The sequence below is a fragment of the Novosphingobium fuchskuhlense genome (assembly GCF_001519075.1).
GTDB lineage: Bacteria > Pseudomonadota > Alphaproteobacteria > Sphingomonadales > Sphingomonadaceae > Novosphingobium > Novosphingobium fuchskuhlense.
Window position 1 is genome coordinate 677300 of the sequence record NZ_KQ954244.1, and the last position, 447426, is coordinate 1124725.

The following is a 447426-nucleotide window of genomic DNA, read 5'->3' on the forward strand; positions in this document are numbered from 1 at the left end:
ATCTGAATTGGGCAGGGTTCTACCGCATGGTCGGCGGCGAGTTGGTGCTGGGGCCCTTCGTCGGCAAGCCCGCTTGCATCCGCATCGGGCGGGGTCAGGGTGTCTGCGGCACGGCTGCTGCCAGCGGGGAAACACAGCTCGTTCCCGACGTCCATGCCTTCCCTGGCCATATCGCTTGTGATGCTGCCAGCCGGTCCGAACTGGTCGTACCAGTGCTTCGGGCCGGCGAGGTCATCGCCGTGATCGACCTCGACAGTCCGCTTCCGGCGCGGTTCGATGGCGAGGACGCTGCCGGAATCGAGGCCCTCGCCGCAGCGCTTGCCGATTGCATCTAGGAGCTGCCCTGCCCCGTTTCGGCACATCGATGCCGCAACCCTTGGTCCGCCGCGGCGCACGATGCTAAACAACGGATTAAATCCGCGCGCGGCCCGCTTTGCTCGCACGGATTTGATGCTCGGCACACGTTGACAGGGGAACACAATGGCCAGACTCTTCCTTGCCCTCACGGCTGCCGCGTTGGCTTCCGGTTTTTCCGCGCCAGCGTTGGCACAGGCGCAGCAGGCACCGGCAGGGCAAGAGTCTTGGCAGTCAGGCTATCCTGGCGCGTATCAGGGCACCTGGCAGGGTCAGTATCAAGGCCAATATCCGGTCATGCCGATGCCCTATGCCTACGGCGCGCCGGTCTATGCTGCGCCGATGTATTCGCCGCCGGTGGTCTTCAGTCCGCCGGTATACAACAGTCAAGCCCCGCAAGGTTATATGCCGGCGCAGCAAGCCGCACCGGAGGCCGATCCGCATTACCGCGAAATGGTCGAGAAGTGCCAAGGCGTCGCCCGACGTAACAGCGGCACCACAGGCGCCGTGATCGGCGGCCTCGTCGGGGGCGTTGTGGGCAACCGGATAGCCTCCGGCAATCGCACCGTAGGGACGGTCGCCGGGGCTGCGCTGGGTGCTGTCACAGGCGGCGTTATCGGCAAGTCGGTCGACAAGAACCGCGAGAAGGAATGCCAGGAATTCTTCAGCAGCTATGCGCCGCCTGCTCCGGCCTACTATGGCTACGCTCCGGTGCCTGCCGGATATGCCTACAGCACGCCTGCCTACGGCTATGCCCCTCCGATGACGGGAGCGCCGATGGGCTATGTCATGGTGCCAGCCGGTGCGCCGCAGGCCGCTCAGCAGGCGCAGACACAAGGCCCTTGCACCGAGACACGCACCGTCTCCTATGAATACGTGCCAGTAAAGCGGCGCTACATCGGAACACCCCCGCGGCGCGCTGCAGTGCATGACAAGCGTGTGAAGCTGCAGGCTGGCAACTGACCCGGCCTAGTTCCCGCCAGCCGCCTGGGGCAGGAGCACCACGACGACGCCGACTTCGTGGACTACGCCGGACGGGAGGCGGATGGAGACCCGGCCCCCGTAGTCTACGTCGAAGCGGATGCCATCCGTCCGGAACGCCCAGGCATAGTCAGCGGAGCTGGGCAGGCTTTTGCGGCCTACCGGTCGGCGTGAACCATCGTAGGCATCTATGCGCCCGCCCTTGGTGATGTAGTAGTCGTTGGGATCATCGTAGAGGAGGATCCGCGCCACCAGCGACAGATTGGACGCTTCCGCGTCGTCACCGTCAGGATCGTAGCGCTGCTGTCGCATGGGTACGAGCCCACGATCATGGCGGGCCTGCGTCATTTCCGCGCTGACCATCGCTTCAGCGTTCTGCCAGCCGTGTACGATCGCGGCAATACGATCCTTGCGGCCGGGATGTGTTGGTGTGGCCTCATCGGGCAAGATGCTGGCCGCCGCCGAGGTGGTCTCTTCAAGCGTGGCTCCGAGCCGTGCCAGCACGAAGCCCGAAAACTCGTCTGCCTCAAGCTCATCCCTCCATGGTTCCGCTGATTGGCGCAAAGTGTGGCCGGCGAGATGGTGCCCCACCTCATGCGCAAGGATGCTCATCGCACCCCAATCCGGACAGATACGGTCCGCCACTTGCGCCATGAAGCGCGGATCGAACAATATCACGCGTCGGCCGTTGATAATTTCCGCCGCGGCCGGAGTGGTGGGATCGACAATCAACTCGAAGTTCATTTCCAGCCCGCTGACACGAACCACGCGTTCTACCTGCCTGCGAGCCTCGGCAAGGTCGGCGGCCTGAGAACTGTCGGCTTGCCCCATGTAACCCAGAGATCCATGGCCCTGCACTTGCCCCTCAGTTGGCCAGTATTCATGCAGCCAGGCCTGAGACCATGCCTTTTTGACCTCGCACTGCCCCATCTCGCGCTTCGGCGCGGCCGAACCGGCAGCAGCTGGGACTCCTTGTGAGTGATCGTCAGCGCCGAATTGGGCACTGGCCGGATTGAGGGCGGCTCCTAACAGCCCGAATGCCATGGCGGCTCTGAAGCCTGCTCTTCTCATGCTGATCAGTGGTTCGAAGAGCTGTGCGAAAGCCTTCATGCTGCACGGCATGCTAATTGGGAGTCGGTGCACGCATGCATGAGGGCTGCCTCGCCGGCCTTCCTTGCACAGGCCGACATTCCATTTCGACCTAGGCTTAAGATTATAAGCTAAAGCCCTACGGTGAAATACATATATCTACTGAGGTAACAATTACGGTTTACGTGCGACGGTGCGATCATCACTCAAAATTCTAGTCGGTGATGCGAAAGGCGTAGGTGTAGCTACTTTTCGGTGCGCCACGAATGCCGTTGATTGTCACGTGATAGGTCTTGCCCGGAACAATCCCATCGACTCGCCACGACAGACAATTGCTGACGCCGAATTCCTCATTGTCCCACCGCTGATCACGGACCGGCAGGCTCCGCTCGAGATCGCTAATAATGACCTTGGCATCGGCAAAGTCCACTTTGGCCAGCACGTCAGCGTCCTGACTGGCAGAAAAGGAAAGACGTGCGTGTGGCGAAAAGAAATAGGCGGGATAGTCTCCCTGTGGCCACGCCACGAAGCTCGGTGCCGCGGTCTGTGCATGGTGGCGCTCCGCAGTCTCCTGAGGAAAATCGAACACCTTCATGGCTGCGGAATCAACCCGCACACCGCCCGGCTGAACAGTGATCACGCGCCCAAGGGTCGTTTGATCCAGATAGGGGTCCAGCAGCCAGCGGCGATGACCGAGTTCGTCTCCGTCACCTTCGATCAACCATTCGGCCAACATCGCCGTGTTGTCTTCATAGGCAAGATAGGGAGATGAGACACCTCCAAGAAGGTTGGAACTGCCTGCAGCCGCGGCCCCTGCCGCCGTCCAGCACGCCCAGGATGGCGGGGGATCATGACTCAAGGCATTGTTAGCTGCCATCAACAGGGCGGCTTCGGCGACAGCTTGATCAGCAGACGCGTTGTAACGGACCGGGGCGAGCCCATGCAGCGCACGCAAGGCATTGAAGGCGTTTAGGAAATCAATCTTGACATGGGCGCGCAGGATGCCGGGGACGCAACGTGCCGGATCAGGCAGCTCTGCATTGAGCGATTTCGTGTTTGCCCAAGGCCCCTCATTGATGGGCAGGGCCACCTCCCGGGAGTTTCGCAGGAGGGGCTCTGACGGTTCCTGCGTTTCCTCAATCACGATATCATCAGGTTCGGGCTCATACTGGGCCGACGCCTGCGCTGCGGCTTGCCCGAGGAAAAGCCACGCTGCAGAGGCCAAAAGCAGGCGATGCGCGGGTGGTGTCCGGGTGGATGCCCCCCGCGCCCGCATGGCCAAACCTTTCACTTGCAGTCGTTTGTCATGATCGTGCCGATCAGAGCTTGCGGCCGATCAGCTCCTTCATGATTTCATTCGTGCCGCCGAAGATGCGCGTCACGCGGGCGCCACGCCAAGCGCGGGCGATCGCGTATTCATTCATGTAGCCGGCGCCGCCATGGAGCTGGAGGCACTTGTCCATTACCTCCCACTGCAGTTCTGTGTGCCACAGCTTGGCGGCCGCGCCTTCCTCGGCAGTCAGTTCGCGCTTGAGATGCCGTGCCAGCGCCCAGTCGAGATGCGCCCAGCCCACCTGCAGCTTGGCCTTGATATCAGCCAGCGTGAAGCGGGTGTTCTGGAAGTCAAGGATCGGCTTGCCGAACGCCTTGCGTTCGCGGGTAAACGCCACCGTATCGTCAAAGGCCTTCTGCGCCGACGCCTGCGCGCTGACCGCAATGGAGAGGCGCTCCTGCGGCAGCTCGCTCATCAGGTAGATGAAGCCCTTGCCTTCTTCGCCAAGGCAATTGGTGATCGGCACGCGAACGTCTTCGAAGAACAGCTCCGAGGTGTCGGCTTCGTCCTGGCCGATCTTGTCGAGGTTTCGGCCACGCTTGAAGCCCTCGCGATCTGCTTCGACCAGCACGATCGAGACACCCTTCCAAGCGGGTTGGATTTCGGTATCCGTCTTGCAGCAGACGAGGATCAGGTCGGCATTCTGGCCGTTCGTGATGTAGGTCTTCGACCCGTTGATCACGTAGTGGTTCCCGTCCTTCTTGGCGCTGGTGCGCATGCCCTGAAGGTCGGAACCGGTGCCCGGCTCGGTCATCGCGATCGCGGTGATCACTTCGCCCGAGACCATTTTGGGCAGCCACTTGCGCTTCTGCTCTTCCGAGCCGTAGGAAACGAGGTAGTTCACTACGATGTCAGACTGCAGCGAGAAGCCGGTTGCAACGCGGCCGTAGTACGCGCTCTCTTCATCAACGATCGCGTTATAGCCGAAGTCGAGGCCAAGGCCGCCGTATTCCTCGGGAACGGTCGGGCAAAGCATGCCAAGCTCGCCCGCCTTGGGCCAAATCGACTTTGGCACAATGCCCGCTTCGGCCCATTCGTTGGCATGGGGCGCGATTTCGGTTTCAAGGTAGCGGCGCACCGTCTGGCGGAACGCCTCATGATCGGGCGTGTAGGCAGTGCGAGGAATCAGATCGAGCGACATGGCAGGCTCTCCGGCTTTGGGTCTCTTATTGCCAACAAAGATAGGCAAACCCGTCCGGTTCGGTCAATCGAAATTAATCGACCGGTTAAGACGCCTGTACTTCCGGGCAGGTGGCGTCAGATCGTGCCGCCCGTCAGGCGCTGGCAGATCAGGTCCAACTGATCGAGTGTCTTGTAGCGGATCGTAACCGAGCCCGTACGTGGGTCGGCATCTGCCTGGATCGTGACCTTGAGGCCGAGAAATTCCTCCAGGTGAGCTTGGACTGCTGCTATATCCGCAGAGCTCGCCGGGTCGCGCTCCGCCCGGGCGCGTCGAGGCGCGATATCAGGCCGCATGGCTCGTTTTGCAAGCCGTTCGACATCGCGAACCGAAAGCCCCTTGATGGTGGTTTCGCGTGCCAGCGGCAGCGGATCGGGCAGTACCGCCAGCGCCCGTGCGTGACCCATCGAAAGCTGCGCGCGCTCGACCATGTCGAGCACTTCGACGGGAAGGGCGAGCAGCCGCATAAGGTTCGCAACATGGCTGCGGGACTTGTCGACAAAGGTTGCGATTTCCTGCTGCGTCAGACCGTCCTGCTCCGAAAGCCTCTGATAGGCCCGAGCCTCCTCGATGGGATTGAGATCCTCCCGTTGGAGGTTTTCGATCAACGCCAATGCGGTCACTTCGCGATCGTCAAGTTGTCGGACGATTGCGGGGATTTCGTGCAATCGGGCTCGCTGAGCAGCGCGCCAGCGCCGTTCGCCCGCCACCAACTGGTAGCGCCCAGCGCCGAGGGGACGGACGACGACAGGCTGGATCACTCCACGCGCTGCGATCGAGGCAGCAAGTTCTTCCAGGGCGTCCTCATCAAAATGCCGCCGGGGCTGTTCTGGATGCGGCTCGATCGAAGCAACAGTCAGTGAAGCCAGTCCACTCGCCACAGCCTCGCCTGGTGTGGAAACAGAAATGCGCGAAACCGCCTCCTCACGCCGCGTTTCGCCGAGCAATGCACCAAGACCTCGGCCCAGCGCAGGCCGCTTTGCCGCCTTCACGGCCACGCCACTGTCTGCGCTGCCCTCGCTTGGACCGCTCATGCTGCTTTCCTCCGCTCCGGCAGGCGACCGATCAGCTCGCGTGCCAGCTTCATGTAAGCCTGCGACCCAGCGCAGGCGTGGTCATAAATCAGCGCCGGGAGCCCATGGCTCGGCGCTTCCGAAAGACGGACGTTGCGCGGGATCACTGATTCGAACACCAGCCCGTGCAGACAGGAACGCACGTCGTCAGCAACCTGATCGGTGAGCCGATTGCGGCGATCATACATGGTCAGCACGATACCAAGGATGCCAAGGTCCGGGTTGAACCGCTCCTGCACGCGCTCCACCGTCTGCAGCAGCTGACTGAGCCCTTCAAGCGCGAAAAACTCGCACTGCAACGGCACCAGCAGCGAATTCGCCGCCGTCATCGCATTGAGTGTCAGCAGCCCCAACGACGGCGGGCAATCAATCAGGCAAATCTCGTGGCCAGCATCTTCGGCGAGGGCCGTGCGCAGCTTGCTCGTGCGATCAGTCTCGCTGACAAGTTCAACTTCGGCGCCGGACAGGTCCACGGTGGCCGGGATGAGGTCAAGCCCAGGAATCCGGGTCGGTATCATACAGGACGCCACGCTCGCCTGCTCGATGAGGAGGTCATAGGAGGACCGCTCACGCTCGGATGCGGAAACCCCGATCCCGGTAGAAGCATTTCCCTGCGGATCGAGATCGATCAGCAGCACTTTCCACCCAGTGGCCGCCAGCGCCGTGGCAATATTGATCGCCGTGGTGGTCTTGCCCACCCCGCCCTTCTGATTCGCGACGGCTATCGTAATCATCGACGTGAACCCCGCTTGCGTGATGGCGTCTTATCCGTGCGCCCGATCAGATGGCCAACGATGATACCAGCCGAAGGATCGGTCAACGACTGTTCCACGTGAAACACGCGATTCCAGTCTGCGCCAAGCTCATTCAGTTCATGCTGTGCCCTGGCACCCTTAGGCAACAGCCACAGCGTCTCCGGTGTGGAAAAGCGGGCAGCAACATCCAGCAACCGGTCCAGCGGTGCAAAAGCTCGCGCCGAGATTACCGACCACCGCCGATCGGGCAGATCCTCTACACGAGAGAGGATCACCTCGACATTCGCCAGGCCCATGTGCGCCGCTGCTCGCACAAGCCACTCCGTGCGCAGCCGCCGCGAGTCCACCAACGCGACGGGACGCTCGGGCTGCAAGGCCGCGATAACCAGGCCCGGAAATCCAGCTCCACTGCCCAAATCCAACCATGAACCTGATGGCACCGTTTCACGTGAAACATGCAGAAGTTGCGCGCTATCCAGGATGTGGCGTTGCCAGACCGCCTCGAGCGACGGCCGGGAAACAAGATTCTGACGAGCATTCTCATCAACCAGCGCGTTCACCAGCAGCTCGAGACGAGCCATGGCCTCGTGGTGCCGGGACGTCAGCCAGTCGTGCGCCGCAGTCTCGCCGGGCGTCATGCCGATACCCGCCGGCGTGCCGCTACCAGCAGGCTGGCGAGCGCCGCTGGGGTAATGCCCGGAACCCGCCCGGCGGCAGCCAAGGTATCAGGTTGCGCTCGCTCAAGCCGCTCCACCATTTCACGCGAGAGCCCCGGCACTTCGGCATACGGAAATTGATCCCCGAGCGGAACGCCCTCGCTCGCACGCAATTGCCTGAGTTCCGCCTCCTGCCGAGCAAGGTAAGGTGCATAAGCTGCATCTTCCGTCAGTTCCTCGGCAAGGTCCGGCGCGACTGCCTCGTTACCAAGCCAAGGAGACAACGCGGCCAAATCAACTTCAGGAAAGCGCAACCACTCACAAAGCGGTCGCCGCACGCCATCTCCACGCACCATGACGCCGTGGGCATTGAGATCACCTGGAGAGACGGTCTGCAGCAGCAACGCTGCGAGACGTCCCCGAACCTCTTCCCGCTCGGCAAACCATGCGGCGCGCGCCGGACCTATGCACCCGAGCTCGATACCCATGGAGGTAAGCCTGGTGGGCGCATTGTTAGCGCGTAACCGCAGGCGGTACTCGGCACGTGCGGTTAGCATGCGGTATGGCTCCGTAACGCCATGCAGCGTGAGATCGTCGACCATGACAGCCATGTAGCTTGTTGCACGATCAAGCGCAGGTCCAGCAAGGCCTAGCACCGTAGCGGCCGCGTGCATCCCGGCGATCAGGCCTTGGGCCGCCGCCTCCTCGTATCCGGTGGTCCCATTGATCTGGCCCGCGCAATAGAGCCCCGGCATGTCCCGTAGCTCCAAGGTGCGCCGCAACGCTCGTGGATCGATGTGATCGTACTCCACCGCATAACCGGGGATGAGGATATCGACCGCTTCCAGCCCCTCCATCGACCGCATCATCGCCACCTGCACATCAGTGGGCAGCGACGTCGAAACGCCATTCGGATAAATCACATGATCGTTGAGCCCCTCGGGCTCAAGGAACACCTGGTGTCCGTCACGGTCGCCGAAACGGTGGATCTTATCCTCGATCGAGGGGCAGTAGCGCGGCCCCAGCGCGTCGATGGCGCCGCTGAACAACGGGGAACGATCCAGCCCCGCGCGAATGACGTCATGTGTCTGTGCATTGGTGCGGGCAATGGCACAAAAGACCTGCGGCTGCAGGCGCGACCTCGTCAGGGCGGACATCGTCCACAGATCGGCATCGCTGGCCTGAACCGGGAGCCGCGACCAATCAATGGTCCGCCCGTCAAGGCGCGGCGGCGTCCCCGTCTTGAGCCTTGCCATAGGCAATCCAGCCGCTCGCAACTGCGCTGCAAGGCGATGGGCAGCGGTTTCGCCAATTCGGCCGCCCTCCATCCGCTCCTCACCTCGAAACAGGCGTCCACCCAGAAACGTCCCTGTACACAAAACCACGGCCCGCCCAGCGAGGGCAGTTCCATCCGCGAGATCAACTCCCGACACAGCACCGCCAGTATAGCGAAGTGCAGCCGCCTCCCCGGGCACCACGGTCAAACCGCGCTGGGCTGCCACCATGCGCTGGATCGAGGCGCGAAAGAGCTTGCGATCGGCCTGAATGCGAGGACCCTGTACCGCACTCCCCTTGCTGCGATTGAGCATTCGATAGTGGATCGCAGCCTCATCTGCGGCTCGCGCAATCAACCCGTCCAAGGCATCAACCTCGCGCACGAGATGACCCTTCCCCAGCCCGCCGATGGCAGGATTGCAAGACATGGTTCCGATCATTGCGGGGTCGAAACTGACGAGCGCAGTACGCGCACCCATGCGGGCAGCGACGGCCGCCGCCTCGACGCCGGCGTGCCCGCCGCCGACCACGATGATGTCGAACTCCTGCATGCAGGCGGCGATACCGAATTCGGAGGTTACCGTCAAAGCGCGCCTGGCACTCGCGGGTGTTTCACGTGGAACATCACTTGCCGATGCAGAACCGTCCGAACAGCGTATCAAGCATGTCTTCTGTTCCGGCCCGTCCGACCAGGCGATCGAGCGCGATGCGCGCCAGTCGCAGCGATTCGGCCGCGAGAAGGGGATCAAACTGCTCCGATGCCTCCCGCAGCGCAGCCGCAACATCCGCCAATAGCCCGTGCTGGCGTGCGTTCAGAGCGACTTCCCCGGGTACTGGCAGAGATGACCTAGCATGTTCGATCAGCGCGGCCCGCAGTCCATCAACGCCCTCACCCGTATGCGCGGATAGGACAAACTGCGCTGCCCGCTTCAACGGGGCATCGTGGCGATCGCACTGTGGTGCGATCTCCCAGACCGGACCCTTGCGCGGGCCTTCGCCCTCGGGCCCAAGCCATAGCACCAGATCGGCGCGCGCTGCCTCAGTCCGCGCCCGAACGATACCGATCTGTTCAATGGCGCCCGCCCCCTCGTCGCGGAGGCCTGCCGTGTCGACAAATGTGAACGGCACACCGCTCATTGCCACGCTGCGCACGAGCACGTCGCGCGTAGTCCCCGGTTCGGGGGCGGTAATCGCGGCTTCGTCATCAACCAAAACGTTGAATAACGTTGATTTTCCTGTATTTGGCGGCCCGGCCAAAACCACCCGGAAGCCGTCGCGCAATGGCTCGGCGCGCGGTCGGGCCAGCCATACTTCCAACTCCCCAGCCAGCTTGATGCAACCTGAAGCAAACTGCGCTGGTAAGCCACCCTCAGACAGCCGATCGTGAGCGTCATCCTCGTCTGCAAAGTCCAGCACCAATTCAAGCGCAGCACTAAGACCGAGCACACGGGCATGCCAGTCTGCCACAGTGCCCGAAAATGTGCCGCCCAGCATGGCCATTGCCGCACGCCGCTGCAGTTCCGTCTCGGCGGAGAGCAGGTCGGCCAGTCCCTCGGCTTCGGCCAGATCAATACAACCATTGGCGAAAGCCCGCCGTGTGAACTCCCCTGGCTCGGCCCGGCGCACACTCGGCAGCGCCGCGAGTGCCGTCTCGACTGCCGCAACCACGGCGCGCCCACCGTGCAAGTGCAGTTCTGCGCTGTCCTCGCCGGTAGCCGTTCCAGGTCCCGGCAGCCACAGGACCAACGCCCGATCAAGAATTTCGTCTACAGCATCCCGCAGCACGGCAAGGACCGCACGGCGCGGGGGCGGGAGCTTTCCGGCCAGTGCTTCCAGCGCCGCACCAGCCTCGGGTCCGCTCAATCGAACCACGGCAATTGCCGCCGGCGGGGCACCGGAAGAAAGCGCAAAGATCGTGTCGGTCACTGGCAAACGTCGTTCAGGTCTTGGGCTTCTCGCTGCCCGAGGCACCGGCCTTGAACCCGGCCATTGCCGCGCCTGCGCCCTGCTCGACAAACTGCTGGAACAGCTTGAGACCCATCTCGCCCATCGGCGCAATCTGCTTGGCAAAGCCCTGGAGCTGGTCGACGCTGTTCATGCCCTGCATCGCCTTCGCGATTGCATCGACATAGACATCGTTGGCCCGCGTCACATCAGGCAAGCCCAGAAAGCGGCGCGCCTCTTCAGGCGTGCATTCCACCTCGACGTTGACTTTCATGGCCATGCCTTTCGCTCTCTCGCATCAACACTGTCATGGGCTCTTGGCAAAGTCCATGGACCGCGCCAATCAAGGCCTCGACGAACAAACATCGGAACAGGATCAGCACCATGGGCGAGAAGACGACGATCCCCACCCTCAATGGCGACAACGAGATTCCGGTCTATATCGCCACACCCGAAGATCAGACTGAAGCAGCCATCATCGTAATCCCGGAAATCTTCGGCGTGAACGCCGGTATCCGCAAAAAGTGCGACGATTGGGCGGCCCTCGGTTACGTCGCGCTCGCGCCCGATATCTTCTGGCGTTTTGCGCCCGGAGCGGAACTTGATCCTGATGTGCCGGAGCAATTCCAGACCGCGCTCGGCTATTTCGGGCAGTACAACCCGGACCTTGGCGTGCAGGATATCGAGGCGGCGATCCATTGGCTCCGCAATGAGCAGGCTATCGACAAGGTTGGCCTCGTCGGGTTCTGTCTGGGCGGGCGCTTGGCCTATATGGCGGCTGCGCGCACTGATATCGATGCCTCGGTTGGCTACTACGGCGTGATGATCGACCAGATGCTGAACGAGGCTCATGCCATCGCCAATCCGCTGATGCTGCATATTCCGACAGCCGACCATTTTGTTGGCCCGGAAGCGCAGGCGGCCATCCACGCAGCGCTTGATTCGCATTCCAAGGTCGTGCTGCATGACTATGTCGGGCTGGATCATGGTTTCGCGGCTGAAATGGGCTCGCGCCGCAATGAGCCCGGTGCGCAGCTGGCAGACGAACGCACGCGCGATTTCTTCAAGGCTCACCTGACCTGAGCGGCGCTCAGGCTGCCGTTCCATCATAGCCCGCAATGCCTTGGAGCAGCCGGGCTATGGCGGCGCGATCCTCGTCCGGGACTTCAGGGCGCCATATCTCGAAAAGCAGCACCGTGCGCGTCTCGGGGCCAGCGTTGCGGGCTTCGTGCTCCATCGAATCGTCGAAGATCAGCGGAACCCCCGGTTCCCATCTGCGAATTTCGCTACCCACCCGCAGCATGCAGTCCGGTGCGGTGTGGATCGGCACATGGCAGATCAAGCGCGTGTTGAGCATGCCGGAGTGCGGCGCAATGTGCGTGCCGGGTCTGAGCCGCGACCACAGAGCATTGGGCGCCCGGCCGGGGATCTTCGGCATCGGCGCCTGGGCAAGCGCCGCCATCGTCGCCGGACAACGGGCGGCGTTTGCCGCCACAGGCGCTCCATCCTTCCAGAAATAGAAGGCACCCCAAGCCGGATCCCCGAGCAGGGGATTGTTGGGCGCCGGCCTGTTCTGAGACGCAGTCACGTAAGGCGCAAAGGTGTCGTGCGCTTCCCTGCCCGTCACAGCGGCAAGCTCGGCCTGCATTTCTGGCAGAAGATCCAGCACACCCTGCATCCAGCCGAACTCTGCCGGATCGTAGAAACGTTGCTGCGGTAGACCGGGATAGTAGAATAGCGAAGGTCGTTGCAGATCGATCTCGCGAGTGCCGCGCAGCAGTCCGAGCGCTTCCTCCATGGCAGGGGTCAGCCCGCCATCCATCACCGCATCAAGGTGGCGCTGGAATGCCCCTTGCGCTTCGGCAATAAAGTTCTGCGCACCTGCTGCCACACCTTCCAAACCGCGCGGAATGCCGCTGACGGCTGCCTGTGCCAGCGCTGTGCTGTAAAAGCTGACCGCCGCCCGGTCATCGCCCGCACGCTGCCGCAGATTTCCCTTGGCCAGCAGAGCGCCAACATCGCGAGGAAAGAGCTGCAACTGCCGATCGAGCGCAGCTTCACCTGCTGCAAGGTTGCCCAGCGCCAGCTCCGCATTGGCAAGCGCGGCCCAAGGCATGCGCTCTGCGGTCGCTACGCTGCTGGCCTCGCGCAGCAACGCCACCGCCTGCTTGGTATCGCGCACCTTGAGCGCCGCAAGACCTTGCTCGATCAGGCTGTCGGGCGAAACGGTTGTCATGCAGCAACGACTAGCGCAAACCTGCGCTGGATCAATGGCAGGCGCGCTCTAGCGTGCCACAGGGCTGCCGCACCACAAGGAGAGAACCACCATGCACACCGGCCTCGCCGCCTGGCACCGCTACATGCAGACCGGGGATACTGCCTTGTTGGCCGAGTTGATTGCGCCAGATGCTGTGTTCCACTCGCCGGTTGTGCACACGCCCCAGGTCGGCCACGCAAAGGTGTTGATGTATCTTACAGCCGCCGGGCAGGTATTCGCCGACACCAGCTTCACCTATGTCCGCGAACTCGTCGACGGCCCCGAAGCGCTGCTTGAATTCACCGCGACGGTCGATGGCATTCACGTCAATGGTATAGATCTGATCCGCTTCGATCTCGATGGAAAGATCATCGATTTCAAGGTGATGGTCCGCCCGCTCAAGGCTATGAACAAACTGTGGGAGATGATGGCGGCGACGCTGCAAAACACCTGACTGCCGCAGATCAGCCCGGCAGAGCGTCCGGATGAAGGTTATAGTCACCCCGCCCTTGCGGATTGACATGCACCGCCAGCAACGAGAGCTCGGCTTCGACCATCATGATCGCCGGCACCTCGGAACCCAGCAAGAATGGCAGAACAATCGCCGCCTGGAGCCCGCCCCACAGGCCGAGAAACCGGAACATGGCTCGACGCAGACCGTAGGAGAAAGCCCATTCGTCCTCGCCTAGAACCTCTATCAGCAGTGCCGAGGCGACCTGGTGCGCGGACGCGGGAATCCACAAACCGTGCCCACCCAATGCAAGCGAGTTGACCGCGACCTACGCGTGCGCAGAGCCGCCCACACAAACCGGAATTCCATGATCCTCGAGCATCGACGCCACCACGAGCGCTTCCGGCCGGGAGACGAGCACCGCCAGCCGGATCATCGCATCCGGCGCGGCGGTGCCATCGATCATTGGTTCATCGTGGCAAAGAAATCCTCGTTGGTCTTGGAATTCTTCATCTTGTCGAGCAGGAACTCCATCGCATCGATGGTGCCCATCTGCATGAGAATCCGGCGCAGCACCCACATCTTGCTGAGCTGATCGGTCGGCACGAGCAGTTCTTCCTTGCGGGTACCGCTCTTGCCCACGTCGAGTGCGGGGAAAATGCGCTTGTCGGCCACCTTGCGGTCGAGCACGATTTCCGAGTTGCCGGTGCCTTTGAACTCTTCGAAGATCACTTCATCCATGCGGCTGCCGGTATCGATCAGCGCAGTGGCGATGATCGAAAGCGAACCACCTTCCTCGATGTTGCGCGCCGCGCCGAAGAAGCGCTTGGGGCGCTGCAGCGCATTGGCGTCAACGCCGCCTGTCAGCACCTTGCCCGAGCTTGGCACCACGGTGTTATAGGCACGGCCGAGGCGCGTGATCGAATCGAGCAGGATGACGACATCGCGCTTGTGCTCGACGAGACGCTTGGCTTTCTCAATCACCATTTCGGCGACCTGGACGTGGCGGCTGGCGGGCTCGTCGAAGGTGGAGGAAATCACCTCGCCCTTCACCGAACGCTGCATGTCGGTCACTTCTTCGGGGCGTTCGTCGACCAGCAGCACCAGCAGGAACACTTCCGGGTGGTTGTCGGTGATCGCCTTCGCCATGTTCTGCAGCAGCACGGTCTTGCCGGTGCGCGGCGGCGCCACGATCAGCGCGCGCTGGCCTTTGCCCTGCGGGCTGACGAGGTCGATCACGCGGGCCGATTTGTCCTTGACCGTCGGATCGAGCGTATCAAGACGCAGCCGTTCGTTGGGATAGAGCGGTGTCAGGTTGTCGAAGTTGACGCGGTGACGGACTGCCTCGGGATCGTCGAAGTTTACCTTGATCAGCCGCGTGATCGCAAAATAGCGTTCCCCGTCCTTGGGGGCGCGGATCTCGCCTTCCACGGTATCACCGGTGCGAAGACCCCATTTGCGGACCTGGTTCGGCGAGACATAGATGTCATCCGGACCGGCGAGATAGTTCGCCTCGGGGCTGCGCAGGAAGCCGAAGCCATCGGGCAGCACTTCGATCGTGCCTATCCCGAGGATTTCCTCTCCGTCCTCGGCCACTTCCTTGAGGATGGCGAACATGAGGTCCTGCCGCCGCAGCGTGCTTGCGCCCTCGACATCGAGCTCCTCGGCCATCTGGACGAGTTCGGCGGGCGTCTTCTTCTTCAGTTCCTTGAGATGCATCTGTCGTATCCGAAAAGGGGCAATGGCGCGCGCCGGATGGTCATGGGGCTTGGGGAAAGCGGACCTTGGAGGGCAGGGCAAGGAGGCGCTGCCGAAACCGGATTGCAGCCGGGGCATAGGCTCCGGCGTCCGGTGCGTCAATCCGGCAACCGGCCAGCCGCGAAAGCCATCGTCAGAACGGTTTCACGATCACCAGCACCACGATCAGCGCCGCCGTCACGCCCGGAATCTCGTTGAGCAGGCGTAGTTGCCGACCGGTGAGTTGCCGCTCACCCCTTGCCAGCTTGGCGGCATAGGTTGCCAGCCACAGATGATATGCGCTCAGCACCAGTACCAGCGCCAGCTTGGCGTGGAACCACCCCTGCGTGTACCATTCCCCGCTTACTGCAAGCGCAAGGCCGAAGCCCCAGACCACGAACAGCGAGGGCCACATGATGATCTTCATGAGCTTGCGCTCACGGTCGATCCAGATCGCGTTCTCGGGAGATCCTTCCAGCGCTTCCTGATGGTAGACGAAGAATCGCGGCAGCATGAACAGCCCTGCCATCCAGAAGATCACGAAGATGACATGGCCGGCCTTGAGCCAGAGATAGAGCATCGCGAGCACCTGCATCATGCTGTCCAGACTAGCGCTTTGACGGCCAGACCGGAACTTGGGATTTGGGGCGGATCAACCCGCCCCATGGATGGTTCAGCGCGACCAGCCTCGCACCACTTCCAGCAGCCGCTCGACATGCGCGATTGGCGTGAACTGCCCGATACCGTGGCCAAGGTTGAACACATGCGGCCGATCGGCAAACACGTCGAGCACGCGCCGTGCGCCGTCTTCCAGCGCCGGTCCGCCTGCCAGCAGCAGCAGCGGATCGAGATTGCCCTGCACAGGAAGGCCTGCGGGTAGCGACTTGGCCGCCCAGACAGGATCGATGGTTTCGTCCACACCGATGGCATCGACACCCGTGCCCTCGGCATAGGCGACCAGCTTTTCGCCTGCGCCCTTGGGGAAGCCGATGATCGGCACGTCGGGATGCAGCTTGTGCATGGCCTGGGTGATCCGCGCATTGGGGGCGATCACCCAGCGGTCGAACTCGCTCGGCGCAAGGCTGCCTGCCCAGCTGTCGAACAGCTGCAGGCCTTCGGCACCTGCTTTCACCTGTCCGCTGAGGTATTCCACGGTCACATCGACGATGGCATCGATGATTGCCTGAAATGCGCCCGGATCGCGGTAGGCCAGCGCGCGGGTGTCGTGCTGGTCACGGCTGCCCTCGCCCGCCACCATGTAGGTCGCGATAGTCCAAGGGCTGCCGGCAAAGCCCAGCATGGTCGCCTCTGGAGGCAAGGCAGCGCTCACCTGAGCAACGGTCTCATAAATCGGCGCAAGGCGCTCAGGGACGCTCCTGAGCGTCTCCAGGCCCACATCCAGCAGACGGGGCGAAAGCGCGGGGCCTTCGCCGGCTAGGAACTGGAGATCCTGCCCCATCGCATAAGGCACGATCAGGATGTCCGAAAACAGGATCGCTCCGTCGAAGCCGAACCGGCGCAGCGGCTGGAGCGTGATTTCGGCGGCGGCCTCGGAATCATAGACCAGCGCGAGGAAACCGCCCTTTTCAGCCCGCAGTTCGCGGTATTCGGGAAGGTAGCGTCCTGCCTGGCGCATCAGCCAGATCGGACGGCGGGAAAGATTGGCCCCCTTGAGGGTGGCGAGAAGCGGCTTGTCTGCAGGGCTAGGCATCAGTGCGTCTGTCCAAGTCTAATCTATAGATTCTTTTGAATCAGATTGGGGTAGTTAGTTGGCCCTGTGGAAAGCGGGGACGACATGCATCTGCCCGAATTGTCCCGCCGTCTCCACAAGAAAGTGTGTCAGCGACTCTCAACACTTTCGGGGGCAAGGGAAACTTGTCCCCGATGTCCGCTCCCTGTGGAAAGTTTCGCGCACCTGTTCGCATAATGCCGGTCTGCAGGCCGACACCGGGGCCATGATTGCACCGCAAACTTGTCGCCGGTTTCATCCCGTGGTTTATCCTACAGCTTTCCACAGCCCTCTCCCGGGGCGGATCAGGAACCTTGATGGCGCGGCTGCATCTGCACTTGTTGTCGGACTCGACCGGTGAAACGCTCGAGATGATCGCCAAGGCCGCGCTGGCGCAATTCGACGATGCCGACGTCGTACGCCATTTCTGGCCGATGGTCCGCTCCCAACAGCATCTGGACCGGATCATGGGCGAGATCACCGCCAATCCGGGCCTCGTCCTGTTCACGATGGTCAATGCCGAGACGCGCGAACTTCTCCAGAGTCGCTGCGCTGCGCTCGGGCTTCCAAGCGTACCTGCGCTCGATGCCGTCACCCTGGCACTCGAAGCGCAGCTTGGCCAAGCGGCCAAGGGGAGGCCGGGCCGTCAGCACGCAATGGACGAGGCGTATTTCCGCCGTGTCGAGGCGATCCAGTTCACCATAGCGCACGACGACGGCATTGCATGGGAAGACTGGGAGGCAGCGGATATAGTCCTTGCCGGTGTGTCGCGTTCATCCAAGACACCTACGGCAATCTATCTGGCCAACCGCGGCTACCGCGTCGCCAACATTCCCATCGTTGTGGAAAGCCCCCCGCCGCCGGCCCTGTTCAGCTTGCGGCGTCCGCTCGTCGTCGGGCTCACCACCAGCCCCGAGCGGCTTATTCAGGTGCGGCGCAACCGGCTTCTCTCGCTCAACCAGGCGCCGGAGACGGCTTATGTTGACAGTGATCACGTTGCGCGCGAGGTGCAATATGCGCGCAGGATGTTCGCGGATAACGGCTGGCCGGTGATTGACGTCTCCCGGCGTTCCATCGAGGAAACAGCTGCCGCGGTGATCAATCTCTACAACGAGCGCCGCCCTGATGGTGGCGCAAGCGGCGGAGGTCACGCGCTGTGAAGGTGAGGGAATGCTGATACTGGCGTCACAGAGCTCAAGCCGGAAGGCCATGCTCACCGCGGCTGGCGTGCCGTTTGAGGCTCGCGCTTCCGACGTTGACGAAGCCGAGATCAAGCGAGAGCTGATCGGTGTACCCGGCAGTGAAGTTGCCATGATTCTGGCCGAGGCCAAGGCTCTTGGCGTTTCGGTCGGCGCGCCGGGGCGACTGGTGCTGGGAGGGGATTCGCTGGTCGAAGTCTGTGGCCGCCCGTTCGACAAGCCGGCAAGCCGGGCTGATGCGGCAAAGCATCTCGCATTCTTCTCGGGTCAAACGATGCACCTCCATTCGGCAGCTATTCTGGTGCGCGATGGGGCACCGGTGTGGCGTCACTGTGAAACCGCACGGCTGCGCGTGCGTACCCTTTCGAGCGATTTCATCGAAAGCTATCTGGCCGAGGAATGGCCGGCCGTCGGCGGTTGCGTTGGCGTGTTTCGCATCGAAGCATTGGGTGTCCAACTTTTCGACCATATCGAAGGGAGCCACTTCACTGTGCTTGGCATGCCCCTGCTCGCGCTTCTGGGCGCCCTTCGTACGCAGGGTGAGCTCGCTGCATGACGCGTCCCTATGCAGAAGTGATTGGCGATCCGATCGCGCAATCCAAGTCTCCCGCCATACATGGTTTTTGGCTTCAAAATCTTGATATAAAATCGAAATATCAGGCAACACATGTTCACTCGCGCAACCTTGGCGAATTTCTGAATACGCGCAGGACCGATCCCTTGTGGCGCGGCTGCAATGTCACCATGCCGCACAAACAGGCTGTCATTCCCCTGCTGGACCGCCTCGACCCGCTTGCCGCGGCAGTTGGTGCCGTCAACACGATCATCCCGGAGGGCGGCGCTCTCGTCGGCTACAACACCGACGTCCCGGGCTTTCTCGAACCGCTGCGTCCGATGTTGAACCGAGTGCACTACTTCCGCATGGCCCGCGTTTTCGGCACGGGGGGCGCGGCGCGGGCGGTTGTCAAAGGGCTCGCCGACGAAAAGCTGGTAATCGTCCTTGCCGGCCGGAACCCCGACAAGGCCCGTGATTTGCTCCGCGAGCTCGATCCGACCGGTGAGCATCATGCCGTTGATATCGCGCACTTCGCTGATCCGACTGACTTCGACTTCGATGATCGCGAGGGTTGCCTCGATCTGATCATCAACGCATCCTCGCTGGGAATGACGGGACAGCCCCCGCTGCTGCTCGATATGAGCCACGCCCCGCCAAACTCGATCTTCTATGATATCGTGACCAGTCCGCTCGAAACGCCCTTTCTGAACGCGGCCAAAAACGCCGGGTTTCGCACGATCGATGGCTTGTCGATGCTGATCGGTCAGGCCGATCATGCGTTCCGCCGGTTTTTTGGTGCTATCCCGCCGCGCGACAAGGATTCCGATCTCCGCAAGATGCTTGCCACATGAGCCGTCCGTTTATCCTGGGTCTCACTGGTTCCATCGGCATGGGCAAGTCTGCGGTCGCTCTGATGTTGCGTGAGCTTGGTGTCCCCGTTTTTGACGCCGACGCCACAGTTCACCGCCTGCAGGGTCCCGGCGGTGCGCTGCTCCCTGCGATCGAAGCGGCATTTCCCGGCACGACTGGTCCTCTTGGGGTTGATCGTCCCGCGCTCGGAGGCCAAGTCTTCGGCAATCCGGAGGCTCTCGCACGGCTTGAAGCCATCGTCCATCCTGCAGTGGGTGAGGAACGGGGGACGTTTCTGCTTGAGCACGGGGGCGAGTCGCTCGTGGTCTTCGATATTCCGCTCCTGTTCGAAAAGGGGCACGGCACTGGGCTTGATGCAGTCGCAGTCGTTTCCGCGCCCGATGACATGCAGCGCGCGCGCGTGCTGGCGCGTCCGGGGATGACACCCGAAAAGTTCGCGCAGATTCTTGCCCTGCAGGTTCCCGATGCCGAAAAACGTGCCCGGGCCGACTACGTTATCAACACCGGTTTGACTCTTGCTGAAACCCGCGAACATGTCGCCGCACTGGTTGGGGCCCTACGGCAAAAAAACCCACGATGAAGCCTTGCCAGCCCCCTTGGTCGGGTCCAGACTACAGCAAATGCGTGAGATCGTTTTCGATACAGAGACGACCGGCCTCGACCCGCAGAGCGGCGATCGGCTGGTGGAGATTGGCTGCATCGAAATGATCAACCGTGTGCCTACCGGCGCGGTCTATCATGCCTATTTCAATCCGGAGCGCTCGATGCCGGCCGAGGCTGAGGCAGTCCACGGCATTTCCAGCGCGTTCCTTGCCGACAAACCGCGCTTCGCCGAACGCGCCGAGGAATTGCTCGCCTTCCTTGGGGATGCGCCGCTGGTTGCCCACAATGCAGGGTTTGATTTCGGCTTCCTGAACGCGGAACTTGCACTTTGCGCGAGGCCTGCAGTCGACCGGGCGCGGATGGTCGATACCGTTGCAATCGCGCGCCGCAAGCATCCGGGCGCCAAGTTGAGCCTTGATGCGCTCTGCTCGCGGTATGGAATCGACCGCAGCCATCGCGTGAAGCACGGCGCTTTGCTCGATGCCGAGCTGCTAGCGCAGCTTTACGTCGAGCTAATGGGCGGCCGTCAGATCGGTATGGAACTGGCTGCCGAGGTCGAGGTCAAAGCGTCGGTTACCGCAGCACCGAGCATTTCTGCATCGCCACGCGTCCTGAGACCCGCGCGACCTCATTCACCGAGTGCGGAAGAAAGCGCGCGGCATGCCGCATTTGTCGAAGCAATCAAGGGAGCCATCTGGTTGCAATGACACTGCCCTGTCCGGTCGTCGCCGGCCAGCTGATCTAGCGAAGGAGAGTGGACGTATGGATATTCGCGTTTCGGGCCACCAGGTCGATACTGGCGCTGCCTTTGAAGCCCATGCCGAAGAGCGCCTCTCCACGATTGTTGACAAGTACTTCTCGCGCGCGCTGACATCGCACGTCACGCTCGGCAAGGCTCCACACGGCGGTTTTCGCTGCGATATCGTAACTCATGTCGCGCAGGGCCTGATTCTGAAAGGTAGCGCGGTCGCACAGGACGCCCACGTCGCGCTCGATCAATCAGCTGAGAAGATCGACAAGCAGCTGCGCCGCTACAAGCGACGGATCACCGCGCGGCAGGACGAGGCGGATCATGCCCGGCGCGAGGAAGATGCCGCCTATACAGTGTTCGTCGTCGAGGAGACTGAGGCGGAGGAGCCTGCCGATGCGCCATTGGTAATCGCGGAAACGCGGGTCGATGTGCCGACCGCCAGTGTCTCGGACGCGGTGATGATGCTTGATCTGCGCAACACCAACGCTCTCCTGTTCAAGAACGCAGGTACCGGCGTGCATAACATGGTCTATCGCCGCGGTGATGGCTCGATCGGCTGGGTTGAACCGGCCAAGTAACCGAAACGGCAAGATTGCGCGGCACTCTGATGTCCGGCAAGTGGATCGGTGGTCCGGCGAACGCGATTCGGCGCTTGCGCCGCGTCGCGTTCAGGCGCATTGGCCGCTCCATATCAGGCGTGCGAACGCGTTTTCCGGCATCACTGTTTCCATGACTGCTCTTTTTTCGATCGATCTTCAGGCGGTGCGTATCGTACGTGCCGATACCAAGACGCAGATCCTTGGCGCGCTCGCGGATTGCTTTGGCGAGGTCTACGCACTTGACCGCGCCACTGTGCTCGAACGCATCGAGGAGCGCGAAACGCTAGGTAGCACCGGATTCGGACGCGGCGTTGCCATTCCCCACGCGCGGCTTGATGGTTTGGCTCGTCCCGTGGCCGCGTTTTTCCGGCTGGAAAGCCCAGTGGACTTTGCATCATCAGACGGCATGCCTGTGGACTGTATTTTCGGGCTTCTGTCGCCCGAGCAGGCCGGGGCTACGCATTTGCAGGCTTTGGCCGCGATTTCCCGCCTTATGCGCGATGAACGCATGCATGAGCGGCTGATCGCTGCCCCTGATGCCGACGCGATTTATGCTCTGCTCGTCAATGTCATCGACCGCGACGCGGCTTGATCCTTCAATCGTTGGCGGCGACGGCCAACAAATCCGTTCCATTGCCAGCATAATGCCCGAGCCACAGAAGAGGCGAAGATGAGCGCCCCGCGTCTGGCATCTGCCCTGGAGGTGGCCGCACTGATTCGCATGGCCGAGGCGGGCGGCGGCTTTGGCATGGTATTGCACCGGGGCGAGCCGGATAGCGGCTCGATTCTTATTGTTATCCTAGATAATCAAGGGTTTGGCCAAACCCATGCGCGAGCGTTCGAACGCCTGCCCACAGCATCCGGCAGCCGAAGCTGGAGCCTCTCACGATCACAAGACCCTGAAAAAAAAGAAAAATTTGATACGTATCTGGCTCGTCGGATAGAGCAGGATCCGGATCTGTGGATCATTGAACTGACTATCGCTGAAGGCGAGCAGTTCATCTAGAATCTCAAAGCTCACGAGAACAAAACCAGATTCATGGGTTGACTTGAAACGCCCAGAGAATAAGGGGCGCCACTCAACCACGCGTAGGCAGCGTCGGGACGGCGCACCCGCCATCCCCGCCAGCACGCAGACGGGGGGCAGACGCCAAGGCCTTCGGCAGGTTTTCGATATTGCAGGGCTTCCCTGCAACTTGGAGCCATCCGCGCCTTGTGCAGACGTTCACCGCCCAATGACGAAGTTGAATGAGCCGCCAGTTTCGCGTCGCGAGTGCCGTGTGCATTGCCGCAAGTTTTGCTACGATCCTGTTCAGCACAGGCGGATCCGGTGCCAAAGCACAGGATATCCAGATCCCGGTCGCTCAAGCACCTGGATCATCGGCCATAACCGTCGAACCTCGACAGAGTGTGTTCCGGCCGGCCGAACAGCCTCTCAACCAGCCCGAGAGCACCACTGCAGAGGGTGATTCTGCGGCAGTGGATCCTTTAGCCGGGGTAACCTCACTGGCCGATCTGGTTGCGCGGACCCCGATACCGACGTCGATATCACGGGAGATGGAATGCCTAGCCGGGGCAATCTATTTCGAAGCCCGCAGCGAGACGCTGGACGGCCAGCTTGCTGTCGGGCGGGTGATTGTAACCCGCGCAGCGTCCGGGCGCTTCCCCAATTCCTATTGCGGTGTCGTCTATCAGCCCTCGCAGTTTTCGTTCGTGCGTTCCAACGCGATGCCGGCCATCAATCGTGAGAGCGCACTGTGGCAGCGAGCTGTGCGGATCGCGCTGATCGCGCACGCCGGCGCCTGGCGTAGCCCGGTGGAAGGTGCCATGTTCTTTCATGCGGCGCATGTCTCGCCGTCTTGGGGCAAGATCCGTATGGCGCGGGTAGATAACCACGTATTCTACCGCTGAATGATTCCGGTCGGGCGCCCCCAAAACTGCAGGCGTCCGGCAACCATCTGCCAAGATCAGTGTCTGAAGTGACGCATTCCAGTGAATACCATTGCGATGCCGGCGGCGTCTGCCGCGGCAATCACTTCGTCATCCCGGATTGAGCCACCCGGCTGGATTACAGCCGTCGCGCCGGCCTCGACAGCACTTATGAGGCCATCGGCGAAGGGGAAAAAGGCATCGGACGCGACTGCTGAGCCGACGGTCCGAGGCGCCCCCCAACCGTGAGTTTCTGCAGCCTCTTGGGCCTTCACTGCAGCGATACGCGCACTGTCGCGCCGGTTCATCTGGCCTGCCCCAATGCCGGCGGTCACGCCGTCACGGGCATAGACGATGGCGTTTGATTTGACATGCTTGGCAACGGTCCAGGCAAAGCGGCAGTCGGCAAGCTCCTGCGACGTTGGCTGCCGCTTGGTAACGACGCGCAGCATGTCGTCGGAAAGGGTGCCGTTGTCGCGGTCTTGGACGAGCAAGCCACCTGCGATGGGAATCGTCACAAGACCGCTCCGGTTGGCGGCAGGCAGTTCGTCGATAAGCAGCAGCCGCAGATTTTTTTTGCGCGCAAACGCAGCGAGAGCGGCATCATCGGCGCCGGGAGCGACGACGACTTCGGTGAAGATCTCGCAGATGGCCTCTGCAGTCTGACCATCAAGGGGACAGTTAAGTGCCACGATGCCGCCAAACGCCGACACTGAATCGCAAGCCAATGCAGCCTTCCAAGCCTCGAGCGGCGTCTCTGCGACCGCCACGCCACAAGGGTTGGCGTGCTTCACGATAACCACGGCGGGCCTGTCCGAGCCGAACTCGGCGACTAGTTCCAGTGCTGCATTGGCGTCATTGTAATTGTTGTAGGACAGCTCTTTGCCCTGCACTTGCCGTGCTTGCGGCAGGCCAGGCACTGCCGCCCCCTGAGCCGGTACGTAGAGCGCCGCGCTCTGGTGCGGGTTCTCACCGTACCGCAGGGTAGAGACCAACTGGTTTGCACCGAGCAGAGTCGGTGGGAAGTGGTGCTGCTGATCAGCAACTGCGAACCACTGCGCGATGGCCGCGTCGTACGAAGCGGTGGCGGCGAAAGCCTTTGCAGCCATCGCCTTGCGGAAATCTAGGTTGGTGGCCCCGTCGTGCTGTTCCAGTGCGCTTACCAGCGCGGGATAATCGGCAGGATCGGTGATGATGGTCACATAGTGATGGTTCTTGGCAGCGGATCGGACCATTGACGGCCCGCCGATGTCGATGTTCTCTATGATTTCATCTCGTCCGGCACCCTTCGCAACGGTTGCTGCAAACGGGTAGAGATTGACAACCACCAGATCGATCGCACCGATTGCATGCTCTACCATGGACGCGGCATGGGCCGGATCGTCACGAACCGCGAGGAGGCCGCCGTGGACCTTGGGGTGAAGCGTCTTGACGCGGCCGTCCATCATTTCCGGAAACCCGGTCAGATCGGAAATATCCTGCACGGCAAGTCCAGCTTCACGCAGCGCTGTAGCCGTGCCGCCGGTCGAGACCAGCTCGACACCATGAAGGGCGAGGGCGCGACCAAGATCCGCAAGGCCGGACTTGTCGGACACCGAAAGCAACGCCCGCTTGATCATCACGTCTGTCACTTCGAAAATCCTGTCTAGCGCATCTTTTTCAGTAGCCACGAGAACGACTCGCCGCTGCGTGGAATCTTGGCTGAAACCACCAGCTGACGCGTCGCCAGCGGTCGTCCAAAACCGTCCGCCCAAATGCTCTCTTCAAGCGTGATGGGATCACGGCCCGACCGGAACTGCCATAGGCTGCCGTCGGGAAGAGCAAGCGTGACGCCAAGGCCATCCCGTCCTTGAGCAAGTTCGATATGGGGGCCGAGGTGAAAGCGCAAGGCAACTGCGATCATCCCGCGCTTGCCTCGCCTTCCGGTCGGCAGCAGCAGATCCTCTCCCCGCAGCTCGCTGCCATCGTCCCGGATGATCAGGATGCGCCTATGAGTGAGCCCGTAACGCGCTACATAGCCGTTGTGGCTCGCCTCGATCCGCGTGGCTCCCGCGCCTTCGCCACTGAGAATCTTGCGATCAACCTCGACCTCGGAAACGCCCGGACCCAGCTTGCCATTGATGAGTACGGCGGTCGAGTTGAAGTCGTCGATGGCGAGGGTTGAATGAGCAGCGGTGGCGCGTAGACCCTGTGCGAGGCGCAATGGGATCAGCCCGCCGGCAAATGCAGCACCGCCGCAGCTGACAATCACCCGTTCGCTGCCATGGCTGAATTCAAAGGCTAGCGTCGAGGCGCAACCATCGCGGGCATGCCGAGCGAGCGGCGGTGGAGCGGCATCGAGCTGCAACACTCCTTTGCCCGCGCTGACCCGTTGGTAGCCCCAATGCCGCGCGTCGCGCAGCGGGCGGGTACGGACGCCGCTTGCTTTTATCAAGGCCTCGATGCGATCTGCAGAGATCGCCCCTGCACCTTGCCAAGAAGCGAGACCACCATCGCTGTGCAACAATGTTAGAAGTGGCGGAACCAGCATCTCGAGTATCGCATCGAGTTGTGGCGGAGGAGAGGTCCGCACTGCAGCGTAGCAGGCCCGCAACTCGACAAGCAGTTCTATGGCTTCGATCTGGCCAAGCGGACTGCGGGAGAGAACGCCACCGTCATCGCTGACCAGATTGCCCAGAGCCCGGATCAGGCCGCCTTCGCCGTAGAGCAGCCGAGCCCGTCCCTCGGACAGCAGCAGCCCCGCAGCGGTAATTGCTGTCCACCCGGCCACTTCGGCAAGCGTATCTTCGGCGCGACCGACGTACCGGTCCAGCCACCGGGCCGTTTCGTCAAACGTCGTCAGGACTCTTGCGCGTAGTTTGCGATCCTGGCTCGAGAGTAGCAGCGGCGCATGCACTAGCCAGGAGAGCAGCCGATGGCCGGCATTGCCCACAGCCCATGCTGGGCCAGCGCCGGGCCGCGGATTGGCAGCGAACCAGGCCGCAAAGATCCGCTCCGCAACAGGCGCGCACTGAGGACGAGGAGCGCAGCTTGCGAGATCGCGCAGCCATCCGAAACCATGCACCAGCCGTTCGAACGGGGGTGACAGACGCGGCCCGGTGAACTCGGTATCAGCGATAGGCAGTTTGACGCCATGCAGGAGAAAGTGACCAGCGCGCAGAGCCGTTCCTGATGCAGCGTCCCCGGCAAGGGGACTGACGACTGTTGCGGTCAGGCGCGGCCGTGCTCGCTTCCGGAAAGGATTGAAGGCCGAAGGCGGCATGCCAAGTCCGTATGCCAGCCGAATCAGTCGCTCTCCGGCGCTGACTTGAGGTGGCGAGAAATCCGCCAAGGCCAGTGCGCGATTGGGCTCCAACGGCGTCAAATCGGCGTCGGTGGGGGTGGCAGACTGTCCTTTTGATACAGAACTTGCCCGCGTCTGGGCCTCGGCGACCACGAGAGGCTCAGGGCTCGGTCTGAGCGGCAGGGCCTGCCGCAGCTGATCGCGATCAAGTGCCGGGCCGGGTGCTGACCCCCGCATCGAGCCTTCGCCCGAGGCTTCACTTGATCCAGCGAACAGGCGGGCCATCGTTTCAGTCAATGCCCTTGAGAGCGGTGATGTTGGCCGCGTATTGATCCGGACCACCTCTGAACGATGCAGTTCCGGCTACCAGAACGTCGGCACCAGCCTCGGTGCACTGGCGCGCGGTCCCGACATCAATGCCCCCATCCACCTCCAGATGGATGGATCGGCCGGCCTTGTCGATCATCTTGCGAACCGCCTCGATCTTGCGGAGCTGGCTGGCAATGAAACTCTGGCCGCCGAAGCCCGGATTGACGCTCATCACCAAAACGAGGTCAATCTCGTCAATCAGGTAGTCTAGCGTCTTCGCCGGTGTGGCGGGGTTGAGCGCGATACCAGCCTTCTTACCCAGTCCTCGGATGGCCTGAACTGTGCGGTGGACATGCGGTCCCGCTTCTGGGTGCACCGTGATGATGTCGGCACCCGCCGCTGCAAAAGCCTCCAGGTAGGAATCAACCGGAGCAATCATTAAATGCACGTCGAACGGCTTGGCACTATGCGGCCGCAGTGCCTTCACGACGCCAGGTCCAATCGTGAGATTGGGAACGAAGTGGCCATCCATCACATCGATATGGATCCAATCTGCCCCCGCCGCGTCAATCGCACGAACATCCTCACCCAGCCGGGCAAAATCGGCGGAGAGAATCGAAGGAGAAATCAGCGGCGCTGCCATCACGGAAACTCGCAATCAGGTAACGGGCGGCACATGGCGCTTAACACGCACAGCGGCGACTAATTCCACGCGATTACCGGTGCCGAATCGGTGGAACAAGCGGGACTGGATCGCTTTTCCACACGCTATGTCCCTATTCGCGGCCGTTTCGGCGCAAACCCATCTCGCGATCCGAATTCAATGTCCCCAGTCAGCGGTTGCAGGGCAACTAGCAGGATGGCCTTGCCGAATGGGGGCAAGCCCGACTATCCCCCCTTGCGACAGAGTGGCTCTGCCAAAGGGCTTCCGATTCCGGGAAGATTGTCATGAATTTGCCTAAGTGGTGCCATGCCCTGGCCATGAAGCTGGGGCTCTTCATTGCGCTGCCAGCGATACTGGCATCCCACGCGCATGCCGCCCCTGCCTGTATCGGTCCGGCAAGCGATACCTGGGTTAATCTTACCGTTGATCGGGTGCACAATAACAGGGGCCTGATCACCGCCACGCTTTATCCCAACGAGCCCAAGCGTTTCCTTGTGAAGAACGGTTCGCTTTACGTCGCCAGTACGCCGGCGAAGGCAGGGCAGACCCGCTTCTGTCTGTTCGTGCCGCGGCCGGGTAGCTATGCCATCGCGATCTATCACGACGAGGATTCTTCGGGCACCATCAACCGTGGCGGTCTTTTTGGCATTCCCAGCGAGGCCGTCGGCTTCTCCAATAATCCACTAATCTTCCTGGGGCCTCCTTCTTTGCGGTCAGTTCTGGTGAAGATCGAACAGGCCAATCAGGCGATGACGATCACTCTCAAGAAGTTCTGACTGCTGTCCTGTCAGGACGGCGCGAACGCACTCGCAATCCGCTGCGGCGCGAGCTCTTCGGCCAATGCATGTGCGCGCGGATCATCCACATCCATCCACCAGGCCCCTCCGATCTCGCACGTGGCAGCTCGCCCGCGATCGGCCAGCCACTGCATACCATCGGAAAGACTACCCGATTTGCCGGCGGCGATCGCAGCTGCGAGCGCTTCGGCCAAACGAGGAGTTGCGAGGAAGGCACCGCAATCGACCGCATTCCAAGTTGTGATCGACTTGCCGATGGCTGTGATGAAGCCACCTGCATCGGTCTGCACCCACGTTGCATCGTCGGGATCGACCAGAGGGTTGTCGGTCCATCGGTCAATCGCAAGTGTGACGTCGCGTGTTTCGCTGCCGGCCGCGAGCAACGCGGAAAGGATCGAGCTATCAAACATATGGTCCGCCATCATGAGCAAATAGTCGCCTGTGCAGCCCGATGCGCCGGCGATCACCGAATGGCCATTGGGTTTGCTCCAGTCTTCCACCCGGATCGGCTCGATCGCGATATCCACCCGGAGCGCGAGCTGTGTCAGGAACGCCTCGACCTCGTCCGCACGATGACCAGTCACCACCACCACGCGCGTGACCCCCGCACTGACGGCCTGGCGAATGCCGATCTCAATCAACGGCACCCCGCAGACGGGCGTCAGTGGTTTCGAGGGCGATAAGGAAGCAAGCCGGCTACCGTAGCCGGCTGCAATGATCACTGCATCCATGTGGTCGCCTCTTTCCTCGCTCCTTGCGTCCCACAACGCAGACGGCGCCGATCCCGTCATGGGACCGGCGCCGCCTGCTTGCTGAGTGCGGAACGATTACTCCGCAGCCAGTGCGGTCTCTGAGATGTACTCATCCACCAGCTGTGCTGCGACATCATCGTTGAACTGCTGCGGCGGATGCTTGCAGAAGTACGCCGACGGACCGATCAGCGCCCCGCCCTCGCCGCGTTCCAGCGCGACCTTGCAGCAGCGGATCGCATCCATAACACAAGCGGCCGAATTGGGGCTGTCTTCAACCGAAAGGCGCAGTTCCAGGTTCATCGGCACGTTGCCCCACTGCGTTCCCTCAAGGCGAAGGAAGCAGAGCTTGTTGTCCTTTTGCCACGGCACATAGTCCGAGGGCCCGACATGGATGTTCTCGTCGGCGAGACGCTGGGCCAGCATGGCCTGCACGGCTTCGGTCTTCGATTCCTTCTTTGAGCCGAGGCGCTGGCGGTCCAGCATGTTCATGAAGTCGGTATTGCCGCCGGTGTTGAGCTGATAGGTCTTTTCGACAGTCACGCCGCGTGCGCCGAAAAGGCTGGAGAGAACGCGGTGCACAATCGTCGCGCCAACCTGTGCCTTGATGTCGTCACCAACGATCGGGATCCGCTTGGCGCGGAACTTGGCCTCCCACTCGGGACGGCTGGCGATGAACACCGGCATGCAGTTGACGACGCCGACGCCTGCTTCGAGAGCGCATTCCATGTAGAATTCGGTTGCCGTCTGCGAACCGACCGGCAGGAAGTTGAGCATGACTTCCGCACCGGATTCGCGGAGCGCAGCGACGATCGATTCGTGCGTGGCCTCGGGCGCATCTGCAAGAATGAAGCCGCGCTCGCCCATGCCTGTCATGTGGTCGGCAACACCGTCCAGGATCCTGCCCATCATGACCTTGGCGCCAGTGTCGGGAACATCCTCCTGGAAGACAGCGGTGCAGTTGGGTGCCGCAAATATAGCCTCGGCGATATCCTTGCCGACCTTGCGGGCATCGACATCGACAGCCATGACGAACTCGACGTCGCCGGCGCCATAGCCGCCAATCCGCTCATGGATCAGACCCGCCGCGGAGTTGGTGTTGCGGTAGAATTCTACACCCTGCACCAGCGAGCTAGCGCAGTTGCCCACGCCGATCACTGCGACCTTGATTGGCTTCATTTAACCCGATCCCCTTGGACAAACGGAACGCCGTTGTAACTAAACTGCCTCACTCCACAGAAACACCGCAGATTGCAAGGATATTTCCGCGGCGTCACGCTTGGATGGGCGAGCGGGCAAACCCCCGGACCATCCCACGCCTTTTTGCGACAGCGTACGACTTTAAGCAGGCCGTGGAAGAAATTGAGGCGAAGCGCTTGATTTATTGACCATGCTGGCTTGTTCCGGTCTCCGTTCTGCGACTAAAGGCGCTTGCTGCAGTGCAAACTATCTATGATATTTCGAGGCCTGCGCAACGGATGTGAACACGGTTTCTGGGCTCGCGAGCCTGTCAAACTTGGTCACGAATCAGCGGGTGACACTCTCGCTCAACCTGCCCAAGAGAAGCGCCCCGGCAATCAGCACCATGCCGGCGGCGTCGAGTGCACCCATGGTCTCGCCAAACACCAGCCATCCGACCAATATTGATACTGCGGGCTGGGTCAGGAGCACCACGCCAATGATCAGCGCCGAGAAATGGCGCAAGGCGAAGACGATGAGGCCCTGCCCGACAACCTGACTGCACAGAGCGAGCGCAATGAGTGGCCACCAGGCGTGGGGCCACACAGGTTCGCCAAGCCAGATCGCGATACCCAGCATGACCGGAGCGCTTGCCAGCGTGGAGAAAAAAAGCAGTCCCCAGCTTTCGAATTGGCCGCGTGCTCCTTGGATAAGCAAGATATAGCCAAAATAGAAAACGCCCGCGAGGATGCAGAAGAGATCGCCGACAAGGGTCGAGTGATCGATTTCCATCGACCGGCCCAAGAGGATGGCTGCACCCGAGACGGCGGCCGCGATCGCTGCCAGTTCGATCGGGCGTGGGAGGCGACGAGCGGCAACCAGACCCCAGACCATCAGGATCAGGCTGCCCGAGTTGCCGAACAGCGAGGCATTTCCCAGGCGCGTTGATGCAATGCCGATGTGCCAACTTGCGAGATCGAGCCCAAAAAGGATACCAGCCGCGACGATTTGCAGCCAAGTCGCCGGCGTGGGCATCGAGCGCAGTCCGGGACGGCGCTGATGTGCGGCCAACAAGGCCAGCACCGGCAAGGGCAGAAACAGTCGCCAGAAGCCTGCTGAAACCGGTCCGGAATCCGCAAGCCGAACAAACCATGGTCCGAGTGCGAGGGCAAAGTTGCCGCCAAGAAGCGCGACGAAATGCCAAGGGTTGGGGCGCACGCCTGCGCGCTGGTCGTCAACGCTGGTCATGGTCCGCTGTTCAACTCGCGCTTGTCATGCGGACACCGGTATCCTAGCTGGGTTGCAAATGGAAACCCTGTCAGGTGCGACGGGGGCTTGTTATCGGGTTGGGGGCATTCGCCATCTCGGTGCTGTCCCAACATTCGACTGGCCCATAGAGCGACTGTTCGGGTTTCCCAAGCCCCTCGTTCCGGGGGCCACCGCCGCGCGACCCTTTCTGATGTATCCAGTACCGCAAATCCGTGAAGGAGCCCAGTCGATGCACGAATCGCTTTTTCGGCCCATACAACTTGGTGCGATCACTTCGCCTAACCGCATCATCATGGCGCCTTTGACGCGTGGCCGTGCCGGCCCCGATGGCGTGCCGACCGAGATCATGCAGACCTATTATCGCCAGCGGGCGGATGCGGGGCTCATCATTAGCGAGGCGACCGGTATCAGTCGCGAGGGATCCGGCTGGCCGAGTGCGCCGGGCATCTGGAGCGACGCGCAGGTCGAAGCATGGAAGCCGGTCACCGAAGCTGTCCACAATGCTGGTGGCCGTATCATCTTGCAGCTCTGGCATATGGGGCGTGTTGTCCATCCTTATTTCCTTGGCGGTGAGCTTCCCGTTTCGGCTTCGGCGACCCGCGCGCCCGGTCATGCCCATACGCCTGAAGGTCGTATGGAAAATGTGGATGCGCGGCCGCTTCGCCTCGATGAAATGCCGCGTATCGTCGACGATTACGGCCACGCAGCGGAAAACGCGAAGCGCTCAGGCTTTGACGGTGTGCAGCTGCATGGCGCCAACGGCTATCTCATCGACCAGTTCTTGCGCAATTCCTCGAACTTGCGCGATGACGACTACGGCGGCTCGCCGGAGAACCGCGTCCGCCTCATGCGTGAAGTTATGGAACGGCTCGTTGCCATTTGGGGGGCCGACCGGGTCTCCATCCGCCTTTCGCCCAACGGAGAGAGTCAAGGCGTCGACGACAGCGATCCCGCCTCGCTCTATAGTGAGGCTGCACGTGTCCTTGAGGCGCTGCAGGTGTCGTTCGTCGAGCTGCGCCAGCCCGGACCGGACGGCACATTCGGCGCGACGACCGTGCCGCCGCAGGACCATCTGATCCGCGCCCATTATTCGGGACCGCTTGTGCTCAACAGCGACTACACGCCCGAAGGCGCTGCCGCTGACGTCGCGTCTGGCCGCGCAGACGCCATCAGCTTCGGCCGTCCGTACATTTCCAATCCCGACCTTGTGGAACGAATTCGCCTCGGTGCCGAGCTTGCCCCCAACGTGGGGGTCCCGCAAACGTGGTACTTCCCCGGCGAAGCTGGCTATATCGATTACCCAACCCTTGCCGAGGCGCAGGCCCGCGCGGCGGGATAAGGCGCTTCCGGACAGGGCGAGGCCATAGGAGCAAGACATGCGTACCATCCCGCGATCCTGGCTCTTCGTGCCCGGCGACAGCGAAAAGAAGCTGCTCAAGACGCCAGAAACGGGTGCCCACGCACTGATCGTCGATCTGGAAGATGCGGTGGCGCTTTCCGCCAAGCCTGCTGCACGTCGCCTGACCCGGGATTGGCTGGAAGCGCACAAGCGCCAGATCACGATGCGCAAGCAGGCGCGGTGGGTGCGCATCAATGCGGTCGACACGGGTATGTGGCGAGAGGATCTCGCCGCTGTCATGCCCGGTTCTCCTGAAGGTATCGTGCTGCCAAAGGCGGAAGGGCCCGAGCAGATCCGGCAGGTCGCGGCGGAAATCTACGAACTCGAGCAACGCCACGGCATTCCCAACGGCCATACACGTTTGTTGCCCCTCGTTAGTGAGACCCCGCGAGCAGCCCTTACCATTACAGCCTATGTGGATGCATCGATGCCTCGCCTTGCCGGACTGACCTGGGGTGCCGAGGATCTTTCGGCCGAGCTTGGCGCTTTACGGAAGCGAGATGCCGGCGGCGAATGGACGGATGCCTTCCGCTTTGTCCGGGCCCAGACCTTGCTTGTCGCTCACGCGCGCGGCGTTTGGGCGATCGATACACTTTACGCCGATTTCCGTGATGCCGAAGGCACGCGCCGCGCAGCAGAAGCGGCGCGTGCTGACGGATTTGCAGGCATGCTTGCCATTCATCCGTCACAGGTCCCGTTGATCAACGCTGCATTCACTCCCGGGGAGGCTGAACTCGCTCAGGCGCGGGCGATCATTGAAGCATTCGCTGCCAATCCGGGCGTCGGTGCTATTCAACTTGACGGCAGGATGCTTGATCAGCCTCACTTGCGCCAGGCAAAGGCATTGCTCGGTATCGATTGATACCGTGCCCTATCAGGGCGTCATGGCCTTTGCTGCGTTGGTGGCTGTCGGCCGAGACGTAGATTGCTCACCGGGGATCACATCGGTGGTTGTTTCGGGTTCCTCGGCAGCTTGCGACTCTAATGTAGCGCTGCTTGCATCGACCTTGGACACAGCGCTGTGCGCGACTGGTGCGAGCGCAGCCTGTGCTCGAGACTGATCGGTATCGAGCATGGCATCGGTCACGGAACCCGGCAGGACTTCTCCGCCTGCTGTGGAACCAGCCTGTGGCGCAGAAGATTTGCTGCAGCCGTGCAAGAGCAGCAGCGGTACAAGCACAACAGCGATAAAGATCGACGGAAGCCTGCGTTTCATGGCATTTCCTTAGTAGCTGGCGCCGCATCAATGCTTGGAGCAAGCCGTTCGAGGAAGGCTTCGGTCCGTGCGAGCAATGCCCGATCCCATTCCTCTGGTGCAACTGAAATGCCAAGCGCGGCGAGGCTGGTGATGCCGTACTCCTCAATCCCGCAGGGAACGATCCCGCCAAAATGGGATAGGTCCGGGGCCAGATTGACCGAAAAGCCATGCATCGTGACCCAGCGGCGGATGCGGATTCCGATCGCGCCGATCTTCGCTTCCCTTCCGTCGTTTCCGCGCGTCCAGATGCCGACACGCCCCGCAGCTCGCCAAGCCCCTACGCCGAAATCACCGAGAGTATCGATGACCCATTCCTCGACCGCATGAACGAAGCCCCGCACGTCACGCGCGCGCTTTCCAAGGTCAAGAATCAGGTAGCCGACCCGTTGCCCTGGACCATGGTAGGTGTATCGGCCACCTCGGCCGGCTTCGACGACATCAAAGCGCGGATCGAGCAGCTCGTCGGCGGCTGCGCTTGTTCCAGCCGTGTAAACAGGCGGATGTTCCAGCAACCATATCAGCTCACTGGCCATGCCTTCAGCGATGGCAGTATTGCGGGCCGTCATCGCCGTGAGCGCTTCCCGGTAGGGCACGAGGGCCTCGGCCTGCCTGATCTCGATCTGATCCGAATTTCGCATTGCGATATGCGCATGAACGCGGAGAGACGCGCTGACAAGGGTCAGGGCATGGACAAGTGCGCTGCCGCAGGGGGTGCGTATCCATTCCGGTCCTGCTAGGGCTTGCGCCGAAAGGGACATGACTGCCGTGACGACATTGGACAGCAGTGCCGCTTGGGCCAGCGCAACGCGTATGGTGGCCGCCAACCGCGACCTTCTCACGGCCATTGCCGGAGTTTTCTATCTGCTCCCGGGCATTGCGGGCGCCGTGTTCGCACCTGCGCCTACGATGACTCCGGGAATGTCCGGGGAGCAGATACTGGCAGTCATGCAGGACTATTACACTACCGCCTTCCCGATGCTGTTTGCGCTTTCGCTGCTGCCCATGGCCGGCATGCTAACGATGCTCGTTGCCATGCTGGATACAGCGCGACCGACGGTCGAACAGGCAATCAAGCAAAGCCTTCGTGTCCTGCCGACCTATTTTGCATCTCAATTGCTTATTGCACTTGCGATTGTCCCTCTTTCTATGGCGCTTGCCAGCGTTTTGGTCCTGTTTCTTCCGGACCGACTTGCCGTGTCGGCGGCATTGGGTTTGCTCCTTTATCCGATCATGCGCACGATGCTCGTTGCACCGGTCGTTGCCGGACAGACGATCCGCAATCCAGTTAGGGCTATCCGGGAAAGCGTTCGCATGACCCAGGGGAATGCGGGACGCATCCTGCTGTTCGTCGGCCTTGCCGGGGTCGTTTTTCTGGTCATCTACGGGCTGTTGATGATGTTCGTCGGGGTCGTGCTGGTCCTTTTGTTCAAGGGCGAGCCCCAGCGTCTTTTGGGTGAAGCCATGGCAGGCGCTGTGCTGGCCTTTGGCTATACCTATTTCGTGGCCATGCTCGCTGCCATTTACAACCAGCTTTCCAGCAATGGATCCGGAGCCGTCTCCTCGTGACGGAAATGGAAGAGACCACTGTCCAACTGCCCCGCAGCCGAATGGTGCTGCTGTTCATGGTCATGCTTGTTACCGCGGCGGGCAACACGGCTATGCAATCGGTCATGCCATCAATCGGGACGCATTTGCACATCGCCGATGTCTGGGTAAGCCTTGCGTATAGCTGGTCGGCGCTGCTCTGGATGCTGCTCGCGCCGTTCTGGGCGCGTCGCTCGGACCGGCGTGGGCGTAAGGCGATGATGGCGCTTGGCCTTGTCGGCTTTGCGATTTCATTCGCACTCTGCGGGGCTGCTCTATACGCCGGCTTGAGCGGAGCCGTCAGCGGCCTTACGGCAATTCTCTTCTTCGCCGCCGCCCGGTCGCTCTATGGGGGTTTCGGTTCGGCGGCACCGCCAGCGGTGCAGGCCTATGTCGCTAGCCGCACAAGCCGGGCAGAACGAACGCAAGCCTTGTCGATGGTCTCGTCGAGCTTCGGGCTTGGCACTGTCCTCGGGCCTGCCCTCGCCCCGTTGCTTATCGTACCCGGTCTTGGCCTCATCGGTCCGTTCGTTGCATTCACGCTCGCGGCTATGGTGGTGCTCGTGCTGTTGCGGCTTCGGCTGCCCGACGACGACCCGCGCTATGCCGGCCGGGGCGAGATTCTTGGCGAGCCCATGAGCGCGTCGTCAAGTCCGCGGATGGGCGACGCGGGTCAGGCCTCGAGCGACCACTTCCACGGCGGCGTGGAAACAGATCGTCATTCCATCGACTCAAGGGTCGAGAGGCTGCGCTGGCAAGACCCGCGTCTGCGTGCGTGGCTCGCGGCAGGAACTCTCGGCGGACAAGCACAATCGATTCTGCTCGGTGTTGTCGGGTTCCTCCTACTGGACCGACTGGGATTGAGGCATCAGCCCGATGCCGCTGCCGGGCCGATCGGCCTCGTTTTGATGTGCGGCGCAGTGGCAACCCTTTTGGCCCAATGGGGCCTTATTCCAATGATGCGGCTGGGACCTCGTACTTCCACGCTATGGGGCATGGGTCTCGTCGCGGTGGGGACGTTGGGCATGGCAGCTGGCCGGGACCTCCATGCCATCGCTACTGGTTTTGCTATCTGTTCGCTCGGTTTTGGCCTGTTTCGTCCAGGTTTCACATCAGGCGCCAGCCTTGCCGTTACTCCGGTCGAGCAAGGCCAGTCGGCTGGTATCGTCGCCGCCGTCAACGGCTCGGCCTACATCATCTCTCCGGCCATCGGAGTCTGGCTCTACAACCATTCGAACTGGCTTGCATGGGGGGTCGTCGAGCTGCTTGCGATTGCCGTGATCCTGATTTGCCTTTTTGGCATGCGGCGCGACGCCGCGGCGTGAACAGGCGTCAAGGCAGCTCCAGTCGGGAGACAATGCGCGCCGCTGCTGCGTCGTGCAGCCGTACAGAAAGCATGAGGAGAAGATTGAGGGCGATCGAGAGGTACATGAAGTACCAAAGCGGGCTGCCCGCGATCATTGAGAAACCAAGCAGGATCGCACGCGGATTCGGACCGAGATAGCGCAGCAACTTCAACAAGGGACGCTGCTCGCGCTGTACTTCTTCACGGATCCGGGCAAGCTGGACCGGGTCCCGCGCTATGGCATTGGTCACGGCGGCATCAATCCGCAGGGCATTCGGGCTCATACCGGCAGCCAGGCGAAGATAGCCGGCGACAGCCACCCTTAGTAGCCAACCGATCCCCCCTTTGTCCTTGAACAGCGCAGGACCGCTTTTACTTGCGTTATGGAGCCAGGGCGTTCCGTAGGTCCAATGTTGATAGAACCGCCGCTGCACCTCGACATGGTTTGCCTGCACGATATGGCCGGCCCCGGCAGCCAGCGTCCAGAACCATGCCCAGCCTGAGCCCAAAGTGCTGGTCAGAACAAATGCCAAAAGAACATAAAGAACGATATGGCTTGTGTAATCGCAGATACCATCAACCAATTCGCCTAGGGGACTTGATCGCCCTGTGATACGCGCCAAATCTCCATCCGCGCCATCGACGACATGCCACGACATGTGGAGCATCATGCCAGCCAGCGCCCAATATGGCCCTGTCGTGTTCGAGTAGACCAGCCCGGCAGCAATAACGAGCAGTCCTCCGGCTATGGAGACCATGTTTGGTGTGATGGGAGTTGGCGCCAGTGCGCGGGCGAGCTGCCATGCCAGCGGATGGTAGATGTAGTGATTCAGCGAATCCTGCAATTCCCGCGCGCGTACGGGGCGTTTGATCGGCGTTTTTGCGGGAGCTGGAGGCGAGGATCGCATACTGTGCGAGAAGTTCTATCTGCGCGCGCCGAGATCGCCTTGTCCGATGGTGCTGCTGGCCATCGCCAGCATCGCATCGAGGCTCCTTTTGGCATTCACACGAAGCGTTTCCTCGATCTCGATCCTGGGTGCGAGGTCCAGCAGCGCCAAGTAGAGCTTCTCAAGCGTATTGAGCGCCATATAGGGGCAGATGTTGCAATTGCAGTTCCCGTCGGCGCCTGGCGCGCCGATGAATATCTTCTCAGGCAGCGCAAGCTGCATCTGGTGGATGATATGCGGCTCGGTCGCGACGATCAGCGTGTCACCCGGGAACGAACGAGCAAACTGCAGTATCCCGCTCGTCGAACCCACGTATTCTGCGTGTTCCACAATATTTGGCGGACATTCCGGATGCGCTGCAACGGGTGCGCCAGGGTGTTGCGCCATCAGCTTGAGCAACTCGGTCTCCGAAAACGCCTCGTGGACGATGCAGACGCCGGGCCAGAGTAGCATGTCACGTCCGAACTTGCGGTTGAGGTAGCCGCCCAGATGCCGGTCGGGCCCGAAGATGATCTTTTGCTCAGTCGGAATCTGGGCAAGAATCGTCTCGGCGCTCGACGAGGTGACGATCACGTCGCTCAACGCTTTAACCTCGGTCGAGCAGTTGATGTACGTAAGCGCGATGTGGTCAGGGTGCGCCTCTCGAAAGGAGCGAAACTTTTCAGGCGGGCACGAGTCTTCCAGGCTGCAGCCTGCATCCATGTCTGGCAGTACGACAATCTTCTCGGGGCTCAGGATTTTCGCGGTCTCCGCCATGAACTTTACACCACAGAACGCGATGACGTCTGCATCGGTGGCGGCAGCCTTTCGCGAGAGCTCAAGCGAATCGCCGACAAAATCGGCAAGATCCTGAAGTTCGGGCTTCTGGTAATAATGCGCAAGGATCACGGCGTTGCGGTCCTTGCGCAGCCTGTCGATCTCTGCGCGAAGGTCGAGGCCGGAAAGATTTGTGGGCTGGGCAGTCATCGCTCGGAATCCCCTGGTCGGAAGGGAACTTTTGCCCCCATGTCCATCCCGGGCACTTAGGCAGCGCCAGCGCCGTGAGCAATAGCCTCTGCGTACGCGGCAAAACCTGCGATGCCCGCCTGCGCCGAAATCGAGGCGTGAACCACTATCACCAGCGCCATTCCGGCTAGGGTTGCCATCGATCGCAAACTTCGAGATATCGCCATGCTTTCGCGTTGAGCTTGCATTGCTTGCCTCAATATGGGGGCTAGGGATTGGAAGGCTCGCCATCAATTGAAACCGACAGCTTGACGTCGCCAAATCCAGCCATCTGCAATGGGATCGCCAGGTTTTGGCGGATCGCATCTTTTGCGGCCGAGCGAGCCAAACTAAGCAAGACCGGATTTGCCGCCTGTTCGACGGCAAGCCGTTCAGCTAGCCGCGTGTTGTCGCGTGTCAGCTTGTCCTGCGCAGCACGCGTGATCCATACGCCTTCGCGCAGATACTGCGCGCGTGCTTCGTCTAGATTAGGTCGCGAAATCTGTAGCGCCGGCAATCGCACGGTGAGCGTCCGGTTCGCCATGTCCCATCGCATGCGTTCTCGACCGACCTTGCCAAGGTCGATGGCATAGTCGACTCTCGCGGGAATGACAGCGACCTGGCGAGAGGTGACCAAGCCGAAGAGCCTGCTGTCGTCGCTTGCCACCACTGGTGCCAACTCTGCGCTGAACACGGTCAGCCGGTCCTGCTTGTCGAAAGCGACGAGACTTGTTGCCAGCGGATCGCCGAACGGAGCCGGGCGCCAGATTTGCCAAGCAAACGCGATCGCGGCGGCTGCGGTCGCTATAAACAGCAGCCACGGCAGCACTACTAAGCGCCAACTCGCTGGTTCCCTTAACTTTTGCCCCAAGGGTTGTGGGGTTAGGCGATCAGGGTCCATTGGTGCTCCGGCGCTTCCAGCTCTCGTGCAATGCGGCCCTGCGTCTCCAAATCTATAAGGTGCGCCAGAACCGAACGACCGGCTGCGCCGGCGAGCCGCGGATCAAGCCCTTTGTACATCTGCGCCACCATCTGCGGGATCGTGCAGGAGGTCTCGCCCAGTAGACGCAGGATCTGCGCCTCCCGTTGGCGGCGATGCCCGATCATTCCGCGCACCAGTTGTTGCGGCTTGGTGACTGCAGGGCCGTGCGCGGGGTAATAGATCTGATCGTGGCGCGCCTGCAGTTTCTGCAGAGAGTTCATGTAGGCGTTCATGTCGCCGTCCGGTGGCGACACGACAGTGGTCGACCAGCCCATCACGTGATCCCCGGTAAACAGCGCCCCGCTTTCGAGAAGTGCGAAGCACAAGTGATTGCTGGTATGGCCAGGCGTTGAAACTGCCTCGAGAGTCCAGCCGTCGCCCGTTAGCTTTTCACCGTCATTCAGAACGCGGTCCGGCAGGTAGTGTGGATCAAATTCGGCATCCGCCCTTACGCCGATGCCTGCACCGCTGTCATCGATGGTCAACATGGCACATCCGATGATCGGCGCTCCTGTGGCCGCTTGAAGCGGTCGTGCCGCGGGACTGTGGTCGCGATGTGTATGCGTACACATGATCGCGACGAGCCTCTGGTCGCCAATCGCTTTAAGGATCGCTTCGACGTGGCCATCGCCATTCGTGTCGGCGTGTCCGGCAGGCCCGGTCCCGGTCGGGCCGGGATCGATCACGACCACGTCCCGCTTATTGCCGATCAGATAGGTCTGGGTGCCGTTGAAGGTGTAGGGTGAAGGGTTGGGTGCCAGCACGCGCCGCACGAGCGGCTCGAGTTCGACAGCCAAACCGGTATGCCACTCAGACTGATTCGGCATGCTCGCGCCTGGCGGAAGATTGGTCGAAGTCATCCACTAGGTATGGGGATTTTCGAAGTGGTGTGCAACTTTGTGCCTGCCATCTTCAGACCAAGGTCGGAACGGCTGCTGCCAGCCTCTGTCGCAACCGCTCAATCGCGCCGCCGGACGGTTCTGTTTCTCCGCGCCATGCGCTCTCCAGCCTCTGGATGCGAGCGTAAAGGCGTTCGCTTTCCTGCACGCAACGCTGAGCTTCTTTGGGAAGTGCCAATGCGTGGACAGGATCGCTGAGAGGGAAATTGGCAATAAGCCGGCCATGGCGACGCAGCTGCAATTCGCTGAGCTCGCCCGCGAAGTGGGCGCGGTGATTGAGCAACCATGCAAGACAGTGCATGATCCGTGTTGTGGTGCGAAGCGCTTCACAACTGACCTGCACGTGGGCAAGATCTGCAGCAGGATCGTCATTCGCTCCCAAGAGCGCGCGCCGGTCCTGACCTTGGCGGAGTCGATCGAACACTGCACGTGCTTCTTCCGCCAGCACAAGCGCCTCTGTGTATAGCGCCTCGACGATGCGCGGATTGAGGTTGGGCATGAGAGGCATGATAAGCGCATAGTCCCATCGCTGCTGGCCGCTCAACACATGCACGGCAGCACGTTCACCACGTTTTTAAACTGTGCCGGAATGATACGATTGGCTGCAGGAGACTGGGCTCGTTCGGGTTCAATCAAGAATCTGTAATCAGGCAATAATGTCCGGAATGAGGTAGTCCTCCAGCAAAGCGATCTGATCCTTGAGGCGCAACTTCCGCTTCTTCAGTCGAGCGACCTGCAGTTGATCGTGCGCACCGGTCCCGGACAAAGCCTCGATCGCCGCATCGAGATCTCGATGCTCGACCCGCAGCATTTCCAGCCGCTTGCGCATTTCATCTTCAGTCAAACCGGCCACTCCTAAACTTCACCCTGGTCCACCAGATTCACATAGAGGTTTCCGGCACATTGGCCGGGCAAAACGCGTTCCAGTCTCGCTGCCATCGCAATACGCATAATCTCTATAGTTGGACATCCCGGCGCAGATTGACTTGCAAGATACGGCGATTGTGGGAGCATGACAACGCGCCCGCTCGGATGAGTCGAGGCCGACACGTCCATGCCGGCGCAAACCTTCGGCCCAATCGTCCAGCAGCTATCCTGCTGCCGGAGTTGGCCGAGGTTGGTATCCTGAGGAGGTTGCCGCATGGAACTGTCGCACAAGAGCGCTCTTGAATCCAAACACGCCGGGCTTGAACGTCGCATTGCTGAAGAGCGAGGCAGACCTTCGCCGAACGATGTGTTGATCAAGGAACTCAAGAGGCGAAAACTGCGAATCAAGGAAGAGCTCGCGCAAGCGCTAGACGTGCACTGAAAATCACCCGATCGCGAAGCGCAGCTGGCAAGGCCGGTATATCCGGCCTGCCAGCCGCGCCTCCCTTCAGGCGCGAGATTTCAAGGTCCGATTTCGCGAAATCTAGACGGATACGAATTCATAAGCGCTCCGGGCACGGTTGTTTGCAAACCGTCGTCGCTGCGCTAGGCCTTCACACATGATCACTGCAGCCGCCGCCGCCCGAGCGATCCTGACTTCATTGCATGAGGTCATGGCCTCTCGTGCAGGCGCGCAAGCCAAACTCAACCAGATCGTGGAGATCATCGGCGACAAGCTGAACAGCGAGGTCTGCTCTATCTACCTGCTGCGTGAGGGCATGCTGGAGCTGTTCGCCACTAGGGGCCTCAACCAAGCTGCGGTCCACGTTACCCGAATGGCCATTGGCGAAGGTCTTGTGGGAACGATTGCAGCGAACATCGAGACTTTGAATCTCGCCGAGGCAGCCGCCCATCCAGACTTCGCTTTCTTCCCTGAGACGGGCGAAGAGCGCTTCCATTCGTTTGCCGGCGTTCCAATTGTGCGGCGTGCTCGCGCTGTCGGTGTACTCGGCGTTCAGCACGTCGAGCCGCGCCGATACGAAGAGGTGGAGATCGAGGCTCTGCAAACCGTGGCGATGGTGCTTTCCGAGCTTATCGCAAATGCAGACCTGATCGACGAAGAAGATGCTCTCGGCGCCGATGCCCAACTGACCGGCCACGATCGTATTCAGGGCCTGACGCTCGTTAAGGGGCTTGCCAGCGGGGTGGCCGTTTTTCATCAGCCGCGAGTGATGATCGAGCATGTCGTTGCCGACGACACCGAGGCTGAGCGTCAGCGCGTTTATCTTGCGTTCGACAAAATGCGCGAACAGATCGACCGCATGGCCAGCCAGGCCGAGTTCGGCATGGGCGGAGAGCACGAGGAGGTCCTCGAGACCTATCGCATGTTTGCCTATGATGAGGGGTGGAGCCGCCGGATCAATGAGGCGATCGATTCCGGTCTTACCGCAGAGGCAGCAATCGAGCGGGTTCAGCAGCGCACGCGCATGCGGATGCGCCAGATCGACGACCCATTGCTGGCAGATCGGATGCATGATCTGGAGGACCTCTCCAACCGCCTATTGCGTATCGTGTCGGGTCAGCTTGGCACTGCTGCCAGCCTCGGCCTCAAGGGCGATGCAATCCTGATTGCGCGCAATCTCGGTCCTGCCGAACTATTGGAGTATGACCGCCGCCGTCTGAAGGGCGTCATTCTGGAAGAAGGTTCGCTTACCGCGCATGTCGTCATTGTCGCACGTGCGATGGGCGTACCTGTTGTGGGCCGAATTCGGGGGCTGCGCGCGAAAGTGCGTGAAGGCGACCAATTGCTGCTCGACGGCGATCAGGGCGTGGTAGATGTGCGCCCGGCACCAAGCCTGATCGAGGCGTTTGAAGCCCGCTTTGCACGCAATCGTGAGCGGCAGGCCGTATATGCGGCGATGCGCGATGTCGAACCGATCTCTGCAGACGGTCAGCGCATCCGTGTCATGATCAACGCCGGCCTGCGTGATGATATGCCAATGCTTAACCTTACCGGGGCTGATGGCATTGGCCTATTTCGCACGGAGTTCCAGTTTCTGGTCTCCGCGACACTTCCCGCGCGTGAGCGACAAACACGCCTTTATCGCGATGTTCTCGATGCAGCCGGGGATCGCCCTGTCGTTTTCCGCACCGTCGACATAGGCGGTGACAAGGTGCTTCCTTATCTGCGCCACAATGACGGTGAGACCGAAGAAAACCCAGCTATGGGATGGCGGGCATTGCGGGTTGCGCTCGAGCGAGATGGTCTGCTCAAGGTTCAGGCGCGCGCGTTGCTCGAGGCAGCTGGCGGGCGAACGCTCAACGTCATGTTTCCGATGGTCACCGAGCCTTGGGAGTTCGATGCCGCACGCGCTGTGTTCGAAAGTCAGCTTGCCTTTCTGAAAGGGCAAAAGAAGCTCCTGCCCGAAGCAATCCGCTATGGTGCGATGCTGGAGGTGCCAGCACTGGCCGAATGCCTCGACATTCTCGCACCGCGACTTTCTTTCCTGTCCATCGGAACAAACGACCTTACCCAGTTCCTCTTCGCTGCGGATCGCGCAAACCCAAAATTGGCTGAGCGCTACGACTGGCTGTCGCCGGCCATCCTTCGGTTTTTGCGGCGGGTTGTTCTCGCTGTCGCCCCCTTTGGCACCGACGTTACCGTTTGTGGCGAAATGGGGGGGCGCCGGCTGGAAGCCTTGGCGTTGCTGGGGATCGGGATCACGCGGCTGTCGATCACGCCTGCGGCTGTCGGACCGATCAAGGAACTTGTGCGCAAGGTCGAGTTGCCGGTGATCAAGGCTGCCATGGCGGGCTGGCTAGCCGATCCGCCCATTAACCTTCGCGCCGAAATCGGCGCATGGGCGACGGCACATGGCATCGATTACGATTGAACTCGTCGCACCAGCGGGTCGTACTATGCTTTTGCCAGCTTAAAGACATTGACATTAACAGACTGACCATGCTGCGTTCTAGAGGGGTTCGCATTCAGTCCTGAGAATACCTTTACAATGATGAACGACGGGAGCTACGCCGTGACCGAGGACGGCGAACGCGACATGATTGTTACAGATTCGACAGACGGCTCGGACGCACGAGTTCGTCTGACTGCAGATGTTGGCGATTATCGACCTTTGAGTGTCGCCGAGCGGCTTGTCGAAGCCCGACGCAGCCTCGGCCTGACAAATGCCGAGGTGGCGGTGCGCACCCGGGTTACCCTCCGTCACATCGAGGCTCTCGAGGCGGGGGACTACAGTGCGATGCCCGGGCGTCCATACGCCATTGGTTTCGCTCGCGCCTATGCACGAGCAGTTGGGCTGCCAGACACAGAGATAGTTTGCGCTGTGCGTTCCGAGCTAGAAGGTACGTCACCGCGCCCTGAGTCCGGAGCCCTCAACCAGTTTGAAGTTGGCGACCCGGCCAAGACTCCGTCGCGGCTGATCGGCTGGTTGGCGCTCCTCATGGTCGGCGCCCTTCTTGCGATGGGCGGTATCTTCTGGCGTAGCTATTACGCTCCCTCTGTCGCTTTGCCTTCGCTCGTTCCCGATAGAGATCAAAAAGCAGCACAAGTGATCCGCAACCAGCAAGCCGCGCAACCACAGATGGCTGTCCAACCGCATGCCCCGTCAAACGGACCTGTGGTGTTCGTTGCGATGGAGGAAGGTATCTGGGTTAAGTTTTACGATGATCGAGGCAAGCAACTGATGCAGAAACAACTCGCAAAAGGCGAATCCTATACGGTGCCAGCCGATGCATCAGGACCCAAACTGTGGACGGGTCGACCTGACGCGCTTTCGATCACGGTCGGTGGCACATCTATTCCGCGCTTATCAGATTCCGAGCAGGTGATGAAGGATGTGCCGGTCGATGCGGTCAGCCTGCGCACCCGTTCGCTCACCGTGCCAAGTCAGGCGGCCCCGAAGCCAACGCCTGCTCCGTAGTTCTTTTCGTATTGCAGCGAACTGTGTGAAACGTTCGAATCGGGCTATCAATTCACGTTCCGATGCTTGCGCGTCCACACAAAGGCGGCGCATGGAAGTCCCGATGATCCGACGGGAGTGACGATGAAAATCATGACTGGCTCTGGACGTACAGGCTCAGCAATTGCCCTCACCCTGATCGGCATGACGGCAACAGTTCTACCTGCTGGTCCCCAAACTTCGGCCCGCGCACAGGTCGCGCCGGAAAGCGCCGAAGTACGGCTTCGCCGGATCGAGGCTGAATTGCGTGCCGTCCAACGCAAGGTGTTTCCGGATGGTGCTGGCAAGGCGTTTGGGCCTGAAATAACACCCCCTGTCAGCGGCCTGGCGGGGTCCCCGCCGACCCCGACTGCAGTGACGGATCTCCTCGCACGAATGGAGGCAGTCGAGGCGCAATTGCAGCGACTGACCGCGGCCAGCGAAGAGACTCAGAATCATTTCGCAAAGCTCGAGACTCGTCTGGCCGCCCTTGAAGCGGCCGGCGCTCCCAACGCACCTGCGACGTCCGCAGTGCCGTCCACTTCAGGCACAACCTCAACGCCTTCAGTTCCACCCATAGAGCCGGTAAAATCAGTCAAGCCCTTGCCAAAGCCTGCGCCCGTCAAGGTCGCTGGAGCTAAGGGGGAGGCCTCGCCTGACAGGATGGCAGCTGTCATGGCGATTGAGAAACCGTCCACGGATGACAAGGGTGAGGACGAGTACACCTATGGCTATCGCCTGTGGGAGGCGAAGTTCTTCCCGGAAGCACAGCAGCAACTGCTGCGGGTGGTCCAACAGTATCCGCGCCACGTCCGCATCAGCTACGCCCGCAATCTACTTGGGCGCGCGTATCTCGAAGATGGCAAGCCTGGTACGGCTGCGCAGTATTTTCTCCAAAATTATCAGGCAGATCGGAAGGGGGATCGTGCTGCTGACAGTCTCCTATACCTTGGCGTCGCAATGAGCAGGCTCAAGGAAGAGAAGCGCGCCTGTCTGGCCTTTGCCGAGTTTCGTCAGAATTATGCAGCTGAACTCGCGGGACGTCTGAAATCGCAATACGAGGCGGCGACCAAGCCGGTAACCTGCAATTGATAGGACGCTTGAAGAACGGTTTGCCCAAGATTGGGCAGCAATCTGGCCGAACACGGCGCCAGTAGGCCTGGCGGTTTCTGGCGGGCCTGACAGTCTTGCCCTTTTGCTTCTGGGGCATGCCGTTTTGCGGGGTAAGTTCAAGGTTGCGACGGTAGATCATGGTCTGAGACTTGAAAGCGCAGCCGAAGCCCGAACCGTAAGCCTCTTGTGCGAGGAGCTCGGTATTGTGCACCAGACGTTCCGCCTTGGATTGCAGCCTGGCCCTGCTCTGCAGGAACGCGCCCGGGCAGCACGCTACAATGCTCTTGGCGAATGGGCAGCCGAGACTGGCCTCGCTGGGATCGTCACCGCTCACCACGCTGATGATCAGGCGGAAACGCTGCTGATGCGACTTGTGCGAGGTGCTGGTGTCCGCGGACTTGCCGGAATGCGTGAGCGTTCTCCCCTGCCGGGATGGCCGAATTGCATCTTGATCCGTCCTCTCCTGCAATGGCGGCGAAGCGAACTCGCCGCTATCGTGGCCTCCGCCGGGCTCTCCCCAATGCAGGATCCCTCCAATGCCGACTTGCGCTTCGAACGCGTCCGGATTCGCACTTACCTTGCAAAGTTACCTGAAGTCGACGCACTTATGCTGGCTTCAAGCGCAAGCCACCTTGCAGAGGCTGACGCCGCAATCGAGTGGGCGGCCGAGCGCGCGCTCCGCTCTGTTGAAAGAAACGGAGCCGCCTTTCTCTGGATGCCAGGCGAGACCCCACGGGCCATCGTTCTTCGGGTGCTCGAACGGATCATCGCGCAGATCGGAGGCCCTGCTCCGCGAGGAAAGGCTCTTTCGCGCTGGCATGATCAGCTGGCGGCTGGAAAGGTAGCGACGCTCGCGGGCGTTCGCGGTGATGGAAGTAAAGCGCAATGGCGTTTCATGCTTGCTCCACTGCGACGGCAAGCGTCCGACCGAGGCACCAATGGTCCCTAAGGGTAAGAAATTCGCGCTGTAGGTTATATTGCCATTCACCGAGGGCGTCCTACATTGGAGAGAGTCTAGTCCTTATCGATTGAAAGCTGCGCTATGAATGACGACCAGCCGCAGGGGAATCCCTGGATCAAAAGCCTCCTGATCTGGGGTGGCATTTTTCTTGCGCTGCTGCTGGTGGTCTCGATGTTCAACACGCGGACCGACCCTGCCGGGACTGTCATCCCCTATTCCGATTTTCGCGCAAGTGTTGTGCAGGATAATGTGCGTGAGGTACAAGTCGGACCGGATCGCATAACGGGCACGCTCAAAAACGATCAACAGTTCGCCACCGTCCCAGTCCCCGGAGACGCGGAACTCACCAAGCTCCTCCAGGAGCATGGCGTGAGGTACGCGGGTAAGGCTCAGGAGGAACCCAATCTCCTGCTCTATATTCTTGCACAGTCCTTGCCGTTCCTCCTGATCCTCGGCGTGGCATTTTTTGCCCTTCGTCAGGTGCAGAAAGGTGGCGGATCAGGCGCGATGGGCTTTGGCAAATCCAAGGCCAAGCTTTTGACCGAGCGGTCCGGCAAGGTGACCTTCGATGATGTTGCTGGTATCGACGAAGCGCGTGAGGAACTTCAGGAAATCGTCGAGTTCCTGCGGGATCCAAGCCGCTTTTCGAAACTTGGCGGCCAGATCCCGAAGGGTGCGTTGCTGGTTGGTTCGCCCGGAACTGGCAAGACCCTGCTCGCCCGCGCCATTGCTGGCGAGGCGGGCGTTCCGTTTTTCACAATCTCCGGCTCGGATTTTGTCGAGATGTTCGTCGGCGTGGGCGCGAGCCGTGTGCGTGACATGTTCGATCAAGCCAAGAAGAATGCGCCTTGCATCGTGTTCATTGACGAAATTGACGCCGTAGGTCGTCATCGTGGACATGGCCTTGGCAATTCGAATGACGAACGCGAGCAGACGCTGAACCAACTCCTCGTCGAGATGGACGGCTTCGAGGCCAACGAGGGGATCATCATCATCGCGGCGACCAATCGCCCTGATGTGCTCGATCCCGCGCTGCTTCGTCCCGGCCGCTTTGATCGGCAGGTTGTAGTGCCGATCCCCGATATCGATGGGCGCGAAAAGATCCTCAGCGTGCACATGAAGAAGGTTCCGCTTGCGCCAGACGTGCTCCCTCGTGTGATCGCCCGTGGCACCCCCGGGTTCTCTGGCGCGGACCTTGCCAACCTCGTCAACGAGGCAGCATTGCTGGCTGCCCGCCGTAACAAGCGGCTGGTCGCGATGCAGGAGTTCGAAGACGCCAAGGACAAGGTCATGATGGGCGCTGAGCGCAGATCGATGGTCATGACCGACGACGAGAAGAAGATGACGGCGTATCATGAGGCGGGGCACGCAATCGTGTCGATAAACGAGGCAGCCTCGGACCCGATTCACAAGGCTACGATCATTCCGCGTGGTCGCGCACTCGGCATGGTGATGCGGCTGCCGGAACGCGATAGCTATTCTTACCACCGTGACAAGATGCACGCCAATCTCTCTGTAAGTATGGGCGGCCGCGTCGCTGAGGAACTGATTTTCGGATACGATAAGGTCTCTTCCGGTGCATCGTCGGATATTCAGTACGCTACCAGCCTGGCGCGCAACATGGTGACCAAGTGGGGCATGTCCGACAAATTGGGCCCACTTCAGTACGAAGAGGCGCAGGAAGGCTACCTCGGTATGGGCGGTTCGCACCGCACGATGATGTCTGACGAGACCAACAAGCTGATCGACAGCGAAATCCGGATGTTGGTCGACGGAGCACACGCCCGTGCAACCCAGATCCTCAAGTCAAACGAAGACAAGCTGCACATGCTGGCTCAGGCGCTGCTGGAGTACGAGACTCTCAGTGGCGACGAGATCCGCGTTTTGATGGAGAACGGCAGGCTCGACCGGCCGGAGCCCCCGATCGGGACTTTGCGGCCGGTGACCAGCCAGGGCGCTACTGTCCCGCGTGCGGGACGCCGTTTCTCTGGCTCTGGCGATCCACATCCGGCTGGGGCTTGAACCAAAAAAGGGCGGGCAACTGTGGAAGTCAGCGAAGCAATCGTGATCCGCGCGTATGGCGGACCAGAGGTCATGGAAATTGAACGGATAGAGGTCGCTGCCCCCGGTCCCGGCGATCTGCTCATTCGCCAGCATGCTGCGTCTGTCAATTTTCATGACATCTATGTGCGCTCTGGTTCCTATCGCACGCTTGACCTGCCTGGGATTCCGGGACTTGAGGCCGTCGGCACTGTTGAAACGGTTGGCGCCGACGTCACAGATTTCAAGCCAGGTGACAGAATTGCATACATTGCTCGCAATTACGGGGGCTATTCCCGGTTGCGCGTGGTCAGTGCTACACTCGCCGTGCCGGTTCCGGCGGGCATAGATGATGCGATAGCAGCCGCTTGGTTCCTGAAAGGGCTCACTGCGCAAGCGCTAGTTGACGAAGTGGAGCCAGTCCGCCCTGGCATGGCTGTGCTGGTTCAGGCTGCTGGAGGCGGCGTAGGCCAACTGGTCGCTCGGATGGCGCAGCTGAGAGGCGCCAAGGTAATCGGCACTGCGGGATCGCCCGAGAAGGCAGCCATCGCGCGTGTCGCGGGCTGCGATGAGGTCATTCACTATCGCGACGAGGATGTGGCTTCCCGCGTCTTGGCTTTCACAAACGGCGCAGGTGTTGCGGCGGCTTATGATGCAGTCGGCGGGGATACGTTCGAGGGTTCGCTCGCCTCACTTGGCGTAAAGGGACATCTCGTTCACTATGGGCAGGCTTCAGGCCCAATCCCCCCATTTGATCTCTCCCGGCTAGGCGCGAAATCTGCAAAGGTTTCGCGACCTTTCTTGTGGCCTTACATATCTACGCGAGAAACCCTGCTCGCCGCGGCTGAATCATTGTTTGTTTCGATCGCGGCCGGTGAGCTGCCGCTGAGCTTGGGCGGCAGGTTCGATCTGGCAGAAGCGTCCAAGGCGCATGTGGCGCTCGAGGCGCGTGCAGCGGGTCCGTTTGTGCTTGATTGCTAGAGGCCGAGCTTCAGCCTGCGCCTGCTTCTGCCGCTATGGCGATGAGGTAGATCGAAAGTGCGATTGTCGCAAAAAGAAGCAAGGCGAAAGTGCGCAGCACCGCGCCCATGCGAGCAATACCGTAAGTTCCACGCACCTGCTTGTACATGTGCACTGGCGGTATCAGGGTCATTATGCTGGCAAGAATATCAGCACCAACGTAGCCAGCAAGCATCCCGGCTGCGAACAGAAGTGTCATGAAGCTAAGAGAATACGTCACGAAAACGGTGTGATCATAGAGGTGAAAGCGCCGGCTGAAGGGGAATAACAGCCAAAGGAACGGGATCGAGATGGGTACCAGTGCCCAACTATATTTATATGCGTGGCTTTGCATCTTGTAGAGCACCAGCTTGGGGTTGCTCTGGGTCTCGTCAATCACCTGGTCGAGAATGGAGAAACCGGTTGAGGAGAGCTTCTCTCCACCGATTCGACGCATTGTAGCCAGCGCGCGCTTCTGCTGCGCAATATCAACGTCCACGTCGTCGGTATCTCCACCAGATGCCTCAATCGCAGTGCGCTTGGCCAGCGACGCCTGAAGAGCTTTTTCGACTTCAGCCGTGCTCTTACTCATCCCGGCGGTGATTGCCGTTTCGCCACCTTTGCCAAGATCAAGTTCGCCTGCCGTTTTCTGAAAGACGGCAAACATAATAAAGACACTGAACAAGAACAGTGCAAGCGGTGAAACGTACCGCGCGCGGCGGCCATCGATGTATTCGCGGGTCAGTTGACCGGGGCGTAGTGCGAGCATCGGCAGTGTTCGCCAGACCTTGCCCTCAAAGTGGAAGACACCGTGAAGGAGATCATGGAAGAATGCGCCGATTGTGCGGTGCACGTGCGCTGCTTGCCCGCAGCTATGACAGTAGCTGCCTACCAACTCAGTACCGCAGTTGAGACAGGCACTCTCGTGCGTGTGCCCTCTGTCGCTTTCCCCTGCTTTGGGCTCGATCGTGCGGGCTGTTAGTCCGGCGCCGATGGCGTCTCCCAATACTTGTGCCTCACTCATGCTTGCAATGCTTCCGAGATAGTTCGTCAAGTCGCCGAACATGTTAGCCAAAAGTGCCGAACCTGGCCATGCCTCGTAACTGATCGGTTCGCGCCGTCCCTTTCCTCACCGCGTGCACGCGGTCCGCACGGGTTTACGCCGAATTAACCTTGCAGGTGCAGGAAATCGGCTTCGGTGGAACCGTCTGCGCTCGGCTGCCTAGACCGGTCTCTCAGCGGAAAGGAAGACTACTAGGGTGTTGGGCCCACGCGAGGAACTGGGGCTGGCCGGAGGGGCGACCTTTGGGCGCGCGCGCTCTTCAGCCGCGCCCGCTCGCCGTGCTTCCCTCTTGCCATCGCCCGTTCCGCAACCACTGCCAGAGCCTGCTTTTCGGGACAAACCGCATCCATTTGCAAGGCAATGGGACGAGGTGTGCCGCAGAATCGAGCGCTGGGCGGCTGTGCGCAGCCTTGCCCCAGATCTAGCCGAGAACGTTGGCAGCCTAGGTTGGTTTCGTGGTCTCGCCTTGTTCATCAGCCTTATGCTGATCGCAATTATGTTCTGGCCCCGCTTCGCCCCACTTGAAGCGGCGCCATTGGTCGCGCTCGATGAAGGTTCGCAGGCCGAGTTTGGCGCTCAAGCAGTGCGAGCATTCGCCCTGGGTTCCACACAAGGGCGACACTTCGCAGCCACAGACGCCGTCTCGCGCCTTGCAGCTGCGCCCGAACGCCCGGAAATTCAGCTGACCGCTACAATCGGGGAGAACGATAGCTTGCCTAGCATGCTGCAGCGGGCAGGTGTCGGCAGCGGTGATGCAGGACAGGTCGCTGTTCTGGTTGCAAATGCTTTCCCTTTGACTGAGATTGCAACCGGCACTCGCTTTTCCATCACTTTGGGCGCGCGCAGCTCCCCGTCGGATCCGCGGCCTCTGGTTGCGATCGGGTTCCGTCCCCGTTTCGATCTCGCGCTTGCAATCACTCGGCAGAACGGAGGCCTCGTCCTCTCCCGCAAGCCAATCGCTGTGGACTCTAAGCCGCTTCGTGTTCAAGGCCTCGTCGGCGATAGCCTCTATCGTTCTGCTCGTGCGGCAGGCGCGGCGCCTGGTGCCGTACGGGACTATCTGCGGGCCATTGAGCAAGCACTTCCGTTAGAAGAGATCGCGCCAACTGACACGTTCGATCTTGTCTTATCCTACAAATACGCCGCTGATGGCGAAGGCGAGGCGGGCGACCTGCTTTACGCAGGTGTGGTTCGTGAGGGTCGGCCGCGCGCACAGTTGCTGCGTTGGGGAACAGACCGCGGGTTTGCGTCGCTCGCTGACATTACCGGGGCGGGACAGTCGGAAACCGGCATATTTGGCGCACCGGTCGCGGGGCATATGACCTCAGGTTACGGTATGCGGCGTCATCCGATCCTCGGCTATGTTCGTATGCATTCGGGTGTGGATTTCGCCGCTTCCTGGGGCTCTCCGATCTACGCAGTAACCGATGGCCATGTGCAGTATGCCGGTTGGCATGGTGGGCACGGCAATTACGTCAGGCTCGAACATGGCGGCGGAATCGCCACAGGCTATGGTCACATGAGCCGGATTGCGGTGTCTCCGGGCGCAATGGTTCGCCGAGGACAGATCATCGGCTATGTCGGATCGACAGGCCTCTCCACCGGTGCGCATCTTCACTATGAGGTTTATCGGGGTGGCCAGACCGTCGATCCGATGTCGGTGCGAATGATCCAGCGCCGACAGGCGGCCGATCCCAGGCAAGTGGCCGCGTTTAGGGCACGGCTGCAGGCACTTTTGGCGGTTCGACCCAGTGCCATTCTGGGCCCCCAACGGTAGCTGAGCGCTCCGACCTGTTGCCCTTGGAGACGGTAGAGCCTAAAAAGCCTCCATGTCTGCCGGCTATCCCAACATCCGCCTCCGCCGTACCCGTGCCACTGCATGGAGCCGCGCCCTTCACCGTGAAGTGCTGGTGACGCCTGCCGATCTGATCTGGCCACTGTTCGTGACGGAGGGACATGGCGTAGAGGAACCAATTGGATCGCTGCCAGGCGTGTCGCGCTGGTCGGTCGATCTCGTGGCCGAACGGGCACGCGAAGCCGCCGCTGCTGGCATTCCTTGCATCGCGCTATTCCCCAATACTCAGGCTGAGCGGCGCAGCGAAAATGGCGCTGAGGCGTTGAATCCTGATAACCTCATGTGCCGCGCCATCAAGGCGATCAAGGATGCCTGTGGAGAATCCTTGGGCGTCCTCACCGACGTGGCTCTCGATCCCTATACCAGCCATGGCCAGGATGGCTTGATCGATGACGAGGGGTACGTTCTCAATGACGCGACGGTTGACGTTCTGGTGGGTCAAAGCCTTAACCAGGCTGCCGCCGGTGCTGATATCATCGCCCCGTCCGATATGATGGATGGTCGTATCGGCGCGATACGCGAGGCGCTCGAAGAAGCTGGCCACATCAACGTTCAGATCATGGCCTATGCCGCCAAGTACGCCTCCGCTTTCTACGGCCCGTTCCGTGATGCTGTGGGGTCCCGTGGTCTGCTCAAAGGTAACAAGAAGACCTATCAGATGGACCCTGCCAACGCCGACGAAGCACTGCGCGAGGTCGAACTCGACATAGCCGAAGGCGCGGACAGTGTCATGGTCAAGCCGGGCCTGCCTTACCTTGATATCGCTCTGCGCGTAAAAGAAACCTTCCAGGTGCCGGTTTTTGCCTATCAAGTCAGTGGAGAGTACGCGATGATCGAAGCTGCCGCATCGGTTGGAGCCGGTGACCGCGATGCTCTGGTCTTGGAAACCCTTCTTGCTTTCAAGCGGGCGGGCTGTTCCGGCGTTCTGACATATCATGCTCTTCACGCTGCACGTTTGATGGGGGCCTGAAAGCGGCATGCTCGCACTCGTGCGCGAGCATGCAATGTCTCCTTGGTGCTAGAGCGCAAAGTGGAAGATGCCTTAGCCGTATTCTGCGGGATGCTACCGCCCCGTTTGCTGATCTTCGTATACGATATCGGCCGGTATCTCGCTCAGCGCTGCTTGGGGCTGATGGAGCGGATCGGCGTAGTTCATGATCCTGACGAGAATTTCGATCACCCCGCTATTTGCTAGGGCAAGCAAATGCGGCCCGTTATCCTGTATCGCAATTATCGACCAAACCTCCGGGGCGTTTGAAGGAAGCGCTATGCATCAAGATGTGACCATTGCCGCCATTCACGGCAAAGCCCCACGCATTCATCCGAGCGCGTTCATCGCGCCGGGCTGCAGGATCATCGGCGATGTCGAGATCGGACCAGAGGCCTCTGTCTGGTACAATTGCGTGCTGCGCGGAGACGTGAACCGGATCGTGATCGGCGCGCGCAGCAACATTCAGGACGGGACCGTGATCCACTGCGACAGTCCGGATCCACGCACTATACAGGGCTTCCCGACCTTGATCGGGGATGACGTACTCGTCGGGCACATGGCGATGTTGCATGGCTGCACGCTCGAGGACCGCGCGTTTGTGGGCCTTGGTGCTGTGGTGATGAACGGCGCGGTTATCGAAGGCAATGGCATGCTGGCGGCGGGCGCGCTGCTTACCCCGGGTAAGCGTATCGCTTCGCGCCAGTTGTGGGGTGGTCGGCCTGCCGTTTACATGCGCGGTCTGACTGACATGGCGATACATGAAATGCAGTTGGGCGTCGCCCATTACGTCGACAATGCACGTGCGCACCGCGCCGCCCTGGCGAACAATGGCGCGTCCGAAGACTGATTTTCCTTCTGCCGAGGCGCTGCGGTCGCTTGCAGATGCCGAGGGCCGACTTGCCGTTCGAGTAACGCCCGGTTCTCGAAGTCAGGGAGTGGAAATCCAGTCCGGTCGCGTCCTAATCAAGGTGAGAACGAAGCCTGAAGACGGCAAGGCGACGGCTGATGTCATCGAACTCCTGGGGCAGGCGCTGGCCGTTTCACCATCTCGGATTGCCTTGTTGCGCGGCGCAACTTCACGGGAAAAGCTGTTTAGGATTCCGCTGGAAGTCTGACCGCAACCAGCGCCATTGTCGCTGCCCAAGCTGACGCGATCCACAGGCAGCCGAATGGCAATCGGCTTTGCAAGAGCCCACCGAGGACGGCGCCTGAAAGCAGGCCGGTCCAAAGAAGTCCCCATTGGATCCAGCCTGGCTCGGCTTTGCCAACAAGCCAAAGCGCGAGCCCTTGTCCCAGTCGGACCAGTGCGCCAGTCATATAGGTCAAACCCACTGTAACTTCGCCGCCGCGCTGAAACGTGTTGTTGATCGCTCCCATGGCAAGAACGGCGGTGGCCAGCATTGCTGTCTCGTGCCCGAGCGCGCGAGCCGTCGCACTGATCAGCAAGAGTAGAGCGACCAACCCCAGAATCGCTGGCTTGCGGCGCCCGCCGGCCCGAAGGGCCACCAATGCGCCGAGAGTTACGCCGCAAAGAAAACCTGCGATGAGTGATGCAGGTATCAGAGTTGCGCTGGCCGATGTGCCAAGCGCTACCCCCAGCCGTGTCGAGTTGCCAGACATGAACGAGATGAAATAGCCATTGGCCGAAAGAAAGCCGATGGCATCGACAAACCCGGCAAGCCCGGAAAGCGCAATCGCCAGTTTGCGTCGGCGGAGATCATAGCGCAGCATGCCGTGATCCCATCCAGTTTTGCGATCCTCGCGAATCAGGCCTTGGCCATCCCCCGCGCCATTCTGTCGAGCACATCTGCCAGCGCCTCGGCGATGGCCGCATCTTCGGGCGCAACATCGGTAATGGCCTGTCGCATCGCGTCTGCCCATTGGTTCGCAGTCGCCTTGTTGATGCCGAAGCGCGTATGCATGCTGACCATGCACTTGCCGGGATTGGCGTCCCACCATGTGCGCGGTCCGCCGCTCCAGCCGGCGAGGAAGAGTGGAAGCGATTCGCGCATCGGTGCCAAATCGAATGAGTGCATTGCCCTCAGTTCCGCAAATCCAGGCTCGGTCTCCATGAGCGTGTAAAAGCGGTCGGTTATCTGGCGCAGGACAGTCAACCCGCCAATCCGGTCGTATGGGCTGACAGCTTGGGTTTCGATCGTCATGGCCAAGAGCGCTGACTCCAGAAGAATATTGCGGCAAGCCTTCCTCTGCCAGTCCGCTGCGCCAGCTACCTTGATTGAAATCAAGTTACCATAGCCCGTAAGGTTTCGAGCCGATCCGCTTCGTGTGCAGGCTTGTCCTCACGGATACGGTGAATCCGGGGGAAACGCATCGCGAGTCCGGACTTGTGCCGCTTGCTCAGATGCACCGAATCGAACGCCACTTCGAACACCAGACTGCGGTCAGTCTCGCGAACGGGGCCATACTTTGCGACTGTATGTTGCCGCACATGCCGATCGAGGAATCGGAGTTCTTCGTCGGTAAATCCGAAGTAGGCCTTGCCGACAGGCAGCAGGTCTGCGCCTGTATCCGGATCGCCGTTCCAACAACCGAAAGTGAAATCTGAGTAGAATGATGAGCGCTTGCCCGAGCCACGCTGCGCATACATGAGCACGCAATCGATCAGCAGCGGCTCGCGTTTCCATTTGTACCAGAGTCCAGCTCGGCGTCCGGCAACATATGGCGATTGGCGATGCTTGAGCATGATGCCTTCGATTGCCGAATCGCGCGCGCCCGCGCGAATCTTGGCAAGTGTCTCCATGTCGCTCACCGGGATCGTTTCCGAAAGGTCGAAACGGTCTGGTTCGAGCCTCGGGATCAGCGCTTCCAGTCGGGCTCGGCGCACCGCCCAGGGTTGCTCGCGCAAGTCCTCGCTCCCATCGATCAGCAGGTCGTATAGCCTGACGAACGCTGGCGCCTCTGCTAGCATGGCTTTCGAGACGGTCTTGCGACCCAGGCGTTGCTGCAAGGCGTTGAAGCTGGCGGCACCCCCGGTATCGCCGCCTTGATCACTCCCGCGAACCAGCAACTCGCCATCAATTACAACCGGGAATGGAAGCGAAGCGGCAATTTCCGGGAAGCTGGCCGAAATCTCGTCCCCGCCACGCGAATAAACGCGCGTCTCACCCCCAACATGGACGAGTTGCACTCGAATGCCGTCCCATTTCCACTCCGCGACATAGTCTTCAAGGCTGATCTTCTCGTCCCCCAGCGGGTGTGCCAGCATGAACGGACGGAAGAGCGGCAGTAGATCGGTTCGAGGCGGCGGTGCGGCACCGGTCGCCCAAGCAAAGAGCGGCTGATATGGTGGGCTTTGGCCATGCCAGTACTCTTCCACATCTTCTATCTGCACTCTGAAAGCCTGCGCGAACGCGACCTTGGCCAGCCGGGCCGAAATACCGATTCGAAGCGCTCCCGTTGCGAACTTGATCAGGGCATAGCGGCCCGCCGTATCGAGCCGGTCAAGTAGACCTGAGAGCACTGCAGGAGCCCCAGTCTTCGTCGCATTGCTGAGCGCCGCCACGACTTCACTCAAGGTGGGTGGCGGGGCCAGTGGAGCCTGGTCGGGTTCGGGCCAGAGCAAGCTCGCTGTTTCTGCCGTATCACCCACGAAGTCCCGTGAGAGTGTCCACAACACGGGGTCGACCCGATCCGCCATCAAGCCACGGATGGTTCCGGCTTTGACTGCGGGAAAATCGACCGCGCTTGTCAGTGCAGCCAAAGCCCAGCCGCGATCCGGATCTGGCGTCTCGCAGAGATAGGCGGAGATCAGCTTCAGCTTGCCATTGCGGGAAGATGTAAGCAGCAGCTCATCGAGTAGCTTGGCAAGGCGTTTCACCAGTGCGTCCTGCAACTGCTGCGCATCAGGTTAGTCATCTTCGTCCTCGTACCCTGTCAGCGCTAGCGCGCGGGCTCGTCGCTGGCGCAGTTCGCACCAACGCAGGAGGGCTTCCTCACGGCCGTGTGTGATCCAGGTTTCAGCCGGGTTCACCTGCGCAATCGTTGTGGTCAGTTCGTGCCAGTCCGCATGATCGGAAATGATCAGCGGCAGCTCGACCCCCCGCTGCCGCACACGTTGGCGCACGCGCATCCAACCTGATGCCATGGCGGTTATGGGATCAGGCAGACGGCGGCTCCAGCGATCATTCAGTGCAAATGGTGGACATATCACGATGGCACCAGATAGATCCGCCTTGGCCGCGCCTACAGCGGGGCGAAGGTCGCCCAGGGGCACGCCTTGCTCTTCGTAAAGTCGGCACATGGTTTCCATCGCGCCATGGAGATAGACCGGTGCATGCCACCCGGCTGCGCGCAGTTCTGCGATAACACGCTGCGCCTTGCCGAGCGCGTAGGCTCCAACAAGCACGCAGCGTTCGGGGTTCGCGGCACGAACCGCCAAAAGGCGCCCGATCTCTTCGGCTATCGGAGGATGGCAGAACACCGGCAGACCAAACGTTGCCTCAGTGATGAAGAGATCGCAGGGGGTTACCGCAAACGGCGGGCAAGTGGGATCCGGGCTGCGTTTGTAGTCGCCAGTAACGATGATCCGCTCGCCGGCGTGCTCCAGCAGAATTTGCGCTGAGCCCAGTACGTGGCCCGCAGGCAGAAACGTTGCCGTAACCCCACCACCAATTGTGATCTGTTCGTGATATTCGACCGGCACTGCGCCCTCCGCCAATCCGTAGCGGGCTGCCATGATCGCTATAGTCGCAGGCGTGGCAATCGTCTGACTGTGCCCGCCACGCGCATGATCAGCGTGGCCATGCGTGATAAGCGCCCGGTTCGTTGGGCGCGCGGGATCGATCCACGTATCGGCAGGAACGATCCGGATGCCTATTGGCTCTGCTTTGATCCACGTGAAACATGCAGCCATATCCATGGAATGCCGCGGACACTGCCGGTGCGCCAGAGGCAATTGGGGCGGAAACGCGAAGGCTCCGCCCCAATTCATTCAACCGTGATGTTGGAAGGCTTCATGCCTCGTCGGCATTCGGCTCCTCGGCTGTGGCCGAACCGCCCTTGCCCTTCCTGGCCTTCTTCTTGACGAGTTTCGGTGCGGCCGGAGTCAACTCGAAGGAGAGCGCGGTTGGCTTGCCTTCCTCTTCCTTAAGGCTGACATGGACTTCGCCGCCATTTGCGAGCTTGCCAAACAGCAGTTCCTCCGCGAGCGGCTTTTTGACCTTCTCCTGGATCACGCGGCCCATGGGGCGCGCGCCATAGAGCCGGTCGTATCCTTGCTTTGCCAGCCATGCGCGGGCATCGCCATCGAACTGGATATGTACGTTTTGTTCGGCCAGTTGCAGTTCAAGCTGTAGGATGAACTTGTCGACGACGCGGCTCACGACTTCCGGTGGCAGGTAGGAGAATGGAACGATCGCATCGAGCCTGTTGCGGAATTCGGGGGTGAACATCTTCTTCACCGCTTCGTCGCCTGCATCCGCCTTCGAAACATCGCCGAAGCCAATGCCTTGCCGCGCCATATCGCTGGCTCCCGCATTGGTTGTCATGATCAGCACGACATTGCGGAAATCAACGGTCTTGCCGTGATGATCGGTAAGCCGACCGTTATCCATGACCTGCAGCAGGATATTGAACAGATCAGGGTGCGCTTTCTCAATCTCGTCGAGCAGCAGGACGCAGTGCGGCTGCTGGTCGATCGCATCGGTCAGCAAGCCGCCCTGATCGAACCCGACATAGCCTGGAGGTGCACCGATCAGGCGGCTCACGGAATGACGCTCCATGTATTCTGACATGTCGAAGCGTTGCAGCGGAATGCCCATGATCTGTGCCAGGCTGCGCGCGACTTCGGTTTTGCCAACGCCTGTGGGGCCCGAGAAGAGAAACGAGCCGATCGGCTTGTCCGGATCGCGCAGGCCAGCGCGGCTGAGCTTCATTGCCGAAGATAGCACCTCGATTGCTTTGTCCTGGCCGAACACCAGCCGCTTCAGGTCACGATCAAGGTGCTCGAGCACCTTCTTGTCATCGCTCGAAACGGACTTGGGAGGGATGCGCGCCATAGTCGCAATAACCGCCTCGATCTCCCGCGCCGTGATTACCTTTTTGCGCTTCGACGGCGGCACCAGCATCTGCATTGCACCAACTTCGTCGATCACGTCGATGGCCTTGTCCGGCAGCTTGCGGTCGTTGATGTAGCGTGCCGAAAGCTCGACGGCCGTCTTGATCGCGTCGGGCGTGTAGCGAACCTTGTGGTGCTCCTCGAAGGCGGTGCGCAGGCCCTTCAGGATCTTGATGGTGTCCTCGATCGTTGGTTCGTTCACGTCGATCTTCTGGAACCGGCGCAGCAAGGCTCGGTCCTTCTCGAAGTGATTGCGGAACTCCTTGTAGGTTGTCGAACCGATGCAACGGATCGTTCCGCCGGAGAGGGCGGGTTTGAGCAGATTGGACGCGTCCATCGCACCGCCACTGGTCGCGCCTGCGCCGATCACAGTGTGGATCTCGTCGATGAAAAGGACAGCGTGCGGCATCTTCTCAAGCTCAGAGACGACCTGCTTGAGGCGCTCCTCGAAGTCACCGCGATAGCGCGTACCCGCAAGAAGTGCACCCATGTCGAGAGAATAGATGACGGCTTCGCTGAGGACTTCAGGAACTTCTCCCTCGACGATCTTGCGTGCAAGCCCCTCGGCAATCGCTGTCTTGCCCACACCGGGATCACCAACATAAAGTGGGTTGTTTTTTGAACGACGGCAAAGAATCTGGATTGTGCGGTCCACTTCCGGGCCGCGACCGATCAAGGGGTCGACCTTGCCGCTCAGTGCTTTCTCGTTGAGATTGACAGTGAACTGGTCAAGCGCAGAGTCTTTCTTTGTGCCGCCCTTGGAATCAACCTTCTCTTCCTGCGGTGGCTGCGATTCCTCGCTGCCCTTCGGGCTGCGGCTTTCGACCTGGCGCCCACCTTTTCCGATGCCGTGACTGATGAAGCTGACTGCGTCGAGGCGACTCATGTCCTGCTGCTGAAGGAAGTACACTGCGTAGGAATCGCGCTCGGAAAACAATGCCACGAGCACATTGGCGCCCGTAACCGTATCCTTGCCGGATGATTGCACATGGAGAATGGCGCGCTGGATCACCCTCTGAAAGCCTGCGGTTGGCTGAGGATCGGCCTTGTCCTGCGTCTTGAGCGACTGGTACTCTTGGTCAAGATACTGTCGCACCACTTCTCCGAGGTCACCCAAATCGACACCGCAGGCCTGCATGACCTGCGCTGCGTCTGGGTCATCGATCAGCGCCAACAGGAGATGCTCCAGAGTCGCATACTCATGGCTGCGTTCCGCTGCATTGCTCAGTGCAGAATGCAGTGTTTTTTCAAGACTTTGCGCGAAACTGGGCATGACACTTCTTTCCTGCCGGTCGTGGAGTGACCGATCACTGCTGGTTCCCTTGCGGGAGATGAACATGCTTGCGCTTAACTGCGGTTAAACCGAAGCTGCGCAAAAGGGACATCAGGTCGAGCGCATGGCCCGACACTTCGACAATATGGGTATGCCGCCCACCAACGTGAAGGGCGGCGGATATCACGATCCGCTGTCCGACGATGATGGGGACCCAAACAGTGCGTCTGCAGCCCTGCGATGAGCGGCAGCCCTGTCGCGCTCCGCCGTCACACGGGCGATCTCACCCTCGAGCATGGCGATGCGTTCGTTCAATTCGAGGATGGAATAGCTGCCAAGCGACTCCGAGGCCAGTTGGCTGGCCAGATCGCCTTTGGGGCGCGGGCGCTCATCAGGTTCCATCGTGGCTTACTTTGTGGCCCGTTGAGCCTTGCTGTCAACCGGCTCCGTAGGTACTTGGCGCAGGGAATTGTTTACCACTCTGCGGCGCATTCAGCTAATGGGCGTTCGCACGGCTTCAGGGGGCATGGCATGGACGCAATACCGGCGACGATGACCGCCATCGGATTTGATTCGCCGGGTGGACCTGAGGTGCTGCATCCGCTTTCAATGCCGGTGCCGATGCCCGGTGCCGGGCAGGTCCTTCTCCGCGTTGCCTTTGCAGGGGTGAACCGCCCTGACGTGATCCAGCGTCAAGGGTTTTATCCGCCTCCGCCTGGCGCTTCGCCTATCCCCGGCCTCGAGGTTTCCGGGCAAGTCGTTGCCATGGGTTCTGGCGTCACGACGCCATTTGTCGGCCAAGCTGTCTGCGCTTTGGTTGCGGGTGGCGGCTATGCGGAATACTGTCTTGCCGAGGCGGCTCACTGCCTGCCGATCCCGCAAGGTTTGCTTCTCGAGCAAGCGGCAGCCATTCCAGAAACTCTGTTTACGGTATGGCACAACGTGTTTGAGCGAGGCTGGGCAACCGAGGGTGAGCGCATGCTTGTCCATGGTGGAACCAGCGGGATCGGGACGATGGCGATCCTTCTCGGCAAGCTGTTTGGCCTTGAAGTCATCGTCACCTGTGGTGGCCCCGAGAAGTGCGCGGTTGCTTCCGCGCTCGGCGCTACGCATGCCATTGATTACAAGTCGACGGACTTTGTCGAAGAGGTTGCCCGTTTAACAGACGGTGCTGGCGTTCATTTAGTCCTCGACATGGTTGCTGGTGATTATGTTGCACGGAATCTAAAATGCCTTGCCGATGATGGTCGGCACGTCACTATTGCTGTGCAAGGTGGTGTGCGGGCGGAACTCAACATGGCAGAGGTAATGCGGCGAAGGCTGACCCTGACAGGATCTACACTTCGACCAAGGTCAAATGAATTCAAAGGTCTACTAGCAGACGAGATTCATCAGACTGTCTGGCCATTGGTTGCAAATGGCCTTCTTCGCCCGGTGATGGATCAGGTATTTCCGTTGCATCAAGCGTCGGCGGCTCACGCGCGGATGGAGGCGGGGAACCATATCGGCAAGATCGTGCTGGCAACTGGTCAGTAAGGCTCACAAAGCCGCAGGCACCCGAATCATCGGGAATGGGCTTGCCGTAAGAGGCCCCGTCGCCTACATCATACGTGATACGGCCGCTCCGCAAGGGGCGGCCCTTATTGTTTCTGCTGTCCGGAGAGGCTCCCCTTGAGCAACCAGTCAACCTATCCGCTTATGCCTCATGCCACGGCATCCTGGCTTGTCGACAATACCGCGCTGACCTTCGAGCAGATCGCCGAGTTCTGCGGGCTGCATATTCTTGAAGTGCAGGCGATGGCTGATGATCTGGCCGGTGCCAAGTATACCGGTCGCGATCCAGTCCATTCGGGTGAGTTGACCCAGGTCGAGATTGAGCGAGGGCAGGTCAATCCCGAGTATCGCCTCAAGATGCAAAAGGCACCGATTTCGGTGAGCCGCACGAAGGGCCCGCGCTATACGCCTGTGTCCAAGCGGCAGGACAAGCCCGATGGCATCGCCTGGATTCTGCGGCACCATCCGGAAATATCGGATGCGCAGATTGGCAAGCTGATCGGCACGACCCGCAACACGATTGCCGCAATCCGCGACCGCAGCCATTGGAACATTTCCAATATCAATCCTAAAGACCCCGTTACGCTCGGGCTGTGCTCGCAACGCGAACTCGATGCACTCGTGGCCAAGGCTGCCAAGCGCGCTGGCATCGAGGAAGACGACTCCGCCAGCAACCTGCGCCTCGGTAGCGATCGCGAAGCACTGATCGAGGAACTGCGTGCCGAGCGTGAGGCGCTGGCCAAGGCTGCATCACAGGCTGCGCAGGAAGCTGAGGCGGCCGCATGGCTTGAAGCGCGTCGAGCTGAAGGAATCTCGGACAGTTGAGCGCCGGTACACCGCCTGCGCTGGTTTCAATTTCTCACAAGGCTAAACATCGCCGTCGCAGGCGGTGTTTAGCTCAGTTGACCAACGCAAGCGTATTTTCGCTGTCTACCGGTTCAATCCCATGGGTGAGTTTCCCATCGATTTGAGCGCCTTGCTCAATGGTAAGTGCGTCGTACTTCACGTCGCCCTCGATCCGCGCCGTTTTCAACACCACGAGCTGCCCGACCTCGATTCCGCCGCGCACAGTTCCTGCCAGTCGCGCGGTTTGTGCTCGGATGGCGCCGCAGATTATACTGGCCTCGCCCTGCACGAGCCCCGCGCAGGTGATATCGCCTTCCACTTGGCCGTCGATGTGTAGCTCGGCGCCAGCCGTGATGTCGCCTTTAACTGCTAGATCTGCCCCCAGAACGGAAAATGTGGGCGTTGTCATAGGGTTACCCTGCCCTGTTGACCGGCCGGCGGTATCCCCGCCCGGTATTGGCTTCTTTGAAAACATGCGGCATTGCCTCCAGGAACGGTCGCGGATCGACGGGACGGTCGGCGATCCGAACTTCAAAGTGCAAATGGGGTCCGGTCGAACGACCCGTGCTACCGATCGCTCCGATCTTTCTGCCGGGACGAACAACTTCGCCGATGCGGACCGCAATTTGCGACATGTGTGCATAGCGTGTGAGCAGGCCGTTACCATGGCTGATCTCGACGCAGTTGCCATAGCCTTGCTTTACGCCGGTGAAGCTAACGGTTCCTGCGGCAGCCGCCAGGATTGGTGCACCAATCGGTCCACGAAAGTCGAGGCCGGCATGGAACGCGCCGCCACCCGTGAACGGATCAACGCGGTATCCAAATCCGCTTGAGATATAGTCCATGTTGGCGGGCAACGTGTTTGGAATTCGGACAAGCGCTTGTTCCATTGCACTCATATGCGCCAGGCTGGCACCAAACCGGGCAAAGCGAGGGTCCAGGCTGTTGCCGGGCCCAGTAACCAGGGGGATTAGCGGACCACCCATCGCGCTCCGATCAGCTGCCGTAACCGTTTGTGGGTTTAGACCCAGTCTCCGGATAGCGGATTCAGCCCGCGCTGAACGAGCGTCCGCGTACCGGGTCATCGCCTCGATAAAGGCCAATTGGCGAGCTTCCACCTTCGCGAGGCCAGTCGCCTCGGGCAGGGCCATGGACACCTTGCGAACCGTCTTGCCCGCTTCCTCGCTACTGTCTGATACGGTCCCCGAGCGTGTGGCTTTGGGCAAGGGGCCGATCGCGCCCTGCACGCTCCTCTCGATGAAGTCCTGACGTTTCGCGAGGTCATTCGCAACGTTGCCAAGGCCAGAACGATATTGCGCCACCCGGCTTTCTGCTGTCGCGACAGCCGCCTCTCGCTCCAGCAATGACGCCTGATCATAAAGGTCAATAGCCTGACTGACGATCATCCACCCCAGCATCAGAACCCAAAGAAGTACTGCGCCGGTAATGGCGCCAACCACGCGCATCTGAAGTTGCGAGGACACCCGTATGAACCGCACATGCCCATTTGAGCGCATGAAGAATTCTCGGTCGGGGAACCAGCCGCGGACCCGCGCAACAAGCGTTCGCCAACGGGACGGCGAGCGAACGCCGTCATCTGCCGGACCCGCCTTGGACCGAGTTGTTACAGGCAGAATGGCGACCCCCGTCCCGACGTGCTTCTTTGACTTCACGAGGTGGCGGCGCTTAGTCATACCCCTGAGGACCGTCGAATCTCTTGCGTGATGCCCAAGATGAGCTGTGCATTACGGACGATGAAACGTGCTGACGAGCGTTCAGGTGACGCTTTCACCGCCTGAATAGCTCTGCGCATCGGGGATCGACAGTGTCTGTTCCCGACTCGCGACTTGCCCGCCGAAGGCTCCATTCCGGCTGACAGGGTCTGTGTGGGATGATAAAGGCACCGCATGGACGCTGTTTCAACTTCTGTAGAATACGCTGAATCCGGCGGTACGGTCGATCAATTCGTCGATCCCGCAGTGCTGGTCGAAGGCCTTGCTCGCGCTGGCCGTGCCGCTCAGCGCCAACTTGCAAAGATGTCGACGACGACGCGCGCCGAGGCTCTACACCTTGGTGCAGCTGCGCTCCGCAGGGCGGCCCCGGTTATCCTCGAAGCCAATGCAAAGGATGTGGAGGACGGCGAAGCTGCTGGCCTTTCCGCAGCCATGGTGGACCGCTTGCGTCTTGATCCCGCTCGGATTGAGGCGATGGCTGCGGCAGTTGATCAGGTCGCCGCGTTGGACGATCCGGTTGGCCGGATCATCGACGAATCCAGTCGACCCAACGGCATGGTGTTGCGCCGGGTGCGTGTGCCCATTGGCATGATCGGCATTATCTATGAAAGCCGACCGAATGTCACCGCTGATGCTGCTGCGCTGTGTGTGAGGTCCGGAAATGCGGTCTTGTTGCGCGGGGGGAGCGAGGCGGCCCGGTCCAACCGGGCCATCCATAGCGCTTTGGTTGGGGGACTGGCCCAGGGGGGGGTACCTGCTGAGGTGGTTCAGTTCGTGCCGACACAGGACCGTGCAGTTGTGGGCGCCATGCTTGCTGCTAGCGGCTTGATCGACATGATCGTACCACGTGGCGGAAAGAGCCTCGTCGCGAGGGTTCAGGCCGATGCACGTGTGCCTGTCCTTGCCCATCTGGACGGGATCAATCACACGTTTGTCGATCGCGATGCCGATCCAGCCATGGCGCGTGGCATCGTACTGAACGCGAAGATGCGGCGCACAGGAGTTTGCGGCGCCATGGAAACACTTCTGGTCGACGTGCTGTTTCCCGACCCGCACGGGCTTGTTGAGCCTTTGCTCGAAGCGGGCTGCGAGCTACGCGGCGATGCGCGTACATGCTCTATCGATCCGCGCATAAAGCCAGCCGAACCAGCCGACTGGGATGCTGAGTATCTCGATGCGGTCCTGTCTGTTGCGATCGTCGATGGTCTGGAGGGCGCCTTGACACACATAACCCGGCATTCATCTGGCCATACTGACGCGATCGTGACCGAAAACGGTGATGCCGCGTCACGGTTCCTGTCCGAAGTCGACAGCGCAATCGTCATCCACAACGCATCGAGCCAGTTTGCCGACGGTGGCGAGTTCGGGCTTGGGGCCGAGATCGGTATTGCGACGGGACGACTTCATGCGCGGGGGCCGGTCGCTCTTGAAGGCCTCACCACCTACAAGTGGCAGGTCTTGGGCTCCGGGCAGATCCGCCCCTGAAACCTGTGTTTACCGGCCTTCTGGGGGGGAGCTTCAATCCGGCGCATGGGGCGCATCGCCGGGTGAGCCTCTTCGCCTGCGCTTCGCTCGCACTAGATGAAGTTTGGTGGCTTGTCTCTCCCGGCAACGTGCTCAAACCAGAGCTCGGTATGGCGCCTTTGCCGACTCGATTCGCATCTGCACGCGACATGGCCCGACGGGCCCGAATTCGCGTGACGGCGGTGGAGAGAGAGATTGGTACGCGTTACACCTTAGACACACTTCGGGAGCTTAAGCGGCGCTATCCTCGCCGCCGCTTTATCTGGTTGATGGGCGCTGATAATCTTGCGCAGTTCCATCGTTGGAGAGGGTGGCGGCGGATTGCTCGCGAGATGCCGATTGCTGTCGTCGCGCGTCCGGGGTATGATGCACAGGCTATGGTGAGCCCCGCCATGGTATGGCTGCGCCGTTGGCGCCTGCGGCATGGCCAGGATTTGTTAGGCGCAAAACGGAGCGCCCCGGCGCTGGTCATTTTGCGTTTCGACCCTGACCCTCGCTCGGCCACGGATATTCGTTCTGCCGATCCAGATTGGTATAGGCGGATTAAGCGCGCCCATCAGCGCGATATGCTCACTCATCGGCCGATCGCAATCGCACGGCAGGTCGACAAAAGTTGAACATTGCCACGTCCTTTTTCGGCTTCGAAGCCCCCGCGCGCAGAACGCCGCACTCTCGCCCGATGTCATTGCACCGTCAGTCACGGAGACCATCTACACGCTCATGACAAGCCTTCAGTCTTTGCCGGTCGATACCGGCATCACCCCCGCTTCTGCTTCTGCCTCCATCTCGGCTGCCCCCGGCTCGCTCCTCGAGTTGGTTCTGCGCTCACTCGACGATGATCAGGCGCAGGAGATCGTCGCTATCCCCCTGGAAGGGAAGAGCTCGGTAGCGGACCATATGGTTATCGCGTCGGGCAGATCGACTCGACAGGTCGCCGCCATAGCCCAGAAGCTCGCAGAGCGAATCAAACAAGGCGGTTTCGGCAATGTCCGGATCGAAGGTTTGCCTGCCGCAGACTGGGTACTGATCGATGCCGGCGACATCGTGGTGCACCTGTTCCGTCCCGAAGTGCGCAGCTTCTATAATCTCGAGCGCATGTGGGCCTTTGGAGATCAGGGCGTGGCCTGACTTCGGCGGTTTCGCTCCACAGGTCCGGATACGCAGGGATTCATTGCGCTGATTTTCTGGGCTAAGGCGTCACTATGCTTTTGCATGTCATTGCCCGTGGGAAAATCGGCCGTTCGCCGGAGGCCGAGCTCGTCGATCGCTATGCGCGTCGTATCAGTTGGGGTTTCAAGATCACCGAACTGCCCGACCGAGGCGGCTTAGTGCCTACGGTGGCGGTAAACCCCCTGCGCACAGTTGTGCTTGACGAGCGCGGCGAGCAATTGCCTTCTATGGCTTTTGCCTCACTCCTCGGCCGCTGGCGAGATGACGGGGTGCGCGAAACGCGTTTCCTGATCGGTGCCGCGGATGGTCACGACACAACATTGCGCGCCTCGGCGGATATGCTCCTCGCGTTTGGTGGTGCAACGTGGCCCCACATGCTAGCCCGCGCCATGCTGGTTGAGCAGCTTTGGCGCGCAACAAGCATTCTGTCTGGTCACCCCTATCACCGCGATGGGTAAGGCCATGACGTCGCGCCGCGCACTTGTGATCATGGGGTTGATGCTTGCCTGCTTCGCCGGTTGGCAAGGCTTTGCACAAGATGCTCGCTTCGAGAGTGCCGACCAGGCGGGCGATGCCCTGCGAGCGGCGACGCATGCACTGGCTGAGGCCCGTAAGCGAGGTGATGCTCTCGAAGCGGCTGCAGAGCGAGCGACAGCGGCCGCAGACCGCACGGCCAGCGAGGCAGCTGCAGTTGCAGCGCGTATCCAGCAAGCTGAAGCCGAGATCACGCTGGCGCAGGGCCGCATTCGCGAAATTGACCGCCAGCGGGCTGACCTCCGCCTGCGCATTGCCGTTCGTCAGAATCCTGTGGTTCGCCTCACTGCGGCTTTGCAGTTGATGTCGCGGCGACCTCTCGTGTTCAGTCTGATGCGAGCCGATACCTTGCGCGAGACAGTTTATCTGCGCGCTGTGCTGGAAACGATGCTGCCAGAGGTCCAGCGCCGCACGGCGGGTTTGCGCTCGGAGATTATCCGAGGGCGCCAGTTGCAGGACAGGGCCCGCCACGCCGCTACACAACTTCAGGCGAGCGAGGACGCTCTTAGGGTGCGCCGACAGCAACTCGCAGCAGTTGAAAGCCGACAGCGCATCGCGTCTCGCAGCGCGCAAGGCACAGCAAGTCGAGAGGCAGATCGGGCGCTGGCGCTGGCGGAAGACACACGTGATATCGCAGCGCTTGTTGAGCGCCTTCGGGCGGACGGTGCGTTGCGCGGACAACTGGCTGCTCTACCTGGACCAGTTCCCAGACCGGATCGTCCTTTAACGACGCTGGTGATCGATGATCAGGCACCCGCCCGCGAAGCTGCTGCTGAACTGTCGTGGATCATGCCTGTTAGTGGCCGAATTGTGACCGGGTTTGGTGACGTCACTGGTGCCGCGCGCTCGATCGGTGTCACGCTGGCTCCGGTTGCGGCCGCCCAGGTCGTCGCACCGGCGGCAGGGCGGATCGCATTCGCCGGCGACTATCGTGGATATGGCCGCATCGTGATCATTGACCACGATGGCGGTTGGACTTCACTGATCACCAATCTCGGACGGCTCGACGTTGCGGTGGCGGCAAACGTGGTCCAGGGCTCGCCTCTCGGACTTGCAGGCCCTGGAAGGCCGACCGTGACGATCGAACTGCGCAAGGACGGGATCCCGGTCAATCCGCTTGGGCTGATCGGCCGCTGATTGCCCTTTCGGCAAGGGGCGGGCCCATCTGGCGTTAATCGTCGCGGCTCTATAGAAGCTGCTCAAGGCGTTGCTCACTCAGTCGAAAGACGACCATGGCGTTCAAGTTTGTTTCTTTGCTCCGGGCTTCTGCGCTGGTCAGCGCTGTCGCGCTTATTCCAGCAGCAACTGCCGGACTTGCCGCAGTCGACGCACGATCTGGGCCCGAGTTCAGCAAGCTCATGGCCGTCTACGAGCGGATCAAGACGAGCTATGTCGAACCCGTCGACGACGACAAACTGATCAAGGGCGCTATCAATGGCATGCTCGCCGCGCTTGATCCACACAGTTCCTATCTCGATGCGCGCGATTTCGAGAACCTTCGCACACAGACCGATGGATCCTATGGTGGCCTAGGGCTTTCGGTGACCATGGATGATGGAGCGGTCAAGGTCATTGCGCCGACAAAGGGCAGTCCGGCTGATGCGGCTGGCGTGAAGGCCGGCGACTACATCACGCATATCAACGGCAAGCTGATCTTCGGGGGCACGCTTGATGAAGCGGTCGATCAGATGCGCGGCCCGCCGGGCACGACGATCAGCCTCACGCTCTTCCGTTCGGGCCGCGACGAGCCGATCGACGTCAAGATTACCCGGCAGGTTATTGAATTGAAGCCGGTCGACTGGAAGGTTGAGGGCAACGTCGGGGTAATCTCGGTTTCCAGCTTCAGCGCGAATGTGGGCAGTGAAGTGCTCGACGCGTTCAAGCAGGTCAAGACGAAGACCGGCGGTCGGGTGACCGGGCTGGTCCTTGATTTGCGGGGCAATCCGGGTGGTCTGCTGGATCAAGCGGTAGCTCTTTCCGACCTGTTCCTAGACCACGGTGTGATTGTCTCACAACGAGGTCGCTATCCGCGCGACAACGAGACCTACAATGCGGAATCAATGACGCCGGGCGATATTGCGAAGGGCATCCCGATGGTGGTGCTCATCAATGAGGGTTCGGCTTCCGCCTCTGAAATCGTTGCAGGGGCTCTTCAGGATCAACATCGCGCTGTTTTGATGGGGCAACGCAGCTTCGGGAAGGGCAGCGTTCAGACTCTGATGCCTCTGACCCGCGACACGGCTCTCAAGCTGACAACGGCGCGTTACTACACGCCGTCTGGTCGCTCGGTTCAGGAGGGTGGGATCGACCCCGACATTGCCGTCCCGCAGATTTCGGATCCGGATCTTCGCAAGCGCGCGCAGCGGTTCTATCGTGAAAGCGACCTCCGTGGGCACCTGATCAACGAAATCAAGGATGACAAGGACCTTGAACGCGACAGGGTGCAGGATCCGCGGTTCAAGATGACACCGGATGAGCTCAAGACCAAGGGCATCGACGATTTCCAGCTATACTACGCGCTGCAGACCCTTGGCCGGACTGTTCCTCAATCACTCGCAGCTAGGAAGCGTTGAACCAATGGCCCGTTTGGCACCAAGTCCCCGCAACTGGGCTTACCTGCTAGCGCTTGCGGTTCCGGCGTCCCTGATCCTCGCTGTCTACATCGCGCAATACGGTTTTGGTCTCGCGCCCTGCGAGATGTGCTGGTGGCAGCGCTATCCGCATTTCGCTGCGATAGGTCTGGCCCTTGGAGCCCTTGCAACGCGCGGCACGAGGCTAGGCGTGGCGCTAGTCTGGTTTGCTGTGTCGGCGATTGCGATCAGCGGGTTGATCGGGGCCTTTCATGCCGGTGTCGAGTATGGCTGGTGGGAAGGCCCGACCGCTTGCTCGTCAACAAAACTCGGTGATGATCCCCTTGCCGCCATCATGAACGCCCCCCTGATCCGCTGCGATACGCCTGCCTGGACCATGTTTGGTGTCAGCCTCGCTGGCTACAATTTTCTGGTTTCTATAGCCTCTGCCACGCTGATCGCAGGGTTGCTTGGGCGCCACAGCAAGGGAATGGGGTAATGAGCGAAACGCGCGAGGCCATGGTCAGGGTCAACCAGGCCGGCGAGTTCGGCGCAATCCGCATCTATGCCGGCCAATTGGCAGTGATGGGTGATCGCACATCTGTGTCCGGCGAGATCGCCACCATGGCGCAGCAGGAGGCAGCGCATCGTGAGCGCTTTGATGCTCTGCTCGTCAAGCGCGGGGTGCGCCCCACTGCGCTCCAGCCGCTCTGGTCTGCCGCGGGGTTTGCACTCGGCGCGGCGACGGCTTTGATCGGCCCTGAGGCGGCGATGGCATGCACGGCCGCCATCGAGACCGAAATCGACCGGCACTACACCGAACAGCTGGAGCAACTGGGCAGTGAGGACCCAGAGCTTTCGACAATGATCCGCGAGTTTCGTGATGACGAACGCGAGCATCGCGACACGGCGCTGGCATCGGGTGCCGAACGCGCGCCCGCCTATCCACTGCTGTTCAACGCCATTCGCATCGGATGCCGTGTGGCTATCGCAGTGTCGAAGCACATCTGATCGAGGATCGCTTGATTCACCGCAAGGCACCGACTTCAGCTATCGTTCACCCCGTACAGGCCTTATGTCACCTGGCACGATCACTGCCGGAGTTCCTTGCGATGAAACGCCATTTAGTCGACGCCCTTATCCCCGCGCTGGCTTTTGCCGTGCTGCTCGGTGCGCCATTGGCTGCAGGGGCGCAAACTGCCGAAAATCCTGGCGAAAAGATCAACCAGCTGATCGTCTATGGCGATGACCCCTGTCCGGCATCGACCGATGGCTCGATCACCGTCTGTGCTCGCAAGGATGAATCAGAACGGTTCCGGATTCCGAAGCCGCTGCGCGACAACCCCAACGATTCGGTCAATCAAGGCTGGACGCAGCGGGTAAAGGCCTACGAGCGCGTCGGTGCATTCGGCGTCAATTCCTGCTCTCCGGTCGGCGCTGGCGGTGCCTCGGGCTGCATGGCGCAGCTAATTGACAGTTCCTATGCCGAGAAGAAGCAGGCCAGCGATGTGCAGTTTGGCAAGCTGATCGAGGAAGAGCGTGCGAAACGCCTCAAGACAATCGATACGGATTCAGCCGCTGAACAAGCACGGGTCGAGGTGCTCGAAAAAGAGTATGAGGCCAAGCTCCAGCGAGAGCGCGACGGTACTGCGCAGACGGGAGCGCCAAACCCGTCCTCGCCCGGCGCTCCTTGGGCAATCCCTCCGCGGCCCTGATCTCTTGGGCCGGGGCACTCAGCCCAGAGCGATATCCGGAGCGTCTTCCTGCTTCATGCCGACCGTATGGTAGCCTGAATCGACGTGGTGCACTTCGCCGGTGACGCCCGATGAGAGGTCCGACAGCAAATAGAGCCCCGCACCACCGACATCGTCGATTGTGACATTTCGGCGCAGCGGCGAATTCAGTTCGTTCCACTTCAAAATGTAGCGGAAGTCGCCGATCCCGCTTGCGGCCAGCGTCTTGATCGGTCCGGCAGACAACGCGTTGACGCGAATGCCTTGGGGCCCGCAGTCGTTGGCAAGATAGCGCACGCTCGCTTCAAGGGCGGCCTTCGCCACGCCCATGACGTTGTAATGCGGAACCACCTTCTCGGCACCGTAGTATGTCAGCGTGAGGATCGAGCCACCGCCGCTCGTTCCGCCGCTGCCATCCTCGACGAGTGGCATCATGGCGGCCGCGCGCCGCGTCACCGCGACCATGCTGTAAACCGAAATATTCATGGTCATCAGGAAGTTGTCGAGTGACGTATCCATGAACTTCCCGCGGAGTTCGGTCTTGTCGGAGAAGCCGATGGCGTGAACAAGGAAGTCGATTGTGGGCCAGCGCGCTGCGAGGGTGTCGAACGCGGTGTCCAGCGCGGCCATGTCGGAGACATCGCATTCGATCAGGAAATCACTGCCGAGGCTCGCAGCCAGCGGACGCACCCGCTTCTCGAGTGCTTCACCCTGATAGGAAAAGGCGAGTTCGGCGCCTTGTTCGCTCAGTTTGCGGGCGATCCCCCATGCAAGTGATTTGTCATTGGCGAGACCCATGATCAGGCCGCGCTTTCCTTCCATAAGTCCCGTCATGCGACCCCTTGCTTCAATCACGTTGTTGCTTCCGCACGGTCGCGCCTGCTTTCGCGGCGCGAGCCCGGTTGTCAGCTTGCCCAACCAGATCCTGTTCTTCTGGCGTTTCGGCCAGAGCAGCGTTCAGTTCGGCTCCTACGACCATCCCTAGGCCAATCAGCCAAAAAAAGAAAAGCGTGATCATCACCCCGGCAAGGCTGCCATAGGTCAGATCGTAGACGAACAGGTGGCGGAGCAGCTTGGGCAATACCGTGGTGACAGCAATCCACCACAATGTAACGAACAGAGCACCCGGCCACTTCGGATATATTCCCGCACTGTATGCGCCCGGTGTCAGCGAGACGAACAGCAGCCAGAGCGAACCGAACAGCACGATCGCAGGGATCGCACGGGACAGCGCAAGCGCGTCAATCACGCCTGTCGCCTCAGGCAGCCACGTCGTTACCGCCTCCATCGCTGTCCCGATCACCACTTGTGCAGCTATGGACAAAAGGATGAGAACGACCGCCGCAATGATCAGGCCCGTCGACATCAGCCGGTATCGCCAGAATGCGTGGACCAGCCGGGTACCGTAGGCACGCCGCAGGATGTCGCGGATCGTCTCGACCAGACTGCCGACGGTCCACAGTCCTACCAGACCGCCTATCCACAGCAGCCCTCCCGTGCGTGCTTCAATGACGGCGTGAGCGACCGGCGACAGTACATTGGCAACGACGGGAGGCATGGCCATGAGCACTGTGTTGACGGCGGCCGTCCGGTCTTCAGCCTCTCCTAGCAATGAGAAGAGAGCAGCGCCCGTGATGAAGAAGGGAAACAGCGCGATCAGCACCATGTAAGCGAAGTTGCCCGCATGGATCGTGCCGTCATGGACCACCCCAGCCCAGACGCGCCTCAGGACCTCGAGCGACCTTGTCCGCAGTGCTTGTCGCGCTTGTGGACCCATGAGGCCTGGTCGCTGCGCTAATGCGGCCAGGCGCCGACCCTCGGGAGACAGATCTGTAACGGGCAGGCAAGGTTCTGTAGTCGCGAGCGGCATCCCGGCTTGCCCTTCGCTGATCATGTTCTCAGACGTTGAACTTGGAGCGCAAGTCGCGGCCATCGCGCCATCCCTCAAGGCGTGCCTTGAGATCAGGGTCCTCTGCCGGAATATCGATCAACAAGGTCACCAACTGATCGCCGCGCTCTCCGTTCTTGCGGGTGAAGCCGCGCCCCTTGAGCCGAAGTGTCTTGCCGCTTGTGCTGCCTGGTACCACGGTCATCATTACCGGCCCTTCGACGGTCGGAATGCGGACTTTGGCGCCGACGATGGCCTCGTCGAGCGTGATCGGCACATCCAGGCGGATATTGTCACTATCCCTTTCGAAATGCGGGCTGGGTTCGATCTCGATCGTCACGATGGCATCGCCGAAGCCGCCCGGGCCAGCCTCGCCCTTGCCCCCGAGGCGGACCTGTTGGCCATCTACCAGACCAAGGGGCAGCTTGAGATCTATGGTCTTGCCGTCCGATAGGGTCACGCGCTGGGGTTCGCGGCGGGCTGCCTGATCAAAGGGAACTCTCAGCGTGTAAGTGACGTTAGCGCCGCGCGGAGCTGGCCGGCGACGAGTCCCGGCGCCAGCACCCGCACCCATGCCACCGCGCCCGCCGAACAAGCCCTCGAATATGTCGCCAAGGTCGATGCCCTCGCCGCCGCCCTGGCCAAAGCCCTCGAACCCATCGTGGCGATAGCCGCGCTGAGCACCCGTGTAGCCTCCGCCTTGCCCGCCGCCAAAACCGAAGGGTCCGCTGGGGTTGCCATCCGCGTCGATCTCGCCGCGGTCGAACCGGGCGCGTTTGTCCTTGTCTGACAAAAGGTCGTAGGCGCGCGTGACTTCGGCAAAGCGCTCCGCTGCGTTCGGCTTTCCGGCGTTTCGATCGGGATGGAGTTCCTTCGCAAGAGTGCGGTAGGCGGACTTGATGTCCTTCTCGCTTGCGGTGCGGGACACGCCAAGGATGGAATAAGGATCTGCCATAAGCCTTAGCTAGGGTTGCTGACGCCTACCCGCAAGGCTCGCTTTGCACGCTGGTCGCACTGGGCTAGGGCGAGATGTGATCTGAAATCGACAGGACCTCTCCCGTGGCCACCGAAACGAATGAAGCTGTCAGCCTTGAGGCCATTCCCGGTGCAGATCCTTTCGGGATCTTCGAAACCTGGTTCGCCGAGGCCTGGGCGAGCGAGCCGAACGACCCCAATGCCATGGCCCTGGCAACGGCCACCCCTGGCGCTGCGCCTTCTGTGCGCATGGTGCTGCTGAAGGGGCACGGGCCCGACGGCTTTGTTTTCTACACCAATTTCGAGAGCCGCAAGGGTGGCGAGCTGGCTGCCAATCCACAAGTGGCGCTCTTGTTTCACTGGAAAAGCCTGCGTCGGCAGGTGAGGATCGAGGGTACCGTTACGGAAGTGACAGCGGCGGAGGCCGATGCCTATTTTGCCAGTCGGCATCCCGAATCGCGGCTTGGCTCGGCGGCATCTGACCAGTCACGGAGCCTGCCTTCGCGCGAAGTTTACATGGCGCGGGTAGAGGCGTTGCGGGCGCAGTTCCCCGACGGGTCTGTCCCCCGGCCAGGGCACTGGTCAGGCTACCGCGTTACCCCGTATGCCATCGAGTTTTGGCAGGACCGCGCCTTCCGCCTGCACGAACGGCGGCGCTTCGTCCGGCTCGATGGCGGCGGTTGGACCAATTCGCTGCTCTATCCCTGAGCCGGCGCGAGGCAACCCATGGACATGACCCGCAGCCCCGATCATGGCGATCTCAACCGCCGGGCAGCCTATGCCAGCATCAGCGTTGCTGCGCTGCTGTTGGCCATGAAGGCCTATGCAGTGGTGACCACTGGCTCAACCGCGATGCTGGGTAGTCTGGCCGATACGGGGCTGGATCTCGTCGCCAGCCTCGCAACCTTGATTGGTGTCTGGATTGGCGCGCAGCCTGCGGACGCGAACCATCGGTTCGGGCATGGCAAGGCAGAAGCGCTTTCCGCGATGTTTCAGGTCGTCCTGATCTCGCTGTCGGCACTTGGCCTCGCGTGGCGGGCGGTGGATGAGCTTCTGGCCGGTGGCCGGCCAGCCGAGGCCGAGGCTGGTATGCTGGTCTCGCTGGTGGCGATTGGCGCAACGCTCTTGCTTCTGGCCTACCAGCGCCGCGTGATCCGCGCGACCGGCAGCCTCGCCATCGCCACAGACAATCTGCATTATTCCTCTGACCTTGTGCTGAACCTGGCGGTCATTGCGGCCTTGGCCCTCGATCATTGGCTTGGGCTTGCGGGGGCCGATGCGCTCTTTGCATTCGGCATCGCGCTCTGGCTCGGCTGGGGGGCATGGGGGGCCTCACAAGCAGCCATCGAGCAGTTGATGGATCACGAATGGCCACTTGAGAAACGAGAACGCTTTCTGGCTGTGGTCGCTCAGCATCCGGAACTCAAAGGGCTGCACGATTTGCGCACCCGCACCAGCGGCAACCGTGATTTCGTTCAGTTCCACGTATGGGTTGATGGCCGGATGACGGTCACAGAAGCACACCGCGTGATGGACGAGATCGAGGCCAAGCTGCTCGATGCGTTTCCCGGTGTCGAGATACTGATCCACCCGGATCCAGATGGCCACGTCGATGACGCCGCGCTGGGAGCGCATGATCTTCTGGCCCCTATGCCGGATGGCACCAGCCCTGCGTTGCTGGTTCAAGGCGGGCCGATCAAGCGCTAAGCTGGTTCAGGTCGACTTTGGAAACAGTGCAACAAGATCACCCAGCCGCGCCGTCAGGGGATCAAGATGATCTTCTTGCGTCTTGCCCAGACGCACCACGACTAGTTGCCGTGACGGCGAGACCAGCACGTATTGGCCGAGGTGACCAAGGCAGGCAAACAGGTCGCGCGGGCCCTTATCCGGAAACAAGGCCGGCTTGCCTGTCGTTGGGGTGCGGTTGAGCCAGATCTGCGCGCCATATTGCGCCTCCCGCGGGGACGGCGTCACCATGAAGTCAATCCATTGGCGGGGCACCAGTTGTGCGCCCGCCACGGCACCCCGGTTGCGCAGGAACTCGCCGAAACGAGCCCAGTCACGCGCGGTGCCGTGGATCAGGCTTCCACCGATCAGGGTGCCGGAGGCATCAAATTCCGGCAGCATCGAGTGCATGCCAACTGGTTCGAACAGGCGCGTCCGCAGATACTCGGCAACGGCCCGGCGCCGGCTTTCGGGATCGGGTGCCGGGGCAAGCACGCGTGCTGCAAGGTCGGCGAGGATGACGCTGGTGGCGGTCGAATAGACCCACTTGCGCCCAGGCTCGTATTGGAGCGGCTGGTCTTCCGCATAGCGTGCCATCGCGTCCCGTCCATCGAGGAACAGCATGCGCACCTCGTCGGATTGCCATGGCGGCGAGATCGCCTCGGCATGCCGCAGTCCCGAGCGCATTTGCAGAAGCTGGCGCAGCGTAATTTCGCCGCGCGGATCGCCCGGCCGCTGCCAGGCTGGAATCGGGGCCGGTTCATCAAGCCGCAGGCGTCCGTCCGAGATCAGCATGCCGACCATCACCCCGGTGATCGACTTGGCCATGGACCAACTCACGAAGCGCGTGTTTTCGTGATAGCCTGGCGCATATCGCTCGGCGATGACCCGGCCTGCACGCATGACGACAACGGCACGACTTTCCGCCGCATCCTGCTCGCCGAAAAGGGCGTCAACCTTGCGCGCAAGCTCTTCGCGCGGCACGCCGGGATTGGCGGATACGGCCTTCAGTGCCTCTGCGGAAATCGGGGGTGGTTCGGGCGCTGTTGATGGACCGCAGCCGAACAGGGCTGGTACAAGCGCGACGGCAGCGATAAGGGCGTGGAAAGGGCGGGTCATTTGACGGCCAGCTTTTCTCCAGATCGACCCGGCATGGCAATGGCCAAACCAGCAGCTTCCCCCAAAGTCGCCCCTTCATCGGTTCAGCCGGGTTTGCGCCGCGGGCGCTGGGTGCTGCTGGGATTTGCCGTTCTCGCGGGCATGATCGTCCTGGCTTGGCCGCGTGTTGAAGGCTACGCTATGACCGGTTCAGCTTACGGCGCTCGTGTCGCCTGTTCGTGTCGCTTTGTCGGTGGAAGGCCGCTTGGCGATTGCCGAAAAGATTTTGAGCCCGGCATGGACCTCATCACCCTGTCAGAGGACACGGCAGCACGCAGTGTGACGGCGCGCTTCCCGATGGTCGCCCGCCAGACCGCCACCTATCGCGAGGGGTGGGGTTGCGTCCTTGAACCCTGGAGCAGATGAAGTCTCAGGCTTCTGCCCCCCACGCAGAGGTTTCTGCGATCCAGCCGCCGCCGATCACGCGGTCACCATCATAGATGACAGCCGCCTGCCCGGGAGCAACGCCATACTCCGGCTGGCCGAAACGGATCGTGCAGGATCTTCCCGCGCCCAGCGTTCCCTCCACGATAACGGGAACCGGCTTGGCCAGCGAACGGACTTTTGCCGTGAGAGCCGAACCATCGGGCATCAGCCCGATGCGATTCGTGTCGTCCAAACGCGCCATGCCAACGGCGAGCATGGCTTTCGGGCCGACAAGCACGCGCTTGGCTGGAGCATCCAGCGCGGTGACATAGAGCGGTTCGCTCTGTCCTCCGATCTCGAGCCCCCGTCTTTGGCCCACGGTATAGTGGATGACGCCGCGATGCGTGCCAAGTACAGCGCCCGTCCCGGCATGAACGATTTCGCCCGGCGCTGACCCTTCCGGCCGCATCTTGGCGACGATCGTGGCATAGTCGCCATCGGGCACGAAGCAGATGTCCTGACTGTCTGGCTTCGTTGCGACGCCCAGGCCGAGTGCGCCGGCCATGGCGCGCACTTCGCTCTTGGGCAGGCCGCCTAGTGGAAAGCGGAGGAACCCAAGCTGCTCGTCGGTTGTCCCATAAAGGAAGTAGGATTGATCGCGCGCGGGATCGACGGCCCGGTGGAGTTCTGGCCCCTGAGCCCCGTCAATGCGTCGAACGTAATGACCCGTGGCGAGGCAATCCGCGCCAAGGTCCCGTGCCATTGTGAGCAGGTCGGTGAATTTGGGTCCCATATTGCAGCGGATGCAGGGGATCGGCGTCCGACCGGCAAGATAATCGTCAGCAAAACGCTCGACGACATCCTCGCGGAAGCGCGATTCATGATCGAAAACATAGTGCGCGAAGCCAAGCCGGTCTGCGACGGCCCGCGCATCGCGAATATCATCACCAGCGCAACATGCCCCCTTCCGTCCGGTTGCGGCACCGTAGTCATAGAGTTGCAGGGTTACGCCAATCACCTCGGCGCCGCTTGCCACGGCAATACCGGCGACGACCGAGCTGTCGACGCCGCCGGACATGGCGACGACGATTCTCCTCGCCTCCTTCCCCGAGCGAAGTGTAAAAAGTTTTGAGGCCTCAACGGCATTCAACATAGGACCAGACACAGCCTGACCGTGCGATCCGGAGTTGAAGTTAGTGTCATTCGGGCCCGTGTTTCTCTGCATTCCAGCCCCATAGGGCCTTTCTCGGGGAAGCGGCAGGGCAAAAAACCAACGGGCTCGTTTGGACCGTTTTGGTCAAAACCTAACTCTTGGTGAAGGCGGGCTTTACCCTCCTTTATAGGACTGTGGCTTACAGCCCTGTCTATGGAGATGAGATTTTCCGATTCACGACCCCAGGCGCATGGGGATCTGAGCCGCGGTTTGCGTCCGCTTGGCTGGACCGAACTGTGCGCCCGGCTGGTAGCAGCGCACGATACGCGCGGCGTTCTCGCGGGTGCGGCACCTGGTTCCGGGATTGGACTGGTCATGGCTCAAGGTGCCTGCTTCGACAGAGATGCCGAGGGGCCCAATGCCGGCAAGGGGTTCAGTTTCCACGAATCCGCCGCCGCGTTGCTGCGCAGTGTTGAAATGGATGTTGAACGGTTTGTTAACCCCGCCTCTTCAGCGAATGGAAATGACACGGAAGGCACTAGAGCGGGACCTCTCGAAGTATCCTTCCAGCGTCGACCAGACGAGAATTGACATGATTGAGAACCAGAAAATCAAGCCGTCGCAAGTCATTGGCCCGCTCGGTGAGCCGTTGACCATTGACAGTCTGCCGCCGCCGTCGACAACGCGGTGGGTTGTCCGCCGGAAGGCTGAAGTTGTCGCGGCGGTTAACGGTGGCCTTCTTACGATCGATGAGGTCTGCGAGCGCTACAGCCTGACACTGGAAGAATTCGCGTCCTGGCAACGCGCTGTCGATCGCTCTGGCATGCAAGGGCTGCGGGTGACCCGCATCCAGCACTATCGCGATCTCTACGAACGCCAACTCAAGTTTTGATCTCGAGGCGCGACCGGCGCAGCCGGGATCGATGAGACCTGATGGCCGCCCTGCCTTGCGGGGCGGCCATTTGCGTTGACGTGCCCGAAAAGGCGGGCCTTTCAAAATGATTCCGGTTGCAACCGGGCCACGATGGAATCATTTGTTCATGCACTTCGTCGAGCCGTAATTGTCACTCGTCGGATGCGGCGCTAGTAGAGTGAGTGCGTGCGGCACAGCGAGACTCCCCGCGCTTGCGGGAAGTGATATAGTCATATAATACACTTTCGTCAGTCCGGGGTTCCCATGCTCTCCGGCAGTTCGGCGCCCGACCGGGACTAAGGCACGTGAACGACATGAATTACGAAACGACGATCAGAACCGGGCTGCGGCCTGCCAGCGAGCCGCCCGTCGGCGATGGCGGTTTCGGCTCCAGCAGGGGCGGACGGGGCCGCCTGGCGATCGTCGTGGCGGTCATCGCGCTCGCGCTTGGCCTCCTTGGCTGGTACTCCATGCATCACGCTCCGACGACAGGCGACGCAGCGGCATCGCGCAATGCGCAAGCCCAATCTGTCAGCGTGATCACGCCTGGCCTCACCAGCGTGACGGCTTCGATCACGGCCAGCGGCACCCTTGCCGCACGGCGCGAGATGCCTGTCGGTATCGCGGGTGAAGGCGGACAGGTCGTGAGCGTCCTTGTCGATGCCGGCGATTGGGTTCAGGCAGGTCAAGTCCTCGCGGTGGTTGACCGTTCGGTTCAGACGCAGCAGATTGCAGGGCAGGCCGCGAATATTGAAGTCCAGCGCGCCAATGCACGGATCGCGCAGGCCAATCTCGATCGCGCCCTGAAGTTGGTGGAGCGCGGCTTCATTTCAAAGGCGGATGTCGATCGCCTCGCCGCGACGCGGGACGCTGCCGTGGCTCAGGTCCGGGTTGCCTCGGCTGCACTTGAACAGCTTCGCGCCAGCAGTGCACGGCTCAATGTGGTCGCTCCGGCGGCTGGCCTCGTTCTCACACGCGGCGTGGAGCCGGGCCAGATCGTCAGTCCTGGAAGCGGTATCCTTTTCCGGATTGCCAAGGATGGGCAGTTTGAAATGCAGGCGCGTCTTGCGGAGAATGATCTGGCGAAGCTGGCGGTCGGCCAGTCCGCCACCGTTACCCCGGTCGGAACGAGCAAGCCTTTCACCGGCCAGATCTGGCAGCTTTCTCCCACGATCGACGCGCAGACACGCGAAGGTATCGCGCGTATCGCGCTTGCCTACGATCCTGCCCTGCGCCCGGGCGGCTTCGCCAGCGCGCAGATTCGCAGCGGCTCTGTCACCGCGCCATTGCTGCCTGAATCGGCAATCCTTTCCGATCAGCAAGGCGCGTTCGTCTATGTTGTGGGCAAGGGCAACAAAGTCGAGCGCCGCGCGATCAAGACGGGTGATGTGACCGCAGAGGGCATCGTCGTTGCCGAAGGTCTTTCAGGCAACGAACGTGTCGTGATGCGCGCAGGCGGATTCCTCAACGCTGGAGACGTCGTCCGTCCGGTCGTAGCCAATGCTGCTGCGTCCGCCGCACGCCCTGGCGCTTGAGCGTGGAGCTGCGCCGATGAATTTCCGCAACATCTCTGCCTGGTCGATCCGCAACCCGGTTGTGCCGATCGTGTTGTTCCTTGGCCTGACGCTGGCCGGGATCGTCGCGTTTATGGGCATGAAGGTGCAGGACCAGCCTGATATCGAGTTCCCGCTGGTTATCGTCACCATCTCGCAGCCGGGCGCAGCCCCCACCGAGATCGAGAACCAGATCACGCAGCGGATTGAGTCTGCCGTCCGTACGATTGCGGGCGTTGATACACTTTCGTCCACTGCGACGGAAGGCTCGAGCCAAACGATGGTTCAGTTCGTCATCGGCACTGACATCAATGCTGCGGTCAATGAGGTGAAGAACGCGGTCGACCAGGTGCGCGGCGATCTGCCGGAAGGCATTCTGGAGCCTCAGGTGGTCAAGGCGCAGACCTCGTCCGAGCCCATCGCCTATTTTGCGGTTTCTGCAGACGACATGACCATCGAGCAACTCTCGTGGTTCATCGACGACACCGTGCGCAAGCGGCTCCTGTCGGTGCCCGGTATGGCCGAAGTTGATCGCAATGGCGGCGTGAACCGGGAAATTGCCGTGACCCTTGATCCGATGCGGATGAAGGCGCAGGGCATCACTGCAACCCAGATCAATGCTGCGTTGCGTCAGGTCAATCTCAACGCCGCAGGTGGCCGCGCCGAAGTTGCAGGTTCGCGCCAGGCCGTACGCGTACTCGGCAATGCAGCCAGCGCGTTCGAGCTTTCCCGCACGCAAGTCGGCATTTCGGGAGGGCGTACCGTCCGCCTCTCCGACGTTGCCGATGTGCGCGACAGTTTCAGCGAAATTACCTCGATTGCCAAAAATAACGGCAAGCCTGTCGTTACCTTCAGCATCGCACGTGCACGCGGCGAATCCGATGTCAGTGTCTTCGACGATACAGTGAAGGAACTGGCCAAGATCGAGAAGGAGCAGGGCGGCCGCGTTCACTTCATCCAGCTGTTCTCGAGCGTCGGCTACACCAAGGACCAGTACAAGTCGTCCATGTCGGCGATGGTCGAAGGCGCCGTTCTCGCTGTTATCGTCGTGTTCTTCTTCCTCCGCGATTGGCGCGCGACGATCGTCTCGGCCATTGCGATTCCGCTTTCGTCGATCCCGACGTTCTGGCTGATGAGCCTGATCGGCTTCACCCTCAATACGATGTCGCTGCTGGCGCTGGGGCTTGTCGCCGGCGTGCTGGTCGATGACGCGATTGTCGAGATCGAGAATATCGTTCGGCACATGAGGATGGGCAAATCGGCCTATCAGGCGGCCATCGATGCGGCCGACGAGATCGGTCTGGCGGTGGTTGCCACCACCTTCTCGATTGTTGCGGTCTTCCTGCCGGTCGCCCTGATGCCCGGCGTGTCTGGCCAGTTCTTCAAGAACTTCGGCCTCACCGTCGTGATCGCGGTGCTGTTTTCCCTGCTTGTCGCCCGCATGATCACGCCCATGATCGCTGCCTATTTCCTGCGCGCGCACGGAGAGGCGGACCACGGCAAGGGACCGTGGATCGATCGCTACATGCAAATCCTCCATTGGTCGCTCGATACCAGCGGGGTTGCTGCCTACCGTGAGCGTTTCCCCCGTCGCTGGTTTCGGGCCCGGCTGCGCGATCACCGCCTGTGGATGATGGGCGTTGCGCTTGGTTCACTCGCCTTCACGGTCCTGTTGTTCGTGGTGATTCCCTCGCAGTTCTTTCCGGAAACCGATGGTGATTTCAGCCGCATCTCGGTCGAGATGGTGCCGGGAACGACGATCGAGCAGACCGAACGCAAGATCGACGAGGTGCTGGCCCTAGTGAAGGACGAGCCCGAGATCGATGTCGCGCTCGAGCGGATCAACGAGGGCAATGGCCGTGTTTTCCTTGAACTCAAGCGGGACCGCGCACGGTCCAGCATCGAATTCGAGCGCGCGCTTACGCCGCGGCTGCAGAAGGTGGCCGATGCGCGTGTCAGCTTCCTCAATCAGAACGGCGGCGGACCTGGCGGTGGTTCCGGCCGCGCCATCAGCGTAATGCTCTCGGGGTCTGATCCCGACTTGCTGCAAAAGACCGCGCAGACGCTGGTCGAACAGATGAGCCGTCTCAAGGAGGTGGTTGGCCCACGGATCAGCGCAGACTTGCGTAGGCCGGAAATCGTGATCACGCCGCACCTTGATCTGGCCGCTTCCCTCGGGGTCACGACGCAGGAACTCAGCCAGGTGATCCGCATCGCCACGCAGGGCGAAATCGATCAGAACAGCGCAAAATTCTCGCTTTCCGACCGCCAGGTGCCGATCCGCGTCAAGCTGCCGGTCGCCTCCCGCCGTGACCTCGCCACTCTCCAGAACCTGCCCGTGCCAACTGTCTCGGGTGGATCGGTGCCGCTTTCGCGCGTTGCCTCGATTGGCTTCGGCTCAGGTCCGACCAGTATCCAGCGCTATAATCAGAACCGCCGGGTATTTGTCGGTGCCGATTTGCCGCAAGGCGTGGTGAAGGGCACCGCCGATGCGGCAATCAAGGCCCTCCCAATCATGAAGAACCTGCCACAGGGCGTGTCCAACGCGCCCGCCGGCGAGGATCGCTGGCAGCAGGAAATGCTCTACAACTTCATGGTCGCTCTGGCGGCAGGCGTCCTGCTCGTCTTCTCGGTGCTGGTGCTGCTCTATCGGCGGTTCATTTCGCCTCTGGTCAACATGGGCTCTCTGTTCCTCGCCCCTCTAGGCGGCCTGCTGCTTCTCCTTGCCACAGGGCAGGCGCTGTCGCTTCCTGTGTTCATCGGCATCCTCATGCTGTTTGGGATCGTCGCCAAGAACTCGATCCTGCTGATCGATTTCGCGATCGAGGAAATGGCAAAGGGAACGCCGAAGCTCGAAGCGATCATCGAGGCGGGGCACAAGCGGGCCCAGCCCATCGTGATGACGACGGTCGCGATGATTGCGGGTATGGTTCCGACGGCGGTGTCCTTGGGCGGTGATGCTGGATGGCGTGCGCCGATGGGTGTCGTCGTGATCGGTGGTCTAGCGCTCTCCACGCTGCTGACGCTTCTGCTAGTACCTGCTGGCTTCAGCCTCGCCGACGGGCTCGAGAAGCGCGTCGGCCCCTGGATCGGGCGCCGTGTCCTGTCTTACGATCCGCGCGAAGCGGCGCGTGAGCAGCGTGCGCAGGCGGCGGGCGAGGCGTTCCCGGCGGAGTGACCAGGGCGCCAAGGCCATCTTCCGCCGGCTCGTCGACAAGCCCGTTGGGTTTCACCCTGCGGACGACAGATCCGGCGCATGGCATGCGGGCATTTGCGACTGCCCTGCTCCTGATGATGGCAGCGCTGTTTCTGCTGGCACGGCAGCTTGAGGTACAACAGGCCGGCTGGGGCTATCTGCGCGCCTTTGCCGAGGCCGCCATGGTTGGAGGCCTTGCCGATTGGTTCGCTGTTACTGCCTTGTTCCGCCATCCGCTTGGGCTGCCCATTCCCCACACCGCGATCATCCCCGAGAACAAGGACCGCATCGCGGATTCCATGGCTGCGTTCCTGCGCGCCAATTTTCTGACCCCGCCAGTGGTCGCCCGGCGGCTGCGCACGCTGAACGTGGCAGGCGCCGCCGGCCAGTATCTTGCCAATCCGCGTCCGGGTCAAAGCCGGCTCGGCGCCGGTGCGGCAAGCCTGATGGCCGACGTGCTCGGTTCGCTGGACCAGGAAAAGCTGGGGGGCATGGCCAAGGCAGCCTTGCGCAGCCGGATCGAACGGCTGGCGCTTGCACCGCTGCTTGGCAATCTGCTCGGTGCGATGATCGCCGAGGGGCGGCACATGCCGCTGATCGAAGGGCTGATGCGTCGCTCAGCCGAAGCGCTGGAGGCCAACGAAGATCTCGTGCGGCGCATGATCCATGACAAGGCCAACACACTGCTGCGCTGGACCGGGCTCGACGAGAGGCTCGCCAACAGCATTCTTGACGGCCTGTACAAGCTCCTCGCAGAGACAGTGGTGATCGATGATCATCCGCTGCGCCTGAAGATCGAGGAAAGCCTCGCCTCCCTTGCCCAGGCGCTCGTCGACGACCCTGCCATGCATGCTCGCGTCGAAGCCATGAAGCAGGATGTCCTCGCCAACCCGGCTTTTGCGGCGTGGCTCGACGGCCTCTGGGAGCACGGGCGGACACAGCTTCTGGGTGCTGTGCGCTCCGGCGGAGCCTCCGGCATCGATGGCAGCGACCGGATCGGTGCATCGCTCGCCGAACTCGGCCGTGCGCTCCAGCACGACGCCCGGCTCCAGGTCCTTGTCAACCGGTTTGCGCGCCGCACGCTGGTGGGGCTGGTCAACCGCTATGGGGACGAGATCGTCCGCCTGGTGTCCGAGACCGTCCGTCGCTGGGATGCCCGCACGGTCACGGATCGGATCGAAGGGGCGGTCGGCCGCGATCTACAGTTCATCCGCATCAATGGCACGTTGGTGGGCGGGCTTGTCGGGGTGGCGATTCACGCAGTAGACGTCGCGCTATGACAGGGCCCGAACTTTCCACCGAGCGCCTCGACTTGTGGCGGCCGGCCCCGCGCGATCATGCCGGCCTCGTCGCGTTGCTCGCAGACGATGAAGTGCGGCGCCATCTCGGCAGCCGACCGACCGGCGAGGTCGAGGAATTCAACCGGCTTTGCCGGAATGCCGGGTCGTGGGCCTTGTTCGGTTATGGGATCTTCACCTGCCGGGCTCGCGGCGAGGATGATGTGATCGGTATCTGCGGCGTGTTCCATTCGTGGCGTGGGTTTGGCCAAGGGATGGACGATACGCCCGAAATCGGCTGGATCTTTGCCCGCAAGACCTGGGGGAAGGGTATCGCCAGCGAAGCCGCACGGGCGTCGCTGGCGTGGTTTGATGCCGCCTTTCCGGGCCGGCGCGTGGCGTGCATGATCAACGACACCAATGCCCCCTCACTCGCAGTTGCCGACAAGCTCGGTTTCCGGCGCTACAGCACGCAGGCCGATACCGACTCCACCCTGATCCTGCTCGAGCGGCGACCCTAGCCGACGAAGGCGCGCTCGATTACATATTCCCCGGGGTGCGAATTGGCCCCCTCGGTGAAGCCGAAGCCTTCGAGCATGGCGGCGACTTCCTTGATCATCGTCATCGAGCCGCAAAGCATGACGCGGTCGTGGACTGGGTCGAAGTTCTTGGGCTCGCCAAGCGAGCCTTGGAATAGCGTCCCGTCGAGCATGAGGCCCTCGATCCGCTTGTTTGTGTGGAACGTCTCGCGCGTCACGGTCGGGATGTAGGTCAGCCGCTCCGCTGCCATCTCGCCGACAAGCGGATCATCCGCCAGCCGTGCTTCCAGCATGTCGCGATAGGCAAGATCGGAGACACCGCGCACCGAATGGACCACTGCGATCTGTTCGAACCGGTCGTAGATATCGGGATCGCGGATCAGGGACATCCACGGCGCGAGGCCGGTGCCGGTCCCGAGCAGGAACAGGCGCCGGCCGGGCAGCAAGGCATCTGCCACCAGAGTACCGGTGGGCTTGCGGCCGAGATAGATGTGATCGCCTTCCTTGATCTTCTGGAGGCGCGAGGTGAGCGGGCCGTCGGGCACCTTGATCGAGAGAAACTCGAGCACTTCGTCATAAGCAGGCGAAGCCATCGAATAGGCGCGAAGCAGCGGGCGGCCATTGTCGCCCATCAGCCCGATCATCACGAATTCGCCCGAGCGGAAGCGGAAGCTCGGCGGACGGGTGATCGTGAAGGAGAACAGAAAGTCGTTCCAGTGGCGCACCGAGACAACGGTTTCGACCGAAAGGCTGGGCGTGGGTTCAAGGGGAAACTGGTCGGGCAAAGGGCGGCCCTCCATAGCATGCAGCAGCGCTGCTGGATGGGTGACAATCGGGATTTACAGATAGACTGTCAAATTCATTTCACACTTGGCCCGGGCGGGCCGTGCGAGGCGGCTTGGGGTGTCAGTGGCCCGCCGGATCGGGCACGAAAGCCGGTGGCGTCGCCTCGCTGGCAAAACGCCAGGCGGAGAGATAGGCGAGCCTTACGATCTTCGTCATCTTGGGATAGTTGATCCGGTCTGCGGTATCGGTGCTGTGATGGTAATCCGGGTGAAAGCCGGTGTTGAACCACATGGCAGGCACGTCCTTCAGAACGAAGGGAAACTGGTCGCTGCGGAAGAACACGTTGAGCGCGTTTTCGTGGTCGAACCGGTCATCGAGATCGAGCCCGACGCTGCGGTTGGCGGCCTGCACCACCCGGTTGAAGTCCGGGCTGTAGGTCGCGCCGATCAGGTTGAGCCGGTTGGTGGTGTCCTTCGGAATGTCGACAAGACCGGTGGTCTGGTCGCTCGGTTCCTCGTTGCGGCCGATCATGTCGAAGTTGATCATCGCGCGCGTGGTGGCGAGCGGGCGCAGCGGATTCATGGCCATGTAGTAGCTGCCGAGCAGGCCGCGTTCTTCGGCGGCGAAGACGGCGAAGAGAATCGAGCGCTTCGGCTTGACCGGATTGGCCATAAAGGCGCGCGCGAGCGCGACGACACCGACCGTGCCCGAGCCGTTGTCATCCGCGCCGTGCCAGATCTCTGGCCCGTTGCTGCCGTCGTGATCGTGATGCGCGCTTATGATCACGGTTTCGGGCGCCAGCGTGGGGTCGGATCCGGGCAGCAAGCCGACCACGTTCGCCGAGATGCCGCGGCTGCGCGACGTGTTCTCGAGGTGCAGCGCAACTGTCGTATCGGCCAGCGTGCGCGATTGCGGCACGAGCGGCCCATCGATCGCGGCCTGCAGGGCCTCGGGGGGCATGCCGGCCTTTGCAAGCAAGGCCGCGCCGGCTGCATCGGACACGGTCAGTACCGCAATATGCAGCTCGTCATCGAGCAGCGCCTGGCCCGGCAGCGGCGGGAAGCGCTTGGCGCTGCCGCCGATGCGGTTGTAGCGCTCGAGGTTCGAGGGGTGCTTGCGGTTCGGCTCGGCCATGACGAGCACGGCGAGGGCGCCGCGGGCCTGGGCATTCAGCGCTTTCACGCGATTGGTGGCGTGGCGGGTGTTGCCGGTGCCGTTGAAGCGCGAGGCCGGATCGTTTTCCTGCGGCTCGTGCTCGAACACGAGGACGATCTTCCCGCGCACGTCGAGGCCCTTGTAGTCGTCGTAGCTCACGCCGGGCGCGGTGATGCCATAGCCTGCGAACACAAGCGGCGCGGTGATGTCGACATCATCGCGGAAGCCGCCGATGATGTCGGGCGATTTCCAGCTTTGCTCGGACGTGCCGATGCGCAGCGTGAGGGCATTGGCGGCGGGGTTCGGCCGGTATTCGATCAGCGGAACGGCCTGATACCAGCTAGGCGCCCCTTTGGCATCGGTGGCTGCGGGCTGGAGACCGGCCTTGGCGAACTCGGCGGCAATCCACTGGACCGCGGCGTCGTCGCCCGGCTGAAGCGACATCCGGCCCTGCAGCGCATCTGAGGCGATGAAGGTGAGATCCGCGCGCAAGTCCGCCTCGCGGATCCTGTCGTAGCCGGTCGCCTGCGCCGCAGGTACGGGGGCGAGCCTGACGGTCTCGGCATGTACCGCGCCGGACCACGCCAGCATTCCCAGTGCAGCACCCAAGGCCGTCTTGCGCATTGCCCATCCCCCCAAACCAGTTTCGGGGCGTAGAGCTCGGCGAGTCGCCTTGTCCATAGGCCCTTGGGGGAGTCGCGCCGAATTTAGGTCAGGTTGACACAGTTGACACAGTCCAGGGCAAAAACTCCGCCCCCTGCCCGAAGCCTGGAAATCGGGCGGAACGCCGCGGAAGATCGGCGCGTAAGCAAGGAGGTGGGCGGGTGCGGCGGACATGCCGCCAGCATAGCCCGGCCCGCCTCCTGTAGGACAGCGCCGATCAGTTCCCCGCGTCGATCAGGGCCTGGACTTTGCGGTAGAAGGCCTCGCGCGCGGCGGGTTCGGGGCCTTCGTCGGCGCGGGGCCAATCCGCATTGCTGGCGATCACCAGCCGGCGTTTGGGATCGATGAAGATGCCTTGCCCGAAAATGCCCTGCGCGGCGACCGAGCCGTCGTCATAGGTCCACCACTGGTAGCCATAGCCCTTGCCCGGCTCCCCGATGTCCTTCTGCTTGCGGGTAGCGGCGGCGAACCAATCTGGCGGCACGATCTGCTGGCCGCTGGCGCCATCCCCGCCAACATGACCGTTGGCCAGCACGAACAGCCCCATGCGCGCAAAATCGCGGGTCGCGGCTTGAAGGCAGCAGCCCGCGATTTCGTGCGCGGTCTTGCCCAGCAGCCATGTGGCCTTGGCTTCCATGCCGGCGGGTTTCCAGATTTTCTCTTCGAGATACTGTGACAGCGGCTTCTTCGTGGCGGAGGAGACGAGCACCCCGATCAGGTTGGTCTCACCGGTGTTGTAGTGCCACACGGTGCCCGGAGGATGGGCGCGGGGGAGCTTCCGCATGTAGCTGACGGTCGCGTCCATGCCCTTTTCGGGCTCGGCATTGTTGAACGAGGCGACGTCGGACCTGGGGTCCTCGTAGTCCTCGTTCCAGCGCACGCCCGAACTCATCGTGAGCAGCTGCGCGATGCTGACGTCGTCGTAGGCCGAGCCCTTGAGGTCATGGATATATTGGCTGACCTTGTCGTCGAGGCTCTTGATATAGCCGTCCTTGATCGCCGCGCCGACGAGCGTGGAGGTGAACGACTTTGCCACCGAAAAGCTCGTCCAGCGGCCCTTGGCCGTGAAACCGAGGCTGTAGCGCTCGAGCCGCACCTTGCCGTCCTGCACGATCACGAGGCCTGCCGCGCGCTGGCTTGCCATGTAGGCATCGAGCCCTGGCACAGTGAGCGGCTTGCCGGCCGGCAGCGGCAAGGGATGTTCGGAAGGCTGGACTTCGCGCGCTTCGGCGAGCACCGGCAGGCGGTCCATTGCCCGGAACGCGGCATCGCGCTGGGGGATCGTCCACATCAGCACATCGCGGTTGGTGGGCAGCGCGGCCAGCAGCCCCCGCGTTTCCGCATCGAGGCTGGCATACCAGCCGAGCCCGGCCAGTGCCGCCAAGGCCGCCGTGCCTAGTGCTATTGTCCGTTTGCGCACCCCATCCCCCGCATGCCGTTGATTTGTGGAGCAGTTTAACGCGGTCACCTGGCCTGTCCAGCGGGCACAGGTGCGGGTGGCAGACCTGTCTTGCCATTGCGAAGCACGCCTCAGCGTAGCATGCAGATGACTGTGGCGGAACGTTGGCAGGGGGGGCGAGCATGCAGATCGAGACTGCAGCTGTGAGCCGCAGCGATGCCTATCGACCCGAGGTCGACGGGCTGCGCGCGATCGCGGTCTGTGCGGTGATCCTCTACCACGCCGATCCCAGCCTGCTTCCGGGCGGCCTCGCCGGTGTCGATGTCTTCTTCGTGATCAGTGGCTACCTGATCACCGGCAAGATCCTTGGCGACATCGATCGTGGGACCTTCTCGCTCGCCGGGTTCTGGACGCGGCGGCTGCGGCGCATCGTGCCGGCTCTGCTCGTCGTTCTGTTGGTGTGCGCTCTTGCGGCTTTCCTGCTTCTGCCGCCGGACGAACTGGCGCAATTCGGCATGGCGTTGGTGGCGAGTGTTCTGCCCGTCTCCAACATCTATTTGCACTATCAGCCGGGCGGCTAATTCGCGCCGGATACGCGCACCAATCCTTTGGTCCACATGTGGTCACTGGCCGTGGAGGAGCAATTCTACCTGCTCTATCCGGTCGTGCTGCTGGCCATCCTGCGGTTCCGCCCGCGCGCGCTTCCGCTGCTGTTCGGGCTGGGGTTCGGGCTTTCGCTGGTGCTGGCGGGCGTGCTCATGCGGTTCAGACCCGACATCGCGTTTTACTATCTGCCGCCCCGGGCTTGGGAACTGATGCTAGGCGGTGCGATATCCTTGCGGGAACGCCGCGCGGGATCGCTGCGGGCAGGGCGCTACACCGGTCCGGTGAGCGGGCTGGCTTTGGCCGGCTTGCTGGTGGCTTTCCTGCTACCCGGCGATAGCGGCTCTTTTCCCTGGCCTGGCGCCTTGCTGCCGTGCCTGTGTACCGCGACGCTCCTTGCGGTGCTGCGTTCCGAATACCGGACGGCCGGGCTGCTCGCTGCGCGTCCGATCGTTCTCGTCGGCCTTATCTCCTACAGTCTTTACCTCTGGCACCAGCCGGTCTTCGCCTTTGCCCGGAAGATCGCGCTGAATGCGCTGACACCGGCAAACTACGTGGTGATGATCGGAGGAGTCTTCCTTGCGGCCTGGGCGACCTGGCGTTTCATCGAGCAGCCGCTGCGGCGGTCAGACGGGCTTTCAAACGGCACGGTGCCCGGGTCTTGCAACACTGGCGGCCTTGCTTGTCGCCAGCGGGACCGCGGCATGGCAGGCCAGAGGCTGGCCCTCGCGCTTCTCGCCGCAAATGCTCGAACTCATGACGATGGCGCTCGATTCCCGTCACCGCAGCAACGATGCCAGAGTGATGATCAGGCCAATCCGCGCTGCTCCGTCGTCGCGCACTGGCCATGACCCGGCGCTTGCAGATGGCCGGCAAGCAGGTCGTGATCGTTGGGCCGGTGCCAGAAGTCGGCTGGACTGTTCCGGAATACATCTGGAAGGCGGAACTGATGGGCAGAGCGGTGCCGCTGAACACGAGCTATGCCCGGTTTCGCGCGCGGCAGGTCCGGACTTTCGGGATGCTGGCCGGCGTGGCGGCGCGCGCGAGCGTTCAGGTTATCAATCCCGACGCTATGTTCTGCAGCGCTGCGAGCGGACGCTGCACTGCAACGGTGGGGGCCCTGCCCTTCTACTACGATGACGATCATCTCAGCCCCGAAGGCGCAAGGCGGCTGACCCGGCACTTTGCCGGGCCCCTGCTCCATTGAGGCCCAGCCATCAGCATAGAAAAAGGGCCGGAAGGTTTCCCTTCCGGCCCCGTTTCTCGTGCGTGCGATGCGCGTCGGACTTAGAAGTCCATGCCGCCCATGCCGCCCATGCCGCCACCCATCGGGGGCATCGCGGGCTTGTCTTCCGGCCGCTCGATGATCGCGGCTTCGGTCGTGATCAGCAGACCGGCAACCGAGGCAGCGTCCTGAAGCGCGGTGCGCACGACCTTGGTCGGGTCGATGACGCCGGCGGCCTTCAGGTTCTCGTAGGTGTCGGTCGCGGCGTTGAAGCCCTGGGTCTCGTCGCCTTCGCGCAGGAGGTTGCCCGAAACGACCGCGCCATCATGACCAGCGTTCGCGGCGATCTGCCGGATCGGGGCGAGGATCGCGCGGCGCACGATGTCGATGCCCTTGGTCTGGTCGTCGTTGGCACCCTTGAGGCCGGCGAGAGCCTTGGTTGCGTAGAGGAGAGCGGTACCGCCGCCGGGGACGATGCCTTCCTCGACCGCAGCGCGGGTCGCGTGGAGCGCGTCATCGACGCGGTCCTTGCGCTCCTTGACTTCGACTTCCGAAGCGCCGCCGACCTTGATCACGGCCACGCCGCCAGCGAGCTTGGCAAGGCGCTCCTGGAGCTTCTCGCGGTCGTAGTCGCTGGTGGTGACTTCGATCTGGGCACGGATCTGCTCGACGCGGGCCTTGATCTCGTCAGCCGAACCGGCGCCGTCGACGATCGTGGTGTTGTCCTTGTCGATGGTGACCTTCTTGGCCTGGCCGAGCATCGGGAGCGTCACGCTCTCGAGCTTGATGCCGAGGTCTTCGGAGATCATTTCGCCGGCGGTCAGCGTGGCGATGTCGCCCAGCATGGCCTTGCGGCGATCGCCGAAGCCCGGTGCCTTGACGGCCGCGACCTTGAGGCCGCCGCGCAGCTTGTTGACGACGAGCGTGGCGAGCGCCTCGCCCTCGATGTCCTCGGCGATGATTAGGAGCGGACGACCCGTCTGCACCACGGCCTCGAGAACCGGCAGCATCGCCTGGAGCGACGAGAGCTTCTTCTCGTGGATGAGGATGTAGGGGTTGTCGAGCTCGACCGTCATCTTGTCGGGGTTGGTGATGAAGTAGGGCGAGAGGTAGCCGCGATCGAACTGCATGCCTTCGACGACATCAAGTTCGAATTCGAGGCCCTTGGCTTCCTCGACAGTGATCACGCCTTCCTTGCCGACCTTGTCCATCGCCTCGGCGATCTTCTGGCCGACTTCGACGTCGCCGTTGGCCGAGATGATGCCGACCTGGGCGATTTCCGCAGAGCCTGCGACCGGGGTCGAACGGCCCTTGAGGTCGTCGACGACCTTGCTGACCGCGAGGTCGATGCCGCGCTTGAGGTCCATCGGGTTCATGCCGGCGGCAACCGCGGTCATGCCTTCGCGCACGATCGCCTGGGCGAGCACGGTGGCGGTGGTGGTGCCATCACCGGCGAGGTCGTTGGTCTTCGAGGCGACTTCGCGCAGCATCTGCGCGCCCATGTTCTCGAACTTGTCCTTGAGTTCGATTTCCTTGGCGACGCTGACGCCGTCCTTCGTGATGCGGGGTGCGCCGAAGCTCTTGTCGATCACAACGTTGCGGCCCTTGGGGCCCAGCGTGACCTTGACGGCATCAGCGAGGATGTCGACGCCGCGCAGAATGCGCTCACGAGCGTCGCGGCCGAACTTTACGTCCTTGGCAGCCATGGTGGTTTCCTTTGAATGAGATGGAGTTGGAAAAGAAGGACAGCTGCGATCAACCGATCACGCCGAGGATATCGGCTTCCTTCATGATCAGCAGATCTTCGCCGCCGACCTTGACTTCGGTGCCCGACCACTTGCCGAACAGGACGCGGTCACCGACCTTGACGTCGAGCGGGGTGATCGTGCCGTTTTCGGCGCGGGCGCCCGAACCGATCGCCACGATCTCGCCCTCGGCGGGCTTTTCCTTGGCGCTGTCGGGAATGATGATGCCGCCGGCGGTCTTTTCCTCGGCTTCGACGCGGCGCACGAGCACGCGGTCGTGCAGCGGACGGAAGGTCATGGGTATCTCCCTTGTTCCATGATACAAAAATGGCACTTGGCACTCTCGGACGGAGAGTGCCAGCAGGGCGCATATGGGTGGGGGGCGATGGGAGGTCAACCTCCTACGGCCAAGTTTTTTAGGCGGGGAGGAGTCCCAGCCGGGCACGGCGGTGCCAGCGCCAGAGGAGCAGCGCGGCGACCACGATGAGCCCGACGGCAAGCCCGATCCAAACGCCGAGCCCTTTGAGCGGGGTCATCTGGCTGAGCCAGAGCGCCGTGCCGATACCCGGAACCCAATAGCCGAACAGCGCAATTCCCATCGGTACGCGCGTGTCCTGCAGGCCGCGCAGCAAGGCCGCACCGACCGCCTGCGCCCCGTCGAAGATCTGGAACGCGGCGGCGACGACCATGTATTGCGTTGCGAGACTGACTAGGCGCGCATTGGCGGGATCGGCGGGATCGATATAGGCGGCGAGAATCAGGTTGGGAAACACCAGCATGAGCGTCGCCATCGCGGCCATGAAGCCTACGCCGAGCGTTACCGCAACCTGGCCCGAGCGCGTGATCGCGGCGTTGTCGCGTGCACCGTAGGCCAGGCCGACGCGGATCGTGGCGGCCTGCGAGACGCCGAACGGAACCTGGAACGTGAACGCGGCGAACTGCAGCGCCACGGTGTGTGCGGCCAGTTCCACCTCGCCGATGCGCCCCATCAGGAAGGCCGCCCCGTTGAACATGCCGGCCTCGGCGATGATCGTGGCGGTGATCGGCATGCCGATGCGCAGCACATCGACGAAGCGCGTCCAGTCCGGCCGCCACCAGCGCCCAGCAAACCGGTAGCGGCGCAGGCGCCGGTCGGTACGGATGACGATGGCATACGCGCCGAGCATGAAGACGCTGGTGACGATGCTGGACAGCGCCGAGCCGGTGAGGCCGAGCGCCGGGGCCCCAAACTTGCCGAAGACAAAGGTGTAGTTGCCCAGCGCGTTGACGCCGACGGCAAGGCCGTTGATCGCGGTGCCGATATAAGGCCGGCCGAGGGTCGAGACGACCGTGCGCAGAAGCGAGGCGAGGACGGCGGGGACCGAAGCCCACATCAGGACATTGAGGAACGGGACCGCGAGCGCGATCACTTCCTCGCTCTGGCCGGTCGCGCGCATCACCGGGCCGCCGAGTTGGCAGACGCCCATCGCACCAATGCCGGCGATGACGCCGGCCCAGCCCGTCATCCGCACGGTGCGGCGCACTTCGCGCACGGCGTGGCGGCGTGCGCCGATTTCGGCGGCGATGAGCGGGGAAGCCGCGCCGACCAGCCCCGAAAGGCTCCAGATCAGGAGCCCGAAGATCGAGACCGCGAGCGAGGACGCCGCGAGCGCCGCTGGGCCGAGCCGCGCGACGAAGATCACGTCGACCGCGAAAACCGCCATTTGCAGCAGGCTCGCGCCCACGAGCGGCGCGGCGAGGCGCAGCATGGCACGCCATTCATCGATCCAGCGGGTGGGGGGGCTTTCGAACATGCGGTCGGCCATAGGGGGAGGGCGGCGACAAGGAAAGGTGCCTCCGGCGGGCAAGGGTTGCCACCCATGCATCCCGTCAGCATTTGCTCCTTTTGTTCAACGCAATCTTATCGAACGGGCTTTAGAACGCGTTTGTTGATCAGTGCTCCGCAACTTTGGAAAATATGCGCATGGCAGGATCCCAGCCTCCCTCTGATCCCGGCTTTGCAGAGACGGGCGTATCTGACGACCTCATCGATCCACGCTTCGTCATGGTTCCTTATGAGGCCGGTTCCATTTCGATCGGCGGCTCGGGTTGGACAGACCGGCGAACCGGTCTTTCCTTCAAGGTGGAAACTCGTCGCCGCGAAGATGGCGGCGCAGAACATCTGACTGTTTACTCCGACAGAATGCCGCGATCATTGGTCGTCTCGGCCAAGCTGTATTGCATCGCCAGCGAAATCCATGGCGACAGGACGCATCTGACCGATCAGGTCTCCCGCGCCGAAATGCTCAAAAGGATAGCGGGTTGGCGGCGTTCGGCAGCTGCGTTCGAACCAGATCGACATTTCGCACGGATCGATCGGCTGGCAAGACTGATTGATGCAACCGGGCCGGACTTGACTAACCGCGTTCCGCGAGCCGAATTGCTCCATAGATTTGAAAGCCTGCTGGGTGCTGCACCCGAGTGGGAAGCCGCGGAGCGCCTTGTCGCGGAGCAAGGCGGCGAAGACGGCTTTGTCGCACTGTGCCTCGCAGGTGCGATTGCCTGCCATGTGGACCTATTCGTTCCCGATGAAGGCAGGCCAGCGGTTAAGCTATACAAGCGTCAGGCGCAGTCAGTGGAGTTTGAGCTGCTGGAGTGAATGCAGTCCTGTTGAGGCCAGTTTCATTAGAGCATTGACAATTAATCGGTTTTTCGCCCGATGTGGCTATGCCGCTACCGTTCATTTTCATCAGTCTGCGTGCGCCTTCAAGGTGGACTGACGTCAATCTTGGATCCAGCGGGCGCGTCCGGGTCAAAAGGAAATGGAAGGGTTTGGGGGCTGAAATTTCCCACCGGGTTTGGCGAGTATTGGCCCAGCGGCGAGCTGGAAGGCGATGGTCCGCGCAACAGCTGCCTTTGGCAAGAGCGCCTCGACCGCTTCATTCAGAAGCAGCCGGCCGAAACGCGGGCGTCGATACCGCCAGCGCGTCACCCAAGAGCAGTTCCTGGTCAGCGACCGGTTCTGGAATGCGCTCAAGGCCGCCGGCTGTGCAGGCTGGCGCCCCGCCAGCTTCCAGCGCAGCCATCGGATTCCGGAAGTGTGATATGGGCCAGAGTGCGGGCGAGGCGTGCGGCACCAAACAAAAAGGGCAGGCCTTGCGGCCCGCCCTTTCCGTACCGCGGATGCTTCAAGACACCCGCGAAACCGGGAAATCTTACTTGATCTCGACGGTGCCGCCAGCGGCTTCGATCTTGGCCTTGATGTCCTCGGCCTCGGCCTTGTTGACACCTTCCTTGATCGCCTTCGGAGCGGCTTCGACGAGCGCCTTGGCTTCGGTCAGGCCGAGTGCGGTGATGGCGCGCACTTCCTTGATGACCTGGATCTTCTTGCCACCGTCGCCGGTCAGGATGACGTCGAATTCGGTCTTCTCTTCGACCGGAGCAGCGGCTTCGCCGCCACCGGCGGGGGCTGCCACGGCAACAGCAGCAGCGGCGCTGACGCCCCATGCTTCTTCGAGGGCCTTGGCGAGGTCAGCGGCTTCGAGAACGGTGAGCTTCGAAAGTTCTGCAACGAGATTGGCGATATCGGCCATGATGATAACTCCTCAATGTGGTTTGCCCGAACGGGCGAAAGTTTAGGAAAAACAGGTCTGTGATTGCTGTCGCGCTTACGCGGCGTCCTTCTCGGCGTAGGCAGCAAAGACGCGAGCCAGCTTGGCCGCCGGAGCGGTCGTGAGCTGGGCGATCTTGGTCGCCGGAGCCTGAATGAGGCCGATGAGCTTGGCGCGCATCTCGTCGAGCGAGGGCATCGTGGCGAGAGCCTTGATACCATCGGCGTTGAGAACGACGCTGCCCATTGCACCGCCAACGATTTCGAGCTTGTCGTTGGTCTTGGCGAAATCGACGACGACCTTGGCGGCCGCCACCGGATCCGCCGAGGCGGCGATGCCGGTGGGACCGGTGAAGAGGTCGATCATGCCCTCGTACGCGGTGCCCTTGGCGGCAATCTTGGCCAGACTGTTCTTCGCAACCTTGAACGAAGCGCCCGCCTCGCGGACCTTGATGCGCAGGGCGGTGGACTGGGCCACCGTCATGCCGAGGTTGCGGGTGATGACCACCGCGCCGGCCTCGTTGAACACCTCGGTCAGGAAGGCGACCGATTCGGCTTTCTGCGAACGATCCATGCCATACTCCTTCACTTGTCCGGCCAGAGCAGAGCCCGACCGGACGGCTACGTTTGTCCATGGCACGCAAGGCACCACGGGCGAGTCCGTTGAGAGGGGAAGGAGCGTGCGGAAAACCGCACGAATGGCTGGCGTTCCGCATGGGAGCGGACCATCAGGCCGAGGGCGCCGAAGCGCCCGAAAACTCTTTTCCCCGTCTAGGCTGGAGATTAAGCAGGAAGCCTGCACCAGCTGTCTCGGACGGATGAACTGCCGAGCAAGCCCCGCAATTCGACATGGCCGTTGGCGGAAATGAAGGGCAGAGTCAAGAAAACAGAACTCTCATGGGCCGTATCGATTGCGCACAGCTTTCAAAGGCCATATGCATAAGCATAAATGCGGAGTTCTTATGGCAAAAAAGAGATTCGGCGTTCAAAGTCTGAAGATTTTGAAATTATTGAGGAAGAGGGTGGGAAGGTTGGGACCGTCCGGATCAAGCCCAGCGGAATCCTTTGGAAGCCGAAGGGAAAGCATAAGTGGTTGGGTGTCTCGGTCGAAGAATTCGCGGAATTTGCTGAGAAGAACGGAAAAGAGCAAACGAGGTAAGCGGCCCGGCTTGGCTTTTGCGCTTCAGCCTGCCCGGCAACCTTGCTGCCGTTGACAAAGTGCCCCGGTCCGCCTAATTGATTGTACTTGCCCACCGCTTCGAGCAAGGCTGTCCCATACGCGGGGGACTGCCAAGGAAGGAAGCGGTTCGGGTTTCGTCTGACGCGCTGATGCCATTTGCCACCGGGAATCCAGCTGGAATCCATGGGTGGCGTTTGGCGTTACGGCTTCAGGCTCCACACGCCGCGTGTGGATTTCGCCGGGTGTCCTGCCCGGTACGCAAGTACAGACAAGAGGCTGACCCTTTCATGGCTACCAAGGCAACTCCCTCGGCCAAGCCGGCACGCGCCGGTTTCAAGAAGCGCATCCGCAAGATCTTCGGCGACATCCACGAAGTGGTGCAGATGCCGAACCTGATCGAGGTCCAGCGTGAAAGCTACGAGCAGTTCCTGCGCTCCGATCCGGCTACGGGCTATGTCTCGGGTCTGGAAAAGACGCTGCGTTCGGTCTTCCCGATCCAGGACTTCGCCGGCACCGCCAGCCTCGATATCAAGGAGCGCGACGGCTATGTGCTCGAGGCGCCGAAGTACGACGTCAACGAGTGCCGCCAGCGCGGGATCACCTATGCCGCGCCGATGAAGGTGACGCTCAAGCTCGCCACCTTCGAGGTCGACAGCGAGACCGAGACCAAGAGCCTCATCGATATCAAGGAGCAGGACGTCTACATGGGCGACATCCCGCTCATGACCGACAACGGCACCTTCATCATTAACGGGACCGAGCGCGTCATCGTCAGCCAGATGCACCGTTCGCCGGGCGTGCTGTTCGACCATGACCGCGGCAAGACGCACTCCTCGGGCAAGTACCTGTTCGCCGCGCGCGTCATTCCCTATCGCGGGTCGTGGCTCGACTTCGAGTTCGACGCCAAGGACATCGTCAACGTCCGCATCGACCGCAAGCGCAAGCTGCCGGTCACGGCGCTGCTCTATGCGCTGGGGCTCAACGGCGAGCAGATCCTCGACTTCTTCTACGACAAGGTCGTGTGGGCGCGGGCCGAAGGCGGCTGGAAGGTGCCCTTCGTGCTTGACCAGTGGCGCGGTTCGAAGCCGGCGTTCGACATCGTCGATGCCGCCTCGGGCGAAGTCGTGTTCCCCGCCGGCACCAAGATCAGCCCGCGCGCTGCCAACAAGGCGGCGAAGGACGGCCTTCAGAACCTGCTGATCCCGACCGAGGAAATCTTCGGCCGCTATGCCGCCAAGGACATGATCGACGAAAGCACTGGCCGCATCTGGATTGAAGCCGGTGACGAGGTTTCGCCTGAGAACCTCGAGGTGCTCGACAAGGCCGGCGTCGACGTGCTTGAGCTGCTCGACATCGACCACATGAACACGGGTCCCTGGATCCGCAACACGATGAAGGCCGACAAGGCCGAAGACCGCGACCAGGCGCTCTCGGACATCTACCGCGTGATGCGCCCTGGCGAGCCGCCGACGCGCGAAACCGCCGAAGCGCTGTTCGACGGCCTGTTCTTCGATCCGGACCGCTACGACCTTTCGGCCGTGGGCCGCGTCAAGCTCAACATGCGTCTCGGTCTCGATTGCCCCGACACGATCACCACCCTGCGCACCGAGGACATCCTCGCCGTGGTCAAGGAACTGGTGAACCTCAAGGACGGCAAGGGCGAGGTCGACGACATCGACAACCTCGGCAACCGCCGCGTCCGTTCGGTGGGCGAGCTGCTCGAGAACCAGTACCGCGTCGGCCTGCTGCGCATGGAACGCGCGGTGAAGGAGCGCATGAGCTCGGTCGACGTGTCGACCGTGATGCCGAACGACCTCATCAACGCGAAGCCCGCCGTGGCCGCGGTGCGCGAGTTCTTCGGCTCGTCGCAGCTCTCGCAGTTCATGGACCAGACCAACCCGCTGTCGGAAGTCACCCACAAGCGCCGTGTCTCGGCGCTCGGGCCGGGTGGTCTGACCCGCGAGCGCGCCGGCTTCGAAGTGCGCGACGTCCACCCGACGCACTATGGCCGCATCTGCCCGATCGAGACGCCGGAAGGCCCGAACATCGGTCTGATCAACTCGCTCTCGACCTTCGCGCGTGTCAACAAGTACGGCTTCATCGAGACGCCGTACCGCAAGATCGTCGACGGCAAGGTGACCGGCGAGGTCATCTACCTTTCGGCGATGGAAGAGCAGAAGCACACCGTGGCGCAGGCCTCGGCCGCGCTCAACGTGGACGGCTCGTTCGCGGAAGAGCTCGTCTCGGCGCGGCAGAATGGCGAATTCGTGATGAGCCCGCGTGAAAACGTGACGCTCATGGACGTCAGCCCCAAGCAGCTCGTCTCGGTGGCCGCCTCGCTCATTCCGTTCCTTGAAAACGACGACGCCAACCGCGCGCTGATGGGCTCGAACATGCAGCGCCAGGCGGTGCCGCTGGTCAAGGCTGATGCGCCGTTCGTGGGCACCGGCATGGAAGAGACCGTGGCGCGCGATTCGGGCGCGGCGATTTCGGCGCTGCGTTCGGGCGTGGTCGATCAGGTTGACGCAACCCGCATCGTGATCCGCGCCTCGGGCGATATCGAGGCCGGTCAGTCGGGCGTCGATATCTACCGCCTGCAGAAGTTCGAGCGTTCGAACCAGTCGACCTGCATCAACCAGCGTCCGCTGGTGAAGGTGGGCGATCTGATCGAGAAGGGCGATATCATCGCCGACGGTCCGTCGACCGAGTTTGGCGAGCTTGCGCTCGGCCGCAACGTGCTCGTCGCATTCATGCCGTGGAATGGCTACAACTACGAAGACTCGATCCTGATCAGCGAACGCATCGTGAAGGAAGACGTCTTCACCTCGATCCACATCGAGGAGTTCGAGGTCATGGCCCGCGACACCAAGCTCGGGCCCGAAGACATCACCCGCGACATCCCGAACGTTGGCGAGGAAGCCCTGCGCAACCTCGACGAGGCGGGCATCGTCTACATCGGTGCCGAAGTGCACCCGGGCGACATCCTCGTCGGCAAGATCACGCCGAAGGGCGAAAGCCCGATGACCCCGGAAGAGAAGCTGCTCCGCGCGATCTTCGGTGAAAAGGCCAGCGACGTGCGCGACACCTCGCTGCGCCTGCCGCCGGGCGTCTCGGGCACGATCGTCGACGTGCGCGTGTTCAACCGCCACGGTATCGAGATCGACGACCGTACCCGCGCGATCCAGAACGAGGAAATCGAACGCCTCGCCAAGGACCGCGAGGACGAGCGCGCGATCCTCAACCGCGCCACCTTCAACCGTCTGCGCGAAATGCTGCTCGGCCAGGTTTCGGCGGCAGCGCCCAAGGGCGTGAAGAAGGGCGAAGAGATCACCGAGCAGGTGCTCGCCGACGTCGAGCGTCATGAATGGTGGAAGTTCGCCCTGGCCGATGACAGCCGCCAGGCGCAGCTCGAAGCGGTCAAGGCGCAGTACGACACCGCAGTGAAGGCGATCCAGGAGAAGTTCGAGGACCGCAAGGAGAAGCTCGAACGCGGTGACGAACTGGCGCCTGGCGTGCTCAAGATGGTCAAGGTCTTCGTGGCGGTGAAGCGCAAGCTGCAGCCGGGCGACAAGATGGCCGGCCGCCACGGCAACAAGGGCATCATCAGCCGCATCCTGCCGCAGGAGGACATGCCGTTCCTCGAAGACGGCACCCCGGTCGACTTCGTGCTCAACCCGCTGGGCGTGCCTTCGCGCATGAACGTCGGGCAGATCTTCGAGACACACCTCGGCTGGGCCGCGCGCGGCCTCGGCAAGCGGATCGGCGCGGCGCTCGATGCCTGGCGCGAAGCCAACCCGAACCCCGAAGCCGGTTCGCCGCCCGAGGCCGTTCGTCAGCTGCTGAGCGAGATCTACGGCGACAACTACACCGCTGAAATCGCGGCGCGCAGCGACGACCAGATCATCGACTTCGCACAGTCGGTCCGCGCAGGCGTGCCGATGGGCTCGCCTGTGTTCGACGGCGCGGTGGAGAAGGACGTGACCGACATGCTGCGTCTCGCTGGCCTCGATGAATCGGGCCAGGTGACGCTCTACGACGGCCGCACCGGCGAGGCGTTCGACCGCAAGGTCACGGTGGGCATGAAGTATGTGCTCAAGCTGCACCACCTTGTCGACGACAAGATCCACGCGCGTTCGATCGGGCCCTACTCGCTCGTCACCCAGCAGCCGCTGGGCGGCAAGGCGCAGTTCGGCGGCCAGCGCTTCGGCGAAATGGAGGTCTGGGCGTTGCAGGCCTACGGTGCTGCGTACACCTTGCAGGAAATGCTCACGGTGAAGTCCGACGACGTTGTCGGCCGCACCAAGGTCTACGAGGCGATCGTCAAGGGCGACGACACCTTCGAGGCCGGCATTCCGGAGAGCTTCAACGTGCTCGTCAAGGAAATGCGCAGCCTGGGTCTCAACGTCGAGCTTTCCTCGATCGATGAGCCCGAGGACGACGACGGCATGCCGATGGCGGCGGAGTGACAGTCACAGGCCGGCGCGGCTCTCGCCCGCCGGCCAACCGGCTGATCGCCCCACGACTGATCGACGTTAAAGTTTCCCTCCAAGTGAGGAATGAAGAATGAACGACCTGACCAAGTTCACCAACCAGATCGCCAAGCCCGAGACCTTCGACCAGATCCAGATCGGTCTGGCGAGCCCCGAGCGCATCCGCAGCTGGTCCTTCGGCGAGATCAAGAAGCCGGAAACGATCAACTACCGCACGTTCAAGCCCGAGCGTGACGGCCTGTTCTGCGCACGCATCTTCGGCCCGGTGAAGGACTACGAGTGCCTCTGCGGCAAGTACAAGCGCATGAAGTACAAGGGCGTCGTCTGCGAAAAGTGCGGCGTCGAAGTCACCGTCACCAAGGTCCGCCGCGAGCGCATGGGCCACATCGAACTGGCCGCGCCGGTTGCGCACATCTGGTTCCTGAAGTCGCTGCCTTCGCGCATCGGCCTCCTGCTCGACATGCAGCTCAAGCAGCTTGAGCGCATCCTCTACTTCGAAAGCTACGTCGTGATCGAGCCGGGCATCACCCCGCTCGAGCGCTACCAGCTCCTTACCGAAGATGAACTGCTCGACGCGCAGGACGAGTATGGCGAGGACGCGTTCTCGGCCGGGATCGGCGCCGAGGCGGTCAAGCAGATGCTGATGGACCTCGACCTCGAGCAGGAACGCAAGGACCTGATGGAGGAGCTCGCCACCACCAAGAGCGAGCTGAAGCCCAAGAAGATCATCAAGCGCCTCAAGGTCGTCGAATCGTTCATCGATTCGGGCAACCGTCCGGAGTGGATGATCCTCGACGTTATCCCGGTCATCCCGCCCGAACTGCGCCCGCTGGTGCCGCTTGACGGTGGCCGTTTCGCGACCTCGGATCTCAACGATCTCTATCGCCGCGTCATCAACCGCAACAACCGCCTCAAGCGCCTGATCGAGCTCCGCGCGCCGGACATCATCGTCCGCAACGAAAAGCGCATGCTGCAGGAAGCCGTTGACGCGCTGTTCGACAACGGCCGCCGCGGCCGCATCATCACAGGCGCCAACAAGCGCCCGCTCAAGTCGCTGTCCGACATGCTCAAGGGCAAGCAGGGCCGCTTCCGCCAGAACCTGCTCGGCAAGCGCGTCGACTATTCCGGCCGTTCGGTGATCGTGACCGGTCCCGAGCTCAAGCTGCACCAGTGCGGCCTGCCCAAGAAGATGGCGCTCGAGCTGTTCAAGCCGTTCATCTACGCCCGCCTCGATGCCAAGGGTCTCTCGATGACCCTGAAGCAGGCCAAGAAGTGGGTCGAGAAGGAGCGCAAGGAAGTCTGGGATATCCTGGACGAGGTGATCCGCGAGCACCCGGTGATGCTGAACCGCGCGCCGACGCTCCACCGCCTCGGCATCCAGGCCTTCGAGCCCGTGCTGATCGAAGGCAAGGCGATCCAGCTGCACCCGCTCGTCTGCTCGGCGTTCAACGCCGACTTCGACGGTGACCAGATGGCCGTCCACGTGCCGCTTTCGCTGGAAGCCCAGCTCGAAGCGCGCGTGCTGATGATGTCGACCAACAACATCCTCTCGCCCGCCAACGGCAAGCCGATCATCGTGCCTTCGCAGGACATGGTGCTGGGTCTGTACTACCTCTCGATGGACCGTCAGGGCGAACCGGGCGAAGGCATGATGATGGCCGACATGGCCGAAGTGCATCAGGCGCTGTTCGCCGGTGCCGTCACCATGCACACCAAGATCGTGGCGCGCGTGCCGCAGACCGACGAGAACGGGAAGCAGTACCTCAAGCGGTATGAAACGACGCCGGGCCGCATGCTGATCGGCGAGTGCCTGCCCAAGAGCAGCACGGTTCCCTTCGAGCTGGTCAACCGCCTGCTGACGAAGAAGGAAATCGCCGACGTCATCGACCAGGTCTATCGTCACACCGGCCAGAAGGACACGGTGCTGTTCGCCGACGCGATCATGGCGCTGGGCTTCCGCAACGCGTTCAAGGCGGGCATCTCGTTCGGAAAGGACGACATGATCATCCCCGACAGCAAGGACGCGCTGGTGGGTGAGACCAAGGAACTCGTTGCCGACTACGAGCAGCAGTACCAGGACGGCCTGATCACCCAGCAGGAAAAGTACAACAAGGTGATCGACGCCTGGAGCCGCTGCGGCGATCAGGTCGCGGCTGCCATGATGGACGAGATCCGTGCGACTCCGCTGGACGAGCACGGCCGCGAAAAGCCGGTCAACTCGATCTACATGATGAGCCACTCGGGCGCGCGCGGTTCGCCGACGCAGATGAAGCAGCTTGCCGGCATGCGCGGCCTCATGGCCAAGCCGTCGGGCGAGATCATCGAAACGCCGATCATCTCGAACTTCAAAGAAGGCCTGACCGTCCTTGAGTACTTCAACTCGACTCACGGTGCTCGCAAGGGTCTTGCCGATACCGCGCTGAAGACCGCGAACTCGGGTTACCTCACGCGCCGTCTGGTTGACGTCTCGCAGGACTGTGTCGTCACCATCGACGATTGCGGCACCGAGCGGGCGCTCGAAATGCGCGCGATCGTGCAGGGTGGTTCGACCATCGCCTCGCTCGGCGAACGCATCCTGGGCCGTACGCTGGCCGAGGACATGATCGAGGCAAAGACCGGCGAAGTGCTGATGCCCAAGGGCACGCTGCTCGACGAAGCCGCGATCGCGAAGATCGAGGCGGCGGGCTCGCAGTCGGCGCGCATCCGCTCGCCGCTGGTCTGCGCGGCGCAGGTCGGCGTCTGCGGCACCTGCTATGGCCGTGACCTTGCGCGCGGCACGCCGGTGAACATCGGCGAAGCGGTCGGCGTGATCGCGGCACAGTCGATCGGCGAGCCGGGTACGCAGCTCACCATGCGCACGTTCCACATCGGTGGCGCGGCACAGGTGAACGAGCAGTCGAACCTTGAATCGCTGTGCGACGGTACCGTGGTCTACCGCGACATCCCGACGATCACGGACTCGCGCGGCCGTCGCCTGAGCCTTGCCCGCAATGGCGAGATCGTGGTGATGGACACCGAAGGCCGCGAGCGCGCGATGCACCGCGTGCCGTATGGTACGCACCTGATCCACGAGAACGGCGCCACCATCAAGCAGGGCGAACGCCTGGCCGAGTGGGACCCGTTCACCTTGCCGGTGATCACCGACAAGCCGGGTGTGGTGCGCTATCAGGACCTCGTCGACGGACGCACGCTGACCGAACTGGTCGACGACGCCACCGGCATCGCCCAGCGCGTCGTGACCGAGAACCGGGCCGGCGGGCGCGCCAAGAAGGAAGACCTGCGTCCGCGCCTGACCCTGCTCGACGAGAACTCGGGCGAGACCGCGCGCTATCTGCTGGCGCCGGGCACCACGCTCTCGGTCGAGGATGGCCAGACGGTGCAGGCGGGCGACGTGCTGGCACGTGCCAGCCGTGAAGCCGCCAAGACCCGCGACATCACCGGCGGTCTGCCGCGCGTGGCCGAATTGTTCGAAGCCCGCATCCCGAAGGACAACGCGATCATCGCGAAGATCTCGGGCCGCATCGAATTCGTTCGCGACTACAAGGCCAAGCGCAAGATCGCGATCATCCCCGAGGAAGGCGAGCCGGTCGAGTACCTGATCCCCAAGTCGAAGGTGATCGATGTCCAGGAAGGTGACTGGGTGAAGAAGGGCGACAACCTCATCAGCGGTTCGCCCAACCCGCACGACATCCTCGAGGTCATGGGCGTTGAAGCCCTGGCCGAGTATCTCGTCGCGGAAATCCAGGAAGTCTACCGCTTGCAGGGCGTGAAGATCAACGACAAGCACATCGAGGTGATCGTCCGCCAGATGCTGCAGAAGGTCGAGATCACCAATGGCGGCGATACGACGCTTCTGCCGGGCGAGCAGATCGACCTTGAGGAAATGAACGAATACAACGCCAAGCTGGCGCCGGGCATGGCCCCCGCCGAAGGCAAGCCGGTGCTGCTGGGCATCACCAAGGCTTCGCTGCAGACGCGTTCATTCATTTCGGCGGCCTCGTTCCAGGAAACCACCCGCGTGCTCACGCAGGCGGCGGTCGAGGGCAAGAAGGACTCGCTGATCGGTCTCAAGGAGAACGTGATCGTCGGGCGGCTGATCCCGGCCGGCACGGGCGCGGGCATGAACCGCCTCCGCGTCGCCGCCACCAGCCGCGATGCTGCGCTCCGCGCTTCCTATCGCAAGCTGCAGGAATCGCTCATCGCCCCCGCCTCGGCGGTCGAAGAGCACGCAGCCGAGCTGGCGCAAGGGCCGGAAGCTGCTATCGGCGACGATCCGCTGGCTGCGGTCGAGGGCGAGACCCATGGTCTTGATGCCGATGCCGGTGACTACCTGATCGAGGGTGACGAGGCCTGATCCCCGGATCGGTTCCGATCTGACCTGACAGTAGAGCAAGACCCCGTCGGCCCCGGCCGGCGGGGTCTTTTCTGTCATGTCAAGCCGCTACGTAGTTTCCTGAGGGATGTCGGGGGCGCTGCGGCAAGAGCTTGTGCGGTAAGACTGCGCCTGAGGATCCGCATACCCGCGGTCCGCACCGGAGTTCCCAGAATGCCTGGCAGCGTCATGCTCAGTGACAAGGCGCGCAGCGGCGCGCGGCTTCTCATCGGATTGTTGCTGGCGATTATCGCGCTGGCCTGCTGCGTGGTCTATGCTATCCGCGCTGACGGGCCGATGACGCAGGACAGCGCACTTCAGGCCGAGATCCTCGCCGACGTGCTGCCGCCGCCGGCCTTTGTGGTCGAGCCCTATCTCAATGCCTCGCTTATCGTGCATGATCCGAGCCGCGCCGGCCCCTATCTGAACGAACTCAAGGACGAACGGGCAGAGTTCGAGGCGCGCAAGGCCTACTGGAAGACCGCGCCTGTACCCCCGCTGCTGCGCCAGCCACTGAATGACACGATCGCGGCGGCAGAGCGCTTCTGGCAGGTGATGGACAGCAAGTTCCTGCCCGCGGTGAACAGCGGCAATCAGGCTGCCATGACCGAGGCGTTCGAGATGAACATTGCGCCGATTTACCGCGTGCAGCGCGACCAGGTGCGCAGCATCGTCGCGCTCAGCCGAACCTACAGTGCCGAAACCGCGCGACGCAACGCCACGCTAACGGCGCTCTCCCTGGCTGGCTTGGCGGCGCTGGCCCTTGCCATGCTCGGCCTCATTCTCTGGAGCGCAAGGGCGACCCGCAAGCTGGTGGTCGCGCCGCTGGTGGAAACCGCAGCGGCCATGCAGCGCATGGCCAACGGTGACACGAGCATAGCCATCGAAGGCACTGACCGCGCCGACGAATTCGGGCAGATGGCGCGCGCGATGCAGGTGTTCCGCGAAGGGGAGGCTGAGCGGCGCAGGGCCCTCGCCGAACAGGAAACCGTCGTCGAGGCGCTCTCGGCGGGCCTTGCCCGGCTGGCCGCTAAGGATCTCGAGCATCAGCTCGATGTGACGTTCCCACCGGCTTACGAGACACTGCGGGACAACTACAATGCCGCAGTCGCCTCGCTGGCCGAAGCGCTGCGGATCGTGCGCATCGGTACGGCGAGCGTGCAGGGCAGCATTTCGGAAATCGGCGCGGCAGCGCACGATCTGGCACTGCGCAACGAATCCCAGGCTTCGCGGATCGCCGAGACGACCCGCGCCATGCATGCCGTCACCGGGATCGTGCAGGACACCGCCACGGGCGCTCAGGCCGTCAGCCAGACGATCGCACAGGCCGACCGCGAGGCCGCCGACGGAGGCGAAGTCGTGCGCCATGCAATCGAGGCCATGGCCGCGATCGAACATTCCGCGCAGGAAATCGGCCAGATCATCAGCGTGATCGACGGCATCGCGTTCCAGACCAACCTTCTGGCACTCAACGCGGGGGTCGAGGCGGCGCGGGCCGGTGAAGCTGGCAAGGGCTTTGCAGTCGTCGCGACAGAAGTCCGCGCGCTGGCTCAGCGCAGCGCCGATGCAGCACAAAGCATAAAGGCGCTCATCACCACCAGCGGCGAGCAGGTGGGCGCCGGCGTGGACCTTGTGCGCGAGAGCGGGACTCGGCTCGAGGCGATCGTGCGCCGGATCAGCGAGATCAGCGCGCTGGTTGGCAACATCGCGGGTTCGGCCACGCGTCAGGCGGAAAGCCTGAGCCAGATCAACACCGCAATGGACGAGATGGACCGCATGACGCAGCAGAACGCTGCAATGGTCGAGGAATCTTCCGCGGCGACCCGCAGCCTTGCGGCGGAAGCTGTCCGGCTCAACGAACTGGTCGCGACGTTCCGCACGCGGGATACTGTCAACCGTCCCGCTTCTGTGGCCGCGCCTGACAGCCTGCGGCGCACATCCTCGGTAGAGCCGCAAACCCAACCGTGGCCACTAGCGATGGCGAGCTGACGGCAGGCTGGAGCGATGCTGCAAGGCATGGCCGTTCCGCGCGGACCGCAAAGCGCAGCAGATCAGCGCATGGTCATTGCGGCTTCTTGAGCGCGGCCTCGTTGCGGGCGCGTGCCGCCAGTTCGTCGGGCGAGGGAATCTCTGCGCGCAGATCAGCGATGACGGCCTCTGCATCCAGCCACATCGGTGCAGCGATTGCCGGATCGTCCACGTTGCCGAACTGCACCAGCGCGACATCGGGCTTTTCGGTGCGGCGTAGCAGGACAAACCCCTTGAATCCGCGCGCTTTGGCCAGAAGGGCTGCATTCAGCGTCAAGGCGTCGGGCTGAGTCAGCGGTTCACCGTCAACCGTCATCAGCGTGAATTTGGAGTTCTTCAGCGGCTCCTTGAACAGGAAGCGCGGCTTGTCCGTACGCCATACCGACTTGCTCAGCGCCTCGAAGCCGCGAATCCTAGCGTAGGGAAGGATATAGCTGAACAGCTTCCTGTTGTTGGTGTCCATTTCCAGCATCTGCGCGAGGATAAGGTCGCGGCGCTTCTGCCACATGGCGTCAGCCGTGACGGCAAGGGCACCGAACAGCTGTTCGGGCTTGGCGCCGCTGCGCAGCATGGTGACGGCCGCAGAGACGGCCCCGAAGGAGGGTGCCATCCATTGCGAACGCGCGGCAAAGTTGCGCCGGGCATCATCCACCTTGCCGCTGTGGGCCAGTTGCAACGTGCTGGCAAAGTCGAGCAGTTCGATCACGGCCGAGGCATTGTCCGCCGGTTTGCCGGCTGCGGCTTGTTCGTCGAGCGTGGCTTGCGCGGCGTTCGCGCGCTTTGTCGCTTCATCCCAATGGCCGGCGAGCGCGTGGGCAATGGCGGCATAGGCCAGCAGCGCCGGGTTATCACGCTCGGTCGAAAGGGCGCGGGCAAGGGTAATCTGCGCCTCGCGCAGCCGCGCGGCGTCCTCGAAGCGGCCCACTTCCTCGAGCCGCGCGGCGTACATGCTGTTGTCGCCGGGCACCAAGCGCGAAAGGGCTTGGTAATACGATTCCTCGGCGGGCGAGAGATCGCGATTGAAGGCCGCAAACGCATTTGCCGCAATCAGCGCGTAGTAGCTGTACGGTGTCTTCGAAAAACTGCGCAGACCGGCTTCGCGGGCGCCCGCCGGATCGCCTGCGCGCAGCCGGGCATGCCCTTCGATGAGGCCGAACGACAGTCCCGCCGAACGCTCGAAATAGGCATTGCCCGAAAGCCCGGATGACTGCGCCTCGGCCCGGGCCTTGTCGACATCAGCCAAGGCCGCTGCATAGTTCTTTGCTTCGATCTGGTGGAGCGCCCGGGCGAGGATCAGCGGGATGCGCCGGACCTTGTTGGTCTCCTCCTTCGGGTCATCGAGCAGGTGGCTGCACGCTTCGACGCCCTTTGCGCCGAACAGTCGCTTGGACGGGTCGGGCGATTCGGGAGTGGGCGCGAAGAGTCCCAGCAGAGTCACCGCGCCTAGGAACCGGGCGAAGTCTTCCGCCCCTGTCACGTTGTTGGGTTCCCCGTCGCAGCGCAGGTAGTACGATCCGAGGCGCTTCGCCTCTTCGCGCTCGGCCGCGCGGGCAGCTTCGGCCGTGGCCTTCGCATCCGCCTTGCCGGCGGCGCCGTTCACGTCTGCCGCCTGTGCGAGCGGCGCCTGCAGCACGAGCGCTGCCAGTGCGGCCGCAGCCGCCATCCCTGTCTTGTTCACCTTGGCCCCCTGTTCCGTCGCCGGACACGGTAAGGGCGCCCACTTGCGCAGGCAAGCGGCCGAAGCAACCGATCCGGTAGCGGCAGTACCGGCTCAGGCGTTGGCGCAGGCCATCCGTTCCAGTGCCGCAAAGGCATCGAGTGCGCCCGGATCTGCAAACGGAGCGATCTGGGCCAGGATCACACCGGCCAGATCGCGGTCCGTATCGATCCAGTAAAAGCAATTGAAGATGCCGGCCCAGTGCAGGCTGCCGGGCGCACGGCCGGCAGGGCCGGTCTCGGTGTTGACGAGGTAGCCGCCGAGCGTCCAGCCACCGCGCTGGCCGGGGATCGGATTGAACGCCGTGGCGAAGCTGGGGATCGCCGTGGTCATTTCGCCGGCGGAGAGATGCTCGGGCAGGGCATCCTCGCGTGCGAGGCGGGCCATTTCGGGCGAGAGCACGCGCACCCCGTCGAGTTCGCCGCCGCGCAGGATCATGCGCAGGAAACGGGCGTAGTCACTCGCAGTCGAGGACAGGCCGCCGCCGCCATTGTGAAACTCGCCGCCGCCGAGCACCATGCCTTGCGTCTTGAAGCCGCCATCGGCCTCGCGGACGTGGACCTGCGCTTCGCCCGCATCCCATTCGGCGCTGAAGCGGGTCTGCGTCATGCCAAGCGGCCCGGTGATTTCGCGCTCGAACCAGTCGCCCAGCGCCATGCCCGTCACCGCTTCCACGGCAAGGCCGGCCCAATCGATGCCCGTGCCGTACTGCCACTTCGTGCCCGGATCGAACAGCAGCGGCAGATCGAGGCTGGCACGCTTGCCCGGCGCCATCTTGCCGGCGGCCATGGCATGGCGCAGCAGATCGGCATCCATGAAGGTATAGCCGCAGCCCGAGGTGTGCAGCAGCAGGTGGCGCAGCGTGACGTCGGCCCTGGCCGGACGCAGGATGGCCGTGCCGCTCTCGTCAAAGCCGTCCAGCACTTGCGGTTCCGCGAGTTCGGGCAGGATCGACCCGACCGGGGCATCGAGATCGAGCTTGCCGCGTTCGACGAGCTGCAGCACCGCCGTGCTCGTCAGCGCCTTGGTCATCGAGGCGATCTGGAACCGGGTGTCCTCGCGCATTGGGACATCAGCCACGGCATCGGCCTTGCCGAACGCCTTGATATAGCGGGTTTCCTTGCTGTCGGTGATCAGCGCGACGGCGCCCGGCAGGTTCGCCGCCGCGACCGCCGCCTCGAATTCGGCAATGCCCTTCATCTCTCTTCCCCTCTTGTCCCGCCGGCCTTCTGGTGCGGCCGGTCGGCGATCAGCGCGGCTTGCGGTGTTCGCCCTTGACCCAGCGCACAGTGCCCGAGCTGGCGCGCATGACGACGCTTTCGGTGGTCATCACGCCGCTCTTGTTGACCTTGACGCCGGCGAGCAGCGATCCGTCGGTCACGCCGGTTGCGGCGAAGATGCAATCGCCCTTGGCGAGTTCCTTGAGGTCGTAGACCTTGTTCAGATCGGTGATGCCCCACTTGCGTGCGCGGGCCTTCTCGTCCTCGTTGCGGAACAGCAGGCGGCCTTTGAACTGCCCGCCGACGCAGCGCAGCGCGGCTGCCGCGAGCACCCCTTCGGGCGCGCCGCCGGTACCCATGTAGAGATCGATGCCGGTGTCCTCGTTCGTGACCGCGATCACGCCCGCGACGTCGCCGTCGGGGATGAGGCTGATGCCGCAGCCCATCGCGCGCAGCTCGGCGATGAGGTCGGCATGGCGCGGGCGGTCCAGCACGCAGACGATGATGTCCTTCGGCTCCACGCCCTTGGCTGCCGCGACCGCCTTGACGTTCTCGCCTGGCGAACGGTTCAGATCGATGATGCCTTCCGGATAGCCGGGGCCGACCGCGAGCTTTTCCATGTAAACGTCAGGCGCGTTGAGCAGACCGCCTTCTTCGGCCACGGCGAGCACGGCAAGCGCGTTGGGACCGGCCTTGGCGGTGATCGTGGTGCCTTCCAGCGGATCGAGTGCGATGTCGATCTTCGGGCCCTTCCCGGGGGCGGCGCCGACCTTCTCGCCGATATAGAGCATCGGCGCCTCGTCGCGCTCGCCCTCGCCGATCACCACGGTGCCGTCCATGTAGAGCTCGTTGAACGCGGCGCGCATCGCTTCCACGGCGGCGGCGTCGGCGGCCTTCTCGTCGCCCCGGCCGATCAGCTTGGAGGCCCCGATGGCGGCCGCTTCGGTCACGCGGACCATCTCGAGCACGAGGACGCGGTCAAGAACCTGCGAGGCCAGAACCGAGGAGGAAGAGGGGGTGGGGCGGATGTCGGTCACGTTGACTCCTGAGGCTCGTTGGCGGAAGCAGGCTCAAGCCCTAGACGGGAGGATGTACGGTTGTCGAGGCGCGGAATTGTATACGGTGGTGCGCCGCGAGGGCTTGTCTTCGCATTCCTATGCGTAAACCTCTTTCCCTTGGCAATGGATGAGGCTCGGGCCCAGGCCGCTCCGACGGCAGAGACCGCGCAAACACCTGCCAATGAGGCGGTCGCCGCGCCTGATACGCCGCAGGCGCAGGCCAATGCGCTGATCGCTCAGCGGTTGCTGCAGGCGGGGCAGCCCAAGCGGTGCACGACGAGTTCACCGGATGGCGGCATCGTCGTGTGTGGGGGGCGCGAGGCGAACGAGAAGGAGCGGCTGCCGCTGCGCGACGAACTCGATTCGGCGCATTCGACGCGCGACGGCCTTGTGCGCGCGCCGAACGTGAGCGGGCTCCCCGATTGCAGCCGCGGCTGCATCGGCATGGGGTGGGCACCGCCGCCGATGTACTTCTTCGACATCACCAAGTTGCCGGAAGCGCCCGAAGATTCGGACGCGGCAAAGATCGCGCGGGGCGAGATCAGGGCGCCCTGAAGCGCACCTCAGTCCTCGAGGATATGCATCACCAGCGGCGGCGCGGCGAGGCTGGGCGAGCCATCGAGCAGCCGCAGCGCTTCGGCGATCGCGCTTTCCGGCCCTTCGTGCGTCACCATGGCAACGAGCACGGTTTCCGTGCTGCCGACGGCGGCGCGGCCTTTCTGGATCAGGCTTTCGATCGACACGCCGGCATCGCGCATCGCGGCGGTGATCTCGGCCAGCACGCCGGGGCGGTCGGCCACGGTGAAGCGCAAGTAGGCCTTGCCGGTGCGGTGCCCGCTGTCGGCCGGCCTAGCCTGTTCAAGCTCGGCGGCCGGGATCGAGAACGGCGCACCGATATCGCCGCGCGCGATGTCGATCAGGTCGGCCACAACGGCGCTCGCGGTCGGGCCATCGCCCGCGCCCGCGCCCTGGAAGAGCAGGCGGCCGACGAAGTTCCCCTCGGCGACCACGGCATTGGTCGCGCCGTCGACATGGGCCAGCGGATGATCGCGGTGGACGAGCATGGGGTGCACGCGCTGGAACAGACGGCGCTGGCCGGCGGCATCGAACTCGGTCTCGGCCATGCCGATCAGTCGGATATAGTAGCCCAGTGCATCGGCCTGCGCGATATCGGCAGCGAGCACGCGGCGGATGCCGGTGGCGGCGACCGGGCCGAAATCGACCGCTGTGCCGAAGGCGATGCTGGAGAGAATCGCCAGTTTGTGCGCGGCATCGATGCCGTCGATGTCGAAGCTCGGATCGCTTTCGGCAAAGCCCTTGGCCTGCGCTTCGGCGAGCACGTCGGCGAAGTCGCGGCCGGTGTCCTCCATGGTGGAGAGGATGTAGTTGCAGGTGCCGTTGAGGATTCCGTAGATCCGGTCGATGTGGTTCGCGGCGGCGCCTTCCTTCAGCGCCTTGATCACCGGGATGCCGCCCGCGACCGCCGCCTCGAACTTGAAGGCCACTTTGGCCGCCTCTGCCTTGGTGGCGAGCTCCAGTCCGTGGTGCGCGATCATCGCCTTGTTCGCCGTGACGAGCGCCTTGCCGGCCTCGAACGTGGTCCGCGCGAGGGCCAGGGCCGGGCCATCGGCACCACCGACCAGCTCGACCACAACGTCGACATCGGGACGCTCGCCGAGAATCACCATGTCGTCTTCCCAGGCATAACCCGAGAGATCGACACCGCGGTCCTTGCTACGGTTGCGGGCGCTGATCGCGCTGATCGTGATCGGGCGGCCGGCACGGCGCGCGATAAGGGCCGCATTGGCCTCGAGCAGGCGGATGACGCCGCCGCCGACCGTGCCGAGGCCGGCCAGCGCGATGCGCAAAGGTTCGCTCATGATGATCCTCGTGAAATCTTATGGAGCGCCTTAGGGGAGCTGATCGGCCCCCGCAACCGGCGGGAAAGCGTGGTCTGCGTTGCGGTTACTCGGGGTGGGGGCGCTTGCGCGTACACGGGCCGAGATCGGCCAGCACCTGTGCGTAGTCTTCGGCTGCGATTCGCCTGTCCAAGAGCGTCGCGGAGATGTTGGCGCGTTCCGGCAGGCGTCGGGGCAAGCCGCAGGCAAGCCGGTACCAGGCAAGCGAGGCGGGCAGCGGCGGACGCGCGGCCGAATCAACGATCTCGGTGAAGCTGACGCCCCATGTGGTGAGCTGTCCCGGGCGGCGCAGCACCGAAATCGAGACCGGCGCACCGGTCGCCGTGCCCAGGAAAAGCTGGGTTTCGCCCTCGCCGGCAAGGTTCCCGTTGACGTGCAGCGCCTCGCGCAGCGAGGTGATCGCGGGCGGCGCATCGGGCCGCGCGGTTTCGGTCAGGATCGCCCGCAGGGTCGCCTCCCGCGCGGGGGTTGCGATCAGCATCGCATCGGGCGCGACGAGTTGCAGCTGATCGAGCCGGCCGGGCACGGCGTGGGCGAGCACGAGCACGCGCACCTTGTTGAGCTTGATCGGTTTGCCGCGGGCGTCGAGCGGGACGTCGGCGAGAAAGCGGATCGATTCGTTGATCTCCTCGCGGACGAGCAGTGTCTCGGTGCGGGCCTCGATATAAAGCCGCGCACGCCCGGCCGGCAGGCCCGGCGCTTCCTCGGGCTTGAGACGCACCGCCTTGCGCACCTGCGCCACGGCAACCATGTTCGCCGCAAGCGAAAGATCGACCAGATCGGCATAGGCAAGGTCTGGATCGGCATCCAGGCCGGGCGCCATTGGAACGGACAAAGCCGTTTCCTGTCCGTAACTTGCAGCAGGGACGCCAAGGCCAAGCAAGGCGGCGATGGCAAGGCTGGTCCACTGGCGCGAAGCGGTGCGGCGATGAAAGAGGCGGTTAAATCGGGGCATGCTTGGGTCCTTAGAATCGCTGGTGCCGAAATCCGCTGCGGGCTGGCCCTTGACGTGTTTCAGGCAGCGAAACCGTGAATCGATGGTTAACCGATAAAGCATTTGCGCGCCTTTGGCTTCGGCGTTAAAGCTCCGGCTTGTCGGGGATTTCAACAATGAAAGCCCGCAAAAGCCGCCGCCGGGTTCCTTGCACCCGATGTCGGCGGTCCGGTTTGCCGGCAGGGTGGAATGAAATCGCTGGATTGGCCAATCGCGCCGGATGGGTGATTCCGTGCGCGATTCCGTAGTTGTCGACATCGCAATGATGTCTGTCACTTGCGGAGAATCAGGAGTTTTGGAGCTGAATGGCATACGCTGACCAACAGATGAGCGGTAACAAGATCACCGCGCTCATCATCGTTGCGATCCTTCATGTCGCCTTGGGCTACGCTCTGGTAACGGGGCTGGCCTATGAGGCGTACAAGAAGGTCAAAGAGGTGACCTCGGCGGTCAACATCGAAGAAGAGAAACCGCCGGAAACGCCCCCGCCGCCCCCACCGCCGAAGGATCAGCCGCCGCCGCCCATCGTGGCGCCGCCGCCGCCGATCTCGTTCAACGCGCCTGCGCCGCAGATCGAAACCGTGACCACGCCGCCGCCTCCGGCGCCTGTGTTCACGACCGCTGCGCCGCCGCCGCCCCCGCCGCCGCCGCCGCCGAAGTTCCAGCCCAAGGGGCCGGCGCCGAAGGGCAGCCCGGGCAACTGGGCGACGTCGAACGACTATCCTTCGCGTGCGCTGCGTGAGGAGCGGGAAGGCGTGACCGGGTTCCGCGTGTCGGTCGGTACCGACGGCAAGGTCACGTCGTGCGAAGTCACCAAGTCGAGCGGCAGCCCCGATCTCGACCAGGCAACGTGCGACAACGTCCGCCGCCGCGCCCGGTTCCAGCCGGCCACGGACGGTGAAGGCAATCCCACCACCGGTTCGTACACCAACTCGATCCGTTGGGTGATTCCGAAGGACTGACCTGACAGGCGCGGCCTTCCTGCCGGGAGGCCGCGACGCCCGAGCTCATCTTTTTTGATCCATTCTACGAAATTTTGAAGAGGAAGACCCGAATGCTCATCGAAACCCTCGCCGCAGCTGCCTCTGCCGCGCCCCAGAACAAGTTCGGTATCGCGGAAGTTCTGTTCCCCGGCGGCAAGCCTGCCTGGATCCCGCTGACCACCTTCACGATCCTCCTGATCATGTCGGTCGGTTCGTTCTTCATCCTCTTCACCAAGTGGGCTGAGCAGGCCAAGCTGATGAAGCAGTACCAGTCGCTCACCGCGTTCTGGCGCGCTGCCTCGATGCGCGACGGCGCTGCCAAGCTCGAGAAAAACTCAGCCTGGCGCCAGATCGTCGACGACGGCCTTTCGGCTGAAGACGCTGCCGGCAAGATGGACGAGTCGGAAAGCCACGACTGGATGCACAACTCGCTGGCCCGTTCGGAAGCCTCGATCAACTCGAAGCTCGCTGGCGGCCTGCCGTTCCTCGCGACCGTCGGCGCTACCGCACCGTTCATCGGTCTGTTCGGTACCGTGGTCGGCATCTACGGCGCGCTCATCAACATCGGCATCGCCGGTTCGGCTTCGATCGACAAGGTCGCGGGTCCGGTCGGTGAAGCTCTGATCATGACCGCGCTCGGTCTGCTCGTCGCGGTGCCCGCGGTGCTTGCCTACAACTACCTGCAGGCCCGCAACAAGCGCATCGCCGAACTGCTGACCGGCTTCAGCACCGACGTGCTTGCCAACCTCGCCTCGAAGGGCGTGGTCAAGCCCGCCGTGCCGGCCGCTCCGGCTGCGAAGCCGGCTGCTCCGGCTGCCGCTCCGGCCAAGAAGTAAACATTCGAATACGCGGAAAACGAAGCGGGGATCGCTGGCCCATCTTGTACCAGGCTGGCCAGCCATCCCCCTTCGGGAACAACGCGGGTTCCGACCGGGCCCCGAGAGGCCCTGAGGGACCCCAATGACCCGGTTCACCGTGGATAGATCGGATAGGAACTAACCAATGGCAATGTCTGTAGGCGGCGGGGGCGAAGAACGCCCAATGTCGGACATCAACACCACGCCGCTCGTGGACGTGATGCTCGTGCTGCTGATCATCTTCCTCATCGCGGTTCCGGTCGCGATCCAGACCGTCGAGAAGCTCAAGGTCCCTGTGCTGCCGTCCGAAGAGACGCAGGACAAGGTCGAGAACCTGCTCGTGACGGTCGTCTCGACCGACGCCGGCGGACGCAGTCCGGGGCAGGGTGGCTATGAAGGCTCGACGCGCACCGGCCAGTGCCGCGTCTACATCAACAACGTCACCCCGGTTGATAACAACGAACTCTACAAGATGGCGTTCGACCGGCTTGATGCCATCGTGAAGCGGGCCGGCGGCGCGCAGAACATGGAGCCCGACAAGATCCCCGAAGTGCACATCCGCGGCGACGTGAACGTCCCCTGGAAGTGCATCGCCGGTGCGATCTACAACGTGCAGATTGCGGGCTATCCCAAGGTCGGCTTCATCTCCACCCCGGTTGACCCGAACGGCTGATCGCCGCTTGTTCACCCGGGTAAACGATACCAGACAGGAGTACCCCCTATGGCAATGAGCGGCGGCAAAGACGATGGCTCGCCGATGATGGAGATGAACACGACGCCGTTGATCGACGTCATGCTCGTGCTCCTCATCATGTTCATCATCACCATCCCCGTGGCCACCCACTCGGTCAATATCGACCTGCCGCAGGCGACACCGCCGACGGACAAGCCGAAGATCGACCCGGTGAAGAACAAGCTGGTCCTGACCACGCAGAACCAGATCCTGTGGAACGGCTCGCCGATCAACGAAGGCAACCTTGTCTCGCTGCTTCAGGCGACCAAGGCCATGAACCCCGAGCCGGAACTCCAGTTCCAGCCCGAGGAATACGCCTCGTACGAGATCGCGAACCGCATGCTCAAGATCATCACCCAGGTGAAGGTCAGCAAGTTCGGCTTCGTGGGCAACGAGAACTTCGCGACGTTCAGCAAGTAACCGCGCGCTGGCTCTCGGCCACAAACGATCAAGGGGCGGAGCAATCCGCCCCTTTTTCATTGCCTGTTACGCCGGGCGCATTGCCGCCGCAGCCAGGCTTTCCGCTTCCAGCAGCAGCTCGTCGTCCGCTGAACCGGTTGGCACGAATTCGCGGCCGATCATCACCATCAGCGGCACCGCCAGCGGCGTGACCCGGTCCAGCTCGACATGGACCAGCTCCGCCGCCGTGCGGTCGAGCAGCGCGCCCAGCCGCCCCACATCGGTCATCCGCGCCCGGGCGTCCGCCCACGCAGCTTCAATCAGCAAGTGATCGGGCTCGTGCTTGCGAAGCACATCGTAGATCAGGTCGGTCGAGAACGTCACTTGCCGCCCGCTCTTGCGCGCGCCCGGCTGTTGTCGTTCGACCAGACCTGAAATCACCGCCACCTCGCGGAAGGCCCGGCGCAGGAGGTAGGAATTCTGCACCCACTCCACAAACTCGTGGCTGAGGATGTCCGGTGAAAGCAGCGCCGCGGGGTCCTTCACCGGCCGCAGCCCCCACACCCCCAGCGCGTAGTCATTGGCGACAAAGCCCATCGGCCCCAGCCCCGCATCCTCCATGCGCCGCGTGACCAGCATCCCGAGCGACTGGTTCGCGTTCCACCCCTCGAACGTGTAGTAAACCGTGTAGGCGCGGCCTCCGTGCGGGAAGCTCTCGACCAGGAGCTCGCCAGGCGCCGGAAGGCGGCTGCGCCAATCTTGCACTTCCAGCCATTCGCGGACGTCATCTGGGAAGCGGGCCCAGCCGGCGCGATCCGCGAGCATGGCCTGCACCCGGGCCGAGAGGTGTGTGGTGAGCGGCAAGCGAGCGCCGTTGTAGCTGGGGATCTGCCCGGCTTTCTTGGCCCCGCGCACGATCAGTTCCAGATCGCGCACGCCTTCCACCTCAAGGTCCATCCCGGCAAAGCGGAAGGTGTCGCCCGGCTTCAGCCCCGCTCCGAAATTCTCTTCCACCTTGCCGAGCGAGCGTCCGTTGCGGAAGCGGACCTCGAGCATTTCGGAATCGACAATGATCCCCGCATTCAGGCGGTGCCGTGCGGCCTGCTGCGGATGCGTCAGCCGCCATGTGCCGTCTTTCAGCCGGACGATCCGCTGGAACCGGTCGTAGGCCCGAAGCGAATAGCCGCCGGTCGCGACGAAGTTCAGGACGCGAGACCAGCCTGCCTCATCCACCCAGGAATACGCCATCGAGGAACGCACTTCGGCGAGCAAGGCAGCCTCCCCGAAGGGCCCTGCGCAGGCGATTGCCATGACATGCTGGGCGAGCACATCGAGCCCGCCAGGGCGGAAATCCTCGCCATCGCGCTGGCCCTCGTTGACCGCATCGAGCGCGGCCATGGCCTCCAGGAATTCGAAGCGGTTACCCGGCACGAGCATGGCGCGGCTGGGTTGATCGAGCCGGTGATTGGCGCGCCCGATGCGCTGAAGGAGCCGTGAGGAGCCTTTGGGTGCGCCCATCTGCACGACCATGTCGATGTCGCCCCAATCGACCCCGAGATCGAGGCTGGCGGTGCAGACCAGCGCGCGAAGCTCGCCACGCGCCATCGCGCCCTCCACCTTGCGCCGTGCTTCCTTCGAGAGCGAACCGTGGTGGATGCCGATGGGCAGCTTGTCCTCGTTGGCATCCCACAGAAGCTGGAAGATGTATTCGGCGAGGAAGCGGGTGTTGGTGAAGACAAGCGTGGTGCGGTTGCGGCGGATCGCCTCGTAAAGCTGCGGCAGGGCCCAGGCAGCGGCGTGCCCGCCCCACGGCACCCGCTGGCCATCATCCGGCAGGAGGATTTCGACTTCGGCGGGTGCGCCGGCCTCGCCCTCGACGAGCACCGTGCTGTCAAGATCGCCCCAGGGGGCGAGCCAGCCGCGAAAGGCCTCCGGATCGGCCAGCGTGGCAGAGAGGGCGGCGCGGCGCAGATCGGGTGCGAGCGCCTGCAGGCGGGTGAGCGCCAGCGCGAGGAGATCGCCCCGCTTCGACGTGGCGAAGGCATGCACTTCATCGATCACCACCCGCTGCACCGTGGCGAAGAGCTGCGCACTTTCCGGGTAGCTCAGCAGGAGCGAGAGCGACTCCGGCGTGGTGAGCAGCACATGCGGTGGCCGCGCACGCTGTCGGGCCTTGCGATCCGAGGGTGTGTCGCCGCTTCGGGTCTCGACGGTGATCGGAAGACCCATTTCGGTGATCGGCGTGAGCAGGTTGCGCTGCACATCGTGCGCGAGCGCTTTCAGCGGCGAGACGTAGAGCGTGTGCAGCCCCTCCGGTAGCGGCGCATCGCCGAGCCGCGAGGGCGTGAAGGCGGCGAGCGTGGGCAGGAATCCGGCAAGCGTCTTGCCTGCACCGGTATCAGCCACCAGCAGCGCGTGGTGGCCATCATCGTCAGCCGCCAGCATCTCCGCCTGATGCCGCCGCACGCGCCAGCCGCGGCCAGCGAACCACGTTTGGATTTCGGGAGGGATCGCGGGACCTGTCACCCCTCGGACCCTAGCGCCTTATGCCGGAGGCCGCCAATTGCGCGTCGAGGGCATCGAGCAGCCGGGCGAGGCCCTGCGCGCTGTCGCTTTCGGCGCGGGCCGTGAGCATCGCCTCCGTGTTGGAAGCCCGCAGCAGCCACCATCCGTCCGGGGTTGTCACCCGCACACCGTCGATCGCCACCATGTCGGCCCCGGCGGATTCGAGCCGTGCGCGAACGGCGTTGATCACAGCGAACTTGTCTGCCTCGGCGACGGGAAAGCGCAGTTCAGGAGTGGTGACCATGGCGGGCAGCGCATCAAGCAGCGCGGAAACCGGCCGGCCGAGCCGGACGACCGCCGCGATCAGCCTCACGGCGGCATAGAGCGCATCGTCGAACCCGTAGTAATCATCGGCAAGGAAGACGTGGCCCGTCACTTCGCCGCCGAGCAGGGCGCCAGTCTCCTTCATTTTGGATTTGATGTGGCTGTGCCCTGTCTTCCACATCAGTGCCGTTCCGCCCAGCGCCCGGACGCGCTCGAACAGCGCGCCGCTGGTCTTGATATCGGCGATAACTGTCGCTCCCGCCTGCCTTTTCAGCACGTCCTCGGCGAACAGCATCAGGAGCTGATCACCCGCCAGCGCGCGGCCTTCGCCGTCCACCACGCCCAGCCTGTCCCCGTCGCCATCGAATGCCAGTCCGAAGTCGAGCCGTCCCAGCGCGACGGCCCGCCGCAGATCGGCGAGGTTGGCGTCAACGGAAGGATCGGGATGATGGCTGGGAAACGTTCCATCGACAGGCGTGTGCAGCAGGACATGGCGTCCGGGCAATCCGGCAACGAGCCGCTCGACGATCGGGCCCGCGGCACCGTTTCCGGTATCCCAGGCCATGCCGAGGCGCTCAACGGCGTCCGGCGCGATACCCTCCAGCCCGGCGAGCAGTCGATCGACGTAAGCATCCATGATGTTGATGGGCTCGGCCGTCCCGTCTCCCTGCGCCCAATCCCCCCGGGAGGCGAGGCGGCCGAGATCGAGTATGTCTGGACCGAAGAACGGACCCCCGTGAAATACCATCTTGAAGCCATTCTGATCGGGGGGATTGTGGCTGCCAGTTATCTGAATGCCATCCTGCACTTGTGGCAGTGAGGCGACTGCATAATAGAGCATCGGCGTGGGGCCGAGGCCAATCCTGAGCACATCGGCGCCGCTCGCGCAAAGACCGGCGACCAGTGCTTCCTCAAGGATCGGGGAGCTGATCCGGCCATCGAAGCCGACGGCGACTTTGGATCGTCCCGCCCGCACAACCCGGGTCGCGAAGCTGCGGCCAAGGGCATAGGCATCCTCGGGCTCGAGCGTTTTGCCGCAGGTTCCTCGGATATCGTATTCACGCAGAATGCCGGGATGGAACTGGTGTACCATCAGGACGCCACCTTCGGCGTGCCTTGAAGCAGGCGGGTGGGGATCCCGGGCCGAGAGATGTCGCGCCGGGTTTTCAGGCGGCCATGCCTTGCGATGTGAGCAGGAGCTGCTGCGCGGTGCTGCCCGCTCGGTGCGATCGCGGTCTTCGATCCCCCGGGGTCCTTGCGGCCATCACCGGACGGAAGACCATCGCCGCACATCGGCTCAGCGATGGTCGATGCGCGCCAGCAGCAGATCGCGTGCGGCATTCGCCTCGTGCACCGCATCGGCGGTGCCACCGCGATCCGGATGAACTTTCATCAGCAGGCGGCGATGAGCGTCGATGATTTCGTCATAGCCCGCATCGGCGCGAAGGCCGAGGAGGTTGCGGGCGCGCCGCTCGGCGGCATCGCGGGCGTTTGTGCCCCACAGTTCCCACGGCCAGCGCCCTGCCAGCATCTTGATCGCGAGGCACGCAAGCGCCGCGAGGAACAGGAACTTCACAGTACCGCTTCCATGCTGATCTGGCCGCGCTCGGGGATCTTGAGCGCGAGGCCCGCGACAAGGGTGCGCAGTTCCTGCCGGGCGACAAGGTGGCTGGTGCCGAGTTCGCCAAGGTGGCCCTTGTCGAGCAGGGTGAGCCCGCTCGGGAACAGCTCGCGATAGATCACGCGTTCGGAAAGGCCGCTGGCGATGCGGAACCCGACACGCTTCGAAAGCTCGATCAAAGCCTGGTCGATGCGCTTCTGGTTGCGTGCCTCGGTGTAGCCGGTGCGGTTGCGCACGACGACCCAATCCATCTCTTTTCTGGCTTCCTTGATCGTCGCCATCGCGCGCTTCTTGCGGGCTTCCCAGATCAGTTCGGCATAGAACGAGAGGCGGCGGACCTTGAAGGTTTCGGCATCGACCTGGCCAATCAGGTCGAAATCGACGAAGCTGTCGTTGAGCGGGGTGACGAGCGTATCGGCCTGCGTGGCGACGTGGCGGGCGAGCGGATCGTCGCGGCCGGGGGTGTCGAAGACGAGGAAATCGTGGTCGGCACCGAGTTTTTCGGCCCGCGCGTCGAGTTCTTCGGTGCTGCTGCCGTCATAGACCTCGAAAGTGGCGGTGGGCAGCGCGATGCCGCGGCGGCGCATGGTTTCCGCGCGGTTCTCGAAATAGCGGTGCATCGTGCGTTGGCGCGCATCGAGGTCGATCGCGGCGACGCGGGCACCCTGATAGGCGAGCGCAATGGCGACATGGACCGCCGTGGTCGACTTGCCGGTGCCTCCCTTTTCGTTGGCGAATACGATTCGATAGGGAGCGGCGGGCACGCGATCATCCTTTCTATGAGTGGCGGGCCCCCTTGCCGCCGGGCAGGGCGCAGGGCTAGAGGGCGCGTTCCCCATCTTGGGGATTACTGGAGAGCCGAGGCGCGTGCAAATCCTGACTGCTCTGGAACCGCTGCGCATCGCGCTTGCCGCGCTGAAATCGGGGGACAATTCCCCGCACCGCACGCTTGCGCTCGTGCCCACGATGGGGGCGCTGCACAAAGGCCACCTCACCCTGGTGCGCGAAGCGAAGGCCCGGGCGGATCACGTGGTGGTGTCGATCTTCGTCAATCCGCGGCAGTTCGGCCCCAACGAGGACCTTGCGACCTATCCCCGCCAGCTCGCGGCCGATGCCGCGCTGCTGGAAGCGGAAGGCGTCGATGTGTTGTGGGCGCCGACGGTAGAGGCGGTCTATCCGTCAGGCTATGCGACCACTGTCCAGGTAGGCGGACTGGACACGATACTCTGCGGCGCGGCGCGGCCCGGGCATTTTGACGGTGTCGCGACGGTTGTCGCCAAGCTGTTCAACCAGGTAAGGCCCCACATCGCGCTGTTCGGCGAGAAGGATTGGCAACAGCTCGCGATCATCCGCCGCATGGCGCGCGATCTAGATCTCATCGAGCCACATGCGGACTGCATTCTTGGTGTGCCGACAGTCCGCGAGGCGGACGGCCTCGCTATGAGCAGCCGCAACAAGTACCTGACAGTGGACGAGCGCGTTGCCGCTCCGGCACTGCATCGGGCGATGCGCGAGGCTGCGGCGAAGATCGTGGCGGGCGAGAACGTTGCCGAGGCTCTCGCGGGGCTGCAGAGTGCGGTGCTGGCCGCAGGTTTCCGCAGCATCGACTACGCCGATCTGCGCGATGCGGCGACGCTGGAAGCGCTCACTGCCCTGGGCGAACACCCCGCGCGCCTGCTGGTTGCGGCGCATATCGGCAAGGCGCGGCTGATCGACAATATCGCGGTGGGCTAGTCCGCCGATCACGTCCGCCCCTCAGGGCTTGGCTTTCCCGCTCCGCGCGACTTCGTAGAGGAAGTCGGCAAAAAGGCCGGCCTGCTGGTCGAAGCCGAGCTCCTTGGGGTTGGTGCTGTCAATCAGGAACCACTCGTCGGGCGCATGCGCACCGCCGCCGCGGCCTGCGCCGAACGAGCCTGCCGGCAGGCTCAGCGGTGGGCCGGTGAAGATCACGCCCGGCCAGCTGCCGGCGGACCGCGCCGACATGGTCTGCGAGATCTTCGCTGCGGCCAGCGTGGCCTGCTCCGCCTTGATCAGCGCGCTGTTTTCATCGGTCTGGGTCGGGCCGTAGCCGCCGCTCACGTTGACTTCGATATCGCCAAAACCGCGCTTGGCGAGGTGGGCCTTGAGCTTCGTGACGGCCTCGTCCTTGGTCATGTCCGGCACCAGCCTGAGGTCGATCTTGGCCTCGGCTCGGCCCGGCAGGACGGTCTTGCCGCCCGGGCCCATGTAGCCGCTCACCAATCCCTGGATATTGACGGTGGGCTGCGAGGCGAGGCGGTAAGCCGCGGTAAGGTAGTCCTCACCGGCATACCACTGCTTGATGCCGAGGCTCTTCTTCTCGTCCGCCTCGTTGCCGGCGGCGACATCGGCTGCGATCAGCTGCTTCTGGCGCTCGGTGAGCGGTTTCACGTTCTCGAACCAGCCATCGATGGCAGGCGTATGGCCGTCGTCGCCAACAAGCGTGTTCAGCGCCTTGATGAGGTGCCAGGCCGGGCTATCGACATTGGCCATGAGGCTGGAATGGATGTCTTTGGTCGGGCCCTTGCCCCATTTCTCGCCGCTGGAAATGAGCTGCAGTTCGACCGCGCCCTTTGCGCCGAGTTCGAGCGTCACTTGCCCATCGACCGACTGGCCGGCGCTGGGAATGATCACGCCCACCGCCTTCTTCATCGCGGCGAGGACTTCCGGATTGCTGATGACCTGCGGGAAGTGCGGCGAGGCGATTTCTTCCTCGCCTTCTGCCACCAGCACGAGATTGACCGGCAGCTTGATGCCCGAGGCCTTGAAGGCTTTCAGGGCAGTGAGGAACGCGGTTTCCGGGCCCTTCTGGTTGACCGCGCCGCGCCCGACGATGACCCTGCCCTCGCCCGGGCGGTCAACCATGCGGCCCTCGAGCGGCGGGGAGGACCACTCCTTGGGATCATAGTGCTTCACGTCGTACATGAAGTAGATTGCAAGCGTGGTCCTGGCGCCGGCATCGAGCGTGGCGAAGACACCCGGTACACCGTCGGTCGGGATCACCTTGGCCACCTGGAAGCCGGCATCGAGCGCCAGCTGGCGCATGTATTCGGCGCCTTCCTTGTGGTTCAAACCCATGTTCGCGATCGTGGGCAGCTTGATCCAGGCGCGCAGGCGCTCCACCGCCGCGTCATGATCGGCGCGGATCGCGGCGGCAACGTTGGCCCGGTCCGCCTTTTCGGACGCTGCCGCCGGGTGGCCCGCCAGCGCGGCAACTGCCGCCAATCCAGCGAGTCCGAGCTTCAAACGCCGTGCCATGCTGCCCCCTTTGATCAACACCGATCTCCCCGCGAGTGTGTGGTTCGTTTCCCGCAATGTCCAGACGGCTTGTCAGAACAGCGAAGCCTGGCGCGCCCCGGGTGCCGGTTCGGTGATCTCGCGCATCAGCGCGTCGTCCAGCGGCAGCTGCATGGCGGCCGCGTCCACGCCGTTCACGCTTAGCCAGCGGTCGCACGGCTCACCGGGACGCAGGAGCACGGGCATAGCCTTGGGGTGGATGCGGCCCACCGTCGTGTTCGGGGCGCAGGTGAGGAAGGCGAAGCGGGGGCCGTTTTCGGTGTGGCGCCACAAGCCTGCAAAGGCGAACAGCGGGTCGTGCGCGATGTCGAACCAGTGCTTGCGTTTGCGGCCCGTCACCGGGTCGGGCGCGGCGGACCATTCGGAAAAGGCGGTAACGGGGACGAGGCACCGCTGCGCCGGATCCGCCAGCGCGCTGCGCCACATCGGCGAGGCAAGGTTGCGCACGTTGGTGATCGGGCGCTTCACATCGCCAAACGGGGGCCAGCCCCAGCGCATCATGGCGAGCTGCCGCGTGGCACTGCCGTTCACCACGACCGGCGCTTCGGCATCGGGGTAGATCTCGTCGAGCGCGGGCAGGTTGCGCCCCGCGACATCGGCCCGGAAAAGCGCCGCGATGGCTTGCGCGTTGCTGGTCATGCGATAGAGATTGCACATAACAGATGCGAGCATAGCGGGAGAGTACGCGATGGCCACCCAGATCCGTCCCAACATCCATTGCAGCGATGCCGAGTGGCAGGCGCGGCTGGAACTGGCCGCCTGCTACCGCATCTTCGACCTGCTGGGCTGGTCCGAATCGGTCTACAACCACATCTCGCTGCGGGTGCCGGACCAGGAAGGCGCGTTCCTCATCAATCCGTTCGGGCTGCTCTATTCCGAGGTGACGGCCAGCAACCTCGTCAAGATCGACATCGACGGCAACAAGCTGGATGACAATCCGCACCCGGTGAACCTCGCCGGCTTCACCCAGCATGGCTATTTCCACCGCCACCTCGATTGGGCCCACGCCATCTGCCACGTCCACACGACGGCGACGATGGCGGTGTGCAGCCTCGAGGAAGGGCTGATGCCGATCAACTTCTATGCCTGCAACTTCATGGGCCGACTGGCGTACCACGATTTCGAGGGCATCACCGTCCGCGCCGAGGAAGGCGAGCGGCTGCTGGCGAACCTCGCCGACAAGAACATCCTCATGCTGCGCAACCATGGTCCGGTGGTCATGGCCAAGAACCTTCAGGCGATGTTCGTGCAGCAGTGGGCGCTGCAGCGGGCGTGCGAAATCCAGATGGCGACGCTGTCGATGGGCCGTCCGCCGATCATGATTTCGCAGGACGTGATCAACGTGCACCAGCGCGATCTCAACTTGGCCAATCCGCCGGGCGGCGGTCCCGGCGTTGGCGATTTCAACGCCTGGGTGCGGCGGATCGACCAGATCGACCGTTCCTGGCGGGATTGAGGCCCTTGCCGGCCCGACCCCTTGCACTCTGACCGCCTCGCGCTAGTCCGGTCCGGCCATGGCCATCCTCACCGTCAACAACCAGCCGATCGAGATCAAGCTGGAGGCAGATACGCCGCTGCTCTGGGCGCTGCGCGATGCCGCCAATCTGACGGGCACCAAATATGGCTGCGGTACCGGCGAATGCGGCGCCTGCATGGTCATTGTCGACGGGCAGGCCATGCCGAGCTGCACGCTGTCGCTGGGCGAGGCTGAAGGGCGGTCTGTCACCACGATCGAGGGCCTCGCCGCCGACCGCAACCATCCGGTGCAGCAGGCTTTCGTCGCCGAGCAGGCGATCCAGTGCGGGTTCTGCACGCCCGGTCTCGTGATGGCTGCCGCTGCGCTGCTCGCGCACAATGCCGATCCAACCGAGGCAGACATCAAGGCGGCGATCACCAATATCTGCCGCTGCGGGGTCTATCCGCGGCTTGTGCGCACGATCCAGCGGGCAGGGCGGATCGCGCGGGGCATGGAGCCCGGCGCGCCGCTGCCGGTCCCGCCGACCGCGACGACACCGGGGCTTTGATCTGACCCTAGAACGCCATCCGCACGGAAAGCCGGGCGCTGCGGGGCTGGGCGGTGGTGATGTTGTTGTCGGTGTGGGCGTTGGGGAAGTACTGCTCGTTCAGCAGGTTGTTGACATTGAGCTGGACCGAGACGGCCTTCGAGAGCGTGTAGAACACCGCCGTATCGACGCGGGTCCAGGCCGGTAGCGTCACGCTGTTGCTGACCGTGGCGTAGGCCGAGGACTGGTGCGTCACGCCGAGACCGAGGCCGAGCTTTGCGTCGATGTCGTAGCGGGTCCACAGCGAGATCTGGCTTTCGGGGAGCAGCGCCAGCGAGCGGCCGGCGGGCGCGGCGGTCGTGCTCGAGCGGACCTTGCCGTCCTGGAGCGCATAGCCGAGGCTGACCTGCCACTGGGGGAGAATCCGGCCGGTGGCGGAAAGTTCGATCCCGCGCGTGCGGGTCTTGCCCGAAAGCTGCGGCAGGCCGGTGACGGGATCGTTGAAGCGCGAGTTCTCGCGGTCCAGCCGGTAGGCCGCGGCGGCAAGGGCGAGCGCGGGGGTCACGTCCCACTTGGCGCCGACTTCGAGGTTGCGGAATTCCTCCGGCGCAAGCGTTGCCTGCACGGCATCGAGCGCGCTGAACTGATCGCCGGACTGGGGGAGGAAGCTCTTCGTGTAGCTGCCATAGAGCGAGACGTTCGCGCGGGGCTTCACGATCACGCCGGCACGGGGCGACCACTTGCGGTCGGTACGCCCGGCGCTGGTATCGGTGAGCAGGTTGTCGGCCGCGATCTTGAAGCTGTCGTAGCGCACGCCGCCGACGATCTGGAGGAACGGGGCGAGCTCGATCTGGTCCTGCACATAGGCCGAGAGAGTGGTGACCTTGGCGTGTGTCGAGCGGCTGGGCGCGCCGAACGTGATCGCGGGAATGTCGAGCCGGTTCGCCAGTGTCACGGTGGCCGAGGCCTTGCCGCCGGGGAACACGCCCTCGGAGCGGGCGGCATCGGTCGCCTGATCGCCGCCCTCAATCCCGGCGATCACGGTGTGGCCGATGGGGCCGGTCCTGCCCTGCCAGGCCAGGTTTGCCTGCCCGATCCAGCTCTCACGCCGGACGGTGCTGTTGTAGGCACTGAGCGAGACAGTGTTGTCGGCCGGGTTGACTGCGGCGCCGGCGAAGATGTTGGCATAGTACTTGTCGGTGTGGCTGTACTGGCCCGCGACGGTGAGGGTCAGGCTGTCCGCGAGCTGCTGCGTGAGCCGGGCCTCGACGATATGGGCCTTCACCGCCGCGATATTGGTGTCCTTGCGGCCGAAGAAGGTGTCGCGGTAGCCTACGAGGGGCTTGCCGCCGAGCGAGGCGACGCCGCGATCGGCAGTGCGGCGGTCGTCGTCGTAGTTGTAAGACAAGTCGACCCGCGTATCGGCGGAGGGCGCGAAGGCGAGCGTTGGGTTCACGCCGATGAAGCGGCCGTGGAAGTCCTGCCGGTGGTTGTCGAACTCCTCGTACGTGCCGTTGAGCCGCGCGCCAACGGTCTGTGACAGCGGAGCATTGAGATCGGCGGCGAGTGCGAAATCGCCGAAGGTGCCAGCCGCAGCGCTGGCACCGAGGCTTTCACCCGACAGCGAGGGCGTCTTGCGGACCCGGTTGATCACGCCGCCGCCGCCGCCACGCCCGAACAGCAGCGCATTGGCACCGCGCAGAACTTCAACGTGGTCGATGTTGTAGAGCGAACGGTAGTACTGCGTGTCGTCGCGCAGGCCGTTCAGGAAAAAGTCCGCCGTGGTGTTCTGGCCGCGCAGGACGATCTGGTCGCGGTTGCCCTCGCCCTGCGCGAGGACCACGCCGGGGACATAGCGCAGCGCATCGCCAAGTTGGGTGACGCCCTGATCATCGAGCTGTTCGCGCGTGAGCACGGTGACCGACTGCGGCACGTCGATCAGCGGAGTGGGGGCCTTGGTGCCATTCGCGGTGGCGGCACCGTAGCTATCAACCTGTCCTGTCACCACGATGGGATGATGGTCGGCCGTTTCGCCGGCATCGCCCGCTTCCGCTGCCATAGGCAGGGCCTCGGCCTGCGCTGCAATCGGCAGGAGGGCGCTGGAAGCGAGCAGCAGGGCGGCGAGCGTTTTCACGGGCAAATCCTTCTTGAGAGGCATTCTCAAGAAGTTCTCTATTGCGAGTCATTCGCACATTCAAGTTTGATAATGCGAATCTTTCGCGATATGGTGCATAGCGCAAACAAGCCAGCAAGCAGCCCTGCAGGCCGCCGGTCGGGACGTCAGATGGGGAGAAGGCTTGCCGCGCTCAGAACAGCGGGAAGGCGCGGCCGGCAAGAATCAGCGCAAAGGCCGAGCCGAACACGATTGCCGAACGCAGCACTTCCGCCAGCGAGGCGGCGGGAGCAGAAGCAGCAGCAAGGGCAAGTGCGCGGGCCATTGCGAGACCATGCGCGCTGATTGCCTTACAATCCGTTAAGAGCGCTCCGGGCGCTCAGTCCAGCCATTCCAGCAGTGCGGCGAGACATTCGCGGGCGAGCAGCTTGCTCCGTTCAGGGCTCCAGCCCTGCGCCGGATCGGGCAGGTCGTCGTTGTCCTTGAACGGCATTTCGAGCGTCATCGCCACCGCGCCGAAGCGCTCGGCGATCTGGTTGGTGGCCATCGCCAGATTGGCCCTGCCGGGCCGCGCCACGGGATAGCCGCGCTTCGTCTGGAAATCGGGCGTGCGCCGCTCCAGGATCGCGCGGTAGCGGCGATAGGCCTCACCTTGCGCTTCGGTCCAGCCGGGTATGCCCTCGAAGCCGGCGAAGAACACGGCCGGGATCGCCTCGTCGCCGTGCACGTCGATCGCGAAGTGGACACCGGTCTCGTCCATCGCACCCCGGATCGCGAGGACTTCGGGCGAACGCTCGGCGCTGGGTTCGTGCCATTCGCGGTTGAGGTTCACGCCGACCGCGTTGGTGCGCAAGTGCCCGCGGCGCGAGCCATCAGGATTGCAATTGGGCACCACATGGAAGCGGCAGAGCTGGCGGAGCTTGCGTGCATGCGGATCGGCGGGATCGGTCAGCATGTCGAGCGCGCCTTCCATCCACCATTCGGCCATCGATTCGCCGGGGTGCTGGCGGGCGATCAGCCAGACCTGCTTGGCGCCCTCGCCCAGCGAGAGGCAATCGATCGGCTGGCCATCGAGGCTGGTGCCGAGCACGCGATGGGTGACGCCCTCCGAAGCGGCAATCTCGGCTACGAGATCGTGGTGCCGCTCCATCGAATAGGGCGCGAAATAGGCGAACGAGCAGGTGCCGGCCTGCGGGGTGTGGCGAATCGTCATGGTGCCGCCGTCCACCGCCGCGTCATAGTGCGTCTCTGCGCGGTACCAGGTGTCGCGGTCTTCCGAGAAGCAGGCACGGTAGCCGACCCAGCCATCGGGATAGGCCGCGGAGGCGAGGCCGGTGAGCTTCAATTCCAGGGCGCGGCCGGCGCAGCCGCTGACGCGAAAATGGAACCACTGGAAGAATTCGGACGCGTTGTCGCGCCGGATGGCGAGACGGGCGGTGGCGCCCGCGATGTCCAGAACCTCGATATTGCCGCTGTCAAAGCCTGCGTCGATGCTTATTGCGTCCTTGCTCATTTCACCGTGATAGTCGCCCCCGAGGTTCCGGGGAAGCCCGAGAACAGCGCATGGGCGAGGCGCGGCGCGGCCTGATCGACGCTGGCGGCCTTCGATTTCTCGCGTTCGGTATTGTCTGCCCGGCCTTCCCACAGCGAGAGCCCGGTTGCGCGGCTGCGGATGGTGACGACGAGCCGCGTGATGACGCGCGTTTTCGGGCCGCCGCCGAGACTGAAGCCCAGGCCGAGGCCGAAGCCGCTGTTCCACCCGCCGGTAGAACCGCCGACACCGACCGAAACCGGGCCGCGCTGGCGTTCGGTGCGCTGGACTTCGCGTTCCACGCGCACTTCCGCGGTGGCATCGGCAGCGCCGGGCGTCGCGGTACCGAACCGCAGCGCTGACAGTTCTGCCTCGACCGCCCGGAGCCAGGTGTTCGTTTCGAGGCTGGCGGCATCCATGCCCGGGGCGGCAACCACGGCGATGGCGCCGCGACCGAGTGCGGTGATGGATTCGGGCGTATGGAAGCGGGTGACTTCGACCGGAGCGGCGAGGGCCGGGGCGGCGACCAGCGCCAGCGCGGCCAGCAACAGGCGGGCCTTCACGGCGTCACCGCCGCGAGCGGCTGGACGACCTGGCCGTCGGGAAACTTCCTGAGCAGCGCCGTGGCAAGCCGCGCAGCCATCTGGCTGTTGTTGATCCCGCCGTCTTCCTCCCGTGCCTCGCCTTCGGCGCGGCCTTCCCAGAGAACGCGGCCCGTGGCCTTGTCGCGGATGCGCAGATCGAGCCTGGTGGCGATGATTGCCTTGGCCGGCTTGGTCAGATCGACCGCGAGCGCGAGGCCGAAGCCGCTGCCGCGATTGCTGACGGTGGTGCTCATGGCGCCGCTGACCTTCTTGCGCGGGGCTTCCTCGGGCACGGCCACGCTGTGGCTCACGCCGATTTCGGCGATCTGCCCCGGCTCAAGCGCCCCGATGCTCCCGACGGCGGTATCATAGCCGCGCCGCGCCAGCTCGTCGACCACGGCGGCTTCGTAGACCGGGAGCTTGTCGTCGTCGTTGTCTCCGGCATCGCTGGCCATGCGGCTGACCACGATGCGGCCCTTGCCGAGCAGCGCCCCGGCATCGGCGGTGCGCCAGGCTGTGACGTCGATCTTCTTCGAAGGCTGGGCGTTCTGACGGGGTGACGGGTAGCGCGGATCGGGGTCCTGAAGCCCGCCTTCGCCCTGCCAGCCACCGCCCCAGCGCCCTTCGCCGGGCATGCCCTGCGCAAGGACGGGCCCCGCGCTGCAGACGAGAAGCGCGGACAACAGGACGGGAGTGAACTTCATGGCAGGCCTTTCGGAGGGATATTACGGCAAGCGTAGGTCTAGCGCCCTGTCTTGGCGATGAACGCCCCTGGTGACGAACGCGCTGCCGCTGAAAGTCTTGCTCATGAACGGATCGTTTGTCGATTCCAACGCGGAACGAGCCTGCTACTGCACCTTCGGCATTTACGTAGGAGTGTGATTCGCATGGGCAAGGTTCCCGTTCTCGTTACCGGCGGTGCCGGCTACATCGGCAGCCACGCCGTGCTGGCGCTGAAGGATGCGGGCTGGCCGGTCGCTGTGATCGACAACCTGACGACGGGCTTCCGCTTCGCGATTCCCGACGGCGTGCCGCTCTACGAAGGCGATATCGAGGATGGCGCGCTGCTGGCGCGGATCTTTGCCGAGCAGAAGATCGGCGCGGTGATGCATTTTGCCGGCTCGATCATCGTGCCGGACTCGGTCGAGAACCCGCTCAAGTACTATCACAACAACACCGCCAAGAGCCGCGCGCTGATCGCGGCGGCGGTGGAGGCAGGTGTTTCGCACTTCATCTTTTCCTCGACCGCGGCGACTTATGGGATTCCGGAAGTCTCGCCGGTAACGGAGGACAGCCCGAAGGCACCGATCAATCCCTACGGCATGTCGAAGCTGATGACCGAGACGATGCTGGCCGACACCGCGCGGGCGCATCCGATCAACTATTGCGCGCTGCGCTATTTCAATGTGGCTGGCGCGGACCCTGACGCGCGCACCGGGCAATCGACCGCCGGGGCGACGCACCTGATCAAGGTCGCGGTGGAAGCCGCGCTCGGCAAGCGCAGCCATGTCGGTGTATTCGGTACCGATTACGATACGCCGGACGGGACCGGGGTGCGCGACTATATCCACGTATCGGATCTGGCCGCTGCGCACGTTCTGGCGCTGGAAGCGCTGATCGAAGAGCCCGGGCGCTCGCTGACGATGAACTGCGGCTATGGCCGGGGCTTCTCGGTGCTCGAAGTGCTCGATGCGGTGGACCGGGTGACCAACAACAAGATCGTGCGCAAACTGGAAGGGCGCCGCGCGGGTGATCCCGATTCGCTGATTTCCGACAACCGGCGGATCAAGGCGACCTTGCCGTGGGTGCCGCGCTATGCCGATCTGGATGTGATCGTGAGCCACGCGCTGGCGTGGGAAAGGAAACTGACCGAGATCCGCGGGGAGAGTTGACTTTCCCGGTCTCCGCGCATAACCGCCGCGTTCCAATTTCGGCCCGGTCGGCTCGGGCATAAGGATTCGTCATGAAGATTCGCAACAGCCTGAAGTCGCTCAAGGATCGCCACCGGGACAACCGCGTGATCCGTCGTCGCGGCCGCACCTACGTCATCAACAAGACCCAGAAGCGCTTCAAGGCGCGCCAAGGGTAATCAATCTGTTGATGCACGCGCCCCGCTTTAGCGGAGCAAGCGTGATCTACGGTCTCGAACCGGCAGAGGGCCTCCGCGATTGCGGGGGCGCTTTTGTTTGTGCGGAAGGAAACCAGAACGTGAGCGCTGACGTCGATGCGGTGGTCTGGGACATCGGCCATGTGCTGGTGCAGTGGTCGATCCGCCATCTCTACGAGAAGCTGATCTCCGATTCGGCCGAACTCGAGTGGTTCCTGGCGCATGTCACCACGGTGCCGTGGCACTTCCGACACGATGCCGGTGAACCGCTGGCGGACCTGATCGCCGAGAAAGTGGCTGAGTTTCCCGAGCACCGCGCGCTGATCGAGGCCTATGCTCCGCGCTGGCTGGAGACGATCCCCGGCCCGATCGAGGGCACCCCGGCGCTGATCGAAGCGCTGGCGGCGAAAGGTGTGCCGCAGTTTTCGATCACCAATTTCGGCGCGGACACCTGGGCGATGTTTCGCCCGACCTTCCCGGTGCTGGACCATATGCGTGATATCGTGGTGAGCGGGGTCGAACGCCTTGCCAAGCCCGATCCGGCGATCTTCCACCTGGCCGCACGGCGCTTTGGCCATGCGCCGGAGCGGATGCTGTTCATCGATGACAACGCCGCCAATATCGCCAGTGCCGGGGCGCTGGGCTGGCAGGTCCATCACTTCACGCGGGGCGCCGGGGCGCTGGAAGCGGATTTGCGGGCGCTTGGGGTGCTCTGAGCCCGGTTCCTGAGGTGGCGTATGTCGCGCTGATTTCCCGCCTTCGCGGGAATGACGCAGGGGGCGATATCGACCAAGGGGCTGGAGCGACGAAGGGGCGCTTGAGGATCAGCGCAATCCGATGAGCGAGATCTGGCGCCCGTAGCCTGCCTCACCGGCATGGGTGGAGCGGCGGAACGAATAGAAGCGGTTCGCCTGCGAATAGGTGTCCTCGCCCAGCATGGCGACGGTGCCGACGCCGAAGCCGGCAAGGCGGGCGGCGACATAGCCTTCGAGATCGAACCATGTGTGCCCGGCGCGGCCGGCGCGGAAAAAGCGGGCGTTTTCTGCACCTTCGTCCGTGAAGCATGCTTCGAAGGCGGCGTCCACCTCGTAGCTTTTTTGCGCGATGCAAGGACCGACAACGGCCGCGATGCGCGCGCGGTCCGCGCCGAGGGCCTCCATCGCGGCGACCGTGCGGTCGGTCACGCCGCCGATGGCGCCCTTCCAGCCGGCATGGGCGGCACCGATCACGCCCGCTTGCGCATCATGGAACAGGACCGGTGCGCAATCGGCGGTGAGCACGCCGAGGAGCAGGCCGGGCACGTTCGTGACGAGCGCGTCGGCCCTGGGCCGATCGGCATCCCCCCACGGCGCGGAGACTGTCACCACATCGGGCGAATGGACCTGGTAGCAGGTAAGTAGCTGCGCGCCCGGCAGCACCGCTTCGCCTGCGCGGCGGCGGTTTTCCGCGGTATGAGCGGGATCGTCCTCGCTGTAGCTGACATTGAGCCCGGCGTGGAGGCCGGTGCTCACCCCGCCGCGCCGGCCAAGGAAGCCGTGCGCAGCCCCGGCGAGCGCCGGATGGGTCAGGGCTTCGACCGGTTCGCTCATCCTTCCAGGCTCTTGCTCACTTGCTCGCGCACATCGCGCGAGAGGCCGGGAGCGGCGGCGATGCGTTCGAGTTCGGCGCGCATCAGCGCGGCGCGTGTCGGCTCGATGCGGCGCCAGCGGCCCAGCGGAGGGACAAAGCGCGCCGCGACATTGCCGTTGATCGGATCGAGCTTGAGGATGAGATCGGCGATCATCCGGTAACCCGCGCCATCCGCCGCATGGAACGCCTGCGGATTGGCGGCGAAGGCCATGTAGAGCGCGCGCACGCGGTTGGGGTTCGTCAGGGTGAAATCAGGGTGCGCGGCCAGCGCGGTCACGTGCGCGAGCGTATCGGGGTGGAGTGCGCTGGCCTGGATCGAGAACCACTTGTCGATCACCAGCGCATTGCCGGCAAAGCGCGCGTGGAAATCCGCGAGCGCCGCGCGGCGAGCTTCGTCGCATTCCGCTGTGCCGATTCCGGCGAGGACCATGAGCGCGCCCTGCCGGTCGGTCATGTTGTCCGCCGCATCGTACTGCGCCTTGGCGCGGCGCGCTGCTTCGACCGGATCGCTGGCGGCGAGGTAGACGAGCGCCTGAGTCTTCAATTTGCGCGCGCCGCGGGCTGCGGCCTCGAGGCTATAGGGCACGGCGGTGCAGCGGTCGTGGAGCGCTTGCCACGGGCCGGCAAGTTGGCTGCCGAGCCAGCGCTTGAGCGCCTCGCGCTCGGCATGGATGCGCGATGGGTCCGCCTGGGCGAGCTGCTCGGCGATATAGCCCTCGCCGGGGAGGATCAGCAGTTCGCCGCGCATGAGATCATCGAGCGCGGCATCGGCAAGCACCGAGGCATAGACATCGCGGATCGCGGCAAGGCCTTCGCCGCGCGCTTCGTCGGGGAGGTCCCCCGAGACAGCGGCAACGAGGTGGCGCACCATGAGTTGCTGCATCGCTTCGTAGCGCGCGAAGGGATCATCGTCATGCGCGGCGAGGAAGACGAGATCGGCGGTCTCCATGGGCAGGTCGATGGCGACGGGGGCGGAGAAGCCGCGATTGATCGAGAGGACAGGCGGCGCGGTAAAGCCGGGGAAGGTGAAGGTCTGTTCGGGTTCGGTGAGGACAAGGAGTTGCTCGCCACGGTGCTGGCCCGTCGCGCGGTCGAACAGCGCGGTGCGCAGCGGGATGACCATCGGCTGCTTGTCCGGCTGGCCGGGAGTGGCGGGCACGGTCTGGCTGAGCACGAGCGTGGCGGTATCGCCCGCGTGGGTGAGCGTGGCGGTGACGCGGGGCGTGCCGGCCTGCTCGTACCAGCGGCGGAATTGCCCCAAATCGAGCTCCGCGCCGTCCTCGATCGCGCGGACGAAATCCTCGCAGGTCGCCGCCTCGCCATCGTGGCGGTCGAAGTAGAGATCGGTGCCGCGGCGGAAGCGTTCGGGGCCCGCCAGCACGGTCATCATGCGGATCACCTCGGCGCCCTTATTGTAGACGGTCGCAGTGTAGAAGTTGCTGATTTCCTGATAGGCATCGGGGCGGATCGGGTGCGCGAGGGGGCCTGAATCCTCGGGGAACTGGGCAGCGCGCAGGATGCGGACATCCTCGATCCGCTTGACCGGGGCAGAGCCCATGTCGGCGCTGAACTGCTGGTCGCGAAGCACGGTGAAGCCTTCCTTGAGGCTCAGCTGGAACCAGTCGCGGCAGGTGACACGGTTGCCTGACCAGTTGTGGAAATATTCGTGCGCGACGACGCCTTCGATGGCGTCATAGTCGCCATCGGTTGCGGTTTCCGGGTCCGCCAGAATGTAGCGCGTGTTGAAGACGTTGAGGCCCTTGTTTTCCATCGCGCCCGCGTTGAAATCGGCGACGGCGACGATGTTGAACAAGTCGAGGTCGTACTCGCGGCCATAGACGTCCTCGTCCCAGCGCATCGAATCGATCAGCGCCTTCATGGCATGCCCGGTGCGCGTCTCGTCTCCGGCGCGGACGTAGATGGCAAGGTCCACACGGCGGCCCGAGCGGGTGGTGAAGCTGTCACGCGAGGCGACAAGATCGCCCGCGACGAGTGCAAAGAGATAGGACGGCTTGGGCCAGGGATCGTGCCATTCGGCCCAATGTGTGCCGTCGGCGTTGTCGCCCGACGCGACCGGATTGCCGTTGGAGAGAAGAACAGGGAAGGCCGCCTTCTCGCCCGTCATCCGCACCGTGTACCGGCTGAGAACGTCGGGCCGGTCGGGGAAGAAGGTGATGCGGCGAAAGCCTTCCGCCTCGCACTGGGTGCAGAGCATGCCGCCCGAGGCGTAGAGGCCCGAGAGCTGGGTGTTGGCAGCGGGGTTGATCTCGGTCTCGATGGTCACCGTGTGCCGTTCGCCGGGCAGGTCGATGATGAGGCTGTCGCCGTCCATGTACCAATCGTTGTGCGCAGTGCCGTCGATCAGAACGGACTTTGCCGCAATCCCGTCGCCATCGAGCCGCAGGGGACCGGACGCTGTGCCGACGCGCTGGACCTCCAGATCGGCGCGCACGTGGGTGGCGGTGAGGGAGAGCGCGAAATCGAGCGCGATTTCCGGCACGAGCCATTCGGGAGGGCGGTAGTCCGCGCGGTGGATCACGGGGGCGGGGACGGCGGGCGTGCTGGACAGATCAGTCATGGCCCCAATGTAGGGAGCCTGCGCCCGCGGGGAAGCGCAAAATCCGCAGGTCCAAAAATGTTCCCCGCAAGAGCGCTTGACGCGGCGGCGAGCGGCTCGCACCCATGCGCCTCGGTAGTTGGCAAGGGGACAGGGTCGCACACCATGCCGCAGATGAGATTGTTTCTGTTTGCTACGCTCGGGCTGCTGGGGGCCTTGCCGGGTCTTGCCCACGCCGCCGCCGCGTTTGACGTAGACCATGCAACCCGGCTCTGGCTGGCGACGCTGAGCGCGCCGGCACGGGCGCGGTCCGACGCCTACTTCGAAGGCGGAGAGTGGCTGGCGTTGTGGAACACCGTATTTTCGGTCGCGCTCTGCTGGTTCCTTCTGCGCGTGCGGCTGCTGCCGAAGGTGCGCGGCGCGATGCACCGGCGCGGGTGGCGGCCGTGGCTGGGCGTGCTCGCCTGCGCGCTGGTCTTCATTGCCGCTGATTCGTTGCTGAGCCTGCCGTGGACATTCTACACCGCGTATTGGCGCGAGCGGCAGTATGGGCTGATGAATCAGTCGGTCCTGGCCTGGCTGGGCGATCAGGCGATCGGCTTCGTCCTCGGCGCGGTACTGGGGAGCGTGCTGCTGCTGGTGATCTACGCGGTGATCCGCAAGTATCCGAAACATTGGTGGCTGATCGGGACCGGGGTGGTCGGCGCGGCGATCGCGTTCCTCGCGCTGATCACGCCGGTGTTCATCGTGCCGCTTTTCAACACCCAGTCCGAACTGCCGGACGGGGCGGTGCGGGCGCGGGTGGTGGCGATGGCGAGAGCCTACAACGTGCCGTCGGAGCATATCTATCTCGTCGACGAGTCCCGCCAGTCTGACAGGATTTCGGCTAATGTTTCGGGCATCGGTCCCACGATCCGCATCTCGCTCAACGACAACCTGCTCAAGAAAACCAGCGTCGCGGAAACCGCGGCGGTGATGGGACATGAGCTGGGCCACTATGTGCTGGGGCACGTGTGGCGGACGATCGTGGTGCTGACGCTGCTGATGGGGCTGCTGCTCTGGCTGGCCTCACGCATCGCGCCGGCGATGATCCGCTATGGCGGGCAGCGCTGGGATGTCCGCGGGCTGGCCGATCCGGCCTCGCTGCCGGTTCTGGCGGGGGTGCTGAGCGTGCTCACGTTGCTGGCGATGCCGCTGACCAACACGCTCATCCGGATCGACGAAAGCGAGGCCGATGCCTTCGGGCTGGCCGCGGCGCGCGAGCCTGACGGGTTTGCCAGTGCCGCGATGCGGCTTTCGGCCTATCGAAAGATTGCGCCGGGCCCGCTCGAGGAAATGCTGTTTTTCGATCACCCCTCGGGCCAGACGCGGGTGCGCATGGCGATGCAGTGGAAAAAGGATCATGTCCCGGGCGCGACCGAAGTCGTGCCGCCACCGCTGCCGGATCCCAAGCCGTGAAGCTCTTCATCTTCGGCATGGGATACACGTCCAAGGTGATCGCGGCGCGGCTGCGCGCGGCAGGCTGGGCAGTGGCAGGCACGGGCCGGGAGGGAACCGTGCGGTTCGAGGACCGCGACGCCGTGCTCGCGGCGCTGGCCGGGGCGAGCCATGTGCTCTCTTCGGTCCCGCCCGCACGCCAGGGCGGTGATCCCGTGCTCGAGGCCTATGGCGAAGCGCTGGCGGCAGCGCCTGCCAGTTGGCTTGGATACCTCTCCTCAACCGGGGTCTATGGCGATACCGGCGGCGCATGGGTGGACGAAACCGCCGAAGTCGGCACCGGGCGGCGTTCGGCGCGGACGGCGGCGGATCTGGCGTGGCAGGATCTGGGCGCCCGGGTGCGCGTGTTTCGCCTCCCTGGCATCTATGGCCCCGGACGCAGCGCCCTTGACCGGGTGCGCGAGGGCGCGGCGAAGCGCATCATGCTGGAGGGGCAGGTGTTCAGCCGGGTCCATGTCGAGGACATCGCCTCGGGCGTGGTCGCGGGGATGGCGGGCCCTGCAGGCGTCTACAACCTCGGCGACGACGAGCCTTCGAGCCAGAACGCGGTGATCGAGGAAGCGGCGCGGCTCATGGGTGTGGCCCCGCCGCCGCTGCAGACGCTGGAGGAAGCTGCGCTCTCGCCCATGGCGCTGGCGTTCTATGCCGAGAACCGGCGGGTGGCGAACGGCAAGGCGAAGCGCGTGCTGGGCTGGAAGCCGGCCTATCCGACCTACCGCGAGGGGTTGCGCGCCCTCAGCGCCACGACCAGGCCGATCATCGCCAGCGCTGCGCCCGAACCGGCAAGCAGCGACCAGCGATAGCCCTCGAACACGGTCGATATCAGCATCGCCACGACGGGGACGAGCACGCCGTTGTAGGCGGCGCGGCCCGGGCCGAGCGCGCGCAGCAGCCCGTTGTACATCGGGAACGTGACGACGGTGCCGACGATGGCGAGATAGGCGACTCCGCCGGCATAGGGGAGCGTCCAGTCGAAGCGGGGCGGCCCGGAAATGACCCAGGCGATGGTGCCATCGACCGTTGCGCCGATGAGCATGGCCCATGCGAGCAGGGTCGGCACCGGCTGGCCGCGCGCGGCAGGGCTGGCCTGCACGACATTGCCGACCGAGGCGAACAGCAGCGCGGTCATCACCATCAGGCCGCCGATGATCACCTTGGCGCCCATCACGGCGTTTTGGGCCAGGGCGAGCCGGTATTCGTGGAGCATCAGGAGCGCGATGCCGACAAGCGCGATGGCGGTTCCGGCGAGGAAGCCGCGGGTGATGCGCTGGCCGAGGAAGATCCGCGAGAGCACCGTGTTGGGGACCAGCAGCAGCGCGAACAGCACCGCGACGAGGCCTGAGGTGATGTACTGCTCCGAGCGATAGACGAACTGGAAATTGAGGCTAAACACGCTGCAGCCCATGACGGTCGCCACAATCAGGCCCTTGCGGTCGGGCACCAGTGGCAGGCGCTGGAGCAGGACGAGCGCAAACATGCCAAGCGCGCCGCCGGTAAAACGCCAGGTGACCGACCAGCTCGGAGGCACATCGCCCAGCTGATACTTGATCGCGATCCATGTCGAGCCCCAGATCAGCGCGGTGATCAGGAAAGGGACGAGGATGCGAGCCTCGAGGAAGCGTGCCTCGCCGGGCCTGTGCTCGGTGCTCATAGCGCGGCCAGAGCGCGGGCGAGCGCTTCCACTTCCTGCGCGGGGCTGCTCCACGCGGTGACGAAGCGCGCCGCCCCGGGGGCACCCGGCGGTGGGGCCCAGTCGTAGAAGTCGAAGCCTTGCGCGCGCAGGGCAGCCTGTTCGGCAGGGGAGAGGATTACGAAGATCTCGTTGGCTTCCACCGCATGGATGAGCCGGTCCGGGCAGGCGGCCGCGATGGCCTGCCCGGCGGCATTGGCAGCGCGGGCGTTTTCCAGCCAGAGATCGCCTTCGATCATCGCGAGAATTTGCGCGGCAAGGTAGCGGCCCTTGGATTGCAGATGCCCGGCGCGCTTGCGGCGATATCGGACGATATCGACCAGATCGGGCGCGAAGAAGACGATCGCTTCCGCGCTCATCCCGCCATTCTTGACGCAGCCGAAGGTCAGCGCATCCACGCCTGCGCGGACGGTGACTTCGGCCGGGTGGCAACCGAGATGCGCGACGGCATTGGCAAACCGCGCACCGTCCATGTGCAGGCCGAGGCCGCGCTCCTTCGCCAGCGCGCCGATTGCCGAGACTTCGCCGGGGGCATAGACCCGGCCGCATTCGGTGGCCTGGGTGATCGAGATCGCGTGCGGCTGGACCTGGTGGACGCCGGGACGGATCGCATCGAGTACGGCGCGGGTTGTCTCGGGTGTCAGCTTGGCGCCATCACCTTCGGCCAGCAGGAGCTTGGCACCGTGCAGGAAGAAGCCGGGCGCGCCGCCCTCGTCCATTTCGATATGCGCCTCGCGGTGGCAGACCACGCCGCCATGCGGGGGCACCATGGCCGAGAGCGCGAGGCAATTGCCTGCCGTGCCGGTCGCCACCCACAGCGCGGCACAGGGCGTGCCGAACAGATCGGAGAACGCCGCATCAAGCCGTGCAGACAGGGCATCGCCATCATAGGCAGTGTCGGGCGCGTCTGCTGCCTGCATCGCGGCCCAGATACGGGGGTGGACAGGCGCGGCGTTGTCGGAGAAGAACTTCATGGGCGAACCCCTTAACCGCCATGGAACCTCCGGGGAAGGGCACTTGGGGGGGGGAGGGAGCATACCCCGGGAGGCAGACAGCTATGGACGAACCGGCCATCACGCTCATCGATCACGGCGCGGAGGGTGAATATCAGGCGCGCGTGGCCGACAGCCAAGCGATCGGCCGCCTGACCTGGGTGCGCGACGGCGACGTGCTGACCGCCGAGCACACCCTGGTACCGCCCGAGATCGGCGGACGCGGGATTGCCGCCCGGCTCGTTGAAGCGCTTGTCGCCGGTGCGCGGGCGCAGGGCTGGAGGATCGTGCCGGAATGCAGCTATGTCGCTGCCGCATTCAAGCGCCATCCCGAATGGGCGGACTTGCTGGCCTGACGGGCGAGTGGATTGCCGGCGTGGCCAGCTAGGAAGGTGCCGTATGGCGATGTTTCCAGCTAGGCCGGTAAGATCTGCACAATCGATGCAAATCGGGCGTGCCGTTCGGTTCTATCGGCAATCGGAGCTACGCGCTCCTTGGGCCCAAGGGGGCGCCTTGCGCACCATTCACATGTACGCGGAATTGGCTAAGGCCTCTTTAATCAGATTTTAGTACCGGCTTTCAACTCACGGCACCAAATTCAAGCCCTCCGAACCGAGCAGCCATATGCGGACCGCATCACCGGACCTGCGAGCGCCAAGTTTCCCAAACGCCGTCATTTGATGAAATTCGACTTTGCTTGTACTGATTCCCATAGCGCGCCCGATGACCTCGTTGCTGCTGCCTTCAGACATCAGTTTAATGATTTCGGACTCCGGCGGGGTAAGCGACTTCAGTTTTCGATTGGTGATAAGCCAGTTATGTTTGAGTATGAGCAGTCTCTGGCTCAACAACGTCAGCGTCTGCAGTGCGGATTCAAAATTCTCGGCCAGATACGAGATCTTGAAATAATGCATCGCGCCCGCCTGCATTGCGATGGTGACCCGATCCAGCGCAGGGCTTTCGGAATAACCCGCGATTGTCACCGGCACGCCGCGGTCCTTGCATTCTCTGAGGGCCCGGGTGATGTTCTCAACGTCATGATCATCATGGATCAGGGCGACACCCGATGCCGGGCGATAGCTGATGAATTCATCAAGGCCAGAATAGACTTCGCAGTGGTATCCGCACGACGATACCATTCGAAAGAAGTCTGTACGGTTTGACGAATTGCAATCGACAATGTGAACTGTCGGTTTGAGGAATTTTTCATCGAAAATCCGTATGAACTCGCCCGAGCCATTGCTATAGACTTCTGGCAGACGATGCGGTTGCACCGGCCATATTGTGGCCATGTCCATTGTCCCCCCCCCCTTGCGTTCGTGTCTTTGCCCTCGTGAATTTTGTTAATTGTTTGCGCGTAATTTTCCTATCATTTCTACTGAGAATAGTAACTAAGTATAATTATATATCTCGAAAATTATTTGCGCCCCATCAAAGCGTTACGGCACGATTTTCAAAAAATCATTTGATATCAATGAATGGGGACTGTCGTGGGCGGAATTGATCAACGGCCCGGACCAAAAATCAGCCGCACCGGATTAGGAAACTTCTGGAAGCCGGGTGCGGCATCACGCCAGCCGATTGATCGACGCAGCCTGCAAGTGCTGCAGCAGTTTGCGGCAAGCCTGTCAGGAAACCGGGGCGGAGAATGGCAGTGCCCGCACTGAGGGGAAATGGTGCTGCTGGGGAGGATTGAACTCCCGACCTCAGCCTTACCAAGGATGCGCTCTACCACTGAGCTACAGCAGCACACCATTTCCACATGCGCGCCAGTGGCAAAGCCGGGGCGGGCAGGCGCGCGCTTTGGCGGCGGGGCTGGCGTTTGTCAAGGACGGGCTTGCGGGTGCGGCGCACGCACGGCAGAGAGGCGCGGCGATGACTGAAAAGACCTCTGCATCCCAAGGCAGGCCTGAACCGACCCGCGAGGAGCGACTGGCGCTTCGCCTGCGCGAGAACCTGCGGCGGCGAAAGGCGCAGGCGCGGGCGATGGCCGCGCCGGGCGAGGCGGAGGATGCGCAGCCCGCCGGTCAGTCCACTGGACAATCCTCTGGCCAACCCTGATCCGCGCCTCCCACAGCGCCTCTTTCCAAACGGACGGGCGGGCGCTAGGTCCGCGCCTTTCCTTCCTCCGCAGCATTTGAAGGACCACGATGCCCCGCCTGATCCTGATCCGCCACGGCCAGTCGCAGTGGAATCTTGAGAACCGCTTCACCGGCTGGTGGGATGTCGACGTGACCGAAAAGGGCGCGGCCGAGGCTTTTGCCGCAGGCGAGCTGCTCAAGGCCAAGGGCATTCTGCCGACGACGGCGTTCACTTCGCTCCAGAAGCGGGCGATCAAGACGCTGCATCTGGCGCTGGAGGCCGCGGGCCGCATCTGGATCCCGGAAGACAAGGACTGGCGGCTCAACGAGCGGCACTATGGCGGGCTGACCGGGCTCGACAAGGCCGAGACCGCGGCCAAGCACGGTGACGAACAGGTCAAGGTGTGGCGCCGCAGCTTCGATATTCCGCCGCCGCCGCTGGAAGCGGGGAGCGAGTTCGATCTGGCCTCCGATCCCCGCTATGCCGGAATCGCGGTGCCGAACACCGAAAGCCTCAAGGACACGATCGCCCGTGTGCTGCCGTGCTGGGACGAGAAGATCGCACCGGCCTTGCGCGCTGGGGAAACGGTGCTGGTTTCGGCGCACGGCAATTCGCTGCGCGCGCTGGTGAAGCACCTTTCGGGCATTTCGGACGCCGATATCACCGGGCTCGAAATTCCGACCGGGCAGCCGATTGTCTACGAACTCGACGACAATCTCGCCGAGATCGAGCGCTATTACCTGTCGGAGCGTTGAAGCGCTGCGGCGAAGAAGGGGTTGCAGGGGATGAGTGAAGGCGCGCCGAAAGTCGCCATCGTGATGGGCAGCCAGTCCGACTGGGAGACCATGCAGAATGGCGCTGCCGTGCTTGAGAAGCTGGGCGTGGCGCATGAGTGCCGGATCGTCTCCGCCCACCGCACGCCGGACCGGCTGGTTTCGTTTGCCAAGGGCGCCGCGGCCGAGGGCATCCAGGTGATCATCGCAGGCGCGGGCGGCGCGGCGCATCTGCCCGGCATGGTCGCTGCGATGACGCATCTGCCGGTGTTGGGCGTGCCGGTGCAGTCCAAGGCCTTGAAGGGCATGGATAGCCTGCTCTCCATCGTGCAGATGCCCGGCGGCATTCCCGTCGGCACGCTCGCCATCGGCGCGGCGGGGGCGACCAATGCGGCGCTGCTCGCAGCCTCGATCCTCGCGCTCTCCGACCCGGCGCTCAGCGAACGGCTGGTGGCATGGCGCACGGCGCAGACCGATTCGGTCGCGCAGCGGCCGGTCTGAGGCGATGATCGCGCCCGGCGAGACCATCGGCATTCTGGGTGGCGGCCAACTCGGCCGGATGATCGCGCTTGCCGCAGCGAACCTCGGCTATCGCTGCCATGTCTACGCGCCCGAGGCGGACTCCATCGCGGCCGACGTCTGCGCCGGGTTCACCTGCGCGGGCTGGTACGATGCCGAGGCGCTTGCGGGCTTCGCCCGGGCCTGCGCGGTGGTGACCTACGAGTTCGAGAACGTGCCGGTCGCGCCGCTCGCCGCGCTGGGGGATCTGGCGCTGCATCCGGGCACACGCTCGCTGGAGGTGGCGCAGGACCGGGCGGCGGAGAAGAGCTTCGTCGAAGGGCTGGGCGGGCGCCCCGCGCCCTGGGCCACGGTGGACAATGCCGAGGACCTCGCGGCGGCCATCGCCACAATCGGCACGCCGGGCATCCTCAAGACGCGCCGCGACGGGTATGACGGCAAGGGCCAGTGGCGGATCATGACGCCTGAGGACGCAGCCGGGCTCGACCTGCCGCAAGTGCCGCTCGTCTACGAAGGGTTCGTGACGTTCGAGGCCGAGTTTTCGGTGATCCTCGCGCGGGGGGCAGATGGTGACGTGCGCTTCTGGGATTCGGCACAGAATGCACACAAAGCGGGGATTCTCAGCCAGTCGGTGGTGCCGGCAGGCGATGCCGTGCGCGCGCAGGTGGATGCGGCGCGTGCGCTGGCGAAGCAGGTGGCGGACGCGCTTGGCCATGTCGGCGTGCTGACGCTCGAGTTCTTCGCCACCGCCGAGGGACCGGTGTTCAACGAGATGGCGCCGCGCGTGCACAACTCGGGGCACTGGACGATCGAAGGCGCGCTCACCTCGCAGTTCGAGAACCATGTGCGCGCGATCTGCGGGTTGCCGCTGGGTTCGACCGAGCTTTGCGCGGCGGGTGTGGTGATGGACAACCTGATCGGCGACGAAGCGCACGACTGGCCGGCGATCCTGTCCGATCCGGCCAACCATCTCCATCTCTATGGCAAGGCGGCGGTGCGGCCCGGGCGCAAGATGGGCCATGTGACGCGGCTGGTGCTGTAGATGGCGCAAATGATCTTCCTGATCGTGGCGCGCGCCAGCGACGGCACGATCGGCGATAAAGGTGCCCTTCCGTGGCGCTTGCCGGCGGACCTCAAGCGCTTCAAGGCGCTCACCATGGGCAAGCCGATGATCATGGGGCGCAAGACCTTCGCCTCGTTGCCGGGGCTGCTGCCGGGGCGGCGGCATATCGTGCTGACGCGCGATGCGGACTGGTCTGCGCCGGGGGCCGAGGTGGCACACGATGTCGCGGGCGCGCTGGCGCTGGCGGGCGAGGGCGAGGTTGCCGTGATCGGCGGCGCGGATGTGCTCGCACAGTTCGAGGCCCATGCGCAGCGCTATGAACTGACCGAAGTTCACGGCGAGTATGCGGGCGATACCGTGCTGCCCTATCCGGCGGCACCGTGGCGCGAGACGGCGCGGGAGCGCTTTCCCGCCGAGGGCGGCATTCCGGCGCATGACTTCGTGACCTTTGTGCGGGGGGCGGCCTGATGCGCCTCCACGCCAGCGAACCCATGCCCGAGGCCCTGCGCGGCGCTGTCATCGCGCTGGGCAATTTCGATGGGTTTCATCTGGGCCATCAGGCCGTGGCGGGCGAGGCGGTGCGCTGGGCGCGCGAGATGGGGCGGCCGGCGATCATTGCCACGTTCGATCCCCACCCGGTGCGCCACTTCAAGCCCGACGCGCCGCCGTTTCGCCTGACCACGCTGGATCAGCGGGAGGCGCTGTTCACCGCGGCCGGGGCCGATGCGATGCTGGTGTTCGCCTTCGATGGCGCACTGGCGGCGACAACGGCGGACTCGTTCGTGCGTGATCTGCTCAGTGCGCGGCTCGGCGCGGCGGCGGTGGTGACGGGCGAGGACTTCACCTTCGGCCGGGCGCGCGGCGGCAATATCAGTGTCCTGCGTGAAGTCGGCGCAGAGGTTGGGCTCGAAGCCCGCGCGGTCGGGCCGGTGCTGCTTGACGGCGAGGTCGTCTCCTCCAGCCGTATCCGCGATGCGCTGGTGGCGGGCGATCCGCAGGAAGCCGCGCGCCTTCTGACGCGGCCCTTCGCGATCAAAGGCCCGGTGCAGCACGGCGACAAGGTGGGCCGCACGATCAATTTCCCGACCGCGAACCTTGATATCGGCAGCTATCTGCGGCCGCGATACGGCATCTATGCGGTGACCGGGCATCTGCCTGATGGCCGCGTGCTGAAAGGCGCGGCCAATATCGGCATCCGCCCGACGTTCGATCCGCCCAAGGAGCTGCTCGAGCCGCACTTCTTCGATTTCAGCGGTGATCTCTATGGGCAGGAGATCGAGGTGGCGTTCCACCATTTCCTGCGCGGCGAGGCGAAGTTCGACAGCCTTGATGCGCTAGTGGCGCAGATGGGGCGCGATTGCGACGAGGCGAAGCGCCTGCTGGCTTAGGCCGGCGGGTAGGCGATCATCACGCTGAGGACGTAGCCGCCCCAGAAGGCGGTCGGCACGATCAGCCAGGGTGCACGGCGTGCGCGGCCGCGCAGCACCAGCATGACCGCGACTGCGACGATCAAGGTAAGCACGGTGCCCCAGAATGCGGCCGCATTGCGCTGCAGGCCGCCGGTGTAGAACGGATAGGCGATGCACAGCGCGGCGAGCGCGAAAGGCGTCCACGAGCGCCAGCCGGAATCGCCGCTGCCGCGCACATAGACCCAGCGCGCCGCGCCCATCAGGCCAAGCAGGACCGTCCAGACAAGGCCGACCACGGCGCCGGGCGGGATCATCGGCATCTGCCTGCCGGGCCGCGCCCAGCCGATGGCAAAGAGGAAGCCGTTGATCGCGATCGTCACGGCCAGCAGCAGGCCGACATGGACGGCGAGTGCCCAGGGACCTTCGGCACGGAGGAGCGGACTGCGATGCGCGTGTTGCTGGGTGGCCATGCGAGGCAGTCTAGCCCATGGCGCAGCGCTGCGCCATCCGCCGCGCCGCGAGGAAGCGTTTGACTTGCCGGCCATGCTGCGCAAGCAATGTCGGGCAAGTCCAATACAGTCTCGGGGGCGCGTTTTTCGGTGATCTGGCTTCGCGGTTTGGCGTTTTTCGGCGCTCTCGGCTTTCTGGCACTCACTTTTGTCAATGCGAGTTGGCTGGCGGACAATCCCAAGGGGCACCTGAGATTGATCGCAAATGGCGGTATTTCGCAGCAATACACAGCGGCGGGACGCAGCAGCCCTTGCCCCGCGACCGCGATCCAGCCGCCGCTGCACGACTATATCGCCGACACCGCGCGGTCAGTGCAGATGGCGCGGCGGATGGGGGCGGACCTTGTGACGCTCGATGTGGCGCGCACGGCGGACGATGCGCTGGTGCTCTATCCCGATGCAGAGCTCGATTGCCGCAGCAACGGCAAGGGTCCGGTTGCCGCGCAGCCGCTGAAGGCCGTGCAGGCGCTCGATCCCGGCTATGGCTATACGGCAGACGGCGGCAAGACCTTCCCCCTGCGCGGCAAGGCCATCAACACCATCCCGACGCTCGACGAGGTGATCGAGGCCGATCCCAAGGGCCGCTATTTCTTCCGCTTCGTGGCGGATGACGCGCAGGCGGCCAAGGTGCTCGCCGCGCGGCTCAAGGCGCTCGGGCGTGATCCGGTGACGGCGGGTGACGGGTTCAGCGGCGGACCGGCGGCGATTGCGGCGGTGCGCGCGGCCTGGCCCGGGGCCTGGGCGTTCGATCCAGCGCAGGCGTCGGCGTGCACTGCAGCCTATCGGGCGACCGGGTGGATAGGCTTCCTCCCCGGTGCCTGCAAGGGCGGCACGATGCTGGCGCCGCTTGATGCGACCTTCACGCTGTGGGGCTGGCCCAACCTGACGGTGAACCGCATGACGGCGGGCGGCGGGCAGATGCTGGCGGTGCGCACTGGCGCGGGCACCGGCGTGGGCACTGGGCTGCTCCACGCGCGCGATCTGCCCTCGATCCCGATCACCTATCGCGGCTATGTGCTGGTCGACGATTACTGGACAGTCGGGCCGGCGCTGCGCCCCACGCTCGACAAGCGCACCAATGCCGAGGCGCTGGCGGCGCAGGAGCGGGATGAAGCGGCAAGCGAATAGGCGGCGAGTGTTTGCAGGATGCCGAGCGCGGCGCTAAGGCCCGCCGATCATGACCGACGCTCCTCGCCAAGAAACCCCCGACTTTCGCTCGACCGTCTTCCTGCCGAAGACCGATTTCCCGATGAAGGCCGGCTTGCCGCAAAAGGAGCCGGGCATTCTTTCGCGCTGGCAGGGCGAAGGGCTTTATCAGCATCTGCGGGAAGCGCGGCGCGGCGCGGAGAAGTTCATTCTCCATGATGGCCCGCCTTATGCCAATGGCGACATGCATATCGGCCATGCGCTGAACCATATCCTGAAGGACATGGTGTGCCGCACGCAGAGCCTGCTCGGCAAGGACGCGCCCTATGTGCCCGGCTGGGATTGCCATGGCCTGCCCATCGAGTGGAAGGTCGAGGAAGAGTACCGCAAGAAGAAGAAGAACAAGGACGAGGTCCCGCCGGTCGAGTTCCGCGCCGAATGCCGCGCTTATGCCCAGAAGTGGGTGGACGTGCAGCGCGAACAGCTCAAGCGCCTCGGCATCCAGGGCGATTGGGACCATCCCTATCTGACGATGGACCCGGAAGCGGAAGGCACCATCGTTGCCGAACTGCTGAAGTTTGCGGAAAGCGGCCAGCTTTATCGCGGCGCGAAGCCGGTGATGTGGTCGCCGGTGGAGAAGACGGCGCTGGCGGAAGCCGAGGTCGAGTACGAGGATATCGTTTCGACCCAGATCGACGTGGCGTTCGAGATTGTGGAATCGCCGATTGCCGGACTGGTCGGCGCGCATGCGGTGATCTGGACGACGACGCCTTGGACGATCCCGGTGAACCAGGCTTTGGCTTATGGGCCGGAGGTTAGCTACACGTTGCTTCATACAGCTACGGGCCGATATCTGGTCGCGGCAGCTCTCGCCGATGACTTCATCGAGCGAACAGGTCTTGAAGCCACCAAATCAAGTTCACCTCTGACAGTCGCGAATGGAGATGAAGTCGGCGTCTTCGGCGCAGACCCCCGCTCTTACTTCACATTCCCAGGGACGGCGATTGCCGGCACCATCTGCCGCCACCCGATGCACAATCTCGGCGGGTTCTTCGCCAAGCCGCGCCCCATGCTCCCCGGTGATTTCGTCACGACCGACAGCGGTACGGGCCTTGTCCATATGGCTCCGGACCATGGCGAGGACGACTTTGCGCTGTGCAAGGCCCACGGGATCGAGCCGGTGTTCGCGGTGCTGGGCGATGGCAAGTACCGCGAGGACTGGGGCTGGCTCGGCGGGCAGGGCTCGGTGATCAATCCCAAGTTCAATGCGCCGGACGGGCCGATCTGCGAGGCGCTGCGTGAGGCTGGCGGCTTGCTGGCGGCGAGCGCGGACTACAAGCATTCCTACCCGCATTCGTGGCGTTCGAAGGCCAAGGTGATCTATCGCTGCACGCCGCAGTGGTTCGTGCCGATGGACCGGGCGGTCGATATGCCACACGCCGAAAGCCGGGCGGAAAACCGCTGGGACAACGAAGGCGGGGCGCTGGAACATCCAAACGCCACGCTGCGCCAGATCGCGGTGCAGGCCATCGCGGATACGCGCTGGGTGCCCGAGAAGGGCCGCAACCGCATCGGCGCGATGGTCGAGGGGCGGCCGGACTGGGTGCTTTCGCGCCAGCGCGCGTGGGGCGTGCCGATCACGCTGTTTGTGGACCGCAAGACTGGCCAGTACCTCGATGACCCCGCCGTCAACGCGCGGATCGTGGCGGCGGTGCGCGCGGGCGGTGTTGATGCGTGGTCCGAGGAGCGCGCGCAGGAGTATCTCGGCAGCGACTACAAGCTGGAGGACTACGAGCGCGTCACCGACATTCTCGACGTGTGGTTCGATAGCGGCAGCACGCATGCCTTCGTGCTCGAATCGGGCAAGTGGCCCGATCTGCTGCGGCCTGAGGGCTACACCGGCCCGCATGCCGATCTCTATCTCGAAGGCTCCGACCAGCATCGCGGCTGGTTCCAGTCCTCGCTGCTGGAAGCCTGCGCCACGCGGGGCCACGCGCCCTACAAGGCGGTGCTGACCCACGGCTTCACCATGGATGCCAAGGGCATGAAGATGTCCAAGTCCTTGGGCAACACGATCTCGCCCATCGACCTGATGAAGGAATATGGCGCGGATATCCTGCGGCTGTGGGCGCTCTCGGTCGATTTCACCGAGGACCACCGGATCGGGAAGGAAATCCTCGCCGGGGTGGCCGACCAGTACCGCAAGCTGCGCAATACGTTCCGCTATCTGCTGGGCGCGCTGGATGGGTTCGACTGGGACGCGGAAGGCGTCGAGGCAAGCGAAATGCCCGAGCTGGAGCGCTACATGCTGCACCGGCTCTCGGAGCTCGATGCGACGCTGCGGCAGGCCATCGCGGACTTCGATTTCAACACCTACACCCGCGTGCTGATCGATTTCTGCAACGAGGACCTCTCGGCGTTCTTCTTCGATATCCGCAAGGACTGCCTCTATTGCGATGCGCCTGCGGACCCCAAGCGCCGCGCCTATCGCACGGTGCTCGATGTGCTGTTTCACGCGCTGGTGCGCTATGCTGCGCCGGTGCTGGTGTTCACGTCGGAGGAAGTGTGGACGACGCGGTTCCCGGATCGCGGCAGCGTGCATCTGGAGGCGCTGCGCGATCTGCCGGCGGACTGGCTTGATGCGGCGCTTGCCGAGCGGTTCGAAGGCCTGCGCGCGCTGCGCACCACGGTGACCGAGGCGATCGAGCCGCTGCGCCGCGACAAGGTGATCGGATCGAGCCTGCAGGCCGAAGTTGTCGTACCGGCCGGTGTGCCTGAGGCTGATCTGGCCGAACTGTTCATCACCGCGTCAGTCACGCGCGGGCAGGGCGAGGGCGTGGAAATCGTGCCGACCTCGCATCACAAGTGCGGCCGCTGCTGGCGGCACCTGCCCGAAGTGGCCGAGGACAGCGCGCTGTGCGGGCGCTGCGACGACGTTGTCGCGGGGATGGACGCGTGAGGAACCGCCTCACGGGATTTGGCCTGGCGCTCGGCGTCTTCGCGCTCGACCGTGCGATCAAGGCGCTGATGGCGGGGCCGCTCGATCTGCAGGCCGTTGGTGTCGTCAAGCTGCTGCCGTTCTTTGATCTGCGCTGGACCGAGAATTACGGCGTTTCCTACGGCATGTTCACCGCGCAATCGAGCGAGACCAAGTTCGCGCTGCTGGCGATGACCGGGCTGATCGCCTGCGGCGTGGCTGTTTGGATGCTGCGCGAGAAAGTGCTGGGCGAGATCCTCGCTCTCGCGCTCGTGCTGGGCGGCGCGCTGGGCAATATCTACGACCGGTTCACGCGCGGATATGTGATCGATTATGCGGATTTGCATATCGGCCAGTGGCGGCCGTTCCTGATCTTCAATCTTGCCGATGCGGCGATCACCGTGGGCGTGCTGATACTGCTTGCCCGGTCGCTGCTTTCGCGCGAAAAGCCCGCCAAATCGGCGGATGCTGCCAATGATACCGCCACGGAGACTGTTTGATGCGTAAGGCCACCTCGATCCTGATGCTTGCCGGCGGTGCGATGCTGCTCGGCGCGTGTTCGCAGGGGGGCTCGTTGTTCAACCGCATCCGGCCTGATGAATTTGCGGTGACCCGGCAGGCCCCGCTGGTGGTGCCGCCCGATTTCGCGCTGATGCCGCCCAATCCCGGCGCGCCGCGCCCGCAGGACCTCGACAGCTCGAAGCAGGCGCTCGATGCGCTGTTCGGCGGCCCGGCTCCGCGCAGTGCCGTGGAAAGCGACGCGCTGGGCAAGGCCGGCGCTTCGGCTGTGGGCATCCGCAACACGGTTGGCGATCCCAAGACCAAGACCGTGGCCAAGGGTGCCGCGGTGCGCGATCTGCTGGCCGCCCCCGAGGGCGACGGGCGCGAGGCGCAGGCCAGCATTCCGGGCTGATTGCCTGATCCTCCCTGTTGTGGCGAAGCCCAAACGGGGAGGGCTCCAGCCTCAGCCGTCCAGCACCGGCGCGGCGGGGGCCGGCTTGATCCTGCTTGCCAGCAGCTTGTCGATCTTGCGGCCGTCCATATCAACCACCTCGAAGCGCCAGCCCTGATCGTGGAAGTGCTCGCCTTCGGTGGGGAGACGCTTCAGGACCGATAGCGCGAAGCCCGCAGCCGTGGCGAAATCGCGGTCTTCGGGGAGTTCGATGCCGAGCCGGTCGGCCAAGGCATCGGCGGGGAGTGCGCCCGATAGCAGCAGCGAGCCGTCCTCGCGCTCGACGATCATCGGCGCATCGCCTTCATCGCCATGCGCGACGAAATTGCCGACGATGGCATCGAGCAGGTCGGCGGGCGTGACGATGCCTTCGAGGTGGCCATACTCGTCGTGGACAAGCGCGATGGCGATCTCGGCCTGCTGGATCACGCGCAACGCGTCCATCGTGTCGAGCTGGTCGGGCACGATCGCGGGCTTCTTCATCAGCCGGGCGAGGATGACCTTGCGCCCGCGCAGCAGCACGGAGAGCACGTCGCGCACCTTGACCACGCCGACGACATTGTCGACCGAACCATCGGCCACGAGCAGGAGCGAATGCGGGCTGTCGGCAATGGCGGCGCGCAGATCCGCCTCGGGCGCGCGGCGCTCGATCCAATGGAGTTCGGTGCGCGGGGTCATCACTTCGCGCACGGGCCGGTCGGCGAGGCGCATGATGCCGGTCATCAGCGCGCGTTCGTCTTCCTCGATCACGCCGGAGCGGGTCGCCTCGGCGAAGATCATGTGGAGTTCCTCGGCTGTAACGTCCTGCTCGCTGGTGCGGTTCACGCCGAACAGGCGCAGCAGGAACGAGGAGGAGCTGTCGAGCGTCCAGACGAAGGGGGCGGTCATGCGGGCCATGAGCTGCATCGGCGCGGCGGCGACGATCGCGATGGGCTCGGCCGCGCGCAGGGCGAGCTGCTTGGGCACGAGTTCGCCGACAACCAGGCTGAGGAAGGTGGTCACCGCGATCACGAGCACGAAGCCCACGATAGGAGCCCATTCGCCGGGCAGGCCGAGCGCGGCGAGGCGCTCACCGGTCGGCCCGCCGAGGCTGGCGCCGGAATAGGCGCCGGCGACGATGCCGATGAGTGTGATGCCGATTTGCGCCGTGGAGAGCAGTTTGCCGGGGTCCGCCGCCAGTTCGAGCGCCAGTTTCGCGCCCTTGCTGCCGCCCTCTGCCGCGACTTTCAGCCGGGCTGGACGTGCCGAGACAATCGCCAGTTCCGTCATGGAAAACAGGCCGTTGAGAAGGACCAGCCCAAGAATGATGAAGGCGTCGGGCCAAGGATAAGGGGTCACGCAAAGGGCGCTAGCAGATTTGCGCTGCCGCATGAAGGCCTGCTATTCGGCTCGCGTTCAGGATGAAACGGCGATTAGGCTCGCTGGGACCGCAAGAGGCGGCAGCAGTTCAATGATAGGGGCTCTCCCGCGAGGGTCCGTTCACAGGGGAAGTACCATGAAAATCCGGCGCGTTCTTGTCTCCAGCCTTTGCGCTGTTTCGCTCGTCAGCCTCTCGGCCTGCGTGACCGACCCCAACACCGGCCAGCAAAAGGTTTCGCGCACCGCGATCGGCGCAGGTGGCGGCGCGCTGGCGGGTCTGCTGCTGGGCGGTCTGATCGGCGGCGGCACCGGGCGCATCATCGGTGCCGGCATCGGCGGCGTGGCGGGTGCGGCGGTCGGCTACACCTACGACAAGCAGATCAAGCAGCTGCGCGAGCAGACTGCGGGCACCGGCGTCGATGTCTCTCCGGTCGATGGTGGCAAGGCGATTCTCGTCAACCTGCCCAACGGCGTGACCTTCGATACCGACAGCACGGTGATCAAGCCGGCCTTCCGCGACACGCTCGACAAGGTGGCACAGAGCCTCGTGCAGTATCCGGATTCGCTGATCGACGTTTACGGGTACACCGATTCGACCGGCTCGGAAGCGTACAACATGACGCTATCGCAGAACCGGGCGCGCGCCGTGGCCGACTATCTGGCCTCGCGCGGGGTGAACCCGGGCCGCGTCCGCAGCCAAGGCTATGGCGAGTCCAACCCGGTGGCATCGAACGCAACCGAAGAAGGCCGCTCGGCCAACCGCCGCGTGGAAATCAAGATCGTGCCCGTGACGCAGGAAGACGTGGCGCGGGCGCGTTCCGGCCAGTAAAAAGATCATGTGCTTCAGCCGGGTTGACGAAGCGTCGGCCCGGCTGGCATCGCTCCGGACAAAGGAGTCCGGAGCATGACCTTTACCCGCCGCACGATTGGCGCCCACGAGACCAACCCCATCGGCCTTGGCTGCATGTCGCTGAGCTGGGCCTATGGCACGCCGCCTTCGGACGAGGACGGCAAGCGCCTGCTCGCACGCGCGCTGGACCTTGGTTATGACCACCTCGATACCGCGCGGATCTATGGCGACGGGCACAACGAGACGCTGATCGGCGAGGCGCTTTCGGGCCAGCGCAACCGCTTCTTCCTCGCCAGCAAGACCGGGATCATCGTCGACGGCAAGGCGCGGCGGATCGATTGCAAGCCAGAAACGATCCGGGGCGCGCTCGAAACCTCGCTGCGGCTGCTCAAGACCGACCACATCGACCTCTATTACCTCCACCGCCGCGATTTCACCGTGCCGATCGAGGAATCGGTCGGCGCGCTGGGTGATCTGGTGCGCGAGGGGAAGATCGGCGGGATCGGCCTCTCCGAAATGTCCGCCGAAACGGTGCGCCGCGCCCATGCCGAACACCCCATCGCCGCGCTGCAGACCGAATACTCGCCGATGACGCGCAATCCTGAGATCGCGGTGCTGGATGTGTGCCGCGAGCTGGGGATCACTTTCGTGGCGTTCTCGCCGGTGTGCCGGGGCCTGCTGGTGGACGAACGGCCCGATCCCGCCGCGATGCCCAAGAGCGATATCCGCCCCAACATGCCGCGCTTTCAAGGCGACAACTGGGCGCATAACCTGAGCCTTGCCGAAGCCTTTGCCGCGCTGGCCGCGCGCGAGGGCGTGACGGCGGCGCAGCTGGCGCTCGGCTGGGTGCTGGCGCGCGGGCCGCATGTTGTGGCGATTCCGGGCACGTCGCGGCAGGATCATCTGGCCGAGAATATTGCGCGGTGGGATTGGGAACCCTCCGCCGCGCTGGTCGCCGAGGTGGATGCGCTGATCAATCACCAGACCGTGGCGGGGCACCGCTATGGGCCGGTGATGCAGGCGACGATTGATACGGAAGAGTTTGAGGCGGCCTAACTCCACACTGTGTCATCCCCGTTTTTTCGTCATTCCCGCCTTCGAGGGAATGACGAAGGGTGCGCGCGCGGACGCTGGGTATGATGCTTCGACAAGCTCGGCATGAGCGGCGTCGGGGGTGCAGTAGAAACCGATGGCGGTGGGGTGTGGTCCGGCGGAGTTAAGCCATCCGGCTCGCGCGTTCCGCCAGCCGGTCCACCGCCGCCGCGTGAATCGCGGGCGCTGCCGCCAGCAAGCCAAACGCGCGGGGGTCGCGCTTGTTATAGGCCAGCGGCGCGCCGAAGGCGTCGCTCACCGCCGCGCCGGCTTCGCGCGCAATCAGGGTCGCGGCGGCGATGTCCCATTCGTAGCCCCAGCGCAGGGTGGCGAGGAGGTCGGCTTCGTTGGCGGCGACCATGGCGATGCGGAGCGCGATGGAGTTGGGCTTGTCGACGAGGATGAGGTCGTGGTCGACGCGGGGGAGGGCGTCTGCGGGAACGCGGGCTCCGGTGAGTTCGAGGCGGTTGCTGGCGGTCAACGGCATGTCGTTGCGGGTCGCGCCTTGTCCGGCGATGGCCTCCCAGTATTCGCCGCGGGCGGGGGCATCGAGCGCGCCGATGAGGGGGCGGCCTTCGGAAATGAGCGCGACGGAGACGGCCCAGCCGGGGCGGCCACGCACGAAATCGCGGGTGCCGTCTATCGGATCGACCAGCCAGCACAGGCCTTTGCCGAGGCGGGACGGGTCGTCGACGGTTTCTTCCGAGAGCCAGCCGGCGGAGGGCAGGAGGGCGCCCAGTTCCTGCTTGAGGTAGGTATCGACGGCGAGATCGGCGGCGGAGACGGGGTTGTTCGGGGACTTGTCCCACACTTCGAGCGCGTGGCCGTGGCCGGGCCAGCTGGCGAGGGCCAGACGTCCGGCTTCGGCCATGATGGCGCGGAAGCGGTCGAAATCGATCATCGCCGTTTGCGATGCGGGTTTGGCGGGCTCGGCGCAAGGGGCTCGTGAGGTGGACGGGCCTGTCGTGCATTCGTATTCGGTACCGCAGGCGGCGAATGCATCCCTGCAGGCGCAATTGGGGTGTGCGAACCCTTTTCAAGCCTTTAGTCGTGTGCTTAAGGCAGCGCGACCTTACGGGTTCAATCCGCAGCTCTCCTTCTCTCTGACGCGGGGATCACGCATGAACGTTCATGAATATCAGGCCAAGGAATTGCTCAGCCGTTTTGGCGTCGGCATTCCGGCGGGCATTGCTGCCCTGACCGTTGAAGAAGCGGTTGCCGCCGCGAAGCAGCTGCCCGGGCCGCTCTATGTGGTGAAGGCGCAGATCCACGCTGGTGGCCGCGGCAAGGGCAAGTTCAAGGAACTCCCCGCCGATGCCAAGGGCGGCGTCCGGCTGGCCAAGTCGGTCGAGGAGGTCGAGGCCTTCGCCAGGGAAATGCTCGGCAACACGCTGGTGACGGTGCAGACCGGCGCGGCGGGCAAGCAGGTCAACCGGCTCTACGTCACCGATGGCGTCGATATCGCCAAGGAATACTACCTCTCGATGGTGGTGGACCGCGCGACCGGCCGGGTGGCGATGATCGTCTCGACCGAAGGCGGCATGGACATCGAAGAAGTGGCGCACTCGACGCCCGAGAAGATCGCGACGATCACCATCGATCCGGCGCAGGGCTTCATGCCGCACCACGGCCGTGCCGTGGGCTATGCACTGAAGCTGACGGGCGAGCTCAACAAGCAGGCGGGCACGATCGCCAAGCAGCTCTACACCGCGTTCATGGCGCTCGATTGCGACATGCTGGAGATCAACCCTCTGGTGGAAACCAAGGACGGGAATCTCCTGGTGCTCGACACCAAGATGAGCTTCGATTCGAACGCCCTCTACCGCCACCCCGATGTCGTCGCCCTGCGTGACGAGACCGAGGAAGACCCGGCGGAGATCGAAGCCAGCAAGTACGACCTCGCCTACATCAAGCTCGACGGCAACATCGGCTGCATGGTGAACGGCGCCGGCCTTGCCATGGCGACGATGGACATCATCAAGCTGAACGGCGAATTCCCGGCCAACTTCCTCGATGTGGGCGGCGGCGCCACCACCGAGAAGGTGACGGCGGCGTTCAAGCTGATCCTTTCGGATCCGGCGGTGAAGGGCATTCTCGTCAACATCTTCGGCGGGATCATGAAGTGCGACATCATCGCCGACGGCATCGTTGCCGCCGCGAAGGAAGTGAACCTTCAGGTTCCGCTCGTCGTGCGCCTCGAAGGCACCAACGTGCAGCAGGGCAAGGACATCCTTGCCGGCTCCGGTCTCCCCATCGTTCCTGCCAACGACCTTGGCGATGCCGCGCAGAAGATCGTGGCCGCCGTTCGGAAGGTTTCCTGAACCATGTCGATTCTCGTCAACAAGCACACCAAGGTCATCACCCAGGGGATGACCGGCAAGACCGGCGCGTTCCACACGCAGGCTGCGCTCGACTACGGCACGCAGATGGTCGCGGGCGTGACCCCCGGCAAGGGCGGCACCAGCCACATCGGCCTGCCGCAGTATGACACCGTCGCCGAAGCCAAGGCCGCGACCGGCGCAACTGCCAGCTGCATCTACGTGCCGCCTCCGGGCGCGGCGGACGCCATTCTCGAGGCGATTGACGCGCAGATGGAATTGATCGTGTGCATCACCGAAGGCATTCCGGTGCTCGACATGGTGCGCGTGAAGCGTGCGCTTCAGGGTTCGAAGTCGCGCCTGATCGGGCCGAACTGCCCTGGCGTGCTGACGCCGGACGAGTGCAAGATCGGCATCATGCCGGGCTCGATCTTCAAGAAGGGCTCGGTGGGCGTCGTCTCGCGTTCGGGCACGCTGACCTATGAGGCGGTGTTCCAGACCTCTAATATCGGCCTGGGCCAGACCACGGCTGTCGGCATCGGCGGTGATCCGGTAAACGGCACCAACTTCATCGACGTGCTCGAGCTGTTCCTGGCGGACGAAGAGACCAAGTCGATCATCATGATCGGCGAAATCGGCGGCGACGCCGAGGAGAAGGCCGCGCAGTTCCTGATCGACGAGGCCAAGCGTGGCCGCAAGAAGCCGATGGCCGGCTTCATCGCGGGCCGCTCGGCGCCTCCGGGCCGCCGCATGGGCCACGCCGGCGCGATCGTTTCGGGCGGCAAGGGCGATGCGGAAAGCAAGATCGCGGCGATGGAAGCGGCGGGCATCCGCGTGTCGCCGTCGCCGAGCTTGCTGGGCGAGACGCTGGCGGAAGTGCTGAAGGGCTGAGGTTTTCTCGCCTTTGGGATAAGGGAAGGGCCGGGGGGAAGCCTCCGGCCTTTTCTGTGGTCGGGATCGTGGCGCGGGAGGAGGGACGGAGTGAAGCGGTGGCCTGACGGCCAAACTGAAATCTGATAATGATATTGTGCCAGTCGGCCATTGGGGGAGCCCGCATGTTCTTTGTTCTCGGCATTCTGGCGGCAGCCGCATCGTCAGCGAATGTTCCCGCAGACGATGCTCTCGCCAACATCACCGCCGGGCACTTGCTGTGTTCAAACCCTGATGCGACGACCCGGACGTGCACGACGATTGATACTTATTCGCTAGCTGCAGACGGAACCATCACCGACGCTGGCGAGCTGATGATCAGCGAAACGCCTCTGATCTCGCTCACGACGACTGCGATTGTGCACATAGAGAACGGGGCCATCTGCGGCACGATGCGGGAGGCCGACCTGCTCAATGGCAAGGTCCGTTTGAATGGGGAGCTCCTCCCAACGGACCGCAACGCCGCTGTTGTCGCGAAGCTGGTCGAAAAATACGGGTCCATGTTCGGCAGGCAGGCTTGCGAGACCGTCAGCCTGATTGACGGCAAGCTCTTGAAGTTTGGACAGATTGAGCGGGTTGACATCAAGCTACCTGGCAAGCCGGTGAAGTGGGTCGCGGCAGGCGATGGATACAAAGTCGGACCGCGAGCGCCGGCATCTGAGTCTCAGGCGGCTCGACAATAGGCCCGCAGGGCTACCCCTCCACGATCCGGTAGGGCACCAGATCGCGCTGGCTCGGATCGACCGCGATGGCCTTGTCGCTAGGAGGGAAGGCGCGCTGGTCGCAGGTGTCGCGGGGGCAGATGCGGCAGGAGATGCCGATGCGCGTGACCGCGTCCTCGTTCGTCAGGTTGAGGCCGTCGGCGTAGACGAATTCGTCCGCCAGCGCGGCTTCGCAGCCGAGGACCACGGCGTAGCGGCGGGGCTGGCGGTAGTAGCTGCCGCTGGGTTTGACGAGGCCCTTGGCGATCGAGACGTAGCGGATGCCGTCGGGCATTTCGGCGAGCTGGACGTGGATGCGGTCCGGGATGGCGACGGCTTCGTGGACGATCCACAAGGGGCAGGCGCCGCCGAAGCGGCCGAACTGCAGGCGGGTGGCGGAGTGGCGCTTGGTGATGTTGCCGGCCATGTCGACCCGCGCGAAGAACACGGGGATGCCGCGCGCCTGCGGGCGCTGGAGGGTGGAGAGGCGGTGGCAGCACTGCTCGAAGCTCACGTGGAAGAGCTGGCGCAGCCGGTCGATATCATGGCGCAGCTTGCGCGCCGCGCTGCGGAAGCGTTCATAGGGCATGAGGAGCGCGCCCGCGGCGTAGTTGCCGAGGCCGACGGTGAGGAGGTGGCGCGCGGCCTCCGTCTGCAGCGGCGCGGAGGCGACGATATCGGTGATCTGCTCGGAGAGCGCCAGCGCGGCGACCTGGTACGCGAGCTGGAAGCGGCTCGATTCGTTGGGCTGGGCGGAATCGAGCTGGAGGTGCCGGCGGGCCGCGTCGAAGCGGCGCAGGGCGACGCCGCTGGCCCATTCGATCGACACGCCCTCGCGGCGCAGCCATTGCTGCATGGTGCGGATGCGCGGGCTGGCTTCGTCTCCGGCGATCTGGTGGGCGAGCGTTTCGGCATCGCGGTCGATTCGGTCGACATAGTTGTTGGCGAGGTGGAACCAGTCGCGCACCTCCTCCCATGGCAGGCGGCCACCCGCTATTTCCGAACCGCCAAGATCGAAGCCTATCGCCTCGTCGAGCATTTCGAGGCGCTGGCGGCCCTTGGCGAAGAGGCCGTGGAGGGTGATGAAGTTCTCCGCGAATTGCGGGAACTGGCGAGCGAGGCGCTCGACCTGATCGGCGGGAATGCCGCCGGGGAGCTGCGGATCGGCAAGCGCCTCGCGCAGCGATTCTGCGAGCGTATCAGCATCTGGCGGGGCGAAATCGGCCCAGTCGATAGGGAAGGCGGCGCGCAGCCGTTCTGCGAGCGCGGGGGTGAGGTGGCGCTCGTCGGTTTCGAGCTGCGAGAGATAGGGCGCGCTGATGCCGAGCGCGTGGGCCATCTCCGCCTGACGCAGGCCGCGGCGCTGGCGCAGGGTGCGCAGGGCCTGCCCTGCAAAGAGCCTTCGGTTTGCCATGAACGTGATCCTAGTTTGCAAACTAGAGCTTTGCAACTTTGCTGAATTGCATTGGACAGCCGCGCTGCAATGCGGCATCCGCCTCGGCCTTGAACGCCTGCAGTCGAGGAATGCTCACGCATGTCTGCCAATATCGCCGAAATGGAAAAGCGCCGCGAGGCGGCCCGCATGGGCGGCGGCCAGCGCCGCATCGATGCCCAGCACGCCAAGGGCAAGCTGACCGCGCGCGAGCGGCTTGATATCCTGCTCGACGAGGGCAGCTTTGAAGAGATTGACGCTTACGTCGAGCACAACTGCGTCGATTTCGGCATGCCGGAGCAGACCGTGCCGGGCGACGGCGTGGTGACCGGTTCGGGCACGATCAACGGGCGCCTCGTCTATGTGTTCAGCCAGGACTTCACCGTGTTCGGCGGCGCGGTTTCCGAGCGGCACGCGATGAAGATCTGCAAGATCATGGACACCGCGCTCAAGGTCGGCGCACCGGTGATCGGGCTGAATGACAGCGGCGGCGCGCGCATTCAGGAAGGCGTCGCGAGCCTTGGCGGCTATGCCGAGATCTTCCAGCGCAATGTCCTCGCCAGCGGCGTGGTGCCGCAGCTTTCCCTCATCATGGGCCCCTGCGCGGGTGGCGCGGTCTATTCGCCCGCGATGACCGACTTCATCTTCATGGTGAAGGACAGCTCCTACATGTTCGTCACCGGCCCGGACGTGGTGAAGACGGTGACCAACGAGATCGTGACGCAGGAAGAGCTGGGCGGCGCGGTGACGCATTCGACCAAGACCTCGGTGGCCGATCTCGCCTGCGAGAACGATATCGAGGCGCTGCTGATGGCGCGCGAGTTCTTCGATTACCTGCCGCTGACCAACCGTTCCGGCGTGCCCGAGCGGCCGACGGCGGATGCGTGGGACCGGCTGGAGCCGAGCCTCGACACGATCATCCCCGCCTCGGCCAACCAGCCCTATGACATGCATGAGGTGATCGCCAAGACTCTCGACGAGGGCGAGTTCTTCGAGATCCAGCCCAAGCATGCCGCGAACATCATCTGCGGGTTCGGGCGGATCGAGGGCAAGACGGTGGGCGTGGTGGCCAACCAGCCGATGGTGCTGGCGGGCGTGCTCGATATCAATTCCTCCAAGAAGGCGGCGCGGTTCGTGCGCTTCTGCGATGCCTTCGAAATTCCGATCGTCACCTTTGTCGATGTGCCGGGGTTCCTGCCGGGCACCGCGCAGGAACTGGGCGGGATCATCAAGCACGGCGCCAAGCTGCTGTTCGCCTATGCCGAAGCGACCGTGCCCAAGATCACCGTGATCACGCGCAAGGCCTATGGCGGCGCTTATGACGTGATGGCCTCCAAGCACTTGCGCGGCGATCTCAACTACGCCTGGCCGACCGCCGAAATCGCGGTGATGGGCGCGAAGGGCGCGGTGGAAATCATCTTCCGCGGGCTTTCGACCGAAGAGCAGGCGGTGAAGACCAAGGAATACGAAGACCGCTTCGCCAACCCGTTCGTGGCGGCGAGCAAGGGCTTTGTGGACGAGGTGATCTACCCGCATTCCACCCGGAAGCGCATTGCGCTGGGGCTGCGCAAGCTGCGGAACAAGAGCCTCGAAAACCCTTGGAAGAAGCACGACAATATTCCGCTGTGAGTGAGGCTGATGGACCTGAAGCTGAAGCTTGCGAACTTAGCGATATTACTGGGTTTCCTCGGTTCGGCGGCCAGCTGGGTGATTGGCTGGAATATCGAAACGAGGGTGTTCAGCAGCCCAGTCTATGTTGTGAAGACACTGACCCGAACCGACGTAACTTGGATCAAGAGCAAGGCCTACTACCTCGAACCAGAGTATGCCGTGGCTTTCAGGACATCAGTTCTCGCGTTTCCATGGGCTATGGGTTTGGCTTTGTTAGGTGGCGGCTATGTCGAACTCCGGAAGCGGAAGAGCAAATCGGAGCAAGCCAAGTTGCTGGCGCAGTCAGCGCAGGAACGAGACGAAAGTAAGGAATAACGCGAATGACTGACATCTTCATCGTTTCCGGCGCGCGCACGGCCATTGGCACGTTTGGCGGCAGCCTCGCCTCGTTCCGTCCGGCGGATCTGGGCACCATCGTGATCAAGGAGGCGATTGCCCGCGCCGGGATCAGCGCGGACAAGGTCGAGAACGTGGTGATCGGCACTGTCGTGCCGACGCAGCCGAAGGACGCGTATGTCAGCCGCGTCGCGGCGGTGAACGCGGGTGTGCCGATCGAAAGCCCGGCGATGAACGTGAACCGGCTCTGCGGTTCGGGTCTGCAGGCGATTGTTTCCGCCGCGCAGGGGATTGCGCTGGGCGAGCAGCAGATTGCCGTCGGCGGGGGCTGCGAGGTCATGTCGAACGCGCCGCATATGGTGCTCACCGCGCGGAACGGCCAGAAGATGGGCGATCAGGTGCTGATGGACGCCATGCTCGGCGCGCTCCACGATCCCTTCGAGAACATCCACATGGGCGTGACGGCGGAGAACGTGGCCGAGCGCCACCAGATCACGCGTGAGGCGCAGGACGCGCTGGCGGTGGAAAGCCACAAGCGCGCGGCGGCGGCGACGGCTGCGGGCTACTTCAAGGAGCAGATCGTCCCGGTCGAGATCAAGACCCGCAAGGGCGTGACCGTGTTCGACACCGACGAGCATTTCCGCGCCGATGCCAGCGTGGAAGCGATGGCCACGCTGAAGCCGGTGTTCAAGAAGGACGGGACTGTGACGGCGGGCAATGCCAGCGGCATCAACGACGGCGCAGGCGCGGTCGTGCTGGCGAGCGGCGAAGCGGTGGCCGAGCATGGGCTGAAGCCGATTGCCAAGATCCTCGCCTGGGGCCATGCGGGCGTGGAGCCCAACGTAATGGGTCTCGGCCCGGTCAAGGCCGTGCCGGTGGCGCTGAAGCGCGCGGGGCTGACGCTCGACCAGATCGACGTGATCGAGAGCAACGAGGCGTTTGCGGCGCAGGCCTGCGGCGTTGCCAAGGAGCTGGGCTTCGATCCGGCCAAGACCAATCCCAACGGCTCGGGCATTTCGCTCGGCCACCCGATTGGTGCGACGGGCGCGATCCTGACAATCAAGGCGGCCTACGAGTTGCAGCGCACCGGCGGCCAGTACGGTCTCATCACGATGTGCATCGGCGGCGGTCAGGGCATCGCCATGGTGATCGAGAGGGTCTGATCATGAAGCTCGGCAGGCTCAACCATATCGGCGTTGCGACGCCTTCGATTGCGGACAGCATTGTGTTCTGGCGCGACGTGATGGGCGCGACGAAGATCCATGAGCCCTTCGACCTGCCGGAGCAGGGCGTGAAGGTGTGCTTCGTCGACACGCCGGGTGCGGATGGCGCGCTGAACGGCACGCAGATCGAACTGATCGAGCCGCTGCCGGGCAATACCGGGATCGCCGGCTTTCTGGCGAAGAACCCCGCCGGGGGGCAGCACCACATGTGCTACGAAGTGCCCGATATTCACGCGGCCAAGGCGGCGTTCGAGGCGCTGGGCAAGCGCGTGCTGGGCGAGCCGCGCATCGGGGCGCATGGGACGCTGATCTTCTTCGTCCACCCCAAGGACATGGGCGGGGTGCTGACCGAGATCATGGAGACGCCGAAAGAGGCGCATTGAACCGCTTTAGGGACAAGATCATGGCGAATATCGAAGACTGGCAGAAGGCCGCCTCGAAGGAAGTGAAGGGCAAGGACCTCACCTGGCAGACGCCGGAAGGCATTGCCGTGAAGCCGCTCTATACGGCGGAGGACGTTAGCGTCGATCCGGGTCTGCCGGGCTTCGCGCCGTTCACGCGCGGGGTGCGGGCTTCGATGTATGCGGGGCGGCCCTGGACGATCCGGCAATATGCGGGCTTCTCCACCGCCGAGGAATCGAACGCATTCTATCGCCGCAATCTGGCGGCGGGGCAGAAGGGCCTGTCGGTCGCCTTCGATCTGGCGACGCACCGCGGGTATGACTCGGACCACCCGCGCGTGGTCGGCGATGTCGGCAAGGCGGGCGTGGCGATCGATTCGGTCGAGGACATGAAAATCCTGTTCGACGGGATTCCGCTCGATCAGATGTCCGTTTCGATGACCATGAACGGCGCGGTGATTCCGATCCTCGCGTTCTTCATCGTGGCGGGCGAGGAGCAGGGCGTGGCCCGCGCGCAGCTCGACGGGACCATCCAGAACGACATCCTCAAGGAGTTCATGGTCCGCAACACCTACATCTACCCGCCCGAGCCTTCGATGCGGATCATCTCGGACATCTTCGGCTATACCAGCCGCGAGATGCCGAAGTTCAACTCGATCTCGATTTCCGGCTATCACATGCAGGAAGCCGGGGCGACGCAGGTGCAGGAGCTGGCCTTCACCATCGCCGACGGCATGGAATACGTGAAGTACGGCGTCGCCTCGGGCCTCGATATCGACAAGTTTGCCGGGCGCCTGTCGTTCTTCTTCGCCATCGGGATGAACTTCTTCATGGAAGTGGCCAAGCTGCGCGCCGCGCGCGTGCTGTGGCACCGGGTGATGACGCAGCTCGGCGCGCAGGATGAACGCAGCAAGATGCTGCGCACGCACTGCCAGACTTCGGGCGTGAGCTTGCAGGAGCAGGACCCCTACAACAACGTGATCCGCACCACGATCGAGGCGATGGCCGCGATGCTGGGCGGCACGCAGTCGCTCCACACCAATGCGCTCGATGAAGCCATCGCGCTGCCGACCGACTTTTCCGCGCGCATTGCCCGCAACACGCAGATCGTGATCCAGGAAGAGACCGGCATGACCAAGGTGGTCGATCCGCTGGGCGGGTCGTATTACATCGAGGCGCTGACGCAGGAACTGGTCGACAAGGCGTGGGAGATCATCGAGCGCGTCGAGGCCGAAGGCGGCATGGCCAAGGCCGTGGCGGCGGGCTGGCCCAAGGCGATGATCGAGGAAGCCGCTGCCGGACGGCAGGCGCGGGTGGACCGGGGCGAGGACGTGATCGTCGGCGTCAACAAGTACCGCCTTGCGAGCGAAGACCAGCTCGATACGCTCGAAGTCGACAACATGGCGGTGCGCGAGGGCCAGATCGCGCGGCTGAAGTGGGTGCGTGAAAATCGCGACGAGACCAAGTGCCGCGCGGCTTTGAACGCGCTGACCGAGGGCGCGAAGACCGGCGGCAATCTGCTGGAGCTGGCGGTTGAAGCCGCACGGCACCGCGCCACGCTGGGCGAGATTTCGGACGCGATGGAGATCGTGTTCGGCCGCCACGGCACGCATCCCACGCCGGTTCGCGGCGTCTACAGCGCCTATTATGCCGGGGATGCGCGCTACCAGCAGGTGCTGGACGGCGTGGAAGCCGTGACGCGCCGTCTGGGCCGCGCCCCGCGCATGCTCGTCTCCAAGATGGGCCAGGACGGGCATGACCGCGGCGCGAACGTGATCGCCTCCGCGTTTGGTGACATGGGCTTCGATGTGACGAGCAGCCCGCTGTTCCAGACGCCCGAGGAAGCCGCCAAGCTGGCGCTGGAGGCCGATGTCGATGCGGTCGGCGCGTCGAGCCTTGCGGCGGGGCACAAGACGCTGATCCCCGAACTGATCCGCCACCTGCGCGAGGCGGGCCGCAGCGATATCAAGGTCGTCGCGGGCGGGGTGATCCCGCCGCAGGACTACGATTTCCTGCGCGAGGCCGGGGTGCAGGGCATCTATGGCCCGGGCACCAATGTGGTTGAAGCGGCGGCGGATATGCTGCGCCTGCTGGGGCACAATATGCCGCCTGCTGGCGAAGAACTGGCGGCGGCGGAATAAGCCCGTGGCCGAGACGCCCAAAGGCTATGTCGTCGCCGAAGTCGACGTCCACGATGCGGAAGGCTTCGCAGCGTATCGCGCTGCAGTGCCCGGCGTCATCGCGCAGTACGGCGGACGCTACGTGACGCGCGGCGGCGCGATCACGGGCGTCGAGGGCGATGCGCCGACGGGCCGCATCGTGATTGTCGAATTTCCCAGCAAGGCGCAGGCCGAAGCCTTTGTGAATTCAGCCGAATATGCCCCGGTGGCGGCGATCCGCCAGCGGACCAGTTCCTCGCGCCTCTTCGTTGTTGAAGGTGTAGACCTCTGATGTTCAAGAAAATCCTCATCGCCAACCGGGGCGAGATTGCATGCCGCGTCATCAAGACCGCGCGGCGGATGGGTATCCAGACCGTCGCGGTCTATTCGGATGCCGATGCGCGGGCGCCGTTTGTGAAGATGGCGGATGAAGCGGTGCATATCGGGCCTTCGCCTGCTGCGCAGAGCTACCTGATCGCGGACAAGATCATCGCGGCCTGCAAGCAGACGGGCGCCGAGGCGGTGCATCCGGGCTATGGCTTCCTTTCGGAGCGCACGAGCTTTGCCGAAGCGCTTGCGGCAGAAGGCATCGCGTTTATCGGGCCGCCTGTGAACGCGATTGCCGCGATGGGGGACAAGATCGAATCGAAGAAGCTGGCGAAGGCGGCGGGCGTCAATGTCGTCCCCGGCTTCGTGGGCGAGATCGAGGATACCGAGCACGCGGTGCGCATCTCGGACGAGATCGGCTATCCGGTGATGATGAAGGCCTCGGCCGGCGGCGGCGGCAAGGGCATGCGGCTGGCGTACTCCGAGAAGGACGTGCGCGAGGGCTTCGAGGCGGTGAAGCGCGAGGGGCTGAACTCGTTCGGCGATGACCGCGTGTTCATCGAGAAGTTCATCCTCAATCCGCGCCACATCGAGATCCAGATCCTCGGAGATCAGCACGGCAACATCCTCTATCTCAACGAGCGCGAATGCTCGATCCAGCGGCGGCACCAGAAGGTGGTGGAGGAAGCGCCCTCGCCTTTCGTGACGCCCAAGATGCGCAAGGCGATGGGCGAGCAGTGCGTCGCGCTCTCCCGCGCGGTGGGCTATTACTCGGCAGGCACGGTGGAACTGATCGTCTCGGGCGCGGACCCCAGCGGCGAGAGCTTCTACTTCCTCGAAATGAACACCCGCCTGCAGGTGGAGCACCCGGTGACCGAAGCCATCACCGGCATCGATCTGGTCGAGCAGATGATCCGCGTCGCGGCGGGCGAAACGCTTGCCTTCGCGCAGGACGACATCGGCATCGACGGCTGGGCGATCGAGAACCGCGTCTATGCCGAAGACCCCTATCGCGGCTTCCTGCCCTCGACCGGGCGGCTCGTGCGATATGATCCGCCGGTGGAAGGCTGGACCGACGACGGTACAGCCAATGGCCGCCGCGGCGTGGACGGCGTTCGCGTGGACGACGGCGTCTATGAAGGCGGCGAAGTCTCGATGTTCTACGATCCGATGATTGCTAAGCTCGTCACCTGGGGCGAAACCCGCGACGAGGCGGCGGACCGGCAGATCGAGGCGCTCGATGCGTTCGAGATCGAGGGGCTGGGCCACAACATCGATTTCGTCTCGGCGATCATGCAGCACCCGCGCTTCCGTTCGGGCGAGCTCACCACCGGCTTTATCGCCGAGGAGTACCCCGACGGGTTCCACGGCGCGGCGACCTCTGACGAAACGCTGCGTTCGCTTGCGGCACTGGCGGGCTTCCTTGCCACGGCGCGGGCCGACCGGGCACGGCAGGTTGACGGGCAATTGGGTGATACGCTCGATCCGCCGTCCGAATGGGCAGTGCGCATCGGCGAGACCGACTTTGCCGTGACAGTGGATGAGGAAGCGATCACCGTCGATGGTGCTGAGATCGACCTCGCGCTTGAATACACGCCGGGTGACCGGGTGGTGGCCGCCGAAGTCGGCGGAAAGCCGCTGACGGTGAAGGTTGCCGCGCGCGCGGCGGGCTTCAAGCTGACGACGCGCGGCGCGAGCCACGACGTGCGCGTGCTCCCGGCGCGAATCGCGCCGCTGACGCGGCACATGATCGCCAAGGTCGCGCCCGACATGTCGAAATACCTCGTCTGCCCGATGCCCGGGCTGCTCGTGGCGCTGCATGTCGGTGTAGGTGATACGGTCGAGGCCGGACAGCCGCTCGCCGTGGTCGAGGCCATGAAGATGGAGAACATCCTGCGGGCCGAGAAATCGGGCAAGGTGAAGGCGGTGAACGCGGCGCAGGGCGAAAGCCTCGCGGTGGATGCGATCATCCTAGAAATGGAGTAGAAGCCGCGCTGATGCCCCTGCTCACATTCCTGCATGGGCTTTTGGCTAGATTGACGTTTACGTAAGCGCCACTTATGCGCGCGCCACAAGTTTGAGAAAGGCCTGACACGATGAAAGCCCTGGTCTGCGTGAAGCGGGTGATCGACTACAACGTGAAGCCGCGCGTGAAGGCGGATGGCACGGGGGTTGACCTTGCCAACGTCAAGATGAGCATGAACCCGTTCGACGAAATCGCGGTCGAGGAAGCCATTCGCCTGAAGGAAAAGGGCGTGGTTACCGAGATCGTGGCGGTTTCGGTCGGCCCGGCCAAGGCTCAGGAAACGCTGCGCACCGCGCTCGCCATGGGTGCGGACCGCGCGATCCTCGTCGTCAGCGAAGACGAAGTCGAGCCGCTGGCGGTGGCCAAGATCATCAAGGCCGTGGCCGATGAAGAACAGCCGGGCCTGATCATCACCGGCAAGCAGGCGATCGACGACGACGCCAACCAGGTTGGCCAGATGGTCGCCGCGCTGCTGGGCCGTCCGCAGGGCACTTTCGCCAACGAGATCGCGGTCGAGGGTGACAGCATTGTCGTGAAGCGCGAGATCGATGGCGGTCTGGAAACGGTGAAGTTGGCGCTGCCCGCCATTGTCACCACCGACCTTCGCCTCAACGAGCCGCGCTACGCCTCGCTGCCCAACATCATGAAGGCTAAGTCCAAGCCGCTCGCGACCAAGGCGCCGGCGGACTACGGCGTCGATATCGCGCCGCGCCTCAAGACGCTCAAGGTCACCGAACCGCCGGTGCGCAGCGCGGGCATCAAGGTGCCCGATGTGGATGCGCTGGTTGCCAAGCTCAAGGAAATGGGAGTCGCCTGATGTCGAAGACGCTTGTTTGGGTCGAACACGACAACGCTTCGATCAAGGACGCGACGCTTGCCGTCGTGACCGCCGCCGCGCAGATCGGCGAAGTGACCGCGCTGGTCGCGGGCGCGGGCTGCGATGGCGCTGCCGCCGCCGCCGCGCAGATCGCCGGCGTGAGCAAGGTGCTCAAGGCCGATGACGCGGCCTATGCCAATGCGCTCGCCGAGAACGTGGCGCCGCTCGTCGCCGGCCTGATGGCCGATTACGACGCGTTCGTCGCGCCTGCCACGACCACCGGCAAGAACATCGCGCCGCGCGTTGCCGCGCTGCTCGACGTGATGCAGGTCTCGGACATTCTCTCGGTCGAAGGCCCCAAGACCTTCACCCGCCCGATCTATGCCGGCAACGCGATCGCCACAGTCGAATCGACCGACGCCAAGCTGGTCGTCACGGTGCGCGGCACCGCCTTTGCCAAGGCGGATGCGACCGGCGGTGCGGCTGCGGTCGAAACCGTGGCGGCTGCGGGCGACTCCGGCACGTCGACCTTCCTCGGTTCGGAAATTGCCAAGAGCGAGCGTCCGGAACTGACCTCGGCCAAGATCATCGTCTCGGGTGGCCGGGCCCTCAAGGATGCGGAAACCTTCCAGAGCGTGATCACTCCGCTCGCCGACAAGCTCGGCGCCGGCATCGGTGCGAGCCGCGCAGCGGTCGACGCGGGCTATGTTCCCAACGACTACCAGGTCGGTCAGACCGGCAAGATCGTGGCACCGGAAGTCTACATCGCGGTCGGCATCTCGGGCGCGATCCAGCACCTCGCGGGCATGAAGGATTCGAAGACCATCATCGCCATCAACAAGGACGAGGATGCCCCGATCTTCCAGGTCGCGGACATCGGCCTCGTCGGCGATCTGTTCACGCTGGTGCCGGAACTAACCGGCAAGCTCTGAGCTTCGCTTCAGGACTGAAACACGGGAAGGGCTCCACCACGGTGGAGCCTTTTCTGTTTGGCTGGTGCGGGGGGTAGATATAATTTCGGCCCATGACCCCGTTCTGGCGACCCTTCTTGGCCTTGTTGGCGATCATCGCCATTTGCCCGCTATCCGCACGTGCTGCTGACACAGTGCTTGAGCCATCGGACAAGTGGGTCCTCAACTACGCTAACGATTCTTGCCGCCTCGCCCGTGCGTTCGGCACGGATGACGAAAAAGTCGTGCTGATCCTCGACCAGTACCAGCCCGCCGGCGTGATGGACCTCTCGCTTGTCGGCAAGCGTTTCAAGCGCTTCGCGGTTCCCAGAGTTCCGGTGTCCGTGACCTTCGGTCCTGGCTTGCCCGCAGGCGAACTTCGTGACGGGATTACAGGCACGCTGGGGCCCGAGAACACCGCAATCGTGATGACCGGTCCGCGCGATATTCTGAACCGGTCCACCAGTCGCCGTGCGGCAGGCACGTTTGAGGAAATGCAGCAGAGCACTGCCGAGCAGGAAGAGGCCATCACCGAGGCGCACATTGCCGTCAGTTCGATGCGCTTCTCGCTCCACACCGGTTCGATGAAAGCGCCGCTTGGCGCGATGCGGACGTGCATGGCGTCGCTGGTCAGAGACTGGGGTCTCGATCCGGCGCAGCAGTATGCGCTTGTGAGGCACGTGGCACCCAAAGGCGCGCCCGGCAACTGGCTTACGTCCGTCGACTATCCGAAGGGTGCACTTGCCAAGGGTGCAAATGCCATCGTCCGCTTCCGTTTGATGGTGGGTGCGGATGGAATGCCCTCCCAATGCTTTGTGCAGCAGGCGACGATGTCGCCCGATTTCATCAAGCTGACCTGTGATCTGCTGATGAAGCGCGCCCGCTTTAGCCCGGCGCTTGATGCATTCAGCAAACCCATCGCCAGCTTCTATACCAATGCTGTGCGATGGCTTACACCCTAGCAGTCACAGTGCCAGCGACAGGCACTGGCTGAAATCATCGACTACATATTCTGCGAAAGCAGCACATTCCTCGAAGCCATACTTGCGGTAGAGCGCCACGGCCGGCGCGAAGGCCTCGGTTCGCCCGGTTTCGAGGCTGACGCGGGTGTAGCCGCGCGCCTGCGCCACGGCGAGCAAGTGCCGGAGCACCGCCTCCCCCACGCCCTTGCCGCGCCATTCGGGGGCGGCGCGCATCGATTTGAGTTCGCCGTGGGTATCATCGAGGTGCTTGATCGCGCCGATGGCGGCGAGGGCGCCATGCATGCGGGCGGCAAAAAAGGTCACGCCGGGCTGGCGCAGCTTTTCGAGGGGAAGCGCGTGGACTTTGCAGGCGGGGCTTTCGGCGTGCATGCCGGAGAGATGCAATGCGACGAGGGCACGCACATCGTCGGCGGAGAGATCGTCTTCGGTGATAGTCAGCCCTCCGATCATGTGTCCCCCGCTGGTCTTGCCCGGACTATCTGCTATCGCGTGGACCATGACCGAGACAAGTGAAACCACAGGCCGCTGGGCCATTGCCATCCATGGCGGGGCCGGATCGATGACGCCCGAGACGATGGACGCAGAGGCTGTTGCCGCGCACGAAGCGGCGCTGGGCGTGGCGCTCGATGCGGGTCGGGCCGTGCTGATGGCAGGCGGGAGTGCGCTGGACGCGGTCTGCGCGGCGGTGGCGGCGCTGGAAGACGATCCGCATTTCAACGCGGGGCGCGGCGCGGTGTTCACCTATCACGGCACCAACGAACTCGATGCGGCGGTCATGGACGGCCGGACGCGCGGGGCCGGCGCAGTCTGCGGGGTGACGCATACGCGCAATCCGGTTCACCTCGCCCGTACGGTGATGGAGAAAAGCCCGCACGTGTTCCTGAGCGGCGCGGGAGCCGAGGAGTTTGCGCGCGAGCAGAATGTGGAGCAGGTCGATCCGGACTGGTTCGCCACCGAGCCGCGTTGGCAGCAATTGCAGGAAATGAAGGCGAAGAAACTTGGCTGGTTCGATGCGGGGCTGAAGTACGGCACAGTCGGTGCAGTGGCGGTGGATGCGGGCGGCCATGTCGCGGCAGCGACCTCGACGGGCGGCCTCACCGGAAAGCGCTGGGGCCGCATCGGCGATTCCCCGTTGATCGGTGCGGGTACCTATGCCGATGACCGCGCGGCGGCGATCAGTTGCACAGGTTCTGGCGAGCAGTTCATCCGCGCCGCCGTAGCGCACGAGATCTGTGCGCGCATAAGGCTCGGCGGCGAAGGGCCGCAGGCAGCGACCGAGACGGTGCTGGACGAAGTAGGCCTGATGGGCGGCGTCGGCGGGGTGATTTACGCGACGCCCGGCGGTGAGACCGGTTTTGCTTTCACCACACCCGGCATGTTCCGGGGGCAGGCGGACAGCGCGGGCCTCCGCGTGGTCGGCATATTCGGCTGATTGACTATCTTTCCAAAGGGGCGCAGCGTCCGCCCGCCTGACGTTGAGACAGAACGGTTCGCCCGACTTTCCGGCTGCAACCAATGGCGCACCCCGGTGCGCTGTCTCAGGAGGATATCGCATGAAATCGCTTCGTTTAGCCGCCATGGCCGCGGTGGCACTCGCCTGCGCCGCCCCGGTCGCTGTCAGCGCCCAGCAATACCCGGTCGTTCCCGGCGATTATGTTTCGGTATCGATGATCAGCGTCGATGACGGCCACGACCTCGACTACATCAACCACCTCGCCGGCATGTGGCGCAAGGGGCAGGATTTTGCGGTGAAGCAGGGCTGGATCACCGGCTACGAGATCCTCACCAACGAGTTCAAGCGGCCGGGTGAGCCGGACTACTACCTCATCACGCGCTTCGCCAAGTTTGCCGATCCAGCCGAAGAGCAGAAGCGGGAGGACGCCTACACGTCGTACATGGCGACCACGAATGCGCAGCTCCAATCGGCATCGGCCGATCGAGCCAAGTATCGCACACAGATGGGCTCAATCCTGATGCGCAGCTGGAAATGGCGCAACTGACGGCCTGATGACAGCTGCCGCGCCGTGGGACCCTCCGGCGCGGTTTTGCTTCAGGCCGCGTATTTGTCCGCCTTGCGCCTGCCGAGGCGCATTCCCTGCTCCAGGTGCGCGCGCAGCTGCAGGTAGTAGGCTTCGAGGAATACCCGTTCGGCACGATAGGGAAACGGACGACCAATCTTGCGGCTTATCGCATCGGCTACGTCGTCCAGCGCCGGGCCCCGCCCATCGCGCAGCACGCGTTCGAGCGTCTGGAGTTCATACTCCCCGTAGACCGCGAGTTCTTCGGGCGTGAACGTGAAGGCCTGATCGGCGGCGCTGGGCGGTGCGCTGACCGAGAGCGCTTCGCCCAGCTTGCGGCGCGAAGCCTCGACCACCCAGGTGCCCGCAATCACATCGCCGCAGCGCAGCGCATCGCGGTTGAAAAAGGGAAACAGCACGAAGATCGCGAACCACGCCGCACCGGCCCAGCCGGCCACGTCGGTATCGCTGCCGGCCGCAAACGCACCGCCGATGAACACGACCGGCATGAACAGTTCGATATCGCGCACAATGTTGCGGGCGATCACGGCCTCGGTGGTGAGGCGCTCGGTCCCGCGCGCCGCGATGCGGATGCCGGTCAGGCGCTTGCCGGGCGTGGCACCGCGCGGGCCAAGCTCGAAGAACAGGAACCACGCGTTGCGCAGCAGGAACATCGCGATGAGCCACACGATCACCAGCGCCTGGATCGCGCGGGACTTGCTGGCATTGATGGCTGCCCCGCCCTCGAGGCCGATACCCCGGCCGAGCCAGATGAGCGTGAGGGTGGTGACGATCATGACTGTGACGATCAGACCGAGATCGATCACCAGCGCTGCGGCCCGCGCCGTGCGGGTGGCGAGCACGAAGGGCAAGGCCACGCCTTCGGGTGTTATCACCGTGCGCTGACGTGAGGCACCGGTCCGGCGGGCCATCAGCCGATCTCCCGCGCGTTGCCGCGCCAGACGAAGAAGTAGCCGGTCCACAGCACGAGCATGAAGCCGCCGACGATCAGCCGGCCCGCCGTGTTGTTGACCATCTGACGGGCGAAGGCTTCGAGCAGGCCCGCCACGATCAGCATGAGGACGACGCCGACCATGACCTGCGCGCTCCGTCTGCCGGCAGCGGCGGCGGCATCGAGGACGGCAGCTTCGCCTGGGAAGGCCATGGCGCGCCCGATATGCAGCCCTGCCGCGCCCGCCAGCAGGATGGCATAGAGTTCGGTGGTACCGTGGACCGCGAGCCAGCCAATGATTTCCAGGGTGAGGCCCTGACCATGGTACAGCCAGACCAGCGCGCCGACCATTGTGGTGTTCTGGATCAGCAGCATCGCCGAGGGCAGGCCGAACGCGAAACCCAGCGCGAAGGCGAGGATCGCGACTTGCGCGTTGTTGGAAAACAGGAACGCGGCGAACACGGACAACCCCTGCTGGTCCTGCTGCCCGAACAGCGTGCCCATCAGCACGGCACGGCTCGCACCGGGCACCCGCGCATCGCCGACGCCGCCGGGCATAAGGGCATAGTACCAGTCGGGATCGCTCGCCACGAGCAGCCAGCCGGCGATGGTGCCGGTGACCATCAGCGCCAGCGCGATCAGGATATCGGTCCCGAGCGCGCGCACGCTGGCCCCCCAGCCGCCGCCGAAGAAGCGCAGCAGCCAGTCTCCCAGCCCGGCGCGCGGGCCATAGACGATGAACCACGCGCGGCGGGTCAGCCCTTCGAGCCACGCCAGCGTTTCGGCATCGAGAGAGGTTTCGCGCGCGACGGCAAGGCTGGAGACGGCGGTGCGGTAGAGGGCGGGAAGGGCGAGCAGATCCTCGTCGGAAATGCGGCGCAGACGCCCGCTTTCGATGCGGTTGACGATGGCCTCGAGCCGCTTCCACTCCCCTTCGCGCTCGAGGCGGAAGCGGTCAGAGCGCAGCGCCGCGTCCTCGGCGGCGGCGATTTCGGCGCTGGCGGCGGGGCTGAACCACGAGCCGAGCCGGCCGATGAGGGTCGATGCCGCCTCGTTCATCCCAGGCTCCCGGCGCGCTTCACACCCAGATAGGCATCGAGCAGGCGGTTGCCGATATGTGCGTGCGGCGCCTCGACCACGAGGATGCCGGCTCGGCGCAGGCGTTGCAGCACGAGCGTGCGCTGGTGCTGGAGGGTGGTGGCCGTCACGGCCATGGCGGCATCCTGCGCGCTGCGGATCGGGGCGCTGACGAAATCGGCAAGCTCCGAATCGGCCATGACGACGAAGATGACGCGGTGGCGCTCGACAAGGCGGCGCATCGATTCGATCATCAGTTCGGCGCTGGTAGGGTCGGTGAATTCGGAGAACACCACGATCAGCGAGCGCCGGCGCAGCCGTGCGGCGAGCGTGGACAGCGCAAGCGTGAAATTGGGCTGCTCGGCACTGTAATCCAGCGCGGCGGCGGCATCCTGCAGGCGGCGGAAGTCGCGCGGGGCGGTGACGAACGGGCTCATCACCTGCGGACGCGAGGCGAAGCCGTAGACCGCGACGCGGTCCTGCGCGCCCAATGCGATCCAGGCGGTGGTGAGCGCGGCGGTGACGGCGCGGTCGATGCGAGGGAGCCCGGCGATCGGCTCGCACATCGTCTGCCCGCAATCAAAGGCGAACACGATCTGGTTGTTGCGCTCGGTTTCGAACTCCTTGGCGTAGAGACGCGCATGGCGAGCGGACGACTTCCAGTCGATCCGGCGGCGGTCCATGCCCGCCTCATATTCGGCGAGCGCTTCGAATTCGGTGCCTTCACCCCGGATACGGCGCGCCACCATGCCGAACTGCGCGTTGCGCAGGAACAGTTGCAGCGCCGGACTGCGCGCCGGGGCCAGATTGGGGCGGATGCGGACTTCGGCGCCCAGGCTCTGGCGGACCTGGCGGGTGGCAAGGCCGAGTGGGCCATCCCAGCGCAGCCAGACCGCCTCCGCCATGCCGAGCCCGCGCCGGGTCGGGATGGTTTCGGCCGTAACGCTCCAGACGGCGCCATTGCGTGCGAGCGGCGCAACCAGTCGGCCGCCCGGTGCAAGCCGCGGATCCAGCGCGAGTGCGGCAACTGGCGCAGCGCGCGGCGCATCGACGCGGAAATCGGCGAGTACGGTGAGGTGGAGCGGCTCGCCCACTTCGCCGCCGGGCGGCACGATCACGCGCACGCCGGCCAGCACGGGCGCGAGCAGCGCATCGAGCAAAACCATGACCAGCACGGCACCGCCCAGCGCCGGCGCGGCGACCCAGGCATCAGGCCACGCCCGCGGTGCGGCGGTGGCCACGACCAACGCCACCGGCGCTGCCAGCGCGAGCAGCATCGCCGCGCGGGCGGAGGGGTAGAAGACCGGAAAGGGCCAGCGCAGCGTCAAGGCCGCTATCTCGGCGCTTCGGTGCGCTGGATGAGGTCGGCGACGATGGTTTCGGCTGCGCGGCCCTCGATCTCGGCGGCAGGGCTGAGCAGCATGCGGTGACGCAGTACGGCGATGGCAAGCGCCTTCACATCGTCGGGAATCACGTAGTCGCGCCCGTCGAGCGCGGCGCGGGCGCGCGCGGCACCGGCCAGCACGACTGCGGCGCGCGGGCTGGCGCCGGCGGCAAGGTCGGCGCTTTCGCGCGTTGCCCGCACCAGGCGGACGATGTAGTCGACCACCGTTTCGGCCATGGTCACCGTGGTCACGGCGTCCACCGCCGCCGCGATCGCCTCACCACCGGTGACCGCGCTCACGCCGAGCGCCGCCGGGCTGGGCGCGCCGCGTCCGGCGCCGAAGCGGGTGACGATCCGGGCTTCCTCCTCCGCGCTGGGATAATCGACGAGCAGCTTGAACAGGAACCGGTCGAGCTGCGCTTCGGGCAGCGGATAGACACCCTGGCTTTCGATGGGGTTCTGTGTCGCCACGACCATGAAGCGGTCTGACAGCGCATAGGTTTCGCCGTCGAGCGTGACACGGCGTTCCTGCATGGCCTCGAGCAGCGCAGCCTGGGTCTTGGGCGGCGTGCGGTTGATCTCGTCGCCCAGCAGCAGTTCGTGGAAGATCGGCCCGCGCGTGAGCGTGAACTGGCTGGTCTGGAAGTTGAACAGGTTCGAGCCCAGAATATCGCCGGGCATCAGATCCGGCGTGAACTGGATGCGCCCGAAATCGAGGCCGAGCGCGCGCGCAAAGCTCTGCGCGAGCAGGGTCTTGGCGGTGCCGGGCGGGCCTTCCAGCAGGACGTGGCCACCGGCGAGCAGCGCGATCAGCAGATGATCGACCACTTCGTTCTGCCCCACCACAGCCTTGGCCACTTCGGCGCGGATGGCGCCGGCCATGGCGCGGACGTCTTCAAGAGTCATGGTGTGAGGTCCTTTTCAAGGCGTTGCAAGGCGGCGGCACGCTGCACCACGTCGGCGGGGCGGCGGGCGAGGCGCAGGCGCGCGGCGAGTTCGGACCAGCGCGGCCCGGTGGTGGCGAGGCGGTCCTGCAGCCGGTCGATCGCGGCATCGGTCTCGTCCGGCGTCCGGCCCCGCGGCAGGCCGAGCGCATGGACGAGCCGCTCTCGCGCGGCATCGGCATAAGGCGCGGCGATCAGGCGCAGGCGGCGGGCGCGGCGGATCAGCCCGGCGGTGTTGCGCACCAGCACGGTCTTGCCGAGCGGGATCTCGCGCGTCGCCACGCGGGGCGGGCCGAAGCGGTTGAAGCCGCGCCAGCCCGCTGCCAGCAGCGCCATGAAAAAGCAAAGCGTGGCCGCAAGGAAGGGGGGCTCGAACGCGAGCGTGAGCAGGTTGCGGCTCGCCCCGAGACCGTTGAGCGTGAGGTCGAACGTCACCTCTTCGGGCCGTCCGCCAGCGGCGGCGAAGACGAGGCGCTGCGCCATCAGTCCGGTGTCGCGGTTGCCAAGGCCCCAGTTGTCGAGCAGGTCCGGCTCGAACACCAGCACGACCGGATAGCTGCGCGTGAAGGTGTCGTTCGCGTCTGCCTCGTCCGGGTCGGCAGCGGGCTGGCGTGGCATGCCGATCCACCCCTCGAGCGCGGGATTGCTGCCATCGCCGGAGAGATAGCCGGCGAGGATGTGCCCATCCGCCGTTTCGATCAGTGCCTCCAGCCCTGGCCCCGCGCCTGCCTGCACCTGGCGATCATCGGGCAGCGGACCATGGAAGGCCGACATTGTGCCGGCACCGGTCCAGCCATGCGCCGCGTCCTTGACGAAGTCGACGGCAAGGTCGTCATGGTAGCCGCGCCATTCGGGCGGGCGGGTACCGACGATCCGGGTCCACCCGCGCTTGGCGGCAGGATTGAGGAAGTCCGGCATCGTCCGCCATTTCGGAGCGATGACCAGCGTAGGGCCGAGGTTTCGCCGGGCGGAGACAATCCTGGCGATGTCGCTGCCCTTGGCCTGTGCCGGCGGCGTGAGCACGAGCAGACCCCGGGTGTTGAGCGCATCCTTGCTGCGGGCGCGATGCACGGTCACCCCGTCGGCCTCCAGCATGGCGGCCAGCGCAGCGTAGCCATTGAGCCCCCGCCCGCCGGCGTGATCGCCACCGTTGTTGGCAGCGCCGCCGCCAGTGCCGAGCCAGTAGAGCAATGTCACGAAGGCCAGCGCGCCGATCAGCACGACGCCTAGGGTGGTGGTGCGGCCGAACGTGGGGCCGTTCATGACGCACCCCCGAGTTTGCGGCCTTCGACCTGCTCCAGCGCGAAGGCGGCATAGGCGGCGCGCGCACGCTGCCAATCATCGGCGGCCAGCGCGCGCAGGGCATAGAGGCTGCGCTCGACTTCACGCGCGATCAGCGTGAAGGCCTGGCGCGCGGCAGCGGGAAGGCCGGGGATGAGGCCGATCTCGCGCGCGGTGCTCGATGGGCTGAGCCAATCGGGCCGCGCCGCGGCGATATGATGGACGCTGCGCTGGAGCAGGAGATGCACCGCCTCGTCAAAGCGGCCCGCGGCAGCGAGCGCATCGGCATCCGCAAGCAGGGCAAGCGCAGCGGCGTGATCGATCACCAGATGCTCCTCGGCCGGCCGGGTGAGCGCGCGGGCCAGCTGCCAGCGCTGGAACAGTGTCCAGAGAATCCACATCGCGCCGGCAACGCCCAGCACGGCGAGGAGCCCTTCGATCCAGCTCCAGTTGCCGCCCATCAGCCTGCCCAGCGGTTCGAACAGCCTGGCGAAGAACTTGAGGAGTTCGACCAGCCATTCGGGCGGGTCTTCCTTAGGGGGTACCGGCAGCGGTGCGTACTGGATATCGCCCATGGCGCGCGCTGCTTCCCATGCGCGTCCGCCAGCTTCGGCCTTGTCCAGTCCCGGTCCACCTGCCACGGTTGCTAGTGGTCGCATGCCGCCCGGTCCGGGGGCAAGCGATTATCGCGCCGCTTTGGTTTCAGCCCCGCACGCGCTCGAGGGGATAGGTGCCGAGAATGCGCAGGTCCTTGGCGAAGAACGAAAGCTCCTCGAACGCCCGGTCGACCGCCGGTTCGCCCGGTGCGCCAACGATATCTGCAAAGAAGGCGGTGGCGGCAAAGCTCGCGCCGCGCTGATAGCTTTCGAGCTTGGTCATGTTGACGCCGTTGGTCGCAAAACCGCCGAGCGCCTTGTAGAGCGCCGCAGGAATATTGCGCACCTCGAAGATGAAGGTGGTGATGGCGGTCCCGGTGATTGTCGAAAGGTCCAGCGGCTCACGCGCGAGCATGACGAAGCGCGTCATGTTGTCGTGCGCGTCCTCGATGTTTTCCTCGACCAGTGTGAGGCCATAAAGATCGGCGGCGATGCGCGGGGCGATCGCGGCAGTGGCGGGGTCGCCCAGTTCGGCGACGTAGGCGGCAGCGCCAGCGGTATCGGCATAGGCCATCGGCACGATGCCGTGCGTCCTGAGGTAGTGGCGCGACTGGCCGAGCGCCTGCGGGTGGCTGTAGGCGCTGGTGAAGGGCCCGGTGCCAAGTCCCATTAGACAGGCATGGATCGGCATGAAGTGCTCGCCGACGATCGACAGGCCGCTTTCAGGCAGCAGGAAGTGGATATCGGCAACACGGCCGTGCTGCGAATTCTCGATCGGGATGATCGCCTGGCCGGCCCGGCCATCCTTCACCGCTTCCAGCGCGTCCTCGAACGAGAAGCAGGGCAGCGGGAGGCAATGCGGCAATGCTTCGAGCGCGGCGCGGTGCGAATTGGCGCCGGGCGCGCCCTGGAAGGCGACCGCGCGCGCCGGATCGGAGGAGGCGGCCTCGGTCATTTCGGCAACGAGGCGTGCGGCGGGTGCGGGGTAGCTGGCCATGGAACGAGGCGCTTAAGCCGCCATGCTGGGCCCGGCAAGGCGCTTTCGCATGGCCCAAGCGGATGCACCCATGCGATTCTTGTGGCTCAACCTATTGCAATCACTCTTGCGCGGGGGCTGGGGCGTGACTAGAGCGGCGGCGAAAATTCGCGTGTGCCACGCGGGCAGCGCACTCTCCATATGGGGCTCGGAATGGACGATCGTTTCAATACCATTGCCGGTTGGACCTTGTTCGGCGGCATCGTTGCGCTGGGGCTTTCGAGCCTTTCGGGCCACTACTTCCTGGCTGACAAGGAAAACCGCCCGGCCAAGATGGGCTATGTGATCGAAGGCGTCGAAGCCGAAGGCGGCGCAGGCGCCGCGGCGGCCGAGCCGATCGGCATGCGCATGGCGAAGGCTGAAATGTCGAAGGGCGAGGTGATCTTCGGCAAGTGCAAGGCGTGCCACACGATCGCGCAGGGCGGGGCCAACGGCATCGGCCCTAATCTGTGGGGCGTGGTGGGTGAAGCCCAGGGCCAGGGCCGCGGCGGCTATGCCTTCTCCGATGCGCTCAAGGCCAAGGGCGGCAAGTGGGACTTCGCCAGCCTCGATGAATGGCTGACCTCGCCTGCCAAGTATGCGACCGGCACCAAGATGTCGTTCGCCGGCCTCAGCGATCCGATGCAGCGTGCGAACGTGATCCTCTATCTCAATTCGCAAGGCAGCAACCTTCCGCTTCCCGCCGCTGAAGCGGCTGCGGCGGCACCGGCTTCCGATGCCTCCGCTCCTGCAGCGGACGCCAGCGCCGAAGCGAGCGAAGCCGCCAAGTAAACGCTCGCGGGCGACCGCATGGCAAAAGGCCCCGCCGGCCGCGCTTCTGAAGCGCGCTCGGCGGGGCCTTTTCCGTGTTCGGGGCCGGCCAGCTCAGTCGACCATCTGCTCGACGGCCTGGCGCAGTTCCTGCGGGGTCAGCACCGGTGAGGTGCGCCGGGCCCGAGCAGGCCGTTGGTCTATCCGAGCGATCCGGCGGGCTGGCTGGAAGGTATGGCTCATCGTGTAGGCGTGCGTAGTGATCAAAATCGGTGGCATGAAAATCCCTGGCGCGCATGGCGCGCCGATGTGTTGAGAGTAAGTGTGAGCGGCGCGCGGCAGGAAAGCCTGCGCGCTTGGTTGGCCGCCCGTGTCTGGTGTGGCGCTAGCGCCGCTTCTTGAACGCCCCGCCGCCACCGCCACCCGCGACCTTTTCGCGAAAGACGATCCGGCCCTTGGTGAGGTCGTAAGGCGTCATTTCCACTTTCACCCGGTCTCCCACGATCGAGCGGATCCGGAACTTGCGCATCTTGCCTGCGGTATAGGCGATGATGCGGTGTTCGTTTTCCAGCATCACGCCGAAGCGGCCATCGGGCAGGATCTCGTCGATCTGGCCGTCGAGGGTCATCACATCTTCTTTCGCCATGGTTCAGCCCGCCATGTTGTGGGCAGGAGCGGCGAAGGGACATGAACGTTGGTCTGCGGGCATCTTGGCCCCTTTCACAAGAACAGGGTACGCGGCAGCAAACAGTGCAGCCGGTGCTGGTGGCGTGAGAGGGGAAAATTCGGCACGGATCGAAGATCCGGCTCAAGAAAATCCGTCGCAGGCGACGTTAGCCTCGTTGATATGGGTTGGCACTGCCGGAAAGTCAATGTCGCTTTCTCTTCGTGACACTACAGGCTGGTAATCTTGTAGGAGCCCTGTCCGCCGGGGACGAGCACATAGGGCGGTTTGAGCTTGGCCCGCAGGTTCGAGGCGAGGACCTTGAGGTAGTTGTACGACATCTCGTCGCCGCCATGGCCAAGCTCGGCTCTGAGCTTGTAGTGGGAAACCGGCTCGTCCAGCCGGTTGACAAGCAGCGTTAGCAGCTGGCGCTCGCGCTTGCCGAGGAGTTGCAGGTGGGCCACCCGCTCGAGTGAACTCGCCAGCTCCTGCTCGGCGCGGGCTTGGTGGGCAGCCGCCTGATAGCGCGAGAGGATCGCCGCGCAGCGGGCCACGGCTTCTTCGGGGCTCATCCGCGCGCTGTCGAACACGTCGTCGAAGCCTGCGTTGATCGCCTTGGCGCGTTTGCTGGCAAGGCTGCCATGCATGAGCGCGATCTTGACCTTTCGCGCCAGGATAGGCCGGTTGGTCCTGAGAAAGCGCGCGGCGCGCACCGGATCGTTGCCGCCGATGATCAGCGTTTCATAGTCCTGCTCGGCGATCGACAGAAACCGGGTTTCGAGATCGACGAAGGTGTGCTGCTCTAAACTGGCAAAGGCGCGTTGCAGCCAGGCATCACGCGTATCGCGGTGTAGGTCGTTCATCGAGAGATAGCGGATCTGGCTGGGCTCTGATTGCATGGAGTGCCGATCATCGGAAATGGTGGCGGTGTTGGGCAATGGGGCCTCCAACTGCGTGAAGCGCTGCGGTCGGCGGTTCCGCCGCAGACCCTCCCAAGGATGTTAACTTAAGTAATTAAATAACATATGCTTTTAGGGATTTTTGAATGATTTCGCGCAGGGGAGACCTGTTGACGATTGACTCGCTGCGAACGCCAATACCTCCGCTTCGGTGGAGAATACGCGGAGCAAGGTTGCCCGTCCCGCGCCGCGATCCGTTAAGGATGGGACATCTTTTGCAATGCAGGAATGCCGGCATTCAGCCGGATTTCGGCAGATATGGTAAAGAATCACCGAACTTCGCGTGAAGGATACCGAGTGAGGCCATATCAAACTAGATGGCAAAAATTATAACTTTAATTATAATAGCGCTGTTTTGGCTTTGGGTTCCGCTGCTTGACGCATCCGCACGGTCAACCCGACTTGATCGACGATCAATTCATTGAAGCCCGCGGGCGTCGCACGTAGGCGCTGCGAGAGCGTACCGGCGCCGATCATCCGCACGGGCCCGTGCTCGGTAGGGTGCAGGATGTCGAAAGCGTCGTGCACATGGCCTGACAGCACGCCCAGCACGCCGCGCTGCGCCAGCGCGGCCAGCGCCTGTGTGCCGCCGCGGGTGAGGGCCTTGCCACGCGTCCCGGTCTCGACCAGCGGGTGGTGACAGGCCACGAGCGCGCGGGTGCCCGGCGGCAGGGCATCGATCGCGGCGAGGCAGGCGGCAAGGCTCCGCTCGCTCACACGGCCTTTCGACCAGTTGAGCCGCAGCTGGGCGCGGGCGGTCGTTTTGAGCGGGATGATCGAAAGCCCCGGCAGCGCGATGCCGTGGTCCACCGCGTCCTGCAGCGCGCGGAAGCGCCGATAGGGATCGAGGAAGCGCTCGGCGAGGTTGAAATAGGGCAGGTCGTGGTTGCCGACCTCGACCGTGACCGGCACGCCGAGGCCGCGGATCCAGGCAGCGGCGGCAGCGAATTCCCGGTGCCGCGCCCGCATGGTGAGATCGCCGGTGATAGCGACGGCATCTGGCCGCTCGCGCGCCACGCACGCGGCCACCCAGCCGAGCGCCTCGCTGTCCTCAAGGCCGAAATGGACATCGCTGATGTGGAAAAGGCGGATCATCGCAGCGGCCTAAACCCGGCCCGAAAGGATTAGCCAAGCCGAAATCGCATTGAGCAGGCTGTAGCAGAGATAGGCGAGCGCACCCCAGACGAGCCCACGGGATACCAGGAGCAGCCCGCCGACCAAAATCAGGAGCTCCACCAGGAGCGAGAGATTGCGGGTGAGCGCGTGCGTGAGCCACGGCATCTGGGCGAGCAAGGGGTGGCCGCTGTCGAGAAGGGCGCGATGCAGCGCAAAATTGCCGACGCCAAGCAGGAAGATGATCAGAATCGCCATTCGGCGTCGAGGATAGGCGGCTGGGCCCGTGCTGTCACGCGGCCGGCCAGGGCACATGGCGACAGGACCTGTCGCTCGTGGACGCGGCTTGGCGGTTGGTCGGACGCGCGGGCGGTTGGTCGGCAGGATGGACGGCTCGGTCGAGCCTGCGCTGCGGGGCCTGCGGGAATTGCCTAGAAAGATGGTCATGCGGAGGTGGCAAGGTCTCCTGGATCGGAACTGGCCAGCCCCACCACCGCCTTACCGCCGATCCGCCCGCAGCGGCCAGGCGCAACGTGCAACCCAAGCTGAGGAAACTGCCATGCTCAAGACTTCCCTGATCGCCGCTGGCCTCGCCGGTCTGGTGCTTGCCGCCCAGCCCGCCCTTGCCCATCCCGCCGAAGCGCCGGCCAACCCCGAATTGATCGTTGCGCACCGCCTGGTGTCCTACGCAGACCTCGACCTCGCGACTGCGGCCGGACAGGCCAGGTTCGATGCCCGCCTGCGCCGCGCGGCTTCGGCCGTCTGCGAAAACAACGCCGGGCCGCACCCGCTGGCCGAGGCGATGGAAGCGCGCCGCTGCTATCGCGATGCGCTGCAGTCGGCCCAGCAGATGATGGCGGATCGCGGTTCGCACCACAGCGCGGTCAAGGTCGCCGCGCGCTGACATCTACCCATGCCCGAACGTTCGAGGCAGCCGGCATCCAGTCCCTGCCACTGCCGACGTTGAGGGTCGCCGCCTTGCCAAGCGTCTGGCCTAAGGTTCCTGCCCCCGGAACGGCCCGAGCGTTCAGGTAAAGCGGCGGCCCGCTTTTTTCAGGTGGCGGCGCGCAGCCGCGCTGCCGCATCCGTCTTGCCCGCCTCGATATCCGACCATTCGCGCCACATGAGATCTGCGCCTTCGAGCACGCGGTCGTCATGCGCACGGATGGTGATCGGCAGGATCGGCATACCATCGCGGCAATCGCACAGGACGGGATTGGCCGGCACGTTCATTTCCCATTTCTCGCCCCATTGGCGCAGCGCCAGCATGGCGGGGAGCAGATCGAGGCCCTTGGGTGTCAGCCGGTACTCGATGCGGCGGCGATCATCCGCGCAATGCTCACGCTTGAGAATGCCCGCTTCGACCAGCCGCGACAGCCGGTTAGACAGGATGTTGCGGGCGATCCCGAGCGATTCAAGAAATTCCTCGAAATGGTAGATGCCGTTGAAGGCAGCCCTGAGGATCATGAACGACCATCGTTCTCCCATCGCCTCAAGGGCGCAGGGGAGGCCGCAAGCGGCGAGATCGGCGAGGGATTCGCGAAGTTTTCCCATGACGCTTTGTGACATACCTCATTCTGCAGGGCAATGTAAGTTTCTAGTTGCAACTAGAAACCTATTGAAGTAGGTATCGATTCGCAACGGAAATCGCATCCTCTCCACCCGGCGGTTCCGGACCGGTGCATCAGGACCCTTGTGGGGCTGCACCGGTCCGGAACCGCTACCCCCGCAGTTTCCGGGCAACACGTTGTCAGACCAAGACCCAAGGGGAAAATTCATGATCGCCACCCGCCACAGCCTGTTCGCTCAGCTGCTCCCGGCCGTTCTCGCGCTCGTCGGCACCGCCACGACCTTCGTGGCCACCGCAGGACCGGCCCGTGCTGCCGATGGCTACTACTCGGTCACGCTCGCCGCACCCGTCGCCAAGCCCGCCAAGCTGATGCTGGGCGACGTGCTGTGGAACTGCGCCGGCGATACCTGCTCGGCCGGCCAGGACACCGCCCGCCCGGTCGTGGTGTGCACCAAGCTCGCCGCCAAGGTCGGCACGATCAGCCGCTTCGCCACGCCCAAGGGCGAACTGGCGGCGGAGGACATGGCGCGCTGCAACACGCCGAAGGGTTGAACGCCGCTACACGGTATCGATTTCAACGTCTCTTCAGCGCGCCTTCCACCCACACCCTTAAGCGCGCCACTCGCACGGCTGCGGCACAGTCTCCCTGGACTGCCCGCAGCCGTTTTTTTGTGCCGTCACCTTTTGGGAAGACGCCTTGCAAGGCTGCGCCTATGCTGCCGCGGATGCTGCGTTTTCTCTCCTTTGCCACCCTGATCTGCGCGTTGCTGTCGGCGCCGCTCGCGGCCGCGCCTGCTCCGGCTCGGGCCGGTATGCCGGATCCCGACCTGCGGATCGATCTGCACTGTGCCGCCGCCTTCGCGATTGCCGCGACCGAGCAGGCACGTGGGAGCGCGGCCGCGATGCGGCTGCCGCCCCTGGCGGTGCGCGGCAAGCGCTTTTTTGCCGAGGCCGGCACCCGCGCGGTCGGGCAGGGCGGGATGACGCAGGAGGCGGTGCGCGACCTCCTGGTTGCCGACGTTTCCGCGATGCAGCGCCGCGCGGCGGCTGACCCCGACCGCGCCCTCGTCGCCGAAGTCACACCGTGCCTTGCCCGGCTCGATGCAAGGGTTCCGCCGCTGAAAACGCCCGACCTTAGCCAATGCGCCGCGATTCTGACGCTGGCGTGGGAGGAAGAACGCACGAGGGCGCCCGACGGGGCCGCCGCCCGCGATCTCCAGACGCTGGCGCAGGTGCTCGCCGCGCGTGCGCATGATGCCTTCATCGCCGGAGGGATGAGCGGAGACGGTGCCGATGCGGCGATCGAGACATCGCGTGAGGCCATGCGCAAGGAAGCCGCGACCCGGCCCGGCGGGGTCGACAACTACGACATCGCGCATTGTTATGAACTCGCCGCACCGGATGCGAAATCGCATTACTAAAACGCTGCGGCTGCGGTAGGTTGCACAGCACGCAGACAAGCGTTGGGGGGACATGACGTGGAAGCGGTGCTGATCCTGATCGTCGGGCTGGCGGTGGTCTATCTGGCGACCGGCATCCGCGTTGTCCGCCAGGGCCATGTCTATACGATCGAGCGGCTCGGCCGCTATGCGCTGGCCGCGCAGCCAGGTTTGCATTTCATCGTGCCCTTCATCGACCGGGTCGGTCACAAGGTGAACATGATGGAGCAGGTGCTCGACATTCCGGGGCAGGAGATCATCACGCGCGACAATGCGATGGTCGGCGTCGATGCGATCGTCTTCTTCCAGGTGCTCGATGCGGGCAAGGCGGCCTACGAGGTGTCGAACCTTTATGTTGCCATCATGCAGCTCACCACGACGAACTTGCGCACGGTGATGGGCTCGATGGACCTCGACGAGACCTTGTCGAAGCGCGACGAGATCAACGCGCGGCTGCTGAACGTGGTCGATCACGCGACATCGCCGTGGGGTCTCAAGATCACCCGCGTCGAGATCAAGGACATCCGCCCGCCGGCGGACATTTCCAATGCGATGGCCCGCCAGATGAAGGCCGAGCGCGAGAAGCGCGCGCAGATTCTCGAGGCGGAAGGCTCGCGCGCGTCCGAAATCCTGAAGGCTGAAGGCCAGAAGCAGGCGCAGATCCTCGAGGCCGAGGGCCGCAAGGAAGCGGCCTTCCGCGATGCCGAGGCGCGCGAACGCTCGGCCGAGGCCGAAGCCCGGGCGACTGCGGTGGTTTCCGAAGCAATCGCCTCGTCCGGCACGCAGGCGCTCAATTATTTCGTTGCGCAGAAGTATGTCGAGGCGGTGAAGGAATTTGCCACCTCGCCCAATGCCAAGACGATCCTGTTCCCGATCGAAGCCACGCAGCTTGTCGGTGCATTGGGCGGCATCGGTGATCTGATCGGCGATGCGATCGGCAAGCCCGGCGGCCCCTCCGCACCATCGGCCAGCCCGCGGGTTCCGCGCGTGGCCCCCACGCCGCCACCTCCATCCAACCCGCCGGCGCCGCCGGTGCAGGGTTGAACCGATGGCGATGCTGACAGAGCTTTTCGGCCTGAACTGGGGCTGGATGGCGCTGGGCGTGGCGCTGGCCATCGCCGAGATTCTGGCGCCCGGCTATTTCCTGATCTGGCTGGCGGCAGCCGCACTGGTGACCGGGCTGGTCGCGGCGACCATGCCGGTCGGGATCGAGACGCAGGTCATCCTCTTCGCCCTGCTCTGCGCGCTTGCGCTAGCGGCGGGGCGGCGCTGGGTGCTTCGCCATCCGGTGACGAGTGCCGATCCCCTGCTCAACGACCGGGGCGGCCAGATCGTCGGCCAGAGCGCGGTGGTCACCCACGTGATCGAGGGCGGTATGGGGCGCGTGCGCCATGGTGATACGGAATGGTTGGTTCGTGGCCCCGATGCGCAGCCCGGCACGCGGATGCGCATCGCCGGGCATGACGGGACGGTGCTCATCGTCGAGCACCTCAACTAGGCGCGGGGATCAGACCGCCTTGCGGCCGAATCCGCGGTGGACCGGGGCCGGCTGCCGTTCCGGGTTCGCGACGGGTTTCGGTTCCAGCGCCTTGCGCTCCACGTAGCGGGCGAGCGCGGCATCGGCGTCGAACGAGGACGGCTCGGCGGGTTCGGCGGCAAAGCCGCGCGCAGATTTCTGCGCCGGCTTCCTAGCGCGGCCGGTCAAGGTGCGGACGATGGTCAGCCCGGCGCGGATGAACATCAGGAGCGCGACAGCCATCAGCGCGAGTGCGACCATATGGTAGGTCAGGCGCACGTCCGATCCTGCGGGCGCGAGGTCACCCATCAGCTCCGTGCGCTTGGCGAGCATGTAGGTGCTGAAGCCGCCCATGATCGCGCCAATGCCAAAACCACGCCGACCCATTCGGGACCTCCGCAAGAAGGCTCGGACCATAGGGCAAGTGCGGTAAAGTTTCGGTGCACGGCCTTGTCCCGCGCGGCGGGCGGATCCATATTGCGGAAGCCAGAGGAGATCCGATCCATGCCCGACAAGATGAACCTGACCGATGCCGAATGGCGCGCGCGGCTTTCGCCGGAGCAATATCAGGTCCTGCGGCAGGGCGGCACCGAACGGGCGTTCACCGGGAAGTACGAAAAGAACAAGCTGACCGGGCAGTACCACTGCGCCGGCTGTGGTGCGCCGCTGTTCGAATCCGCGACCAAGTACGACAGCGGTTCGGGCTGGCCGAGTTTTACCGCGCCGGTCGAACCGGAAGCTGTCGACGAGCACCGCGATGTGAGCCACGGCATGGTCCGCACCGAAGTGCGCTGCGCGCGTTGCGACGGGCATCTTGGCCATGTGTTTCCGGATGGGCCCGGACCCACGGGTCTGCGCTACTGCATGAACAGCGCCGCGTTCGAATTCACCCCCGAAGAGTGAATGCCGGCATTTCGCCGCGTGCGATATGCGCTTGTCCCCGGCCCAGACGTATCCAGCGGGTTAACCCTGTGTTCCAAATCGCCTATGCATCAGGCGCCGAGGGACGGCGTGCGCGCCGGATGAGGGAGCTGATGCAAAGCTGATGGCCAGACGGGATCTGCCCCGCCGCTCCGATCCGGAGCGCAGCTCTTCGCGCCAGCCGCGTGATCCGCAGGAGCCTTCGTTCCTCGGCCGCTGGTTGCGCCGGTTGTTCGTCTGGACCGTCGCGGCCACGCTGCTGGCGGCAATGGTGCTCGCCGTGGCGGTTTTCGTCACCGAGCGCTCGCTGCCCAGCTACGAGCGGATGAAGTCGACCCAGACAGGGCAGACCATCGTGGTGCGCGCCAGCGACGGGTCCGAGATCGTTACGCTGGGGCCCAGTTACGGGCACTGGGTGCCCTACGAGCGCATTCCGCAAGTCCTCAAGAATGCGATCATCTCGGTCGAGGATCGCCGGTTCGACGATCACTGGGGCGTCGATCCAATCGGCATTGCGCGCTCGGTGTGGGTGCGCATCCAGAGCGGCCACTGGCGGCAGGGTGCTTCGACGATCACCCAGCAGCTGGCCCGCAACATCTTCCTCAACAACAGCCGCACGTTTGATCGCAAGATCCGCGAGGCGCTGCTGGCCATGGCGATCGAGCAGAAGTTCACCAAGCAGCAGGTCCTCGAGCTCTATCTCAACAAGGTCTATTTCGGCGGCGGGGCCTATGGCGTCGATTCGGCGGCGCGCAAGTTCTTCGGCCATTCGGGCGAGGAGCTGAGCCTGCCCGAGGCGGCGATCATCGCCGGGCTGGTCAAGGCGCCCTCGCACTACTCGCCCACCGCCGATGCGGCCGCCGCGGTCGACCGCGCCAAGGTTGTGGTGCAGACGATGCAGGAAGCCGGCAAGATCACCCCGGCGGAAGCGGCGGCGGTCGATCTCAAGGGCGTCAAACTTGCCGCCGAGCAGGGCCAGAACTCGGCCCGCTATTTCACGGACTGGGTGCTGCCGCAGCTCGATCTGCTGCTGCCCGACAACGACCAGCCGATCGAGGTGTGGACCACCCTTGATCCCGCCGCGCAGCGCGCCGCAACCGATGCCATCCAGGGCAACGTGCCCAAGGGCGCGCAAGGTGCCCTCGTCAGCCTCGACCGCGACGGAGCGGTGGTGGCGATGGTCGGCGGCACCGACTATGTGACCTCGAACTACAATCGGGCGGTCAATTCGGTGCGCCAGCCCGGATCGGCGTGGAAGCTGTTCGTCTACCTCGCCGCGCTCGAGGCGGGCTATACGCCGGACGCCAAGGTACGCGACGAGCCGGTGACGATCGACGGGTGGAGCCCGCGCAATTCGGGCGGTACCTATGCCGGCGAGATCGATGTGCGCAGCGCCTTCGCCTATTCGAAGAACACGGTGGCCGCGCAACTCGGCAACGAGGTCAGCTTCGGTGCGGTCGCGCAGATGGCGCGCCGCTTCGGCATCACCACGCCGATCAACACGCTGCCCTCGATGGTGCTCGGCACATCGGACGTGCGGGTGATCGACATGGTGCGTGCCTTCGCTGCGGTGCAGGCCAAGGGCAACGCGGTGACGCCTTACGGCATTCGCAAGATCACTTCGACCGAGGGCGAGGTTCTCTACAGCCACCGGCCTGATCCGGTGCAGCAACTGGTGCCGCCTTATGTCGCGGCGGGGATTACCGACCTGCTGCAATCGGCCGTCAGCATCGGCACGGGCCGCGCCGCTCAGATCGGACGGCCCGTGGCGGGGAAGACCGGCACGACGAGCTCGAACAAGGACGGCTGGTTCCTCGGTTTCTCGAGCGGGATCACCACCGGCGTGTGGATGGGCCGCGATGACGCGCATCCGGTGCCGGGGCTGCAGGGCGGCACCGCGCCGGCCCGGGCCTTTGCCGCCTACATGAAGATCGCCACGTCCAAGCGTCCGCCGGAACGCTTCGATACCGAGGTCAAGCTGCCGCAGTGGCAACTTGAACCTGATGACGAAGTGATGCAGTCCAATCCGGACGGCTATTTCTACGCCGATCCCGATGGCAACATCGTTGAGCCGGGCGCCCAGAACCGGGCCCCGGCGGGTGATGGGGCCGTGCCAAGCGGCGAGCAAGGCATTCCCGTGCCCGATGCGCCGCCGGCGGCGGGCGATGATTTCCTGAGCCGCGCTACCGGCAAGCAGACCGAGCCCGCGCGGCCCCGTCCGAAACCGGCATCGACACCCAAGTCGAACCAGGGCTGATCGCCCCATCGACCACGGCCTGCAGCACAGGGGCCACGGACAGGCGCCAAGAGGGAAGTCTGCGCCTGCTGCGCAAGCGAGCTTCGACGCCGATCGTGGTTGCGGAGCGCCCGGCCTCCCTGACTGGATCGCCCTATCGGCACACACGCAAAGGGGCTGGCGGATGTGGTCTCCGCCAGCCCCTCATGCGTACCGTTTGGCGATCAGCGGATGCGGATCGGCAGATAGACAGCCGGCTGGCCGCGGCGCTGAATGCGCAGCAGCACCGCCTCGCGGTTCTCCGTCTTGGCCTGGCGCACCACGGCTTCGAGATCGGCTGCGCTCGCCACCGGCTTGTAGTTGGCCGAAAGCACGATGTCGCCGCGCTGGAGACCCTTGGCCGCCGCGTCCGCCGAATCGTCCACCGCGGTGATGACCACGCCCTTCGTCTCCTCGCTCGCGCCGAGCTGGCGGGCGATCTGCGGGGTCAGCGGGATCGCGGCGATGCCGAGTGCCTGCTGCACGACGGGCCCTGCCGGCTTGCTGGGCTTGCCGGAGCCTCCGAAGCCGCCATCATCACCCTGCTGCGCTTCGGGATCGAAGGTCTGCTGGGCAAGCTCTTCCTCGCTCGGGCGCTTGCCGACCACCGCCTGCACCGTCAGGCGCTGGCCGTTGCGGATGAGCTCGATCGGGATGCGCTTGCCGGGGGCCGTGTTGGCGACGATGAACGACAGGGTCTGGTCCGGTGTCACGTCCTTGCCGTCGACGCGCACGACGACATCGCCCGGCTGCATACCGGCCTTGGCCGCGCCCTGGTTGGGTTCGACCGACTGGATGAACTCGCCGCGGTTCTTGGCAAGGCCGAGGCTGGCGGCAAGGTCATCCGAAAGCTGCTGGATGCGTACGCCGAGGTAACCGCGCTCGATCGGCTGGCCGTTGCGCAGCTTCTCGACGATGGGGGCTGCGATTTCGGCGGGGATCGCGAAGCCGATGCCGACGCTGCCGCCGGTGGGCGAGAAGATCGCGTTGTTGATGCCGATCACGTTGCCGGACATGTCGAACATCGGGCCGCCCGAGTTGCCCCGGTTGATCGAGGCGTCGGTCTGGAGATAGCGGTCATAGGCCGAGCCCGACCCGGTGTTGCGATAGACTGCAGAGATGATGCCGCTGGTGACGGTGCCACCAAGGCCGAACGGATTGCCGATGGCGATGATCCAGTCACCGACCCGGGCGTTGCGCGAATCGCCGAACTTCACGAACGGGAAGGGCTTGCTGCCGGTGATCTTGAGCACGGCAAGGTCGGAGGCGGCATCACGGCCGATGAGCTTGGCCGGATAATCGGTGCCATCGGTCATGGTGACGGTGATCGATTCGATCTCACCTTGGCCTTCGGCGGTGATCACGTGGTTGTTCGTGACGACATAGCCATCGGCCGAGACGATGAAGCCTGAACCCAGGGACTGCGCCTCACGCGTCTGCGGCTGGCCACCACCCTGCCCCCCGCCGAACAGATCGCTGAACGGCGTTCCGGCGAAGGGATTGTTGTTCTGAACCTTGACGCGCTGGCGGGTCGAGATGTTGACCACTGCCGGCTGCAGCTGCTGCGTAAGGTCGGCAAAGCTGGCCGGGGCACCGACGCGGGGGACGACTGCCTGGATCTTCGCCGAATCGTTTTGCGCCACCTGGGCACCGGCAGGGAAACCCGTGGTCAGGGTCAGCGCGCTGCCAGCGAGGAGCAGCGCTGTAGTTACTCCGTAAGCATATCGCACGTGGCAATTCCTCTTCATTTCAGCGGCGGGCGGACTGCGCCCCTGATCCCCGGTTCCGATTCCGCGCGCGTTGCTTTCACATCCGCGCGCCTTAACCGGCATTGAATAACATGCACGACCCGGTTCGCGTGCGGTTACTTCACGCCCTTGAACTGGCGCAGATAGGCATTGTCGGGTGACAGCACGATCGAGGTGCTGCTGCCCTTCTGCGCGAAGGTCGCGTCATAGCTGCGCATCGCGCGATAGAAGTCGTAGAAATCCGGATCCTTGCCAAAGCTCTCGGCGTAGGTCTTGGCGGCCTCTGCTTCGGCCGTGGCGAGGATGATCTGCGCATTCTTGCGCCCTCCGGCCCGGATCGTCGCGGCTTCCTGCTGGCGTGCAGTGGTCATCCGGGTGAAGGCGGCATCGAGCGGCGCGCCATCGGGCAGGTCCGCCCGCTTGATCCGCACGTCGATCACCTGTGCGCCATATTCGCGCGCCTCGCGGTCGAGGCCCTTGCGGATGTTGACCATGGCCTGCCCGCGATCAGCGGTGAGCAGCGAGGCGAAGGTGCGCTTGCCTAGTTCCTGCCGCAGCACCGAATTGAGGATCGGCTGGAGCTGTTCGGCAACCTTGTCGACGGTCCCGGCCGTCTCATACATCTTGACCGGATCGATCACGCGGAACCGCGCGTAGGCATCGACTTCGAGCCTGCGCTGGTCCGCCGAAGTGACCTGCTGGCGCTCCATGTCGACATCGAGGACTCGCTTGTCGATCCGCACGACCTGCTCGAAGAAGGGGATGCGCAGCACGATGCCTGCGCCGGTCTGGCCAAAATCGGCGTTGGGGCGGAAGCGGTTGACGACGCGGTTGGGCTCGCCCAGCCGGACGATCACGGCCTGCTCTTCCTCGCCCACCACCGTGACGCAGCTGAGCAGCGCGATCACGGCGACTGCGAGCGCGATGATCACCGCCTTCTGTTCTTCCCAGAGTCGGATCAGGGTCTGTTCCATGTCAGCGGCGCTCCGTGCTGTCGGCGGGCGGGGTCTGCTTGATCCCGGGCAGCGGGAGGTAGGGCATCACGCCCGGCGATTCGAGAATGACCTTGTCGGTCTGGCTGAGCACGCGTTCCATCGTCTCGTAATACATGCGCCGCCGCGTCACTTCGGGCGCGAGCTTGTATTGGGCGTAGACCTTGTCGAAAGCGGTCGCCTCGCCCTGCGCGCCCTGGATGATCTGCTGGGCCCGCGCCTCGGCACGGTTGACCTCGCTGCGCGCGTCCTGCTGTGCGGCGGCCACGTCCTTGAAGGCGTCGACGACCTTGGCCGGCGGATCGGTCTTCTTGATTTCCACGCCCTGGATCTTCACGCCCGAACGATAAGCGTCGAGAACGCGCTGCATGCGCTCGCGCACGTTCGCCTCGATCGCGGCGCGGCCCGAGCCCATGGCATCGTTGAGCGAGACTTCGGCGATCGACTGGCGCATGGCCGCTTCGGCCACCTCCTTCACCGTGTCTGCAGGCTTTGCCAACTGGAAGGTGAAGAGCTTGAGGTCCTTGATGTTCCAGCGGACGAGGTAGGTCAGGTCGACGAGGTTCTGGTCGCCGGTCAGCATCAGCCGCTCGCCATCGCCTTCCGGAATGGAATCGCGGCGGATCGACGTGACATCCTCCACCGAGACTTCCTGGATCGGCCAGGGCAGAGTGAGTGAAACGCCCGAATCGATGGTGTGGCTATAGGCGCCGAACGTGGTGACCACGCCCTTTTCCTGCGGCGCGATGCGATGCACCATCGAGGTGCCAAGCCAGAGCAGAACAACGATGCCGATCACCACCGGCACCCATGAGCCGCCACCTGGCCGCTCGGGCAGCCTGAAACCGGGGCCGCCATTGCCACCCCCGCCACCGGAGCGGCGCTTGAAAAGGTCTTCGAGGCCGGGACTGCGGCGTCCGTCGCCCGAGGCAGGCGGCAGCCATGGGTTGCGCGGGCCATTGCCGCCACGCGGCGGCGGCCCATCGCCCGAGGCCCCATTGCCTGAAGCAGGACCGGCTGCGGGGCCCGAACCGCCAGGATCGCCGTCGCCCGCCGGATCAACCGGCGGTTCCCCGCTCCCCGTTTCGCCTGCGCCCCAGGGGCTCTTCTTGCCGGCCATGGCAAGGCCGATCCGCGACATGCGTCCACGATCAAAAATCATGCGTTCATCTATAGGTACGCTCGGCAGTTAAAAACAGTGTCTCCCTGCCAAAATTCATCTGCTAGGGGGCGTCCGTTAGGGCATAACCCCCGCAAGAATGGGATTACGGCATTGAGCCTCGACAAGACGGCACTCGAACAGGCGGTGCGCATGGCCGCGGGTGCACGGTTGCAAACGGCGCGGGTGGATGGCGAGACGGCTTCGGTCATCCTCGAGGTGAGCGGACTCGACCGCGCCGCGCGCGATGCGCTGGAAGCGAAAGTGAAGGACGCCGCGCGCGCAGCAGGCGCGGCCGAAGTGCGCGTGGGAATGACGGCGGACCGTGTGACGCGCCGGATCATCGCGGTGGGCTCGGGCAAGGGCGGCGTCGGCAAATCGACGCTCTCGGCCAACCTTGCCGTCGCCATGGCGCGGCTTGGGCGCAAGGTGGGCCTTGTCGATGCCGACATCTACGGACCTTCGCAGCCGCGCCTCCTCGCGACGGAAGGCCGCAAGCCCGAAGCTGAGAACCAGAAGATCCATCCGGTGCCGAGCCCGTGGGGCGTGCCGATGCTTTCGATGGGGCATCTCGTCCAGCCGGGGCAGGCGATCGCGTGGCGCGGGCCGATGGCGGGCAACGCGCTGGGCCAGCTCATCGATGCGCACTGGGGTGATGCCGAGATCCTCGTCGTCGACCTGCCGCCGGGCACGGGCGACGTGCAACTGACCATGCTGCAGAAGCACAAGCCGGCGGGCGCGGTGATCGTCTCCACCCCGCAGGACCTTGCATTGATGGACGCGGCGCGGGCGATCCGCCTGTTCGAGCAGGGCGACGTGCCGCTGATCGGCATGGTCGAGAACATGGCAGGCTATATCTGTCCGCATTGCGGCGAGAGCAGCGATCCGTTCGGGGCGGGCGGCGCGGAAGCGGCCGCGATGACGATGGGTCTGCCGTTCCTTGGGCGCGTGCCGCTCGATCTCAAGATCCGGCAGGACAGCGATGCGGGCAGCCCGCCGGCTGCCGGTGATGGACCGCAAGCCGAAATCTTCGCCACGCTTGCCAGCCAGGTGCTGGCCTGGCTGGACGCTCAGGACTGATGCGGCTTACCCGGCGCGGGCTGCTGATCGGCGCGGGCGGCGCAGGTGCGCTGCTCGTGGCTTTCGCGCTCTCGCCGCGCCGCTACACCAGCGCGCTGGTTGCTGCTCCGGGCGAACACGTGTTCGACAGCTTCATCCGCCTTGCCGCCGATGGGGCGGTGAGTGTTGCGGTGCCGGTCTGCGAGATGGGGCAGGGCATCAGCACGCTGATGGCGCAGATCGTCGCGGTGGAGCTTGGCGCGGACTGGAAGCGCGTCGGCGTGGAGCCCGCACCGCCGAGCCCGGCCTACGGCGATCCGGTGCTGGCCGCGCGCTGGGCACCGCTTTGGCAACCCGGCTATCTGCCCGCGCTCGCCGATACGCCGGACGATTGGCTGGCGCGGATGCACGCCGAGCGCGAACCGATGATGATCACCGCGGAGGGCACCGCGCTGGCGGCGTTCGAGGCGCCCCTGCGCGCGGCGGCAGCGGGCCTGCGCGCGATGCTGCTGCAGGCGGCCGCTGCAAAGTGGAATGTCGGCTGGGAAACGCTCGATACGGCGGGCCATTTCGTGGTGAACGGCAAGCAGCGGATCGCCTTTGCCGCGCTGATCCCGGAAGCGGTCGGATACGATCCGCCCGATCCTCCGGCTTTGCGTGCCGAACCGCCGCGCGAGCGGCCGGGGCAGTTCCCCGACGGTGCCCGGCCGCGCTATCCCCGGCTGGATCTGCCGGCAAAAGTCGATGGCAGCTTCGTCTTCGCGGGCGACGTGCGGGTGCCCGGTATGGTCCACGCCGCCATTGTGCATGGGCCGCAGGGCGATACCGTGCTCTCGACTTTCGATCGCAAGGCGGCCGAAACAGTGCCGGGGGTGGTTGGTCTGGTGACGGACAAGCGCTGGGTCGCCGTGGCCGCCAAGACCTGGCATGCGGCGCACAAGGCGGTCCTGGCCACGGAACCGCGGTTCCATGCGGCGGGTCGGATCGCCGATTCCTCCGCGCTTGAAAACCGTATCGACACTGCGTTGCGCAAGGGGCGGGCGACGAGGCTGATGGCGGAGGGCGATCCCGATGCCCTGCTCGCCAAGCCCACGCTCACCGCGCGCTACGACGTGGAGCCGGCGCTTCATGCCCCGCTCGAAACCGCGACGGCCACCGCGCGCCTTACCGGCGACAAGCTGGAAATCTGGCTGGCGACACAGGCGCCAGAGCTGGTGCGGCGGCAGGCGGCGCGGGCGGCAGGCGTCTCTGCGCGCAAGGTCGTGCTCTATCCGATGCATGCCGGGGGCAGCTTCGATGCCCGGCTCGACGCCCGCATCGCTGTCGAGGCGGTGACCATCGCGAAGACGCTTGGGCGGCCGGTGCAACTCACCTGGTCGCGTTGGGAGGAAGCGCTGGCCGGATACCCGCGCACGCCGGTTTCCGCGCAGCTCTCCGCTGCATTGGGACCGGACAAGCGCCAGTTGCTCGGTTGGCGCACCCGCATGGCGCTGCCGGCCACCGCAATCGAGGCGGGCGCGCGGCTGCTGGACGGGATGGATGCTCTGGGGGCACAGGCCGCGGCGAAGGGCCGCGCCGATCCGCTCGCCTGCGAAGGCGCGATGCCGCTCTATGCGATCCCCGAGCGTGCGGTTGATCACGTGCCCACCGCGCTGCCGCTGCCGACAGCGCGCTATCGCGGCAATGCCCATGGCTATAGCGCGTTCTTCACGGAAAGTTTCATCGACGAGTGCGCGCATCATGGGGGTGCGGAGCCGCTGTCGTACCGCATCGGCATGCTCACCGGGCAGCCGCGCCTCGCCGCCTGCCTCGTCGGCGCGGCGCGGCTGGCGATGTGGGGCGGCGGGGCCGATGCCTCGGGCCAGGGCATTGCCTGCCACCGCATGGACCTTGCCGCAGGCGAGGGCCTGCGCAGCGGCTTTATCGCCGTGGTCGCCACCGCGCGGCAGGAGGAAGGCGCGATTCGCGTGGACCAGTTGACGGCGTGGCTCGATATCGGACGCATCGTGAACGTGGATATCGCGCGCCAGCAAGTCGAGGGCGGTCTGCTTTTCGCGCTGTCGCAGGCCATCGGCGGCAGCACAGCCTATGCGGCGGGTCTGCCGACGGCGGGACGGCTGGCGCAATTGGGTCTGCCGCTGCTTGCCGATTGCCCGAAGGTTGATATTGCGTTTGCCGAGTCGGACGAGCAACCGTTCGATCCGGGCGAGCTTGCGACGACCGCAGTCGCGCCGGCCATTGCCAATGCGCTGTTTTCTGCCACAGGACTGCGCTTTCGTCGCCTACCCCTGCTTTCTGAAGGCCTTTGATCAGCGCATGGACCAACCTGCCGACCACCCGCGGATTCTGACCGGCAAGATCGGGGTGCTTCTGGTCAACCTCGGCACACCGGATGCACCCGATGAAGGCGCGGTGCGCCGCTATCTCGCCGAATTCCTGTCCGACCGCCGCGTGGTCGAGATTCCGCAGATCGTCTGGCAGCCGATCCTGCGCGGGCTCGTCCTGCGTACGCGGCCAAGAGTATCCGCGCATGCCTACAGCCAGGTATGGACCGAGGAAGGCTCGCCGCTGGCGTTCCACACGGCGGCGCAGGCCCGCGCATTGCAGGCCCGGCTGGGCGATACCGCGATCGTGCGCCACGCCATGCGCTATCAGAAGCCGGCCATGGCGGCCGAGCTCGACAGGTTGCTGGCCGATGGCTGCGAACGCATCCTCGTCGCGCCGCTCTATCCGCAGTATTCGGGCGCGACAACGGCGAGCGCGCTCGATGCCGTGGCGAACTGGATCAAGGACCGCCGGCGCCTGCCTGCGCTGCGCACGCTGCCGCCCTATTTCGATGATCCGCTGATGATTACGGCGCTGCACAAGGATCTTGCCGCGCAGATCGGCGCGCTTGATTTCGCGCCCGAACTGCTGGTGCTGAGCTTCCACGGCATGCCCGAGCGCACCCTGCGGCTCGGCGATCCCTATCACTGCCATTGCCAGAAGACCGCGCGCCTGCTGGGCGAGGCCTTTGCCCGCACGCATCCGCAGCTCAAGGTCGCCACCAGCTTCCAGTCGCGCTTCGGACGCGCCAAGTGGCTGGAGCCCGCGACCGACGACGTGATCAAGGTGCAGGCCGGCAACGGCATTCGCCGCATGGTCGTCGCCGCGCCCGGTTTCTCTTCCGATTGCCTCGAGACGATCGAGGAACTCGGCATCCGTGGGCGTGAGGATTTCGAAGCGGCCGGGGGCACGCATTTCGCCGCGCTCACCTGCCTCAATGCGACCGAGAGCGGCATGGATCTGATCGAGGCGCTGGTACGGCGCGAGCTGGCCGGCTGGATCTGATTTTACCGGCTTTGACTTTGCTGACACCTGTGTCATTAACCGCCCGGTTAAATGCGCAGGAAGGAGCATGGCTTTGGCCAGTCTGGCAGCACCCCCAACGCGGGCCGTTCGTCCGCACGATGCGCAGTCCGAACGCGGTAATCCGCACTGGACCCGCCTGAAGGACGAGCGCGAGCTCGATCATATCCCCGGCAGCGACGGCTGGCCGATTGTCGGCACGACCTTCCAGCTGCTCGCCGATCCGATCGGCTATGGCAACCGGATGCGCGCGGCGTATGGCGACGTCTATCGCACGCGCAGCTTCGGGCGGCGGCAGGTCACGCTGATCGGGCCCGAGGCGAACGAGCTGGTGCTGTTCGACCGCGACAAGATCTTCTCCTCCGAACAGGGCTGGGGCCCGGTGCTCAACCTGCTGTTCCCGCGCGGGCTGATGCTGATGGATTTCGCCGCCCACCGCGCAGACCGGCGCGCGCTGTCGATCGCGTTCAAGCCCGAGCCGATGCGGCACTATTGCGATGCGCTCAACGCCGATATCGCGCGCGGTGTCGAAGCCTGGGGCGCAGGGGAGCGCAAGTTCTACAGCGCGATTAAGGCGCTGACCCTCGAGACCGCGGCGACGAGCTTCCTCGGCCTGCCGCTCGGGCCCGAGGCGGACCGGCTCAACAAGGCCTTCGTCGACATGGTCCAGGCCTCGGTCGCCCCGGTGCGCCGCCCGCTGCCCTTCACGGCGATGGGCAAGGGCTATGCCGGGCGCAAGCTGATGGTGGACTATTTCACGCGGCTGGTGCGCGAGCGGCGGGCGAAGCCCGGGCAGGACATGTTCAGCCAGTTCGCGATGGCGCGGCGCGACGATGATCCGGCGGCCGATCTGCTGCCCGAGGATGTCGTGGTCGATCACATGATCTTCCTGATGATGGCCGCGCACGACACGATCACGAGTTCGTTCACGACGCTGATCTGGCACCTCGCGAAGAATCCCGAGTGGCAGGAGAAGCTACGCGCCGAGGCGCGTGCCGCCGCGGGAGGTGACGGGGTGCCGCTGGCCTACGATGCGCTCGGCAAGATGGAACTCGCCGAGATGGCGATGAAGGAAGCGCTGCGGATCATGCCGCCGGTGCCTTCGACGCCGCGCCGGGCGATGCGCGACTTCACGTTCGGCGGGTACCGCATTCCCGCCGGCACCAATGTCGGCGTCAGCGCGGCGGCGGTCCACGCCGATCCGGCGCTGTGGCCCGATCCGGAGCGCTTCGATCCCCTGCGCTTTACGCCCGCTGCGGTGGCGGCACGGCACAAGTACGCGTGGATCCCCTATGGCGGCGGCGCGCACATGTGCCTGGGGCTGCACTTCGCGACGATGCAGACCAAGCTGCTGGTGCACCACATCCTCACCCGTTACCAGGTGGAGGCGGAGCCGGGCTATACACCGGCGTGGCAGGCGTGGCCGATCCCCAAGCCGCGCGACGGGCTGCAGGTGAGGCTGGTGCGGCTTTGATCCGGGCCGGCACCGTGGAAGATGCCGCACCCGATCGGGTCCGTGCGCGCGCGCCGCACCAGACTCCCCGGTTGACGATTCGGCAGGCCGCAGCTATGGGCCGCGCTTTCCCGGGAGGCTTGCCGCCTTGCCGGGACAAATCGGATTGTTTGCGGCCCGTGCCAAGCGGGCTGCCAGAGCTCTTGAAACAGGACAGACATGGCCAATACGCCACAAGCCCGTAAGCGCATTCGTCGCAACGCCAACCGCGCCGAAATCAACGGCAATCGCCTTTCGCGCATCCGCACCTTCGTGAAGAAGGTCGAGGCCGCGATTGCCGGTGGTGACAAGGCGGCTGCAGCCGAGGCCCTTCACGCCGCCCAGCCCGAGCTGGCCCGCGGTGTGGCGCGCGGTGTGCTCCACAAGAACACCGTTGCGCGCAAGATGTCGCGTCTGTCGAAGCGAGTCGCTTCGCTCTGATTCGCGGCGGCGCTGCTCTCGGGCAGTGTTCCTATGTAATATTACGGAACGCGGCTGGTGCCTTGGCGCCGGCCGCGTTTCGTTTCATCCCCGTGACTCTGTGTGTCACAACCTCGTTGGATGGCTTGGTCAACAACAAGTCGCAGATTTCCGCCGATTCGCGAGCGATACAAAGCAAAAGGCAACGATTTCAATATATTGATTGATTTCCGCCATGTTTGCCTCGTCAAGATTCTTTATTTCAGTTTTTTTGCGGCTCGGCGCTTGCGAATCCCTCCCGAAGGCCAATAGACAAGACTTCCCGATGCGGTGCCGTGTCTGCCTCAGCAGGTCCGGTCGTCACTTCGGGGTCACGACATTCGCAAGTTTCATGGCCGGAAGCAGGGGTGCTTTCCGGCGCGGGGTAGATTTGTGCCTGCGGCAGGGGGTGCTGAAGCAGGCCTTCGGGGTGAGGATAGCGACGCGTGAAGATGGATGACTTTGTAGGCGGCGGTGGTCGGGGCGCCGCAGCCCAGGCGGCGGACGCCGCACCGGGCAGAAAAGGACGGGACAACGCAATGATCGAGGACCAGGAAGCGCTCGATCTTGCCGCGGATTGGGCAGATATCAGCCAGGGCCTGAAGAAGGATCTCGGCCCCCAGCTGCACAGCCAGTGGATCAAGCCGATCCAGGTCGGCTCGTTCTGCAAGGAAACCGGCACGCTCGACTTGTTCCTGCCGACCGAGTTCTCCGCGAACTGGGTGGCCGACCGCTTTGCCGACCGACTGTCGCTCGCGTGGAAGATCGCCCGTTCGGAAGTGCGCCAGGTGCGGATCACCGTGCACCCGCGCCGCCGCGCCATGCCCGAGTTGCGGATGGGCGGCCTGCCGGCGAACGACACCGGGCCGATGCCTGCCGCCCAGCGCCAGTCCACCGTCCCGCTCAGCGCCGATGCCGCCGTCACCGGGCTCGATCCCTCCCTGACCTTCGCCGAATTCGTTTCGGGTTCGGCCAACGTGCTCGCGGTCAACGCCGCGCAGCGCATGGCCGCGCTCGAGACTCCCCAGTTCTCGCCGCTCTATCTCAAGGGCGCGACCGGCCAGGGCAAGACGCACCTGCTCCACGCCATCGGCCACGCCTATGCGGCTGCCCGTCCGGGTGCGCGCATCTTCTACTGCTCGGCCGAGCGCTTCATGATCGAGTTCGTGCAGGCCATGCGCTCGAACGAGATGCTGGAGTTCAAGGCGCGGCTGCGCGGGTTCGACCTGCTGCTCGTCGACGACATCCAGTTCATCATCGGCAAGGCCAGCACGCAGGAGGAATTCCTCCACACGATCGATGCACTGATGAGCGCAGGCAAGCGCCTCGTCGTTGCCGCCGACCGCGCGCCGCAGGCCTTGGACGGTGTCGAGCAGCGTCTGCTCTCGCGCCTCTCGATGGGCCTCGTCGCGGATATCCAGCCGGCCGATATCGATCTGCGCCGCAAGATCCTCGAACACCGCCTCGCGCGCTTCACCGCCACGCAGGTTCCGGCGGACGTGATCGAATTCCTCGCGCGCACGATCAACCGCAATGTGCGTGAGCTCGTCGGCGGGCTCAACAAGCTGATCGCCTATGCCCAGCTCACCGGCCAGCCGGTGTCGCTCCAGCTCGCCGAAGAACAGCTCACCGACATCCTCTCCGCCAACCGCCGCCGGATCACCATCGACGAGATCCAGCGCATGGTCTGCCAGTTCTACCGCGTCGACCGCACCGAAATGGCCAGCAAGCGCCGCGCCCGCGCGGTCGTGCGGCCCCGGCAGGTCGCGATGTACCTCGCCAAGGTGCTGACGCCGCGCTCGTACCCCGAGATCGGCCGCAAGTTCGGCGGACGCGATCACTCGACCGTGATCCATGCCGTCCGCCTGATCGAGGAGCTGCGCACACGCGATGCCGATATGGACGGCGATGTGCGGACCCTGCTGCGGCAGCTGGAAGACTGAAGAAAAAGGAAAGTGCGAGGGCCATCGCCCTCGCGCTCCCGGGAGTTTGGCGCTCGGCCTATCCACCGCGCGCTATTCCAACGAAGCGGTATCAATTCTCCGGCCACGCCGGGAGGCGTGACGGCTCCGTCTTGCACCAATGATCGGGAGCGCGAGGGCGATGGCCCTCGCATTTCTCTTCCTTTCTCCCTAACTCCCCTTCCATGACTCCCGACCGCCTCGACCGCTTCGCCCGCCACATCGTCCTTCCCGAAGTGGGCGGAGCCGGGCAGGCCAAACTGGTGCAGAGCCATGTCGTGCTGATCGGCATGGGCGGCATTGGCAGCCCGGCCTTGCAGTATCTGGCGGGGGCCGGGATCGGACGGCTGACCCTGATCGACGATGATGTGGTCGAGGCGTCCAACCTCCAACGCCAGACCATTTTCGGAACCTCGGACATCGGCAGACCCAAGGCCGAGGCAGCGGCGGATTGGCTCAGGGCGTTCGATCCTGCGCTGCAGGGCACTGCCCGTGTCATCCGCCTCACCCGCGAGAATGCCGCCGCGCTGATCGCGGGCGCCGATGTGGTTCTCGATGGCAGCGACAACTTCGCCACGCGACTGGCGGTTTCGGATGCCTGTGTCGCGGCGGGCGTCCCGCTGACCAGCGCCGCGCTCGGGCGGTTTCAGGGGCAGGTCGCGAGCTTTGCCGGACACCGTGAGGCGCACGCCTGCTATCGCTGCTTTGTTGGCGATGCGTTCGATGCGGAGGATTGCGACACCTGTGCCGATACCGGGGTGCTGGGCGCGATGGTCGGAATGGTGGGCGCCTTTGGGGCGATGGCAGCGATGCGCGTGCTGCTTGAAGGTGTATCGACGCTGGGCGATCCGCAGTGGGGGCAGGTCCATGTGCTCGACGGGCTGAAGCCGGCGCTGCGCTCGATGCGCATTGCGAGGGACCCGGAGTGCCGGGCCTGCGCCTCAGCGGCCTAGCAATTCCTCGACCCACGCGGGCACAACCTCGCTGGCCGGGCCGAGGCGGGTTTCATCGAACCACTGCGAGCCTTGGGAGCGTTCGAGATTGAGTTCGAGCGTTGCCGCGCCGATCTCGCGCGCGGTGCGCACGAAGCCGGCGGCGGGATAGACCGCGCCCGAGGTGCCGATCGAGACGAACAAATCGGCTTCGGACAGGGCGGCGAAGATCTCGTCCATGCGGTATGGCACTTCGCCGAACCAGACGACATCGGGACGCAGGAAGGGCGCGCTGCAGGCGGGGCAGGGCGGGCGGTCGATAAGGGCCCCTGTCCAGCGATGGCGGGTATCGCAGGCGGTGCACCACACGGTGAGGTGCTCACCGTGCATGTGGATCACGCCGAGCGATCCGCCGCGTTCATGGAGATCATCGACGTTCTGCGTGACGAGGGTGACGCTGCCGCCGGGCACTTTCTTCGGCCATTCGCGCTCCAGCCGGCCCAGCGCCTCATGCGCCGGATTGGGCTGCTTGGTCTGGATTGCTTCGCGCCGCATGTCGTAGAAGCGCAGCACGAGGTTAGGATCGCGGGCGAAGCCTTCGGGCGTAGCGACGTCCTCGACGCGGTGCTGTTCCCACAGTCCGCCCGCCGAACGGAAGGTATCGATCCCGCTTTCGGCGGAAACCCCGGCCCCTGTCAGGATGACAATGTTGCGAATGGTCTGCATCGCGGCCATGAAGCACAGCACACGTGAGGGTAGCAATGGCACGCATAGGCATTATCGGCAGCGCAGGACGCATGGGGCAGGCGCTGGTCGACGCAATCATCGCGGCAGGCCATGAGCACGCCGGGGGGATTGACCAGGGCGGCGATCCTGTGGCGCTCGCGCAGGCCTGCGATGTGCTGGTGGATTTTTCGGCTCCGGCAGCGCTGGAATTCAATCTCGATGCGGCGATCCATGCAGGGATACCCATCGTGGTCGGCACGACGGGGCTGGCCGAGCGGCACCACTGGCTGGTCGATGCGGCGGCGGTGAGTGTGCCGGTCCTGCAGACGGGCAATACCTCGCTCGGTGTGACCCTGCTTGCGCATCTGGTGCGCGAGGCGGCCGTTCGGCTGGGCGAGGACTGGGATATCGAGATTGTCGAGACGCACCACCGCATGAAGGTCGATGCGCCATCGGGCACGGCGCTGCTGCTGGGCGAGGCGGCGGCGGCGGGCCGGGGGGGGCGGCTGGACGAGGTATCCGTGCGCGGGCGCGACGGAGTGACGGGTGCGAGGAAGGCCGGCACGATCGGCTTCGCGGCGCTGCGCGGCGGCACCGTGGCGGGCGATCACACGGTCCATTTCCTCGCCGACAATGAGCGGCTCTCGTTCTCGCACCTTGCCGAGAACCGCGCGATCTTCGCCCGCGGCGCTGTGCGGGCGGCGGCATGGCTGCTCGGCAAGGAGCCCGGGCGCTATCAGATGCCCGAGGTGCTCGGCCTTTGAAGAAGGACCAGATCTTCGAATTCTTCCGGCGCCTCGCGGAGACCAATCCTTCGCCGGAGACCGAGCTCGAATATGGCAACGTCTACCAGTTGCTGGTGGCGGTGACGCTTTCGGCGCAGGCGACCGATGTCGGCGTCAACAAGGCCACGCGGGCGCTGTTCGCCAAGGTGAAGACCCCGCAGGACATGCTCGATCTGGGCGAGGAGGGCCTCAAGGCGCACATCAAGACCATCGGCCTGTTCAACAGCAAGGCGAAGAACGTGATCGCCATGGCCGAGATCCTCGTGCGCGAGCATGGCGGCGAGGTGCCGAACGACCGCGATGCGCTGACCCTGCTGCCCGGCGTGGGCCGCAAGACCGCCAACGTGGTGCTCAATTGCGCGTTCGGGGCGGAGACCTTCGCGGTCGACACGCATATCTTCCGCGTGAGCAACCGCACGGGCCTCGCCAAGGGCAAGACCCCGCTGGCGGTGGAGAAGGGGCTGGAGAAGAAGGTGCCGCAGCCCTTCCGCGTCGGTTCGCACCACTGGATGATCCTGCACGGGCGCTATGTGTGCAAGGCGCGGACGCCGGAGTGCTGGCGCTGCGATGTGGTTGACCTTTGCGGCTACAAAGGGAAGATTCCCGAGAAGGGGGCGAAACCCGCGACTCCGGTAGGGGGGGCGCGGGCAGCCAAGGAGAAGAAGCCATGAGTGCTTTGAGGATCGCCGCCTTCGTTTCCATGACAACTGCCGCCGCGCTCTCGCTCGGTGCCTGCGCGGCCAAGGGTGGGTCGGCATGGGCCGAGAATGGCCATGCCGCCGACATCCCGGCTGCGACGCCGGCCGGCAAGGCTGTGAGCTGCATTCCGATCACGCAGATCCGCGAAAGCCGGGTGCGCGACGACTGGACCATCGACTTCCGCACGGGCGGCGATACCTGGTATCGCAACAGCTTGCCCAACCGCTGCGGCAGCCTCGGCTTCGAGCGGGCGTTTTCCTATTCAACCTCGCTCTCGCAGCTCTGCAACGTCGATATCATCACGGTCTTTCGCAATGGCGGCGGCCCGACTGGTCCGTTGGGCTCCTGCGGCCTCGGGATGTTCCAGCCGGTGAAGCTGGCGAAGGAAGCGAAGAAGTAGTCGCCCACCCAATCGCTTTTTTCGGGGAGCGAGACGACGAAGCAATCCGGAGCGTTGTTCTGAGCCGCTCTGGATTGCTTCGCGACGCGCGCAATGACGAATCCGTTCGGACTTGCGGTTACGCCTGTGGGTCCAGATGCAGACCCTTGCGCCCGTGTTCCGGCGTGTCGTGCGGGGGCATGGGCTCCGGCGTGTCGGGGTCCAGCGGCACCTGCAGCATGCCTTCCCACTTGGTGATGACCGAGGTTGCCACCGCGTTGCCCACCACGTTGGTCGCGGTGCGGCCCATGTCGAGGAAGGTATCGACGCCGAGGAGCAATGCGACGCCTTCGACCGGCAGGCCGAACTGGGCCAGCGTGGCGGCGATGACCACGAGGCTCGCGCGCGGTACGCTGGCGATGCCCTTCGAGGTGACCATCAGGGTGAGCAGCATGGCGATCTGCTGCCCGGCCGAGAGCGGGATATTGTAGGCCTGCGCGATGAACAGCGTCGCGAAGCTGGTATACATCATCGAGCCGTCGAGGTTGAAGCTGTAGCCCAGCGGCAGCATGAACCCGGAAATGCGGCGGGGCACGCCGAAGCGGTCCAATTGTTCGAACAGCTTGGGCAGCGCGCTTTCCGAACTGGCGGTCGAAAAGGCGAGCAGGATCGGTTCGCGGATATAGCGCGCCAGCAGCAGCACCCGCCGCCCGAGGAAGATTCCGCCGAGGCCGAACAGCAAGGTCCACAGGATCAGCAGCCCGAAGTAGAACTCGCCGACGAAGGCGCCGTAGGTCACGATGATGCCGACCCCGCGCAGCGCGATGACCGAGGCCATCGCACCGAACACCGCCAGCGGTGCGGCGCGCATGACATAGCCGGTGATCGTGAGCATGAGCGTGGCCAGCGCCTCGCAGCCGCGCACCAGCGGTGCGGCTTCCTCGCCCATCGCGGACAGCCCGAGGCCGGCGAAGATCGAGAAGACGAGGATCTGCAGCACGTTGTTCTTGGCCATCGCATCGAGCGCGCTGGTCGGGAACACCTCGAGCACGAAGTGGCGAAGGGTGAAGTCCGCGGTTGCCAGTTCGCCGACCGGGGTGGTGGCCGTGATGTTGAGCCCGGCACCGGGCTGGAACAGGTTCACGAGGACGAGGCCGAGCCCGATCGAGATCAGGCTGGCGGTGATGAACCAGGCAAGAGCCCGGCCGCCGATCCGGCCAAGCGCGCTGCTGTCACCCATGCTGGCAATGCCCGTCACCAGCGTCGCCAGAATGAGCGGCGCGATGATCATCTTGATGAGGTGCAGGAACACCTCGGGCAGCAGCTTCAGGAGATCGGCGATGTCCGCGAGGGTCTTGTCACCCGCCGGATAGGAAACGTTGAGCGCATAGCCCACGCCGATGCCGGCAAACAGCGCGATCAGGATGTAAAGTGTCAGGCGCGTGCCCACGGTCCGGCTACCCCAGTGTTGTTGTCGCCCGCCAGCCTAGCTGGCATGGTGCCGGGCGGCAACGGACCTCCGCCCGAAGGCGGGGCCGCAAACCGGGAGAGTTCGATGGAGCATATCACCGTGGAACAACGGGGCCGGGTGACGCGCATCACGCTGGCGCGGCCCGCCGTGCTCAACGCGATCAACGCCCGGATGCACGAGGAACTGGAAGAAGCCTTCAATGCCTTTGCCGCGGACGATGGGCAATGGGTGGCGGTTGTTACCGGGCAGGGCCGGGGCTTCTGCGCCGGATCGGATCTCAAGGCGGTCGCGGCTGAAGGCTTCAGGAGTTACCCGGCGCACGGCTACGCAGGGCTGATCGAACGGTTCGATTGCGACAAGCCGATCATCGCGGCGGTCAATGGTCTGGCGCTCGGCGGCGGCTTTGAAGTGGCGCTGGCCTGCGATCTCATCATCGCGGCCGAGAGCGCCCGTTTCGGTCTGCCCGAACCCCGCGTCGGCGCGGTGGCGCTGGGAGGCGGGCTGCACCGGCTGGCGCGCCAGATCGGGCTGAAGCGCGCGATGGGGATGATCCTTTCGGCCCGGCCCGTCGATGCGGCGGAAGGTGAGCGGCTCGGCTTCGTGACCGAAGTGGTGCCCGATACCGATCTGGAAAGCGCGGTGGAGCGCTGGGTGGAGGCCATCCTGCTGGGCGCGCCGCTCTCGATTCGGGCGTCGAAGCAGGCGGTCATGCGCGGGCTGGATGAGGCTGGCGTGGCCGCCGCAATGGCTGCCCAACCGGGCTATCCGGCCTTCGCCGCATGGTCCGCCAGCGCAGACTTGCGCGAGGGGACCACCGCCTTTGCCGAAAAGCGTCCGCCAGTTTGGCAGGGCCGCTGAACCTGATTCAGCGGCCCGTCTGCGCGCGGTGCATCAGCTTCTGATCGGCGAGCACCAGCGCCATCATCGCTTCCACCACCGGCACGCCGCGGATACCGACGCAGGGGTCGTGGCGGCCCTTGGTGAAGAGCTCTGTCGCCTCGCCTTCCCGCGTGATCGTGGGGACGGGGGTGAGGATCGAGGACGTGGGCTTGAAGGCGACGCGCACGTGGACCGGCTGGCCGGTGGAAATGCCACCCGCGATGCCGCCGGCGTGGTTGGCGGTGAACACCGGAGCCTCCTCGCCGGGCCGCATCGGATCGGCATTGCCCTCGCCGGTATTGGCGGCGGCGGCGAAACCGTCGCCGATCTCCACGCCCTTGACCGCGTTGATGCCCATCATGGCGTGGGCCAGTTCGGCATCGAGCTTGGCATAGAGCGGCGCGCCCCAGCCTGCGGGCACGCCGCCGGCGGTGCATTCGACCACCGCGCCGAGCGAGGAGCCGGCCTTGCGTGCATTGTCGACCAAGGCTTCCCACCGCGCGGCAGCCTTGGCGTCGGGGCAGAAGAAGGGGTTGCGGGTGATTTCGGCGGCATCGAAGTTGGCGGGGTCGATCGCATCGCCACCGATGGCGCTGACCCAGCCGAGCACGGCGACTTCGGGGATGACGAGGCGGGCGACGGCACCGGCGGCGACACGCGCGGCGGTTTCGCGCGCGGAGGAACGGCCGCCCCCGCGATAGTCGCGAAAGCCGTACTTGGCGTCATAGGCATAGTCGGCGTGGCCTGGGCGATAGGCCTTGGCGACATCGCCGTAGTCCTTGGAGCGCTGGTCGACGTTTTCGATCATCAGGCTGATCGGGGTGCCGGTGGTGCGGCCTTCGAACACGCCGGAGAGGATGCGGACCTGATCCGGCTCCTGCCGCTGCGTGGTGAAGCGCGACTGGCCGGGGCGGCGGGCATCGAGGAAGGGCTGGATGTCGCTCTCGATGATGGCGAGGCCCGGCGGGCAGCCATCGACGACCGCGCCGAGGGCGGGGCCGTGGCTTTCCCCCCAGGTGGTGAAGCGGAACATGTGGCCGAAGGTGTTGAAGCTCATGGCGCAGGGCCTTTGCGCAAAATGTTGCAAAAGTCACGCCTGCTGCGCCAAAGGGGCCCATGTTCCTCGTCGTCTTCCGCAACCGCAAGCGCGCCGATCTGGATGCGGCGGCCTATTCCGCCGACGCCAATGCGATGGAGGTGCTGGCAGCAGCGCAGCCGGGATACATTTCGTTCAAGAGCTACACCGCCGAGGATGGCGAAGTCGTGGCGATCAGCGAATGGGTGGACGAGGCGGCGGCGCTGGCGTGGCGGCGGGTCGCCAGCCATGCCGAAATGCAGGCCAAGGGCCGCGAGGAATACTACGAGGACTACACGCTGTTTGCGGGGACCCCCAGCCGCGTGCACCAGTTTGCGAGGACCAAGGCATGACGATCACGGTTTACGGGATTCCCAACTGCGACACCGTGAAGAAGGCGCGCGCGTGGCTCGACGCGAAGGGGATCACCTACGCGTTCCACGACTACAAGAAGGCCGGTGCGGATCCCGCCCGAATCGCGGACTGGATCGCCGCGGCGGGGCGCGACAAGGTGGTCAACCGGGCGGGAACGACCTTCCGCAAGCTCTCGCCGGAGGATCAGGCGGCACTTGCCGGTGACAGCGCGGCGGGGGTGCTTGCGGCCAACACCTCGGTGATCAAGCGGCCCATCGTCGAGCATCCCGGGGGCCTGCTGGTGGGGTTCAAGGAAGCGGAATGGGGCGCCGTTCTGGGTTGAATTGACAGGAAACGATAGGCGAGCAGCCCTGTTCAGCAGGGCTTGCCCGTGTTATCTACATGGGTGTGAATACCGCCGCACCTTTCGCCTACGCGATCACCGTCGATCCTGCCGACATCGACTTCATGGGGCACGTCAACAACGCGTCCTACCTCCGCTGGGTACAGGACGCCGTTGTGGGCCACTGGCGCACTTTCGCGCCGGCGCAGGCGATTGCCGACCATGTCTGGGTCGCGACCAATCACAACATCACCTACCGGCGGCCGACGTTCCTCAACGATCCGGTGATCGCGCATGTGATTCTGGAACGCGTGCAGGGCGCGCGGGCGTTTTACGAGACGATCATCAAGCGCGGCGAAGAAGTGCTTGCCGAGGTAAAGTCGAGCTGGTGCTGCCTCGACGCCGCCACCTTGCGCCCGGCCCGGCTGGCGCGCGATCTGGTCGAGAAGTTTCTGCCGACGGCGGCGGGGTAATTCAGCGCAGCTTTGCGATTTCCAGCCCGTCGGCCTTGGCGCGGATGCGAATCGATTCCTCGCTCCGGGTAAGCGCCTTGGCGAGGCCCTTCAGCGCCATGCCCTTTTTCGCAAGCGTGTGCAGCTTCTGCACCTCATCCGTGGTCCAGGCCTGCTTGTGCCGTTCGAAAACCTTGCCGGTGGCCATTAGGCTTGCTCCCCGTCAGCCTTCCGGGCTGTCACGATGTAGTTGAGCGAGAGATCGTCCGATAGGTGGAGGCCCTTGAGCGGGCTCCACGAAATGCCCTTGGGGTTCCCCATGGCGAACCCGGCCTCGGTGAGGAGGTCGCTGAGCTCGAGCGGGGTGATGAAGTCTTCCCAATGGTGCGTGCCCTTGGGCACCATGCCGACCGTTTCCGCCGCACCGACCAGCAGGAGGCGCGAGGCGGTGGTGCGATTGGGGGTCGAGAGGACGAGGAGGCCTCCTTCCGCCACGGTTGCCACGAGACCCGCGATGAAGGCGGCCTTGTCGGCCACATGCTCGATCACTTCCATCGAGGTGACGAGATCGAACCGGCCGAGGCCAAGCGCGGCCAGTTCGCCGTGGCGGTAGTCGATGGCGAGGCCGCCTGCTTCGGCATGGGCCTTGGCAGCGGCGATGTTTTCCTCCGCCGCATCAACCGCCGTGACGGCGGCGCCCATGCGCGCCAGCGGTTCGGCCAGCAGCCCGGCGCCGCAGCCGACATCAAGCGCGCGGCGGCCGGCGAGCGGGCGCAGGCCCTTCGGATCGGCGGCAAAGTGGGAATCGATGGCTTCGCGCAGGAACGCGAGGCGGACCGGGTTCAGCTTGTGCAGCATCGCCGAGCTGCCCTTGGGATCCCACCATTCGGCCGCCAGCTTTCCGAAATGGGCGGCTTCTTCGGGACGGATCGTCGCTGCGGTGGTTGCAATGCTCATGCGGCGACTCTAAAGCGCCGCGTCCACGCGGTCGAGGGGCCGCGGGGGAAACCTTTTTTGTTGCTGCGGGGGAGTAGACGTGGCCCGGATCGTGATGAAATTCGGCGGCACTTCGATGGCCGGGACCGAGCGCATCCGCCGCGTGGCCGGCATCGTCAAGCGCCAGCAGGAAGCGGGGCACGAGGTCGCCGTCGTCGTTTCCGCCATGGCGGGCGAGACCGACCGGCTGGTGAACTTCTGCCGCGAGGCCAATGCCCTCTATGACCGCGCCGAATACGACGTGGTTGTCGCGGCGGGCGAACAGGTGACCTCCGGTCTCCTCGCGCTCCATCTGCAGGCGCTGGGCTGCAAGGCGCGTTCGTGGCTCGGCTGGCAGCTGCCGGTGCATACCGACGATGCCCATGCCGCCGCGCGGATCGAGGATATCACATCGGACGCGCTGCTGGCTTCGATGGCGGCGGGCGAGATTGCGGTGATCCCGGGCTTCCAGGGGCTGGACCCGGAGGGCCGCGTGACCACGCTGGGCCGCGGCGGTTCGGACACCTCTGCGGTGGCGGTGGCGGCGGCGGTGCAGGCGGATCGCTGCGACATCTACACCGACGTCGATGGGGTCTACACCACCGACCCGCGCATCGTGGCGAAGGCGCGCAAGCTGAAATACGTGACCTACGAGGAAATGCTCGAGCTCGCCTCGGTCGGCTCGAAGGTGCTGCAGACCCGCTCGGTCAGCCTGGCGATGAAGGAAGGGGTGCGCGTGCAGGTGCTTTCCTCGTTCATCGATGAAAGCGCCCCGCCGGCCGACAGCATCCCCGGCACGATGATTGTTTCCGATGAGGAACTGGAAGGAACTGAGATGGAACGCCAGCTGATCACCGGCATTGCCGCCGACAAGAACGAGGCCAAGGTGACGCTGACCCGCGTGGCGGACCGGCCCGGTGCGGTGGCGGCGATCTTCGGCCCGCTGGCCGAAGCCAACATCAACGTCGACATGATCATCCAGAACATCGCCAAGGACAAGGGCGAGACCGATGTGACCTTCACCTGCCCGCAGGCGGACCTCGCCCGCACGCAGGCGCTGCTCGAGGAGCGCAAGGACACGATCGGCTACTACCGCATGATTGCCGACAGCAAGGTCGCCAAGGTCTCGGTCGTGGGCGTGGGCATGCGTAGCCACGCGGGCGTCGCCGCGACGATGTTCAAGGCGCTGGCGGACCGGGGCATCAATATCCAGGCGATCTCGACCAGCGAGATCAAGGTTTCGGTGCTGATCGATTCGGACGAGGTCGAACTCGCGGTGCGTGTGCTGCACACCGCCTATGGGCTGGACGCGGCCTGATCAGGCGGCCCGGCGGCGACGCCGGGCCCGCGCCAGCCTGAGGCTGGCCGCACCGAACAGGAGGGCCATGCCGGGTTCCGGCACCGCTACCGGGCCGCCGGAACTGCTACCGCCACCCGATGCGCCGCCAAAGAAGAAGCCGCCGATGATCGAGAACAGACCGGCCGAGCCAGCATCATAGCCGACATCGAACCCCGGGCGGACCTTGCCGAAGTCCCCGGCGATGGGAATGGCAAAGGACAACCGATCGCCACTCCCACTGCCGCTACCGTTGGGGCAGTCGAAGGCGTTGACGCAGCGATTGGCGGTCGGCCCGCTCAGCGTCCCGGTGCTGCTGTCATAGTAGTAGGGGTTCACGCCGACATACTTGAAGCTGTAGGTGCCGCTGGGAATATCGACGGCAAGCGCGCCGGTGGCCGGATTGCGCAGCACATCGAGCCCGATAATGCTGCCTGCGGCATCGCCGCCGGTTCCGCCGAGCCCTGCGTTGCCGAAGGGAGTGCTGACGGTGGCCGCGACCGAGCAGCTGCCGAGGCCGGGGCCCGCGAGGTTGAGCGAGACCCGCCCGCCGCAAGCGCTGTTGGTGAATGCGGGGGCATTGCTGTCGAAGCGGAACGTCGTGGACACTTCGGTGCCAGGTGCGATCAGATAGTCGGGCAGCGTTGCCGAGCTGAGCGTGGTCGTGCTGCCATCAGGGTTGCTCAGGCTGATGTTGTCCCCGCGCACATATTCGACCTTGCCGGTGAACTGCAGATCGACATAGTTCGCCGTCTGCGCGGCGGCGGGGGCTGAAAGGGACAGGCCGAGCGCCAATGCAGCGACAACGGCAAACAGATCGGAAGCAGTGCTGGCCACGGCCGGGATCCTCATTCTTGGCAATGCCAGAGGCATGTCGCCGCTCACAGCAGCCCGCAACCGCGCTGTTCGCGGCGTCCCGCGACAGCACGCGGCAAAGGTGGTGGTTGACAGGCAGGCAAATCGATTGGCGCGCGCAGGGTGCCGCGATGGCCGGTGTCCGCAGGCTGGACGCGGCTTTCGCGCCTGAAAAGCCAAGGGTTCCGCCTTCCGACCCCTGCGGGACCGGAAGGCGGGGTGCGACCCGGGGCCGGGCCTTGGTGGACCGGCTCTCGGCTCATGCAGGCAAGGAGGCATCACCTGATGGCCTGTTTGTACGCTGCGTGCGGAGATTGGAGAAACGGCAAGACTTGCGCACAGAGATCGCGATTGGCGATCAGCGTGAGAACTTCCCGCCTTGTTGCCGCCACGAACCGGCCCTAAGGGCGCTCCCTTGCAGGCTGCGCTAGACGGACGAGGCGTTTCTGATGACCGCATACCCCAAGACTGCCGCGCTGATGGCGCGTGGTGCCGAATTCCTTGGCACCGAACGTGCCGTGCTCTGCGGTGCGATGAGCTGGGTTTCCGAGCGCAATCTCGTGGCCGCGATCAGCAATGCGGGCGGCTTCGGCGTGATCGCCTGCGGGGCGATGACCCCCGAACTGCTCGACACCGAGATCACCGCGACGGCGGCGCTGACGAGCAAGCCCTTCGGCGTGAACCTCATCACGATGCACCCGCGCCTGTTCGATCTGATCGAGGTTTGCAGCCGCCACAAGGTCGGCCATGTCGTGCTGGCGGGCGGCATTCCGCCCAAGGGTGCGGTCGAGGCGATCAAGGCGTTTGGCGCCAAGGTCATCGTGTTTGCGCCGACGCTGGCGCTGGCGAAGAAGCTGTTCCGTTCGGGTGCCGATGCGCTGGTGATCGAAGGCTCGGAAGCGGGCGGGCATATAGGTCCAGTCTCGACCTCGGTTCTGGCGCAGGAATTCCTGCCCGCGCTGGCCGCCGAACACGTGGTGTTCGTGGCGGGCGGCATCGGCCGGGGCGAGATGATCGCGAGCTATCTCGAAATGGGCGCAAGCGGCGTGCAACTGGGCACCCGGTTTGCCTGCGCGAGCGAATCCATCGCGCATCCCGCGTTCAAGGCGGCGTTCTTCCGCGCCAATGCGCGCGATGCGGTGGCGAGTGTGCAGATCGATCCCCGCCTGCCGGTGATCCCGGTGCGCGCGTTGCGCAACAAGGGTAGCGACGAATTCATCGCCAAGCAGATCGAGGTCGCCCGGCGGCTCGACGAAGGCGTGGTCGACATGGGCGAGGCGCAGCTCGAGATCGAGCATTTCTGGGCTGGGGCTCTGCGCCGCGCGGTGATCGAGGGCGATGTCGAGAACGGCTCGCTCATGGCTGGGCAATCGGTCGGCATGGTTACCCGGGAAGAGCCGGTGAGCACGATCATGGCCGAGCTTATGGATGAATGCGAGGGTGCCCTCGCCGGGCGCTGACAGGCCCTGATCCGCGTGTTAGCGTGCCGTCCCGGCGGTGTTGGGACGCACCGCCCGAGGGAGCAGGCCGCGTGGATATCACACCCATCCGTTCGACCGGTGCCACGGCGGCGCGCGTCGATCTCGTCATTGTCGCGGAAGGCTATACGGCGGCCGAGCGGACCAAGTTCCTCTCAGATGCCAATGCCTTCACCACCTACATGCTTTCGGGCAGCAACAAGACGCTGAACGATCCCTTCGCGACGTATGCCTCGCTGGTGAACGTGAGCGCGGCCTTTTTCGCTTCAAACCAGTCCGGCTACAGCACCGACACGCAGACCGTCGATACCTACTTCGGCGCGCGGGCCTATCTGAGCGACGGACGACTGGTCTATGGCGATCAGGGCAAAGTGTACGACGCGTTCGCGCCGGTCGCCTCCGATGGCAAGGACATCATCATCGTCCTCATCAATTCCGACAAATATGGCGGCGCCGGGGGTTCGGTCGCCTGGGCGACTGCGGGCAACCCCTCGTCGTATGAAGTTGCGCTGCACGAGATCGGCCACAGCTTTGCCGGGCTGCAGGACGAATATGCCGATCCGGCACTGGTGGACAGCTTCCCGCTCGACGGGCTGCAGAGCGCGCATGTCGCGACCACCAATGATCCGGCCAAGGTTCCGTGGAAGGACTGGATCGGGTTCAAGGACGGGCTCGGCACGGTCGGCGCCTACGAAGGGGGCTACTACCGCTCGACCGGCGTGTGGCGGGCGACCGAGACATCGAAGATGCTCTATCTCGATACCGCGTTCAGCGCACCTGAGAAGGAAGCCTTCATCGACCGGTTCTATGCGGTGACGAGCGGACTGGTGGCGCTGCCGCGCCAGCGCCTGCTGACGACGGCAACCGCGGCGACACCGAACAACGCGCTGTTCGCCTTTGCCTGGACGGTCGGCGGCAAGGCTGCTGGCACCAACGCGGCCTCGCTCGATCTTCGCGGCGCGATCAAGGCGGCAGCGGACGGGGCGGTGACGCTGGATCTTGCGGTGACCATCAAGGACGCCAGCGGCATGGTGCGCAAGGCCTCCGTGCTGGCGGACAGCGAGGAAACCGCCAGCGGCCAGCTGCTTCTGACCAAGACCACGCTCGACAACGCGCACACGACCTTTTCCGCGGCTGATAGCGGCAACCACTACGTCGCTGGGAGCGGCCTTGCCGATACGATCTCGCTGGCCGGGACGCTGGGCACGCTGACATGGGTGGAGGCCGGTGCAGGCAACGACCGCGTCATCGGCAAGGGCGGAGCCGACCTCTTCGGCGGCGGCGATGGCGATGATCTGCTGACCGGCGGCGCGGGCAACGACCAGCTGCTGGGCGGCAACGGAGCCGACCGGCTGGATGGCGGCGACGGCGCCGATACGCTCGACGGCGGTGCGGGCAGCGACCGGCTGACCGGCGGCAACGGCAATGACATGCTGACCGGCGGCGCCGGACGCGACATCCTGACCGGCGGTGCGGGCAATGATCGCTTCATGTTCAAGGCCGACGATTTCGGCGGGACAACCAAGGCGAGCGCCGATGCGATCATGGGCTGGACCACCGGGGACCGGATCGACCTTTCAAGGATCGACGCCAATCCCGGCGCGGCCGGCGATCAGGCCTTCGCGTTCCTCGGCACGGCTGCGTTCAACACGGCTGACAGCAAGATCGGCGAACTGCGCTACGAGACGAGCAGCAGCGGTGTGATCGTGTTCGGCGATGGGAACGGCGACGGCGTGGCCGACTTCGCGATCCGGGTGGACGGCGTATCGAGCCTGACGGCTGGAGACTTCGTGCTCTGAGCTGCGCTCAGTTTTCGAGCTCGACGTCCCAGTAGAGCCAGTCGCGCCAGCTTTCGTGGAGATGGCCCGGCGGGAAAAGGCGCCCGCGCTCCTGCAGGTGCCACGAGGTCGGGCGGATCGGTTCGGTGATGAGGCGCATCGCCGCTTGTGCCGGGGTGCGGCCACCCTTGCGCATGTTGCAGGGCGCGCAGGCGGCGACGACGTTTTCCCATGTGGTGCGTCCGCCAAGACGGCGCGGCACGACGTGGTCGAAGGTCAGCTGATCGGGGCAGCCGCAGTATTGGCACTGGAACTTGTCGCGCAGGAACAGGTTGAAGCGCGTGAAGGCGGGAAACTCGCTCGGCTTCACGAACTGCCTGAGCGCGATGACCGAGGGGATCTTCATGTCGAGCGAGGCGCTGTGAACCTCGCGCTCGTAGGTCGCGACGATATCGACCCGTTCGAGGAACACCGCCTTGATCGCGGTCTGCCAGGGCCAGAGGCTCAGCGGATAATAGCTGAGCGGAGTGTAGTCCGCATTGAGTACCAGCGCCGGGCAGTTCGAGAGGTGGCGATCATGCCCAAGGACTGCGGTATCGCCCCCAAGAGGGCTGCCATTGTGGGGCCTGGCATTCGCCGCCCGCTCGATCAGCGCCCTGTGAAGCATGCTCCCGTTCGGCCCTTTCGCAAGAATGCGCCGATTGTCCCGCCCGGAATGGGCGCGAGGCGCCTACCGGGTGCGATTTGAGGGACGCGGATGACCGCTTCGTGACGCATGCCCGGAAAAGAACACGGGCATGACTCGCACGTCAAGGGGGAGTCCACAGTCCTGTCCACAGGTGCATGACTCTGTGGACAGGGTGGGGGCAAATCCGGATAAACCGAATGATTACAGGGAAGTGACTACTTCGTGTAGGCCTTCACAAGCTCATAGAGATAGGCGCGGCCGGTCATCAGCGACTTGATCTCGATCCGCTCGTTGAGGCCGTGCACGCCGTTGCCGTCCGGGTTGCCCCAGGCGCCGGGCACGCCGTAGGTCGGGATGCCGACCGCGGCGAGGAAGATCCCGTCGGTCGCACCGGTCGACATCGTCGGCACCAGCGGCACGCCGGGGAAGTACTTGGCGGCGAGCTTTTCCATCGGCCCGATGATCGCGGGATCCATCGGCGGGGTCTTGGCCAGCGGACGCAGCGGCGGGACCGGCGTGATCGTCACGCCCGTATCGGCGACGACGGCCTGCAGTTCCTTCTGCACCTCTTCGATCGAATGGCCGGGGAAGATGCGGCAGTTGACGTTGGCCCCGGCGCGCTGCGGCAGCGCGTTGTTGGCATGGCCGCCATCGATCAGCGTGGCGACGCAGGTGGTGCGCAGCATCGAGTGGAACGTGCGGTCGGTGTTGAGCACGGCTTCTGCCGCGCTATCCGCCGGGTTGGCGGCAATCGCCTGCATCGCCTTGCCGAGATCATCGGTCCGCGTGGCCCCGGCCTTGGCGAAGAAGGCGCGGGTCGTGTCCGAAAGCTCCAGCTTGAAATCGTAGGCCTGCAGTTTCACCAGCGCGGCGGCGAGTTCGTAGATCGCATTGTCGCGCACGGGGATCGAGCTGTGGCCGCCGGGATTGCGCGTTTCGAGGCGGAAGTTCTGGACGCCCTTCTCGCCGACCTGAATCGATTCGACGACGAGCTTGCCGCCTTCCGACACGCCCTTGCCATCGGTGCGCCCACCGCCGCCTTCATTCAGCGCGTAGGCCGCATCGATGAGGTCGCGCTTGTTCTTTGCCAGCCATTCGGCGCCGTTGAACGCGTAGGTCGTTTCCTCGCCGCAGGTGAGCGCGAGCTTGAGCGTGCGCTTGGGTTTGAAGCCCTCCTGCTTGAAGCGGATCAGGGTGTCGACCCAGGTCGCGGCCATCGCCTTGTCGTCTTCCGTGCCGCGCGCGTAGAGGTATCCGTTCTCCTCGATCAGGGTGAAGGGATCGCGCACCCAATCCTCACGCTTGGCTTCGACTACGTCGAGGTGGGCCAGCAGCAGGATCGGCTTCTCGGTTTTCGAGGTGCCCGGCATGACGGCGACGAGGCCGCCCTCCTTCGGCTTCTCGGGCGTCGCGAAGATCGTCAGCTGGTCGTCGGTGAAGCCGACCGTCTTGAGCCGCGCGGCCATGCGCTCTGCCGCCAGCGTGCAGCTGCCGGATGAGAGGGTGGTGTTGGTCTCGACGAGTTCCTTGTAGAGGCTGCGGAATGCCTCCTCGCCGCCGTAGGGATCGCCCTTGGCGGCCGGCGCGGCGAGCGCGGATCCGGGCATGGTCGAAACGAGCACGGCGGCTGAAATCACGCCGGTCAGCAGCTTGCGCATGGAGCGATAAGTCCTTTGTCTTGAAGGTTGTGGCGCGTGTTTCAGCACGATTGCGCCGCTGGTGCCAGCCCCTCAGCATGTCCGGCTCGGGGCGGGGTGTGAAAAGGGGCTCTGCCTTGTGCAAAACAGGCCGGATTCGCTTGGGAAAAGCCCGGCGAATGCCTATGTCCTGGGGATGGCCAGTACGAACGAAAATATCCCCAACGCCAACGAATATGGCGCCGATTCCATCAAGGTCCTGCGCGGGCTAGATGCCGTGCGCAAGCGCCCCGGCATGTATATCGGCGATACCGATGATGGCTCGGGCCTGCACCACATGGTGTTCGAGGTTTCGGATAACGCGATCGACGAGGCGCTGGCCGGGCACTGCGATCTCGTGCTGATCGAATTGAACCCGGACGGCTCGGTCTCGGTGGAAGACAACGGCCGCGGCATTCCCACCGGCATCCACGCCGAGGAAGGCGTTTCTGCCGCCGAGGTGATCATGACCCAGCTCCACGCGGGCGGGAAGTTCGAGAACACCAGCGACGACAACGCCTACAAGGTGTCGGGCGGCCTGCACGGCGTCGGCGTCTCGGTGGTCAATGCGCTCTCCGAATGGCTGGAGCTGACGATCTGGCGCGATGGGCAAGAGCACTGGATGCGCTTCGAGCACGGCGACGCCGTCGCCCCGCTCAAGGTCAACGGTCCGGCTCCGGCGGACGGCAAGGGCGGGGTCAAGAAGGGCACACGCGTCACCTTCTTCGCCAGCCACGATACCTTCAAGAACGTGACAGAGTTTGATTTCGACAAGCTGGAGCACCGCTACCGCGAGCTGGCCTTCCTCAACTCCGGCGTGCGCATCCTGCTGCGCGACAAGCGCCACGAGGATGTGAAGGAGCACGACCTCTATTACGTCGGCGGCATCGCAGCCTTCGTGAAGTACCTCGATCGCAACAAGCAGCCGCTGATGCCCGAGCCCATCGCAATCGGTGCGGAGCGCGATGGCATCGGCATCGATGTCGCGCTGCAGTGGAACGACAGCTACTACGAGAACGTCCTCACCTTCACCAACAACATCCCCCAGCGCGACGGCGGGACGCACCTCGCCGCCTTCCGCGCGGCGCTGACGCGGACTCTCAACGGCTATGCGGACCGGTCGGGGATGCTGAAGAAGGAGAAGGTCAGCCTCACCGGCGACGACATGCGCGAGGGACTGACGGCGATTGTCTCGGTCAAGCTGCCGGACCCCAAGTTCTCCTCCCAGACCAAGGACAAGCTGGTTTCCTCCGAAGTACGCCAGCCGCTGGAAGCCCTGATGGCCGACAAGATGAGCGAATGGCTGGAGGAAAACCCCGCCCACGCCCGCGCCGTCATCCAGAAGGTGATCGACGCCGCCGCCGCCCGCGAGGCCGCCAAGAAGGCGCGCGAGCTGACCCGGCGCAAGGGCGCGATGGATATCGCCAGTCTGCCCGGCAAGCTGGCGGACTGCCAGGAGCGCGATCCCGCCAAGTGCGAACTGTTTCTCGTCGAGGGTGACAGCGCCGGCGGCTCGGCCAAGCAGGGGCGCGACCGGCACTTCCAGGCAATCCTGCCACTGAAGGGCAAGATCCTCAACGTGGAGCGCGCGCGGTTCGATCGGATCATCGGCTCGAAGGAAGTCGGCACGCTGATCCAGGCGATGGGCACCGGCATCCGCGACGAGTTCAACCTCGCCAAGCTGCGCTATCACAAGATCGTGATCATGACCGACGCCGACGTCGACGGCGCGCATATCCGCACGCTGCTGCTCACCTTCTTCCACCGCCAGATGCCCGAGATCATCCGCGAAGGGCACCTCTTCATTGCGCAGCCGCCGCTTTACAAGGTGGCGAAGGGGCGCAGCGAAGTCTACCTGAAGGACGGCCCGGCGCTCGATCGCTACCTCGTCGAGGCAGGCCTCGCCGGCCGGATGCTGGAAACGGCGGGCGGCGCGCGCAGCGGCGCGGACCTCGCAGGCCTTGTCGATCATGCGCTGCGCTTCCGCAACCTGATGGCCTTCGCGCCCAAGCGCTATGACCCGACGATCATCGAGGCGCTGGCTCTGGCGGGTGCGCTGGAGCCGGAAATGACCGCAGCCGAGCGCGAGGCGGCGCTGGCCGCCAGCGTGCGCTGGATGGACCGCGGCGAACACGATGCGCGCTGGGTTGCCGAAGTGGCGCCGGATGGCGGCTATCGCATCCAGCGCGTGTGGCGCGGGGTGACCGACCAGCACACCATCGAACCCGGCTTCCTCTCGAGCGCCGAGGCGCGCAAGCTCGCCCGCCTCGCCGGGGAGCAGGCCGAGGTCTATGCCATGCCGGCGCGGCTGGTGCGCACCAGCGCCGCGGTGGCAGAGCCAGAACCCGAGGCGGTGCTGGAAGAGCAGGAAGGCGAGGCCGAAGCCGCCGCGCCGGTGCGGCCCGCCGCCAAGGACAGCGCCGGGATCACGCGGCCGTCGGAACTCCTTGCGCAAGTGCTGACGGCAGGGCGCAAGGGTCTTTCCATTTCGCGCTACAAGGGTCTGGGCGAAATGAACGCCGATCAGCTGTGGGAGACGACGCTCGATCCGACGCAGCGCTCGCTGCTGCAGGTGAAGATGGAAGATGCCGACGTGACGGACGAGATCTTTACCCGCCTGATGGGTGACGTGGTGGAACCGCGGCGTGACTTCATTCAGGAAAACGCGCTCAACGTGGCGAACCTGGACGTCTGATGGCTGGGGCTACTCTCGCCGAAATCCCCTGGGATCAGGCGGCCACGATGATCGATCTGGAAGGGCGCGTGCCGATCATCGGCACGATCCGCGAGTGCGCGCTGCACTTCACGCTCTACAAGCCGCACGCGCGGGAGAACGCCCGGCTGCTGCTGACCGTGCCGGTGCACCGCGAAGGCCGCGCGACGCGGACGTGGCTGCTGGAGCCGGCGGAGATCGCGGTGCTGGCGGCGAGGCTGAACGAAGAAGAGCAATAGCAGGGGCCAGCGGCCCTGCGCGCCGTTAGTCGGTGTTGGATTTGGCGGCGCCTCGGGGCGGCATCCGGGCAGGAGGAGATCGCGCGGCCGGTGCGGCGCCTGCATGACCCTTGGGAGGGACTGCGGGGCGGCACGCCATGAACTGCATCGTGTGCGAATGGCCGGATGGGGCAGGACCTGACCCGGCTCGACCTCATCCCGTCAGTGTCCGGACCCGGGGGCGGCTCGCATACCAGCCGGGCTCCTGAGGCGTGCTGCCCCTGGCACTGAACGGTGCTGGCGTGGGTGAATGCCTGGCCAAGGATTGGAGACGACAGTCCCGCCTTGAACCCGCAGCCCACACCGGCCGCGCTGGCCCCAGGCATGACGCCTCGGGCCAGAAGAGCGAGTGCGAGGCTGGCCTTGCCGGCTCCCGATCTGGGCGGGGCGTTTAACCTATTTGGTTTGTTTTGTCAAGATGGTCAGGCCGCCGCCTTGGCGGTTCGCGTCTGATCGCCCTTGCCGGCCAGCAGGCCGGCCACCGAGATATCCTCGTCGATCTCGTCCCAGTGAAGGCCGGCGCGGCTCAGCGAAACGGCAGCGCGCTGTTCGGGCGTGGCGTGGAGCAGGCGCGGGAACCATGCGAGCGGAACGCCCAGCGTGCGGCCATCATCGAGATCGACCCAGAACGAATCTGCATCGAACCGGACAGCGAGGGGTTCAGGCGAAAAAGTCATGCCACGCACTTTCGATTTCATCGCGCCGCGCTTCTATAACACGGTGGAGTTCGGAAAGCACTCGGGGCGAAAAGCCGCGATTGTAGGCGAGCGAAACCTCGGGACGGAGCCAAAACTTGGCCGTATCGCGCCCCTTGGTCACGTGAACATGCGGCGGCTCGCGCGGATCGCCCTCATTGGCGAAGAAGTGAAACCGGTAGCCATTCCAGGCGAAAACCTTGGGCATGTCGCCAGCTCCCGGGAGCGCGAGGGCGATGGCCCTCGCACTTTCCCTTGGTTCTTTACTCCGCCGCGATCCCCGCTGCCTTGAACATGTCCGCTTCGGCTTCCTCAACCAGCTCGTTCGCCGGTTCGGCCGACTTTGCCTTGCGGCGCGAGTCGAAGCTCGACCACACGGTGTTCCAGTCACCGCGGGTGGCGGCCTTGGAGTATTCGGTGGCGCGGGTTTCGAAGAAGTTGGCGTGTTCGACGCCGTTGAGCAGCGGGGTGAGCCAGGGGAGGGGGTGTTCCTCGATCATGTAGATCGGCTGGAAGCCCAGCTGGCCGAGGCGCCAATCGGCGATGTAGCGGATGTACTTCTTGATTTCCTTGGGGCTCATGCCCGGGACGGGGCCCTGCTCGAAGGCGAGGTCGATGAAGGCGTCCTCGAGGCGGACGGTCTTCTGGCAGCAATCGATGATGTCTTCCTTCACCGCCTTGGTGAGGCAGCCGCGTTCCGCCACGAAGGCGTGGAACAGCTTGGTGATGCCTTCGCAGTGGAGCGATTCATCGCGCACCGACCACGAGACGATCTGGCCCATGCCCTTCATCTTGTTGAAGCGCGGGAAGTTCATCAGCATGGCGAAGCTGGCGAAAAGCTGGAGGCCTTCGGTGAAGCCGCCGAACATCGCGAGGGTGCGGGCGATGTCTTCATCGGAATCGACGCCGAACTGCTGCAGGTAATCGTGCTTGGCGCGCATTTCCTCGTATTCGAGGAACATCGCGTATTCGCTCTCGGGCATGCCGATGGTGTCGAGCAGATGGCTGTAGGCGGCGATGTGCACCGTCTCCATGTTGGAGAAGGCGGCGAGCATCATCTTGACCTCGGTCGGCTTGAACACGCGGCCATACTTGTCGTGGTAGCAATCCTGCACCTCGACGTCGGCCTGGGTGAAGAAGCGGAAGATCTGCGTGAGCAGGTTGCGCTCGTGCTCCGAGATCTTCTGCGCCCAATCGCGGCAGTCTTCGCCGAGGGGAACTTCCTCCGGCATCCAGTGGATCTGCTGCTGGCGCTTCCAGAAGTCGTAGGCCCAGGGATATTCGAAGGGCTTGTAGGAGCTGCGGGCTTCAAGAAGGGACATGGGACGGATCCTGTGCGGCAAGAAGGCGGACGATAGGCAGGGATGGACGCGCGCGGAAGTTGCCCGCGCGGGTCAAACACTTGGGGGCGGGGGTTTTTCCACCGCCCGGAAGGGCAGAGTCGGCTACTTCCAGAACCAGCGCGGGGTGAGCTTCCGCTCCGCCCGGTTGCGCCACATCTGGATGTAGAGCCAGAGCCCCGAGACGCTGAAGAAGATCATCGCGAAACCCGACAGCGTGCCGAACACCACGCCCACGGGTCCGAAGCTCTCGCCCGAGTGCAGGTGATGCAAGAGGCCGATCAGCGCGCGCGGATCGCCGGGCTTGGGTTTGGGCCGGCACATGTAATCCGGCGGGCAGACGAAGGCGGGCTTCGCGCTCGCCTCGACCTTCGGCTTCTCCCGCTCTCCGCCCGCGAGGAGCGGCACGATTTGGCTGAGCGTGCCCGTCACGGCGATCCAGAGGAGAAAGACGCCGAATAAAACCGAAATCCAGCGGTGAAACTTGCGCACGACGATAGCCCTTATGCAATTGCGAATTATTCGCAAATGTAGCCCGGCCGGAGTGGGCGGGGCAAGCGGGTACCGTGTCGCGGATTGTAACCGTGCCGGGCAAGCCGCAATGTTTGGCTGATTGTATCAGACAGTCCGACATGGTCACGATCTCGGACGGGGATGCAGGGCGCATCCCCGGTGCTTCAGGGCAAGGCTTCACTGGCAGGCCCTACTGACAAGCCAGGCATTCCTCGTAGTCGGTCTGGCCGCCCGCGCTGAGTTCCATCACGGGCGCCGCGGCGGTGTTGTCTGCTTCGACGCCGCCAGCGAAACCGGCGCGCTGCACCGACTTCGAACGGAGGTAGTAGAGCGACTTGATGCCCTTCTCCCAAGCCTGGAAGTGGAGCATCATGAGGTCCCACTTGTCGACGTCCGCCGGGATGTAGAGATTCAGCGACTGGGCCTGATCGATATACGGCGTGCGGTCTGCCGCGAATTCGAGCAGCCAGCGCTGGTCGATCTCGAAGCTGGTCTTGTAGACGGCCTTTTCCTCCGGAGAGAGGAAATCGAGGTGCTGGACCGACCCGCCGCGCTCGAGGATCGAGTTCCAGACGTTGGTCGAATCCTTCGACTTCGACTGGAGCAGCTTCTCGAGATAGGGGTTCTTGACCACGAAGCTGCCCGAGAGCGTCTTGTGGGTGTAGATGTTCGCCGGGATCGGCTCGATGCAGGCCGAGGTGCCGCCGCAGATGATCGAGATCGACGCGGTGGGCGCGATCGCCATCTTGCAGGAGAAGCGCTGCATCACGCCCATGTCCGCCGCATCGGGGCACGCGCCGCGTTCCTGCGCGAGGAGGAGCGAAGCCTCGTCCGCGCGGGAGGCGATGTGCTTGAACATCTTGAGGTTCCACGCCTTGGCCATGGCGCTTTCGAAAGCGATGCCCTTCTGCTGCAGGAACGAGTGGAAGCCCATGACGCCCATGCCGACCGAGCGTTCGCGCATCGCGGAATACTTGGCGCGGGCCATCTCGTCCGGCGCGCGGTCGATGTAGTCCTGCAGCACGTTGTCGAGGAAGCGCAGCACGTCCTCGATGAAGCGCTCGTCCTTGCACCACTCGTCCCAGGTTTCGAGGTTGAGCGAGGAGAGGCAGCACACCGCGGTGCGATCATTGCCGAGGTGGTCGCGCCCGGTGGGGAGCGTGATTTCCGAGCAGAGGTTCGAGGTCGAGACCTTGAGCCCGAGATCGCGGTGATGCTTGGGCATCGTGCGGTTCACCGTGTCGTTGAACACGATGTAGGGTTCACCCGTGGCGAGGCGGGTTTCGACGAGCTTCTGGAACAGCGAGCGCGCATCGACCGTGCCGCGCACCGAGCCGTCCTTGGGGCTGCGCAAGTGGAATTCGGTGCCATCGCGCACCGCTTCCATGAACTCGTCCGTCAGCAGCACGCCGTGGTGGAGGTTCAGGGCCTTGCGGTTGAAATCGCCCGACGGCTTGCGGATTTCGAGGAATTCTTCGATTTCCGGGTGCGACACATCGAGATAGCACGCCGCCGAACCACGGCGCAGCGAGCCCTGGCTGATCGCGAGGGTGAGGCTGTCCATCACGCGGACGAAGGGGATGATCCCGCTGGTCTTGCCGTTGAGGCCGACAGATTCACCGATACCGCGCACCTGGCCCCAATAGGTGCCGATGCCGCCGCCACGGCTCGCAAGCCAGACGTTCTCGTTCCACGTGCCGACGATGCCTTCGAGACTGTCGGAAACCGAATTGAGATAGCACGAGATGGGCAGGCCGCGCCCGGTACCGCCGTTCGAGAGGACGGGCGTGGCGGGCATGAACCACAGCTTCGAGATGTAGTCGTAAAGGCGCTGGGCGTGGTCCTGATCGTCCGCATAGGCATCGGCCACGCGGGCGAAGAGATCCTGATAGCGCTCGCCGGGAAGGAGATAGCGGTCGTCGAGCGTTTCCTTGCCGAACGCGGTGAGCAGCGCGTCGCGCTCGGCATTGGTCGCGATCGTGAAGCGGCGCGCGTTGATCGTCTTGGAATCGGAAACCGGCTTGGCCGCTGCGGCGAGCGCAGTGGCAGCGCCTGCGGTCATTGCCGCGACAAGCGCCTCGCTACCCTTGTCATCCGCATTCATGCCAATCGCCTTTCCATTTCCACCAGCCGGGGCGGTATCGCCAGCGAGCGACAGTTCGCTCTGGCCGTCATGCTCACCCACGTTGTCTCCAGTCCTGAAATCCACGCTGGCCGTCCCCTGTTCCATCTGCCGCCTGCGATCGGACAACCCGACTCGCGACGCGAAATCCATCATACGCCCTGCGGAACAAAAGGAGAATATTCATTCTCCCTCGGGGCCCGCAGCGACGCCCGCAAAAAGGTCAAGACCAAGGTCGGCGGCAGTGCAGCCACCGTCATCGCGCGCTAACTCCGCGCAATGCCACCGAAACTAGGTTTAGAGGTTCCCCCAGGACCCGACCACTACCCATAGTGCCTCAACCGGAATCAGACACAAGAGGGTAAACACCGCATTATCGATTCGGCTCGTCGCACGTACGATTCGTTTCATCGTCATGACGACCATGCTGCAGTGCAGCGACGCGTGCGGAAAGCGGCATTTCAAGCCCAAATCTCATCCCCCCTGAAATTTTTTCGGCAGCTCCCCTGATCTTGTGGACAAGATCGCTGTCCAGACCCTTCACCAAACAAGCCCCCCGATTATCCACTGGCGCGTGGGGTATGGCGCGCGATATGACATGCCCGAAATGCCAAGGCGGAGCAGGCGCGTGTTCAAGCTCATCTCGATCATTGTCAGCGGCTTGTTTGTCGGCCTTGCCGCGCGTTTCCTTTACCCCGGGGCTGTTCCGATGGGTCTGGGCAAGACGATCCTGCTGGGTATCGCGGGCTCGCTCGTCGCGGGGTTGGCGGCAGGCTGGGGCAGCAGGGGCCAGGACAGCGTGAGCCGCGCCGGGTGCATCGCCTCGGTGCTGGGGGCGATGGTGCTGATCTTTATCGGCCGGCATCTGTAACGGGTCGGCTGTTGGCGGGTGAGCTACCATCTCACCTGAAGGTCATTGCTACGCTGCGCGCGCCATCACGGCGGCAAGAAGGCTCAGTCAGGGGAGCGCGGTAAGCCTGCCCGCCTTCAGTTTGGCACCAGCACCGTATCGCGCGCGGCGGGCTGGGTCTGCGGGTAGTCCTCGTTGAAATGGAGGCCGCGGCTTTCGCGGCGGGCGCGGGCGCTTTTCACGATGAGTTCGGCGGTCTGGAGCAGGTTGCGCAGCTCGATGAGGTCCGCCGTCACGCGGAAGTTGCCGTAGTAGTCGTTGACCTCGCCCTTCAGGAGCTTGATGCGGTGCGCGGCGCGTTCGAGGCGCTTGTTGGTGCGCACGATGCCGACATAATTCCACATGAAGCGCCTGAGTTCGGTCCAGTTCTGCTTGATGACGACTTCCTCGTCGGAATCCGAAACGCGGCTTTCGTCCCACGGGCGCAGCGGCGGCGGTGCGGCGAAGCTGTCCCACCGCGCGAGGATGTCGTTCGCGGCGGCATCACCGAACACGAAGCATTCCAGCAGGCTGTTGGACGCAAGGCGGTTTGCCCCGTGGAGGCCGCTTTCGGAGCATTCGCCGACGGCATAGAGCCCATCGAGATCGGTCCGGCCGGCGAGATCGATGAGCACGCCGCCGCACGTGTAGTGCTGGGCGGGGACGACCGGGATCGGCTCCTTCGTCATGTCGATACCGAGGCTGAGCAGCCGCTCATAGATATTGGGGAAGTGGCCGCGGACGAACTCGGGGTCCTTGTGGCTGATATCGAGGTGGACGTAATCGAGCCCGAGGCGCTTGATTTCGTGGTCGATGGCTCGTGCCACGATATCGCGCGGGGCGAGTTCCTCGCGGGCGTCGAAGCGGGGCATGAAGCGTTCGCCGCCGCCGGGAACGCCGGGGGGCAGCTTGAGGTGCCCGCCTTCGCCGCGCACCGCCTCGGTGATGAGGAAGTTCTTGACCTCCAGATTGTAGAGGCAGGTCGGGTGGAACTGCATGAATTCCATGTTGGAGACGCGGCAGCCCGCGCGCCAGGCCATGGCGATGCCGTCTCCGGTTGCGCCGCGCGGGGCGGTGCTGAAGAGATAGGTGCGGCCCGCGCCGCCGGTAGCAAGGATCGTGGCGCGTGCGGCGAAGCATTCCACCCGGCCGGTCGAGGCATCGAGGGCATAGGCACCCCACACGCGTCCACCGCCTGCGCCTTGCCCGCCTTGATCCGCGCGGTGCCGGTTCGTCACCAGATCGATCGCGACCATGTCCGGACGCAGGGTGATGTTGGGGTGGGCCTTCGCGGCGGCGATCAGCGCCTGCTGGACGGCCCAGCCGGTTGCATCATCGACGTGGACGATGCGGCGGTGAGAGTGTCCGCCTTCGCGGGTGAGGTGCAGAGCGCCGGCTTCGGCGTTGAACGGCACGCCGAGCTGTTCGAGCCGGCGTATCGCTTCCGGGGCATTCTCGACGACGAACTCCACGGTCTCGCGCCGGTTAAGGCCAGCGCCTGCGACCATGGTGTCGCGGATGTGGTCGTCGAAGGTATCGCCCTCATCGAGCACGGCGGCAATGCCGCCTTGTGCCCAGGCCGTGGAGCCGCCGTCGAGCGCGCCCTTGGCCAGCACGAGCACGCGGCAGCGTTCTGCCAGCACGAGAGCGGCAGTGAGCCCGGCCGCGCCGGAGCCGACGATCAGGACATCAGCCGGGCCATCGGGGCTGGATGGGAGGGCGGCGCTCATGAGCAGACCGGGGTTACTGCAGGGAATGGTCGGTACACCCGATCTTCTTGCCCGTGCTCAGCGCATTTGGAAAGCCTCCCCCAAGGCCTGGCGGCGCGCAAATCGCCAGAATCTGAAGGCGTAAATGCGATGTTATAACGGTATTTAGCTATGCCTGTGTGCACTTGCGAATGCTATAACGCGAAGCGGCTATGCTGCCAGCAAGGACTACCGACCATGATTTGGCGCCTGCCCTTCTGCCTGTTTGATCGACACCGCTGTGATCTCACGTCCGTGCGTTGGAACGGCACGCGCCACATTGGCGTCTGCCGCGATTGCAAAAGCGCGGTGCGACTGTCTGCTCGCGGGCACTGGAAGCGGTTCGTAGAGCGAGAAATAGGAAAAAGTCGTTAATTTAAAAACACTTCCCGGTTTCGGGAAGGGCGCTATCCGGCCGCTCCGGCCGGCGAGCTCGTCAGCTTGACGAAGACATCCTCGAGGTCCGCCTCGTCGGTCGAGACATCGACAATGCCATAGCCGAGCGACTGCACCAGCGCGAGCACGCCGCCCGCGTTGATGCGGTCCTTGTTGTAGGTCACGCGCAGCTCGCGTTCGCTTGAAATGGTGCTCTTGACGAAGGCTTCATGCTGCGGCGCAGCATCGATCGGCCGGTCCAGCGTCAGCACGACGATTTTCTCGCGCATCATCCCGACAAGCTCGCGCGTCGGCTGGTTGGTGATCAGCCGGCCATGGTTGATGATCGCGATGCGGTCGCACAGCTGTTCTGCTTCCTCGAGATAATGCGTGGTCAGGACGATGGTCACGCCCTGGTTGTTGAGATCGACCACGAGTTCCCAGAGAAGGCGCCGCAGTTCGACATCCACGCCCGCGGTGGGCTCGTCGAGCACGAGGATCGGCGGGGTGTGGACCATGGCCTTGGCAATGAGCAGGCGGCGCTTCATGCCCCCGGACAGCGAGCGGGCATAGGCATTGGCCTTGTCGGCAAGGTGGACCGACTTGAGCAGCTCCATCGAACGGCGCACGGGCGCTGGCACGCCATAGAGCCCCGCCTGGATGTCGAGCACTTCGAGCGGGGTGAAGAACGGGTCGAACACGATCTCCTGCGGCACGATGCCGATGGAGGCCTTGGCGTTGCGCGGTTCGCGGTCGATATCAAAGCCCCAGATCTCGACCGAGCCCGAAGACTTCATGACGAGGCCCGCGAGCGTGTTGATCAGGGTGGACTTGCCCGCGCCGTTGGGGCCGAGGAGCCCGAAGATCTGGCCTTGCGGCACATCGAAGCTGACGCCGCCGAGTGCCAGCTTGCCTTCGCCCGACTTGCTGCCGGCGGGGGCGTAGCGCTTGACGAGGTCGCGGATGCGGATGGCGGGGGTGGTTTCCATGGCTTCTCCCTGCCGCTTGCTTCCTCGCACGTAAAGGGGTTTGGGCAGGCACCGCGTTGTCGGCCCAGCTTGTATCACGGGCGCCGGTTTGCTACCCGCGCCGCCATGAGCACGATCAAGGCACCCGAGACGGTTCTGACCACAAGCACGCGCGTGCGCTGCGACGGCGCGGACAATATCCGCGGCGGTGCGGCGCTGGGCCATCCCCGCGTGTTCATCGAGATCGACGAGCGCGGCTTTGCCGAGTGCGGGTATTGCGACCGGCGCTTTGTCCTCAAGGGCGGGCCGGCGGACTTATCCTAATCGTTGCGGGCCTCAGTTTAGGGGAGATCGATTGTGAAGGACCGTTTCCCTCAATGCTTTTTGGCAGCGATCTTGGCTTTCGCGATTGTTCCATCCACGCCTGCGGCTGCATTGCCTACTAACGGGATTCCGACGCAGATCGGTACTTGCTCCTTTTCAGTTGTAAAATCAGTTGAGCAAAGATTGGTTGATGGTTCTACCAATAGACCCATTGCTGGTTCTGGTTCTGCCATTGAACTGGCTAATGGCGTCTATGGAGTTTCTTATGATCAGGTCGGTGCTGTAAACCGTTCTCGGCGGGGCGACCGTGTCCTCACCTGCCTAGTCAAGGTTCCCAAGGGGTGTCCTCCTGGGGACAAGCGGGGGCGGCTTTATACAACGACCAACCTTCGCACGGAGGAGTCATGGACGTTGCCTGATGCAGAGCACATGTGCGGCGGAGCATGATCGAAATGGGTTTGCTCACTTTTGGTTTGAGTGAGCGCCCTTGCTGCCTATATCCTTGGGCATGACCCATACGCCCGACGCCCGCTCGCTGCTCTATCGCCCCGGTTTGCTGACCCCTGACGAGGCCAAGCGCCTGACCGCGACAGCGTTGGGGGCCTGCGAGGATGGCGAACTCTATCTCCAGTTCATCGCGAGCGAGAGCTTCGGCTTCGATGACGGGCGGCTCAAGACGGCGGACTATTCGCGCGATGCCGGGTTCGGTCTGCGCGGCGTTTCGGGCGAGATGACCGGGTTTGCCCATGCCAACGAGATATCGGCTGCCGCCATCGCCCGCGCGGGTGAGACGCTGAAGCTGCTCGATCCGGCGAAGACCGCGCCTGCGGCCGCGCCGCGCCAGAACAACCGGCACCTTTATACCGATGCCTCGCCGCTCGATGCGATTCCCTTCGCGGCCAAGGTCAAGCTGCTCGAGACAATCGATGCTGCTGCCCGCGCGCGCGATCCGCGCGTGGCGCAGGTTTCGGCGAGCCTCGCGGCAAGCTGGTCGGTGGTCGAGATCGTGCGCGCGGACGGCTTTGTCGCGCAGGACGTGCGGCCGCTGGTGCGGCTCAACGTGTCCATCGTTGCCGAACAGAACGGACGGCGCGAGACGGGCAGCTTCGGTCTCGGCGGGCGGCGGCTCTATGATGACCTCTTCGAGGAAGGCACCTGGAACCGCGCGATCGACAGCGCATTGGCGCAGGCGCTGGTCAATCTGGAATCGGTGGATGCCCCTGCGGGCGAGATGACCGTGCTGCTCGGCCCCGGCTGGCCCGGCGTGCTGCTGCACGAGGCCGTGGGCCACGGCCTCGAAGGCGATTTCAACCGCAAGGGCACCAGTGCCTTTTCCGGCCGCATTGGCGAGCGGGTGGCGGCGCCGGGGGTTACGGTGGTGGATGACGGCTCCATTCCAGGCCGACGCGGTTCGCTGACCATCGATGATGAAGGCACGCCGACCGAGGAGACCGTGCTGATCGAGGACGGCGTGCTCAAGGGCTATATCCACGACCGCATGAGCGCGCGGCTGATGGGCCTTGCCCCCACCGGCAACGGGCGGCGCGAAAGCTATGCCCACGCGCCCATGCCCCGCATGACCAACACCTTCATGCGCGGCGGGAATGATGATCCGGCAGAGCTGCTGAGCCGCGTGAAGAACGGGATCTTCGCCAAGTCCTTCGGCGGCGGGCAGGTCGACATCACCAGCGGCAAGTTCGTGTTTTCCTGCACCGAGGCCTACCGCGTCGAAAACGGCAAGCTGGGGGCGCCGATCAAGGGCGCAACGCTGATCGGCGATGGCCCCAGCGTGCTGACCCGGGTGACCGGAATCGGCCATGACATGGCGCTCGACGAAGGCGTCGGCGTCTGCGGCAAGGGCGGGCAGAGCGTGCCGGCGGGCGTGGGCCAACCAACCCTGCTGGTCGAGGGGCTGACAGTCGGCGGCACGGCGTAAGGGGCTGATCCGAAGCTCGCCAAAGGGCGAGTTTCGAGGCGGCACCGGCCCTCCCTCGCTGTCTCGAATCGCGACAGCGAAGGCGGGGTTGGGCCGAGGCGCTGGATGTGGCCGGGATGATAGTTTATATCATCCCTAGGGAAACTACAGTCAGCAAGGGTTAAGCCGACCCGGCGCAGACTGCTCCGCATCAACCGAGAAAGGCTAGAGGTCCATGATCCGCACTGCACAACGGCTTGCGATCGTTGCCGCGGCCAGCGCGCTGGCGCTGGCTGGCGCTGCAGCCGATGCCAAACCGCGCCTCACCGGCGAGGAACAGCTTGCCAAGATGCTCGAAGGCCGGGTTGCCGGCGAGCCGGTCAACTGCATCTCGCTCCCCAACGTCCAGTCCTCGCGCGTGATCGACAAGACCGCGATCGTCTACGGCAGCGGCAGCACGCTTTATGTGCAGCGGCCGAAGTCGGGCGCGCAGTCGCTCGATTCCGACGACATCCTGGTCACCCATCTGACGAGTTCGCAGCTGTGCAGCATCGATACGGTGCAGCTGCGCGATCGCAACGGGTACTTCTGGCGCGGTTTCGTCGGGCTCGACAAGTTCGTGCCCTATACCAAGCCCGCCAAGGTCGCCCTCGCGAACTGATCCAGCGGACCCGCCTCGCACAATGGCGGGGCCGGATTGATCTTGATCGGTCCCTGGCGGTATGGGCGCGATATGAACACCGCGCCCCAACCGCACTTGCGCCTCGCCACGCCTGAAGACACTGCCGCGCTCGCCGATCTGGCGCGCCGCGCGGTCAGCGCCAAGTTCCAGCACCTTTACAAACCGGAAGACTTCGCGGCCTTCATGGAGGCCGCGCACAGCGATGCCAAGGTCGCGAAGGAAATCGCCGATCCGGGCATGCGCGTGGCGGTGGTCGAAGAGGCGGGCACGCTGGTCGCCTTCTGCAAGCTGGTGCTGCAGAGCACGCTGCCCACCGGGCACAGCGATGCGCGCAGGCCGCTTGAACTCAAGCAGCTCTACACCGATCCCGCGCGCATCGGCGGGGGGCTGGGCAAGCGGCTGATGGACTGGGCGCTGGCCGAGGCGGAGCGTGAGGTCGCGGACGAGGTACAGCTGACCGTCTACAGCGAAAACGTCGAGGCCCAGCGGTTCTACCACCGCTATGGTTTTGCCAAGATCGCCGATATCGAGTTCTGGGTGGGCAACCACTGCGATCCTGAGTTTTTGTATGCCCGGCCGATGGCTGTTCAAGGCCATGGCCTTGCCGAGGCCGAACAGGTATAAGCCCCCCATGTCATCCGTACGCCCCTGGCGCGATATCGCGCGCCGAAAGAGCCGCCAGATCATGGTCGGATCCGTTCCCGTTGGCGGCGATGCGCCGATCACGGTGCAGACCATGACCAATACCCTGACCAGCGACCCCGTCGCCACGATCAACCAGATCAGACGCTGCGAGGATGCCGGGGCGGATATCATCCGGGTTTCGTGCCCGGACGTGGAAAGCACCGCGGCGCTGGGCAAGATCGTGCGCGCGGCGCGCGTGCCCATCGTGGCGGACATCCATTTTCACTACAAGCGCGCGCTCGAAGCCGCTGATGCGGGCGCGGCGTGCCTGCGCATCAACCCCGGCAACATCGGCTCCTCCGAACGCGTGGCCGAAGTGGTCCGCGCGGCCAAGGCCAATGGCTGCGCGATCCGCATCGGCGTGAACGCGGGGAGCCTCGAGAAGGACCTCCTCGAAAAGTACGGCGAGCCGTGCCCCGATGCGCTGGTCGAATCGGCGCTCGATCACATCAAGCTGCTGCAGGACCACGATTTCCACGAATACAAGGTGGCGGTGAAAGCCTCTGACGTGTTCCTTGCGGTCGCGGCCTACATGGGCCTTGCCGAAGCGGTCGATTGCCCGCTGCATCTGGGTATCACCGAGGCGGGCGGCCTGATCGGCGGGACGGTCAAGTCCTCGATCGGGCTGGGCAGCCTGCTCTGGGCGGGCATCGGCGATACCCTGCGCGTCTCGCTTTCGGCCGAGCCCGAAGAGGAAGTGCGTGTCGGCTTCGAGATCCTGAAGTCGCTCGGCCTGCGCACACGCGGCGTGCGCGTCGTCTCGTGCCCCTCCTGCGCGCGGCAGGGCTTTGACGTGATCCGCACGGTGGAGGCGCTGGAAAGCCGCCTCAGCCATATCAAGACGCCGATCTCGCTTTCGGTGCTGGGCTGCGTGGTGAACGGGCCCGGCGAAGCGCGCGAGACGGATGTCGGCCTCACCGGCGGCGGCAACGGCAAGCACATGGTCTACCTCTCGGGCGTGACCGACCACACCGTGCAGGACGAGGACATGCTCGAGCATATCGTCAGCCTGGTCGAAGCCAAGGCGGCCGAGATGGAAGCGGCGACCACCGATGCGGGGAAGTCGGAAGTACCGGCCTGATCCGGGCAGTCTTGGCGATTTGCTAACCCCTTTGCGGGCATCTTCGCGCCTGCCATGAATCGCTTCATCGTCATCGCCGGGCTGGTGGTCGTCGGCAGTGCGCTGCTGGCGCCTCGGCTCAAGGTCGAGCCTGCCGAGGCGGGGCGGCCGGCCAGGGCCGCGCATGCCTCCCCCTGGAGCAAGGATGCCCCGACACCGCCGCGCGGGGGACCAGCCGAAATGGTCGAGATCGCGCGCGATGCGGGCGGTCAATTCCACCTCGATGTCGATGTCGGCGGCGAGCCGGTGCGCTTCCTCGTCGATACCGGGGCCGATGTCGTCGCGCTGACGGAGGACGATGCGGACCAGTTGGGGCTCAAGCCCGATCCCGGCGCCTATCGGCCGATGCTGCAGACAGCCTCTGGCACGGGCCTTGCCGCTCCGGTCGAGATCGACCGGATGACCATCGGCGGGCATGAACTGGTCGGCGTGGCGGCGGTGGTCGTACCCGATCTGCCGGTCAGCCTGCTCGGCCAATCGGCACTGCGCCGGCTGGGCAGCGTGACCTTGAAGGGTGACCGGCTGCTCATCGCAGGCTAAGGGCCTTGCTTCCGCACCAGCCGCGAGCCTGCCATGTCGCTTTCGATCCGTTTCGCCACGCCCGATGACCTGCCCCTGATCGCGCACCTGATCCGCGCGCTTGCCGAGTACGAGAAGCTGGCGGATGAGGTGCGCTTTGATGAAGCCGTGCTGGGCGAAAAGCTCTTCGGAGCCCGCCCCTTTGCCGAGGTGATCATCGGCGAGGTTGATGGTGCGCCGCAGGGTTTCGCCCTGTTCTTCCACAATTTCTCGACCTTCGAGGGGAAGCCCGGCGTCTATCTCGAAGACCTGTTCGTGCGGCCCGAGGCGCGCGGCAGCGGGCTGGGCAAGGCGCTGCTCGCGCGGCTGGCGGCCATCGCGGTGGAGCGGGACTGCGCGCGGCTCGAATGGTCGGTGCTCGACTGGAACGCGCCGGCCATCGGCTTCTACAAGAAGCTCGGCGCGCGGCTGATGGACGAGTGGACGGTGATGCGGGTGGACGGCGCGGCGCTGGTGCAGCTTGGCGCCCGATCGGCCGCGGACACTGGAAAAACGGCCTGATCAACCGTACATGGAGGACATGACGGGATTGGTGAACAGGCGCGGGCTCATCACCGGCGCGGCGGCGACCCTTGCCGCAGCCGCCCTGCCTGCGCGCGTGTTTGCCCAGCCCTACAGCGTACCCGAACAGAACCGCCGCATCCTTGCTGTCGCGAAGGAGCAGGTGGCGCGGGCGGGCAAGGTGCTGTGGCGCACCGACATCGTGGGCATTGCCGATTTCGCGCTGCCTTCGGCGATGCCCAGGCTCCACTTCGCCAATCTCGAGAAGGGCGAAGTCCGCTCGTTCCTCGTTGCCCACGGCAAGGGTTCAGATCCGGAGCACGACGGGTTCCTCAAGACCTTTTCGAACGATGTCGGCAGCCTCGCCACTGCGCGCGGGGCGTACATCACCTATGAGTGGTATGTCGGCAAATACGGCACCTCGATCCGGCTCGGCGGCCTCGACCCTGAAAACAGCAACACGCTGGACCGCGCGATCGTGTTGCACCCGGCGTGGTACGCCAATCCCGGCGTGCTGGAGAAATGGGGCAAGCTGGGGCGCAGCGACGGCTGCTTCGCGATGAGCGAGGCCGATTTCAACGAGGCGCTGTGGCACCTTTCGGGCGGGCGGCTGCTCTATGCAGACCGGCTGGGGATTTATTGAGGGCGCGGAACAGCTTTGAGATAGGGACCGACCGCTGCTCTCTCGACGATCTCCAAGCCGAAAGACTTGTCGATCACTGGATCCGTCTTGCGTATTTCATCCAACGCTGCCGAGTATGAGCTCCTGCTATTGACGCATAGCTCGCGGCCAACCGCGACAAAGTCTGCAACTGTTTCTGCCTCAGACAGCTTGGCCTTCGTAAGCAGCCAATCTTCGCCCAAGTATATACCTTCCATTTTTTGTGTAACGGCGACCCTGAGGCAGCCAACGTAACGAGCAAGCGGTACGGCGATAGCCGGGTAATCGACGGGCAAACCTTTTACGGCTGCACCACTCTCTAATCGCTCAATCAGCGCACCATCTGCAGCCCGGCGCATTTTAGCTCTCAGATTGTCAGTCGCGTTTGGCCCGGTCGCGCCAGAAATCACCGACAGCATCGATTTGACAGCAACGATTCGCTCGGTCTTACAGGCATCTTCAGCGTCCCATGAAATCTTCGGGAGATCGGTTCGATCTAGAGATGCTGAAGCGGCAAAGGATTTGGCGCAGTCAAATGCTGCCAGATAAGCAGTCGATGCAGCTTTGCCCGCAGGCGACGTGTATACCGATTGCGCGTCGTTGGTAGCCGCAACCAACAACAAGACGCTGCTGATCAAAGCGGATTATCCAGCTTGATGATCGCTTCGTTGCTCTTGCGCTGGCTGGTGTGGAGTTCGCGCGGTTTGGTGAAGCTGGCGATGACCGGGGCGTCGCGCTGGTAGATGTCCGGGAAGCTGCGCATCAGGCCGGTCACGTCGCGCGCGACGGTGAAGTAGGTGATGTAGACCGCCCAGGGCTTGGTCATCGGCACCTTGGTGTACTTGCCCGAGAGGTTGTACTGCACCGCGGTTTCGGGCGGCAGGTCGGCGCCGAGGATCGCCATCGTCATCGCGAGTTCGGTCGCGCGTTCGGCGCGGATGCAGCCGTGGCTCAGCGCGCGCGCCGGGAGGGCGAAGAGGCTGCGGTTGGGCGTATCGTGGATGTAGATCGCGTGCTCGTTGGGCATGTCGAGCTTCACGCGGCCGAGCGAATTGGTGTCGCCCGGCTGCTGCACCACGGTGATCGTGCCGTCGGCGGCCTTGGTCGCGACATAGCCTTCTCGCGCGGCCTGACGCGGGTTCTTGATCAGCCGCGCGCCAAGGCCTTCGCCGACCACGATCGACTGCGGCACCGTCCAGGTCGGGTTGAACACCACGTTCTTGACCTGCTCGGCCAGCTGCGGCGTTGCCGTCTTGCCCGGCTTGCCGACGATCGCGCGGTAGGAGCGGATGATCCTGTTGTTCACCGTCAGCCGGAGTTCCTGCTCGGGCACGTTGATGATGAGGTACTGGAGCCCAAGATCGCGCCCGAGCCAGCGCCAGCGGTCCATGTTGGCCTTGATCATCGCGATCTGGCGCGGGTCCTTCGCCTTGGACAGCATATCGCGCAGCAGGGCATAGTCGGGGTGCGTCGGCGCGAGCGAGGCGAGCACGCCGGGGATGTCATGCGTTTCGGTGGCCTGCGCGAGGAGCTGGCTGTTGGGGTGAAGGTCCTGATCGGGATCGACCGCGAACCACTGCACCCGCGCGGGCATCGGCGTGCGCCCATCGCGCATGTCCTCGGCGAGCCAGACGAAGAGGCGGCTGGCGAGCGCATCGAGATCATCGCCCTCACCCTTGGCGATCTGGGCGGCAAGCCTGGCGGGCTCGTAGTCCGCCGGGGACAGGCCTTCCTTCCCGACGCCCCGGATCGCGGCGAGCAGCGCCTGCGCATCGGCGAGGGTCCAGTGGGCCAGCGGCGGCGGGACCGGCTGAAACACCGGGGCAGGCGCACCGGTGGCGGGTCCGTTCGTTGCGGTGGGGACGGGCGCGGGCGCCGGAGTCGTTGCCGGAGTCGTTGCGGTCGGAGCGGGCTTCGGGGGCTGCACGGCCGCGGTCAGGTCGACGGGGCCCTTCTGTGTTTCCGGCTGCGCTCCCTGCGCTGCCAGGGCGGGCGCTCCCAGCACGGCCCAGCCGAAGGCCGCAGTGCAGAGAAGGCCACCGAGGCTGGTCCGTTCGTTCATGCGCATTGCCTTGGTCATTCTCTCTCTCTGCCACCCTGCTTGAGTGCGATTCCTGCCCCAAGCCGCCTTTGCAATCAAGCGAACCACCTGACTCTATGCTGAATTGCGTAATGCCGGATCAGGCGCACTTTGCGCTCGGGCTGCAGGATGGCTATGGGCGGGCGATGAAGCGCGCCGTTCCCCTCCTGCCCATTCTTTCCGCCCTCACCGGGCTGCTCTGCTTCGGTGTGATGGACGGCTTCATGAAGATCGCCTCGATCGCGGTGGGTGCCTATGCTGCGCTGTTCTGGCGCAACATGGTGGGCTCGGTGGTCATGCTGCCGGTGTGGCTCGCCCGCGGCAACAAGGACGGACGGCGCGGCCTGCCCGCATGGCCGGCGATGCGGCTGCATTTCATGCGCTCGGGCGTTTGCGGGGTCATGGCCGTGCTGTTCTTCTACGGGCTTGCCCGCACGCCCGTGGCCGAAGCCATGGCGCTATCTTTCATCGCGCCGCTGATGGCACTCTACCTCGCCGCTGTCACGCTGGGCGAGGAGCTTTCGCGCCGCGCCGTCACCGGCTCCCTGCTCGCGCTTGGCGGCGTGGGGGTCATCGCGGCCGGCAAGTTCGGCGGGACCTACAATGCCGAGAGTGTCCACGGCCTCATCGCGATCCTGCTCTCCGCCGTGCTTTATGCCTGGAACCTCGTGCTGCAGCGGCGGCAGTCGCAGCTTGCAGGGCCCGAGGAAATCTCGTTCTTCCAGACATTCCTGATCTTCTGCCTGCTCAGCCTTGGCGCGTGGTGGTTCGCGCCGGTGCCGCCGGTGCATGTCTGGCTGGTGCTGGCCGCATCGGCTGTGCTCTCGACAGGCTCGCTGATGCTGCTGGGCTGGGCCTATGCCCGTGCCGAGGCGCAAGTTTTGGTGCCGCTTGAATACACGGCCTTCATCTGGGCCGCGCTGACGGGCTGGGTGGTCTTTTCGGAGCCGCTCACCGTGCGCACCCTGGCGGGTGTGGTGCTGATCGTGGCGGGCTGTCTGATCGCGCTGCGCCGTTCGGCGCCAGCCGAAGCCGGCGCCGAACGCGCCTGACCTTCAGCCGGTGAAATAGCTGCCGAAGGCGTGCACAGCCGCGCCGGCGATGACCGCAAACGACAACGCGGCAGCAATCATCGCTGCGCCCAGATCCGACGAATGAATGCCTGCGGGTGCGGGGCGAGGCGCAATGGCCGGGTGCCGCCGGTGCGAAGACGCGCGATACGGGGGGGTGTACTTTGACATGGCAAGGGGCCCTTTCGAGAGAGCCGGCAGCGCCGGGGTCAGCCTATATAAGACACTTTCGGTGAATGTTAAGTAAAAATGCAACATAAATGTAACTTAGTGAGGGCTCGTCGCTGCAGCCGACCAATTGCCCATGCATTTCATGCGTGGCGCAAGCCTTGACGCGCGGCCCTTGACGCGCTGCGACTCTCGGCGCATCGGGCACCCATGTCGCGGGGCGGCTCCGGCGCGGCAAACGGCATCAACTTTAAGGGATTAGGTTCAGCCATGACCCAGGTCGGACAGGACACGCTCGGCGCGCGCAGCACGCTTACCGTCGGTGGCAAGGATTACGCCTACTACGCACTCGGCAAGGCCGCAGCGGCTTACGGCGATGTTTCGCGCTTGCCGTTCTCGATGAAGGTCCTGCTCGAAAACCTGCTGCGCTTCGAGGACGGCGGCTTTACCGTCTCGACGGACGACATCAAGGCGCTGGTCGACTGGCAGAAGGATCCCTCGAGCAGCCGAGAGATCCAGTATCGTCCGGCGCGCGTGCTACTGCAGGATTTCACCGGCGTGCCCTGCGTTGTCGACCTGGCCGCCATGCGTGATGCGATTGCCAAGCTGGGCGGTGACACCTCGCGGATCAATCCGCTGGTGCCGGTGCACCTCGTGATCGACCACTCGGTCATGGTCGACGAGTTCGGCCATCCCAAGGCCTTCGAGCAGAACGTCGAGATCGAATACTACCGCAACGGCGAGCGGTATGACTTCCTCAAGTGGGGTTCGAAGAGCCTCGCGAACTTCAAGGCGGTTCCTCCGGGCACCGGCATCTGCCACCAGGTCAACCTCGAGCATATCGCACAGGCGGTATGGACGAGCGAAGGCCCGGATGGCACGACCGTCGCCTATCCCGACACCTGCGTCGGCACCGACAGCCACACCACGATGATCAACGGCCTCGGCGTGCTGGGCTGGGGCGTCGGCGGGATCGAGGCCGAAGCGGCCATGCTCGGCCAGCCGGTCTCGATGCTGATCCCCGAAGTCGTCGGCTTCAAGTTCACCGGCGAGCTGAAGGAAGGCGTGACCGCAACCGACCTCGTGCTCACCTGCACCAGCATGCTGCGCAAGCATGGTGTGGTGGGCCGCTTCGTCGAATACTACGGCCCGGGCCTCGCCTCGCTGACGCTGGCTGACCGCGCGACGCTGGCCAACATGGCACCGGAATACGGCGCAACCTGCGGCTTCTTCGGCATTGACGACAAGACGCTCGACTACATGCGCCTGACCGGCCGCGACGAGAACCAGATCGCGCTGACTGAAGCCTATGCCAAGGCGCAGGGCTTCTGGATCGACCCTTCGATCGAGCCGGTGTTCACCTCGACGCTGGAACTCGACCTCGGCACCGTCGTGCCCAGCCTTGCCGGCCCCAAGCGCCCGCAGGACCGCGTCTCGCTGCCCGACGTCGACGACGTGTTCAACGCCGACATGGCGAACACCTACAAGAAGGCGCAGCAGCGCGTTCCGGTCGAAGGCATGGACTTCGATATCGGCGACGGCGACGTGACGATCGCGGCGATCACCAGCTGCACCAACACCTCGAACCCGGGCGTGCTGGTGGCGGCGGGCCTCGTTGCCAAGAAGGCCAACGAGCTGGGCCTGAAGCCCAAGCCCTGGGTCAAGACCAGCCTCGCGCCGGGCTCGCAGGTGGTGACCGACTATCTTGTGCGCGCAGGCCTTCAGGAGCACCTCGATGCGGTGGGCTTCAACCTCGTCGGCTATGGCTGCACCACCTGCATCGGCAATTCGGGCCCGCTGGCCGAGCCGATCAGCAAGGCGATCAACGAGAACGGCCTCGTCGCTGCCGCAGTGATTTCGGGCAACCGCAACTTCGAGGGCCGCGTTTCGCCCGACGTGCGCGCGAACTTCCTGGCGAGCCCGCCGCTGGTGGTGGCCTATGCGCTGAAGGGCACAGTGATCGAGGACTTCGTGAGCACACCGATCGGCCAGAGCAAGGACGGTGTCGATGTCTACCTCAAGGACATCTGGCCTTCGAACCACGAAGTCTACGAGACGATGGCCGGCTGCATGGACCGCGCGATGTTCCAAGCCCGCTATGCCGACGTCTACAAGGGCGACGCGCACTGGCAGGCGATCAACGTCGCGGGCTCGGAAACCTACAGCTGGCGCGCGGGTTCGACGTATGTCGCAAACCCGCCGTACTTCGAGGGCATGACGATGACCCCGGCGCCGGTGGGCGACATCATCGAGGCCAAGCCGCTGGCGATCCTCGGCGATTCGATCACCACCGACCACATCTCGCCGGCCGGTTCGATCAAGGCCGACAGCCCGGCGGGCAAGTGGCTGATGGAGCACCAGGTCGCCAAGGCGGACTTCAACTCCTACGGCGCGCGGCGCGGCCACCATGAAGTGATGATGCGCGGCACCTTCGCCAACATCCGCATCAAGAACGAGATGGTCCCCGGCATCGAAGGCGGCATGAGCCGCTATGGCGCGGAGGTCGGTGCGATTTACGACGTGGCGATGCAGCACAAGGCCGACGGCACGCCGCTGGTTGTCATCGCGGGCAAGGAATACGGCACCGGCTCCAGCCGCGACTGGGCGGCCAAGGGCACCAACCTCCTGGGCGTGCGCGCGGTGATCGTGGAGAGCTTCGAGCGCATCCACCGCTCGAACCTCGTCGGCATGGGCGTGCTGCCGCTGCAGTTCAAGGACGGTGAGAGCCGCCAGACGCTGGGGCTGACGGGTGACGACACCTTCACCATCCGCGGCGTGGCGGGTCTGAAGCCGCGCCAGGACGTCGAGGTCGAGGTGACGCGCGCCGATGGTTCGACGTTCACGTTCACCGCGCTCTGCCGCATCGATACCGCCAACGAGCTGGAATACTACCTTAACGGCGGCATCCTGCACTACGTGTTGCGCAACCTGGCAGCCTGACGGCTGCCAGCGGCGTCTGCGGGCGTCTCGCCGGAATCAGGAAGGGCGGCTCCTCCCGGAGCCGCCCTTTTCTTTTGTTCGCGTTCTCGATGTACGTGCCGGTCTGCGCAAGCCGACCTGCCGGCGATCAGACGATGGCAGGTGCCTTGTTGCGGAGCGCATGACGGCGTCGCGCGACGAGGCCGGCCGCCGCTGCACCGAACAGCAGGACCATCGAAGGCTCGGGAACTTCCGTGCCGCCGTTGGTCGTTCCACCGTTGGTCGTCCCACCATTGGTGGTGCCGCCGTTGGTGGTACCGCCATTGGTCGTCCCGCCGGTGGTCGTTGTTGTCGTGCTGCTGCCGTTGGAAGACGAGGAGGTCGAGCTGCTGGTGCTGCTCGACGTCGAGGACGACGTCGATGATGAGGTCGACGAGCTGCTCGTGACGTTGCCCGAGCTGGTCGAAGTCGACGAACTGGTGCTCACGTTGCCCGAAGACGTGCTCACATTGCCCGAACTGGTCGAGACGTTGCCCGAGGACGAACTGACGTTGCCGGACGAGGTGCTGACGTTGCCCGACGAGGTCGAGGTGCTGCTCGTCACCGCGCCGGAACTGGTCGACACGTTGCCGCTGGACGTGGAGGTCGAGATGTTGCCGCTCGAGGTGGACGTCGAGCCGCCCGACGTGGAAGTCGACCCGCCGGATGTGGAGGTCGAGCCGCCCGAAGTCGAGCTGCCGCCGGTCGAAGTCGAGCCGGTGCTGGTCGAGGAGACAACCACGCTGCCGCCGCCGCCACTGCCGCCACCGAAGAACCCGCCGAAGAAGCCGCCGCCGAATCCGCCGACCCCGCCGCCACCGATCACGACCGGCACCGCGCCACCACCGCCACCGGCTGCCTGGGGCGGCACCGGCGCCATATAGGGCACCGGGGCATAGGCCATCTGCTGCGGGGCCTGGCACGAGCGCGTGACGGTCGTCTTGACCACCCGGCGCATGCGTTGGACCGGACGCGGCGCGATGCTCTTCACGTAGCGCCGCACTTTGGTCTGCTTGACCTTGATCGGCTTCACGTGATGGATCTCAGCCGCCGAAGGCGCTTCCGAAACATGCACGGCGCCGCCGCCAAGCACTGCCCCGCCCGCTGCGCATGCCGCCAGTTTTGCCAATGCCATCCGAACCGACATGATAGTTGCTCTCTGTTCCCGGGGGACGAAGCCTTATCCGCACAATGGTGGACAAACCTTATCCCGACAGATTGAACAACGCAGATCGGCCCGGCTGCGGCAATCCTGTTAACCCCGTTTCAGGCCCTCACGGAGCCCCGAAATGGGCCAAAACGGGGCTCCCGGCCAAGTCTGTGCCAAACTGGAACCGAATTGCCCCGGGCGGTTACGCCATCAGCATTTACCGTTAGCCATTCTCGTCGGTCGCGAAGAGACCGGGCAACCCCTGCGTCGGGGGTGTGAGGCCAAGATGCTGCCAGCCGCGATCATTGAGGCAGCGGCCGCGCGCGGTGCGGGCGACGAGGCCGAGCTGGATGAGGTAGGGCTCGATCACGTCCTCGATCGTGTCGCGCGGCTCGGACAGGCCCGCCGCAAGGGTTTCGATGCCGACCGGGCCGCCCTTGTAGATATCGGCGATCATCGAGAGGTAGCGCCGGTCCTGCAGATCGAGCCCTAGCGAATCGACTTCGAGCCGGGTGAGGGCGCTGTCGGCCACTTCGCGGGTGATCACCTCTGCCCCGGCTACCTGCGCAAAATCGCGTACCCTGCGAAGGAGCCGCCCCGCCACGCGCGGGGTGCCGCGTGAGCGGCGGGCAATCTCGCCCGCGCCGCCCGGGTCGATCCCGATGCCGAGGAGATTCGAACCGCGCGAGACGACGCGCTCCAGCTCGGCCACGGTGTAGAACTGCAGCCGCACCGGAATGCCGAAGCGATCACGCAAGGGGGTGGCGAGGAGCCCCGCGCGGGTGGTCGCGCCGATGAGCGTGAAGGCGGGCAGATCGATCCGCACCGAGCGCGCGGAAGGGCCCTCGCCGATAATGAGATCGAGCGCGCGGTCCTCCATCGCGGGATAGAGCACTTCCTCGACCACGGGATTGAGGCGGTGGATCTCGTCGATGAAGAGGACATCGCCGCTTTCCAGATTGGTGAGCAGCGCCGCCAGATCGCCCGCCTTGGCGATGACGGGGCCCGACGTGGCGCGGAAATTGACCCCCATTTCGCGCGCGATGATCGCGGCGAGCGTGGTCTTGCCAAGGCCGGGCGGGCCATAGAACAGCACATGATCCATCGCCTCGCCGCGCTGCTTGGCGCTTTCAATGAACACATGCAGGTTCTCGCGCGCAGCTTCCTGACCGACGAATTCGGCGAGCGACTTCGGGCGCAGCGCAGCGTCTGCATCATCGGCCTGGCGGCGGGGGGTGAGGATGGGGTTGTCGGTCATTTCACCCGGTCGCCCGCTTCAGCGCCACGCGCACAAGATCGTTGAGCGGCGCGTCATCGCCCAGTTCCTTGACGGCAGCGGCCACGGCCATGCTCGCGGTGGCGGGTTTGAAGCCGAGGTTTTGCAGGGCGGAGATGGCGTCCGCGCTGGTGGAGCCGACGGGGGCGGCGGCGAGGCCTTCGATCGGGGGGCTTCCGGCACCGGCGGAGATGGGGCCGAGGCCGCCGGCCTTGTCCTTGAGTTCGTTGACGATGCGGCTGGCGAGCTTTGGCCCCACGCCCTGCGCGCGGGCGACCATGGCGGCATCGCCGCTGGCGCAGGCGCGCTGGAGGTCTTCGACCGAGAGCGCCGAGAGGATCGCGAGGGCCACTTTGCTGCCCACGCCCTGAACTGCTGTCAGCAGGCGGAACCAGCCGCGCTCACCGGCGCTGGTGAAGCCGATCAGGCGCTGGTCGTTCTCGGAGACCTGCAGTTCGGTGTGGACCACGACCCTGTCGCCGCGCACGCCGAGGCGCTCCAGCGTCTTGGCCGAACAATGGACGAGGTAGCCTACGCCGTTCACGTCGATGATGGCCCAATCGGGGCCGAAATCGTCTAGCAGGCCGGTGAGCTTGGCGATCATGGTTTGTTCTATGGCAGCGAACTTCCGGGTTCGCCAGCCCAAATGGATGGCCGGGCGGGGAAGCGGGCCGGTGCCGCCTAACCCAGGAAGGTGCTGAGCACGGCCGGGTGGAAGCTGCCGCCGAGAAAACCGTTGAGGCCCATGAACAGACCGAAGGCGCCGAACAGCCAGGCCGCGTAGAGCAGCATCGCGCTTTCGGCGAGCGCGGCGACGGCTGCCAGCGAGATCGCGGTGGAGATGGCCGCGTCCCCGGCGTCGAACTGGTCGTCGTGGACGTTGAGCGCGTCGTAGAGATCGCCTTGCGCCTTGGCGGCCCTGGCGAGATCCGGCGCTTCGGACTTGTACTTGGCGATGTCCTTGTCGAGCCGGGCGATCGCGGCAACGGCCTTGCCCGGCGGTGCGAGCAGGGCCAGTTGCTCGCGCTCGGCCTCGGCAAGGTGGAGTTTCGTCTTGGTCGCCTGATACTGGTTCCACCTATCGACCGAGGCGGACTGCGCCGCCTGCATCGCCTGCACGATATTGCCATCCTTGATGCCGCACAGGCCCGTGAAGACCGAGAGCACCACGACGGTGATCGCGACGAGACGGTTGAGCCGCTTGTCCTTGGCTTCGGCGCTGACTTCGATTTCCATGGGCGCATTGTCGCTTTGACGCGGACGCAGTCAAATGAAGGTTCGGTAAGGCCTCGCGTCAGGCCCTAACGGTGGCTGCCGATCATGTTGGCGTGGGTGATCGCGACGGCGAGCGCATCGGCCGCGTCCTCGCCCGCCAGCGTGACGCCGGGGAGCAGGACCTTGAGCATGGCCTGAACTTGCGCCTTTTCCGCCCCGCCGGTGCCGACCAGCGCCTTCTTGATGACCTTGGTCGGGTATTCGGCCACCGAAAGACCGGCCCGCGCCACCGCCAGCATGGCAACACCGCGCGCCTGACCGAGCTTCAAGGTCGACTGCGGGTTGATGTTGACGAAGACTTCCTCGACTGCCCCCGCATCGGGATGGTGCGCGGCGATCACTGCGGCAAGGCCGGCATCGAGCTCGACCAGACGCTCGGCCATCGAGGCCTTGGCGTCGGTGCGGATATGGCCGTTGGCGACATGGCTGAGGCGGCTGCCCGCCTTGGCCACCACGCCCCAGCCGGTGCAGGTGAGGCCGGGATCGATGCCGAGGATGATCACAGCCTCAGCCCGAACCTCGGCCCGATGTGCATCATGCCGAGGTAGAGCGCGACGGTGAGCGCGCAGCCTGCCGCCAGAGCGACCCAGAAGGAGACGCCGTGGCGCAGCAGCGCGGGGATCACGAGGAACATCGGCAGGCTGGGCAGCACGTACCAGAAGGTCGCCTCGGCATGGATCGCCATGTTCTCGGCATCGGGCCGCGCGCGCCACAGCAGGATCATGCCGAGCACCGAGACGAGCGGGAGCGAGGCGACGAGCGCGCCGACGGTGGGCAGCTTGCGGCCGATCTCGGAAATGAGCGCAATGAGCAGCCCCGAAAGCAGCGCCTTGATGGCGAGCGGCATCATGCTCTGTGGAGCATCAGCCCAGCTTCTCCATCACGTCGTCCGGGATTTCGTAGTTGCCCCAGACGGTCTGGACGTCGTCGTCATCCTCGAGCACGTCGATCAGCTTGAGCAGCGTTGCGGCGGTTTCCGCATCGACCGTGGTCGTCATGTTGGGCTTCCACGCGAGCTTGACGCCCTCTGCCTCGCCCAGCGTCTTTTCCAGTTCGCGCGCGACGGGGTGGAGCTGTTCGATGGCGACCCAGATCTGGTGGCTGCCAGGGTTCTCGTCGCCATCGCCCATATCGGATTCGACATCTTCGGCGCCGGCTTCGATGGCGGCTTCGAGGACCTTGTCCTCATCGCCCACCTTGCCGGGGTACTCGATCAGGCCGAGCCGTTCGAACCCGTGGCTGACCGCGCCCGAGGCACCGAGGTTGCCGCCGTTCTTGGCAAAGGCGGTGCGGACGTTGGTGGCGGTGCGGTTGCGGTTGTCGGTCAGCGCCTCGACGATGATCGCCACGCCGCCCGGGCCATAGCCCTCGTAGCGCACTTCCTCATAGCTGTCGCCTTCGCCCTTGGTGGCCTTGTCGATCGCGCGGGCGATGTTGTCCTTGGGCATCGACTGCGCCTTGGCCGCGTTGACGGCGGCGCGCAGGCGCGGGTTCATGTCCGGATCGGGCATGCCCATCTTGGCCGCGACGGTGATTTCGCGGGAGAGCTTGGAAAACATCGCCGAGCGCTTTTTGTCCTGAGCGCCCTTGCGGTGCATGATGTTCTTGAATTTGGAATGGCCTGCCATGGTCTGCCGCTTGTAGCTTTCTGGTGGGACTTTGGCGGTTCCCCTAGCCGAGACGCGCTGTGGCGGCAATCGGGTGCGCACACCCCGTTTTAACCCGCGCTGCGGCATCACGGTCGGGATGACAGCCTTTTTCGACGATTTCACCGCCTGGCTGGTGCGGCCTCGCTTGATCGAGCCCAGCGGATTGCGGGCGCCCGGTGCCTGGAAAGTCCTGCGCGCCATGCTGGCGCTGCATCTGGCGGTGCTGCTGCTCGTGCTGCTGCCGCTGCTGGGCCTGTGGCAGAAGCTGATGGACCTGCCTTCGCCCGAGGTATTCGGTGAGGTGTCCAAGGCGATGCTGGTGCCGTTCGTGGTGCTGCTGGCGCCGGTGGCCGAGGAACTGGCGTTTCGCGGCTGGCTGACCGGGCGGGCGCGCGCGGTGTGGCTGGTGCTGTGCGGGTTCGTGGCGGCCGGGTTCCTCGCGATGGTGAGCCTGCACGTTTACGAAGTGCCGGCCAGCTTTGCAGTGCTGGGCATGGGGCTTGTCGCCCCGGCCGGCTGGTGGTGGCTGCGCAAGCGGGGTGTGGTGCCGGGGTTCGAGGCCGCCTTTCCGGTTCTGGTGTGGCTGTCGATCGTGGTGTTCGGGCTCTCGCACCTCAGCAACTATCCGAGGGTTTCGTGGGCGCTCCTGCCGATGGTGCTGCCACAGCTCTGGGCCGGGATGACGCTGAGCTACACGCGCATGCGGATCGGCATTTTCGGTGCGATGCTGATCCATGCGGCGGCCAACGGGATTTCGGTGAGCCTCGCGCTGCTGGGGGTCTAGAGCACCCGCTGCCACCAGCCGACATCGCGCCAGGCACCCATCTTCCAGCCGACTTCGCGGTATATGCCCACCGGCGTGAAGCCGCAGGCCTCGTGCAGGGCGACGCTGGCGGGGTTGGGCTGGGCGATCCCGGCAAAGGCGGCATGAAAGCCCCTGGCCTTCAAGCGCACGAGCAACTCGCCATAGAGCGCGCGGCCGATTCCGGCGCGGGGGAAGTCGGCGCTCACATAGATCGCCACGTCGCAGGAGGAGGCATAGGCGGCGCGGGTGCGATGCGGGCTGCCATAGGCATAGGCGGCGACCACGCCGTCCCGCTCCGCCACGAGCCAGGCATGGCTGGCACCATACGCGCCCATGCGGCGGGCCATTTCGGCGGCATCGGGTGCGTCCAGTTCGAAGCTGACCCAGCCATCCGTGACGTGCGGGCGATAGATGGCCGCACAGGCTTCGGCGTCTTCGGGGCGGGCCGGGCGGATCAGTAGTGGCGACATGGCCCGACCCCCTTGCCCGTTCCTATTCGAGGCCGAGCGCGTTCTTGTAGGTGTCGAGGATCGCTTCCATCTCGCGGCGATCATCGGGCTTCAGCTTCCGGAGGCGGACGATCTGGCGCATGATCTTGGGATCATAGCCGACCGACTTGGCTTCGGAGTAGACGTCCTTGATATCGTCGCCGATGCCCTTCTTTTCTTCCTCGAGGCGTTCGATGCGCTCGATGAGGAGGCGCAAGCGGTCGTCGGCGGATTCGGCCATGGGGTAGGATCTCCGGTCAGAATGGGTCGCGACCGTTAGGGCCGGGATGCCGATTCGCGCAAAACTCCGCCTGTGGAAATGTCCTGATTTGTTGAAATTCACGGAAAGGCGAATTTCAAGACGGCACCGGGCCGCTTCGCCCTCCGAGATGTCAATCTCGGATCAGTTGCCTTCTTCGCGGCCCTTGAAGCCTTGCGCGATCACGTACCACTCGGACGAATCCTTGCGGCTCGCCGGCGGCTTGGCGTGCTTCACCGTCTTGAAATTGCGCTTGAGGATCGAGAGCAGTTCGCCGTCGGTCCCCCCCGCAAAGACCTTGGCGACAAAGGCGCCGCCGGGGGCGAGCGTCTGGACCGCGAAATCGACCGCCGTCTCGACAAGGCCCATCGTGCGCAGATGATCGGTTGCCTTGTGGCCGACCGTGTTGGCGGCCATGTCCGAGATCACAAGATCGGGCGCGCCGCCAAGTGCGCCGAGAAGAGCAGGGGGGGCCTCATCGGCCATGAAGTCCATCTGGAAGATGGTCACGCCCTCGATCGGCTCGACCGGCAGCAGGTCGATGCCGACCACTTCGGCCTGCGGGGACTGCTTGCGCACGACTTGCGCCCAGCCGCCCGGCGCGATGCCGAGATCGACCACGCGGCGCGCGCCCCTGAGCAGGCCGAAGCGCGTATCGAGCTCGATCAGCTTGAAGGCCGCGCGGCTGCGCCAGCCTTCGGCCTTGGCCTGCTTGACGTAAGGATCGTTGAGCTGGCGCGCCAGCCAGCGGTTGGAAGAGGCGCTGCGCCCGCGTGCTGTCTTGACCCGTGTGCCCGGGTCGCGGCCGCTGCGGCTCACGATGCGGCGCCTTTGGACGTCTGCACGGCTTCCGCCGCCCGCCGGTCGCCGAGGCCACCCGCTGCCATCAAGCTGCGCAGGATTCCCTCGCGAATGCCGCGGTCGGCAATGCCGAGCCGTTCGGCAGGCCAGATGTCGAAGATCGACTCGAGAATGGCGCAGCCGGCCACAACGAGATCCGCCCGCTCGCGCCCGATGCAGGGCACGGCGATGCGCTCGGCGGGGGAAATGTGGGCGAGGCGCTGGCTGATCTCGCGCATCGAGTCCGTGGGCACGATCACGCCGTCAACCGCGCTGCGATCGTATTGCGGCAGGCCGAGGTGCAGGCTGGCGAGCGTGGTCACGGTGCCGCTGGTGCCCAGCAGGCGCAGGCTGCCATCCACTGCGGCAGCCTCGCGCGCGGGGGTAACGCGCTCGGAAAACCGCGCGAAGCCGTCGGTGATCCGCCTGCGCATTTCAGTGTAGGCGGCGGCGCGGGCCTCTGCCGTCAGTTCGATCGGGCCGATGCTTTCGGTGAGCGAGACTACCCCCCACGGAACCGATTGCCAGTCCATGATGCGCGGCACTGCTTCGCTTGTATCGACGAGGACCATTTCGGTCGAGCCACCGCCGATGTCGAAGATCATCGCGGGACCCTGACCGGGTTCGAGCAGAATGTGGCAGCCCAGCACCGCGAGACGCGCTTCCTCCTCGGCCGTGATGATGTTGAGCCGGATGCCCGTCTCGCGGTGAACGCGCTCGATGAAGGCCTCGCCGTTGCTGGCCCGGCGGCAGGCCTCGGTAGCGACGGAACGGGCGAGATGGACGCCGCGCTTGCGCAGCTTGTCGGCGCAGATGTGAAGAGCGCCCAGCGCACGGTCCATCGCTGCATCCGACAGGCGGCCGGACTGCGCGAGGCCCTCGCCCAGTCGCACGACACGGCTGAACGCATCGATCACCATGAAGTGATCGCCCGATGGCCGCGCGATCAGCAGGCGGCAGTTGTTGGTGCCAAGGTCGATGGCGGCATAGGCCTGGCGGTGGAACGGTGGAGTCTTCTGCCAGGGCGCGCGGGGCGCCTCGATTGGCAGCGGCGGTGCGGAAACCGCCTGCGCGGGCGCGTTCATGGGCAGGCTGGCAGCTGGCCGCAAGGCAGGACTGTCAGGGCTGGTGGCCGACACTGCGGGGGCAGGACGGGCCCCCTTGGGACTGCCGCGGGACGCCGCCCTGCGTGCCCGCCGCTTTCCCGGCCGCGCCTTGCGCTGCTGCGCCGGCGGATCTAGTTCCGCCATGAGTACCAATCGCTTATGTTTTCCCGCCAAGGGTATGCCCGGCAGGTACTTGGAAGCGATACTAGCGTTCATGCGGCTCGTGGGCAAGCACGGCGGGTGCAAGGGGTGCGTTGCCTTGACTTGCGCCGAACCCGCGCTTAAAGGCGCGCCCTCACTGCCCCGTCGTCTAACGGCAAGACTACGGATTCTGATTCCGTCTATCGAGGTTCGAATCCTCGCGGGGCATCCATTTTTGGGAGATTTATCGCTATCACTCAATAACCTATGAGTGATCGTCGAATTTCTTCCCCACACTTTTCCCAACAGACGCTTCTGGCAATGGGCGCACGCTGACGCGTCTCAGCGGACCAGTGCTTCATTCTCTACCCCAGCCCCCGAGTCTTTTGCAGGCTTCGGTGCCGAATGAGATCAGGGATGCGGCGCTTCCCAGCCTCGCGCTGCATCCGCCGCCGCGTGTTCAGCCGAAACGGTAGCGCAGGCTCAGCCGCACCTGGCGCGGTTCGACCGGGTGGATATGGCGGTCCGGCACGCCATCGGCGGGTTCGCCGGGGAGGCGCGAGGGGTAGAAGTAGCTGATATCGGGGACCTTGGCGTCCAGCGCGTTGAGCAAGTCTACGCCGAGCCGGAACTTGCCGCGATCGAGGTAGGCGCCGAAATTGACGAGCGTGGTCGGCTGCGAGCGGACCGAGCCGTCCTCGATCAGCGGCGCGGCACCGAAATGGCGCAAGCGGGCGGAGAAGGTGAGGGCGCGGGTGGGCCGCAGGTTCACGCCGGCAGAGAGGACATTGCCGACGCTGCCCGGGATGCGGTCCTCGCCCTGCGCGACGCCCCTGAAGCGCGCGCGGGTGAGCGCCGCTGCGCCGTCCAGGGCGAGCCATGCGGTAGGCCGCCAGAACAGGCTGGCCTCGATACCGCTGCGGTGGCTGGCTGCGTTGGGCTCGGTCGTGCCGGCGTCGCCGACGAAGACCAGTTCCGAGCCGAGATCGAGCAGAAAGCCGACGAGCGAAGCGGACAGCGCGCCGCGTTCCACGCGCGCGCCGATTTCCGCGCCGCGCGCACGGGCGAAGACGGGCACCCGCTCGGCCGGATCGCCGCTGGCGGGATCAACCTTGATCACGGCGCCGCGCACGTCGTTGGAATGATAGCCCTCGCCGTAGTTGGCATAAATTTCGACCGGTCGCGCGGGCTGCCAGGCGAGCGCGACCTTGGGAGTCAGGATGGCCTTGCCGCCGCGCCCTGAGTTAGCGGTCAGGTCTGAGCGCACGGAATATTGGATGGTGTCTCCGCGCAGGCCGACCACCGCGCGCAAGCCCGGTGCGAGCGTGGCGGTCGCTTCGGCAAAGAGCGCGCCGCTGACTTCGTCGACGCGGTCCTCGCGCACGGTATCGACGATCGTGCCGGCAACCGTGCGATAGAGGCCGACCTGGCCGATCCGATCCCAGCGCGTCTCCGCGCCGATGCGAAAGCGCACCGGGCCAGCGCCGAAGCCTTGGCTGAGCGATCCACCGAACACGCCGCGGCGGTCGATCTGGCGGAACGCGTCGCCGCGCACCGGATCATCGAGGAAATAGGTGAAGTTGGAGGTGAGCTGGAGCCGCGAGCCTATGGCATAGGCGGTGAGGCGGGTATCGCCGCGGTGCCAGTTGAAGGTGAGCGCGATGCGGCCCGAGCGGCCGCCGAGGTCGGGATCGATATAGCCATTGCGGGGGATCAGGCCCGAGAGGATCGCGCGCTCGGGCACCTGATCGGTCGAGACCCAGCGATTGGTATAGCCCATGAGCGAGAGCGACCAGTCAGGCGTGGTGAGGCGGGCCAGCAGGTTGAGCTTCCGGAGCCGCTCGTCGAGCACCCAGGGGCCGTCGGAACGGGTGGCCTCAGCGGCGAGCAGGATGTTGCTGCTGCCGAGCCGGGTGCTGCCTGCGACAAGGCCGCGCCAATAGCCGAACGAGCCGCCGGTGACTTCCGCCAGCGGTTCGGGCAGTGACGACTTCGTCACGAACAACAGCGTGCCGGCGGCTGAGAAGTCGCCCTTGTCGGCGTGGTAGGGCCCCTTGGTGTAGTCGATCCGCTCGACGAGTTCGGGGATCAGGAAATTGAGATCGAGGTATCCCTGCCCGTGGCCGTGGCTGCGCATGTTGACCGGCGCGCCGTCGACAAAGCCCGCAAGATCGGTCCCGTGATCGAGATTGAAGCCGCGCAGGAAATACTGGTTGGCCTTGCCTTCGCCCGAATGCTGCGTGGCGATCAGGCCGGGGACGTTTTCGGCGAGTTCGGCGACGCGCGCAATCGGACGGTTCTCGAAATCGGCATAGCCGACCGTACCTTCCGATCCGCTGGTGGCCGCGCCGATCAGCGGAACGGCGCGGCCATAGACCACGATCGCTTCGTCCGGCGGCGAAGCAGGGGTATCGGCATGCGCCGCCGCCGGGACGAGCAGAGCCCCGGCGGCAACCATCAGAACATGGCGCACGGCAATCAACTGCGGCTGCGCGCCGGGGTGTACCAGATCGGCGAGGACCAGGCGCGCTGCTGGATCGTCGGCGCGACTTCCTTGGGCAGCGGCAAGCCGAACTCGAGCGCGCGCAGGGTCGACCAGCGCGGGGTGGGGATTTCGAGCACGCGGACGTAATAGGCCGCCGGCTGGTCGGCCTTGAACGTGGGATCCGTCCACACGGTGGTGAGTTCGGCCGCGCCGATCGAGTTGTCCCACTTGCCGGTCGTCAGATCGACCGTCGAGCCGACGGCGGGCAGCTTCCCGGTTGCCGGGTCGATCTTGCGGGTGCCGCTCCAGGCGACGTCGAAGATCTTCTCCTGCTGCTTGCCGTTCTCGACATAGACCTTGACCACCTGCACGCGGTCGAGATTGCCGCTCAGCGGGTCCTTGACCGCTTGCACGACAAAGCTTGGCGCGCGGCCCGCAGCGGCGGTTGGCAGATCCCCGCCCATCGGCACGCCGAGGCGGTAAGCCTCATGCACCCAGCCCGGTTTTGCGACGAAGCTGCTCGCGAAATCCCAGCCGCCGAAGAAGCGCACCTTGAGGCGGCTGCCCGAGGTGGCGTAGGTCTCCTTGCGGCGGAAGGCATCATAGATCGCCTCGCGCGTGTTCGATTCCGCCCAGACGCCGGTGAGTGCGCCGGGGCTGAGGATCACCGGGTTGAGCCCCGCCGAAAGCCCGGAGGGCTTGAGGCCGAGCGCTTGTTCCGCGGTTTCCCGGTTGAAGCGGCCACCACCGAGATTGGCCCCGGCGATGCCGCCATATTCCTGCGCGGTTGTGACCTGGAGGCCGCCGTGCAGATCGCTCGAGCCTTCCGCGCCGTCCTTGTAGGGGTTCACGCCCAGTTTCTGCTGCAGTACGAGCCCGCGCCCGAGCGCATCGCGCCAGTAGGAGCCGGCGGGCTTGCTAGGCTGCGTGCCGATCAGCAGCTTGTCGAACAGCTCGTAATTGGCAAACTCGTCATTGGCCGAAAGCGCCGGGTGCGTTTCCGAGGTGCCCTTGTTCTGCGAGACTTCGCTCAAGGGCTCGTTCGCGGCGCGCAGCTGGGCATAGGCTTCGTCGATCGGCTTTCCGTCGAGCGAGGTCCAGTCGTACATCAACCCGTTGGAGGCGTTGCCGTTGTGCGGGATCGCGATGGCCTCGAAGCCCTGCGTGCGGATCTTGGAGAGCCAGGTCCAGAGGTCCTTCGGGTCCTTCGAATCGATCGAGGTGAAGGGCGCGGGCGCGTCGCTGCCCTTGAAGATCACGTTGCGGTGGAGGTTCTGCCCGCCCGGCATCGAGGTCCATTCATAGGCGATGAACGTCGTGAACTTGCCCGGCTGGTAGAAGTGGTTGGCGGTGTCCTTCTCGCGCCTCCAGGTCGAAGCGGAGACGGCGGCGGCGTTGTCGCCCAAGCGTACGCCGTCGGTGATCAGCTTGACGATCTTGAGGAAGGCCTCGACCCCGCCCTTGCGCGCGAGCTTGCCCACCTCGCTCAGCGAGAACGCGCTTTGCGGATCGTCGAGTTGGTTGAACACGCCGAGGTTTTCGGAGTGATCGGTGATCGCCTCGAAATCGAGCGGGAACGAGCGGCGGATCGGCTGGCCGAGGTAGTCGATCGTCTGGCCCGAGGCGAAGCGGTAGGCGTCATCGGGCGTGGTGCGCGTGCCCATCAAGACATAGGCGTCGAACGAATTGGTGGTGTGGAGGTGAAGGTCGCCGAAGAAGGCTTCCTTGTCCGCGAAGGTGGGCACCGGGCCCGAGGGGTTGGTCACGGGTGCGGCGCTGACGGGCTCGGCCGCGTCGGCGGCACCGAAGCCGATCAGGACATGGTAGGCGAGCGGCAGGCCGAGAGCGGCGCCGAAAAGCCATTTGGTACGCTTGGTCATGACGAGATACCCCCTTTGGTCAGGCAAAATCGATCGCGGCGTGGAGCCGCTCGAGAAACCAGAAGAACGAGAACGAACCGATCGCGTAGCTTGCCGCCATCCAGGCAAAGCGCGGCGCGGCCGGCGGCCAGCGCAGGCGGGCGAGCAGTGCGAGCGCGGCCGTGACGGCGGCCACGAAGAGCAGCTGGCCGATCTCCACCCCCACGTTGAAGAGCAGCAGCGAGAGCGGGATATTCCCCTCCGGCAGGCCGATCTGGTGCAGCGCCCCGGCAAAGGCCGCGCCGTGGAGCAGCCCGAAACCGAAGGCGACGAGCCAGGGCTGGCGCAAGGTGAGGCCATCCTCCCCCCGCGCCTTGCGCACGAGTTCGACCGCAAGGAACAGGATCGACCAGGCGACCATCGCCTCGACCAGCCCGGGATCAAGCGCGATGATCTTCAGCGCGGAGAGCGCGAGCGTGATCGAATGCGCGGCGGTGAAAGCGGTGATCGTGCGCAGCAATTGCCGCCAGCCGGTGGACAGCAGCAGCAGCCCGAACACGAAGAGCAGGTGATCGATCCCGGTCAGGATGTGCTCGACGCCGAGCACGAGATAGGCCGGCACCGCCGCGCCGGCGTGGGCGTCGATGGTCATGGCCGGAGCGCCGGGGCTCAGGATCTGGCTCTCGGTGTCGCCATTTTTCAGGCGGATCAGCAGCAGGGTGTCGGTGATCGTCTTGTCAAGCCCGTCGATGCGCACTTCGCGGCCATTGAGGCCTTGCGAACCGAGCGGCACATTGTCCCAGTGGCGGACCTCGAAGTTCTGCGCGGTCTCGACGCGGTCGGCCTTGCGGTCGATCAGGCCCCCGGCGATGCGCGGGCGCAGGGGAACGACCAGCAGGCCCGCGCTCGGCTGCTTCCACTGCACATCGGCGCGGGCATCGGCGCGCTCGGTGATTTCGAGATAGGCGGGGCGGACTTCGTGCGCCCGGGCCATGCCCGGCAGCGCGAGCAGGAGCGCCAGCGACAGGGAAAGCAGGCGCCTCACGGCAGCGTCACGGTGTAGCGGCTGCGCAGGGCCTGCCACGCGGCATCGTTGCGGGCGCGGCGGTCGGCTTCGATCCAGTCGCGGCGGACGTCCTCGCGCGCTTCGTCAAGGCTGCGGGTCCGCGCCGGGCGGTCCTCGGTCACGCGGATCACGTGCCAGCCGAAACCGGAGCGGAAGGGGCCGGCCCACTGGCCGGCCGGGGCCCTGAACACCGCATCGCCGAAGCCGGTGCCGCCATAGATGCGCTCGATCTCGTCGCGCGAAAGGGCCACGGCGGTCGGCGGGCCGGGGAAGGCATCGCCCGCAACCTTGGCCGAAAGCGCAGTCGTCGCCAGCGCCTTGGCCGCCGCCTCGCCGCGCTGGTCGGGGGCGAAGTAGCGCTGCTCGAAGCTCACCCGGCGAGGCTCGGCAAAGCGGTCCTTGTGCGCGGCATACCATGCGGCGAGCTGCGAGGCGCTTGGCTCGCGCGGGGCGGCCTGATCCTGCTGCAGAAAGTCGAACTTCTGCGCGATGCGGCGGCGGACGATCTCGTCGTTCTTGTCGAGCCCCAGGGCGAGGCCCTCGCGCAGGTAGATTTCCTCGCGCACCGCGTTGTCCACCATCGTGCGCATCTGCTCCGGATCGGGCGGCGCGCCGTATTGCTGGGTATAGCTCGTCGCGATGCGCTGGAGGTCGGCCTCGCCGAGGTGAATGTTGTAGCGCGACTGGCGGGCCTCGATCACATGCGAGACGAGGAAGATCGCGAGGCCGATCGCAACGAAATGCGTCAGCGGCTCGCGCAGCAGGCGCGAGAGGACGCTGCGGCGCGAGGGCTGCGGTGCGGGCGGAAGCGCAGGGCCGGCGCTGTCGAGGGCACTGTCGGACAAGGGATCGAGGTACATGCAAAGTCCTTGAAAAGCGGGGCGACCGAAGGGGATCCGGCCGCCCCGCCCGAGATCAGGCAGGCTCGACCTGCTTGGCCTTTTCCTTCTTGACGGTGCGGCTCTGGCGGCCGTCGATGCCCACAGGGACTTCGCCGTTCACGGTTGCGCGGCGCAGGGTGCGGCGCTGGAGGCCGAAATCGGCGATAGCGCGGTGCTGGGTCGACTGGTTGTCCCAGAACGCCACATCGCCCGCCCGCCAGCGCCAGCGCACGACGTTTTCCGGCCGCGTGATGTGATCCTGCAGGATGTTGAACAGCCGCGCCGAATCCGCCTGGTTCAGCCCAACGAACTGCTTGACGAAGTGGCCAAGCAGCAGGCTGCGCTGGCCCGAGACGGGGTGCACGCGCACGACCGGGTGCTCGGTCTCGTAGACCGTCGAGGCGAAAACGCTCTGGTTGAACTGCGAGCGGCTCTTCTCCGCCTCGTCGTTCTTCGGCGCGTTCTGGAGCACGGCGGCATAGTCGTAGACATTGGTGTGGACGGCCCAGAGGTTGTTCACCAGCTGGCGCAGCGCTTCGGGAAGGCCTTCGTAAGCCGTTTCGCCATTGGCCCAGAGCGTGTCACCACCCGCTTCGGGAATCGTGATCGCGCGCAGGATCGAGCCCTTGGGATAGGCATCCACGAAGGTCACGTCGGTGTGCCAGCTGGAGGCGGCATAGCCTTCCTTGCTGTCGAGCTCGAGCAAGTAGCGCGAGCCTTCCGCGACCGGCACCGTCGGGTGCGCGACGGGTTCGCCGAAGCGGGCGGCGAAGGCTTCGTGACGGTCGTCGGTGAGGTCGTGCTGATCACGGAAGAACACGACCTTGTGGCGCACAACGGCGGCCTTGATCGCCTCGATCACGCTTTCGTCGAGATCATCTGCAAGGCGCACGCCCCGGATTTCCGCGCCGATCGTGCCGGTGACGGGATGGATATCGAGCGGCGAGGCCGGGTCTTTGGCATTCACGTAGGTGTTGATCGCAGTCATGGTCGTTTCTCCTGAGGGATGGAGTTATTCGGCGGGCACGAGGGCTGCGGCAGCGACGCTGTCGCGGGCTTCGAGCTGGCGGCGAATTTCGGTGTGGCGCTTGGCATCAAGCGGGAAGCCCAGCATGAGCGTGGCGGCGGCAGAGTGCGCGAGCGCGGGGCCGAGAGCGAAGACCACGATAAGCCAGCGCAGCGCGTCCGGCGTGTTGGCCGCGGCCTTGGGATCGAAGCCGAGCCAGGCGACCAGCGGCAGCGCGATGCCCACCGCGAGCGCGCCGCCCAGTTTGATCGAGATGCCGAAGACCGAGAAATAGAGCCCGGTGCGGTCCTCGCCAGTCGCGAGGCGGTGATCGTCGGCAATGTCGCTGACAATCGAGCGCAGCATGAGATTGCCCGAACCCTGGCTCAGCCCCTGCAGCGCGGCGAGCAGCAGCATCAGCCAGAAGCGGTCGGCGCTGAGGAACAGGAGGCCGAAGTTGATCGCGGCCTGGACGAGTTCGGCGAGCACCGCGCCTTGCGCCTTGCCGAGCGCCTTGCCCACGCGCTGCCAGATCGGCGCTGCAAGGATACCGAACGAATACTGGAACAGGAACATCGCCGCCGCCCACTCGGGCCTGCCCAGCGCGAAGGTGACCACGAACAGCAGCAACCCGGTGCGCACGCCTTGCCCCGCGGTGACGGCGGCATCGGCAGCGAGCACGCGCAGCAGCAGCGGATTGCCCAGCACCGCTTTCAGCGCGGCACGCGGCGAGGGGCTGTGTTCGAGCGCGGGCGGCGTGCTGTCGGGCACGGCGGTCAGCGTCAGCCACAGGCCGGGAAGCGCGGTGGATAGCACCAGCGTGCCGAACAGGGTGAGCCGCAGTTGCCCGTCGCCGGGGCGCAACTGGTCGGCAATCGCCGGGAGCACCAGCGCCAGCACCAGCGCGCAGGACGAAAGCAGTGTGAACAGCGAGGCAATCCGCGTGCGTTCGTGATAGTCGCCGCTGATCTCGCCCGACCAGGCCATGAGCGGCGTGGAGAGCGCCGATGACCCGCAATAGTAGAGCATCACGCCGAGCCCGACCCAAGCCGTGCTCACCCCGGCTGGCGGGAAAAACAGGATCGCACTGCCCGCTGCGAACAGCAGCCCGCCACCAAAAATCCACGGACGACGGCGGCCGAACCGGCTCTGCGTGCGGTCACTCAATGTGCCGATCAGCGGATCGAGCAGCGAATTGATCACCTGGCCCGCGAGGAACAGCAGCCCCAGCGTCGCGAGGGGAATGCCGTAATGCCGCGAAAGCAGCGCCGGGACATAGGCAATGACCGGCTGCGCTGCCGCGTAGAGCGGGACCACCAGCGCACTGAAGCGCAGCAGGCGAAGGGTCGACAACGAGCGGTCGGAGGCCGGAACCGCGAACGCAGATGGGAGAGGATGCATGGTCACCGTCCCGGCCTCCTTCGCTGTCAGAACCGCGTGCGCAGGGTGGCGCCGAAGGTGCGCGGTTCGCCCACCTGTCCGGTCACCACGCCGGTCGCCGCCGGGCTGAGGCTGAGGTAATAGTCCTTGTCGAGCAGGTTCTTGGCCCAGATCGCCAAGTCCCACAGGCCGCTTTCGGTGCGCAGGCCGAGCCGCGCGTTGATCAGGCCGTAGCCTTTGATTTGCGCAAGGCTGGAATTGCTCGAGGAGGTGTTGAAGCTCGAGCGGTAGGACCAGTCGATATGCGAATAGGCGCTGATGCTGCCCGTCACTGGCAGGTTGCCGTCCGCGCCGACGGTATAGGCGAACTTGGGCACGCCCGGCAGCTGCTGGCCGCTGAGGTCTGCCGCGACAAGGTTGGGCAGCCCGGCGCGGACCGGATCGATTTCGGGCGCGAGCGGGGCATTTGTGTACGTGACGTATTTGGCGTCGGTGTAGCTCGCCGAGGCATTGAAGGCGAAGCGGTCGCTAGGGGCATAGCGGAAATCGCCTTCCACGCCCTTCGAGCGGACCTTGGGGATATTGGCGATGTACTGCCGCGTGACGCCGATGATGATCGGATCGGTATCGGTGATCGCGGTTTGGTAGTCGCGGATCTCGGTCCAGAAGCCCGCAATGTTGAGCGTCGCGCGGCGATCCAGGAACTGCGATTTCACACCCACTTCGAACGAATCGACCTTTTCCGGTCGCACGCTGGGATCGGTGATCGTGATCGGCAGCTGCGTGAGGTTGAGGCCGCCCGACTTGTTGCCGTGCGAGTAGGTGCCATAGACCAGCACATCGGGAGCGACTTTCCAGCCGAGCGAGACGAGGCCCGAAAGGCTGTCGTCCTTGAGCTTCGTCTCGAAACGCGGGATCACCCGGTTGAAGTTGTTACGGATCGTCTGGATCGCGGTTTGCGCGGGCGCGGGAAACGCCGAAATGTCCGGCGCGCTTGCTACCCACTGCTCGAAAGTGCCGGTCTTCTCCTCGTGGGTGAAGCGCAGGCCCGTGGTCAGCGTGAGGGTCGGCGTGATGTGCCAGTCGGTCTGGCCAAACAGCGCATAAGACTTGGTGCGCGGCTCGGAGAACGAGTTGACCTCGTAGCCGCTAAGCGCCGCATTCGCGACCGGCGCGGGCACGGCGGGGATGAACCAGGTTGGCGCGGCAGCGCCGTAGCCGGTGGCACCATAGCCCTTGACCGTCTGCCAGAAATAGTAGGCGCCGATCACGTAATCGAGCGTGTTGCTGCCCTTCGAGGCAAGGCGCACTTCCTCGCTGAACTGGCGCTGGCGATTGGCCTGCTGCGCCTTGACGATGACGGGGAGCGAGGTGCTTTCACCGTCATTGGCCGGGTCCCAGTCCCACCAGCGATAGGCGGTGATCGCGGTCAGTTCCGAACCGCCGAGATCCCAGTTGATCTCTCCCGAAACGCCGTAGCCCTTCATGTTGGCCTGATAGTGGCTATCGGCCTCGCCCACCCGGTCGAAGGCGTTGAAGCTGGGCAAGGTGTAGCCGGGGAAGCGCGCCGTGCGGATGGAGAAGCTGTTCGGAATCGGATTTCCGTCGGTGTAAGTCGCGGTGTTCGAGACGAACAGATTGAGGACGTTGTCCTGCTTCTGGCGTGAATAGTCGCCGATCACGCGGATCGAGAGGTCGCTCGTCGGCGTGAACAGCAGCTGGGCGCGGATTGATTCGTTGTAGTAGTTCTGCGCGCGCGAATTCTGCGTCTTGTTGAAGGTGAAGCCATTGTTCTGGCTGATCGCGCCCGAGATGCGCACCGCCAGCTTGTCCGGGATGAGCCCGCCGCTTGCCGAAGCGCGCAGCTGGTAGAAGCCGTAGTTGCCGACGTCCGCCCAGCCGCTGAATTCGGGCGTGAAGCTCGGCTTGCGGCTGGTGATGTTGATCACGCCGGAGGTGGTGTTCTTGCCGAACAGCGTGCCCTGTGGGCCGCGCAGCACTTCGAGCGCTTCGAGATCGACAAGGTCGAACTGGGTGGTGCCGACGCGGCCGTAGTAGACGTTGTCGATGTAGAACCCAACGCCGTTTTCGAGCCCGTCGTTTGTCAGCGCAACGTTGGAGCCGAGGCCGCGAATATTGATATTGGTGTTGCGCGGGTTGAAGCTGAACACCTGCAGGCTGGGGACCTGCGCCTGGATCTGTGCCAGCGTGAAGTCGCCGCGGCGTTCAAGCGCGGCGGCGCTCACCACCGAGACGGCGACCGGGATGTCCTGCACCTTTTCTTCGCGGCGACGCGAGCCGGTGACGACGATGGCCTCGCCGCCGTCGGCCGAGCTTACGGCCGCTTCGTCGGGTGTGGGGGCAGGGGCGGGGGCTGCATTCTGGGCGAAAGCAGAGGGCGCAAGCACTAGCGCTGCCCCCGCAGCACCGGCCAGAAGAAGAGAACGCGTGACGAAAACCATGGGAAAAACACCTGGAAATGGGGAGGGCGTGCCACTGCTGTTCCCGCACGAGCTTTTCAGCGGCAGGCGGTGACGGGCGGCAGAAAGAGTCCGCGCTAAAGACCAGCTGACAGGTCTGTCTGCAGGGCGCGCACGGGGCGGGAGATGACCGCGCAAAAGTGCGCGCCGGGGGCCGCGTGGCATGCCCGGCAGATCGGTCAGGTCAGGATGATTGCGCTTTCAGGCGCCGCGGGATGACCCGTCCGGCAGCCAGTGCCAATCTGTGGAAGCGCGCTCAGGCGAGCGCAGGTATCATGTGCATCGTATCACCTCATCATGGAGGGGATCACGGTGCCTGGCGGTGTCGCCCCAGCATCGCGCGCTTTAGCGGTTGGTAACGCGGAGCAAGCTGCATCCCGATCAAAGGCCGCGGATCAGGACCCTTGGTAAAAGCGGCTGGCCTGATCACCATCTCCGCTCGGGTAATGTCTACTTATTGAGTTGAGTCTGGGGCGTCAAGCAGAAGCTTTTCTGTCGGTCGCAGCAGCAGGGCTTTCAAACCTGCGTCCAAGCGAGATGGATCCGGTAGACAGTCAATGACCGCAGCGAAGTTCGGAGCGGTTCAGGGCGCATTTCGCATCGCTGCAGGCCCGCGCCTGAGGGCAGCCAAAGCTCCATCGAGCCCCTCTAGCCATGAACTGACTGGTTGCCGGTCTAGGGCCTCTACATGGGCCGAAAGGAAGCGGGAAGTAGGCACACCGTACGCGACAGCGTCGCAGCAATGGAAAATAAACCATTGGGATAGCGTGAATTTGTTCCTTCTATGAAGGAGCAAGATCGATGTCAACGAATGGCCATGTGGTAACGTCAGAGGCGGTCAGGAACGCCGGATCGACTCGGTGGCGTGGAAGCAAGAGTACAAGCGAGAAGGTCAAGCTCAACGGGAACATCGCCCGGCGCAAGGTTATCGGGCAGGAGTTCTTCTGGTGGGATACCGAGTTGCCGGGGTTCGGCTTGCGGGTCTTTGCCAGCGGCGCGAAGTGCTGGTTCGTCCAGTTCCGCCAGCGCGGCAAGCAGAAGCGAGTAGCCCTCGGCAGACCTCCTGAAATGCGCGCGGAAAAGGCGAGAGCTTTGGCACGCGCACAGCTTGCGAAGGCGGCGCTCGACGGACTGCCTACTGCCCCGAAGGTCTTTGCCAAGGGCAAGGGCGGCGGCGGAATGCTGTTTTCCGACTACGCACCGCGCTTCTGGGATGACTATGCCCGGCACTGGAAGCCATCGACACGCAGGGGCAATCGGCGCTCGATCTTCAAAGAACTCGTTGGGGCCTTCGGCCGCCAGCGGATCGACGCCATCCGCAAGACGGATGTGCTGCGCTGGCGTGACAGCTGGGCCGCTCGCCCGGGTGCCTTCAACCGCACGATCCCGATCCTGTCGGTGATGATGGGTTACGCCGAGCAGCTGGGCCTTCGCCCGCGCGGCTCCAACCCATGTAAGGGCACGCCGCGCTACAAGCGCAAGCTGCTCGAGCGGTTCCTCAGCGCCCGCGAGTTCCATCGCCTCGCCGCAAGCCTCCGCGCATTCGAGGAGAGTGATCCGATTGCCGTCCAGGCGATCCGACTGCTGATCTATACCGGTGCACGCCACGGTGAAATCGTCGGCCTTCGATGGGAAGGGGTGCAGCCGCCGCGCTTGATGCTGCCGGACAGCAAGACCGGCGCAAAGATCATATACCTCAATCGACAGGCCTGCGATGTGCTCGAAGGCCTGTCGACCAAAGCCGAAGTCGGCCTCGTGTTTCCATCAGCAGGGGGCGACAAGCCGATTGCGCTCAGTGTTCCGTGGCAGGCGATCCGGCGGCACGCGGCGTTGCCTGATGTTCGTCTGCACGACCTGCGAAACAGCTTCGCGTCTGTCGCCATTGCTGATGGCATCTCACTGGTCGTGATTGGCAAGCTGCTCGGCCACGCATTGGCTGAGACAACCGAACGCTATGCGCACCTCGCCGATGAGGCGATCGCGGATGCGGCAAAGCGCGTTTCGGGCTCGCTCGCCTCGTGCCTGGGGATTGCGGCATGACCCGGGTCTCGCTGGCCGGCATCATCGCTGATGATCTTGCAACCCTGCGCCGCATTGATCCTGGCGATCGACCCCGCGGCAGGCCGCGCCGGACTGTCTGGTCTGAACGGCTTCCGGGGTTCGGCGTGCGCCACTATTCGTCCGGGCGGAGCACCTACATCGTTCAGGCACTGATGAACGGGGTGACCCGAACCATCACCCTCGGCAACGCCAACGTGCTGAGCAAGCAGCAGGCTTTGATTGTCGCCCGGCGGATCTTGCTGCGCGCTCAGGTCGGCGAAGACCCGGCAACGAAGCGAAAGCAAACCCGCAAGGTCCCGACTTTCGACGATTTCCTCTCGCTGTACTGGAAGCAGTCCGCTGCCAAGTGGAAGCCGCGCACACTCGAAACCCACAATGGCTATCGCCGGAAGCACCTGGCCGATGCCTTCAGCGGCATGTTCATCGACGAGATCGAACAAGCGCACGTGTTGGCATGGTTCAATAAGGTGTCGATCAGCAGCGGTCCGGGTGCGGGCAACCGCTGCTTTGAAATTCTGCGTTCGATGTTCAATCACGCTGAGCGATGGGGCATGCGCCCCGAGGGAAGCAATCCCTGCTCTTACATCCGGCCCAACAAGCGCCGGAAGTGCGAGCGCTTCCTGTCCAATCAGGAGATTGCCAGATTGGGCGACGTGCTCAGCCAGAAGACCCGAACCCAGCCGCTCCATAGCGCCATCATCTATCTTCTGTTGCTGACTGGTTGCCGCTTATCGGAGATCGTTAGTCTCACATGGAGCGAGGTGAAAGGTGGCAAGCTGCTCCTCCATGACAGCAAGACCGGCCCGCGCACCGTCTGGCTCGGCGACGAAGCCCGAATGTTACTCGCCTCTCTCGAACGGCGTGGTGCCAGCGATCCGGTGTTCTGGAACAAACTGACCCGGCGGCCTGTCCGCTGCATCACCCAGTTCTGGCGGGATGTGAAAGCCGAGGCCAATCTTCTAGGCGTCCGGTTGCACGATCTCCGGCACAGCTTTGCCAGCCACGCCGCCGCTCGCTCCGAAACTCTGCCCATGATCGGCAAGCTTCTGGGCCATGCCAAGTTGCAGACGACATCACGCTATGCCCATCTTGATGATGGGCATGTGCTCGATGCGGCAGAACGGATCGGCTGCCTCATAGCTGATATGATGGATGAGGATCATTCGTTGAACAGTAACACTATGTATGATACATGGTTGCCGATTCATGACCGGTAAGCTGCAAATCCGCATCTACAAGAATCGCTGGTTTGCGAAATTCGCGAGCCGTGAAGGGATCAGCGATGCGGCGCTTGTCGCGGCGGTGAACCAAGCCAATAGCGGCCTCGTCGACGCCGATCTGGGCGGGGGCCTGATCAAGCAGCGTGTTGCGCGCGAGGGCAGAGGTAAATCCGGCGGCTATCGCACGCTGGTCTTCTTCCGCCACGAGGAACGGGCCATATTCGCTTTTGGATTTGCCAAGAGCGACAAGGCCAACCTCAACGCGGTCGAGTTGCGGACCTACAAACAGGCCGCCAAGATCGTGCTCGCGCTCACACAGGCGCAGATCGATACCGAGGTGCGTGAAAAAAGACTGTTCGAGGTGAATGACGATGCCAAAGACTTATAAAAGCGAGGCGCTGTCCGCCATCCACGAGATGATGGAAGGGCTTCACGAAGGTGGGGCCATTGACAAGCGCACGTTGCGTGAGTTCGACGAGGCATGTCTTGCCCCGGCGACACCGCTAATGGCCGATGAGATCAAGGCCATTCGCGAGGCGCAGCACGTCTCACAGCCGGTCTTTGCGCGCTATCTCAACGTGTCGAAGAACCTCGTCTCCGATTGGGAGCGGGGCAAGAAACGGCCGGGTGGGCCTGCGCTGCGACTTCTCTCGATTATCCAACGAAAAGGTCTGGAGGCGGTGGCTTAGTTCCGTTGGTCTGCTGGAAGGAGAGATCAACACTTGCCAACCCCTCGGCCAGTTGCGTTAGGGCCAGAAGGAATGCGGCATCGCTATCGAGGTTGCCGATCATCATGGGGCGCACCGAGGCGTTGCTTTCGAACAGCGACCAGCCAAGCGTGAAGGCCTGCATGCTGGAGCACGCTATTCTGGCAAGATCGCGGCTCATCCCGCCCGCTTCGAGGTGGTCCAGAATGACATTGGCCACTTCCTGCTCGACGGTCTGCGAGGGCTGCACGAACGCGACGAGTCTGGCTGAATCGCGGTTGATGCGGTGACTGTCGCGCAAGGCTGTCCCGAACGAGATCAGCCAATCTCGTCCGGTTGTCTCAAGTCCGGTCTGGGCGATGACTTCCCGCAGGAATTGCTCGGCCAGCAGGCCGTAGAGCTGTGCCCGGTCGCGGACATGCCAGTAAAGCGCCGGCGTCTGCACGCCTAGCGCGTCGGCGATCTTGCGCAGGCTAAGCTTGTCGAACCCCTCCTGCTGAAGAATCTCGCGTGCCGCACTGACAATCACCTGTTGATCCAGGGCCATCCCCACCTCCGGCTGGTCCTATTGACTTTGATCAAGCGGTACGCAATCACCTTAAGGGTATTAAGGAGAGGACAGCAATGGGCATCTGCGCGATTTGCGTGCGTGGCAAAACACGCCCGAATGGGTTCGGGGACGCGCGGTGAGCACGGTTGATCAGCCTAAAGCTGGCGCAGGTTCGTTGCCGCTCCTGCTCGTGCTGGTGTTCCTGAACATCGCCGGCTTCAGCCTCATTCTGCCGCTTCTTCCCTTCTATGGACACGCATTCGGTGCAGGCCCGTTTGCTATCGCGTGCCTCTTTGCGGCCTATTCGCTGGGCAATATTGCCGGGGAGATTTTCTGGGGTCGGCGATCGGATCTGACCGGTCGCAGGCCTGTTCTGGTGCTGACCACAGCCTGCGCGGCCGTGACGTACATCGCATTTGCATTCTCGCAGAACCTTGAAACCGCATTGGTCCTGCGGGTCGTCGGCGGTTTTTTCGGTGGCACACTGGGCGTCGTGCAAGGCGTGATCGCGGACATCACGCCGCCGCGTGATCGAGCCAAAGTGATGGGGTTCTTCGGAGCGGCTTTCAATTTCGGCTTTGCGGTCGGACCCGCGATCGGCGGTCTGCTGGCTTCCCCGGAGCAAGGCCTTGCCGGCTTCCATCTGCCGATCTTTGCGGCGGCCGCGCTTGCGGCAGGCGCATCGCTTTGGGCCTGGCAGTTTCTTGCCGAAACTCGTCAGCCCGGCCCAGCAAGAACGCCACCCAGATACGGCGAGGCCGTCAGCTTCGTGAGCACGAGTCCGCTGCTCTGGCGGCTGCTCCTCATTTCCTGGTGCGGAATTGCCATCTTCGCGTCGACCGAAGCGATTTTCGGCCTGTGGACCGAGCGCGCCTTTGGCTGGACGACGCACGAGGTGGGCCTCACCTTCCTCGCCGTCGGCGGGGTCGGCCTGCTCGTCCAGACGCTGGGGATCGGCCCGCTGGTCAAACGCTTCGGTGAGGCGAAGGTCATCGTTGGGGGACTGATCCTGCTGTGCGCGGCGGTAGGGCTGCAGCCTGTTTTCCATGCGCCGGTCGCCACCGTCTGCCTCATGGCGCTAATGATGGCAGGGCATAGTCTTGCCTTTCCCAACGCGGGGGCGCTGATTTCGCGCAATACGCCGCCCGAACGCCAGGGCAGTGTCATGGGCCTCAGCATGGCATCGAATGCCAGCTCAAGGATCATTGCGCCACCCTTGTTCGGCCTCGTGTTTGGCTTGTCCGCCGATGCCCCTTTCCTGCTCGGCGCAGTAATCATTGTTCTGGTGGTTCCGGTCGCGCTGGCCGTCGTCAAGCTGACTGCACCGAGGCCCGCAACAGCATGAGCCGTCTCGACAGTTCGCGCGTGGATCGCGACATTGGCCTGCGGATCAGCCGTGCCAGCCGCGCCTTGGCCAAACACCGGATCGGCAGGCTGCGTGTTCGCCACCTGACGCCCAAGGGCGCGACGTCGCTCCTGCTGGTGGACAGTAATCCGGGGGCCACGCAAGCCGACCTTGCTCGCTATTTCAGCAATGGGCGCACCACCATGAACGGCCTTGTTCAGGAACTGCTGGGTGCCGGTCTGCTGGAAAGCAGGGCCACAATCGAACGAGGCCAGGCCCTTGCGCTCCATACGACGCCTAAGGGCGAAGCAGTTGTTTCGTTCGAGCTGGGCGCTATCGATGCGCAGTTCGAATTCTGCTGCGAGGTCATAGGCCAGGCTGCAACGGAGCAGCTCATGGACCACCTACTGAAGCTCTGCATGGCCGCCGAAGCAATCCAGCCCGGGCCTAGACTTTCGATCACGGATCAAGAATCATGAAACGGACCGTAATAGATCTGCAGGGCCTGCAGCTGGCGCTGCGGGACTTCACCGCACTGCTGGGCAAGGACCGCGTGTTTACAGCGGAAGAGGACAAAGACGCCTATTCCGACCATTTTGCCGGTGCCAATCAAGCGGCGGAGCACCGCCCTTCCGCCGCGATCGCACCGGATACCGTGGAGGAAGTGCGCGAGATCGTGCGCATTGCCAATCGGCACGGCACGCCGCTCTGGCCTATCAGCCGGGGCAAGAACTTCGGCTATGGCGGCTCTGCGCCGGTTCTCGCGGGATCGGTCGTGCTCGATCTCTCGCGCATGAAGAAGATCGAGATCGATGAGCGCAATGGCACCGTGGTTGTCGAACCCGGTGTCAGCTTCTTTGATCTCTACGATTTCATTCAGGCGAAGGGGCTCCCGCTGATCCTCTCGGTACCGGGCAACAGCTGGGGCTCCGTGGCCGGCAATGCCCTCGACCGGGGGGTAGGCTATACGCCTTATGGCGACCACGCCTCGCGCATCTGCGGGCTCGAAGTGGTGCTGCCCGATGGCGATCTGGTGCGCACCGGCATGGGCGCCATCGGTTCGGGACCAACCTGGAACCTCTACAAGCCGGGCTACGGGCCAAGCTGGGACACGATGTTCTGCCAGTCCAACTTCGGCATCGTAACCAAGCTGGGCCTGTGGCTGATGGCGGAGCCAGAATCGGTGCTCGGCCTCAACATCGATGTCGACAAGCCCGAGGATCTGGGGTGGCTGATCGACACGCTGGCCCCTTTGCGACGCAATGGCATCCTCCAGCAATCGCCTTCGATTGGCAACTGGCTGCGCGCCGCGGCCACGCTCACCACGCGCGAACAGTGGGCAAAACCTGGCGAGAAGCTTGGCTCAAGCGCAATTGCGGCCATCCGCCAGAAGTTCGGTATTGGCTGGTGGGCGGTCGCCCTGCGGTTCTATGGCCCGCTCGAGATCACCGAGGCGACGATGCGCGTTGTCGAAAGGGCGTTCGAGGGGAAGCCGGTCCAGAAGCTCGGGCGCACCCGATGGGTCAAGGGTGATCCGCCGGAAGGCTCTCCGGTTACCGGCGTTCCGCTGACCTATCCGCTCGCCAACGCCAACTGGTTCGGCGGACGGGGCGGACACCTTGGATTCTCGCCGGTGCTACCTGTTGACGGTGACGCTGCGCTCAAGCTGTTCAAACGCAACTACGAGCTGCACGACCAGTACGGCCTCGATTACCATCCTAGCTTCGCCATCGGCGAGCGGAGCATGAACAACGTCAACCAACTGCTGTTTGATCGCGACAATCCTGCCTTCGTCGCCAATGCCGACAAGCTGTTGCGCCAGCTGGTGAAGGAAGCTGCCGCGCAAGGCTATGCCGAGTACCGGGCGCACATCTCCTATATGGACCTGATCGCGGACACGTTCGATTTCAACGACCATGCCCTGCGGCGACTGAACCAGAAGGTGAAGGACGCGCTCGACCCGCGCGGCGTGATCGCGCCCGGCAAGAGCGGCATTTGGCCGGCCAATCGGCGGGAGCATAAAGCATGAGCCGCGTTCTGTGGTGGACCGTACCCTTAGCGCTTGCCGGAATGGTGAGCGGGCTCAGCGCCGCGCAGGGTCAAAGCGGCCCTGCCGCCAATGGCGAGCAGAAGGCCAACGCTGGCGCCAATGCGCAGCAGGACCGTTCGTCCCGCAGCCCCGATGAAGCGCTGTTCGTCGAGAAGTGCGCCATGTGCCATCGCCGGATGGGCATGGGCACTGTCCTGCTGGCGCGCAGGATGAATCCCGCGCTCGCTCCGTTGGAAGCACGCACCGATCTGACGGTTGATTACATCAAGACCGTCGCGCGGCAGGGCATGGGCAATATGCCGCCCGTGCGGCGCGGCGAACTCTCGGACGCGCAGCTGGAACGGATCGCGGCCTATCTTGCGAAGTCCAAGCAATGAAAGGGCCGGTGATCAGCCGCCGCAAGGCCATGGCCGGCATGGCCGGGGCCGGAGGCGCGCTTGGGGCTTCGTTCGGGCCTGTGCTGGCGCAGGACAGTCTGGCGGGCGGCCGCACGCCGACGCTGCTGCTCATTGATGCACGCCAGACCGACCCGGCGACGCTTGCGATGGTGGAGCAGCTCTACCCTGCCCAGCGCTACGAGGTGCTCGGACAAGAGCCGGTCCGGGCCTGGCGCGACGGACTGGAAGCGGCTGTGCGAAAGGCTGGGGCGACGCACGTAATTGGCCGTTGGGACACGGTCTATGTGCTCTCGATGCTGGGGCGGGAGGCGTCCCTCCGCATGAGCATCCGGCAGCTGGGGCACAGCACGTTCTGCCTGACCCTGAGCACAAAGGCCTGACACCGCACGCTCACCTTGCTTCAACTGCGGCTGGCCATGGCCAACGAAGCGACGATCCACCAAAGGCGGAACCGGCCCACTCGGTGAGAGCAGATCACGCCGTGAAAGGGGCCTCTTTTTGAGCCGCTCTGTCGCTAGCAATCATTGTAATCCTTGCCTTTGCACAGCTCAAAAACTTCGCGGAGAGATCTGGGCTTTTGGCCTGTAATGAATTCGACGTGATGTGTCAGAATGCCATGATAGCCAGCCTGAAACGCGATGTCCGCGGTCACCATCTCTTCACTGCACCAGAGATGGGCGTCGGGGTGGCCGTCCATGCCTTCGGCATATTGGCGCGGCACACCCATCGCATCAAGCAGCGCATAGCGTTGGTCGATGCTCACCGGTACATAGCGGATGGGAACACCATAAACTTCGCTAGCCATAGCGGCGATGTCACGAAAGCTGACCAGATCTGGTCCGGTGACTTCGTAGACAGCGCCATCGTGCCGCGCAGGATCGAGCATGCAAGCCACTGCCGTTCGGGCTATGTCATTCTTTGAAATCGGCGCGAGCTTGCCGTTGCCTTCAACCTGGACCCATTCGCCGGAACGCAATACCGGCTGTGCCGCTACGGTCGGGAAAACCTCTGCGTAGCAGGCGTTGCGCATGATCGTGTAGCCGATGCCGCAGCGGCGAAGGTCATCCTCGGTGACGATATGGTCGGACGCCGAAAGGGTCGGGTTCTGTGGGTGGATACCCGCTGTCGATGTGTAGACGATGTGTTTGATGCCAGCCCGCTTCGCCGCATTGATCGCGTTGCGATGCTCTGGCACGCGCTTGGTGACGGCAAGGCTGCTGATCAGCATCAGGACATCGGACCCTGCATAGGCGCGTTCGAGCGCTACAGGATCGTTGTAATCGGCGGCATGGACCGCAACGCCGCCTTGGCTGAGCGCATCCAGACTGCTGGGTGTGCGCGTGCTGACAGACAGGTTTTCAGCTGGGATTTTTTCCAGCAGCTGTTCGGTGATCTTTCTGCCAAGACTGCCGGATGCGCCGCTAATGACATACTTGGTCATGCTCAATACCCCACTGTGAAGCGTTCGCGGTGATGCCGGGGCGTGATGACCTCGTTGATCAGTGCCAACGCAAAATCCTCGTTGGAAATCGAGCTTGTCCCATCGGCGGCGAACAACATGTCATCCTTGCCGGTCCGGTATCGTCCAGTGCGCTGACCGGGCCGCAGCCAAGCGGACGGTGCCAGGAACACCCAGTCGAGATCAGTCACCGGCTTCAGCAGATAATAGAGAGCACGTGTGCCCAGGATTGCGTTGCGGTACGGATCGAACGCCTTGTCCCAATAGCTTGAATCAAGATATTCCTTGCCTTCCGGCGTCATGAGACTGGCGGCGCCGCCAACGCAGACCAGGCGCGGGACACCGGCAAGCCGGGTGGCTGCTATGATCGCTTCGTGCCCCGCTACGCATTGATCATAAACATCGGCCATGCTGGCAGCGCGACCGGGGTGGAAGGCATGGATTGCCGCGTCGTGTCCCCGTAGGGCGTCTGCCAGCGAACCAGTGTCGAACACATCGCCTTTTTTGACTGTCAATCGTTCATGCGGCGAGACGGCACCAGGATTGCGAACGATCGCTGTCACAGCGAGCTCGGGCCTGGCCAATGCCTCTGCCAGCAGGAAGGATCCTGCAAAGCCGGTGCTGCCCAGGATCGCAATCTTCACGATTTTCCCTTTCCGGCGATCATCCAATGAACCCATAAACCTCGCCGCCATGCTGGGCAGGCAGGAAAAGGGCGGGTGCCGCAGCACCCGCCTGGGTCACATCAGAACTTCTTCTTGACCGTCACCGCCCATTCGCGGGGACGACCGGGCATGCCCGAGATTGATCCCGCTCCCGCACCGGTGAGGTCGAACTTCGAAAGGAAATAGTACTTGTCGAAGAGGTTGGTCACCTCGAACGAAACGTCCAGATCCCGGCCGGCGTTGCGCCAGGTCAGCCGTGCGTTTGCAATGGTGAACGCTTCAGCCGTGGCGAACAGGTCCGAAGGCGAACCCTTCGGTGCGATCGTTGCGGTGCCGGCAATCGCTCCCTGATAGGCTGCGTCGAGGCGCGGCGTGATCGAACCGGCGCTGCCGAGATCAGCCTCATACTGGATACCCGCGCTCCACTGCGCCTTGGAGACGCCGCGCGGAGGCGAGACCAGTTGGCTGACAAGCGCCGGATCGCTGGAGCAGCCGCTGGTTGCCCCTGCGGGGTTGACCACGGCTGGAACAACGCACTTCCACTTCCAGTCCAGCACCGAGGCCGAAGCGTCGATCTGCAGGCCCTTGACCGGCTGGATGAACAGTTCGGCTTCCAAGCCCTTCACATCTGCGTCACCAGCGTTCTGCGGGACGGCGCAAGGGCCGGGACCACCGAACTGCGGGCAGGACAGCAGCGTTAGCTGCGCGCCCTTGAACTTGTTGTAGTAAGCCGAGACGTTGAACCTGACGCGGCGGTCAAACAAGTCGGTCTTCAGGCCGAGTTCGAAGGCCGTAAGCTTTTCCGGACCGAACGGCACGGCCTGTGCTGCGTTGAAGGGACGCGGCGCGATGCCGCCGCCCTTGAAGCCCGTCGAAACCGTCGCATACGCGAGCACTGCGGGAGAGAACCGGTAGTCGGCACTGACACGGTAGTCGAAACGGTTGCCATTGAACCGGCCTGTGCTGCCCGTCAGAGCCGTGCCGTTTGGACCACTGTAGCCTGCCCCGTTTGCAGCGCCGACCGGATCGAGAAAGCCGTTGATCGTCTTGCCGTCGAGATTGAAGCGGTTGAAGGTGTAGGCCTTCGACTCATTGGTGTAGCGACCACCTAGGGTGATCGTGAGTGCCGGGGCCGGGTGGATAATCGCAGTGGCGAATACGGCCTTGGACTTCGAGCGCACCGGATCGTTACCAATGAACTGCAGCGGGAACAGGGGCAGCGGGCCGGTCGGGAGCGCAATCGCCACGTACCGGATGTCCTGAAGTGTGTAGTAGGTGGTCTTCTCGTCAGAGATGAAACCGCCGACAGTCAGGTCTGCCAAATCGCCAAGTTTCGCATTGAGGCGAAGTTCCTGGCTGACGAACCAGCTATCGAGCTGGCTGATGCCAAAGCCGACATTGGCGGGCGAAAGGTCGCCATCAGGGCTGAAACCGGTATCGAACTTGCGATAGGCCGTGATCGACTGAAGCTTAAGATCGTCGTTCAGCTTGAAGTCCGCATTGGCGGCGAGGCCCCAGCCTTTGTATTCCATGCGGCCGGAGCCTTGGGTTGCCGCCATCGGCAGGCCGTTCAGCGGCGGGATCGCACCGGCAACGAAGGATGCAGCCGTGTTTCCATTGGTGCCATAATTGCAGAAGCGACCGCAGATGAAGCGCGAGTCAAAAGGCAAGCCATTCGACGTCGCGACGTTCGGATTGGTGTTGTTGGCATAGAGCAGCACTTCGGCGGAGTTGCGGCGGCTGTCGCGGATGTAATCGCCGCTGACAGTGAGATCGACGGCATCCGATGGGTTATAGCGCACGATACCGCGCAGGGCCTTGTAGCCGACGTCACCGTCCTTGCCGACGACACAATTGGTGCCGCCCGCACGCGTCGGCACGCCGCTGGCCGGGAACGCACAGCCATAGTCGATGTTCTTCACATAGCCTTCCTGGTCCGCAAACGTGCCCGAAACGCGTGCGAAGAGATCCTTGGCGATAGTGAAGTCCACGCTGCCGCGCAGGTTGATCCGGTTACGAATGCCGTATGTGGCCGAGAGATAGCCGCCAGCTTCACCAGTCGGCTTGCGCGAGATGAACTTGATCGCCCCGCCTTCGGAATTGCGGCCGGTCAGCGTGCCTTGGGGGCCGCGCAGAATTTCGATGCGCTCCACGTCGAGCAGATCGAAGTTGGCACCGACGAGGCGCGGGTAGTAGACATCATCGATATAGAGACCGACGCCGGGTTCCAGCGCCGGGTTGAAATCGATCTGGCCAAGCCCGCGGATTGAAGCCGTGATCGAGGGACCAAAGGCGGCAGTCGTCGGGCGCAGCACCACGCTGGGCGCCTGGTTGGCGACTTCAGTCAGGCTCGTCTGGCTGCGCGATTCCAGCAGCTTGCTGTCGACCGCGGTGATCGCCAGCGGCGTATCCTGGAGCCGCTGCTCGCGGAACTGCGCAGTGACCACGATCTCGTCTGTGGTGGCAGGCTGCGCCGCTTCCTGCGCCTGCGCCGCCACGCCGGTGCAGATGGCCAGCACCGAAGCGCTGAGCCCCAGACGGAGTGCTGACTGGCGGATTCTGATGGTGTTGCGCTCTCTCATATTCCCTCTCCTGCATTGCCGGATCGAAATGCGTCCGGCTGATCTGTGTGGTCTAGAAATCTGCCGCTAGCCGGCGAAGCGCGGCTCGGGCAGGCCAGTGAAACCCAGCCCGTCAATTACGAAGGTTGCCCCGTCGAGCGGGTCGTTGGCGCGCCCCATGAAGGATGGATCGAGGCTGGGAACGAACAACCGGTCCAGCCCCGCGCCGCCGAACATGACGCTACCCGGCAGACGAACCGGCATGTCGATGATCCGGTCAATCGAACCATCGGCCAGGAACCGGACCAGCTTTCCGCCCTCGCAGATCGCGCTCCATACTCCGCCGAGCGTATCGACCGTCGCGCCGTCGGGTATCCCGCCAAGCTCGGCCGTGCCGGCAAAAGGGCGGCGGTTCGAAACGGCTGCCGTCTCGATGTCGTAGTCGTAGGCGTAGATCTCGTTCCGGATCGAATCCGCGTGATAGAACGTCGCATTGTCCGGGGACCAGCAAGGGCCGTTCGACAGAGTTATGCCCTCGTCGATCACGCGCAGCTGCGAAGCACCGGGCTCCAGAACATAGAGCTTGCCCCGCGCATCCTTCATGCTCCGGTCGCTCGATCCGACGATGAAACGGCCCCGCCGATCGACCTTTCCGTCCGCCAGTTGCACCTGATCGTCGAGGTCCGGGCTTGAGGCAATCAGGGTGCATGCACCGCTATCAAAGTCGAGAGCATAGACACCATTGGCCAGCGCGACGATCGCTCCGCCGCTCTCGCGCAGCGCCATCGATCCAATGATGCCGGGAACCTCCCATGTTCTCGTAAGACCTGTGACGGGATCAAGTTTGTGGACTTTCCGCCCCAGTATATCGATCCAGAAAAGCAGCCCTGAGCCAACGTCCCACACCGGCCCTTCGCCCACAAGGCAGCGCGGCACCTCCAGCTTCGCTATCTGCATTGCAATCTCCCATCCCCGGCCTGTGACCGGTGGTTATGAGGCATAATCATTTAACACCATTAAGGAGTCAAGCGCCTTGCTCGCTTTTCTGCTCATCAGTGCGTGTGAAGGGGTGGAAGACCAACTCGAACCCGGTGGGCGCGCATGCCCTGCCGACTGCTGATATCTGCTAGCCCCAGATCATGCAGAAGAAGTGGCTATTTGCTTCCGTGGAGCGGAACATTGGCGAAGAGCGTTGAGCACAGGAGCTTCCCCTCAGGCGCCTGATAGGCTACGTATCCTGCGGGATTGAGGCCCATTTCTCCGAAAGCATTGGGCGGAATCTCTTGAACACATCGCGCACAAATTGGGAACAAATTCAAGCACACCGTACGCGACTTGTCGCAGGCTGCAAGTATACGAAACATAGCAACAAAGTGTCAGTTTCGGGCGCTTTGTCGCTTTCCCGTCACTCTGACTTACAGCGTCCCGATGCAAGTCAGTCTACCGTTATGGTATAGCAATGCCGCGAAAATTCTGACCTTGCATGTTCTTGACATGTTCCAAAGTCTGCGGTAATTTAAATGGGTCTTTCGCAGGGTGACCAGGCTCCTTCTTTTGAAGGAATCTGATAATGTTTCGATCGAGGATCTGCCAAGTTTGCAGCTTTGGCCAACTTTGCTCACTTGAGTACCATGTGGTACCCGCGAGCAGTCTCGAAGCCGTGGCCGCACTGAGTGCGGAGGCGGGCCGATGATCCGTCGCACGACAAACATCAGCACTCCCTACGGCGAACAGCTGGCCTTGCCCTTTGGTCGGCAGAAGCGCTCCGAGGCGGCCCCACTAGAACCGTTCACGGTCCGCATATCCGAGGCCATGCGCCTCACCGGGCTCCGGCGGTCCAAGGTCTACGAACTCATCGCCTCGGGTGATATCGAGGTGGTCAAAGTTGGCCGGTGCAGCCTTGTGGTGGTCGCCAGCCTGCGCGCGCTGATCGAGCGCGGGCGACAGGCTCCATCATGACGCGCTGTGCCCGAACTTGGGCCTGAGAATGGTGGCGCCCGCGCGCAACTGGTCCAGATAGTCCGACCAGTGCTGCATCATGCGGACGCGTTCATCCCAGTACTGGCCGCGCGCATAGGCACGGCGGATGGAATTCCCATCCGCGTGCGCCAATTGCCGTTCGATTGCGTCAGGGTTCCAGGTCCCCATTTCATTGAGCATGGTGGCGGCCATCGCGCGGAAGCCATGGCCTGTCATCTGGTCCTTGCTGAATCCGAGGCGCCGAAGCGCGGCGTTGATCGTGTTATCCGACATCGGGCGATCGACCGACCGCAGCGATGGAAACAGAAAATCGCTGTAGCTCGCATCGTGCTCGATCTCCTCGATGATCGAGAGGGCCTGCCGTGATAGGGGAACAGCGTGGGGCCGGCGCATCTTCATCTTGTGGTCCGGTATCGTCCAGACACGCTTGTCGAAATCAAACTCGCTCCATTCTGCCCATCGCAGTTCACCAGGCCGGACGAACAGGTGCGGCAGAAGCCGTAGCGCGATCTGAGTCAAATGGTGGCCATCGTAATCCTCGATCGCACGAAGGAGTCCGCTGGCTTCCGTGGGCGTCGTGATCGCCGCACGATGGTTGGTGCGCGGAGTGACGAGCGCACCGCGCAAGTCCGCACAGATGTTCCGATTGGCGCGGGCTGTCGCGATGGCATAGCGAAAAACCTGGCTGCAGGTGCTGCGAATGCGGTTCGCCGTATCATAGCGCTTGGTGCTTTCGACCTTCTTCAGGACGAGCAAAAGCTCGTGGGCCGTTATCTCCGAGATGGGCCGCTTGCCTAGCGCTGGATAAGTTTGCTCGAGCAGCCACCTGGCCTTTTTGAGTGTGATCGCGGCCAAGCCTTCCTTCTCGATCTTTTCAAGCCACTCTTCCGCGACGGCTTGGAAGCTGTTGCTGGCGGCAATCGACTTGGCGATCTTTTCCAGTTTGGCTTGCTCCAGCGGATCAAGGCCTTTGGCTAACGATCTACGCGCATCAAGCAGCATCTCCCGCGCTTCGCCGAGCAGCATTTCGGGCCAACGACCGAACGAGAGCGTGCGCTGCTGTCCGCCAAAACGGTAGTTCATTCGCCAGTATCGGATGCCGGTGGGCATCACGAGCAGGTACAGGCCATCGCGGTCGGAGAGCTTGTACGGCTTCGACCTCGGCTTGGCATGCTTCACCGCATTGGCGGTGAGCCCAGATTTGCGTGTTGCAGCTTCCGACATTGATGGACCTCCGCGTCCAGCATCGGGCTGTGATCCATCACCTGTACCATCAATGGTCCCGGATGCGGACGGATCGACCCACACTGACATGGAGAAGTATATCAGGAAAAATGCTGAAAAAGAGCCATTTACCGGACGTCACTGGACGTCTTCAAACGGTGAAATGGAGGCCCGAGCCGGAATCGAACCGGCGTAAACGGATTTGCAGTCCGGTGCGTAACCACTCCGCCATCGGGCCCCGATGCGCATCAGCGTGGAGGAGCGCGGTTAGCCGAGCGCTGCGGCGCCCGCAACGGGATTCTTTCGCTCGCGCCCTTCGCGGATCAGGGATCGACGAAATCGCCGGCGCGCTTTTCCATGCCGGCCTTCACCGCCTCGATCTGGTTGCGCGAATACATGAGTTCGTGCTGCGCCACGCTTTCGGCCATGAGGATCTGGTCCTCGTCCATGTGCGCGGTGCGGTTGGTGAGCAGTTTGGCCCCGCGCACGGCGGTCGGACTCTTGCCGGCGATGTCCTTCGCCAGTGCCATGGCGCGGCCCAGCGGATCGACATCGGCGTGGGTGGCAAAGCCGAAAGCCGCCGCCTCGGTGCCATTGAATTCGCGGTGGGTATAGGTCAGTTCACGCAGCACATCGTCGCGCACATTGCCGCGCCACAGCGCATAGCCGCCCATGTCGGGCACCAGGCCCCACTTCACTTCCATCACCGCGAGCCGTGCATCTGGGTGCATGATGCGGATGTCCGCGCCGCTCGCCACCTGCAGCCCACCGCCGAAACATACGCCGTGCACTGCAGCGATCACCGGCACTGGCAGGCTGCGCCACACCATCGCGGCATATTGCGCGCGATTGGCATTGCCGTGGGTGCGGTCGGTCAAACTGCCGCCACTTCCCCAGCGATCAGGGTTGCCCATGCTGGAGAGGTCCAGCCCGGCGCAGAACGACCGTCCCGCGCCGGACAGGACCACGCTGCGCACGCCCTTGGCGCTGTGCAGATGGGAGCCGGCCGCAATGATCCCCTCGAACATGGCATCGTCGAGCGCGTTCATCTTGTCCGCTCGATCGAGCAGGACATGGGCAACGTGGTCTTCGATGGTCACACTGACGCGATCATGGAACTTCATGGCTTATCCTGCTCCGAACCGTTGTCTTATGGCGCTCAGGCGGCGCTGGCGTTGACGCCCATGCTGCTAAGATACCGGCGAATGTTGCGCGCAGCCTGGCGCAGGCGCTGCTCGTTCTCCACCATGGCGATGCGGACGTAGCCTTCGCCATCCTCGCCATAGCCCACGCCCGGGGCGACTGCGACTTCGGCGTGAGTGAGGAGCTGCTTGGAAAACTCCAGACTGCCCATCTCGCGCAGCGCCGGCGGCAGCGGGGCCCAGGCGAACATCGAAGCGCGCGGGCTCGGGATCTCCCAACCGGCACGGCCGAACGCCTCGACCATCACGTCGCGGCGCTTCTGGTAGAGCAGGCGGTTCTGTTCGACGATATCCTGCGGGCCATTGAGCGCGGCGCAGGTCGCGGCCTGAATGGGCGTAAAGGCGCCGTAGTCGAGATACGACTTCACGCGGGTCAGCGCGGCGATGAGCTGCTTGTTGCCCACGGCAAAGCCGACGCGCCACCCGGCCATCGAGAACGTCTTCGACATAGAGGTGAACTCGACCGCGACATCCTTGGCACCGGGCACCTCGAGGATCGAGCGCGTCGGGTTGCCGTCGAAATAGAGTTCGGAATAGGCAAGGTCCGAAAGAATCCAGACCTTGTTCTCCTTCGCCCAGGCAACAAGACGCTCGTAGAACGCGAGGTCCACCGTCTCGGCCGTCGGGTTCGAAGGATAGTTGACGATCACCACCGAGGGGCGCGGCACGCTGTAGCGCATCGCGCGGTCGAGCGATTCCCAGTAGCGCTCGTCAGGCGTCGTCGGCACCGACCGGATCGTGGCACCCGCAATGATGAAGCCGAAGGTGTGGATCGGGTAGCTGGGGTTGGGCGCCAGCACAACGTCGCCCGGCGCGGTGATCGCGGTGGCGAGGCTGGCGAGGCCTTCCTTCGAGCCCATCGTCATGACCACTTCGGTCTCGGGATCAAGTTCCACATTGAAACGGCGCGCGTAATAATTGGCCTGCGCCTTGCGCACACCGGGGATGCCCTTCGATGCGGAATAGCCATGTGCATCGGGCTTCATCGCCACTTCGCAGAGCTTTTCGATAACGTGCGGCGGGGGCGGGAGATCGGGATTGCCCATGCCGAGATCGATAATGTCTGCCCCACGGGCGCGTGCGGCGGCCCGCATCGCGTTCACTTCGGCGATGACATAGGGCGGCAGGCGCTTCATGCGGTAGAATTCTTCGGTCACGGTGGGTTTACTCACTCCTTTGGCCCGGCAAAAGCACCGCGCCATCATGCCCCTTACGACAATCGTCGGCCCGTGGGAACCGGAAGGGATCACAACCGTCATGAAGAGCGCTATAAGGCCTCCCAAGCGCAACAGGGAAACCCACCGTCATGGCCGAAGCCGCAACGCCGCCCGAAAACCCGCTCGATACGGCGGTGATCGAGGATCTGATGCGCCAGCAGGGTGAGGCGATGCAGGCCTTGTTTGCCCCGTTCCTGCCGACGGCCTCGACCCCCCTGCCCAATCTGGCGACCGATCCGGCGGCCATGCAGCACTGGGGGATGTCGGCCGCAAAGCTGCAGAAGATGTGGCTCGATTTCGGCGCCGAGCAGGCCGGGCAAGTGGAGCCCGTGCTGGCCCGCATGGCGGACCCGGCGCGCTGGACCGCGTTGTTCAACGACTGGTATGCGGCGATGCCGATCTCGCAGACCGAGACCCAGGCCAAACTCTGGGAAGACGGGCTGGAACTGTGGACCAGCGTGCTTGGCCGCTATGGCATCGGGCCTGCGGCGCAGGCATCCAGGGAAGCGCCGCTGCCGCGCAAGGACCGCCGCTTTGCAGATCCGCGATGGGCCGACCAGCCGTGGTTCGCGCTGCTTCACCAGACCTACCTGCTGATCGCCGAAAAGCTCACCGCGATGGCCGACGAAGTCAAAGGGCTGCCGCCGGAGCGCCAGCAACAGGTGCAGTTCTTCACCAAGATGGTGGTCGATGCGCTGAGCCCTGCCAATTTTCCGATGACCAATCCCATCGTGATCGAACGCACGCTGGAAACGCACGGTGAGAACCTCGTTAAAGGCGTAGAGCACCTGCTGGCAGACATGCGCAAGGGCCAGCTGACCCACGCCGACCCGGAAGCCTTCGAACTCGGCCGCAATATCGCGATCACGCCCGGCAAAGTGGTCTACGAGACACCGCTCTACCAGCTGATCCAGTACAGCCCGTCGACCGAGACCGTCCTCGCGGTGCCGCTCCTGATCTTCCCGCCATGGATCAACCGGTTCTACATCCTCGACCTGAACCCCAAGAAGAGCTTTATCCGCTGGGCGGTGGAGCAGGGACTGACGGTGTTTGTCGTCTCGTGGAAGTCGGCCGACGCCTCGATGGCCGACATCGTCTGGGACGATTACGTGATGGCGCAAGTCGAGGCGATCGACGTTGTGCGCAAGCGGCTGGGCGTGGCCCAGACCCACGTGATCGGCTACTGCGTGGCGGGCACCACGCTCGCCGCGACGCTGGCGCTGCTGGCCCGGCGCTGCGAGGCGGACAAGGTGCGCTCGGCCACCTTCTTCACCGCGCAGGTCGATTTCGAGAAGGCCGGCGATCTCAAGTCGTTCATCGACGATCAGCAGATCAAGATGCTCGAAGGCATGGTCACCGACGGCTATCTCGACGGGCGCTACATGGCGGCCACGTTCAACCTGCTGCGCGGCACAGACCTTATCTGGAACTATGTCGTCAACAACTACCTGCTCGGTGAAGACTACCCCGCCTTCGACCTGCTGCACTGGAACGGCGATACCACCAACCTGCCGGCCAAGTGGCACAAGACCTATCTGGAAGACCTCTACCGCGACAACCGGCTCGTCATGCCGGACTCGCTGACAATCGACGGCACCCCGATCGACCTCAGGCTGATCGCCACGCCCTGCTACATCCAGGCAGGGCGCGAGGACCACATCGCGCCGGCGGAAAGCGTGTGGAAGCTCACCAGGCTGCTTTCGGGCCCATGGCGGTTCGTGCTGGCAGGCTCCGGCCATATCGCGGGTGTGGTCAATCCGCCGGACGCAGAAAAATACCAGTTCTGGCGCAACGATGGCGAGCCGACCACCCTCGCGGAGTTCGTCGCCGGCGCGAGCGAGACCAAGGGCAGCTGGTGGCCGGACTGGATGGCGTGGATTCGCGAGTCGGACGCAGAGACCTTGCCGGCCAAGGGCAAGCGCGTTCCGGGTGGGCGTGGCGACCCGGTGATCGAGGACGCGCCCGGACGGTACGTCAAGACCCGATAGGCCGCATCCGCGAAGGCAGGTATACTCCCGTCATTCCCGGCACTTCTTCTCATGGTGCACTGCACAATGGGGCTTGACGTTTCGCGCTTGCACTCCTATTTTGTGCACTGCAACACGACTTGCTGCTGATCCGCCTGGTGGATCGTGCTCGCGGGGCGTGTCCGGCGCAGGAGCAATCAGGTCATGGAAGACGGAGTCAAGGGCATCGCAGACGCCGCAATCGCAGCGCCCGTTGCCGCGGCTGAGATCGCCGCGACCGAACCGCTCGCGCAGCCGGAAGGTCCCGCAGTGGACGCCGCTCCGGCGCCCGCTGCCAAGGCCAAGGGCAAGGCCGGTCGCCCGCGCAAGGTCGCCGCGCCCGCTCCTGCAACGGCTGTGGAAGCGCCGGTGGCGCCGGCTGCAAAGCCGGTCCGGAAGGCTCCGGCGAAGCGTGCGGTCAAGGCCGCGAAGATTGCGCCGAAGCCTGCCGCGAAAACCAGCACGATCCCCGTCAAGACCAACCAGAACGAGGCGACCTCCACGAAGAGGGCGCCTGCCAAGCAGAAGGACTTTATCATCATGACCGCCAGCACCACCGAAATGACCGAGACCATCCAGACCGCGATGAAGGAAGCTGCCGAAAAGGCGAAGGCCGCGCTCGAGAAGAGCCAGGCCGCGCTGGGCGACATGGGCACCTTCACCAAGGGCAACGTGGAAGCCGTCGTCGAATCGACCAAGATCCTTGCCACCGGCCTTCAGGAAATGGGCAAGAGCTACGCCGCCGAGACCAAGACCGTGGTCGAGACGATGCAGGCCGAAATCAAGGAACTCGCCGCGGTGAAGTCGCCCGCCGAGTTCTTCGAGAAGCAGAACGCGATGCTTCGCAAGCAGTTCGACGCCGCGGTCGCCGCGACCTCGAAGAACAGCGAAGCGATGCTCAAGCTCGCCAGCGAAGCGTTCCAGCCGATCTCGAACCGCGTCAGCCTCGCGGTCGAAAAGATCAAGCACGCCGCCTGAACGGCCTCGCCGTCCGGCGCTGCGGCGCTGGACTGGGGCGGAACACGCACGCGGGCCGGATGGGTTTTGCCTGTCCGGCCCGTTGCCGTTCAGCACGGCCAGACGCGGGCTCGATCTGGACTTTGAGGCCAAGTGTTCAACCGCCTCTTGTACGCACGGGCCTGCAATGCGATATTCCGGTCTACGCCATGAGCATGAAAGCCATCCCCGGCGCCCCTGAGGGCCCTGCCGCCTATAGCGCCGCCTTCGCGCTGCGCACGCCCGCGCGCGCTGCTGGCGATGACGAGACCAAGGGCCCCGGCGAGGGCAATGGCGACGACCAGGTGGGCATCGCCACCAAGACGCGCACGCGCCCCAAGAAGCCCAGCATGTTCAAGGTGCTGATGCTCAACGATGATTACACGCCGATGGAATTCGTCGTGATGGTGCTCAAGCGCTTTTTCAACATGGACCTGGAGCAGGCCACGCGCGTCATGCTTCACGTTCACCAGAAGGGCGTCGGCGTCTGCGGGATCTTCCCCTACGAGATCGCCGAAACCAAGGTGAACCAGGTGATGGACTTCGCCCGGCAGAACCAGCACCCGTTGCAGTGCACGCTCGAGAAGGCCTGATTCGCGCCTGAGCGCCCGCCTGCATCGACGAGGCGCTTGCTCACGCCAGCATTTTCACCTTCCGCCGGCCCCGGAACCGGGCTAACCGGGACCCTTAACCCGGTCCAGTGAGCCGCCCAGCCCTTGCCTTTCATCACCGCCACCGACCGATATATTGCCCGGCTCGTGTTCGTGCCGATGTGCGCGGTTTTCGTGATCGCGGCGTCTCTGCTCGTGCTCGACAAAATGCTCAAGCTGTTCGACTTCGTGGCGACCGAGGGCGGGCCGGTGAGTGTCGTGTTCAAGATGCTGGCGAACCTCTTGCCGGAATACGCCAGCCTCGCGATCCCGCTCGGGCTGATGCTGGGCATCCTCCTCGCCTTCCGCCGCCTCGCGACCTCGTCGGAGCTGGACGTGATGCGCGCGGTGGGCCTCTCGTACACCCGGTTGCTGCGCGTGCCCTACCTCTTCACAGTTGTGCTCGCGGTGCTCAACCTGGTGATCGTCGGCTATCTCCAGCCGCTTTCGCGCTACTACTACGAGCAGTTGCAGTTCGACCTGCGCTCGGGCGCGCTCGGCGCTTCGATCAAGGTGGGCGAATTCAACACGCTGCAGGACCGCACCGCGCTGCGTGTCGACGCCAGCCGCGACGAGGGGCGCGATCTGCGCGGGATCTTCGCCCGGATCGCCACCAAGGACGGGCAGGTCCTCGTCATTTCCGCACGCGAAGGCCAGTTCTTTGCCAACAAGGAAAACCCCGATACGGTGATCCTGCGCTTGTCGGAGGGACAGATCGTGCAGGACGGGCCCGGCATCTCGTCGCCGCGCGTGCTGACCTTCGCGACGCATGACCTGCCGATCGACCTCCCCAAGATCGAACAGTTCCGCAGGCGCGGCGAGCGCGACCGGGAGTATTTCCTGCCGGAACTGCTGCGGATCGGCTGGAGCAAGGATTCAAGCCAGGCGGCGCGCTACCAGAGCATCGCGAGCCTCAACTACCGCCTTGTCGAAGTGGCGATGATGTTCCTTCTGCCGCTGCTGGCAGTGGCCCTGGCCGTGCCGCCCAAGCGCTCCAGCTCGGCGCTCGGCGTGTTCGTCTCGATCGTGATGGTCGTCGCCTACCACAAGGTGAACGAGTACGGGCAGGACGTCTCCAGCCTCGGCCGGGTCGATCCGACGCTGGCGCTGTGGGGCCCCTTCGCCCTTTTCGCGGCGCTGATCACCTCGATGTACTGGCGGCTTGCCTATGTTCCCGGCGGCCAGCCGATCGGCGCGCTGGAAACGGGCTTTGCGAAGATCAGCCGCTCGGTGATGAAGCTGTTCGCCGCGCGCCAGCCGCGCAGCGCGAAGACCCTCGCGGCGGAAGCGTCGGGAGCCGTCGATGCTGCTTGATTTCTTCCCCTCACGCACGATCACGCTCTACATCGGGCGCATGTTCGCGATGCGGATTGTCGCCGTGTTGCTGATGCTTGTCCTCGTGCTGCAGATGCTGGACCTGCTCAGCGAAAGTGGCCGCATCCTCGCCGCGCCGGGCAACGGGCAGGGCGAACTGCTCACGTATGCGGGCTTGCGGGTTCCGCAGCTGATCAGCCGCTTCCTGCCCTATTCGGTGTTGCTGGCGACGATCATCACCTTGATGACGCTCAACCAGAACAGCGAGGTTATCGCACTCAAGGCCGCCGGGCTGTCGGCGCACCAGGTGCTGGCGCCGCTGTTTCTGGTCGCCGCGCTGACCTCGCTCGTCACCTTTGCGTTCAACGAACGGGTCGTGGTGCGCTCGACCGCCACCCTGAAGGCGTGGCAGGCGGTGGACTACCGCGCGATCCCGCGTGACAGCGCGGTAAAGGCGAACGTCTGGCTGCAGGACGGCAGCAACCTCCTCTATGCGCGCGCGGTGACAGGACAAGGCGCCGCGACGCGGATGACCGACGTGAGCTGGTACCGGCGCGATCCCTCCGGGATGGTGACCGAGATCGTGCGCTCGTCCGAGGCGACCTATGCGCGGCCCGGCTGGCACTTCACCAAGCCGGCGGGATTCGACGTCCAGAGCGCGCGCAGCCTGACCTATGCCGCCGATCAGATCTTCGCGAAAAGCGTCGATCCGGCGCAAGTGGTGATCCGCAAGGCCGATGCCGATGGCGAATCGATCAGCCAGCTTTCGGCGTCCATCGCCGCGATCCGGGGCGCCGGCTACCGCACGAGCGAGCTCGAAGGCAAATGGTGGCACAAACTTTCAGGACCGCTGTCTGCGCTGCTGATGCCGCTGCTCGGCGCGGTCGCGGCGTTCGGCCTGGCGCGTTCGGGCATGCTGTTCATCCGCGCGGTGATCGGCATGGCCCTGGGCTTTGCCTATTTCGTGGTCGACAACGCCGCGCTCGCGATGGGCAATTTCGGCGGTTACCCGCCGCTGCTTGCGGCCTGGGCGCCGTTCTTCCTGTTCCTGCTGATCGGCGAAACAGTGCTGGTCAGGACAGAAGAGTAGCGTTTCAGCGCGCAGTCATCGTGCTGCGCACCAGCCGGCCAAGCAGCGGAAACAGTCCGGCGTAGCTCGAACGGGTGTAGGTCGAGCCCGTACCGAGTTCTGCGGTCAGCCGCCTGTGCGCCTCGCCCAGCGCGTGATAGGGCACGCTTGGCAGCAGGTGGTGCAGCGCGTGATAACGCAAGCCGACGGGCGCCCAGAGCACGGTCAGCCAGCCGGGCGGCGGCACATTGACCGAATCGAGATACTGCCCCGTCACCGTCATCGTCTCGCCCTCGTTCTCCCACAGGTGGGCCACGAGCGTGCGCGCCTGGTTGAGCACGGCGCCCATCGCGATCACGGCAATGCCGATCAGCAGCGGCCGCCAGCCATGCGCGCTCGACCAGCCGAGCAGGAACCACGCCCAGGCCGAAGCGCCGGCTTCCTGCCAGAACACCATCCGCGCGAAGTCACCCTCCGGCGGGCGGCGCTGGAACGAAGGGTTGATCGCCAGCGCCGAGGCACGCGCCCAGACCAGCCGACGCAGCGGCGGGATCACCGCGCCCAGCGGCACCAGCACCGCCGAACGCACCAGCAGCGCCACGGGCAGCAGCAGCGCGGTCAGCAGGAAGACCGGCAACGACCATGGCTTCATCAGCGCGAGCGGCAGATACTCGGGGTCCTCCACCGTGCCATAGCGGGTGCGCGCGTGATGCAGCGGGTGCACACCTTCATACATGAACGAGGGCGTGAGCATCGGAATGCCGACGAGCAGGTTCCACACGAAGCGGAAGCCCGGCAGCGCATTGCGGTGGATGTGCGAAAGCTCGTGGATGAACAGCAGCGCACGGTAGAACGCGAGGGCGGACAGCACGCCGCAGGCGGCTGCGAGCAACGCGTTTGTGGCAAGGATCGCGCCCGCCAGCGCGGCATAGCCGGTGAAGGCGGAGGCCAGCATGTCCGGCCAGAAGATCGCGGGGCGGGCCTCGCCCAGATCGCGGGTCAGCTCCACCGCAGCGCGCAGCATCGCCTTGTCGTCCGGCGTGCGCGCGAGGATCGCGGCATCGCCGGGCGCGGCGGCCAGCGGCTGCGGAGCCTTTTCGAGCGAGGTGGAGGCGGGCATGCGACTGTTCCTGTTTGACCTGAGGCGGCTTGTCCAGAGACCCTTTGAGACGTGTCCGGCTTGACAATCCGGCCCGGGCCAACGCAGGCAAGCCCTGCATTTTTCCCGAATACTTCCAAACAAAGGCAAGATCGTGGCCGGAACCCCAGACAGCAGCGGCGAAGTAGTCATCACCCCGGTATCCGGCAAGGCCGATCGCACTGCCTTTGTGGACTATGCCTACCGCATCAATGCCGGTGATCCCGCATGGGTGCCGCCGCTCCGGATGGAAGCGATCGAACTCGTCACCCCGGGCAAGAACCCGTTCTTCGAACACGCCGACGTCCAGCTCTTCCTCGCCCGGCGCGGCGGCAGGATCGTCGGGCGCATATCGGCGCATATCGACCGCCTCGCGGTTGCCATGGACCCGGCGCAGGGCATGGGGCCAGGCACCGGCAACTGGGGCCTGCTCGAGGCAGAGGACCAGGCCGCGGCCCATGCGTTGATTGCCCGCGCCGAGGCGTGGCTGCGCGAAAAGGGCATGACCCGCGTGCTTGCGCCGATCTCGATGTCGATCTGGGAAGAGCCGGGGCAGCTCGTGCGCGGCTTCGAACAATCGCCGACCGTGATGATGGGCCACCAGAGCAAGCGCTATCCGGCCTACATCGAGGCGATGGGCTACACCCCGGCGAAGTCGCTGCTCACTTACGAGCTCGATATCAGCAAGGAATTCCCGCCGCTGATCCAGCGCATCGTTGCATCGGGCGAGAAGAACCCGCGCATCCGCATTCGCGGCGTCGACAAGAGCAGGTTCGATGCAGAGGCAAAGCTGATCCTCGACATCCTCAACGATGCGTGGTCGGACAACTGGGGCTTCGTCCCCTTCACCGATACCGAGATCGCCTATGCCGGCAAGAAGTTCAAACCGATCGTGCGCGAGGATCTCATCATGGTCGCCGAATATGACGGCGAGCCGGTCGCTTTCATGATGACGCTGCCCGACCTCAACGAAGTGCTGAAACATATGGGCGGCTCGCTCTTCCCGTTCAACTGGGCCAAGCTGCTCCTGTGGCTGCGCAACCCCCGCGTACGAACGATGCGTGTGCCGCTGATGGGTGTGCGCAAGCGGCTTCAGGCCTCGCGACTTGCCAGCCAGCTTGCCTTCATGATGATCGAATACATCCGCCGCAATTCGGTGACGCGCTATGGTTCGACGCGCGGCGAGATCGGCTGGATCCTCGATGACAACCAGGGGATGGTCGCCATCGCTGATGCCATCGATAGCAAGGTCAACAAGGAATACGTGATCTACGGCAAGGGGCTTTAAGCGAACCTTGCCGGTTCGGTCATGGCGGAGGAGCTGGCCGGTACCGCACCAAGCGCGCTCTTTCGCGCGCTTGGCCGAAGAGACGCCTTGATCCCGCCACACGCGGGGTCCAGATAACGGCCCGAGATGGCCGATATGCCCGATCCCGATCTTGAAACTGCTGCCGCGGTGCCCCGCCTGCCCGATGAATGGGCGGGCGATACGCGCGAGCGGCTGCAATCGGCGATCCTGCTGCTCCTCATGGCCGGGCTGTTCCTCGCGCTGCCGTTCGTACTCTCCATCGGTTCGGTGGTGTTTCTGCCGCCCGTCACGGCGCTCGTCTTCACGATCATCCTCGCTCCGCTGGCCGACCGGCTGAGCCGTATCGGCCTGCCCGGCATGCTGGCCTCGCTGCTTGCCATTCTCATCATGGCAGGCGGGATCGTCGCAGCGCTCGGGCTGATCCTTCAGCCGGCTTTCGCGATGGTCGATCAGGTGCCGGACATGCTGGCTGTCGTCAGCCGCCGGTTCGCCGAATGGCGCGGCAATCTGGCGTGGATCAACGATTTCAACCGCCAGCTCGCCCGTCTCATGGGCCACAGCCCGCGCGAGGTCGTGCTGGCCAGCCCCTCGGTGATCGAACAGGTCGCCTTCGCGACCCCGAGCGTGGTCCTCGAAGTGCTCGTCACCCTGCTGATGACGTTCTTTATGATCGAGACGCGCCTGCGCGTGCAGCGCCGCCTTGCGCAGAGCGCCCACAGCGCGAATGCCTCGGTGCGCATCGCCCGCGTCATGCGCGATGTGCAGGACCGGGTGGCGGGCTACCTACTCACTGTCGCGCTGATAAACCTCGGCATCGGCGTGATCGTCGCGGGCGGCGCCTATGCCTTCGGGCTCAGTGCGCCGATCATGTGGGGCGGCCTCGCCTTCGTGTTCAATTTCCTGCCCTACATCGGCCCGCTTGCGATGATGGCGCTGCTGGGGCTGGTCGGGCTCGGAACGGCCAGCTCGGTGTCCGTGGGCTTCGTGCCGATGCTGGCCTTCCTCGGCCTTCACGCGATCGAGGCAAACTTCGTGACGCCCGCCATCCTCGGCGCCCGCCTCACGGTAAGCCCGGTCGCGATCCTCGTTGCGATCAGCTTCTTCTCGTGGATCTGGGGCGTGCCCGGCGCGCTCCTGTCGGTGCCGATCCTGCTGATCATCGAGGCGATGCTCGACAATCTCGGGCGGCCCAACGTGATCGGCTTCCTGCTGGGCGAGCCGCTTTTCCGGCCCGGATCGGGGCTCAGCCGCTAGCCGGTTCCGGTCAGAGTCTGTTCCATTTGCGTGGAAGCGGTACCAGCCCACTCCCCGCCCGGCCACCCGAGGGAATTGTACGCTATGGATGGCCGGGCGGGGGAGTCGGCTGGTGCCGCAACCGTTTCAGTGTAACTGAAACAGACCCTAGCTCGGCCGGTCGCGGCGGTCCACCGCCGCGGTCACGGCCACATCGCAGGTCACATTGCCCAAGGTGCGCATCAGATCGGGCAACACTTCCACCGCCACCAGCAGCGCCAGCGGCGCCACCGGCACACCCATGGCAATCGCGATGGGGCCGACCGAGGCGATGAAGCTGATCGTGCCGGGCAGGCTGACCGAGCTCAGCGAAACGAGGATCGCCATGATCCATCCCGAAGCAAGCATCGCGGGCGAAAGCGGCACCCCGTACCACTTCGCCACATAGACCACGACCGCCAGGTTCATCGCCGGGCTTGTAGCGCGGAACAGCGCGACCGCCAGCGGCATGACGAATTCGGAGGTCGCAGGCCGCACATCGAGCTTGCTGCACGCCCCCAGCATCGCCGGCAGCGAGGCGAGCGAGGACTGGGTGGAGAGCGCGAAGACCTGAACCGGCACCATCGCCCGCGCGAAAGCGAGCGGCGAAAGCCGCGCGAGCAGCACCGCGACGAGGTAGCCGATCAGCAGGATCGCCGAACCGGTCAGGATTACCACCAGCACATAGTGCGCCAGCGCGCCGATGGCGGCAGAGCCGGTCTTGGCCGCTACCGTCAGGCTCAAGGCCAGCACGCCGACCGGCGCAGCGGCGAGCACCCAGCCGATCACCACCAGCATGGCCGAAGCAATCGCGGCGAAGAACGTCGCGAGCATCGCGCGCTGCCGCGCCTCGATCCGCGTGCTGGCGAGCGCGAAGACCGCGACGAACAGGATCATCGGCAGCATGCGATCATTCGCCGCCGCGTCGATCACATTGGTCGGCACGATGGCCTTCAAGTATTCCGCCATGCCCGGCAGCGGTCCCGAAGGCGGCGCGGCCAGCGTGGCCCGCAGGGCCGCCCCCGCCGCGCCCGGGATCGGCATCAAGGTTAGCAGGAAAGGTGTCAGCGTCAGCGCGATCAGCGCGCTCAGCCCCAGCACCAACAGAAACAGGCCCAGGCTGCGCCGCGCCAGCGCGCCCGCATTGGCGGTGGCGACGACCTGCACCGTGCCGGTAAACAGCAGCGCCGCCACCAGCGGCACGATGGTCGCCTGCAAGGCTCGCAGCCACAGATCGCCAACCGATTCGGACACCATCAGCACGGCGGGAAGCGCTTGCGGCACCAGCAGTGCCAGCGCGAGGCCGCCGCCCAGCCCCAGCGCGAGCGAGGCAAAGGTCCACGAAGCGGGCACTTGCGCGATCGGCGGTAGCACGAAGCCCCTCGGGGCATCGTGCATCGCATCTAGGCTGGCATCGACCGGGGCATCACCCGATGAAGTATCGTTAATCAGCTGGTTCATCGGGCGGTGACATTAAGCGTGTAGGGGCATATGGCAATCCGCGCCGCGCAGGCGCACCGCAAAGGGACTTGTTTCAGGCAATGGCACGCAAATTCTTCGGCACTGACGGGATCCGGGGCCGGACCAACGCCGGTGTAATGACGGCAGCAACCGCAATGAAGGTGGGTCAGGCCGCCGGCACCTACTTCCTGCGCGGCGATCACCGCCACCGCGTGGTGATCGGCAAGGACACGCGCCTTTCCGGCTACATGCTGGAAAACGCGATGACGGCCGGGTTCACCAGCGTGGGCATGGACGTGGTCTTGCTCGGGCCGATGCCCACGCCCGCCGTCGCCCTCCTCACGCGCGAGATGCGCGCCGATGTCGGCGTGATGATCTCGGCCAGCCACAACCCGTTCGAGGACAACGGCATCAAGCTGTTCGGCCCCGACGGTTTCAAACTTTCGGACGAGGACGAACTCGCGATCGAGGCCATGCTCGAGCAGGATCTGCCTCTCGCGGATGCGAACGACGTGGGCCGTGCCCGCCGCATCGAGGATGCGCGCGGCCGCTATATCCATGCGGTCAAGGCCTCGCTCCCCCATAACGTGCGGCTCGATGGGCTGCGCATCGTGGTCGATTGCGCCAATGGCGCGGCCTACCACGTCGCACCCTCCGCCTTGTGGGAACTCGGCGCGGAAGTGATCGCCATTGGCGTCGAGCCCAATGGCAAGAACATCAACGCCGGGGTCGGCTCGACCCACCTCGATGCGCTGAAAGCCCGCGTGCGCGAAGTGCGAGCCGATATCGGCATCGCGCTCGATGGGGATGCGGACCGGCTGATCGTGGTCGACGAGAAGGGCCAGACGGTCGACGGCGACCAGATCATGGCGCTGATCGGCGGGCGGCTCCATGCAGCCGGCGCGCTGCGCGGCGGCGGTGTGGTCGCCACCGTTATGTCGAACCTCGGCCTCGAACGCTACCTCAATGGCCTCGGCCTCGAACTGGTGCGCGCCTCGGTGGGCGATCGCTACGTGCTCGAGAAGATGCGTGAAGGCGGCTACAATGTCGGCGGCGAGCAATCGGGCCACATGATCCTGACCGACCACGGCACCACGGGCGACGGCACCGTGGCGGCGCTCCAGGTCCTCGCCGCGCTGGTCGCCTCGGGCAAGCCCGCGAGCGAGACGCTGCACCTGTTCGATCCGGTCCCGCAGCTGCTCAAGAACGTGCGCTTTGCCGGTGGAAAGCCGCTCGAGGCCGAAAGCGTCAAGACGGTGATCGCCGAGGCAGAGGCGCAGCTTTCTGGCAAGGGCCGCCTTGTCATCCGCCCCTCGGGCACCGAACCCGTGATCCGCGTGATGGCGGAAGGCGACGACGCCCGTGAAGTGGAGCAGGTGGTCGACAGGATCTGCGACGCTGTGCGCAAGGCCGCCTGAGGAGATACTGCGATGCTGGAAATGCGCCCCGATTGCGAACGTTGCGGCACCGATCTTCCGGCGGAGTCCCCCGGCGCCTTCATCTGCTCGTTCGAATGCACCTTCTGCGCCGAGTGCGCCGAGGCGCTCGACGATCGCTGCCCCAATTGCGGCGGCGAACTGATGGACCGCCCCAGCCGCGCCAAGGCGCTCCACGCGAAGTTTCCGCCGTCCAGCGAGCGGAAGTTCAAGACGAAATGACGCCGCCACCACGCGTGCTGTCCATCGCCGGTTCGGATTCCGGCGGCGGTGCCGGCATCCAGGCTGACATCAAGACGATCACCATGCTCGGCGGCTATGCGATGACCGCCATCACCGCGCTGACAGCGCAGAACACCTGCGGTGTCACAATGGTCGAGGCCGCCAGCCCCGCGATGGTCGCCGCGCAGATCGATGCCTGCACCGGCGATCTCGGCGTCGATGCCGTGAAGATCGGTATGCTGGGCTCGCCCGAAATCGCCGCCGTGGTGGCCGAGCGGCTTGAGCGGCTCGCCGTACCTGTCGTATTCGATCCGGTGATGATCGCTACCAGCGGCGCTACGCTGGCAGACAACGCCACGATTGCCGCGTTCGAGCGGCTGATGCGAATCGCCACGCTGACGACGCCCAACGTGTCCGAACTCGCCGCGCTGGGCGGTGAGGCGGCGCTGCGCGCGCGCGGCATCGCCTGGTTGGGCAAGGGCGGCGATGCGCAAGGGCCGGACGTCACCGACCGGCTGGCCGTGCCTGGCGAGGACGACGTCGTATGGACTGCACCTCGCATCGTCACCCGCCACACCCACGGTACCGGCTGCACCCTTTCGAGCGCCATCGCCACCCATCTGGCGCGGGGGCTAACGCTTGCAGATGCCGTGGGCGAGGCCAGGCAGTTCGTGCGCGCAGCGCTGCTGGCCGCGCCCGGCTTCGGCGCCGGCCATGGCCCGTTGGGGCACTGCGCCGTACGCTAGGCCACATCCAGCCCGTAAAACGCGGTGATGTGGTCCCAGGCCTCTTCCGCCGTCTCCACGATATGGAAGAGGTCGAGGTCGCCGGGGCTGATCACCCCTTCCTCGGCCAGCGCCGCGAAGTTCACCACCCGCCGCCAGAAGTCTCCGCCGAACAGCAGGATCGGGATCGGCTGCATCTTGCCCGTCTGCACCAGCGTCAGCAGCTCGAACAGCTCGTCGAAGGTGCCGAAGCCCCCCGGGAACGCCGCCACCGCCCGCGCGCGCAGCAGGAAATGCATCTTGCGCAGCGCGAAGTAGTGGAACTGGAACGAGAGGTGCGGCGTCACATAGGCATTGGGCGTGTGCTCGTGCCGCAGCGTGATGTTGAGCCCGATCGATTCCGCCCCCTCGTCCGCTGCGCCGCGATTGGCCGCCTCCATGATCGAAGGGCCGCCGCCCGAGCAGATCACGAAGTGGCGCTTGCCGTCCTCCACCACCGCGCTGCGGCTGGCGATCTGCGCCAGCCTGCGCGCTTCCTCGTAATAGCGGGCCTTGGCAATCAGCCGCTCCGCGACCTTCTGCTTGTCCGGTGTCGTTGCGGCCGCGCGCACCGCATCCGCCTCCTCAGGCGAGGGTATGCGCGCCGAACCATACATCACCAGCGTCGAGCCGATCCCCGCCTCGTCGAGCAGCATCTCGGGCTTGAGCAGCTCGAGCTGGAAGCGGACCGGGCGGAGCTCCTCTCGCAGCAGGAAGTCGATATCGCGAAAGGCGAGCCGGTAGGCCGGATCCTGCTGCTGCGGGGTGACGTATTCGTGGCTTTCGACAAAGCCGGCTTCCTGCTCGGCCTTGTAGAACTTGCGGCGCGAGAGCTCGTGGGCGATTTCGTCTTCGGTCATGGCCGAAAGGTGTCGCAAGGGCTGCGCGAAACCGCAATGGGCGATGCCCGCGCATTAAGAATTTGCTACCCGCAGATGCGCCCGATGCGGTGCAATTAACGTGCTTTCGGTGGGCTGGCAGGCCGGAAATTCGGGCTGTCTCAAGCGCGCAGGCCTGCATTTTAGGGCGAATTTCACCATGATCGGTAACCCGGCCCTAACAAGAAGTTTCAACATACTCCGGGCCAATACTCAGGGGCTCCACACGAGAAGGACCCCACAATGCCGCCAATCCGATCCCTGCCCCTTGCCCCTGCGCTTGTGATCGCCGCATCGCTGGCTGCAAGCGCCGCGCACGCTGAAGCGCGCCGCTCGGCGCAGAGCTTTCCCGCACCCCGCATGAGCCTGCCGGCCTTCTTTGCCATACCCCCGCGCGTGGCGACGCCGCTGCGCCCGAGCCATGAGGAGTCCATCCGCGCGTCACTTGACCAGCCGCGCAAGCCGGAACGGGAGAACAGCTCGAAGCCGGGCATCAAGGACCACGACCGGTTTGACAACCGTCGCTACGATAACGACCGCGAGGAATACGAGCGCGCCAAGGAACGTGCCGGCCATCATTTCGGCGGGCATGGCCGGGACGACAGCCCGGGCTGCTGAACTGGCGGACCGGCCCATCCCGCCAACCCGAAGGTCCGGCAAGACCGAGCGGTGCCGAGGAATACCTGACCAAACGCGGCAGGACGGATCGCCCGCCTCTTTCAGCGCAGCACTTCTTGCCGGGTGTTGGAAAATGGATGCCCCGCGAGGACTATCACCTTCTTCCACCGACTTCCGCCACAAAATGTGGGGAAAGAAGTGGGGAAGCCATGGGCAAGCTGACGGTGTTGCAAGTCAGGAATGCGAAGCCGGGCGTCGGCCCGGACGGCAAGCGCCGCAAGCGTGTCCTTGTGGACGGTGCTGGCCTACTCCTGATCGTCGCGCCGACTGGTGCTCGCAATTGGGTCCTACGCATCAAGGACGGCCAGCGCCGGCGCGACATCGGGCTTGGTGCGGCCGACATCGTTGGCGCGGGGCGGAATAGAGGCGAGATCGATGAAACGCCCTTGATGCTTCGCCGGATTCTTTCGCCCGCGGAGGCGCGGGAGAAAGCCGCCGCACTTCGGAAGCTGGCCAAGGCCGGCGCCGATCCTATCGCGGAACGCGATCGCGAGCGGCGCGCAACACCGACATTCGGGGTTGCTGTCACCGAGGCACACGCGACGCTCAAGTCGGGCTGGTCGGATCGCACGGCCAAGGCATTTCTTGCGTCGCTGGAGGAACATGCGGTGCCCAAGCTCGGCACCGCGAAGGTCGACGTCATTGGCAGCGCGGACGTGATCGCCGCCTTGGCACCGATCTGGACAAGCAAGCCTGTGATGGCCCGCAAAGTGCGCAGCCGCATCGGACAGGTGCTGGCCTTCGCGAAGGCGCGCGGATGGCGCAGGGAAGCCCTGCCGGACGCGCGGGAACTGCGCTCGGGTCTCGCGAAGCAGGAGCAGGGCAAGAACTTTGCTGCCATGCCGTTTGCACAGATCCCCGCCTTCTTCGCGGATGAGCTCGGCAAGGAGGCCACGGCCAGCCGGTTCGCCGTGCTGTTTGCAATCCTGACAGCCGCCAGATCCGGCGAGGTGCGCAACGCCACGTGGGCACAGATCGACCTCGAGGCACGCACATGGACCCGGCCGGCCGCCATGATGAAGATGGCCAAGGGCCATGTCGTCACCCTTTCGGATGCAGCGGTAGCCTTGCTGAAGCAATGGAAGCCGGACGAGGCTCTGCGGGATGGTCTGATCTTCCCCGGTCTGAAAGAACCCGCTCTCCGATATGTCGCTCACAAAGGCGCTGCGGACGGCTGGGCGGGATGAAACGGTCCACGGCTTCCGCTCCACCTTCCGCGACTTCGCTGCAGAGCGCTGCCCGACAATCCCCGCCATGGTCGCCGAGATGGCACTCGCGCACAAGGTCGGCACCGCGACCGAGCAGGCCTACCTCCGCAGCGATCTGCGCGACCTGCGCCACGCGCTGATGGACGCCTGGGGCCGATTTGCCGCGCCCTCACTGTCGGGCGTCGCGGAGAACGTGACGGCAATCAGGAAGGCGGAGGCGGGTGAATTTCAACGGGTGCCTAGCCCAATGGAAGCGGTTCGTACGGGGAAGTGGGGCAAACCGTCCGCACCGTAAAGCAAGTCTCAAGTTCGGCCCATTCACGGGCTTCAAATGGCACGCTGTTCCTGCGTTTCGTGTTCCGGACCATGCACATTGCACAGCACTGCAAGCCCTGAAGTCACTCTACTTGAGTTGCGACAAACAGCGAGAGAAACCTGACATTTTTTTATTTTCATATTCTTAAGTCTGGCGACAAGTCGCGTACGGTGTGCTTACCTTCTCCCTTTCGATCAGCGTGGTTCCATGTGCCTGGAACGTGGACAAAACAGCTTAAGAACCTTTGGTCCGGGGGGACCTCTGGTTGCCCTCAGGCGCTGGCCCGAATGGCCATTGTGCCTGCGCCTGAGCAAACAGGACAGGAAGAGCGCTTTGGCGTCAGAAGTGCGATGCGGGATGGTGCTCTGCGGTTTGGTTCATTTCAGTGGAACGCCCGCCCAAGGGCCGTCCCAGGGGAGCATCGCAAGCGAACTGGAGCCTGCACATTGCCAATCAAGCGCAGATTGGTCCCGATCCGCGCTGCGTGTTTGCCGCTTGCGCGGAATCTCCTTGCAGCCCAGAGGCTCCCCCAAAACGGGATGACAAAACCCTTCCATGCGCGTATCGGCGGCCCCAAGATGAGCGGTTTGCGCACCTTCCTCCTTCGCTATCGGGCCATGGCATTTGCCCTGATGGCTCTGGCGCTCGCGATGAAGGCGATCGTTCCGGCAGGCTATATGGTCGGCGCGGAATCGAAGGTTCTGACAATCCGCATCTGCGACGATGCCCAGCTTTCAGCGGCAGCTCACAATGCCCTGAACGCCCGCGATATCGCCATTCCGATGAAGGGCGAACCGGCAGGCAAGCACAGCAAGGCTGACGGCATGTGCCCTTATGGCGCGCTCTCGTTCGCGGGCCTTGCCGGGGCTGATCCGATCCAGCTTGCGCTCGCGCTGCTGTTCATTCTGGCCACCGGCTTTGCCGCGCTCGCGCTGCCTGCGCCGCGCCGCATTTCTTATCTGCGCCCGCCGCTGCGCGGTCCACCAGCCCTCGCCTGACGCAACCGGGTCCGGCGCCACGCCGGACCATCGGCCTGCCCACACGCAGGCCATCCGTCAGATCCGGCCGGCTCTCTACAAACGCATGGTCTGCGTGGCTCGGGGTCGGCCCGCCCGGAAAGCTGTTCCGGGCGATTGAGGCCGGAGTGCCTTCGCGATGTACACGATTCTGCGCTGTTCGCCCGAACGGGGCCACCGAGCATGGCCAAGGGGCCAAGGCGGCATCAACACCCCTGATCCTGCAGATGCGGGAAAATCGGTCCCATCTCTCGAACGAAGCGCGCAGCGCGGTGACGGCGCTGGCGCCCTTCGCGGGAGCGATCCTCCCCGCGTTGGAGGGCCCGCTATTCGTCCCCATCGCGGCGCTCGGCGGCCTCACCGGCGGTGACTACACCATCGATCACAGCGCCGCCGTGCTGATGATGAGCGGCAAGGGCCACCTCGCCGACATCATCGGCCACGACGATCCCGACGCAGCCGCGCTCGCCAAGCTCAAGGCGCTGGCCGGCTGAAGCTTTCCCAACTCAAGGAAATCCTTACGATGAAATCTCCTCTCATTGCGCTCGCCTCCGCGCTCGTTTCGGCAACACCGGCCATGGCCGAAGATGTGCCAGCAGACAGCGCCATTGTCGTGACCGGCACGGTCGCCAAGCTCGATGTCCCGCTTGCCGAGACGCCGCAATCGATCACGGCGATCGGCAGCGACACGATCACCCGCCGCCAGGCCCAGTCGGTGCAGGAGGCGCTGCGCTATCTGCCGGCGGTGCAGGCCGAGCTGGCCGGGCGCGCCGGTTATGACGAGTTCCAGATCCGCGGGTTCTATCAGTCCCAGTTCCAGTTCCGCGACGGGCTTAGCCTCGATCCCGGCTATCTGCAGCAGCAGGAGGTGTTTGGGCTCGAACGGATCGAGGTGCTCGAGGGGCCGGCCTCGGTGCTCTATGGCCAGATCGCGCCTGGCGGCCTGGTCAATTCGGTGAGCAAGATTGCGGGGCCCGAGCGTATCCTCGCCGGAGAGGCGACTGCGGGCAGCTTCGGCCTTGCGCGCGTAGCGATCGACGCGGGCGGCAAGCTTGCGGGCGACGGCGCGCTTTCGGGCCGGATCTCGGCGCTCTATTCCCGGCGCGACGACAGCCAGGACTTTGCCGGTGCCGAGCGCGTGTTTCTGCAGCCATCGCTGACCTGGCGCCCCGGCAGCGAGACCACGCTGACTGTGATCGGCCTCTATCAGTACGACCGCTATCGCCGCACCAGCGAGCTGCCGGCGCTGGGAACCATTGTCGCGACGCCGGAAGGGACAATCCCGATGAGCCGCTTTGTCGGGGAACCGGGCCTTGGCCGTCTGTCCTCGCCGCAATGGCAGATCGGCTATCTTCTTGAACACCGCTTTTCCCCCAGCGTCCGGCTGCGCTCGAAGCTGCGCTATCTCGATTACAAGGTGACGGGGCCGATCCAGTCGACCGATTATTCGGGCGGCGATCCGAAGGTCGCCGTGCTTTCGGGCTTTGACTATCGCGGCCGGTTCAACAATCTCGCGCTCGACAACCAGGTGGAGATCACCGGGCGCAGCGGTGCGGTCCAGCACCGGCTCCTTATTGGTGTTGACTATGGCCGCTATCGCTCGTCGAGCGCGGGCGACGGGTTCGACCTGCCCCCGATCAATCCTTTCGCGCCGGTTTATGGCGGCGCGCCGACGCCGACCGGCCCGCTGTTCGGCTCCACCGGCCAGCTCGATCAGCTCGGGATCTACGGCCAGTACCGGGGGACGCTTGCCGACCGGTTCGTGCTGACCGGCGGGCTGCGCTGGTCCAGCGTGAAGAATGTCAGTACCAGCACGCTTGATGGCAGAACGTCACGCCAGCTCGATCACAAGGTGACGTGGAACGGCGCGGCGATGTGGCTCAGCCCCTTGGGGATCAATCCCTATGTCAGCTATGCGCGTTCGTTCCAGCCGCAATTCGGCTATGATCCGCTTACCGGGGGCGGCACCCCGCCGCCGGCGTTGGGCGAGCAGGTCGAGCTCGGGGTCAAGCTGGGCCGGGACACCGCGCCCTTGCGGGGGACGGTGGCGATCTACCAACTCGACCAGACCAATGTCGTGCAGAGCGATCCCGGCAATCCCGGCTTCAGCCGCGTGATCGGCGCGGAGCGGCATCGCGGCATCGAGCTCGCGGGGACCGCGCGCCTCGCCGCCTGGGCGAGGCTTTCGGCCGCCTACAGCTATATCGATGCGAGGATCCGCTGCAGCTTCAATGGCGATGTCGGCAACCGGCCCTACAACGTGCCCGAACATGCCGCGAGCGGGGAACTCGTGCTGGGCGGCGCGCCGCTCGGCCTCGCGCGCTGGAGCGGCGAGATCGGCGTACGCTATGTCGGCGAGAAGCAGGACGGGTCGGGGCCGGCCTCCCCGCGGCTGCCCGGCTATGCGCTGGTCGATCTCGGCCTGCGCTACAAGCTTGGCCCGGCCGTGCTGGGGCTGTCGGTGAAGAACCTGCTGGACCGGCGCTACTACACGGGGTTCGGGTTCGGCGGCATCGATCCCGGCGAAGCGCGCGTGGTGCAGGGCACCGTGCGGTTTGCGCTATGAGCGGGGGGCAGGTCCGCACGGTGTTGCGCAGCATCCATCGCTGGGCGTCGCTGGTGCTCGGCCTGCCGATTGCGCTGATCGCGGCAAGCGGCGCGGCGGTCGACTACTGGTTCGAGATCGACGCGCTGGCCGCGCCCTCGTTCTATGCCGGCGATAGCGCGGGGCCGCCGCTGCCGCTCGACCGGCTGGCCGAGGCAGCGCACCGGGCGGTGCCGGACGCGCGGATCGAGACCATTTTCCTCAACCAGGATGGCCGCGTCGCGATCATTTCGCTGACCGGACCCTGGGGCAATCGCCTGCGCGATCTCGCGCTCGGCCGCGCCAGCGGCAGAGTGCTTGGCGCGCGCTGGCAGGACGAGGCGCTGATCGACCGGCTCTATGCCTTCCATACCAGCCTGCTGCTAGACGATGGTGCCAGGCCGCTCGTCCTCGGGCTGGCGGTGGTTTTCCTCGCGCTGCTGGCAAGCGGCGCGGTGCTGTGGTGGCCGGCCCCGGCGCGCAGGCGGTCGGCCTTGTCGCTGCGGCTTGCACCGGGCGCGCGGCTGATCGATCTGCACGCCAAGGCCGGTATCTTCAGCCTCGCGCTGACGGTGCTGGCAGGGGTGACCGCCGTGATCCTGCTGCTGCCGCTGCAAGCGGACGAAAGCGCATCGCCGCCACCGGCTGCCTTGCCGCGATCACCCATGCAGCCGCTGCAAGGCCTGCTCGATGCGGCGCTGTCCGCCAGCCCGGGCTGGCAGGCGGTCAATCTGGTCGGGCCGGAAAACTCGGATGGCCCGCTGCGCGTGATCCTGTGGCGCCCGGCGGGGCTTATCCGCAGCGAGGCACTGCGGATCGTTACCGTGCAGCGCGGGGCCCGCGCGGTGGCCGAGTTGCCCGGCAGCGACCGCCACGAAACCGCGCGGTCGCTGCACAATGGCCGCATCGGCGGCGAACTGGGGCGCGCCGCAATGGCATTCGCCGCACTGCTGCCGCTGGCGCTGTGGCTCACCGGCGCGCTGGTGTGGTGGCGCAAGGCCAAGGCGCAGCGCAGACATAGCTGAGCTGCTAACATCAACCGGACGCATTGAGAAAACGGGATCCGGGTTCGCCAACCAGCGATCGCCAGATACAAGCTCACGATGAAGCGTTCCTGGGTCCCCTTTGTATCGATGCTCCTCGCGTTGCCGTGCCCAAGCGCTGCGCAGGAAGCCGATGGCCCCATCATCGTGACGGCGCCGGGGGACGATATCGATGCCGACGATGCGACGAGGCTCGGCGCCGCGGCGCTGGCAGGGCCCGGTACGCCCGGCGTTCTCGGGGCCATCGCGCGCAAAGTGGCTGGCGCTTCGCTTTCGGATGCGCAGGGTAACCCCTGGCAGCCCAACCTTGTATTCCACGGCTTTTCGGCCTCGGCACTACAGGGCAACGCGCAGGGGCTCGCGGTCTATGTCGACGGCGCTCGCTTCAATCAGCCGTTCGGCGATACGGTCAATTTCGACCTCCTGCCCGATGCCGCGATCGAAAGCGTAACGATCAAGGATGTGAGCCCGGTCTATGGCCTCAATGCGCTGGGCGGCGTGGTGGTGGCAGCAACCAAGACCGGCAAGACGGCCCCGGGTGTCATGCTCTATGGCGCGGGCGGGCGCTACGGCCGCGCCGAAGGCGGCGGGGAGGCAGGGTGGTCGGACGGACGGTTCAGCGCCTATGCGGCGGTGCAGGCGCGCCGCGACGGCGGTTGGCGGCGGTACTCTCCCTCGACGCTCTACAACGGCTATGCCGATGTGGGTTGGGACGGCCCGGGCGCAGGGCTCCACGCGAAATGGCTGGGCGCTGATACCGACCTTACCGGCAATGGCTCGGCCCCGGTCGAACTGCTTGCAGCCGATTACCGCGCGGTGTTCACGTATCCGGACAACACGCGCAATCGCTACCGCCGTTTCAGCCTCCATCCCTGGGCGCAGATCGGCGATCACCTGCGTGTCGAAGCCAGCCTCTATGCGCAGTGGCTCCATCAGCGCACCCTCAATGGGGATACCGCCGATGTCGCCGCTTGCGAGGATGAGCATACCGTTTTGTGCCTGAGCGGCGCGGACGACAGCGAGACTCCGCTGCTGGACCGCGGCGGCCGACGGATCCGTGATAGTCTCGGTGGCGGAGCCTATGGCCTGCTCAATCGCAGCGAAACGCGCAGCACCGCTGAGGGGCTGCTGCTCCAGCTGGTCGACCGGCGCACACTGCCCGGCGGCGACAACGAGCTGATCATCGGGCTGAGCCATGATCGCGGCACGACGCGGTTCGCCTCGTCTTCCGAGCTCGGTGCGCTGACGCCCACGCGCAGCGTCACCGGGCTCGGGCCGATCATCGCGCAGCCGGATGGATCGATCACCCCGGTCAGGCTCGCTGTGCGCACGCGCTATACCGGGCTGTTCCTTTCGGATCGGCTCCCGCTGACGCACCGGCTCGACGCGGAGCTGGGTCTGCGCTGGAATGCGGCGCGGATCGAGCTGGACGACAGGCTCGGCACGGCGCTCGACGGCAGGCACACGTTCCGCCGCCTCAATCCGGGTATCGAACTCGACTACGCGCTGTCGCCCCGCCTCTCGCTGCACGCCGGCTATGCCGAGACCAACCGCGCGCCGACGCCGGCCGAACTGTCCTGCGCCGATGCGGCAGCGCCCTGCAGCCTGACCAACTTCTTCGTGGGCGATCCGCCGCTGCGGCAAGTGGTGGCGGGAAGCTTCGAACTGGGCGCATCGGTGCAATCACGCGGGCCGTGGACGCCGCACTGGCAGATCGCGGGTTACCGCACGACGAGCAGCGACGATATCCAGTTTACCGCTGCGGCCACGCGGGGGCGGGCCTATTTCCGCAATGTCGGCCGCACGCGGCGCATAGGGTTTGATATCAATGCCGGCCTGTCACACGGGCCGTGGACGTTTCAGGTCGGCTACGCCTTCATCGATGCGACGTTTGCCTCGCCGCTCGTGCTCAACAGCCCCGACAATCCATCGGCCGATGCGAACGGCCGGATCGCGGTGCGCCCCGGCGCGCGGATTCCCGGCATTCCGCGCCATCGTGCGACCCTCTCGGCCGAATATGCAGGGCACGGCTTCAAGCTAGGCGGCGACGTGCAGGCGCAATCGGGCCAGGGCCTGCTGGGCGATGAAGGCGGCAGCCAGCCCCGGACCGACGCCTTCGCCGTCGTGGGCCTGCACGGCAGCCTGCACCTGATTGGCCCGGTCACCGCCTTTGCCGAAGTGACCAATCTGTTCGACATGCGCTACGCCACCTTCGGCACGTTTTCCCAAACCTCGGAAGTCGAACTCGCCGAGGCGCCCGGCGCCAGCAACCCGCGCAGCCTCGGCCCCGGCGCGCCGCGCCGCTGGATGGCCGGTCTGCGAACGACCTTTTGAGACCGACGCCCTAAAGGGCCTTGCCGCCGAACTTCCAGGTCAGCTGAAGGTAAAAGCTGCGCCCGCTGCTGTCGAACCAGCTGATGTCGTAATAGGGATAGCTGGCATATGTCGGGTCGCGCACCGGCAGCTGATCGAACAGGTTGGTCACGGTGAACGAGGCACGCACGTGATCGGTGAAATCGTACTGGAAGGTGGTATTGAACAAGTAGCTCGCGTGGATGTAGGCGTCCTCATTGTAGTTGGGTAGCTTGCCAAGGCGGCGACCCTCGATTGTCCACTTGGCCTTCTCGTAACTCCACGTGATGCTCGCGGTGCTCTTGTCGCGCGGGATGTCATAATTGCTGTCATAGGCGAACTTGTTGATGGTGGGATCGCCCGGATACTGGATGAACGTGTGATCGAACACATGGGTGTGCGAGGCTGACAACGCGAAAGTGCCAAAGCGTTCGGTCGGCAGGCGGGCGTGGAGCGCGATATCGATGCCGCTGGTGCGCTCGCGCGCGACGTTGACCGGATTGATCGCGACGGAATCGATCTGCCCGGCGAGCGCACCGCCCGAAAAGCGTTTGATGCGCGCGATGGCATCGAGGCAAGTGGGCGATGTGGCATCGACCGGCTTGCCCGATTGCGTGGTGCCGATGCGGCAATCCGCTTCGGTGCGCAGCAGGGTATCGATGCTGAGATCCTGCACCTGGTTGTCGAGCTGCACGCGGAAGTAATCGACCGAAATGTCGATGTTGCGCACCGGCGCGAAGACCATACCAGCGTTCAGCGACTTGCTGGTTTCCGGCTGCAGCGCGCGGTTGCCATTGCGGTTGGCGACGATGCCGGTATCGGCATAGCTGCAATCGCCGATATCGGTATCGGGCTCCTCGGTGCGGCAGAGGTAGTAGTCGTTGGCCGAAGGGTGGGTGTTGCCAGGGCCGGTAAACACGTAGTGCAGGTCAGGAGCGCGGAAGCCCGTGCCGTAGGCGGCACGCAACAGCAGCGACTGCATCGGCCTCAACTCGGCGCCCGCGTTCCAGGTGAACTTGCCGATGCGGCTGCCGGCAAAGGCGAACCGGTCGTAACGTCCGGCGCCGGAAAGCTCGAGGAACTTCGCCACCGGCACGCGCACTTCGCCGCCCAGTGCCCAGTGGGTGCGGGTGCCCTTGCCGTCGCTGTCCTTGAGGCCGTAATAGTAGTTGGTGAGCGCCTTGGGATCGGGCTTGAGATCGTAGCCCTGCTTGCCCGCCTCGCCGATCAGCGCCACGCCAACGGGGCCTGCAGGGAGGTGGAACAGCGCCCCGTTGGTAAGCGTAACCGAGAAATTGTCGTTGTAGCTGCGCGGGTTGTAGACGCTGTAGACCGCGATGCTGTCATACTCGGCGCGCGTCAGCGGACGGTAGAGCCGGGCCGGATCGGCGTTGTAAATCGCATAGCCGCTATCGGGATCCACGCCGAGCTGCGGCCCAAGGAACAGGGCATTGGCCTTGGCGGCGATGACTTCGGGGAACTCGACCACGGACTTGTATTCGCTGTGGTTGAAGGCGAGCTCATAATCCCAACCCTTCAGCTTGCCGCGAATGCCGGGGGTGATGCTGAAGGTCTGCTGGCGGTTCTTCGTCATTGTGCGGGCAAAACCGCCCGATTCCTCCGGCGTGAACTGGCGCGACCAATCATCGAGGCCGCCGCTGAAGGCGTTGTAGAACGTGGAATCGTTGCTGCCAGAAGCGTCCTGATAGGACCACTTCTGGACGTCCGGCATGAGCTCGACCCGGCTGACGCCGAACTGCGCATCGAGGAACAGGTTGGCTTTCTCCGACAGATCGAGCCCGGCCGAAAGGAAGGTGTTGAAGCCCTCGCGCCGCGAGATGATCGTGCCATAACCGATCGAGGTATTGCTGCCGCAGAAGTAGCCGGGGCCATAGTCGCCCAGCGCGTCGTCATACGCACCATAGCGCGGGCGCGAGGCATAGTAGGTCGAGCCGCCGTTCAGGCCTGACAGCGCATCACACGTGCCCTTGCCGGGATCGACGTATTCATCGGCGTCGGGATTGTAGCGCAGGAACACGCGGCGGGCGAGCGGCTTGGCGGTTGTGGGATTGTCCGCCGTGCTGTCCTGAATGCTGCGCTGGTAGGCCCAGAGCGGCAGCTGCTTCTGGTATTCAACGCCGCCGACGAGGTGGAAATCGCCCGAGGTGACGCCGCCACTCGCGGTAAAGCGGTGCGAAGCGCCGCCGCCATGCTCGGTATTGCCATAGCGGTAGTCGAGCGTGATGCCATCAACCGCTTTTGCCAGCTTGAAGTTGATCACGCCGGCGATCGCGTCCGATCCGTAGATCGCCGAGGCGCTGCCGCTGAGCACTTCGATCTGGTCGATCAGGCCGACCGGGAGGTTCGAGATATCGGTGAAGTTGCTGCGGCCCTGATAGGGCAGCGGAAAGTCCGCGATGCGGCGGCCATTGACGAGCACCAGCGTGTGATTGGGGCCGAGGCCGCGCAGATCAACCTGCTGCGCGCCGGGAGTGAAGCTGGCGCCGCTGAAAGACTGCTGGCTCTGCGTTTCGCCGCCATTCGATGTGAGCGCGCGCAGGATATCGGGCACGGTGGCATAGCCGCTGTCGCGGATCGACTGCGCGGTAAACACGGTGACCGGCGCGGGGCCTTCCTTGGCGATGCGCGGGATGCGGGAACCGGTGACGATGATCTCGCTGGCAGGATTGGCGGATGGATTGCCGGTTGTGGCGGCATCCGGCGCAGGGGTGACCTGCTGCGCCCGTGCAAGGTCCGGCAGGACCATGGCCGTGGTGGCAAGACAAAGCGCGAGGGCAAGCCTCCGCCCGTGAAATCCAGTCATGCTATCCCCCCTGTTTGACGCTCCCTAACCCTTGGTAGCGTCTTCCACCCCCGGCTCAACCCCGAAAAGCGCCTTGCCGACGGGTGGCTTTGGCGGGCATGCCAGTGTATGCCGCGAGGGGGATGCGCGAGGGATTGAGGGGGGATATCGTGGACAGGGGACTATGGATCGCGGCGATGGCCTTGTCGGGCATTGTGCTTGCCCCCGCAGACCCGGCGCGCGCGAGGGCGCTCGAGGTCTATCTCGAAGGCGATCCAACCGGCTCCGCCCCCGCGCCGGTTTCGGGCGGTCTGCTGCTGATGGGCGGCGGCGATCATGATATAGACGCGATGCGCTGGTTTATCGCCAAGGCGGGGCACGGCCATATCGTGATCCTGCGCGCCTCGCTCCACGGCGAGGCCAGCACCGAGTTCTACAACGAACTCGGTGGCGTGCTCTCGGCCGAGACGTTCGTCACGCATCGCCGCTCGGCCTCCTACAACAAGCACTTGCTGGAGGCTCTGCGCAAGGCAGACGGCGTGTTCATCGCAGGAGGCGACCAGGCCCGCTATGTACGGCGCTGGCGGGGCACGCCGATTGCCGAAGCGCTCGACGCCCATGTCCGCGCGGGCAAGCCGCTGGCAGGGACGAGCGCCGGCCTCGCGATGCTGGGCGAATATCTTTATGGCTGCATGGACGGACATAGCCTGACCGGAGCCGAGGGCCTTGCCGATCCCTATGGCAAGCGCACCACGATCGAGACGGATTTCCTCCACCTCGATCTGCTCAAAGGCGTGATCACCGACAGCCACTTCACCGAGCGTAACCGGCTCGGCCGCCTCTTTGCCTTCATCGCCAAGGCCCAGGCGAGCCGCCCGGCAGATGCCCCGCCGCTGATCGGTGTGGGGGTTGACGAAGGTGCATCGCTGGCGGTCGAGCCGGATGGGACCGGCCATGTCTATCCGACAGTGGCAGGTACGGGCGTCTCGATTGTGTCCGGTGCAGGAATCGGCCGCGTGAAAGTGGCCGGATCGTTGACAGCCGCGCGTGTGCGGGTGACTTTTGCTGGAGCGCAATCGGTCGTCCACTTGCCGGCAGGCGATGTCGATACGCCGGGCTGGGTGCGGGATTACAGCGCGGGCGGTGGGATGATCGCACAATTGCCTTGAGCGCGATCGTCAAGCGAAGCGGTTTGGCACTTCTGCATGTCTGCAACTGGCAGGAGCAGCCGCTCGAATTGACTGTTGGGAACGACCGGCAACTCCCAGAGCCTGCCAATGCGCCAAACGATTCGACCCGGAGGAAACATTCGCGATTCCGGCTTTGGGAATTGAACCCATTTTGAATTTAAGTGTGATGGACCAATTGATGGACGGGCTCCTCTGGAATCCAATAATTCGTCTTTATATCAATATAATAGATCATAGATTGGATTCCGGCTCGGCCTCCATATTTTCCATGAACACCGCGCTCTCCCGCCATCCGGCGGAGCACACCGCCGTGCTCGTCTGCTGCCGCCTGCTGGGCGGGCCATAAGGGCTAGCGCATCGTTTACCATCGCGGCTGTTCTGCTCAGGCTTTCTGCGTAGAGCGCCTGAGACAAATTTTTGCGCATATTTACGATTTGGAAGGCCCTTCGACCGCATGGACGACGCTTGGGTACCCTGCGCGTGCGAGCCTCCGGCCATTTCGGCGGAGGCGCGACGTTCGGCAAGGGCCCCGGGCCGTAGTGGGCCTGCCAGTCGAAGGAATGTCGCCACATGCCGCGCCGGCCTGAAGCAAAGGGAGGCAACCTCAGAGCCTCGATGCAGGTCCTGATCCGAAGCCTGCTGCGCGATACGGCGGGCAATACGCTCGGCATCGCGCTCGCGACGATCATCCTGCTTGTCAGCCTTGCGGGCAGCGGCACCGACATGGCGCGCGCCTACATGACCAAGACCAGCTTGCAGAACGCCTGCGACGCGGGCGTGCTGGCGGGCCGCAAGGCCATGGCGACGTCGGGCACCTATGGCACCGCGGAGACGGCGAAGGCGAACAAGATGTTCAACTTCAACTTCAACCCGAACGCCACCAACGCCAATTCGATCACCTTCAGCACCACGTCCACGGGCACCGGTTCGGTCAGCGGTACGGCATCGACCGTGATGCCCACGGTGATGATGGGCATCTTCGGGTTCAAGACGATCACGCTGACCGTGGCGTGCAGCGCCGAACTGCAGATGGCGAGCGCGGATGTGATGTTCGTGCTCGATACAACCGGTTCGATGGCGTGCAATCCCTCGGGCGCCAATTGCTACAGCGGCAGCGACTCCAAGATCCAGGGTTTGCGCGATGCCGTGCGCAACTTCTACAAGACGGTTGCCGCGGCAGTGACTGACAAGACGAATACGCGAATCCGCTTCGGTTTCGTTCCCTACAGTTCGACCGTCAATGTTGGCGGGCTGCTTTCATCTGGAACTTTGCCGAGCAGCTACCTTGCCGACAGTTCCGCGTATCAGACCCGGCTCGCCAATTTCAACACGCCAGTCTACGTGGGCACCCCTGGTTCGCCGGTTGCCAGCACGGAAACCTACGGGTCGAACATCACGCAGAGCCAATGCACAAGCTACGGCAGCAACAACTATCCGAGTGCTGGCGGCAATCCGGTAAATGGCGGCGGGCCGGCTCCGACGGCAACCACCAGCACGTCCTATTCGTACAATTCGTGGACGCTCAAGTCTGGCAGCGGGACCGGTGCGCTGGGCACCTGCGTGCGGAACAAGTCGGTCACCACCACGACGTATGCGACCCGATATCAGTTGACGAACTACCGGATGGGTCCAGCCACGATCAACGTTTCGGCGTTCAAAGGCATGGGCAATGTGACGGTTGCGGATACCATTTCCGCGACGGCGACCGTTCCCACTGCGGATACTTACGACATGACGACGCTGGGCTCCCTCGTCGGCACGGCCGGCGTGAGCGGGATCACGACGACCACGGCTACGTGGAAGGGCTGCATCGAAGAACGCTCGACAGTCCAGAATCTGGCGATGTCGCCTGTGCCCAGCGGCGCGACAGACCTCGATCTTGATACGGCACCGAGCAGCGATCCGACGCGCTGGAAAATGCATCTGCCCGGGCTTGAGTGGTTCCGTGCCTGGTACGGCACGACCGATCTCACGCCGTCACAATATGCCACCTATTCAAACTCTCCGTACAACTACGTTTCCCTGCAGACTTCCTACTGCCCGGCCTCGGCGGCGAATTTCAAGGAGGTCGATACGACCGCCCCGACCGTCGTGCCGACTTGGCTTGATACCTACGTCAACAGTCTCGTGGCCGAAGGCGCCACCTACCACGACATCGGGATGATCTGGGGTGGCAGGCTTGCCAACCCGAACGGTATGTTCGCAAACAATGTCAATGCGGATTCGACCAAGTATCCCTCCGTGAGCCGCCACGTAATCTTCATGACTGACGGTATCATGGAGCCGAATTATACCGTTTATAGCGCATACGGCGGCGAGTATTGGGACAACCGTGTCGCACCTTCAGGTACTGATAGTAACGGTCTGAAGCCTTATCACAACAATCGATTTCTGGCCGTGTGCAACAAGGTCAAAAATATGGGCTATACGATCTGGATGATCAGTTTCGGTACTTCGCTCACGACAGAAATGACGACCTGTGCAAGTGCGGGCCGCGCCTACTACGCCGCCGACACGACCGCGCTCAACAACACCTTCAAGTTCATCGCCGGCCAGGTGGCCGACCTGCGGATCAACAAGTGATGGCAAACGTCCTCCGGCGCCGCCTGGCGAGGCTGCCACTGCTGCGCGACCGGCGCGGGGTGAGCGCGGTCGAGTTCGGCATGACCGCGCCGATCCTGTTCATGGTGGTGTTCGGCACGCTCCAGGTAGCCCAGAGCTACTATGTCCGCACCGTGCTGACCGGCGCGGTCAATGCCGCTGCGCGCAAGTCCTCGCTGCAAAGCGGTCAGACCAGCTCGGCAACGCTGGACCAGCTTGTGGCGCAGATGATCAAGTACGTCATGCCCACTGCCAGCGTGACTTTCACGCGCCGGAACTACGCCGAGTTCACCTCGGTCGGCATGCCGGAAGACTTCACCGATACCAACAAGAACGGCAAGTACGATTCGACCGAATGCTTCGTCGACATGAACGGCAACGGGGTGTGGGATGCCGATATGGGCAAGACCGGCCTCGGCGGCGCGAACGATGTCGTCGTCTACACGGTGACGGTGTCGTACAGGCAGTGGTTCGGCTTCGCGAAGATGTTCGGCCTGCCCGAGTATCAGACGGTTCCGCAGACCACCATTCTCAAGAACCAGCCGTTCGCAACCCAGGCCAGTCGCACGGGGACCTCGGTATGCCCCTGATCGCGCAGACCATCGTTTCGCCGCATCGCAAGCGCCGCTCGCCGCTGCGGATCCTACGGCGTATCCTGCACAGCACCAGCGCGGTGAGCGCCGTGGAACTCGGGCTCGCCATGCCGTTCCTGATGGGCCTCGCCCTGACCGGGACCGAGGTGGTCAACCTCGCGCTGATCCACGTCCGGCTCAACCAGCTGGCCATTACCGTTGCCGACAACGCGAGCCGCGCCAAGCAGACGCAGGTCAACGGCGCGCCGCAATTTCGCGAATATGATGTCAACCAGGTGTTCCGCGCCGCCGCGCTGCAGGGCGAGGATCTTGGCATTCCGACACGTGGCCGGATCATCCTCTCCAGCTTGCAGGTCAACAGTTCGGGCGGCCAGTGGATCGCCTGGCAGCGCTGCTGGGGCAAGAACACCTGGCCCTCGCGCTATGGCCCGCAGGGCACCGGCGCTACCGGTACCGCGTTCAAGGGCATGGGCTATACCTCGACCAAGATGACGGCCGATGCCGGCACCGCGATCATGTTCGTCGAGATTGCCTATGACTACAAACCGTTCTTCCTCGGCAGCGTCATTCCCTCGAAGCTGATCCGCAAGGAAGCGGCGCTTTATGTGCGCGACGACCGCGACCTCACGCAGATCTACAATCCCGCACCGACCCAGCCCGTCGCGAGCTGCTAGGCTGTCGCGGGGGCTTCGGGAGCCGGCACGAACCGGCTGATCACCCAGGCAATCGCGGCGAACCACACCGCGCCCAGCATGATCGCGATGATCACCTGGCGGAAATCCTCGCCCGCCTGGATCACCGGCGCATTGAGCACGGTGATGAACAGCATCGTGCTCTGGTTGCAGACCAGCGCTGCGCGCCCCGCCACGACGAGAAACACGGCGCCGACCATCAGCGCGAGGGCCAGGACCACGAGCGGGGCATTGCCCGTTGCGGCACCGGTCTGAAGCAGGAAGCTCATCCCCGCCCCGGAAAGCGCGCCGATCAAGGCACCCGGCAGCGCCCTCAGCGAAAGCTCATGGAGCGCAGACCAGGCCCATAGCAGCAGAAAGCCCGCGTAGAGCGGCGTCACATGGAGCCACGCACCCAGCGCGACGAAGCCCGCGATCACGATGACGACACCCAGTGTTATGATGGCGGCCTGCCCCAAGGGCAGCTGTTTCGGCGCTGCCGCGCCGGCAGGTGTGGACATGATCTTGCTCTCCCACGGCGTCCGATGGGGCTCTCCCGCCGGATCACCCCGCAAGGCTCGCGCGTGGCGGCTGCGATGTCAACTGCAGGCCCTTTGCGCCGCTTCGGGCCCGGTGCTAGTCCGTTGGACATGACTGCACAGCTCGATCCGTTTCACGCCATCACCATCTCGGCCATTGCCCAGCGCCTCATGGCTGAGGGGCGGTCGGTTATCCGCATGGAGTATGGTCAGCCCTCGACCGGGGCTCCCGCCGCCGCGCTGGCCCGCGCCCGGGCCGTGCTCGACGAGGAGGACAAGGGCTATTGGGAGAGCACCGAGCTGCTGGCCCGGCTTGCCCGCCATGTAGAGGAAACCACGGGGGTCGCGGTTTCGCCGCAGCAGATCGTTCTGACCTGCGGCGCATCGCCGGCGCTCGTCATCGCCCTTTCGCTGCGCTTCGCCCCTGGCGCGCGCGTCGCGATCGCGCGGCCCGGCTACGTCGCCTATCGCAATACGCTGCGCGCGCTCGCGATCGAGCCGGTCGAACTGCCCTGCGGTCCGGAGGTCGGCTATCAGATCACGGCCGCTGCACTGGCCGCGCTCGACCCCGCACCCGATGGCGTGATCATCGCAAGCCCCGCGAACCCGACCGGTACCGTCATCTCCCCCGGTGAAATGGCGGCGATTGCCGAAGTGTGCCGCGCGCGCGGAATCCGCGTCGTTTCTGACGAGATCTATCAGGGCATCACCTATGGCGCGCCGGCCGGCTCGATGCTGCCGTTTGATCGCGAGGCCATCGTGGTCAACAGTTTTTCGAAGTATTTCAGCATGCCCGGCTGGCGGCTGGGCTGGCTTGTGGTGCCTGAGGACCTCGTCGATCAGGCCCGTGCGCGGATGGGCAACCTGTTTCTCACGCCGCCCTCGCTCAGCCAGCATGCCGGTCTTGCCGCGCTCGATTGCGGCGAGGAACTCGATGGGCATGTGCGCACCTACGCCCGCAATCGCGATCTCCTGCTCGCCGCCCTGCCGGCCATGGGTCTGGCCCGGATCGCGCCGCCGGACGGCGCATTCTACGTCTATGCCGACGTTGGCCATCTGACGCAGGATTCGATGGCCTTCTGCATCCGCCTGCTCGAGGAAACCGGTGTGGCCACCGCGCCGGGGATCGATTTCGATCCGGTCGACGGGCACCGCTTCGTGCGCTTCAGCTTCGCGGTTTCCACCCCGCTCGTGGAAGAGGCCATCGCGCGGATGGTGCCGTGGTTCCAGGCGCAGAGCGCGCTCGCCGAGGTGTGAGACGAAAAAGGGGCAGCCTCGCGGCCACCCCTCGTTCGTTTGCGGTGGTAGCTTGCCTTACAGCGCGATCGCCAGCGAGGCGCGAGCCGAATAGCCGGTGCCTCCGCCTTGCAGCTTTTCGTAGCCGCCGCTGATCTTCCACGTGTAATCGAGCCCGCCCTGCAGCAGGCTGACTTCGCCGGTCCACGCCGAAGGCATCTGCTGGCCGGTCAGCGTGAAGGTATCGCCGCCGCTGGTGGCGCCGCGGTTGAAGGTTGCGACTGTGTTGCCCACTTCGCCCGAAATGCGACTGCGGCGCCCGCCTTCCACTTCAATGGTGAAGGGGCGGTTTTCGTAGTCGCCGGGAGCCGCGCTCCAGCTGGCAACCAGCGTGGTCGTGCCATTGACGATCTGGCTGGTGCGCCCCGCCAGCGTCAGCGCGAGCGGTACGTTGCCGGTTTCGGTGTAGCCGTTTTCCTTCAGGCGGAAGTATTCGATCGTCGCGCGCGGCTTGAGCTTGAAGTGATCGCCGACGGGGATCGCATAGGACAGGCCGCCCGCGCCCGAGATCAGCGTGCCCTTCCACCGGCCGGCCGCGCCATAGCTGAAGGCCTGGCTGTCGACGGTGCCGGCGAAGGTGCGGGTCGAGTTGAAGGTCGGACGGCCATAGCCGACCCGCGCATAGGCATAGAGCGGACCCGAGGCGAGGCGCCAGAACGCCGCAAGCTCGATGTCGCTGACCTTGACCTTCTGCGTGGCATCGGTGGTGGAGGTGCCCGAGAAGTAGGTGAACGAGCCGCCCACATGGCCGAAGCCGAGCGCCTTTTCAAAGCCGAGCGAGAGACCGCCGCCGCTGTTGTTGTAGCCCGCCGTTGCGCCGGCCGTCTTCTTGCCCTTGAAGTAGATCGGCTCGAGCCAGGCACCCGCGCTGCTGATCGTGAACCAGCTCGAATCATCGTCGATGCGGCGGGCCGCAAGGCGGGTCCCGCGTGAGAGGAGATCGAGCGAACCGCCCGCGTAATCGGGCAGCATCTGGTTGAACTGCGTCTGCAGCGTGGCCGTATCGGCGGCCTGCAGCAGGCTGGACTGCAGCAGCGTGTCCGTGCCGGCATTGGCAAGGTTCGCGGCGTTAGCGAGGATCGCGCCATAGGCCTGGGACTGCGGCACGTTGAGCCCGATTTCGCTGGCCGACTTGCGCGCGATGGTCAGCGTCACGTCATTGCCGACCGCAGCGACCGTGCCCTTGTAGAGCACCGGCAGGTTGAGCGCGGAGCTCGCCACGTTGGTGCCGCCCGTCAGGGTGCCGGCGCTCAGCACGGTGTAGGTGCCTTCCGCCTTGGCCAGCGAAGTGACCTTGGCCGAAATCTTCGCGCCGCTGGCAAAGCTGGCGCTGTCCACGATGAGCTTCGAGGCGGTGCCGGTGGTGCCGTCGACATAGACGCCCAGCGTTCCGTTCGCGCCGACGTCGATCGACTTGATCGTGGTCGTGGTCGCCCCGTTTGCAGCGAAGGTGCCGCCATTGACCGTGACCGCCAGCTGCGAGCCGCCGGTCACCGTGCCGCGATAGATCGACTTGTCGGCAAGCGTGAGCGTGCCGGCCTGATCGTTCAGGATCAGCGTGCCGGTGAAGCGCGAATTGCCGGCCATCGTCATTGCCGCCGTGCCGGTGCCGAAATCGATGTTGCCAATGTACTTGGCGTCGTCGGCCAGCTTCACCGTGTCGTTCCCCGCGCCGAGGAAGCTGTTTCCGGTGATCTTGCCCGAACCGACGTCCAGCGTGTCGTTGCCGCTGCCGGTGTAGATGTTGCCGGTGATCGTGGTGTAGATCTTGGCGGTGTCCGGATCGTAGCCGGCCGCGTCCTTCTCGGTCTTCTGCGCGGCCGCGTCCGTGCTGTTGAGGTACTGCTTGATGGTGACGCCGGTGGTGTTCCCGGACACGTCGATTGCCGCAAGCTGGTCCTCGCTCGAGCCGGTGACCGAGATGTCGCCGGTATTGTCGATTGCGGTCAACGTGCCGGAAAGGTCCTTGATCGCCGAGGAGGAACCGATTCCGGGCTGGCTGATGACTGCGCTGATCGTGCCGCTGTTGTAGAGCGAGCCGACCGTTGAACCGGCGTTGATGAGAATGCCGACGGCACCCGAGTCTACCGTCGTCGCGGTGATGTTGCCGCTTACGCCGATGCCCTTGGTCAGCGTCACGCTGCCGCCCTTGCCGCCGATCACCACCCCGGCCGCGTTGGTCGAGCTGTAGGTGGCGTTCGCGCCGACACTGCCGTCGACGGCAAGCGAATAGGTGCCGGTGCTGCTGGTGCCGCCGCCGATGGTGATGGCGTTCGCGCCGCCGATCTGGATCGCGGGGCTGTTGCCGAATGCCTGGATCGCACCGGTGGTCTCGGTGGTCGAACCGCTGGTCGAGGCGGTTGTGACGATCACCCCGCCCGCCACGTTGCCGTTGACTTCCACCACCGCCTTGCCGGTGGAAAGCGCGCTGCGCGGCAGGGTCTGGGTCGAACCGTCGTCGGCCTTGTAGGTCGCTGCCTGCGAGAGCGAGCCGTTGATCTTCACCAGGCCGCCAACATCGCCATTCACGACAAGTGCCTGCGTGCCGCTGCCGATCACGCCGATCGTGCCGCCGGCGGCAACATTGCCCGAAACCGCGCCGGTACGGATGCCGACCGAGTTGTCACCCTTCACCTTGATCGTGCCGGTGTTGGTCACCGAACCGGTCAGGGCCGAATCCACCGCGATGCCGGCCGAGTTGAGGCCATCGACCGTGATCGTGCCGGTGTTGGAGACGGTGCCCGTCACGGTTCCGCCGGGCGCGACGCGGATGCCGTAGCGGCCGGTGGCCTGCGCGATCGGGCCTTCGGGAATGCCGTTCTTGTCGGTATCGGGCGGGGTGAAACTTTCCAGCACCTGGATCGTGCCGGCATTCGAGATGTTTGCCGTGGTGCCGCTGTTCACCACGACGCCCGCCGCGCCGTCGCCGGCACCCATGTCGAGCGTGCCGCCGTCCTGAACCGTGACATCCTTCGAAGCGTCGACCGTGACGGCCGTACCCGTGTCGAGCTTGATCGTGCCGTCCTTGGCCACCGTCACCGCACCCGCCGCTGATGTGAGCAGCGGCGTGGTCGTCGCGGAGCTGACCGTGGTGTCTGCCAGGGCTGGGCTCACGCCTGCGATCAGTGCGGCCGGGGCGGCTGCCGCAAGGAGGCGGGCCGCGTGCTTGAGGGTGCGGGCGATCGGGGCTTTGCTGTCCATCGGTATCTCGTCATCCGGCATAGGGTGCACCTGCCAGGGAGGCAGGTCGCGCCTGTGTGGTATCGTGTCCGGGGCGCCACGTCATCGCGCGCCGGGCATTCATCGGTGCAAATCGTCCGGAAACCTTCCGTTTCGGCAGGTTGCCCGTGCGATTTGCGCGCGTCTTAACGCGATTCTTCGTCATGCCTTAGCGGAAAATTTCACGCGCGCATTGCGTCCGTAAAGACCCCGTTCAGGTCGGCCGCAGTGCAGCCTCCAAAGGGGCGCTCTTCGCAGGAAACTACTTGCGAGGCGCCGTGGCGGTGGCCATGTTGCTCGCCGAAGACTTGGTTTTTGTTGCTAACATGGAAAATGCCCAGTGGCAGGACGCATTCTGCTCGTCGAGGATGATCCGCAGATCGCGGACTACATCATGTCCGGGCTGGCCGAGGAGGGTTTCACGGTCGATCGCGCCGACAACGGGCGCGACGGGCTGTTCCTCGCAACCGACAGCCAGTTCGATCTCGTCGTGCTCGACCGGATGCTGCCGGGGATGGACGGCCTCGCGCTGCTGAAGGCGATGCGCGCGGCCGAAATGACAACGCCGGTGATCATGCTGTCTGCGCTTGCCAGCACGGATGACCGGATCGCCGGGCTGACTGCGGGTGCGGACGATTATCTTGGCAAACCGTTTTCCTTTGGTGAGCTGCTGGCGCGCATCCAGGCGCTCTTGCGCCGCGCGTCGGGCGGGGTCCGGCAAGCGCAGGAAACCACGCTGCGTTGCGCCGATCTGGAGCTTGACCGGCTGACCCGGCAGGTGCGCCGGGGACCGCGCAAGATCGCGCTGCAGCCGCGCGAATTCCGCCTGCTCGAATACATGTTGATGCATGCGGGCGAGGTCGTCACCCGAACCATGCTGCTCGAGGCGGTGTGGGACTATCACTTCGATCCCGGTACCAACGTGATCGACGTCCACATCAGTCGCCTGCGCCGCAAGATCGATGATGGTGAGGAGCAGACGCTGTTCCACACCGTTCGCGGGGCGGGCTACCGGCTCGCGGCCGACTGACCCGGCGCATGGCGCCCCGTCCGTCCCGCCGTCTGCTGCGTCGCGGTCTTTCCCCGACGATGCTGCGGGTGGTGAGCGCGATCTTCCTGTTGCAGCTCGTCTCCAGCGCGCTGGTGATCGTGTTCCTGCGCGGGCAGATGCTCGATGTGGTGCGCCTCGATCGCCAACGCCAGGTCATCGACGTGCGTGACGACCTGCTGGCCGCCTACTATGACGGTGGGCGCGAGGAACTGGCGGAGTTCATTACCGCGCGGCGCGGCAGCGCAGCCGATCCGGCGGTGTTCATTGCCCTGATCGGCAAGGGCACACCCGTGCTCAGCAACCTCGTGCGGGTTCCGGCCATACCTCTGGCGGCGCGGCCGCAGCCTGTCGTCGTCCGGCGCGGGCCGGACCAGCCGCCGAGCGAGGGGCTGGCGCTGGTCGGCCAGTTGCCCGATGGCGAGCGTCTCGTGGTGGGCGTTGTCAGCCTCACCGAGCACCGCATCGATGTCGCTTTCGCCGCCACCGCCGAACTGACCATTGCCGTCGCCGTGCTGATGGCGCTGCTCAGCGCGGCTGTCGTCGGGTTCGTGATCAGCCGGCGCACGCACCAGATCGCCGAAACCGCGGCGGAGCTCGCCTCGGGCAACTTCGGCGCGCGCGTGCCGATCGAAGGGACCGGCGACGGCTTCAATCACTTGCGCCAGCAGATGAACCTCATGGCCGAGCGCATCGGCGAACTGGTCAGCCAATTGGGCGCGGTCTCGGGCGCCCTGGCCCATGATCTGCGCTCACCGGTCACCCGTCTCTCGGCCGCGCTCGATCTTGCTCTGGCGCGCGTCGAAGAGTCGCGTGCGCTCGAGGCGCTGCAGGCTGCGCGCGCTGATGCCGATGCCTTGCGCGCCATGCTGGAAACAGCGCTGGAGATCAGCATGATCGAAGGCGGCGCGGTGGAAGACCGTCGCTGCCCGCTCGATCTCGCGGCGGTGGCGGAGGATCTTGTCGAACTCTACGATCCGCTCGCCGAACAGTCCGATGTGCGGCTCGAAACCCGGCTGGAGCCGGTGACTGCCGCTGCCGACCGCGAACTCGTCTCGCGTGCGCTGGCCAATCTCATCGACAATGCGCTCAAGTATGGCGGCGACACCGTCGTCGTCAGTACCCGGCATCGACTGGATGCTGACGGCGAGAGCTGGGCAGAGATTGCCGTGGAGGACAACGGCCCGGGTATTGCGCCCGCCGACCGGGCCCGCGTGGTCGAGCGCTTCGTGCGGCTTGACGATGCACGGACCCGGCCGGGCGGAGGGCTTGGGCTGGCCATGGTCGCCGCAGTTGCGCGGCTGCATGGCGGCCATTTCGTGCTTGGCGATCCGGTCGAAGGCGGCCCTTCAGGCGGCAAGGGCCTGGTCGCCACCCTGCGCCTTCCCGTCTGACGCCCGCCCACCTGAAACCTGCTCGCCCGAGACCTCACCGCCTGAAACTTGACCGGCCGAGACGCGGCCCGTCCGCTCCAGCTTGCCCCAGCCGATGCCGAGGCCCTGCAGCGCCGCGCCCACCGCGCGGATCACCACGCTGTACATCAACTGGCGGTAGACGAAGCGCTGGCTCAGCAGCAGGATCGGCGGGAAGCGCTTCTCGCGCACGTCGAGCCGGTAGGCGACCCAGCCGCAAACAAGGTCGATTGCGGTGAACACGGCCCAATAGGCACCCATGCGCAGCACGTCGGTCTGCGTCTGGGCCCAGCCATGCTGCATGATCCTGAGCGCGGTTCCGGCAATCGAGACGCCGAGTGCCAGATCGATCAGCGGCGAGATGAGCGCAAAGAGGATCTGGAACAGCCAGGCTTGCGGCATGCCGACGAACGCGAGACCCACAGGCTTGCGCTGCCACAGCACCGAGCGGTGCTTCCACAGGCATTGCAGCGTGCCGAAGGCCCAGCGGAAGCGCTGCTTGGAAAGCGCGGCCAGCGTTTCGGGCGCTTCGGTCCAGGCAACCGCGTCTTCGTCGTAGCACACCTTCCAGCCCTTGCGCTGGATGGCGATCGTGAGGTCCTGATCCTCGGCCAGGGTATCCTCCGGATAGCCGCCAACATCGTTCAGCGCCGCCCGCCGCCATGCGCCGACCGCTCCCGGTACGACCATGATCGCCCCGAAGCGGGTGAGCGCGCGGCGTTCGATGTTCTGCGCGGTGATGTACTCGACCGCCTGCCAGCGGGTGACGAGATTGACCCGGTTGCCGACCTTGGCGTTGCCCGCCACAGCGCCCACGCGCCCGTTCTCGAACCAGCGCACCAGCCGCGCGATCGTCTGCGGTTCGAACTGCGTATCGGCATCCAGCGCGACGACAATCTCGCCGCTCGCCACCGCGAGCGCGCGGTTGAGCGCCGAGGCCTTGCCGCCGTTCGCCATCGTCATCAGCCGCACTTGCGGGTGGTCTCCGAAGGCGGCGGCAACGATCGCGCTCGTGCGGTCCTTCGAACCGTCGTCCGCCACGATCACTTCCATGTGCGGATAATCGCTGGCGAGAATGCGGTGGATCGAGCTCTCGATCACACGCTCCTCGTTGTAGGCGGGGATGATCACGCTGACCAAGGGCTGGTAGCCGTTGTCGAGTGCCGGGACTTTCCGCCGGTCAGGCACGAGTGCGAGGCCGGTCAGGCCCAGCGCCCGGATCACGCCCAGCGCAATCGCGAAGAAGAAGCTCCAGTTAAGCGCGGCCAGGAGCACGGCCAGCACCGAGAAGATGGTGACATCGACACGCACGGCGGCAAGGTCCCAGCCCTTGACCTGCGGCATCACATCGTCGCGCTTGAGGCCGGCCAGCGTGGATGCCGGGACGAGCCGGTAGCCGTCGGCCTCGAGCCGTTCGATGATCCGGGGCAGCGCCTCGACAGTCTGCTGGCGGTTCCCGCCGCCGTCGTGGAGCAGCACCACATTGGCGCTGCGATCGGGCGTGGCATGTTCGACCGCGTCCACGGTGCGGTTCACGATGTCGTCGGCGCTGCGCTTCATCCAGTCGCCCGGGTCGGCGTGCAGGCCGACCACGGTGTAGCCCTGCTGCTGTGCGATCAGCGCCGGTCCGATCTCGTCCGAGGTGGTCGGCTCGGCGTCGCCGAAATAGGGCGCACGGAACAGGCGGGTGGAGCGACCGGTATAGGCCTCGATCAGGCGCTGCGTGGCATTGAGTTCCAGCTTCACGCCAGTTGTGGAATCCTCCGCCATGTTGGGGTGCGTGTAGCTGTGGTTGCCGATCTCGTCCCCGTCGGCCACCATGCGCTGCAAGGTGCTGCGCCCGGCGACACCGTTCTCGCCGATGATGAAGAACGTCGCGGGGACATGGTACCGCTCGAGCACCGAAAGGATTTCGGGCGTGTACTTGGGGTCCGGCCCGTCATCGAATGTCAGCGCGACGAGCTTCGGCCGGTCGCCGGTGCGGCGCACGACATAGGGCGTCGGCAGGCTGGCATACCGTTCGTCGTCGATCAGCTGGGGCTGGCCGATTCCGGCCGCCGGGAAGTGCAGTTGGCGCGAGCCTTCCTGCGGCGTCGCATCGATCCGCAGGATCTCGCCGTTGCCTTCGACGTCGACGTTGTTGGCCTGTGCGATGCGGCCAAGGTCGGGGCGTTCGCCATGCCCGTCGCGCCAGGCCTTGAGCACATTCCAGAAGCCGGGATCCTCCGAGCCAAGCCGCCACAGCGCGACCGACCCGACGCCAAGGCGCGAGAGCATCTGCATCTGGTTCCAGCTGGAAGCGGCGTCCAGCATCCACACCTGATGCCGGTCCGGCGGTGTTGCCGCATTCTCGTCCGCGTCGTCGAGATAGCCGAAGCCGGTGTTGCCGCTGGCCTTGTCCCACGTCGGGATCGTGCCGCTGTCGTGCGCGGACAGCCATGCTTCCTCGACGGTCTGCACATCGGCATGGTTGCCATGCCAATCGTAGGCATAGTTGCCGAGCGCGACGATCACCTTGTTCGCGGCCAGGCCCTTGAGCTGCTCTGCGAGATGGCCCGCGAACCAGCCGTTCGAGGCGATCGGCCCTGGCTCGCCGCCCTGCCAGTGCTCGTCATAGGCCATCAGCACGACCTTGTCGGCCACGCTCGCCAGCCGCTTTGCCGACCATTCGGCATCATCGATCGGCATGGTCACCGCCACGACGCGGTGCTTGGGCGCGAGGCGCGCGTGGAGATCCGCCACGAAGCCCTGCAGCGCGGCGATGCCGGGCTTCGGGAGGTTCTCGAAGTCGATCATCACGCCGCCATCGCCCGACCGGTCGAGCGCGGCATCGATCTGGCCGACCAGCGCCGCGCGCCGCGCCGCATTTTCCATGACCGCGGTCGCGCCGGCGCCGTCCCACTTTGCGTTTGCGGCGTTCTGGAGCACCGGCACCACAAGGGGCCGGTGCAGGGCCGAGGCTAGCACGCGGCGCATCGGCGCATCGTCGGTGACCACCAGATTGCCGCCATTGCCGAGCGAAAACAGGGTGGGCGCCACCCAGTCGAGCTGGCCGATATGGCGCTGCAGCGTCTGCGCGCTGCCATCGCTCCACGATGTGTAGAATCCCACGGCGAGCGCCTGCCCGCCACTGCGCGGTGCCGGCGCGCCGCGGCGGCCAAACAGCTGGCCAAGCCGCTGCGAAATGCGGCTAACCTGTGTCTTCAAGGGGAACGGGGCCTGGCGTTCGAAGCCCAGCGGGAGCGGTGCGGCGGGCGGAACCGCCACAACCGTTGTCGCGAAGACAACGGCCGCCAGGAGCAGCACGACAAGCCCTGCGAACGCGCCGCGGCGTGTCAGGCGGCGGCGGCGGCCGGTGGGATCGAAGAAGATCGGACGAGACACCTTGCGTTTCCCCAAAATGCGCACGGCCGACAGCAAGTCAGCGCGCAAGAGGCAGTGCTCATGCGCGGGCTGGGTCTGCGTCAGCCGGCTGGGTGACGATGGGTGCCGGACCGGAAATCGGAACAGGGGACCGTCACGTCACGTTTCCCGTGACAGGCACCCATCGTCGAGACCCCATCTAGGGCTGCGCGTCCGTCCCAGGTGTGAGCAGAACATTACGCTTTGGCCATTTTCGCTAAGTGCCCGGACCACAAGGACTTGCCCGCATGACCATCTGGGCCGCACGGCTGCACGCCGCCAAGGGCAGGACCATGCTTCCTTCTCCCACACGCCGGGCTTCCCTCGATCATCTGCGCCGCTTCGTGCCGCGTGCCGGTGCGTCCTACGCTGCCGGGCGCAATACTGATCCGGGGCCGGGGCGGCCCACCGCAGTGTCGCGCCTTTCGCCTGCCGTGCGCTACCGGCTGGTGACCGAGCAGGACGTGGCGGCCGAAGTGCTCGGACGCCACAGCTTTGGCGCAGCGGGCAAGTTCATCCAGGAAGTCTGCTGGCGGACGTACTGGAAGGGCTGGCTCGAATTGCGGCCCTCGGTCTGGCGTCGCTATCTGGTAGATCTCGATGCGGCGCGCGATGCCATGGGCGGCAGTGCCGATCTGGCCCACGCCGTGGAGGGGCGCACCGGCATCGATTGCTTCGATGCCTGGGCACGTGAACTGGTGGAGACGGGCTACCTCCACAACCACGCGCGGATGTGGTTTGCTTCGATCTGGATCTTCACGCTGCGCCTGCCGTGGGCGCTGGGCGCGGATTTCTTCCTGCGCCACCTGATCGACGCGGATGCCGCCAGCAACACGCTTTCATGGCGCTGGGTGGCGGGGCTGCAGACGGCGGGCAAGACCTATCTCGCGCGGGCGGACAACATCGCCCGCTACAGCGAGGGACGCTTTGCGCCGCAGGGGCTTGCACAGGAAGCCGCAGCGCTGACCGAGCCGCCGGTCGGGCCGGCCGGGGTGCTCGCCGCACTTGCCCCACCCGATGGCGCGGCGCCCAGCCTGCTGCTGGTGCATCACGAGGACTTGAACCCCGAATCGCTGTTTGCTGCCGATGCGCCGGTGCGGGGCGTGCTCGCGGTGTGCGATCCCGCGCTGCTTTGGGGCGAGGCAGCGCGCCGCTATGTGGGGGAAGCCGCTGCCGACGCCGCGCCGCGAGCCGCTGCCCATCATCGCTGCAGCAGCATGCTGGCGGACCGGTTTGACGCCGAAACGGTGATCGCGGCTGCGCAGGCGGCTGGCGCGCGGCAGGTGCTGACACCCTATGCCCCGGTCGGTCCGGTCGCCGATGTGCTTGCAGCGCTGGAGCCGGAACTGGCCGCCGCTGGCCTCGTGCTGCGTCCGGTGCGGCGGCGCTGGGATGCCGCCCTGTGGCCCCATGCGCGGCGCGGCTTCTTTGCCTTCGATGCCGAGATCGAGGGGCACCTGCGCGCCGAGGGCATGCTGTGACAAGGCCGCTGCAGGTCGTGTGGTTCAAGCGCGACCTGCGCATCGCGGATCATCGTCCGCTGGCTCTTGCCGCAGCGCAAGGACCGGTCCTGCCCCTGTATATTGCCGAGCCGGGACTCTGGGCCGAGGAGGATGCCTCCGCCCGGCAATGGGCCTTTGCCGCTGAAAGTCTGGTCGAATTGCAGGCAGCTCTGGCCGCGCTCGGTCAGCCGCTGAGTGTGGTACGGGGTGACGCGGTTTCGATCCTGCGCAAGATCCACGCACGGCATGGCATCGCCGCGCTGTGGAGCCACGAGGAGACCGGCAATGGCTGGACCTATGCACGCGACAAGGCGGTCTCGGCATGGGCGCACGAAGCCGGCGTTCCGTGGCACGAGGTGCCGCAGACCGGGGTGATCCGCCGCCTCAAGTCCCGCTACGGCTGGGCGCGGGCATGGGATCGCCGCATGGCCGAGCCGTTGACCGCGCCGCCAACAGCGTTGGAGCCGCTTGGCCGAGAGTGGCCCACCCGCATTCCCGCGGCGTCCGATCTCGGCCTCGCACCCGATCCCTGTCCCCACCGCCAGAGCGGTGGACGCGCGGCGGCCCTCGCCACGCTCGCCAGCTTTCTCGAAAAGCGCGGGCGCGATTATCGCTGGCAGATGTCGAGCCCGGTCACCGCCTTCGATGCAAGTTCGCGCCTTTCCCCGCACCTCACGTGGGGCACGCTTTCGATGCGCGAAGTGGCGCAGGCCAGCCAGGCGCGGCTGGGGGGGCTGCGCGCAGAGGAGAGCGCAGGCGCGCGCAGCTGGCGCGCTTCGATGATCTCGTTCACCGGCCGCCAGCACTGGCACTGCCATTTCATGCAGAAGCTGGAGGATGAGCCGCGCCTCGAGTTTTCAAACCTCCACCCCGCCTACAATGGCCTCCGCCCCGATCTGCCCGATGCCGAGCGGCTGGTCGCCTGGTGCGAGGGGCGCACCGGCTATCCCTTTGTGGATGCCTGCCTGCGCGCGCTGGATGCCCACGGCTGGCTCAACTTCCGCATGCGTGCGATGCTCGTCTCGTTCGCCAGCTACCAGCTCTGGCTGCCCTGGCGCGCGACCGGGCTGCATCTCGCGCGGCAATTCGTCGATTATGAGCCGGGCATCCACTGGAGCCAGGTGCAGATGCAATCGGGCACCACGGGGATCAACACCATGCGCGTCTACAATCCCGTCAAGCAGGGCCACGATCAGGATCCGGAAGGGGTGTTCGTGCGCCGGTGGGTCCCTGAACTGGCGCAGGTGCCGGCCCCGCTGATCCACGAACCGTGGCGGTGGGACGGCGCGGCGGGCCTCGCCTATCCGCCGCCGATTGTCGATCACGTGAAGGCCGCCGCAGCCGCGCGCGAGGCGCTGCATGGCGTGCGCAAGGGCGCGGGCCACCGCGTGACGGCCGGCCGGATCGCCGAGAAGCATGGCAGCCGCAAGGCCGGGATGCCGATGACGGGTCAGAAGTCGCGCCGCCGCGCGGCTACTTCGCAGCTGGCGCTTGATCTGTGAGCCGGCTCATTCTTGTGCTGGGCGATCAGCTCAGCCCTGCGCTGTCCTCCCTGCAGGCGGCGGACAAGGCGCGCGACCGCGTGCTGATGGTCGAAGTCAGCGAAGAGGCGACCTATGTCCGCCACCACAAGAAGAAGATCGCCTTCCTGTTCAGCGCCATGCGCCACTTTGCCGAGGAACTGCGCGCAGGCGGCTGGACGGTCGATTATGTGACGCTGGACGCGCCCGGCAACACCGGCAGCTTCTCCGGCGAAGTTGCCCGCGCGGTGGCGAAGCATGGCCCCGAACGCATCCTCGTCACCGAAGCGGGCGAATGGCGCGTCGCGCAGATGATCGCAGGCTGGGAAGCGGCGCTGGGTCTGCCGGTAGAGGTTTTGCCCGATACGCGCTTCGTATGCCCGCTCCCGGTGTTCCGCGACTGGGCCGAAGGCCGCAAGGCCCTCAGGATGGAATACTTCTACCGCGAGATGCGGCGGCGCACCGGGCTCCTCATGGACGGCGACAAGCCCGCCGGCGGCGAGTGGAACTACGATGCGGAAAACCGCAAGGCCGCCGCGCCCGACCTGTTCATGCCGCGTCCGCCGGTTTTTGCGCCAGATGCGATCACGCAGGAAGTGATTGCGCTGGTCGCAGGCCGCTTTGGCAACCACTTCGGCGATCTCGAACCTTTCCAGTTCGCTGTCACCCGCACCGATGCCGAAGCCGCCTTCACGGCCTTCCTGCAGCGCGCATTGCCTCGCTTCGGCGACTATCAGGACGCCATGCTGGAGGGCGAGCCGTTCCTCTATCACGCCGTTATCGCACAGTATCTCAACTGTGGCCTGCTCGATCCGCTGGAGGTGTGCCGCGCGGTCGAGGCCGAATGGCGGGCAGGCCGTGTCCCCCTCAATGCCGCCGAAGGCTTCATCCGCCAGATCATCGGCTGGCGCGAATATGTGCGCGGGATCTACTGGCTGACGATGCCCGGCTACGAGAAGCGCAACTTCCTCGAACACACGCGCCCGCTGCCGGCCTTCTACTGGACGGCCGAGACGGATATGGCCTGCGTCCGCGCCGCTGTCACGCAGACGCGACAGCACGCCTATGCCCATCATATCCAGCGCCTGATGGTCACCGGCACGTTTGCGCTGCTCGCCGGGATCGACCCGCACGAACTCCACGAATGGTATCTCAGCGTCTATGCCGATGCCTATGAATGGGTAGAGCTGCCCAACACCGTCGGCATGAGCCAGTTCGCCGATGGCGGCCTGCTTGCTTCCAAGCCCTATGCCGCGAGCGGGGCCTATATCAACCGCATGTCGAACCACTGCGGCACCTGCCGCCATGATGTGAAGCAGCGCACTGGACCGGATGCCTGCCCGTTCAACCCGCTCTACTGGGACTTCATCGCGCGGCATCGCGAAAAGATCGGCGGCAATCCCCGTATGGCGCAGATGGTGCGGACGTATGACAAGTTCGCCGATGCGGAGAAGGCGCGGATTGCCGAGAGCGCGAAGGCGGTGCTGGCGAAGCTCTGACTGTTCGAAATTATCGAACACAGGCCCGCACATCTTCTGCCTGTTGCGAAAGGTCATGACCCCCTAAATTGGGTGCATGAAACAGCCCGTCTTCTTCCTCTCGCATGGCGGCGGCCCCTGGCCGTGGCTCGATGGTCCGTTCCGCGAGGGCTTTGCCTGGCTCGAGGCTTCTTTGAAGGCGCTCCCGGCGCAGCTGCCTGAACCGCCCCGTGCGGTGCTGGCCGTCTCGGGCCATTGGGAGGAGGCGGAATTCACCGTGTCCAGCGCCGCGCAGCCGGGCATGGTCTATGACTATTACGGCTTTCCCAAGCACACCTACCACATCTCCTATCCCGCACCCGGCGACCCGGCCTTGGCGGCGCGGGTGCGCGCGCTGGCGGCGGCTGCCGGGATCACTGTGGGCGATGACCCTGCGCGCGGGTTCGATCACGGCACCTTCTCGATGATGCAGCCGATCCGCCCGCAAGCGGACCTCCCCGTCGTCAGCCTCTCGATGAAGGTGGGCTACGATCCCGCCGCGCATCTGGCGCTGGGCCGCGCGCTCGCGCCGCTGCGCGAGGAAGGCGTGGTAATCATGGGTTCCGGACTATCCTACCACAACTTGCGCATGTTCGACGCGCGCGCCGCCGAGCCTTCGCGCCAGTTCGACGGCTGGCTGCGGCATAGCCTGCTCGATCTGGACCCGGAGGCCCGCGCCGCTGCGCTGCTGCGCTGGGAACAGGCCCCCTATGCCCGAGTGACCCACCCGCGCGAGGATCACCTGATCCCGCTGATGGTCGCGGTGGGCGCCGCGGGCGGCGATCCGGGCGTGTGCATCTATTCCGAAAACGACCTGCGCGGCGGCATCACCGCCTCGGCCTATCGTTTCGGCGAGGACGTGACGCCGACGGGGTTCGACAAGCTCGCCGCCTAGGTTTTGTTTCTAGGGCCAGTGGTTAGGGCCAGAGGCTAGGGATTGCATGCCTCGCAGTGCATCGGATCGGCCGTTGCAGCGCGGACCGGGCGCTCCTCGGTGTATCCGCAGCCTTCGCAGGTCCAGACCTCGGCGCGGGTCTGCGGTGTCGGGCTGGCGCACCATGCACAGGGCAGCCCAGCGGCTCGTTTCGTGATCGCGAAGCCGGGCCAGGCGCAAATCGGGCAAAGGCTGCGCGAACGGCGCACAAGATCGAGCATCGCGCGCCTGATCGCGCGCATGCGGCGCGGATTGCGGTGTGCGCGCATGTCGGTCTCGATATGCGCCTCGCCTGTCAGCGCGAGAATGCGGCCCAGTGCGGTGCTGAGGCTGGCCTCGGTGTCGATGGCCTTGAACAAGCCAAGCTGCGGCGCGGGCTTCCCGTCCGACACGCCCATCACGATCACGCCATGCGCGGGAAATCCGGCGCGTGCCGCAAAGGCGAGACCCGCCTCGATGTCAGCCACTGTCCGATGCGCGAAGTTGGTGGCCATCGTCGCGTGATGGCCAATCAGTTCACGGCCGCTCGCCCGGTCGATCAACAGCACGAGTTCCCTGTCCAGCGCGGCGAATGGCAGGCCCGGATGGGGGCCGAAGCTGCCTTCGCTGGCGATCCCCACCCGCGCTTCGGGATGCAGCCTGAAGGCCGCTGCAATCTTTGCGCGCGCCGCATCGCGCGGCGTTCCAGCCCGCTCGATCTCGCGGCTGAAGGTGCCGAAGGCATCGGTATCCAGCCCCGTTGCCACCGCCACATCGAGGCCCAGGAAGCGCCCGGCAAGGGGAGCGATTGCCCGCTCCTTGCCGTGCATCGTGGCCAGTATGGCTTGTGCCCCGTTGCAGAGATCGCCCCAGGGTGGGGGGAGGACCGCCATGGCTCAGTTCGCCAGTTCTGTCGCCGCCTGGGCTGGTACGGCCTCGCCCATCGCTTCCCACTGGAGGTCGCCGGCATAGCGCCATGCCAGCTTGCCCGCGTCGTCGATGGCGAAGAGGTGCAGCCACGTGTTGTCGAACAGTGCGCGCACCCCGGCGTGCTTCTGGAGCACGGCGGTCATCGCCTCGCGCGGGGCCTCAATGCAGACCGAGAGGCGCAGCGGCTCGTGCGTCAGCTTGTGCCCGTCGTGGACCGATTGCCACGGGAGCCCTGCCCGCAAGGGGCCGCCGTTGCCCTCGATCACGCCGATCCCGCCGACCACGTTGTGCAGCAGCTTGTTGCCGCCGCCAAACTGCTGCGGTGCCACGCTCGAGCCATAATACTGCAGGCTGATCCAGCTCGCGACGACGACCGGCGCGGTCATGATCAGCTCAAGCACACCGAAGCCCTCGTCGCGCCGCCAGACGTAGTCGTGGAGGAAGGCGCGGCCTTCGAGGTTCCGGCCTGCCGTGCGCATGCGCGGCGCGGCGATGAAGGCCTTGCACCCGGCCAGCGCCCATTCCGCCCGGGTTTCCGACCAGTCGCGGCTGCGCTTGATCACGCTCGCATCATCCTTGGCACGCGGAAGGCGCAGCGCGCGTTCGCTGCGGGTGAGCACGGCGGCGGCGGCCAGCCACTGCTCGGCCTGCGCGATGGCATCGCGGTGCGCGTCGGTGGACTGATCCTCGGTGTAGAGCGTCACCGCATCGGTCGTGGTATCGTGCAGCGCGGCGATGAACAGCGTCGTCTGCGGGATCACGATTCCCTTGTCGACGAGTCCGGCACGCACTTCGGGATCATTGAGCAGCCCGGCCAGCAGGCGCGCGTTGACCTCGCCCGAATAGCCCCCGCAGGCGCCGCAGTGAAGGCCGCTGGCGTGCGGATTGTTGACGACATTGGCGCCGTGGCCAGCCAGCAGCACCAGCGGCGCGAAATCCGCGGTGAGCGACATTGCGCCGAGGATAGAGGCGGCCATGCCGACGCGGGTCGCCGCATCTGGTGCGGGATCGGCAAAGGGCTTGGGATCGCGCGGCGGCTTGTTGGCCTTGAGGCCGAGCGCGTCCTTGAGCAGCTTGCCGATATAGATCGGGCCCGCCGCCTCGACGAAGGCGAACGAGGAAACCGCCGCCAGCTTGAAGCGGCCCCAGGCCCGCGCCGCGCGGGCAGTGTGGCGGGCATCCGTGGCCCCTTCGCCGCCGGTGCGGCTGGTGAGCCCGGCATTGAGCAGCACCGGAAGGCGGTGTTCCCGGACATCCGAGGCAAAGCGCTGGTGCGAGGCAGTGAGGCCGAAGAACCCGGCAAAGCCCAGCGTCTGGATGCGCCGGTCGAGCGATTCCAGTGCGCGGCGGAACACCTCGGAGCGCACGTCGATGCAGAAGGCGGCCTGCAAGACAGGAGGCTGGCGTTCGAAGCCCTCCAGCGGCGCTGCCAGCGTTTCCGCCAGCGCCGATTGCCCGGCGCGTTCAGTCGCTTCCTGCAGGACCGCGTCGATGATCTGGTCCGCCGTCGGCGAGACCGGCTCTTCATGTGCAGCCAAGGCGGCGAGCCAGCCATGGCCGATCTCGGCGCCATATCGGGCGAGCAGGGCCTGTTCCCACAGCAGGCGGATGGTGAGGAAATCGGTGGTCGTCTGGTCGCTGCGTCCGGCCAGCTCGGCCTGCCACAGTTCGTAGCGCGCGACATGGGCCCAGCCGCCGAGCGTGACGAGCAGGCTGTGGAAGTAGGTTGCCAGAGCGGCGGTCGGCAGTTGCATCGCGGCGACCGCGCTTGCGAGCGCTTCGGCCGCGCGTTCAGGGGCATCGGCAACGAAGCTGCCGAAGCCGGCGAGGCCGGCGATCTCTGGCGTCAGGTCGTGGCTGGCGACGGCCTGCCACGCGGCATAGGCACCCTTGCCGCGTGGGGCGGCCCACAGCGCCTGGCCCTTGTCGAAATAGCCGCCCGCCCAGGCGCCGAAACGCTCGGCGATCACGCCGGGCCAGTCGATGCCCGAAGCCTTGGCGGCAAGGTCAGCCACCGTCGGCACAGCCGTGGCTGGTGCCGGATCATGGGCGATGGCGGCCTGCAGCGCCGCCAGCGAATGCGGCTTGCCAGCGTGGGGCGAAGCGGCGAGGGCGGCGGCGAGATCCGCGTCGGTGATGGCCCCGCTGGCGATCCGGTCGCGGTACCACCGGCGCGGCATCGTCACCGGGGTGCCCGAAACGCGCGCCATGAGCGCGGCGGTTTCGGCAAGGGTAAGGCCGGTCTGGCCGAGCCAGGGGTTGACCGCGACGCTGGAGGCCAGCGGCCAGACCGGGGGAATGGCGCGGGCGGCGCCATCGGCGGCGACCTTGAGCTGCGCGAGCGTCTGGCTGTTGTCGGTGGGGATCAGGAGCATGGGAGTGATCCTTCGGGAGAGAGTGTGCAGCTCACGCAGGCCGCTTGAGAGTCCAGCCGCCGAGCATCCGGTCGAACAGGGCGTTGGCGTAGAGGCCGTTGGAGAGGTGGACGCGCAGGCCCGCTGCCGCCGGGTGGTAGGCCCACAGCGGGAACATCGACTGCGCCACCGCGACAAGGCCGAAGCTCAGCACCGAGAGCACCATCAGCGTCCATTCGAGCGGACCCGGTGCGGGCGTGGCAGGCAGCGTCCCGGCGGTGAGCCAGAGCGCGAGGCCATGGAGCGTAAAGTAGCCGATCGAGGCGGCGACTGCGTAGACAGCCATCTTGCGGGTCAGCGCGCGCGGCGCGCTGTCGGCGAGGCCCTGGGCGAAAAGGTAGGCGACGCCGAAGATCAGGATGGCACCCAGTGCGACCGCCTGCGGCGACTTGTGGTGGAAGCCCGGAACCGCGTCGAAAGCAAAGCTCATTACCGTGTAGATGGCGAGCGCCGCCAGGAACGCGCGGCCGACCGCCGCGGGGCGCGGGATGGCCACCGGCCCTGGGCGCCGCGCCGCCGCGATCTGCTCGACCGCACCGCCCGAGGCGAGGAAGGCATGCGCCTTGTAGAGCGAGTGCAGCACGATGTGCAGCAGCGCGAGGGGAAACAGCGCGAGGCCGCACTGCATGATCATGAAGCCCATCTGGCCGACGGTCGACCAGGCGAGCGAAGTCTTGATTGCCGGCTGCGTGAGCATGACGAGCCCGCCGAACAGCGCGGTGAAGCCGCCGATCATGACGAGGACAGCAAGGACGCCGGGGGCAAGCAGCATGACATCGGCAAAGCGGATCAGCAGGAACCCGCCCGCGTTGATCACGCCCGCGTGGAGCAGCGCGGAAACCGGCGTGGGCGCTTCCATCACTTCGGTGAGCCAGCCGTGGAGCGGGAACTGCGCGGACTTGAGCAGGGCGGCAATCGCCAGCAGCCCGGCTGCGCCCATCGCGGCATATCCGCCCATGCCGGCATGGGCGGCGGCAAGGATCGCCGGCAGATCGGTCGTGCCATAGGCCTTGAGCATGAGGAGCGCGGCACCCAGCAGCGCGGCGTCACCGGCACGGGCGGTGACGAACTTCTTGCGCGCGGCGCGCTGGGCGGCGACCCGTTCCGGATAGAACAGCAGCAGCTTGTGGAGCGCGAGGCTGGTCGCGATCCAGGCACCGAGCAGCTGGACCAGCGAGCCGGCCGTGACCAGCAGCATGACCATGGCGAGCGTCGTTGCCAGCCAGGCCATGAACACGCCGTAGCGCGTCTCGCCATCGAGGTAGACGCGGGCATAGCGCACCACGATCCAGCCGACGAAGCTGACCAGGAGCAGCATCACCCCGCTGATAAGGTCGAGCCGGAAGGCCAGCAGTGGCAGCGCGGGGCTGGCCGCGAACAGGGGCAGCGTGGTCGCTCCGCCGCCGGCGAGCGCCACCATCGTGCCGCAGGACAGCGCCGCAGCCAGCAGGGCGAGCAGTTCGATTGCGCCAAGCGGGGCGCGACCGATGCGGCCGGGCCGCGCAAAGCCGAACGCAGCCGCGATCAGCAGGAGCGCGGGTGGGGCAAGGACCAGAAGGGGAAGGGACATCTTCGGGGCTCCACTGGAGGGGCACGCTTGTTGCCCCTCACCTAGCGAAACCGCAGATCAGCAAAAAATTCATTGTTTAGCCCATACCGTTCGTTTTAAGTGAACGATATGGGTGAGCTCAATTACAACCATCTCCGCTATTTCTGGGCCGTCGCGCAGGACGGCAACCTCTCGCGGACGGCGGAACGGCTCCATGTCTCGCAGTCCGCGTTATCGGTGCAGATCCGCAAGCTCGAGGATCGTCTCGGTCATGCGCTGTTTGAACGTCGGGGCCGCGCGCTGCACCTGACCGAGGCGGGCCGCATCACGCTCGATCATGCCGAAGCGATCTTCGCGACCGGCGATGAACTGCTCGGCACGCTCAAGGAAACCGGCGCGGCGCGGCAGGCGGTGCGGATCGGCGCGCTCGCCACACTTTCGCGCAATTTCCAGATCAGCTTCGTGGAACCGCTGCTGGCCCGCGCCGATATCGAAGTCGTGCTGCGCTCGGGCAGCCAGGCCGAGTTGCTCGGCGCTTTGCAGTCGCTCGGGCTCGATGCCATTCTCACCGATCAGGCTCCCGCCAGCGATGCGCTGACCCCCTTCATCGTCCATCGCCTGTCGGAGCAGCCGGTCAGCCTTGTCGGCGCACCGGCGTTGCTGGGCGAGACGCGCGCCGTGGCGGAGTTGCTGCGGGTGCATCCGGTGGTCCTGCCGGCTGCGGGCAGCGGCATGCGGGTCGGCTTCGATGCGCTCGTCGACCGGCTCGGCCTGCGCCCGCAGATCGCCGCGGAAGTGGATGACATGGCGATGATGCGCCTCATCGTGCGTGAGGGTCATGCGCTGGGGGTGCTCCCCCCGATCGCGGTGCGCGACGAACTCGCCGACGGCACGCTCGCGGAGGCCGAAGCACTGCCGGGGATTGCCGAGACGTTTCTGGCCGTCACCACCCAGCGGCGGTTTCCCAATCCGGTGGTGCGTGACCTCATCGACCGGGCCATGCGCGACCGGTTCGACAACGCTTGAACGCGGCAGTGCTCCGCGATTCTCACACAGCCCCTGTCTATAATTGCAAATTCCGTTCAAGTTGACATTGATATTTATCAAAATAAAAATAAAATAAAAAACACTTAAATTAGATTAAATATTTCCCATCTCCTGCAAAGGAGGTGAGCCAATTATGGCTTTTTATGATGTGAAGAGTGAGCAGTCTTCAGGTCTTGGCAAGCCGATCATGACGCTGGATCGAGGCGCTCTGGCCGATCTGCTGATCGGTGACCGGGATTGGCTGCTGACAAGGCTTGAAGACATGGAAGTTATTGTCGTCCGGCAGGCGTTCTGTCCGGAGCGGCCGCTGCGTTCGTTTGCAGACCGGCTTGATGCCATGCTCCACGGACCGCTTGCCCCAGCACGCCTTCCAGTCCCCGAGGACTACCTCATCGTCGGCGATCCCAAGGTGTCCGCGCTCGCTGAATACGTGCGCAACGGCCACATCTCGGAAAGCGATCATGTGCTGGGCCATGCGCCCGGCGGCGTCTCCATCATGGCGATCCCGGGCATGGGCAGCAGTGCGGCACCGACCGAGTTTGCCTGCACGGCAGCCGCGTGGGACGGCCTGATGCCCGCCGAACAGCGAGAGCTTGCGTCCCACACCGTGCTGCATGGTTTCTGGCACGACCGGCTTTACCACGAGCGGGAGCCGCGCCACGAGGCGCTGATGCAGTGGATGGCCCGGCAAAGCATGGAGTTGCCGCTGGTCCAGCCGCTCCCCGGCGGCCGCCATGGCCTGCTGCTCGATGATACGGCGATTCAGATCGCGGGCATCGAATTCCTGGAAAGCGAAGCCTTCCTCGGCGGTCTGCGTACGTGGGTGACGCAGCCTGCCTTCGTCTACCGGCACACTTGGCAACCGGGTGATCTGGTCATCTGGAACAGTGCTTCGGTGCTCTACCGCCAGCTTCCGCGTCCGGATAACCCGATGTGGAAGATGGCGCAGGGCCGGCGCTGAAGACGCCCTGATCCAGCGGAGGAGGCGGCAGCCCGGTCGGCCCTGAACCGACCGGGCGCTTTTTGTTGTCATTTCGGTACCAACGGATCGGCACTTGTCAGCAAAGCTGCATCATTCGGAGTCGGAGAATCGGTCAGACTCTGCTCCTAGCCGTTACTAGACGGCTGCTTGTTTCAGGCCTGTCCAACCCTTCGCACCGCGCCGGAAGACCACTGCCGATGAATGCACTTGCCCTCCTGCCTGCCGTACCCCCCCGCCAGGCCTGGATTCAAGCGCAGCTTGCTGGCGTTGTGGACCTGGTCGCGGATCATGTGCCTGAACTGGATGTGCGCTATCGCGATCTTGCGGGCCTCAAGGGGGGCGAAGTGGCCTGTCCGGACACGCTGGTGCGTGAGCTGGAGGAGGCTGAATTGCTGGTCATCGGCGCGCCAATTGGCCACCATCCGACGACGCCGGCCCTTGCCGAATGGTATCGCCGCAGCCGCGCCAGCAAGGGCTTCGGCGCGCCGCTCTATGCGATGGGCCTGCATCCGGGATTGCAGGCCTGGTTCGCACAGGTGATCCGCGCCGACCGGACGTTTCGTTACAGCGCGCGGGGCCCTGAAGGCCTGCTTACTGGCAAGAAGGCCATTGTGCTCGCCGCTCAGACCGGGCCCTGGCACAGCGAGGCGCTGACCACGCACCAGGTTCACTGCATCCACACCCAGCTGCGCTTCATGGGTATCGATGAGATCGCGACTATCGCATCCGACCGCGATGCCGATCCGGCGCGTCGTCCCCGCCGCTGGCAGGCGCGCCTGCCCCAGGCGCTCGCGGCCTGAGGCAGCGCGCGCGCCTGATCCGCAGCGCGATCACTCCCACTCGATCGTGCCGGGCGGCTTCGAGGTGTAGTCGTAGACCACGCGGTTGATGCCCTTGACCTCGTTGACGATGCGCGTCGCCACTCGGCTGAGAAAGCCTGCATCGAAAGGATAGATGTCGGCGGTCATGCCATCGGTCGAGGTGACGGCGCGCAGCGCACAGACGCTATCATATGTGCGGAAATCGCCCATCACGCCCACGGTCTTGACCGGCAGCAAAACCGCAAAAGCCTGCCAGATCGCATCGTAAAGCCCGGCGCTGCGGATCTCCTCGAGATAGATTGCGTCGGCCTTGCGCAGGATATCGCATTTCTCGCGCGTCACTTCGCCGGGGATGCGGATGGCCAGGCCCGGGCCGGGGAAAGGGTGACGGCCGACGAAGATTTCCGGCAGGCCCAGTTCGCGGCCCAGCGCGCGGACTTCGTCCTTGAACAGCTCGCGCAAGGGTTCGACGAGCTTCATGTTCATCCGCTCGGGCAGTCCGCCGACGTTGTGGTGGCTCTTGATCGTCACCGAAGGTCCGCCGGTGAACGAGACGCTCTCGATCACGTCGGGATAGAGCGTGCCCTGCGCAAGGAAATCGGCGCCGCCCACCTGCTTCGCCTCGGCCTCGAACACGTCGATGAAGGTCTTGCCGATGAACTTGCGCTTGGCTTCGGGGTCGGTGACGCCCGCTAGGCCGCCCAGGAACAGCGCCGAAACGTCCTTGTGGACGAGCGGAATGTTGTAATGATTGCGGAACAGGCTCACGACCTGCTCGGCCTCGCCCATTCGCATGAGGCCGTGATCGACGAAAACGCAGGTGAGCTGATCGCCGATCGCTTCGTGGATGAGCACCGCTGCAACGGCCGAATCGACACCGCCCGAAAGTCCGCAGATCACGCGGCTGTCGCCCACCTGCTCGCGAATTTCGGCGATCTTGGTCTTGCGAAACTCCGCCATGGTCCAATCGCCGGCGCACCCGCAGACGTGGCGCACAAAGTTGGCGATGAGTTTGCCGCCATCGGGCGTGTGGACCACTTCGGGGTGGAACTGGGTTCCGTAATAGCGCTTCTCGTCGTTCGCGACGACGGCGAAGTGCGCGCCATCGGACATCGCGACGGTGCGGAAGCCGGGCGCGAACTGCGTCACCTTGTCCTCGTGGCTCATCCACACCTGGTGGCGCTCGCCAACGGCCCAGAGCCCGTCGAACAGCACGCAGGGTTCGGTCACCGTCAGGAAGGTGCGACCGAATTCACCGGAGTCGCCGGGTTCGACCGTGCCGCCAAGCTGATGGCTCATCACTTGCTGGCCGTAGCAGATGCCAAGGATGGGCAGGCCGCTGTCGAACAGCACCTGCGGCGCGCGCGGGCTGCCTTCGGCGGGCACGCTGGCCGGGGAGCCGGAGAGAATGATGCCCTTGGGCTTCATCCGGTGGAAGGCGGCTTCGGCCTGGGTGAACGGGGCGATCTCGGAGTAGACACCCGCCTCACGGACACGGCGCGCGATCAACTGAGTGACCTGGCTGCCGAAGTCGACGATCAGGATGGACTCCGGCAGGCTCGATTCTGAAGGCTGTGTGCTCATGACAGGCGGATAATGGGCAGCGCCGCACCTGTCCAGCGAGGGCGGAAAAAAGGCGGAGAATGCGATTGCGCACTGTGCATCTGGTTTATAAAATGTTTTAGTATTGAAATATTCGTGCTTCCCCAAAGGGCATTGGATCGGAAAAGCCTGATATTTCAATATATCAGTAGTGAATCAGGATTGGTTGCGTATATTGCAACTGTACTTGCCTCGTTCGCACTTGCAGCACGCGTCGGAAAGGCTATTTGCGCCCTCGTTCCAAACGCACTGCGCAATCCACCACCCTGCCGGCGCGAGAAGAACGGGAGAGGTCCCCTGAAAGAGCCCAAAACAGGAGGACACTATGCGTAATATCACTTCGGCCATCGTTTCGCTCGTTCTGGCTGCTGGCATCAGCGGCATGTTCTTCGGCGCCACGCTCGTCTGAGCGCGTTGACGTGAGCGTTATCCCGCAGGACGGGATTCCACCGGAAAACGGCTGCCTTACCCTTTAAGGCAGCCGTTTTTGTTTTCGGGCCGTGCGGCTAAAGCTGGCGCGCATGACCGGTCCGATCATCACCCGCTTTGCGCCCAGTCCGAATGGCCCGCTGCATCTGGGCCATGCCTATGCCGCCATCGTCGCCCACGATCGCGCCGCGCAGTCAGGCGGGCGTTTTCTCCTGCGCATCGAAGATATCGACGGCGCGCGCAGCCGATCGGAACTCGCGGACGAATTTCGCGCCGACCTCGCCTGGCTTGGTCTGGCGTTTGAGGAGGTCCCTGCCCAGTCGACCCGTATTGAACGCTACCGCGAGGCAGCAAACAATCTGCGCGCGATGGGCCTCCTCTATCCGTGCCGCTGCACCCGCGCCGAAGTGGCCGCTGCCGCCACCCTCCATGGGCCGGACGGGCCGATCTATCCCGGCACCTGCCTGCGCAATCCGCCTCTGGCGTGCCCCGATCCGGTCTGGCGGCTCGACGTCGAGCAGGCGTCCGAACTGGCGGGACCGCTAACCTGGTTCGATGAACGCCGCGGACCGCAGGGTGCGCGTCCAGCCATGCTCGGCGATGTCGTGATCTGGCGCCGCGATGCGCCGGCCAGCTATCATCTTGCCGCCACGCTCGATGATGCCGAGGACGGCGTGACCGTGGTCACGCGCGGGGCCGACCTGTTTGCCGCGACGCATATCCACCGTCTGCTGCAAGTCCTGCTCGGCCTTCCCGAGCCGCGCTGGCATCATCACCCGCTGCTTACCGGCCCTGATGGCCGCAAGCTCGCCAAGCGCCGGGACGCACCCTCGCTCGCGGATCGCCGCCGCGCCGGGGAGGATGGCCGCGCGCTGGCGGAAGCCCTGCGCGCTACCCGCTTTGACACTGGTGTTTCGCTCGATGACAGCCTAGACCTTGCGCCATGACATTGCTCCTTGTTCCCGTGATCCTCATCCTGATGGGGCTTACCGTCTGGTCACTCCTGCGCGGCATCGGCGCTTTCCTCAGCACCACCAAGGCTGATCTGGAAGGCGACGGCACGCGCGCAACCGAAATGCAGCTGCTGCAGAACAAGATGATGTTCAACCGCATCAAGTATCAGGGTCTTGCCGTGGCCGTGGTCGCGGTGCTGCTGCTGTTCACCCACGGCGGCCGCTGAACCCACCCGTCTCGTGGTCAAGCTCAACAAGATTTACACGCGCACCGGCGATGACGGCACGACGGGCCTCGTCGACGGCTCGCGCCGCGCCAAGCACGATCTGCGGCTCGAGGCGATCGGCGAGGTGGATGAACTCAACAGCATGGTCGGTTTCGCCGCGCTTGCGCTCGAGGCCGATCGCGCTGCCCCGCTGCGGCGAATTCAGAACGACCTGTTCGATCTCGGCGCCGATCTTGCGACACCGCTGGGCGATATCGGCGGGGCCGATTTCACGCCTTCCGAAATGGTGCTGCGCATCGTCCCGGCCCAGCCCGAACGGCTCGAGGCGGAAATCGATGCGCTCAACGCCCAGCTTCCGCCGCTGACCAGTTTCATCCTGCCCGGCGGCAGCGAAGGCGCGGCGCGCGTCCATCTCGCCCGCACCATCACCCGCCGCGCCGAGCGCGCGGCCACCGCGCTTGCCGCTTCGGAGCCGGTGAATCCCGCGGCGCTCGCTTATCTCAACCGGCTTTCGGACTATTTCTTTGTCCTCGCCCGCGCGATCAATGCCGGCAAGGATCCGCTGTGGGTGCCTGGCGCCTCGCGCTAGCCGATCCTCTCAATTCCGCAGCTTCCCTCGCGCGCCAATCCCCACTAGTCAGCGCGCAAAGTGCATTCACGGGGGGTTCGTTTCATGCAGACAATTGCAGTCATCGGCGCAGGGCAGATGGGTTCGGGCATCGCCCAGGTTGCGGCCGCCTCGGGCAAGAGCGTGCTGCTTTCGGATATCTCGCTCGCCGTGGCAGAAGCCGCGCACGGCAAGATCGAGAAAGGCCTGATGAAGCTGGCCGAGCGGGGCAAGATCCCTGCCGAAGACGCGGTCGCCACCGTATCGCGGATAACCCCTGTCGGCGACTACGCCCGCCTTGGTGAGGCTGATCTCGTGATCGAGGCGGCGACCGAGCGCGAGGACATCAAGCACAAGATCTTCGAGGCAGCGGGCAAGCATCTCGGCGCCAGCGCGATCATGGCTACCAACACTTCGTCGATCCCGATCACCCGCATGGCGGTTTCCTCACCCGATCCCGCGCGCTTTATCGGCATCCACTTCTTCAATCCCGTGCCCCTGATGAAGCTGGTCGAAGTCATCCCCGGCCTTGCCACCTCGGTGAGCACGATCGAGGCCGTCCGAGGCTTCGTCGCCGATATCGGCAAGGAAATCGTGCTCTCGCAGGATGAGCCGGGCTTCATCGTCAACCGCATCTTCGTCCCCTTCATCAACGAAGCGGCTTTCGTGCTGGGGTCTGGCACCGGTTCGATCCTGGATATCGACAAGGGTGTGAAGCTGGGGCTCAATCATCCGATGGGCCCGCTTGAACTGGCGGACTTCATCGGGCTCGATACCCTGCTCGAGATCATGAAGATCTACCTCGCCTCGACCGGGGACCCGAAGTACCGCCCCGCGCCGCTGCTGCAGAAGTATGTCGAGGCCGGCTGGCTCGGCCGCAAGTCGGGCCGCGGCTTCTACGACTACAGCGGCGAGGTTCCTGTCCCGACCCGCTGATCTGCCGGATCGGCGTTACGGGCTGTCGGCACCGTCGGCAGGCGCATCGTCGGTGTCGTCCGCCGCAAAGGGGGCAGGTCGGCGCGAAGGGTCTACCAGGTCCTCGCGTCCCGGCGTGCCGTCGCGCACGCGGTCCGGGCTGGAAGGATCGTAGCCCTGATCGTCGATGCTGCGGCGGCGGTCGTCTTCCGCCCATTTGCGGAATTGGCCTTCGCGCGCTTCGCGGCTGGTCTGGCTTTCGCTCTGCGTGCTGGTCAGCCATGCACCGGCGCCGGTGGTGGTGAACATGATGGCGCTCGCCGCCATGAACAGGGCCCAGATCAGGGCGTACCAGCGGCTGCGGAAGAGCAGTTCGTACACGGTTCGAAGATCCGTCCAGTTGCGCCCGCGTGGTGTACCGACCGCGTGGTTAAGGAAGATCAAAGCGGTCCGAAACGGATGTAAATACCCTATGATATCTCACTAAGATATTGTTCTGTAGGTAATTTTCGGAATAGAACAAAGCGGGAAAATAGACCACTCCCGGGGCATGACGCACAAGCCTCACGCCCTCCCGCTGGCCGTACTGGCCGCCTTGGTCCCCGGCAGTCTCGCGCTGCCCGCATGGGGCGCCGCCTCGCCTGCACCGTCTGACCGCGAGGCCGCGATCTTCTCCCGCTGCGAGGGGCCGGCGCGGGTCACCTGCGTCGTCGATGGTGACACGTTCTGGTACCGCGGCCTCAAGATCCGCATTGCCGATATAAACGCGCCCGAACTGGGGCATCCCTCCTGCGCGAGCGAAGCGCGGCTGGCGGAAGCGGCGACGCGGCGGCTGACCGACCTCCTCAATGCCGGGCCCTTCACTCTTGCGATCGATGGGCGCGAGACGGATCGCTATGGCCGCGCGCTGCGCGTGGTGCGGCGCGGCGGACGCAGTCTCGGCGAGGTTCTGGAACGCGAAGGCCTCGCCGAACACTGGCACGGCCGCCGCGGGGACTGGTGCGCGGTCTGATCCGGAAGGGTCGCTTCGGTTACAGCACCGGCCCGGTTTCGCCTCACAGCGCGCGGGGGCCCTGGCGCTGCAAGCTAGGCTGCGCGCAGTCCGCTGACCCCCATTGCACCGCGATCCTGCGCCGAAAGCCCGTCGAATGCGGCATCGATGATCCGCGCCAGTTTCTCCTCGGTCAGGCGATCCATCAGGATGCCCATGACGCCGATATTGCAATAGGGTGCGACCATCTGGTTGATCAGGCTGAGCGCCATGTCGATCTCCAGCCCGGCAAAGAAGCCTTCGCCCATCGCCTCGGCAATGATCATGCTGAGGTAGTGATCGGCAAGGTCGACATAGCTGCGTACCTGCTCGAAATATTCGTTGCCCAGCTCGACGTACATTCCGTGCGCCACCGGGTCGGCCCGATAGGCATCGCGCATCATCACGAAGCGGCGTGCGAAGAATTCGTACATCTTGCGGCGGGGCGGGAGATCGCAGGCGACCACGTCCTCCATGATCGCAACCTTGGGCCGGAACCAGTATTCCGCCACGGCCTCCAGCAGCGCCTCGCGGCTTTCGAAATAGCGTTGCACTTGCGCGGGTGACATCCCCGCCCGCAGCGCGACTTCCTGCATCGTCAGCGCCTGCCCGCCGCGCTCTTCGATCAGTGCGCAGGTCATCTCGACCAGGCGGGCCCGTGCGGCTTCGATATCGGACTGCGCGGGGGGCATGTTATGATCCTGTCGCCGGGAAGGCCTAAAGGTCATACTAGGCATTGCCCCGGCCGGTTTCAATTCCGCGGCGGGCAATTGATCGAGTCCGGATCGGCGCTGGTCGGGGCGGAAGGAGAACGAACAATGGCACTGCCGGGCAACCTCCAACCCTTGCGCGTGCTGGCCGCCTCGCTGGCGCTCTCCATGCTGCTGTCCGCCTGCGCCGCGCAGCGTGGGGGCGCGGGCGTGGCTTTCGCTCCGGCACCGGGTCCGGGGCCGGCCGCGCCGGTCGAAGTGGCCGTGCTCGCCTTCAACGACTTCCACGGCAATCTCGAACCGCCGCGCCAGAGCGTCGGCATGCCCGACGGGCAGGGCGGCACGGCGCAAGTCCCTGCCGGCGGTGCGGCCTGGCTCGCCACTGCGCTGGATGCCCTGCGCGCCCGGCACCCCCTCTCGCTCACCGTGGCGGCGGGCGATCTCATCAGCGCCTCGCCGCTCGCCTCCTCGCTGTTCCTCGACGAGCCGTCGATCGAAGTGCTGAGCCGGCTCGGCCTCGATTATGCAGCCGTCGGCAATCACGAGTTCGATCGCGGCACGCGCGAGCTGCAGCGCATGCAGGCGGGCGGCTGCGAGAAGCTCACCGCGCGCGAGCCGTGCCAGCTCGAACGCTTCGCGGGCGCGCGCTTCCGCTATCTCGCTGCCAGCACTTTGACCGCCAGCGGCACCCCGCTCTTTCCCGCCAGTGCGATCCGCACGTTCGGAAGCGGTGCGGCACAAGTGAAGATCGGCGTGATCGGTCTGACGCTGCGGGGCACGCCGATGCTCGTCAATCCGGCGGGAATCGCCGAGGTGACCTTCGCCGACGAGGCGGACACCATAAACGCCGAAGTGCCGAAATTGAAAGCGCAGGGTGCCGATGCCATCGTCGTCTTGATCCACCAAGGCGGCAAGCAGACGGGCGCACCTGATCCCAATGGCTGCACCGGGTTGGCCGGAGAGATCGAGCCGATCCTCGCCCGCCTTGCGGCCGGGGTCGATCTGGTCGTCTCCGGACACACGCATGCCGACTATATCTGCGAAATGCCGACCGCAGATCCGGCGCGTCCCGTCCTCCTCACCAGCGCGGGGCTCTATGGCAAGGAACTGACCGAGATCACGCTCAGCATCGATCCAGCCGCCCACCGCGTGATCACGCGCCATGCGCGCAACCTGATCGTCCAATCGCAGGCCTTCACCTCGGCGAGGGGGCCAGTGGCGCTCTCGCCGCTCGTTCCCGGCTATGCGCCGCGCGCGGATATCGCGGCCTATGTCCAGCGCTATGTCGATGCCTCGAAGGCCTACGCGACGCGTCCGGTGGGCAAACTTTCTGGTCCGGCTGACCGCGGCGAAGCGCCGGCCGGCAGCACCGGCGGGCCGCTTGCCCATCTCATCGCCGACGCGCAATTGGCTGCAACCAGGAGTGCGGGAGCGCAGATCGCGTTCATGAACCCCTACGGCGTGCGCGCCGCGCTGGTCCCGGCGGCAGACGGTACGATCACCTTCGGCGACCTCTATCTCGTCCAGCCCTTCGGCAATGCGCTTGTCACCGAAACGCTGAGCGGGGCCGAAATCAAGGCCGCGCTTGAGCAGGGCTTCGATGCAGTGGGTCCGGAGCAGGTTCTCGCGCCCTCTGCGGGGCTCGTCTATCGGTATGATCGCCGCCAACCGGTGGGCAGCCGCATCGTGGCGATCACGCTAAACGGCAAGCCGCTTGATTCCACCGCCAGCTACCGGGTGACAACGAACGGCTTCCTCGCGCTCGGTGGCGACGGTTTCACGGTGTTCAAGGCGGGCCGCGGTCAGGTCACCGGGCCAAGCGATATCGAGGCGTTCGAAGCTCTGTTCCGCAGCAAGACGATGATCGATGTGCCAGGTGATGCGCGGACCATCGACGCGGGCGGTTGAGGCCTAGCCGAACAGCCAGCGCCCGAGCAGGCGATGGAAGGGAAAGGTCAGCGCGCCTGCGGTCAGCAGGCCGCCGATCACCAGCCCGCGCACGGTCCTGCGATGTGCGGCATGGTTGTGCGCGCGCGCGGTGATAACGAGGCGCGGGGTCTGTACCGCCACGAAGGCGGAAAGCAGATGGATCACGCTGAAATGGCCGTGGTTGGTTTCGAGGATCCAGAAGCTGTCCACCGCCGAAATGAACATCGCTCCCGCCCAGATATATCCCAGCCGTCGATGCAGCCGCGTTCCCCGCCTCTGCCACAGGATCACCGGGGTCAAGGTGAGGGCGATGATCACGGTCAGCAGATGGAGCCAGACCGCCGGCGGCACCATGCCCCAGCCGGCATGGCCGCGCGCGATGGCGGCCAGTGCGGCGGCGAGCAGGGCGAGCGCGGCCCAGCCGAGGGCGCGCTCCAGCCGGTCCGGGGAAAGCGGCTTGGACGGTTTCAGCGTTTGGGAGGCCATGGAATGAACCCTGATGTGCGGCGGACATATTCGGCATAGTCGGGTCGGCGCTGGACGAGGCCCTTTTCGAGCAGCGGCTTGCCCGACCAGCGGGTGAGGGTGAACGTCAGGAAAACCGGCCCCGCCACCGAGGCCAGCGCCACCGGCAGGCCTGCGTCGCTCGCTGCCAGCCAGATTCCCCACCACACGCAAGTGTCGCCGAAGTAGTTGGGATGGCGGGTGTAGCGCCACAATCCGGTATCAAGCACTTTGCCCTTGCTGGCAGGATCGGCGCGGAAACGGGTGAGTTGGGCATCGCCGATGGTTTCGAACGCGAAACCGATCAGCCACAGCGCGCCGCCGGCGAGGGCCAGCGGGCCGATCCCGGCATTGCCGGAGGCCAGCACACCGAGCTGCGCGGGCAGGCAGGTTACATAGAGCAGCACAGCCTGGATCGCGAAGACCTGCGCTGCAGCCCGACCATATTTGCCGGCCTTGCGCGCCTTGCCGAGCATCCGGGCATAGCGCACGTCCTCGCCATGCGCGCGCCAGCGGGTATAAAGATGCCAGCCCAGCCGCGCCCCCCAGATCACCGCCATCGCCGCGATCAGGCTGGCGCGCGGGCCCTTTTCCGCCGCCTGTGCCCAGGCCGAAGCCGCAAGCACGGCCATCGCCGCGCCCCACACCGCGTCGATGAAGCTCACGTCGCCAATCTTGGCGGCCGTGCGCGCCAGCAGCGCCATCATGACCGCCAGCGCGATCGCGTTGATCAGCAATCCCTCAAGCATCGAACATCCCTGCAAAGTCCTTGATTCCGCGCTCCGGATGCTTCGGCGTCACGCTCTGGTAGATCTCGGCCACTTGCTGCATATCTGCCTTGTAATCCCCCGTTGGCATGATTGCCGGGCCCAGCCCGCCAACCTTGCGGCCATAATCCATCAGCCCCACCACCATGGGAACCCCGGCGCCGAGGGCAATGTGATAGAATCCCGTGCGCCACTGGTTGACCGCGCTGCGCGTCCCTTCGGGCGCGATGGTGAGGGCAAAGTGCTCGCGCCGCGCGAACTCGGCGATCATCGCATCGACCACATTGTGCCGTGCCGACCGGTCGATCGAAATGCCGCCCATGTCGTGCATGAAGCCGCCCATCGGCCAGCGGAACAGGCTGTCCTTGGCCATGAAATGCGCGTCGATCCCCAGTTCGTTGACGAGGCCGAGGAAGTAGACGAAATCCCAGTTCGAGGTGTGCGGCGCGGCGATGATCACATAGCGACCGCCTGCCGGAGGCGCGCCAATCGCTCTCCAGCCCTGCATCCGGTAAAACCCGAGGAGCGCGCGCTTCACCACGCGCGAGGGCAGGCTCGCCTGCCCGCTCTCCCTGTCCCGCGCAACCGTTCCTGCGTACATCCGCCGCTCTCCCCCAAGGCTTTGTCTAGCGAGGCGGAGAGAGCTTGTCGAAGGGGAACCAGCCCGGAGCGGACTTGCCCTTTTGGCCTGCCCTTATAGGCTGCATTGACTATAATAAGCACAGTTATTATGTGCGTGCCTATGCAGAACAACATCGCTTTCCTGACCTCCGATGTCAGCCGCCTGCTGCGCAAGCGCTTCGACGTGGTCAGCCGCCGCTTCGGTGTCACCGGCCCGCAGTGGCGCATGCTTGCCGCGCTGCGCCGCACTCCCGGAATCAACCAGGGCGCACTCGCGCAGTGGCTGGAGGTGGAAGCGATCACCGCCGGTCGCATGATCGACCGGCTGGAAAAGTCCGGCATGGTCGAGCGCCGCGCCGATCCCAATGATCGCCGCGCCTGGCGCCTGTTCCTCACCGATGCCGCCACGCCCCTGCTCGACGAGCTGTTCATCTGCGCTACCGATGTCTTCGAGGAAGCACAGCAGGGCTTTACGCCTGCCGAGCGCGACCTGCTGCTGGCGCTGCTGGAGCGTGTACGCGCCAACCTGCTCGAGGAAACCCCGCTCGAAAAGGTCCCCGAAACACCACTGGCGGAAGGAGCGCTTGCCCATGGCTGAGGCCGATCCCTTCAAGCCCGTCGAGGCGGAACGCAGCGCGAGCGAGCGCCGCCGGGCGACCCGCAACAAGCGGCTGCGCCTTGCCGCCATGCTCGTCGTGCCCGCGCTGATCGTGGGCGGTGTGCTGTTCTGGTGGTTCGGCAGCCCGGGCGAGGTCTCGACCGACAACGCCTATGTGAAGCAGGACATTGTCTCGATCGCGGGCGAGGTGAACGGCCTCGTGGTCGCCGTCAACGTGCGCGAGAACCAGCCGGTCAAGGCGGGGGACGTGCTCTTCCGCATCGATCCCGCCAGCTATGAGGTCGCCATCCGCCAGGCCGATGCGCAGATTGCCAGCGCTCAGGCGCGGGTGACGGCGCTGCAGGCCGATGTTGGCGCCAACGCCGCCGATGTTGCCGGTGCGCGCGATGATCTGGCTCTCGCCGAAGCGCAATATGCACGGGAGAAGGCTCTGCTCGATCGGGGTTTCAACACCCGCGCGCGCATGGACGAGGCGCAGCACGCTGTTGCGGCCGCGCGCGACCGGCTCGCCTCGATCGGCGCCGAAGTCGAAAAGGCGCAGGCGCAGCTCGCCACTGGTGCGCAAGTGCCGGGGCTCAATCCGCAAGTCGCCGCCGCGCAGGCCCTGCGGGCCAAAGCATCGGTCGATCTGGCACGCACCGTGGTGCGGGCGCCGGTCTCGGGCCGTGTCACGCAAGTCTCGCGTCTGCAGATCGGGCAGATGGTGTTCACCGGCGTGCCGATGCTCTCCATCGTGCGCGAAGGCGGCGCGCGGGTGGAGGCGAACTTCAAGGAAACCGACCTTGCACGCATGCGCCCTGGCCAGCCTGCCGAAGTGAAGCTCGATGCCTATCCCGGGCTCAAGCTCAAGGGCCACGTTGACAGCATCGGTGCGGGCACCGGCTCCGAATTTTCGGTTCTCCCCGCGCAGAACGCCACCGGTAACTGGGTCAAGGTTACCCAGCGCGTGCCGGTGCGCATCGCCATCGATTCGGCCAGCGGAGATCGTCCGCTCATCGCCGGCCTCAGCGCGAACGTGACGGTGCATGTCGGCAGCAAGTAACGCCCAGCAACCCACGATGCGGGTGAACCATCGCCCGCTGCTGTTCACCGCGGTGATGGCGGCGATGGTGATGCAGGTGCTCGATACCACCATTGCCAACGTGGCGCTGCCCCACATGGAAGCCTCGCTCTCGGCGACGCAGGAAACCATCAGCTGGGTGCTGACCAGCTATGTGCTGGCCTCCGCCGTGGCGCTGCCGCTCGGCGGCTGGCTGGTTGATCGGTTCGGCATCCGTGCGGTGTTCACGCTGTCGGTCGTGGCCTTCACGGTTGCGTCGATCCTCTGCGGCCTTGCTCAAAACCTTGGTCAGATGGTGGCGTTCCGCATCATCCAGGGGATCGGTGGCGCGTTCCTCTCGCCTTTCGCGCAGACCGTGATGCTCAATGCCAGCACCGCGCAGGAACGGCCCAAGATGATGGCGCTGTTCACGCAGGGCGTGATGCTCGGCCCCATCGCCGGGCCGCTGCTCGGCGGCTACATCACCGAAAGCTATTCGTGGCGCTGGGTGTTTTTCATCAACGTGCCCATCGGCATTGCTTCGGGCTGCGTGCTGTGGTGGCTCCTGCCGCGCCAGCCCGCCATCCGTCGCCCGATCGACATGACCGGCTGGGTGCTTGTCGCGCTTGCGCTCGCCTCGTTCCAGCTCATGCTCGATCGCGGCCCCTCGCAGGACTGGTTCGGCAGCGGCGAGGTGGTGACCTACGCCGTGGTCTGGGCCTGCACCGCGTGGATGGCCACGGTCCACCTCGTCACGGCCAAGCGCCCGCTGTTTCCGGGCCGCCTGTTCGCCGACGCCAATTTCGTTGCCAGCCTGATCTTCATGTTCCTCATCGGCTGCGTGATGATGGCGGTGCTCGCCCTGCTGCCGGGCCTGCTCCAGGGCATCTATGGCTATCCGGCGGTTGATGCCGGCTGGCTGCTCGCACCCCGCGGCCTTGGCCTTCTTGCCTCGATCACGCTGCTCGGGCGCTGGATCACGAAGATCGACCCGCGCATCGCGCTCACCATCGGCATGGGCCTCTCGGGCTGGTCGCTCTGGCTGATGGCCGGTTGGTCGCCCGATATGCCGATGACGCCGATCTTCCTGACCGGATTGCTGCAGGGGGTGGGCATCAGCTTCACCATCATGCCGGTCAATCTCATTGCGTTTGCCACCCTGCCACCCGAACTGCGCACCGACGCGGCGGGCCTCACCAACCTGATGCGCTCGATCGGCGCTTCGATCGGCATTGCCGTCTGCACGTTCATGCTCGCGCGGGGCGTACAGGTTAATCACGCAGAGATGGCGGCGCGGGTCACGCGGATGAGCGTGCCCTTCGATCTCGATCGCATCACCACCTTTGGCGGCGTATCCGAGGCCGGGATGCGGGTAGTCGATGGCATGGTCAACAAGCAGGCGGCGATGATCGGCTACCTCAACGATTTCTACATGATGGCGCTGCTGTGCTGGGCTGCGATCCCCGTGCTGTTCTTCGTCAAGGCCGGCCAGCCCGCTGCGCGAGGCGCGCCGCAGATGGCGCCGGCCTCCGATCACTAAGCGGTTGCTGGCGGGGCGAGCGAGGTCTATCGGCGATGGCATGGCGCTGATTTCGAACCCGAAGCTCGCGTGGATCTTGCGCTGCGGCTGGCAGGGCAAGTGCCCGCGCTGCGGCAAAGGACATATGTTCGCCGGATGGCTGAAGCTCGCCAGAACCTGCGGCCATTGCGGCCTCGACTACAGCTATGCGCAGACCGACGATGGCCCCGCCTTTTTCGCCCTGTGTATCACCGCGTTCCCGCTCGTCTTCGTGGTGGTTTATGTGCAGGTCAAGTTCGATCCGCCGTGGTGGGTCCACGTGTTCACCTCGCTGCCGATCCTGCTGCTCGGCTGCATTGCCTCAATGCGGCCGTTCAAAGGCTGGCTCGCCGCCTCGCAATATGTGAACAAGGCGGTCGAGGCGGGCACCGAAGGCCTCTGGGCCGATCTCAATGCGCGCGAAAAGACGGACGATCTGGCTTAAGCCTTGCGATAGTCCGCCGTAATCGCGCCGCAGGAGAGCAGCTCTTCCTCGTGACTCACCTCACGCCAGGTCTCCGCCAGCGCGGCGGTTTCCCATTCCTGCATGGCAGGGTGGGCGATCACGCGATCCACCCATGCCCGACCCTCACCCACATCAAGGCCATAGGTGCGGATGCGGTATGCGACCGGCGCATAGAAGGCGTCGAGCACGCTGAGCGCCTCACCCGCCAGCCACGGCCCGCCAAAGCGCGCAAGGCCCTCCTCGAGGATCTCGCGCACGCGTGCCACGTCGCGCACCAGCGCCTCGCGCATCGGGCGCGGCTGGACGCGCACGCCCACGTTCATCGTGCAATCATTGCGCAGCGCCGAAAAGCCGCCGTGCATCTCGGTAACGGCGCTCTGCGCAAAGGCGCGCGCGGCGGGATCCTGCGGCCACACGCCCTCGTGCCGGTCCGCAAGGTACAGCACGATGCCCAACGAATCCCATACCTTCGTCTCATCGTCGAGCAGGACCGGTACCTGGCCCGTGGGTGAGAACGCGCGGAACTCATCATAGTTCGAAGGCTTGGTGAACGGCTCGATGCGGTCCTCAAAGGGAATGCCCAGCCCCTTCATCAGCACCCACGGGCGAAGCGACCAGCTCGAATAATTCCGGTTGGCGGTGATGAGGGTATAGCTCACGGCGCTACTCCGCGTAATGCGCCGTGGTCTTGGCGCGCAGGTCCTCGGCGCTCACGCCCGGCGCAAGCTCGATCAGCTTGAACGGCGAGGCGTGGTCCGCCCGCGCGAAAACGGCAAGATCGGTGATCACCATGTCGACCACGCCCTTGCCGGTCAGCGGCAGGGTGCAAGCCGGGATGAACTTGGGGCTGCCGTCCTTGGCGCAATGCTCCATTACCACGATGATCTTCTTGACGCCCGCGACAAGATCCATCGCGCCGCCCATGCCCTTGATCATCTTGCCGGGGACCATCCAGTTGGCGATGTCGCCGTTCTCGGCGACTTCCATCGCGCCCAGCACGGTAAGGTCGATATGCCCGCCGCGGATCATCGCGAAGCTCTGCGCGCTGTCGAAATAGGCCGATTGCGGCAGTTCGCTGATCGTTTGCTTGCCCGCGTTGATGAGATCGGCGTCTTCCTCTCCCGCGAGCGGGAAGGGCCCGATACCGAGCATGCCGTTCTCGCTCTGCAGCGTCACGGTCATGCCTTCGGGAATGTGGTTCGCCACCAGCGTCGGGATGCCGATGCCAAGGTTCACGTAGAAGCCGTCCTGCAGCTCACGCGCGGCGCGGGCGGCCATCTGGTCGCGGGTCCAGCCCGTGGTCAGTCCATCATGCTTGGTCATCAGCCGACATCCGTGTTGCGAACCGTGCGGAACTCGATCTTCTTCTCATAGGGCGAACCCACGATCATGCGCTGGACGTAGACGCCCGGCAGGTGGATCGCATCGGGATCGAGGCTGCCGGTCGGGACCAATTCCTCAACCTCGACCACGCAGACCTTGCCGCAGGTTGCCGCCGGCACGTTGAAGTTGCGCGCGGTCTTGCGGAACACGACATTGCCCGTCTCGTCTGCCTTCCACGCCTTCACCAGCGCCAGATCAGCGAAGATGCCTTCCTCGAGGATGTAGTCCTGCCCGCGGAAGCTCTTCACTTCCTTGCCCTCGGCCACCAGAGTGCCGACGCCCGTCTTGGTATAGAAGCCCGGAATGCCGGCGCCGCCAGCGCGCATGCGCTCGGCGAGCGTGCCCTGCGGGCAGAATTCCACCTCGAGTTCGCCGGCAAGATACTGGCGCTCGAATTCCTTGTTCTCGCCCACATAGCTGGCGATCATCTTCTTTACCTGCCGGGTGCGCAGCAGCTTGCCGATGCCTTCGTTGTCGATCCCGGCGTTGTTGCTGGCGAACGTGAGGTCCCTGACCCCGCTCTCGCGCACCGCATCGATGAGACGCTCGGGGATGCCGCAAAGGCCAAAGCCCCCGCAGGCGATCAGCAGGCCATCCTTGAGCAACCCATCAAGAGCGCTGGCGGCATCGGGATATAGCTTCTTGGCCACGCGAATCCGGCTCCTTCTGTCAGTCACGCTTCTCTAGCGAACGGACGCGCGATGTCACCCCAGCGCCAGCCCCAGCAGGGCCGAAAGATCGCCAAGCGCCTGTTCGCCGCTCGTCACCTTGATCGCGTGCATGCCCAGCTTTGCCGCCGGTTTGCAGTTCACGCCCAGATCATCGAGGTAGACGCAGTCCGCCGGTTCCAGCCCCAGTTTCTCGCACATCATCAGATAGATGCGCGGATCGGGTTTGCGCACGCCGGCCTTGCTGCTCTCGATCACATGCTCGAAGCGGGCGAAGATCTGCTCCAGCGCATCGCTGTGGTCATCGCTGCGGGCAAGTCCGGCTCCGTGGCCCGTCGGCACGTTGTTGGTGATGCAGGCAATCCGGTACCCGGCGGCTGTGAGCTGATCCAGCGCGCGCACCAGTGCGGGGCGCACCGTGCCTGCCAGCACCGCCAGCACATCCGCGCCCGCAAGGTCATGCCCCGCCGCGCGGGCTTCGGCGGCAAACAGCGCATCGAACTCCGCCGCGCCGATCTCCGCGCGTTCGAACTTTGCCCAGGCATTGTCGTCAGGATTGGCCGCGTTGACCCGGCGGACGAAATCCTGCGGCAGGCCGCGCGCCGCCTCGAGCCGGTTGAACGATTCGAACGGAGACGAGGTGATCACGCCGCCAAAATCGAAGACCACCGCTGCAAAAGTCCGCTCCGTCACCCTCTCCGCTCCCTCATCCTCGCGCCCTTTCGCGCATAGCGGTCGCCGCGCCGCGCGCAAGGGCGGGGATTTGACATGGATCATTGGGCTTCGGTCCGGATCGGGTCTAGTGGTATCCGCGTAGCCAAGCCCAAGGAGAACCCCCATGCGCTCCATTCTTTGCCCAGCCGACACTGCCGAAACGCTCGACGACCGGGTTGAAACTGCGCTTGCGCTGGCGCGGGCCCTGCGCGGCCACGTCACGTTCCAGATTGCGACTCCGTTTGCCCAGATGGCGCTGTGGGAGCCTTTCGGCGGCGCTGCGCTTTCGGCCGAAGTGATCAATGAAGTGCGTGCGGCGGATGAGCAACTCGCCAGGGACCTCGATGCGCGGCTTTCCCGTGATGACGTTGCGTTCGATGTCGTCCTCACCGATCAGGGTCGGGTCGAAGGCGTGGCCGCCGCCGCGCGCTTCACCGATCTGGTCGTTGCCAGCCTCGATGATCCGGCGCTCGAGGAAATCGCGCTCGGCTCGCGCTGTCCGGTGCTCGCGCTGCCGCGCGGTGTCCCGCTGCTCGCGTTCGACAAGCCGGTGCTCCTGGCCTGGGACGGTGGGCACGAGGCGGCCGCCGCGATGCGCGCGGCGCTGCCGCTGCTCACACTCTTCAGCGCGGTCCACATCCTCATGGTCCGCGAACACGAGGACAGCTTCCCGGCGCGTGACGCGGCCTGCTACCTCTCGCGCCACGATATCCATGCCGAAGTCCATGAAGTGGAACGGCACGGTGCGATTGCCGCCACGATTGCCGAAACGGCGCAGGAACTCGGCGCGGGGCTCATCGTTATGGGCTTGTTCGGCAAGAGCCGCCTGCGCGAATTGCTTCTCGGCGGCGTGTCGCGTGCGCTGCTCGACAGCTCGAAGGTGCCCCTGCTCCTCGCGCATTGAGGCCGTCGGCCTTCCCCTTGGGGCATGCTGCAGTGCAATGTTCGGGGTCACCAGGTTTTGGCATTGCGGGTGCGGCAAGGAGTCATGGCGCTGTAATGACGGCCAAACTTCGGGTTTCTCGGCTCTGAAGGCCATGCCTGTTGCAAAAAGTGCAACCGTTGTGGCCCATTTCGCACTTGCGAACAGGGGGTGATGGTTGCATATCAAAATGGCCTTTCAGGCATCCTCTCCCAAAACTTTCAGGCCCGGTTGGCAACGACCGGGCCTTTTTTCTGTCAACGCTATCAGGTTGGGCTGGGCCGGAAAGCCCTCACCACTGCCGCAGAGCTTGACTGCGAGAGCCTCGCAGCGTATCGGCCCGCTCCTGATTCCGGGCTGCGCCATGCGCTGGCCTCGGGCAAACCGATTCGAACGAAAAGAGCAAACCGATGAAGCGCACTTTCCAGCCCAGCAACCTCGTGCGTGCCCGCCGCCACGGCTTCCGCGCCCGCACGGCCACTGTCGGCGGCCGCAAGGTCCTTCGTGCCCGCCGTGCGCGCGGCCGCAAGAAGCTGTCGGCCTGATCACTGAGGCACCTGCCGCGCCCGCAGCACCTGCGGCGGGCCAGCGGCTCGGTATCATCGCGAAACGCGCCGATTTTCTCGCCGCGAACACTGGAATCCGGGTCGCAAGGCCCGGTTTCGTGCTTTTGGTGAACCCGCTGGCGCGGCCTGATGGCTTGCAACGCTTCGGGGTCACTGTCACCAAGCGCATCGGAAACGCGGTCGCGCGCAACCGTATGAAGCGGCGCCTGCGTGCGCTGGCCCGGGACGTGCTGCCATTGCGGGGTATCGCCGGAGCAGACCATGTCCTGATCGGCCGGGAAAACGGGATCGAGCGTGACTTCGACCTGCTGCGTCAGGAGCTAGAGGCGGCCCTCGGCCGCGCCGCTGCGGGCAAGGGCGATCCGCCGCGCAAGCCCGGTACCAGAGGCAAGCCGAAGGGGCGCGGCAAGTGATCCGCCGCCTGCTGATCATTCTGGTGCGGCTCTGGCAGCTCGGTCCGTCCGTGCTCCTGCCGCCGTCCTGCCGCTTTAGTCCGTCCTGCTCGCACTATGCGATCGAGGCGCTCGGCCGGCACGGTGCGATTAAGGGTGGTTGGCTGACGGTGAAGCGGCTATTGCGCTGCCATCCCTGGGGCGGCCACGGCCACGATCCTGTTCCTTAGGCCGGTGCCTCAAGGCGCATTCGGCACCAAAGATTTACGACGCGAGGCAGAGTGGAAAATCAGCGCAATGTGATCCTGGCGATGGTGCTCATGGCCCTCATGCTCGTCGGCTGGGACTTGGGCATGCGGTACTATTACCCGCCCGCGCCCAAGCCTGCTGCCGGCGCCACCGCCGCAGCGGCGCCCGGTGCCCCTGCGCCCGCGCCCACGCTCAAGCCCACCCGCGAAGGCGGTCTGCAGGCCCCCGCTGACATCGCGCTCGAAAAGCATGAACTCGCAGCCGCGCTTGCCGCCGGTCACCGCGTCACCGTCGACGCGCCGGGGCTCAAGGGTTCGATCAATCTCGTGGGCGGCCTGGTCGATGACCTCACGCTCGCCCGCCACCGCGAAACGCTCGACAAGAACAGTCCGCCGGTGCGTCTGTTCTCGCCCCCCGGCACGCCGGAACAGCACTATGCCCAGCTCGGCTGGGTTGGCCAGAACGGCGCCGCCGCGCCGGGGCCGGACACGCTCTGGCAGGCCGATGGTGCGAAGCTCACCCCCGCCACGCCGGTGACCCTGCGCTGGACCAGCCCCACCGGCCAGACTTACGCGCTGCGCTATGCGATCGATGCGGACTACATGATCACGGTGACGCAGTCGGTCAGCAATGCCGGTACGGCTCCGGTGCAGATCAAGCCCTTTGCGCTCGTCAACCGCACTGATCGTACCGCGAGTATCGACACGTGGAACGTCCATTCGGGCCCGATCGCCGCGTTCGATGGCGCCGTGACGTTCGCCAACAACTATTCCGACGTGAAGACCGCTGGCACGGTCAGCCCGGCAGGCACGGCGAACTGGATCGGCTTCACCGATATCTACTGGCTTTCCGCGCTGATCCCCGACACGGCGAACGGCGCCGCGCAGCCCAAGGGCGATTTTCGCAACGTCGGCCCCGATATCTTCCGCGCCGATCTCATCTATCCGGTGGCCACCGTCGCCCCCGGGCAGACCGCGACACAGACCGTGCGTCTTTTCGCCGGTGCCAAGGAAAACAACGTCCTCGAAGCCTATGAGAAGCAGGGCGCGACCAACCTTTCGCTCTCGATCGACTGGGGCTGGTTCCGCTGGTTCGAGAAGCCGATCTTCTGGCTGCTCGATTCGCTGTTCCGCGCGGTGCACAACTTCGGCCTCGCGATCATCCTGCTCACGCTGATCGTGCGCGGCATGATGTTCCCGGTGGCACAGCGCCAGTTCGCCTCGATGGCCGCAATGCGTGCTATCCAGCCCAAGCTCAAGGTCATCCAGGAACGCTTCAAGGACGACAAGCAGAAGCAGCAGCAAGAGATCATGGCGCTCTACAAGGCGGAAGGGGTCAACCCGCTCGCCGGCTGCCTGCCGATCTTCCTGCAGATCCCGGTGTTCTTCGCGCTCTACAAGGTGCTCGTGCTCACCATCGAGATGCGCCACCAGCCCTTCGTCGGCTGGATCAAGGACCTGTCCGCACCTGATCCGCTGCATGTGCTCAACCTGTTCGGCCTGCTCCCGTTCACCCCGCCGGCCTTCCTCGCCATCGGCGTGCTGGCGATCCTGCTCGGCATCACGATGTGGGCGCAGTTCAAGCTGCAACCTGCGGCGATGGACCCGGCGCAGCAGCAGGTCATGGCGCTGATGCCGTGGATGATGATGTTTGTGATGGCGCCCTTCGCGGCGGGCCTGCTGATCTACTGGATCACCTCGAACCTGCTCACCATCGCGCAGCAGAAGTATCTCTACAGCAAGCACCCGCAGCTTAAGGCGCAGGCCAGCAAGGACCAGCTCGATATCGACCGCGTGGTTGCCCGCGAGCAGAAGGCGCAGGACCCCAAGGGCGGGCCGCGCAAGCCCAAAGCGCGATGAGTGAACTGACCGAATCGGAGGCCGCAGCCCGCGCGGAAATGGAAGAGCGTGCCCGGCGGTTGTTTGCCGGGCCGATCACCTTTCTCAAGTCCGCACCCGCCCTGAAGTTCCTGCCCGATCCCACGGTGCCCGAGATCGCCTTTTCGGGGCGCTCGAACGTGGGCAAGTCCTCGCTGCTCAACGCGCTCACGGGCCGCAACTCGCTGGCGCGCACTTCGGTCACGCCAGGCCGCACGCAGGAACTCAATTTCTTCGATGTCGCCGAGCCGGTCCAGATGCGGCTGGTCGACATGCCCGGCTACGGATTTGCCAAGGCGCCGCCGAGCGTCACCGAGCAGTGGAAGCGCCTCGTGCGCGATTTCCTGCGTGGCCGCGTCGTGCTCAAGCGCACGCTGCTGCTGATTGACGCGCGGCACGGCATCAAGCCGGTCGACGAGGACATGATGCAGATGCTTGACGAGGCCGCAGTCGGTTACCGCGTCGTGCTGACCAAAGCGGACAAGATCAAGGCCAGTGAACTTGCCGCCACTGTCGCCGCGACCGAGGTGGCCGCGCGCAAGCGCACTGCCGCCTATCCGCAGATCCACGTCACCTCTTCGGAACTCAAGATGGGCATTCCCGAACTGCGTGCCGCCATCCTGGAAGATGCGGCGATCTAGGTCCCGGCTCTAGGCCGCCCGGCTCGATTGCCGCTCCAACAACACATCCAGCGCCACTGGCCGCTCGATGAAGTAGCCCTGCGCATAGTGGAAGCCCGCCAGAGTCGCTTCCATCAGCTGCATTTCGGTCTCGATCCCCTCGAACACGCATTCGAGGTTGAGCGAACGCGTGAGGTTGAAGATCGCGCGCACCAGCCGCCGTCCCTCCGCATCATCCAGCCGCAGTGCGAAGCTGCGGTCGATCTTGATGATGTCGATGGGCAGCATGTGCAGCGTGCTGAGGCTGGAATAGCCGGTCCCGAAATCGTCGAGCGCGATCTTTGCCCCGCAGGCGCGCAATTGCTCCAGCGCGGCACGAGCCGCATCGAAATCGCAGATCAGAGATGTTTCTGTGATCTCGAACACTAGCCGCTGCGCATCAATACCGCTGCGGGCAATCCGTTCGATCAGCGCGGCCACCGTGCCGGGATCGGTGATATCGGTCGGGGCCAGATTGAATGACAGCCGCTGGTCCGATGGCAGGCGCGCGAAGTCCGTCAGCACCCGGTCGAACGCCGCGAGGGTCACAGTGCGGGCCATGCCGAGCCGTTCCGCGGCCGAAAACAGCAACTCCGCCGGTACCGCCCCGATCATCGGCGATTCCCAGCGCGCCAGCGCTTCCACGCCCACCATGGTCAATGAACGGGTGCGCATGATCGGCTGGTAGACCATCGCCAGCTCGCGCTTCAGGTCTGCACTGTGGAGGGCCGCTTCCAGCGCCTGCTCGGACCGGATGATGCGCTCCAGTTCCGAGGAAAAACGCACGATGCCTCCGCGCCGCGCCTTCTTGGCATGATAGAGCGCAAAGTCGGCGCGGTCGAACAGGTCATGCGCCGAAGTCCCTGCCTCGGGCCAGGCGGCCAGCCCGCCCGAGCAACCGACCGAGACGACAATGTCGCCCAGCGGCACCGCTTGCTGCACGCGCTCGCACAGCCATGCACCCTTCGCTTCGGCCGTTTCCAGTGATCCCTCGATGATCAGCCCGAATTCGTCGCCGCCCAGCCTCGCGATCACGCAGTCGGGACCGCTTGCTGTCTGCAGGCGCTCGCCGATCACCTGCAGCAGGCGGTCGCCTTCGGCGTGGCCATGGACATCGTTGATCGGCTTGAAGCGGTCGAGGTCGATCACGCCGATCGTGAAGGGCGACGCCGGTTCGCCGCGTGCAAGCAGCGCATCGAGCCGCGCGAAGAAATAGCGGCGATTGGGCAGGCCGGTCAGTGGATCGGAATGCGCGAGCCGCGCGTTCTCTTCCGCCAGATGCTGTGCCTGTGCCCGCTCGTGCTGAAGCGCCGCGCGTGAATCTTCGAGCGCGGTGAACGATCCGAAGGAATCGCGCAGAACCTTGAGCACGACCACGCCGACCATCAGGATGTTGAGCGCCATCGAACCCATGGTCACCGTGCCGCGCGCCAGGCAATAGGTAAGAAACACGCCCAGCACCGTGTAGCAGACAAGGTGCGCCGCGCGTGGCAGGTAGGTGAGGCAGAAGATGCAACCCATCACCGTGATCGCCACGAATACCGTGACATGGCCGTGCTGGTCGCCGGTGCCATATTGGTCAAGCGCAAGCGCCCACGTGACGAACAGGACCGACAGCAGCGTTGCCATGATCTCGGTCCGCCGCAGTATCCGCCGCGCGCTTTCAAGCGTGACCGCGCCCTCGTCGACCGGCTGCAGCCAATGCATGAGCCGGATCAGGCAGGCACCGATCAGGATCACTGGAAGTTCAACCGAGAGCCAGCGCGGCGCACTCACGTGATGCGTATAGGCCAGCGCTGCCGCGTTCATCGTCAGGATGAGGTACATCGGCGGCATCTGCTGGCGCAGGCGGAGAACCTGTTCAACAGGTAGCGGCCGCCGTCCGGCCGCCTCGCCGGGAAAGCCGTCATGCCCGCCGGGCCGTTTTTCAGAGGCGTGTGCCTTCAAACCCATGGGGCCTTATGGCCTGCCCGGCCTTGTCCCCGCGTTGCCTGCACCCTCCGCGCGAATGCGCCGGGACCCACTAGAAAAAACTAACCTTCCCGCCCGCCTCGACACCACAGCGGCGACGGCTTAGGCATACCGGTCATGAAGCTCGTGATCGGCAACCGTTCTTATTCCAGCTGGTCGCTGCGCGGCTGGCTGGCAGCCCGCCAGTCCGGTCTTGCCTTCGAGACGCAAGTGATCCCGCTCTATGGCGAGGGCTGGGAAGCAACCAAAACTGCCATTCCCGAGCTGGCCCCCGCGCTAGGCAAGGTGCCGGTGCTCTGGGACAACGATGTCGTGGTGTGGGACAGCTTCGCCATTCTCGAATACCTGGCGGACAAGGTGGGACGCGACCGGTACTGGCCCAAAGCGGACGATGCACGCGGCATGGCCCGCGCGATGGTCGCTGAAATGCATGCGGGCTTTGCCGCTATGCGCGGTGAACTGCCGTTCAACTTGCGCATGGCGCCGACCGCCACGCCGCTCACCCCCGCCGTGCGCGCCGATGTCGAACGCATCCTGACCCTTTGGGCGCAGGCCCGTGCCCGCTTTGCGCAAGGCGGGCCATTCCTGTTCGGCACTTTCAGCGCGGCGGATATTGTGTTTGCGCCAGTCGTGGTGCGGCTGCGCCAATATGGGGTGCCGGTGCCGGGCTTCGCCGCGACCTATATGGACGCGGTGTGGGAACACGAATGGCTCGAAGCCTGGCGCGCCGCTGCCGAAGCAGAGCCATGGGCGATCCCGCATTTCGATGCGGCGGCAAAGACCTGAGATCGGTCCGAATGGTCAGCGGATTCTGTCGCTCTCATAGGGCGTGCCGTCCTTGCGGAAATAGCTGTCGCCGGTGAACATCATGTCGATGTCGGAATAGCCGCCGTTGCCGTCATGATCGCCCGCTGCCGCTGCGATCAGCACGCAGTCCGCAGTTGAAACGTTGCGCAGGCAGTGCCCATTGCGCTCGCCTGCCGGAAAGCTGGCGCAATCGCCCGCGCGCATCAGATGCACCCCACTATCGTCGACAAGCTCGGCCTCGCCCGAAAGGATCACGACGAACTCGTCCTCGGCGTCGTGCCAGTGGCGCTGCGATGACCATGCGCCGGGCTTGAGCACGACATGGCTTACCCTGAGGTGCGTCAGCCCGCTCGCCGGGCCGAGCCGCCGATACCAGCGCCCCTGAACCTGCTCGTCAAACGGGGCAGGATAGCCGGTGCGGTTGGTCTGGGGAATGACATCCATGTCGAGCCTGGGCATTCGGGGTCCTTTCTTCGTCGCAGTCTCTGGTCTAACGCGGCTCCATGTCCATGCCCAGCGATGTCCTTGCCCGCACGTCCGCACTGATCGAGGCGCCCAGTGTCACCCCTGCCACCGGCGCAGTGTTTGATGATCTGGAGTCCATGCTCGCACCACTCGGCTTTGCCGTTCACCGCTTCATTGCAGGGGAGCCGCCTGAAGGCCCGGTTGAGAACCTGTTCGCGATCCGTCAGGGCCCGCCAGGCAGCCGCCACTTCGCCTTTGCCGGGCACCTTGATGTCGTGCCGCCGGGCGAGGGCTGGTCGAGCCCGCCGTTTGCCGCCGAGGTGCGGGAGCTTCCCGGCGGGAGGGTGCTTTACGGGCGCGGCGCTGTCGACATGAAGGGCGCGATTGCGGCTATGGTCTGCGCTGTGGAGCAGATCCCCGTCGAGGCCGGAACGGTGAGCTTCATCATCACCGGCGATGAGGAGGGCCCCGCCAAGTACGGGACGGTGCCGCTGATCGCGCATATCCGCGATCTGGGCGAAGTGCCGGACTTCTGCCTGGTGGGCGAGCCGACTTCGGTGCACCGGCTGGGCGATATGGTGAAGATAGGGCGCCGCGGCTCGGTCAATATCTGGCTGACGGCCAAGGGCGCGCAGGGCCATGTCGCCTATCCGCACCTTGCCGACAATCCGATCCCGCGCCTTGTCGCGCTGCTCGCGGAACTCGATGCGCTGGTGCTCGACGAGGGGAGCGCGTGGTTCCAGCCCTCGAACCTCGAGATCACCGATCTCGAAGTCGGCAACCGCGCCACCAATGTGATCCCGGCGGAAGCCCGCGCGCGGCTTTCGATCCGCTACAACGATCACCACACCGGGCAGGCGCTGGTTGACCGCGTCACAGAGATCGCGGCCAGGCACCGCACCGAAGTGCGCGCGACCCTGCACGGCGAGGCCTTCATCACGCTCCCCGGCGCGCAGTCCGCACTGGTTGCAGCGGCGGTCGAGGCCGAAACCGGCATCAATCCCGAACTCTCAACTACTGGCGGCACGTCCGACGCCCGCTTCCTTCGCGCGCTGTGCCCGGTGATCGAGTTCGGCCTCACCAACGCGACGATGCACAAGACCGACGAGGCGGTGGCGGTGGAGGACCTCGAAGTCCTCGTGCGCATTTATCGCCGCATCGCCGAAGCGGCATTGCGAAGTTAGCGGGCGTGAAAGTGGCCCGATACCTGATCCTCATGGCGCTGGGCCTGCTGGCTGCCTGCGATGGCAAGGTCGATGCCGTGCGCTACCGCTTGACGGTGATGGTGCAGACCCCCGAAGGCGTGCGCACCGGCTCGGGCGTGATCGAGACCGGCGTTCAAAAGCTGGCTGTGGGTACAGGGTTCGAAGGCATCGACTTTCCGCTCAAGGGCGAGGCTGTTGCGGTAGACCTACCCGACAGCAGAGTGCTTGTGGCACTACTTGCCGGGGCGCAGAATCCGTACGCCGGCACCAAAGACTACTTTCGAGACGTTTTTGCGAACGCCATGAGGCACGGCGCGGCTTCCACGCCGCCGCTGCCGAGGCAGTTTGGCGGTTGGGAAACGGCCGAAGCGCACGCGGCCCTGCGTGGCATCAGGCCACGGCTGACCCTGCCGGTCGAGGACTATCCACTGCTCGTCACGTTTGGTGATCCGGCCGACCCGAGAACCGTTCGCCGGGTCGCGCCCGATGATTTCACCTCTGCCTTCGGCCCGGGCTACGCGCTGCGTTCGATCACCCTCACGGTTACGGACGAACCTGTTTCGCGCGTGCTGGTGAAGCGGCTGCCGTGGGTGCCTGAGGCTAACAAGCGGGTGAATGCGGACGCAGGGCTCGGGGCGGGCGATTTCCAGCCGCTGTTCACGGCAGACTGACGCAGCTGCGTTACCGCGCTTTCCTCAGCACGATATAGACCGCGCCGTCGCCGCCATGGCGCGGCTGGGCTGGTCGCACCGAGGCGATGCGCCCCGCTTGCGGGCTTGCGGCCAGCCAGTCAAGCAGTCTGGCACGGATCGCACCGCGCTTGTCGCCCGGTTCCAGGTGGTTGGGTAGCCCGTTTTCCGCCACCGGGCGGTGCTTGCCCGCGATCAGCAGGATCACCCGTGCGCCCATCGCCAGGGCCTGCTCGATCCCGCCGTTCAGTCGGCTGTGCGCCAAGGCGATGGAAAGACCGTGAAGGTCGATTGTCACATCGGGCTGGAGCGGTCCGCGCGTCAGCTTGCGCTCCCAGCTCGAATCGAGCCCGCCAGCGGTGAGGGGACGCACCGGGGTGGCCGCCGCCACCGGCTCCGAGCGCGGCGGGGGCACGCGGCCTTTGACGCGCTTGGGCGGCAGGGGCGGCGGCTCGTTCTGCGCCGCAGTTGATGCGATGGCAGGCACGGGACGTTTGGGATGGATCGGGGTTACCGTCGCTGCGACCCGCCGCCACAAGGCGGCTTCCTCGGGGCTCAGCCCTCGTGGGGGCGCTCTCATTGCCTGCCCAGGCGGGCCAGAGTGCCCTTTGGCAGCAGGATCAGCGCTTGCCCCTGCGCACGCATGCCGCCGGCGATGGCGCGCGCTTGATCGCCCGCACCCCAGAAGCTGTCGAACCGGTTGGGCCCCTTGATCGCCCCGCCGGTATCCTGCGCCACCCAGAGCCCGCTGATGCCGCCATCACCCTGCAGCCAGACGGGCGCGCCCAGCGGCACGAAGGCCGGGTCGGCCGCCAGTGTGGTGCGCGGGGCAATCGGCACGCCCAGCGCGCCCACCGTGTCCTGCCCCGTCCGCTCGCGGAAGAACACATAGCTCTGGTTCTGCCGCATCAGCGCGGCCCCTTCGGCCGGATGCTCGTGAATATAACGCAGAATGCCCTGCATCGAGCCGGGATACTGCCCCGGCCCGCTGCCGATCAGCCCCTGCGCGCGCATCACGCTGCCGATGCCGGTATACTGGTACCCGTTCTGCCCGGCAAAGCCGAGCCGCAGCACGGTGCCGTCCGGCGCGCGCAGGCGGCCCGAACCCTGCACTTGCAGGAAGAACAGTTCGGCCCGGTCCGCCACCCAGGCAATCTCCAGCCCCTTGCCTGCCAGTGCGCCGTTCTCGATTGCGGCGCGATCGAAATAGGGCACGAAGCGCCCGGTCTCGTCATAGCGGCCAAGCGGCATCGTGCCATCGGGCTGCGGCGGCGCGTCGCCGGGGCGGGCGCGGACAAGATCGGGCGGCAGGGCGAAGACCGGCACGTCAAAGCCCGGCTGGCGGGTACGCACGCCGGCGATCTCGGGCTCATAGTAGCCGGTGACCAGCGCCTCGCCGCGCGCCACGGTTGCGGTCTCGAAATAGCGGGTGAAGAAGCCTCTGGCGTCCTCCGCCGGCCATGCAGCGGCGGCCGCGCAGGCCGGGGCCCAGTCTTCCGGCCGGGTGAGGCCGCTCGTATCGCTGCGCCGGATCAGGCGCGGACAACTTGCGGCAAAGGCACTCAGGGCGGTGCGGGCATTGCTCTCGCTGAAGCCGAGGCCTGCTGCCATGGGGCCCGGGCGCGTGCCGATCAGGGCCGCATTGGGCGCCCGGGGCGGCACCGGTGGCACCGGGGCGCCTTCTGGAATGAGCGGAATGCAGCCCGAAAGCAGCGCGGGTGCCAGCACGGCGAGCCAGGCCGGCGCACCGGCCCGTCGTGCCCGCCTTACCGTCACGGTGATCAGCCCTCGTCGGTCTCGTCGACGACCCAGTCCGGATCGCGCGCGGTGAGATCGCGCGAGAAGGTCCAGACGTCGCGGGTCTCGATCGCATCGTCGAGCGAGCCTGCCACCACGGCGCCGCTGGCATCACGGGTGACCGAGGCGACATCGGCGACGAAGCTGACGGTGATGCGGGCCCGCGGCGCGGTGTAGCTCGCATCGACGATACGCGCTTCCTCGATGCGGATCAGCTTTGCCGTGATTGCCTCGCCAGCAGCAGCGCGCGCGTCGATGGCTTCGGCAAAGCCGGCATAGACGTCGCTGTCGCACAGCTGCGAAAGGTCTTCCTTGTCGCCGCGCCAGAAGGCCTCAAGCACCATGCCATAGGCACCGCGCGCGCCGGCCAGGAACTGGCCGACATCGAACCGGCGGTCCGCGCCAATGATCGCCCGTACGCCGGCTTCGGCGCGGGAATCGAGTTGGCTATCCTGCGGCAGAGGCAGCGCGCGGGGAGCAGTCGCGGTCTTTTCGGGCAGACGCGGCGGCAGGCTGCGCGGCGTGCTGGCGGGATCGGGCTGCTCTACCCGGCGACGCAGTGGCTCCTCGTTCTGTTCGGGCCGGCGGCCGAGCACGGCATAGAGTCGCAGGCCCAGGAATGCTGCGATCATCGCGAGAATCACAATTTCAACAATCACAAGGCCACATCCTGCTCAATCGGGCGGCATCGGGGCTGCGGTGTCCCGGTCGCTGCCAAGTCATCATCGTGCCCTATGTGGTTACGAAATACAAATGAACAACGCGTGGATGGCACCCGGTTTGGGTTCCGGAGACGGATTTTCGCCTGCCTATTGGTGCACTGCCCGCCACCGGGGCCCGGCCGCACTGCTACGCAAGCGCGATTGCCCCATTCCCCGGCAGATGCTAGGCGCGCGCCAATCCGAACCGACCCGTTCCAACCCATCCGCATGAAAGCACCATCATGGCCGAAGAAGGCGATATCATCACCCCGCTCGATCTCGATGCAGCCCCTGGCGCAGACGGCCCTGCCCCCAACGGCGAGGATACCAGCCCCGCGATCGGCCTGATCTCGCAATACATCAAGGATCTCTCGGTCGAGAACCCCAACGCGCCGGAGAGCTTCAGCTGGGCCGAAGCGCCCGAGGTCTCGGTCGATTTCAACATCGGCGCGCGCCCGGTCGGGCCCGATCTCCACGAGATCGAAATGAAGATCACCGCCACCTCGCGCGCGCCGCAAGGTATCGTGATGGCGATCGAGCTGGTCTACGGCGCGCTGATCGGCATGCGCAATGTGACCGAAGACATGGCGCACCCGTTCCTCTTCGCCGAAGGTCCGCGCCTCGTGTTCCCGTTTGCCCGCCGCATCATCGCCGACGCCTCGCGCGATGCCGGCTTTGCGCCGCTGCTGCTCGAACCGATCGATTTCAACGGCCTCTACCTTGCCCAGCTGCAGCAGCAACAGGCCGAGCAGCTGGCCGCCGGCACGGCCGGGCAGGCCTGATCCGGGGCACGGTCATGGCATTCCGCGCCATGAAGCCGCGGCCATGAACCTTTTGAAGGCGACCGGCACGATTGGCGGGCTCACGCTCGCCAGCCGTGTTCTGGGCCTGGTGCGCGACAGCCTGTTCGCCCGCTATGTCGGGGCAGGCTTTGCGTCCGATGCGTTCCTCGTCGCCTTCCGCCTGCCCAACATGTTCCGCGCCCTCTTTGCCGAGGGCGCGTTCGCCTCGGCCTTCATTCCGATGTTCAACCGCAAGGTGGGCGATCCCGAAGGGCAGGGCTTGCCCGACGGGCTCGATTTCGCCGAGCGCGCGCTTGCCGTGCTGCTGCCGGTGCTGATCGTGATGACAGTGCTGCTCGAGGTCTTGGCCTGGCCCGTCACGCTGGTTCTGTCAGGCCAGTTCAACGGCGTCAGCGCCGATCAGTTCGCCTTCGCGGTCTCGCTCTCGCGCATGACGATCCCCTATCTCATGCTCATCAGCCTCGTTTCGCTGTGCGGGGGCATCCTCAATTCGCTCCACAAGTTCTGGGTCAACGCGGCCGCGCCGATCCTGCTGAACCTGACGCTGATCGCGGCCCTGCTGCTGTTCCATTCGGCTGATCCGATGGTCACCGCGCGCAATCAGGCCATCGGCGTTTCGGTTTCGGGCGCGCTCCAGCTCGCGTGGCTGGTCTGGGCCTGCCGCCGCGCCGGGGTCAGCCTGCGCCTGCGCCTGCCGCGCCTCGATGCCGACGTGAAGCGGCTGATGGCGCTGATCTGGCCTGCCGCTGCCGGGGCCGGTGCCGTGCAGATCAACCTCGTCATTTCCACCGCACTCGCGGCCTCGCTCCTCGCGCATGGCTCGGTGACCTACATCTACATGGCGGACCGGCTGAACCAGCTCCCGCTGGGCCTCATCGGCATCGGGCTTGGCACGGTGCTGCTGCCCACGATCTCGCGCCAGCTCGGCGGTGGGGATGAAGCGGCCGCGATGGAGACCCAGAACCGCGGGCTCGAACTCGCCCTGTTGCTTACGCTTCCCGCCACCGTTGCGCTCGTGCTCTGCGGCGAACCCATCGCGGCCGCACTGTTCGGCTATGGGCGCTTCACGCCGCAGGACGCGCACTTCACCGCGCAGGCGCTCGCCGCCTTTTCGATCGGCCTGCCCAGCTACATCCTCGTGAAAGTGCTCACGCCGGGCTATTATGCGCGGCAGGATACCGTCACCCCGGTGCGCTATGCCACGATCTCGATGGGGGTGAACCTTGTCCTCAATCTGGCGCTGATCCTGCCGCTGCAGCATGCCGGGCCGCCGCTCGCGACGGCCATTGCCTCCACCGTCAACGTGGCGATGCTCTACCGCACCCTCGTGGCGCGCGGGCAGTTCACCACCGATGCGCGCCTGCGCCGCCGCGTCCCCCGCCTTGCGCTTGCCGCGCTGGCCATGGGCGCCGTGCTCTGGGCCGGGCAGGGCCTTCTCATGCCCTATGTCCACGGCACGTGGCTCGTACGCTTCCTGACGCTCGCGGTGCTGGTCTCGGCGGGCGGGCTCGTCTATGGGCTTGCCGCCATCCTGCTTGGCGCCTTCTCGAAGGCCGATCTTCAGCTTCTCCTGCGCCGCAAGCGCGCCCCATCAGAGTGAACCCGTCCATGCGTATCGTCTCGGGCATCCAGCCCACCGGCAATCTCCATCTCGGCAACTATCTGGGCGCGATCCGGAACTGGGTGGCGATGCAGGACGAATGGACCGCGCAGGGGCACGAATGCCTCTATTTCCTCGCCGATCTCCACGCGATCTCGATGCCGCACGATCCTGCCGCGCTGACGGCGGGCACGCGCGAGATGGTCGCCGCGCTGGTGGCTTGCGGGATCGATCCCAACCGGTCGATCCTGTTCAACCAGACGCAGGTTCCCGCCCATGCGGAGCTGCAATGGCTGCTCACCGGCACCGCCCGCATGGGCTGGCTGAATCGGATGACGCAGTGGAAGGACAAGGCCGGCAAGAACCGCGAAGGCGCCTCTGTCGCGCTGTTCACCTATCCGGTGCTGCAGGCGGCGGACGTGCTGCTCTATCAGGCGACACACGTGCCGGTGGGCGAGGACCAGAAGCAGCACCTCGAACTTGCGCGCGATATCGCACAGAAGTTCAACAATGATTTCGCTTCCGAGGATGCCCCCGTCTTCACCCAGCCCGAGGCGATCATCCCGCCCGAAGCCGCCCGCATCATGAGCCTGCGCGACGGATCGGCAAAGATGTCGAAGTCCGATCCTTCCGACATGAGCCGGATCAACCTGACCGACGATGCCGACGCGATCATGCAGAAGGTGCGCAAGGCCAAGACCGATCCCGAGCCGCTGCCGGGTGAGCTGGATGGCCTCAAGGAACGGCCCGAGGCGGCGAACCTCGTCGGCATCTATGCGGCGATGGCCGGAATCTGCCAGGCCGATGTGCTCGCGCAATTCGGCGGGCAGGGCTTCGGCGCGTTCAAGCCGGCGCTGGGCGAACTGCTGGTGGAAAAGCTCGCCCCGATCACCGCGCGCTACCGCGACCTGCGCAGCGATACCGCCGCGCTCGATGCCATTCTCGCCGATGGCGCGGCGCGCGCCCGCACGCTTGCCGCACCGACCCTGGCACGCGCCTATGCCGCGCTGGGGCTGCTCAGGGGGTAGTCCCCTCTTCCCGTGTGAGCGGTGTGCTGCGGGGGTGTAACAAATTGCATCAGATTGGCCCTTTTGTGCTGAAATCGCCCGCAATTGCGGGGTTTCTGCTCCATCGTTCAACGGCCATTCAGCACCTGACGCGCAACCCATTCCCATGCTACCAATGCGCCGGTGCTGGCTGACAGGGGAGCCGGACCCGCACCTAGGAGTCGCCGGATATGAACTTTGATCCCATGCGCAATCGCTTCGCCATGCTGGCAGCACCGCTGCTGCTTACACTCGGCGCGTGCGCTGCCCCCTTCAATGCCAACGTCTCGCGCTTCCAGGCCGAATTGCCGGCGCCGGCTGGCCAGAGCTTCGCGATTGTCCCGCAGGACCCGCGCAACGCCGGCGGCCTCGAATTCTCGCAGTACGCCAGCCTCGTCGCCGCCCAGCTGCAGAAGGTGGGCTATGTGCCCGCCACCAGCCCGCAGGCGGCCGATCTTGTCGTCCAGTTCGACTACGGCGTCGACAAGGGGCGTGACAAGCTGCGCACCACCGGCTTCGGCGATCCCTACTGGGGCGGCTGGTACGGTCCGGGCTGGGGCCCGGGCTATGGTGGCTGGGGTCCGGGCTGGGGTGGCTTCGGCCGCCGCGGCTTCGGCGGCCCCTGGGGCTACGGCTTCTACGATCCGTTTTTCTATAACGGCTACAACAACGTCGATGTCGTGACCGTCTACACCAGCGGCATCGATATGAAGATCGACCGCCGCGCAGATGGCAAACGCCTGTTCGAAGGCAAGGCCGAGGCGGCTTCCACCTCGAACCGCCTGCCCTATCTCGTGCCCAATCTGGTCGAGGCGATGTTCACCGGCTTCCCCGGCCACAGCGGCGAGACGGTCAAGATCTCGATCGCGCCTGAAAAGAAGAAGAAGGGCTGATTGCCCGCAGCGGTGGGGTTCAGCCGGGCAGGGCCGCCAGCCCGCCGGTTGAGCCAAACCCGCCTTCTCCGCGCGCGGTCTCGTCCAGCGATTCGACTTCCAGCCAGCTTGCCCGCGTTACTGGCGCAAGCACGAGCTGCGCCACGCGGTCGCCCCGGCGGATGGAGAACGTCTCCGCGCCGAGATTGATCATGATGACCTTGAGCTCGCCGCGATAGTCGCTGTCGATGGTCCCAGGCGTGTTGGGCACCGTCACCCCGTGCTTCAGCGCCAGCCCCGAACGCGGGCGCACCTGGATCTCGAAGCCTTCGGGAATCGCCATGGCAAGGCCCGTCGCCACCGCATGGCGCGCACCAGGTGCAAGATCGACATCCTCCGCCGAGACAACATCCATCCCCGCCGCGCCCGCCGTCGCGTAAGCGGGCAGGGGCAGGTCCTCGTTGCCCGGCAGGCGCTTGACCATCACGGGCACGGGTTCAGCTGAGTGCATCGGCAATCCTCTCGACCAGCGCGGCAGCGACCGCGTCCTTGGGCATTTCGGGCAGGCTCTCCACCCCCTCCGCGCGCACGATGTGCACTGCATTGAGGTGGCCCCCCATGACATCGCCCGAAACGTCGTTCGCCACGATCCAGTCCGCACCCTTGCGGGCGAGCTTGGCCTTGGCGTGCGTGACCACGTTCTCGGTTTCTGCGGCAAAGCCCACCAGCAGGCGCGGGCGTTCGGGGGACGCGCCCAGCCGCGCCAGAATATCCGGGTTCTCGGTCAGGTGCAGCGGCGGCACCGCGCCCGAACCATCTTTCTTGAGCTTCTGGCCGGCCTCAGTCGCAACCCGCCAGTCTGCCACTGCGGCCACCATCACCGCGACATCGGCGGGCAGCGCGGCAGCGACAGCTGCGGCCATTTCGCGCGCGCTTTCCACATCGACGCGCGTCACGCCCGGCGGTGTCGGCAAGGTTACCGGCCCCGCGACCAGCGTGACCCGCGCGCCCATCCGCGCCGCCGCCGCTGCAATCGCGAAGCCCTGCTTCCCACTGGAGCGGTTGGCGATATAGCGCACCGGATCAATCGGTTCGTGCGTTGGCCCTGCCGTCACCAGCATGTGCTTGCCGGCCAGCGCCCCGGTCGGCCCGCCGCCCAGCTTCGCGGCAATCGCCGCAAGGATCGCAGGCGGTTCGGGCAAGCGCCCTGGGCCGAATTCGCCGCAGGCCATGGGCCCCGCATCGGGCTCGATCACGTCGATCCCGTCGGCGCGCAAAGTCGTGACGTTGCGGCGGGTCGCGGGATGCTCCCACATCCGCACGTTCATCGCCGGCACGGCGAGCACCGGCTTGTCGGTCGCCAGCAGCAGCGTCGTTGCCAGATCATCTGCGATCCCTGCCGCCATCTTCGCCATGAGATCCGCCGTTGCCGGGCAGACCACCACGAGATCGGCATTCCGCGAAAGCTGGATGTGGCCCATCCTGGCCTCGGCATCGAGGTCCCACAGCGTGGTGTGGACCTCGTTTTCGCTCAGCGCGGCGAGCGTCATCGGGGTCACGAACTGCGCCCCGCTCTTCGTCAGCACGCAGGTGACCGCGCCGCCCTCGCGCCGGATCAGGCGCACGAGTTCGCTGGCCTTGTAGGCCGCGATGCCGCCGCCGATGATGAGGAGGATGCGCTTGCCGAGCATGGCCGCGCTTGTGCAATGGCGCGTGTCCTTGCGCAATCGTTTTGCTGCACTGCCCTTGCGTCCGCACGTCCACTGGCCCACGCTGGAACAAACACAAGGAACCCCGAGCGATGCGCCTGATCCTGACTGCTCTGATCTTCCTCGTCGGGATGTTCGACCTCTCGATGGCGGGCTCCTTCCTGCTTACCCCGCAATCCACCGCGTCGGGCGCGGTCTTCGGCGTTGCCCCCATCGGCACCGCCGGCCTCTCGACCATTCGCGGCGACATGACGTCGTTCTTCGGCGTCGGCGCGGTGTGCATGATGTGGGGGGCGTGGCGGCGCAATGCGGATTTGCTGCTCGTCCCTGCGCTGCTCTTCGGCACCACGCTGTTCGGCCGTGCGGTCAATCTGGCCGTGGTTGGTGCCTATCCCGGCTGGCCGATGCCGATGGCGGTCGAGGCCGGACATGTCGTTCTGGCGCTCGCGGCGTGGCGCCTGCTGCCGCACCACAAGATCGCCGAGATCGCGGGTTAGGCCGGGGCAGTACGTCCCGCCCGGCCTTTGCCCGCCAGCTTCAGCACCAGCTTCTGCGCCGGCCGCTCGAACCAGCGGTGCGAGGCAAAGCCTGCCAGCACGCTGAGGCCGACAAAGAACAGCAGGAACGCGGGCTGCCGGGCGATCCCGCGCGAACCCAGCATGCCATCGATCAACAGCACCAGCGCGAGCTGGAGCGGGAAGTGCCAGAGGTAGACCCCGTAGGACGCATCGCCGAGGTGCCGCGCCGCCGCCAGCTTGTCATTCCGGTCCGCCGTGTCGATCGCCAGCACGGCCAGCAGCGCCGCAAACGTGCCCAGCAGCGTTGCCGCATCGCCCCAGTGCCAATGGAGCCCCAGCCACAGCGCCGCCCCGGTAAGCAGCCCCGCGAGCGCCGCGAGCACGCCCGCGCGCAGCCCGCCCTTCAGCGCCGCGCCATAGACCGCCGCGCCGCCGAAGAAGTACCCGATGCAGGTGAACACGGGGCCGTCCGGCGCCTTCAGGAAAAACAGCGCGAGCGCCATCACCGCCGCCGTCAGCGCCAGCACGGTAGGCGATTTGCGCAGGCCCGGCAGCAGCAGCCAGAACGCCGCATAGGCCAGGATCTCGGTCGAGAGCGACCACGATGGCCCGTTGAACGATTGGTCCGCCTGCCAGCCCCAGTAATGCGCGAGCCCCAGGCTCAGCAGGAAATGCTTCAGGTCCTGATGGTGGTAGATGAATTCGGTGCCGTTCACCCCGCTGTAGGCCGCCTGCAGCACGGCCACGAGCACCAGCGTCAGCAGGTGCAGCGGCCACAGCCGCGCCACCCGTGCCAGCCAGAACCGCCCGCGCGCGCCTGCGTCCGCAAGGTACACATGCGCGAAGACAAAGCCCGAAACCGCCCAGAAATACTGCACCGCGACGTGGCCATAGTCGAACAGCCACCACAGCTCGGGATAGAGCGGCGAGACCTTGGGCCGGTTCACATGGAACTGGTAGTCCACCGGGGGCACGAAGAAATGCTGGTAGTGCCAGAAGAGCACCGCGCAGGCCGCCAGCAGGCGCGAGAGGTCGAGCGCGTTGAAGTGCCGCTTGGGCAAGCGCAGGCCGGGCAGGGGAGGGGACTTCGCCACATCAGCCCCACGGGCCAAGCAGGATCACCCCGGCGCTCGCAGCTGCGCCGATCACGGCGGCAGCACCATAGCCCAGCCACTTGAGCCCGCGGCCATCCCCGATCAGTGCGATCGGCGGCAGCGGCGGATCCTCCGGCGCGCCGCCCTTGGGCGGGAAGCGTTCCTCCACGCGGCGCACCAGATCGGGCAGGCCGAGCAGCGTCTTCACGTTGGCGCGGATGCGCTCGGCAATCGCGGCTTCTGGCCCCAGCTCGTCGCGGATCCACTCGCGCACATAGGGCGCGGCGACTTCCCACATGTTGATCGAAGGGTCGAGCTGGGTGGCGATGCCTTCGACCATCACCATCGTCTTCTGCAGCAACAGCAGGTGCGGCTGGGTCTGCATGTCGAAATCGCGGGTGATCGCAAACAGCCCGTCGAGCATCTGGCCGACCGATAGCTCACTCACCGGCTTGCCGCGCATCGGTTCGCCCACCGCGCGCAGGGCCGTCGCGAACTCGTCGACTGAATGATAGCTCGGCACGTATTGCGCCTCGAAATGGATTTCGGCGACGCGGGTGTAGTTGCCCGTGGTCAGGCCATAGAGGATTTCCGCCAGCCATTGCCGTGCGCGCCGGTCGATCCGGCCCATGATACCGAAGTCGATCGCGGTGATCGTGCCGTCGGCTTCGATGAACAGGTTGCCCTGGTGCATGTCCGCATGAAAAAACCCGCCGCTGATCGCCTGATTGAGGAAAGCGAGCACCAGCCGGCTCGCAAGCGCCTTACGATCATGGCCGGCAGCATCGATCGCCGCGTTGTCGCTGATCTTGATGCCGTCGATCCAGTCGAGCGTCATCACCCGGCCGTTGGTGCGGTCCCAGTCGATCGAGGGCACACGGTAGCCGGGAAAGGCATGCATCTGCTCGGCAAGTTCCGAGGCCGAGGCCGCCTCGCGGCGCAAGTCCAGCTCGCGCAAGGTCCAGCGCTTGAAGTTGGCGATCACCATGCGCGGCCTGAGGCGCGAGGCCTCGCCGCCGAACGATTCGAGATGCGCCGCCGCCCATTCGTATGTCGCGATATCGGCGGCGAACTTCTCGCGCACGCCGGGGCGCAGCACTTTCACCGCCACCTTGCGCCCGTCGGTCGTCACCGCGCGGTGGACCTGCGCCACCGAAGCCGCGCCCACGGGTTCTTCCTCGAACGCGCGGAACAGCGCTTCCAGCGGACGTTCGAACGTCGATTCGATCTCGTGCCGAATCTGCGAGAACGCTACCGGAGGCAGCTTGTCCTGCAGCTTGAGGAGGTTTTCCGCCGGCCCCGGTCCGACCAGATCGGGCCGTGTCGCCAGCGTCTGCCCCAGCTTGATTGCTGCCGGGCCAATCGCGCGAAAGGCCCCGGCGTAGTCCCGCTCGCGCCCCTTGCCGGTCAGCGAAATCCAGCGCGCGACCTTGACCAGCCGGCGCACCGGTGCGGGGGTATTTGCATCGTTCTCGATGCCGATCAGCGCGCCATGCCGGGCAAGCGTGATGCCCCAGCCCAGCAGGCGGCGGATATGGGTGATGTGCCGAGCCAAGATGTGGGCCTTAGATCTTCCAGCCCGAATGGATGGCCACGGCCCCGCCCAGGATCGGCTCGACCTTGGTGTGGCGGAAGCCGGCGCTGCGGATCATCCCCTCGAACTCGCGCATCTTGGGGAAGCGGCGGATCGATTCGATCAGGTAACGGTACGATTCCGAATCGCCTGCAATCATCTGCCCCAGCTGCGGCACGATCCGGTGCGAATAGAAATCATAGACTTCGGCAAATCCCGGCCATTCGGTCGTCGAGAATTCGAGGACGAAGAACCGCCCGCCGGGCTTCAGTACGCGGTGCGCCTCGGCCAGGGCCTTGTCGATCCGCGTCACGTTGCGGATGCCGAAGGCAATCGTATAGGCGTTGAATTCCCGGTCGCCGAAGGTCAGTTCCTCGGCGTTCTGGCGCGACCACGCCAGCCCCTGAATGCCCTGCTTTTCCGCGCGCTCGATGCCCACATCGAGCATGTCTTGGTTGATGTCCGAAACCGTGATCGCCGCACCATGCCGCGCCATGCGGAAGGCGATGTCGCCGGTGCCGCCCGCCATGTCGAGGATCGTTTCGCCCTCGCGCGGCTTTACCCGGCGCACGAAGCGGTCTTTCCAGAGCCGGTGCATCCCCGCCGACATGGCATCGTTCATCCGGTCGTAGCTCTTGGCGACGGAGGAAAATACCGCGCCCACGCGCTCGGTCTTTTCCTCGGGGGTTACCTCCTCATAGCCGAAGGAGACGGTTTCGGGCTCGCCAGCGGTTGCGTCAGTCATACTTCGCGCCTTTACGGGGGAATTGCCGCAACCGCAAAGCCTGTTAGGGGCAATCGTATCATGCCCGAACTGCCAGAGGTAGAAACCACCGTCCGCGGCCTTGCCCATGTCCTTGATGGACAGGTTATCGCACGTATCGAGACCCGCCGCGCAGACCTGCGCCGCCCGTTTCCGCCTCAATTGGTGCAGGCACTCACTGGCGCGCGCGTCACGGGCCTCTCGCGGCGTGCGAAGTACGGCCTCATCCACGTCGATCGCGGGCAGACCATGGTCTTCCACCTTGGCATGAGCGGGCGCTGGCGAATCGATCCGGACGCAATCGGCAAGCACGACCATCTCGTGCTCGAAACGGGCGCGGGGCGAACGCTCGCGCTCAACGATGCCCGCCGCTTCGGCTCGGTCGATCTGGTTGATACCGATGCACTGGAGGCATGGCCGCAATTCGCAGCGATGGGTCCGGAACCACTGGGCCCCGGGCTGACCCCCGGCCACCTCGCCAAGGCCTTCGATGGCCGGTTTGCCGCCGTGAAGCTGCTCCTTCTGGATCAGCAGATCGTGGCGGGTCTCGGCAACATCTACGTCTGCGAGGCGCTCCACCGGGCGAAGATCCACCCCGAGCGCGAGGCGGGCAAGGTCAGCCGCGCTGCGCTGACCCGTCTGGTGCCGGAAATCCGCGCGGTGCTCGAAGAAGCGATTCGCGCCGGCGGCTCCACCTTGCGCGATTATGTGCGCCCTGATGGGGAACTCGGCTATTTCGCCAAGGACTGGCGCGTCTACGGGCGCGAAGGCGATCCCTGCGCTTGCGGTAGGCCGGTGAACCGGATCGTGCAGGGCGGGCGCTCCACCTTCTTCTGCGCGCGCTGCCAGAAATAGCAGGAAGGGAAATCGGCCTCTTGCGCGCCGTCGCTGGGCTGGCCAATCTCTCCGCAAAAGGGAGAGAACGCACATGAAGACCCGCATCACCGAATTGTTCGGTATCGAGCACCCGATCATCCAGGGCGGCATGCACTATGTCGGCTTTGCCGAAATGGCCGCCGCCGTCTCGAACGCGGGCGGGCTCGGCATCATCACCGGCCTCACGCAGAAGACCGCTGCCGATCTCGCCAACGAAATCGCGCGCTGCAAGGACATGACCGACAAGCCCTTCGGCGTGAATCTCACCTTCCTGCCCACGGTCAACTCGCCCGATTATCCGGGCTACATCCGTACGATCATCGAAGGCGGGGTGAAGATCGTCGAAACCGCGGGCAACAACCCCGCGCCGTTCTTGCCCTATTTCAAGGACGCCGGGATCAAGGTGATCCACAAGTGCACCTCGGTGCGCCACAGCGTGAAGGCGCAGAACGTCGGCTGCGATGCGATCTCTGTCGATGGCTTCGAATGCGGCGGCCACCCGGGTGAGGACGATATCCCGAACTTCATCCTGCTTCCCCGTGCGGCCGAAGAGCTCACGATTCCCTTTGTCGCCTCGGGCGGCATGGCCGATGGCCGCAGCCTCGTCGCCGCGCTGGCGCTGGGCGCGGAAGGCATCAACATGGGCACGCGCTTCATCGCCACCAAGGAAGCGCCGGTGCATGAAAAGGTGAAGCAGGCGCTTGTTGCCGCATCGGAACTCGACACACGCCTTGTCATGCGCCCGCTGCGAAATACAGAGCGCGTGCTGACCAATGCTGCGGTCGAACGCCTGCTCGAAAAGGAACGCCGCCTTGGGCCGGACATCAAGTTCGAAGACATCATCGAGGAAGTCGCGGGCGTCTACCCGCGCATCATGATGGACGGGGAAATGGAAGCTGGCGCGTGGAGCTGCGGCATGGTCGCCGGCCTGATCCACGATATCCCGACCTGCAAGGAGCTGATCGACCGGATCATGGCGCAGGCGAACAGCATCATCCGCGAGCGACTGGCGGGGATGGTCTGACACGAAAAAGCCCTCTCCCCGCCGAGGGGAGAGGGCTTTTTCGTCCCGCTGTCCGGCAGCCTCAAGCCGCCAGTGTCAGGTCCTCGAACCGGCCAAGGTGGAAGTCCGCCGAGCCGAACTGGTTCTCGATCATCGTGCCGCGCTTGAAGTAATGGCCGATGGCGAGCTCGACGGTGATGCCGATGCCACCGTGGGTCTGGATCGCGTTCTGCCCCACGAAATTGATCGAGCGCGCGACTTTGGCCTTGGCGAGGCTCACCGCCGCCTTGCGCTCGGCCGCCGGCAGATCGAGCTTGAGCGTGCCCATCAGCGCCATCGAGGCGATCTGTTCCATTTCGACGAACATGTCGGCCATGCGGTGCTGCAGCACCTGGAACTTGCCGATCGGCTGGCCGAACTGCTTGCGCTGCTTGATGTAGTCAAGCGTGCCCTCGTGCAGCTTGCGGCTCACTCCGCAGGCCTCGCCGCAGATTGCCATGGTGGCTTCGTCGGCCAGCAGCTCGATGAGGTCGATCCCGCCGGGGACATGCGCGTCACCCGGAATCGCCACGTTCTCGAAGTAGATTTCGCTGGCCTGGAAGCCGTCGACGGTGGGGTAATCCCGCCGCACAATGCCGGGCAGGCTGGCGTCGATCAGGAACAGCTCCACGCCATCGCGCTCCCGCACGGACCCGCCGGTGCGCGCCGTCACCAGAAGATGCGTCGCCCACGGCGCGGCATAGACCACCGCCTTATGGCCAGAGAGCACATAGCCCGCGCCGTCCGCCTTGGCGGTGGTACGGATGTTGGCGAGGTCATAGCGGCCCTGCGGTTCGGCATAGGCGAAGGCGAGCACGGCATTGCCCGCGATGATCTCGGGGATCACGGCATCGGCCATGGCGGCCGGCGCACGCTTCATCGCGCCGCCGCCGATGACGACGGTCTGGAGGTAAGGCTCGATCGCGATGACCTTGCCCAGCTCTTCCATCATGATCATGTTCTCGAGCGCGCCGCCGCCAAGGCCGCCATGCTCTTCGGCGAAGGGCGCGCCCAGAATGCCGAGCTCGGTCGCCAGCGCGCGCCAGATGCCCGGATCGCGGCCTTCGGGGCGCAGCAGCATCTTCTTGCGCGTCTCGAAATCATAGGTGTCGGCCAGAAAGCGCGCGAGCGTGTCACGCAGCATGTCCTGCGTTTCGGTGTAGCTGAAATCCATTGTCCTCAAGTCCCGCTTCAGGGCCGCCGCGTCGTTATCCCCGCGCGGCGGCCTCCCTTTTCACTCAGAGCCCCAGCACCATCTTGGCGATGATATTGCGCTGGATCTCGTTCGAACCGCCGTAGATCGTTGTCTTGCGGGTGTTGAAATAGGTCGGTGCGGCGCGGTGCGCGTAGTCCGGCCCGATCGGGTGCTCGTTATCGCCATCGCCAAAACCACGGAAATAGGGCGCGCCATAGTGGCCGACCGCTTCCAGCGTCAGCTCGGTCAGCCGCTGCTGGATTTCCGAACCCTTGATCTTGAGCAGGCTCGATTCCGGCCCCGGGCCCTTGCCGGCACTTTCGCCTGCAAGGCTGCGCAGCTCGGTGAACTCAAGGGCAGTCAGGTCCATCTCCAGTTCGGCGATCTTGCGCTTGAAGAAGGCGTTGGCGATCAGCGGCTTGTCGCCATCCATCTCGGCCCGCGCGATGGTTTTCACCTTTTCGATGCCGCGCTTCGAGGCTGCCACGCCCGCGATCCCGGTGCGCTCGTGCGCCAGCAGGAACTTGGCGCAGGTCCAGCCCTTGTTCTCTTCATAGACGCGGTTCTCGACCGGTACGCGCACATCTTCCAGCCAGACTTCGTTGACTTCGTGCTCACCGCCCAGCGTGATGATCGGGCGCACGGTGATGCCCGGCGTCTTCATGTCGATCAGCAGGAACGAGATACCCTCCTGCTGCTTGGCATCGGGATCGGTGCGGACGAGGAAGAAGCCCCAGTCGGCATGCTGCGCCATCGTCGTCCAGGTCTTCTGGCCGTTGACGACATAATGGTCACCATCACGCACTGCCTTGGTGCGCAGCGAGGCAAGGTCGCTGCCCGAACCCGGCTCCGAATAGCCCTGGCACCACCAGTCCTCGCCCGAAAGGATGCGGGGGAGGTACTTGGCCTTCTGCTCTGCCGTGCCGAAGGTGTAGATCACCGGGCCGACCATCGAGAGGCCGAAGGGCATCAGGCGGATGCAGTCCGCGCGCGCGGTTTCTTCCGACCAGATGTAGCGCTGCGTCGCGGTCCAGCCGGTGCCGCCGTATTCCACCGGCCATGCGGGGGCGACCCAGCCCTTCTTCGCCAGCACCTTGTGCCAGGAGAGGAAGTCTTCCTTCGAAAGCTCGTCGCCCTCGTCCTGCTTGCCGCGCAGTTCAGCCGGATAGTTCTCGGCGATGAACGTACGCACTTCCTGCTGGAAGGCGAGGTCCTCGGGGCTGAAATCAAGATGCATGGTGCTCTCCCTTTTCAGTTCAGGGGCTTGGCTGCCCGTGATGTGGCGGGACTCGGGCGCGCGCGAGGCGGAACCGGTCTGCTCACCCCTCCATCCTTCCACTTTACGTAAACGTCAAGAGGCGCATTGTGCCGCTCCACCGTGTGCACTTCCCCCCTTCACCTGCCATCCCCTGCCAGTGGCTGCGGCCCAGGGCACTGCGGCCAGAAAGCCACGGTCCTGCCTTGAGGGGCAAGGATCGATTCAATCGCTTGCATTTCTGCTTGCAGTTCACCGCGGGTTTTGCCAGAGCAGCAGGACGTAAGCGGGTCGGTCTATCGATTCGCGGCGTCCGCACGCACAAAAGTGCTCGCAACCGGGGAGGAAGACCTGTGAAGCCATCCGTAATTCAATCGTGTGCATCCGTCCTTGCGCTGGCCGTCGCCGGCCTCGCGGCGCCCGTGCATGCGCAGTCCGCCGCGCCTGCCGCCGCTGCCGCAACCGACGCGCCGGCCGATACGCTGAGCGAAATCGTCGTTACCGCCTCGACCGGCACCAAGAGCAAGCTCGACAGCTCGGTCTCGATCTCGTCGGTCGATGCCGCGATCATCAACAACTTCCGCCCGATGTCGGAAGGCGATCTGCTTCGCCTGCTGCCGGGTCTTCAGCCCAACGTTTCGGGCCCTGGCGGTAACGGCAACTTCGCCGTGCGCGGTCTGCCTGTCGCCACCGGCGGTGCCACCTTCGTCCAGCTGCAGGAAGATGGCCTGCCCACCGTCCTGTTCGGTGATATCCAGTTCGGCAACAACGACTACTGGACCAAGTCGAGCCCGATCGACGCGCGCGTCGATGCGATCCGCGGCGGCACTGCCGCGACGCTCGCCAGCCAGGCTCCGGGCGCGGTGATCAACTACATCAGCAAGACCGATCGCAGCGAAGGCGGCTACATCCAGGTCGAGCGCAACCTGAGCTACGACTACACCCGCGCCAGCTTCCGTTTCTCGGCCGGCATCGACGACAAGACCCACCTCAACATCGGCGGCTACTACGGTGCCGGGGATGGTCCGTGGCACTCGGGCTACAACCTGTCGAAGTCGTACCTGATCAAGGGCAACGTGACCCGCGAATTCGATGACAACCGCGGCTTCTTCCGCCTCTATTTCAAGGCGCAGGACACGCAGGAGCCCAACACACAGGGCGGCATCGCCTGCGGCAATCTCAGCGGCGGCAAGGTTTCCGGCCTCTCGGCCTGCCCGGGCTTCGATCCGCGCCGCGCGTCGAACTTCTCGGTCTACAACACCAACATCAACTACGTCGATTTCGACAGCCGCGGTCTTGCCAGCACGCCGCTCAACGGCATCACGACCAAGGCCCAGTCGCTTCAGGCGCAGCTGCACTACAAGTTCGACAACGGCATCACCGTCGACAACAACGCCCGCTACACCAGCATGAGCGGCGGGTTCTCGTCTAACTTCCTGAGCGTTGCTCCGCTCTCGGGCCTGATCGGTTCGACCAAGAACGGCAAGACCGTGGCCCGTGCGGTCTACGGCGCCGGTCCGGACAAGGGCAAGGATGTCGCCGAAGCGTTCTACAACAACAACGTCTCGGTCTACACCCGGATCCGCGATGTCGGCAGCTTCGTCAACGACGCCAAGCTCAACTGGCAGGGTGATCTTGGTGCGGTGAAGGCCAACCTGACCGCCGGCTGGTTCTACATGAACCAGAAGATCGCCATGGATTGGCATCCGAACCAGTTCAACGCTTCGCTGACTCCGGCTGCTGCTCCGATCGATCTGCTCGATTCCGCCGGCAACCTGCTCAGCGCGAACGGTTTCACCGGCTACAACAACAACTGGGGCGGCTGCTGCGCCCGCACCTACGACTACACGTTCACCGACAACGCGCCCTACGCTGACTTCATCTTCGACGTGGGCAAGTTCGAGCTCGACGCCTCGGTCCGTCACGACATCAACAAGGGTTCGGGTTCGGGCATCAACGCCAATCCCGTCACCGGCGATGCCGTCACCAACTTCATCACCACCAACGCGGTGAACCCTGTGACCGGCGCATCGCAGTCGGTGACCCTGCCGTACTACCTGCCCGATGGTGCGCGCGAGAACATCAACTACACCAAGCAGACCACCTCTTGGTCGGTCGGTGCCAGCTTCAAGCCGGCGGACAACCTCAACCTGTTCGTCCGCGCCTCGAAGGGTGTCCGCGCCAACGCCGATCGTCTGACGTTCAACGGCTACTTCAACGCCAACGGCACGCTCAACGACAAGGGCAACGCTGCGGTCTCGAACAACGTCTATCAGTATGAAATCGGCCTGAAGAACCGCGGCGACATCGGCGGCGCGCGCTACACGGTCGAACTGACGGCGTATCACAGCCACTTCAACATCACGACCTACGAGCTCAGCCAGACGATCTGCCCGATCGTCACCGGCAGCCCGACGACCTTCACCTGCATCGTCTCGGACAAGTACAAGACGACCGGCGCGGAGTTCTACGGCACGCTCAGCGCGGGCGGCTTCAGCCTCCTTGCGAACATGACCTACAACAAGTCGAAGAAGCAGCCCTCGGCTCCGGGGTCGGTGTTCTCGCGGTCGAACAACATTCCCGACCTCTCGTACACCTTCGCTGCCAACTACGACTTCAGCGACTTGGTCTCGCTCGGCGCCAACATCACCGGCGTGACCAGCACGCTGGATGGTGCTGGCAACGAGTGGCCGGGTGGCAGCGTGGTCGGCGCGAACATCAAGGTTCGCCCGCTCAAGAACCTGGAGTTGGGCCTCAATGCCTACAACCTGTTCGACAAGCTGACCCCGCTCGGGCCGGCCGGCACGGACTTCAACGCGGGTGGCGGCAAGTTCGTCGGCGGCATTTCGCCGGTGCTCGGCCGCAACATCAACGCTTCGGTCCGCTTCAGCTTCTGACCGCTGAAGCCTGCCCGAAAGGGTGAGGTGACTGACAAATGGGGTGGGCGCGGCAAGAGTTCCGCACCCACCCCTTTTTGCGTAAGGAATGGCCCATGCCGGCAAACGGCAGGGCGCAGCGGAAGGGAATGCTCTGGTGAACGAAGGCGATCGTCGGATCCGTTCGGTGCTCGTGGTTGGCGGCGGTTCGGCCGGCTGGATGTCGGCGGCCATGCTTGCCACGATGCTCAAGCGCGACTGCAGGATCACGCTCGTCGAATCCGACGAGATCGGCATCGTCGGAGTGGGCGAGGCGACCATTCCCCCCATCCGCCTGTTCAACGAAACACTCGGCATCAGCGAGGCGGATTTCATCCGCGAGACGCGCGGCACCTTCAAGCTGGGTATCGAATTCGTCGACTGGGGTTCGGTCGGCAGTCGCTATTTCCACCCGTTCGGCCCCCACGGCCGCAATTTCGATATGGTGCCGCTGCACCAGTACTGGCTGAAGACGCGCGAGGAGCCGGGCGCCTTCCCGCTCGACGAGCTGTCGATGGCCTGGCAGATCGCGCGCGCCGGCCGCATGGCCCGGCCCGTGCCCGATCAGCGCTCGCTGCTGTCCACCTTCGATTATGCCTATCACTTCGACGCCTCGCTCTATGCGGCGTTCCTGCGCCGCCATGCCGAGGCGCGCGGCGTCACCCGCGTCGAAGGCAAGATCGGCGACGTCACGCTGAACGGCGAGACCGGCATCGTCGAAAGCGTCACCCTCGAAGACGGCCGCACGCTGGAGGCTGATCTCTTCATCGACTGCTCGGGCCTGCGCGCGCTGCTCATCGAAGGCGCGCTGAAGACCGGGTTCGAAGACTGGAGCCACTGGCTCCCCTGTGACCGCGCCGTCGCCATGCCCTGCGCCAATGCTGGACCGCCCACGCCCTATACCCGCTCCACCGCGCGCGAGGCCGGCTGGCAGTGGCGCATCCCGCTCCAGCACCGCATCGGCAACGGATACGTCTATTCCAGCCCGTTCCTCGAGGACGACAAGGCTGCGGAGCTTCTCACCTCGCGTCTCGATGGTGAAGCGCTCGGCGACCCTCGCTTCGTGCGCTTCCGCACCGGGCGGCGCAAGCTCCACTGGAACCGCAATGTCGTCGCCGTCGGCCTTTCCAGCGGCTTCCTCGAGCCCCTCGAATCGACCTCGATCCACCTCATCCAGGCCAATATCTCCAAGCTCATCGGCCTGTTCCCGGACCGGGATTTCGATCCCGCCACGATCGATGAATTCAACCGCATCGCCCATGCCGAGACCGACCGCATCCGCGATTTTCTGATCCTGCACTACAAGCTCACGCAACGGCAGGACCACGAACTGTGGCGCTACGTCTCGTCGATGGACGTGCCTGATACGCTCGCACTCAAGCTGGAGCATTTCCGCCGCCACGGCCGCCTCATCGCGCGCGAGATGGACCTGTTTGCGCCCGCTTCGTGGCTGGCGGTGCACATTGGCCAGCACAACTATCCCGAAGGGCTCGATCCCCTCATCGCCCACCGCGGGATCGACGCGCGTGATTACCTCGCCAAGCTGCGAGCGGGCATGGCGGCCGAAGCAGCGAAGCTGCCCAGCCACGAGGCCTATATCGCCGGCCTGATCGGCGCCCCCGCGGCGGCCTGAGGCGCATGGCGGACCCCTTCGATGCCGAACTGTGGCGCGACAAGGCACGGGGTCTTCGCGCGGCGCAGGATATGCTCCGCGCGGATAGTGCTATCCAGGAAGCGGCGCGCCTTGCCCCGTCCGATCCGCTCACCGCCTTCCTGCGCGCCCAATCGGCCTACGAGCTCGGCCATCCTGCTGCCGCCCTCTTCGCCGAGGCGGTCCGGCTCTGGCCGGAAAACCCCGATGTCCTGCGCAACCACGCGCTCGCGCTCGCCGCGGAAGGCCGGCAGGTCGAAGCGGAAGCCGTGCTGGCGCGCGCGCTGGCGGCGCGGCCCGATTGGCTTGATGGCCAGCGCGTGCTTGCCAGCCTGCGCTACAGCCACGGCGATGCGGAGAGCTACGATGCGGGCTTTGCCGAGGCGGTCCGCGCGCAGCCGCGCCATCAGGGGCTCTGGCTCGGCTGGTTCACCTTGCGCGCGCAGCAGCGCGATTGGCCCGCCGCGCTGCGCATCCTCGATGAGGCTGCCCACCACCTTGGCGAGACCCGCCAGCTTGCCGTCGCCCGGGCTTTCCTTGCCAGCGAGAGCGGCGATCTGGCCGAGGCGCAGGCGCAGCTTGCGGCGCTGACCGGCGCTGACGACGCGTTTCTCGTCCTCTGCCGCATCCGCACAGCTCTGCGTGCAGGCCAGCCGGAACGCGCCCGCGATCTGGCCCTGCCGCTCACGGGCACTCACCTTGCCGGGCAGGTCTGGCCCTATCTCTCGACCGCTTGGCGGCTGCTTGCCGATCCCCTGGCGGCATGGCTCGACGGGGATCCCGTGCTTCACGGCGTGCTTGATCCCGGCCTCTCCGCGGCGGAACTCGGCGAACTCGCCATGCTTCTGCGCCAGCTGCATACGGCATCGCTGCCCTATGCCGAACAGTCGGTGCGCCATGGTACCCAGACCGACCGCTCCATCCTGCTACGCCATGAACCGCTTCTGGGCAGCGTCCGCACCCGGCTGATGGAGGCGCTGCGCGATCATGTCGCTGCCCTGCCGCTGCCCGATCCGCGCGGCCCCATGCCCCATCCAACCCTCGGACGCCCGCGTGGCGGCTTGCAGATCTCGGGCAGCTGGTCGGTGCGCCTTGGCGCTGGAGGCTTCAACGTCACGCACAGCCACCCGGTCGGCTGGCTCTCGGCGGTGCTCTATGTCGCGCTGCCCGGGGATCCCGGCCCGGCTCCGGCTGGGGCGCTCCAGCTCGGCGCGCCGCCGCCTGAGCTCGGTGTCAGCCTCCCGCCCTATGCGGTCATACCCCCGCGCACGGGCCAGCTTGTGGTCTTCCCCTCGATCCTGTGGCATGGCACCTATCCGTTCGCAGCGGGAGAACGGCTCAACATCGCCTTCGATGTGGTTCCCACCTCCGCCTGAGGACACCGCGAAACCATGAACGCCCCGAAGACTCTCAAGGAACTCGCCGAGATCGCCGGTGTCACCAGCGGCACGGTCTCGCGCGCGCTCTCGGGTTCGAACCTCGTCACGCCGGCCACGCGCGACATGATCGTGGCGCTCGCCCGCCAGCACGGGTTCACTCCCAACGCCACCGCACGCAACTTGCGCATGCGCAAGACCAACACCATCGGCGTGGTCATTCCGCTCGGCCACGAAGTGCGGCAGAACATTTCCGATCCGTTCTTCATCACCCTGCTTGGCCTGCTCGCGGACAAGCTGACCGCGCGCGGCTACAGTCTGCTCCTCTCGCGCGTGGTGCCCACGGACGAGGACTGGCTGCTCAAGCTCGCGCGGTCCGGCCAGTCGGACGGGATCATCGTGATCGGCCAGTCCGACCAGTCCGCCGTACTCGACCGCGTGGCCGAACTCTATCGCCCGCTCGTCGTCTGGGGCTCGCACATTGCCGGCCAGGCCCATTGCTCGGTGGGGTCGGACAATTTCCGCGGCGGCGCACTTGCCGCGCAGCATCTTATCGAACGCGGTTGCCGTAACATCGTGTTCTTTGGCGATCCGCGCGCGATCGAGATCGGCCAGCGCCTCGAAGGCTGCCGTTCGGTGGTAGAAAAGGCCGGCATTCCCTTCGGCATTGTGCCCACGCATCTTGTCGCGGACGAGGCCCAGAGCGAGATTGGCAAGTATTTCCGTGCGAAGGCTCACCGTCCGGACGGGGTCGTCGCCGCATCCGACGTCATCGCCGTCACTGCCCTACGCGTCCTTACCGAACAGGGTCTGTCAGTGCCCGCTGACGTGAAGGTGATCGGCTACGATGGTCTGCAGTTGGGCGAGCACACCATGCCCCCGCTCACCACGATCGCGCAGGATCTGGAGCAGGGCGCCGATAGCCTGGTGAGCAGCGTGGTCCAGCGCATCGCGGGGGAAGAGATCCACTCTGTCATCCTCCAGCCCCGCCTCCTGGTGCGCCAGTCTACCTGAGGTCGAGGGCGAGGGCGAGGGCACCCAGCAGGCCCGCGTTGTCACCCAGCCCGGGCGGCACGATCAACTCGTCGATCTTGCCCACGGTATAGCCGCCGTTCGCCGTCTGCGCCTCGGTGCGGATCAGATCGAGCAGGCCTTGCGTTGCTGTCACCCCGCCACCCAGCACGATGCGCGCGGGCTCCATGATGGTCTGGAACGTCGCCAGCGCGCGGCCGATATACCACGCGATGATGCGCTTGCCGGGATGCCCCTCGGGCAGCTCCGAAAGCGACTGGCCCCACCGCGCGATCACCGCCGGGCCGCAGGCAAGCCCTTCGAGGCAATCGCCGTGGAACGGGCAGGTCCCCACAAAGTCGAGGTCCTCGGGATGGCGCGGCATCCGGATATGGCCCATTTCCGGGTGCGAAAGCCCGCGCAGCAGATGTCCATCGCTGCAGAAGCCCCCGCCGATCCCGGTGCCGATGGTGAGGTAGAGCACTGAACCTAGATCGGCGCCCGCACCCCACAGTGCTTCTGCAAGCGCCGCGCCGTTCACGTCGGTATCGATCGCCACCGGCACGCCGAAGCGTTCTTTGAACGGCGCGATCAGGCTTGCCCCGCTCCAGTGCGGCTTGGGCGTCGGGCGCACACAGCCGAAGGCGGGTGAGCCCGGATCTAGATCGAGCGGCCCGAACGAGGCGATCCCGAAGGCGGCGTAGTCTGCGCCCTGTGCGGCAAACCATTCCACCGCCGCCCCCAGCGTTTCCGCAGGCGTCGTTGTCGGAATGCGTTCCCGCGCAAGGATCGTGCGCTCGGTATCCGCCACGCCCAGCACGAACTTGGTGCCGCCCGCTTCGATCAGGCCATAGCGCGGCGCGCTCATGCGGCGACTTCCGCGCGGGTGCCGTCCAGCACCAGCCTGAAGGGCTCTGCCGGAACCCCGGCGAAATGGGCGCGCCGCCAGGCCGCATCGCCATGGTCATTGCCCTTCAGCGAACCTGGATAATCGACAAAACCATGCACGGTCAGTTCGTGCGTCACCCACCAGCTGTAAGTCTGGACCGGTGCCTCCGGCGGATTGCCGGCAACCAGCCCGCTGCCGTTGAGCGGCAGCCAGGGTCCTTCCATGCGCTCCGCCACCATGCCGTAGAGCCCGTTCGGCCCGTTGGGCACGCCCGGCGCGAAGACCTTCCGCTGCGTCGACCAGAACAGGTAGTAGCGTCCCGCATGAAACACGATGTGCGGCCGCTCCTGCTCGTTGTTGAGTTCGTCCGCGCTCAGCAGGGGCGGCAGCACCGCCCAGTCGTCGCCGTCGCGTTTCAACAGGCCGATGCATCCGTTCCACGGGCTCGTCGACCCTTTCAGCGATCCGGTGAACAGCAGGTAGTCTGCCCCGTCCACAGGATCGCGGAAATGCGCGGGATCGCGGAAGCCCTTGATCATGCCTGGCACACCTTCGGCGGCGGTCACCAGCACATAGTGGGGGATCGGCCCCCCCGCGATTTCGCGCGGTGCACTCCAGTCCTCGACGAACAAGCGATTGGCGTCGCCGGCCAGCGTGCCCGTCGTCTCGAACATGCGCTGCGTGAAGGTGCGCGGACTTTCCCCGCGCAGCCCCGATGCGGTCCAGTAGAGCGTCACGGCAGCAGTTTCCGGATCATAGAGCGCCGAGCCCGCCCATTCACGGCTTCCGGGATTGAGGTCGCCTGGCAGGGCATAGCCATGGTCGCGCCATTCGCTGCCGCGCGCCGACATCAGGCGGATGCGCACGATGTCGTGCCGCGTTTCGGGGTCTTCACCGGCGGGGGCCGACAGCACGAACCACAGCGTCCAGCCGTCCACGACCGCGGTGCTGCCGTCCGCAAGCTGCAGCGGCCAGAGATCCCACAGGTCGAAGCCCGGCAAGGGATGATGGAGCTGCGCGCCATCGATCAGCGGGATCTGGTGGCAGTGCCCGAATTGCAGCGCGCTGAGGTGCTCGCCGGTCCAGAGCGCGGTCGGGGAAGTGCATACGGCCATGAAGGATCGGTCCTGAAATAACAATCGATTGCGGCCGAGGCCGCCGGAATGGGGCGAAAGATCGCTGTACTTACCGCATGACGAGGCCAGCTCCGTCGCAGGCGGTTTCGCGCAGCACCAGCGGCGGCGTGCCGTCGGGTTTGCGATAGGTGAGGGCGCCGAGCACTGCGTCGGCACGGTCTGCTGCACACAGCGCGACGACCGCGCCGCCGAAGCCGCCGCCGGTCATCCGTGCGCCGCCTTCGGGCCCGATCAGCGCCTGCAGTTCAGCCACCAGCGCGTCGACTGCGGGCACCGTGATCTGGAAATCGTCACGCATCGATGCGTGCGAGGCGGCCATCAGTTCGCCCATCGTCACAAGGTCGCCTGCCGCGAGTGCCGCCGCCGCCGCCTGCACGCGCGCGTTCTCGCTCACCACGTGGCGCGCCCGCGCCAGCGTCAGCGGGTCGAGCCCTGCGCCTTCCAGCATCGCCATGTCGGCATCGCGCAGCGCCTGTACGCCCATCGCCGCGGCGGCCGCCTCGCACTGCGCGCGCCGCTCGTTGTAGGCGCCCTCGACCAGCCCGCGCGCCACGCCCGAGTGCACGATCAGGATCTGCGCGCCCGGCGGCAGCGCCACCGGCTGCACGGCCAGCGAGCGGCAGTCGATCATCAGAGCGTGACCGGCCACGCCGCACGCAGAGGCCAGCTGGTCCATGATCCCGCAGCGCATGCCGACATGGTCGCACTCGCCGGCCTGCGCCAGCCGTGCGATTTCGGCGGGCGCCAGGGCGAAACCCGAAAGGCTGGCCAGCGCCGTGCCGATGCCGACCATCAGCGAAGCGGATGACGAAAGCCCTGCGCCCTTCGGCACCGTGCCGCTCACGGCGATGTCGGCGCCGGTCAGCGTGTGGCCGCGCTGCGCCATCGCGCTTGTCATCCCGCGCACATAGTCCGCCCAGGGCTCGGCGGGATCAGCGGCATAGTCGGCTGCGAGCGACCACTCGGCCAGAGCCCCGCCGAAATCGCTCGCCATGACGCGGATGCGCCCATCGCCGCGCGGGCTGGCCGCAATCCGCGATTCCACGCTGATTGCCGCCGGGAGCACGAAGCCGTCGTTGTAGTCGGTGTGCTCGCCGATCAGGTTTACCCGCCCGGGTGCCCGCACGATGAGGGCAGGGGGCGTGCCGAAGGCTGCCGCGAACTGCTGCGCAAGGGTCATCGCGGGCTCCGGTAGTGCGGACCGCCGCAGGCGCGCAGCCGCTCGGCGGCCTGCTCTGCCGTCAGGTCGCGCTGGGTTTCGGCCAGAATCTCGAACCCCGCCATGAATTTGCGCACCGAGGCGGAACGCAGCAGCGGCGGATAGAAGTGCGCATGCAGCCGCCAGTGGGTGCTCGGCTCATGGCCAAACGGCGCGCCATGCCAGCCCATCGAATAGGGGAAGGGGCACTGGAACAGGTTGTCATAGCGGGTTGTCAGATCGGCGAGGATCACCGCGAGGTCGCTGCGCTGATCGTCCGAAAGGTCCGGTAGCCGCGCCACGTCGAAGCGCGGCAGCAGCAGCGTCTCGAACGGCCACACCGCCCACCACGGCACGATGGCAAGCCAGTGCCGGGTCGCGCAGACCACGCGCGGCCCATCGGCTTCGGCCTCCGCCAGCTCCGCCAGCATGGGGCGGCCCTTCTCGGCCAGCCAGGCCGCCTGCGTGCGGTCCTCGGTCGCGATCAGCTGCGGCACATGGCTTGTCGCCCAGACCTGCCCGTGCGGATGGGGGTTTGAACACCCCATCATAGTGCCCTTGTTCTCGAAGATCGAAACCACCGCATGGCGCTGGCCCAGATCCGCCGCCTGTTCGCACCAGCAATCGATCACCGCGCGCAGTTCAGCCTGGGTCAGCTCCGGCAGTGTCCGGCCATGGTCGGGGGAAAAGCAGATGACCCGCGCTTCGCCGGTCGCCTGTTCGGCGCGGAACAGGCCGACGCCGGTTTCCGGCGCGGGGGTATCGGGCAGCAGCGCCGCAAAGTCATTGGCGAAGACATGCGTACCGGTATAGTCCGGATTGCGCTCCCCGTTCACTCGCGTGTTGCCGGCGCAAAGATAGCAGGCGGGATCGTGCGCCGGCGGGCGCGCCGTATCGGGTACATCCTCGGCCCCCTGCCACGGTCGCTTGGCGCGGTGCGGCGATACCAGCAGCCACGTGTCGCTCAGCGGATCATAGCGCCGATGCGGATGCTCGGCCGGATCGAAGCTCATGAACGTACCTCAAGCACGAGAACGGCCTCGCCGGGGAGCGGCGGGACGGCGATGCCTACCCGCGCGAGCCAGCCGCCGTCCATCTGCGTCAGTGCCCCGCTCTCGGACGCAATCGTATACGTGCGCCCCGGCAGCGCCATCGGCAGCCGGAGGTTCGGCTGATGCCGCATCGTGGTGGGCTGCGTGCGCGTCACCAGCACGACCATGTCCTGCTCCGAACCATGCGCCTGCCAGACAACGCCATCGCCCACGTCGCCCATCCACACGCGGCCTTGATGCAGCCGCTCCCGCAGCGCCTTGTAGCGCGCGATCCCGTCCATCAGCTCCTGGCGCTCGGTATCGCCCAGCTTGCGGGCATCGAGCTCCACACCGAAATGCCCAGGCAGCGCCACCCCGCAGCGGAACGCCATCGACTGCGACCGCCCGGTCGAATGCGCCGGGCTCGCCCCCACGTGGCTCCCCATCACTTCGGGCGGCATGAACTGCAGGAATCCGCGCTGCATCTGCGCGCGCGAAACCGCATCGATGCAGTCACTCGTCCAGAACCGGTGTGTGCGCTTGATGATCCCGGCGTCGATCCGCCCGCCGCCGCCGGCGCAGGCCTCGATTTCCACCTCGGGGAAGGCGGCCCGGAGGCGATCCATCAGCGCATAGGTTGCCAGCACTTGCGCGCGGTAGTGCGGCTGGTTCCCGGCATGGACGAGATCGCGGTTGTGGTCCCACTTGAGGTAGCCGATCGGCAGCTCGCGCAGCAGCGCGGCAATCGCGTCGAACAGATAGGCGCTGACGTCCGGCTTCGCGAGATCGAGCACCAGCTGGTTGCGCGCCTCGAGCAGCGGCCGCCCGTCGACGTGCAGGGCCCAGTCGGGATGGCGGCGGTAGAGCTCGCTATTGCGGTTGACCATTTCGGGCTCGACCCAGAGGCCGAACTCCATGCCGAGATCGGTCACCGTCTTCGCCAGCGGCCCCAGCCCGCGCGGATACTTCCGCTTGTCGACCGTCCAGTCGCCCAGCGAGGAGGTATCGTCGTCGCGCTTGCCGAACCAGCCGTCGTCCAGCACGAAGCGCTCGATCCCGATGCTGGCAGACGCCCGCGCCAGATCCATCAGCGCGGCTTCGTCGTGCTTGAAGTAGAACCCTTCCCAGGTGTTGATGTGCACCGGGCGCTTTGCCGCACCGGCTTCGCCCCCCGGCCAGGACATGCGGGCGCGAATGCCCCGGTGGAAGGCATGCGCTACGCCGTTCGGCCCTTCGGCCGAAGCCGTCGCCAGCACCTCGGGGCTTTGCAGCACCGCGCCGGGGGCAAGAATCGCCTCGCCTGGGGCCAGCCATTCACCGAGCTGCCACTGCCGGCGCCCGTCGTCGATCCATTCGATGGTCTGGACGTGATTGCCTGACCACGCGATCTGCGCGCCATAGGCACTGCCGTCCGCGCACGTCACCACCGCCCCGGGGAAGCAATCGTGCGAAGTGAGCCCGCGCCGGTTCTCGCGCCGCCAGATGCTCCGGGTGAGGGGATCGCGCACGGGGACGAATTCGGAATTGTGCCGTCCGGCCAGCGAATGGACCTCCGCCGCATCTTCCGGCAGCGGCAGCGCGGCCGCCGCCAGCCAGTGCACATGGAGCGGCGCGACGCCTTCGTTGGAGAGCGCGGTGCGTACGGTCATCACGTCGGTCGCGGGATCAAGCGTGTAGCTCGTCGTCACCGCGATCTTCGCCACCGCATCGTGCAGCACGAAGCGCACCGTTTGCGCATCGGGCTGCTCGACCTTGCAGTCGGTTGCCTGAAACGACCAGTCGTGCCCGCCGCGATCCGCCAGCAGCGCGCTCTGGCCGAACCAGCCCATGCCGAAGCCGGGGAAAACCGTCAGCGGCTGGTCGAACTGGAGCGAGAAGCTCGGTTCGGGCCGTTCGCTGCGCAGCGTGGCGGATGGCCGCGCCCCGTCCGGTAGGCGCGGTCCCCAATAGCGCCACAGCGGCGCCTCGCCGGCGGGCAGCTCCCACACGGCGCTGCAGCCCGGGCTTTCCAGCGCGATGATCTGCGGGGCGGTCATGTCAGGCATGGGCCAGCCCGGTCGCCCGGCGCGGATCGGGTACGCGCAGCATGGTGATCGCCGCCATGACGAGCAGCGCGCCGGCAAAGCTCAGCGCGTTCCTCGGGTCTGCGCCCAGCACGTGGTTGTAGATCCAGCCGAACGTCACCCCGTTGAGCAGCATCGGGATCACGATCATCATGTTGAAGATGCCCATGTAGACCCCGGTCCGTTCGGGCGGGATCGAGCCTGCGAGAATGATGTAGGGGTTGCCCATGATGCTTGCCCAGGCGAGGCCCAGCGTTAATGCGATGAGCAGCAGCGGGGTGTGGCTGCCAAGATCGGGCATGGCCAGCGCCGAAAACACGGGGCCGGGCGCAGAAGGCGCGCTTGCCACATGGGCGAGGCCGATCATGCCGATCCCCCCGGCGGCGAGGCAGGCCATGTGCACGCGCGAGGCGCCCAGTGCGCGCGAGATCGGCACCATCATGAGCGCGGCGGCAAAGCCGATCAGGTTGTAGAACGCGCCCAGCTGCTGCGTCGTCAGCACCGCCGCGCGGAAGGCCTCGCTGGCCTTGTCTGCGGTGCCGTAGATCGAGCGCCCGATCGAAAGCGCGCTGTACGACCAGTAGATCGAGAAGCCGTACCACTGGAACAGGCTCATCCACGCCATGCTGCGCATGGCCTGCGGCATTTCGACGATCGCGCGGCCAATCTCGCCCAGGGTTGCCCTGGCGGAGCGCGGCGCGGCGGCAATGCGCGCCGTTTCGTCCTCGCTCAGCGGCAGTTCGGGTACGCGCCAGATGGACCACAGGATCGTGGTGACCGAAAGCACCGCGCCGACCATGAACGAGATGTGCGTGATCGTCGGAATGTTGTGCGCGTCCACCGCATTGCGGTCGATGCCCACCCAGTAGACGAGGATCGAAGGGGAAAGGAACGCAAGGCACTGGGCAAGACCGGTGAACGCGCTCTGGCTGAGGTAGCCGATCTCGTGCTGGCTCTCGTCGAGCCGGTCGCTCACATAGGCGCGGTAGGGCTCCATCGTGATGTTGTTGCCCGCATCGAGCAGCCACAGCAGGCTCGCTGCCATCAGGATGCTCGCCGAAAACGGCATGAACAGCAGGCCGAGGCTGCACATCACCGCACCGATCAGGAAATAGGGCGTGCGGCGGCCGAAGCGCGAATTGGTGCGGTCGGAAAGCGCACCCACCAGCGGCTGGATGAGCAGGCCGGTCATGGGCCCCGCCAGCTGCAGGATGGGGAGATTGGATTCATCCGCGCCGAGCCAGGAATAGATCGGCACCATGTTGCCCTGCTGCAGGCCAAAGCTGAACTGCAGGCCAAGGAACCCGAGGTTCATCTCGATCACGCGCAGCAGCGGCAGGATCGGCTTGTGCTTCGCTCCGCCCGGCGCGCTTGTCTGGGGCTTGGTCAGGTCCAACGGCTCTCTCCCGCACGACTCTCGAAGGAGCCTTTGTCCCTCTGCTTACCCTAAGGTTTGCCTTGATTCAATCGAGTGAATCACTTTGTCTGAAGCGTTCACTCCGCCTCCTCGATCCACGCCACCGGCGGCTTGGCCCGGCGGTCGACGGTGAGGCGGAACACATCGGGCCGGGCATAGTGTCCCACCGGATCGAAGTCGTAGCGCGCCCGGGCGATCTCCGCCGGGTCGATCTCGGCATAGAGCACCGCTTCGCCGCTATAGTCAGGCCCTGCCAGCACCTCGCCCAGCGGCCCCAAGATCAGGCTGCCGCCGCGCATCAGCACGGTCTCGGGATCCTCGCCCAGCACGCATTCCTGCCCTTCGGGAAGATCGCGCCGCCGCAGGAACTGGCAGGCGGAGAGCACGTGGCAGCGCCCCTCCAGCGCGATGTGCCGCATGGTCGAAACCCAGCCGTCACGGTCGTCCGCCGTCGGCGCGCAGTAGAGCGTCACGCCCTGACCATACATCGCCATGCGCAGCATCGGCATGTAGTTTTCCCAGCAGATCACCGCGCCCACGGTGCCGAGCGCTGTCTCGACGGCCGGCAGCGTGGAACCATCGCCAAAGCCCCAGACCAGCCGCTCCGCCGCGGTCGGCATCAGCTTGCGGTGGTGCGCCATGGTCCCCGCCGCCCCGTCGATGATCAGCGCGGTGCAATAGAGCGTCGAGCCCAGCCGCTCGATCACCCCGATGACCACGACCATGCCGGCGGCCTCCGCCGCCTCCCGCACCAGGGCGATCTCCGGTCCGCCCAGTGCCACCGACGCGGCATAGTAGCGCGCATAGGCCTCGCGCCCCTCCGGCAGCCGCAGCCCGATCGGCGCGCCGAACCGCGCGCCCTTGGGATAGCCGCCGATGAAGGCTTCGGGAAACACCGCGAGCCGCGCGCCGGCGGCACCCGCTTCGGCGATCAGGCGGGCGGCCTTGGCAGCGGATGCCGCGCTGCCGGCCGGGTCGGACGCTGCCTGCACGACGGCGGCGCGAAAGGATGCAATGCTCATGGCGCGCCAGCCTAGCAGCGCCGTTTCGCTCCGGCGATTGCTAACTGCACGGTCCGCGCGCTACGAACCGGCAAACGACATGGCAGGGGAGAAGGCATGAGTGAACCAGCGGCATCTGGCGTCTGCCTCGTCATCGGCGCGGGCGACGGGCTTGGCGGTGCTATCGCGCGCGCCTTTGCACGCACTGGCCTCACTGTCTGCGTCACGCGGCGCGCCCGCCATCTCGATCAACTTGAAGCCCTCTGTGCCGAAATCCGCGCCGGGGGCGGTCAGGCCCATGCCTTCGGTGTCGATGCCCGATCCGAGGAGGAAACCGCGCTCCTGTTCGACCGGATCGAGCGCGAGATAGGCCCCATCGCGGTCACTGTGTTCAACATCGGCGCCAACGTCCACTTCGGCATCCGCGAGACGACCGCGCGTGTGTTCACGAAAGTCTGGGAAATGGCCTGCTTCGCCGGCTTCCTCGCAGGTCGCGAAGCCGCGCGCGTGATGGCCCCGCGCGGGGCGGGTACGATCCTCTTCACCGGCGCCACCGGCTCCTTGCGCGGCGGAGCAGGCTTTGCCGCGTTTGCTGCCGCCAAGCATGGCCTGCGTGCGCTTGCCCAGTCGATGGCGCGCGAACTTGGCCCCGAGGGCCTCCACGTCGCCCATGTCGTCTGCGACGGCGCGATCGACGGCACCTTCCTGCGCTCGCGGGTAGAGGACGTCGCGCCGCTCCTCGCCGAGAATTCCGTGCTAAAGCCCGAGGATGCCGCAGAGGCCTTCGTCTGGCTGCACCAGCAACCCCGCTCGTCTTGGACGCACGAGCTTGACCTTCGCCCCTGGCAGGAGCGCTTCTGACATGAAGACCATCGAGTTCATCTTCGATTTCGTCAGCCCCAACGGCTACCTCGTGTGGAGGCCGCTGCAGGAGATCGCCGCGCGCAAGGGCGCCACGATCACGCTTGTCCCCACGCTGCTGGGCGGCATGCACAAGCTCACCGGAAATGCGCCGCCCTTCCTCCGCGATGCCGAGATCAAGGGCAAGAACGCCTATGCCCAGCTCGAGATGCAGCGCTTCATCACCCGCCACGGCCTCACCCGGTTTCGCATGAACCCGGCCTTCCCCTTCCGCTCGGTCGAACTTCTGCGCATGCTTCTTGCCGCCATAGACCTCGGCTGCGGCGAGGCCTTCGCCGAGGCTTTCCTGCGCGCGATCTGGGAAGAGGGGCTCGATCCGGCTGACAGTGCTGCGGTCGACGCCGTCATCGCGGCCGCCGGCCTGCCCGCCGCGGCGCTGGCCGAAGGCGCGCAGTCCGCCCCGGTCAAGGATCGGCTCGCCGCCAACACGCAAGCCGCCGTCGAGCGCGGAGCGTTCGGCATCCCCACCTTCTTCGTGGAGGGCGAGATGTTCTTCGGCAAGGAACGCCTCGGCCAGATCGAGGAATTGCTCTGACCCTTAGGGTGCGCCGGCCAGCAGGATGGCCAGCCCCGAAGCCTGCGCCGCCGCACCCACCTGGCCCGAGCCTCCCGTCCAGACGCCATCGATAGGGCCTGTTCCGCACGCGCTCAGCCCCCACACCACCTCGCCGTTGCGCTGCGCCCACGCCTGCAGTTCCGCGCGGTCCGGGCCCTCCGGCATGCCCGCGATCAGATGGCCGAGGTGCAGCGCGAACACGCCCTTGAACATCGGCCCGTCGCGGCCCAGCGCGTCGGACGGTTCGGTCAGCAGCCCGGTTTGCGTCACCAGCCGGCGCGTCGCGGCCAGCGCCGTACGCACCGCTGCGGTGCGGTACTGCCCATCGCCGGTGATGGCCGCCAGATCGTTCAGGCCGCCCAGCAGCACGCCCTGATTGTAGGTCCAGCGCGGCGCACCGTTGTTGCGGCACTGCGCGTCGAGCCCATCGTTGACGAGGCCGTCGGCCCCGATCATGCCCGAGCCGGCAAACCAGCTCCAGGTCCGCACCGCCCAGTCGCGGTAGACCGCCTGTCCCGTTGCCCGGTAGAGCTTCGTCGAGGCCTGCAGCAGCAGTTCGTTGGTGATCGCGTTCTTGTAGCTGTGCTGCGGGTCCCACCACAGCCCGCCGCCGCAATGGTCGTCCCAGTGTGCTGCGACAATGCGTGCATACGTCGCCGCCGCCCACGCCAGCAATTCGGGATCGTGATCGATCTCCCACGCGTTGATGTGCGTGATCACGGCCCACAGGTCATCGTCGTTGAGGACAAGTCCTTGCCGGTTGCGCACGGCTGCCGCGATCTTCGCATGCCACCGCGCGTCCCCGCTGCGCCGCTGGTAGTCGATCAGCACGTCGATAATCGGAAAGCGCTGCCAGTTCTCGCTCGCCTTCCAACCGTCAGGTTTGCCCCATGTCTGGTCGAGATAGGTCGCAACGGCCCCGGCCCGCGCCTGCCAGTCCGGCGTCTCCAGCGGCATCTCCGCCCGCGCGGCAGCACTGCCGAACACGAACAGCAATCCAGCCAACGCGGCGCGCACCATTGCCGATCGCAGTTTTGGCCAAGGGCCTGACATGGTGGGTAGCATCTCCACGCCGATCAGCCGCCTGTCCCCTTCGGCAAAATCAGAGCATGGATGATGGCAACATCGGGTAGCGGAAACCATTCTCACTACTTGACTGAGAATATTCTGCGGGAAGGCATCTGTGATGCCCGCGGCCCCGCACGCAGCCCCGAAAAAATACGGAAAGTATTGCTTCTAGACATTTTTCGGGGACCGGAATGATGCTGGTCGTCTGATGCTGTAGCTATAGATGATACCAGAACCGCTACTTGATGTCATCAATTGTCGATGGATCGCACAGCGATGCAAGGCTGGCGCTGGCCAGGCCCCCTCAGCGCTATTGGGTCGGGCTTATCCCTAAGGTGTCTAGAAAACTACAGGCAAGAGAGCGCGTGCAACACCTCCGACAACCGGGGTTCGACAGCAAGTGTCCAATCAGCCCGGTCATTTGAAAGTATCGCTGGGATGGTGGCGATCCGTTTTGTCGCCCTGTCTCCGACGACCGCCACTGCCACGTTGCCATGTCTATGACCCCTCTCAGCCTGGATGCCGATCTCAACGGGAGCGGCGTCCACATCGGCACGGCCAATGAAGGTTCTGCGAGCAGACCAAACTTGAAGATCAGTGCACTACAGCCAGCTGCGCCATGTCCGCCTCGTAGCCAGCGCTGTGGGGGTCATCGAAAGCCTGAATGAAGTGAAGTGCTGCGCCAAATGCTACGCTGAACAGCATCACGGCATAGGCGCAGGCAACCCGATTGCCGCTGTGGGAGAAGCCTATGGCGATCTGGGTGAGAAAGCCCATCAGCAGCAGAATCATGAAATGGCGCTCTGGAATGCGGCTGTGACTGAGTTCAAGCCTCTGGATGCGTGAGGCCCGTACCGCTTCAAGAGAGGCGAGATAGCTGGCGTTGACGCTGCTATTTCCCTGGAACGCTCCGGGACGAGCACCGATTGCATAGAGGCGTTGAAGGCCGGCTGGGGGTTCGGCTAGCGCATTCGATGAGTTTGCTTCGGTGAGTTCATGGGCGCGAAGCTCGATGACGTATTCACCAACCGCCCCCCTGATCTGAAGGCCTTCCTGTGGTTGCGTTTCAGCGATGCGCAGCAGCGCCCGCAGATCGCTGACTTCAGTCGCGAGGGCGAGCGAGGTCTTGTTCATGCGCTGCCATGCATCTGTTGCGGCGAGGCTGGCGAACAGTCCGAACAGCAAGGCAACCGATGCGAAATAGGACGGGCTGATCCCATGCACCCGATATCGGGTACGCTGGAGTCGCTCGAGGCCGAGGACGACGCCAAACCCCATCAGCAATGGCACGCAAGCCAAGAGCACGGCAGGCGACATAAATTATCCCTCTCCCTTCACCTCGCGGGCCATGTGGTATCCGAAAGGGCGGAGCAATGGTCGCAGCGAACGGCAAGGCTGCGACCTTGGGCTGCAATGTCATCGACATCGCAGAACTAAGATATTGCTATGGTGCAATATTATGCTGAAATTCGGGGCCGCTTCAGTCCGGCGAATATTGGCACCAAATTGATAGCGAGTGCTGCCAACGGTGATCGCTGTGGCCAGCGCCCGTCCTCGCCGGCTCGCGCAGTCGAGGGCCGTGGCAAGGCGCACCGGCCGTAACGGCTGAGCTCCAATAGCCAGAGTACCGTCGCAGAAGTTTGATCTCGGTCCGCCGCCGAAAACGTTTGCCAAGCATCGTTGACGGCGCAGCGCATGGCAAGCTGAGCGCGCCAGCTGCAGGTCGTTATCGGGCGAAAGTCCGCGCCAGGAGGGCCCCGGCCACGAGCCAGGCCAGAACCAAGGGGGGCCACAGATTGCCTGGCCATGCCGGGACCGGATAAAGGGAGTTGTACAGCGGCCAGATCAGCACCGCAGTGCCGGCCCAGCCGGCGAGGAAGGCGGCCCTACCGCGGCGCGATAGGGCAAAGGCAGACTGCGCCAGCGTCACGCCAATGTAGACCAGGATCAGCGCCAGGCTTCCGATCGTGCCGAGGTAGCCGTAAATGTCCGCTGCAGAGGCCCGAGTGGCCCATATCAGCACCAACGTCGTCATCACGGCCGCGCACAACATCAAGGCATTGGTGGGCGTGCCATGGCGGTGATGGGCAGCGGCGAGGGCAGGGTAGCCTTCGCGGGCGAGCACCATCACCATGCGCGCTGCCGCGTTTAGGCTACCCAGCACGCAGGAGAACGCCGAGAGCGCCGCCGCGAGGTTCAACCCGGCAGCAAAGCTGATGGTCCCGTAGCGGCGGGCCAGAGTATCGAGCGGTGCGCTGTCCCCAGCCAGATCACCCAGCCCACCTGCCGCATAGCCCACGACCTGCGTGTAAGCGGTGAAGACATAGAACGCGCCGCCAAGCACGACGGTCCCGATGATCGCTATGGGTATGGCGCGCTGCGGATCCCTGGTCTCCTCCGCAACGGTTGCCGCCCCTTCGAAGCCCGCGAAGGACAGAACGGCAAAGACAAGCGCCACTCCGACGCCCATCCAGCCCTTGCCGGGATCGGGCAGGAACGGCGCCAAGGGCAAGGGGCCGCCTTGGGCCACGACACTGAGAATATGGATGTTCAAGGCCGCGATTGCGGCGACGGAAACGAGCTCCAGAGCCAATATCAGGCGCGCTGCCCGCTGCATGTCGCGCCATGAAAAAGCAAGGCCGATCGCCATGGAAGCCAGGCTGACCGGTAACCAGAACCCGCTGGCCCGGATGCCAGCGTCGTTGATGGCCGCCGCGAGGAAATGGCCGACGAGCACCGCTGTTCCGGCACCGAAGCACAGGTAGCTGAGCAGGAGCATCCAGCCGGCAACAAATCCGGCGCGAGGGCCAAACTGTGTCCGGACATAGGCTTGCGCCGAACCGGCTGATGCCTCCTGCCGGGAGAAGGCAACGAAGGACAGGCCGACTAGCGCCAGCAGCGCGGTTCCGATCAGAAATGCCAGCGGAGCCGCCCGGCCTGCAACGGAAACGACCAGCGTGACATTGAACGCCATCGCCATGGTCGGGGCGACGATCGAGAGCGAAAGGCCCGCCGCTTCAAGGCGCCCCAATCGCCGGTCCAGGGTCATGCCTTGCCGCCTGCGGTCACTCCAAGCTGGATCAGGCCCCCGACCAGCGCAATGGCGGCAAGCGGGAGGAAGGACATGCCGCCATGCATGTGGCCCACGCCGATCCAGCCGATCAGCGCCGGTCCGCAATAGCCGCCGAGTCCGCCAAAGCTGTTGATGAAGGCAATCCCCGATACTGCGGCCGGCCCAGCGAGATAACGGTGGGCGAGCGGCCAGAACGTGACGATCGAGAAGCCGAGCCCTGTCGTGATCATCGTCAGCGCGACGATGCTGGCCACCTCATGCCAGGAGAACACGGCAAGGCAGAGCAGGCCGGTCGCTGCCAGCATGTAGCCCAGAAAACTGTGCCAGCGGCGTTCGCCGGTCCGGTCCGAATGCCGCGCCCAGAGCACCTGGCAGATGGCCATGACACCCCACGGGATCATCGTCAGAAGGCCGATCCAGAGATAGGCGCCCTTGGCGATGCCAAACTGCTGGATCAGCGTCGGCATCCAGAACGTCACGGCGTAGAGCGCGATCGTCCCGCTCATGTAGGCAAGGCCAAGGCACCATATCCGCAGGCTGGAGAAGACCGAGAAGGCCGTGGTCAGGGGGGCATTCGCATGCGATGACTCTTCGTCTCGGGCCATGTCCTGCAGGATTGCACCACGCTCGGCGTCATTCAGCCAGGGAGCCTTGGCCGGATTGTCAGGAAGGATCAGAAGGAACGCGATTCCGACAAGGATCGAGGGAACCGCCTCGATCAGGAACAGCCATTGCCAACCGCGCCAGCCGCCCAGCCCGTCTGCGAACTGGAGGATCGCGCCTGAAAGGGGACCGCCCAACACGTTGGAGGCGCCGACCGCCATCATGAACAAGGCAACAACCCGGGCCTGCTGGCCGCGCGGGAACCAGTAGGTGAGGTAGAGAATGATGCCCGGATAGAAACCTGCTTCCGCCGCCCCAAGCAGGAACCGCAGCACATAGAAGCCGAACGCGGCATCGGTCAGGCCAAGCGCTTGCGCTGCACTGCCCCACCGGAAGGCACCGACGAACATGAAGAGGGTGGAGAGCAGTCCCCAGCTCACCATGATGCGCGCCATCCAGCGCCGTGCACCGACCCGCGCCAGAACCATGTTGCTCGGCACTTCGAACAGGCAGTACCCGATGAAGAACAGCCCCGCGCCCAACCCGAAGACCGCATCGCTGAAACCGAGATCGCCTGCCATCTGCAGCTTGGCGAAACCGACGTTGACCCGGTCGAGGAAGGCAACGACGTAGCCGAGGAAGAGCAGCGGGATGAGCCGGAGGCGCACTTTGCGATAGACGGGCAGACTGTACTGGGCGTTCATCGCGTATCCTTTGATCAGTGGCCCATGATAGATAGAAACTGCCACGCCAGATTGGCCGCTTCGCCGGTCAGAACCACGACGAGCCCCCAGAAAATGACCTGCTTGGCAACCGCAGATGTCGCGATGCGGGCGCCGATATGACCGCCGAACACGCTCCCGAGCGACAGCAGCGTGCCGATCCGCCAATCGATTACGGCCTGATATTGAAACACCAGTACTGAAGCCAGGACACTGGGCAGGATCAGCGCGCTCTTGACCGAATTGGCTGCGACCAGTCCCATGCCGATCGAACCGGTGAGGGCAAGCAGCAGAAACGTCGCGCCATCCAGTACGATGAAACCGATCCACATGCCGATGGCGAAGAAGATGAGGCACTGGCGCGGACCGAAGACCAGCTGTAGCTTCTGTTCGGAATTCAGCGTCTTGCGCAGCCGGAAGAACAGCATGAACAGCGCCACCGCTACCGCGACGGCAATGGCGAGCTTGAACTCACTGCTGGATATCTGCAGCGAAACCAGCGCGCCTGCCACCGAACCCAGACTGGTCGGTATCCCGGCCTTCCACACGACCTGCCAGTCAATTGCCTTCTGGCGGTGATAGCTGATCACCGCGGTCAGGCTCGCAGCCAAGATCGGTAGCCGGTTCGTTGCATTGGCCATGACCGGATCGAGCCCGACTGCGAGAAGCAACGGCAGCGAAACTGCAGCGCCCGATGAAGCTACCGTCGTGATCAGGCCGCAGAGAAAACCGGCGATGAAGACGAGACTGATCCCGCCTGGCCCCATATCAAGCAGAATTGCCCCCTCGGTGATCCGTGGTTGTGCAAGTCGGATCGGCTAAAGGGCGTTACATGGATGCAGGCCCCGGCAAAGCCGCAATGGTCTCAAATTGGTACCGTTGTTATAGACTGGGTCGCTTGATCCTGCGGGCGAAGATCGTAGCGCAGCGCAATCGGTGCCGGCAGAGCGCTCTGCCTTAAGGTACCGGTGCCCGATCGGAGGAGATGTCATGGCAGTGCGCGCGGTCCTGAGGATGGGTGACCCTCGCCTGTTGCAGCCGTCTTTACCGGTCGAGAAGTTTGGCACGGACGCGCTACGTGCGCTGATCGAGGACTTGTTCGACACGATGCGCGCGCATGATGGTGCGGGCATCGCCGCGCCGCAAATCGCCGTGCCGCTGCAGGTCGTGATCTTTGGTTTCGAGCGGAACCTGCGCTATCCCGATGCGCCGCCCGTTCCGGAAACTGTCCTTATCAATCCGGTGATCGAGGTGCTCGACGAGCGGCTTGAAGATGGCTGGGAAGGATGCCTGTCCGTCCCCGGACTGCGTGGCGAAGTCCCGCGCTTTCGGGCGATCCGCTATCGCGGCTGCACCGCCGACGGGACGCCGTTCGAGCGTGTGGCGGAAGGCTTTCACGCGCGGGTAGTGCAGCACGAATGCGATCATCTGTCCGGCGTGCTCTATCCCACCCGCATTCGCGACCTCACGCGCTTCGGATTTCGGGAGGAACTTGCGGCGGGCTGAAGGGGGACCCCGGCAAGCCTGCGCCTACTTGCGCACCCGCATTCCCGCGCTGGCATCGAACACCAGCGGCTTGTCCGAGCGCGGCAGCGGCGCTTCGGCAATCTGGCTTGAGGAGACGCCATACTTCCAGTCGGGGGGGCAGATCGCGATGTACCGAGCATAGCCGCCAGTACCCCCTCCCAGCTTGGGAAAGCCGATCGCGACGAGTGCGCCAACCGGGGGCACCTTGTCGAGATTGGCGACGCCCTCGGCCTGGGCATAGCCGTGGTGCATCAGCCAGGATTCGCCTTCAAGCGTTGGGGTCGCGTCGGTATCGAGCGGCTCATGTCCGTGGAACAGGATGTGGCGCTCAAGATGCAGGAATTTGAGCGCGGCGAGGCTGACGCCGGGAAAAGGATGGCGGGTCGCGAGCGCAGGATCGGGCCAGTCCTTCGACCAGTCGCTGCGCACAAACACCACCGATCCCGCCGGAATGCGGCCATAGTGCTGCTCGAACCGGGCAATGTCGGAAACCTGCAGGGAGTAGCCGTAGTCGGCTTGAACCTGTTGCGAGATGTCGATCACCACCAGAGGGCGGATGGCATAGGTCGCGGGCAGCTCGTCGATTGCAGGATATTCGGGCGCCCAGTGCGCGGGCGGATCGAGCTGCGTGCCAAGCTGGTCGGTGCTGAGCGCATAGCGCATCGCTTCGAAGCCATGCTTTTCATAGGTGAAGCGCTCGCCCTTGCGGATGAAGCCGGGGATGTCACGCCCGGCAATGGCGGGGCTGAAGGCGGGCGGGCCGAAGCCTTCCCATACCGGGATTTGCGGCGTTATCGTGTGGGTGAGATCGACATATTTCGCAGAACGGAAGGTCGCATCATAGACCGACCAGAGCCCCGGCGCCGCAGGGGGATGAAGCCAGAGCAGCGGCTTGAGGACAAGCGCGAGGCTTGCACCGAGCAGGACGAGCGACAGCGTAGCGATCGATTTCATGCAGCACCTTGTGATGGTTGATCGCCCGCTCAGCCGAACTCGAGCGACATGGCGGCATAGACCGACGACAGATCCTCCGCCGGTTTGTGTCCAAAATACATGCGGCGGCAGCCGAACACCGGGGAAAGGCCGTAAGACAGTGCCAGCGCTGCCCCGTCCTGGTTGGGAGCAGGCACATCGATCGCGATCTGGTGGCCTGCCACGCGGGCGACCAGATCCGCGAACAGGGCCCGTGCGACCTGCGGATCCCGAGCGATCAGCGGGCCGATCTTGAAACCCGAGGAGGCAGGCCGGGCGAGGCCAAAGCCGACAAGCTCCCCTTCGCGGATGGCCGCCCCCTGGATGGTTTCCGGCAGGGCCAGCCATCTGCTGAGCAAGCCGGTGCGGTCATAGGGCACTGTCCTGCGATCGAGGGCGAGGACTGCTTCATGACGCGGGGCACAATCTATCTGAAGTGCGTTGTCCACCTTGGGCGTTGGTGCTGGCACCGCGATGCCCTGATAGCGGGTTGTGGCGTAGGCGGGCTCGAACCCGCCAGCGGCGTAGAAGCGCTCCATCTCGAAGACGCCGTCCATCGCGATTACCGCGCCGGGGGTGAGCCGTGCGCGCAGGCGGGCGAGCCGGTCGTGCCAGAGCCGGCGACCGAGGCCGAGGCCGCGGTAGCGCGGTTCGACGATGAACAGGCCCATGAAGCCGAAGTCTGCGTTATGACGGAAGATGCTGCCACCTGCGATCATCGTCTCCTGATGGCGAAGCGCGATGAAGGCCTCAGGATCACAGGTCCAAGCGCAGGCGAGGTCAAACGTGCCCGGATTCCAGCCTTCCGCGCGGGCCAGTGCAAAGATCTGCACGGCTTCCGCATAGGTCATCGGGCCAATTTCGGCGGCGTTGAATATGTCCGCCGTTTCGAATTCCATGACACACCTGTACAAGCAAGGGGCATTCACAGTAATGCCGCTAAGAGCTTGTTCGACGGGATTGAAGCCATAAAGGTTTCAAAATGGCACAAATGATATTTGGAATTGTTTTTATTATTTCAAGTAAAAATTCATGTTTCTAGTCAATAGTTATTTTTTTTGGCCATATTTTTCAAAAACTTTGAGTTTATATTTTGAAATTACCTTCATTTTAAGGCTTTAGTGTAATATTTCTATTCCGGTTCTGATGGATTATGCCCCTGAGAGGAGTTCGGCAAAGCGCATGAATGGTGGCTGGTGGCCGGGCAAAATGTGGGCCCCCCACTTTGCTGCTCGGACCTTGTCATCGCAGGGGCCCCAAATGGGCTGGGAGAAGTCCGAAAATGATGCCCCCCTCTGGCGCGATGCACACAAAAATGCTTAGGTTTCTGGGAGTTTGGGGCGATGCCGGTGGACGGAAAGTTGGAGCGGGTAGCGGGAATCGAACCCGCATAGCCAGCTTGGAAGGCTGGAGCTTTACCACTAAGCTATACCCGCGCTCAGCAAAGCCTCTGCCACGTCGCCCTCCCGCCCGTCAACCTCCCGGCCTTCAACCCCTGGCCGGGCAACCTCCCTGGCAGGCACACGGGCAGCCTTGCCCTGTGCGGCTGGGGCGGCTATTGTTATAAAACATAACCTAATTCGGAGAGCGACGTGCCCGATCCTGCCCCTTCCGTCCCGCAGCCTGCCGCGCTCGAACGGCTGCTGCGTCCCCGCTCGGTCGCGGTGGTCGGTGCCTCGGACAAGCCGGGCGCGCTCGGCACCACCTTGCTCTCCAATCTCGATGCAAACGGGTTTGCCGGGGTGGTCTATCCCATCAACCCGAAGCGCGAGACGCTTGGCGGGCGCGTCTGCCTGCCCGGGATCGAGGCGCTGCCTGAAGGCGTCGATGCCGCTGTCCTCGCCATTCCGCGTGCAGGCGTGCTTGATGCCGTGAAGGCGCTGGCCGAACGCAAGGTCGGCGGCGTGGTGATCTTCGCGGCGGGCTTTGCCGAAGGCGGGCCCGAAGGCCTTGCCGAGCAGCGCGAGATCGCCCGCATCGCGGCCGAGGCCGGGATGGTCGTCGAAGGGCCCAATTGCCTCGGCCTTGTCAACTATGTGGACCGCATCCCGCTCACCTTTGTCGAGACCGACGCGCGGCCCCCGGCGGGCAAGCGCGCCATCGGTGTCGTCTCGCAATCGGGCGCGATGGCCGCCGTGCTCGGCACCGTGCTTCTCGCCCGCGATTGCGGCGTGTCCTATTCGGTCTCCACCGGCAACGAGGCGGCGAGCGGGGTCGAAGACTACGTCGAGTGGCTGATCGACCAGCCGGACACCCACGTCATCGCAATGATCGTCGAGCAGTTCCGCAAGCCCGGGCGCTTCCTTGCCGCAGCCGCGCGCGCCGCCGCGGCGGGCAAGCCGATTGTCCTCCTCCACCCAGGCACCTCCAGCGCGGCGCGCGAATCTGCTGCTACGCACACCGGCGCCATGGCCGGCGACCATGCCCTGATGCGCGCCAAGGTCACGCGCGCCGGGGTGATCATCGCCGAAACGCTGGAAGAACTCGGCGACATCGCCGAAATCGCGCTGCGCTGCCCCGCGCTGCCTGCGGGCGATACGGCGGTGCTCGGCGAATCCGGCGCATTCAAGGCGCTAACGCTCGATCTTGCGGAAACGCTCGGCCTGCCGCTTGCGCCGCTGCACGATGCGGATTCGCCCGCCCTGCGCGCTGCGCTCCCGCCCTTCGTGCCCGTCAGCAACCCGCTCGACATCACCGCGCAGGGGCTGTCCGAACCCGCGATCTACACGCGCTGTCTCGATGCCCTGCTGGATGACCCGCGCGTCGGCACCGTGCTCGCCGGCATCATCCAGGCCGAGGCGGTGACCTGCGCGATCAAGTTCCCGCCGATCCTTGCCGCCGCCACCGGGCGACCGCTGACCAAGCCGCTGATCTTTGCCGGCCTCGATGAAGGCGCTGCCGTCCCGCCAGAGCGCATCGCCGCGCTGCGCGCTGCGGGCGTTCCCTGGTTCCCCACCACCGAACGCGCGCTCAGGGCGATCACGCGGCTCACGCAGTTCTCCGCGCGCGATATCACCACCAACAGTGAGGGGCCGCTGTCCGTGCCCGCCCTTGCGGATCACGCCGGCGTCATTCCGGAGTATCAGGCCAAGGCGCTGCTTGGCCCGCTCGGCATTCCCTTCCCGGCAGGCACGTTTGCCGCCAGCGCCGATGCGGCGGTCGCCGCCGCTGATGCGCTCGGCTACCCGGTCGCGATGAAGGCACAGGCCGCTGCGCTCAGCCACAAGAGCGACGCTGGCGGCGTGATCCTGAGCCTCGCCGATGGTGCGGCCGTCCGCGCCGCGTGGGAGAAAATGCACGCAAGCGTGGCCGCCTATTCGGCTGCCATCCAGCTTGACGGCGTGCTGATCGAGGCGATGGGCGCGCGCGGGGTCGAGATGATCGTCGGCGCGAAGAACGATCCCGAATGGGGGCCTGTCCTCCTTGCCGGCTTCGGCGGCGTTACCGCCGAAATCCTCGGCGACGTGCGCCTCCTCGCGGCGGACATGACCACAGAGGCGGTCGAGGCCGAACTGATGCAGCTCAAGAGCGCTGCTATCCTGAGCGGCTATCGCGGTGCGCCTGCGCTTGATGTGCCCGCGCTGGCGCAGCTCATCGTCACGCTTGGCCGTGTGCTGCGGGCCGAACCGCGCATTCGCGAGGTCGATCTCAACCCGGTGATCCTGCACCCCAGGGGCCAGGGCGTCGTCGCGCTCGATGCATTGATGCTGGTGGAAGGCTGACACGTTCCTCCTCGAGCTTGCTCGGGGAGGAGGACCACCCGCGCAGCGGGTGGTGGAGGGGCATAAGCTCTCAATGCACCGCGGGAATCATCCCCTCGGCGCGCCGCAGCAAATCCTCCGCCACCGGGTCCCTCGGCCGCAGCCGCAGCGATTCCGCCGCCGCCGCGCGTGCGCCTGCCGTGTCGCCCGCTGCCAGCAGCGCGGCGGCAACATCGCGCCGCACCGGATACCAGAACGCCGGCGGATCGGAAAACTGCATGAAATCCTTGGTTTCCTCGATCTCTGCTGCCACCGTGAAGGCCTTCACCGCGTCCTTCGAGCGCCCTTCGGCCATCGCGATGCGGCCTTCGAGCACGCCGCGCGTGATGCCCAGCATCTGCTCCGGCGCTCGGCTGTCGTGCTCGATCTTGCCGTCCTTGTCCTTTTCCGCCACCTGCGCGGGGATCGCGGCGAGTTCCGCCTTGGCCCCCGCCAGATCGCGCAGCCACACCATCGCCTCGCCGCGCGCATAGTGGCGGGCTGCCTTGAGGTAGGGCAGCCTGGGTTCGGGTAGCGCCAGCACGGCGGCCGGATCATCGAACCGCGCCATGGCGAAATATCCCGCCGCCGCCAGCATCTGCGAAAAAGGCTCGGCCTTGTCGCGCTCTGCCGATCGCTCCACCAGCGGCCGCGCCAGATTGAGCGCGGTGCGTGCATCACCCGCCATCATCGCGCCGCCAAGCCCGAAGATCACGTTGTGCGCGTGATAGGGCAGGTCCCACACGCCCTTGGGCTCGGGCAGCCCCAGCCGTCTGGCATTGGCCTTGCCGATTTCCACCGCGCGCCAGTTGGTATCGGCGGCATCCTGATAGCGCCCCACCCAGAAGAAGGTGTGGCTCGGCATGTGGACGAGGTGGCTGGCATTCGGCGCAAGGCCTGCCAGACGGTCGGCATGGCGTTCGGCCTTCTCCGGTTCGCCCGCAACCTCTGTGGCGTGAATGTAGAAATGGATCGCCGGGGTGTGCCCGGGCACGCGTTGCAGCACCGGTTCGAGCAGCGCAATGGCCGCGTCGATCGCCGCATGGTCGAAATCGTCGGCCTCCTCCACGAACGCGGACACCATCAGCGCGTCCGCCGTCAGCACAGCGATCTCGTTGTCCGCCGGAAAGCGCCTCGCCACCTTTTGCATCGCCGCGGCATAGGCCTTGTCGCGCGCGTGGACGTCCTTGCCCGGCAGGTAGCGCAGGATCAGCGCGTCGATCAGGTCCCGCTCGCGTGCGGTTCCGGTTTTCGCTGCCAGCACCTTCGCCTTGCGGGCCATGATCAGCAGCGGCGCGCGCTCCTTGGGTTCGCTGCCATAGTTGATCGTCGGCCCTGAAACGAGCGCCTGCCCCCACAGGCACATCGCGCAGGCCGGATCGAGCCGCACCGCCTCGCCCATCGCGGCAATCGCCGCCTTGTGGGCAAAGGCCGCGCCCAGCTCCATCCCGTTGGAGAAGAACGCTTGCGCCGCGGGTACGGCGGTCGTCACCGCAAAGCCGCCATTGCCATAGCCGGTCAGCAGTGTCGGCACCTTGGGCACCGTGCTGTCGTCGTGGTTGTGCCCGGTCGCTGCGTGGTCGCCGTGCGCGGACGGCGGTGCCTTGGCTGCGCCCTCGGCGGTCTGCGCCTCGCGCAGCGGCTTGCCGGCGGACGGCGCCTGCATGGCGTGCCCGGCCATATCATGGCTGCCCATGTCGTGGCCGACTTGCGCATGGGCCGGGACCGCCAGCCCCAGCAGCGCTGCACCGATCATCGAATGGAATTCGGCCTTGCTCAATGCTTGTCCCCCTTGCCGACACGAAGGCTGGCACGGGCGGTACCCTCTGGCAATGGCCAGTCGGCCTCAGCGAGGCGCGGCTGTCTTTTCGGCCTCGGCAATCGCGGCGCGGGTGATCGGCTCCATCACCGCATAGCCCTTGGCGTTGGGATGGATGCCATCGGGTGCGATGTCCGGGCTCATGCCCCCTTCGGCGTTCACCAGCGCACGGTGATAATCGGCGAAGACCGCACCCTTCGCCCGCGCGAGGTCACGCAGCCAGGCATTGAGCAGCACGACTTGCTTCGCCGGGCTGAGCGCAGGCTTCCACGGAAACTTCGCGGCCGGCAGGATGCTGCCCAGCACCACGCCGATGCCATTGGAGCGTGCGATATCGACCATCGCCATCACGTGGTTCTGATACATTTCGGCGCTGTTTGGCCCGGTATTGCCAGCAAGATCATTGGTGCCGATCATGATGTGCACCACGCGCGGGCGCAGCCGCACCACGTCCTGATAGAACCGCACGAGGATCTGCGGGCTCGTCTGCCCACTGATCCCGCGGCCCACCGCGCCGCCCGCAAACAGCGTCGGCGCAAGTCCCACCCAGTTTTCGGTGATAGAGTCGCCGATGAACACGACGCGTGGGTTCCCTGCGAGCTGCATGTCCGCCTGCGCGTACTTGCACTCCCACGCCCAATCGTTGGCTTTCACATAGGGATGGCCGAACCACAGGCCCTTCTGCTCGGGGCATGGCTTGTCCAGCATCCCGTCGCCCGGCACCGTCACGGGCGGGGAAGGCGGGGGCCAGCTCGGCGCCGGGGCAGGCGCTGTCTGGGCAAGCGCAGGCGCTGCCCAGATCGATGCGGCCAGCAGTCCCCACCGCATCAGATGATGCCCACGGCCTTGCCGGCGCGCTCGAACATGCCGGTGATGATGGCCACCTGTTCGGCGGTATGTTCGGCGCAGAGCGAACAGCGCAGGAGGGTCATCCCGGCCGGGGTCGCGGGCGGACGAGCAAGGTTCACATAGAGCCCCTCGCGCAGCAGCGCTTCCCACATCATCGCGCCGCGTTCCAGATCGGGCATGATCACCGCGATGATCGCGCTCTGCGGCTCCGCCGTGCCCAGCTTGAAGCCCAGGTCGGTCAGCGCCTTGTGCAGGGTGCGGGAGTTTTCCCAAAGATGTGTGCGCTTGGCGCCTGCGTGCATCAGCTTGCGGATCGAGGTCGCCGCGGTTGCCACCACGCTCGGCGGCAGGCTCGCGGTGAACACATAGGGGCGGCACACCAGCCGCATGATCTCGAACTTCGGGTGGTTCGAAACGCAGAAGCCGCCCACCGTGCCGACCGACTTCGAGAACGTGCCGATCACGAAATCGACCTGATCCAGCACGCCCTGGTCCTCGGCCACGCCGCGCCCGTTCGGCCCGATGAAGCCCATCGAATGCGCTTCGTCGACCAGCACCATCGCACCGTTTTCCTTGGCGATGCGGATCATTTCCTTAAGCGGCGCGATATCGCCCAGCATCGAATAGACGCCTTCGAGCACGACCAGCTTGCCCGCGCCCTCGGGAATGCGCTTGAGGCGCTTTTCCATCGCTTCGATATCGTTGTGCTTGAAGGGCACGACTTCGGCGTCGCCCATCTTGCAGCCGTCCCAGATCGAGGCGTGGCTGTCGATGTCCAGAACGATGTAGTCGCCCTTGCCCGCGATCGTGCTGATGATGCCAAGGTTGGCCTGGTACCCGGTCGAGAACACCATGGCATGGTCCATGCCGTAGAAGTCCTTGAGCGCCTGTTCCACCGCGCGGTGGCCTGCATAGGTGCCGTTGAGCACGCGGCTGCCGGTGGTGCCGCTGCCGAAATCATCCAGCGCCTGCTTGCCCGCCGCGATCACGTCGGGGTCGAAGGTCATGCCCATGTAGTTGTAGGTGCCGAGCAGGATCGTCTCGCGCCCGCTGCAGATCGCCGTGGTGGGCGAAAGCACCTTTTCCATCACCAGGCTGAACGGATCTGTCACGCCCGTCGCCAGCAGCGAACGGCGCGTCTCGATCAGCGCGTCGAACTTCGAGAACAGGTCGGTTTCCTGCATATCGGTCGGGGTCATGTCGTTCATGGCTTCAGCCCTGCAGTGTGGTCACAGCATCGATCAACTGGCCGTAGGTCTCGATTTCGGCCTGCTGGTTCATGCTGATGATGATGTCGAATTCGTCCTCGATGGCGGCCACGAAATCCATGACCGTGAGGCTGTCCCACTCGAGGTCTCCGGCAAACGAGGTGGTCTCGGTGATGGCGATCCCGTTCTTGTTGAACGGTTCGATCACTTCGGCAATGCGGGCGGCGATAGCGGCGCGATCCATATTATGTGTTCTCCGGCTGTGAGGCGCCCTTGCCTCAAGAATAAGGCTGAAAAGCGGCCAGCCGCGCCGCTTGTCAAGCGCTTGGGCCCTGTGGCATCCCCGATATGTCGCCCTTGCGGGCAATGCGAGATGGGGAGAACGCCCATGGCTGACGTGATTGAGCCGTTCGACCCGGTGAAGGCCACCCCGTCGCCGCTCTCGCCCTCGGGCTATTCGAACCACGCGATCCACCTCGTCCGCACCGCCCAGACGATGAACCTTGCCCTCAGCCAGATGGCCGATTCCAAGGCTTCCATCCTGATGGGCGCGACCTTCGTGGTGTTCACCATCACCATCGGGCAGGCGAAGAACGGACATCTGCCCGCCGCGCTGCTGGTCCTCGCCGCCTTCGCATTTGCTTCGGCGATGTGCGCGGTCATGGCCGTGCTTCCCTCGATCGGGCGCCTGCGGCCGGACGCTTCGGTCCGCCCCAACAAGCTCTTCTTCGGCACCTATACCGCGCTCGATGAGGAGGAATGGACCCGTAGCGTGCTGGAAGACCTCAAGTCCGACGAGGCCGCCTTTCGCCTGATGCTCCACGACATGTACCAGAACGGCCAGGTGCTCCAGCACAAGAAGTACCGCTTCCTGGGCTATGCCTACCGCCTGTTCATGGCGGGCCTCACGCTGACGGTCGTGGTGTTCGTCGGCGAGTATCTGATGGCGCGGGGCTGATCCCCTACACCAGCGCCTTGACCGCCATCATGAACGGCCCGATCGAGACGGGCTTGGCAAGGTAGCCTTCCGCTCCAGCCTCGCGGATGCGTTCCTCGTCGCCCTTGCCGGCATAGGCTGTCACCGCCAGCACCGGTATCATCCTGAGTTCGGGATCGCCCTTGAGGGCCTCGATCAGCTCCAGCCCCGAAATGTTGGGCAGCTGGATATCCATGATGATCAGGTTCGGCACGAATTCCCTAGCGCGAACAAGCACATCGCGTCCATCGGCGAGCGGCTCGACAGCAAACCCGCCGGCCTTGAGCACATCGCAGAACAGCTTGCGGTTGAGGTCGTTGTCCTCGACAACCAGTATTCTTTTTGCCACTGAGCCCCGATATCCTTGCGACGTACTTTCATGCCGTCCTGCAAACCTGCCTAATCACCCCGGAAGGCCCTGACAATCGCCCGCGAAGTTCCCCCGATGCCTGATCCTGCTGCCACGGCGCTGCAGGCGCTCGGCTGGGTGCTGGGCGATGCGCCGCGCGCGGAACGGTTCCTGTCGCTCACCGGCCTCACGCCGGAGGAGCTGCGCACCGGCCTCGGCGATCCGGCGGTGCAGGGCGCGGTGCTCGAATTCCTGTGCGGGCATGAAGCGGATCTGATCGCGGCAGCCGATGCGCTGGGCATGGCCCCGGCCACGCTCGCCGCCACCCGGGAGAGATTGTGATGGCAAGACCGCTGGTGATCAGCGATTGCGATGAAGTGCTGCTGCACATGATCGCGCCCTACAAGGAGTGGCTGGGCGAACAGCACGGCATCGATTTCATCATGGAAAATAGCGATTTCGGCAAGGCCATGCGCTATGCCGGCACGGGTGATGCGGTCCCCCCGGCGGAGATCTGGCGTCTGCTCGGCCTGTTCTTCGATACCGAGATGCACCGCCAGCCGGCGATTGCCGGCGCGGTCGAGGGGATCAATGCGCTGGCCGAGCATGCCGATGTCGTGATCCTCACCAATCTCAACGATGATCGCCGCGAGGCGCGGGCCCGCCAGCTTCAGGATGTCGGCATCCATGCCCGCGTGTTCACCAACCAGGGTCCCAAGGGGCCGGCGCTCAAGGCCATCCTCGACGAATACAAGCCCAGCCGCGCGGTGTTCATCGATGATCTGCCGCAGCACCATGGCTCGGTGATGGAGATCGCGCCCCATGTCGGCCGCCTCCACCTCTGCGGGGAGCCCCTGATCGCGCGCCATATCGATTGCGCCCATGTCAAGGGTCACGCCCATGCCCGTATCGACCAGTGGGAGCACGCGCTGCCCTGGCTTATGGACCGTATCCACGGAGTGAACGACGATGACTGACACCCCCGCCGCACGGCTCGCCGAACTCGGCATCACCCTGCCCACACCCGCCGCACCGGTCGCCGCCTATGTCCCGACGGTCGAGGCGGGCGGCTTCCTCTATGTCTCGGGCCAGGTCTCGTTCGTCGATGGCACGCTGGTCAAGGGCCGGCTCGGCGATGATCTCTCGGTCGAACAGGGCTACGCGGCCGCTCGCGGCTGCGGCCTCATGCTCCTGGCGCAGGCAGAGGCCGCGCTCGGATCGCTCGACCGTATCGCCCGCGTTGTGAAGCTCGGTGCGTTCGTTACCTCGACCCCCGATTTCGCCGATCAGCCCAAGGTCGCCAATGGCGCTTCGGAACTCATGGTCGCCGTGTTCGGTGATGCCGGCAAGCACAGCCGCAGCGCGGTCGGCGTGCCTTCGCTTCCCCTCGGCTGCGCAGTGGAAATCGATGCTGTATTTGCTCTCCATCCTGCTTGACCGCCTGCTTGCGCCGCCGCCCCAGGCCAGCAAGGTGGCCTGGCTCAAGGGCGTCACTTATGCGCACCGGGGCCTCCACGGAGCCGGGCCAGAAGGCAAGGTTCGGCCCGAAAATGCGATGTCGGCCTTCGCCGCCGCGATCGAGGCCGGCTTCGGCATCGAATGCGATGTCCAGCGCAGCAGCGATGGGCAGGCCATGGTCTTCCACGATTGGGAACTCGACAGGCTGACCGCCGAAACCGGGCTCGTGATCGAGCGCAGTGCGGCCAAGCTCGCCCAGATCAGGATCATCGGCAATGATGAGGACACGATCCCGAGCTTGCGCCAGTTGCTCGATCTCGTCGCGGGCCGCGTGCCGCTGCTGATCGAGGTCAAGACCAGGCCTTCCACGCGCATCCCGGCGATCTGCCTGGCCGTGCGGCGGATGCTCGAAGGCTATCGCGGCCCCGTCGCGGTGATGAGCTTCGATCCGCGCGTCTCGCGCTGGTTTGCGCGCCATTCCAGTCACATCGTCCGGGGCCTCGTCATGAGCGAGGAAGGCAGCCGAACGCTCTTCGCACGCACCCGCCGCCACATGATGCTGTGGCGCGCCCAGCCCGATTTCCTCGCCTACGATATCACCGACATGCCCAGCCGCTTCGCGGGCTCGCAGCAGAGGCGCGGCTTTCCGGTGCTGACATGGACGGTCGACACGCCCGATCTCCTGGAGCGCGCGCTCAAGCACGGCGATGGCCCGATCGCGGAGGGGGCGGGGATCACGAAAGCAGCCCGCTCGTGAACGTCACCGCGCGCGTCCACCACGCTGTCGGCGAAATTCCCGCCGAAGAGTGGGACGCGTTCGCAGGATCAGGCAATCCCTTCACCAGCCATGCCTTCCTTACCCTGCTCGAGGAATCGGGCAGCGTCGGTGGGCGCAGCGGCTGGTCGCCCCTGCCACTGGTGATCGAAGATGCCGCCGGTGTCGCTGCCGCCGCGCTTCCGGCCTACCTCAAGGGCCACAGCCAGGGCGAATATGTCTTCGATCACAGCTGGGCCGATGCCTGGCACCGCGCCGGCGGGCAGTATTACCCCAAGCTCCAGATCAGCGTACCCTTCACCCCCGCCACCGGTCCGCGCCTGCTGACGGGCGAGCACCCGGCGCTCGGCGTGCCGCTGCTGCGCGTGGCGGAACAGATCTGCGAGCAGAACAATCTCTCCTCCGCCCACGCCACCTTCATCGAGCCCGAGCAGCTCCCGGCGTTTCAGGATGCTGGCTGGCTGCTGCGCACCGATACCCAGTTTCACTGGGACAACGAGGGCTACGCCAGCTTCGACGATTTTCTGGGCCAGCTTTCCTCGGAAAAACGCAAGAACCTGCGTAAGGAGCGGGCGAAAGCTCAGGACGGGGTGGAGATCCGCCAGCTTACCGGCGCGGCCATCCTGCCCGAACATTGGGACGCCTTCTGGGTATTTTATCAGGATACCGGCGCGCGCAAGTGGGGCCGGCCCTATCTGACGCGCGAGGCCTTCACCCTGATGGGCGAGCGCATGGCAGACCGCATCCTGCTGGTCATGGCCTTCATCGGCGACCAGCCCATCGCGGGGGCGCTCAATTTCATCGGGTCAGAAGTGCTCTACGGGCGCTACTGGGGGGCGGTCGTCGGCAAGCCCTTCCTGCATTTCGAGCTGTGCTATTATCAGGCGATCGATGCCGCGATCGCCTTGGGCCTGAAGCGTGTCGAGGCAGGCGCGCAAGGCCAGCACAAGCTGGCGCGGGGCTACAAGCCTGTGCCGACCTGGTCGGCGCATTACATCACCGATCCCGGTTTCCGAGAGGCCGTTGCCGATTTCCTTGAACGCGAACGCCGCGGCGTGGCGCAGGAACAGATGTGGCTGGGCGAACGTACCCCGTTCAGGAAGGGTTGAAATTTTCAGGTCCTCCCCGTTTTGCCGAAGGCACACATGGGGAGGTGGCAGTCCGAGAGGACTGACGGAGGGGTAAACTCTTTGGACCTCAGGCTGCGCGGCTGTCGGTGCGCACCATGCGCAGCCACTCGCGGGCGCGGCGCTGGGCTTCGGCGATCTCGCGCGCAGTCATGTCGTCCGAAACTTCGGCGCGGCAGGTCGCGGCTTCGTCGTGACCGCCCACAGCGGCAAGGTTGAACCACTTGTGGGCCTCGATCAGGTCGCACGGTGCACCATGGCTGCCGGTCGAATAGGCAACGCCGAGGTCGAACAGCGCGTCCATGTCTCCCGCCGCGGCGGCGGCAAGGCACGTGGCGACGAGCATGTCGGCGGCCGCATTTTCGCTTGCGCCGGTTAAAGCCTCGGTCTCGGAGACCAGCTTGATCCAAGTCTGAGCCATAAACGTTTCCCCTGTCCTCCCGGGCCGTGATCCACTCTGGCCGGGCAAGCACAAAGTCACCAAGTTTGGTCAACAAATGGTTAACGGCGAAAAAAAGGGCCTAAGCGATGGGGCTGGCCACAAGTTCGCGCCATGCCAGAGGAAATCCTTGTGCGGATTCCGGCACTTGCCTATAGGCGCGCAAACCGAGAGCCTCGCCTGCCCGGCAACGGGTACCGCGGTGCCTGGGGGTCGCAAGAGCAGCAGCTTGGAGGGCCGGATGGCTGGGGTTTTGAGTGACGAGATCGACGTTCTTGCCAAGGCACGCCGGGCCATGCCCGGTGACTACCTCCCTTCTGACGACGAACCCTACATGAACGAGGCGCAGCAGGATTATTTCCGGCGCCTGCTGCTTGAATGGAAGAAGTCGATCCTGTCCGCCTCGGCCGGCACGCTGTCCGCCTTGCAGGATGGCCCGATCCGCGAGCCTGATCTCAACGACCGCGCCTCGAGCGAGACCGAATGGGGCATCGAACTGCGCACGCGTGACCGTCAGCGCAAGCTGATTGCCAAGATCGATTCCGCGATGCGCCGCATTGATGAAGGCGAATATGGTTACTGCGAAGTCACGGGCGAACCGATCGGCCTCGGCCGCCTGATCGCCCGTCCGATCGCGACGATGACGGTCGAGGCACAGGAAGCGCACGAACGGCGCGAGAAAATCTCGCGTGACATGTAGGACCGGTGCCGGCGCAACACCTTGCGCCGGTGGTGTCCCGCTCCGGCACAGCCTCGGTATTTTCTGGTAAACGCGGCGGCGATTTAAGATTTCGTTAGCCAGCCTCGCTTAGCAATCTGCGAGGAAGTCCTGCGACTTTCCCCAATGTGTCCGGCGCGGCTGTTCCGCCCGGTACGCGAGGGCCTTTTTGAGCAGATGAGACGGAAACCGGTCGTGACTGAACTCGATCATCGGCAAGTAGGGCGTGACAGCCTCTTTCTCATGGCAGACGTGCGTCTGGCCGGGGCCGGAGACGAGCACCGTGTCAAGGTGCGCAACCTTTCGGGCGGCGGTATGATGGCCGAAGGCCACGTCAAGGTGACCCGCGGCGCCAAGCTCGAGATCAATCTGCGCAATATCGGCTGGGTGGAGGGCGTCGTTGCCTGGATCCAGGAAAATCGCTTCGGCATCGCTTTCCTTGAGGATATCGATCCCAAACTCGCGCGTGAGCCGGTCATGGCCAAGGTCGACAGCACGCCGCGCTTTGTAAAACCGGTTCTCGCCACGATCGATCCCGCGCGTCTGCGCAAGATCTGAATCCGTAAAAAATCTGATGATTGACCGGGGGCGATGCCCTTCCGGCGCTGACCTGCGTGCGCCTGCGTGCTAGCACTCGGTAGCAATGGTCCGTGCTTCTCGCCTTTCCGTGGCCGCCACCCTGGCACTTGCCGGACTCGGCGCCCTGCTGCTCGGAGTTTCGGCATGCGGGCGGCGCAGCGGCGGACCGCTGCCCATCGCGCTGATCGGTGATCGCACCGCGCTCGATGTCGGCTGCGTGCGCCTCTCTCCCGCGGCGCGCACGTTGCGCGGCGCGACGGTCGAGGGCCTCGTCGCGTTTGATGCCGAGGGGCATATCGTGCCCGCCCTCGCGGATCGCTGGATCATCACCGACGATGGGCAAAGCTATATCTTCCGCTTGCGCGAAGGCACCTGGCCGGGCGGCTCGCGGATCACGGGCGAAACCGCCGCCGCAGTGCTGCGCACCGCGTTGGCCCAGCTCAAGGGCACGCCGCTCGGCCTTGATCTGGCGGCGATAGCGCAAATCCGGGTCATGGCTGATCGCGTCATCGAGATCGATCTGGCCGGCCCGGTGCCCGATCTGCTCACGCTGCTGGCACAGCCGGAACTCGGATTGCCCTATGCGCGGCGCGGCGCGGGACCGATGGCGCTGGGCCGGCGCGGCGCGTCTACGGAACTGACGATGATTCCGCCGGAAAAGCGCGGCCTCGTGCCTGAAGAGGGCTTTTCGGGGCACGTCCGCCCGCTTGTGGTCGATCTCCTGCCGGCGGCGAAGGCGGTCCAGCGCTTCAACGATGGCACGGCGGATCTTGTGCTTGGCGGGCGGGTCGATTCGTTCCCGCTGGCCCAGGAAGCCGCCCTTGCACGCGGCAATGTCCAGCTCGATCCCGTCATCGGCCTGTTCGGCCTTCTGGTCGAAACCGAAAACGGCTTCCTTGCCGAGGCGCCCAACCGCGAGGCACTGGCACTCGCGATCGACCGCGATGCGATTATCGCGGCGTTCAACATCGGCGGCTGGCAGCCCACTACCCGCATCGTCTCCGCCGGGGTGGAAGGTGATGCCGGAACCGTTGGCGAGCGCTGGGTCGGCGTCGCGCCAGAGCAGCGCCGCGCGCTCGCGGCCGAGCGGGTCACGCGCTACATGGCCAGCGGCAAGCCGGCCCCGCTCCTGCGGATTGCTGCGCCCGGTGGCCCCGGCACGCGCCGGGTGATCGATCGGCTTGCCACCGATTTCAAGGCCATCGGGATCGTCGTGGTGCAGGTGGGAGAGGACACGCCTGCCGACCTGCGCCTGCTCGATGCGACGGCGCGCTATGGCCGTGCCAGCTGGTTCCTAAACCAGCTGGCCTGCTCAGTTCACAAACCGGCCTGCAATATCGCGGGAGATCAGCTGCTGGCCCAGGCCCGCCAGACCGCCGACCTGCGCGAACGCGCGCGGCTCCTCGGCGAAGCGGAGGCAGAGATCACCGCCGCCAATCCCTATATCCCCATCGCGCGACCGCTGCGCTGGTCGCTGGTGCGCGCAGGCGTCACCGGCTTCGCGCCCAATCCGTGGGGCTGGCACCCGCTCCCGCCTATGGCGTTGCTGCCGAAGTAGGCCGCAACCCTCAGAAGTCGATTGCAATCCCGTTCTTCTCCCAGTCGCCGAACCGCGTGGGATCGAGCCCGTCGGGATCGTCACGCTGCTGGGCTGGAGCCGGAGCGGGGGCAGGGTCGTTCGTCCAGTGCGCGGGCCGGGTAAAGCCTGCGGGGCGCTGGGTCGCGCGGGAAATCGGCTTGTCCATGCCGCGTGACTGCCCAAGTCCGCGCGCAAGCGCAATTGCCAAGATGGGCACCACGCGCGATAGGCTGGCCCATGGCCCGTTCTTCCCCCGCCGCCGAAGAGGATATTCCCGGCGTCCCCGCCCGCCGCGCCGCGCTGCGCCTGCTCGATGCCGTGCTGCGCCGGGGCGATCCTCTTGATCAGGCCGCTCCGCCGGTCTTGCGCGGCATCGAACGTGGTGATGACCGCGCCCTCGCACTCGCCATAGCCCACGAGGCGCTGCGCTGGATGCCCGATCTCGACCGCCTGATCGACAGTGCCACCCGCCAGCCGCTTCCCGATGATGCCAAGGCCCGCAGCGTGCTGCGGCTCATGCTCGCGCAGGCGCTGCGTCTTGGCCTGCCGCCCCATGCGGTGATCGCGACAGGGCTGCCGCTGCTGGTTGGTGGGCCGCGCCGCCTCGCCCACGGCGTTTTCTCGGCTGTGCTGCGCGGTGATGGCTTGCCGGAGGCGCCCACGCTTCCGCACGCCGTTCATGATCGCTGGAGCGCAGCCTGGCCGGGCCGCGTCGATGCGATCGCCGCCGGCCTCGCCGTCCCGCCGCCGCTTGATCTCAGCTTGCGCGATGCGGCCCGAACCGCCGAATGGGCGGACCGGCTTGGCGGCGTTTCACTGGCCCCGGGCCATGTTCGCCTTGCCCGCTCCGGGCCGATCGAACAGATCGAAGGCTTCGCCGAAGGCGCATGGTGGGTGCAGGATCTCGCCGCCACGGTCCCGGCCCGTCTGCTCGGACCGGGTGAGGGCCGCCGCGTCCTCGATCTCTGCGCTGCGCCCGGCGGCAAGACGATGCAGCTCGCGGCTGCTGGCTGGCAGGTCACCGTGCTCGACAAGTCCGCCCGTCGCCTCGAGCGCCTCGGCGAAAACGTCGCGCGCATCGGTCTTGCGGTCGATGTCGTTGTTGCCGATGCCATGCAGTGGCGCCCGGCCGAGCTCTACGATGCCGTGCTGATCGATGCGCCGTGCAGCGCCAGCGGCACCTGCCGCCGCCATCCGGACGTGCTCCACCGCCTTGTCGACCAGTCCGGCCTCGAAGACCTCCAGCGCGGGCTCCTCGAACGCGCCTCGGGCGCGCTGCGCGCCGATGGGCGGCTCGTCTATGCGGTCTGCTCGCTGGAGCCGGGCGAGGGTGAAGCCCAGGCCGCCTGGGTCAAGGCGCTCGGTCCTGTCCCGATTACTCCCAACCAGCTTCCCGACGGAATCGCGCCGACGCCCGAAGGCTGGTTTCGCAGCGATCCCGGCATGCTGGCCGAGGCGGGCGGCATTGACGGCTTCTTTGCCGCCATGTGGGAGAAATAGGGCGGGTATTGGGAACAGTTCCCAATGGCCGCACCCGCATCCCCGACCCCGCTCATCCCGAGCATGGCCAGGGTTGCAGGCGCAAGCGGCCCTGTGCTTACCCCTTCACCTTGGCCGCAAAGCTCTTCCTGAGCTTCTGCAGCTTGGGCGGGATCACCGCGAGGCAATAGGAATTGCGCTGGCCTTCGCCCTGCCAATATTCCTGATGGTAATCTTCTGCCGGATACCAGGTCGGCATGGCGCCATTCTCGTCCTCGATCACCGTCACCACCGGTTTGGTGCTGGCCGCCTGCGCGCGCGCGATCGCGGCTTCCATAGCTGCCCGCTGCTCGGCATCGGCAGGAAACAACGCCGAGCGGTACTGCGTGCCGATATCGTTGCCCTGCCGGTTCAGCGTCGTGGGATCGTGTGTTGCAAAGTGGATGTCGAGCAGATCGTCCAGCGAAAGCAGCGCGGGATCATACGTCACGCGGATCGCCTCGGCGTGCCCGGTCGTCCCGCTGCACACCTGCTTGTAGGTCGGGTTCACCGTGGACCCGCCGATGTAGCCGCTCTCCACGGCGGTCACGCCCACCACGTCGCGAAACACCGCCTCGGTGCACCAGAAGCACCCGCCCGCCATGATTGCCTGCGCCATTCACTTGTTCCTTGCTTCCCGGGGGAATCCCCCCGATGTCGTGCCCAATGGGCTGTGGGGCGAGATAGGAACGAACGACCCGGTTGTCATCGCCTCCTGCCCGCTTAGGCTACCATTTGCTCGATTCGCCTTCGGAGTTACCCCATGCGCCCAGCTGCCCTTCGACCCGCCCTGCTCGCCGCCGTCCTGCTCGCCGCCGTGGCCGCTGTCCCCGCTGCGCTTCATGCGGCACCGGAAGGCCCCGTTGCCGCCGCGGCCGATCCCGCCATGGCCAAGGCCCTCGCCGATCCCCGCCGCGACAAGGACCGCGTCCGCGATGCCTATCGCCACCCTGCCGAAACGCTGGCCTTCTTCCGCATCAAGCCGGGCATGACCGTGGCGGACTACATGCCGTCTTCGGGCTGGTACACGCGCATCCTCGTCCCCTACCTGGGCGACAAGGGCACCTATATCGGCCTCACCGCGGGCTCTGCCACCGCCAGCGCCGAAACCAAGGCCCGCCTTCAGGCGTTCCCCGCGTCCTTCCCCGCAAAGGCGGCCGCATGGACCGGCGTCCCTGAGGCGCGCATCCCCGCCTACACGCTCGATGCCATCCCCGCCGAGCGCAAGGGCACGGTCGACCGCGTGATGATCATGCGCGAAGTCCACAACATGTGGCCGGACAATCTGCTCTACAACGATCTCGCCGCGATTCGCAGCCTGCTCAAGGACGATGGGCTCCTCGGGATCGAGGAACACCGCGCGCGTCCCGATGCCCCCGCTTCCTACACCCTTGGCACGATGGGCTACATGCGTGAGGCCGATGTCATCGCGCTCATCGAAGCCCACGGCTTCAAGCTGGTCGGCAAGAGCGAGATCAACGCCAACCCGAAGGACACCGCGAACTGGCCCGACGGTGTCTGGACGCTGCCCCCGGTCCTCACCCTCAAGGACAAGGATCGCGCCAGATACGAAGCGATCGGCGAAAGCGACCGCATGACGCTGCTCTTCGCCAAGCGGCCCTGAAGCAGTTTCTGCCCACCCTCAACCGTTCGTCATTCCCGCCTTCGCGGGAAGGACGAAGGTCTGATGTGTCTGTCATCGCATCCCCTTTGACATTCCCCCCCGGAACCACCAATTCCCCCGCATGACCCAGCTCACCGTCGCCGCCCTCCAGCTCGCCCTGAACGCGCCCGACGCGCCGACCAACATCGCCGCCGTCAGCGCGCTGGTCGAGGCGGCGGCAGGGCAGGGCGCGCAAGTCGTGCTCCCGCCCGAACTCTTTGCAGGGCCCTATTTCTGCACGGTAGAGGACGAGGCCCTCTTCGCCCTCGCGCATCCGCTCGCCGAAGACCCTTCGGTCAAGGCCATGCAGGCGCTCGCCCGCACCCTGCGGATCGCCATCCCTACCAGCTTCTTCGAGCGCGAGGGGCATCACTACTACAACACCCTCGCCATGATCGGGCCGGAAGGCGAGATCATGGGAACCTACCGCAAGAGCCATATCCCGGACGGCCCGGGCTATGAGGAGAAGTACTATTTCCGCCCCGGCAACACCGGCTTCAAGGTATGGGATGTCTTCGGCACGCGCATCGGCGTCGGCGTTTGCTGGGATCAGTGGTACCCCGAATGCGCGCGCGCGATGGCGCTGATGGGCGCCGAGGTGCTGTTCTACCCCACCGCCATCGGCAGTGAGCCCTATGATCCCGACCTCGATACCAGCCGCGTCTGGCGCCGCGCGATGATCGGCCATGCCGTGTCGAACTGCATGCCTGTCATCGCGGCAAACCGCATAGGCAGCGAAGGTGTCCAGGGAACGCCTCCGCAGCGCTTTTACGGCAACAGCTTCATCGCCGATCAGTGGGGCGATTTGCTCGCCGAATACGGCGCGGAGGAAACCGGCATGCTTTTCGCGGCGCTCGATCTCGCCGAAGCCGCCCGCCACCGCGCCGGCATGGGTTTCTTCCGCGATCGCCGCCCGCAGCTCTACACCCGCCTTGCCGAAGATATCTGAACCGGCTTCCGGCGAGGGGTGGGGCTACCTGATCGCGCTCGGCTCCAACCAGCGCCATCCGCGCCACGGCTCACCGCCACAGGTCCTGCGTGCCGCGCTCGCCGCCATGGCGGGGGAGGGGCTCGTGATCGCGGCCATGTCGCCTGTCATCGCCAGTGCCCCTGTCGGCCCCTCGCGCCGACGCTATGCCAATGCCGCCGCCCGGATCGCCACCCCGCTCGATCCCCCCGCGCTCCTGGCCCTGCTGCAATCGCTCGAAACCCGCTTCGGCCGTGTCCGCCGCGGGGCACGCTGGGGGGCCCGCACGCTCGATCTCGACGTGATCCTGTGGAGTGGTGGTCCGTGGTCCAGCAAGACCCTCACCATCCCGCACCCCCGCATCCGGGAGCGTCCTTTCGTGCTCGGTCCCGCCGCCGCGGTCGCGCCGGGCTGGCGCGATCCTTCGGACACCTGCACCATCCGCCACCTCCACGCCCGCTTGACCCGGCCCCGCCCCATCCGTAGGGCGAAGCCTCACCGCCTGCGTGTGGGCCCTTAGCTCAGTCGGTAGAGCAACTGACTTTTAATCAGTAGGTCGCTGGTTCGAACCCAGCAGGGCTCACCATTTTTGATTACGATATCAAATATTTGAGCGAACCGAATTGCAGGACGGTGTCGCTTCAACTGCGACTAGGTAGCTTCCTAGGTAGCTAGGTGTTTAAGCTAGGTCCCCTTCGCTGTTTTCATCAGGCAGCGGACATTGCACTGATGGATCGACTGACAGCTCAGGTTCTGCTGGCGATCGAGGAACGCGACTCGGCGCCCCTCACTCGGACCTGACAGCCAAAGCACCTGCTTCAACCACAGATGTTGCAGCGGCCTATGCGCAGCGCAGACGTGCGTAAGTGCGTGCAACTTGCCGTGGTTCTGCCGTTCCCTATCTGCTGCCGGTAGGTCCGACTGCAGACAGGAAACGACATGGGGTGTCTCCCCTCTCGGGATCAAAACCGAGGAACTGGGCCTTGCTCGGCGATGATGCGGCTATTTCTTCACCGCGTCGCGCGCGGCATCCTTCAGGCGGCCGGCTGCCTTTTGGACTTTGCCGAGCACCTGGTCGGTTTCTCCCTCGACAACCAGTTTCGTATTGCCGGTAGCCTTCCCGACGCCTTCCTTGATGATGCCCTTGGCCTGTTCGAGCGACCCGGCGATTCTGTCCTTGTCCATGGCATGAACTCCCAAGCCTGACCGCGAAATGCTGGTCCGACGAGGCGGGATAGGCCTTGCGACGGGGACCGCACGGGTCGGAAACTACCCAGTCCGGCCCAAATCGGCGGGACACAGCCGGCGCGCCGCGCATGGGTAGTTTCCGAGGCTGTGCCTGATCCGGCAGGCGGCCTAGTTGGGAAGTGCGATGCCGGCGATGGCCCTTTCCCCCAAGCCTTGAGGGCCCGGTCGCAACGGGCGGGTTTGCGACCAACCTCCAGCCTGCGGCATTACACTTGAGGCCGGCGGTTGTTTGCAACCGTCGGCTTCCCTTTCACGCCGGTACCGCGGGGCGGGTTGTGGCGGACGAGGTGCGCTTTTGCGGTCCGGGAAGGAGCCAGAAGCCATGCCCGCCGACCACCGCGACACTGCGGGCCGACCCCACTCTTTCGCCCCTCTTACCCCGTGGCCGCATTGTGCGACGCCACCAAGAACGAACGGATATCTCATGAGGAAAATCATCGTCAGCCTGTTGCTGGCTTCAAGCGCGCTAGGTGCAAGCGCGCATGCCAACGAAACCGGCCCTTACGTCACAATTGAAGGTGGCGCGGTCAAACAGGAGCATTCGGACGTCTTCAGTGCGGGCGGTGCCGAGCATACCGACCGGTTCAAGACCGGCTGGGAAGCGGGCGCCGCCTTGGGCTATGATCTCGGCCACTTCCGGCTCGAGGCAGAGGGCTTCTACGCCCGCTCGAACCTGCGCGACCAGAGTCGGCCGATCGGCACGCCCTTGCCCAACGGCAGCTTTACTGGCGCAGACGGCCTTTCCGGCCGGACCAGCACGATCGCCGCAATGGGCAATGTGCTGATCGGGCTTGGCCACTGGGGCGGGATCAAGGCCTATGCCGGCGCCGGTGCAGGCTATGCCACCACCAAGTTGACTGAAAACCTTCCCTTCGCAGTCAGAATCCACGATCGGGCGCATGGCTTTGCCTGGCAGGCCCTCGCGGGGATCACAGTGCCGATTAGCCACAACATCGATCTCGGCGTAAAGTACCGCTATTTCCGCCCCGACGGTGCGGACAAGTTCACTGCACAAGATGGCACCGCGCGGTCGGCACACTTGCGCTCGCATGCACTGCTAGCCACGCTGACCCTCAATTTCGGCGGCCGCGCGGGCGAGCCTGAACCCGAGGCCGCACCGCCGCCACCGCCGCCGCCTCCGCCGCCTGCTCCTCCGCCGCCGCCTCCTCCGCCTCCGCCGCCCCCTCCGCTTGCCGTGGTCTGCAACAAGGGCCCGTTCATCGTGTTCTTCGATTGGGACAAGTCCGATATCTCGCCCGAGGCGGCGAGCGTTCTGGACAATGCGGTCCAGGCTTACGGGAACTGCGGCAATATCGGCATCATGCTGGCGGGGCACACCGACAGCTCGGGCTCGCCGCGCTACAACCTCAGCCTGTCGACACGGCGCGACACCGAGGTTCAGGGCTACCTGACCGGGCACGGTGTCTCCGCTGGGGCGATCTCGAGCCAGGCATACGGCGAAACCAGCCAGCGCGTGCCTACCGCCGACGGTGTGCGCGAAGTGCAGAACCGGCGCGTGGAGATCAGTTACGGCCCGGGTTCGGGCTCCTGATCCAGCGCATCGCATAACGAGAATATGGGGTCGGCCGCAAGGTCGGCCCCATTGCCGTTCTGGCCCTAGAACTTTCAGGCCTCCAGCATCAGCACCTTGCGCGCGAGTTCGGGCAGCGAGCGCACGCCCATCCGGTGCATGACCTCGGCCCGGTGATTTTCGACCGTACGCTGGCTGATGCCGAGATCGGCGGCGATATTCTTGCTGGGATGGCCGGCAAGGACCATGTCCATCACTTCTTTCTGCCGGGCGGTAAGCGCGGCAAAGCAGGCTGCCGCCTCGGCCTGCGCAACATCGGCGAGAGTGGTGCCCAGCGATTGCTCGGTGGCAAGGTTGATGCTCTCCATCAGCGCGTCACGCCCCACCGGCTTGGTGATGAAATCGCAGGCGCCCGCGCGCATCGCCGCGACCGCAAGGCCGATATCGTCATCGCCGGTGATCAGGATGACCGGCAGGTGATCGCCGCGCGCGCGCAGCTCGCCCAGCAGGCCGATGCCGCTCAGGCCGGGCAAATGGGCATCGACCAGCAGACACCCCGGTCGCCCCTTCTGATAGGCGGCGAGAAAGTCCTCCGCCGAGCCGAAATCGGCCACTTCGCGGCCATGCGCGGTGAGCAGATCGCGGATCGCGTCGCAGACGTGGGGCTCGTCGTCGATCACGTAGATTATCGGCGAAACCAGCGGCGCGCGGCCGGGCGGCAGCGCCGGCGTCAGCGTCAAAGCGGGCGGGCACAATCGTTCGACGGCGCGCAGCAGGACAGCGGGCACGACCGGCTTGCGCAAGTGGATGCAATCAGCCTCGGCCATGATCGCCTGCGCGCCAGTGGAAATGTCCCCAGTGAGCACGATTGCGGGCAGCGGCCGCTGCAGACGTTGGCGCAGGGCCTTGAGCAGATCCACGCCGCTTTGGCCTGAAGGCAGATTGTAGTCGGTGAGGAGGATATCCGGCCGGATTGCACCACCCGCGACGAGCCGCAGTGCCTCGGCTCCATCGGAGGCGCCGCTGACCATATGGCCGTTCTCGCGCAGCAGCAGCGTCACGAGATCGAGCAAATCGGGATCGTCCTCGACGACCATGATCAGTGATGGACGCGCAGCGGGTTCGGGTTCGGGTGCAGGTTCGGGCAGCGGTGCGGGCGGCAGGCGTGCGGCGCCCTTGCAGCCGGGCACGGTGATGGCGAACATCGAACCGCGTCCGGGCAACGAGCGGACATCGACCGCATGATGCAGGAGCCGGCCCAGCCGCCGCACGATCGAGAGCCCGAGTCCGAGCCCGAGCCCGCTTTCGCGTGCGGGATTGTCGACCTGATGGAATTCCTCGAAGATATGCTCAAGCTGGCTGGCCTCGATGCCGATGCCGGTATCCCACACCTCGATCCGAAGGTCGTTCCCGCGCCGCCGGCACCCCAGCAGGATGCGGCCCGTGCGCGTGTATTTCACCGCATTGCCAAGGAGATTGCGCATCATCTGTTCGAGCAGGCGCGGATCGCTCTCCACCCAGGCCGCGCAAGGCATGAAGCGCAGCGATAGATCGCGCGCCTCTGCCAGCGCGAGAAATTCGCCGTGCAGCGTCTCCAGCACATCGGCCACCGGAAATTGCACGCGTTCGGGTTGCACCGCGCCCGCCTCGATCTGGCTGATGTTGAGCAGCACGTCGAGCATGCCCGATAGCGCGCCCAGCGTCTTGTCAAAGCGCGCCATGAGTTCGCCGGCCCGTTCGCCCGAGACATTGGGCGCAAGGAAATCCTTGAGCAGGGCCAGCGCCTGAAGCGGCTGGCGCAGATCGTGGCTGGCCGCGGCGAGGAACCGCGACTTGGCCGCATTGGCGCGTTCGGCCTCGAGCTTGGCTTCTTCGAGCGCCGAGGTCACATGTTTGCGATCGGTGATATCGGCAAAGGTGATGACCACCCCCCTGATCTGGCTATCGAGCGCGCGGTAGGGGAAGATGCGCCGGACGAACCAGGTATCGCCCGGCGCGCGGATCTCGCGCTCGATGGTCGTCTCGTTACCCAGCACGCGCTGGGCATCCGCGAGGAGTTCGGGATCATCGGCGATGGGCCTGAGATCGGCGAGCGGCCGGCCGATATCGCCCGCGATGACATTGTAGAGCGGGCTGATCGCCGGGGTGAAGAAGCGGATCCTGAGCGCGGCATCGAGGAACATCGTGCCGACATTGGTGCTGAACAGCACGTTCTGGAGATCGTCTGAGGCCAGGCGCTGGCGGTCGAGCGTTTCCTGCAGCTGGCTGTTGAGCGCGGTGAGCTCCTCGTTGAGCGATTGCAGTTCCTCCTTCGAGGTCAGCAGTTCCTCGTTGGTGGACTGGAACTCCTCGTTGATCGACAAGGCCTCCTCGTTGATGGCCTTCTGCTCCTGGTTGGCAATGTCGCGGTCGCGGATCGAGGTCTGCAGTTCGGCCTGCGTTTCCTCCAGCTCGCGCTCCAGTTCAGCCAGCCGGTCGGCCTGTTCCGGGGCTATCCCCTTGGGCTGGGCGCCGCTTCCGGGGGCTTCCTCGGCAAAGCAGACGAGCAGGAGCTCCTCCGCCGCCTCGGCGAGACGCTCCACCGTGATGCGGAAATGGACCGTGACCCCGTCGATTGTCAGCGTGGCAAGGCCGCCGTCGACACGCGGCATATCGGCGGAGACGCGGCCGATCGCGAGGCGCAGCCGGGTGCGCAGCGCGGGTGAGGCCATCGCGAGCAGGTCCTGCGTGGGATAGCCCGGCAAGATGCGCAGGAAGCGGTGCGTCGGCCCCATCGAGAACAGGCAATCGTGATGCTGGTTGATCAGCACGGCCGCGGGTGCGTGCCCCGCCAGCACTGCCCGTTCGCAGATGTCGGCCAGACTGCGCCGCACGGCAGGGGGCTCGCGCCCGGCAGCGGTGAGCAAGGGCAGCTTGCCATCGAAGCTGAACGGGAAACCGGCTTCTCCCGGCCGGGTTCGCGCGACATGGCGATAGAAGCAGTCGGCCCGCAGCATGGGTTCGAATCGGCCATCGGGCGTGCCGATCGTCTCGGTCGTGCCCAGCAGCAGGATGCCGGCTTCGCGCAGCGCGAAGTGGAACAGCGCAACCACCCGGGCCTGCGCGGCACTGTCCAGATAGATCAGCAAGTTGCGGCAGGAGATCATGTCGAGCCGCGAGAACGGCGGGTCGGTCAGTACGTCCTGCACCGAGAACACGACATGGCTGCGCAGGGCAGGGACCACGCGGTAGCCACCCTCTTCCTCGTTGAAATAGCGCGCCAGCCGCTCGGGCGAGACAGCGGCGGCGATATCGTGGGGGTAGAGCCCATCGCGCCCGGCAGCGATGGCATCGGGATCCAGGTCCGAGGCGAAGATCTGCAGCTTCACGTCGCGTCGCGCGCGCGCCAGCGTATCCTGGCAGACCATCGCGATCGAATAGGCCTCCTCGCCGGTGCTGCAGCCCGCCACCCAGATGCGTAAGTGTTGCCCCGCCTCCAGCCGTTCGAGCATTTCAGGCAGGATCACGGTTTCGAATGTCTCGAAGACCTTGGGATCGCGGAAGAAGCTGGTGACGTTGATGAGCAGGTCGCTTGCCAGCAACGTGCTTTCAGCAGGATCGCCGCGCAGTCGCTCGGCATAGGCGGCCATGTCCGCGGCGGTCATGGCCAGCAGGGCCATGCGCCGCGCGATGCGCCGGGATATCGTGCCGGGCTTGTAGTGGCTGAAGTCTTGTCCGGTCGAGTGGCGCAAGGCGGCGAGGATCGCGGCCAGTCCTTCGCCCGTATCAAGCGGGGGCTCTGCCTCCATCTTGAACCCGGCGAGCGTGACGCGTGCGGCAAAGGCGGCGATGGCTTCGGGCATGGCGGCAAGCGGCAACGCCGCATCGACCAGCGCGGTATCGAGCGCGGCTTGCGGCATGCCCGGGTGCTCGGCTTCGGCGATGGACTGGACGAGGATCATCCCGCCCGCCGCATGGAGCCCGGCTAGCCCGCCGCTGCCATCGCCGCCGGTGCCCGAAAGGATCACCGCAGCGCTTTGCCGCCCGCACGAAGCCGCGAGCGAGCGGATCAACCAATCGAATGGCAGGCGCGCGCCGTGCCCGGCCTCCGGCGCGGAAAGCCGCAAGGTGCCGGCACGGACCGAGAGATAGCGGCCGGGGGGAATGACATAGACATGGTCTGCGGCCAGCGGGCAGCCATGCACGGCCTCGACCACGGGCATCGCGGTATGCTCGGCGAGCAGCGCGACCATGAGGCTTTCATGATGCGGATCAAGGTGCTGTATGACGATGAACGCGCAGCCCGTCGCTGCGGGCAGCGCATCGAAAAGCCGCGAGGTCGCCTCCAGCCCGCCTGCCGAGGCGCCTATGGCGATGATCGGCAGCACGGGCCTTGGCGGCACGTCGTTCCTTGGCGATGCGCCGCCTGGCTCGCGCGGCGGACTTACCACCGTGCGGACGAGGTGCGAAACCTCCCGCGCCCGGCGGTCTTGGCATGGAGTCGTCGTGTCACGGCATGCCCCTTTTGATAGGCTTGCCTAATACACTTTTTTCGAGTTCACCTCATACCTAATGTTTGTGCGACAATTCGGCGGCCTTCACTTGCCGATATGAATGGCATCGAGCGAGGCCAGCAGACCGAGCACTCTCAGCAGCCACAGCACGACCCCGATGACGACAACGGCGTTGAGGATCGATTTGATCTTGCCGTCCATCGGCAGGTAGGTGTTGACCAGCCAGAGCAGAACCCCGACGACCATCAGAATGACTATGAGATTGACGAGCGACATGGGGCGGAGCTCCTGAAAAAAGAAAATTCAACGGTTTGACTGGGGGTAAGGAGCGTGACGGGATTCTGCCGGAGCAGGAATTCCGCCACGCTCCCCGTGAGTCCCGGCCCGACCGGGGGAGGGGAGGCTGATCGGGCCGGAATGCGCCTATCGGTGCGGATTTCCGTCGGGCTTGCCGTGGTCTTTTCCATTGCCGTCGCCACGCTTCGCCGGATGATTGTCGGCAGCGCCCTGGGGCAGCGTGCGCCCCTGCGCGTGGTAGCCCTGATGCTGATCACCGCGCGGGTTCTGTCTTTGCTGGTACATCCCGCGCTGGTCCCTCTGGCGCTGGTCCATCCGGGGCTGACCTCCGCCTTGCTCGTGATCACGGTACTGGCCGGGATTGTTCTGCGGGTTTTCATCCCGCCGCTGCTCACGCTCACCCCATTCCGGGCGGTAGGCCGTGTCATACTGCGTCTGCCACCGCTGGCGTTCGCCATAGAAGCGACGGCCCTGGTAGTGCGTGTCCCAGTAGGACCCGAATGTGAACGAGATCACGCCGATGCCCATGTCGGCCGCAATGCCCTGGCGCCGCCCGTCATGACTGACGCGCAGGTCGTCTCCCGCGACCCACCCGCGATTGGCACGGTAGGTCACATCGCACCAGCTCAGGTCGCGCAGGCAGCCATGCATGCTGACCCTGACGCCGCGTCCGACGTAGCGCACGCTGGGATAATCACGCAGCGGCCCCGAATAGAGCCGGGTCGCGCGCACGGTATAGCCGCGCGTGGTCTGCGCCGAGGCAGCGGTGATCGGCAAAACGGCAGCGACAAGTGCTGCAAGGGTGATGATCGAGCGCATGGTAATGGCTCCTTTTCTGAGAGATTCGATGGAGATGCAGTGGGTTGGGGTGTGCGGAATACTAGATCCGCCCGGTCAGCATGAGGATCACGAGCACGATCAGGATGATCCCGATCACGCCGATCCCGCCATGGCCGTAGCCATAGCCATAACCGCCGATGCGCCCGCTGAAGCCGCCCACGAGAAAGACAACGAGGATAATCAGGAGTATGAGGCCGAGGGACATGAGAGCCTCCTTGTTCGCTCGGCGGCCCTTTGAGCAAAGGGCTTGTGCCGGCACTGCGGGAAAAGGGCGGCGGGACGGCCTGCTACCACCCCGCCAGAGCGGTTCGCCGCATCAGCGGCAGCGCACTCCGCGACCACGGTCGACCTGCCGGCCGGCGACACCGCCGACAACCGCGCCGAGCACCGTGCCGAGCGTCTTGGAGCCGCCCGGTGCGATCACATTGCCCAGCGCGCCCCCGGCAACCGCACCGACCACGAGGCCGGTGGTCCCATCGGAACGGCGGCAGTAATAGCGCCCGTCATTGCCGCGATAGAGCTGTTCGTCATTGCGCATGCGCCGCTCGTGATAGCGGCTGGGGTCATCGCGGTAATAACGATCGGCCTGATACCCGCCGTAGCTGGGATCGGGGCGGTTGTAGTCTTAGTTGCTCCACTGCGACTGCATGGGATCGCGGCCGCCATAATCGGCACAGCTTGCGAGAAGGCTGGTGGCGGCAAGGCCGAGGAGGATCATGCGCATGGTTTGGTTCCTGGTGAGACGGGCCTGACCGGGCTGAATGCCAACGCCAGACACCGCATCGGACCTTTCGAGCCTAGGCCTGGATCGAAAACCAAACAGGATCGGAATGTACGCAGAGCGGCGTGTCGCCCCGTTGCGCCATCTCACGGGCTACGCATGGCGCGTCAGCGTAGTTTCCGAGGGCAGACGAGCCTGCGCGGAGGGGCCACTTGGGCTTTGCCTCCCGCAACAGGAAACCACCGCCGTGGCCGATCACACCGTCTCGCTCCTTAGGCTTCATGCCTCCGCTGCCCGTTCGCCGAAAGGGATGGCTTAGGACATGCACCGCACCGCGCCGATGCGTATCGTGTTTCTTGGCAATGCCCTGCCCCGGCGCTGCGGCATCGCCACGTTCACCACCGATCTCGAGCTCGCCATGCGCCAGCAGGACGGTGTGGCCGAGACTGCGATCGTGGCGATGCGCGATCAGGGCGGCCCCAGCACCTATGGCCCGCCGGTGCGCTGGGAAATCGCCGAAGAGAAGGCGGGCGCCTATCTGGCGGCGGCCGAGTATATCAACACTGCGGGCTTTGACGTCGTCTCGCTCCAGCACGAGTTCGGCATTTTCGGCGGCGAGGCGGGGGGCTACCTGCTAGGCCTGATTGCCGCTCTGCGTGTGCCGCTCGTCACCACGCTGCACACCGTGCTGGACCGGCCGAGCGAGGCGCAACGCGCGGTGATGATGGCGCTCCTTGCTGCCTCGGCGCGGGTTGTGGTCATGGCCCGCAAGGCCCGCGCGATCCTCATCGAGATCTACGGCGCCGATCCCGCCCGCATCATGGTCATCCCCCACGGCATTCCGGACGCGCCTTTGGCCGATGCGCAGGAGGCCAAGCGGAAACTGGGTTTCGCGGATCGTCAGGTGATCCTCACCTTCGGCCTGATCAGCCCGAACAAGGGCATCGAGGTGATGATCGAGGCCATGCCCGTGGTGCTCGCAGCCGCGCCTGACGCGGTCTATGTCGTGATGGGCGCAACCCACCCCGCCTTGCTGCGCGCGGAAGGTGAAGCCTACCGCGAAAGCCTGATTGCGCGCGTCCATGCACTCGGACTTGATGGACACGTGGTGTTCTTCAACCGCTTTGCCGAGCGGCCGGAACTGCTCGACCACATCGCCATGTGCGATGTCTACGTGACGCCCTACCTTATCGAGGCGCAAATGACGTCGGGCACGCTGGCCTACTCGCACGGCCTCGGCCGGCCCGTGGTCTCGACGCCCTACTGGCATGCCGCCGAACTGCTGACCGATCGCTCGGGCGTGCTGGTGCCGTTCAATGATCCGGTCAGCCTCGGTGCAGCTGTGGCCGGTCTGCTGACCGACGATGCGGCGCGGCTTGCGATGGGGCGGACTGCCTATCGTTCGGGCCGGTCGATGACCTGGAACAATACCGCCCTCGCCTACCGCGAGGCGTTTCGGGCGGCCTGCCGCCAGCAGAGGCCGTCGCTGCCCGTGCTGCCGCTCGCTCACTTTGCCGCAATGTGCGACGATACCGGTTTGTTCCAGCACGCCATCGGCGGCATTCCGGATCGCCTGCATGGTTATTGCATCGACGACAACGCGCGCGCGCTGCTCGTCTGCCAGGCACTTGATAGCGCGCTGCTGGCCGCCTTTCAGGATATCCAGCCGCTGCGCTTTGCCGCCTTTATCCAGCATGGCTGGAATCCCGATCGTTCCCGCTTCCGCAATTTCATGGGCTTCGATCGCCGCTGGCTCGAGGAGATCGGCTCCGAGGACAGCCATGGCCGCACCATGTGGGCCTTGGGCGTAACGGCAGCCGGCAGTGCGGACGCCGATCTTACGCCATGGGCGGCGGACCTGTTCGCGCGGGCGCTGGAGCCGGTCGAGAGCTTCACCTCGCCGCGCGCATGGGCGTTCACCTTGCTCGGCCTCAGCGGCTACAGCGCGCGGCGCCCGCATGATCGCAAGGCTCGGCATATCGGGCTCTTGCTGGCGGAGCGGTTGCAGGAGCTACTTCAGGCCTGCCGCCGCGAGGACTGGGTCTGGTTCGAAGACCGGTTGACCTACGACAACGCGCGCCTGTGCGAAGCCCTCATCACCACCGGGCGCGATTGCGCGATGCCCGATCTGGTCGGCGCTGGCCTCGAAACCCTGCGCTGGCTGATCGACCAGCAGACCGCACCCGGCGGCCATTTCCGCCCGGTGGGCTCGGATGGCTTCCTGAGCCCCGCACGCGCGCCGCAGCACTTCGACCAGCAACCGCTCGAAGCCTGCGCCACCGTCGCCGCCTGTCTTGCTGCGAGCACTGTCGATCCCGGGCCGATGTGGCAGGAGGAGGGCGCACGCGCCTTTGCCTGGTTCGGCGGCGCCAACGATCTGGGTGTCCCTCTCGTCGATCCCGCCACCGGGAGCTGCCGTGATGGCCTTCACCGTGATCGCGCCAACGAGAATCGCGGCGCGGAATCGCTGCTCTCCTACCTCATGGCGCTGACCGACATGCACCGCTTCGCAAACAGGTCTGCCGGGGCTTTCTTCGCCCTGCCGGTTGCTGCATCTGCCGAAGCCGCGCTTGCCGCACCCCGCGTCGTCGCCGCTGGCCATTGGGCATGAACCCAAGCCCGTTCTTCAATCGCCATCCCCTCTACCTTCGGCCCGACCCCTCACGCGTCATTGTACGCCCGTTTCGCCCCGCGATCGAGCCGCGTGATTTCAATCCGGTCGATACCACGCGTGCCAATCATATTGTCGCGCGGGTCCTGGCGCTGGACGAGGCCGAAGCGCAGAGTGTGCTCGCCGGCGTGCTCGACAACTTCGACGATCCGCAGCGCAACCTGCTCGAGATCTTCGAGAGCCGCGCGGCCGAGATGGAGCAGGTCTTTGCAGGTCACGCCGCATTCTCGCCGACGCAACGCAGCCTGATCGGGGCCTATTTCCTGCATGAATACAGCTTCGAGGCCGCCGCGCTGTTCAATCCCAGTATCGTGCCCCACCCCGATCAGAGCGCAGTGGAGCCGGGTAGCCTGCGCTTCATCCTCTCGCTGCGCGCGGTGGGGGAGGGGCATATCTCCTCGCTCACCTTCCGGCGCGGCACGATCAGCGGCGAAGGCGCCATCAGCATCGAGCCGCCCGTTCGTCTCGCCTGCCTGCCCCACATTTCCCGGCGCGTGGGCGACAAGATCGACCTTGCCTTCGCGGCGGACAGCAACCTCTCGCAGCGCGTGATCTTCCCAATCACCGAGGCGCAGGCCAACGGTATCGAGGATGCGCGCTTCGTCGCCTTCAAGGATCATGGCCGCACGACCTTTTTCGCCACTTATACCGCCTATAGCGGACGGGCGATCCGCTCGGAACTCATCGAGACCCGCGATTTCCAGTCGTTCCGGATGGTGCCGCTCACCGGCCCGGCGGCCGTCAACAAGGGCATGGCTCTCTTTCCGCGCAAGATCGGCGGGCGCTATGCCATGATCGCCCGCTATGACAACGAGAGCCTACATCTGATCTATTCCGACAATTTGCTCGAATGGAGCCTTGGTACGCCGATCCTGCGCCCGGAATACCCCTGGGAATTTGTCCAGATCGGCAATTGCGGATCGCCGATCGAGCTTGACGAGGGCTGGCTGCTGTTCACCCACGGTGTCGGGCCGATCCGGCGCTACTCGATCGGCGCGGTGCTGCTCGACAAGCACGATCCCTCACGCGTAATCGGCCGCGCCCGCCTGCCGCTGGTCCAGCCAGAGCGGTCCGAGCGCGAAGGCTATGTGCCCAATGTCGTCTATTCCTGCGGCGCGATGAAGTTCGGCAACCGGATCGTGCTGCCTTACGCCGTTTCCGATACATTCTCGACCATCGCGACGGTCAAGATCGACCGGCTGCTCGAGGTTCTGTTACCGACCGCGGAATGAGAGGTAAGGCGCATGTTGCGGTCCTGATTTTCGTCTTTTGGGTGCTACTTCTTGCGTCGCATCGACGTCCTGTGAGCGGTAAGGTTGCAACTCGGCAGCAGGCGCAAAGGTTGCGTGCACTGGCTCGCGCAAGGCACGAACATCATGCACGCGTCGAGAGCGTCGACTCCCACCATGGCAACGAGCGATTGGCGGCAGAGCCTGACCACGATGCTACCTGATCTTGGCATTTAATCAGTAGGTCGCTGGTTCGAACCCAGCAGGGCTCACCATATCCTCCAGCGCTACTGCTGTCCCGCCAGCGTCCGGCACCGGGCCTTGCTGCGGATCGGGTCGACCGACGCCGCCTCGGCAGGGTCGGCGAGCAGAACGCGTTGCAGGATGATACCAGTCGCATAGCGCACCCGGACGGTCTCGATCCCGACCGGCACCGTTTGCCCCTCCAGCGCAAGCACCACCCGCATCGGCCGCCCTGCCATCTGCTCGTCATTGCGCACAAAGGCGACAT

426 protein-coding genes, 5 tRNA genes and 2 pseudogenes (2 of these 433 only partly in view) are annotated in these 447426 nt (G+C 64.8%); 229 read left to right on the top strand and 204 right to left on the bottom strand.

Annotation, left to right across the window (positions count from 1 at the left end; all coding sequences use genetic code 11):
• Both AQZ52_RS03005 and AQZ52_RS03010 read left to right on the top strand, forming a co-directional pair.
• A protein-coding gene (locus tag AQZ52_RS03005) for a GAF domain-containing protein (protein WP_067909308.1) crosses the window boundary here: on the top strand, positions 1–335 show its 3' portion. The gene continues 148 nt to the left of window position 1, outside the view; only the last 335 of its 483 coding nucleotides appear in the window; the start codon falls outside the window, past its left edge; its stop codon occupies positions 333–335.
• 145 nt (positions 336–480) lie between these two features.
• Positions 481–1317, top strand: coding sequence for a glycine zipper 2TM domain-containing protein (locus tag AQZ52_RS03010; protein WP_082697516.1), 837 nt, complete (start codon positions 481–483; stop codon positions 1315–1317).
• A 6-nt stretch (positions 1318–1323) separates the two neighbouring features.
• On the opposite strand, the gene AQZ52_RS03015 is transcribed toward AQZ52_RS03010, so the two are convergent.
• The 9 genes from AQZ52_RS03015 to AQZ52_RS03055 all read right to left on the bottom strand — a co-directional run bounded on the left by AQZ52_RS03015 (position 1324) and on the right by AQZ52_RS03055 (position 10914).
• Positions 1324–2445 (bottom strand): M48 family metalloprotease, encoded by a 1122-nt coding sequence (locus tag AQZ52_RS03015; RefSeq protein WP_067906438.1) that lies wholly within the window; start codon positions 2443–2445, stop codon positions 1324–1326.
• Positions 2446–2638: 193 nt separating this feature from the next.
• A complete protein-coding gene (locus AQZ52_RS03020; RefSeq protein ID WP_169793707.1) occupies positions 2639–3715 on the bottom strand; it encodes a CAP domain-containing protein in 1077 nt (358 codons plus the stop codon).
• A 28-nt stretch (positions 3716–3743) separates the two neighbouring features.
• The gene (locus AQZ52_RS03025) at positions 3744–4898 is read right to left on the bottom strand and encodes an acyl-CoA dehydrogenase family protein (protein ID WP_067906440.1); all 1155 of its coding nucleotides are present in this window, start codon (positions 4896–4898) and stop codon (positions 3744–3746) included.
• A 116-nt stretch (positions 4899–5014) separates the two neighbouring features.
• Positions 5015–5971: a ParB/RepB/Spo0J family partition protein gene (locus tag AQZ52_RS03030; protein ID WP_067906441.1), complete on the bottom strand. Its 957-nt coding sequence runs from the start codon at positions 5969–5971 to the stop codon at positions 5015–5017.
• Complete coding sequence (locus AQZ52_RS03035; protein ID WP_067906442.1) at positions 5968–6744, bottom strand: ParA family protein; 777 nt, start codon at positions 6742–6744, stop codon at positions 5968–5970. The genes AQZ52_RS03030 and AQZ52_RS03035 overlap by 4 nt, the downstream gene beginning before the upstream one ends.
• Complete coding sequence (gene rsmG, locus AQZ52_RS03040) at positions 6741–7403, bottom strand: 16S rRNA (guanine(527)-N(7))-methyltransferase RsmG (protein WP_067906443.1); 663 nt, start codon at positions 7401–7403, stop codon at positions 6741–6743. Before rsmG ends, AQZ52_RS03035 begins: the two co-directional genes overlap by 4 nt.
• Complete coding sequence (gene mnmG / locus AQZ52_RS03045) at positions 7400–9247, bottom strand: tRNA uridine-5-carboxymethylaminomethyl(34) synthesis enzyme MnmG (RefSeq protein WP_067906444.1); 1848 nt, start codon at positions 9245–9247, stop codon at positions 7400–7402. The genes rsmG and mnmG overlap by 4 nt, the downstream gene beginning before the upstream one ends.
• Before the next feature lie 73 nt (positions 9248–9320).
• Positions 9321–10622 carry a tRNA uridine-5-carboxymethylaminomethyl(34) synthesis GTPase MnmE gene (gene mnmE / locus AQZ52_RS03050; protein ID WP_067906445.1) on the bottom strand — a complete coding sequence of 434 codons (1302 nt, stop codon included), beginning with the start codon at positions 10620–10622 and terminating at the stop codon, positions 9321–9323.
• Positions 10623–10635: 13 nt separating this feature from the next.
• Positions 10636–10914: a DUF6489 family protein gene (locus AQZ52_RS03055; protein WP_067909310.1), complete on the bottom strand. Its 279-nt coding sequence runs from the start codon at positions 10912–10914 to the stop codon at positions 10636–10638.
• A gap of 110 nt (positions 10915–11024) precedes the next feature.
• Between AQZ52_RS03055 and AQZ52_RS03060 the strand changes: the two genes are divergently transcribed.
• On the top strand, positions 11025–11723 hold the full coding sequence (locus AQZ52_RS03060; RefSeq protein WP_067906446.1) for a dienelactone hydrolase family protein: 699 nt from the start codon (positions 11025–11027) through the stop codon (positions 11721–11723).
• 7 nt (positions 11724–11730) lie between these two features.
• Here AQZ52_RS03060 and AQZ52_RS03065 read toward each other — a convergent pair whose 3' ends face one another.
• Entirely contained in the window at positions 11731–12876 is a 1146-nt protein-coding gene (locus tag AQZ52_RS03065; protein ID WP_082697518.1) for an aspartyl/asparaginyl beta-hydroxylase domain-containing protein, read from the bottom strand.
• A gap of 91 nt (positions 12877–12967) precedes the next feature.
• Here AQZ52_RS03065 and AQZ52_RS03070 point away from each other — a divergent pair, with 91 nt between their 5' ends.
• On the top strand, positions 12968–13351 hold the full coding sequence (locus AQZ52_RS03070; protein ID WP_067906447.1) for a nuclear transport factor 2 family protein: 384 nt from the start codon (positions 12968–12970) through the stop codon (positions 13349–13351).
• Between the two features lie 10 nt (positions 13352–13361).
• On the opposite strand, the gene AQZ52_RS03075 is transcribed toward AQZ52_RS03070, so the two are convergent.
• The 5 genes from AQZ52_RS03075 to hemE form a co-directional block, all read right to left on the bottom strand.
• The gene (locus AQZ52_RS03075) at positions 13362–13640 is read right to left on the bottom strand and encodes a hypothetical protein (RefSeq protein WP_067906448.1); all 279 of its coding nucleotides are present in this window, start codon (positions 13638–13640) and stop codon (positions 13362–13364) included.
• Positions 13641–13676: 36 nt separating this feature from the next.
• Positions 13677–13814 carry a hypothetical protein gene (locus AQZ52_RS18395; RefSeq protein WP_156424764.1) on the bottom strand — a complete coding sequence of 46 codons (138 nt, stop codon included), beginning with the start codon at positions 13812–13814 and terminating at the stop codon, positions 13677–13679.
• On the bottom strand, positions 13811–15067 hold the full coding sequence (gene rho / locus AQZ52_RS03080) for a transcription termination factor Rho (RefSeq protein ID WP_067906449.1): 1257 nt from the start codon (positions 15065–15067) through the stop codon (positions 13811–13813). Before rho ends, AQZ52_RS18395 begins: the two co-directional genes overlap by 4 nt.
• Positions 15068–15239: 172 nt before the next feature.
• Positions 15240–15683, bottom strand: coding sequence for a CopD family protein (locus AQZ52_RS03085; RefSeq protein WP_082697519.1), 444 nt, complete (start codon positions 15681–15683; stop codon positions 15240–15242).
• Between the two features lie 75 nt (positions 15684–15758).
• Positions 15759–16796, bottom strand: a complete 1038-nt coding sequence (hemE, locus tag AQZ52_RS03090) for a uroporphyrinogen decarboxylase (RefSeq protein ID WP_067906450.1) — start codon at positions 16794–16796, stop codon at positions 15759–15761.
• A gap of 335 nt (positions 16797–17131) precedes the next feature.
• On the opposite strand from hemE, the gene AQZ52_RS03095 reads away from it, so the two are divergent.
• The 9 genes from AQZ52_RS03095 to AQZ52_RS03135 all read left to right on the top strand — a co-directional run bounded on the left by AQZ52_RS03095 (position 17132) and on the right by AQZ52_RS03135 (position 23303).
• Complete coding sequence (locus AQZ52_RS03095) at positions 17132–17974, top strand: pyruvate, water dikinase regulatory protein (protein WP_067906451.1); 843 nt, start codon at positions 17132–17134, stop codon at positions 17972–17974.
• Between the two features lie 10 nt (positions 17975–17984).
• Complete coding sequence (locus AQZ52_RS03100) at positions 17985–18569, top strand: Maf family protein (RefSeq protein WP_067906452.1); 585 nt, start codon at positions 17985–17987, stop codon at positions 18567–18569.
• Positions 18566–19420, top strand: coding sequence for a shikimate dehydrogenase (gene aroE / locus AQZ52_RS03105; RefSeq protein ID WP_067906453.1), 855 nt, complete (start codon positions 18566–18568; stop codon positions 19418–19420). The genes AQZ52_RS03100 and aroE overlap by 4 nt, the downstream gene beginning before the upstream one ends.
• The gene (gene coaE, locus AQZ52_RS03110) at positions 19417–20019 is read left to right on the top strand and encodes a dephospho-CoA kinase (RefSeq protein ID WP_067906454.1); all 603 of its coding nucleotides are present in this window, start codon (positions 19417–19419) and stop codon (positions 20017–20019) included. The genes aroE and coaE overlap by 4 nt, the downstream gene beginning before the upstream one ends.
• 40 nt (positions 20020–20059) lie before the next feature.
• Positions 20060–20749 (top strand): DNA polymerase III subunit epsilon, encoded by a 690-nt coding sequence (gene dnaQ / locus AQZ52_RS03115; protein WP_067906455.1) that lies wholly within the window; start codon positions 20060–20062, stop codon positions 20747–20749.
• A 55-nt stretch (positions 20750–20804) separates the two neighbouring features.
• Positions 20805–21371 carry a ribosome hibernation-promoting factor, HPF/YfiA family gene (gene hpf, locus AQZ52_RS03120; RefSeq protein ID WP_067906456.1) on the top strand — a complete coding sequence of 189 codons (567 nt, stop codon included), beginning with the start codon at positions 20805–20807 and terminating at the stop codon, positions 21369–21371.
• Positions 21372–21522: 151 nt separating this feature from the next.
• Positions 21523–21984, top strand: a complete 462-nt coding sequence (locus tag AQZ52_RS03125) for a PTS sugar transporter subunit IIA (RefSeq protein ID WP_067909319.1) — start codon at positions 21523–21525, stop codon at positions 21982–21984.
• Between the two features lie 78 nt (positions 21985–22062).
• The gene (locus AQZ52_RS03130) at positions 22063–22398 is read left to right on the top strand and encodes a DUF1491 family protein (protein WP_067906457.1); all 336 of its coding nucleotides are present in this window, start codon (positions 22063–22065) and stop codon (positions 22396–22398) included.
• Between the two features lie 242 nt (positions 22399–22640).
• Positions 22641–23303, top strand: coding sequence for a cell wall hydrolase (locus tag AQZ52_RS03135; RefSeq protein ID WP_067906458.1), 663 nt, complete (start codon positions 22641–22643; stop codon positions 23301–23303).
• Between the two features lie 56 nt (positions 23304–23359).
• On the opposite strand, the gene purH is transcribed toward AQZ52_RS03135, so the two are convergent.
• From purH to rpe, 3 genes are read right to left on the bottom strand one after another with little or no spacing between them, the layout of a single operon-like run.
• Positions 23360–24952: a bifunctional phosphoribosylaminoimidazolecarboxamide formyltransferase/IMP cyclohydrolase gene (gene purH, locus AQZ52_RS03140; RefSeq protein ID WP_067906459.1), complete on the bottom strand. Its 1593-nt coding sequence runs from the start codon at positions 24950–24952 to the stop codon at positions 23360–23362.
• 14 nt (positions 24953–24966) lie between these two features.
• On the bottom strand, positions 24967–26889 hold the full coding sequence (locus AQZ52_RS03145) for a heparinase II/III family protein (RefSeq protein ID WP_240481422.1): 1923 nt from the start codon (positions 26887–26889) through the stop codon (positions 24967–24969).
• A gap of 4 nt (positions 26890–26893) precedes the next feature.
• Entirely contained in the window at positions 26894–27556 is a 663-nt protein-coding gene (gene rpe, locus AQZ52_RS03150; protein WP_067906460.1) for a ribulose-phosphate 3-epimerase, read from the bottom strand.
• 305 nt (positions 27557–27861) lie between these two features.
• Here rpe and AQZ52_RS03155 point away from each other — a divergent pair, with 305 nt between their 5' ends.
• Complete coding sequence (locus AQZ52_RS03155; RefSeq protein ID WP_082697520.1) at positions 27862–28353, top strand: DUF2141 domain-containing protein; 492 nt, start codon at positions 27862–27864, stop codon at positions 28351–28353.
• 11 nt (positions 28354–28364) lie between these two features.
• On the opposite strand, the gene AQZ52_RS03160 is transcribed toward AQZ52_RS03155, so the two are convergent.
• The 3 genes from AQZ52_RS03160 to AQZ52_RS03170 form a co-directional block, all read right to left on the bottom strand.
• A complete protein-coding gene (locus AQZ52_RS03160) occupies positions 28365–29105 on the bottom strand; it encodes a phosphocholine cytidylyltransferase family protein (protein ID WP_067906462.1) in 741 nt (246 codons plus the stop codon).
• A gap of 96 nt (positions 29106–29201) precedes the next feature.
• Entirely contained in the window at positions 29202–30302 is a 1101-nt protein-coding gene (locus tag AQZ52_RS03165; RefSeq protein WP_067906463.1) for an inositol-3-phosphate synthase, read from the bottom strand.
• Positions 30303–30650: 348 nt separating this feature from the next.
• Positions 30651–31550: a DMT family transporter gene (locus AQZ52_RS03170; RefSeq protein WP_067906464.1), complete on the bottom strand. Its 900-nt coding sequence runs from the start codon at positions 31548–31550 to the stop codon at positions 30651–30653.
• Between the two features lie 250 nt (positions 31551–31800).
• Here AQZ52_RS03170 and AQZ52_RS03175 point away from each other — a divergent pair, with 250 nt between their 5' ends.
• Entirely contained in the window at positions 31801–32910 is a 1110-nt protein-coding gene (locus AQZ52_RS03175; RefSeq protein ID WP_067906465.1) for an alkene reductase, read from the top strand.
• A gap of 37 nt (positions 32911–32947) precedes the next feature.
• Entirely contained in the window at positions 32948–33832 is an 885-nt protein-coding gene (locus AQZ52_RS03180; protein ID WP_067906466.1) for an HpcH/HpaI aldolase/citrate lyase family protein, read from the top strand.
• A 12-nt stretch (positions 33833–33844) separates the two neighbouring features.
• Here AQZ52_RS03180 and AQZ52_RS18400 read toward each other — a convergent pair whose 3' ends face one another.
• Both AQZ52_RS18400 and lipB read right to left on the bottom strand, forming a co-directional pair.
• Positions 33845–34186 carry a hypothetical protein gene (locus AQZ52_RS18400; protein ID WP_156424765.1) on the bottom strand — a complete coding sequence of 114 codons (342 nt, stop codon included), beginning with the start codon at positions 34184–34186 and terminating at the stop codon, positions 33845–33847.
• Positions 34183–34866: a lipoyl(octanoyl) transferase LipB gene (gene lipB, locus AQZ52_RS03185; RefSeq protein ID WP_067906467.1), complete on the bottom strand. Its 684-nt coding sequence runs from the start codon at positions 34864–34866 to the stop codon at positions 34183–34185. Before lipB ends, AQZ52_RS18400 begins: the two co-directional genes overlap by 4 nt.
• Before the next feature lie 118 nt (positions 34867–34984).
• Here lipB and AQZ52_RS03190 point away from each other — a divergent pair, with 118 nt between their 5' ends.
• On the top strand, positions 34985–35794 hold the full coding sequence (locus AQZ52_RS03190; RefSeq protein WP_067906468.1) for a hypothetical protein: 810 nt from the start codon (positions 34985–34987) through the stop codon (positions 35792–35794).
• Positions 35795–35799: 5 nt separating this feature from the next.
• A complete protein-coding gene (locus AQZ52_RS03195; protein ID WP_240481423.1) occupies positions 35800–37137 on the top strand; it encodes an MFS transporter in 1338 nt (445 codons plus the stop codon).
• A 7-nt stretch (positions 37138–37144) separates the two neighbouring features.
• Here the strand turns inward: AQZ52_RS03195 and AQZ52_RS03200 are convergent, their stop codons facing one another.
• The 6 genes from AQZ52_RS03200 to AQZ52_RS03225 all read right to left on the bottom strand — a co-directional run bounded on the left by AQZ52_RS03200 (position 37145) and on the right by AQZ52_RS03225 (position 41813).
• Positions 37145–38002 (bottom strand): CDP-alcohol phosphatidyltransferase family protein, encoded by an 858-nt coding sequence (locus tag AQZ52_RS03200; RefSeq protein ID WP_240481424.1) that lies wholly within the window; start codon positions 38000–38002, stop codon positions 37145–37147.
• A 78-nt stretch (positions 38003–38080) separates the two neighbouring features.
• Complete coding sequence (gene nadA / locus AQZ52_RS03205; RefSeq protein WP_067906471.1) at positions 38081–39070, bottom strand: quinolinate synthase NadA; 990 nt, start codon at positions 39068–39070, stop codon at positions 38081–38083.
• A gap of 247 nt (positions 39071–39317) precedes the next feature.
• Positions 39318–39917 carry a DUF4230 domain-containing protein gene (locus tag AQZ52_RS03210; protein ID WP_240481425.1) on the bottom strand — a complete coding sequence of 200 codons (600 nt, stop codon included), beginning with the start codon at positions 39915–39917 and terminating at the stop codon, positions 39318–39320.
• Between the two features lie 53 nt (positions 39918–39970).
• Positions 39971–40897 (bottom strand): MBL fold metallo-hydrolase, encoded by a 927-nt coding sequence (locus AQZ52_RS03215; protein WP_156424766.1) that lies wholly within the window; start codon positions 40895–40897, stop codon positions 39971–39973.
• An 85-nt stretch (positions 40898–40982) separates the two neighbouring features.
• Positions 40983–41513, bottom strand: coding sequence for a DUF1465 family protein (locus AQZ52_RS18030; RefSeq protein ID WP_240481426.1), 531 nt, complete (start codon positions 41511–41513; stop codon positions 40983–40985).
• 102 nt (positions 41514–41615) lie between these two features.
• Positions 41616–41813, bottom strand: a complete 198-nt coding sequence (locus AQZ52_RS03225) for a YdcH family protein (RefSeq protein WP_067906475.1) — start codon at positions 41811–41813, stop codon at positions 41616–41618.
• A 297-nt stretch (positions 41814–42110) separates the two neighbouring features.
• Between AQZ52_RS03225 and AQZ52_RS18035 the strand changes: the two genes are divergently transcribed.
• From AQZ52_RS18035 to tilS, 5 genes and pseudogenes are all read left to right on the top strand, one after another.
• Positions 42111–42278, top strand: a complete 168-nt coding sequence (locus AQZ52_RS18035) for a YdcH family protein (RefSeq protein ID WP_082697521.1) — start codon at positions 42111–42113, stop codon at positions 42276–42278.
• Between the two features lie 178 nt (positions 42279–42456).
• A complete protein-coding gene (gene ptsP, locus AQZ52_RS03230; RefSeq protein ID WP_067906476.1) occupies positions 42457–44730 on the top strand; it encodes a phosphoenolpyruvate--protein phosphotransferase in 2274 nt (757 codons plus the stop codon).
• A gap of 141 nt (positions 44731–44871) precedes the next feature.
• Positions 44872–45777, top strand: a complete 906-nt coding sequence (locus AQZ52_RS03235) for a helix-turn-helix domain-containing protein (protein ID WP_169793708.1) — start codon at positions 44872–44874, stop codon at positions 45775–45777.
• Between the two features lie 123 nt (positions 45778–45900).
• Positions 45901–46887, top strand: a complete 987-nt coding sequence (locus AQZ52_RS18040) for a tetratricopeptide repeat protein (RefSeq protein WP_082697522.1) — start codon at positions 45901–45903, stop codon at positions 46885–46887.
• 67 nt (positions 46888–46954) lie between these two features.
• Positions 46955–47476: pseudogene (tilS, locus tag AQZ52_RS19000) on the top strand (tRNA lysidine(34) synthetase TilS); the annotation flags it as partial.
• Positions 47477–47524: 48 nt separating this feature from the next.
• Here the strand turns inward: tilS and AQZ52_RS19005 are convergent.
• Complete coding sequence (locus AQZ52_RS19005; RefSeq protein ID WP_240481556.1) at positions 47525–47896, bottom strand: hypothetical protein; 372 nt, start codon at positions 47894–47896, stop codon at positions 47525–47527.
• Positions 47897–47950: 54 nt separating this feature from the next.
• Between AQZ52_RS19005 and ftsH the strand changes: the two genes are divergently transcribed.
• Complete coding sequence (gene ftsH, locus AQZ52_RS03255; protein ID WP_067906481.1) at positions 47951–49891, top strand: ATP-dependent zinc metalloprotease FtsH; 1941 nt, start codon at positions 47951–47953, stop codon at positions 49889–49891.
• 21 nt (positions 49892–49912) lie between these two features.
• Positions 49913–50890 carry a quinone oxidoreductase family protein gene (locus AQZ52_RS03260; protein ID WP_240481427.1) on the top strand — a complete coding sequence of 326 codons (978 nt, stop codon included), beginning with the start codon at positions 49913–49915 and terminating at the stop codon, positions 50888–50890.
• A 10-nt stretch (positions 50891–50900) separates the two neighbouring features.
• Here the strand turns inward: AQZ52_RS03260 and AQZ52_RS03265 are convergent, their stop codons facing one another.
• Positions 50901–51932, bottom strand: coding sequence for a DUF3667 domain-containing protein (locus AQZ52_RS03265; RefSeq protein ID WP_067909326.1), 1032 nt, complete (start codon positions 51930–51932; stop codon positions 50901–50903).
• 505 nt (positions 51933–52437) lie between these two features.
• Between AQZ52_RS03265 and AQZ52_RS03270 the strand changes: the two genes are divergently transcribed.
• The 4 genes from AQZ52_RS03270 to AQZ52_RS18050 all read left to right on the top strand — a co-directional run bounded on the left by AQZ52_RS03270 (position 52438) and on the right by AQZ52_RS18050 (position 55932).
• Positions 52438–53748, top strand: a complete 1311-nt coding sequence (locus AQZ52_RS03270; protein WP_240481428.1) for a M23 family metallopeptidase — start codon at positions 52438–52440, stop codon at positions 53746–53748.
• A 52-nt stretch (positions 53749–53800) separates the two neighbouring features.
• Positions 53801–54796: a porphobilinogen synthase gene (gene hemB, locus AQZ52_RS03275; protein WP_067906483.1), complete on the top strand. Its 996-nt coding sequence runs from the start codon at positions 53801–53803 to the stop codon at positions 54794–54796.
• A 298-nt stretch (positions 54797–55094) separates the two neighbouring features.
• Positions 55095–55664 carry a gamma carbonic anhydrase family protein gene (locus AQZ52_RS03280; RefSeq protein WP_067906484.1) on the top strand — a complete coding sequence of 190 codons (570 nt, stop codon included), beginning with the start codon at positions 55095–55097 and terminating at the stop codon, positions 55662–55664.
• On the top strand, positions 55645–55932 hold the full coding sequence (locus tag AQZ52_RS18050) for a DUF167 domain-containing protein (protein ID WP_082697524.1): 288 nt from the start codon (positions 55645–55647) through the stop codon (positions 55930–55932). Before AQZ52_RS03280 ends, AQZ52_RS18050 begins: the two co-directional genes overlap by 20 nt.
• Here AQZ52_RS18050 and AQZ52_RS03285 read toward each other — a convergent pair.
• The 6 genes from AQZ52_RS03285 to AQZ52_RS18055 form a co-directional block, all read right to left on the bottom strand.
• Positions 55910–56548, bottom strand: coding sequence for a YoaK family protein (locus AQZ52_RS03285; RefSeq protein ID WP_067906485.1), 639 nt, complete (start codon positions 56546–56548; stop codon positions 55910–55912). The two genes, AQZ52_RS18050 and AQZ52_RS03285, sit on opposite strands and share 23 nt — an antisense overlap.
• Positions 56549–56583: 35 nt before the next feature.
• A complete protein-coding gene (locus tag AQZ52_RS03290) occupies positions 56584–56979 on the bottom strand; it encodes a globin domain-containing protein (protein ID WP_067906486.1) in 396 nt (131 codons plus the stop codon).
• 80 nt (positions 56980–57059) lie between these two features.
• On the bottom strand, positions 57060–58655 hold the full coding sequence (locus tag AQZ52_RS03295) for a cisplatin damage response ATP-dependent DNA ligase (protein ID WP_067909333.1): 1596 nt from the start codon (positions 58653–58655) through the stop codon (positions 57060–57062).
• 30 nt (positions 58656–58685) lie between these two features.
• Positions 58686–59690 carry a ligase-associated DNA damage response exonuclease gene (locus AQZ52_RS03300; protein WP_067909337.1) on the bottom strand — a complete coding sequence of 335 codons (1005 nt, stop codon included), beginning with the start codon at positions 59688–59690 and terminating at the stop codon, positions 58686–58688.
• A gap of 100 nt (positions 59691–59790) precedes the next feature.
• Complete coding sequence (clpA, locus tag AQZ52_RS03305; protein ID WP_067906487.1) at positions 59791–62166, bottom strand: ATP-dependent Clp protease ATP-binding subunit ClpA; 2376 nt, start codon at positions 62164–62166, stop codon at positions 59791–59793.
• A gap of 183 nt (positions 62167–62349) precedes the next feature.
• Positions 62350–62568 carry a DUF1192 family protein gene (locus AQZ52_RS18055; protein ID WP_082697525.1) on the bottom strand — a complete coding sequence of 73 codons (219 nt, stop codon included), beginning with the start codon at positions 62566–62568 and terminating at the stop codon, positions 62350–62352.
• 129 nt (positions 62569–62697) lie between these two features.
• Between AQZ52_RS18055 and AQZ52_RS03310 the strand changes: the two genes are divergently transcribed.
• On the top strand, positions 62698–63702 hold the full coding sequence (locus AQZ52_RS03310; RefSeq protein WP_067909340.1) for an NAD(P)H-quinone oxidoreductase: 1005 nt from the start codon (positions 62698–62700) through the stop codon (positions 63700–63702).
• 162 nt (positions 63703–63864) lie between these two features.
• On the top strand, positions 63865–64545 hold the full coding sequence (locus AQZ52_RS03315; RefSeq protein WP_205626436.1) for a DUF1013 domain-containing protein: 681 nt from the start codon (positions 63865–63867) through the stop codon (positions 64543–64545).
• A 73-nt stretch (positions 64546–64618) separates the two neighbouring features.
• On the opposite strand, the gene AQZ52_RS03320 is transcribed toward AQZ52_RS03315, so the two are convergent.
• Both AQZ52_RS03320 and AQZ52_RS03325 read right to left on the bottom strand, forming a co-directional pair.
• A complete protein-coding gene (locus AQZ52_RS03320; protein ID WP_067906489.1) occupies positions 64619–64975 on the bottom strand; it encodes a bactofilin family protein in 357 nt (118 codons plus the stop codon).
• A gap of 4 nt (positions 64976–64979) precedes the next feature.
• On the bottom strand, positions 64980–66239 hold the full coding sequence (locus tag AQZ52_RS03325; protein ID WP_420806445.1) for a M23 family metallopeptidase: 1260 nt from the start codon (positions 66237–66239) through the stop codon (positions 64980–64982).
• A 234-nt stretch (positions 66240–66473) separates the two neighbouring features.
• Here AQZ52_RS03325 and AQZ52_RS03330 point away from each other — a divergent pair, with 234 nt between their 5' ends.
• The 9 genes from AQZ52_RS03330 (at position 66474) to AQZ52_RS03365 (ending at position 73812) form a co-directional block, all read left to right on the top strand.
• Positions 66474–67784, top strand: a complete 1311-nt coding sequence (locus tag AQZ52_RS03330; protein ID WP_067906491.1) for a glutamate-5-semialdehyde dehydrogenase — start codon at positions 66474–66476, stop codon at positions 67782–67784.
• Positions 67748–68440, top strand: a complete 693-nt coding sequence (locus AQZ52_RS18060; protein WP_082697526.1) for a nicotinate-nucleotide adenylyltransferase — start codon at positions 67748–67750, stop codon at positions 68438–68440. Before AQZ52_RS03330 ends, AQZ52_RS18060 begins: the two co-directional genes overlap by 37 nt.
• Positions 68441–68543: 103 nt before the next feature.
• Entirely contained in the window at positions 68544–68951 is a 408-nt protein-coding gene (gene rsfS, locus AQZ52_RS03335) for a ribosome silencing factor (protein WP_067906492.1), read from the top strand.
• 74 nt (positions 68952–69025) lie between these two features.
• Positions 69026–69451 carry a 23S rRNA (pseudouridine(1915)-N(3))-methyltransferase RlmH gene (locus tag AQZ52_RS03340; RefSeq protein WP_067906493.1) on the top strand — a complete coding sequence of 142 codons (426 nt, stop codon included), beginning with the start codon at positions 69026–69028 and terminating at the stop codon, positions 69449–69451.
• Complete coding sequence (locus tag AQZ52_RS03345) at positions 69390–70664, top strand: murein hydrolase activator EnvC family protein (RefSeq protein WP_240481429.1); 1275 nt, start codon at positions 69390–69392, stop codon at positions 70662–70664. Before AQZ52_RS03340 ends, AQZ52_RS03345 begins: the two co-directional genes overlap by 62 nt.
• A gap of 95 nt (positions 70665–70759) precedes the next feature.
• Positions 70760–72100 carry a S41 family peptidase gene (locus AQZ52_RS03350; protein WP_067906494.1) on the top strand — a complete coding sequence of 447 codons (1341 nt, stop codon included), beginning with the start codon at positions 70760–70762 and terminating at the stop codon, positions 72098–72100.
• 4 nt (positions 72101–72104) lie between these two features.
• Entirely contained in the window at positions 72105–72596 is a 492-nt protein-coding gene (locus AQZ52_RS03355; RefSeq protein WP_067906495.1) for a disulfide bond formation protein B, read from the top strand.
• The gene (locus AQZ52_RS03360) at positions 72596–73108 is read left to right on the top strand and encodes a demethoxyubiquinone hydroxylase family protein (protein ID WP_067906496.1); all 513 of its coding nucleotides are present in this window, start codon (positions 72596–72598) and stop codon (positions 73106–73108) included. The genes AQZ52_RS03355 and AQZ52_RS03360 overlap by 1 nt, the downstream gene beginning before the upstream one ends.
• Positions 73109–73119: 11 nt before the next feature.
• The gene (locus tag AQZ52_RS03365) at positions 73120–73812 is read left to right on the top strand and encodes a hypothetical protein (protein ID WP_240481430.1); all 693 of its coding nucleotides are present in this window, start codon (positions 73120–73122) and stop codon (positions 73810–73812) included.
• Between the two features lie 18 nt (positions 73813–73830).
• On the opposite strand, the gene fabI is transcribed toward AQZ52_RS03365, so the two are convergent.
• Genes fabI through AQZ52_RS03380 form a run of 3 tightly spaced genes read right to left on the bottom strand, consistent with a single transcriptional unit; the run spans position 73831 to position 76673 of the window.
• Positions 73831–74664 (bottom strand): enoyl-ACP reductase FabI, encoded by an 834-nt coding sequence (gene fabI, locus AQZ52_RS03370; RefSeq protein WP_067906498.1) that lies wholly within the window; start codon positions 74662–74664, stop codon positions 73831–73833.
• A gap of 13 nt (positions 74665–74677) precedes the next feature.
• Entirely contained in the window at positions 74678–75724 is a 1047-nt protein-coding gene (locus AQZ52_RS03375; RefSeq protein ID WP_338045472.1) for a YihY/virulence factor BrkB family protein, read from the bottom strand.
• Positions 75725–75728: 4 nt separating this feature from the next.
• The gene (locus AQZ52_RS03380) at positions 75729–76673 is read right to left on the bottom strand and encodes a DnaJ C-terminal domain-containing protein (protein WP_067906500.1); all 945 of its coding nucleotides are present in this window, start codon (positions 76671–76673) and stop codon (positions 75729–75731) included.
• A gap of 104 nt (positions 76674–76777) precedes the next feature.
• Between AQZ52_RS03380 and pdxH the strand changes: the two genes are divergently transcribed.
• Together pdxH and AQZ52_RS03390 are read left to right on the top strand one after the other, a co-directional pair.
• Positions 76778–77401: a pyridoxamine 5'-phosphate oxidase gene (pdxH, locus tag AQZ52_RS03385; RefSeq protein WP_067906501.1), complete on the top strand. Its 624-nt coding sequence runs from the start codon at positions 76778–76780 to the stop codon at positions 77399–77401.
• An 18-nt stretch (positions 77402–77419) separates the two neighbouring features.
• The gene (locus AQZ52_RS03390) at positions 77420–78400 is read left to right on the top strand and encodes a cation diffusion facilitator family transporter (RefSeq protein ID WP_082697527.1); all 981 of its coding nucleotides are present in this window, start codon (positions 77420–77422) and stop codon (positions 78398–78400) included.
• A 6-nt stretch (positions 78401–78406) separates the two neighbouring features.
• On the opposite strand, the gene AQZ52_RS03395 is transcribed toward AQZ52_RS03390, so the two are convergent.
• Positions 78407–79537 carry a serine hydrolase domain-containing protein gene (locus AQZ52_RS03395; protein ID WP_067906502.1) on the bottom strand — a complete coding sequence of 377 codons (1131 nt, stop codon included), beginning with the start codon at positions 79535–79537 and terminating at the stop codon, positions 78407–78409.
• Positions 79538–79570: 33 nt separating this feature from the next.
• Between AQZ52_RS03395 and AQZ52_RS03400 the strand changes: the two genes are divergently transcribed.
• Positions 79571–79942, top strand: coding sequence for a hypothetical protein (locus AQZ52_RS03400; RefSeq protein WP_240481431.1), 372 nt, complete (start codon positions 79571–79573; stop codon positions 79940–79942).
• Positions 79943–79946: 4 nt separating this feature from the next.
• On the opposite strand, the gene mnmA is transcribed toward AQZ52_RS03400, so the two are convergent.
• Complete coding sequence (gene mnmA, locus AQZ52_RS03405) at positions 79947–81095, bottom strand: tRNA 2-thiouridine(34) synthase MnmA (RefSeq protein ID WP_156424861.1); 1149 nt, start codon at positions 81093–81095, stop codon at positions 79947–79949.
• 592 nt (positions 81096–81687) lie between these two features.
• Between mnmA and sciP the strand changes: the two genes are divergently transcribed.
• The 5 genes from sciP (at position 81688) to AQZ52_RS03430 (ending at position 88555) form a co-directional block, all read left to right on the top strand.
• Complete coding sequence (gene sciP / locus AQZ52_RS03410) at positions 81688–81987, top strand: CtrA inhibitor SciP (RefSeq protein ID WP_067909350.1); 300 nt, start codon at positions 81688–81690, stop codon at positions 81985–81987.
• 335 nt (positions 81988–82322) lie between these two features.
• Entirely contained in the window at positions 82323–83543 is a 1221-nt protein-coding gene (locus tag AQZ52_RS03415; RefSeq protein ID WP_067906504.1) for an efflux RND transporter periplasmic adaptor subunit, read from the top strand.
• A gap of 16 nt (positions 83544–83559) precedes the next feature.
• Positions 83560–86739, top strand: a complete 3180-nt coding sequence (locus AQZ52_RS03420) for an efflux RND transporter permease subunit (protein ID WP_067909352.1) — start codon at positions 83560–83562, stop codon at positions 86737–86739.
• Between the two features lie 83 nt (positions 86740–86822).
• Positions 86823–88037, top strand: coding sequence for a DUF445 domain-containing protein (locus AQZ52_RS03425; protein ID WP_067909355.1), 1215 nt, complete (start codon positions 86823–86825; stop codon positions 88035–88037).
• Positions 88034–88555: a GNAT family N-acetyltransferase gene (locus AQZ52_RS03430; RefSeq protein ID WP_067906505.1), complete on the top strand. Its 522-nt coding sequence runs from the start codon at positions 88034–88036 to the stop codon at positions 88553–88555. The genes AQZ52_RS03425 and AQZ52_RS03430 overlap by 4 nt, the downstream gene beginning before the upstream one ends.
• Here AQZ52_RS03430 and AQZ52_RS03435 read toward each other — a convergent pair.
• The 3 genes from AQZ52_RS03435 to AQZ52_RS03445 form a co-directional block, all read right to left on the bottom strand.
• Entirely contained in the window at positions 88552–89373 is an 822-nt protein-coding gene (locus AQZ52_RS03435; RefSeq protein ID WP_067906506.1) for a ferredoxin--NADP reductase, read from the bottom strand. The genes AQZ52_RS03430 and AQZ52_RS03435 overlap by 4 nt on opposite strands.
• A 106-nt stretch (positions 89374–89479) precedes the next feature.
• A complete protein-coding gene (locus tag AQZ52_RS03440; protein WP_067906507.1) occupies positions 89480–91138 on the bottom strand; it encodes a M20/M25/M40 family metallo-hydrolase in 1659 nt (552 codons plus the stop codon).
• A gap of 256 nt (positions 91139–91394) precedes the next feature.
• Positions 91395–92561 (bottom strand): serine hydrolase domain-containing protein, encoded by a 1167-nt coding sequence (locus AQZ52_RS03445; RefSeq protein ID WP_240481434.1) that lies wholly within the window; start codon positions 92559–92561, stop codon positions 91395–91397.
• A gap of 197 nt (positions 92562–92758) precedes the next feature.
• Between AQZ52_RS03445 and AQZ52_RS03455 the strand changes: the two are divergent.
• Together AQZ52_RS03455 and AQZ52_RS03460 are read left to right on the top strand one after the other, a co-directional pair.
• Positions 92759–94030, top strand: a pseudogene (locus AQZ52_RS03455) (acyltransferase family protein).
• Entirely contained in the window at positions 94027–94386 is a 360-nt protein-coding gene (locus tag AQZ52_RS03460) for an SGNH hydrolase domain-containing protein (protein ID WP_067906511.1), read from the top strand. The pseudogene AQZ52_RS03455 and the gene AQZ52_RS03460 overlap by 4 nt, the downstream one beginning before the upstream one ends.
• 80 nt (positions 94387–94466) lie before the next feature.
• On the opposite strand, the gene groL is transcribed toward AQZ52_RS03460, so the two are convergent.
• The 3 genes from groL to AQZ52_RS03475 all read right to left on the bottom strand — a co-directional run bounded on the left by groL (position 94467) and on the right by AQZ52_RS03475 (position 97942).
• Positions 94467–96110: a chaperonin GroEL gene (groL, locus tag AQZ52_RS03465; RefSeq protein ID WP_067906512.1), complete on the bottom strand. Its 1644-nt coding sequence runs from the start codon at positions 96108–96110 to the stop codon at positions 94467–94469.
• Positions 96111–96159: 49 nt separating this feature from the next.
• A complete protein-coding gene (gene groES / locus AQZ52_RS03470) occupies positions 96160–96447 on the bottom strand; it encodes a co-chaperone GroES (RefSeq protein ID WP_067906513.1) in 288 nt (95 codons plus the stop codon).
• 118 nt (positions 96448–96565) lie between these two features.
• The gene (locus AQZ52_RS03475; protein WP_067909358.1) at positions 96566–97942 is read right to left on the bottom strand and encodes an MATE family efflux transporter; all 1377 of its coding nucleotides are present in this window, start codon (positions 97940–97942) and stop codon (positions 96566–96568) included.
• 170 nt (positions 97943–98112) lie between these two features.
• Here AQZ52_RS03475 and AQZ52_RS03480 point away from each other — a divergent pair, with 170 nt between their 5' ends.
• Together AQZ52_RS03480 and AQZ52_RS03485 are read left to right on the top strand one after the other, a co-directional pair.
• Complete coding sequence (locus AQZ52_RS03480) at positions 98113–98787, top strand: hypothetical protein (RefSeq protein WP_067906514.1); 675 nt, start codon at positions 98113–98115, stop codon at positions 98785–98787.
• 235 nt (positions 98788–99022) lie between these two features.
• Positions 99023–99232, top strand: coding sequence for a hypothetical protein (locus AQZ52_RS03485; RefSeq protein WP_067906515.1), 210 nt, complete (start codon positions 99023–99025; stop codon positions 99230–99232).
• 111 nt (positions 99233–99343) lie between these two features.
• Here AQZ52_RS03485 and rplL read toward each other — a convergent pair whose 3' ends face one another.
• Both rplL and rplJ read right to left on the bottom strand, forming a co-directional pair.
• On the bottom strand, positions 99344–99721 hold the full coding sequence (gene rplL / locus AQZ52_RS03490; RefSeq protein WP_054122581.1) for a 50S ribosomal protein L7/L12: 378 nt from the start codon (positions 99719–99721) through the stop codon (positions 99344–99346).
• A 75-nt stretch (positions 99722–99796) separates the two neighbouring features.
• Positions 99797–100312, bottom strand: a complete 516-nt coding sequence (rplJ, locus tag AQZ52_RS03495; RefSeq protein WP_067906516.1) for a 50S ribosomal protein L10 — start codon at positions 100310–100312, stop codon at positions 99797–99799.
• 893 nt (positions 100313–101205) lie between these two features.
• Here rplJ and rpoB point away from each other — a divergent pair.
• The 3 genes from rpoB (at position 101206) to AQZ52_RS03510 (ending at position 111769) form a co-directional block, all read left to right on the top strand.
• Positions 101206–105384 carry a DNA-directed RNA polymerase subunit beta gene (gene rpoB, locus AQZ52_RS03500; RefSeq protein ID WP_067906517.1) on the top strand — a complete coding sequence of 1393 codons (4179 nt, stop codon included), beginning with the start codon at positions 101206–101208 and terminating at the stop codon, positions 105382–105384.
• Between the two features lie 97 nt (positions 105385–105481).
• Positions 105482–109762, top strand: coding sequence for a DNA-directed RNA polymerase subunit beta' (rpoC, locus tag AQZ52_RS03505; protein WP_067906518.1), 4281 nt, complete (start codon positions 105482–105484; stop codon positions 109760–109762).
• Positions 109763–109954: 192 nt separating this feature from the next.
• On the top strand, positions 109955–111769 hold the full coding sequence (locus AQZ52_RS03510) for a methyl-accepting chemotaxis protein (RefSeq protein ID WP_240481435.1): 1815 nt from the start codon (positions 109955–109957) through the stop codon (positions 111767–111769).
• A gap of 73 nt (positions 111770–111842) precedes the next feature.
• Here AQZ52_RS03510 and AQZ52_RS03515 read toward each other — a convergent pair whose 3' ends face one another.
• The 3 genes from AQZ52_RS03515 to glpX form a co-directional block, all read right to left on the bottom strand.
• Positions 111843–113486, bottom strand: a complete 1644-nt coding sequence (locus AQZ52_RS03515; protein WP_156424768.1) for a hypothetical protein — start codon at positions 113484–113486, stop codon at positions 111843–111845.
• Between the two features lie 93 nt (positions 113487–113579).
• Complete coding sequence (locus tag AQZ52_RS03520) at positions 113580–114725, bottom strand: serine hydrolase domain-containing protein (RefSeq protein WP_067906520.1); 1146 nt, start codon at positions 114723–114725, stop codon at positions 113580–113582.
• Positions 114726–114774: 49 nt separating this feature from the next.
• A complete protein-coding gene (gene glpX, locus AQZ52_RS03525; RefSeq protein WP_082697683.1) occupies positions 114775–115773 on the bottom strand; it encodes a class II fructose-bisphosphatase in 999 nt (332 codons plus the stop codon).
• 153 nt (positions 115774–115926) lie between these two features.
• Between glpX and AQZ52_RS03530 the strand changes: the two genes are divergently transcribed.
• On the top strand, positions 115927–116358 hold the full coding sequence (locus AQZ52_RS03530) for a hypothetical protein (protein WP_067906521.1): 432 nt from the start codon (positions 115927–115929) through the stop codon (positions 116356–116358).
• A gap of 8 nt (positions 116359–116366) precedes the next feature.
• On the opposite strand, the gene AQZ52_RS03535 is transcribed toward AQZ52_RS03530, so the two are convergent.
• Together AQZ52_RS03535 and AQZ52_RS03540 are read right to left on the bottom strand one after the other, a co-directional pair.
• Positions 116367–117683 (bottom strand): homoserine dehydrogenase, encoded by a 1317-nt coding sequence (locus AQZ52_RS03535; protein WP_067906522.1) that lies wholly within the window; start codon positions 117681–117683, stop codon positions 116367–116369.
• Between the two features lie 85 nt (positions 117684–117768).
• Positions 117769–119028: a hypothetical protein gene (locus AQZ52_RS03540; protein ID WP_240481436.1), complete on the bottom strand. Its 1260-nt coding sequence runs from the start codon at positions 119026–119028 to the stop codon at positions 117769–117771.
• On the opposite strand from AQZ52_RS03540, the gene AQZ52_RS03545 reads away from it, so the two are divergent.
• The 4 genes from AQZ52_RS03545 to AQZ52_RS03560 all read left to right on the top strand — a co-directional run bounded on the left by AQZ52_RS03545 (position 119022) and on the right by AQZ52_RS03560 (position 121709).
• Positions 119022–119678, top strand: a complete 657-nt coding sequence (locus tag AQZ52_RS03545) for an energy transducer TonB (protein ID WP_067906523.1) — start codon at positions 119022–119024, stop codon at positions 119676–119678. The two genes, AQZ52_RS03540 and AQZ52_RS03545, sit on opposite strands and share 7 nt — an antisense overlap.
• Positions 119679–119770: 92 nt before the next feature.
• Positions 119771–120535, top strand: a complete 765-nt coding sequence (locus tag AQZ52_RS03550; protein WP_067906524.1) for a MotA/TolQ/ExbB proton channel family protein — start codon at positions 119771–119773, stop codon at positions 120533–120535.
• A gap of 166 nt (positions 120536–120701) precedes the next feature.
• Positions 120702–121229 carry an ExbD/TolR family protein gene (locus AQZ52_RS03555; RefSeq protein ID WP_082697528.1) on the top strand — a complete coding sequence of 176 codons (528 nt, stop codon included), beginning with the start codon at positions 120702–120704 and terminating at the stop codon, positions 121227–121229.
• Between the two features lie 48 nt (positions 121230–121277).
• Positions 121278–121709, top strand: coding sequence for an ExbD/TolR family protein (locus tag AQZ52_RS03560; protein ID WP_067906526.1), 432 nt, complete (start codon positions 121278–121280; stop codon positions 121707–121709).
• Positions 121710–121775: 66 nt separating this feature from the next.
• On the opposite strand, the gene AQZ52_RS03565 is transcribed toward AQZ52_RS03560, so the two are convergent.
• The 4 genes from AQZ52_RS03565 to AQZ52_RS03580 all read right to left on the bottom strand — a co-directional run bounded on the left by AQZ52_RS03565 (position 121776) and on the right by AQZ52_RS03580 (position 126902).
• Positions 121776–124214 carry a ligase-associated DNA damage response DEXH box helicase gene (locus AQZ52_RS03565; RefSeq protein WP_067906527.1) on the bottom strand — a complete coding sequence of 813 codons (2439 nt, stop codon included), beginning with the start codon at positions 124212–124214 and terminating at the stop codon, positions 121776–121778.
• Between the two features lie 10 nt (positions 124215–124224).
• Positions 124225–125610: a phosphoglucomutase/phosphomannomutase PgmG gene (gene pgmG / locus AQZ52_RS03570; protein ID WP_067906528.1), complete on the bottom strand. Its 1386-nt coding sequence runs from the start codon at positions 125608–125610 to the stop codon at positions 124225–124227.
• Positions 125611–125814: 204 nt separating this feature from the next.
• On the bottom strand, positions 125815–126093 hold the full coding sequence (locus AQZ52_RS03575) for a J domain-containing protein (protein ID WP_240481437.1): 279 nt from the start codon (positions 126091–126093) through the stop codon (positions 125815–125817).
• Complete coding sequence (locus tag AQZ52_RS03580) at positions 126090–126902, bottom strand: division plane positioning ATPase MipZ (RefSeq protein WP_067906529.1); 813 nt, start codon at positions 126900–126902, stop codon at positions 126090–126092. The genes AQZ52_RS03575 and AQZ52_RS03580 overlap by 4 nt, the downstream gene beginning before the upstream one ends.
• Before the next feature lie 103 nt (positions 126903–127005).
• On the opposite strand from AQZ52_RS03580, the gene panC reads away from it, so the two are divergent.
• Complete coding sequence (gene panC, locus AQZ52_RS03585) at positions 127006–127872, top strand: pantoate--beta-alanine ligase (RefSeq protein ID WP_082697530.1); 867 nt, start codon at positions 127006–127008, stop codon at positions 127870–127872.
• Between the two features lie 21 nt (positions 127873–127893).
• Here the strand turns inward: panC and AQZ52_RS03590 are convergent, their stop codons facing one another.
• Positions 127894–129414 (bottom strand): M20/M25/M40 family metallo-hydrolase, encoded by a 1521-nt coding sequence (locus AQZ52_RS03590; protein WP_067906530.1) that lies wholly within the window; start codon positions 129412–129414, stop codon positions 127894–127896.
• Between the two features lie 72 nt (positions 129415–129486).
• The gene (locus AQZ52_RS03595) at positions 129487–130167 is read right to left on the bottom strand and encodes an SOS response-associated peptidase (RefSeq protein WP_338045474.1); all 681 of its coding nucleotides are present in this window, start codon (positions 130165–130167) and stop codon (positions 129487–129489) included.
• Between AQZ52_RS03595 and AQZ52_RS03600 the strand changes: the two genes are divergently transcribed.
• Positions 130142–130909 (top strand): class II aldolase/adducin family protein, encoded by a 768-nt coding sequence (locus tag AQZ52_RS03600; RefSeq protein ID WP_067906532.1) that lies wholly within the window; start codon positions 130142–130144, stop codon positions 130907–130909. The genes AQZ52_RS03595 and AQZ52_RS03600 overlap by 26 nt on opposite strands.
• Before the next feature lie 58 nt (positions 130910–130967).
• Complete coding sequence (locus AQZ52_RS03605) at positions 130968–131477, top strand: (2Fe-2S)-binding protein (protein ID WP_067906533.1); 510 nt, start codon at positions 130968–130970, stop codon at positions 131475–131477.
• Between the two features lie 7 nt (positions 131478–131484).
• Here AQZ52_RS03605 and AQZ52_RS03610 read toward each other — a convergent pair whose 3' ends face one another.
• From AQZ52_RS03610 to AQZ52_RS03625, 5 genes are all read right to left on the bottom strand, one after another.
• Complete coding sequence (locus AQZ52_RS03610) at positions 131485–133590, bottom strand: TonB-dependent receptor (protein WP_240481438.1); 2106 nt, start codon at positions 133588–133590, stop codon at positions 131485–131487.
• A 172-nt stretch (positions 133591–133762) separates the two neighbouring features.
• On the bottom strand, positions 133763–133894 hold the full coding sequence (locus AQZ52_RS19195; protein WP_276203262.1) for a hypothetical protein: 132 nt from the start codon (positions 133892–133894) through the stop codon (positions 133763–133765).
• A gap of 54 nt (positions 133895–133948) precedes the next feature.
• Entirely contained in the window at positions 133949–135082 is a 1134-nt protein-coding gene (locus AQZ52_RS03615) for a M14 family metallopeptidase (protein ID WP_067906535.1), read from the bottom strand.
• Positions 135079–135663, bottom strand: a complete 585-nt coding sequence (locus AQZ52_RS03620) for a DUF4136 domain-containing protein (RefSeq protein WP_067906536.1) — start codon at positions 135661–135663, stop codon at positions 135079–135081. Before AQZ52_RS03620 ends, AQZ52_RS03615 begins: the two co-directional genes overlap by 4 nt.
• The gene (locus AQZ52_RS03625; protein WP_067906537.1) at positions 135660–136388 is read right to left on the bottom strand and encodes a DUF4136 domain-containing protein; all 729 of its coding nucleotides are present in this window, start codon (positions 136386–136388) and stop codon (positions 135660–135662) included. Before AQZ52_RS03625 ends, AQZ52_RS03620 begins: the two co-directional genes overlap by 4 nt.
• Before the next feature lie 183 nt (positions 136389–136571).
• Between AQZ52_RS03625 and galE the strand changes: the two genes are divergently transcribed.
• From galE to AQZ52_RS03640, 3 genes are all read left to right on the top strand, one after another.
• On the top strand, positions 136572–137576 hold the full coding sequence (gene galE, locus AQZ52_RS03630) for a UDP-glucose 4-epimerase GalE (RefSeq protein WP_067906538.1): 1005 nt from the start codon (positions 136572–136574) through the stop codon (positions 137574–137576).
• Between the two features lie 71 nt (positions 137577–137647).
• A complete protein-coding gene (gene ykgO / locus AQZ52_RS03635; protein ID WP_054122357.1) occupies positions 137648–137773 on the top strand; it encodes a type B 50S ribosomal protein L36 in 126 nt (41 codons plus the stop codon).
• Positions 137774–137892: 119 nt separating this feature from the next.
• On the top strand, positions 137893–138507 hold the full coding sequence (locus tag AQZ52_RS03640; protein ID WP_067909377.1) for an HAD family hydrolase: 615 nt from the start codon (positions 137893–137895) through the stop codon (positions 138505–138507).
• A gap of 108 nt (positions 138508–138615) precedes the next feature.
• Here the strand turns inward: AQZ52_RS03640 and pgeF are convergent, their stop codons facing one another.
• Both pgeF and pepN read right to left on the bottom strand, forming a co-directional pair.
• Positions 138616–139380, bottom strand: coding sequence for a peptidoglycan editing factor PgeF (gene pgeF / locus AQZ52_RS03645; protein ID WP_067906539.1), 765 nt, complete (start codon positions 139378–139380; stop codon positions 138616–138618).
• Positions 139377–141998, bottom strand: coding sequence for an aminopeptidase N (gene pepN, locus AQZ52_RS03650; RefSeq protein ID WP_067906540.1), 2622 nt, complete (start codon positions 141996–141998; stop codon positions 139377–139379). Before pepN ends, pgeF begins: the two co-directional genes overlap by 4 nt.
• Before the next feature lie 144 nt (positions 141999–142142).
• Between pepN and AQZ52_RS03655 the strand changes: the two genes are divergently transcribed.
• Both AQZ52_RS03655 and AQZ52_RS03660 read left to right on the top strand, forming a co-directional pair.
• A complete protein-coding gene (locus AQZ52_RS03655) occupies positions 142143–143435 on the top strand; it encodes a M48 family metallopeptidase (protein ID WP_082697533.1) in 1293 nt (430 codons plus the stop codon).
• Between the two features lie 17 nt (positions 143436–143452).
• Positions 143453–144277: a Rossmann-fold NAD(P)-binding domain-containing protein gene (locus AQZ52_RS03660; protein ID WP_205626438.1), complete on the top strand. Its 825-nt coding sequence runs from the start codon at positions 143453–143455 to the stop codon at positions 144275–144277.
• Here AQZ52_RS03660 and AQZ52_RS03665 read toward each other — a convergent pair.
• Together AQZ52_RS03665 and AQZ52_RS03670 are read right to left on the bottom strand one after the other, a co-directional pair.
• Positions 144187–145125, bottom strand: a complete 939-nt coding sequence (locus AQZ52_RS03665; protein WP_067906542.1) for a DMT family transporter — start codon at positions 145123–145125, stop codon at positions 144187–144189. The genes AQZ52_RS03660 and AQZ52_RS03665 overlap by 91 nt on opposite strands.
• Entirely contained in the window at positions 145122–146138 is a 1017-nt protein-coding gene (locus AQZ52_RS03670; RefSeq protein ID WP_067906543.1) for a threonine aldolase family protein, read from the bottom strand. The genes AQZ52_RS03665 and AQZ52_RS03670 overlap by 4 nt, the downstream gene beginning before the upstream one ends.
• Positions 146139–146221: 83 nt before the next feature.
• Here AQZ52_RS03670 and AQZ52_RS03675 point away from each other — a divergent pair, with 83 nt between their 5' ends.
• Entirely contained in the window at positions 146222–146512 is a 291-nt protein-coding gene (locus AQZ52_RS03675) for a GNAT family N-acetyltransferase (protein WP_067906544.1), read from the top strand.
• A 228-nt stretch (positions 146513–146740) separates the two neighbouring features.
• Here AQZ52_RS03675 and AQZ52_RS03680 read toward each other — a convergent pair whose 3' ends face one another.
• Both AQZ52_RS03680 and AQZ52_RS03685 read right to left on the bottom strand, forming a co-directional pair.
• Positions 146741–147454, bottom strand: a complete 714-nt coding sequence (locus AQZ52_RS03680; RefSeq protein ID WP_067906545.1) for a LuxR C-terminal-related transcriptional regulator — start codon at positions 147452–147454, stop codon at positions 146741–146743.
• Between the two features lie 376 nt (positions 147455–147830).
• A tRNA-Thr gene (locus AQZ52_RS03685) sits at positions 147831–147905 on the bottom strand.
• 126 nt (positions 147906–148031) lie between these two features.
• On the opposite strand from AQZ52_RS03685, the gene AQZ52_RS03690 reads away from it, so the two are divergent.
• From AQZ52_RS03690 to AQZ52_RS03715, 6 genes are all read left to right on the top strand, one after another.
• Positions 148032–148217, top strand: a complete 186-nt coding sequence (locus tag AQZ52_RS03690; RefSeq protein WP_067909383.1) for a hypothetical protein — start codon at positions 148032–148034, stop codon at positions 148215–148217.
• Between the two features lie 89 nt (positions 148218–148306).
• Positions 148307–148993, top strand: a complete 687-nt coding sequence (gene gpmA / locus AQZ52_RS03695) for a 2,3-diphosphoglycerate-dependent phosphoglycerate mutase (protein ID WP_067906546.1) — start codon at positions 148307–148309, stop codon at positions 148991–148993.
• A 30-nt stretch (positions 148994–149023) separates the two neighbouring features.
• A complete protein-coding gene (purE, locus tag AQZ52_RS03700) occupies positions 149024–149512 on the top strand; it encodes a 5-(carboxyamino)imidazole ribonucleotide mutase (RefSeq protein ID WP_067906547.1) in 489 nt (162 codons plus the stop codon).
• Between the two features lie 4 nt (positions 149513–149516).
• Positions 149517–150572 carry a 5-(carboxyamino)imidazole ribonucleotide synthase gene (locus tag AQZ52_RS03705; protein WP_067906548.1) on the top strand — a complete coding sequence of 352 codons (1056 nt, stop codon included), beginning with the start codon at positions 149517–149519 and terminating at the stop codon, positions 150570–150572.
• A gap of 9 nt (positions 150573–150581) precedes the next feature.
• Positions 150582–151061 carry a dihydrofolate reductase gene (locus AQZ52_RS03710; protein WP_156424862.1) on the top strand — a complete coding sequence of 160 codons (480 nt, stop codon included), beginning with the start codon at positions 150582–150584 and terminating at the stop codon, positions 151059–151061.
• On the top strand, positions 151061–151981 hold the full coding sequence (locus tag AQZ52_RS03715) for a bifunctional riboflavin kinase/FAD synthetase (protein WP_067906550.1): 921 nt from the start codon (positions 151061–151063) through the stop codon (positions 151979–151981). Before AQZ52_RS03710 ends, AQZ52_RS03715 begins: the two co-directional genes overlap by 1 nt.
• Here the strand turns inward: AQZ52_RS03715 and AQZ52_RS03720 are convergent.
• Positions 151978–152472 (bottom strand): TspO/MBR family protein, encoded by a 495-nt coding sequence (locus AQZ52_RS03720; RefSeq protein ID WP_067906551.1) that lies wholly within the window; start codon positions 152470–152472, stop codon positions 151978–151980. The genes AQZ52_RS03715 and AQZ52_RS03720 overlap by 4 nt on opposite strands.
• 129 nt (positions 152473–152601) lie before the next feature.
• Here AQZ52_RS03720 and AQZ52_RS03725 point away from each other — a divergent pair, with 129 nt between their 5' ends.
• Genes AQZ52_RS03725 through AQZ52_RS03740 form a run of 4 tightly spaced genes read left to right on the top strand, consistent with a single transcriptional unit; the run spans position 152602 to position 157547 of the window.
• Positions 152602–153639, top strand: coding sequence for a glycerophosphodiester phosphodiesterase family protein (locus AQZ52_RS03725; RefSeq protein ID WP_169793709.1), 1038 nt, complete (start codon positions 152602–152604; stop codon positions 153637–153639).
• Positions 153640–153688: 49 nt separating this feature from the next.
• A complete protein-coding gene (gene ileS / locus AQZ52_RS03730; RefSeq protein ID WP_067906553.1) occupies positions 153689–156616 on the top strand; it encodes an isoleucine--tRNA ligase in 2928 nt (975 codons plus the stop codon).
• Positions 156613–157134 carry a signal peptidase II gene (gene lspA / locus AQZ52_RS03735; protein WP_067906554.1) on the top strand — a complete coding sequence of 174 codons (522 nt, stop codon included), beginning with the start codon at positions 156613–156615 and terminating at the stop codon, positions 157132–157134. Before ileS ends, lspA begins: the two co-directional genes overlap by 4 nt.
• Complete coding sequence (locus tag AQZ52_RS03740) at positions 157134–157547, top strand: DUF3035 domain-containing protein (RefSeq protein ID WP_067906555.1); 414 nt, start codon at positions 157134–157136, stop codon at positions 157545–157547. Before lspA ends, AQZ52_RS03740 begins: the two co-directional genes overlap by 1 nt.
• 51 nt (positions 157548–157598) lie before the next feature.
• Here AQZ52_RS03740 and AQZ52_RS03745 read toward each other — a convergent pair whose 3' ends face one another.
• On the bottom strand, positions 157599–158924 hold the full coding sequence (locus AQZ52_RS03745) for a hemolysin family protein (protein ID WP_067906556.1): 1326 nt from the start codon (positions 158922–158924) through the stop codon (positions 157599–157601).
• A 157-nt stretch (positions 158925–159081) separates the two neighbouring features.
• On the opposite strand from AQZ52_RS03745, the gene AQZ52_RS03750 reads away from it, so the two are divergent.
• Positions 159082–159774 carry a YiaD family glycine zipper/OmpA-like lipoprotein gene (locus tag AQZ52_RS03750; RefSeq protein ID WP_067906557.1) on the top strand — a complete coding sequence of 231 codons (693 nt, stop codon included), beginning with the start codon at positions 159082–159084 and terminating at the stop codon, positions 159772–159774.
• 75 nt (positions 159775–159849) lie between these two features.
• Positions 159850–160851: an aldo/keto reductase gene (locus AQZ52_RS03755; RefSeq protein ID WP_067906558.1), complete on the top strand. Its 1002-nt coding sequence runs from the start codon at positions 159850–159852 to the stop codon at positions 160849–160851.
• 160 nt (positions 160852–161011) lie between these two features.
• On the opposite strand, the gene AQZ52_RS03760 is transcribed toward AQZ52_RS03755, so the two are convergent.
• Positions 161012–161788 carry a 3'(2'),5'-bisphosphate nucleotidase CysQ gene (locus AQZ52_RS03760; protein WP_067906559.1) on the bottom strand — a complete coding sequence of 259 codons (777 nt, stop codon included), beginning with the start codon at positions 161786–161788 and terminating at the stop codon, positions 161012–161014.
• Between the two features lie 220 nt (positions 161789–162008).
• On the opposite strand from AQZ52_RS03760, the gene sucC reads away from it, so the two are divergent.
• The 3 genes from sucC to AQZ52_RS03775 all read left to right on the top strand — a co-directional run bounded on the left by sucC (position 162009) and on the right by AQZ52_RS03775 (position 164818).
• Positions 162009–163208 (top strand): ADP-forming succinate--CoA ligase subunit beta, encoded by a 1200-nt coding sequence (gene sucC, locus AQZ52_RS03765; protein ID WP_067906560.1) that lies wholly within the window; start codon positions 162009–162011, stop codon positions 163206–163208.
• Positions 163209–163211: 3 nt separating this feature from the next.
• Positions 163212–164096: a succinate--CoA ligase subunit alpha gene (gene sucD, locus AQZ52_RS03770; RefSeq protein ID WP_067906561.1), complete on the top strand. Its 885-nt coding sequence runs from the start codon at positions 163212–163214 to the stop codon at positions 164094–164096.
• Positions 164097–164260: 164 nt separating this feature from the next.
• Positions 164261–164818, top strand: a complete 558-nt coding sequence (locus AQZ52_RS03775) for a hypothetical protein (protein ID WP_156424769.1) — start codon at positions 164261–164263, stop codon at positions 164816–164818.
• A gap of 10 nt (positions 164819–164828) precedes the next feature.
• On the opposite strand, the gene AQZ52_RS03780 is transcribed toward AQZ52_RS03775, so the two are convergent.
• Positions 164829–166250 carry a helix-turn-helix domain-containing protein gene (locus AQZ52_RS03780; RefSeq protein WP_067906563.1) on the bottom strand — a complete coding sequence of 474 codons (1422 nt, stop codon included), beginning with the start codon at positions 166248–166250 and terminating at the stop codon, positions 164829–164831.
• A gap of 120 nt (positions 166251–166370) precedes the next feature.
• Between AQZ52_RS03780 and AQZ52_RS03785 the strand changes: the two genes are divergently transcribed.
• From AQZ52_RS03785 to AQZ52_RS03830, 10 genes are all read left to right on the top strand, one after another.
• Positions 166371–167897 (top strand): acyl-CoA carboxylase subunit beta, encoded by a 1527-nt coding sequence (locus AQZ52_RS03785; RefSeq protein ID WP_067906564.1) that lies wholly within the window; start codon positions 166371–166373, stop codon positions 167895–167897.
• A 9-nt stretch (positions 167898–167906) separates the two neighbouring features.
• A complete protein-coding gene (locus AQZ52_RS03790; protein ID WP_156424770.1) occupies positions 167907–168254 on the top strand; it encodes a hypothetical protein in 348 nt (115 codons plus the stop codon).
• 5 nt (positions 168255–168259) lie between these two features.
• On the top strand, positions 168260–169438 hold the full coding sequence (locus tag AQZ52_RS03795) for an acetyl-CoA C-acyltransferase family protein (protein WP_067906566.1): 1179 nt from the start codon (positions 168260–168262) through the stop codon (positions 169436–169438).
• 2 nt (positions 169439–169440) lie between these two features.
• Positions 169441–169881, top strand: coding sequence for a methylmalonyl-CoA epimerase (gene mce, locus AQZ52_RS03800; protein WP_067906567.1), 441 nt, complete (start codon positions 169441–169443; stop codon positions 169879–169881).
• A gap of 17 nt (positions 169882–169898) precedes the next feature.
• The gene (gene scpA, locus AQZ52_RS03805) at positions 169899–172040 is read left to right on the top strand and encodes a methylmalonyl-CoA mutase (protein ID WP_276203268.1); all 2142 of its coding nucleotides are present in this window, start codon (positions 169899–169901) and stop codon (positions 172038–172040) included.
• A 4-nt stretch (positions 172041–172044) separates the two neighbouring features.
• Positions 172045–172350 carry a DUF1330 domain-containing protein gene (locus AQZ52_RS03810; protein WP_067906569.1) on the top strand — a complete coding sequence of 102 codons (306 nt, stop codon included), beginning with the start codon at positions 172045–172047 and terminating at the stop codon, positions 172348–172350.
• Positions 172350–174371, top strand: a complete 2022-nt coding sequence (locus AQZ52_RS03815; protein ID WP_067906570.1) for an acetyl-CoA carboxylase biotin carboxylase subunit — start codon at positions 172350–172352, stop codon at positions 174369–174371. The genes AQZ52_RS03810 and AQZ52_RS03815 overlap by 1 nt, the downstream gene beginning before the upstream one ends.
• A gap of 110 nt (positions 174372–174481) precedes the next feature.
• The gene (locus AQZ52_RS03820; protein WP_067906571.1) at positions 174482–175228 is read left to right on the top strand and encodes an electron transfer flavoprotein subunit beta/FixA family protein; all 747 of its coding nucleotides are present in this window, start codon (positions 174482–174484) and stop codon (positions 175226–175228) included.
• Positions 175228–176160: an electron transfer flavoprotein subunit alpha/FixB family protein gene (locus AQZ52_RS03825; RefSeq protein WP_067906572.1), complete on the top strand. Its 933-nt coding sequence runs from the start codon at positions 175228–175230 to the stop codon at positions 176158–176160. Before AQZ52_RS03820 ends, AQZ52_RS03825 begins: the two co-directional genes overlap by 1 nt.
• Positions 176161–176252: 92 nt before the next feature.
• Entirely contained in the window at positions 176253–177140 is an 888-nt protein-coding gene (locus AQZ52_RS03830) for an energy transducer TonB (protein ID WP_082697536.1), read from the top strand.
• A gap of 3 nt (positions 177141–177143) precedes the next feature.
• On the opposite strand, the gene AQZ52_RS03835 is transcribed toward AQZ52_RS03830, so the two are convergent.
• Complete coding sequence (locus AQZ52_RS03835) at positions 177144–177611, bottom strand: GNAT family N-acetyltransferase (RefSeq protein WP_067906574.1); 468 nt, start codon at positions 177609–177611, stop codon at positions 177144–177146.
• A gap of 46 nt (positions 177612–177657) precedes the next feature.
• Between AQZ52_RS03835 and AQZ52_RS03840 the strand changes: the two genes are divergently transcribed.
• Both AQZ52_RS03840 and AQZ52_RS03845 read left to right on the top strand, forming a co-directional pair.
• The gene (locus tag AQZ52_RS03840; RefSeq protein ID WP_067906575.1) at positions 177658–178593 is read left to right on the top strand and encodes an isoaspartyl peptidase/L-asparaginase family protein; all 936 of its coding nucleotides are present in this window, start codon (positions 177658–177660) and stop codon (positions 178591–178593) included.
• Between the two features lie 121 nt (positions 178594–178714).
• Positions 178715–179161: a hypothetical protein gene (locus AQZ52_RS03845; RefSeq protein ID WP_067906576.1), complete on the top strand. Its 447-nt coding sequence runs from the start codon at positions 178715–178717 to the stop codon at positions 179159–179161.
• Positions 179162–179211: 50 nt separating this feature from the next.
• Here AQZ52_RS03845 and AQZ52_RS03850 read toward each other — a convergent pair whose 3' ends face one another.
• Genes AQZ52_RS03850 through AQZ52_RS03880 form a run of 7 tightly spaced genes read right to left on the bottom strand, consistent with a single transcriptional unit; the run spans position 179212 to position 186410 of the window.
• Positions 179212–180111: an RDD family protein gene (locus AQZ52_RS03850; protein WP_067906577.1), complete on the bottom strand. Its 900-nt coding sequence runs from the start codon at positions 180109–180111 to the stop codon at positions 179212–179214.
• On the bottom strand, positions 180111–181190 hold the full coding sequence (locus AQZ52_RS03855; protein ID WP_067906578.1) for a stage II sporulation protein M: 1080 nt from the start codon (positions 181188–181190) through the stop codon (positions 180111–180113). Before AQZ52_RS03855 ends, AQZ52_RS03850 begins: the two co-directional genes overlap by 1 nt.
• Positions 181187–182485 (bottom strand): DUF58 domain-containing protein, encoded by a 1299-nt coding sequence (locus tag AQZ52_RS03860; protein ID WP_067909386.1) that lies wholly within the window; start codon positions 182483–182485, stop codon positions 181187–181189. The genes AQZ52_RS03855 and AQZ52_RS03860 overlap by 4 nt, the downstream gene beginning before the upstream one ends.
• A gap of 56 nt (positions 182486–182541) precedes the next feature.
• The gene (locus AQZ52_RS03865; protein ID WP_067906579.1) at positions 182542–183498 is read right to left on the bottom strand and encodes an AAA family ATPase; all 957 of its coding nucleotides are present in this window, start codon (positions 183496–183498) and stop codon (positions 182542–182544) included.
• On the bottom strand, positions 183495–184799 hold the full coding sequence (locus AQZ52_RS03870; protein ID WP_067906580.1) for a hypothetical protein: 1305 nt from the start codon (positions 184797–184799) through the stop codon (positions 183495–183497). Before AQZ52_RS03870 ends, AQZ52_RS03865 begins: the two co-directional genes overlap by 4 nt.
• The gene (locus AQZ52_RS03875; protein WP_240481439.1) at positions 184796–185476 is read right to left on the bottom strand and encodes a hypothetical protein; all 681 of its coding nucleotides are present in this window, start codon (positions 185474–185476) and stop codon (positions 184796–184798) included. Before AQZ52_RS03875 ends, AQZ52_RS03870 begins: the two co-directional genes overlap by 4 nt.
• A gap of 43 nt (positions 185477–185519) precedes the next feature.
• Positions 185520–186410 (bottom strand): prephenate dehydratase, encoded by an 891-nt coding sequence (locus AQZ52_RS03880; RefSeq protein WP_067906581.1) that lies wholly within the window; start codon positions 186408–186410, stop codon positions 185520–185522.
• Positions 186411–186602: 192 nt separating this feature from the next.
• Here AQZ52_RS03880 and AQZ52_RS03885 point away from each other — a divergent pair, with 192 nt between their 5' ends.
• Positions 186603–187220 (top strand): c-type cytochrome, encoded by a 618-nt coding sequence (locus AQZ52_RS03885; RefSeq protein WP_067909392.1) that lies wholly within the window; start codon positions 186603–186605, stop codon positions 187218–187220.
• Positions 187221–187313: 93 nt separating this feature from the next.
• On the opposite strand, the gene AQZ52_RS18405 is transcribed toward AQZ52_RS03885, so the two are convergent.
• From AQZ52_RS18405 to AQZ52_RS03905, 5 genes are all read right to left on the bottom strand, one after another.
• A complete protein-coding gene (locus AQZ52_RS18405; protein WP_156424771.1) occupies positions 187314–187466 on the bottom strand; it encodes a hypothetical protein in 153 nt (50 codons plus the stop codon).
• A 118-nt stretch (positions 187467–187584) separates the two neighbouring features.
• Positions 187585–187845: a translation initiation factor IF-1 gene (gene infA / locus AQZ52_RS03890; RefSeq protein WP_067906582.1), complete on the bottom strand. Its 261-nt coding sequence runs from the start codon at positions 187843–187845 to the stop codon at positions 187585–187587.
• Positions 187846–188093: 248 nt separating this feature from the next.
• On the bottom strand, positions 188094–188762 hold the full coding sequence (locus tag AQZ52_RS03895) for a response regulator transcription factor (protein ID WP_067906583.1): 669 nt from the start codon (positions 188760–188762) through the stop codon (positions 188094–188096).
• Between the two features lie 399 nt (positions 188763–189161).
• The gene (locus tag AQZ52_RS03900; RefSeq protein ID WP_082697537.1) at positions 189162–189917 is read right to left on the bottom strand and encodes a metallophosphoesterase family protein; all 756 of its coding nucleotides are present in this window, start codon (positions 189915–189917) and stop codon (positions 189162–189164) included.
• A gap of 9 nt (positions 189918–189926) precedes the next feature.
• Positions 189927–190193 (bottom strand): hypothetical protein, encoded by a 267-nt coding sequence (locus AQZ52_RS03905; protein WP_067906584.1) that lies wholly within the window; start codon positions 190191–190193, stop codon positions 189927–189929.
• Between the two features lie 301 nt (positions 190194–190494).
• Between AQZ52_RS03905 and AQZ52_RS18705 the strand changes: the two genes are divergently transcribed.
• Positions 190495–190839: a UrcA family protein gene (locus AQZ52_RS18705; protein ID WP_067906585.1), complete on the top strand. Its 345-nt coding sequence runs from the start codon at positions 190495–190497 to the stop codon at positions 190837–190839.
• Between the two features lie 149 nt (positions 190840–190988).
• Here the strand turns inward: AQZ52_RS18705 and AQZ52_RS03915 are convergent, their stop codons facing one another.
• On the bottom strand, positions 190989–191489 hold the full coding sequence (locus AQZ52_RS03915) for a winged helix-turn-helix transcriptional regulator (protein WP_067906586.1): 501 nt from the start codon (positions 191487–191489) through the stop codon (positions 190989–190991).
• 223 nt (positions 191490–191712) lie between these two features.
• On the opposite strand from AQZ52_RS03915, the gene AQZ52_RS03920 reads away from it, so the two are divergent.
• The 4 genes from AQZ52_RS03920 to AQZ52_RS03935 all read left to right on the top strand — a co-directional run bounded on the left by AQZ52_RS03920 (position 191713) and on the right by AQZ52_RS03935 (position 194442).
• Positions 191713–192057, top strand: a complete 345-nt coding sequence (locus AQZ52_RS03920) for a DUF8200 family protein (RefSeq protein WP_067906587.1) — start codon at positions 191713–191715, stop codon at positions 192055–192057.
• A 161-nt stretch (positions 192058–192218) separates the two neighbouring features.
• The gene (locus AQZ52_RS03925) at positions 192219–192926 is read left to right on the top strand and encodes a hypothetical protein (RefSeq protein ID WP_067906588.1); all 708 of its coding nucleotides are present in this window, start codon (positions 192219–192221) and stop codon (positions 192924–192926) included.
• Between the two features lie 57 nt (positions 192927–192983).
• Complete coding sequence (locus AQZ52_RS03930) at positions 192984–193988, top strand: SPFH domain-containing protein (RefSeq protein WP_067906589.1); 1005 nt, start codon at positions 192984–192986, stop codon at positions 193986–193988.
• A gap of 4 nt (positions 193989–193992) precedes the next feature.
• Positions 193993–194442 (top strand): NfeD family protein, encoded by a 450-nt coding sequence (locus AQZ52_RS03935; protein WP_240481440.1) that lies wholly within the window; start codon positions 193993–193995, stop codon positions 194440–194442.
• A 9-nt stretch (positions 194443–194451) separates the two neighbouring features.
• Here AQZ52_RS03935 and AQZ52_RS03940 read toward each other — a convergent pair whose 3' ends face one another.
• A complete protein-coding gene (locus tag AQZ52_RS03940; protein WP_067906590.1) occupies positions 194452–194847 on the bottom strand; it encodes a hypothetical protein in 396 nt (131 codons plus the stop codon).
• Positions 194848–194964: 117 nt separating this feature from the next.
• Here AQZ52_RS03940 and msrB point away from each other — a divergent pair, with 117 nt between their 5' ends.
• Together msrB and AQZ52_RS03950 are read left to right on the top strand one after the other, a co-directional pair.
• A complete protein-coding gene (msrB, locus tag AQZ52_RS03945; protein WP_067906591.1) occupies positions 194965–195363 on the top strand; it encodes a peptide-methionine (R)-S-oxide reductase MsrB in 399 nt (132 codons plus the stop codon).
• Between the two features lie 142 nt (positions 195364–195505).
• A complete protein-coding gene (locus tag AQZ52_RS03950) occupies positions 195506–197638 on the top strand; it encodes a transglycosylase domain-containing protein (RefSeq protein WP_067906592.1) in 2133 nt (710 codons plus the stop codon).
• 203 nt (positions 197639–197841) lie between these two features.
• Here AQZ52_RS03950 and AQZ52_RS03955 read toward each other — a convergent pair whose 3' ends face one another.
• The 3 genes from AQZ52_RS03955 to hflK all read right to left on the bottom strand — a co-directional run bounded on the left by AQZ52_RS03955 (position 197842) and on the right by hflK (position 201558).
• The gene (locus tag AQZ52_RS03955) at positions 197842–199386 is read right to left on the bottom strand and encodes a Do family serine endopeptidase (RefSeq protein ID WP_240481441.1); all 1545 of its coding nucleotides are present in this window, start codon (positions 199384–199386) and stop codon (positions 197842–197844) included.
• A 134-nt stretch (positions 199387–199520) separates the two neighbouring features.
• A complete protein-coding gene (hflC, locus tag AQZ52_RS03960; protein WP_067906593.1) occupies positions 199521–200378 on the bottom strand; it encodes a protease modulator HflC in 858 nt (285 codons plus the stop codon).
• A 1-nt stretch (position 200379) separates the two neighbouring features.
• Positions 200380–201558 carry a protease modulator HflK gene (gene hflK, locus AQZ52_RS03965; RefSeq protein WP_338045476.1) on the bottom strand — a complete coding sequence of 393 codons (1179 nt, stop codon included), beginning with the start codon at positions 201556–201558 and terminating at the stop codon, positions 200380–200382.
• A 150-nt stretch (positions 201559–201708) separates the two neighbouring features.
• Here hflK and AQZ52_RS03970 point away from each other — a divergent pair, with 150 nt between their 5' ends.
• The 7 genes from AQZ52_RS03970 to AQZ52_RS04000 all read left to right on the top strand — a co-directional run bounded on the left by AQZ52_RS03970 (position 201709) and on the right by AQZ52_RS04000 (position 210827).
• Positions 201709–202635 (top strand): Mrp/NBP35 family ATP-binding protein, encoded by a 927-nt coding sequence (locus tag AQZ52_RS03970; RefSeq protein WP_082697686.1) that lies wholly within the window; start codon positions 201709–201711, stop codon positions 202633–202635.
• Positions 202635–204923: a xanthine dehydrogenase family protein molybdopterin-binding subunit gene (locus AQZ52_RS03975; RefSeq protein WP_067906595.1), complete on the top strand. Its 2289-nt coding sequence runs from the start codon at positions 202635–202637 to the stop codon at positions 204921–204923. The genes AQZ52_RS03970 and AQZ52_RS03975 overlap by 1 nt, the downstream gene beginning before the upstream one ends.
• A gap of 7 nt (positions 204924–204930) precedes the next feature.
• The gene (gene hemH, locus AQZ52_RS03980; protein WP_067906596.1) at positions 204931–205944 is read left to right on the top strand and encodes a ferrochelatase; all 1014 of its coding nucleotides are present in this window, start codon (positions 204931–204933) and stop codon (positions 205942–205944) included.
• Positions 205945–206017: 73 nt separating this feature from the next.
• Positions 206018–207436 carry a cytochrome P450 gene (locus AQZ52_RS03985; RefSeq protein WP_240481525.1) on the top strand — a complete coding sequence of 473 codons (1419 nt, stop codon included), beginning with the start codon at positions 206018–206020 and terminating at the stop codon, positions 207434–207436.
• A 198-nt stretch (positions 207437–207634) separates the two neighbouring features.
• The gene (rpsT, locus tag AQZ52_RS03990; RefSeq protein ID WP_054123826.1) at positions 207635–207895 is read left to right on the top strand and encodes a 30S ribosomal protein S20; all 261 of its coding nucleotides are present in this window, start codon (positions 207635–207637) and stop codon (positions 207893–207895) included.
• Between the two features lie 557 nt (positions 207896–208452).
• The gene (gene dnaA / locus AQZ52_RS03995) at positions 208453–209856 is read left to right on the top strand and encodes a chromosomal replication initiator protein DnaA (RefSeq protein WP_240481442.1); all 1404 of its coding nucleotides are present in this window, start codon (positions 208453–208455) and stop codon (positions 209854–209856) included.
• Between the two features lie 203 nt (positions 209857–210059).
• Positions 210060–210827, top strand: coding sequence for a HesA/MoeB/ThiF family protein (locus tag AQZ52_RS04000; RefSeq protein ID WP_067906599.1), 768 nt, complete (start codon positions 210060–210062; stop codon positions 210825–210827).
• Here the strand turns inward: AQZ52_RS04000 and AQZ52_RS04005 are convergent.
• Positions 210816–211532: an NAD-dependent deacylase gene (locus AQZ52_RS04005; RefSeq protein WP_067909404.1), complete on the bottom strand. Its 717-nt coding sequence runs from the start codon at positions 211530–211532 to the stop codon at positions 210816–210818. The two genes, AQZ52_RS04000 and AQZ52_RS04005, sit on opposite strands and share 12 nt — an antisense overlap.
• 35 nt (positions 211533–211567) lie before the next feature.
• On the opposite strand from AQZ52_RS04005, the gene dapB reads away from it, so the two are divergent.
• Genes dapB through AQZ52_RS04020 form a run of 3 tightly spaced genes read left to right on the top strand, consistent with a single transcriptional unit; the run spans position 211568 to position 213416 of the window.
• Positions 211568–212296 (top strand): 4-hydroxy-tetrahydrodipicolinate reductase, encoded by a 729-nt coding sequence (gene dapB, locus AQZ52_RS04010; RefSeq protein ID WP_067906600.1) that lies wholly within the window; start codon positions 211568–211570, stop codon positions 212294–212296.
• Positions 212293–212988 carry an endonuclease III gene (gene nth, locus AQZ52_RS04015; protein ID WP_067906601.1) on the top strand — a complete coding sequence of 232 codons (696 nt, stop codon included), beginning with the start codon at positions 212293–212295 and terminating at the stop codon, positions 212986–212988. The genes dapB and nth overlap by 4 nt, the downstream gene beginning before the upstream one ends.
• Positions 212985–213416 carry a hypothetical protein gene (locus AQZ52_RS04020; RefSeq protein ID WP_240481443.1) on the top strand — a complete coding sequence of 144 codons (432 nt, stop codon included), beginning with the start codon at positions 212985–212987 and terminating at the stop codon, positions 213414–213416. Before nth ends, AQZ52_RS04020 begins: the two co-directional genes overlap by 4 nt.
• A gap of 118 nt (positions 213417–213534) precedes the next feature.
• Here AQZ52_RS04020 and AQZ52_RS04025 read toward each other — a convergent pair whose 3' ends face one another.
• Positions 213535–214845: a dicarboxylate/amino acid:cation symporter gene (locus AQZ52_RS04025; RefSeq protein WP_067906602.1), complete on the bottom strand. Its 1311-nt coding sequence runs from the start codon at positions 214843–214845 to the stop codon at positions 213535–213537.
• 105 nt (positions 214846–214950) lie between these two features.
• Here AQZ52_RS04025 and AQZ52_RS04030 point away from each other — a divergent pair, with 105 nt between their 5' ends.
• Complete coding sequence (locus AQZ52_RS04030; protein WP_067906603.1) at positions 214951–215724, top strand: enoyl-CoA hydratase-related protein; 774 nt, start codon at positions 214951–214953, stop codon at positions 215722–215724.
• 7 nt (positions 215725–215731) lie between these two features.
• Here the strand turns inward: AQZ52_RS04030 and aroC are convergent, their stop codons facing one another.
• Complete coding sequence (gene aroC, locus AQZ52_RS04035; protein ID WP_067906605.1) at positions 215732–216802, bottom strand: chorismate synthase; 1071 nt, start codon at positions 216800–216802, stop codon at positions 215732–215734.
• A gap of 59 nt (positions 216803–216861) precedes the next feature.
• Here aroC and AQZ52_RS04040 point away from each other — a divergent pair, with 59 nt between their 5' ends.
• Genes AQZ52_RS04040 through AQZ52_RS04050 form a run of 3 tightly spaced genes read left to right on the top strand, consistent with a single transcriptional unit; the run spans position 216862 to position 217990 of the window.
• Entirely contained in the window at positions 216862–217173 is a 312-nt protein-coding gene (locus AQZ52_RS04040; protein WP_067906607.1) for an antibiotic biosynthesis monooxygenase family protein, read from the top strand.
• Complete coding sequence (locus AQZ52_RS04045; RefSeq protein WP_067906609.1) at positions 217170–217517, top strand: arsenate reductase; 348 nt, start codon at positions 217170–217172, stop codon at positions 217515–217517. Before AQZ52_RS04040 ends, AQZ52_RS04045 begins: the two co-directional genes overlap by 4 nt.
• A 59-nt stretch (positions 217518–217576) precedes the next feature.
• Positions 217577–217990: an acyl-CoA thioesterase gene (locus AQZ52_RS04050; protein WP_067906610.1), complete on the top strand. Its 414-nt coding sequence runs from the start codon at positions 217577–217579 to the stop codon at positions 217988–217990.
• Between the two features lies 1 nt (position 217991).
• Here AQZ52_RS04050 and AQZ52_RS04055 read toward each other — a convergent pair whose 3' ends face one another.
• Both AQZ52_RS04055 and ubiG read right to left on the bottom strand, forming a co-directional pair.
• Positions 217992–218177 carry a hypothetical protein gene (locus AQZ52_RS04055; protein WP_067906612.1) on the bottom strand — a complete coding sequence of 62 codons (186 nt, stop codon included), beginning with the start codon at positions 218175–218177 and terminating at the stop codon, positions 217992–217994.
• Entirely contained in the window at positions 218177–218926 is a 750-nt protein-coding gene (gene ubiG, locus AQZ52_RS04060; protein ID WP_067906614.1) for a bifunctional 2-polyprenyl-6-hydroxyphenol methylase/3-demethylubiquinol 3-O-methyltransferase UbiG, read from the bottom strand. Before ubiG ends, AQZ52_RS04055 begins: the two co-directional genes overlap by 1 nt.
• Positions 218927–219005: 79 nt before the next feature.
• Between ubiG and AQZ52_RS04065 the strand changes: the two genes are divergently transcribed.
• Entirely contained in the window at positions 219006–220262 is a 1257-nt protein-coding gene (locus tag AQZ52_RS04065; RefSeq protein ID WP_067906616.1) for an aspartate kinase, read from the top strand.
• Here the strand turns inward: AQZ52_RS04065 and AQZ52_RS04070 are convergent, their stop codons facing one another.
• Positions 220263–221117: a hypothetical protein gene (locus AQZ52_RS04070; protein WP_156424773.1), complete on the bottom strand. Its 855-nt coding sequence runs from the start codon at positions 221115–221117 to the stop codon at positions 220263–220265.
• 467 nt (positions 221118–221584) lie between these two features.
• Here AQZ52_RS04070 and AQZ52_RS04075 point away from each other — a divergent pair, with 467 nt between their 5' ends.
• Positions 221585–222595 (top strand): NAD(P)H-dependent flavin oxidoreductase, encoded by a 1011-nt coding sequence (locus AQZ52_RS04075; protein ID WP_067906620.1) that lies wholly within the window; start codon positions 221585–221587, stop codon positions 222593–222595.
• A 71-nt stretch (positions 222596–222666) separates the two neighbouring features.
• Positions 222667–224412 (top strand): M64 family metallopeptidase, encoded by a 1746-nt coding sequence (locus tag AQZ52_RS19200; protein ID WP_067906622.1) that lies wholly within the window; start codon positions 222667–222669, stop codon positions 224410–224412.
• A 7-nt stretch (positions 224413–224419) separates the two neighbouring features.
• Here the strand turns inward: AQZ52_RS19200 and AQZ52_RS04085 are convergent, their stop codons facing one another.
• Positions 224420–225058, bottom strand: a complete 639-nt coding sequence (locus AQZ52_RS04085) for an HNH endonuclease (protein WP_082697540.1) — start codon at positions 225056–225058, stop codon at positions 224420–224422.
• 236 nt (positions 225059–225294) lie between these two features.
• Positions 225295–226737 carry a M20/M25/M40 family metallo-hydrolase gene (locus AQZ52_RS04090; protein ID WP_067906624.1) on the bottom strand — a complete coding sequence of 481 codons (1443 nt, stop codon included), beginning with the start codon at positions 226735–226737 and terminating at the stop codon, positions 225295–225297.
• 175 nt (positions 226738–226912) lie between these two features.
• Here AQZ52_RS04090 and gyrB point away from each other — a divergent pair, with 175 nt between their 5' ends.
• Complete coding sequence (gene gyrB / locus AQZ52_RS04095; RefSeq protein WP_067906625.1) at positions 226913–229450, top strand: DNA topoisomerase (ATP-hydrolyzing) subunit B; 2538 nt, start codon at positions 226913–226915, stop codon at positions 229448–229450.
• On the top strand, positions 229450–229707 hold the full coding sequence (locus AQZ52_RS04100) for a sulfatase-modifying factor protein (protein ID WP_067906626.1): 258 nt from the start codon (positions 229450–229452) through the stop codon (positions 229705–229707). The genes gyrB and AQZ52_RS04100 overlap by 1 nt, the downstream gene beginning before the upstream one ends.
• 461 nt (positions 229708–230168) lie before the next feature.
• Here AQZ52_RS04100 and AQZ52_RS04105 read toward each other — a convergent pair whose 3' ends face one another.
• From AQZ52_RS04105 to AQZ52_RS04125, 5 genes are all read right to left on the bottom strand, one after another.
• Positions 230169–230423, bottom strand: a complete 255-nt coding sequence (locus AQZ52_RS04105; protein ID WP_067906631.1) for a DUF2442 domain-containing protein — start codon at positions 230421–230423, stop codon at positions 230169–230171.
• Positions 230407–230649: a DUF4160 domain-containing protein gene (locus tag AQZ52_RS04110; protein WP_067906633.1), complete on the bottom strand. Its 243-nt coding sequence runs from the start codon at positions 230647–230649 to the stop codon at positions 230407–230409. The genes AQZ52_RS04105 and AQZ52_RS04110 overlap by 17 nt, the downstream gene beginning before the upstream one ends.
• Before the next feature lie 55 nt (positions 230650–230704).
• Positions 230705–231763 (bottom strand): ribonucleotide-diphosphate reductase subunit beta, encoded by a 1059-nt coding sequence (locus AQZ52_RS04115; RefSeq protein WP_067906635.1) that lies wholly within the window; start codon positions 231761–231763, stop codon positions 230705–230707.
• A 123-nt stretch (positions 231764–231886) separates the two neighbouring features.
• Positions 231887–232273: a PepSY domain-containing protein gene (locus AQZ52_RS04120; protein WP_067906637.1), complete on the bottom strand. Its 387-nt coding sequence runs from the start codon at positions 232271–232273 to the stop codon at positions 231887–231889.
• A gap of 211 nt (positions 232274–232484) precedes the next feature.
• Complete coding sequence (locus tag AQZ52_RS04125) at positions 232485–234503, bottom strand: ribonucleoside-diphosphate reductase subunit alpha (protein ID WP_156424774.1); 2019 nt, start codon at positions 234501–234503, stop codon at positions 232485–232487.
• Positions 234504–235044: 541 nt separating this feature from the next.
• Between AQZ52_RS04125 and AQZ52_RS04130 the strand changes: the two genes are divergently transcribed.
• Entirely contained in the window at positions 235045–235287 is a 243-nt protein-coding gene (locus AQZ52_RS04130; protein WP_156424775.1) for a GlsB/YeaQ/YmgE family stress response membrane protein, read from the top strand.
• A 116-nt stretch (positions 235288–235403) separates the two neighbouring features.
• On the opposite strand, the gene nadB is transcribed toward AQZ52_RS04130, so the two are convergent.
• The gene (gene nadB, locus AQZ52_RS04135) at positions 235404–237035 is read right to left on the bottom strand and encodes an L-aspartate oxidase (RefSeq protein ID WP_067906639.1); all 1632 of its coding nucleotides are present in this window, start codon (positions 237033–237035) and stop codon (positions 235404–235406) included.
• Between the two features lie 425 nt (positions 237036–237460).
• Positions 237461–238417 (bottom strand): ABC transporter ATP-binding protein, encoded by a 957-nt coding sequence (locus AQZ52_RS04140; protein WP_067906641.1) that lies wholly within the window; start codon positions 238415–238417, stop codon positions 237461–237463.
• A 105-nt stretch (positions 238418–238522) separates the two neighbouring features.
• On the opposite strand from AQZ52_RS04140, the gene AQZ52_RS04145 reads away from it, so the two are divergent.
• Positions 238523–238720, top strand: a complete 198-nt coding sequence (locus tag AQZ52_RS04145) for a zinc-finger domain-containing protein (protein WP_067906643.1) — start codon at positions 238523–238525, stop codon at positions 238718–238720.
• A 50-nt stretch (positions 238721–238770) separates the two neighbouring features.
• Here AQZ52_RS04145 and AQZ52_RS18410 read toward each other — a convergent pair whose 3' ends face one another.
• Positions 238771–238953, bottom strand: a complete 183-nt coding sequence (locus AQZ52_RS18410; RefSeq protein ID WP_156424776.1) for a hypothetical protein — start codon at positions 238951–238953, stop codon at positions 238771–238773.
• Between the two features lie 275 nt (positions 238954–239228).
• Here AQZ52_RS18410 and tldD point away from each other — a divergent pair, with 275 nt between their 5' ends.
• The 7 genes from tldD (at position 239229) to AQZ52_RS04180 (ending at position 244844) form a co-directional block, all read left to right on the top strand.
• Positions 239229–240656, top strand: coding sequence for a metalloprotease TldD (gene tldD, locus AQZ52_RS04150; RefSeq protein ID WP_067906645.1), 1428 nt, complete (start codon positions 239229–239231; stop codon positions 240654–240656).
• Positions 240657–240870: 214 nt separating this feature from the next.
• Positions 240871–241296, top strand: coding sequence for a hypothetical protein (locus tag AQZ52_RS04155; RefSeq protein ID WP_067906647.1), 426 nt, complete (start codon positions 240871–240873; stop codon positions 241294–241296).
• 72 nt (positions 241297–241368) lie between these two features.
• On the top strand, positions 241369–241941 hold the full coding sequence (locus AQZ52_RS04160) for a GNAT family N-acetyltransferase (protein ID WP_067906649.1): 573 nt from the start codon (positions 241369–241371) through the stop codon (positions 241939–241941).
• A gap of 7 nt (positions 241942–241948) precedes the next feature.
• Positions 241949–243082 (top strand): flavodoxin-dependent (E)-4-hydroxy-3-methylbut-2-enyl-diphosphate synthase, encoded by a 1134-nt coding sequence (ispG, locus tag AQZ52_RS04165; RefSeq protein WP_067906651.1) that lies wholly within the window; start codon positions 241949–241951, stop codon positions 243080–243082.
• A 54-nt stretch (positions 243083–243136) separates the two neighbouring features.
• Positions 243137–243661: a retropepsin-like aspartic protease family protein gene (locus tag AQZ52_RS04170; protein WP_067906653.1), complete on the top strand. Its 525-nt coding sequence runs from the start codon at positions 243137–243139 to the stop codon at positions 243659–243661.
• Between the two features lie 33 nt (positions 243662–243694).
• On the top strand, positions 243695–244201 hold the full coding sequence (locus tag AQZ52_RS04175; protein WP_067906654.1) for a GNAT family N-acetyltransferase: 507 nt from the start codon (positions 243695–243697) through the stop codon (positions 244199–244201).
• Between the two features lie 10 nt (positions 244202–244211).
• Positions 244212–244844, top strand: a complete 633-nt coding sequence (locus tag AQZ52_RS04180; protein ID WP_067906656.1) for a murein L,D-transpeptidase catalytic domain-containing protein — start codon at positions 244212–244214, stop codon at positions 244842–244844.
• On the opposite strand, the gene AQZ52_RS18415 is transcribed toward AQZ52_RS04180, so the two are convergent.
• Both AQZ52_RS18415 and AQZ52_RS04185 read right to left on the bottom strand, forming a co-directional pair.
• The gene (locus tag AQZ52_RS18415) at positions 244838–245500 is read right to left on the bottom strand and encodes a hypothetical protein (protein WP_156424778.1); all 663 of its coding nucleotides are present in this window, start codon (positions 245498–245500) and stop codon (positions 244838–244840) included. The genes AQZ52_RS04180 and AQZ52_RS18415 overlap by 7 nt on opposite strands.
• A complete protein-coding gene (locus AQZ52_RS04185; protein WP_067909420.1) occupies positions 245497–246924 on the bottom strand; it encodes a L,D-transpeptidase family protein in 1428 nt (475 codons plus the stop codon). Before AQZ52_RS04185 ends, AQZ52_RS18415 begins: the two co-directional genes overlap by 4 nt.
• Before the next feature lie 110 nt (positions 246925–247034).
• Between AQZ52_RS04185 and AQZ52_RS04190 the strand changes: the two genes are divergently transcribed.
• On the top strand, positions 247035–247994 hold the full coding sequence (locus AQZ52_RS04190; protein WP_338045477.1) for a DMT family transporter: 960 nt from the start codon (positions 247035–247037) through the stop codon (positions 247992–247994).
• A 3-nt stretch (positions 247995–247997) separates the two neighbouring features.
• Here AQZ52_RS04190 and AQZ52_RS04195 read toward each other — a convergent pair whose 3' ends face one another.
• Complete coding sequence (locus AQZ52_RS04195; protein ID WP_067906658.1) at positions 247998–248183, bottom strand: hypothetical protein; 186 nt, start codon at positions 248181–248183, stop codon at positions 247998–248000.
• 267 nt (positions 248184–248450) lie between these two features.
• Between AQZ52_RS04195 and acnA the strand changes: the two genes are divergently transcribed.
• Complete coding sequence (gene acnA / locus AQZ52_RS04200; RefSeq protein ID WP_067906659.1) at positions 248451–251120, top strand: aconitate hydratase AcnA; 2670 nt, start codon at positions 248451–248453, stop codon at positions 251118–251120.
• Between the two features lie 127 nt (positions 251121–251247).
• On the opposite strand, the gene AQZ52_RS18075 is transcribed toward acnA, so the two are convergent.
• From AQZ52_RS18075 to AQZ52_RS04235, 7 genes are all read right to left on the bottom strand, one after another.
• Complete coding sequence (locus AQZ52_RS18075) at positions 251248–252285, bottom strand: PEP-CTERM sorting domain-containing protein (RefSeq protein ID WP_082697541.1); 1038 nt, start codon at positions 252283–252285, stop codon at positions 251248–251250.
• A 226-nt stretch (positions 252286–252511) separates the two neighbouring features.
• Positions 252512–253546: a Holliday junction branch migration DNA helicase RuvB gene (gene ruvB, locus AQZ52_RS04210; RefSeq protein ID WP_067906661.1), complete on the bottom strand. Its 1035-nt coding sequence runs from the start codon at positions 253544–253546 to the stop codon at positions 252512–252514.
• Position 253547: 1 nt separating this feature from the next.
• On the bottom strand, positions 253548–254168 hold the full coding sequence (gene ruvA / locus AQZ52_RS04215; RefSeq protein ID WP_067906663.1) for a Holliday junction branch migration protein RuvA: 621 nt from the start codon (positions 254166–254168) through the stop codon (positions 253548–253550).
• Positions 254169–254245: 77 nt separating this feature from the next.
• Positions 254246–254800 (bottom strand): DUF4337 domain-containing protein, encoded by a 555-nt coding sequence (locus tag AQZ52_RS04220; RefSeq protein ID WP_067906664.1) that lies wholly within the window; start codon positions 254798–254800, stop codon positions 254246–254248.
• Positions 254801–254865: 65 nt separating this feature from the next.
• Positions 254866–255342, bottom strand: a complete 477-nt coding sequence (ruvC, locus tag AQZ52_RS04225; RefSeq protein ID WP_067906666.1) for a crossover junction endodeoxyribonuclease RuvC — start codon at positions 255340–255342, stop codon at positions 254866–254868.
• The gene (locus tag AQZ52_RS04230; protein ID WP_067906668.1) at positions 255339–255689 is read right to left on the bottom strand and encodes a DUF3147 family protein; all 351 of its coding nucleotides are present in this window, start codon (positions 255687–255689) and stop codon (positions 255339–255341) included. The genes ruvC and AQZ52_RS04230 overlap by 4 nt, the downstream gene beginning before the upstream one ends.
• Positions 255690–255702: 13 nt before the next feature.
• Positions 255703–256467 (bottom strand): YebC/PmpR family DNA-binding transcriptional regulator, encoded by a 765-nt coding sequence (locus tag AQZ52_RS04235; RefSeq protein ID WP_067906670.1) that lies wholly within the window; start codon positions 256465–256467, stop codon positions 255703–255705.
• A gap of 118 nt (positions 256468–256585) precedes the next feature.
• Here AQZ52_RS04235 and AQZ52_RS04240 point away from each other — a divergent pair, with 118 nt between their 5' ends.
• Complete coding sequence (locus tag AQZ52_RS04240; protein WP_067906672.1) at positions 256586–257272, top strand: CPBP family glutamic-type intramembrane protease; 687 nt, start codon at positions 256586–256588, stop codon at positions 257270–257272.
• Here the strand turns inward: AQZ52_RS04240 and AQZ52_RS04245 are convergent.
• From AQZ52_RS04245 to AQZ52_RS04260, 4 genes are all read right to left on the bottom strand, one after another.
• Entirely contained in the window at positions 257269–257763 is a 495-nt protein-coding gene (locus tag AQZ52_RS04245) for a GNAT family N-acetyltransferase (RefSeq protein ID WP_067906673.1), read from the bottom strand. The genes AQZ52_RS04240 and AQZ52_RS04245 overlap by 4 nt on opposite strands.
• A 22-nt stretch (positions 257764–257785) precedes the next feature.
• Positions 257786–258022, bottom strand: coding sequence for a DUF2312 domain-containing protein (locus AQZ52_RS04250; protein ID WP_067906675.1), 237 nt, complete (start codon positions 258020–258022; stop codon positions 257786–257788).
• 162 nt (positions 258023–258184) lie between these two features.
• The gene (locus AQZ52_RS04255; protein ID WP_067906677.1) at positions 258185–258859 is read right to left on the bottom strand and encodes an RlmE family RNA methyltransferase; all 675 of its coding nucleotides are present in this window, start codon (positions 258857–258859) and stop codon (positions 258185–258187) included.
• Entirely contained in the window at positions 258856–260130 is a 1275-nt protein-coding gene (locus AQZ52_RS04260) for a Ppx/GppA phosphatase family protein (RefSeq protein ID WP_067906679.1), read from the bottom strand. The genes AQZ52_RS04255 and AQZ52_RS04260 overlap by 4 nt, the downstream gene beginning before the upstream one ends.
• A gap of 155 nt (positions 260131–260285) precedes the next feature.
• Here AQZ52_RS04260 and AQZ52_RS04265 point away from each other — a divergent pair.
• Positions 260286–260359 (top strand) — tRNA-Gln (locus AQZ52_RS04265).
• Between the two features lie 228 nt (positions 260360–260587).
• On the opposite strand, the gene AQZ52_RS04270 is transcribed toward AQZ52_RS04265, so the two are convergent.
• The 7 genes from AQZ52_RS04270 to AQZ52_RS04300 are packed head-to-tail and all read right to left on the bottom strand — an operon-like array spanning position 260588 to position 271266.
• On the bottom strand, positions 260588–262600 hold the full coding sequence (locus tag AQZ52_RS04270) for a TonB-dependent receptor (RefSeq protein ID WP_240481444.1): 2013 nt from the start codon (positions 262598–262600) through the stop codon (positions 260588–260590).
• 5 nt (positions 262601–262605) lie between these two features.
• Positions 262606–264492, bottom strand: a complete 1887-nt coding sequence (locus AQZ52_RS04275; protein WP_067906681.1) for a DUF3604 domain-containing protein — start codon at positions 264490–264492, stop codon at positions 262606–262608.
• A 19-nt stretch (positions 264493–264511) separates the two neighbouring features.
• On the bottom strand, positions 264512–265516 hold the full coding sequence (locus AQZ52_RS04280) for a HupE/UreJ family protein (protein ID WP_067906683.1): 1005 nt from the start codon (positions 265514–265516) through the stop codon (positions 264512–264514).
• Complete coding sequence (locus AQZ52_RS04285) at positions 265513–266397, bottom strand: peptidyl-prolyl cis-trans isomerase (protein WP_067906685.1); 885 nt, start codon at positions 266395–266397, stop codon at positions 265513–265515. Before AQZ52_RS04285 ends, AQZ52_RS04280 begins: the two co-directional genes overlap by 4 nt.
• 55 nt (positions 266398–266452) lie before the next feature.
• The gene (locus AQZ52_RS04290) at positions 266453–267406 is read right to left on the bottom strand and encodes a TauD/TfdA dioxygenase family protein (RefSeq protein ID WP_067906687.1); all 954 of its coding nucleotides are present in this window, start codon (positions 267404–267406) and stop codon (positions 266453–266455) included.
• 24 nt (positions 267407–267430) lie between these two features.
• Positions 267431–268825 (bottom strand): MFS transporter, encoded by a 1395-nt coding sequence (locus AQZ52_RS04295; RefSeq protein ID WP_082697542.1) that lies wholly within the window; start codon positions 268823–268825, stop codon positions 267431–267433.
• Positions 268826–268851: 26 nt separating this feature from the next.
• Positions 268852–271266 carry a TonB-dependent receptor gene (locus AQZ52_RS04300; protein WP_067906689.1) on the bottom strand — a complete coding sequence of 805 codons (2415 nt, stop codon included), beginning with the start codon at positions 271264–271266 and terminating at the stop codon, positions 268852–268854.
• A gap of 819 nt (positions 271267–272085) precedes the next feature.
• On the opposite strand from AQZ52_RS04300, the gene AQZ52_RS04305 reads away from it, so the two are divergent.
• The 4 genes from AQZ52_RS04305 to AQZ52_RS04320 are packed head-to-tail and all read left to right on the top strand — an operon-like array spanning position 272086 to position 275254.
• A complete protein-coding gene (locus tag AQZ52_RS04305) occupies positions 272086–273324 on the top strand; it encodes a site-specific integrase (protein ID WP_067906691.1) in 1239 nt (412 codons plus the stop codon).
• On the top strand, positions 273321–274562 hold the full coding sequence (locus AQZ52_RS04310) for a tyrosine-type recombinase/integrase (RefSeq protein ID WP_082697543.1): 1242 nt from the start codon (positions 273321–273323) through the stop codon (positions 274560–274562). Before AQZ52_RS04305 ends, AQZ52_RS04310 begins: the two co-directional genes overlap by 4 nt.
• Positions 274552–274953 (top strand): type II toxin-antitoxin system RelE/ParE family toxin, encoded by a 402-nt coding sequence (locus tag AQZ52_RS04315; protein WP_240481445.1) that lies wholly within the window; start codon positions 274552–274554, stop codon positions 274951–274953. The genes AQZ52_RS04310 and AQZ52_RS04315 overlap by 11 nt, the downstream gene beginning before the upstream one ends.
• A complete protein-coding gene (locus AQZ52_RS04320) occupies positions 274931–275254 on the top strand; it encodes a helix-turn-helix domain-containing protein (RefSeq protein WP_476703800.1) in 324 nt (107 codons plus the stop codon). Before AQZ52_RS04315 ends, AQZ52_RS04320 begins: the two co-directional genes overlap by 23 nt.
• Here AQZ52_RS04320 and AQZ52_RS04325 read toward each other — a convergent pair.
• Positions 275220–275819 (bottom strand): TetR family transcriptional regulator, encoded by a 600-nt coding sequence (locus tag AQZ52_RS04325; RefSeq protein WP_067906693.1) that lies wholly within the window; start codon positions 275817–275819, stop codon positions 275220–275222. The genes AQZ52_RS04320 and AQZ52_RS04325 overlap by 35 nt on opposite strands.
• A gap of 139 nt (positions 275820–275958) precedes the next feature.
• On the opposite strand from AQZ52_RS04325, the gene AQZ52_RS04330 reads away from it, so the two are divergent.
• The 5 genes from AQZ52_RS04330 to AQZ52_RS04350 are packed head-to-tail and all read left to right on the top strand — an operon-like array spanning position 275959 to position 279995.
• Positions 275959–277167 carry an MFS transporter gene (locus AQZ52_RS04330; RefSeq protein ID WP_169793710.1) on the top strand — a complete coding sequence of 403 codons (1209 nt, stop codon included), beginning with the start codon at positions 275959–275961 and terminating at the stop codon, positions 277165–277167.
• Entirely contained in the window at positions 277164–277646 is a 483-nt protein-coding gene (locus tag AQZ52_RS04335; protein ID WP_067906697.1) for a MarR family winged helix-turn-helix transcriptional regulator, read from the top strand. Before AQZ52_RS04330 ends, AQZ52_RS04335 begins: the two co-directional genes overlap by 4 nt.
• Positions 277643–279196, top strand: a complete 1554-nt coding sequence (locus AQZ52_RS04340; RefSeq protein ID WP_067906699.1) for an FAD-binding oxidoreductase — start codon at positions 277643–277645, stop codon at positions 279194–279196. The genes AQZ52_RS04335 and AQZ52_RS04340 overlap by 4 nt, the downstream gene beginning before the upstream one ends.
• Positions 279193–279594 (top strand): c-type cytochrome, encoded by a 402-nt coding sequence (locus AQZ52_RS04345; RefSeq protein ID WP_082697546.1) that lies wholly within the window; start codon positions 279193–279195, stop codon positions 279592–279594. The genes AQZ52_RS04340 and AQZ52_RS04345 overlap by 4 nt, the downstream gene beginning before the upstream one ends.
• The gene (locus AQZ52_RS04350) at positions 279591–279995 is read left to right on the top strand and encodes a hypothetical protein (protein ID WP_067906703.1); all 405 of its coding nucleotides are present in this window, start codon (positions 279591–279593) and stop codon (positions 279993–279995) included. The genes AQZ52_RS04345 and AQZ52_RS04350 overlap by 4 nt, the downstream gene beginning before the upstream one ends.
• Positions 279996–280129: 134 nt before the next feature.
• Here AQZ52_RS04350 and AQZ52_RS04355 read toward each other — a convergent pair whose 3' ends face one another.
• The 4 genes from AQZ52_RS04355 to AQZ52_RS04370 all read right to left on the bottom strand — a co-directional run bounded on the left by AQZ52_RS04355 (position 280130) and on the right by AQZ52_RS04370 (position 285257).
• Entirely contained in the window at positions 280130–281056 is a 927-nt protein-coding gene (locus tag AQZ52_RS04355) for an SDR family oxidoreductase (protein WP_067906705.1), read from the bottom strand.
• Positions 281057–281058: 2 nt separating this feature from the next.
• Positions 281059–281754, bottom strand: a complete 696-nt coding sequence (locus AQZ52_RS04360; protein ID WP_169793711.1) for an NAD(P)-dependent oxidoreductase — start codon at positions 281752–281754, stop codon at positions 281059–281061.
• Between the two features lie 65 nt (positions 281755–281819).
• Entirely contained in the window at positions 281820–284321 is a 2502-nt protein-coding gene (locus AQZ52_RS04365) for a TonB-dependent receptor (protein ID WP_067906708.1), read from the bottom strand.
• A gap of 66 nt (positions 284322–284387) precedes the next feature.
• Positions 284388–285257: an SMP-30/gluconolactonase/LRE family protein gene (locus AQZ52_RS04370; RefSeq protein ID WP_067906709.1), complete on the bottom strand. Its 870-nt coding sequence runs from the start codon at positions 285255–285257 to the stop codon at positions 284388–284390.
• A gap of 732 nt (positions 285258–285989) precedes the next feature.
• Here AQZ52_RS04370 and AQZ52_RS19020 point away from each other — a divergent pair.
• On the top strand, positions 285990–286259 hold the full coding sequence (locus tag AQZ52_RS19020) for a helix-turn-helix domain-containing protein (protein ID WP_082697548.1): 270 nt from the start codon (positions 285990–285992) through the stop codon (positions 286257–286259).
• On the opposite strand, the gene AQZ52_RS04380 is transcribed toward AQZ52_RS19020, so the two are convergent.
• The 4 genes from AQZ52_RS04380 to AQZ52_RS04395 all read right to left on the bottom strand — a co-directional run bounded on the left by AQZ52_RS04380 (position 286254) and on the right by AQZ52_RS04395 (position 289863).
• Positions 286254–287504 (bottom strand): tyrosine-type recombinase/integrase, encoded by a 1251-nt coding sequence (locus AQZ52_RS04380; protein WP_067906711.1) that lies wholly within the window; start codon positions 287502–287504, stop codon positions 286254–286256. The two genes, AQZ52_RS19020 and AQZ52_RS04380, sit on opposite strands and share 6 nt — an antisense overlap.
• Before the next feature lie 164 nt (positions 287505–287668).
• Positions 287669–287742, bottom strand: a tRNA-Cys gene (locus AQZ52_RS04385).
• An 85-nt stretch (positions 287743–287827) separates the two neighbouring features.
• The gene (locus AQZ52_RS04390; RefSeq protein WP_067906713.1) at positions 287828–288628 is read right to left on the bottom strand and encodes a crotonase/enoyl-CoA hydratase family protein; all 801 of its coding nucleotides are present in this window, start codon (positions 288626–288628) and stop codon (positions 287828–287830) included.
• 35 nt (positions 288629–288663) lie between these two features.
• Positions 288664–289863 (bottom strand): LL-diaminopimelate aminotransferase, encoded by a 1200-nt coding sequence (locus tag AQZ52_RS04395; RefSeq protein ID WP_067906714.1) that lies wholly within the window; start codon positions 289861–289863, stop codon positions 288664–288666.
• A 149-nt stretch (positions 289864–290012) separates the two neighbouring features.
• Between AQZ52_RS04395 and AQZ52_RS04400 the strand changes: the two genes are divergently transcribed.
• The 5 genes from AQZ52_RS04400 to lptG all read left to right on the top strand — a co-directional run bounded on the left by AQZ52_RS04400 (position 290013) and on the right by lptG (position 295979).
• Entirely contained in the window at positions 290013–291911 is a 1899-nt protein-coding gene (locus tag AQZ52_RS04400; RefSeq protein WP_067906717.1) for a PHA/PHB synthase family protein, read from the top strand.
• A gap of 183 nt (positions 291912–292094) precedes the next feature.
• On the top strand, positions 292095–292907 hold the full coding sequence (locus AQZ52_RS04405) for a phasin family protein (RefSeq protein ID WP_067906719.1): 813 nt from the start codon (positions 292095–292097) through the stop codon (positions 292905–292907).
• A gap of 194 nt (positions 292908–293101) precedes the next feature.
• Positions 293102–293518, top strand: a complete 417-nt coding sequence (gene clpS / locus AQZ52_RS04410; RefSeq protein ID WP_420806446.1) for an ATP-dependent Clp protease adapter ClpS — start codon at positions 293102–293104, stop codon at positions 293516–293518.
• Positions 293519–293641: 123 nt separating this feature from the next.
• On the top strand, positions 293642–294889 hold the full coding sequence (gene lptF, locus AQZ52_RS04415) for an LPS export ABC transporter permease LptF (protein ID WP_067906721.1): 1248 nt from the start codon (positions 293642–293644) through the stop codon (positions 294887–294889).
• Positions 294879–295979, top strand: coding sequence for an LPS export ABC transporter permease LptG (gene lptG, locus AQZ52_RS04420; RefSeq protein WP_067906723.1), 1101 nt, complete (start codon positions 294879–294881; stop codon positions 295977–295979). The genes lptF and lptG overlap by 11 nt, the downstream gene beginning before the upstream one ends.
• A 4-nt stretch (positions 295980–295983) precedes the next feature.
• Here lptG and AQZ52_RS04425 read toward each other — a convergent pair whose 3' ends face one another.
• Entirely contained in the window at positions 295984–297078 is a 1095-nt protein-coding gene (locus AQZ52_RS04425) for a fatty acid desaturase family protein (RefSeq protein ID WP_067906725.1), read from the bottom strand.
• A gap of 133 nt (positions 297079–297211) precedes the next feature.
• On the opposite strand from AQZ52_RS04425, the gene AQZ52_RS04430 reads away from it, so the two are divergent.
• Positions 297212–298384: a hypothetical protein gene (locus AQZ52_RS04430; RefSeq protein ID WP_067906728.1), complete on the top strand. Its 1173-nt coding sequence runs from the start codon at positions 297212–297214 to the stop codon at positions 298382–298384.
• A 126-nt stretch (positions 298385–298510) separates the two neighbouring features.
• A complete protein-coding gene (locus AQZ52_RS04435; RefSeq protein ID WP_067906730.1) occupies positions 298511–299659 on the top strand; it encodes an AI-2E family transporter in 1149 nt (382 codons plus the stop codon).
• 147 nt (positions 299660–299806) lie between these two features.
• On the opposite strand, the gene AQZ52_RS04440 is transcribed toward AQZ52_RS04435, so the two are convergent.
• Positions 299807–301138 carry a dicarboxylate/amino acid:cation symporter gene (locus tag AQZ52_RS04440; protein ID WP_067906733.1) on the bottom strand — a complete coding sequence of 444 codons (1332 nt, stop codon included), beginning with the start codon at positions 301136–301138 and terminating at the stop codon, positions 299807–299809.
• 80 nt (positions 301139–301218) lie between these two features.
• Here AQZ52_RS04440 and glmM point away from each other — a divergent pair, with 80 nt between their 5' ends.
• The 3 genes from glmM to thiD are packed head-to-tail and all read left to right on the top strand — an operon-like array spanning position 301219 to position 303542.
• Positions 301219–302556: a phosphoglucosamine mutase gene (gene glmM, locus AQZ52_RS04445; protein ID WP_067906735.1), complete on the top strand. Its 1338-nt coding sequence runs from the start codon at positions 301219–301221 to the stop codon at positions 302554–302556.
• Positions 302557–302568: 12 nt separating this feature from the next.
• Complete coding sequence (locus AQZ52_RS04450; protein WP_067906737.1) at positions 302569–302796, top strand: DUF1272 domain-containing protein; 228 nt, start codon at positions 302569–302571, stop codon at positions 302794–302796.
• Positions 302793–303542, top strand: coding sequence for a bifunctional hydroxymethylpyrimidine kinase/phosphomethylpyrimidine kinase (gene thiD, locus AQZ52_RS04455; protein WP_067906739.1), 750 nt, complete (start codon positions 302793–302795; stop codon positions 303540–303542). The genes AQZ52_RS04450 and thiD overlap by 4 nt, the downstream gene beginning before the upstream one ends.
• Here the strand turns inward: thiD and AQZ52_RS04460 are convergent.
• A complete protein-coding gene (locus tag AQZ52_RS04460; RefSeq protein WP_067906741.1) occupies positions 303539–304420 on the bottom strand; it encodes an LOG family protein in 882 nt (293 codons plus the stop codon). The two genes, thiD and AQZ52_RS04460, sit on opposite strands and share 4 nt — an antisense overlap.
• 261 nt (positions 304421–304681) lie before the next feature.
• Between AQZ52_RS04460 and AQZ52_RS04465 the strand changes: the two genes are divergently transcribed.
• The 8 genes from AQZ52_RS04465 (at position 304682) to AQZ52_RS04500 (ending at position 313617) form a co-directional block, all read left to right on the top strand.
• Positions 304682–305056, top strand: a complete 375-nt coding sequence (locus tag AQZ52_RS04465; protein WP_067906743.1) for a hypothetical protein — start codon at positions 304682–304684, stop codon at positions 305054–305056.
• A gap of 209 nt (positions 305057–305265) precedes the next feature.
• Entirely contained in the window at positions 305266–306303 is a 1038-nt protein-coding gene (locus AQZ52_RS04470; RefSeq protein ID WP_067906745.1) for a tyrosine-type recombinase/integrase, read from the top strand.
• Positions 306263–306619, top strand: a complete 357-nt coding sequence (locus AQZ52_RS04475; protein ID WP_067906747.1) for a hypothetical protein — start codon at positions 306263–306265, stop codon at positions 306617–306619. The genes AQZ52_RS04470 and AQZ52_RS04475 overlap by 41 nt, the downstream gene beginning before the upstream one ends.
• A gap of 560 nt (positions 306620–307179) precedes the next feature.
• Positions 307180–307638, top strand: coding sequence for a DUF2946 domain-containing protein (locus AQZ52_RS04480; RefSeq protein WP_240481447.1), 459 nt, complete (start codon positions 307180–307182; stop codon positions 307636–307638).
• 245 nt (positions 307639–307883) lie between these two features.
• Complete coding sequence (locus AQZ52_RS04485) at positions 307884–308150, top strand: thioredoxin domain-containing protein (RefSeq protein ID WP_067906749.1); 267 nt, start codon at positions 307884–307886, stop codon at positions 308148–308150.
• Positions 308151–308179: 29 nt separating this feature from the next.
• The gene (locus AQZ52_RS04490) at positions 308180–310222 is read left to right on the top strand and encodes a TonB-dependent siderophore receptor (protein ID WP_067906751.1); all 2043 of its coding nucleotides are present in this window, start codon (positions 308180–308182) and stop codon (positions 310220–310222) included.
• Between the two features lie 20 nt (positions 310223–310242).
• The gene (locus tag AQZ52_RS04495) at positions 310243–311265 is read left to right on the top strand and encodes a PepSY-associated TM helix domain-containing protein (RefSeq protein ID WP_169793712.1); all 1023 of its coding nucleotides are present in this window, start codon (positions 310243–310245) and stop codon (positions 311263–311265) included.
• A 78-nt stretch (positions 311266–311343) separates the two neighbouring features.
• A complete protein-coding gene (locus AQZ52_RS04500; RefSeq protein ID WP_067906755.1) occupies positions 311344–313617 on the top strand; it encodes a TonB-dependent receptor in 2274 nt (757 codons plus the stop codon).
• 10 nt (positions 313618–313627) lie between these two features.
• On the opposite strand, the gene AQZ52_RS04505 is transcribed toward AQZ52_RS04500, so the two are convergent.
• Positions 313628–316459, bottom strand: coding sequence for a TonB-dependent receptor plug domain-containing protein (locus AQZ52_RS04505; protein ID WP_240481448.1), 2832 nt, complete (start codon positions 316457–316459; stop codon positions 313628–313630).
• A 149-nt stretch (positions 316460–316608) separates the two neighbouring features.
• Here AQZ52_RS04505 and AQZ52_RS04510 point away from each other — a divergent pair, with 149 nt between their 5' ends.
• From AQZ52_RS04510 to AQZ52_RS04530, 4 genes are all read left to right on the top strand, one after another.
• The gene (locus AQZ52_RS04510; RefSeq protein WP_240481449.1) at positions 316609–317607 is read left to right on the top strand and encodes a cyanophycinase; all 999 of its coding nucleotides are present in this window, start codon (positions 316609–316611) and stop codon (positions 317605–317607) included.
• Positions 317608–318198: 591 nt separating this feature from the next.
• A complete protein-coding gene (locus tag AQZ52_RS04520) occupies positions 318199–320211 on the top strand; it encodes a Tad domain-containing protein (RefSeq protein WP_067906762.1) in 2013 nt (670 codons plus the stop codon).
• On the top strand, positions 320211–320819 hold the full coding sequence (locus AQZ52_RS04525; RefSeq protein ID WP_067906764.1) for a TadE family protein: 609 nt from the start codon (positions 320211–320213) through the stop codon (positions 320817–320819). Before AQZ52_RS04520 ends, AQZ52_RS04525 begins: the two co-directional genes overlap by 1 nt.
• On the top strand, positions 320810–321496 hold the full coding sequence (locus tag AQZ52_RS04530) for a TadE/TadG family type IV pilus assembly protein (RefSeq protein ID WP_067906766.1): 687 nt from the start codon (positions 320810–320812) through the stop codon (positions 321494–321496). The genes AQZ52_RS04525 and AQZ52_RS04530 overlap by 10 nt, the downstream gene beginning before the upstream one ends.
• Here the strand turns inward: AQZ52_RS04530 and AQZ52_RS04535 are convergent.
• On the bottom strand, positions 321493–322014 hold the full coding sequence (locus AQZ52_RS04535; protein WP_067906768.1) for a hypothetical protein: 522 nt from the start codon (positions 322012–322014) through the stop codon (positions 321493–321495). The two genes, AQZ52_RS04530 and AQZ52_RS04535, sit on opposite strands and share 4 nt — an antisense overlap.
• Positions 322015–322143: 129 nt before the next feature.
• Between AQZ52_RS04535 and AQZ52_RS04540 the strand changes: the two genes are divergently transcribed.
• Positions 322144–323289: an aminotransferase class I/II-fold pyridoxal phosphate-dependent enzyme gene (locus AQZ52_RS04540; RefSeq protein WP_067906770.1), complete on the top strand. Its 1146-nt coding sequence runs from the start codon at positions 322144–322146 to the stop codon at positions 323287–323289.
• A gap of 57 nt (positions 323290–323346) precedes the next feature.
• Here AQZ52_RS04540 and AQZ52_RS04545 read toward each other — a convergent pair whose 3' ends face one another.
• Complete coding sequence (locus AQZ52_RS04545; protein WP_067909447.1) at positions 323347–326529, bottom strand: autotransporter outer membrane beta-barrel domain-containing protein; 3183 nt, start codon at positions 326527–326529, stop codon at positions 323347–323349.
• A 358-nt stretch (positions 326530–326887) separates the two neighbouring features.
• Between AQZ52_RS04545 and AQZ52_RS04550 the strand changes: the two genes are divergently transcribed.
• Both AQZ52_RS04550 and AQZ52_RS04555 read left to right on the top strand, forming a co-directional pair.
• Complete coding sequence (locus AQZ52_RS04550) at positions 326888–327577, top strand: response regulator transcription factor (protein WP_067906772.1); 690 nt, start codon at positions 326888–326890, stop codon at positions 327575–327577.
• An 8-nt stretch (positions 327578–327585) separates the two neighbouring features.
• Positions 327586–328989, top strand: a complete 1404-nt coding sequence (locus tag AQZ52_RS04555) for a HAMP domain-containing sensor histidine kinase (protein ID WP_240481450.1) — start codon at positions 327586–327588, stop codon at positions 328987–328989.
• On the opposite strand, the gene AQZ52_RS04560 is transcribed toward AQZ52_RS04555, so the two are convergent.
• A complete protein-coding gene (locus AQZ52_RS04560) occupies positions 328945–332391 on the bottom strand; it encodes a trifunctional glycoside hydrolase family 18/polysaccharide deacetylase/glycosyltransferase family 2 protein (protein WP_082697551.1) in 3447 nt (1148 codons plus the stop codon). The genes AQZ52_RS04555 and AQZ52_RS04560 overlap by 45 nt on opposite strands.
• Before the next feature lie 266 nt (positions 332392–332657).
• Between AQZ52_RS04560 and AQZ52_RS04565 the strand changes: the two genes are divergently transcribed.
• The 4 genes from AQZ52_RS04565 (at position 332658) to AQZ52_RS04580 (ending at position 337843) form a co-directional block, all read left to right on the top strand.
• Positions 332658–333890 carry an FAD-binding domain-containing protein gene (locus AQZ52_RS04565; protein WP_067906776.1) on the top strand — a complete coding sequence of 411 codons (1233 nt, stop codon included), beginning with the start codon at positions 332658–332660 and terminating at the stop codon, positions 333888–333890.
• On the top strand, positions 333887–335413 hold the full coding sequence (locus AQZ52_RS04570) for an FAD-binding domain-containing protein (RefSeq protein WP_067906778.1): 1527 nt from the start codon (positions 333887–333889) through the stop codon (positions 335411–335413). The genes AQZ52_RS04565 and AQZ52_RS04570 overlap by 4 nt, the downstream gene beginning before the upstream one ends.
• Positions 335410–336930 carry a cryptochrome/photolyase family protein gene (locus AQZ52_RS04575; RefSeq protein ID WP_067906780.1) on the top strand — a complete coding sequence of 507 codons (1521 nt, stop codon included), beginning with the start codon at positions 335410–335412 and terminating at the stop codon, positions 336928–336930. The genes AQZ52_RS04570 and AQZ52_RS04575 overlap by 4 nt, the downstream gene beginning before the upstream one ends.
• A gap of 76 nt (positions 336931–337006) precedes the next feature.
• Positions 337007–337843 (top strand): DODA-type extradiol aromatic ring-opening family dioxygenase, encoded by an 837-nt coding sequence (locus AQZ52_RS04580; RefSeq protein ID WP_067906782.1) that lies wholly within the window; start codon positions 337007–337009, stop codon positions 337841–337843.
• Positions 337844–337878: 35 nt separating this feature from the next.
• Here AQZ52_RS04580 and AQZ52_RS04585 read toward each other — a convergent pair whose 3' ends face one another.
• Genes AQZ52_RS04585 through AQZ52_RS04595 form a run of 3 tightly spaced genes read right to left on the bottom strand, consistent with a single transcriptional unit; the run spans position 337879 to position 342775 of the window.
• Entirely contained in the window at positions 337879–338754 is an 876-nt protein-coding gene (locus AQZ52_RS04585) for a DUF6671 family protein (RefSeq protein WP_067906785.1), read from the bottom strand.
• A 3-nt stretch (positions 338755–338757) separates the two neighbouring features.
• Positions 338758–341166: a YbcC family protein gene (locus AQZ52_RS04590; protein ID WP_067906787.1), complete on the bottom strand. Its 2409-nt coding sequence runs from the start codon at positions 341164–341166 to the stop codon at positions 338758–338760.
• 31 nt (positions 341167–341197) lie between these two features.
• Positions 341198–342775 (bottom strand): proton-conducting transporter transmembrane domain-containing protein, encoded by a 1578-nt coding sequence (locus AQZ52_RS04595; protein ID WP_067906789.1) that lies wholly within the window; start codon positions 342773–342775, stop codon positions 341198–341200.
• Between the two features lie 108 nt (positions 342776–342883).
• On the opposite strand from AQZ52_RS04595, the gene AQZ52_RS04600 reads away from it, so the two are divergent.
• The 3 genes from AQZ52_RS04600 to AQZ52_RS04610 all read left to right on the top strand — a co-directional run bounded on the left by AQZ52_RS04600 (position 342884) and on the right by AQZ52_RS04610 (position 345583).
• The gene (locus AQZ52_RS04600) at positions 342884–343780 is read left to right on the top strand and encodes a LysR family transcriptional regulator (protein ID WP_067909450.1); all 897 of its coding nucleotides are present in this window, start codon (positions 342884–342886) and stop codon (positions 343778–343780) included.
• A gap of 154 nt (positions 343781–343934) precedes the next feature.
• Positions 343935–344762, top strand: coding sequence for a TauD/TfdA family dioxygenase (locus AQZ52_RS04605; RefSeq protein ID WP_067906791.1), 828 nt, complete (start codon positions 343935–343937; stop codon positions 344760–344762).
• Between the two features lie 218 nt (positions 344763–344980).
• Positions 344981–345583, top strand: coding sequence for an NAD(P)H-dependent oxidoreductase (locus tag AQZ52_RS04610; protein WP_067906793.1), 603 nt, complete (start codon positions 344981–344983; stop codon positions 345581–345583).
• Between the two features lie 30 nt (positions 345584–345613).
• Here the strand turns inward: AQZ52_RS04610 and guaA are convergent, their stop codons facing one another.
• On the bottom strand, positions 345614–347188 hold the full coding sequence (gene guaA, locus AQZ52_RS04615; protein WP_067906795.1) for a glutamine-hydrolyzing GMP synthase: 1575 nt from the start codon (positions 347186–347188) through the stop codon (positions 345614–345616).
• A 539-nt stretch (positions 347189–347727) separates the two neighbouring features.
• Here guaA and gluQRS point away from each other — a divergent pair.
• The 4 genes from gluQRS to AQZ52_RS04635 all read left to right on the top strand — a co-directional run bounded on the left by gluQRS (position 347728) and on the right by AQZ52_RS04635 (position 350358).
• Positions 347728–348582 (top strand): tRNA glutamyl-Q(34) synthetase GluQRS, encoded by an 855-nt coding sequence (gluQRS, locus tag AQZ52_RS04620; protein WP_067906797.1) that lies wholly within the window; start codon positions 347728–347730, stop codon positions 348580–348582.
• Positions 348579–348815: an HIG1 domain-containing protein gene (locus AQZ52_RS04625; RefSeq protein WP_067906799.1), complete on the top strand. Its 237-nt coding sequence runs from the start codon at positions 348579–348581 to the stop codon at positions 348813–348815. Before gluQRS ends, AQZ52_RS04625 begins: the two co-directional genes overlap by 4 nt.
• 13 nt (positions 348816–348828) lie before the next feature.
• Positions 348829–349404 carry a cob(I)yrinic acid a,c-diamide adenosyltransferase gene (locus AQZ52_RS04630; RefSeq protein WP_067906802.1) on the top strand — a complete coding sequence of 192 codons (576 nt, stop codon included), beginning with the start codon at positions 348829–348831 and terminating at the stop codon, positions 349402–349404.
• Positions 349405–349488: 84 nt separating this feature from the next.
• The gene (locus AQZ52_RS04635; protein WP_067906804.1) at positions 349489–350358 is read left to right on the top strand and encodes a 3-hydroxyacyl-CoA dehydrogenase NAD-binding domain-containing protein; all 870 of its coding nucleotides are present in this window, start codon (positions 349489–349491) and stop codon (positions 350356–350358) included.
• Positions 350359–350373: 15 nt separating this feature from the next.
• On the opposite strand, the gene AQZ52_RS04640 is transcribed toward AQZ52_RS04635, so the two are convergent.
• Positions 350374–350718, bottom strand: a complete 345-nt coding sequence (locus tag AQZ52_RS04640; RefSeq protein ID WP_067906806.1) for a hypothetical protein — start codon at positions 350716–350718, stop codon at positions 350374–350376.
• Positions 350719–350887: 169 nt separating this feature from the next.
• Here AQZ52_RS04640 and AQZ52_RS04645 point away from each other — a divergent pair, with 169 nt between their 5' ends.
• A complete protein-coding gene (locus AQZ52_RS04645; RefSeq protein WP_067906808.1) occupies positions 350888–351349 on the top strand; it encodes a thermonuclease family protein in 462 nt (153 codons plus the stop codon).
• 74 nt (positions 351350–351423) lie between these two features.
• Here AQZ52_RS04645 and AQZ52_RS04650 read toward each other — a convergent pair whose 3' ends face one another.
• Complete coding sequence (locus AQZ52_RS04650) at positions 351424–352059, bottom strand: TetR/AcrR family transcriptional regulator (RefSeq protein ID WP_067906810.1); 636 nt, start codon at positions 352057–352059, stop codon at positions 351424–351426.
• Positions 352060–352185: 126 nt separating this feature from the next.
• On the opposite strand from AQZ52_RS04650, the gene AQZ52_RS04655 reads away from it, so the two are divergent.
• Positions 352186–353985 (top strand): bifunctional metallophosphatase/5'-nucleotidase, encoded by a 1800-nt coding sequence (locus AQZ52_RS04655; protein ID WP_067906812.1) that lies wholly within the window; start codon positions 352186–352188, stop codon positions 353983–353985.
• 3 nt (positions 353986–353988) lie between these two features.
• Here the strand turns inward: AQZ52_RS04655 and AQZ52_RS04660 are convergent, their stop codons facing one another.
• From AQZ52_RS04660 to AQZ52_RS04670, 3 genes are read right to left on the bottom strand one after another with little or no spacing between them, the layout of a single operon-like run.
• Entirely contained in the window at positions 353989–354492 is a 504-nt protein-coding gene (locus AQZ52_RS04660) for a DUF2306 domain-containing protein (RefSeq protein ID WP_067906814.1), read from the bottom strand.
• Positions 354474–355259, bottom strand: a complete 786-nt coding sequence (locus tag AQZ52_RS04665) for a DUF1295 domain-containing protein (RefSeq protein ID WP_067906816.1) — start codon at positions 355257–355259, stop codon at positions 354474–354476. Before AQZ52_RS04665 ends, AQZ52_RS04660 begins: the two co-directional genes overlap by 19 nt.
• Entirely contained in the window at positions 355252–355878 is a 627-nt protein-coding gene (locus AQZ52_RS04670; protein ID WP_067906818.1) for a lysophospholipid acyltransferase family protein, read from the bottom strand. The genes AQZ52_RS04665 and AQZ52_RS04670 overlap by 8 nt, the downstream gene beginning before the upstream one ends.
• Positions 355879–356007: 129 nt before the next feature.
• Between AQZ52_RS04670 and AQZ52_RS04675 the strand changes: the two genes are divergently transcribed.
• Genes AQZ52_RS04675 through AQZ52_RS04690 form a run of 4 tightly spaced genes read left to right on the top strand, consistent with a single transcriptional unit; the run spans position 356008 to position 359559 of the window.
• Complete coding sequence (locus AQZ52_RS04675) at positions 356008–356496, top strand: MarR family winged helix-turn-helix transcriptional regulator (protein WP_240481451.1); 489 nt, start codon at positions 356008–356010, stop codon at positions 356494–356496.
• Positions 356489–357559 (top strand): HlyD family secretion protein, encoded by a 1071-nt coding sequence (locus tag AQZ52_RS04680; RefSeq protein WP_067906822.1) that lies wholly within the window; start codon positions 356489–356491, stop codon positions 357557–357559. Before AQZ52_RS04675 ends, AQZ52_RS04680 begins: the two co-directional genes overlap by 8 nt.
• On the top strand, positions 357543–359096 hold the full coding sequence (locus tag AQZ52_RS04685) for a DHA2 family efflux MFS transporter permease subunit (RefSeq protein WP_067906824.1): 1554 nt from the start codon (positions 357543–357545) through the stop codon (positions 359094–359096). Before AQZ52_RS04680 ends, AQZ52_RS04685 begins: the two co-directional genes overlap by 17 nt.
• Positions 359097–359136: 40 nt before the next feature.
• A complete protein-coding gene (locus AQZ52_RS04690; RefSeq protein ID WP_067906826.1) occupies positions 359137–359559 on the top strand; it encodes a DUF983 domain-containing protein in 423 nt (140 codons plus the stop codon).
• Here the strand turns inward: AQZ52_RS04690 and AQZ52_RS04695 are convergent.
• The 4 genes from AQZ52_RS04695 to AQZ52_RS04710 are packed head-to-tail and all read right to left on the bottom strand — an operon-like array spanning position 359556 to position 362324.
• A complete protein-coding gene (locus tag AQZ52_RS04695) occupies positions 359556–360239 on the bottom strand; it encodes a glutathione S-transferase family protein (protein WP_067906828.1) in 684 nt (227 codons plus the stop codon). The two genes, AQZ52_RS04690 and AQZ52_RS04695, sit on opposite strands and share 4 nt — an antisense overlap.
• Before the next feature lie 4 nt (positions 360240–360243).
• Positions 360244–360903 (bottom strand): CoA transferase subunit B, encoded by a 660-nt coding sequence (locus AQZ52_RS04700; RefSeq protein ID WP_067906829.1) that lies wholly within the window; start codon positions 360901–360903, stop codon positions 360244–360246.
• Positions 360903–361613 (bottom strand): CoA transferase subunit A, encoded by a 711-nt coding sequence (locus AQZ52_RS04705; protein WP_067906831.1) that lies wholly within the window; start codon positions 361611–361613, stop codon positions 360903–360905. Before AQZ52_RS04705 ends, AQZ52_RS04700 begins: the two co-directional genes overlap by 1 nt.
• A gap of 54 nt (positions 361614–361667) precedes the next feature.
• Entirely contained in the window at positions 361668–362324 is a 657-nt protein-coding gene (locus AQZ52_RS04710; protein ID WP_067906833.1) for an HAD-IA family hydrolase, read from the bottom strand.
• Between the two features lie 145 nt (positions 362325–362469).
• Between AQZ52_RS04710 and AQZ52_RS04715 the strand changes: the two genes are divergently transcribed.
• The 6 genes from AQZ52_RS04715 (at position 362470) to yihA (ending at position 366992) form a co-directional block, all read left to right on the top strand.
• Positions 362470–363249: a universal stress protein gene (locus AQZ52_RS04715; protein WP_067906835.1), complete on the top strand. Its 780-nt coding sequence runs from the start codon at positions 362470–362472 to the stop codon at positions 363247–363249.
• Positions 363250–363677: 428 nt separating this feature from the next.
• A complete protein-coding gene (rpmH, locus tag AQZ52_RS04720; protein ID WP_058735136.1) occupies positions 363678–363812 on the top strand; it encodes a 50S ribosomal protein L34 in 135 nt (44 codons plus the stop codon).
• A gap of 56 nt (positions 363813–363868) precedes the next feature.
• Positions 363869–364246 carry a ribonuclease P protein component gene (rnpA, locus tag AQZ52_RS04725; RefSeq protein ID WP_082697690.1) on the top strand — a complete coding sequence of 126 codons (378 nt, stop codon included), beginning with the start codon at positions 363869–363871 and terminating at the stop codon, positions 364244–364246.
• A complete protein-coding gene (yidD, locus tag AQZ52_RS04730) occupies positions 364243–364455 on the top strand; it encodes a membrane protein insertion efficiency factor YidD (protein ID WP_067906839.1) in 213 nt (70 codons plus the stop codon). The genes rnpA and yidD overlap by 4 nt, the downstream gene beginning before the upstream one ends.
• 51 nt (positions 364456–364506) lie before the next feature.
• Positions 364507–366333: a membrane protein insertase YidC gene (yidC, locus tag AQZ52_RS04735; protein ID WP_067906841.1), complete on the top strand. Its 1827-nt coding sequence runs from the start codon at positions 364507–364509 to the stop codon at positions 366331–366333.
• On the top strand, positions 366330–366992 hold the full coding sequence (yihA, locus tag AQZ52_RS04740) for a ribosome biogenesis GTP-binding protein YihA/YsxC (RefSeq protein ID WP_067906843.1): 663 nt from the start codon (positions 366330–366332) through the stop codon (positions 366990–366992). Before yidC ends, yihA begins: the two co-directional genes overlap by 4 nt.
• A 9-nt stretch (positions 366993–367001) precedes the next feature.
• On the opposite strand, the gene AQZ52_RS04745 is transcribed toward yihA, so the two are convergent.
• Complete coding sequence (locus AQZ52_RS04745) at positions 367002–368963, bottom strand: putative bifunctional diguanylate cyclase/phosphodiesterase (RefSeq protein WP_082697554.1); 1962 nt, start codon at positions 368961–368963, stop codon at positions 367002–367004.
• A gap of 135 nt (positions 368964–369098) precedes the next feature.
• On the opposite strand from AQZ52_RS04745, the gene AQZ52_RS04750 reads away from it, so the two are divergent.
• Positions 369099–369767, top strand: a complete 669-nt coding sequence (locus tag AQZ52_RS04750) for a glutathione S-transferase family protein (RefSeq protein WP_067906845.1) — start codon at positions 369099–369101, stop codon at positions 369765–369767.
• A gap of 15 nt (positions 369768–369782) precedes the next feature.
• On the opposite strand, the gene AQZ52_RS04755 is transcribed toward AQZ52_RS04750, so the two are convergent.
• Positions 369783–370247, bottom strand: a complete 465-nt coding sequence (locus AQZ52_RS04755; protein WP_067906847.1) for a cupin domain-containing protein — start codon at positions 370245–370247, stop codon at positions 369783–369785.
• A 44-nt stretch (positions 370248–370291) separates the two neighbouring features.
• On the opposite strand from AQZ52_RS04755, the gene dapE reads away from it, so the two are divergent.
• Both dapE and AQZ52_RS04765 read left to right on the top strand, forming a co-directional pair.
• Positions 370292–371437 carry a succinyl-diaminopimelate desuccinylase gene (gene dapE / locus AQZ52_RS04760; RefSeq protein WP_067906849.1) on the top strand — a complete coding sequence of 382 codons (1146 nt, stop codon included), beginning with the start codon at positions 370292–370294 and terminating at the stop codon, positions 371435–371437.
• A gap of 11 nt (positions 371438–371448) precedes the next feature.
• Positions 371449–372129: a hypothetical protein gene (locus AQZ52_RS04765; RefSeq protein WP_156424781.1), complete on the top strand. Its 681-nt coding sequence runs from the start codon at positions 371449–371451 to the stop codon at positions 372127–372129.
• A 10-nt stretch (positions 372130–372139) separates the two neighbouring features.
• On the opposite strand, the gene AQZ52_RS04770 is transcribed toward AQZ52_RS04765, so the two are convergent.
• From AQZ52_RS04770 to AQZ52_RS04780, 3 genes are read right to left on the bottom strand one after another with little or no spacing between them, the layout of a single operon-like run.
• Positions 372140–372727 carry a Smr/MutS family protein gene (locus AQZ52_RS04770; RefSeq protein WP_067906853.1) on the bottom strand — a complete coding sequence of 196 codons (588 nt, stop codon included), beginning with the start codon at positions 372725–372727 and terminating at the stop codon, positions 372140–372142.
• Positions 372724–373923, bottom strand: a complete 1200-nt coding sequence (gene mltA, locus AQZ52_RS04775; protein ID WP_205626411.1) for a murein transglycosylase A — start codon at positions 373921–373923, stop codon at positions 372724–372726. The genes AQZ52_RS04770 and mltA overlap by 4 nt, the downstream gene beginning before the upstream one ends.
• 5 nt (positions 373924–373928) lie before the next feature.
• Positions 373929–374603 (bottom strand): Tim44/TimA family putative adaptor protein, encoded by a 675-nt coding sequence (locus AQZ52_RS04780; RefSeq protein WP_067906857.1) that lies wholly within the window; start codon positions 374601–374603, stop codon positions 373929–373931.
• Between the two features lie 284 nt (positions 374604–374887).
• On the opposite strand from AQZ52_RS04780, the gene secB reads away from it, so the two are divergent.
• The 4 genes from secB to AQZ52_RS04800 all read left to right on the top strand — a co-directional run bounded on the left by secB (position 374888) and on the right by AQZ52_RS04800 (position 378987).
• Positions 374888–375427 (top strand): protein-export chaperone SecB, encoded by a 540-nt coding sequence (gene secB / locus AQZ52_RS04785; protein ID WP_067906859.1) that lies wholly within the window; start codon positions 374888–374890, stop codon positions 375425–375427.
• Between the two features lie 43 nt (positions 375428–375470).
• Positions 375471–377048 carry a murein biosynthesis integral membrane protein MurJ gene (murJ, locus tag AQZ52_RS04790; protein ID WP_067906861.1) on the top strand — a complete coding sequence of 526 codons (1578 nt, stop codon included), beginning with the start codon at positions 375471–375473 and terminating at the stop codon, positions 377046–377048.
• 8 nt (positions 377049–377056) lie between these two features.
• Complete coding sequence (gene trpS, locus AQZ52_RS04795; protein ID WP_067906863.1) at positions 377057–378076, top strand: tryptophan--tRNA ligase; 1020 nt, start codon at positions 377057–377059, stop codon at positions 378074–378076.
• A gap of 209 nt (positions 378077–378285) precedes the next feature.
• Entirely contained in the window at positions 378286–378987 is a 702-nt protein-coding gene (locus tag AQZ52_RS04800; RefSeq protein WP_067906865.1) for a DUF4136 domain-containing protein, read from the top strand.
• A 19-nt stretch (positions 378988–379006) separates the two neighbouring features.
• Here AQZ52_RS04800 and dut read toward each other — a convergent pair whose 3' ends face one another.
• Positions 379007–379477: a dUTP diphosphatase gene (dut, locus tag AQZ52_RS04805; protein ID WP_067906867.1), complete on the bottom strand. Its 471-nt coding sequence runs from the start codon at positions 379475–379477 to the stop codon at positions 379007–379009.
• On the bottom strand, positions 379464–380657 hold the full coding sequence (coaBC, locus tag AQZ52_RS04810; RefSeq protein ID WP_067909456.1) for a bifunctional phosphopantothenoylcysteine decarboxylase/phosphopantothenate--cysteine ligase CoaBC: 1194 nt from the start codon (positions 380655–380657) through the stop codon (positions 379464–379466). The genes dut and coaBC overlap by 14 nt, the downstream gene beginning before the upstream one ends.
• A 110-nt stretch (positions 380658–380767) precedes the next feature.
• On the opposite strand from coaBC, the gene AQZ52_RS04815 reads away from it, so the two are divergent.
• Complete coding sequence (locus tag AQZ52_RS04815; RefSeq protein WP_067906869.1) at positions 380768–381172, top strand: hypothetical protein; 405 nt, start codon at positions 380768–380770, stop codon at positions 381170–381172.
• Here AQZ52_RS04815 and AQZ52_RS04820 read toward each other — a convergent pair.
• Genes AQZ52_RS04820 through ubiE form a run of 3 tightly spaced genes read right to left on the bottom strand, consistent with a single transcriptional unit; the run spans position 381169 to position 384605 of the window.
• The gene (locus AQZ52_RS04820; protein ID WP_067906871.1) at positions 381169–382287 is read right to left on the bottom strand and encodes an acyltransferase family protein; all 1119 of its coding nucleotides are present in this window, start codon (positions 382285–382287) and stop codon (positions 381169–381171) included. The two genes, AQZ52_RS04815 and AQZ52_RS04820, sit on opposite strands and share 4 nt — an antisense overlap.
• Before the next feature lies 1 nt (position 382288).
• Positions 382289–383842 carry a 2-polyprenylphenol 6-hydroxylase gene (gene ubiB, locus AQZ52_RS04825; RefSeq protein ID WP_067906873.1) on the bottom strand — a complete coding sequence of 518 codons (1554 nt, stop codon included), beginning with the start codon at positions 383840–383842 and terminating at the stop codon, positions 382289–382291.
• 10 nt (positions 383843–383852) lie between these two features.
• On the bottom strand, positions 383853–384605 hold the full coding sequence (gene ubiE, locus AQZ52_RS04830; RefSeq protein WP_067906875.1) for a bifunctional demethylmenaquinone methyltransferase/2-methoxy-6-polyprenyl-1,4-benzoquinol methylase UbiE: 753 nt from the start codon (positions 384603–384605) through the stop codon (positions 383853–383855).
• A 60-nt stretch (positions 384606–384665) separates the two neighbouring features.
• On the opposite strand from ubiE, the gene mutM reads away from it, so the two are divergent.
• Together mutM and AQZ52_RS04840 are read left to right on the top strand one after the other, a co-directional pair.
• Positions 384666–385478: a bifunctional DNA-formamidopyrimidine glycosylase/DNA-(apurinic or apyrimidinic site) lyase gene (gene mutM, locus AQZ52_RS04835; RefSeq protein WP_067906877.1), complete on the top strand. Its 813-nt coding sequence runs from the start codon at positions 384666–384668 to the stop codon at positions 385476–385478.
• Between the two features lie 73 nt (positions 385479–385551).
• Positions 385552–386523, top strand: coding sequence for an NAD(P)H-dependent flavin oxidoreductase (locus AQZ52_RS04840; RefSeq protein WP_067906878.1), 972 nt, complete (start codon positions 385552–385554; stop codon positions 386521–386523).
• Between the two features lie 61 nt (positions 386524–386584).
• Here the strand turns inward: AQZ52_RS04840 and AQZ52_RS04845 are convergent, their stop codons facing one another.
• Entirely contained in the window at positions 386585–387715 is a 1131-nt protein-coding gene (locus AQZ52_RS04845; protein WP_067906880.1) for an acyl-CoA dehydrogenase family protein, read from the bottom strand.
• 64 nt (positions 387716–387779) lie between these two features.
• Positions 387780–388973, bottom strand: a complete 1194-nt coding sequence (locus tag AQZ52_RS04850; RefSeq protein WP_067906882.1) for an acyl-CoA dehydrogenase family protein — start codon at positions 388971–388973, stop codon at positions 387780–387782.
• A 371-nt stretch (positions 388974–389344) separates the two neighbouring features.
• Here AQZ52_RS04850 and AQZ52_RS04855 point away from each other — a divergent pair, with 371 nt between their 5' ends.
• From AQZ52_RS04855 to AQZ52_RS04870, 4 genes are all read left to right on the top strand, one after another.
• On the top strand, positions 389345–391888 hold the full coding sequence (locus AQZ52_RS04855) for a TonB-dependent receptor domain-containing protein (RefSeq protein ID WP_067906884.1): 2544 nt from the start codon (positions 389345–389347) through the stop codon (positions 391886–391888).
• 199 nt (positions 391889–392087) lie between these two features.
• Complete coding sequence (locus tag AQZ52_RS04860) at positions 392088–393539, top strand: tryptophan halogenase family protein (RefSeq protein ID WP_240481535.1); 1452 nt, start codon at positions 392088–392090, stop codon at positions 393537–393539.
• Between the two features lie 5 nt (positions 393540–393544).
• On the top strand, positions 393545–394933 hold the full coding sequence (locus tag AQZ52_RS04865) for a putative 2OG-Fe(II) oxygenase (protein WP_067906888.1): 1389 nt from the start codon (positions 393545–393547) through the stop codon (positions 394931–394933).
• 15 nt (positions 394934–394948) lie between these two features.
• Positions 394949–395947 carry a LacI family DNA-binding transcriptional regulator gene (locus AQZ52_RS04870; protein WP_067906890.1) on the top strand — a complete coding sequence of 333 codons (999 nt, stop codon included), beginning with the start codon at positions 394949–394951 and terminating at the stop codon, positions 395945–395947.
• On the opposite strand, the gene AQZ52_RS04875 is transcribed toward AQZ52_RS04870, so the two are convergent.
• From AQZ52_RS04875 to AQZ52_RS04905, 7 genes are all read right to left on the bottom strand, one after another.
• Positions 395940–396812, bottom strand: coding sequence for an ROK family protein (locus AQZ52_RS04875; RefSeq protein ID WP_067906892.1), 873 nt, complete (start codon positions 396810–396812; stop codon positions 395940–395942). The two genes, AQZ52_RS04870 and AQZ52_RS04875, sit on opposite strands and share 8 nt — an antisense overlap.
• Positions 396809–397948, bottom strand: a complete 1140-nt coding sequence (locus AQZ52_RS04880; protein ID WP_067906894.1) for a glycoside hydrolase family 68 protein — start codon at positions 397946–397948, stop codon at positions 396809–396811. The genes AQZ52_RS04875 and AQZ52_RS04880 overlap by 4 nt, the downstream gene beginning before the upstream one ends.
• Before the next feature lie 70 nt (positions 397949–398018).
• Positions 398019–399149, bottom strand: coding sequence for a galactokinase (gene galK / locus AQZ52_RS04885; RefSeq protein WP_067906896.1), 1131 nt, complete (start codon positions 399147–399149; stop codon positions 398019–398021).
• On the bottom strand, positions 399146–400180 hold the full coding sequence (locus AQZ52_RS04890; RefSeq protein WP_067906898.1) for a UDP-glucose--hexose-1-phosphate uridylyltransferase: 1035 nt from the start codon (positions 400178–400180) through the stop codon (positions 399146–399148). The genes galK and AQZ52_RS04890 overlap by 4 nt, the downstream gene beginning before the upstream one ends.
• Entirely contained in the window at positions 400177–402243 is a 2067-nt protein-coding gene (locus AQZ52_RS04895) for an alpha-galactosidase (protein WP_082697557.1), read from the bottom strand. The genes AQZ52_RS04890 and AQZ52_RS04895 overlap by 4 nt, the downstream gene beginning before the upstream one ends.
• Complete coding sequence (locus tag AQZ52_RS04900; protein WP_067909459.1) at positions 402236–403576, bottom strand: MFS transporter; 1341 nt, start codon at positions 403574–403576, stop codon at positions 402236–402238. Before AQZ52_RS04900 ends, AQZ52_RS04895 begins: the two co-directional genes overlap by 8 nt.
• Positions 403577–403755: 179 nt before the next feature.
• Positions 403756–404700, bottom strand: a complete 945-nt coding sequence (locus AQZ52_RS04905; RefSeq protein ID WP_067906901.1) for a carbon-nitrogen hydrolase family protein — start codon at positions 404698–404700, stop codon at positions 403756–403758.
• Positions 404701–404796: 96 nt separating this feature from the next.
• Between AQZ52_RS04905 and AQZ52_RS04910 the strand changes: the two genes are divergently transcribed.
• On the top strand, positions 404797–405540 hold the full coding sequence (locus AQZ52_RS04910) for an SDR family NAD(P)-dependent oxidoreductase (RefSeq protein ID WP_067906903.1): 744 nt from the start codon (positions 404797–404799) through the stop codon (positions 405538–405540).
• 1 nt (position 405541) lies between these two features.
• On the top strand, positions 405542–406135 hold the full coding sequence (locus AQZ52_RS04915; protein WP_067906905.1) for a 2-hydroxychromene-2-carboxylate isomerase: 594 nt from the start codon (positions 405542–405544) through the stop codon (positions 406133–406135).
• Positions 406136–406138: 3 nt separating this feature from the next.
• On the opposite strand, the gene AQZ52_RS04920 is transcribed toward AQZ52_RS04915, so the two are convergent.
• The 5 genes from AQZ52_RS04920 to AQZ52_RS04940 form a co-directional block, all read right to left on the bottom strand.
• The gene (locus AQZ52_RS04920) at positions 406139–407161 is read right to left on the bottom strand and encodes a glycoside hydrolase family 76 protein (RefSeq protein WP_240481452.1); all 1023 of its coding nucleotides are present in this window, start codon (positions 407159–407161) and stop codon (positions 406139–406141) included.
• Positions 407162–407818: 657 nt separating this feature from the next.
• Positions 407819–408541, bottom strand: coding sequence for a bestrophin-like domain (locus tag AQZ52_RS04925; RefSeq protein ID WP_067906909.1), 723 nt, complete (start codon positions 408539–408541; stop codon positions 407819–407821).
• 409 nt (positions 408542–408950) lie between these two features.
• On the bottom strand, positions 408951–410273 hold the full coding sequence (locus AQZ52_RS04930) for an APC family permease (RefSeq protein WP_067906911.1): 1323 nt from the start codon (positions 410271–410273) through the stop codon (positions 408951–408953).
• Complete coding sequence (locus AQZ52_RS04935) at positions 410270–411604, bottom strand: MFS transporter (RefSeq protein ID WP_067906913.1); 1335 nt, start codon at positions 411602–411604, stop codon at positions 410270–410272. Before AQZ52_RS04935 ends, AQZ52_RS04930 begins: the two co-directional genes overlap by 4 nt.
• Positions 411605–411618: 14 nt before the next feature.
• On the bottom strand, positions 411619–412389 hold the full coding sequence (locus AQZ52_RS04940; protein ID WP_067906915.1) for a sulfite exporter TauE/SafE family protein: 771 nt from the start codon (positions 412387–412389) through the stop codon (positions 411619–411621).
• Positions 412390–412612: 223 nt separating this feature from the next.
• Here AQZ52_RS04940 and def point away from each other — a divergent pair, with 223 nt between their 5' ends.
• Entirely contained in the window at positions 412613–413128 is a 516-nt protein-coding gene (gene def / locus AQZ52_RS04945) for a peptide deformylase (protein WP_067906917.1), read from the top strand.
• A gap of 24 nt (positions 413129–413152) precedes the next feature.
• On the opposite strand, the gene AQZ52_RS04950 is transcribed toward def, so the two are convergent.
• From AQZ52_RS04950 to AQZ52_RS04960, 3 genes are all read right to left on the bottom strand, one after another.
• Entirely contained in the window at positions 413153–414103 is a 951-nt protein-coding gene (locus tag AQZ52_RS04950) for a cyclase family protein (protein WP_067906918.1), read from the bottom strand.
• 29 nt (positions 414104–414132) lie between these two features.
• Positions 414133–415020, bottom strand: a complete 888-nt coding sequence (locus tag AQZ52_RS04955) for a GNAT family N-acetyltransferase (RefSeq protein ID WP_067906920.1) — start codon at positions 415018–415020, stop codon at positions 414133–414135.
• A 463-nt stretch (positions 415021–415483) separates the two neighbouring features.
• Positions 415484–415557: transfer RNA gene (locus AQZ52_RS04960), tRNA-Gly, on the bottom strand.
• A gap of 156 nt (positions 415558–415713) precedes the next feature.
• Between AQZ52_RS04960 and AQZ52_RS04965 the strand changes: the two genes are divergently transcribed.
• A complete protein-coding gene (locus tag AQZ52_RS04965; protein ID WP_067906922.1) occupies positions 415714–417843 on the top strand; it encodes an acetate--CoA ligase family protein in 2130 nt (709 codons plus the stop codon).
• 70 nt (positions 417844–417913) lie between these two features.
• Here the strand turns inward: AQZ52_RS04965 and AQZ52_RS04970 are convergent, their stop codons facing one another.
• From AQZ52_RS04970 to AQZ52_RS04985, 4 genes are all read right to left on the bottom strand, one after another.
• Positions 417914–419641, bottom strand: coding sequence for a hypothetical protein (locus tag AQZ52_RS04970; protein ID WP_067906924.1), 1728 nt, complete (start codon positions 419639–419641; stop codon positions 417914–417916).
• A 66-nt stretch (positions 419642–419707) separates the two neighbouring features.
• On the bottom strand, positions 419708–420508 hold the full coding sequence (locus tag AQZ52_RS04975) for a GDSL-type esterase/lipase family protein (protein WP_067906926.1): 801 nt from the start codon (positions 420506–420508) through the stop codon (positions 419708–419710).
• Entirely contained in the window at positions 420508–421737 is a 1230-nt protein-coding gene (spt, locus tag AQZ52_RS04980) for a serine palmitoyltransferase (RefSeq protein WP_067906928.1), read from the bottom strand. Before spt ends, AQZ52_RS04975 begins: the two co-directional genes overlap by 1 nt.
• A gap of 4 nt (positions 421738–421741) precedes the next feature.
• Positions 421742–421981: an acyl carrier protein gene (locus tag AQZ52_RS04985; protein ID WP_067906930.1), complete on the bottom strand. Its 240-nt coding sequence runs from the start codon at positions 421979–421981 to the stop codon at positions 421742–421744.
• A 144-nt stretch (positions 421982–422125) separates the two neighbouring features.
• Here AQZ52_RS04985 and AQZ52_RS04990 point away from each other — a divergent pair, with 144 nt between their 5' ends.
• Positions 422126–422695 carry a Pycsar system effector family protein gene (locus AQZ52_RS04990; RefSeq protein ID WP_067906932.1) on the top strand — a complete coding sequence of 190 codons (570 nt, stop codon included), beginning with the start codon at positions 422126–422128 and terminating at the stop codon, positions 422693–422695.
• 4 nt (positions 422696–422699) lie between these two features.
• Here AQZ52_RS04990 and AQZ52_RS04995 read toward each other — a convergent pair whose 3' ends face one another.
• Positions 422700–423062, bottom strand: a complete 363-nt coding sequence (locus AQZ52_RS04995) for a response regulator (RefSeq protein WP_067906934.1) — start codon at positions 423060–423062, stop codon at positions 422700–422702.
• Between the two features lie 96 nt (positions 423063–423158).
• On the opposite strand from AQZ52_RS04995, the gene AQZ52_RS05000 reads away from it, so the two are divergent.
• Genes AQZ52_RS05000 through AQZ52_RS05020 form a run of 5 tightly spaced genes read left to right on the top strand, consistent with a single transcriptional unit; the run spans position 423159 to position 426404 of the window.
• Positions 423159–423404: a DUF3572 family protein gene (locus tag AQZ52_RS05000; protein ID WP_067906936.1), complete on the top strand. Its 246-nt coding sequence runs from the start codon at positions 423159–423161 to the stop codon at positions 423402–423404.
• A complete protein-coding gene (locus AQZ52_RS05005; RefSeq protein WP_067906938.1) occupies positions 423404–424039 on the top strand; it encodes a hypothetical protein in 636 nt (211 codons plus the stop codon). The genes AQZ52_RS05000 and AQZ52_RS05005 overlap by 1 nt, the downstream gene beginning before the upstream one ends.
• Entirely contained in the window at positions 424032–424499 is a 468-nt protein-coding gene (locus tag AQZ52_RS05010; RefSeq protein ID WP_067906940.1) for a RidA family protein, read from the top strand. Before AQZ52_RS05005 ends, AQZ52_RS05010 begins: the two co-directional genes overlap by 8 nt.
• On the top strand, positions 424471–425277 hold the full coding sequence (locus AQZ52_RS05015; RefSeq protein WP_067906942.1) for a glycerophosphodiester phosphodiesterase family protein: 807 nt from the start codon (positions 424471–424473) through the stop codon (positions 425275–425277). The genes AQZ52_RS05010 and AQZ52_RS05015 overlap by 29 nt, the downstream gene beginning before the upstream one ends.
• Entirely contained in the window at positions 425274–426404 is a 1131-nt protein-coding gene (locus AQZ52_RS05020; RefSeq protein WP_067906944.1) for a GNAT family N-acetyltransferase, read from the top strand. Before AQZ52_RS05015 ends, AQZ52_RS05020 begins: the two co-directional genes overlap by 4 nt.
• Positions 426405–426492: 88 nt before the next feature.
• Here AQZ52_RS05020 and AQZ52_RS05025 read toward each other — a convergent pair whose 3' ends face one another.
• On the bottom strand, positions 426493–426843 hold the full coding sequence (locus AQZ52_RS05025) for an SEL1-like repeat protein (protein ID WP_067906946.1): 351 nt from the start codon (positions 426841–426843) through the stop codon (positions 426493–426495).
• A 259-nt stretch (positions 426844–427102) separates the two neighbouring features.
• Between AQZ52_RS05025 and dksA the strand changes: the two genes are divergently transcribed.
• From dksA to AQZ52_RS05040, 3 genes are all read left to right on the top strand, one after another.
• Complete coding sequence (gene dksA / locus AQZ52_RS05030; protein ID WP_067906948.1) at positions 427103–427561, top strand: RNA polymerase-binding protein DksA; 459 nt, start codon at positions 427103–427105, stop codon at positions 427559–427561.
• Positions 427562–427774: 213 nt separating this feature from the next.
• A complete protein-coding gene (locus AQZ52_RS05035; protein WP_205626413.1) occupies positions 427775–428137 on the top strand; it encodes a PilZ domain-containing protein in 363 nt (120 codons plus the stop codon).
• An 85-nt stretch (positions 428138–428222) separates the two neighbouring features.
• Positions 428223–429716, top strand: coding sequence for an ABC transporter substrate-binding protein (locus AQZ52_RS05040; RefSeq protein WP_067906950.1), 1494 nt, complete (start codon positions 428223–428225; stop codon positions 429714–429716).
• Between the two features lie 10 nt (positions 429717–429726).
• Here AQZ52_RS05040 and AQZ52_RS18080 read toward each other — a convergent pair whose 3' ends face one another.
• Entirely contained in the window at positions 429727–429945 is a 219-nt protein-coding gene (locus tag AQZ52_RS18080; protein ID WP_338045479.1) for a DUF1674 domain-containing protein, read from the bottom strand.
• Between the two features lie 29 nt (positions 429946–429974).
• On the opposite strand from AQZ52_RS18080, the gene AQZ52_RS05045 reads away from it, so the two are divergent.
• On the top strand, positions 429975–431237 hold the full coding sequence (locus AQZ52_RS05045) for an RsmB/NOP family class I SAM-dependent RNA methyltransferase (protein ID WP_067906952.1): 1263 nt from the start codon (positions 429975–429977) through the stop codon (positions 431235–431237).
• A 97-nt stretch (positions 431238–431334) separates the two neighbouring features.
• On the opposite strand, the gene msrA is transcribed toward AQZ52_RS05045, so the two are convergent.
• Positions 431335–431874, bottom strand: a complete 540-nt coding sequence (gene msrA, locus AQZ52_RS05050; protein WP_067906954.1) for a peptide-methionine (S)-S-oxide reductase MsrA — start codon at positions 431872–431874, stop codon at positions 431335–431337.
• Positions 431875–432018: 144 nt separating this feature from the next.
• Here msrA and AQZ52_RS05055 point away from each other — a divergent pair, with 144 nt between their 5' ends.
• The 4 genes from AQZ52_RS05055 to AQZ52_RS05070 all read left to right on the top strand — a co-directional run bounded on the left by AQZ52_RS05055 (position 432019) and on the right by AQZ52_RS05070 (position 434471).
• Positions 432019–432879: a class I SAM-dependent methyltransferase gene (locus AQZ52_RS05055; RefSeq protein ID WP_067906957.1), complete on the top strand. Its 861-nt coding sequence runs from the start codon at positions 432019–432021 to the stop codon at positions 432877–432879.
• Positions 432880–433000: 121 nt separating this feature from the next.
• On the top strand, positions 433001–433867 hold the full coding sequence (gene aguB / locus AQZ52_RS05060) for an N-carbamoylputrescine amidase (RefSeq protein WP_067906958.1): 867 nt from the start codon (positions 433001–433003) through the stop codon (positions 433865–433867).
• Positions 433851–434405 (top strand): 2-amino-4-hydroxy-6-hydroxymethyldihydropteridine diphosphokinase, encoded by a 555-nt coding sequence (gene folK / locus AQZ52_RS05065; RefSeq protein ID WP_240481453.1) that lies wholly within the window; start codon positions 433851–433853, stop codon positions 434403–434405. The genes aguB and folK overlap by 17 nt, the downstream gene beginning before the upstream one ends.
• A tRNA-Lys gene (locus tag AQZ52_RS05070) sits at positions 434396–434471 on the top strand. Before folK ends, AQZ52_RS05070 begins: the two co-directional genes overlap by 10 nt.
• Positions 434472–434887: 416 nt before the next feature.
• Here AQZ52_RS05070 and AQZ52_RS05075 read toward each other — a convergent pair.
• Entirely contained in the window at positions 434888–435070 is a 183-nt protein-coding gene (locus tag AQZ52_RS05075) for a CsbD family protein (RefSeq protein ID WP_067906960.1), read from the bottom strand.
• 487 nt (positions 435071–435557) lie between these two features.
• On the opposite strand from AQZ52_RS05075, the gene AQZ52_RS05080 reads away from it, so the two are divergent.
• Entirely contained in the window at positions 435558–436685 is a 1128-nt protein-coding gene (locus AQZ52_RS05080) for an OmpA family protein (RefSeq protein WP_067906962.1), read from the top strand.
• A gap of 74 nt (positions 436686–436759) precedes the next feature.
• On the opposite strand, the gene AQZ52_RS05085 is transcribed toward AQZ52_RS05080, so the two are convergent.
• The 5 genes from AQZ52_RS05085 to AQZ52_RS19245 all read right to left on the bottom strand — a co-directional run bounded on the left by AQZ52_RS05085 (position 436760) and on the right by AQZ52_RS19245 (position 442832).
• Positions 436760–441046: a CheR family methyltransferase gene (locus tag AQZ52_RS05085; protein ID WP_240481454.1), complete on the bottom strand. Its 4287-nt coding sequence runs from the start codon at positions 441044–441046 to the stop codon at positions 436760–436762.
• Positions 441047–441241: 195 nt separating this feature from the next.
• Complete coding sequence (locus tag AQZ52_RS05090) at positions 441242–441433, bottom strand: Thivi_2564 family membrane protein (protein WP_067906966.1); 192 nt, start codon at positions 441431–441433, stop codon at positions 441242–441244.
• Between the two features lie 147 nt (positions 441434–441580).
• A complete protein-coding gene (locus AQZ52_RS05095) occupies positions 441581–442273 on the bottom strand; it encodes an SH3 domain-containing protein (RefSeq protein ID WP_067906968.1) in 693 nt (230 codons plus the stop codon).
• 61 nt (positions 442274–442334) lie between these two features.
• A complete protein-coding gene (locus AQZ52_RS18085; RefSeq protein WP_082697559.1) occupies positions 442335–442499 on the bottom strand; it encodes a DUF3309 family protein in 165 nt (54 codons plus the stop codon).
• A 111-nt stretch (positions 442500–442610) separates the two neighbouring features.
• The gene (locus AQZ52_RS19245; protein ID WP_338045480.1) at positions 442611–442832 is read right to left on the bottom strand and encodes a glycine zipper 2TM domain-containing protein; all 222 of its coding nucleotides are present in this window, start codon (positions 442830–442832) and stop codon (positions 442611–442613) included.
• 505 nt (positions 442833–443337) lie between these two features.
• Here AQZ52_RS19245 and AQZ52_RS05105 point away from each other — a divergent pair.
• The gene (locus AQZ52_RS05105; protein WP_082697560.1) at positions 443338–445626 is read left to right on the top strand and encodes a glycosyltransferase family 4 protein; all 2289 of its coding nucleotides are present in this window, start codon (positions 443338–443340) and stop codon (positions 445624–445626) included.
• Positions 445623–446918, top strand: coding sequence for a glycoside hydrolase family 130 protein (locus AQZ52_RS05110; protein WP_067906969.1), 1296 nt, complete (start codon positions 445623–445625; stop codon positions 446916–446918). Before AQZ52_RS05105 ends, AQZ52_RS05110 begins: the two co-directional genes overlap by 4 nt.
• Before the next feature lie 284 nt (positions 446919–447202).
• On the opposite strand, the gene AQZ52_RS05115 is transcribed toward AQZ52_RS05110, so the two are convergent.
• Positions 447203–447426 carry the final stretch of a DUF1254 domain-containing protein gene (locus tag AQZ52_RS05115; protein WP_067906971.1) on the bottom strand. 307 nt of this gene lie beyond the right edge of the window, so only the last 224 of its 531 coding nucleotides appear in the window; the start codon falls outside the window, past its right edge; it ends in the stop codon at positions 447203–447205.

Excerpts from the sequence above, each read along its gene's own strand:
- AQZ52_RS03010 (WP_082697516.1), top strand. The coding sequence starts at position 481 with ATGGCCAGACTCTTCCTTGCCCTCACGGCTGCCGCGTTGGCTTCCGGT.
- AQZ52_RS03015 (WP_067906438.1), bottom strand. The coding sequence starts at position 2,445 with ATGAAGGCTTTCGCACAGCTCTTCGAACCACTGATCAGCATGAGAAGA.
- AQZ52_RS03025 (WP_067906440.1), bottom strand. The coding sequence starts at position 4,898 with ATGTCGCTCGATCTGATTCCTCGCACTGCCTACACGCCCGATCATGAG.
- AQZ52_RS03030 (WP_067906441.1), bottom strand. The coding sequence starts at position 5,971 with ATGAGCGGTCCAAGCGAGGGCAGCGCAGACAGTGGCGTGGCCGTGAAG.
- AQZ52_RS03035 (WP_067906442.1), bottom strand. The coding sequence starts at position 6,744 with ATGATTACGATAGCCGTCGCGAATCAGAAGGGCGGGGTGGGCAAGACC.
- rsmG (WP_067906443.1), bottom strand. The coding sequence starts at position 7,403 with ATGACGCCCGGCGAGACTGCGGCGCACGACTGGCTGACGTCCCGGCAC.
- mnmG (WP_067906444.1), bottom strand. The coding sequence starts at position 9,247 with ATGCAGGAGTTCGACATCATCGTGGTCGGCGGCGGGCACGCCGGCGTC.
- AQZ52_RS03055 (WP_067909310.1), bottom strand. The coding sequence starts at position 10,914 with ATGAAAGTCAACGTCGAGGTGGAATGCACGCCTGAAGAGGCGCGCCGC.
- AQZ52_RS03060 (WP_067906446.1), top strand. The coding sequence starts at position 11,025 with ATGGGCGAGAAGACGACGATCCCCACCCTCAATGGCGACAACGAGATT.
- AQZ52_RS03065 (WP_082697518.1), bottom strand. The coding sequence starts at position 12,876 with ATGACAACCGTTTCGCCCGACAGCCTGATCGAGCAAGGTCTTGCGGCG.
- AQZ52_RS03070 (WP_067906447.1), top strand. The coding sequence starts at position 12,968 with ATGCACACCGGCCTCGCCGCCTGGCACCGCTACATGCAGACCGGGGAT.
- AQZ52_RS18395 (WP_156424764.1), bottom strand. The coding sequence starts at position 13,814 with ATGATCGATGGCACCGCCGCGCCGGATGCGATGATCCGGCTGGCGGTG.
- rho (WP_067906449.1), bottom strand. The coding sequence starts at position 15,067 with ATGCATCTCAAGGAACTGAAGAAGAAGACGCCCGCCGAACTCGTCCAG.
- AQZ52_RS03085 (WP_082697519.1), bottom strand. The coding sequence starts at position 15,683 with ATGATGCAGGTGCTCGCGATGCTCTATCTCTGGCTCAAGGCCGGCCAT.
- hemE (WP_067906450.1), bottom strand. The coding sequence starts at position 16,796 with ATGCCTAGCCCTGCAGACAAGCCGCTTCTCGCCACCCTCAAGGGGGCC.
- AQZ52_RS03095 (WP_067906451.1), top strand. The coding sequence starts at position 17,132 with ATGGCGCGGCTGCATCTGCACTTGTTGTCGGACTCGACCGGTGAAACG.
- AQZ52_RS03100 (WP_067906452.1), top strand. The coding sequence starts at position 17,985 with ATGCTGATACTGGCGTCACAGAGCTCAAGCCGGAAGGCCATGCTCACC.
- aroE (WP_067906453.1), top strand. The coding sequence starts at position 18,566 with ATGACGCGTCCCTATGCAGAAGTGATTGGCGATCCGATCGCGCAATCC.
- coaE (WP_067906454.1), top strand. The coding sequence starts at position 19,417 with ATGAGCCGTCCGTTTATCCTGGGTCTCACTGGTTCCATCGGCATGGGC.
- dnaQ (WP_067906455.1), top strand. The coding sequence starts at position 20,060 with ATGCGTGAGATCGTTTTCGATACAGAGACGACCGGCCTCGACCCGCAG.
- hpf (WP_067906456.1), top strand. The coding sequence starts at position 20,805 with ATGGATATTCGCGTTTCGGGCCACCAGGTCGATACTGGCGCTGCCTTT.
- AQZ52_RS03125 (WP_067909319.1), top strand. The coding sequence starts at position 21,523 with ATGACTGCTCTTTTTTCGATCGATCTTCAGGCGGTGCGTATCGTACGT.
- AQZ52_RS03130 (WP_067906457.1), top strand. The coding sequence starts at position 22,063 with ATGAGCGCCCCGCGTCTGGCATCTGCCCTGGAGGTGGCCGCACTGATT.
- AQZ52_RS03135 (WP_067906458.1), top strand. The coding sequence starts at position 22,641 with ATGAGCCGCCAGTTTCGCGTCGCGAGTGCCGTGTGCATTGCCGCAAGT.
- AQZ52_RS03145 (WP_240481422.1), bottom strand. The coding sequence starts at position 26,889 with ATGGCCCGCCTGTTCGCTGGATCAAGTGAAGCCTCGGGCGAAGGCTCG.
- rpe (WP_067906460.1), bottom strand. The coding sequence starts at position 27,556 with ATGGCAGCGCCGCTGATTTCTCCTTCGATTCTCTCCGCCGATTTTGCC.
- AQZ52_RS03155 (WP_082697520.1), top strand. The coding sequence starts at position 27,862 with ATGAATTTGCCTAAGTGGTGCCATGCCCTGGCCATGAAGCTGGGGCTC.
- AQZ52_RS03160 (WP_067906462.1), bottom strand. The coding sequence starts at position 29,105 with ATGGATGCAGTGATCATTGCAGCCGGCTACGGTAGCCGGCTTGCTTCC.
- AQZ52_RS03165 (WP_067906463.1), bottom strand. The coding sequence starts at position 30,302 with ATGAAGCCAATCAAGGTCGCAGTGATCGGCGTGGGCAACTGCGCTAGC.
- AQZ52_RS03170 (WP_067906464.1), bottom strand. The coding sequence starts at position 31,550 with ATGACCAGCGTTGACGACCAGCGCGCAGGCGTGCGCCCCAACCCTTGG.
- AQZ52_RS03175 (WP_067906465.1), top strand. The coding sequence starts at position 31,801 with ATGCACGAATCGCTTTTTCGGCCCATACAACTTGGTGCGATCACTTCG.
- AQZ52_RS03180 (WP_067906466.1), top strand. The coding sequence starts at position 32,948 with ATGCGTACCATCCCGCGATCCTGGCTCTTCGTGCCCGGCGACAGCGAA.
- AQZ52_RS18400 (WP_156424765.1), bottom strand. The coding sequence starts at position 34,186 with ATGAAACGCAGGCTTCCGTCGATCTTTATCGCTGTTGTGCTTGTACCG.
- lipB (WP_067906467.1), bottom strand. The coding sequence starts at position 34,866 with ATGCGAAATTCGGATCAGATCGAGATCAGGCAGGCCGAGGCCCTCGTG.
- AQZ52_RS03190 (WP_067906468.1), top strand. The coding sequence starts at position 34,985 with ATGACTGCCGTGACGACATTGGACAGCAGTGCCGCTTGGGCCAGCGCA.
- AQZ52_RS03195 (WP_240481423.1), top strand. The coding sequence starts at position 35,800 with ATGGAAGAGACCACTGTCCAACTGCCCCGCAGCCGAATGGTGCTGCTG.
- nadA (WP_067906471.1), bottom strand. The coding sequence starts at position 39,070 with ATGACTGCCCAGCCCACAAATCTTTCCGGCCTCGACCTTCGCGCAGAG.
- AQZ52_RS03215 (WP_156424766.1), bottom strand. The coding sequence starts at position 40,897 with ATGCCGAATCAGTCTGAGTGGCATACCGGTTTGGCTGTCGAACTCGAG.
- AQZ52_RS18035 (WP_082697521.1), top strand. The coding sequence starts at position 42,111 with ATGGAACTGTCGCACAAGAGCGCTCTTGAATCCAAACACGCCGGGCTT.
- ptsP (WP_067906476.1), top strand. The coding sequence starts at position 42,457 with ATGATCACTGCAGCCGCCGCCGCCCGAGCGATCCTGACTTCATTGCAT.
- AQZ52_RS18040 (WP_082697522.1), top strand. The coding sequence starts at position 45,901 with ATGAAAATCATGACTGGCTCTGGACGTACAGGCTCAGCAATTGCCCTC.
- ftsH (WP_067906481.1), top strand. The coding sequence starts at position 47,951 with ATGAATGACGACCAGCCGCAGGGGAATCCCTGGATCAAAAGCCTCCTG.
- AQZ52_RS03265 (WP_067909326.1), bottom strand. The coding sequence starts at position 51,932 with ATGAGTGAGGCACAAGTATTGGGAGACGCCATCGGCGCCGGACTAACA.
- hemB (WP_067906483.1), top strand. The coding sequence starts at position 53,801 with ATGTCTGCCGGCTATCCCAACATCCGCCTCCGCCGTACCCGTGCCACT.
- AQZ52_RS03280 (WP_067906484.1), top strand. The coding sequence starts at position 55,095 with ATGCATCAAGATGTGACCATTGCCGCCATTCACGGCAAAGCCCCACGC.
- AQZ52_RS18050 (WP_082697524.1), top strand. The coding sequence starts at position 55,645 with ATGGCGCGTCCGAAGACTGATTTTCCTTCTGCCGAGGCGCTGCGGTCG.
- AQZ52_RS03285 (WP_067906485.1), bottom strand. The coding sequence starts at position 56,548 with ATGCTGCGCTATGATCTCCGCCGACGCAAACTGGCGATTGCGCTTTCC.
- AQZ52_RS03290 (WP_067906486.1), bottom strand. The coding sequence starts at position 56,979 with ATGACGATCGAAACCCAAGCTGTCAGCCCATACGACCGGATTGGCGGG.
- AQZ52_RS03300 (WP_067909337.1), bottom strand. The coding sequence starts at position 59,690 with ATGGCTGCATGTTTCACGTGGATCAAAGCAGAGCCAATAGGCATCCGG.
- clpA (WP_067906487.1), bottom strand. The coding sequence starts at position 62,166 with ATGCCCAGTTTCGCGCAAAGTCTTGAAAAAACACTGCATTCTGCACTG.
- AQZ52_RS18055 (WP_082697525.1), bottom strand. The coding sequence starts at position 62,568 with ATGGAACCTGATGAGCGCCCGCGCCCCAAAGGCGATCTGGCCAGCCAA.
- AQZ52_RS03310 (WP_067909340.1), top strand. The coding sequence starts at position 62,698 with ATGGACGCAATACCGGCGACGATGACCGCCATCGGATTTGATTCGCCG.
- AQZ52_RS03315 (WP_205626436.1), top strand. The coding sequence starts at position 63,865 with ATGCCTCATGCCACGGCATCCTGGCTTGTCGACAATACCGCGCTGACC.
- AQZ52_RS03320 (WP_067906489.1), bottom strand. The coding sequence starts at position 64,975 with ATGACAACGCCCACATTTTCCGTTCTGGGGGCAGATCTAGCAGTTAAA.
- AQZ52_RS03330 (WP_067906491.1), top strand. The coding sequence starts at position 66,474 with ATGGACGCTGTTTCAACTTCTGTAGAATACGCTGAATCCGGCGGTACG.
- rsfS (WP_067906492.1), top strand. The coding sequence starts at position 68,544 with ATGACAAGCCTTCAGTCTTTGCCGGTCGATACCGGCATCACCCCCGCT.
- AQZ52_RS03340 (WP_067906493.1), top strand. The coding sequence starts at position 69,026 with ATGCTTTTGCATGTCATTGCCCGTGGGAAAATCGGCCGTTCGCCGGAG.
- AQZ52_RS03350 (WP_067906494.1), top strand. The coding sequence starts at position 70,760 with ATGGCGTTCAAGTTTGTTTCTTTGCTCCGGGCTTCTGCGCTGGTCAGC.
- AQZ52_RS03355 (WP_067906495.1), top strand. The coding sequence starts at position 72,105 with ATGGCCCGTTTGGCACCAAGTCCCCGCAACTGGGCTTACCTGCTAGCG.
- AQZ52_RS03360 (WP_067906496.1), top strand. The coding sequence starts at position 72,596 with ATGAGCGAAACGCGCGAGGCCATGGTCAGGGTCAACCAGGCCGGCGAG.
- fabI (WP_067906498.1), bottom strand. The coding sequence starts at position 74,664 with ATGACGGGACTTATGGAAGGAAAGCGCGGCCTGATCATGGGTCTCGCC.
- AQZ52_RS03375 (WP_338045472.1), bottom strand. The coding sequence starts at position 75,724 with ATGATCAGCGAAGGGCAAGCCGGGATGCCGCTCGCGACTACAGAACCT.
- AQZ52_RS03380 (WP_067906500.1), bottom strand. The coding sequence starts at position 76,673 with ATGGCAGATCCTTATTCCATCCTTGGCGTGTCCCGCACCGCAAGCGAG.
- AQZ52_RS03390 (WP_082697527.1), top strand. The coding sequence starts at position 77,420 with ATGGACATGACCCGCAGCCCCGATCATGGCGATCTCAACCGCCGGGCA.
- AQZ52_RS03395 (WP_067906502.1), bottom strand. The coding sequence starts at position 79,537 with ATGACCCGCCCTTTCCACGCCCTTATCGCTGCCGTCGCGCTTGTACCA.
- AQZ52_RS03400 (WP_240481431.1), top strand. The coding sequence starts at position 79,571 with ATGGCAATGGCCAAACCAGCAGCTTCCCCCAAAGTCGCCCCTTCATCG.
- mnmA (WP_156424861.1), bottom strand. The coding sequence starts at position 81,095 with ATGTTGAATGCCGTTGAGGCCTCAAAACTTTTTACACTTCGCTCGGGG.
- sciP (WP_067909350.1), top strand. The coding sequence starts at position 81,688 with ATGATTGAGAACCAGAAAATCAAGCCGTCGCAAGTCATTGGCCCGCTC.
- AQZ52_RS03415 (WP_067906504.1), top strand. The coding sequence starts at position 82,323 with ATGAATTACGAAACGACGATCAGAACCGGGCTGCGGCCTGCCAGCGAG.
- AQZ52_RS03420 (WP_067909352.1), top strand. The coding sequence starts at position 83,560 with ATGAATTTCCGCAACATCTCTGCCTGGTCGATCCGCAACCCGGTTGTG.
- AQZ52_RS03425 (WP_067909355.1), top strand. The coding sequence starts at position 86,823 with ATGCGGGCATTTGCGACTGCCCTGCTCCTGATGATGGCAGCGCTGTTT.
- AQZ52_RS03430 (WP_067906505.1), top strand. The coding sequence starts at position 88,034 with ATGACAGGGCCCGAACTTTCCACCGAGCGCCTCGACTTGTGGCGGCCG.
- AQZ52_RS03435 (WP_067906506.1), bottom strand. The coding sequence starts at position 89,373 with ATGGAGGGCCGCCCTTTGCCCGACCAGTTTCCCCTTGAACCCACGCCC.
- AQZ52_RS03440 (WP_067906507.1), bottom strand. The coding sequence starts at position 91,138 with ATGCGCAAGACGGCCTTGGGTGCTGCACTGGGAATGCTGGCGTGGTCC.
- AQZ52_RS03460 (WP_067906511.1), top strand. The coding sequence starts at position 94,027 with ATGACCCGGCGCTTGCAGATGGCCGGCAAGCAGGTCGTGATCGTTGGG.
- groL (WP_067906512.1), bottom strand. The coding sequence starts at position 96,110 with ATGGCTGCCAAGGACGTAAAGTTCGGCCGCGACGCTCGTGAGCGCATT.
- groES (WP_067906513.1), bottom strand. The coding sequence starts at position 96,447 with ATGACCTTCCGTCCGCTGCACGACCGCGTGCTCGTGCGCCGCGTCGAA.
- AQZ52_RS03475 (WP_067909358.1), bottom strand. The coding sequence starts at position 97,942 with ATGTTCGAAAGCCCCCCCACCCGCTGGATCGATGAATGGCGTGCCATG.
- AQZ52_RS03480 (WP_067906514.1), top strand. The coding sequence starts at position 98,113 with ATGGCAGGATCCCAGCCTCCCTCTGATCCCGGCTTTGCAGAGACGGGC.
- AQZ52_RS03485 (WP_067906515.1), top strand. The coding sequence starts at position 99,023 with ATGGTCCGCGCAACAGCTGCCTTTGGCAAGAGCGCCTCGACCGCTTCA.
- rplL (WP_054122581.1), bottom strand. The coding sequence starts at position 99,721 with ATGGCCGATATCGCCAATCTCGTTGCAGAACTTTCGAAGCTCACCGTT.
- rplJ (WP_067906516.1), bottom strand. The coding sequence starts at position 100,312 with ATGGATCGTTCGCAGAAAGCCGAATCGGTCGCCTTCCTGACCGAGGTG.
- rpoB (WP_067906517.1), top strand. The coding sequence starts at position 101,206 with ATGGCTACCAAGGCAACTCCCTCGGCCAAGCCGGCACGCGCCGGTTTC.
- rpoC (WP_067906518.1), top strand. The coding sequence starts at position 105,482 with ATGAACGACCTGACCAAGTTCACCAACCAGATCGCCAAGCCCGAGACC.
- AQZ52_RS03510 (WP_240481435.1), top strand. The coding sequence starts at position 109,955 with ATGCCTGGCAGCGTCATGCTCAGTGACAAGGCGCGCAGCGGCGCGCGG.
- AQZ52_RS03520 (WP_067906520.1), bottom strand. The coding sequence starts at position 114,725 with ATGAAGGGCATTGCCGAATTCGAGGCGGCGGTCGCGGCGGCGAACCTG.
- AQZ52_RS03530 (WP_067906521.1), top strand. The coding sequence starts at position 115,927 with ATGGATGAGGCTCGGGCCCAGGCCGCTCCGACGGCAGAGACCGCGCAA.
- AQZ52_RS03535 (WP_067906522.1), bottom strand. The coding sequence starts at position 117,683 with ATGAGCGAACCTTTGCGCATCGCGCTGGCCGGCCTCGGCACGGTCGGC.
- AQZ52_RS03545 (WP_067906523.1), top strand. The coding sequence starts at position 119,022 with ATGGCATACGCTGACCAACAGATGAGCGGTAACAAGATCACCGCGCTC.
- AQZ52_RS03540 (WP_240481436.1), bottom strand. The coding sequence starts at position 119,028 with ATGCCATTCAGCTCCAAAACTCCTGATTCTCCGCAAGTGACAGACATC.
- AQZ52_RS03550 (WP_067906524.1), top strand. The coding sequence starts at position 119,771 with ATGCTCATCGAAACCCTCGCCGCAGCTGCCTCTGCCGCGCCCCAGAAC.
- AQZ52_RS03555 (WP_082697528.1), top strand. The coding sequence starts at position 120,702 with ATGGCAATGTCTGTAGGCGGCGGGGGCGAAGAACGCCCAATGTCGGAC.
- AQZ52_RS03560 (WP_067906526.1), top strand. The coding sequence starts at position 121,278 with ATGGCAATGAGCGGCGGCAAAGACGATGGCTCGCCGATGATGGAGATG.
- pgmG (WP_067906528.1), bottom strand. The coding sequence starts at position 125,610 with ATGGTACACCAGTTCCATCCCGGCATTCTGCGTGAATACGATATCCGA.
- AQZ52_RS03590 (WP_067906530.1), bottom strand. The coding sequence starts at position 129,414 with ATGGCACGGCGTTTGAAGCTCGGACTCGCTGGATTGGCGGCAGTTGCC.
- AQZ52_RS03600 (WP_067906532.1), top strand. The coding sequence starts at position 130,142 with ATGGCCACCCAGATCCGTCCCAACATCCATTGCAGCGATGCCGAGTGG.
- AQZ52_RS03595 (WP_338045474.1), bottom strand. The coding sequence starts at position 130,167 with ATGTTGGGACGGATCTGGGTGGCCATCGCGTACTCTCCCGCTATGCTC.
- AQZ52_RS03605 (WP_067906533.1), top strand. The coding sequence starts at position 130,968 with ATGGCCATCCTCACCGTCAACAACCAGCCGATCGAGATCAAGCTGGAG.
- AQZ52_RS19195 (WP_276203262.1), bottom strand. The coding sequence starts at position 133,894 with ATGGCCCGCGCACTTGCCCTTGCTGCTGCTTCTGCTCCCGCCGCCTCG.
- AQZ52_RS03615 (WP_067906535.1), bottom strand. The coding sequence starts at position 135,082 with ATGAGCAAGGACGCAATAAGCATCGACGCAGGCTTTGACAGCGGCAAT.
- AQZ52_RS03625 (WP_067906537.1), bottom strand. The coding sequence starts at position 136,388 with ATGAAGTTCACTCCCGTCCTGTTGTCCGCGCTTCTCGTCTGCAGCGCG.
- galE (WP_067906538.1), top strand. The coding sequence starts at position 136,572 with ATGGGCAAGGTTCCCGTTCTCGTTACCGGCGGTGCCGGCTACATCGGC.
- ykgO (WP_054122357.1), top strand. The coding sequence starts at position 137,648 with ATGAAGATTCGCAACAGCCTGAAGTCGCTCAAGGATCGCCACCGGGAC.
- pgeF (WP_067906539.1), bottom strand. The coding sequence starts at position 139,380 with ATGAGCGAACCGGTCGAAGCCCTGACCCATCCGGCGCTCGCCGGGGCT.
- pepN (WP_067906540.1), bottom strand. The coding sequence starts at position 141,998 with ATGACTGATCTGTCCAGCACGCCCGCCGTCCCCGCCCCCGTGATCCAC.
- AQZ52_RS03655 (WP_082697533.1), top strand. The coding sequence starts at position 142,143 with ATGCCGCAGATGAGATTGTTTCTGTTTGCTACGCTCGGGCTGCTGGGG.
- AQZ52_RS03660 (WP_205626438.1), top strand. The coding sequence starts at position 143,453 with ATGGGATACACGTCCAAGGTGATCGCGGCGCGGCTGCGCGCGGCAGGC.
- AQZ52_RS03665 (WP_067906542.1), bottom strand. The coding sequence starts at position 145,125 with ATGAGCACCGAGCACAGGCCCGGCGAGGCACGCTTCCTCGAGGCTCGC.
- AQZ52_RS03670 (WP_067906543.1), bottom strand. The coding sequence starts at position 146,138 with ATGAAGTTCTTCTCCGACAACGCCGCGCCTGTCCACCCCCGTATCTGG.
- AQZ52_RS03675 (WP_067906544.1), top strand. The coding sequence starts at position 146,222 with ATGGACGAACCGGCCATCACGCTCATCGATCACGGCGCGGAGGGTGAA.
- AQZ52_RS03680 (WP_067906545.1), bottom strand. The coding sequence starts at position 147,454 with ATGGACATGGCCACAATATGGCCGGTGCAACCGCATCGTCTGCCAGAA.
- AQZ52_RS03690 (WP_067909383.1), top strand. The coding sequence starts at position 148,032 with ATGACTGAAAAGACCTCTGCATCCCAAGGCAGGCCTGAACCGACCCGC.
- gpmA (WP_067906546.1), top strand. The coding sequence starts at position 148,307 with ATGCCCCGCCTGATCCTGATCCGCCACGGCCAGTCGCAGTGGAATCTT.
- purE (WP_067906547.1), top strand. The coding sequence starts at position 149,024 with ATGAGTGAAGGCGCGCCGAAAGTCGCCATCGTGATGGGCAGCCAGTCC.
- AQZ52_RS03705 (WP_067906548.1), top strand. The coding sequence starts at position 149,517 with ATGATCGCGCCCGGCGAGACCATCGGCATTCTGGGTGGCGGCCAACTC.
- AQZ52_RS03710 (WP_156424862.1), top strand. The coding sequence starts at position 150,582 with ATGATCTTCCTGATCGTGGCGCGCGCCAGCGACGGCACGATCGGCGAT.
- AQZ52_RS03715 (WP_067906550.1), top strand. The coding sequence starts at position 151,061 with ATGCGCCTCCACGCCAGCGAACCCATGCCCGAGGCCCTGCGCGGCGCT.
- AQZ52_RS03720 (WP_067906551.1), bottom strand. The coding sequence starts at position 152,472 with ATGGCCACCCAGCAACACGCGCATCGCAGTCCGCTCCTCCGTGCCGAA.
- ileS (WP_067906553.1), top strand. The coding sequence starts at position 153,689 with ATGACCGACGCTCCTCGCCAAGAAACCCCCGACTTTCGCTCGACCGTC.
- AQZ52_RS03740 (WP_067906555.1), top strand. The coding sequence starts at position 157,134 with ATGCGTAAGGCCACCTCGATCCTGATGCTTGCCGGCGGTGCGATGCTG.
- AQZ52_RS03750 (WP_067906557.1), top strand. The coding sequence starts at position 159,082 with ATGAAAATCCGGCGCGTTCTTGTCTCCAGCCTTTGCGCTGTTTCGCTC.
- AQZ52_RS03755 (WP_067906558.1), top strand. The coding sequence starts at position 159,850 with ATGACCTTTACCCGCCGCACGATTGGCGCCCACGAGACCAACCCCATC.
- AQZ52_RS03760 (WP_067906559.1), bottom strand. The coding sequence starts at position 161,788 with ATGATCGATTTCGACCGCTTCCGCGCCATCATGGCCGAAGCCGGACGT.
- sucC (WP_067906560.1), top strand. The coding sequence starts at position 162,009 with ATGAACGTTCATGAATATCAGGCCAAGGAATTGCTCAGCCGTTTTGGC.
- sucD (WP_067906561.1), top strand. The coding sequence starts at position 163,212 with ATGTCGATTCTCGTCAACAAGCACACCAAGGTCATCACCCAGGGGATG.
- AQZ52_RS03775 (WP_156424769.1), top strand. The coding sequence starts at position 164,261 with ATGTTCTTTGTTCTCGGCATTCTGGCGGCAGCCGCATCGTCAGCGAAT.
- AQZ52_RS03780 (WP_067906563.1), bottom strand. The coding sequence starts at position 166,250 with ATGGCAAACCGAAGGCTCTTTGCAGGGCAGGCCCTGCGCACCCTGCGC.
- AQZ52_RS03785 (WP_067906564.1), top strand. The coding sequence starts at position 166,371 with ATGTCTGCCAATATCGCCGAAATGGAAAAGCGCCGCGAGGCGGCCCGC.
- AQZ52_RS03790 (WP_156424770.1), top strand. The coding sequence starts at position 167,907 with ATGGACCTGAAGCTGAAGCTTGCGAACTTAGCGATATTACTGGGTTTC.
- AQZ52_RS03795 (WP_067906566.1), top strand. The coding sequence starts at position 168,260 with ATGACTGACATCTTCATCGTTTCCGGCGCGCGCACGGCCATTGGCACG.
- mce (WP_067906567.1), top strand. The coding sequence starts at position 169,441 with ATGAAGCTCGGCAGGCTCAACCATATCGGCGTTGCGACGCCTTCGATT.
- AQZ52_RS03815 (WP_067906570.1), top strand. The coding sequence starts at position 172,350 with ATGTTCAAGAAAATCCTCATCGCCAACCGGGGCGAGATTGCATGCCGC.
- AQZ52_RS03820 (WP_067906571.1), top strand. The coding sequence starts at position 174,482 with ATGAAAGCCCTGGTCTGCGTGAAGCGGGTGATCGACTACAACGTGAAG.
- AQZ52_RS03825 (WP_067906572.1), top strand. The coding sequence starts at position 175,228 with ATGTCGAAGACGCTTGTTTGGGTCGAACACGACAACGCTTCGATCAAG.
- AQZ52_RS03830 (WP_082697536.1), top strand. The coding sequence starts at position 176,253 with ATGACCCCGTTCTGGCGACCCTTCTTGGCCTTGTTGGCGATCATCGCC.
- AQZ52_RS03835 (WP_067906574.1), bottom strand. The coding sequence starts at position 177,611 with ATGATCGGAGGGCTGACTATCACCGAAGACGATCTCTCCGCCGACGAT.
- AQZ52_RS03840 (WP_067906575.1), top strand. The coding sequence starts at position 177,658 with ATGACCGAGACAAGTGAAACCACAGGCCGCTGGGCCATTGCCATCCAT.
- AQZ52_RS03845 (WP_067906576.1), top strand. The coding sequence starts at position 178,715 with ATGAAATCGCTTCGTTTAGCCGCCATGGCCGCGGTGGCACTCGCCTGC.
- AQZ52_RS03850 (WP_067906577.1), bottom strand. The coding sequence starts at position 180,111 with ATGGCCCGCCGGACCGGTGCCTCACGTCAGCGCACGGTGATAACACCC.
- AQZ52_RS03855 (WP_067906578.1), bottom strand. The coding sequence starts at position 181,190 with ATGAACGAGGCGGCATCGACCCTCATCGGCCGGCTCGGCTCGTGGTTC.
- AQZ52_RS03860 (WP_067909386.1), bottom strand. The coding sequence starts at position 182,485 with ATGCTGCTCGCGCTGGCAGCGCCGGTGGCGTTGGTCGTGGCCACCGCC.
- AQZ52_RS03865 (WP_067906579.1), bottom strand. The coding sequence starts at position 183,498 with ATGACTCTTGAAGACGTCCGCGCCATGGCCGGCGCCATCCGCGCCGAA.
- AQZ52_RS03870 (WP_067906580.1), bottom strand. The coding sequence starts at position 184,799 with ATGAACGGCCCCACGTTCGGCCGCACCACCACCCTAGGCGTCGTGCTG.
- AQZ52_RS03875 (WP_240481439.1), bottom strand. The coding sequence starts at position 185,476 with ATGCGACCACTAGCAACCGTGGCAGGTGGACCGGGACTGGACAAGGCC.
- AQZ52_RS03880 (WP_067906581.1), bottom strand. The coding sequence starts at position 186,410 with ATGGCCAGCTACCCCGCACCCGCCGCACGCCTCGTTGCCGAAATGACC.
- AQZ52_RS03885 (WP_067909392.1), top strand. The coding sequence starts at position 186,603 with ATGGACGATCGTTTCAATACCATTGCCGGTTGGACCTTGTTCGGCGGC.
- infA (WP_067906582.1), bottom strand. The coding sequence starts at position 187,845 with ATGGCGAAAGAAGATGTGATGACCCTCGACGGCCAGATCGACGAGATC.
- AQZ52_RS03895 (WP_067906583.1), bottom strand. The coding sequence starts at position 188,762 with ATGCAATCAGAGCCCAGCCAGATCCGCTATCTCTCGATGAACGACCTA.
- AQZ52_RS03900 (WP_082697537.1), bottom strand. The coding sequence starts at position 189,917 with ATGATCCGCCTTTTCCACATCAGCGATGTCCATTTCGGCCTTGAGGAC.
- AQZ52_RS03905 (WP_067906584.1), bottom strand. The coding sequence starts at position 190,193 with ATGGCGATTCTGATCATCTTCCTGCTTGGCGTCGGCAATTTTGCGCTG.
- AQZ52_RS18705 (WP_067906585.1), top strand. The coding sequence starts at position 190,495 with ATGCTCAAGACTTCCCTGATCGCCGCTGGCCTCGCCGGTCTGGTGCTT.
- AQZ52_RS03915 (WP_067906586.1), bottom strand. The coding sequence starts at position 191,489 with ATGGGAAAACTTCGCGAATCCCTCGCCGATCTCGCCGCTTGCGGCCTC.
- AQZ52_RS03920 (WP_067906587.1), top strand. The coding sequence starts at position 191,713 with ATGATCGCCACCCGCCACAGCCTGTTCGCTCAGCTGCTCCCGGCCGTT.
- AQZ52_RS03925 (WP_067906588.1), top strand. The coding sequence starts at position 192,219 with ATGCTGCCGCGGATGCTGCGTTTTCTCTCCTTTGCCACCCTGATCTGC.
- AQZ52_RS03935 (WP_240481440.1), top strand. The coding sequence starts at position 193,993 with ATGGCGATGCTGACAGAGCTTTTCGGCCTGAACTGGGGCTGGATGGCG.
- AQZ52_RS03940 (WP_067906590.1), bottom strand. The coding sequence starts at position 194,847 with ATGGGTCGGCGTGGTTTTGGCATTGGCGCGATCATGGGCGGCTTCAGC.
- msrB (WP_067906591.1), top strand. The coding sequence starts at position 194,965 with ATGCCCGACAAGATGAACCTGACCGATGCCGAATGGCGCGCGCGGCTT.
- AQZ52_RS03950 (WP_067906592.1), top strand. The coding sequence starts at position 195,506 with ATGGCCAGACGGGATCTGCCCCGCCGCTCCGATCCGGAGCGCAGCTCT.
- hflC (WP_067906593.1), bottom strand. The coding sequence starts at position 200,378 with ATGGAACAGACCCTGATCCGACTCTGGGAAGAACAGAAGGCGGTGATC.
- hflK (WP_338045476.1), bottom strand. The coding sequence starts at position 201,558 with ATGATTTTTGATCGTGGACGCATGTCGCGGATCGGCCTTGCCATGGCC.
- AQZ52_RS03970 (WP_082697686.1), top strand. The coding sequence starts at position 201,709 with ATGGCCGCGGGTGCACGGTTGCAAACGGCGCGGGTGGATGGCGAGACG.
- AQZ52_RS03975 (WP_067906595.1), top strand. The coding sequence starts at position 202,635 with ATGCGGCTTACCCGGCGCGGGCTGCTGATCGGCGCGGGCGGCGCAGGT.
- hemH (WP_067906596.1), top strand. The coding sequence starts at position 204,931 with ATGGACCAACCTGCCGACCACCCGCGGATTCTGACCGGCAAGATCGGG.
- rpsT (WP_054123826.1), top strand. The coding sequence starts at position 207,635 with ATGGCCAATACGCCACAAGCCCGTAAGCGCATTCGTCGCAACGCCAAC.
- dnaA (WP_240481442.1), top strand. The coding sequence starts at position 208,453 with ATGATCGAGGACCAGGAAGCGCTCGATCTTGCCGCGGATTGGGCAGAT.
- AQZ52_RS04000 (WP_067906599.1), top strand. The coding sequence starts at position 210,060 with ATGACTCCCGACCGCCTCGACCGCTTCGCCCGCCACATCGTCCTTCCC.
- AQZ52_RS04005 (WP_067909404.1), bottom strand. The coding sequence starts at position 211,532 with ATGCAGACCATTCGCAACATTGTCATCCTGACAGGGGCCGGGGTTTCC.
- dapB (WP_067906600.1), top strand. The coding sequence starts at position 211,568 with ATGGCACGCATAGGCATTATCGGCAGCGCAGGACGCATGGGGCAGGCG.
- AQZ52_RS04020 (WP_240481443.1), top strand. The coding sequence starts at position 212,985 with ATGAGTGCTTTGAGGATCGCCGCCTTCGTTTCCATGACAACTGCCGCC.
- AQZ52_RS04030 (WP_067906603.1), top strand. The coding sequence starts at position 214,951 with ATGGAGCATATCACCGTGGAACAACGGGGCCGGGTGACGCGCATCACG.
- aroC (WP_067906605.1), bottom strand. The coding sequence starts at position 216,802 with ATGAGCTTCAACACCTTCGGCCACATGTTCCGCTTCACCACCTGGGGG.
- AQZ52_RS04040 (WP_067906607.1), top strand. The coding sequence starts at position 216,862 with ATGTTCCTCGTCGTCTTCCGCAACCGCAAGCGCGCCGATCTGGATGCG.
- AQZ52_RS04045 (WP_067906609.1), top strand. The coding sequence starts at position 217,170 with ATGACGATCACGGTTTACGGGATTCCCAACTGCGACACCGTGAAGAAG.
- AQZ52_RS04050 (WP_067906610.1), top strand. The coding sequence starts at position 217,577 with ATGGGTGTGAATACCGCCGCACCTTTCGCCTACGCGATCACCGTCGAT.
- AQZ52_RS04055 (WP_067906612.1), bottom strand. The coding sequence starts at position 218,177 with ATGGCCACCGGCAAGGTTTTCGAACGGCACAAGCAGGCCTGGACCACG.
- ubiG (WP_067906614.1), bottom strand. The coding sequence starts at position 218,926 with ATGAGCATTGCAACCACCGCAGCGACGATCCGTCCCGAAGAAGCCGCC.
- AQZ52_RS04075 (WP_067906620.1), top strand. The coding sequence starts at position 221,585 with ATGACCGCATACCCCAAGACTGCCGCGCTGATGGCGCGTGGTGCCGAA.
- AQZ52_RS04085 (WP_082697540.1), bottom strand. The coding sequence starts at position 225,058 with ATGCTTCACAGGGCGCTGATCGAGCGGGCGGCGAATGCCAGGCCCCAC.
- AQZ52_RS04090 (WP_067906624.1), bottom strand. The coding sequence starts at position 226,737 with ATGCGCAAGCTGCTGACCGGCGTGATTTCAGCCGCCGTGCTCGTTTCG.
- gyrB (WP_067906625.1), top strand. The coding sequence starts at position 226,913 with ATGGCCAGTACGAACGAAAATATCCCCAACGCCAACGAATATGGCGCC.
- AQZ52_RS04100 (WP_067906626.1), top strand. The coding sequence starts at position 229,450 with ATGGCTGGGGCTACTCTCGCCGAAATCCCCTGGGATCAGGCGGCCACG.
- AQZ52_RS04105 (WP_067906631.1), bottom strand. The coding sequence starts at position 230,423 with ATGACTTTTTCGCCTGAACCCCTCGCTGTCCGGTTCGATGCAGATTCG.
- AQZ52_RS04110 (WP_067906633.1), bottom strand. The coding sequence starts at position 230,649 with ATGCCCAAGGTTTTCGCCTGGAATGGCTACCGGTTTCACTTCTTCGCC.
- AQZ52_RS04115 (WP_067906635.1), bottom strand. The coding sequence starts at position 231,763 with ATGTCCCTTCTTGAAGCCCGCAGCTCCTACAAGCCCTTCGAATATCCC.
- nadB (WP_067906639.1), bottom strand. The coding sequence starts at position 237,035 with ATGAGCGCCGCCCTCCCATCCAGCCCCGATGGCCCGGCTGATGTCCTG.
- AQZ52_RS04140 (WP_067906641.1), bottom strand. The coding sequence starts at position 238,417 with ATGGAAACCACCCCCGCCATCCGCATCCGCGACCTCGTCAAGCGCTAC.
- AQZ52_RS04145 (WP_067906643.1), top strand. The coding sequence starts at position 238,523 with ATGAGCACGATCAAGGCACCCGAGACGGTTCTGACCACAAGCACGCGC.
- AQZ52_RS18410 (WP_156424776.1), bottom strand. The coding sequence starts at position 238,953 with ATGGCAGAACCAGAACCAGCAATGGGTCTATTGGTAGAACCATCAACC.
- tldD (WP_067906645.1), top strand. The coding sequence starts at position 239,229 with ATGACCCATACGCCCGACGCCCGCTCGCTGCTCTATCGCCCCGGTTTG.
- AQZ52_RS04155 (WP_067906647.1), top strand. The coding sequence starts at position 240,871 with ATGATCCGCACTGCACAACGGCTTGCGATCGTTGCCGCGGCCAGCGCG.
- AQZ52_RS04160 (WP_067906649.1), top strand. The coding sequence starts at position 241,369 with ATGAACACCGCGCCCCAACCGCACTTGCGCCTCGCCACGCCTGAAGAC.
- ispG (WP_067906651.1), top strand. The coding sequence starts at position 241,949 with ATGTCATCCGTACGCCCCTGGCGCGATATCGCGCGCCGAAAGAGCCGC.
- AQZ52_RS04170 (WP_067906653.1), top strand. The coding sequence starts at position 243,137 with ATGAATCGCTTCATCGTCATCGCCGGGCTGGTGGTCGTCGGCAGTGCG.
- AQZ52_RS04175 (WP_067906654.1), top strand. The coding sequence starts at position 243,695 with ATGTCGCTTTCGATCCGTTTCGCCACGCCCGATGACCTGCCCCTGATC.
- AQZ52_RS04180 (WP_067906656.1), top strand. The coding sequence starts at position 244,212 with ATGGAGGACATGACGGGATTGGTGAACAGGCGCGGGCTCATCACCGGC.
- AQZ52_RS04185 (WP_067909420.1), bottom strand. The coding sequence starts at position 246,924 with ATGAACGAACGGACCAGCCTCGGTGGCCTTCTCTGCACTGCGGCCTTC.
- AQZ52_RS04190 (WP_338045477.1), top strand. The coding sequence starts at position 247,035 with ATGCCGGATCAGGCGCACTTTGCGCTCGGGCTGCAGGATGGCTATGGG.
- AQZ52_RS04195 (WP_067906658.1), bottom strand. The coding sequence starts at position 248,183 with ATGTCAAAGTACACCCCCCCGTATCGCGCGTCTTCGCACCGGCGGCAC.
- acnA (WP_067906659.1), top strand. The coding sequence starts at position 248,451 with ATGACCCAGGTCGGACAGGACACGCTCGGCGCGCGCAGCACGCTTACC.
- AQZ52_RS18075 (WP_082697541.1), bottom strand. The coding sequence starts at position 252,285 with ATGTCGGTTCGGATGGCATTGGCAAAACTGGCGGCATGCGCAGCGGGC.
- ruvB (WP_067906661.1), bottom strand. The coding sequence starts at position 253,546 with ATGACCGACAACCCCATCCTCACCCCCCGCCGCCAGGCCGATGATGCA.
- ruvA (WP_067906663.1), bottom strand. The coding sequence starts at position 254,168 with ATGATCGCCAAGCTCACCGGCCTGCTAGACGATTTCGGCCCCGATTGG.
- AQZ52_RS04220 (WP_067906664.1), bottom strand. The coding sequence starts at position 254,800 with ATGGAAATCGAAGTCAGCGCCGAAGCCAAGGACAAGCGGCTCAACCGT.
- AQZ52_RS04230 (WP_067906668.1), bottom strand. The coding sequence starts at position 255,689 with ATGATGCCGCTCGCCATCAAGGCGCTGCTTTCGGGGCTGCTCATTGCG.
- AQZ52_RS04235 (WP_067906670.1), bottom strand. The coding sequence starts at position 256,467 with ATGGCAGGCCATTCCAAATTCAAGAACATCATGCACCGCAAGGGCGCT.
- AQZ52_RS04240 (WP_067906672.1), top strand. The coding sequence starts at position 256,586 with ATGACAGCCTTTTTCGACGATTTCACCGCCTGGCTGGTGCGGCCTCGC.
- AQZ52_RS04245 (WP_067906673.1), bottom strand. The coding sequence starts at position 257,763 with ATGTCGCCACTACTGATCCGCCCGGCCCGCCCCGAAGACGCCGAAGCC.
- AQZ52_RS04250 (WP_067906675.1), bottom strand. The coding sequence starts at position 258,022 with ATGGCCGAATCCGCCGACGACCGCTTGCGCCTCCTCATCGAGCGCATC.
- AQZ52_RS04260 (WP_067906679.1), bottom strand. The coding sequence starts at position 260,130 with ATGGCGGAACTAGATCCGCCGGCGCAGCAGCGCAAGGCGCGGCCGGGA.
- AQZ52_RS04275 (WP_067906681.1), bottom strand. The coding sequence starts at position 264,492 with ATGACCAAGCGTACCAAATGGCTTTTCGGCGCCGCTCTCGGCCTGCCG.
- AQZ52_RS04285 (WP_067906685.1), bottom strand. The coding sequence starts at position 266,397 with ATGTACCTCGATCCCTTGTCCGACAGTGCCCTCGACAGCGCCGGCCCT.
- AQZ52_RS04290 (WP_067906687.1), bottom strand. The coding sequence starts at position 267,406 with ATGACTGCGATCAACACCTACGTGAATGCCAAAGACCCGGCCTCGCCG.
- AQZ52_RS04295 (WP_082697542.1), bottom strand. The coding sequence starts at position 268,825 with ATGCATCCTCTCCCATCTGCGTTCGCGGTTCCGGCCTCCGACCGCTCG.
- AQZ52_RS04300 (WP_067906689.1), bottom strand. The coding sequence starts at position 271,266 with ATGGTTTTCGTCACGCGTTCTCTTCTTCTGGCCGGTGCTGCGGGGGCA.
- AQZ52_RS04305 (WP_067906691.1), top strand. The coding sequence starts at position 272,086 with ATGTCAACGAATGGCCATGTGGTAACGTCAGAGGCGGTCAGGAACGCC.
- AQZ52_RS04310 (WP_082697543.1), top strand. The coding sequence starts at position 273,321 with ATGACCCGGGTCTCGCTGGCCGGCATCATCGCTGATGATCTTGCAACC.
- AQZ52_RS04315 (WP_240481445.1), top strand. The coding sequence starts at position 274,552 with ATGACCGGTAAGCTGCAAATCCGCATCTACAAGAATCGCTGGTTTGCG.
- AQZ52_RS04320 (WP_476703800.1), top strand. The coding sequence starts at position 274,931 with ATGACGATGCCAAAGACTTATAAAAGCGAGGCGCTGTCCGCCATCCAC.
- AQZ52_RS04325 (WP_067906693.1), bottom strand. The coding sequence starts at position 275,819 with ATGGCCCTGGATCAACAGGTGATTGTCAGTGCGGCACGCGAGATTCTT.
- AQZ52_RS04335 (WP_067906697.1), top strand. The coding sequence starts at position 277,164 with ATGAGCCGTCTCGACAGTTCGCGCGTGGATCGCGACATTGGCCTGCGG.
- AQZ52_RS04340 (WP_067906699.1), top strand. The coding sequence starts at position 277,643 with ATGAAACGGACCGTAATAGATCTGCAGGGCCTGCAGCTGGCGCTGCGG.
- AQZ52_RS04345 (WP_082697546.1), top strand. The coding sequence starts at position 279,193 with ATGAGCCGCGTTCTGTGGTGGACCGTACCCTTAGCGCTTGCCGGAATG.
- AQZ52_RS04350 (WP_067906703.1), top strand. The coding sequence starts at position 279,591 with ATGAAAGGGCCGGTGATCAGCCGCCGCAAGGCCATGGCCGGCATGGCC.
- AQZ52_RS04355 (WP_067906705.1), bottom strand. The coding sequence starts at position 281,056 with ATGACCAAGTATGTCATTAGCGGCGCATCCGGCAGTCTTGGCAGAAAG.
- AQZ52_RS04360 (WP_169793711.1), bottom strand. The coding sequence starts at position 281,754 with ATGGGTTCATTGGATGATCGCCGGAAAGGGAAAATCGTGAAGATTGCG.
- AQZ52_RS04365 (WP_067906708.1), bottom strand. The coding sequence starts at position 284,321 with ATGAGAGAGCGCAACACCATCAGAATCCGCCAGTCAGCACTCCGTCTG.
- AQZ52_RS04370 (WP_067906709.1), bottom strand. The coding sequence starts at position 285,257 with ATGCAGATAGCGAAGCTGGAGGTGCCGCGCTGCCTTGTGGGCGAAGGG.
- AQZ52_RS19020 (WP_082697548.1), top strand. The coding sequence starts at position 285,990 with ATGATCCGTCGCACGACAAACATCAGCACTCCCTACGGCGAACAGCTG.
- AQZ52_RS04380 (WP_067906711.1), bottom strand. The coding sequence starts at position 287,504 with ATGTCGGAAGCTGCAACACGCAAATCTGGGCTCACCGCCAATGCGGTG.
- AQZ52_RS04390 (WP_067906713.1), bottom strand. The coding sequence starts at position 288,628 with ATGAAGTTCCATGATCGCGTCAGTGTGACCATCGAAGACCACGTTGCC.
- AQZ52_RS04400 (WP_067906717.1), top strand. The coding sequence starts at position 290,013 with ATGGCCGAAGCCGCAACGCCGCCCGAAAACCCGCTCGATACGGCGGTG.
- AQZ52_RS04405 (WP_067906719.1), top strand. The coding sequence starts at position 292,095 with ATGGAAGACGGAGTCAAGGGCATCGCAGACGCCGCAATCGCAGCGCCC.
- clpS (WP_420806446.1), top strand. The coding sequence starts at position 293,102 with ATGAAAGCCATCCCCGGCGCCCCTGAGGGCCCTGCCGCCTATAGCGCC.
- lptG (WP_067906723.1), top strand. The coding sequence starts at position 294,879 with ATGCTGCTTGATTTCTTCCCCTCACGCACGATCACGCTCTACATCGGG.
- AQZ52_RS04425 (WP_067906725.1), bottom strand. The coding sequence starts at position 297,078 with ATGCCCGCCTCCACCTCGCTCGAAAAGGCTCCGCAGCCGCTGGCCGCC.
- AQZ52_RS04435 (WP_067906730.1), top strand. The coding sequence starts at position 298,511 with ATGGCCGATATGCCCGATCCCGATCTTGAAACTGCTGCCGCGGTGCCC.
- AQZ52_RS04440 (WP_067906733.1), bottom strand. The coding sequence starts at position 301,138 with ATGAACCAGCTGATTAACGATACTTCATCGGGTGATGCCCCGGTCGAT.
- glmM (WP_067906735.1), top strand. The coding sequence starts at position 301,219 with ATGGCACGCAAATTCTTCGGCACTGACGGGATCCGGGGCCGGACCAAC.
- AQZ52_RS04450 (WP_067906737.1), top strand. The coding sequence starts at position 302,569 with ATGCTGGAAATGCGCCCCGATTGCGAACGTTGCGGCACCGATCTTCCG.
- thiD (WP_067906739.1), top strand. The coding sequence starts at position 302,793 with ATGACGCCGCCACCACGCGTGCTGTCCATCGCCGGTTCGGATTCCGGC.
- AQZ52_RS04460 (WP_067906741.1), bottom strand. The coding sequence starts at position 304,420 with ATGACCGAAGACGAAATCGCCCACGAGCTCTCGCGCCGCAAGTTCTAC.
- AQZ52_RS04465 (WP_067906743.1), top strand. The coding sequence starts at position 304,682 with ATGCCGCCAATCCGATCCCTGCCCCTTGCCCCTGCGCTTGTGATCGCC.
- AQZ52_RS04470 (WP_067906745.1), top strand. The coding sequence starts at position 305,266 with ATGGGCAAGCTGACGGTGTTGCAAGTCAGGAATGCGAAGCCGGGCGTC.
- AQZ52_RS04475 (WP_067906747.1), top strand. The coding sequence starts at position 306,263 with ATGTCGCTCACAAAGGCGCTGCGGACGGCTGGGCGGGATGAAACGGTC.
- AQZ52_RS04480 (WP_240481447.1), top strand. The coding sequence starts at position 307,180 with ATGACAAAACCCTTCCATGCGCGTATCGGCGGCCCCAAGATGAGCGGT.
- AQZ52_RS04485 (WP_067906749.1), top strand. The coding sequence starts at position 307,884 with ATGCGGGAAAATCGGTCCCATCTCTCGAACGAAGCGCGCAGCGCGGTG.
- AQZ52_RS04490 (WP_067906751.1), top strand. The coding sequence starts at position 308,180 with ATGAAATCTCCTCTCATTGCGCTCGCCTCCGCGCTCGTTTCGGCAACA.
- AQZ52_RS04500 (WP_067906755.1), top strand. The coding sequence starts at position 311,344 with ATGAAGCGTTCCTGGGTCCCCTTTGTATCGATGCTCCTCGCGTTGCCG.
- AQZ52_RS04505 (WP_240481448.1), bottom strand. The coding sequence starts at position 316,459 with ATGACTGGATTTCACGGGCGGAGGCTTGCCCTCGCGCTTTGTCTTGCC.
- AQZ52_RS04520 (WP_067906762.1), top strand. The coding sequence starts at position 318,199 with ATGCCGCGCCGGCCTGAAGCAAAGGGAGGCAACCTCAGAGCCTCGATG.
- AQZ52_RS04525 (WP_067906764.1), top strand. The coding sequence starts at position 320,211 with ATGGCAAACGTCCTCCGGCGCCGCCTGGCGAGGCTGCCACTGCTGCGC.
- AQZ52_RS04530 (WP_067906766.1), top strand. The coding sequence starts at position 320,810 with ATGCCCCTGATCGCGCAGACCATCGTTTCGCCGCATCGCAAGCGCCGC.
- AQZ52_RS04535 (WP_067906768.1), bottom strand. The coding sequence starts at position 322,014 with ATGTCCACACCTGCCGGCGCGGCAGCGCCGAAACAGCTGCCCTTGGGG.
- AQZ52_RS04540 (WP_067906770.1), top strand. The coding sequence starts at position 322,144 with ATGACTGCACAGCTCGATCCGTTTCACGCCATCACCATCTCGGCCATT.
- AQZ52_RS04545 (WP_067909447.1), bottom strand. The coding sequence starts at position 326,529 with ATGGACAGCAAAGCCCCGATCGCCCGCACCCTCAAGCACGCGGCCCGC.
- AQZ52_RS04555 (WP_240481450.1), top strand. The coding sequence starts at position 327,586 with ATGGCGCCCCGTCCGTCCCGCCGTCTGCTGCGTCGCGGTCTTTCCCCG.
- AQZ52_RS04565 (WP_067906776.1), top strand. The coding sequence starts at position 332,658 with ATGACCATCTGGGCCGCACGGCTGCACGCCGCCAAGGGCAGGACCATG.
- AQZ52_RS04580 (WP_067906782.1), top strand. The coding sequence starts at position 337,007 with ATGAAACAGCCCGTCTTCTTCCTCTCGCATGGCGGCGGCCCCTGGCCG.
- AQZ52_RS04585 (WP_067906785.1), bottom strand. The coding sequence starts at position 338,754 with ATGGCGGTCCTCCCCCCACCCTGGGGCGATCTCTGCAACGGGGCACAA.
- AQZ52_RS04590 (WP_067906787.1), bottom strand. The coding sequence starts at position 341,166 with ATGCTCCTGATCCCCACCGACAACAGCCAGACGCTCGCGCAGCTCAAG.
- AQZ52_RS04595 (WP_067906789.1), bottom strand. The coding sequence starts at position 342,775 with ATGTCCCTTCCCCTTCTGGTCCTTGCCCCACCCGCGCTCCTGCTGATC.
- AQZ52_RS04600 (WP_067909450.1), top strand. The coding sequence starts at position 342,884 with ATGGGTGAGCTCAATTACAACCATCTCCGCTATTTCTGGGCCGTCGCG.
- AQZ52_RS04605 (WP_067906791.1), top strand. The coding sequence starts at position 343,935 with ATGGCTTTTTATGATGTGAAGAGTGAGCAGTCTTCAGGTCTTGGCAAG.
- AQZ52_RS04610 (WP_067906793.1), top strand. The coding sequence starts at position 344,981 with ATGAATGCACTTGCCCTCCTGCCTGCCGTACCCCCCCGCCAGGCCTGG.
- guaA (WP_067906795.1), bottom strand. The coding sequence starts at position 347,188 with ATGAGCACACAGCCTTCAGAATCGAGCCTGCCGGAGTCCATCCTGATC.
- gluQRS (WP_067906797.1), top strand. The coding sequence starts at position 347,728 with ATGACCGGTCCGATCATCACCCGCTTTGCGCCCAGTCCGAATGGCCCG.
- AQZ52_RS04625 (WP_067906799.1), top strand. The coding sequence starts at position 348,579 with ATGACATTGCTCCTTGTTCCCGTGATCCTCATCCTGATGGGGCTTACC.
- AQZ52_RS04635 (WP_067906804.1), top strand. The coding sequence starts at position 349,489 with ATGCAGACAATTGCAGTCATCGGCGCAGGGCAGATGGGTTCGGGCATC.
- AQZ52_RS04645 (WP_067906808.1), top strand. The coding sequence starts at position 350,888 with ATGACGCACAAGCCTCACGCCCTCCCGCTGGCCGTACTGGCCGCCTTG.
- AQZ52_RS04650 (WP_067906810.1), bottom strand. The coding sequence starts at position 352,059 with ATGCCCCCCGCGCAGTCCGATATCGAAGCCGCACGGGCCCGCCTGGTC.
- AQZ52_RS04655 (WP_067906812.1), top strand. The coding sequence starts at position 352,186 with ATGGCACTGCCGGGCAACCTCCAACCCTTGCGCGTGCTGGCCGCCTCG.
- AQZ52_RS04660 (WP_067906814.1), bottom strand. The coding sequence starts at position 354,492 with ATGGCCTCCCAAACGCTGAAACCGTCCAAGCCGCTTTCCCCGGACCGG.
- AQZ52_RS04665 (WP_067906816.1), bottom strand. The coding sequence starts at position 355,259 with ATGCTTGAGGGATTGCTGATCAACGCGATCGCGCTGGCGGTCATGATG.
- AQZ52_RS04670 (WP_067906818.1), bottom strand. The coding sequence starts at position 355,878 with ATGTACGCAGGAACGGTTGCGCGGGACAGGGAGAGCGGGCAGGCGAGC.
- AQZ52_RS04675 (WP_240481451.1), top strand. The coding sequence starts at position 356,008 with ATGTGCGTGCCTATGCAGAACAACATCGCTTTCCTGACCTCCGATGTC.
- AQZ52_RS04680 (WP_067906822.1), top strand. The coding sequence starts at position 356,489 with ATGGCTGAGGCCGATCCCTTCAAGCCCGTCGAGGCGGAACGCAGCGCG.
- AQZ52_RS04685 (WP_067906824.1), top strand. The coding sequence starts at position 357,543 with ATGTCGGCAGCAAGTAACGCCCAGCAACCCACGATGCGGGTGAACCAT.
- AQZ52_RS04690 (WP_067906826.1), top strand. The coding sequence starts at position 359,137 with ATGGCGCTGATTTCGAACCCGAAGCTCGCGTGGATCTTGCGCTGCGGC.
- AQZ52_RS04700 (WP_067906829.1), bottom strand. The coding sequence starts at position 360,903 with ATGACCAAGCATGATGGACTGACCACGGGCTGGACCCGCGACCAGATG.
- AQZ52_RS04715 (WP_067906835.1), top strand. The coding sequence starts at position 362,470 with ATGCGCTCCATTCTTTGCCCAGCCGACACTGCCGAAACGCTCGACGAC.
- rpmH (WP_058735136.1), top strand. The coding sequence starts at position 363,678 with ATGAAGCGCACTTTCCAGCCCAGCAACCTCGTGCGTGCCCGCCGCCAC.
- yihA (WP_067906843.1), top strand. The coding sequence starts at position 366,330 with ATGAGTGAACTGACCGAATCGGAGGCCGCAGCCCGCGCGGAAATGGAA.
- AQZ52_RS04745 (WP_082697554.1), bottom strand. The coding sequence starts at position 368,963 with ATGGGTTTGAAGGCACACGCCTCTGAAAAACGGCCCGGCGGGCATGAC.
- AQZ52_RS04750 (WP_067906845.1), top strand. The coding sequence starts at position 369,099 with ATGAAGCTCGTGATCGGCAACCGTTCTTATTCCAGCTGGTCGCTGCGC.
- AQZ52_RS04755 (WP_067906847.1), bottom strand. The coding sequence starts at position 370,247 with ATGCCCAGGCTCGACATGGATGTCATTCCCCAGACCAACCGCACCGGC.
- dapE (WP_067906849.1), top strand. The coding sequence starts at position 370,292 with ATGTCCATGCCCAGCGATGTCCTTGCCCGCACGTCCGCACTGATCGAG.
- AQZ52_RS04770 (WP_067906853.1), bottom strand. The coding sequence starts at position 372,727 with ATGAGAGCGCCCCCACGAGGGCTGAGCCCCGAGGAAGCCGCCTTGTGG.
- secB (WP_067906859.1), top strand. The coding sequence starts at position 374,888 with ATGGCCGAAGAAGGCGATATCATCACCCCGCTCGATCTCGATGCAGCC.
- murJ (WP_067906861.1), top strand. The coding sequence starts at position 375,471 with ATGAACCTTTTGAAGGCGACCGGCACGATTGGCGGGCTCACGCTCGCC.
- trpS (WP_067906863.1), top strand. The coding sequence starts at position 377,057 with ATGCGTATCGTCTCGGGCATCCAGCCCACCGGCAATCTCCATCTCGGC.
- AQZ52_RS04800 (WP_067906865.1), top strand. The coding sequence starts at position 378,286 with ATGAACTTTGATCCCATGCGCAATCGCTTCGCCATGCTGGCAGCACCG.
- dut (WP_067906867.1), bottom strand. The coding sequence starts at position 379,477 with ATGCACTCAGCTGAACCCGTGCCCGTGATGGTCAAGCGCCTGCCGGGC.
- coaBC (WP_067909456.1), bottom strand. The coding sequence starts at position 380,657 with ATGCTCGGCAAGCGCATCCTCCTCATCATCGGCGGCGGCATCGCGGCC.
- AQZ52_RS04815 (WP_067906869.1), top strand. The coding sequence starts at position 380,768 with ATGCGCCTGATCCTGACTGCTCTGATCTTCCTCGTCGGGATGTTCGAC.
- ubiE (WP_067906875.1), bottom strand. The coding sequence starts at position 384,605 with ATGACTGACGCAACCGCTGGCGAGCCCGAAACCGTCTCCTTCGGCTAT.
- mutM (WP_067906877.1), top strand. The coding sequence starts at position 384,666 with ATGCCCGAACTGCCAGAGGTAGAAACCACCGTCCGCGGCCTTGCCCAT.
- AQZ52_RS04840 (WP_067906878.1), top strand. The coding sequence starts at position 385,552 with ATGAAGACCCGCATCACCGAATTGTTCGGTATCGAGCACCCGATCATC.
- AQZ52_RS04845 (WP_067906880.1), bottom strand. The coding sequence starts at position 387,715 with ATGGATTTCAGCTACACCGAAACGCAGGACATGCTGCGTGACACGCTC.
- AQZ52_RS04850 (WP_067906882.1), bottom strand. The coding sequence starts at position 388,973 with ATGCATCTTGATTTCAGCCCCGAGGACCTCGCCTTCCAGCAGGAAGTG.
- AQZ52_RS04860 (WP_240481535.1), top strand. The coding sequence starts at position 392,088 with ATGTCGGCGGCCATGCTTGCCACGATGCTCAAGCGCGACTGCAGGATC.
- AQZ52_RS04865 (WP_067906888.1), top strand. The coding sequence starts at position 393,545 with ATGGCGGACCCCTTCGATGCCGAACTGTGGCGCGACAAGGCACGGGGT.
- AQZ52_RS04870 (WP_067906890.1), top strand. The coding sequence starts at position 394,949 with ATGAACGCCCCGAAGACTCTCAAGGAACTCGCCGAGATCGCCGGTGTC.
- AQZ52_RS04875 (WP_067906892.1), bottom strand. The coding sequence starts at position 396,812 with ATGAGCGCGCCGCGCTATGGCCTGATCGAAGCGGGCGGCACCAAGTTC.
- AQZ52_RS04880 (WP_067906894.1), bottom strand. The coding sequence starts at position 397,948 with ATGGCCGTATGCACTTCCCCGACCGCGCTCTGGACCGGCGAGCACCTC.
- galK (WP_067906896.1), bottom strand. The coding sequence starts at position 399,149 with ATGACCCTTGCGCAGCAGTTCGCGGCAGCCTTCGGCACGCCCCCTGCC.
- AQZ52_RS04890 (WP_067906898.1), bottom strand. The coding sequence starts at position 400,180 with ATGAGCTTCGATCCGGCCGAGCATCCGCATCGGCGCTATGATCCGCTG.
- AQZ52_RS04895 (WP_082697557.1), bottom strand. The coding sequence starts at position 402,243 with ATGCCTGACATGACCGCCCCGCAGATCATCGCGCTGGAAAGCCCGGGC.
- AQZ52_RS04900 (WP_067909459.1), bottom strand. The coding sequence starts at position 403,576 with ATGAACCTCGGGTTCCTTGGCCTGCAGTTCAGCTTTGGCCTGCAGCAG.
- AQZ52_RS04905 (WP_067906901.1), bottom strand. The coding sequence starts at position 404,700 with ATGAGCATTGCATCCTTTCGCGCCGCCGTCGTGCAGGCAGCGTCCGAC.
- AQZ52_RS04910 (WP_067906903.1), top strand. The coding sequence starts at position 404,797 with ATGAGTGAACCAGCGGCATCTGGCGTCTGCCTCGTCATCGGCGCGGGC.
- AQZ52_RS04915 (WP_067906905.1), top strand. The coding sequence starts at position 405,542 with ATGAAGACCATCGAGTTCATCTTCGATTTCGTCAGCCCCAACGGCTAC.
- AQZ52_RS04925 (WP_067906909.1), bottom strand. The coding sequence starts at position 408,541 with ATGTCGCCTGCCGTGCTCTTGGCTTGCGTGCCATTGCTGATGGGGTTT.
- AQZ52_RS04930 (WP_067906911.1), bottom strand. The coding sequence starts at position 410,273 with ATGACCCTGGACCGGCGATTGGGGCGCCTTGAAGCGGCGGGCCTTTCG.
- AQZ52_RS04935 (WP_067906913.1), bottom strand. The coding sequence starts at position 411,604 with ATGAACGCCCAGTACAGTCTGCCCGTCTATCGCAAAGTGCGCCTCCGG.
- AQZ52_RS04940 (WP_067906915.1), bottom strand. The coding sequence starts at position 412,389 with ATGGGGCCAGGCGGGATCAGTCTCGTCTTCATCGCCGGTTTTCTCTGC.
- def (WP_067906917.1), top strand. The coding sequence starts at position 412,613 with ATGGCAGTGCGCGCGGTCCTGAGGATGGGTGACCCTCGCCTGTTGCAG.
- AQZ52_RS04950 (WP_067906918.1), bottom strand. The coding sequence starts at position 414,103 with ATGAAATCGATCGCTACGCTGTCGCTCGTCCTGCTCGGTGCAAGCCTC.
- AQZ52_RS04955 (WP_067906920.1), bottom strand. The coding sequence starts at position 415,020 with ATGGAATTCGAAACGGCGGACATATTCAACGCCGCCGAAATTGGCCCG.
- AQZ52_RS04975 (WP_067906926.1), bottom strand. The coding sequence starts at position 420,508 with ATGCGGTGGGGACTGCTGGCCGCATCGATCTGGGCAGCGCCTGCGCTT.
- spt (WP_067906928.1), bottom strand. The coding sequence starts at position 421,737 with ATGAACGACATGACCCCGACCGATATGCAGGAAACCGACCTGTTCTCG.
- AQZ52_RS04985 (WP_067906930.1), bottom strand. The coding sequence starts at position 421,981 with ATGGATCGCGCCGCTATCGCCGCCCGCATTGCCGAAGTGATCGAACCG.
- AQZ52_RS04990 (WP_067906932.1), top strand. The coding sequence starts at position 422,126 with ATGGCTGACGTGATTGAGCCGTTCGACCCGGTGAAGGCCACCCCGTCG.
- AQZ52_RS05000 (WP_067906936.1), top strand. The coding sequence starts at position 423,159 with ATGCCTGATCCTGCTGCCACGGCGCTGCAGGCGCTCGGCTGGGTGCTG.
- AQZ52_RS05005 (WP_067906938.1), top strand. The coding sequence starts at position 423,404 with ATGGCAAGACCGCTGGTGATCAGCGATTGCGATGAAGTGCTGCTGCAC.
- AQZ52_RS05010 (WP_067906940.1), top strand. The coding sequence starts at position 424,032 with ATGACTGACACCCCCGCCGCACGGCTCGCCGAACTCGGCATCACCCTG.
- AQZ52_RS05015 (WP_067906942.1), top strand. The coding sequence starts at position 424,471 with ATGCTGTATTTGCTCTCCATCCTGCTTGACCGCCTGCTTGCGCCGCCG.
- AQZ52_RS05025 (WP_067906946.1), bottom strand. The coding sequence starts at position 426,843 with ATGGCTCAGACTTGGATCAAGCTGGTCTCCGAGACCGAGGCTTTAACC.
- dksA (WP_067906948.1), top strand. The coding sequence starts at position 427,103 with ATGGCTGGGGTTTTGAGTGACGAGATCGACGTTCTTGCCAAGGCACGC.
- AQZ52_RS05040 (WP_067906950.1), top strand. The coding sequence starts at position 428,223 with ATGGTCCGTGCTTCTCGCCTTTCCGTGGCCGCCACCCTGGCACTTGCC.
- AQZ52_RS05045 (WP_067906952.1), top strand. The coding sequence starts at position 429,975 with ATGGCCCGTTCTTCCCCCGCCGCCGAAGAGGATATTCCCGGCGTCCCC.
- msrA (WP_067906954.1), bottom strand. The coding sequence starts at position 431,874 with ATGGCGCAGGCAATCATGGCGGGCGGGTGCTTCTGGTGCACCGAGGCG.
- AQZ52_RS05055 (WP_067906957.1), top strand. The coding sequence starts at position 432,019 with ATGCGCCCAGCTGCCCTTCGACCCGCCCTGCTCGCCGCCGTCCTGCTC.
- aguB (WP_067906958.1), top strand. The coding sequence starts at position 433,001 with ATGACCCAGCTCACCGTCGCCGCCCTCCAGCTCGCCCTGAACGCGCCC.
- AQZ52_RS05075 (WP_067906960.1), bottom strand. The coding sequence starts at position 435,070 with ATGGACAAGGACAGAATCGCCGGGTCGCTCGAACAGGCCAAGGGCATC.
- AQZ52_RS05080 (WP_067906962.1), top strand. The coding sequence starts at position 435,558 with ATGAGGAAAATCATCGTCAGCCTGTTGCTGGCTTCAAGCGCGCTAGGT.
- AQZ52_RS05090 (WP_067906966.1), bottom strand. The coding sequence starts at position 441,433 with ATGTCGCTCGTCAATCTCATAGTCATTCTGATGGTCGTCGGGGTTCTG.
- AQZ52_RS05095 (WP_067906968.1), bottom strand. The coding sequence starts at position 442,273 with ATGCGCTCGATCATCACCCTTGCAGCACTTGTCGCTGCCGTTTTGCCG.
- AQZ52_RS18085 (WP_082697559.1), bottom strand. The coding sequence starts at position 442,499 with ATGTCCCTCGGCCTCATACTCCTGATTATCCTCGTTGTCTTTCTCGTG.
- AQZ52_RS19245 (WP_338045480.1), bottom strand. The coding sequence starts at position 442,832 with ATGCGCAATGACGAACAGCTCTATCGCGGCAATGACGGGCGCTATTAC.
- AQZ52_RS05105 (WP_082697560.1), top strand. The coding sequence starts at position 443,338 with ATGCACCGCACCGCGCCGATGCGTATCGTGTTTCTTGGCAATGCCCTG.
- AQZ52_RS05110 (WP_067906969.1), top strand. The coding sequence starts at position 445,623 with ATGAACCCAAGCCCGTTCTTCAATCGCCATCCCCTCTACCTTCGGCCC.